Source organism: Sporosarcina sp. NPDC096371, assembly GCF_044762865.1.
Classification (GTDB): Bacteria; Bacillota; Bacilli; order Bacillales_A; family Planococcaceae; genus Sporosarcina.
Genome location: NZ_JBIWFE010000004.1, coordinates 137949 through 476161 on the forward strand (window position 1 = coordinate 137949; position 338213 = coordinate 476161).

The window sequence follows — 338213 nt, forward strand, 5'->3', positions numbered from 1 at the left end:
CTTTTGCGCGCGGAGGACTTCTCTTTGCGCGGGCGGCAACCGCTTTTGCGCGCGGAGGACTTCTCTTTGCGCGGGCGGCAACCGCTTTTGCGCGCGGAGGACTTCTCTTTGCGCGGGCGGCAACCGCTTTTGCGCGCGATGCTACTCTTTTAACGCGCAAAGTAACCCCTCCTACAAATCACTTACGCCCTATACATCACTTCCCCGGCCACAACCGTCAGCACAACATTCGCATCCACAATCTCTTCCACATCGACCTCAAATAAATCCCGATCAAGTACAGTGAAATCAGCGTCAAACCCTACTGCCAACTTCCCTCGGACATCCGCTTTACCAATGGTCCCGGCGCTCCCTGTCGTAAATAATCCGACTGCTTCAAAGCGGCTCAACTTTTCATCAGGCAAATAGCCTTCATGGGTTTCTCCTGGTTTACGTCGTGCTGTTGCCGCGTAAATACCGAGCAGTGGATCGACTTCTTCAATCGGAGCATCCGACCCTCCTCCACAAATAAATCCACGGTCGAGCAGTTTCTTCCATGCATACGCCCAGTCCAGACGGTCCTCGCCTAATCGATCCATCACCCAAGGGAAATCGGACGACACAAACACTGGTTGTAAATCAAGAATAACCGGAAGCTTTTCCATCCGTTCCACCAAATCAGCGCGCAACACATTCACATGAATCAAACGATCGTATTTCCCTTCCACTACCGGATACTTTTCAATCGCATCCAACGCTTTTTCTACTGCAGCATCCCCGATGACATGGACAGCAATCGCTTCATCATGCTTTCGAGCCAGCGCCACAAGTGCATCAATTTCTTCATCAGTCACGACAGTCATGCCCGATGTTTCAGGTGTGTCATTATAGGGTTTACTTAGTAATGCTGTCTTTCCACCTAGCGCCCCATCGATGAAAAACTTCATGGCCCCCGGCTCAATCCACGGTTCATCATACATCGCATCGTCCGCCATCATTTGCTCAAAAACCGTCGACCTCCGTAGCAAATGTGCACGGAATTTCTTTTCTTGACCGATGACATTTTTGAACGCCTGTAAAGGGTTACGATAGTCGCCATAATACCCCAAGTCTTCCGTCACAGCGCCCGTCAAACCAAGCGTTAGCAAATCATCGACTGATTTCCGTAACGCGCGCGTCAATGACTGTTCCGTTGGTTCTGGCACTAAACTAGCTACCAACTCCATCGCGCCTTCCTTTAAATAACCCGTTGGCTCGCCATTAGTATCTCGCATAATAACACCATCTACTGGGTCTGGTGTTTCCCTCGTAATGCCCGCCAATTCAAGCGCTTTCGAATTCACCAGCATCGCATGCCTGCATGTCCGTTTCAATATCATTGGTGACTCTGTTACCCGATCTAATTCCTGACGTGTAAAAATCTTTTTATCGGGGAAGTTATTTTCATTCCACCCCTCCCCTATAAACCACTCGTTTGCCGCCAATCCCGCGCGCGCCCCCAGTAACATGTCCATCATCTGGTCTTGTGACGCCGCTTTGGATAAATCCAGACTGAGTAGCTTGTCTCCATGCCCAATCATATGCATATGACTATCTATGAAACCTGGGTAAAGAACCGCCCCATCTAAGTCCATCTCCTCATCCGCTTGCCCTTTTAGCTCAGCATACGCACCAACTGCGATGATTTTTCCATCTTCCACAAGCAATGCTTCTACTCGGTCACCTTCCCGCTGCATCGTATACAGTTTGCCATTATGCCATAGTCTTTTCATCCGAACTCCCCCTATCTCTACATACATTCTAAACTTTCAGGCAACCTTCTGCTACAATGGAGACTATTGTATAGAGGAGGGATTTAGTTATGCGATTAACCGTTTATCTAGCTGGAGAAATCCACAGTTCATGGCGCGAGGAAGTAAAGCTAAAAGTGGCGGCACTCAACTTGCCCATCGACTTCGTTGGTCCAATGGAAGACCATGACCGTTCCGACAATATTGGAGAAGAGATTTTAGGCAAACAGCCCGACGCCATCTTCAAAGATGCCGCTGCATCAAGCTTCAATAATTTGCGCACGGAGCTATTAATGAAGAAAGCTGACCTCGTCATCGCCCTATTCGGCGAAAAATATAAACAATGGAACACGGCAACGGACGCCAGTGCAGCCGTCGCATTCGGCAAACCGCTCATCCTGATCCGCAAAGAAGAGCATCACCACGCACTAAAAGAACTATCACGCAAAGCCCACGCCACTGTCGAGACCGTTGACCAAGCCGTGAAGGCGCTACATTATATTTTTGAATGAAATCGGATGGACCTCACTTCAATGAGGTCCATTTGTCATTTACAAACTCTTAACATTTCCTTCATACTCCCTCAACACTTCTTGTTTATCATAAAGAAAGCAAGGGTACTTACACTAATAAGTTCGACAAAATATAGCTCCAACACCAATGAGGAGGATACTCATGACCTTACAACTAGAGCGTAAAAAGGATGTACAATTTCACGTTATGAAAAATACAAATTGGCATAAACCAGTCTACGAAACGAATGGTTTGAACCTGTGGTACGGATCATCTCATGCGCTTAAAAATATAGATCTTTCTATCAACGAAAAAGAAGTAACAGCTATCATCGGCCCTTCCGGCTGCGGGAAATCCACCTATCTCAAGACACTGAATCGAATGGTTGAACTAGTACCCGATGTCACGATTTCCGGGAACCTGACATTCAAAGGCAACAATATACTTGGCAACTCGATGCCTGTTGAATTACTGCGCTCCAAAGTAGGAATGGTCTTCCAAAAGCCAAACCCATTCCCAAAATCGATTTATGAAAATGTTGCGTTCGGTCCAAAAATACATGGTATCCGTAACAAAGCGATGCTGGACATGGTTGTCGAAGACAGTTTACGTAAAGCCGCCCTGTGGGATGAAGTCAAAGACCGTCTTCACAAAAGTGCATACGGACTTTCAGGTGGTCAGCAACAACGACTATGTATCGCTCGCTGTCTCGCGGTTGACCCTGAAGTCATTCTGATGGATGAACCAACATCCGCTCTCGATCCAGTATCGACACATAAAGTAGAAGAGCTCATTGATGCCATTAAGAATGATGTCACCATCGCGATTGTTACGCATAATATGCAGCAAGCTGCTAGAATCTCAGACCGCACTGCCTTTTTCCTTAATGGTGAGATCGTTGAATGCGACCGAACAACCACAATCTTCAACAATCCAACTGATCCATTGACGAATGACTATATTAACGGCCGATTTGGTTGATCGTTCATGTTAAATTTATGATTTCCGCCTAATCTCTAGCAAAGGCATCCCCTAGCGCTGAGCGAATTTCAAAGGAATCTTTAATTCAACTTACAAAGTGCAAGATATCCTTATTTTCCAGGATGTCTTTTTTTATTCATAAAACTTAACGTTTACAAAGTCTTTACACTTTAATCATACCTACTTTACATTCAGCACTTATACTAGCAATTGTAAGAGATAATCTTTCAAAAAAACAAATCCGTTTTGGGGAGGACAATTCAAATGAAGTTTAAAAAATATCTTTTGTTCCTAGTACTTGCTGCACTCGCGGTAATCACAGCAGCATGTGGGGCGGATTCAGGGCAAGACGACGAAGGCAAAACAAACGCAACAGCTGATTTAGAAGGTAGTGTAACCATCGATGGATCTGGAACGGTCTATCCGTTAATGGCCAAGATCGCTGAAGAATATATGATCAATGAGCAAGAAAATGTATCCGTTGAAGTAAGCCGCGCGGGAACAAGCGCTGGATTCAAAAAGTTCTTAGTTGACAATGGAACGGATTTTAACAATGCATCTCGTCAAATCAAAGATGAAGAATCAACCGAAGCAGCTACTCTGGGGCTGGAAGTAAAAGAGTTAAAAGTGGCGCTAGATGGCTTAACATTCGTCATTAACAAAGACAATGATTGGGCAACTGAAATGACACCCGAACAACTCATCAGCATCTTTAAGGCTGACAGCGGTATTGAAAAATGGTCGGACATCAATCCAGACTGGCCTGCTGAAGCCATCAAACCTATGGGACCGAACGAAAATCACGGAACATATGAGTTCTTCTATGAAAAAATTCTTGATAAACAAGATCTAGTCAGCAACGTCAATCTTCAACAAGATTACTCAACACTTGTCAACTTAGTATCTGAAGACAAAAATGGGATTGCCTTCTTCGGATTTGGTTACTATGTCAACAACAAAGACAAACTAGCTGCAGTGGATGTAGACTTCGGAAATGGTCCAGTTGAACCGTCACTTGAAACAATTGCGGAAGACGGCGACTATGCAGGCTTCACACGCCCAGTCTTCACTTACTTGAATATCAAACATGCACAAGACAAGCCACAAGTACTCGATTATGCAATCTATGCGATGAACAATGTCAATACCTTCGCAGGTGAAACTGGCTTCGCACCGATTCCTGAAGCAGAAGCAAAGGCAAATGTAGAATTCTTAAATGGTTTGAAATAAAAACACTAGAAGATGAGCGCTGTAATGGCCCTCATCTTCTTATCACTTATCCCCTGTAAAAGGAGTGCTTCGTAAAATGGCTGCAAACAACAAAGAGCTCAATATACGGGAACTGATTGAACAAAAAAGACAATCAAGAAACGTTAGAGAACTAGTTGAAAAATCTGTTCCCTTCTTTCTCTTTTCACTTACAACGGTATCCATCCTAACGACCGTTGGGATTATCTACACATTACTTGCAGAAACGATTGAGTTTTTCAAACGTGTACCCATTGTCGACTTTTTCACTGGTACTGTGCTGAAACCACTAAGTCAGACGCCTGAATTCGGCGTACTTCCGCTCATTATGGGAACCGTCACGTCCTCGCTCATTGCCATGGCTGTTGCCGTACCTATTGGGCTCATGACAGCAATCTATTTGAGTGAATACGCTTCGGATCGTGTACGTAAAGTAGTCAAACCACTATTAGAGATCCTAGCTGGTATTCCGACGATTGTTTATGGATTTTTCGCCTTCACTTTCGTTACACCGTTATTACGTGAATTGATTCCCAACTTGCAGGCTACCAATATTTTAAGCCCTGGGATTGTCATGGGCGTAATGATTATTCCAATGATCGCCTCCTTATCAGAAGACGCGATGAGTTCAGTTCCACAGTCAATGCGGGAAGGGGCACTTGGATTAGGTTCAACGAAGTTGGAAGTCACAAGAAAAGTTGTCATTCCTGCTGCATTATCGGGCATTATCGCCTCCTTTGTACTAGGTATTTCACGTGCAATTGGTGAAACAATGATTGTTACCATCGCCAGCGGTAGTACAAAAAACTTCACGTTCGATGTTACGCAGTCTATGCAAACAATGACCGCATATATCGTAGAAGTTACGGGTGGTGACGCAGCCGCGGGATCGACTGTTTACTACAGTCTCTATGCGGTCGCCATGACACTGTTTGTCTTTACACTGCTGATGAATATCATTGCAAGAGCTGTTACACGTAAATTTAGGGAGGAATATTAATATGGAGCAAGTGAACCATGGGGACGTTACTAGAAGAATGAATGCTCGTTTGCTGCTGAATAGCGTTTCCAAATTCATCTTTCTACTAGCCACACTTTTTGGACTTGTAGTCCTTTCAATTTTACTTTATCGTGTAGTGTCTCAAGGTATCGGCTGGCTCAATTTCGATTTCCTAACCGGCAAACTGTCTACACAGCCTGAACGTGCCGGCATTATGGGTGCCATTCTTGGTACGTCCTGGTTAATGTTCGTTGTTGCCCCCGTCACGCTATTTTTAGGTGTTGGAACGGCACTTTACTTGGAATTGTATGCAAAAAAAGGCCGCCTGCAAGGTTTTATTCAAACAAACATTGCGAACTTAGCAGGTGTTCCATCCATTGTTTACGGAATTTTAGGTTTGACCATCTTTGTCAGAGCATTGAATTTCGGCAATATTATTTTAGCTGGCGGCTTAACAATGGCACTACTCATTCTTCCAATAGTCATCGTTGCCAGTCAAGAAGCTATTCGCGCGGTGCCGAACCATTTAAGTGAAGCCTCCTTCGGGATGGGCGCTACCAAGTGGCAAACCATTAAAACCGTGATCTTGCCTGTCGCGTTACCAGGCATCCTAACAGGTGCTATTCTCTCACTGTCACGCGCAATTGGTGAAACGGCACCACTAGTCGTCATCGGGATTCCTGCGTTATTACTTCCTTTCCCAGGAGGGATTTTCGACAAATTCACAGTACTACCGATGCAAATCTATTATTGGACACTCGATTCCTCTCTCGTTGCTGAATATGCGAACCTAGCAGCCGCTACGATTATTGTTCTGCTAGTTGCCTTGCTCGTCTTAAACTCGACAGCTATCGTCATTCGAAATAAATTTCAAAAGAGATATTAAAAACAAAATGGCGCCCGGAGCTAGACGAAGCGCCCAGTTGAAAATCTTCTACTTTCTTATCTTTGTACAGTTGGTCATTCGTAAGCTAGTGCCTACCCGCACTCACTTGCAAATGACCTTTTTTTTATTTTGGATAGAAAAAACCGAAGATGCCGCCAATACTGGCATCTTCGGTCATTGATTTAATCCTTTATTCTAATCCCATCTCTGCTCGTACTACATCAGCAATCTGTTCAACGAGGCGTTCACAAGCCTCTTCTGATGATGCTTCAACCATGACACGAACAAGCGGCTCAGTACCTGAGGCGCGAACAAGCACACGACCTTCACCAGCCATTTCTCGTTCAACATCCTCAATCACTTTAGCAACACGTACATTGTCTGTCACTGCATGTTTATCCGTCACACGAATATTAACTAATCGTTGTGGATAAATCGTCATTTCACTTGCAAGATCAGACAGTTTCCGTCCTGTTCGTTTCATAATATTAACAAGTTGAAGGCCTGTCAGCAGCCCATCCCCTGTCGTATTGTAATCAAGGAAAATGATATGGCCTGACTGTTCGCCGCCTAGATTATAATTTTCTTTTCTCATCTCTTCGACAACGTAGCGATCACCTACAGCTGTTGCCACACTTTTTATGTCATACTTTTCAAGTGCTTTGTAAAAGCCCAGGTTACTCATGATTGTCGAAACAACTGTACTCGATTTCAATCGACCTTCCGATTGAAGGTGACGCGCAACGATATACATAATTTGGTCGCCATCCACCACTTTACCTTGCTCATCAACCGCGATAAGACGATCGCCATCTCCGTCAAATGCCAAGCCGATATCGGCTCCTTTTTCAACTACTAAGCTGCTTAACTCTTCCGGGTGGGTCGAACCGACTCCAGCATTAATGTTTAACCCGTTTGGCGAGGCACCCATCGTTGACAAATCAGCGTCTAAATCAGCAAATAAATGTGTTGCCAGTGGTGATGTCGCGCCATGCGCACAGTCAAGAGCTACATGAATACCTGTGAACTCCTCATCGACCGTCTGTTTTAGGTATTGAATATATTTAAGGCCGCCTTCAAAATATTCGGTAATGGAACCGACACCTGCTCCAGTCGGACGTGGTAACGCATCTTCCTGTTCGTTAAGCAGTTGTTCGAATTCCTCTTCCTGCTCATCCGTCAGTTTGTAACCGTCAGCGCCGAAAAATTTGATGCCATTGTCTTCTACTGGATTATGCGAAGCTGAAATCATAACACCAGCCTGTGCATTCATGACCCGTGTTAAATAAGCAACTCCCGGTGTACTGATCACCCCTAGGGTCATTACTTCAACCCCTGTCGATAAAAGTCCTGCGATCAAGGCGCTTTCAAGCATTTGGCCTGAGATACGCGTATCTCTACCGACCAGTACCTGTGACTTGCCTTCCGTTCCTTTTGCTAGCACATGGCCACCAATTCTACCAAGCTTAAAAGCAAGCTCCGGTGTTAATTCCTTATTTGCAACTCCACGGACACCATCAGTCCCGAAATACTTTGTCATTTCCATTCTCCCTTTCAATCCTGTACATTCAGTCGAATCTTCAGGCAAGTTCAATACGTATCGTTACTTTATCATTTGAAAGTTTCCACACGATATCTGGCGGGCCTTCTACCGAAACAAGAAGAACCTTTTCTCCTTCATCTATCGTTTCCGACGCATCTATAGAAACTGTAAAATCAGATTGCTTTAATGCATCTATCACATTCTGTTCCGCTGTAACTGTCAGCGCAACCAAACCATCCTCTGGTTTCACAAACGAACCGTTAAATTTCTCATCGAGCCCTTTTACCGTAATAGGAATATTTCCAAATTCCTTTGTTACGATCTGTGTATTGTCGACGGGCATGTCCGGATTGTCCACTTCCGTATCTGTATCCGCCTCTGCGTCCCCGTCTATATCTCCATCTGACACAGCTGCGTCTACTTTGACTTTAACTTGATTCAACGACATCTGTGAAACACCTTTTGGTTTTTTCAACAAGACATTCAAATTTCCTTGTCCCTTTACTTCGGACACATCCACATCCACGTTGAATTCCGTAATTTGATCTAATACTTTACGTGGTCCAGATAAGCGGATGGTTTTTTCCTCAGTTGTAATTGTATTAACAGTTACGCCTGTACTTGGGGTACCGCGCACTTTCAGTACAATTGGCACTTCTTTATTATATTCTTCAATTTCAACTTTGACAGTCACCTGTTCAGGAACTATCGTCACATTCAGCTTCGAGAGGTCCTTGTCGAGCACACGGACCCTTGCCTGCTGTTCAAATGTTCGATTGAGACCTTTGTCGCCCGTTACGGAGGCCTTCACGAAGCTAATCGATTCAATCACACTCTTCGCACCTGTTACTTGGATGGTTTTCGGGACTACCTCCATTTTCACAACATTGAAGTCCTCAGCGAGTAGACGTTCATTTAGTTCTGCGTCCACCCGGAATGATTGGGTGATTTTCTCCTCAATCACTACCTCAACCGTCGCTGGATCTATTCGCACCCGCAATTTTTCGGACATATTTTCAGGTTGAATTTCTACAGTATGCCGCCCCATCGGTAAGCTTCGTAAATCTACTTTCAAGGTAAAGTCTTTCAACAATTTTGTTGTTTGCACGATATTCGCCGGTCCATCAATCGTCAGGTTCACCGTTTCTGGAACACCTGTCACTACTAGATTTTCATTATCATAGTAGACATCTACCGCGACGTCACGGATAACATCCTGCGTATCACCGACAGTTTTCCCTGCGGAATTCTCTTCTGCCACTCTGACAGAGTAGAACATGACGATTGCGAGAAACAAGGCTGTAAGTCGAAGAAACCATGGGGTATCCATTAATTTATCCATTTTTTCTCCTCCACTTCCAGATGGAGTGATCGACCTGCTCTGGCGCTGAACCAAACCACACTCTACGTAGCCGTGCTTCAAATTCCTCCATACTTAAATTCCTATCTAAATCGCCAGTCGCCGTAATACTGACAGCTCCTGTCTCCTCCGACACAATAATCGTAATCGCATCCGTGACCTCACTTAGTCCAATCGCAGCCCTATGCCGTGTCCCAAGCTCTTTTGAAATAAACGAACTCTCCGACAATGGCAAATAACATCCTGCCGCCGCAATCTGATTCTTTTGGAGAATCACTGCACCATCATGAAGCGGTGTATTAGGGATGAATATATTAATAAGCAGTTCTGACGTTATATCTGCATGTAACGGAATACCCGTTTCGATATATTCACTTAGTCCCGTTTCTTTTTCAATTGAAATAAGCGCACCAATTCGACGTTTCGCCATATAACTAACAGATTTAATTATCGCACCCATCAGTCGTTCTCGTTCATCATCTTCTTGTAGGTTCGTTCTTGCGAATAAACGTCCTCTTCCCAGCTGTTCAAGCGCACGTCGTAGCTCGGGTTGGAAGATAATGATGATTGCCAAAAAGCCAAAGGGGAGCACTTGGTCCATCAAAAATCGAAGTGTGTCTAGACTAAATACATCTGTCAGCACACGGACAATAATAATTACAAATATTCCTTTTAACAGCTGAACCGCTTTTGTTCCTTTAATAATCTTAATCAGTTGATAAAAAACAAACCAGACGAGAAGCACATCCACTATATTAATAAGTGCCGCGACTGGACTGAAATCAATTAATTCTCCCCATTTGGGCATGTGCTTCGCCTACCTTCTTACACAAATTCTTATACGTATAGTATATCATAATCGTACTAGAGTATGCGCCCCTGAAAGACAGCAAAAGCGACTGGGCGCCCGCTCATAGCGGTTCACGCAGTCGCTTTTTTCAGTCTACAGACGACTCATTTTCTGCCGAAGCCGGGAAAATATCTTTCACCGTTTTCTTCATTTTATACCAAAGCCAGTCAAACACCTTGTCAACTTCTTCAATCTTCCCTGTTACAATTGCCGTCGACGCCATATATTTAGAGCCTTGTATGACCGTGACATCGCCATCCACTTGTCCTTCAATTCGGAGTATACCATTTTTGACAACGATGTCTCCTTTCACAATTTCCCCCTCTGGCACAAGCACCGTTTGACCCTCAACAATTAGATTAGGTTGCTTGGTCACTGAAAATTGCTGATCATTGCCATAACTAGAAAAGAGCGATGCACTCATCAAAATGACAAACATCGCGGCGGCCGCCAAAAATGGATGCCGTCGAAGCCAACGTTGGAAGCCCGCTTGAGATTTTTCCTTCGGAAGACGAGCCATCACACCATCCACAAAATTTTTCGGCGCCTCTATTTGCGTAGCACTCCCTATAAATGCAATCGACTCCGTGAGTCCATTCATGATTTCCTTACATTCTTTGCAGCTATCTAGATGCTGTTTCAACTCCCGCTCCTCAGCGAGACTTATGTCACCGTCTAAATACGCGTGCATATACTGAACGATTTGTTCCGGACACGTATTCATACTTTCCCCTCCTACATACTACTCATCTGCTTACGCAGTGCATCCCGCCCTCGATGGACACGGGTTTTCACAGTACCCAGTGGCAATTTCAAAATGTCGCCAATTTCCTGTAATGGCAACTCTTCGATATACCTTAGAATAATCACTGAACGGTATTTATCCGGAAGCCTACCAATTTCATAATGAATCCGTTCCTGCATCTCCATCTTTTCGACCTGATCTTCCGGCAATTCGCCGGGCGCAGCAATTTGCGAGTACATATCCAAACCTTCTGTACCTGGCACTTCTGCATCAAGGTAATAATCCGGTTTCTTTTTTCGGATCCGATCAATGCATAAATTCGTCGCAATCCGAAACAGCCAAGTTGAAAATTTCCGGTTTTGGTCGTAGGTATGGATATTGGTATAGGCACGGACAAACGCTTCCTGGGCAATATCTTCCGCCTCTTGTGCATTGCCTAGCATCCTGTAGCACACTTGGTACAGGCGGTGTTGAAATAGGGTGACAATCTCTTCAAACGCATCCTGATGACCTTTCAGGACTTCATTCACTCGTTTATTGACTAACTCATCCAATATGTTTCATCCTCCGCTCTATGCGGCTGTCCCTTCTATACGTATGAAGGTGTTGACAGGTTTCATTTTTTTCTAAATTAATTACTCCTCGGCGAAATTACGTCCAATTTTTGAATTGCACTTGAGGCCGACAGGACATCGCGCACTTCTACTGCCCTTCTTAACTCCTCTCAAAATTTGTGACATCCGCTGAAAGCTTAACAGGGAGGAATTGAACTTCATTCCTCCTGAATCAGCAGGAATTTCTGTTGATTCAAGTTAACTTTATTTTACCAGATATAATAGATTTTTTCCTCTCTTTCCGGAATTCTTTCATCTTACCAAATCACCTATGTATTGAATCCAAAAATGCCAAGAAGAAATCACATCTCTTCTTGGCATTCGTATAATTACAGCAATTTTTCTCCAAATAATGAGCCCATTAGGCCAACCGCGACATCCGCTGTTTTGTTTTTCTCATCCAGAATCGGATTCACTTCCACGAATTCAGCCGAAGTAATGAGTCCGGAATCTTCCAGCATTTCCATTGCAAGATGGCTTTCTCTGTAACTGATGCCACCCGGTACCGGCGTTCCAACTCCCGGCGTATAAAGCGGATCGAGGCCATCGAGATCGAGGGACAAGTGCACGCCGTCAACATCACGTTCACGTAAATAGGCAATTGCCGCTTTCATAACCTCTGTCATGCCATCACGATCGATTTCATGCATCGTAAATACTTTAATACCTTTTTCTTTGATCAATTCACGTTCACCTGGATCAACGGAGCGTGCTCCGATAATAATCACATTCTCAGGCTTTATTTTCTGTTTTTCGCTATATAAGTTAACAAGATGATCATGTCCAAGACCGATACTAACAGCAAGTGGCATACCGTGGATATTTCCTGAAGGCGATGTCTCTGCTGTATTCAAATCCGCATGTGCATCATACCAAATGACGCCAAGGTTGCTGTATTTGTCAGACAGGCCTGCCAGTGTTCCAATCGCTATGCTGTGATCTCCCCCTAATACCAGCGGGAATCTATCCGCCTTCACAACTTCTGCGACTTTCACTGCAAGTGCCGTGTTGGCTTGTATGACTTCATCCAAATTTTTTAGTGTTGAATCACTATGTTCCTTGCGCTCTGCAGCACCTACTTGAATATCCCCTTCATCTGTCACTTGATGACCAATCGCTTCGATTCTTCCGACAGCACCTGCATAACGAATGGCGCTTGGCCCCATATCTACCCCACGGCGACTTTGTCCAAAATCAAGCGGTACCCCAATAAGTGAAATCTCTAGTTGCTTCATACCCAAATACCTCCCCTTCACAATATCTCTATTGTAAGTCTTTCAGAGTGATTGACTCAACTCGACAAGTATCTGAATATTTATTCGTTATCGACTATCTTTTTCATGAAGGATTCACACTCTTCCGACGGTACGGGTCGGCTATAATAATACCCTTGACCATACCGACAACCCAACCCCTTCAAAATTGTCACTTGCTCCTTGTGCTCTATACCTTCTGCTATGACACTCAAACCAACGATATCCGCCAAGGTCACAATGGCCTCAACAATCGCTCGGCTATCTTCATTCTCATGTATATCCCGAATAAAGGACATATCGATTTTCAATATATCTGCAGGTAGCTCCTTGATATAACTAAACGCACTAAATCCAGTCCCAAAATCATCTATCGACACCATAATGCCAAATTCTCTTATTTTCTGAACCGTCTTTCGCATACCTACCCTGTTTGCATATGCACTTTCAGTCAGTTCTATTTCAATCAAATCTGGTGTAATTCCAGTTTCATCGAGAATCGCTTTAATCGTTTCAAGGATTGTCGGTTCTTCCAATTGGACAGCAGACATATTGATAGCCGTCCTAAACGGCTTATAACCGCTATCCTGCCATCTTTTTGCCTGCTTACAAGCCTCACGCAATACCCACTCCCCAAGGGGAAGGATAATTTTCGTTTCTTCTGCCACTGGAATAAAACGATCAGGCGGTATCCTGCCAAGATCGGGATGATTCCATCTGACAAGCGCTTCGACACCTGTCAATTCACCCGTCTCCAAATTCAGCTTTGGTTGATAATCAAGATGTAAATGGCCCAGTTGCACACTTTTTCTCAACTCGTTTTCCAGAAGAATCCGTTCCAACGTTTTAGCATCTGTACCTTGTCGATACATTTCATATCCACTGCCGCCATGGGATTTTGCACTTATAAGTGCCTTTTCCGCTTTCATGACCAAATCGGAGGGCATGGTAGCATGCTCCGGGCAAAGTGCGATACCAAAACTCACGTCCGGTATATGTGAGTACCCCATTAGCTCAATCGGTTCCTCGAGGTATTGTTTAACTTCCTGCGTTATTCGTTCAGCATGCTCCGCATCATCTATATTTTTTAGTAGCAATGCAAACTCATCACCCGAAAGCCGGCCAATAATATGTTCACCTTGTAGCACGTCTTTCAATCTTTTAGCAATAACTGACAAAACGTAATCACCCGACTCATGCCCAAACGAGTCATTTATATAACGAAATCGATCGATATTCAGAAAAACAAAAGCTAGATTTGTCCCCTGCAGATTTGAATTTGCTACTTCTTCACGTAACATTCTTCGCGTAGATGTTCTATTCGGTAAATTCGTCAGTTGATCATAATACACAAGTTCGTGAGTCAACCGTTCGGACTCTTTACGCGACGTAATATCATACCGAATGGATATGTATTGATAAGGCTTCCCTTTTTCATTTAAAAAAGGAACAATGACAGTATCTACCCAATAGTAGGAACCATCTTTGGCTTTGTTATAGATTTCACCACGCCATGTTTTTCCCCGACCTATTGTCGCCCACATATCTTTGAAAAATCTTGGGAGATGATAACCTGAATTGACGAGCCGATGATTGGCTCCAATCAGTTCTTCCACGCTGTATTGCGATATCTTCGTAAACAGCTCGTTCACGTATGTGATTTTCCCGGTTTGATCCGTAATCGCCACAATCGCAGACTGGTCCAGTGCATGTGCAACATCCCTCAGTATTTTCTCCGGGCTATGGCTTCCATTTCGACGAATTAGTTCCTGTATCATTTCATAATCTTCCTGCATACTATCACTTCTTTTCTAATCGAATAAAGAATATGTATTTTCAAGGAATTCACTAAATTACATAATAAAGTAAAGTTCCACCTTTTTTTACTAGTGTACTACAATATACCTATCTATACCCTATCTAAAAGCTTATAAAAGATATAAAAAAACCCAATTCATTTTGAAAAGGGTTTCAGTCGAACTTATTGTAAACAACATGGTTAGGTAAAGGTAAAACTAAAACAGAAAATGGCTGGGGTAGCTGGATTCGAACCAACGAATGACGGAGTCAAAGTCCGTTGCCTTACCGCTTGGCTATACCCCAAGGTTAAAGTTATGGATAACTATTTTCAACACTGCGTATCGAAAAAGTTTTGATTAGCGGCGCATTACTGCGACATCTTCATTCACTCAGTCGTTTCCTTGTTCTGCTTGCTTCTCCTAAATTTAATAGGATCCGCATAAGTTTCAGATAATTATTTTTAATGTTGCATGTAAGGTTTAAAGATAAATGGTGGTGGGGGACGGATTCGAACCGCCGAACCCTGAGGGAGCGGATTTACAGTCCGCCGCGTTTAGCCACTTCGCTACCCCACCAGGTTAAAATTGTGATAAGCTTCGCATTACTGCGTCAGCTTCATTCGCTCAGTCAGTCACGTACCTGAGTACGCTCCTTCCTTCTCTCAATTGCTTCCTTGTTCTACTCGCTTCTCCCAATTTTAACGGGATAGTAGATAGGAATTAATACTGTTCAAAAAATGGTGACCCCTACGGGATTCGAACCCGTGTTACCGCCGTGAAAGGGCGGTGTCTTAACCGCTTGACCAAGGGGCCATTCTAAAAAACCTGCTCTGGAGCTTCCAACCGGATTCGAACCGGTGACCTCTTCCTTACCATGGAAGCACTCTACCTACTGAGCTATGGAAGCAAGATGGCTCCGCAGGTAGGACTCGAACCTACGACCGATCGGTTAACAGCCGATTGCTCTACCACTGAGCTACTGCGGAATAATAAAAGGTAAACTACTTTGAATAAGTTTCATTCGGTGTGCATGTCCTTCATGACAAATATCATTATAACAAATGTAAATTATTTTTCAAGGCTTTTTTTAAAAATAATTTATTTCCCGACAGCAACTTTTTCATATTAGCATATCATTGGCATATCCGTCAACAGTCTTTCATAAATTACAATAGATTGTGTACAAGGAGGATTGCAATGCGTCTCAAATACCCCATTATCATCACTGCTTGCCTCGGACTGTTCTTGCTTCTTCCTTCATTACCCGAACAGATGTCACTCACTAGCGTCTTCCGTGTGACAGAAGAGCCTGCTGTCATTGTTCGCGGTACAAGTGGTTCGGCATTGACCGTCAACATTTCATTCGGAGACGTCGAAGTGGAACAGTGGATCCAGGAATTGAGCAAACCCTATCCACTCTTATTTCTAGACATGGACTGGGTGGAACGATTCCCTGCAACAGTGAAACTTATCACTGAAAAAAATATTCCAGTCGGTCTGCTCGGTGTTCAAGGCGACGCCTATGAACAAAATACATCCCTGTTCCCCAGTCAACTTGAGCGATTTGAAACTGTTTTCGGGATGAAGCCGCTATGGTTTCGCACGATTGACGAAGTATTCCCCAGTTCCTTACATACAATGCTTTGGAAAGCGGAAGTCAATGCCCTTGGCTCTTCTATCGTTTGGCGGGGCGGGGCATCCCCACCTGTCTCGGAAGGAGAAATTATTTCCATTCCTCACCACCGCGATGATCGTATCGTCTTCAGCCAATTACAAAAGTTGTATAAGGATCGAACATTTACCACAGTCGAGGAAATGCTGTTCAACACCACCGTGAAAGTAAAAAAGATACCTGAATAAAGTCAAAAACCGCACCGTCGCCATTCATGGCAATTGGTGCGGTTTTTTTTATTTTGCTTTGGCAGGCTTTGCAACAGCTTTACGCGCTTTTCTGCGTTCTTCTAGTTTCACCTTATCTTCATCGGATTGCTTGTTATACTTTGGAAGCAGTAACAATTGATAAGCATTCACCGCAAGTAACGGGAATAACAAAATCGTCACCCACGAATCAATATTGCCCGAACGTACCATCAATGCTGGTAGCCATTCAAGCGTTGTAATCACAATCATGAAAAACAATGCTGAGATCAGTGTATGTTTCTTGGTCCATTTCGCCTTAAAATAGGCGGTAATAGCGGACACACCGATAAGTGATGCCAGTAATGCAAGATACAATAACGTCCGACCCGTATCGCCGGAAGTCAAGCGGAACCTGAAGAAAATAAGGTCAAACAAAACGATTGCTATGATTAAAAGCTGAACCCAGTTCCATAATGTCAATGTCTTAAACATATTGACGCCAAATTGATGGACCGTTAAATAAGCAAAAAAGCCCATTTGAGCGACAACACTCATCGTGAATCCAAGGAACACCATCCATAGCAAGGCACCTATGAATTGCCATATTTCACCATCAGCTAAGTATTGCGAAAAGAATTCCCAACGGACAATCAATCCCATCACCGCTGTTACAATTCCCCCGATTAGTAACGCATTAAAAAAAAACTTTACCCAATTTCGTATTGTCACGACAATGATCCTCCGTTTTTTGTGCTTCCATTAGTGTAACAACGTTTCGACAAAAAATCTATTTACTTACACGTTCCATGCATATTCCGCGTTATTTTGTGAACAATAAATGAAAATGCTTATGGAAGGGAATATGATTTCCATGAAAAAAAAGTGTTTTCATTTATTGTTACTTGTCCTTCTGTTAACCGGATGTGCGGCACAGCAGTCCAGTCCAACTTACGACGAACTAAAGAAGATGGTGACCGACGCACTGCAGACGGAGGATGGAAAAAAAGCCGTCAAACAAATGTTAGCGGATCCAGAATTTAAAGAACTTCTTATTTTGGATCAACCTGAAGTAAAAAAGTCCATCGAAGACACATTATTATCAAAGAAAGGAGAAGACTTCTGGAAAAAGACGTTTGAAGATCCAAAGTTCACGGAAAAAGTGGCAAAAAGCATGAAAGAACAACAGCAAGAAATTATGAAGTTGCTGATGGATGATTCTTCTTTCCAAAAAGAGTTGGAGGAGTTTTTTAGTCAGCCTGATATGCAAAAACAACTAGAAACCGTTATGCAATCAGCGAACATGAAAAAACATCTTGAAAAAGTTGTGGAGGAAACGATCAGTAGTCCCCTTTTGCAGCCGAAATGGCAGGAGCTGATTTTGAAAGCCGGTGAAGTGAAACCGGTCGATAGCAGCGGAGGCGAAAGTAAGCAAGGTGGGGGCGAAGAAAAGCCTTCAAGCGGAGGTAAAGGAGGCGGAGAAGGCAAATAGCCCTCTCCGCTTTTCCCCGTTCTTATTTCGCAGTTTTGTTAATAACGTTTTCTGCAATACCTGCGTAAATTCGACCGATCGGATGGTTATCTGCATAAACAGAAGGTGAAAAGTCTTCTGCATTCCAGTCGGGTTGCCCGAGTGGAATCTGTCCAAGTAGCTCTGTACGAAGCTCTTCCGCTAGTTTCACGCCACCGCCTTGACCGAAGACGAATTCACGTTCACCTGACGTTTTTGATTCGAACCAAGACATGTTTTCAATCACACCAAGCAGTTCATGGTCCGTCTGAAGCGCCATTGCCCCTGCACGTGCTGCGACGAATGCAGCTGTAGGATGCGGCGTCGTCACAACGATTTCCTTCGACATCGGGATCATCTGATGGATATCAAGCGCAACGTCTCCCGTACCAGGTGGTAGGTCGAGTAGAAGGTAATCTAGTTCGCCCCACTCCACATCACGGAAGAATTGGTCAAGTGCTTTCCCAAGCATCGGTCCACGCCACACGACCGGCGCATTATCTTCAACGAAGAAGCCCATCGAGATAACCTTTACACCTAGACGTTCAACTGGAATAATCCGGTTATCGCGAACCACCGGTAATTCAGTCACGCCCATCATATCCGGCACACTAAACCCATAAATATCCGCATCGATTAACCCTACTTTTTTACCAAGACGCGCAAGCGCTACTGCAAGGTTAACCGACACAGTTGATTTACCGACTCCGCCTTTACCAGACGCAATGGAAATAAACTCAACATTGCTCAGTGGAGATAAGATATCTTGTGCCTCTGCTTCCGTTGCAGTCCCACGGAATTGTTCAAGGACTTCTTTCGATAATTCCTCAAAACGGATACCGACAGAATCAGCGCCGGCGCCTTTTAAAAGCTCGACTACTTTCGTCTGTAATGGCATTTGTTCCGCCGTATTGACCTTTGCAATCGCCACTTTCACACTCACATGATTCTTCTCCGGCTTGATGGATACTTCGGTAATTCCCTTCGTTTCTTCAAGGGTTTTATGTAAAAACGGATCCTTCAACTGACCTAACAATTCACGTACTGTTTGCTCGTTTATCAATGTCGACACTCCTTGGAGGTATATTCATTCGCCCCCAAGTATACCATAACCCCTTGTAAGCAAAGCCCGTTAATGCTCACTTCTCTTCTGATACATGAAAGTCAATAATTCCTTCCAAAATAGCATCGGCCACCTTTTTTTGATAAGCAGAATCCGTTAAAAGTTCGCGTTCATCTGGATTCGATAGAAAACCCGTTTCAACCAGCACAGATGGCATCGGAACTTTCTTTAATAGATAGACACCCTTGATAGCCATTGCTACACGTTCCGTGTTCTGCAAATTCCCCCTGAAAGACTCCTGTATCGACTCTGCAAGTAACTTTCCATCCGCATTGCCTTCCGGATGATAAAACACTTGTGATCCACGCCACTTTTCTTGTGGTATTGCGTTGACATGCACACTGATGAACATATCCGGATTTTCTTCAATTGCAATACTTTCTCTTAACTTTAAATCGGCCATCTTCCGTTCACGTGTTGTTCTAAACGTTTGATCAGGTGCATGCTCCGCCAGTGCGTCACCATCTTTCAGTCTTGTCATAATGACGGTTGCGCCTTTCTTTTCAAGCCGCTTCTTCAACTCATGTGCAATGCTCAACGTAATATCACGTTCTACAATTTCCCCCGAAGAAGCCCCACCATCCAGTCCACCATGACCAGGATCCACAACAATTTTCACACCACCAAGCTCTTCTGGCATGAAAAAGTTCCGATCCGATGCCTTTACACCATAGAGGACGACTCCGAGCGAACACACCAAAAGTAAACCAATAACAAACCACCGTTTCATATAGACACCGCCTTTTTCCTTCACTATACGCAGCGATTCACACAGTTATGTCCCATTTTTGACAAGAAAAAAAGAACCTCGAAAGGTCCTTCTCATATACTCGTTATTCAGTTGCGCCTGCCCATTCCAGCATGCCGCCCACCATATTCGTGACATCATAGCCTTCCGCGTCCATAAACGCCGAGGCACGGCCGCTACGCCCTCCTGAGCGACAGATCATAATATAGGGCTTCTCTTTATCTAACTCGTCTAGACGCTCCGGTATTTCCCCTAAAGGAATATGGATGGCACCCGGGATCATACCTTGTGCTACTTCATCTGACTCACGTACGTCAATCAAATTGAGTTGCTCCCCTTGTTCCAATAATAGCTGTAATTCAGTCGTCGTCATTTCTTTCATCATCCAACGCCTCCAAACTTTTTTTCATCTTTACTTTACCATAGCCTCCTTCTTTCTACGACAAAACGATACCTATTAGGCGATACCTATACGCTTTGCTATACTAACAAGACAAGACTTTTGAAGGTGGTTGGATTAGACATGAAAGATACTACTTCCTATACAACTGAAGAAATCGCCAATATTTTAAAGGTATCCAAATTGACGGTCTATGATTTGATCAAAAAAGGCAGCTTACCTTCTTATCGTGTGGGCCGACAAATACGAGTCGATGCCCATGACTTAGAAGCTTATAAAGTCCAAGCCAAAGGTGGTACTCCCCCTCCAAAGTCAGAAGCACAAGTCACAACCATTCAGTCAGATGGCACTAAACCTGCATCCACTTCTACTAGACAAATGATTATTAGTGGGCAGGACATTAGCTTAGATATTTTAGCCAATCATATCGAAAAAAACTCAACGACTATCCGCCCCCTTCGCTCCTATACCGGTAGCTTGAACAGCTTAGTCGCCATGTATCAAGGGAAGGCAGACGTCGTAAGTACACACTTATACGACGGGGACACCGGCGCCTATAACCTCCCCTACATCCGAAGAATTTTAGTTGGGCATTCTTACATCGTCATCAATCTTCTATCACGATGGGAAGGCTTTTACGTCGCAAAAGGCAACCCCAAAAACATTCACACATGGGCTGACTTTAAAACATCCGGCATTACAATGGCGAACCGAGAAAAAGGGTCTGGCGCAAGGGTTTTGATCGATGAACAGTTACGATTATTAGGAATTTCACCCTATGAGGTCAATGGCTTTGACGTAGAAGAATCAAGTCATATCGGTGTGGCAAGCAAGGTAGTCAGCGGTCAAGCTGATGTAGGCGTGGGAATTGAAAAAGCCGCCCGTCTTGTCGACGTCGACTTTATCCCCATTATGAAAGAGCATTATGATTTAGTCATTATGAAGACACCAGAAAATACAGCATTCATCGAACTACTGCAAAGTATTGTGCAATCAGACTCTTTCCAAAGCGAGCTTGAAGCCATTGGCGGCTACGACTTATCTCGAACGGGGCAAGTTATTTACGAGACACCTTAATATCACGTATCATCCCGCGTTCTAGAAAAAGAATAGTATCACCTAGTTTTTCTGCTTCATCAGTATCATGCGTCACGATGATGAATGGGATTTTCCAAATTTCATGGAGCCTTAGGAGCTCATCCTGACACTCGATACGCGTTTCCCGGTCTAGGGCAGATAACGGCTCATCCAATAGCAAAACGGAAGGTTCTGTCGCCAACGCACGCGCCAAGGCGACCCGTTGCTTTTCCCCGCCAGAAATCTGGTGGGGATATTTTTTGACCAAATGCCCAATCCCGAGAACACTAATCAATTGATCACTTCGCGAAAGAGCCATTTTATCTTTAACGCCATAGCTTATATTTTTCTCCACCGTCATATGCGGAAATAGCGCATAATCTTGAAATAAGTACCCGACATTTCTTTTCTGCGGCGTAAGAGATTGACCCTTCCCTTGAAAATACACTTGCTCGTTCAACATAACCGAACCTTCGTCTGGATCTTCGAGTCCCGCAATGACATTCAAAATCGTTGTTTTTCCTGATCCCGAGGGCCCCACTAGGACGACGATTTCATCCTCCACCTTCATATGAATATCCATTGAAAAATGTGCCAACGCTTTCTTAATGTGAACATCCAACATTTTAAACACCTACTTATGTATGCCCATTTTTATATCTTTGCATATTTCTCCTACTCCACCAATTCAGCCACATAATCGTACTAAAGCCGAGGGCCACGATAATCACTACCCAAAAAGTAGCTTTCTCCATTTGACCAGATTCAACCGCAAAGTAGATGGCCATCGGAATCGTATCCGTCTTACCAGGAATATAACCCGCCAACATCAATGTGGCACCAAACTCACCGAGCCCACGTGCAAACGACAGCACCAATCCAGCAAGAAGACCCGGCCAAGCGAGCGGAAAGGTTATCGTTCTAAACATCTTCCACTCTGAAGCACCCATCGTCCGCGCCGCATTTTCCAATCGAACGTCCAAACTGGCAAATGCCGCACTGGCACTTTGATACATCAATGGAAAAGACACAACGACCGACGCAATAACCGCACCAATCCACGTAAACACAATCTGAAAATCAAACCATTCCAATAGCCAACTACCAATCCACCCGTTTTTACCAAAGAGAATCAGCAAACCGAAACCAACAACCGTCGGCGGTAACACTAATGGCAATAAAAATAATGATTCAATCACACTTTTTCCAAAAAATTGTTTCCGGGAGAATAAATGCGCAAAAAACACACCAACAATAAAAACAATCACAGTAGAAATACCCGCTATTTTTAGCGATAACATCAAAGGCGTGTAATCAGTTGCATGCACGAGTATACCTCCCTACTTACTTGAAGCCATATTTCTTCAAAACTTCTTTTCCCTCTTTGCTTGTTAGGTACTCCATAAACAATTTGGCTTCTTCTGGGTTTTTCGTATCCGCAATGATTGCTCCAGGATAGACGATGGGTTCATGCCACTCTGCATTAGCTGTCGCTACTACTTTTACTTGATCCGATATTTTGGCATCACTTGCATAAACAACACCGAGATCCGCATTGCCCATTTCCACATGCGTCAACACTTGGCGCACATCCGAACCTAACACCATCTTCCCCTGCAACGACTCCCACAATCCAATATGATCCAAGACTTCTTTTGTATAACGTCCAACCGGAACACTCTCAGGCTCTCCAATCGCAAAATGCGCAATTGTCGCGGGATCAATATCCTCGAATGATTCCACAGTAGATGTCTCATCCTTATTTGTTATCAACACCAATTCATTCTCTGTTAAATTGACACGCGTTTCATTTAATAATAACTCGCCAGCTTCTAACGTATCCATATCTTTTTTACTGGCAGATAAAAATACATCTGCAGGCGCTCCATTCTCAATCTGTTGCACCAATTTACCTGAGCTTCCAGGGTTGATTGTCAATGTAATGTTGTCATGTTCGCTTTCAAAAGAAGCCTTCATATCTGTTAATGCATCGGTCAAACTTGCAGCCGCCGATATCATCAATTCGACATCTCCATCTGACTTACTAGCTGAACATCCCGCTAACATCAACAATACACATAGACAGCCTAAACAAAACACCTTTTTTATATTCAACTAAAAAACCCCCTTCTTCAATCAGTATATATCGTTACTTATAACTAGATATAACTCGTTGTAACCAATTATAAGTAACAATACTACTGAGGTCAATGCGTATGTGGATAACTTCTGCTTCCGGTCCCCTTACCCACAATGTTAATAACCTTTAGATGAAACCGCGATGTGTCCACATAATTCTCCACACAATGAACATGACAATAATTCGATAAAATAAAAAAACCCTTTTCCACGAATGGAAAAGAGTTTTGATTTGAAATATTAACGTTTTGAGAACTGTGGTGCACGACGTGCGCCTTTAAGACCTGGTTTTTTACGCTCTTTCATTCTTGCATCACGCGTAAGTAGTCCAGCTGATTTAAGCGTTGGACGGAAATCAGGATCTACGTTTAGAAGTGCACGAGCAACGCCGTGACGGATTGCGCCTGCTTGTCCTGTGTATCCGCCACCGTGGACGTTTACAAGGATATCGTAGCTTCCAAGAGTTTCTGTAGCAACTAATGGTTGCTTAATGATTTCACGAAGTGTTTCGAATGGTACGTAGTCTTCTGCGTCGCGGTTGTTGATGATGATTTGACCATCTCCAGGAACCAAACGAACACGAGCTACTGAACTTTTACGACGGCCAGTGCCGAGATATTGTACTTGTGCCAAAGGTGTTTCCTCCTCTTAATTATCCGCGAAGCTCGTATGCTTCCGGTTTTTGTGCTGCGTGCGGATGTTCCGCTCCAGCGTATACGTTAAGTTTCTTGAATGTTTGACGACCTAGAGGACCTTTTGGAAGCATTCCTTTGATAGCCAATTCAAGCATTTTTGTAGGGTAGTTCGTGCGCATTTCTAGCGCTGTACGTGTTTTAAGGCTACCAGTGTAACCTGAGTGACGGTGATACAATTTGTCTTTCAATTTGTTACCTGTTAGTTCGATCTTTTCAGCATTGATGATGATCACGTGATCACCTGTGTCAACGTGTGGTGTGAACGTTGGTTTATGTTTGCCGCGCAAAAGTGATGCAACTTCAGAAGCAAGACGACCAAGCGTCTGTCCTTCAGCGTCGACAACGAGCCATTTACGCTCTACTTCGTGACCTTTAGCCATGAATGTTGTACGCATGTTTTTATCCTCCTAAATGAATATCATTAGTTCCGTTTTCTCTATCCCTAAACACAAGTTAACCTTCCGGGGCTTATTTGTGGGGTTATTGAAATACCAGTACCCATCTTATACCGAATCCCACAATAAGTCAAGTCACTTCCTGAAAAACACCAGGAAAAGTTGCCCTAGTCCCCGTAGGTCACACTTTCCAAGTACAAACCGTGTGCCGGCGCGGTTTTGCCAGCCTCATTACGATCGCGTAACTCCAAAATTCGCTTGACATCATCCGGACTATTCCATCCTCTACCGACCGCCAGCAACATGCCCGCAATGGTTCGCACCATATTATACAGGAATCCATCGCCCTCAATTGTCATGACGAGATAGTCCCCTTTTTTTTCGCAAGTCAACTTTCTGACTGTCCGTACCTTATTGGATGTGGCAGTTTTAGCTGAACAATAACTCGTAAAATCATGTTCGCCAATCAAATGACGTGCCGCTTCCTGCATACGTTCCACATCCGGTCGTAAGCTACCGAGATGGACTGAAAAATTTCGATCGAAAGGACTGTGCACTTCACTATAAGACCATCTGTAGCTATACGTTTTCCCCTTCGCCGAATAGCGCGCATGGAAATCCTCATCGACATATTCAACATCAACAATTCTTATATCCGTAGGCAATAAAACATTTAACGCCCTCTGCCAACGATCCAGCGGAAGCCCTAGCGAAGTATCAAAATGAATGACCTGTCCATTGGCATGAACGCCAGCATCCGTCCGCCCGCTCGCGACAGAGTGCACGGGTATCGCTTTATGAATCTTCACCAACGCCTTATCGATTTCCGATTGTACGGTACGCATACCCGGCTGAGACTGATAGCCCGCAAAGTTTGTCCCATCATAAGATACAATTGCTTTTACGCGTGTCATTTACATTTCCCCTAACTTCTCACCAACAAAAGGACTGCGACGAGAACAACGAACAAGATCATAACCAACGTATCGCGCCAATGCCACTTCAATTGGCGGTACCTCGTTCTTCCCTCACCGCCACGATACCCACGAACCTCCATGGCTACTGCAAGGTCCTCAGCACGCTTAAACGCACTGACGAACAAAGGAACAAGCAGTGGAATTACCGCTTGAATACGTTGTTTAATGGTGCCCGTACTAATATCCGATCCCCTTGCCAACTGCGCTTTCAATATTTTATCCGTTTCATCCATCAATGTAGGGATGAAGCGCAAAGAAATCGACATCATCAACGCCAACTCATGAACGGGTAATTTAAAACGCTTGAATGGACCTAGTAAATCCTCCAACCCATCCGTGATTGAAATCGGAGATGTTGTCAACGTTAGAACAGACGTCATTAACACAAGAACCAGAAAACGAATGGAGATGAAAATCCCTTGTCGCAATCCTTCTTCATAGATTTTAATGACCTTCCAATCGAGCAACAATGCACCCTCTTTCGTGAAAAAGATATGCATCAGAAACGTGAAAATAATCAAGAACAGAATTGGCTTCAATCCGTTCATCAAGAAATACAAACGAATCCGCGAACTGAAAATGACCAGCAATGTAAAGCCTAATAGCAGCCCATACGTCAACGCATTATTCGCTAAAAATACAGCAACGATGAACAAGAAAACAAAAGACAGCTTCGAACGTGGATCTAACTTATGAACAAACGAAGTCCCTGGAATGAAGCGACCGAAAATCATTTTCTCTAACATTAACGGCCACCCTCTTCCTGTGTAGCTTGTACAATTGCCTGCGCAAGCTGCTCTTCCGTCAATGCTAAAGTTTGTAAAGGACACCCAATCATCTTCTCAACATCGCGTTGGAACTTTACAGAACGTGGTAAATCCAGTCTGAATGACTTCAGGCGTTCTTCATCCCCAAACACTTCCTGCGGTGTTCCAGACAGTACAGAACGTCCATCATGCATGACAATAATATTATCCGCGTAACGGGCCGCATCCTCCATGCTATGCGTCACAAGGATCATCGTGAGTTTCTCTTCCACATGAAGACGATGGAATAGCTCCATAATTTCTTGGCGTCCCCGTGGATCCAATCCCGCAGTCGGTTCATCTAGCACCAACACAGATGGCTTAAATGCTAACACTCCTGCAATCGCAACACGGCGCATCTGTCCACCCGACAAATCGAAAGGCGATTTCTGAGCAACCTCTGGCGGCAGCCCCAGCAATTCAATCAATTCATGGGCTCGTCTCCGTGCCTCTTCTTCCGACACACCAAAGTTCATAGGACCAAACATAATATCTTTCTCTACAGTTTCTTCAAACAACTGGTGCTCTGGAAATTGAAAGACAATCCCAACATGCTTCCGGACGTCTTTTAATCCCTTCGCCTTCGTGCCAGCAGAAATCTTTGTTTCCCCAATCTGCACAACACCTTCCGACGGCTTGAGCAATCCATTCAAATGCATCAATAGCGTTGATTTTCCCGAACCCGTATGCCCGATAATTGCCGAATAAGAACCGGAACGGATTGTGGCATCCACAGCTTGCAATGCCCTCTTCTCAAAAGGTGTATCTTTTCCATACAAATAGCCTACTTGCTGAAGTGAGATGTCCATAATTCATTCACCAACTCTTCTTCCGTCATATGCTCACCGTTTAGTTGCATTCCACTTTTACGTAACAAGCCAGATACTTTCATAGCAAACGGCAAGTCTAACCCAATCGCTTCCAGTTCATCCCCACGCGCAAATATTTGCTCAGGAGTCCCCACCGTTAGCACTTTCCCTTTATTCATCACAATCACTCGATCGGCCAATAACGTCTCTTCTAAATCATGTGTAATGGAGACAACTGTAAGTCCAGTTTTGCGTTTCAATTCCTCAACAACACGAATCACTTCATCACGCCCTTGTGGATCTAGCATAGAAGTTGCCTCATCCATAATCAACAGCCTTGGATGAAGTGCAAGTGCCCCTGCAATCGCCACGCGTTGTTTCTGTCCGCCTGATAGATGGTGCGGCTCATGATTGAGGAAATCTCCCATATTTACTTGCGCAAGTGAGTCTTGGACTCGAATCGTCATTTCCTCAAACGGTATGCCGTTATTCTCTAACGCAAATGCTACATCATCCTGCACGGTTGAACCCACAAACTGATTATCTGGGTTTTGAAAAACAATCCCCATTTGAGAACGAATGTCCCAAATATTATCCTCGGTTAACTTTTCGATAAACACATTGACGTTCCCTTCATTAGGAAATAACAGTCCAATCATCAATTTCGCAAGTGTCGACTTGCCTGAACCGTTATGACCAACAATCGCAATCCACTCACCATCTTGCACCGTGAACGACACGTCATCGATTGCCCTCTTGACTTCCCCATCCTCGGTTGGATAAGAATAGCTGACATGATCCATCGACAAGATTTCCTTCATCGCCTACCACCTCCGGCCACATTTTTATCAATTACGCCTCGGCATGATTGCGTTCGGATTTTGAATTGTGCTTGAGGTCTGCACGGGGGAAGGATTGAACTGCATCCTTCCTTGCAGATCATGCAGTGAAGAGGGATGTATTTCAATCCCTCTTTGTTGCGACAGGAGGTCGCGCACTTAGACTGCCTACCTTAAACTCATTTCAAAATCCGTAACATCCGCCAAAGGCTTCTATCTTTTTTCAGCGGGCGTTTAAACATCCACTGAACCGGAAACAAAATCGCATACAACCCCAACCTATAAAGGTGGAGTATTCCGCTGAAAAAAGATAAATATGTATATTACGAAGGATCCCTTGCAACGTGCCAAGGAATCCTCTTCAATCATGTAAAACATTTAATTTTGAATAAAAAAAAGCGCGCACCTCATCCGAAGAAATGCGCTCATATCTATGACAGATGCCAGGTGCTCAATCCGGCACCGCGGATGAGGTGCGTAGAGCTAGACCAGACGATAGTAAGTATCGCGGATCATAACACTCAGCTTTTAAAGTTGTCGTATAAATCCTTACAATGTATTGAAAAAGGGTATGCCTGGCTTACGCACAGCCACACCCTATCCATTAACTAATTAAACGAGTTCGATTACGACGACAGGTGCACCGTCACCGCGACGAGGTCCCATTTTCATGATACGTGTGTATCCACCTTGACGCTCAGCGTAGCGTGGAGCAACATTATCAAAAAGTTTTTGGATGGCAAAGATTTCTGTCTCCTTGCCTTCTTCGTCCGTTACTGAAACGAGTTCACGACGGATGAATTGTGCAACTTGACGACGTGCGTGCAAGTCTCCACGTTTTCCAAGAGTAATCATTTTTTCAACTACAGAACGCAATTCTTTCGCGCGAGCTTCAGTTGTTTGAATACGCTCATGTACGATAAGGTCTGTCGCTAGGTCGCGAAGCATCGCTTTACGTTGTGAACTTGTACGTCCAAGTTTTCTGTATCCCATTAGAAGTTTCCCTCCTTCAATCTATAAAATTGCTCAATCTTCTAAGCGTAACTCTAGGTTAAGCTCGTCCAATTTCGCCTTCACTTCTTCAAGTGATTTGCGGCCGAGATTTCGCACTTTCATCATTTCGTCTTCAGACTTGCTAGCAAGTTCAAGAACGGTATTGATACCTGCACGTTTCAGGCAGTTGTAAGATCTAACAGAAAGGTCGAGTTCCTCAATAGTCATCTCAAGTACTTTCTCTTTTTGATCTTCCTCTTTTTCCACCATGATTTCAGCAGTTTGTGCTTCGTCAGTCATGCCAACAAATATATTTAAATGCTCAGTAAGAATTTTTGCTCCTAGTGCAACAGCTTCTTTCGGACCGATACTACCATCTGTCCAAACATCTAGTGTCAACTTATCGAAGTTAGTCATTTGACCAACACGAGTGTTTTCCACTTGAAAGTTAACGCGTGAAACTGGAGTGTAAATAGAGTCGATCGGAATAACGCCAATTGCGAGATCCTCACGTTTGTTCTGATCAGAAGGCGCATAACCTCGACCACGTACAGCATACATACGCATGCGTAAATGTCCGTTCTTACCAAGTGTTGCGATAGGCAGATCAGGGTTCAATACTTCTACGTCACTATCATGTGTAATGTCCGCAGCAGTAATTACGCCTTCACCTTTCACATCTATCTCAATCACTTTCTCTTCGTCTGAATAGACTTTGAGAGCTAGTTTCTTCACGTTCAAAATAATTGTTGCGACGTCTTCGACGACACCTTCAATTGTAGAGAACTCATGAAGTACACCATCGATTTGAATAGATGTTACAGCAGCCCCAGGCAATGAGCTTAGAAGGATGCGACGTAGGGAATTCCCCAACGTGTTTCCATATCCACGCTCAAGTGGTTCGATAATAAACTTACCAAACTTGGAATTATCGCTGATCATAACTGTTTCAATCTTCGGTTTCTCAATTTCGATCATTTTATTTACCCTCCTTCAAACGTCGAATGTATAGGCCGTTCCATATTGAAATCGATTTTCACAGACGGCAATTTGCAATCGCACAATCATTTTTGACAAAAATTGTGTTTCTCAATCAAATGGAGAACAAGCCATTATACACGACGGCGTTTTGGCGGGCGGCATCCGTTATGTGGAACCGGTGTAACGTCTCTGATTGCAGTAACTTCAAGACCAGCAGCTTGTAGTGAACGAATTGCTGCTTCACGTCCAGCACCTGGACCTTTAACAGTAACTTCCAACGTTTTCAAGCCGTGCTCCATAGCAGTTTTCGCAGCAGTTTCTGCAGCCATTTGTGCAGCAAACGGAGTCGATTTACGGGAACCTCTAAAGCCTAGTGCACCAGCACTTGACCAAGATAGTGCATTCCCTTGCATGTCAGTAATTGTAACGATTGTATTGTTAAACGTCGAACGGATATGTGCAATACCGGATTCGATATTCTTTTTCACGCGACGTTTACGAGTTTGTTGTTTACGTGCCATGTTAAGAAGATACCTCCTTTACCTATTATTTTTTCTTGTTTGCAACTGTCCGCTTAGGACCTTTACGAGTACGTGCGTTGTTTTTTGTGTTTTGACCGCGAACGGGCAATCCACGACGGTGACGGATACCACGGAAGCTACCGATTTCCATCAAACGTTTGATGTTAAGGGAAGTTTCACGACGAAGGTCCCCTTCAACTTTCAATCCGTCAATTTGCTCACGGATTTTGTCAAGTTCAGCATCAGTAAGATCGCGTACGCGTGCTTCTTCAGATACTCCAGCTGCAGCCAAAACTTTTTGAGCAGTTGTTTTTCCGATTCCGAAAATGTAAGTTAATGATATTACAACGCGCTTATCGCGCGGAACGTCTACACCAGCAATACGTGCCATATAGATTGTGCACCTCCTTCTGAATTAGCCTTGTCTTTGTTTATGTTTCGGATTTTCACAAATTACCATTACCCGGCCGCGTCTGCGAATAACTTTACATTTTTCACAGATCGGTTTTACAGATGGTCTTACTTTCATCTTACCCAACCTCCTTCAATATTCCGGAGTGCAAAAGTTTATTTAAAACGGTATGTGATACGACCACGTGTTAAATCATAAGGCGAAAGTTCCATTGTCACTTTGTCGCCAGGCAGGATGCGGATAAAGTGCATACGGATTTTGCCAGAAACATGCGCAAGAATCGTATGGCCGTTTTCCAGCTCTACTTTGAACATCGCGTTTGGCAACGTTTCGACTACGGTTCCTTCAACTTCAATTACATCGTCTTTCGCCATCAATCCTGTCTCCCTTCTATATCCAATAAAGGTTCTCACCATCTAGCGGCATCAGTCGCCATTAAAGCTTCCTTCAACATATGTCTGGATTGCATGAGTGATGTTCGAAAGACGTCTGTCACATCTCGTTTCCCTTAAGTCAGTCCCCGACCTCTTGTTGTGGAAAATCGCGTCGGAATGGACACGACTGTCCAGATTGCCGTGGATGAGTTCCTAGTTGCGTTATACAGCTCTTTTCACAAAAATGATTATACCTACTTTAGTAAGAAAATGCATTCATTATGAACCAGAACTTTAAGCCCACAGAACTCCGACTAGTTCCAATACCGGGCATCATTTACTTTTGCAGCTCGTTGAGATACTTTTTCTCTCCGTACATATCATTATGACCAAAATTGACCAAGAATATCCAGTTTGGAAAAAGCTTACTGTCCGCTTTTTTGAAGAAGAGCGTCCAGATCTTTAAAAACATCACTGATGTTCTGTTGTCCATCAATGTTTGCCAACACACCTTTGGCTTCGTAAAACGCCAATAGTGGTGCCGTTTGGTTCATATTTACTTCCAGACGGTTTGTTACAGTTTCGGGATTGTCATCCGCTCGCTGATAAAGTTCGCCACCGTCCTTATCACATTTGCCTTCAACCTTTGGCGGGTTGAACTGAAGGTGATAAGATGATCCACAAACTTTACAGATGCGTCGGCCAGTAAGCCGTGCGACAAGTTCTTCCTTCTCAACTTGGATATTGAGAACATGCTCAATCTTCCGACCCATATCGGCCAGTAGTCCGTCAAGCGCTTCCGCTTGTGGAACCGTACGAGGGAAACCATCAAGTAGGAAACCTTTTTCGCAATCGGATTTGCTCAATCGTTCACGTACAATGCCAATTGTAACTTCATCAGGTACAAGAGCGCCTTGATCCATGAACGATTTCGCTTTGACTCCAAGTTCCGTGCCTTCTTGAATGGCAGCGCGGAACATATCGCCTGTAGAAATATGAGGGGTTTCGTACTTTTCGACAATTCCGTCTGCCTGAGTTCCTTTACCGGCCCCTGGCAGACCCATTAATACGATATTCATACGTCTTGCCCTCCCATTTTCAGATCCGAGTTACAGAGAATTTTTCTTTATAACTCTTATTTCATGAATCCTTTATAATGCCTTTTCACAAGTTGTGATTCAAGCTGTTTCATCGTTTCAAGGGCAACCCCGACAACGATGATTAGACTTGTTCCTCCAATTTGCGCAGACTGTGGAAGGTTTGCGAAACTGATGAAGAATATCGGCATCATTGACACTACTGACAGGAAAATTGCCCCGACAAATGTCAATCGATATAAAGTTTTCGTTAAATAGCTTTGTGTATTTTGTCCAGGACGGATGCCCGGGATATATGCACCTTGCTTCTTAAGATTATCCGCAATATTCTCCGGATTCACTTGAATGAACGCATAGAAGTATGTGAACGCGACGATTAATGCGATATAGAATACCATACCAACTGGTTTTGTATAATCAAAAACAGTCATAATCGTTGTTGTTACACTATTCGTTCCAAAGAAAGCAGCTATTGATTGTGGTGTCATGAAAAATGCTGACGCAAAGATTACCGGGATAACCCCTGCAGCATTAAGTTTCAATGGTAGATGTGTCTGTTGTCCAGCAGCCGTTTGGCTACGTCCTGAGACACGCTTCGCATATTGGATTGGAATTTTCCGTAGTGCTTCTTGGAAATAGATAATTCCAACAGTTATTGCAATGACCACTAGGAGTAACAAGGCCATCATCGCAAGTCTAATGAACAATGCGTCGCCTGCATCCTGGATCTGAGTTGCGTAAAGTTGGTTGACTGCATTTGGTATCGCTGCGACAATTCCGGCGAAGATAATGATGGAAATACCATTCCCAACACCTTTTGCCGTAATTTGTTCACCGAGCCATAGAAGAAATGCAGTTCCTGCCGTCAATACGATCGCAATGACCACATATGTCGAAACACCCTGGCTAGTTATCAGCGTACCGTCGTACATCCGGTTGAAACCGAATGACATAGCAAACGCTTGGATAAATGCTAGGACTATTGTGAAATACCTTGTGAACTGAGCAAGTTTCCGTCTTCCAACATCGCCTTGTTTCGCCCATTCAGAAAATTTCGGAACAACATCCATCTGCAGTAATTGCACGATAATGGATGCCGTAATGTATGGCATAATCCCCATCGTTAAGATTGAGAAGTTGGCAAGGGCACCCCCGCCAAAGACATTCATTAAGCCAATAAGATTATTATCAGATTGTTGAAGCGCAGTTGCATCAACATTTGGGACTGGTATAAATGTACCTAGCCTGTAGACAATCAGTACAAGTAATGTGTAAAAGATTTTAGACCTTATATCTCTAACGCGCATAAAGTTGGAGATTGTCTGAAACATTAAACCACCTCTGTCTGTCCGCCCGCTTTCTCGATCGCTTCTTTAGCAGATGCAGAGAATTTGTGAGCTTTTACTGTAATCTTTTTATCAAGAGTTCCGTTTCCAAGAATCTTAATTCCTGACTTAGCGTTGCTCACGATGCCTGATTCAATTAGTAGCTCAGGAGTTACTTCTGTTCCCGCATCGAAACGATTAAGTGTTTCAAGGTTTACGATTGCATATTCCTTACGGTTAATGTTCGTAAATCCACGTTTAGGTAGACGTTGGAAAAGTGGAATTTGACCACCCTCGAATCCAAGACGTACACCACCGCCTGAACGTGAGTTTTGACCATCATGACCTCTACCTGAAGTTTTACCGTGGCCTGAACCCGTACCGCGTCCAACACGTTTACGTTTTCTACGAGCACCTTCAGCTGGTTTCATATCGTGTAATTTCATTTTATTGGCACCTCCTTATTCAAAAAATCAAAATTATTGTTCCTTGACTGTAACCAGGTGGTCCACTTTGTTGATCATGCCGCGAATTGCAACATTATCTTGGTGTTCTACCGTTTGGTTCAATTTACGTAGTCCAAGCGCTTCAACTGTTTTACGTTGTGCCGGCTTTGAACCGATTACGCTTTTTGTAAGGGTGATTTCAAGTTTGTTCGCCATTGTGTTTCCCCCCTTAACCTAACAGTTCTTCTACGGATTTGCCGCGCAATTTAGCTACTTCTTCAGCGCGTTTCAAATTCGTCAATCCTTCGATTGTAGCACGAACCATGTTGATTGGAGTGCTTGAACCTAGGGATTTAGAAAGAATATCCGTGATACCAGCAAGTTCTAGTACCGCACGGACAGGTCCACCAGCGATAACTCCAGTACCAGGTGATGCAGGTTTGATAAGAATTTTCCCTGCACCAAAGTGTCCAAGTACTTGGTGTGGAGTCGTTCCTTTGACCATTGGTACAACGATCAAATTCTTCTTGGCATCTTCGATGGCTTTACGGATCGCATCTGGCACTTCTTGTGCTTTACCAGTACCGAAACCTACACGGCCATTTTTATCTCCGACAACGACGAGAGCTGTAAAACGGAAACGACGTCCACCTTTTACAACCTTCGCTACGCGGTTAATCGTAACTACGCGTTCTTCGAATTCACTTTGTTTCTGATCATTACGACGCATGAAATGTGTCCCTCCTTCTTAATTAAAATTCCAGACCGTTTTCACGTGCTGCGTCCGCAAGAGCCTTCACACGGCCGTGAAATAGGTAACCGCCACGGTCGAAAACAACCGCCTTGACGTCCTTTTCAACAGCTTTCTTCGCGATCAACTCGCCGACTTTAGCCGCTGCAGCAGTATCTGCTTTGGAGTCAGAACCGAAGTCTTTGTCCATTGTAGAAGCACTTGCAATCGTTACGCCAGTTACATCATCGATCAATTGTGCATACATATGCTTGTTTGAACGGAAAACGTTTAGACGTGGACGAGCTGCAGTTCCGCTAATTTTCGTACGTACACGTACATGACGCTTTTTACGAGTAGCGTTTTTATCTTGTTTCGTGATCATCGTGGTCACTCCTTTCGGGATGCCTTAAGCGGCATTATTTACCTGTTTTACCTTCTTTACGACGTACAACTTCGCCTTCGTAGCGAATACCTTTGCCTTTATACGGCTCTGGTGGGCGTACTTGACGTACGTTTGATGCAAGAGCACCTACGCGTTCTTTGTTGATACCGCGTACGATGATCTTCGTGTTTGAAGGAACTTCAACTACAATTCCTTCTTCCGGTGTAAATTCAACCGGATGTGAGTAACCAACGTTCAATACAAGTTTTGTACCTTGAAGTGATGCACGGTAACCTACCCCAACAAGTTCAAGTGTTTTTTCAAAACCTTTTGAAACGCCCACTACCATATTATCGATCAATGAACGAGTCGTTCCATGAATAGAACGGTGTTCTTTTGATTCAGAAGGACGGATTACTGTAATCACGTTACCTTCTTGCTCGATTTTAAGATCCGTGTTAAATGTGTTTGTAAGTTCGCCTTTTGGTCCTTTAACTGTAACGAAGTTACCATCAGCGATGGTTACTGTTACGTCAGCAGGTACCTCAATCGGCTTTTTGCCAATACGGGACATTCAATTGCACCTCCATTCATTTGTTACGAATTACCAGACGTAAGCTACTACTTCTCCGCCTACTTGTTTAGCACGTGCTTCCTTATCTGTAAGGACACCGTGTGATGTTGAAACGAGGGCGATGCCAAGACCATTCAAAACTTTAGGCACTTCGTTTGTTTTTGCGTAAACACGAAGACCAGGTTTTGAAATACGTTTAAGACCTGTGATAACACGCTCGTTGTTTTGACCATATTTAAGGAAAATGCGGATAATACCTTGTTTGCTATCCTCTACGAATTCAACTTCGCGAACGAAACCTTCACGTTTCAAGATTTCAGCAATTTCTTTTTTCATGTTTGAAGCAGGTACTTCAAGCTTCTCGTGACGAACCATGTTCGCGTTACGGATGCGAGTAAGCATATCTGCGATCGGATCACTCATTGTCATTCCATTTACCTCCTTCCCAAATTGTGGGGTTTACCAGCTGGCTTTTTTGACGCCTGGAATTTGTCCCTTGTACGCTAGTTCGCGGAAACAAATACGGCAAAGCTTGAATTTACGATATACAGAATGCGGACGACCACAACGCTCGCAGCGTGTGTATGCCTGCACTGGGTGCTTTGGTGTACGTTGTTGTTTTGCGATCATTGATTTTTTAGCCACGTTTACGCCTCCCTCTTATTTACTTTTGGAACGGCATGCCGAACTGCGTTAGTAACTCACGTGCTTCTTCATCGGAGTTTGCAGTTGTAACGATGACGATATCCATACCGCGTATTTTAGAAACTTTATCGTAGTCGATTTCTGGGAAAATAAGTTGCTCTTTAACGCCAAGCGTATAGTTTCCGCGACCATCGAATGCTTTCTTTGATACACCACGGAAGTCACGTACACGAGGTAACGAAACCGAGATTAGCTTATCAAGGAACTCATACATACGCTCACCGCGTAGTGTAACTTTTGTTCCGATAGGCATACCTTCACGGAGACGGAATCCCGCGATTGATTTCTTCGCTTTTGTGATGACCGGTTTTTGACCAGCGATAATTGTTAAATCTTCCACTGCCGCATCTAGTGCTTTCGTGTTTTGAACAGCATCACCAACACCCATGTTGATTACGATTTTGTCCACTTTTGGTACTTGCATTACAGAAGTGTATTCAAACTTGCTCATAAGAGCAGGAGTGATATCACTTTTAAACTTTTCTTTTAGACGGCTCATCTGTTGGACCTCCTTTCATCCGTTACTTATTTGTCCAGTTTTTCCCCGGATTTTTTAGCAACACGAACTTTTTTGCCATTTTCAATCGTATAACCTACGCGAGATGGCTCGCCTGTCTTAGGATCGATTACCATGACGTTTGATACGTGAATCGCTGCCTCTTGTGAAATGATTCCACCTTGAGGATTTTCTTGATTAGGTTTCGTATGTTTCTTAACGATGTTAATACCTTCAACAAGTACGCGATCTTTTTTAGGGTAAGCAACTAGGATCACACCTGTTTTACCTTTGTCTTTACCTGTGATCACCATAACTTTATCGCCTTTTTTTACATGCATTCTGTCGCACCTCCTTGATTGGCACTGTCGTGTGATTAAAGTACTTCTGGAGCTAGTGAAATGATTTTCATGAAGTTACTGTCGCGTAGTTCGCGAGCAACTGGTCCGAAAATACGTGTTCCACGTGGGCTCTTATCGTCGCGGATGATAACACACGCGTTTTCATCAAACGTAATGTATGAACCATCTTTACGACGTACACCGCTCTTCGTACGAACGATAACAGCTTTTACAACTTCACCTTTTTTAACAACGCCACCTGGTGTTGCTTTTTTTACCGTAACCACGACTACATCACCGATGTTAGCTACTTTACGGCCTGAACCACCTAAAACCTTAATTGTAAGTACTTCACGTGCGCCTGAGTTGTCAGCGACTTTCATACGACTTTCCTGTTGAATCATTGAGGCTACCTCCTCCCGGATTTATATCTCCGAACGTTATTAGATAATGACCGCTTTTTCGACGATTTCAAGAACGCGGAAACGTTTTGTTGCTGATAATGGACGAGTTTCCATAATGCGAACAACATCACCGATTTTCGCTTCATTTAATTCATCATGGGCCTTGAATTTCTTAGAATACTTTACACGTTTACCGTATAAACCATGTTTCTTTTGTGTTTCGATCATTACAGTAACTGTTTTATCCATTTTGTCGGATACTACACGGCCTGTATACACTTTGCGCTGGTTACGCTCAGTCATGGCTGCAACCTCCTTCATCAGTTATTTGCACTGATTTCTCTTTGACGTATTACAGTTTTCATGCGCGCAATCGATTTACGTACTTCACGGATGCGTGCTGTGTTTTCTAATTGACCTGTCGCTAACTGGAAGCGTAGGTTGAAAAGCTCTTCTTTCAGTGATTTCACCTTTTGCTCAATCTCTGCAGTTGTTAAGTCACGGATTTCATTAGCTTTCATTAGATTCACCACCAATTTCTTCACGTTTTACAAACTTACACTTAATAGGAAGCTTGTGAGATGCGAGGCGAAGAGCTTCACGTGCAACTTCTTCTGACACACCTGCGATTTCAAACATTACTCTGCCAGGTTTAACAACTGCTACCCAGCCTTCTACAGCACCTTTACCGGAACCCATCCGGACTTCAAGAGGCTTTTTCGTATATGATTTATGCGGGAATATGTTGATCCATACTTTACCGCCACGTTTCATATAACGTGTCATCGAAATACGTGCTGATTCGATTTGACGGTTTGTGATCCATGCAGATTCCATAGCTTGGATACCGAACTCACCGAACTGTACCGTTGCTCCGCCTTTAGTAGCTCCGCGCATTTTACCACGGAATACTCGACGATATTTAACGCGTTTAGGCATTAACATATTAGTTGCCTCCTTCCTCAGAGTTCTTCTTCTTCACTGGAAGGACTTCTCCACGGTAAATCCATACTTTAACGCCAAGCTTACCATAAGTTGTGTCAGCTTCTGCGTGTGCATAATCAATGTCTGCACGTAATGTATGGAGAGGGACAGTACCTTCACTGTAATGTTCCGCACGAGCGATGTCAGCACCGCCAAGACGTCCGGAAACTTGTGTTTTAATTCCTTTAGCGCCAGAACGCATTGTGCGTTGAATCGCTTGTTTCTGTGCACGACGGAATGATACACGGCCTTCTAGTTGACGTGCAATTGATTCTGCGACTAATTTCGCATCAAGGTCTGCACGCTTGATTTCGATGATGTTGATGTGAACACGCTTGCCTGAGATATCGTTAAGTTGTTTACGAAGTACTTCTACTTCGGAACCACCTTTACCGATTACCATACCAGGTTTCGCAGTGTGAATAGTAACGTTAACACGTTTTGCAGCACGTTCGATTTCCACTTTGGAAACAGATGCATCTACAAGACGTTTTTCAATGAATGAACGGATTTTTAAATCTTCGTGTAGTAGAGTCGCATAGTCTTTTTCAGCATACCATTTTGACTCCCAATCACGGATGATACCAACCCGTAAACCGTTAGGATGTACTTTTTGACCCACGAATTACCCCTCCTTTTTTTCTGATACCACTACAGTGATGTGGCTCGTACGTTTGTTGATCGCACTCGCGCGTCCCTGTGCACGTGGACGGAAACGTTTCATTGTCGGACCTTCGTCAACGAATACTTCGCTGATGATTAGGTTCTCAACATCCATTTCGTAGTTATGTTCAGCATTTGCGATAGCTGAGTTTAATACTTTTTCTACAACCGGAGAGGCCGCTTTCGGCGTCAGGCGTAGAATCGCGACAGCTTCACCGATTTTCTTGCCCCGGATAAGATCAACGACTAAACGGACTTTACGAGGAGCAATACGGACTGTGCGGGCAATAGCTTTTGCTTGTTGCATCAGAATAACCTCCTCTCAATTAGCGTCTTGTTTTCTTATCGTCAGCGCCATGACCTTTGTATGTGCGCGTAGGTGCGAATTCACCTAGTTTATGACCTACCATATCTTCAGTCACATAGACAGGTACGTGTTTACGTCCGTCGTAGACAGCAATCGTCATTCCAATGAAAGACGGGAAGATAGTTGAACGGCGTGACCAAGTTTTGATCACCTGTTTTTTCTCGGATTCCTTTTGTGCTTCTACCTTTTTAATAAGGTGATCATCTACAAAAGGTCCTTTTTTCAAGCTGCGGCCCATGTCGGAACCTCCCTCCGTGTTTGTACTACGGTCCAGTCATTGAACCGCAGTGCAGTCACATTATTTTTTACGACGACGAACAATAAGCTTGTCGGATTTGTTGTTTTTCTTACGCGTTTTGAAACCAAGTGTCGGTTTACCCCAAGGAGTAACCGGTGATTTCATACCAATACCAGTACGTCCTTCACCACCACCGTGTGGGTGATCGTTAGGGTTCATTACAGAACCACGAACTGTTGGGCGTTTGCCTAACCAACGTGAACGTCCTGCTTTACCGATGTTGATAAGTTCGTGCTGCTCATTACCAACGTGACCAATTGTCGCGCGGCAAGTTGCAAGGATCATGCGAACTTCTCCAGATTGAAGACGTACAATAACATACTTATCTTCACGGCCAAGTAGTTGAGCAGATGTACCTGCTGAACGTACAAGTTGACCACCTTTACCTGGTTTTAGTTCGATGTTATGGATAGTTGAACCCATTGGGATGTTTTCAAGTGGAAGTGTGTTACCCACTTTAATATCCGCTTCTGGACCTGACATAATTGTCATGCCAACTTCCAATCCTTTTGGTGCGAGGATATAACGTTTCTCCCCGTCTACATAATTGATTAAAGCGATGTTCGCTGAACGGTTTGGATCGTATTCGATCGTAGCAACGCGTCCAGGTATGCCATCTTTCCGGCGTTGGAAATCGATGACACGGTATTGGCGCTTGTGGCCTCCACCTTGGTGACGAACAGTAGTCCTACCTGTATTGTTACGGCCGCCTTTCCGTTTAAGCGGTGCAAGCAATGATTTTTCTGGTTTGTCTGTAGTAATTTCAGCAAAGTCAGAAGAAGTCATGTTACGACGTCCGTTGGAGGTAGGTTTGTATTTCTTAATCGCCATTGGTGTTCCCTCCTTTGTATAATTAACTGTCTAGTTTTTTGAATTAGATTTCAAAAAGTTCGATGTCTTTTGAGTCAGCAGCTAGTGTAACAATCGCTTTACGGCGTTTGTTTGTATATCCAGCATGTTTACCCATACGTTTGAACTTACCTTTGTAGTTCTGTACGTTGACTTTTTCGACTTTCACTCCAAAGATTTCTTCAACAGCTTGCTTCACATGTGTTTTGTTTGCGCGCGTGTCAACTTCGAAAGTGTATTTTTTGAATTCCATTTGTTCAGAAGAACGCTCGGTAATGACCGGACGTTTTAGAATATCACGTGCTTCCATTAACCAAGCACCTCCTCTACTTTTTGAACTGCTGCTTTCGTCATAACAAGTTTGTTATGTCCGATAAGGTCAAGAACGTTAATGCCAGTTGCAGTAACAACACTGATTCCAGGGATGTTACGTGCAGACAATGCTACTGTTTCATCTAGATCTGCAGTTACAATCAAAGCTTTTTTATCAATTGCAAGAGCAGAAAGTACCTTGATGAATTCTTTTGTTTTAGGAGCATCGAATGTAAGTCCTTCAAGAACGATCATGTCTTCTTCACGAACTTTCTGAGAAAGAGCTGAAAGAAGAGCTAGTCTACGAACTTTTTTCGGTAGTTTGTAGCTATAGCTTCTTGGGTTTGGACCGAATACGATACCGCCTCCACGCCATTGCGGTGAACGGATTGACCCTTGACGAGCACGACCTGTTCCTTTTTGACGCCATGGTTTACGTCCACCACCAGCGACTTCCGCGCGTGTTTTTACTTTATGGTTACCTTGGCGTAATGACGCACGCTGTTGGACCAATGCTTCAAATAAGACAGCTTCGTTCGGCACGATTCCAAAAATCGCATCATTTAGTTCGATGTCGCCGACAGAAGAACCTGTCTGGTTTAGTACGGATACTTTAGGCATTCCTATTTCCTCCTTCCTTTAGTGGTCAGTTCCCTTTGATTGCGCTACGCACTTGTAGAAGTGACTTGCGTGATCCTGGAACGTTACCTTTTACAAGTAGTAAGTTGCGTTCTACATCTACTCGTATGATTTCAAGATTTTGAATCGTTACTGTTTTACCGCCCATGCGTCCTGGCATTTTTTTACCTTTAAATACGCGTTGTGCGTCAACAGATCCGATTGAACCTGGTGCACGGTGGAAACGTGATCCGTGGCTCATAGGTCCTCGTGAGAAACCGTGGCGTTTAATAACACCTTGGAACCCTTTACCTTTTGTTGTTCCTGTAATGTCGACAATATCGCCTTCAGCGAAAGTATCAACTTTGACTTCCTGACCAACTTCGTACCCGTTCACGTCTAATTCGCGGAATTCGCGAATGAAGCGCTTAGGTGCCGTTGAAGCTTTAGCAACATGTCCTTTTTCAGGTTTGTTAGCTAGCTTTTCTCGTTTGTCTTCAAAACCGATTTGGATTGATTCGTAGCCGTCTGTTTCTGTTGTCTTCTTTTGAAGAACAACGTTTTGTCCAGCTTCAATCACAGTTACCGGGATGAGATCGCCGTTTTCAGCAAATACTTGCGTCATACCGACTTTTCTTCCTAAGATTCCTTTGGTCATTTGTCACACCTCCTGAATTAATTTAAAGTTTATTTGGTATCGATTAAAGTTTGATTTCAATGTCTACGCCTGATGGTAAGTCGAGTTTCATTAACGCGTCAACAGTTTGTGGTGTTGGGTTAACGATGTCGATTAGACGCTTGTGTGTACGCATTTCAAACTGTTCGCGCGAGTCTTTGTATTTATGCACCGCACGTAGAATCGTGTAAACAGATCTTTCAGTTGGAAGTGGAATCGGACCCGATACACTTGCACCCGAACGTTTTGCTGTTTCTACAATCTTTTCAGCTGATTGATCTAGAATTCTGTGATCATATGCTTTCAAACGAATACGAATCTTTTGTTTTGCCATTATTTTCCCTCCTTTTCGCCTATTTTGTTATAGACATTCTCCACGAAAATTTCCCACACATATGCCATGGCAAAGCGGCCTGGTGTGTCGGCAACCTCTCGCTTCATCGCAGTCAAAGACTAACATTAAGAATTATACACAAAGAAAAGTAATTCCGCAAGTCTTTTGTGGAATTTCTTTTCTCAACTTTATTATTATAATTCTATTTCATACAAAATGCAACTTGTTAGCTAATAGTCATAACATTTAACCGAACATCATCACTGCCAACCAACCGAAAATGATAAGTGGAATATTATAATGAATGAATGTCGGCACACATGTATCCCAGATGTGGTTATGCTGTCCATCCACATCAAGCCCAGCAGTTGGTCCAAGTGTAGAGTCGGAGGCAGGTGATCCCGCATCCCCAAGTGCAGCAGCCGTTCCGATTAACGCGATGATTGCCATGCTACTGAATCCAAATGCCATACTAAGCGGGACAAAGATCGAGGCGATGATAGGAATCGTTGCAAACGAAGAACCAATGCCCATTGTTACAATCAGCCCAACAATTAACATAATGAAGGCAGCCATCCCTTTGTTATCACCAAGCATTGCACTGGCATTTTCAACAAGTGTCGTAATATGCCCCGTTTCTTGGAGAACCGATGCAAAACCATTGGCTGAAATCATAACAAATCCAACGAAAGCCATCATACGCATTCCTTCATTTATTAAACCATCTGCTTCTTTCCACTTAAGCGCACCCGTTATATACAAGATGGCAATACCCGTTACTGCACCAGCCACCATTGATTGGGTCGGTATTTGAACTACTAATGTACCGATTAGAGCCGCAATCGTGAAATAGATATTTCTTTTCTTAACTTCCACTTTTTCTTCAAACATATCCATTTTACGATTTTCATATTCCCTAGGTTTACGATATGAAAAGAACACTGCTATTAACAAGCCCACGACTAACCCTGCTACAGGAAGCGCCATCGCTTTAGGTATGTCCGCCATATCAATTGCCAAACCAGCAGCTTCCATTTGAATCGTCAGGATATCGTGGAAGATAAAACCGTAGCCATATGGTAATAGAATATAAGGTGCTGTCAATCCAAACGTAAGAACCGTAGCAATCAGTCGACGATCCACTTTTAACAAATTTAAAATGTGTAAAATGGGTGGAACAAGTAACGGGATAAATGCAATATGAATCGGTATTAGATTTTGCGAGAATATCGCCATCGCAAGGAGTATTAAAACGATAAGTACCTTCCCAAGACCTATTCGATCACTTTCTCCATCCTTTTTCACAATACGAAGCATAGCTGAGACGAGTAATTGCGGAATTCCCGTTTTCGAAATAGCAACCGCAAATCCACCTAACAATGCATAACTCAACGCAATCGTCGCTCCTGCTCCGAGCCCCTCAGTAAATGAAGCAATCGTTGCTTCAAATGACAAACCACCTGTGAGCCCACCTATAATAGAGCCTGCAACAAGAGCTAGTACGACGTTAACCCTTAGTAAACTCAACACTAACATCACAACAACAGCTAAAATAACAGCGTTCATTTGTACTCCTCCTAAACATAAACACTTCACTACGTTAAAGCATTAAAGTATAGTAACTAACTTATCAGAAGGGACTACATCTGTCAATGAAACTTTGAAATAAGTAGATAAAAAATCCCGCCACAAAGGGCGGGATTTAAAAGTACTAAGATTATTTAATGATTGTAGCTACAACGCCAGCGCCTACAGTACGTCCACCCTCACGGATAGAGAACTTCGTACCTTCTTCAAGAGCGATTGGAGCAATTAGGTCGATTGTCATTTCAATGTTATCTCCAGGCATAACCATTTCTACGCCTTCTGGAAGTTCGATAACGCCAGTCACGTCAGTTGTACGGAAGTAGAACTGTGGACGGTAGTTAGAGAAGAATGGAGTGTGACGTCCACCCTCTTCTTTTGAAAGAACATAAACTTCTGAAGTGAATTTCGTGTGAGGAACAATAGTACCTGGTTTAGCAAGTACTTGTCCACGTTGGATATCATCACGAGCTACACCACGAAGTAGTGCTCCAATGTTGTCGCCAGCTTCTGCATAATCAAGAAGTTTACGGAACATTTCTACACCTGTAACAGTTGTAGATTTTGGTTCTTCAACGATACCAATGATGTCAATAACGTCTCCAACTTTAACTACTCCACGCTCAACACGTCCAGTAGCAACAGTTCCACGTCCTGTGATTGAGAATACGTCCTCAACAGGCATCATGAATGGTTTTTCAGTATCACGTGGTGGTGTTGGGATGTACTCGTCAACAGCAGCCATAAGTTCCATAATTTTGTCTTCATAACCTTCGTCGCCTTCAAGTGCTTTAAGCGCAGAACCTTTGATGACAGGAATGTCATCGCCAGGGAAGTCATATTCAGAAAGAAGATCACGAATTTCCATTTCTACAAGCTCTAGAAGCTCTTCGTCATCAACCATATCACATTTGTTCATGAATACTACTAGGTAAGGAACACCAACTTGACGTGAAAGAAGGATGTGCTCACGTGTTTGTGGCATTGGGCCGTCAGCTGCAGAAACAACTAGGATTCCGCCGTCCATTTGAGCAGCACCAGTGATCATGTTTTTAACATAGTCGGCGTGACCTGGGCAGTCAACGTGTGCGTAGTGACGTGTTTGTGTTTCATATTCGATGTGTGAAGTATTGATTGTAATACCACGCTCTTTTTCTTCTGGCGCGTTATCAACGTCAGCGTATGAACGAGCTGTACCACCTAATTTTTTAGAAAGAACTGTTGCGATTGCTGCAGTTAGAGTTGTTTTACCGTGGTCGACGTGACCAATTGTTCCAACGTTAGCATGTGTTTTGGAGCGATCAAATTTTTCTTTACCCATTTGGGAATTCCTCCTTAAAATATAAAAGTTTTTTTGGTTTTTAGTAATAGGCGTTGGAGGGGCCCCCCCAACTACCCATATCTTACAAGTTATTTAAAGTGGAAACAAGTTCAAATTATAATTATTGTCCCTTGTTTTTCTTAATGATCTCTTCTGAAACCGATTTTGGTACTTCTTCATAGTGATCAAACGTCATTGAGAAGTTCCCACGACCTTGCGTGTTAGAACGAAGTGACGTTGCATAACCAAACATGTTCGCAAGTGGAACCATAGCACGAACAAGTTGTGAATTACCGCGAGCTTCCATTCCTTCAACACGGCCACGGCGTGATGTAACATCACCCATGATATCGCCCATGTATTCTTCAGGAATTTGAACTTCTACTTTCATCATTGGTTCAAGTAGAACTGGGTTAACTTTCGCTACTGCGTTTTTCAATGCCATAGATGCAGCAATTTTAAACGCCATTTCGTTGGAGTCAACATCATGGTAAGAACCGTCGAATAGACGAGCTTTGATGTCGATCAACGGATAACCAGCAAGTACACCATTGTCTAGTGAATCACGGATACCCGCTTCAACTGCAGGGATATATTCACGTGGAACTGATCCCCCTACAACGTTATTAATGAATTCGAATCCTTTTCCTTCTTCATTCGGAGAGAATTCAATCCAAACGTGACCAAACTGTCCGCGTCCACCTGATTGACGTACGAACTTACCTTCAACTTCCGCAGCTGTACGGAAAGTTTCTCGATAAGATACCTGTGGAGCACCAACGTTTGCTTCTACGTTGAATTCGCGACGCATACGGTCTACAAGAACGTCAAGATGCAACTCACCCATACCAGCGATGATTACTTCTCCTGTTTCTTGGTCAGTGTGCGCACGGAATGTTGGGTCTTCCTCTTGAAGCTTAGCAAGTGCCATACCCATTTTATCTTGGTCGGCTTTTGTTTTCGGCTCAACAGAAAGTGAGATTACTGGTTCTGGGAAGTCCATAGATTCAAGGATTACAAGTGCTTTGTCGTCACAAAGTGTATCGCCTGTTCCTGTATCTTTAAGACCAACCGCTGCAGCAATTTCCCCTGCATGTACTTCAGCAATTTCTTCACGAGAGTTAGCATGCATTTGTAGAATACGTCCTACGCGTTCACGCTTCCCTTTAGAAGAGTTTTGCACGTATGATCCTGATTGAAGTACACCAGAATACACACGGAAGAATGTTAATTTACCTACGTAAGGGTCCGTCATTACTTTAAAAGCAAGTGCCGCAAACGGCTCTTCGTCGCTTGAGTGACGTTCTACTTCTTCATCAGTATCAGGATTAATCCCCTTCATAGCAGGAATATCTAATGGTGATGGAAGGTAGGCTACAACAGCGTCAAGGACAAGTTGGACACCTTTATTCTTGAATGCAGTTCCACATACGACAGGATAGAATTGAACTGCAAGTGTAGCTTTACGAATCGCAGCTTTGATTTCTTCCACCGTAATTTCTTCTTCATCCAAGAATTTATTCATAAGGTCTTCATCGAACTCAGCAACCGCTTCAATTAGTTTTTCACGGTATTCTTCTGCTTGTGCACGATATTCTTCCGGAATTTCTTTAATTTCAGCATTTACACCCGTGTCATCAGCGTAGTAAATAGCATTCATTTCAACTAGGTCGATAATTGCAGAGAAAGAATCTTCTGCACCAATCGGTAATTGAATTGGATGTGCATTTGCTCCCAGACGATCAACCAATGTGCTTACTGAGTAAAGGAAGTCCGCACCCATTTTATCCATTTTATTGACGAAAACTAGACGTGGAACGCCGTAGTTTGTTGCTTGACGCCAAACTGTTTCTGTTTGTGGCTCAACGCCTGACTGAGCATCAAGTACCGTTACAGCACCATCAAGTACACGAAGTGAACGTTCAACTTCAACAGTGAAGTCTACGTGTCCTGGTGTATCAATGATGTTTACGCGGTGATTTTTCCACTCTGCAGTTGTTGCAGCAGAAGTGATTGTGATTCCACGCTCTTGCTCCTGCTCCATCCAGTCCATTTGAGATGCACCTTCGTGCGTTTCTCCGATTTTATGGATTTTACCAGTGTAATAAAGGATCCGCTCAGTCGTCGTTGTTTTACCAGCGTCGATGTGGGCCATGATACCAATGTTACGTGTATTCTCTAAGGAGAATTTTCTAGCCATGGTATTGATCTCCTTCCGTTTCGGATTAGAGAGTTAACTTTATTCCGTAGAATAAAGTTAATATCTCCGGCGGATGTTACAGCGATTAACCGATATATCTTACCAACGGTAGTGAGCGAATGCTTTGTTCGCTTCTGCCATTTTGTGCATTTCTTCACGTTTCTTAACAGATGCACCTGTGTTGTTAGATGCGTCAAGGATTTCATTCGCAAGACGTTCTTCCATTGTTTTTTCACCACGTGTGCGTGAGTAGTTTACAAGGTAACGTAGTCCAAGAGTTGTACGGCGATCAGGACGTACCTCAACTGGGACTTGGTAGTTTGCTCCACCTACACGGCGTGCTTTTACTTCAAGTACTGGCATTACGTTTGTAAGTGCCGCTTCAAATACTTCAAGTGGATCCTTGCCAGAACGTTCTTTCACAAGCTCGAACGCACCATAGAGGATTTTTTGAGATGTACCTTTTTTACCGTCAACCATCATTTTATTGATGAGACGTGAGACGAGTTTCGAATTATAAATCGGATCCGGAAGTACGTCACGTTTTGCAACAGGACCTTTACGAGGCATGTTGTCATCCTCCTTTCAAGAGACTATTTTAGATTTATTTTTTAAATTAAGATTTTTTAACTTTAGGTCTTTTAGCTCCGTATTTAGAACGGCTTTGCATACGACCAGTAACTCCAGCAGTATCAAGTGCACCACGAACGACGTGATAACGAACACCCGGTAAGTCTTTTACGCGTCCTCCACGAATAAGAACTACACTGTGCTCTTGAAGGTTGTGGCCTTCACCAGGAATGTACGCGTTAACTTCCATTGAGTTAGTCAAGCGAACACGTGCGTATTTACGTAAAGCGGAGTTAGGTTTTTTCGGTGTCATCGTTCCGACACGTGTACATACACCCCGTTTTTGTGGTGAGTTCACGTTTGTCATCGATTTTTTGAAGCTGTTATAGCTTTTCCCGAGTGCTGGTGCTTTAGAACTTTCCGAGTTAGGTTTACGCGGTTTACGAACTAATTGATTAATTGTAGGCATCGGTTTTTCCTCCTTCCATACTTCTTTTTTTAAGACCACACATCCAGGTGGTTCATTTTTGGGGTAAAAACAAAGTCTTTGTGCTTTTATAACACAAAAACCATTATCCAGTAATCGCAACCACGGCTGCACCGACTTGAATTCCACATGCATTTCCGAGTCTTTCTTTAGAATCGACATGTGTCACTTGGATACCATGAAGCGTGGCTTCCTCCATTACCGGAGCGACAACCCGTTCTTCTGCATCCTGCGCGATAATGACTGCAGTCACTATCCCTGCACGGATCGCTTTCACTGTCTGCTTTGTACCGATGATTGTCTTCTTTGCCCGCTCGACTTTTTCATAAGACATTTCCATATCCTCCAAAGTACAGACATTCAACTATCAACCTTTTGTATATTATCATCTGCCAGGAAAATTGTCAACAGATAAAGGATAAAATGAGGGGATTCACCCCCTCATTTTTGGAATTAAATTATTCAGCCGTAACTTTCTTAGCTGCGTTTTTCTCTCCACCTTGTTCCATAACGATGTGACGGTAACGTTGCATTCCCGTTCCAGCTGGTACAAGTTTCCCGATAATAACATTTTCTTTCAAACCAAGTAGTTCATCAGTTTTCCCTTTGATAGCTGCATCCGTCAAGACACGTGTTGTTTCTTGGAACGAAGCCGCTGACAAGAAGGATTCTGTTTCAAGTGAAGCTTTTGTAATACCGAGAATAACAGGGCGACATGTTGCTGGAACTTTCCCAGCTTTAAGCACTACTGCATTCGCGTCTGCAAATTGATGGATATCGAGAAGTGAACCTGGCAATAGATCCGTGTCACCTGCTTCGATAACACGCACTTTTCGAAGCATTTGGCGAACCATTACTTCAACGTGTTTGTCACCGATCTCAACACCTTGCATACGGTATACTTTTTGAACTTCTTTCAAGAGATAATTTTGAACAGTAGCAACGTCTTTTACAACAATCAGTTCTTTCGGATCGATAGAACCTTCTGTTAAAACTTCGCCTCGGTCAATGGTATCGCCAACTTGAACTTTCAAGCGAGCATTGTAAGGCGCAAGGTATTTGCGCGTTTCAACTTCACCTTGAATTGTAATTTCTTTCTGACCCTCACGGATTTCATCGATTTCAATGATGTTCCCTTTAATTTCCGAGATAACCGCTTGCCCTTTCGGATTACGCGATTCGAAAATTTCTTGGATACGCGGAAGACCTTGTGTAATATCGTCCCCTGCAACTCCACCTGTATGGAACGTACGCATTGTAAGCTGTGTACCTGGCTCACCAATAGACTGTGCAGCGATAATACCAACCGCTTCACCGACTTCGACTTTTTCACCTGTTGCCAAGTTAATGCCGTAACATTTCTTACAAACACCGTGTTTCGTATTACATGTGAACGCTGAACGGATAGTGATTTTTTCAAGTCCTGCGTCTAGGATTGCACGAGCCGCATCCGCCGTGATCATTTCATCTTTTCCAAGAATCACTGCGCCGGTTTCAGGATGATAGATCGTTTTCTTCGTGTGACGACCTTCAATACGTTCGTCCAGTCCTTCGATCAATTCTGTACCTTCCATCAATGCAGAAATTTCCAAGCCACGGTCCGTTCCACAGTCATCTTCGCGAACGATAACATCCTGCGCAACGTCTACAAGTCGGCGTGTTAAGTAACCTGAGTCAGCCGTCTTAAGGGCTGTATCCGCTAGTCCTTTACGCGCACCGTGTGTTGAGATGAAGTATTCGAGTACTGTCAGCCCTTCACGGAATGAGGATTTGATTGGAAGTTCAATAATACGACCAGCCGGGTTGGCCATCAGACCACGCATACCCGCAAGTTGCGTGAAGTTGGACGCGTTACCCCGTGCACCAGAGTCACTCATCATATAAATCGGATTCGAGTGATCAAGAGAATCCATCAGTTTAGCTTGGATAACATCTTTCGCATGACTCCAGTAAGAAATAACACGATCATATCGCTCTTCTTCTGTGATGAGACCACGACGGAACTGTTGCATCACTTTATCCACTTTATCTTGTGCTTCTTGCAAAATCTGATCTTTGTTAGGTAATACAACGATATCCGAGATACCGATTGTAATTCCTGCACGTGTTGAATATTTAAATCCAAGGTTTTTCATGCGGTCAAGCATTCTTGACGTCTCTGTAATATGGAAACGTTTGAAGATTTCCGCGATGATATTCCCCAGTATTTTTTTCTTGAACGGTTCCACAAGTTCCATTTCTGCAATATGTTTTTTCACATCTACAGTACCTGAAACAAAATACTTGTCAGGCGTTTCAACTTCCAAATTGGAATTTGTCGGCTCATTAATATACGGGAACGACTCTGGAAGAATTTCATTGAAAACAACCTTACCAACTGTCGTCAAAAGGAGTTTTCTGTTTTGTTCTTCAGTGAACGTAGGATTATTCAATGAACCTGCCTGAATAGCAATCCGCGAATGAAGATGCACATGACCATTATGGTATGCGATAAGTGCTTCATCAGCATTGTGGAAGATAGTTCCTTCGCCAGTCGCGTCTTTGCGTTCCAATGTAAGGTAATAGTTACCCAATACCATATCTTGAGACGGCGTAACGACTGGTTTCCCATCTTTCGGGTTCAAGATGTTTTGTGCCGCTAGCATAAGAAGACGTGCTTCCGCTTGCGCTTCTGCAGATAATGGAACGTGAACAGCCATTTGGTCACCATCGAAGTCAGCGTTATATGCTGTACAAACGAGTGGATGCAATGTGATTGCTCGCCCTTCTACAAGAATCGGCTCGAACGCTTGAATACCAAGACGGTGAAGAGTTGGTGCTCGGTTCAGAAGAACTGGATGCTCCCTAATAACATCTTCAAGAACGTCCCATACTTCCGAATGAAGGCGTTCAATTTTACGTTTAGCACTCTTAATGTTGTGTGCAAGTCCTCGTTCAACAAGTTCTTTCATCACAAACGGTTTAAACAATTCAATCGCCATTTCTTTCGGTAGACCACACTGATACATTTTCAAGTTAGGTCCTACGACGATAACGGAACGACCAGAATAGTCAACACGTTTTCCAAGTAAGTTTTGACGGAAACGTCCTTGCTTACCTTTCAACATATGAGAAAGAGATTTCAACGGACGGTTACCTGGTCCTGTAACCGGACGACCACGACGTCCATTATCAACAAGCGCATCAACTGCTTCTTGCAGCATCCGCTTCTCGTTTTGAACAATGATGCCAGGTGCCCCAAGATCAAGCAAACGTTTCAACCGGTTGTTCCGGTTAATGACCCTACGGTATAAATCATTCAAGTCAGAAGTTGCAAAACGTCCACCATCAAGCTGTACCATCGGTCGTAGTTCCGGCGGAATTACCGGTAGCACTTCAAGAACCATCCACTCAGGCTTGTTGCCCGAATTTCGGAATGACTCAACGACTTCAAGACGTCTAATCGCACGTGTACGGCGTTGACCTTGAACAGTTTTCAATTCTTCTTTCAAGAATTCCATTTCTTTATCGAGATCAATCGCCATTAGTAGACGTTCAATTGCCTCAGCACCCATAAGTGCTTGGAATTTAGAACCATACTTTTCACGATAAATACGATATTCCCGTTCAGAAAGCAATTGCTTTCTTTCAAGCGGTGTATCGGCTGGATCCACTACTACGTAGGATGCGAAGTAGATGATTTCTTCCAATGCACGTGGTGTCATATCAAGAATAAGTCCCATACGACTTGGAATTCCTTTGAAATACCAAATGTGTGTCACTGGAGCTGCAAGCTCAATATGCCCCATACGTTCACGGCGCACTTTTTGACGCGTTACTTCTACTCCACAACGGTCACAAACGACACCTTTGTAACGGACACGTTTATACTTCCCGCAATGACATTCCCAATCTTTTGTAGGTCCGAAAATACGTTCACAGAACAGACCATCTTTCTCAGGTTTCAACGTACGGTAGTTAATTGTTTCTGGCTTTTTAACTTCACCATATGACCATGATCGAATCTTATCTGGTGAAGCAAGGCCGATTTTCATATACTCAAAATTGTTTACATCTATCAAGGAGCCTACCTCCCTTTAGTCTTATCGCTGCCTTTGGCTTTTCCGAGCAAGCGCACACTTTTTTTAAATCAAATACATGAAGGGGGAACATTATTCCCCCTTTTTAAAACTTGTTAGATCTTCACAAGGCTAATTAGACAGGCTGATCTTCTTTTATAAGATTCAGAGCATCAGTTGGTTGCATATCGTCATCCTCATCAAGATCGCGTAGCTCGATTTCTTCAAAATCAAGTGACAACATCTTCACGTCTAACCCAAGGCTTTGAAGTTCCTTAATAAGAACCTTGAATGATTCCGGAACACCTGGTTGAGGTACGCTTTCTCCTTTGACAATTGCTTCATACGTTTTCACGCGGCCCACAACGTCATCGGATTTTACAGTTAGGATTTCTTGAAGCGTGTATGCAGCACCGTAAGCTTCAAGTGCCCACACTTCCATCTCCCCGAAACGCTGTCCACCAAATTGAGCTTTACCACCCAATGGTTGTTGCGTAACAAGAGAGTAAGGTCCCGTTGAACGAGCGTGAAGCTTATCGTCGACCATATGCGCCAGTTTAATCAAGTACATGACACCTACTGTCACGCGGTTGTCGAATGCTTCACCAGAACGACCGTCATACAGTATTGTTTTTCCGTCGCGGGCCATTCCAGCCTCTTCCATCGTTTCCCACACGTCATCTTCGTTAGCTCCATCAAATACAGGAGAAGCCATGTGAACACCAAGAGTACGAGAAGCCATACCAAGGTGCATTTCAAGAACTTGTCCGATATTCATACGCGATGGTACACCCAGTGGGTTAAGCATGACATCGATTGGCGTGCCGTCTGGTAAGTAAGGCATATCCGATTCCGGTAAGATACGTGAAATAACCCCTTTGTTACCATGACGTCCGGCCATTTTATCCCCTACAGAAATTTTACGTTTCTGTACGATATAAGCACGAACTAATTGGTTAACGCCTGGTGGCAATTCATCGCCGTCTTCACGGTTAAACACTTTCACGTCTAGAACGATCCCACCCGCACCATGTGGAACGCGTAGAGATGTATCACGGACTTCACGTGCTTTTTCACCGAAGATTGCATGTAACAGTCTTTCTTCAGCAGTTAGTTCAGTAACACCTTTAGGCGTCACTTTACCAACTAGGATATCGCCGTCACGAACTTCAGCCCCTACACGAATGATTCCGCGGTCGTCAAGATTACGAAGCGCATCTTCACCAACGTTTGGAATATCACGCGTAATTTCTTCAGGTCCTAGTTTCGTATCACGTGCTTCAGATTCGTATTCTTCGATATGAACCGAAGTGAATACATCATCTTTTACAAGGCGCTCACTCATGATGATAGCATCCTCATAGTTGTATCCATCCCATGTCATAAAGGCCAGTAGAACGTTGCGACCAAGCGCAAGCTCTCCTTGCTCCATTGAAGGCCCATCCGCTAAAATATCGAGTGGCTTCACGCGATCACCTACACGGGCAATCGGACGTTGGTTATAACATGTTCCTTGGTTCGAACGGATAAAGTTTTCAAGACGATAAATCGTAAGATCACCTTGTACTTCTTTTCCGTCCACTGTTTCAACACGACGAACGCGAATTTCTTTCGCTTCGACATGCTCTACAATTCCGTCGTATTTCGCAAGTACAGCGGCACCTGAGTCACGCGCTGATACATGTTCCATACCCGTTCCAACAAATGGAGCTTCCGGATTAAGTAAAGGAACTGCTTGACGTTGCATGTTCGCTCCCATAAGTGCACGGTTGGAGTCATCGTTCTCAAGGAACGGAATACATGCTGTAGCCGCAGAAACTACTTGTTTTGGAGAAACGTCCATGTAGTCAATTTGTTCACGTTTGAATACCGTGTTATCCCCTTGGAAACGACCTACGACACCTTCGCTTACGAAAGAACCGTCTTCTGCAAGGATTGCGTTTGCTTGTGCCACTACATAATTATCTTCCACGTCTGCAGTTAAATAATCGATTTGAGCAGTCACTTTTCCTGATATAGGGTCAACTTTTCGGTAAGGCGTTTCAATGAATCCGAACTTGTTCACTTTTGCAAATGTTGAAAGTGAGTTAATCAGTCCGATATTCGGTCCCTCTGGCGTTTCAATTGGACACATACGACCGTAGTGAGAGTAGTGAACGTCACGTACTTCCATTCCAGCACGTTCACGTGTTAACCCACCGGGTCCAAGTGCAGATAGCCTACGTTTATGAGTCAGTTCCGCAAGCGGGTTTGTCTGATCCATGAACTGAGATAGCTGAGAGCTACCGAAGAACTCTTTAATAGACGCTATAACTGGACGAATATTAATCAGTTGCTGCGGTACGATTGATTGTGTGTCATTAATAGACATACGCTCTTTTACGACACGCTCCATACGGGAAAGTCCGATACGGAACTGATTTTGTAGAAGTTCTCCGACCGAGCGAAGACGACGATTACCAAGATGATCGATATCATCTGTGTTTCCGACACCATGTAGAAGATTGAAGAAGTAACTAATCGACGCAACAATGTCTGCCGGCGTTACATTCTTGATAGAGTCATCTACATATGCATTAGAGATAACATTAATCACTTGCTTCTCTTCGCTTTTTGGTGAGTATATCTTAATCGACTGGATTGTGATTTTCTCATCAAGAACGCCACTTGCATGGGTAATTTCTTCGAAACCAATTCCTTTTTCCAAGTGCGGAAGAAGGCGATCCAATGTGCGTCGATCAATAAGTTGATCTTTCTCCAATAAAATCTCGCCTGTTTCAGGGTCCACTAGCGTTTCCGCAACAGTTTGATTGAATAAACGATTTTGTGCATGGAGTTTCTTGTTCATCTTATAACGTCCAACATTCGCCAGATCGTACCTCTTCGCATCGAAGAAACGAGAGAACAATAGGTTCTTCGCGCTATCAAGCGTTGGCGGCTCTCCTGGGCGGAGTCGTTCGTATATTTCAAGTAACGCTTTTTCAGAGCTTTCAGTGTTGTCTTTTTCAAGCGTGTTACGTAGATACTCATTATCACCAATCAAATCAATGATTTCTTGATCGGAAGAGAATCCTAGCGCACGAAGTAGTACCGTGACTGGTAACTTTCGCGTCCGATCAATACGGACGTGAACAACATCTTTTGCATCTGTTTCATACTCAAGCCAAGCACCACGGTTCGGAATGACAGTTGCGCCAAAACCACGTTTACCGTTTTTGTCAGTCTTATCGCTGTAATAAACGCTTGGTGAGCGGACAAGCTGGGATACAATTACCCTTTCCGCACCGTTAATTACAAATGTACCGTTTTCCGTCATGAGTGGGAAATCACCCATAAAGACATCTTGCTCTTTTACTTCTTCTGTTTCTTTGTTGTGCAGGCGTACTTTCACACGAAGCGGCGCTGCAAACGTTACGTCACGCTCTTTTGATTCATCAACGGGATATTTAGGATCTCCCAACTGATAATCGATAAATTCCAATGCCAGATTTCCCGTGAAGTCTTGAATCGGGGAAATATCGCGGAACATTTCACGCAGTCCTTCTTCCATGAACCACTCATAAGATGCCGTCTGGATTTCAATCAGATTCGGCAGATCCAGCACTTCGCTGATCCGTGCGAAACTTCTACGCTGACGGTGTTGACCATACTGAACTAAATGACCTGTCAACTCTTTCACCCCTCATAAAACAATATTAGTCCTTTGCGAAACCACAAAAATAGTGTATGATATCGAAAAAAACAAAAAGAAAACGAGTTCCGGTAAGAGCTCATTTTCGGTTTGACAATCTTTTATACATCGCTAGTATACCTTTCATTTCCATTTTTCATACAAATGGGCATACGTACGCATTATAATAATTTATGCATTTTACAACATTACCATATCTATACCTGTAGGTCAAGACTTTTTAGCTTTCAAAATGTAATAACCTTTTTTCTTAACGACCGTCTCAGCATTACCGAACATCGCCTCTAAACGTTCAATCGTCGAAGGTGCACCTTGTTTCTTTTGGATGACCACCCATAACTCGCCACCCGGCGCAAGCTTCGAAAAAGCTCCCTCGTAGAAGTTGAATACCGTCTCTTTTCCTGCACGGATTGGCGGATTCGTTAAAATCGCAGCAAACCCTTTAGCCGTAACAGCAGATAACGCATCACTGGGATAAATTTCCACATTCGCGATGTTATTTTGCTCCGCATTTAACATGGCAAGGGAGAGTGCTCGTTCATTCACATCAATCATGTGAATACTCCGTTCCGGAAAAGATGCGGCAATCGACAAACCGATTGGACCATAGCCACAACCGACGTCCAAAATAGCCCCTACTGATTCCGGCACAACAAAAGTTTCTGCAAGGAGTCGCGAACCAAAGTCCACTTCACCTTTACTGAATACTCCAGCGTCTGTTTTAAATCTTAGTGTTTTTCCACGTAATGCCGTAGACCACTCTTTCGGATCACTTTTCACTTTCGGATCTCTCGAGTAATAATGTTCAGACATGTAAGTCCTCCCCTCGGGTAGTTGGTGCATCGAGTTACAAGAAGCCAGCCTACAAGCGCAAAGCGCAAACTTTACTTCGACAGCCCTATCAAACTCTTGCGGGTCTTGATAAAAAAACGAAGAAAAGCCCGTCCATATTCGACGAGCTTCCCTTCAGTATTCAAAATTATTTAAGTTCGATTGACGCGCCAACTTCTTCAAGTTTCGCTTTCATTTCTTCTGCTTCTTCTTTAGATACGCCTTCTTTGATTGCTTTAGGAGCGTTATCTACTACTTCTTTAGCTTCTTTCAAGCCAAGACCAGTGATTTCACGAACAGCTTTGATAACTTTGATTTTTTGATCTCCAGCAGATGCAAGAACTACGTCGAATTCAGTTTGTTCAGCAGCAGCGTCCGCACCGCCAGCTCCACCCATCATTGCAACAGGTGCTGCAGCAGTTACGCCGAATTCTTCTTCGATTGCTTTTACAAGGTCGTTTAGTTCAAGAACTGTCATTTCTTTGATTGCTTCAAGGATTTGTGCGTTAGTCATTATATTTTCCTCCTAATAGTTGTTTTGTCGGGCTTGACCCGCAAGTGTTTTTTCTTGTCGGGCTAACCCGCAAGTTGTATTTCAGGCTGCTTGATTAAGCGCCTTGTTCTTCTTTTTGTTCTGCAACTGCTTTTGTCGCAAGTGCGAAATTGCGCATTGGAGCTTGAAGCACGCTGAGAAGCATAGAAAGTAGACCATCGCGTGATGGAAGTTCCGCCAACGCTTTAACGTCTGCTTCTGATGCAACCACACCTTCGATAACACCAGCTTTAATTTCAAGCTTGTCGTTTTGCTTAGCAAAATCGTTAAGGATTTTAGCTGGTGCAACAACGTCCTCGTTAGAGAATGCAATCGCGTTAGGTCCTGTAAGGTGTTCGTTCAACCCTTCAAGTCCTGCAGCTTCAGCAGCACGGCGTGACATTGAGTTTTTGTAAACTTTAAAGTCAATACCTGCTTCGCGAAGCGTTTTACGAAGTTCTGTAACTTGGCTAACGTTAAGACCACGGTAATCAACAACAACAACGGACGCTGCTGATTTCAACTTATCCGTAATTTCACCAACTACTGCTTGTTTAGCTTCTAATACTTTGCTCATCTGGACACCTCCTAAAAAATTTGGGGTCACTTATACCGATATGAAAATGCCCTCGTCTCCACATAATGTAGACACGAGGGCAGAAAAGTCGTCATCTTTAAAAGAAAAGAGCGTCTTGTCCTCGGTAGGGATTTTAAACGGCAAGCCGCACCTACTGTCTACGGTACAAATGGTTATATTCACAACAGAAGTCATCTTAACAGAAGACTATATGTTTGTCAATATTAGTTTTTGATTACTACGCTTGAAGGATCAATTTTAACAGCAGGACCCATTGTAGTTGTCACGTTGACAGACTTCATGTAAGTTCCTTTTGCTGTTGCAGGTTTTGCTTTTTGAACCGTTTCAAACACAGTCGCTAAGTTTTCCGCAAGTTTTTCATTGTCGAAAGAAACTTTTCCGATTGGCGCGTGGATAATTCCCGCTTTGTCTGCACGGTATTCAACTTTACCTGCTTTGATTTCTTCGATAGCTTTCGTTACGTCAAATGTTACAGTACCAGTTTTCGGGTTCGGCATAAGTCCTTTTGGCCCAAGAACACGACCAATTTTACCTACTTCACCCATCATGTCAGGAGTTGCAACGATAACGTCGAAATCAAACCAACCTTGTTGGATTTTAGTGATATATTCAGTGTCCCCAGCATAGTCTGCTCCAGCAGCTTCTGCTTCTTTAAGTTTTTCACCTTTAGCGAAAACTAGAACACGTTGTGTTTTACCAGTACCATTCGGAAGAACTACTGCTCCACGAATTTGTTGGTCGTTTTTACGAGTGTCGATTCCTAGGCGGAATGCAACTTCAACAGTAGCGTCAAAATTGACAGTACTTGTTTTTTTCGCAAGCTCAATCGCTTCGTTCACTTCGTATGCTTTCATACGTTCTACAAGTTTCGCAGCTTCTACGAACTTTTTACCTCTTTTAGCCATTTAAAATTTCCTCCTCGTTTGTGGTGTTAACGGATTAAACCTCCCACGAATAAGGGTTGCGTGTCCTTGAGAACAAGCGCAACCCCCACTACAAAGAAACACCGCGTGCGTCATAGAATCAAAATCAGTCTTCGATCGTGATACCCATGCTGCGTGCAGTACCTTCAACCATTGCCATCGCTGCTTCAACTGATGCTGCGTTTAGATCTTGCATCTTTGTTTCTGCGATTTCGCGAACTTTATCGCGTTTTACTGTAGCAACCTTCTTTTTATTCGGCTCACCTGAACCTTTTTGAAGATTAGCTGCAACCTTTAGCAATACTGCTGCAGGTGGAGTTTTTGTAATGAATGTAAATGAACGGTCTTCGAATACAGAAATTACAACAGGAATAATTAGACCTGCTTGATCTGCTGTACGCGCATTGAATTCTTTACAGAATCCCATGATGTTCACACCTGCTTGACCTAACGCCGGTCCAACTGGGGGAGCCGGGTTCGCTTTTCCAGCAGGGATTTGCAATTTAACAACCTTAATGACTTTTTTAGCCACGAGACACACCTCCTTAAGTCCGTGATGTGGTAATAGGGTTGCCCCTCCCACTCATATGTGCCTGCCGACTTACGTCGGTAGAATTGGATAATCCGTTCAAACTACTTGTTTATAGTCTGACCTTTGAAATGATACCACTATTTTGGAATCTACGCAAGTAGCAATGGTTTATAATTTTTCAACTTGCTCAAAGTCAAGCTCCATTTTCGTTTCTCGGCCAAACATATCGACAGTTACTTTAACTTTTCCTTTTTCTGCGTCAATCTCTTCAACTTTACCTTGGAAGTGCGCAAATGGTCCTTCTAATACTTGAACCATTTCACCAAGAACGTAGTCAACTTCAATCTTACGCTCTTTCACGCCCATTTGTTTGAGTATGAAAGTAACTTCCTCAGGTAGTAGTGGTGTCGGCTTCGCTCCTCCACCAGAAGAACCGATAAAGCCCGTTACTCCAGGCGTGTTACGAACAACGTACCACGAGTCATCTGTCATAATAATTTCTACTAGGACATATCCTGGGAATGTCTTTCTCATCATTACGCGTTTCTTTCCGTCTTTGAAGTCTGTTTCTTCTTCTTCGGGAATGACAACGCGGAAAATTTTATCTTGCATACCCATTGTTTCTACACGTTTTTCCAGGTTAGCTTTTACCTTATTCTCATAACCTGAATACGTGTGAACAACGTACCAATTTTTCTCCATATCCATAATAACAAGGACTGTACGTCCGCCCCTCCTTTTTTTACACAATTATAAAAAGCGCAAGGCGCCCGCTTAGACGCGACATGTAGAAGGGATGGAATTCCACCCTTTTCCCTGAAGCAAATCGAACGGCTCGCACCTAAAATCTAGACAATTGAAAAAACCCGTACATACTGTCAGACGGGATATTTTTCAAGATGTTTATTCATACTGTTTTATTATAACGCAAGATACCATTCCATTACCCGTGATATGCCAAGGTCAATGAGTCCAAAGTATACCGCCATAAAAACAACTGTAGAAAGAACAACGATCGTATAGCGCGTCAATTCTTTACGTTTCGGCCAACTTACTTTTCTCATTTCCGAGACAACGTCTTTAAAAAAACCGGTTAACTTCCCCATTTCACCCAAAACCCCCGAATACAAATATGATACTGCCAGCAAACTGTTCGTATTACGCCGTCTGCTTATGCACTGTATGTTCGTTGCAATGGCTACAAAATTTCTTAAGTGACAACCTTTCGGCAGACTTATTGTTTTGGCCTGGTACGGAATAATTCCGCGATGCACATATGTCGCAACTTAAAACAACTTTTTTAGACATTTCCTCACCCTATATGACTCATAGTCTTGCTAAAGAGTACCATCTAATTTTAATGCTGTCAATACGAGGGAAATCTCTCATTATCGCACCGCGTCGACTTGCATATAACGTTCCAGCTTACGCTTTATCCGTTGAAGTGCGTTGTCTATAGATTTCACTTGCCTGTTTAGTGCATCAGAAATTTCCTGATAGGACTGCCCATCCAAGTAGAGTGCCAACACTTGTTTTTCAAGACCACTTAATACTTTATTCATCTCTTCTTCCATCTGGATGAAGTCTTCCTTATGAATCATCAAGCCTTCTGGATCATCAAGAATCGGCCCTGCAATCACATCCAACAGCGTACGATCCGACTCCTCGTCAAAAACAGGCTTGTCCAATGATACCGATGTGTTAAGCGGGATATGTTTCTGCCTGGTAGCCGTTTTAATAGCCGTTATGATTTGCCTAGTAATACACAGTTCAGCAAATGCTTTGAATGAACTTAAGCGATCTTCTTTAAAATCCCGTATTGCTTTGTATAGTCCAATCATACCTTCTTGGATGATATCTTCCCGATCTCCCCCAATTAAAAAGTATGAGCGCGCTTTCAATCTAACAAACGATTGATACTTTGTAATAAGAAAATCAAGGGCATCCGCGTTCCCTTCATGGATGATTGCAATGATTTCTCCGTCGGATAACCCGGTGAAATCCGATATGCCGCCCCCAACGTATGTCCTCTCCACCAACTGGATCACCCCGGTTCGTTATCACTATTGTATAGCAAGTATACCGTATGGATTTTTTTTGCGTCAACCGTTCATTTCATTCCGCGTCTCCACTTTTCAAATATTCCTGCAACTTCGTCAGTTAAAGGAATCTTGGAAAACGGCCGCTGGTCCTGGAAATCCTTGACTTTCTCTGAAATGATTTCATCAATTTCATCCATTTCAATTTCTAGTTCTCTAGATGACTTTCGGAGGGCTCCCTGCGCAAAAATAACCCATTGCTCCGTTAAGTCCGACGTCGCCACGTGAATTTGCACCCGTCGTCCACTCAGTTCAGTGACAAGCTTTTCTATCCTTTCATCCGCCGTTTCATTTTCCCTCGTAAAAACAACCTCAACATTATGTTGGCGCTTCTTTTTTTCAACTCCAGGCATGAGATGCGCGTCAAAAACAATAATGACGCGCCATCCTGTATGTGCCTTGTATTCCGCCATTCTCTCAAGCAAACGATCGCGCGCATCCGCTAAACGTTTTTCTTTTAGTTGGCGTAGCTCCCGCCATGCACCGATGACATTATAGCCATCGACAAGGAGTACATCCGTTTTCATCTGCCAGACGTATGCGGTTGGCGTTTACGTAACACTTCATACATGAGGAGCGAAGCCGCAACAGATGCGTTCAGAGACGTAACATGTCCCACCATCGGTAAGTGGTAAAGGAAATCACACTTCTCTTTCAAAATACGCGACATTCCCTTGCCTTCACTACCGATAATAACGGCTAGTGGCAACGTAGCGTCCATCAGCCTGTAGTCCACTGACTTAGCAGCGTCTGTACCAGCAATCCAAACACCGCGCTTTTTCAGTTCCTCTACTGTCTGCGAAAGATTATTCACACGTACAACAGGAACATGTTCAATCGCACCTGTCGAAGCCTTCGCCACAACGCCCGTCAACCCGACAGCACGACGCTTCGGAATGATGATTCCATGTGCACCTGAGGCATCCGCAGTCCGCAGAATGGACCCTAGATTATGAGGATCTTCCAGCTCATCAAGAATGATGAAGAACGGATCTTCCCCACGCTCTTTTGCCACATTAAATAAATCTTCAAGTTCCGCATATTCGTAGGCCGCAACCGACGCAATAATTCCTTGGTGATTCATATCCAACATGCCATCCAGTTTTTGCTTCGGTACCGCTTGAACAATAATCCCCGCTTCTTTTGCAAGGGATAAAATTTCCCCGATACTTTTTTTATTAAGACCTTCGGCAATCCAAATCTTATTCAATTCCCTACCAGAGCGTAACGCCTCAACAATAGGGTTTTTGCCGCCAATCAATTCCGCTTCAATTTCCGTCATTATTTCCCCTCCTCCTTCAATCTTTCGATGAACGCAATCGATTCACCAATAAATTCTTCTACACGTTCCGTTTTGCCTAGCAAATGAAGAAAACCAATAACAGCTTCAAATCCAGAACTATAATTATACGTGACAACATCCGTATTTTTAGGAACCGAACCAGATTTCGCATTGCGGCCACGTCTCATGACCGCCTCTTCTTCCTCTGTTAAAAACTCAGTTTGCTGCATCATTTTCACAATTGCAGCCTGCGACTTCGCCGATACATAGCTCGTGGCTTCTTTATGTAACACATTCGGCTTCACACGCCCCGAACGCAGGAGATGCTCACGAACGGCTTGTTCGTATACTGCATCCCCCATGTAAGCAAGCGCTAAGGCGTTTAATTGTTTAACATCTATATCACGCAAGTTATACATGCTGTTACCCTCTCTTCCAGCGTGTACCCTGCGCTGTATCTTCCAAGAGGATCCCTTTCGCTTTCAGCTCATCACGAATTTCATCTGAACGGCCAAAATCACGATTACGACGGGCTTCTAAGCGTGCCTCGATTAACACTTCAATTTCCTCGTCTAGTAGATCAGTTGGACGAGTGAGCGGCAACCCAAGGACTGCTAACAAGCCATCAAACGTCTGGATGAAATGCTGAAGCACGTCAGCTTGTGTATTCTTCTCTTTTAAATAGACGTTCGCTAACTTCACAAGTTCGAATATCGTCGCAATTGCGTTGGCCGTGTTGAAATCATCATCCATTGCTAATTCGAATGCCTGTTTACATTCATCCACCTTATATAACCAGACATCTTTCTGGTCGCCGAGATCAGCGGAAGTTGCAAGTCGATGCTCCAAGTTGTTATACGCTGTGCGAATACGCTCCAAACCATTCGCAGCCCCCTCAACAAGACCTTGTGAGAAATTGACTGGATGTCTGTAATGAACTGATAATATAAAGAAACGCAATACTTGAGGATCAATCTGTTTACGGATATCGTTGACAAGTACGAAGTTGCCAAGCGATTTCGACATTTTTTCGTTATCGATATTGATGTAACCGTTATGCATCCAGTAACGCGCAAACTGCTTGCCGGTCATTGCTTCAGATTGTGCAATTTCGTTTTCATGGTGAGGGAATGTTAAATCCTGGCCTCCCGCATGAATATCAATCGTATCACCTAAATGTTCACGAGCCATCACTGAACATTCGATATGCCAGCCTGGGCGACCAGCACCCCACGGGCTTTCCCATGAAATTTCGCCTTCCTTTGCCGCTTTCCAAAGGGCAAAATCGAGTGCATTCTCTTTCTTTGTACCTTCTTCAATCCTTGCACCAATTTTCAATTCATCCGTTGATTGGTGGGATAGCTTCCCGTAGCCCTCGAAACTACGCGTGCGGTAGTAGACATCACCTTGTGATTCATAGGCAAATCCTTTATCGACAAGAACTTTAACAAACTCAACAATGTCTTCGATGTGGTCCGTCACACGAGGATGAGCATCCGCTTTTCCACAACCAAGTGCCCCAACATCTTCAAAATAAGCGTTAATAAACCGTTCTGTCAGTTCGCCAACTTCTTCACCTAGCTCATTGGCAGCTTTAATAATTTTATCATCAACGTCTGTAAAGTTAGATACGTATGATACATCATAGCCGCGATATTCGAGATAGCGTCGAACCGTGTCGAAAACGATAACAGGCCGAGCATTTCCGATATGAATGTAGTTGTAGACAGTCGGCCCACAGACATACATTTTCACCTTTCCTTCTTCCATCGGTATGAAAGGCTCTTTCTTTCGTGTCAGCGTGTTATAAATTTGGATCGTCATAATAAGTTCCCTTCCTTTTCAATCGATTTCTCCATTTCAACCATTCGTTCTTGCAACGTACGCAGTTCATTTTCAAGCATCTTGCATTTATCAGCTATTGGATCCGGAAGATCTTGATGGTCATATTTACCTTTCACTTTAACGCCATTGGCAATCACAACTGTTCCCGGGATACCGACGACCGTTGAATCAGCCGGAACATCTTTCAGGACAACCGATCCCGCACCCACTTTACTATTCTCTCCAATCGTGATGGAACCAAGTACTTTGGCTCCCGATGCAACAAGAACATTATCGCGAAGCGTTGGATGCCGCTTTCCTTTCTCTTTACCCGTTCCGCCAAGTGTTACACCTTGGTAGATTGTGACATCATTTCCGATTTCACACGTCTCCCCGATAACCACACCCATCCCGTGATCAATGAAAAACCTGCGGCCGATTGTTGCGCCTGGGTGAATTTCAATACCTGTGAAAAACCTGCTAATTTGCGACACGATTCGCGCTAAAAACCGCAAATTCTTTTTATATAATGCGTGTGCAATACGATGCGCCCAAATCGAGTGTAAGCCCGAATACGTCAACACAATTTCAAAAGCACTACGCGCTGCCGGGTCCTGTTCAAATATGCACTGAATATCCTCTTTCATAATCCGGAACAACTTTCTCTCCTCCTTTTTGGGGTCGCTTATCTTACGGAGCAAACAAAAAACGCCTCTGTCAAAAATGACAGAGACGCATTGAATGCGCGGTTCCACTCCGCTTGGAAGGCAAACCTTCCCGCTTAACGTCCATAACGCTGACGATGCGTCCGGCCTACTTACATTCAGCGCGGCACTCAAAGGTGCATTTCCACATTGCAGCGGCACGGATCACTTACAGCCAGTGATGATCCTCTCTGAAGAGCTTGCAATCTGTACTTCTCCTTTTCAAAGCTTAGGCCTACAAAGGGGAAGGATTGAACTGCATCCTTCCTTGTAGGTCATGAAATTATGTGGGATAAAGCCTTATCTTTCTTCGTTAAAGTTCGTTCCATAAAGTAATTTACGTTTATTCTCACATGACGGCACATGAATGTCAACGCAATTATATCGCATATTTCGCAACGCGTGCGATGGACTTCTCTTTCCCAATTAACGCAATCGCAGCTTGTAATTCAGGGCCGTGCATCTGACCTGTTGTCACAACACGGATCGGCATAAACAAGTTCTTCCCTTTATGCCCTGTTTCCTTCTGTACCGCTTTGATAGCATCTTTGATAGAAGCAGCATCGAACGTTTCAAGCGCGTTCAATTTTTCTTGGAATGAAGCCATTACCTCAGGCACTTGCTCACCTGCAAGGATAGCTTGAGATTCTTCATCGTATTCTAACTCATCCTTAAAGAACTGGGCGGATAGTTCAACAATCTCAGCTCCAAAACTTAGTTGATCATGGTAAAGAGCTATCAAGTTGCGTGCCCATACGCTTTCATCTTCTGTCATTTCTGTCTTCACAAGACCTGCTTTTTGCAAATATGGCAAGACAAAATCAACAACTTCGTCAAGGCTCATCTTTTTCATATATTGATTATTCATCCACGTCAATTTTTGTTTATCGAACATAGATGGTGATTTAGATAGACGACTCTCGTCAAACAAATTCACTAACTCTTCGTGTGTGAAGATCTCATCTTCCCCACCTGGTGACCAACCGAGAAGTGCGAAGAAGTTGAACATCGCCTCTGGTAAATAACCTAGGTCCTTATATTGTGAAATGAATTGGATAATCGACTCATCACGTTTCGAAAGCTTTTTCCGATCTTCGTTGACGATCAGTGTCATATGCCCGAAACGTGGGTATTCCCACCCGAACACATCGAATATCATCAATTGCTTAGGCGTGTTCGTCAAATGTTCTTCGCCACGGAAAACATGCGAGATCTTCATGAAATGATCATCGAATACAACTGCAAAGTTATATGTTGGGATACCACTTGCTTTAACCAATACCCAATCACCGATGTCCTTCGATTCAAACGCCACTGTACCACGGACAAGGTCTTCCACTTTGTACGTTACGTTTTCCGGAACTCGCATACGAATTGTATAGGCGATGCCTGCAGCTTCTTTTGCGGATACTTCTTCAGCTGTCAAATTGCGACAAGTTCCACCATACATCGGCGCAGCGATACCAGACGCTTTCTGTTTCTCGCGCTCAGCTTCAAGCTCATCTGTCGTACAGAAACATTTATAGGCATGTCCACCATCAAGCATGTCCTGTGCGTGCTTCGTATAGATATCAAGACGTTCCATTTGACGGTAAGGACCGTATGGACCACCAATATCGACAGACTCATCATAATCGATACCCAACCACTTTAAATTGTCTAGTTGCGATAACTCTCCAGCTTCAATGTTACGTTCCGTATCTGTATCTTCAATACGTACGATAAATTTCCCACCATGATGGCGTGCAAATAAATAGTTGAAAAGCGCTGTGCGCGCCCCACCGATATGTAAATGGCCAGTTGGACTTGGCGCATAGCGTACACGAACTTCTGTTGTCATAGTTTGTACATCTCCGTTCTCATTTGTTTATATGCCATTCTACCACTTGCTAAGGTTGTTTAAAAGAGGTTATGACTTGACAAGCAAGATTGTAGCCATTGAAGCGATGCCTTCTTCGCGTCCTACAAAGCCCAATTTTTCTGTCGTTGTTGCTTTAATGTTCACTTGTGTGACATCTGCGTGCAACAATTGTGCAACACGTTCACGGATCGTTTCAATATGAGGTGCCATTTTCGGTCTTTGTGCCATAATTGTACAGTCAATATTGCCGAGTTTATAGCCTTTGTCCTCTACGAGTGCCCAAATTTTCTCTAGTAACACCGCGGAATCAGCATCTTTAAACGCAGCGTCCGTATCAGGGAAATGGCGTCCGATATCCCCTTCGCCAATCGCACCCAGTGCCGCATCCGTAATGGTATGTAGCAGTACATCCGCGTCAGAATGACCCGTTAGCCCTCTTTCATGTGGGATTGTGATACCCCCAATAATGAGTGGGCGTCCTTCCTCAAATTCATGTACATCAAACCCTTGTCCAATGCGAATCATCTTTCTCCACCTACTGTCTTTTTAATCAATCACGCCTCGGTGTGGTTGCGTCCAGATTTTTTTCGAGCTTGCTCGAAAAGCATCCCTAAAAAATCCGCGACATCCGCCGGAGGCTTTATTTAAATCCTGCTGGATTTTAATAATATTTCTCCAAAAACAAGATCTTCCTGTGTCGTCATCTTAACATTATCGTACGTACTTTCAACGATTCGTACCGCATGACCCAGTCGTTCAACCAACATCGATTCATCCGTGCCAAGAAAGCCCTCAGCTTCGGCTTTCGTGGAAGCTTCTTGTAGCAGGGCATAGCGGAATGCCTGCGGTGTCTGGATAATCCATAATTTATCTCGATCCACCGTTTCTTCGATCACACCTGCTACAGCAAACTTCATTGTATCTTTCGCCCGAACCCCTGCAATTGCCGCACCATGCTCAGACGCTGTCTTCACAAGTTCCGCAATAACGGTCCGCCGGATAAACGGCCTTGCCGCATCATGGACAAGCACAACACTCTCTCCGTCATACGCACGAATACAAGCCGCAACGCTATTTTGACGCTCGCCTCCCCCATCTACCATAGCTTTCACTTTCGTAATGGCAAATTGGTCTAGCATGGACTGAATATGGATACGTTCATCTGGTTTCACCGCAAGAATAATCCCAGCACACGCTGGATCTCCTTCAAACACCTCAAGCGTATGAACAAGAATCGGTTTGTCATTCAATTTCAAAAAAAGTTTATTATAACCGGCACCCATCCGCTGTCCACTTCCGGCTGCCGGTATCATGACTGTATACTCCACGATTGATTTTCCTCTTCTTTCTATACTTACATAATGCTCAATTCATCTTCACGGATTTACCATTTTTCGGTTTCGCAAAAATCATTCTTCCAGCTGAGGTCTGTAGCACACTTGTCACTACAACATCGATTGCATTACCAATATGGAATTTCCCATCTTCTACAACAATCATCGTGCCATCATCCAAATAGGCGACGCCCTGATTATGTTCTTTACCGTCTTTAATGACGATGACATGCATGTCTTCACCCGGTATAACCACCGGCTTCACAGCATTCGCAAGATCATTAATATTTAACACAGATACCCCATGTAAATCTGCAACTTTATTTAGGTTAAAGTCATTTGTCACGACGAGTCCACCCATCTTTTTCGCAAGGCGGACAAGCTTCAAGTCTACTTCCGGAACATCAGCAAAATCTTCGTCCGTGATTAGGATGTTAGGGCCGTCATCGGTTTGCATTCGCTTCAGGACATCGAGCCCCCGTCTACCTTTCGTCCTTTTCAACGTATCCGAAGAATCCGCAATATGTTGTAATTCAGTCAGAACGAACTGCGGGACGACAAGTATCCCCTCCAGAAAACCAGTCGCTGTAATATCAGCGATACGACCATCAATAATGACACTTGTATCCAAAATCTTATGCAATTTACTAGTTGTTTGTGTAGCCGCTTCTTCTGACTCTTTCTTCTTCGCCCCACTATTTTTTGTAGCCTGCACAGCATGTATGAATTCCTCACGCTTTTTAAAACCAACTTGGAATCCTAGATACCCCAGAAGGACTGACAATAAAATAGGCAATACAGACGTAATCGCCGTAATAATTGGGATCTCAACACTACCCAACCCGAAACTAACGAGGAATGCCACACTTAACCCAACCATCAGCCCAATTGTCCCGAACAGTAAATCGAAAATAGGAGCTTTGAGCAATCGCTCTTCCAGCCATTTTACAAAATTAACAATTGGTTCAGTTAGAAAAAGACTCAGTAAAAACAGAATCGCTGCCCCGAGAATGGCGGATACGTATGGATTGTTAACGAATGGATTTGAAGTGAAAGAGAATAATGTGAATAAATGCGGTAAAAATAACACACCTAGTGTTCCACCAATAAACAGGAATGCAATTTGTACAACTTTCTTCAACATATGAACCACCTCCTTTTTAATAATTATACATGTTTCCCCTATAAACCGCCTTGATAAGCATTGTGCGTATGAGAACCTCCTTTCAAAATCTGTGGCATTCGCCGGAGGCTCACCTTGAATCAACGAACGTTTGAATTCCCACTGATTCAAGATGAAAAAACACACCGAATTCACATAAGTAATGCTCACGCTTAATCTATACAGTTATTCATATGTTCAACCTATATAATACGTATTAGGACTCCCTACCATGCATCAAGGTTTCATATTTACTTACTTTGCCAGTTAGTTTGAAAATGCGAGCTTGAGGGCATCACTAACGGTTTCAACGCCAACTACACGAATGCCTGCCGGATAATCCCAACCACCTAAATTAGAAGCAGGAACGATTGCACGCTCAAAGCCTAGTTTTGCCGCCTCCGTCACGCGTTGTTCGATTCTGGAGACCCTGCGCACTTCACCCGTCAGTCCGACTTCACCGATAAAACAATCGGACAAGCCAACCGCTGTATCTTTGTAGCTTGAGACGATGCTCATCAGCACAGCTAAGTCGATTGCCGGTTCATCCAATTTTACGCCACCAGCTACTTTAATATAGGCATCCTGCGCCTGTAACAACATGCCCATTCGCTTCTCTAGCACGGCCATCAGTAGCGACACGCGGTTTTGATCGAGCCCCGTTGCCATTCGCTTCGGATAGTTAAAGCTGGACGGTGTAACAAGCGCCTGAATTTCAACAAGAATGGGGCGCGTGCCTTCCATGGAGGCAACGACCGTCGACCCAGCTCCTCCTTGAGACCTCTCCTGCAAGAATAATTCGGACGGATTCAAGACCTCTTTTAAACCCGACTGCAACATTTCAAAAATAGCAATTTCATTCGTTGAGCCAAATCGGTTTTTCACACTGCGCAAAATCCTGTATGTATGATGACGTTCCCCTTCAAAATAAAGGACTGTATCCACCATATGCTCCAGTAATCTCGGTCCAGCAATTTGGCCATCCTTCGTCACATGCCCAACAAGGAAAATGGCGATATTCTTTGTCTTGGCAATCCGCATCAATTCGGCCGTACACTCACGTACTTGCGACACACTTCCCGGCGCCGACGTCACTTCAGGATGATGGACCGTTTGAATGGAGTCGACAATGACAAACTGCGGCTCCACACTAGCAATCGTTTCATGGATTTGACTCAAATCCGTTTCCGCGTAAATATAAAGTTCGTCCGATGCTACACCAAGCCGTTCTGCACGAAGCTTCGTCTGACGAATAGACTCTTCACCTGAAATATAAAGCACACGCTGCCCTTTATTGGCAAGCAACGATGACACTTGCAGCAACAGCGTCGACTTCCCGATTCCTGGATCTCCACCAATAAGGACGAGCGAACCAGGGACAACTCCGCCACCAAGCACTCGATTCAACTCATCTAAGTCCGTATCAATCCGCGGCTCCTCCACCGTTTCAATCGCACTGATTGGCATCGCCTTCTGGCGGATATTATCTGTATGTTGAAAGGCACCACGTGGCCCCTTTTGAACAATTTCAACTTCTTCGTCCATTGTATTCCATTCACCACACCCCGGACAGCGCCCCATCCATTTCGGTGATTCGTAACCACAGGATTTACACATGAATTTCGTCTTTCTTTTTGCCATAGGATCCTCCATAGATGAAAAGGACAGTCCCATTCCGTCGAAAAAGATTTTCGACGGTCGGACTATCCTTTTCACTCATTATTTTTCCAATACAACCTGTTCTTTTTTCTCATTCATAACCGTCTTAACGACAAATTCCCCGTCTTCCACATCAACGACCACTTTTCCGCCTATTAGAACAGTCCCTTTTAGGAGTTCCTCAGACAATCGGTCTTCTACATGTTTCTGAAGTGCGCGGCGCAATGGGCGAGCACCGTATTCAGGATCGTATCCAGCATCAACAATTTTCAGTTTTGCTTCGTCAGTTAAAGTGAGTTCAATATCTTGTTCACCAAGACGCTTCGTTAATTCGGTGGACATAAGTGTAACAATTTTACTTAAATGCTCTTTTTCGAGTGAATGGAACACAATCATTTCATCGACACGGTTTATGAACTCCGGTCGGAATGCTTTCTTCAACTCGCCAAGCATCGTTTTCTTCATACCTTCATAATCGCGACTCGTATCCTGCAAATTGAAACCAACATAACGGTTTTGCTTCAACGCTTGCGCACCCACATTGGATGTCATAATGACAACTGTGTTACGGAAATCGACCGTGCGCCCTTTCGAATCTGTCAACCGACCATCCTCCAACACTTGCAGAAGGATATTGAAGACATCCGGATGCGCTTTCTCAATCTCATCTAGTAACACGACAGAGTAAGGCTTGCGACGAACTTTCTCCGTCAACTGTCCACCTTCATCATAACCTACATAACCTGGAGGCGATCCGACAAGTCGTGATGTAGAATGTTTTTCCATGTACTCGGACATGTCGACACGAATCATGGCATCCTCATCGCCAAACATGACTTCTGCTAACGCTCTCGCTAATTCCGTTTTCCCAACACCCGTAGGACCTAAGAATATGAACGACCCAATCGGACGTTTCGGATCTTTCAGTCCGGCGCGCGCCCGGCGTATTGCCCGGGAAATAGCTGTCACGGCTTCCGATTGACCGATAACACGCTCGTGCAACACTTCTTCCATGTTCAATAGTTTTGCCGTTTCTGTTTCAGCAATTTTGGAAACTGGAATCCCCGTCCACATTGCCACTACTTCCGCAATTTCGTCGACAGTCACTTCCGACTCCGTTTGGCCTTGTTTTTCTTTCCAAGCCGTTTTCGTCGTTTCGAGCTCTTCTTTCATCTTCTGTTCCTTATCACGGAAAGAAGCAGCCTTTTCGAATTCTTGACTTTGGACGGCAGCATTTTTCTCCGAACGAATGGCTTCCAACTTCAGTTCAAGTTCTTTCAAATTCGGTGGCGTTGTATACGAACGTAGGCGTACTTTCGATCCCGCCTCGTCAATCAAATCAATCGCCTTATCCGGAAGGAATCGATCAGAAATATAACGGTCCGACATTTTCGCAGCCGCTTCAACTGCTGCATCCGTAATTTTCACACGATGATGCGCTTCATAACGATCACGCAATCCATAAATGATTTGAACCGTTTCTTCAACAGTTGGCTCGTCAACTTGAATCGGTTGGAAACGTCTTTCAAGTGCAGCATCTTTTTCAATATATTTACGGTATTCGTCAAGCGTTGTTGCACCGATACATTGCAATTCGCCACGCGCCAAGGATGGTTTAAGAATGTTAGATGCATCAATTGCACCTTCCGCCCCCCCGGCACCAATCAGCGTATGCAACTCGTCAATGAACAGAATAATATTCCCTGCCTGACGAATCTCTTCCATCACTTTTTTCATACGGTCTTCGAATTCACCACGGTATTTCGTACCCGCAACTACTGTTCCCATATCGAGTGTCATAACCCGTTTATCGCGAAGAATCTCCGGCACTTCATTGTTCACAACTTGTTGTGCGAGTCCTTCTGCGATTGCCGTCTTCCCAACACCTGGTTCGCCGATCAGTACAGGATTGTTTTTTGTACGACGTGCCAACACTTCGATGACACGCGTAATTTCTTTACTACGTCCGATAACCGGATCAAGCGTACCTTCACGGGCAATCTCTGTTAAATCGCGCGCAAGGCTATCCAATGTCGGCGTCGATGCGGAATTAGCAACACCTTGACCGTTTGCTGAACTATCGTTACTGCCCAAAAGCTGAAGTACTTGTTGACGTGCTTTGTTTAAGCTGACACCTGCATTGTTCAAGACACGTGCAGCGACACCTTCGCCTTCACGAATAAGTGCAAGTAAAATATGTTCCGTACCGATATAAGAATGGCCCAACTTGCGTGACTCATCTACCGATAATTCAATGACCTTTTTAGCCCTAGGCGTATAATGTACGATTGGACCGACTTCCTTTGTCCCGGCACCGACAAGTTTTTCTACACCTTGTTCGATGGTTTCAAAGCTAACATCTATCGCTTCAAGCGCCTTTGCGGCAATGCCCCCGCCTTCACGTATGAGTCCAAGCAAAATATGCTCTGTACCAATGGATTCATGCTTCATCCGAATTGCCTCTTCTTGGGCGAGTTGCAATACTTTCTGTGCACGCTGTGTAAATCGATTAAACATCATATTCAGTCCTCTCCTTCTATCTATATAATCAATCGTATTTCTCATCCGCCAAGGGTTTAAAGTAGTACCCCTTCTATACCTATTCAACTGGACACGTGAGAAATCCTTTATTCCAAAGATTGATCTTATTTACCTCTGACTATCTTTGACCTTAGTATACTAAAGCGACACAAAATGCGCAAAATGCCTGCTCATTCTTCCTTACTCTTTTCTACGGAAGCTGATGTACGTTCCGCGTGAAGTCGGTCACGAAATAGCTTCGCTCTAAATATATCCCGTTCTTCCTGGGATAATTCTGCATCGGCGTATTGTTGGAGAAAACCAGGTTGCATAAAAATCATCAGTTCATTCAAAATGGACATATCAATATCCTCGATGATCCCGATATCAATTCCGAGCCGAACGTCTGACAGACAACGCGCAGCCTCTTCCGACGGCAACAAACGGGCGTAACTGATCGTACCAAGTGAACGGAAAATCCTATTCTCCAGTGCAATCCGTGACTTACCAAGCAACAATTCACGTGAATTCCGCTCATGATCTATCAAGCGGGATGTAATATTGCCAAGTTCAACAAGGATCTCTTGCTCCGTTTTCCCAAGCGTTATCTGATTGGATATTTGATAGATATTGCCGGGTGCTTCGCTGCCCTCACCGTAACTCCCTCGAACCACCATGCCAAGCCTAGAAATAGCCGGTATAATCCGGTCAATCTGCTTGGTGATGGTCAGTGCCGGTAAATGCATCATCACCGAGGCACGCATACCAGTCCCCGTATTCGACGGACAACTTGTCAAATAACCAAAATCCTCGTCAAAGGCATATGGCAGTTCCTTTTCTAGGTGGTCATCCACTTGATCGGCCTGTTTGTAGGCGTCTTCCAGCTGCAGTCCAGGATAAATACATTGAATCCGGATATGATCTTCTTCATTGACCATGACACTTACGGTTTCATTTTCCGACAGTATGACAGCCCCTTGCCGATCTGGGTTAGCCAAATGCGGGCTAATTAAATGCTTTTCCACAAGCACTTGGCGTTCGAGCGCAGGAAGATCAGACATTTTGGTGTAGGTATACTCACTTTGCTCAGCATCCAATAAAACGCCCGCGACAGCCTTGTCAACCGCCAACGCATCTTCTTCAGTGAACGCAAGCGGAAAGTGATAGCCCGTCAAATTGCGGGCCAACCGAATCCGCGTTGACATGACAATGTCCGAATGCTCCCCGTGAGGAACCATCCAACCCGTCACCGCATTACGCATAAACTTTTCAATCGACATCGCTCGTTTCACCTCCACTTGCAAGGCGTTGCTTTAGTGTATTCGCTTCGTCACGTAAAGCTGCCGCTTCTTCGAAATGCTCCGCCTCTATCGCTACTTTCATCTTCACACGAATTTCTTCAATTTTCTTTTTGACCGCGTACAATTCATTGAACGACACTGGAATCTTTCCACCATGTGTGGAATGACCATTATGGAGTTTTCTTAACACATGCGGCAATCTCCCTCGGAATGTGTCGTAGCAAGTTGCGCAACCGAATTTCCCGATGTCGAGAAACTTTTGAAACGTCAACCCGCACGAAGGACACTCCAGCGCTAACTGTGATTCGCCTCTCGTTTGCTGTTGCACTTGGAAAGGGTCTACCCCACTAAACCAATGGGATAGAAATTGTTGAATGGACAACGGCTCCTGGTTTAGGTCGAAATGGAATGTTTGTGTATGAAATGCACATTTATCGCATAAGTGGCGCTCCACCGATCCGGCTATACTTTCTTGGGTAATGATGACGGAAGCCGGTCGTTCTTTACAATTTTCACATATCACGAAAATCACCTCATAATTGTTAAATTGACGGTCAGTCTAGCTGCTCATAAATAAGTGTTAGAAGCATTGCTTGTAAAATGCGAGCACGAAGGATATCTCGTTCTGGAAGCGGCTGATAGAGCGTCGTGCGGTCAACAGCTGCAAGAATGAGCTTTGATTCGCGTTCAGAAATCACTTCCTCTTCCATAAGCCTGTAGATAACATCCTCAGCCATCGTAAAGGAGACTCCTGTTCGAATGCCCTCTACAATATGCTCAATTAACTCTTTACGCGAATTCGTCTGTACGCGGAAAATACGGATATATCCGCCGCCACCACGCTTTGATTCGACCGCATATCCACGTTCTGCCGTGAAGCGAGTCTTTATCACGTAATTGATTTGAGAAGGAACGCATTGGAACTTTTCAGCGACTTCACTACGCTTAATTTCAATAGCTCCTTTCTGTTCCTCTTCGATTATGGCTTTTAAATAACCTTCTATGATGTCAGAAATATTTCGCATGTCCTCACCTCTTTCATACCGGGTGATAAGCCGTTGACTTTGACTATCTTTGACTTAATTGTACATGACGTTCCGATTAATCCGCAATCGAAAAGCACTAAGATTCGTTTAGTATAGGCTTGAATCGCTATCATTTAGTCATAGAACAAAAAAACGGAGTACACAGGGAATTCCCCGGTACTCCGTTACGCATTATTTCATACTTGTATTCGTCAATTCCTTCACTGGTAAGAACAGTTCCCCTGTCTCTACATACGTAATCCTCAACTGATCGCCTTCTTGGATATAAATGGCGAGCGGCACTGTTTCAGACGACACGCTGAAGTTCCGTCCATCAGCCGCCAAAAATGAAACAAGTGTAAAGTCGCCAACGCGTTCCTTGAAAACACGTACGACCGTTACCGACGCTTGCGCCTCTTCAGCGCTTGAACTGCCATTGACAGAACTACCCCCGCGTTGAAGTGCCGTTTTATACAATTTTAACGCTTCATTCGGAGTATTTCCAAACACCGATATTTCTGGGTTCGCAGCAGAAACGATGAAGTAGTTTTGCAAGAATCCGTTCGAATCTAGCACCGGCGTCAACCAGCTTGCTTCCCCATAGAAGTTGTACAGTACCGGCATTTCACCAGACCATTTCTTTTCGATGAATTTCTTTTCAATAATCTGAAGAGCACCTTGCGAATCCATATACGACTCTTCTAAATTGCCCGTGTAATACGTTGCTTCGCCCGTCCGACCATCCGTCAAGGCATAGCCTAGCATCGAATCGACACCTTCTTTTGGACTTGTGAAATCGGTGAAATAATACATATGGCCATTCTCGTCAAAGATTGGACTCACCTTGGATTCGGTTCCTTCATCCGATGGTAATTTCACATCTTTTTTCCCGAATACTGAATTCCAGAATCCGTGAACGTAGTTACCAAAATAACTATTCTGTAAGCTAACTGCCTCAGGAGAAACAGCACCATCAATAAACGCAGGTATATCCACAAGCGCATATTGCTCCATATCACCCGTCGCCGGATCAACCACTACAACCCCTTGTACATAAAAACCGTCACGCGCTGTAATAAAGTTCCCATATGAACGGATATAATGTGGTTTTCCCTCGTCATCAATTTCCAGCTGAACGTCTCCGTAAAAAATCAGATTCGGCATTTCCATCCGTATATGACGCTCTACTTGCTTATGGAAATAAGACGATGGCGTATAATCCATTTCAGCCTTCACGAATTTCGGGTTATCTGCTGAGTCAGTTGCACTCATTGTGAAATAGCCCGGTGTCGTTTTCCCAGTCCACCACTTGAAAAGACCCGAGAATTCAACTGGTGCGATGTAGACAAACTCATCATTCACTTTTTGAATTTGCAAATTACCAAGTTCATAGTAACTCGTATTAGGTACTTGACCGAACGCTTTCTTCATCTTATTACGCGCAAACTTCGGCGGCACGCTTGCAGGTGTTTTCGTTTCATCAAACGCTGTGATTTCTACCTGCTGATCCATTTCGACTGCTTTGTATTTTTGATTCGCATTGAATAGTGGCGCGCAGAGGATATAAGCTCCGAACGCCAACGCTCCTAAAAATAGGACAATCTTCAGTTTGCGGTCTTTACTTCCTGCTACGACAGCCCCCAGCAAAGTGACCACCAGTAGCGGACCCCATAGAGACATCCAGTTACGGTCTATATTCGTTACATAATAAAAGACGAATACAATGACCGAGGTTACAACAACCGTGCTAGCCATGGCTGCAACCCTATTAAACGGCACTTTCGCTTTCGTCTCTTTATTGTCCACCACAAACGGGACAATGATTAAGCTACATACAATACCCGTAATGATTGAGAAGATAAGTAAATTGATCATCTTAAAACACTCTTTTCTATTGCACAGATTTTTTTACATACCTCTTATACGATTCAACCACGAAACCGTTTCACTTTTTTACGAATAAAACCAATATAAATTGAACTAAAGAATCTCACCAACAATGCTCGGCGCTTAAGGAAGGATTGAACTACATCCTTCCCCGGATGCCTCCCGCGATAAGCCTTCGCTGGAGATGAGGCGAAAATCATAAGTTCAACTTATAAAGACAAATAATTCTCTGCAAATATAAAAATGGACTTCCTCATAATATGTAGGAAGTCCATTTTTCATTCAGATAGAAACAGGTTCTTTTAATCAATTACGCCTCGGCGTAATTGCGTCCAAATTTTGAATTGCGTTTGCGCAATTCAAAATTTGTGACATCCGCCGGAGGCTCAACTTAATTCGGTAGGGGGTTGAACCCCACTGATTTTAAGGCATTTTAGCATTCATCCTACCACTTATAGAAGTGGCGGACTTCTGCTGAATTAAGTTAGTGGTTCAAGATCAACTTCAAACCCTAAGTCTTCCAGCATCTGACGATCACGGTTGCTTTCTTGTCCTGCCGTTGTTAAATAATCACCAATAAAAATCGAGTTTGCTGGGTATAATCCGAACGGTTGTAAGCTACGCAAGTTCACTTCTCGACCTCCGGAAATTCTAATTTCCTTCGTAGGATTCATGAATCTGAACAAGCACAACACTTTCAAGCAATAACGAGGTGTTAATTCATCCGTACCGCCGAGGGGCGTCCCATCCACCGCATGTAGAAAGTTAACGGGAATCGAATCAGCATCCATTGCATGTAAGCTGCGCGCCATTGAAACGACATCTTGTTTCGTTTCACGCATGCCTACGATGACACCTGAACATGGTGAGATACCCGACTGCTTCACAAGGTCGACCGTGTTGACGCGGTCCTCATATGTATGAGATGTCGTGATACTTTCATGATGTTCCGCTGACGTGTTGATGTTGTGATTGTAGCGGTCAACGCCTGCTTCTTTTAACCGTAATGCCTGTTCTGGCTTCAATAGTCCAAGGCAAGCACAAACAGTCATATGTTCATGTTTCGCCTTGATTTCCTTCACAGAATCGATCACAATTTCAAGCTCTCGGTTGAGTGGGCCCCTACCGCTCGCCACAATACAGTAGGTTCCTGCATTCAATTCCACCGCTCTTGCCGCCCCTGTCACGATTTCTTCTTTTTTCATCATGGCATACTTTTCAATTGGAGCTGTCGAAACGATTGACTGTGCGCAATACCCGCAGTTTTCGGGACATAAGCCAGATTTCGTATTCATGATCATATTGAGTTTCACTTTATTCCCATAGTAATGTTTCCGAATCGTATAAGCTCCGTGAAGGAGTGCTAGCAAATCCTCATCAGGACTGTTTAAAATGGCAAGTGCTTCGCCATCCGTCAATATATGTCCTTCGAGTACACGTTTTGCTAAAGCATCGTACTTCGTCATGTCAACGCCTCACTTTCAGCAACTTGTACATACGGTGTCCAAACATCCCTGCGAGTACTGACAATAATAGATCTTTCGGCAGTGGCGGTATCATCCATAACCACGCCACTTTGTACGTAAAAACATCCGGCGCCGCAGCCCACAGCTTATACGCGGCGTACATCCAATTCGTACCGATAACATAATTCACAACCATCGCAACGAGTGCCGCAATAATATAACCATGTAACTTATTATTTTTTTCAACAATCTTCCCCGCGATATACGCTGCAAAAATGAATGACACTATAAATCCAAATGTCGGGCTAATGATGGAGCCGAAACCTCCGCTGAATTTTGCAAAGACTGGTGCTCCAGCAAGTCCGATAAACATATAGACCGTCATCGCAATGGCACCTAACCGGCTCCCTAAAATAAGTCCTGCTAAGATAGCGAAAAACGTCTGCAATGTAATCGGCACACTACCAACGACCAGAAAAGGTGCAAAGGCCGTAATGTTTGCCCCAATCATCATCAGTGAAGCAAACATCCCACAATAGACAAGACTTAGTGCACTCATCCCACTTTTCGTTTTCACTGTAGCTGTTGTCATCGAATACCCTCCTTATGTTAACTCTAATAGAATAAAAGATAACTCATTATGTGTCAACTTAAATAACAAAGTAGTTAACCTATATATTTTGAAATAAAAAAATCACTAGCAACATTCGCTAGCGATTTCATTTCATTACTTTTTCTCTTCATCTTTTGGAAATAAAAAATAGGCAAGAAACCCACCAACAGCCATCGCACCTAACGTGATATAGATTCGTGACATGGGCGGCACGTCTTGATGACTCTTGTTTAGCATCATAATGCTAACCGTACCAACAATCATCATGATTGGAATAATATACATAAAAGCTCTCAACTTATTCACCTTCTGTTTGTCATTTCCCCCCATCTTACCATACATATTCTAGCATTCTACAAAGGACAGCTTGACGAAAGGCAATTATAACGTTATGATGATTTCAATTATTCAACCAATAATAAGAGATGTATTTCAATCCGTCTCCTCTATTAGTTAATTCAACTACATAATTTATTCTTATCAAGAGAAGCAGAGGGAACTGGCCCTATGAAGCTTCAGCAACCTGCCGAAAGGACTGGTGCTAATTCCAGTGGGGTCCATCTGTGATCCTGAAGATGAGAAGGGACAAATACGTATACTCGTAAAGCCTTCTTTCTATGAAGGCTTTTTTTATTTTTTCAGATTACTAAACCGATACGAAGAAAGAGAGTGATTAGTTATGTCAAAACATCCTATTGAAGAACAACTACAGAAAAGAATACTCATTATGGATGGTGCGATGGGGACCATGTTGCAAAATGCTAATCTGTCTCCTGAAGACTTCGGTGGCGAAGAATACGATGGTTGTAACGAATATTTAAACATCACAAGACCCGACGTCCTTAACCGGATTCACCGTGAATATTTAGATGCTGGTGCCGATATCATTTCAACAAATACCTTTGGAGGGACGCCGATCGTCCTCGATGACTACGATTTGGGCGATCAGGCACATGACATCAACTTCCGTGCAGCACAAATTGCTAAAGAATGTGCCGAAGACTTTTCCACATCTGATTGGCCTCGCTTTGTTGCCGGTGCAATGGGACCTACAACCAAAACATTATCCGTCACAGGCGGCGCTACGTTTGACGGTTTGACACATGACTTTTATGTACAAGCGAAGGCACTTATCGAAGGCGGTTGCGATTTGCTTTTGATGGAAACTAGCCAGGATATGCTGAATGTCAAAGCCGGAACACTAGGCATCAAACGCGCATTCGAAGAGACAGGACAGGAATTGCCCGTGATGATTTCCGGAACAATTGAACCAATGGGGACGACCCTTGCAGGGCAGAGTATCGAATCATTCTATATTTCAATCGAACATATCAAACCACTCTCAGTCGGCTTGAACTGTGCGACAGGACCGGAGTTCATGACGGATCACCTGCGCTCACTCTCAGAGTTGGCAACGAGTTATGTCAGTTGTTACCCAAATGCTGGACTACCGGACGAAGAAGGTCATTACCATGAATCACCTGAATCCCTTTCCAAAAAGTTAGAAGGGTTTGCAGACAAAGGCTGGTTGAACGTAGTAGGTGGATGTTGCGGAACAACGCCTGCACATATTCGCGCAATCCGTGAAGCCGTAGCCGATAAAAAACCACGACAAGGTCCAGAAAGCGTTCATGGGCATGCCGTGTCTGGTATAGAGCCACTATTATATGACGACTCCATGCGCCCTCTATTAATTGGCGAACGGACTAACGTTATCGGTTCCCGCAAATTCAAACAGCTTATCGTAGATGGCAAATTTGAAGAAGCATCAGAAATTGCACGCGCACAAGTAAAAGGCGGTGCACACGTCATTGATATTTGTCTGGCGAACCCGGATCGGGACGAGCTAGAAGATGTGACGAAATTCATGAAAGAAGTCGTCAAAAAAGTCAAAGTGCCTCTCGTCATTGATTCCACGGACGAAAAGGTCATTGAAGAAGCTTTGAAGTATTCACAAGGGAAAGTCATCATTAACTCCATCAACTTAGAAGACGGTGAAGATCGCTATGATGCTGTTTTACCACTCGTGAAAAAATTCGGTGCCGCTGTCGTTGTCGGAACCATCGACGAACCCGGAATGGCTGTCACACGCGAGCGTAAACTTGAAGTGGCCGAACGTTCCTATGACCTTCTCGTCGATAAATGGGGACTAGCACCGGAAGATATTATCTTCGATCCACTCGTCTTCCCTGTCGGTACAGGTGATGAACAATACATCGGTTCCGCTGTTGAAACGATTGAAGGGATTCGACTCATTAAAGAAAAAATGCCACGGGCGTTGACAATTCTCGGCGTCAGTAACGTATCATTCGGTCTACCTCCTGTCGGGCGTGAAGTATTGAATGCTGTGTACTTGTATCACTGTACGCAAGCAGGTCTTGATTACGCGATTGTGAACACGGAGAAACTTGAACGCTACGCTTCGATTCCTGAAGCAGAAATTAAAATGGCCAATGACCTGTTATTCTCCACAACCGATGAAACGTTGGCGGATTTCACAAACTTTTATCGAGGGAAGAAAAAAGAGAAAACGGAAGATGATATTCCGAAAACCGTTCCAGAACGTCTTAGTTATTACGTAATCGAAGGGACGAAAGAGGGATTAATTCCCGACTTGGAAGCAGCCCTGGAAATGTATGATGCACCCCTCGATATCATTAATGGACCATTAATGGATGGCATGGCAGAAGTTGGTCGCCTATTCAACACCAACCAACTCATCGTTGCGGAAGTGTTGCAAAGTGCTGAAGTCATGAAAGCGTCAGTCTCGTTCCTTGAGCAATTTATGGATAAAGCCGAGGGCGACACAGGCAAAGGAAAAATTGTCTTAGCTACCGTCAAAGGCGATGTCCATGATATTGGGAAAAACCTCGTCGAGATTATCTTGAGCAATAACGGCTTCACAGTCGTCGATATCGGTATTAAGGTAACCCCTTCAACACTTATTGACGTAATCCGCAAAGAAAAACCGGATATTATCGGACTATCTGGGCTGCTCGTTAAATCTGCTCAACAAATGGTAATCACTGCGCAAGACTTTAAAGCTGCGGGCATTGATTTACCGATAATGGTGGGTGGGGCAGCACTTACTCGCCGCTTTACCGACACAAAAATAGCAGCAGAATACGATGGTCCCGTACTGTACGCCAAGGACGCAATGTTTGGGCTAGAACTAGCCAATCGTCTACAAGACAAAGATGAAAAAGCAGCGTTGCTTATCGAATTGGATGAACAACGGGAAAAACGTGCCGAAAATGATGCGATTAAAGCAGCGAAAAAAGCAGCAAACCCAGAGGCGGCAGTTGTTGCACCACGACCTATCAAAACAGTACGTGAAGACGTTCCAGTTCAAGTGCCTAAAGATTTGCGCCGCCGGGTTCAAAAAGATTATTTGGTCTCCCATCTCTATCCGTACGTCAATATGCGGACATTGATTGGCCATCATCTTGGTCTACGGGGCAATGTCAGTAAAATGCTAGAAAATAAAGAACCACGTGCTTTGGAGCTACATGAAATGGTCACTGGATTTTTAGAGTCGGATCACTTATCAGCATCAGGACTCTATCAATTTTTCCCAGCGCAATCCGACGGTGATGATGTCATCATCTATGATCCTGAAGATGCAAAAACGGAAATTGAACGCTTTACATTCCCGCGTCAAAGTAAAGAACCATTCCTTTGTCTGGCTGATTACTTGAAACCTGTTTCAAGCGGCGAGATGGATTATGTCGGTTTCATGCAAGTAACAGCAGGACACGGCGTTCGGGATTTCGCCAACAAATTGAAAGCAGAAGGCAAGTTCTTGGAAAGCCACGCATTCCAAGCTACTGCTCTCGAACTAGCGGAAGGATTTGCAGAACGGATTCACCAAGAAATGCGCGACCAATGGGGAACTCCAGATGCAACAGACTTTACAATGCTTGACCGCTTTGCAGCAAAATACGTTGGGCAACGCTTCTCGTTCGGCTATCCCGCATGTCCGAATCTGGAGGACCAAGCGAAGTTATTCAAACTGTTAAAACCCGAAGACATCGGCGTCCATTTAACAGAAGAATTCATGATGGAGCCGGAAGCATCCGTTTCCGCCATTGTATTTGCCCATCCAGATGCGAGATACTTTAATGTTGATTGACGAACAAAAGCACAAGCGCCTGGTCAGCTCCGACAAGTAGGAAGGATGCAGTTCAATCCTTCCCTGCTGGAAGGCTTGAAGGTAAAGGCGCTCTTTGCCTTTACCAGCAAGTAGGAGGGCAGTCTAAAAACGCCACGTCCTGTGGCAACAAGGAAGGATGCAGTTCAATCCTTCCCTACTGCATAACCTACATCCTGTAGGCCCAAGCGACTCGAGGGGCTAGGCGCTGGAGCCTAGACGCAAAATCTATACGTCGTAAATTATCCACAGTTCGAGATTTTATTATTTCCTAAGCAGTAAGAAATGCATCAGATGCTCGGGGAATAGCCATAAAAAAAGCGTTTCATCAGTCTTGAAATCGACTGGTGAAACGCTTTTTTCTTACACTTTTTTTATTAGTATGTGCACCGTCTTCAGTCGCAAAATACAAGGTGCTAAAGAATACAGATACGCATCATATTTTCTTAATCTTTACCATTAACGGCCGAAACCGCGTCCGAAGCCAGGACCTCCAAAGCCGGGACCTCCAAATCCAGGGCCTCCAAAACCAGGACCTCCAAATCCAGGACCTCCATAACCACCCATTTGAGGACCATATCCTCCTCCAAATTGTTGACCACCCGCCGGAAATACTGTTGATCCTTGCACATTTCGAGTTGTTTCCGTCACATAGCGACGTGGCACAATTACGTTATGCACCCGGTTCACATTCACTATAGGCTGAATAACAGGAACTTCCTGCCGGACGAAACTATCATGACAACGATACTGCGGTGGGCATACGATCGGTTGCATTTGATTGCTTGGTTGCATCTTATTGCAGCCACACTGGTTATGCATCTTATTGCAGCCGCCGCACAATCCATGCATTCCATGCATTCCATGCATCTGATTAGAGTTCCACTGTCCGTGTTGCATCATACTATCACCTCCTCCATCTATTACATGTGAAAAGCTGGAGGACAAACGGGCTACCAACTAGAAAGAAAAAGAAATGCTGTGATCTATGATTATTTTTTGCGCATTCTGAATGCATACTTCAACGTGCGGATCATGATTAACAGTGGAGACGATAAAGAGATAATGAATGCTATGAAAATAACTTTATTGAACATATTCCAGCTATCCTCTAGATACATTGAATAATTCAGTCTGATAAAAATGAAGGCAATCACAAAAATGTATAGTTCCAAGACAGTCGCCGATAATACCACTTTTCGAACTTGCGCTTTCTTCTCAGCAGGGTCGTATGTAAATCGCGGTATTTCAGCCCCCTCTTCATACGGTTGCGCCCATAAAGAATACTTCGTGAATGAAGAGGGAGAAGTATATCTCAGTTGCCAACCCGCACTTTTATGAACATCAAAGTAAGAAGGAGACGTTTTTAATTGATAATCAAATACATACGACATACGTTTGGGTTCCCCTTTTTCAAATACAAATCTAAAGCCCGGTTTTCCGATACGGACAAGATGATTACCTTCCGCCGCCATTTCAGCCAACCAGCTTTCCAGTATGTCTGGGGCATGCATCCAACCAAACTTCCATTTGGTAAATGTATCACCAACAGACTCCTTCACATCCACGTCCACAGCCCCGCCAAAAAACTTCTTCTCAAAGCCCCTTAGCTTTTTATTAATAAAAATAGCAAGACCCATAACGATTAAAATCTGCAAGAAATAGACGACTGTCACTGACCAAAATGGACTCGGTTCAACTGTACCAATACCCCTAAGTATCATAGTTAAGGTGATGATCATCATGATCAACGGCATAACATAGAAGAATGCCAATCCAGTCAACACATAGAAGTGAATTCTATTTCTTTTCAATACGCCTTCACGCGAAGGAAATATACTTATTTCCTCAGATTTATTTTTCATGAACTTCCACTTTTTCTCCGATAGTGTTTCTTCCCACCCCGCCTCTTCTAACTTTCGAGGAAACGCACTTTGCGATTTGTCATAGACAACTTGAAAGTGAGCGACTTCAGCGGTCGTCCGATTAAATGTAAACATTCGTGTCATTCGATTTACATCCTTCAAGCTATTCCCCTTCGCCGCCATTTCCTTCAGCCAAGATTCCGTCTTTTCCACATCATAACTCCAAAGTGGTCGCCATTTTTTCATCGTCATTGGAATTCCCCCTCATGCTTGATCACATTGGCATGTAACTCCTTTAATCGTCCCATCTCATGTCGCATGAGCGCTTTTCCGACATCCGTAATTTCATAAATTGTTTTGCGCTTTTCATCTGCATAGACGGTAATAATTTCATCTCGTTGCATTTTCGTCAGGGTGCCGTAAATTGTTCCAGACCCAAGCACCAGACGGCCTTCCGTCAATTCTTCCACATGCTTAATAATGCCATAGCCATGACGTGGCTCTATCAATGACAGCAAAATGTAAAATGCCGTCTCCGTCATCGGGCTATATGACTTAATCACTTTTTCTATTTTCAAGCGGAATCACATCCGTTCTATACGCTACTATGTCACAACGCTACTGTATCACGTCGTGACATAGTAAGTAAACTATATTCTGATAAATTGAAATTCCCCCCGCTATTGGAGGGCCTTGCAAAAACTGAACTGCTTTTTAGTAAAACTGGAATACCTATCCCCAAAACTCGACTCCCCCGAGAGAACTAGGCTACCTAGCTGTCAAACTCAACTACATTTTGACAGAACTGAACTACCCCTAGACCACCCCCGGAATATCAAGCGGCAAATCGTCCTATTCCATAGAAAAATCCCCACATCTCTGTGGGGATTGCAGTTATTGATAATCACGCGGTAACTCTTCTCCACTAAAGCCATTCCGTTCTCTTAGCTTTTTTATGACTGGTTCATCTTCTTCAAACTGTTCGTAAATGGGGCCACCCTCGCCAATCATTTTCTGTGAAGCGATGAAATCCTGGTTTTTCCTAAGCTCCAACTCAGCTGGATCAATAGGTAAACGTTCCATATCAATCACCCTCCTCTACATTTTAACCGTGGCTACATGCGATGAGAAATAACTCAATTCACTCTTTCTATCATCACACTGAATTTTCTGCCAAACGTAAATATTTGCATCTGTATCATGTTATTATTTATCCGACAAGGTTATACTAGCTATAATGAAGGAGGTCATTTTATGAAACGCATTGTATTATTTGACGGCGATTGTAATTTTTGCGATTCAAGCGTGCAATTCATTATTAAACGTGACCCTGTTGGCCATTTTCTTTTCACTTCCCTGCAAAGTGACAAAGGCGTGGAATTGTCAAAGCAATATTCCATTCCACCCGATGTCGATAGCTTGGTGTTGATTGAAAACGGCAAAGTATTCACAAGATCCTCCGCTGCGCTTCGTATTGCAAAAAAGTTGGATGGTTTATGGCATCTGTTATTCTTATTTATACTCGTCCCGCGTAAAATCCGTGACACTGTATACGATTATGTCGCGAAAAATCGTTATAAATGGTTCGGCAAAAAAGAAGAGTCCTGCATGTTGCCGCCACCTGAAATGCGTAAACGATTTATCTGAACAACAGCTATTTAATCCAACCATAAAAAAGGGGCTACCTCATCCATTACAATGAGATAGCCCTTTCCTATTCGCTCATACTTGCAATTCCTTATTTTCCTCCGCCGTAAATGCACGTGACCTCGTCAAAAAGCGCTTGCCTTCCACGCCCTCGAGCGAAAACATACCACCACGGCCATCCACAACATCAATGATGAGCTGTGTATGTTGCCAATACTCAAATTGGTTTTTGTGCATATAGAACGGTGTCCCTCCAATATACCCAAGAAGGATGTCTTGATCACCAATGATCAATTCCCCATCTGGATAACACATCGGAGACGAACCGTCACAGCAACCGCCCGACTGGTGAAACATCAAAGGGCCGTGCTTCTTTCTCAAAAAGTCAATGAGTTCAAGTGCAGCGTCAGTTGCGATTACGCGATGCGTCATCCACACTCTCCGTCCTTCCCCTTAAAAGAAGCCTTGCTTATTTTCACTGTAACTCACCAGCATATTTTTCGTCTGTTGGTAATGGCTCAACATCATGAGATGATTTTCACGACCAACACCAGATGCTTTATAACCACCAAATGCAGCATGTGCCGGGTAGGCATGATAACAGTTCGTCCAAACACGCCCTGCTTGAATACCGCGACCGAAACGGTAAGCTGTATTCATATCACGTGTCCAAACACCTGAACCCAGACCATATAATGTATCGTTCGCAATTTCAAGCGCTTCTTCTTTTGTTTTGAACGTTGTCACCGAAAGGACAGGACCAAAGATTTCCTCTTGGAAAATCCGCATTTTATTGTGCCCTTTGAAGACAGTTGGCTTGATATAGTATCCACCTTCCAATTCACCTTCCTGATGGTTTTGTTCTCCACCTATCAGACATTCCGCGCCTTCTTGCTTCCCAATATCTAAATAAGATAAGATTTTCTCCATCTGTTCAGTCGATGCCTGCGCACCCATCATCACTGTAGGATCAAGCGGGTTACCTGTTTTAATAGCTTTTACGCGTTCAATCGCACGTTCCATAAATTTATCGTAAATTGATTCTTGGATTAATGCGCGCGAAGGGCATGTACACACTTCCCCTTGATTGAGTGCGAACATCACAAAGCCCTCTACAGCTTTATCCAAAAACGCATCATCTTCGTCCATAATGTCCTCAAAGAAGATATTTGGTGATTTCCCGCCAAGCTCCAATGTTACCGGAATCGCGGTTTGCGAAGCGTATTGCATAATGAGACGTCCAGTTGTTGTCTCACCCGTAAACGCAATTTTACCAATACGCGGACTTGACGCAAGTGGTTTACCCGCCTCTAAACCAAAACCATTAACAATATTCAAAACGCCAGCTGGCAATAAATCTTCAATTAACTCTGTAAGCACTAAAATAGATGCAGGTGTTTGTTCTGCCGGTTTCAACACAACACAATTCCCTGCGGCAAGTGCTGGTGCAAGTTTCCACACCGCCATTAACAGTGGGAAGTTCCACGGGATAATTTGTCCAACAACGCCAATTGGCTCATGGAAATGATACGCCACTGTGTCATTGTCAATCTGGCTGACCCCGCCTTCTTGTGCTCGAATCGCACTTGCGAAATAGCGGAAATGGTCGATGGCAAGTGGCAAGTCTGCATTCAGTGTCTCCCGAATTGCTTTACCGTTTTCCCACGTTTCTGCAACCGCCAGCATCTCCAAGTTTTCTTCGATACGATCAGCAATTTTCAATAAAATATTAGAACGCTCTGTAACAGATGTTTTCCCCCAAGCATCTTTCGCGGCATGCGCTGCATCGAGTGCGAGTTCAATATCTTCCGACGTCGAACGTGCCACTTGTGTAAATACTTTGCCCGTCACTGGAGTTGGATTGTCAAAGTACTGTCCGTTTACGGGTGCAGTCCATTTGCCCCCGATAAAATTATCATATCGTTCCTTAAAATTCACCTTTGCTCCTTCTGTGTTTGGAAAAGAATAAATTGGATTTTCTACTGTTTGAACCATTCCCATTCCTCCTTGTGTGTTGAACTTTTTACACCCAGCTACTTTACGTTACAAATTTCTATTGTATGCATCCACCCCAATAAATTATCGATGTATGCGTTTACAATTCTATTAAAAACAAGCTTGTCTATAACTCTATCAGACTACACTGAATTATTCAATTATTACCCCCTATCACATCTTCATCAATTGTTAACTTCCCGGTAATAGTTTGTTCATACTTTCCCATTAGGATAAAGGTAATCAGATTGAACGGGAGGAATGCATGATGGATAAAGATTTAGATAAAGAATTAGAAACAGTACAAGAAACAGAAGTAGAAATTATGCAGGAAATTGTGAAGAGACCTAAGAAAAAAAACAAAACGGGTAAACGATTTTTATCAACAATTGGGGCTGGCGTCGTCGGGTCAATGCTGACATTGGGGGTCGTCGTTAATACAGACCTTTTGCAACCAAGTTCTGCTGAAACAACACCTGTTGCCACACCTGCAGCTCCCTATAATGTGCAACAAACAACCGTCAAAAACCCAACTTCACTTGCAGATATGGTCGAGCAAGCATCCAGTGCGATTGTTGGGATTGTAAATTATCAAAACTCAGGTAATCGCTTTGCACAAAATTCAGAAGCAGTTAAAAGCGGAACAGGCTCGGGTGTTATTTACAAAGTTGAGGGCGATAAAGCCTATATCGTCACCAATAACCACGTCATTGACGGGGCGGAAAAGCTTGAGGTCACTTTGGAAAGTGGAGACAAAACAACAGCTGAACTGGTCGGTAAAGATGCACTAAGCGATTTAGCTGTACTAACCATTGATGCAAAGTATGCCAAGTCAGTCCTTGAGTTCGGCGACTCTGATCAGCTGCGTGCGGGTGACGCAGTCGTGGCAATCGGTAATCCGCTTGGCCTTGATTTTTCCGGTACGGTCACACAAGGTATTGTCAGCGCAGTCAATCGAGCCATTAACGTCAATACATCTGCTGGCGAATGGGAAATGAACGTCATTCAAACAGACGCCGCCATTAACCCTGGGAATAGCGGTGGTGCACTACTGAATACAGCTGGCCAAGTCATTGGTATTAACAGCCTGAAAATTTCCGAAAACGGTGTTGAAGGACTTGGCTTTGCCATTCCAAGTAACGAGGTCATTCCACTTATTGAAGAAATGACCTTACACGGACAAGTTGAACGCCCTTATATCGGCATCGGGCTTGCAGATCTTTCACAAGTCCCACCTATGTATTTGCAAAACCTTCCCCTTGATGTAAAAGGCGGCGTGATGGTCACAAACGTCGATCCATTATCCGCTGCTGGAAAAGCGGGACTCGCTGTTGAGGACGTCATCACAGCTATAAATGGGACCGACATTGCAAATCCTACGGAACTTCGTAAGTTCTTATACTCCGAACTAAACGTTGGCGATAAGGCTACTTTCACCGTTTACCGCGGTGCACAGTCAAAAACGATCGAAGTTACGCTTACTAGCAATAAAACAACAACAGAATAATCTCCAGCCAAAGACCTCAGGCCCACCTCGTGTAGGCCTGAGGTCTTTGCAGTTGCATATTTTCTATTTTCGCTTTACTTTGAAAGTATCTATATATAAATGAGGGGAGATGCAGTCCATTGAAAATTTTAGTAATTGAAGACAATGAGAGTGTCTCTTCGATGATAGAACTCTTTTTTTCAAAGGAAGGCATCGAAGGACAATTCGAGAAGGACGGTCTTGAAGGCTATCGCCGTGCAAGCGAGGCGACTTGGGACTGTTTAATCGTCGACTGGATGTTACCGGGAATGGACGGTGTTTCAATCTGTCGTAAATTAAGGCAAGAAAAATACGCAGGTCCGATCATCATGCTCACCGCCAAAGACAGCGAATCAGACCAAGTACTGGGACTCGAAATGGGTGCAGATGATTATGTGACGAAACCATTTAGTCCACTTGCGTTAATGGCACGCATTAAAGCCGTAACCCGTAGGTATTCAACACAACCCGTAAACGAGCAAGAAAAAGACATCATTGAAACCAGTCATTTCACCATCAATCACACCACACGCGAAGTCACATTGGATGGCAAGCCCGTCCTGAATTTAACGCCGAAAGAATTCGACTTGCTAGCCCATTTTGCCCAACATCCGAAACAGGTATTTTCACGCGAGCAATTATTAGACAATGTCTGGGGCTATGATTTCTACGGCGACGACCGCACCGTAGACGTCCATATCAAACGGCTCCGTACGAAAATCTCGACGGACGAGCAACCTTTTTTCCATACTGTTTGGGGCGTCGGTTATCGATTCGATGAAACATTGGGTGACGGTAAGTGAAAGTAAAAGTGAAATACTTATACCAGCAACTCGCAAGCCATGTCAGCGTCATTGTCATCGCCTTTTTAATCTTGAGTTTGCTGTTCTCTCATTATGTCGAACAATTTGTCTATGACAGTAAAACCGAAGAACTTGCGACGTATGGACAAACCATTCTGCGTGACCTTGATCGCAATCCGCGCAATACAACGGGTACCCTACAAGCCTACGAACATGTATTAGACGGCCGCGATATTCAATACATCTTATTTGATGAGCAATCCGCCATTATTTATTCCACAGAGTTAAAAGCACCGGTCATTGGATTATTGAGTGAGGAAGAATGGCAAGAGATTAAGAACGGCAAAACAGTCACGGTTAAACAGGATTTCGAACGTTTCGACGAAGCCGTCACATTTGTCCTCCTTCCCTACATTCAACATAATCAGTTTGTCGGCGGAATCCTGTTGACGTCACCTATTAAAGGCTCACGTGAAGTCATTGCGCAAATGAATACCTATTTGATATTCACAATGATTCTCGCATTGGTGGTTGCTTTGTTAGTCAGCTGGATTTTATCGAATTTCCATGGAAAACGCATCAAACGACTTCGCGAAGCAACTTCACTTGTTGCACAAGGAGATTACACCGTACGTATCCCATCCGCTAACGTCGATGAAATCGGTGAACTGGCTGGAGATTTCAACAAAATGGTCGAGAAATTGGATCTGTCTATGGAGGAAATCGAAAGCTTGGAAAACCGCCGGCGTCAGTTCATGGCAGACGTTTCCCATGAATTACGGACACCACTGACAACCATTCGAGGCATTATTGAGGGCATGAGAAATGACATGATTTCAGAAGAAGAAAAAGAAAAAGGATTTCAACTTGCCAGCAACGAAACGATGCGGCTTATCCGGCTCGTCAATGAAAACCTCGATTACGAAAAAATCCGTTCCAACCAAATCACATTGCTCAAACAAGATATCCAGCTCGTTGAATTGTTGGAAATTATCAAGGACCAACTTGATGGTGTCGCAGCTGAACAGCAGGACAAGATCATTGTCGACGTCGCACCCCATGTAACCGTGCACGCCGATTATGACCGACTCACGCAGATTTTGATTAACATTACGAAAAATAGTATTCAGTTCACCGACAATGGTACCATCTTTTTACGCGGCTATACGCGTGATGATATGACCGTTATTGAAATTGAAGATACCGGAATTGGCATTGATCCGGAAGACATTGAAAAAATCTGGGGTCGATTTTATAAGGCCATTGTGTCACGAACCACAAATCCATACGGCGAATTCGGACTTGGTCTATCCATCGTCAAGCAACTTGTTACGATGCATAACGGAACCATTGACGTGACGAGCGAAAAAGGAAAAGGGACGAAATTTATAATCACTTTGCCAAATTAGCATCCTTCGTAATAATTTGTTCATATTTGTCATGTACCATGAGGGATATCAACTATTTTGGAGGAGTATACATGTCTAAAAAATGGCTATACCCACTAGTAATTGCCGGTATCCTTGTGACGGCAACAGGGTGTTCACAAGAGAAAGATGAAACAGTAGCAACAGTTGGCGATGAAAAAATTACAAAAGAGGAATTGTACGACACGCTTGTGAAAACTTCTGGACAACAAGCCCTCGATATGATGATTGAAGATAAGGTGATTGCATCGGAATTGAAGAAAGAGAAAGTAACCGTTTCTGATAAAGAAGTCGAAGAAGAGCTTGCATCACAAGTCGAAAGTGTCGGTGGAGACGAAGCCTTTGCCGCTGCGTTAAAGCAAAGTGGCATCACTGAAAAGGAATTCAAAAAAAGTATCACTGAATTTTTGTCTATCAAAAAAATCGTCGAACCACGCATTAAGATAACAGACAAAGAACTTAAAGCTTATTTCGATGAAAACAAAGAGTCGCTTAACCAAGCAGAAGAAGTTAAAGCTAGTCATATTTTAGTAGAAGATGAAGCAACAGCAAAAGAAGTGGCGAAAAAGCTTGCTGAGGGAGGAGATTTCACAGCACTTGCGAAAGAATACTCCACAGATACATCAAACGCTGAAAAAGGCGGCGAATTAGGCTACTTCGGCCGCGGGAAAATGGTTGCTGAATTTGATGAAGCTGTATTTTCTATGAAAGTTGGTACCATTAGTGCCCCTGTGAAAACAGAATTCGGTTACCATATCATTCAACTAACCGATAAAAAGGCAGCAAAAGAAGCTGTTTACGAAGATAGTAAAGAAGACATCAAAAAGTTATTACTCGAAAAAGGCATGCAGACCGAGTATGGCGTTTGGTTGGATGAAGTAAAAGAGAAGTATGATATTGAAAACACGTTGTTAGGAAAATAAGTAGTACGTGAAACGGAAAAGCTGAAGCGGCTTTTCCGTTTTTTTCGTGTACTGGGCATAACGTGCTCCAAGACGGTCATACACTTGATTATTTGATGCAGATTGAATCACAATAGTATTTGACGTTGTTTACCTACAAGCCAACGCATGCATGGTGGTATCGTCCATCCATACGTAGAGTCGCCGAATTTAAAAATGAAGAAAGGAGTTATTCTTATGAGTTTCATCGCTTGGACCATTATCGCTTGTGAAATCAGTTTCTGGGTCGTTATCTTACTTGGTCTCATCACACGTTATCTATTCAAACGCGAACGACTCGGCTTTTTCTTCCTTGCTTTAACACCCGTGATTGATCTACTTTTACTCATCGTCACAGCAACCGATCTGTACAATGGAGCAACTGCAACCCAGGTGCATGCCATTGCGGCTATCTACCTTGGCGTGTCAATTGCTTTCGGTAAAAGCATGATCCGCTGGGCTGACGAACGGTTTGTGTATTACATTCAAAAACAGGGATCGAAACCGGTACGGAAAGCTGGCATGGCGCATGCACGTCATTCTATGAAAGGCTCCCTTCAACATCTACTCGCCTACATCATCGGTGCCGCATTCCTATTGGCGATGATTTATTTCATCGATGACCCTTCTAGAACGGAAGCGTTATCTGAGACGTTGAGATTATGGGCACTCGTGCTTGGTATCGACTTTGTCATTTCCATTTCTTATTTTATTTGGCCTCGACCTGAGAAAGCAAAATGAGTTCATTCAAAAAACAGGGTACCCTCATATGCGGGGTACCCTGTTTACTCATTTATAAGCCATCGTAGCTCGAACAGCCTTTTGCCATCCACCGTATAAATCATCGCGTACTTCTTGCTCCATTTCAGGTTGGAACGATCGGTCTAGATGCCAATGCGCTGCAATTTCAGAGCGATCCTTCCAGAATCCAACCGCCAGACCTGCCAAATAAGCTGCTCCTAATGCTGTCGTTTCATTAATCACCGGACGTTCAACTGGAACATTCAACAAATCACTATGAAACTGCATCAAGAAATTATTCGCGACTGCACCGCCATCGACGCGCAATGTTTTCAATGAAATTCCTGAATCTGCTTCCATCGCATCCAAGACATCTTTCGTCTGATAAGCGAGTGCTTCCAACGTTGCCCGAACGAAATGTTCTTTCGATGTACTCCGCGTTAAGCCAAAAACAGCTCCTCTTACATCGCTGTCCCAGTACGGGGCGCCTAGCCCAACAAATGCAGGAACAACATAAACGCCATCTGTTGAATCCACGCGTTTCGCATAGCGTTCACTTTCAGATGAATTCCTGAACATTCTCAGCCCGTCACGTAACCATTGAATGGCTGAACCTGCCGCAAAAATGCTACCTTCAAGCGCATATTCCACTTTTCCATCAATTCCCCATGCAAGCGTCGTTATCAAACCATGCTCAGATTTAACGGCCTTTTCACCTGTATTCATGAGCATGAAGCAACCCGTTCCGTATGTACTCTTCACCATGCCACTGTCAAAACACGCCTGACCAAACAGCGCTGCCTGCTGATCTCCTGCAATTCCTGCAATCGGAGCTGCATAACCGAAGAATAAATCCTCATCTGTATGCGCGTAAATTTCGGATGAAGGGCGAACTTCTGGAAGCATCGATGCCGGTACACCTAAGATATCGAGCAATTCTTGATCCCATTCCAAGTCGTAGATATTATACATAAGCGTTCTTGAAGCATTGGAATAATCGGTCACATGCGTTTTACCACCAGATAACTTCCAAACCAACCACGTATCAATCGTGCCGAATAACAGATCGCCCCGCTCCGCCTTCTCTCTTGCACCAGCCACATTGTCCAAAATCCATTTTACTTTTGTGCCGGAAAAGTAAGCGTCAATGAGCAGGCCTGTTTTATCGCGGAACATATCACTATGGCCCTGTGCTTTTAACTCTTCACAAATATCAGCCGTTTGGCGCGATTGCCAAACAATTGCATTGTAAACGGGGTCGCCCGTATGTTTATCCCATACAACAGTCGTTTCACGCTGATTCGTAATACCAATGCCTTCGATTTGCTCGGCATCAATATTTTTTTCAGATAGCACACCTGCGATCACAGCTAATACCGAACTCCATATTTCATCCGCTTTATGTTCAACCCACCCAGACTTCGGAAAATACTGTGTAAATTCCTGTTGAGATGAATGAAAAATCTTACCCTCTCTATCAAATAAAATAGCCCGCGAGCTCGTTGTCCCTTGATCGAGTGATAAAATATATTTTTCAGTCATGTTGTTCCCTCCACATTCTATTTTGAATCTAACGCACCCTTGGTAACTCGTTCTATCTTAACAACTGCTGTTGCTTTTTTAAGCGTAAATTGTGCACCTAACAGAACGGCCAATACGATCGCTCCAACAACCCAAAACGCAACGCTATTGACGCCTGTAAAAAATTGTTGATAAAACAGTGCACCGAACGTCCCACCAAGAATTGGACCGACAATCGGCACCCATGCGTAACCCCAATCGGACGGACCTTTACCTGGAATCGGTAAAAAGAAATGTGCAATTCTCGGACCTAAATCGCGCGCTGGATTAATCGCATATCCAGTCGTTCCACCCAGAGACATACCAATTGCGATAATAAGCGCACCAACAATTAACGGATTCAATCCTTCTGTAAATTCATTCGCTCCAATCATCAACAACCCGAGGAGTAAGGCAAATGTACCAATCATTTCACTCGTCAAATTTGACAGTGGATGGCGAATCGCAGGAGCTGTAGCAAAGACACCTAGTTTCGCATCTTGATCTTTCGTTTCTTTCCAATGAGGCAAGTATTGGAAGTAAATGATCACTGCCCCAATGATAGCCCCAATCATCTGCGCAAGTATATAGCCAGGTACATCCGCCCACGGAAATTCTCCGATCGACGCCATTCCAATCGTTACCGCCGGATTCAAATGTGCACCGCTGACGCTACCTACTGCGTAGACACCCATCGTAACGGCAAGCCCCCATCCAAGGGTTATCACAATCCAACCCGCGCCTTCTGCTTTGGATTTTTTCATAACTACACCGCCAACAACGCCGGCACCAAAGATGATTAAAATCATTGTACCAATCAATTCCCCTAAAAATGGTGTCACTTTCTCTTCCTCCTTAGTTATTGTAAGCGGTTACGAACGAAACAGAACAAAAGAGCAAGCGCCCAGACACGAAAATTTTACGGCGGTACTTGTCCTCCGTTCGAGATTTTATTATTTACTGAGCAATAAAAAAGTCCACATTTAATCATCCGCATAAATGCGGAATGAAAAAATGTGGACCTCAACACTCAACCACTTCTTATTAACCTACCCACAAGTCTAGTAAGGTTTCAAAGTATTGTCAACCAGTTTGTATTAAAAAGAATCGGAGTCTTTCATGAACGCTGCCCACAGCTGCTGATTGGACGTTGTCACTGCTTTCGCTCCAGCATCCAGCGCAGCCTGAACATGTGCTTCCGAACGAATTAACCCACCGCTAATAATCGGAATGCCGGTTCTTTCATGCACTTCACTAATGATTTGCGGAATGACACCGGGTAGAATTTCAATATAATCCGGCTTTGTACGTTCGATTAGCGAATAACTTTTTTCTAAAGCGATCGTATCCAATAAAAACATCCGTTGAATCGCAATGATGCCTTTCGTTTTCGCTTTCATAATCATATTGGAGCGGGTAGAAATAAGGCCCGCCGGACGTATATCATTACAAAGAAACTCAGCAGCGTAATCATCCGTTTTCAATCCTTGGATTAAATCCGCATGAATAATGATCTTTTTACCATGCCGATCTGCTTCCTGTTTAATCGTTTTGAGATTACTGATATGCACTTCCAACAAGACGATATATTCATACGGGCTATTTAGTAAGGCCTCGAGCTGTTTCAAATGGCGCAAGGCTGGTAGAATTTTCTGTTCATGAAAAGGCACGTCATCTTCACTCTCCTGTTGAACATCTACGATTCAGTATACGTGTATTATAACTCGACTGCAGTCGTTGCACACTCAATCTCCTGTTGCAATTCATCTGCATAGCGAACTTGCTGCTCTTCCGACCAACCGAAAATCTTCGCCATTTCAGCCATCACTTGTTCCTTCCATTCCATAACCGTCGCAATATCAAATAATAAAGCACCCGTCCTTCTGATAAAGAAATCAGTAGGCTTCACGGCCATTTCATGATGAATGGCATACATCATTTGTGCATATAAAACGCGTGGTAGCGGCGTGTCATTGTTTTCTAAATAAGTAAAGACTGCATCACTATTTGAACCATACATCTTCACTAGTTTAAGGCCTTGTTGTTCATCCAACCCTAGACGCTGCGCTTGCTTATTCTTGGCATATAAAAATTGTTGTAGCTTCGCGGAGCCGCCAACATCACCGCCGGAAATTGGGAAATGTTTCGTTTTACATGGACCAATTTGTCGGTTCCCTGTAGCGCCCAATTTTTCTACAACCATGCCAACAACCGTTTCCGCCATTTTGCGGTAGCCTGTTAATTTCCCGCCCGCAATCGTGATGAGCCCTGTATGAGATTCCCAGATTTCATCTTTCCGTGATATTTCAGAAGGGTTTTTCCCGTCTTCGTGAATGAGTGGACGTATCCCTGCCCAGCCTGACTCGATATCCTTCTCCGTAATTTGCAAATCAGGGAACATATAGCGAATCGCACCCATGATATACGAACGATCCTCGGTTGTAATTTTGATCGTCGCGCGGCTTGCATCATAAAACGTATCCGTCGTTCCTACATAGGTTTTACCATCTCTCGGAATGGCAAACACCATGCGTTTGTCAGGCGTATCGAAATAGACGGCTTGTTGTAGTGGGAAGGCAGATTGATCGAACACCAGATGGACCCCTTTGGATAAAATCAAGTGCTTCTCGCTCTTAGACCCGTCGACTTCTCGCACATCATCTACCCATGGACCTGTCGCATTGACAACCTTTGTTGCGCGAACGGAAACCGACATGTCTGTTAACATGTCTTTAATTTCCGCGCCCACTACCTGCTTACTATCGTTATATATGAACTGATCCGCCTTGGCATAGTTCGTAATCACTGCACCATTTTCCACTGCAGTCTTGATGACTTCCATTGTCAGACGCGCATCGTCCGTGCGGTATTCTACATAGACACCGCCACCGAGCAAGCCATCCTTTTTGACAATCGGCACTTTGCGAATCGTATCTTCGAGTGACAGCATCGTTCTGCGTTCCTGTTTCTTCACACCCGCCAAAAAGTCATAGACGCGCAGTCCAAATGAAGTCGATAGCTTTCCGAAAGTACCGCCTTTATGAAACGGTAGCAGCATCCATTCAGGCGTTGTCACGTGGGGACCGTTTTCGTACACAATCGCCCGCTCTTTTCCGAGCTCCGCTACTTCCTTAATTTCAAACTGCTTTAAATAACGTAATCCACCATGGACAAGTTTAGTCGAGCGACTTGAAGTACCTGACGCAAAATCCTGCATCTCCACAAGCGCAACTTTCAAACCGCGCGTCACCGCATCCAAAGCGATACCCGCACCCGTAATTCCCCCTCCAATAACGAGTAAATCAAATTGTTCACCTTCCATTTTTTCAAACGCTGCATGTCTTTCCAAAGCTGAAAATGTACCCATTTTTATCTTCTCCCTTTGTCATCTGTTTTTGAAATTCGATATTTTAAGAACAAAAAAGAGACCACAACGCACACTACTGCATATTCGCAATAATGTCGTTAGGTCTCTCATTCGCTCAAACCGTATCTATTAACTTACATTCATCTTATCATATGCAGATACGTTTGGGAACTCTTGCGCTGTAGATTGATTATGAAAAACCGACCCCTTCAGGTCGGTTTTCATATATTATGCGTTCAAATGTGTCAGTGCTTCAGCAACTTTCACCGTACGTTTCGCTTGGTGATGAACTGCTGCTTTGATAGCTGCTTCGTCCTCAACAATTTTTCCATCCTGTCCAACTGTAACGCTTGTTCCATACGGGTTTCCACCAGCCGCAAATGTTACCGGATCTGTGAAACCTGGCGCTGCAACAATTGCGCCCCAATGGTACATTGTTGTGTAAAGAGAAAGAATCGTCGCTTCTTGTCCACCGTGTGGGTTTCCAGCAGAAGCCATTGCACTGACCGCTTTATTCGCAAGCTTACCTTGGAACCAAAAGCCACCCAATGTGTCGATGAAAGCTTGTACCTGACTAGGCATATTCCCGAAACGCGTTGGTACGCTAAAGATAATCGCATCTGCCCACTCAAGGTCAGCACCTGTTACAACTGGTACGTCTTTTGTTGCTTCAACATTCGCTTTCCAACTTGGTGTTGCATCGATTGCAGCTTGTGGAGCAGTCTCCGCCACTTTCATCAATCTTACCTCAGAACCTGCTGCCTTCGCCGCTTCTGCTGCCCATTGTGCCAACTGATAATTTGTACCGCCTGAACTGTAGTATACGATTGCTGTTTTTACGTTTGTCATATTCTCCATCTCCCTAGTTGTTGTTTTTCCAAAAATTTTATCTAAAAAACCCATTGATTACTCACCATTTCTTTTAGTCATTTACTTACCAAAACCTATTTCAAACCATTCCGCCGCCGCATCGACTTCCGTTCGCGTCAACGAATGGCCATTCATTTCCCAATGCACCTTCACTTGTGCACCGGCATCTGTCAGCAGTTCATCCAAATCCTCAGCCTCTTTCGCTGGACACATCGGGTCATTTTTCCCCGCGGCGATAAACACCGAGGTATCCGTTAAATCGGGCAATGCAATGCCACGTCTTGGCACCATTGGATGATGAAGAATTGCCCCCTTTAAAGCGCGCGCATGATGGAACAGCAGGCTCGCAGCAATATTTGCTCCATTAGAATAGCCAATTGCCACGATATTCCTGCGGTCAAAATCATACTTTTGAGCGGCTTCGTCAAGAAAATCATTTAATTCTTGCGTACGGAAAATCAAGTCTTCCTCATCGAAAACCCCTTCAGCCAATCTGCGGAAAAAGCGTGGCATACCATTTTCAAGGACATTTCCTCGAACACTTAGTACTGAAGCTTCCGGATCGACCAAATCGGCAAGTGGCAATAAATCATTTTCTGTCCCACCTGTGCCATGCAACAATAACAACACCGGTTTCGCTGCATTTGTTCCTTGTTTGAATAGATGTTTCATTGATTAACCACTCCTAGAATTTAGCGATTTTCTTTACTAGCCATAGCTCAAGAGCCCCTGCTTCAAAGTCGACATTTTCCTGTGGGCGCCCACCGCTAGCAGTTATATGTTGAATCCACACTGGCTTTTTATATAATATCTCGAATTCAACATATCTTGAATTCGAGATAACTTTATCAGATAGAACGGTCGTTGTCAAAGGGCTTGTTCGAATTTATTGGCGAAACCTATTCAAAACTTGAACAACGCCAGTACTGCCAAGCAATCACCCGTGACATCCACGCGAGTCCTTTACTTTCTACCTGATGAATGGGTAGCCAATTTCCGCCTTCCCCGCGCGCCATATAAATTTCATGATGGGGAGCTTGGTCATGATAGCCCGTCATGTCAAACGTACCATCCCGCCGCAAAACCGCTTGGACTTCATAGTCGATTGCGGGTGCAGTCGTTAGCGGATTACCAACCGCATGGGTGACGTGAAATCCCGACTCCCCTGATCCATGGTCCAACCTCTTCAAGCGTATCCCCTCATGCGAGGCAGTGGCTTGTCCGCGACATTGCTTCCATCGGCTATAGGCAATCGAAGGGCCAACTGTCTTCGTAAACGTTAGCGGTGCTCGCGCTTGATCATAAGCTAGCTCTATATCTACTCGGGTTCGAAAGCTATCCCCATTCACATCAAACCCTCTGTCATCCCCTTGGAAGTAATGATTCTTCGATAATATATTTGGGTTCTTGACCCATTTATCTGCTAAAAATGTGGAGTAGCGGAATTTCCAGCGCTCCACATTCGGACGACGCAACCGATCTTGAATAGGCGTCAACAATTCTTGCGGTTTCGCAATCCACTTCATGACAGAGAACACTTCAACCGCTGCAGCTTCTTTCGATGAAACAGGATTTAGCACACCAAAAACTGTCGTGACCATCGACTTGCTGATATTAAATCGATCTTCCGACTTCGAAAGCGGACGCTTTGAACGAATGGTATATCGGTATGTTTCATCCAATGAAAAGTCTCGATCAATGTAGCCATTCGTTGTCACTGTTGTCATATATATATCATTGCGAAACACATCATACTCCTCCACATCGGTCATTTCCTCCCAGGACAACGCGATTTGCGTCTTTGCAACGATGGTTGTCATGACGAGCGATTGAAGGGGGTTATCCTTATTCTTGTGCTCCGCAAACGCTGAGGTCTGTAGCGCAATTACCTCGACCACTTCCCCGTTTTCCACACGCTCAATCGCGTAGTTGTAAAGCTTCGCATGCTTAAAATCGCCATCGCTAAACTCCGGCACAGTCCCTTCGTACACATGCTCAGTATCTTTATAAACGTGGTAGATTCCACCCACATCATTCCATGAAAAATAAATGAGATCCGCTTGATGCACAACGTTTTTAATTTCAAAAAACATTACGTTCCGCCTCCTTATTTCAAGTGTGCGGTTCTTAACCAACTACTAAACATCGCATATGTAAGTCTTGCCAATAATCAAACTTGTGTTATAGTTATGTTGAAAATTGAATTGTTTATCGCCACTAGGGGAGTCTTATTAAGGCTGAGACGCATATGGATATGCGGACCCTTGGAACCTGATCTGGATCATACCAGCGTAGGGAAGTGGGACCGCGCTGTTATTCTATTAACCAAACCATCGTGGGCCGCTTCCTGAGCTATATTAGGGGGCGGCCTTTTTTAATTTTATTCAGCGGGAATTCAAACCCCGCTGAATAAAATTAAAGCCGCCGGCGGATGTCACAGATTTTGAGGGGAGTTAAGAAGGCAGTCTAAGTTCGCGACTTCCTGTCGCAACAACTGCATGACCTACATCCTGTAGGCCTCAAGCTCAATTCAAAATCTGGACGCAAATACGCCAAGGCGTATTTAATTTTCAAAAAAAAGAGATGGGGAGTGGACAGGATGACATTTTGTGAAGAAGTACGGTCGGAATGTGATGCATTATGGCAAGGGAGCTTTGACCATCCGTTTGTCAAAGGCATTGCGGAAGGTACGTTGCCACTAGATGTGTTCAAATTTTACGTGCAACAGGATTCTTATTATTTATCACATTTTGCGAAAATCCAGGCGCTTGGTGCTGTGAAAGCAAAAGATTTGAAGACGACTCAACGTTTTGCGGCACATGCAGAACGAACATGTAGTGCGGAAATGTCCTTGCATGAGTCCTTTTTCGGCATGTTAGACATCACCGAAGAAGAGCGTGCAACATTTCAGCCCGCACCGACGGCTTATCAATACGTTTCGCATATGTATCGTGCAGCACACGAAGGTGATTTAGCAGACGTCCTCGCCGCATTGTTACCGTGTTACTGGTTGTATTATGAAATTGGTGAACGGCTAAAAGACGCCAAACCAAATCACCCTGTTTATGATAAATGGATTCAAACGTACAGTTCTGAGTGGTTTGAAACGCTGGTAAAAGAACAAGTTTACCGGATGAATGAATTAGCAGAAGCTGTCTCACCTGAGAGACGCAATGAACTGAAAGAACATTTCCGGAAAAGTAGCTATTATGAATGGCAGTTCTGGGAAATGGCTTGGACCAAACAAGACTGGGCCATCCACTCTTACGACGTGGTGGCGAGCCAATAATGGACGGTCTCTTACAAAAATTACGTGAAGAACAACCACTCGTGCATTGCATGACCAACATTGTCGTTGCCAATTTCCAAGCAAACGGATTACTGGCGCTTGGTGCATCACCCGTCATGGCAGATGCGGTAGAAGAAGCCGCCGAAATTGCCAGCGTGTCGTCTTGTACCGTTTTGAATATCGGCACACTGAAACAAGATACCGTCAAAGCCATGCTGCTAGCAGGAAAAAGCGCCAATGCACATGGCAAACCCGTCATCCTTGATCCCGTCGGTGCGGGCGCGACCGCTTTTCGCAAGGCGTCCGTCTTGGAGATTTTGGATGAAGTCGTTCTAACCCTTATCCGCTGTAATGCGGGTGAACTTGCAGCGATCGCAGGCGTGAAATGGCAATCGAAAGGCGTCGATGCGGGCCAAGGCGATGTGGATGTAAAAGCACTGGCAGAGGAAGTTGCCGTGAGGTATCACTGCATCGTCGCTGTTACCGGCGCAGTCGATATTGTGACCGACGGCAACAAAACGATTTCGATTACAGGGGGGCATCCCCTACTGTCCAAAATAACCGGCGCAGGCTGTCTACTGAGTGCAGTCGCGGGAGCATTTTTAGCGGTGGAGCATGAAAACGAGTTAGAAGCCGTGGCAACTGCATTGACTTTTTATAAAAAGGTGGGCGAACTGGCTGCTGAAAAGGCAGCGGGCCCTGGCGATTTTGCTGTACAACTTTTGAATGCACTTTATCTTGGGAGGCTGACAACATGACCTATGTGGCTATGACAGTGGCGGGTTCAGATAGCGGTGGCGGTGCAGGGATTCAGGCCGACCTGAAGACGTTTCAGGAGTTAGGCGTCTTCGGCACGTCTGCACTAACAGCCGTGACTGCACAAAATACACTTGGCGTACACGGTGTCTATCCCATTGAGGCGGCTGGTGTAACCGCACAAATGCGTGCTGTGCTGGACGACTTCAACGTTGGGGCTGTGAAGACCGGCATGTTATTTTCAGCCGATATCATCCAGGCAGTGGCAGAAACACTGCAATCATATGGCTCCCCCACACTTATTATCGACCCTGTCATGATTGCCAAAGGCGGCGCTTCGCTGTTATTGGAGGAAGCGGTTCATGCATTGAAGACATTTCTACTTCCAATGGCGTGCGTCATCACACCGAACATTCCCGAAGCGGAAGTGCTTGCAGGTATGACAATCGAAACCGATCGGGATGTCGAAGAAGCGGCAAACCGTATTTTACAATTAGGTCCGGGGGCAGTTGTCATGAAAGGCGGCCATCGACCAGGAGCCAGTTATGCGGAGGATCTGTTGCTTTCAGCCGATGGCGATCGGCTTGCCATCCGCTCCGAATGGATCCACACCAAAGATACACATGGCACTGGCTGTACATTTTCCGCAGCTATTACCGCACAAATCGCACAAGGGAAAACGATTGCAGAAGCGGTTGTGGATGCAAAGCAATATATCCAAGCGGCCATTGTCGATGGGCTGAATCTGGGTGCAGGACATGGCCCGACCAATCACTGGGCATATGGGCGGCTGAGTAACGAGGCCAGAAAAGAGGTCGTGTTCATTGATTGAACAAAAATTGCAGTTGTATTTTATCATGGGCAGCGTCAATGCAGGAGCCGCGGATCCGTTGGAGGTGCTGGAAGCAGCACTTCGCGGTGGCGTGACGTGCTTTCAATTGCGGGAAAAAGGGCTAGGAGCTTTAGTCGGTGATGAAAAAAGGACATTTGCAGAAGCATGCCAAAGGTTTTGTCGGCAGTATGATGTGCCGTTTATCGTCAATGATGACGTCGATTTGGCCATTGCTATTGATGCGGATGGTGTTCATATTGGACAGGATGATGAAACAGCGGCGATTGTACGGCAACGGCTTGGAAAAGATAAGATAGTAGGCGTTTCCGTACACAATGAGCAGGAAATGTTAGCCGCTATCGAAGTCGGTGCGGATTACGTTGGAATGGGACCTGTCTATGCGACTTCTTCGAAAGCAGATGCAAAACCCGTTGCCGGGACCGCATTTATTCAGGAAATGGCCCGTGCCTACCCTACTTTACCCATTGTCGGAATAGGCGGTATTACATCGGCCAATTTTGAGCCGGTCTTGGCAGCTGGCGCTTCAGGCATCTCACTTATTTCAGCAATCGCTTCAGCTGTTGATCCTTATAGCGCGACACGCCGTTTTAAGATAGCGATCGACAAGGGAGTCGCTTCATTATGAATACACGTAAAATGGCCATCATGACCATGTTCGTTGCCATTGCAGTCGCTGGCTCCACATTCGTATCATTCCCGGCTGGCATCGCACGGGCCTATCCCATTCAGCACGCGGTCAATGTCATTGCAGCCATCATGCTGGGGCCCGTTCCAGCGGTCATCATCGCCTTTTTAACTGGACTCGTCAGGATACTCACCGGCACAGGTTCACTGCTTGCATTTCCAGGCGGCATGATCGGAGCTTTCCTTGCGGGGATCTTGTATAAACAGTTCGGAAAAACATGGATTGCTGCCGTTGGCGAGGTCATTGGAACTGGCGTCATCGCGTCACTCATCGCAGTTCCCTACGCCAAAATCCTAATGGGAACGACAATGACGGCCTTCTTCTTCGTACCGCCATTTCTTGTATCGAGCGTCAGCGGCGCAGTGCTTGGTCTCATACTGGTTGTACGACTGCAGCATACGCGCGTTGGGAGCAGCTTGAAGGGAACGTTATAAGGTGTCATCGATCATAAAACCAATAGCCGCCTAGCTACATAAGCAGGCGGCCATTTATTTCATTCAATTATTTTCTTATACGGCAGGTCTTATTTCCTAGGCAATTCCCTCAACTGTCTACTCAACTCATGAAAGGACTTATCCAGCTCAGCATATTTCTTATCACTCGGCTTCATCAAACTTAACTGCCCAAGCACCGCCTGCAATTCCGTTTCCAGACGCAGTCGCTCCTGTGCCGTCTTTTCCGGTTGCACCACTACCCCGCGCGCTTGCCATTCAGCCAAGGTCATCTGCACTTTTCGAATCGTCCCTTTATCAAAAATCAGTAAGCCGTCCGCCATCCGCTCCGTAAAATAACGGTCATGCGAGGCAAATAGCAGTGTACCCGGAAACGACTCCAACGTCTTTTCTAGCTCTTCCCTTGAAGGCAGATCCAGATGATTTGTCGGTTCATCTAATAGCAACACATCGACCCCTTCCAGGATAAACTGCATCAACTTGACCTTTACCCGCTCGCCCATACTTAATGCAGCCAGTGGCAAATTCCAGTGTTCTTTCGTGAACCCCAGATTCATCAAATTCGTTCGGATTATCCCTCGCTCCTGGAACGTATCCACATAAAAATACTCCGCCATCGTTAGATCCTCGGGTAAGTCGAGCACCGTCTGACTCAAATAACCAATCGTCATCCCCGCCGTTTTCCACAGGTCCCCGTCACATCCTTCTTCCCCGAGCACCATGCGAAACAACGTCGATTTTCCAGCACCATTCGCGCCAACAAGCCCAATCCGCTCGCCAGCTTGCACGGTGAACGATACATTTGAAAATAGGTTGTGCTCCCCATATGCCTTCCCGACTTTCTTTAATTCCAGTACCCGTTTCCCTTTTTTCTTACGACCCTTCACGTCAAAAGATACGGCAATTTCGTCTTCGGGTTTGTCGATACGGTCTTTCTCCAATTCGCCTTCCAGTCGTTTGCGCTTCGAGCGAATTTGTACGTCCCGTTTCTTCGCTTTCATCCGGAAGTATTCTTTTGCGCCCATCGTCCTTCCGCCCTTTTTCGTCGATTCCGCATGCGCTTTTGCCGACCAGTTCTCCAACTCTGAAATCTGTTCTTCTACTTCCGCAATCTTTCGCTGTTGCTGTTCATAATGCTTCCGCTGAATTTCTCGGTCCAGCTCTTTCTTATCCCGGTAATCCGAATAATTGCCTTTATACACAGTCAGCTTGCCGTACTCAATCTCAAAGACCACATCCGCAGTCTGGTCGATGAAATGCCGATCATGCGAAACGATGATATACGTACGCTTTCCTTCATTAATAATCCGTATCAATTCGTCCAAGCTGTCACTGTCCAAGTGATTCGTCGGTTCATCAAGCAAAACGAGCTGGCTCTTTTCGGCAAGTGTGGCAGCCAGACGCATTTTCATACGCTCCCCGCCACTTGCGGACACATACTCTGCATGCTCCGGCACCTTCCACTTCTTCCGGTATACATGCGTCTCTGCGCCCCCCCAATCCGCCGCGCCTTCATCCTCCTGCTCCTGCCTAAAATACGTCATGGACGGCGCCTTACCAGTCCAACCAATCGACCCCGAAGTCGGCATGGTTTCCCCTGCGAATAACGACAACAACGTCGTCTTCCCTGCCCCATTCGCCCCAACAATCGCGATACAAGCCCCCTCCGGAATATCCGCCGATAAGCGATCCAAAATCACCGTCTCACCATGCGCAAATGATAATTTATTCAAAGTTCCTAACAACATACTCATTCCTCCAAATACGGAAGGACAAAAAATCCCTCCGAATAGTAATCGGAAGGATTAGTCGCTAATGATCCATTTTAAAAGTTCCCTAAAAAGCCCCGTTGCATGCGCAATGAGAAAGGGGGTGACTTAAAAGTGGACAGACTAATCCTGTTTTCCGTGTGAATCGAAAATTCAATTTCTCGGAATCAAAGATTAGTTATCCATCGTCCACCCGTCATTCCCTTCTCAATAAAGTTATTTGTATTATACCATACTAGTCAGTTTTTTGATATTAATTCCAAACCCTTTCCACTTTAGGTAAAAGCAAAAAAACACCCGCGTGAGAGACAACAACAATTGTCTTTCACGCAGGTACATGGCTTTCGTTTCACTTATTCATTTGAGCAAGAAAGTCACCAAGAAGATCCAGTTCATTCTCTTCTTCAATAGGCACGCTCTTCGTTTCCTTTACTTGTTCCCAATTGAAATTGTCTAGATCATCAACATCCGTCTCGATATCAACAAAGTGATCTTCGACAGCAGCTGCTGCTACTTCTTCTTGAAGATAAAAGGGAGCTTGTTCCTCTCCTTTATTACTGTGCAGTGATGCAAAAAGTGTCGCTGTGCGGATGGGATCAGACAGGAGCTGATACACGATACTTCCTAGCAGTGCTTCGGAATGTTCATGCTTCAACCAATCTCGTTGCGCTTTCGATAATCCTTTTGGCAGAGGAATCGTGATCGCCTCTCTGTTTTTCAAGAGTGTATCATTGACGCCATCGATGACGAATTCAGCTATTTTACTGGAAAAGTTTCTTCTTTCGACCTCTTTTAACTGTTGCAGCTGCCTTAATACATGGTCAGATGCATCAGATGGAATACGAAACGTAATGGGCTGACCCCTCTTTATACCTCTTTCTGTCACGAGCTATCACCCTACTTTGCTTTAACCATTTTCTCTTCTTGTTGTTGCTGCTGTACGACTCGTTGACTTTTTTTAGCGAAGTCGGAAATGAGCTTATAATACGCATTGGCCATCATCCATACGCTTTCTTTTTCGTCTTCAAAGAAATCGATATTATAGCCGTCTAAGCTATTATTTAACGCTTTTAGGTAATCTTTCAAGACAAGGGAGCCTCCGCCGATGAAATAGCAAATTTCCGATTGCGAGTTTCGTTGCCAGATATACCGTAAATGGCGATATTGCTTTTTCGCTAAATCCAATAGAATACGATCTACAATATCATGAACGCTTGTCCGACTACCTTTTACCATAATATGATTTCGATCACTTTTCCTCGTAATAATCTCCACGACATCTAGACGGCTGTCCAGCTCTACGCCATGTTTTGCGTAAATCTCTTCACGAATAGCATCAAGTGACTCTGAAACGCCCAAATTGAAGCCTTGTGCCTTATCATCATCGACTTTTCGATTCTTGATCACCGCAACATCTGTCGATAGTCCCCCAATATCTTGAATCAGAATTCGCTTATCAATCAGCTCTTTATTAATAATATTTAAATCATTATCCATCACAAGGTTAATAAATGCAGCAAAGCCTTCCGGATACACTTTCACTTCTTCAAACTTGATATTCACTTTTAACCCTTGATATTTCGGTGTCACTAAAAACTCCACTTGGTGAACAGAGCCAAGCAATTGAGAACGATAGCCAACATCCTTCCCTTCCTTCACTTCCCTCAGTGGAAGTCCTGTTCCAAGTGTATACGTAGCCTCGATTACATTATTTGAACGTTTAAAAATCGTTTTATTTTCATCCCGTGCTGCATCTAATGCTAGCGCAGCAAACAGCATCACAAGGGTTTGATCTTCCTCAGATTTATTGCTACCTGGATCTAACTCCGTTGAATTCCCACTTTTTGTCGCTAAATTTCCGACGCGATAAATTGCGTTGTTATCTTGTAATGCGGGAGAGTGCAATCGAATATGAATACCGTCAGTAGGCTCTTGATTATTCAATTCTTCAATTCCGATGATCGGACGATCTGCAATATCCTGTGCAATTACATTTGGAATGTTAAGTTCAACTTCCAACTTCCCAAAAATTGCTTTCAATGAATCATTTCCTACATCAATTGCTGCAATACGTGTTTCCGTCATAGAAATCATCCTCCCCATTATTCTATCTTTCTACTAAATAATAGTACTTACATTTTACTCACACGTCAAACTATTCAGTCATTGATTACACAAGTGTAATCTTGTGTGCATAACTGTAAACATGTATACAATCTCGTGTACATGTTTGTAAACATGTTTACATCCCTGTTTACCTATATAAACACTGGTTGCGTACGTGATTGTAAACTTGTACACGATAATGTTTACATTTGTGTACACTATCGTGTACAAACTAACTATTTATGTATACGTGTTTTGCAAACAAAAAAATCGACTGTTCCCCGAAGGTTTCAACCGATTTTCAACATATATCTATGCACGCTGTATTGGGGCATCTAAATCGTTCCCCGTACTGTCTGCTCCCTAAGCAATCGTATATTATCTTTTACCTGCTGGGAGAGGTTTTGCAAGGCCGTTATGGAATCCGCCTGATGGTTTGATAGCTGGCTTACAATATCTTGGAAAAGCATATTCATATCGTCATATAGGGCTACGGTTGCTGTATTGTAGAGGTGGACATTCTGAAAGGCATCTTTACTGAAAATTGCACTGTCAATATAGGGCTTTATACTATGAATAACTGCTGGCAGTCTTGAGTCCAGTTGCGTTACTGCTATTCGAAGACTTTCAACTAACTCCGTTAGTTCATCGATGCGCTCGAGTGCTTGATTCACCATATTTCGAACTTTATCATCAAAATCCGTAAACGCCCCCACCAAAATTCCGGGCAGAGTCCAATTAAATCCGAATGAAACTGCTCCCCTTACGATAGTCGCTGCTGACTCAAGAAGTCGTTCAATCGTTGACAATATTCCTCCCAGTACTTGAAGTAGTGGTTTCAATACGGTATTCGCAACCGCTTGTACGGCTGCATATCCTGTATTCACTTGGATTTCCTTCATTCGAAGCGTGAGCACTAGAAAAGGAGAATCTACTAATTTATATACTTCATTCTCTAGGATTGTAGCTGTTGACATATCCAGTGTACATTGGTTCTGGATAGCAGTAGCCAAGCATTCATCCCTATTCTTGAACGCACTAGCCGTTTCCGATATTTGTGTCCGATACTGCGTAATATGATTTTCTAATAAGGTATTATTTGCGCCTACAATAGTAAAATGGGCCTGCATTTCCCGAACAACAGCATCCAGCCAAAATTCCGTGCCCCCTTTAAATAACTCCACAAGCTCACGTCGTAGCATTCGATCGATACCTGCCGATACAGCATCGAAAATGTCTTTAAAGTGCCGTAACTGCGCTCGAATCGATTCGAAGATAGTTGAAACATCCACATTGGTCCTCGTAAGAAACTCCAGTAACTGTGCAGGTGGGGAATTTAAGATAAGATTTAAGGATTGGCAATGTCCCTCCGCTATATAAGTTACCCCAATCATAAAATCAAGTTCCATCTGAATAATAGAATTCGGGGTAGTAATTCCCCTAAAAATCGTGTTACCGACCTCTCCTTCTATCATCTCTTTAAATTGATCCTGCAATATGTTAACGCGTGCTGTATATTGACTACCCTCGTGTTTTACTATTTCAATCGATTTCTCCATGTATCCCTTGGCGCGATCAACACGTGTAGCGATTTCACTTTGAATTCCACCCGCCAACTGATTCAGACTGTCGACATTGATATCAATTCGTTCACCACCGCCGTAATACAATGGCATCCCCGTCCATATTGACGTCATCACATGGGATCCAGCATCTACGTAAATTTTTCCGTATCCAGGCTGTCCCTCCGTGCCAATTTCATAGTACTGCTTATTAATATCATCCTTAAGATAGCCCGTATGATTTGTTGAAAGCATCTCAAAATCGGGAATCCCGTTATTAATTTCAAAATGGTTTCCTGGAATTCGACCACCGTATCCCAGTGCTTTTACCCCACCTGTCAGCACATCGTATTGACTCATGTAGTTCGTAATATTATCATACGACGCATTCGGATCCACTGAACCCGACGGTAATAATGCAGGATTCAGCGTAACCGCCTTCACCTCCGGCCGATTCACAGCAACATAATTCGTCGCTCCACCACCCAATGAATTCCCAGTAACGGAACTTATTTGGCCGTATTTCTTCTCCATGTCGTCGAAATACTGAAGTCCTTCCTCCAACTGTGTAGGGGGACTGCTCCTGAGCAACTTGGCGTCTGTTATGATATCTGGGATACTCGAAGGGTCTGTTCCTACATAGACGATGGTATAGTCTTTAGTGATTGTATTTTGCACGGTAAATGCATCTAGTCCGCTTTCGGAGCTTGTGATTAAATCTGTTACTTCGAACTTTTTACCGTTAACTGTAATTATCCCGAACTTTATAACCGGTCTGTAAGCATGAAATCCTGCAAGTTCTATCAGGTCAACATCATTCACATATTGACTCTCCAAAAAGTCTTTCTTAACAGTTTTCACAGTCACTATCACCTCACCTCACTCCTTGATTATTAATTCAGGATTTCCCCGTTCAAGCGAGTTTTCTTTATTTCCTCTGCCCGACATTTTATCAACAAAGTTATCATGCAAATCAATTCCATACTTAGCACGAGGTAAACCTTCCATTTTTTTAATATCGGTTGCAATCTTATCAATTAATTCTTCATCCGGTTCTAGATCTTTTTCGGACATGAATAATTCGATGGCAATAATAAATTGCTCTGGGTCATAATTTATTTCTTCCTCAAATGATTTCCATTCCTCTTTCGTGCGCTCCGGATTGGAAATATATTCGGCAAGAAGGTTTTGGAATGAATCCATATTTGCACTCAAACGATAATATGGCGTTGCATATTTAACTGCACCGACACTTCCCAAGGCCTCCACTTTTTGTCCCGTAACTGGATATTCATTTACAATGGTTTCTAGATAATCATCCAAGACAGCAAGCTTTTCATCGTAAATCATCGCAAGCAATCCTGTGACAATAGCCTGTTCTATTTCGTCTTCCAAAGACCAAACGCCGTCTGTCTCAACCGATTCATTCTTTACATCAACTGGAATAATCGCCAGCGTATAAAAATGAGGTTCTCCAACAGACTCCACAAAAACGGAAGCCGCACCAGTCGTTCCAACGATGTTATGAACTTTGACATCTGTCTTATACTTATCTACAAAAAACTTCTTAACCGCCTGCTCTACTTCTTCACGTTTTTTTTCCGCAATGGCATCCGTTCCATTATCAGCTTCCAACCTAAATCCTTCACCTACATACTCCTGGACAGGCACATAGTTCTTTTCACGATACTCTTTTCCTACTTGTTCTAACCTTTCTAACTCTTTTTCCGTCAGCTTAATTTCCTTCGCACCATTTTTCCCATCAACTAACTCATATCCCTGTTCCTCATCCGCCGAATTCAAAGCCGAACAACCCCCTAATACAAATGTAGCACCTAGCGTCAATGCCGCAATTCCCTTTACATACCCCATGGAATACCTCCGTTGCTTCATTCTTTATATAGAGTATATTAAAGCAAACGGAAAGTATTGGCATTGGATAGCTGTAGAATTCCTTTCATATCCTTAAAAACGGGAGAAAAGTCAGACAACTACTCGTGAACAACAGCACTAAATGCCTAGGTAACGAACTCTATTTGATATATGGGAATCCGCAATCCAAAACAAAAATACCTGATCCAGAAACGATTGAGCATTGTCTCCAAACCAGGTATCTATTTTGCTGAAATCGATTATTTCACCCCACGTCAGGGAATACTATGTCTATATCAATCAATCGAAATAAGGCTAAAAACGATGAACAACCCGGACAGTAGACCTCACAGTCCCGACAAATCCATGTGGCTCAGTCTTCTTGAAGCTTCCGTTATTATCGCTGGCTTCATTATATCCCATCTTGTCATGCACTAACTGAACACTTCAACCCAAAACAGGCCGACATGTAATCGGCCTGTTTTTTCACTATGCACTTCTATTCAGACGGCATATCCGCCTCAATCCGTTTCATGAATTCCTCCGCAGCACTATACCCTTGCTGGTGAAGATACCAATTATTCGCCGCCGCTTCGATCAACCCCGCAATATCACGCCCAGGCTGAAGTTGTATTTGGATATGTGGTATTTGTACATCCATATATTCCACATATTTCGTCTCCAACTCTAACTCATTGTTCAAGGAATTATCCGCCCATTGCGTCAGTTCAATATCAAGTGCAATCCGCGTTTCCTCTTGGAATGCAGCCCTTCCATACATGCGCACCACATTTAACAAGCCGATACTACGCAGAGCGAGGAATTCTTTATTCTTTTCATCATGTGTCCCCAGAAGTGTTTGTGGACTCAGCTTTTTCAAAAGGACAATATCATCCGCTACCAGACGATGCCCCCTGCCAATCAGTGTATGGGCCGTTTCACTTTTCCCTACGCCAGAGTCACCTCTCAGTAAAACCCCTATCCCCGATACATTCACACAGACGCCATGTATCGCGATTTCCGGAGCCATTGCCTTCACAACGTACGCATCCAATTTGGCCGTCAGCTCGCTCATGGAATCACGGGTCCGTAACACCGGGATTTTTTCGTCCTTACAGTATTCAATCAGTCCCAACGGCTCTTCTTGTTGGGATGTAATGATAATACAAGGAGGAGCATACTGGACAATGTTTGCAATCCGTAGTCGGCACTCCTCAAGTGTTAAGGTGTGCAGATAGTTTATTTCATTCTTGCCCAGAATTTGGATGTATTCTGTTGCTATGAAATCGAATTTATCCATAAACTCCAACCCAGGACGGCGGACTTTCGTTCTTTTTATCACACGATGCAATTGGTCATGTCCGCTCAACACCTCAAATGCGAACCTTTTGATAATCTCTTCAATTGTAATGATTTTCATGCTAACCAGGCCTCTATTCTTCCGTTTTGTCATTCACTTTATGGACATCCAATAGGTTTTTACATTATTCATACAGGATAAGTATAACAAATAATATCCATACATTCCCTATGGAGGGATTAGTGCTCGTCATACAAAATACCTTTGCTCCATTCGTATGTTTCACCTATCTAATTCCCTGTCGGATCCAGAAGAAAACAAGCATAAAAAAAGAAGATTTACACTCTATTTTTCATCGATTCTAACTATTCTATTTACCTTAACAATTCAATGTTTATAACACTTTATAGCACTTCCCATACTTTTTATAGGCTCCTTTTACAGGATTCTTACCACCTCTAAAAGCACTTGTTGACACGCCCATTTTTCTCTGCTAAATTAACATCTAATAACAAAAATCGATGGGAGAAAAAGTACGATAAGAACCCTATTTCTTGGATCATCAAGGACCATTCTTATCCGAACATCACCTCTGAGATGCAAAGCCGAAAATCAGTACGCTTTGACGGTTTTCCACCGTTACATGGGCACGTGCGAAAGTGCGTTGACTGAGACCCGCTTGTCGGAGACTTGCGGAGTATGGGCAGAATTACGAGCACAAACTCGTCCCTATTGTGGGGCCGAGTTTTTTTTATTCTCAAGAGACGAAAGGAGATTTACGGTTCATGAAAAATTTAATTGTCGTTATCGGTTCGCTCATTATTGCATTTGCGTTTAACTGCTTTCTCGTCCCATTCGGGATTTTAAGTAGTGGCATTAGCGGGATCGCCATCTTACTCGGGCTCATCACCCCATTTAACACGGGCGTATTAAACTTAGTTCTGAATTTACCTTTAGTTATTTTAGGCTACTACAAACTCGGAAAAACAATCACCATTAATACCATGATTTGTGTTGCATCACTCTCGCTTTTCTTATATGTGATACCTGTCGTTGCGATTACTGATAATATCATGTTGTCGACCGTTTTCGGGGGAGGTATTGGGGGTCTGGGTGTTGGACTTATCCTTAAATACTCCGGAACTTCCGGTGGTTTGGATATCATCGCTATCATCATTTCCCGTACAACATCCTTCAGCATCGGCCTTCTCCTCACAGGGATGAACGGCGTCATCGTTCTGCTGTCTGGATTCGTCTTCAACTGGGAAATCGCCTTATATACCCTGCTGTCGATCTATATCACAGGGAAAATGATTGATACAATTTTCACCGATCACGTCAAATTAACCATGCAGATTGTCACCACCAAAGGTGATCTAATCCGTAATGATTTACTCGGGTCTATCTATCGTGGGATTACGATTACCGAGGGCTACGGAGGCTATACGCAAGAGAAGAAGGATATTTTAATGATGGTCGTCACACGATACGAAACGTTGCATGTTAAAAAGATTGTGCGCAAGCATGATGAAGAAGCATTTATTAATATTTATGAAACGGTCGAGGTTGATGGGAAGTTTCATGTGAATTAAACGAAGAAATAGCCACCCTGCTTATCAAGCGAGGTGGCTATTTTTTCATTACTCGGTTCACAGGAAACACTTGTACATGCTTACCGTTGTTTTCCTAATTGATAGGGCGAATATCCGCGGTTAACCTTTAAGGGGGTATCCATTCCGTTCACTTCGTCAATTTGCTCTTTCATAAATAATGCCTCAGGATACCCGTAGCTGCCATGTTCACTCAAATCCAAACCAACCCGTTCTTGTTCTTCCGTCACCCTCAGTTCCTTCATCACTTTTTTCATAACATATAAAATCACAAAGGATACGGAGAAGGCATAGGCAGCCGATACGGTTACACCCATGAACTGCACCCAAAGCTGAGTGAATCCACCGCCATACAACAAGCCCGCATGTCCGACAGTCGCCAATTCCGGTGAGGCAAACAAGCCTGTCGATAAAGTCCCCCAAACGCCTGCAACACCATGAACGGACAGCACGTAAATTGGATCGTCTATTTTGCGTTTTTCAAAAAATCTAGCACTGTAAAACACCAGTATTCCGGCAACAAGACCAATGATCACCGACGCCCATGTCTCTACAAAAGCACATGAAGCAGTAATCGCAACGAGACCGGCCAAAGCCCCATTTAGCATTGTCGGAACATCGGATTTTCCGAAGACAACCCATGAAATAAGCAAAGCACTGATGGCTCCTGCTGCGGCTGCCAATGTAGTATTTAAGGCAATATATCCAAAGAATCCATTCTCTACACCCAATGTACTTCCTGCGTTAAAACCGAACCAACCTACCCATAATATTAAGACACCTAAAGCAGTGAAAACCTGGTTATGACCGCTTAAATTGTTAGCCGTACCATCTGCGTTGTACTTTCCAACCCTTGGTTTCAATAAAATCGTAGCTGCCAATGCTGCCATCGCACCGGTTAGATGAACAACTGTTGACCCTGCAAAATCCTGTTTTCCATGCTCCGCCAACCAGCCACCACCCCAGATCCAGTGTGCCACTACAGGATAGACTGTAATTGAAAAAAGCAAAGCAAAAACAAGGTAAACGGACAGTTTAGCTCGCTCTGCAAAGCCTCCGAATGCAACCGCTAATGAGATGCCTGCAAATGCAAGCTGGAATACAAAGAATACGGCGGTTGAATAAGTACTTCCTTCAACTTCATCACCTGAATAAAAAAAGTCAGACCAACCAATAAAAAAGTTTCCATTTTCACCAAATATAAATCCGTAGCCAACTGCCCAAAAAACAAGCGAGGCAATTCCAAATGTAAACATCGTCTTGCCCGCAATGTGACCAGCATTTTTCATTCTCGTTGACCCAGCTTCCAGTAATATAAATCCGCCTTGCATGAAAATAACTAAAATAGCCCCCAACATAATCCAGACACTGTTTAATAAATATAAGTTATCCATCTAAAATTCCCCCCTCTTCTTCTGTAACTACTTCTAATTCGTTGGAGCATAGAACACTTTCCCTTTTCAATAACGTTTCTATGTGAATGTTTCAGCCCCATGTTGATTGGATATAAGCGGGAAATGAGCTATGAACCTATTATAGACGGGCTGAATCCAGAAACTTTGACAAGGATTGATTGATACTAGTTACTACTCCATACATAAAGTCTTCCAAGTGCGGTTCATGCTTGCGTCAAGACTGCACTGGATATTCCCCCTTCTAAGTTCGCCAGCATTGCAATTCGACAAGCATCGTTTTTGAACAAAAGTCCAGACGTTCGCTACCTTTTCACTAGCTATGTTGAATGAAAGAATCCTACCTACAACGCTTGGCGCTTGGGGATGCCTTCGCTGGAGATTAGGCGAAAATCATAAATTCAACATATATAGCTATTTTTAATGCACTAAGCCTCCCCCTCTTCTCCTTAATTCCTTTTCCTGGTTAAATCCTATCATCCAGAAGATCAAAGTGATTTAGATTTTCTGATTAAACATTTGCACTTTTATGTACATCAATAAAGTTCGGAAAACACCAAAAAAGACAGACATCAAATAGATGCCTGACCCTACACAACATGCTTATCGTATCTCCGAGGGAGTTTTACCTGTGTACTTTTTAAATTGTCTACTGAAAAAATGGATGTTGGTATAACCTAGAGCATCGGCAACTTCTGTCACTGTGACTCCTGTAGAATGTAATAGATGCTCGGCTCGCTTTATACGGGAATAAACGATATAAGACTTGACCGTATGGCCGATGTATTGTTTAAACTTCTGTGAAAAATACCTTGGAGATAGATTTGCACGTTCTGCCAAACTATCGATTGTATGCGGATATCCGGGATTTTGTTGAATATAATTAGCAATTTCTTGAACCGTTTCTAGCAATTTATTACTTGTATTAGCTGTTTTCTTTTCAAGTTCTTCTCTTAATAAGTGAATCATCAATTGCTTTAGAATGAGCCGAGCCTCAATTTCCGCACCAAATGCATGCATGAGAAACAATCGCACATATTGCGTTAAAAGCGATTCGAAAATAATAGAATCTTCGATGACCCGATGTGCTGAAGGAACCAATTGGAGTGGTTCAGTTACATCAAAATGAATATAAGTTAACACGAGGGGATTTCGGGGATTATGTGTGGCCGTTGTCTCATCGCCGGGTCTAAAGAGAAAACAATGTCCTTTTTCTACATCGTATGGCTTACCATTAAGCACGACTGTCCCTTGCCCACTCCACACATAAAATAAATCATAATTGGGGATTGGTTTATCACGTTTTCTCCATTGCCAGTTCGGTTCACATTGAATAGTGGCCATAAATGGTTTCAACAAAAAATGATCAGAGTTTAGATAAAGCAACCCAATTCCCCCTTTTATTCAATTCAACAGCCACTTACTTATACACTTTATTCTTCATCCGTATGTGAAAGCAACTGAGATGCACTGTAATATGTACATGCACAATACACGTTTTTACACGAATGGATGATTGCGAGACTGTTGAAGTTGATGGGCAGTTTTTGGTCAACTAAATGACAAATAGCCGTCCCGCTTATAAAGCGAAGCGACTATTTCTCTATTTAGCCATGCCCTACCTCAAAGCACACATCGAATTATGATTGAACCAGTTGCCCAGCCACCATCACCCAACGATTTAGGGGCTTTCTCGCTACCACTTCAGCCGTAGAAGCCGCCTCGAAAAAGACGAAATCTGCTTTATCATTCTCTTTCGGCCATACTTGGTTTCCTTTGTTATCCAACGGGGTGATTCCCTGCGTCGCATATTTTAGCGCATAGCGCAAAGAACGTTCATCCGTTTTGCCATACATTTCACAGAAGCGTGTTACTTTTTCTAACACATCCCCCGTTCCATAGGGACTCCAGCTATCATAAAAGCCATCACAGCCAAAATGGACGTTGACGCCACTACGATCCAACAGCTCAATCGGAGGTAGCGTGCGATTAAGATTGATAGGCACAGTCGACATAATCGCAACCACTTGATCAGCCAAGCGTTCCGCAATAGCCTTCTGCTGAAATGCCGACACGTCCCCTAAACAGAAGGCATGACTCAAGGCCGTCCGCCCTTTATAGCCTGCTTCTTCTACAATCTCAATCCATTTATCCACCGTATAATGACCCACGGAACCGCCATCATGAAGATGAATATCGACATCACTATCGAATTCCGTCGCAATGGCCATCACCTCATACAACGACCTTTCAATTGAGCGGTCAATGCCTGCCGGATCCAACCCACCAACAATCGTTGCACCCGACCGCATCGCTTCCCTCATCAAATGCGGCACTTCCTCTCTCAGCAAACCATGCTGCGGAAAGGCGACAATTTCGTGGGTAACTTTCCCTTTAAAAGATTCTAAGGCAGCTTTCACTCCCTCTAGGTTTTTCAAACCGATATAGGGATCGATATTCACATGTGTGCGAATATGTGTCGTCCCCTTTTTCAACAGAGTTTCAATCATATTCGTCGCACGTTGTTCAGTAGTAACAGCCAATTCAACTAGCTCTTCCGCTTCCATCTGTAACCGCTCTGTTAGTGTTGCCACAGGCGTAACAGCCTTCCAGTCTAATGACATATAGGTTTTATCCAAATGATTGTGCATTTCCTTGAACGCTGGGACAGCGAGCTTTCCTGCCATATCGATCTGCTTCCCCAGTAACTCACTACCTTGTCCCGCTTGTTTAATCTCTGCAATCCGTCCATCTACTATTTTCAAATCAAAGCAATCCGTTAGCGTTTCGTAGACGCCATCGTCGACTTGTCGTTCGCCTGTTTCTAGTTTGACATTTGTCAGCCAAATGAGTTCACCCATGCTTATTCCCCCTTCCCTCGCACTACTTTTCCTTGATAAATGACGCGCGTAATCGGCTGGCGCCTTGCTACAACTTGGGCTGAGCAGACGGCATCCAACAATAGAAAATTAGCGTCATCCCCTTTGCGCGGCCATACTTGCTGCCCTGTGTCATTCAAAGGCGTAATTCCACCCGTCGCATACTTCCAAGACCTGCTTAATGCATACTCATCTAAAAAACGGAATCGCTCCGCCAGCACACACAGTTTCTCAATGGTATCCCCTGTCCCGAATGGCGACCAATGATCCGTCAAACTATCATGCCCTAGCGATACCCCCACACCATTGTCATACAAATAAGGAATTGGCATTGTTGGCCGACCAATCGGAACCGTTGTTGTCACATCCATCTTCGCAGCCCGAAGAATCGCGACCATTTCCTCCAATTCTCCGCCCTTTAGATCACCTAAAGCCATCGCATGACTAATCGTCGCTTGTCCGACTTTTCCAGCCGCTGTCACAAGCTCAGCCAACTTTATAAACTCAAAAGCTCCCAATGAGCCCCCGTCATGAATATGCAAATCTAATCCCGCATCTGCCTCCACTGCAATGTCCATCGTGAGATGTAACGAACGTTCAATATCCCGGTCTAGTGTCGCTGGATCCACTCCACCTACTAGCGTCGCCCCTTTACGCATCGCTTCTCGCATCAGAGGCTCCACCTTCGACCTCAACAAACCGTGCTGAGGAAACGCAACGACATCATAGGTCAGCTTCCCTTCGAACTTCTTGAACGCTTCCAAGGTCAGCTCAATATGCTTCGTCCCAATCTGCGGGTCCACATTACAATGCGACCGGATATGCGTATGCCCTTGCGACAATAACCATCCAATCATATTCTCCGCTCGCTCCAAGGCAAACGGCAATTGCTGCGGCAGCAACCGTTCTTCCTCTTCAATACGTGTCACAATCCCTTTAGTCGCAGGCCTAACCGCTTTCCAAGGCCCCCCGAAATACGTCTTGTCCACATGAATATGCATCTCCCGGAACGTCGGCATTAGCAAATCTCCATTGCCCTCTATGATTTCATCTGCCTGAACAGTCAAATCCGTACCGATCTCTTCTACCTTGCCGTCTTTCACTAAAATATCGACCTCAGCAGTCGTTGTACCTGATACCCGTTCACCATCATATGTAAATCCTGTTTCAACTTTTGCCCTTTTTATTAAAAGTGTCGTCATTCACATTCTCTCCCTTTTCAAAAAGAAGGGGCGGCCAACGCTCCCCTATCCTCTTATTCTATAATTATATACGATTGAAGTCTAAGGATTGAGAATTGGTTAACAAAATAGATAAAACTTTGTTAATTTAACTGATCTGGCATACTAAAGGGTCATCGCTATGTCCGTGAGAACCCCCATTCCACTGATAAAACCACCCTATACACCAGCCAAATACTGCTATATAGTGAAATGAGGTGATGATATGAAAACAAACATGTACGTAAACAACGACAAAGTAATCGCAGGCATCACGATGAAAGACCCAACCGAGTTAGAACACAACAACATGGCCCTTCATGCCTGCGAAAATCCTATTCACATACTCGATAATCGTAAAAAATTAGCCGCATCGTTGCATGCCAAGCTAGATGATTTCGTGTGTGCCCAGCAAACCCACAGCGCCAATTTCCACCGCGTAACACTTGCCGACAAAGGACGAGGCGCTCAGCAAGTAGACACCGCCATCGCGGATACAGATGCCCTGTACACTTATGAGTCCAATCTCGTATTATGCAGCTTCACAGCCGATTGTGTCCCCGTGATTTTTTACAATGAAGCGAAGGGCCTCATTGGCGTCATCCATTCCGGCTGGCAAGGTACCGTCAAAGAAATCACCTTGAAACTCTTCGAGCATTTGGCACAAGTTGAACAAAGCAACCCAGGTGATTTCCACGTCCAGATTGGTGCTGCACTGAGTCAGGACAAGTTCGAAGTGGATGAGGACGTCTATCTACAATTTAAAAACCTCGGCTATGCGGATGAGTTCATGACTTACAATGACCAAACTCGCAAGTATCATATCGACAATCAGCTGACTGTCCAAAAACAATGTGAGTTGGCAGGAATTCCTGCGGAGCGGATTGCGATGGATCGGACGTGCACGCATACGAGTTTGGATGGATTTTCGTATCGAGAGGATAAGAAGTGTGGGCGGCATTTGAGTTTTATTGTAAAAAAATAAAGAAAAAAGTAAACAGTGCCTGCTCACCTTATGTGTGACAGACACTGTTTTTATTCGCACATTCCGCTGTGGCACACCATCTCCCTATATGTAAGCGAACAGGGCATGAGGTGATAACCTTTTCAAGGGACATTCAGGTCAATCAGACTTGTACATATGTAATTGAACAGTGCCAGGTACCAACACAATCCCGAATTGTCCCGGTACCTGGCACCTTTAATCGATTTTGTATGGTAAACATTCTTTTCCTTGCCTAATGGTCGCGCTCCCGTCTATCATCGCATAGGGCGGTACTCCAGGTAAGACATTCATGACTAATAGTCTAATCGTATGGTCATTATAAAATATTTCCTGAAATAATGGCATGATGTGCGGGTCTGTATTTTCGTAAATCTTTTTCTGCAATTCCTTTATGTCTATATCAAATGGAACGCCCTTTAAAACATTATCTACCCCTCGCATTCTGTCGGCCACACCGAACACAACACTTCCGCCGCCTCCATTTGCCATGCAAACCGTGTATTTAATCATTTTATTTATATTCTCCTCCAAAGCACTGTAGTTCCATTGCTTAAAGTCTAGGTCCTGCGCCTCAAAATCATCTGCAATATGATATTCCAATTGCTGAATGATCTCCATAATGTCGCTTTTATCCTTCATCGGACTATACTCCTTTCCGGCAAAATCGATCTATATCCCACGCCCATCCATGCCTATGCAAAAAAGGTAGTCCCTTTCACAAATATATTTGCGGGAACTACCTCTTATTCTATTTATATGTTGGATTGTAGCGGCTGGCTGTGGCATGACCCACCATGACGTTTCTTTTAATTGACCGGCACTTTTTTTGATTCCTCGTGTAGACTATCCAAAAGTTCTATAATGTATGTGGATGTATCCATCATCTGCCGTTGATTGGTGATGGAAGGTTCTCCGTCCCCTTTTTGATGTCCATAATCCCCAAATCCTCCATGATTTCCACCTTGTATCTCTATAAACTCCGCGTCACTTGGCATTACCTTTTTGGCCTCTTTTACCTTGTGTTGATCTGCAACTTTATCATTGGTTCCCCATAATGATAAGACTTTTATCGGTTCACCGCTAAGATTCGTTTTAGCCTGCGGATAAGAGGCCAACAAGACTAATCCTCTTATTTCATCATTGTGAAGTGCATAATCTGACGCCATAACCCCGCCTAAAGAATGTCCGCCAATCACCCACGTGTCGATATCCTGATGATCACTTATGATCCGATCTGCTCGATTAGGCGATAAAATGGCTAAGTTAAAGTTCATCTTTGCAATCACAACGGGATAGCCATTTGCTGCTATTTCTTTCGCCATCGCTGCATACGCTGAGGCTTCTACTTTTGCTCCCGGATAAAAAATAAATCCTATATTTTCAGCATTAGACACTGGCTCAAATAACATATCTCCATTTTCCACAACTTTAACAACAGAGTCGGATTTCAAACTATCCATAGCCACTGAACCAGCCTTATAGTATGAACCGACGTACATAAAAAATCCCGCGACTAACAGGACTACCAAAGCAGCAAGGCCCGTGAAAACTTTAAACTTCAACGACTTCTTTTGTTTCATCTTCGTGCTCCTTTTCTACCCGTGACTATAGTTAACTCTGGCATATGTTTAATCGTACTGCAACAATTAATCACTGCTCTAGACAGCTATTTTCAAGCCAACTGGCAAGGATCCGTTTATTCGCAAGTAGAACCATCAATGGCCTTTCAATTTGGACTACCCTTATTATTAGTTAGGGAAGAAGATACCGACGCAAATAACGGCATTTGGGCAGGAGGCATTGCCCTCCTCAACCTATTTATCGTATGGCATTCTGACACACAATCGGTTGAGCAGTTCTTTCAAACACCCGAATGGAGATCCGCCTTTGCCAATTGGTGTGCACAAGTCAGAAATGCTTTTTATATTCAAACAGAACCCGCATTCCAGTACAGGTGTAACTGATAAACCTGCACTTTAGCATCGAGTCGAAAATTCATGCTGAAGCCATGCCCGCAGAAAGCATCCGCTCGCAACGGAAATCCACTTTTCTAGTTGTAAAAAAACTGCAGGCAAACCCCTGAATTTCTGGAGTTTGTCTGCAGTCTGAGCGTAGGGATTCTTTTTATTTCTCCCTTAGATCATTGACCTTTAGCATATTTATCGATCAACGTATTTGCACCGTCTTTGAGCGTTTTATAGGCTTCAATAGAAATCTGTTCTTTATCTCTTAGGTAATCAAGTAAATCTTTAAATCCGTTTAGGTGTTTGACGACTTTTGGGTTATCTCCTGTTTTCTCAAATTGGACTAATGCTGTTAATTGAAGTTTTACAGTCTTTACAGCTTGTGCATTTGTAAATTGACCTGATTCTTCAAATTGGGCAACTAGTTTTTGGAGATCAGCTATAGCTGTTACAGGAAGAACTGATCCTTCTTTTACAGTTACAGTTGCTAACATCACAACGTCATCAAATCCATCTTCTTGTAAAGTGAACGTAATTTCATAAATACCTGGTACGTTTTTATCAAAATTACCTTTATCAATGCTTACGGAATCTGTGACATCATTTCCTTTAGAATCCTTAGCCACTAGGATAAGCGATTGTAAATCCAAATCATCCCCTGCGGTAATTGTTGCATTTTCCACACGTAGTTCAGGGACTGATTTTTTGATTTCAAGGTTATCCAATGCATTTGTTAATGCATCTGTTGCTGCATCTACTTCAGCTTGCGTCGCTTTCTGATTTTCGTTCACTTTTTTAGCTGCTACTAATGCGTCGCTAAATACCGTCCAGCTTTCGGCAGTATAGTCAGCTTGCTTTTTCTTGTCTGCTTCCTCAATCACTTTGGTCAGTGCTGCTTTGTCGACCGCCGGGATCAGGTCTTTATTGTTTGAAATGTTCATTTCATAAATGACTGGTTGAACATCTCCCCAAGTCAACTTAATTTCAAAAATATGACTATAGGTTGAATTATAGAATGTATTGAGACTATCCCCTAGAATTCCCAGCTCAACCCATTCGTCTTCCCCGACTCTAGCACTCACAATAGCGTTCGAAATGGTATTTGAACCTTGAACAATCGTGATGGCTGTTACATCTGTTTTTTCTGATAGACGGTAAGTGAGTGATCCATTTGTTCGGTCCGTCATATCCGGTTTAAAGGCTGTAGTCAAATTGCCGTCAAATAGTCGACTAGGGGCAAATCCTTCTTCTTCAACTGGATCCGCAACAAAGGTTGGATTGTTCTCCGTCTTCACAAATTCACCGTTATTAATTTGAATTTCATTAATATGAGCAAATCTTGCTCCGTAATTTGCCGTATACATAATTCTAATATACTTAGCTTCAATACCTCCGATATTATCGTTGCCAAAATAATAATTTCCTGGATTCGCAGAATCATGCGTGTATCCATCTGCAATCATATCTGCGTAATCTGGTTTCCCTCCAGCCAGATTATCGACACCATCGCCTAACGTAACGACATCTGTCCAATTTTTGTTGTCCATCGACAATTGTAATTTGGCGTCTCGGATGTAGTTAATCGTATTCTCTTCGTTATAGATACGTAAACTATTAAAAATTCTAGGCTCTCCTACAGAATAGGTAATATACTGTCCTTTTCTTTGATAATCTGCGAACTGTGTTTTCGTTCTAAAATTCTTATCAAAGACGTTGAGTAATGTACCCGTGTTTCTCGAATCACTATCACCATAGGCAGACGAAATCCCCATCGTCGTTTCGACGAAGCTTGGTCCGTAAAATTCCTTCGATGACACACTGAATTCATTCAAATCAAATGTGATATCTTCATTGGTATTGTTCATTACTTTTACATAACGGGCAATCGTTCCCTCTTCAGGTGTTGTCCATTCCACTTCATTCGCTGAAGCTTGTAAAGTCAACTTCCCGCTTGTTTCAGATACCTGCACATTGTCCAGTTCTTTAAGACGTTCTAATTTTACACCTACATATTCTTGTGGCTTCAGTGTCATATTTGTTGTCTCGCTTAAGCTTGTATTTTCAAGCGTATGCTGGGCAATGATATTTTTATATTGCTCGTTATTTGTGTACGTAAATTCAGAGCTTCCCCAGCTCTTGGCAAGTTCAATTTGAATCCCACTGAATTTTAGCCATACCGGAACCTCTTTCAAGTTTTTCAAGCGAACATATCTTGCTTGAACACCTGTCAAGTCTTCCTCAATTTTGTCCATGCCTGTAGCCTTACCTTGATATTCCTTGTACTTCGTGTAAGTCACATTGTCAGTTGAATATTCCAACTGATAATTTGTCCACTTGTCACCGTTATCTCTACCTACAGAGAAGGAAACTTTGCCTAATTTCCTATCCTTCAATAAATCCACGCCAATATAGTCACCAACGACAGACGTATCTTTTTTCACGCCTGTTGGGTTGTACCAAATGAAAGTTGTGTCATTGCCATCAAATAAATTGGCTTCTGTTCCTTGATAGACTTTAAAATGACTTGGAACCATTACGTTCATTTCTAGTTCCTCATCGTCCGCTTTCTGCTGCTCATTAATGACAATGTCCTTAATACCAAACCAAGTATTCGGACGATCCACTGTAGCGATCAAACGAATTCCTCTTGCCGTAAGATTTAAATTATCTAAAACGACTTGATTGACATGCCCATATTCGGCACCTTCGATATCAATCCACGTTTTCCCGTCTACTGTGTATTGCGCCTTACTTGCAGTAAAGGTATCAGCCTTATTACTGATTGCCCCCAATTCAAATCGTGCAGTATTCATTGTAAACGGCTTCTCGTAGAGGACCCCCACATACGTACCAGTCGTAATTGTATTCGGGTTCTTAAAGACCACTTCGGTTTTCAAATTATTATCCAACAGATTCGTTAAGTTCCCCGTCGGAGCATCTGTCCGATTTGTAATCACGCTAGCTATATTAATATCCGGATTAACGATTGATTGGACCTTAACCGATACGTCATTTAGCAATGTTTTGATAAACGGTACGATATGTTGCACGCCTACTTCCGCATATTCATAATGATCAATATAGCGAAACGGATGATTCTTTGAAGCATAGAATGCAGCTTGTCCTTTACTATAATTTGTCCAAGTTGCAGCCTTGTTACCTTGTTCATGAGCAATCTCCGCTTTTAAAAGGTAAATAGCTGCGTCGGCTGTTTCCACTGCACTATCTAACCAGTAAATAATCTGGTCTCTCGTTCTAGCATTACCAGGATTATCTTTGTACGTTTTTGCCGCATCACGAATAATCTCGAATTCTGTAATTAAAGCTGCTGCTTTTTCCGAAATGGCTTCTTTACCTAAAGCAGCTTTAAAAGCATTCAACTTTGGCGCTAATTCTACTGATTCTTCCAACTTAGCTACACGACTATCCATGTTCTGGTTGATCATATGCTTAGACAACTCTTTTAGAGCGTTTGAAGCAGGTGTTTCATTGATGTTTAAGTGGTCCATATAAGCGAATGAGTCGTTCCAGTTCCGCTGTCCTTGTTCAGCACTGTCCCATATATTCCATGCATAATCAGCATTCGCAAAAATAGCTACTTTACTTGGCTCCGATTGCTGCATTGGATTTAATACAATTCCTTCAATGTTTTCAGGATTAACATTAGGCTGTAAGAACACTTCATGTCCACCCATAATTAAGTGGCTCTTAGAGTTATCCGTACAAGGCCAGTTAATCCATAAAAATGGCCCTCTTCCGGCATTTTGGGTAAATGTTGAGGTGAAATTATTTGACACTTCTCCCCAAACCTTTCCACCAGTTTGGATCAAACTCACAGACGCCGGCAAATCTCTTAATGTCTGGATTTGACCACTCGTTCCCCATCCCATATAATCATTTGGACAGAAAATCATATCGATAACGAGACCGTCATACTCTGCTTGTTTCTCGATTAACCAATCAGTCAAATCGACCATCAATTTCACGTACGTTTGTGCCCCCTGCGCAGGAACTCCCGCATCATCAGCTAGAATACCAAATTTCCTAACACCAGAATCCATCAATTGGGTAAACTTCGCTTTAATAATGTTTAAGTCATTTTGATAGTTTGCTTCCGTATTAAAACGAATGGCATTATTCATAAATGGATGTAATGTATACACAAATCTAGTTTTACTGGCATTACCCGCTTCGGCTAATTTCGCGATTTTAACTAGTTCTTCCTCTGTGTATAATTCTCTCCATTTACCATTATGTTTAGGGTCATCTTTTGGCGCATAGATATAAGAATTCATCTTGAATTCTCCACCAAAAGTCATTAAATCAGCACGGTCTTCATTTGACCATGGTTCCCCATAATAACCTTCTATAAATCCACGACCTTTTACATCTGCATAATCTTTAATCGTTAATTCTTCAATCGTACGGTCCTGCATCTGTTTGAAAATGTGCTTAACAGTCGTTACACCATAGAAAGCAGCATCGACATCTTTCCCCAATATAGCAATGACATTATCCTTGATGGAAACGATATTGGCATCGAGCTTCGCCAAAGTTGCTTCATCCGTCAATTGCTCGTCTGTAAAATACTGATCTACATATTCACCTGACTGATGAATACCCACTAAAAAGTTCGTTTTACCTGGAACAATTTCACTAGATTCAGTTGAAGTGATATTTTTAATCGCTAATACTTCTTCTACTCTTTTTTTCGTGTAGGCATCTACTTTTGATTCATATACGACATTGACCGCATCGCTTACTTCAAAAGACTGCTGATTATATTGTAAATCGTGCGGATTTGGATAAAGAGAATACCCCTCTGTATCTTGTGTTTCTTTTGTTTCCTTCGTATCCCCTGCAGCCAATGCAACGACTGTCCCTCCACTTGTCCCAAGTATCGTACTCATGAACATTGTAAAAATTAATGCAAAGCTGATGATTGACGTTTTTCTTCTTCTCAACCTGAATCCCCCCATATAATAAATAAACCCATTCACCCATTCCACCCATTCCACCCTAAATCTTCTCAATCCCAACTCCTCTCAAAGAGATATAATCTAGTCCTGCTAGGTCTACCAAACGTATACGCTAGCGTTAGACAGAAGTTCTACACCCTGACTAATTTTACTGTTTTTTCTAAACATTATCAATACTATTAGACTAAATTATCTGACTAGACCAGTAAATGGTTTAGTAAAAAAAGTGTCTAGTTCCCAAACAATTTTTACTTGTTGAGAACCAGACACCCTATTTATTTGCTAGTTGATTCAATTTCCGAATAATGTACGTTCCGAGTTGTAGGGATCGCCTTTTGAATGAATCACCGTAGCTTATACAACATTACTCACTTTTCCCGGTTGCAATTCCTTAACATCCATTGCCTTTTTCCTGAAGTAAAAAATAACGCCCATTAAACACGCAAGAATAAAGGCACATAATACGAGTGACCATAGGACAACGCTGACTGGGTATCGATCTATCAGTTCTCCGACAATTCTTGGCAAGAACGCGCCACCTAATCCCCCCATTGCCATCAGTATGCTTGTTGTCCATTCCTCTAATCCTTTAGACGTTTCATTCACAATCAAGAGCCCAATCGAGAAAATTCCTCCCATTAATAAACCCGTTAAAAATATGGAGATAAAGCTAAACATGACAGAGGTTGAATAAGCGAACATCAATAGGCTAAAAAACTGACCAATACAACAAATAATAAAGAGCTTGCTATAACCTATTCGATCTATGATGCCGGTCATACTGATACGTCCTAGTGTCATAGCTGCCCAAAAGACCGTAATGCTTAAGGCCAGCGTGGATGCATCTAAATTCGTTGTTTTGCTCATGATTGTCGGCAAATAGTTCGGCAAAACCATTTCAGTTCCCACATACATAAAGAAAAACAACGCACCCGTCGCAATAATCGGTAATTGCTTTTTAGAGTAACGTTTTCTCGCAGGTTTATTCCCGTCTTCAGTCAAAGCCTTCGTCTGTCTTTTTAAAATCGGATCCAATTCTCCAAATGAGAGAAATAACCAGAGTAGCATAATGATCGAAGTAAACACGGCTACAAATGTAAACGACAAACTCCATACACCTGTCATAATCAAAAAGGCAGAGACGACCGGAATCGCTAATGCGCCTACCCCAAAGAATATTTCAACGATGACAAGTGTCGTAGCTTTCTTTTCTTTTAAATGGCCAATAATAAGGGAGGCCACAATTGTCTCAGCAATCCCTATTCCCGCCCCACCAAATGGAGCTATAGCTAACATCACATTCCAATTAGGTAAGACGCTAAATACAAACTGGGAAAGGGCAAAACTGAGTAAGGCAAGGAAAATCGTCATTCTCCGACCAAGCCGATTGACGATGAGCGGTGCGAACATCACTCCACCTAAAAAACCTAAAAATTGATTCATAATCAACTGTCCGCCATCCCTGTAATGAATCCCATACGAATCAACCATGGGTTCTAAAACGGTCCCAATGATAATATGACCAAACCCATTCAAACAATAAATGAGACAAGCAATCCATACAAATTTCTTCATTTTATTCTCCATATCTGCATTATTTAAAAGTATTCCCACTTTTCTCATACTACCAATAATGTCAGGCACGGTCTATATGGTTCTATGGTTCATACCACTGGAGATTACGTGAAATAAAATAAGGTGCCCGATTCTCAACAATATTTACTTGTTAAGAATCAGGCACCTTATTTGTTTGATAGTTGGTGGATAGTGGAAGGTACCAGGTTATGACACCTCCTTCTTCACTTTTCCAACAATCTTTTCGCAAGCTGACGGTCTTCTTTATCTTTTGTCGTCATAGCAATGTTTTTAATGATTTCCTGTATAGCAGGTTGTTGTGAAAACGATGGCGACCATCCTTCTAGCACACTGAGTGCATGGTATTGTAAACTTCCACTATCTGATGCAAGAGCGGCCTGAATCAGTGGTAGTCCAACTCCTTCGTACTCGTACAAACCTTGAACAATACATTGCAGACTATACTGTTCTTCGTTTGACAGACGTGATAACGAGAAATGCTTTTCCGCAAATGTACAGATGTCTTCGATGTACTTACGATTATTTGTATCCATAATCGCTACATATAGTTCACTGTTTGTAGGATGTTTCTCTAGCCTATCAAACAAATTCTGCGTAACGTCTAATTGATAGAAGAGAGCTATTTCAAATGCTTTTAAATCGTCTTCTTGTTGTAGTGCACTCCTGACAAGCTCTGGCCATTTAGGATCATTGATAAACGGTTGAATCGCTTGTTCAACAGAAGTACGTTCATACTTTTTCCACTGTTCCTTAAATCGATCTTCCCAAACCTCATCATCGGCATGTAAAAATTCACTGATTTTCATTAGCGGATAAAAATCTTCGAGTGTTTCGCAGTATATTCGCGCGTGGTAAACGAAGCGGGAAAGAACTGCGCTTGCATACGGATAATCGTCGATACCTGCGGCTACACGCTTACTCAGTAGGGCTTGGATGATCAGACCTGCTCCATCATATAGCTCTTTTGAAATCGTTTCTTCATATAGCGCTACATCAAGTTCTCCTTTTACGGCACAAGTATAAGCTAAATATTCGTTCATAATGCGATTGCTACAACCCTCTGTCAGTAACCAGTGTTTAATTTCTGGCGTTGTTGCATCCAATCCTTCAACAGCTGCAATCTTCCCCCACCCATGAACGCGCTGCACAAGTTGCCACACTTGGTTGTTTGCCCCGATTGTGCCATTTTTCAATGCAAACAGGACATACGGCGTGAACTCTTCATGCATACCTAATGTGAATAACAGCTCTTTGTATTTTTCACAATCCGTACAACCGAGTACAGTGATTGAAAATTTTACAACCTCTCGATGTGCAGCATTCTCAAGCAGCCATAATGCTTCTTGTTGTACAAGAGATTCGTTAAAATCAGCTTGCTGGAATCGTTCAATGAATTCCTCGCCGTAGTTGGCTATATTGTCAAAAGTGATTTTGTCGTATGTACTTTTTCGTGTTTTGGTCGTCGGATCCTGGAGCTGTTCTTCAAAAAGCTTCAGCAGTTTTTTTACGTAAAATGGTGTAGGAATGTCGTCTACAACATGATCAGATAAACCTGCAGCCAATCGCGGATCATTTTCATCATACAAATAGTCTTCATCGGGTAATTGATCATTGACGATTTTGTTGTGCGTTTGAACTTGCTCTTGAATATAGGGAACAATTTTTTCTTTATGATCCCAAGGCAGAAAGTCTAACTTCAGTGAGTCTTGTACAATCGTTTCATTATCCACTTTCACAATACAATTCAACCGTATATAACCGCCGAGTTTAACGGAAACGACATGCTTTGTACCATCTTGCAGAAGAAGCGTCCCTGATAACTTGGAATACGGGATAATATGGGACAATATAGATTTTCGTTTATTTCGATCAACGGTTACACCATCAATGATCAGTAACTCTTCTTTCATCTGGTTGATCACTTCAATACGATGCCCTTTGTAATCCATCTCCCACGATTTATGGACTTCTTTTTCTACGTCTTTCATCACGTTACGCATCTCACGTTTAAATTCTTCTTTAAAACCCATAGAGTCCTCCTTGGAGTAGGAATGGAATACAGTATTTTTTGCAGTTGTACTCGTTTTCGATTCCTTTTTTGTGAATCTATACTTTTACAAATTTATGGATTCTATCATCATAATGATACAACATATAGCAGGGAAATACCTTCCAAAATGAACAACAGGTATGCGAAATTGGACCCTAACATGACCTTTTCCACAATCATGCTTTTTCTCCTTTCGTGAAATCCAAGATAATTTCAGCCATCGCATTGTTCTGGTACTGTTGCACTTGTCCCTGTCGCGATGCATGTTCTTGCTTGAACTGCACAAATAGTCGATCCCAATTTTTTCTTAGTGATGCGAGTGAAAGTACAACCGTGTGCCAAAACGCATGCTGTCAAGACCATGCAATCAGGCGGGGAATTTGTTCAACCGTTCGCTTATCGCGTTCAACAAGCAACCTCATGCCATTCGCCCATTTTTGGAGGTCCGGTTCTTTTATGCCTGAATAATTCTGTTTCACATTATAAAGAGGGCTAGCGCCATTTGATAAAATTCAGAGGACGCCTCGTAGATGAAATCGCGAGTATACCTTTTCTTTTCATTCTTTCCATTCTTGTTAGGTGTTACCTGTCTGTTAACCGTCTGTTGGTTGTCTGTTGATGCGTCTGTTGCAACTTCGTCTAAACCTTGATAGACACCCCAATTTACACTAGTTATCCATCGATTACGTGGTGTTGATTCATCTGTTAGAAATCCGTATCGTTCGGATTTTCTGTAAGCTGATGTTTTTTCCGCATTTTTTTACAAGCGATGGCACCGAAGTGACGAATTGCCCGGGTTGGGCCGTAAACGGTTCCCCCTGCCACTCCCATTGTTTTTCACGATGATTCGCCATCATGAGCAACGTCATAAGAATTACTTTCTGCTCGGGTGTTGCCTCTGTCCAAATCGGCTTTTCAAGTAGCACCCTATGAATTTTTAACCAACCATGCTCCATAATCCTTCACCTGCTTTATCTATTTTTTGAACACCCCCTCTTACTATTTAGATAGAGCAGGGTTGAGGAAAAGGATACATCGAAAGTGAAATTATTTTTAAAGTTATTTTTTCATCAACAAAAACCACCGGGAATCTATCGCTAATTGATTGATGGATTCCTGGTGGTTTCTTTAGTTAGGTGTTGGGCGTAAATTGATTCTATTTTTATGATGAGTGTAATAGTGAAAGGTACCAGGTACTGACACCATTCTGAGTTGTACCGGTACCTGGTATCCAAGATTATAAAATAGTAGGGTATTTTGTAATAACAAAAGAAAAAGTAGCATACATTGGTATACCGGAGCTTTTTTCGAATCGTTCAGAACATGAACTTAAAATTTATAGCATTAATTGAGACTTATTTGTTTGTTAGAGGGGTACAAATCGATAGAATATTTTCCAATCATTTAAGGAGGTGCCTATCAAAATGGATTTTAGGGACTCGTCGTAAAGCAGGACAAGCATTTAACAAGAATCATGTAATTATAAAATATTATTTAGGGAGGATATTATGAAAACTACTATTTGGGGAAAAATCGTATCTTTTGCTGCAATTTTAATGATCTTGTTGATGCCGATAAGCGGAACATCTGCTGCAGCCAATACGGCACCTGATTGGATGAGCAATGAGGATCTTGCTCAAAGGTTAAACGCAATTGAAGAGGCCAGTAACGGAAATGTAGAGGTTACAGTCATGGGACAAACCTCTCAAGGAAATGATATCTACGCTGCTCGTGTTGGAACGGGTAAGCAAGTGCTCATGATCAACGGCAACATTCATGGAAATGAGAAGAGTGGTCCTGAAGCAGTTGTAAGCTTATTAGAAACCCTTGCTGGCGATAGCGCCTTCGCTAAAAGTGTTCGTGATAAGCTCACAATAGTGGCTGTCCCCCGTTTTAACCCTGATGGTGCTGCTTTAACGCAACGTCAAAATGTTTTCCCTTGGCAAGAAGTGATTGCTACTTACCCACAACTAGAAAATTCTGCTCCTGCTTGGTACTATAATGCAAGAAACAGCGGTTTTGACGTCAACCGTGATTTTAGTGCAGATTTAAACTACGTACCAAGAGCAGAGGATTTCCCTGGAACTGACCTTGACCCCGGTTTTTTCATAACTTCAGAGTCTCAAGCTCTGAGAGATCTTTATCTGGACTTGAAAGTTGAGTTTGGTCATGTCGAAGCTTTCGTTGACCTTCATCACATGGGAACGCCAGTGACCAACAAAACAGGTGAACCTGCTACAATCGCAATTGACTACCCACCACTCGGTCCAGCTGATAGTGGCAAATACGATGAGTGGGCATTATTAGATCAAGAAAAATCCAAACGTTACGCATTGGCTGCTGCCCTCGGCGTAAAAGAATTGTCCGACCAAGAAGAGAATGGCGTTGTTCAATATGTTCACTTCCAAGAACGAGACTACCCTGGACAAGCTAGAAGTGCATTTGCCCTTAACGGAACGGCGAGCGTCCTATTCGAAATGCCTGGACAACAACCTCAAGTTGGCTACGATCAGGCATTGATTGATCGTGTTGAAAATGGGTTATGGGGGATTATCAATCGTATGGTAGATGGTTCTATTGATGAGTTGAATAGTAATGATTTCCTTGAAATACCTAAATATTGGACAGATAATACAACTGACATGAAAGATTTGATTGGACTGTATACGAAACAGGGTGCCATCAATACTGCCAGTGCTTCTCGTATACTAGCAAACCAGTTAGCTGTATTGGAGCAGTTTGAAAACGCTGGAAATGCTGAGAAAATGGTCAAGCATTTAGAGTCATTTAAAACTGTACTTTCTCACTACAGGCAACAAGGCGTAGTGACTTCAGCTGTCTATAACAGACTCAATGGAGATGCTAATCTGTTGCTGAATAGGTGGAACTCAAAATAACAAAATACCCATTCGCGGCAAGGATATTTCTTGCCGCGAATGGGTATTTTTTAGTTAATGGTACCCCGGATTTAAAAATAATACTTGTATTCAGCAATACCTATTTAGATTTCTCTAGTTTCTTCCTTCAGCCATTCGCACTCTTCTTCAGTTAAATGAGGAGCTAGCTTCGTATATACCTCTTGATGATAATCGTTTAACCATTGCTTTTCACTCTCGGTTAACATATCTGTATGAATCCCCGCCAAATCAATTGGACAATACGTAGTTGTTTCAAACTTCATGAATTGACCAAACTCTGTTGTTTCGTCTTCAACGACTAACAGCAAATTTTCAATACGAATGCCATATTCACCTTCAAGGTATATTCCCGGTTCGTTGGTAATAACCATCCCCTTTTCAAAAGGTACATAATTATTATTCCGTATACCTTGTGGTCCTTCATGAACATTCAAGAAAAAGCCTACCCCATGCCCTGTCCCACATTTATAGTCTATCCCATACTGCCAGATCGGTTGTCTTGCTAAAACATCTAGGTTAGCGCCTGTAGTTCCGTGTAAATATTTTACTGAGCTTAACGCAATAAACCCTTTTAACACCAACGTATAATCTCTTTTTTCTCTATCGGTAAGTGCTCCTAAAACAATGGTTCGTGTAATATCTGTTGTTCCATCATAATATTGCCCGCCTGAATCAACTAAAAATAGTCCTTCATTTTTAAGCGTAAATTGCGTTTCTTTTTCGGCCTTATAATGCATCATCGCCGCATGTTCTTTATAACCCGCTATCGTATCAAAGCTAGGTCCAACAAATCCTTCTTGTTCGCTTCTGAAATCTTCTAATCTTTCTTCTGCAGCAATCTCTGTGATTTCTTCTTTGTCTACATTGTTTTTTAGCCATTTTATAAATTTCACCATGGCTACACCATCTTTTATTTCACACTGTTTCATATTTTTTATTTCAACATCATTTTTAATCGCTTTTAAATGTGTTGTGATGTCAGGGCTTTCAATTTTCTTTGTATGGTCGTTAATCGCATTATACAATGTGATATTTGTTCTATTCGGATCTAACATAGCAACATCTTCGCTTGAAATATTCCCCAAGAATGTTTGTAATTCTTGATGCGCTTTTAACTCGATACCTTCAGCCTCCAGTGTTGATTTAACCGAAGAAGGAACCTTACAAGCATCAATAAATAAAGTACATGTCTGTTCTGCCACGATTACATTCGCGATGACAACTGGATTGTTAGGCACATCCGCCCCTCTTATATTCAAAAGCCATGCAATGTCATCAAGGGACGTTAAAATATAGTAGTTTGCTCCTTTATTTTTCATTTCTTCTCTTACTTCATTTAATTTTTCTACGCGTGATTTACCTGCATACTTTACGTCATGCGTGAATAATGGTCCTTTAGGAATCTCCGGTCTGTCTTCCCACAGATCGCCAATTAGATCTTGATTCATTTTTAATACGATTTTCTTTGCTTGTAGATCTTTTTCCATCTTTTTAACCATATTCGTTGAAAAAACAGTTCCATCAAAGCCCACACTGTTTCCTTCATGAAGAACATCGGCTAGCCATTCTGAATAAGATGGTACCCCAGGATCCATTTTAAATAATCGGATCCCTGAACCCTCAAGCTGCTTTTCTGCTTGAATATAGTATCTACCATCTGTCCATAACCCAGCATCCTCTAAGGTAATCACGACAGTACCTGCAGACCCCGTAAATCCCGAGATCCATTGTCTACCCTTCCAATGTTCTGCTACATATTCACTCTGATGTGCATCAAAACTAGGAATTATGTAAGCATCCATTTGATTTTCTTTCATTACCTGTCTTAACTTTTCGATTCTGTCTTTGATATTCATTAATTAAATCCCCCATTTTCCTTAAGACTACATTCTCTTTTTCACGATCGTATGGCAATTAAAAACTTGACGATTTTTCGTACAGATTTATTCATTACCTAGCATTTTTGAAGTCTATTCTAGATTCGAATAACTATATCAAATATTAACACAATACTAAATAGTAGTGAATGGTACTTACACCATTCTGAATTGCGTCGGTACCTGGTACTTAAAATTAATTCCCGCCAGCCGAAGAAACGCTAACTTTATTCAGCTTTTAAATCACTAGAGCCTCATTTTTCAGGAGGCTCTTTTTTTATTTTTTAAAACGTGTCCACTTTCCCGATTTTTTCTCTATATAAAGGGTAAAGGGGGACTACAAAAATGACCACATACTTAACTGACTACGCCTACTTCACAAACAAAGACGATATGGACGAAGCGGCGAAGCTTCACATTTCAGCACACTGGAACTGCATGAACAACACTGACCGGGCTGTTCTCGATATGATCCGCCGTTACTCCGTCAAATACGGCGCAGCTCACTTGAAACACAACACGATGGAAAAAGCCTTAGCTAAATCCAACGCCACAATCCGTCGCATCATTCGTAAGCTAGAACAACTCGGAATCATTAAGCGTATTCACTTCATCCGTCCCGTCATGAGCGGTCTTGGTGCCAACATTTACGTCATTTCACCTTTTAATGAGCAGGGGGAAATGGACAGTCGGGACGACGCTAGAAAGCCTGAGTACAACGAGGCACAGCCATCGAATTCTGAAACTGAACCGTTATTTTCTAAATCTATAACTACTAAAGACCTTAATATAACGTCTCCTACGGAACAGTTCCCCACAACACTTTATGGGCGAATGAAATCTCTTCTTTCCTCAACACTCGGAGAGAACGCTTTGGCACGCAAGATCTTTGGTGTCTACCGTCAACAATCTTCGCAAATGCTGAAGTTTAACATCTACGAAGATAAAGGTGAGCTGTTCGAGCAATTGGCATTACAAGCACTTCAGATTGCAGTTCAGGCAACAAAGCAAAAGTCTGTAAGAAACCTGCCGGGCTATTATTCTGGGGTATTGCGCGAGTTGGTTGGAAAAGCGCTGTTTAGCGATATTTTCATGGAGTATGATGTGGCGGTTGAGGGGTTTTATTCAAGGTGATTTGAAAAATTGCCACCGCGGATGTCACGCGGTGGCAGACGTTATTTTATTAGGACAATCAGGATTATTTCGCGTTTCTTAATTCACTATACTGCACATGTATCCGATTTTCGGGTTTTGTATCGACCGTGTATAACACCAATAAAAATAGCCACTCCAATGGCTTCATCAGGAGATAGACGAGATCTGCAGAGCCCTTTGTTCGAATGTGTTTGCTGATTGGATAGCCATAGGTATCGTAAAAACGACGAATCCTTTTATGGAGGTTGGGCGTGTATTCCTCGAGAATGTTTTCAAACGCATTCGCAATCAACAATTGACGATTCACTACAATTCGTTCGCCGTGGCGTATGCCAGAACGTACTGGTTTTACTAATCGCTTATGTCCCATGGCAGAAACCGTACAGAGATAATGTCCATCACCTTGAATCATTTCCGGAGGAGGCGCAGGGATTTTCGAATAGTTATAGCTACTCGTATCCAGAAAAACTTGTATGAAACTATCTGGTCGTTGTCCCCATAACACTAAAACGAATTGAACAACAACGATAACTGGAAATACAAATAGCATGGCTAGCACTGGAATTCGCTGATACTTCAAAGACAGTTGCATCAGAAACCGTAAAAACTTATTTGTATACTGGATATTTCGCTCCTGTTGGATGGTTAAAAATTGTCTCAACGAATCATTGAGCTTAGCGATATACAACAAAATGATAGAGCCATACCCTACTTGTAAAAGAGCAACGTCGCTCCCATAATTCCAAAAACCAGTGTGCATGATGTAAACGCAGGCAATGACTACATTCACAATCAATAACGAACTGCAGATAACGTATACAACCGGAGACAGTTTGCTTACCCCAGCTGGCAGCAACCAATAAGCGAAATAACTTAACACGAAAAAGACAGTCAACGTAGGCACATGAGTATTGGATAGCGAAGCATAATTAGCCAGCAACTCCCCTGTCATGTCATAAATACGCAACGGCTGCCCGGCAACTACACTGGAATCATTAAAGTAATACCCTGCCATCATCACAAATAAAATGGCCGTTACGATCAAAGCTTCAATTGCACTCTCTTTCGATGCATGATCTTCGGAAACCGATTCATTTTCCCCGTAAAAGCTGCGGAACAGCCTTACAAATGAGTAAATCGGTATCCAGGATAATAATAGGACGAGTAGAAAAGCCACTATCAGTCGCTCCTTTGCATTCATTTTTTATACTATCGTTTGGAAATTCCAGCTATATCACATGCCTGTTCATATGGCTTTTTTTGTTGGAGGGGCTATCACTCACCTCCTCCAACGTCCCCGTACTAGTAAAATTGTGAAGAGAACGGTCAATCCTGTGTAGACCGGATATACAAATACAGATACAAACAAAAGAAGGAGTCCCGCCCCAAAATCGTCTTGATCTTGCAAGACACCATCTGGAATCACTGAGGAAATCACAAGGGACCAAATGATTAAATACGGAAACCAAAGCACTATCGAAAGCAGGTGCCAAAAACTCCCGATCATTCGTTTCTTTGCAACCTTGAAAAACAAGACGTGAAATACCACCCACAACAAAATTAGGAGGTAATAAGCAAAAGCGTCTGGCAACCCGAAAAGATCTGGCCAAACATATTTATGTATGATGCCAAAGCCAGATATGAGAAATAAAAATCCGAAGGCCGCACTAATTAGATTTAGTTGAAGGAACACTTTCATTCAAATCCATCCTTTTGCTTGTTGTATCTAATTTGACGTTTGTTTAGTTCGAAAGTTCCGATAAATTGGATTTCGTCGCTGCGAGAGGCTATGCGTAAGTTTACATCTGGGGAAAGGTTTAATCAGAAGTAGGAATTACCTTAAGACATAATAATTAAAGACCATTTGGCACATACCTCCCAAACGGTCTTTTCGTTCTTCACAAGCGAAAGGTACCAGGTTATGACACCATTCTGAATTGTGTCGGTACCTGGTACCCAAGATTAACATATAATGATTAAAGGTCTGTCTAGCTATTTTATTTTCAAATTTTATATAATTCTATTCTACTTGTAATCACTTATTGGACCTTTATCCATTATAACTTCTACCGTATTTGTAGACCCCATCTTAAGTTTAGGTCTACGCTCTGAGTTCGGTTTACTATAAAGCTCCAATGGATTTATAATAACTCCATCTTGCGTATTATGAAGTATCCCGGGCACACACGAATAAATTCTATCATTATTATTTGCATTCTTGGCGAATATAGTAACAGAGGTTCCATTATGATTATCTATTCTCATGGACACTTTGTATTTGTAGAATGACCCTGTTCCATTTGACTGAGCAGAATAAACCACAGGAACAACTGCGAGAATATCATCATTTAACCTTAATTTAATTACTTCTGTCTTCGTTGATCGATTATTTCTCCTGACATCCCCCATATGTTCCACTGCTCCGTTGCCAAAACTCCTGAGGGAAGGTGCTCCTTCTGCCCCAAACATAGCTACATCTACCTGCTTACCATCCTTTGTATAGACTAAAGCATATATATCATAATCTGTCCCAGACTCCCAAGATACCGTAGCAGTAATTTCTGGTGTTTTATCAATGATAACTGGCTTTTGACCCTTGTCGAGACTTACCAAACCTTTTACCTTTTCAAGGCTTAGCGTTGACAACGTGTTTTGTCTATTTTTATTATTTTCAGGAACAGTTAGAGTCTTAGTAGGTTCTTTTTGGGTTTGTTTTTGATTAGTTTTAGGTTCAGAAGGCTTATCTTGCTCATCAGATTCAACCTCAACACCGTAATTTTCGCATAACCCCTCAAGCCCAGAATCAAATCCGCGCCAGATTGATTTTGCCTTTGTTTGACCATTCCTTAGATATAATTCTAATACCACAATTCCATTTTCATTTGTAAAACTAGATGGGGCTAACTGGATAATAGTATTATCGGTACATATCTCGGCCATTAAATTCTTTACATTTAAAAATCCCGTGCTATTATCCTCTGTAAGAGTTATAGCTATTTTAGTAATACCCTCTGGGGCTTTACTCATGTCAAAATTAATTTTATGTACTTTTGTATTACCTACTTTCTCAGATGGTATAAGGGTAGCTACACCAGAAGAGCTCTTTGGTTGATTATAAAATATAATCCCGCTATCTCCTTGTACCTTGTCTGAATCAGTTAAAAGGAAAGCTGTTAAGGAAATATCTATCGAATTAGAAATTTCGTAGCTAACAGTAACATTACCACTTGGAGAACTTAAAACTGTATTTGCCCCTATCTGAAGAAATTGATTCATTTAAACCACTCCCTACTCTAACAATTTTTATAAATCACTACAAAATCCTTTTGTAATAGCTTATATCAGAAAATGTTAATGAAACTACTATGAACCGCCCACCTCAATTATCAGAACCTCCGAAAGACATAATTTCGTTAAAAACCTCATTTACTTATGATACGGTTTACCATGATATCTCTAAGTGAGGATTTCGCTACATTACTCTCCTTGAAAAATTGTACTTACTATCAACAATTATTCACTTATTACTCTTAACTCTCGTTGTAATTCTTCAAAAAAATAAGAATCATACTCCTTAAATACACTAGTAAATCTGTTACCTACAATTATATTAAGATTTAAATCTAATCGTGGGTAAAAATTATAATTAGAAGAAATCCAATACCCAAACTGCGCTAGTTCATCAGAATGCAATGATTCTATAGCTAAATAATTTTGTGTTCTATATTCTAAGTAATCAAAAAAAGTATTTATTCCACTAATTCTAGTGGAAGTCCACAATATTTTTTGCAATGCAAAAATATTAACCACCCATGTATCTTTATACTTTCCCTCTAAATACCTACTAGATAGCTCCGCTAAATCTAAATATTCGTCTAGTACAACTACTATTTTATAGATTTTTTTATTTTTTGTTTTACTAATCTTTAGTACTTCTTTTCTCTCCTTTTTATTATTAGAATTATAATAAATAACATTATTATTATTTAACAAATACTCTTTTCCTCTTTGACATTGCTTACAGGCCTTCACAATAACCTCTGTAAAGTGTTTTTCTATTGTTGATGTTGCATCTTTTCCTTCTATAAAGATGCTTTTAAAATTTTGAGACTTACATTCTATGAATAAAATTATATCTTCAAATGTTATAATTAAATCTTGTTCATTTCCCTTATTGTCATATGAGGTATGATATATATCTTTGAAAAAATTTCCAATAATATCTTTTGAATATGTCTCTAAAACATCACCTTTTTTGTCATTAGATTTTTTATTTTCTAGAATTCCTCTTAAAATATTTTCGAATAAATGATGTGTTCGCGGTACATATAAACCATCAGAAAACTTTATTCCTAGTTTTCCTTTAAAGACGGTTCTTAAATTATCTTCAATAAACATTTTTTCATTAATTTCATAACTATCTATAAATAAGTTATCGAAATTCTCATTTCCCTCAAATTCTTTTTTCAAAATTTCGTTTTTAATATATAGATTTTTTGTTGATGCTAATAAGATAAGCAAATTATAAAAATTTCTATTTATAGATAAACCGTATATATCTTCGGACAATTCTTCGAAATATTGAAATAACTTAAAATACTCATACACATGGATAGAAGGATAATCATACTTATAATTAAAATATCTTCTAAGATCATTTCTTTCAAGTCCATTATTAATTACTTTCTTTGAACAATCCAATTCATATATTTTCTCGATTACAATTATAAATATTTCTTTTTCCGCAGCTAAATCTAATTTACACTTACCAAAACTTCTCATAATACTAGTCTTATACGAAATAAATATACAACTTAACTCTACAGATAGTCTCAAGGAAAAATTAAACTTTTCTAAATTTACTAGTCTATCTTGTATAACTTGATTAAAAATTCGGGCTCTTTCTACCCTATTTAATTTTCTATAATGTAGCTTAGCAAATCTAATTACTTCAGCTATTTCGGTATAGCTGTTTATTTCTTCCTTAATTTTTTTATGATTAGCCATATTAAATCTACCATCCTTTTTATTTCATTGTGCATCTCCATCTATCTGTATTTATTTGATTTTATTATACAAAAAAAAACACCTAAAACGCTTTAAAAAAGATTTTAGGCAGTTCTTTTCAATAAACCGCACTTACTTATGATAAGGTTCTCCCTATCGTAAATAAGGAAATCCCTTTACTCCTCCACCAAATACCGATAAAGCTTCCCTTCAACAGCCTGCTCCATCACCATGTTCATATGCACAACAGGAAGTTCTTTTCCATTCTTATCCGTCATTCGATCTTCTGCAACGCTGGACTTGTCCGGAACCCCTCTCCCCAGATAATAAAAATCTGTTCCCTCATCATCATCTTTTTTCACGAAGATATGAATATCCATATTATTTTCTTCTGCCTGAATAACCCTTTGTACCTCTTGTGATTGTAGCGTTCTGTTACTTCTTGTGTACCACTTAAATAGTTCTGGCGTCAGGAACTCGTCGCCATAGTCGACACTCGATTCGACTTCATCATTTTTATGATAAGTCACGAAGATTGGGCATGTTCCATGCTTAGGCTTGTACCCGTACATAGTTGAACTTTCGTCACTCGCCCAATTCAACAATTTGCACGCGTCTTTTCTTGAATACTTTTCATATACTGTGAGTGACTGGTCGCATTGATATTTTTCTGCTTTCTCTTTTGCACTATCCATAACATCTTCAATTAGTTTTGAGAAGTATGGATTTTTCTCCAAACTTTCTTGGATGGATGCATTGAACTGATACTGTCCAGATTCATGTAGTTCTACAATTGGCCGTTCGCCGTACTTCTTTTTATTAGCCTGCGTAAAAAACGCCAAATCCAGAATACGATTTACAGAATTGAGGGTTCCATCGTCTATCCGACAATTATTAGCTACTAGCTGCTCCAAGTAATCGCTGTGTGAAACGTCGTTTTCTTTCAATAACATCTCAATCAACATAATTTCATGCTTTCTTTTTCCATCCAGTACTTCAGCTGAAAGCATTGTAAGTACTTTATCTTCATAAACCGTAAGCGCCGGGACTTCTTCTTTCATTTTCAATAAGAACTGATAATAGTTCACATATTTATCTGCAATTATTGTCGGATCTATCGAGCGATTTACAATAAAATCATATAAATATGGAACCCTGCCAATTTTGTTTTTCAAATCGGTATAGGCATCCCTCAAAATCTTCAATGCCGTTAAGTTACTTTGATTGATGGCACTAAAGATTTTTTTCTTGGCGATTTCCTCAAAGTTAATTGTCGAAACACCTTTTATATAACTTGTATCTTTCGTGTACCTGCGTATATTATCTTTATTTAGAGATCGATCACCGGACAGCGCGACAGGAATGAGGTAATTATTTTTATAGTTGCCGATGAAGTCAATGATCGTGACATAACTTTTCGAATCATGCTTTCGAAGACCTCTCCCAAGCTGTTGAATAAAGATAATGCTCGACTGTGTTTGTCTTAGCATGACAACTTGATTGATACAAGGAATATCGATTCCTTCATTAAAAATATCCACGGTTAAAATATAATCAAGAAAACCCGTTTCAAGTCGAGTTATCTGACGCTCTCGTTCCTCTGGAGAATGGTCGCCAAGTAAAGCCACCGTTCGTAATCCTCTTGCATTTAATTCGTCGGACAACTTCACAGCCTCTTCTTTCCGGCTACAGAACATTAACCCCTTTACACTTTCACCAGAAAATCCGTAGTAATTCACTTTTTCAAGTATATGCTCGACCCGTTCCTCTGTAATAAGTTGCGCTAACACTGTTGCATCATCAATTTCCAAGCCGTCCTGTTCAAAATCGGTCACGCCAAAGTAATGAAATGGGCAAAGCATATCCTCATCGAGCGCTTCCTGCAAACGGATTTCATACGCGATGTTGTAATCGAACAGTTCATAAATATTGAAGTCATCCGTTCGTTCTGGTGTGGCTGTCATGCCCATTAAAAACTTCGGCTTGAAGTAATCAATAACCCTAAGATAAGAAGCTGCGCCCGCCTTATGTACTTCATCTATTAATATATAATCAAAATCGGACGGATCGAACTGACTTAGGTTCTCTGGTTTTGACAGTGTTTGAATACTAGCAAATAGATACTTTTTATCCACCTGCTTACTCGTACCCACATACAGCCCAAAATCCTCGCTAATGCCGCCAAGAATTTTTTGAAAGTCCTCTTTTGCTTTGTTTAATATTTGCTCTCGATGGACAATGAATAACATTCGTTTAGGTGCAAAGTTTCTCACGTCAAATGCGGATAAATACGTTTTTCCAGTACCCGTTGCAGAAATCACGAGCCCCTTGTCTTTCCCTTCATCACGAACAGCCTGAATCTGTAATAAAGCCGCTGTCTGCATATCATTTGGAACGATTTTCAATGCCTCTTTGATTGCATTGGAATTATAATAGGCAGGCATCTCAATGACTTGTCCTGCTAACCTTCTGTCTGCATGCTTGTCGTACTCTGCTTCATAATCCGCTATCCATTGTTCAGAAAGTGCTTCTGCATTGGACCATACATCTTCAAATTGCTGTTTAAAGTGATGAACAATTTCACCATTTTCGTGCGAAGTTAGTTTAACATTCCACTCATAATTCACTTTTAAAGCATACTCGGTTAAGTTTGAACTCCCGACAATGAGTGAGTAATGCGTTTTATGTTTGAATATATAACCTTTAGAATGAAATCCTTTTAAGCTTGTTATGCGTACTTCTACATTTGTTAACTTCATAAGTTCTTTAAACAACTTCGGTTGATTAAAATATAAATAGGTCGACGTTAATATTCTCCCCTTAACGCCTCTTTCCTTCAGGTCCAAAAACAAGGATTTTAACGTAGCAAGTCCACTTTCCGTTATAAACGCAACTGAAAAAAGGAAGTCCTCGCTACTTCCAAGTTCCTCCTGCAGTGTGTTCAATACGTTATTATTTTCCTTTACATTATTGATCAATAGTTCCGGCTTAAAACTACCGGAATGACTTTGATCTTTATCGATAAATCCTTCATGTAATGAAGACGTTAAATTACGAATAAACCCTTGCATGCAACCGTCACACCGTTTCTATACTATTTTTATAGGATTGTATTCGATAACTTTTCAATTGCCGGAATATCTGCTGGCGCCCAGTTAAGTGACAATAATTCATCCCTAGAAACCCATCTTATTTCTGCGTGCTCTGAAATAACCGGCGTTCCTGAAATAACCTTCGCCATAAACGTCTCTAGTCTCACAATTACTTTGTCATACTCATATGTGGTATCTTCGACGTGATCAAAAACTTCAATCGTACAACCCAATTCTTCTCGGATTTCTCGTCTCAATGCATCTTCTTTTGTTTCCCCTGCTTCAATCTTACCACCTGGAAACTCCCATAAATTCGGCAAAGTCATATCCGGTCCTCGTAGTGCACAAAGAATTTCCTTATCTTCATTTTCAATAATCGCGCCTACAACATGTACTGTTTTTTTAATGATTCTCACCTTTTCTTTCTATTCGCATCAAATTTCGTTCCGAATTATCTGTATACAAACATTATCCAACAACCGCTACTAATTTTCAACAGTCATAACAATTCGCCCAATAAGTACCTCCATATCCTTTCCCTTCATTTCTATTCCCTTTATCCCCAGGTTAAGAAATGAGGCGAATTTCTAACGTATAATCCCACCCATCCCGGACACAATAGAGTTAAATTAGAAAGGGGATTCCATATGTCACTCAACCAATCTCAAGTAGCAAATTTAAACAACGAACAACTAGCGGCACTAAATGCATTGGAGAATAAGCTAGGCGTCACATTAGTCGCTTACGAAAACGCTTCACGATCTGCAAATACTAACTCTGGCCAGTAATTCCGCCATAAAAACAAGAACCAGGTAAGGTACGCTAATGTACCTTACCTGGTTCTTATTTTTGATTTCAGACTCCTTATTTGCTCCTTATTCAGCGGAAATATCTTGTACGAGGAATTTCAAGCGAAGGCGCCTAACAGGGGTAGCCGAAGCCATAAGACTAGCGGCGATAGCTGCTCGGCTTATGGCGGGAGGCATCCCCTAGCGCCAAAGCGGGTTCAATGGAACTCCCCAGACTCAAGTCTCAAGTCCCAGTCACCACTCAATCCCCGTCACCGCCCCAAAACCAAGTGCAAGCACAATCACAAACGCCGGATGCCACTTCCACTTCTCTAACAACAAGAAGCTCACGACAGCAATAATCCCCGTCGATAAGTAACCCACTCCCTCTACCGCCGTATCCACAAACTGTAAAGTCATAAATACCAATAGAATCGCGATAACCGGGCGAATGAGCTTGGTTAAGTTTTTCACTTCAGAACGATCCTTGTACTTCATCAGAATCGCCATAAGACCAATCATGAGGAGTAGTGAAGGGGCAACAGTAGCAAATAAAGCGACAAAGGCACCTAAGATACCGCCCTCCGAATAGCCGATAGACGCAGCCATTTTCGTGGCGATAGGTCCCGGCAACGAATTCCCGATGGCGACCACTTCACTGAATTCTTGTGTGTTCATCCACCCATATGTGCCGACAACCTCATTTTCAACGAGAGGAATCGTGGCCGGTCCCCCTCCATATCCAAGAATACCCGGGATGAAAAATGCGAGAAACAACTGCCAATAAATCATACGCCACCTCTCTTTTTCAGATTAGGCAAGAAGATGAACACAATAATCGCCAGGATCAGAATAGCTGGATGGATATGCAAGGCTTCCATCAGTATTCCCGCTGCAATCAGCATCCCCACGGCCTTTTTCCACCCAAGTGTATCACCCGATTTTTTGATGAAATCCCAAGACAAGACACCCAACATAACCGCTACAACTGGTACCACGGCGGCTGACATGTTCTGCACCCATGGGATATCCTTATACTTCTGTAAGATACCAATCAGCAGCACCATCATTAAAGACGTAGGGATAACGGAAGCAATCAGGGCATTGATGCATCCGATTTTCCCGCCTACTTTATAGCCAATATAACCCGCAAGTTTTGTGGCAATCGGTCCAGGCATCGTATTCGCTAAGGCCAATGTATCGCCGAATTCATCTTCATCCATCCAGCCGTATTTGCGCACGACTTCCTGATGGAAAAGAGGAATCGCCGAAGGGCCTCCTCCGAATCCGAGCAAACCTACTCTGCAAAATGCAACGAATAGATTTGCCTGGAGCTTCCACCCAGTGGCCATAGCCTCTTCTTCCACTTCGGATGTGTTTGACAGTTTTTTTACCAAGCTGAAATGGCTCCGTCTGTTCGAGATTCAGTGCCGCCCTGTAGCACACCTGTTTCTGGATTGCGCCAAATGATCTGACCCCGACCAAAACTACCGCCATCCGGAGCAATCGTGACATCATGCCCTTTTCGAATAAGTGCCTGCACCAAATGATTCGGGAATTCTGGCTCAACAACTACTTTCTTGCCTTCTGTCCATTGCCATCTCGGTACATCTAGTGCTGCCTGCGGATTCAACAAGTAATCCACTGTGTGCAACACCACTTGATAATGACCTTGCGGTTGCATATAACCACCCATGACACCAAATGGGCCAATTGCCTGCCCGTCTTTCGATAGGAATCCAGGAATAATGGTATGATACGTACGCTTTCCAGGCCTCAAGACGTTGGGATGATTCTCTTCAAGCGAAAAGTCATGGCCACGATTTTGCAGGCCGATTCCTGTTCCTGGCACAACAACGCCCGAACCGAAGCCCATATAGTTAGACTGGATGAAGGACACCATATTCCCTTCCTCATCAGCTGTCGCAAGGTAGACGGTACCGCCTTTTGGTATATCATATGGTTGTGGATCTAGCGCTTCATCACCAATCAGTGCAGCACGTTTTTCTGCATATTCTTCTGATAATAGATGTGCTGTTTCCACCGGCATATCTGCTTCTTCCGTAATAAACGCCTTGCCGTCTGTAAAGGCTAACTTCATACTCTCGATTTGCTCATGCAACGTCTGGACTGACTCCCATACTGGTTCACTCTGGTTCTTGTAGATGTTCAGCGCCATTAGCGCAACCATGCCATGACCGTTCGGCGGGATTTCCCATACATCATAGCCTTTATAATTCGTAGAAATAGGCTCCACCCATTCCGGCTTATAAGACGCAAGATCTTCTTTGGATAAAAAACCGCCATACTGTTTCATGCAGGCATCGATTTGATCCGCAATATCGCCTTCGTAGAAATCACGCGCATCCGTTTCAGCAATGGCCCGCAGTGTTTTCGCGTGACCTGGTGATGACCACATTTCTCCGGTTTTTGGAGCGCGACCATCTGGTGCAAAGGTTTCAAACCAAGCGTTGAATTCATCGCCTGTGAACGTTTCTTTGAATTTTTTATAAGCAGCTCCCCAGTACTTTCCGAGGATCGGCGTCAACGGAAAGCCTTCTTCCGCATAGCGAATCGCCGGCGCAAGTACTTCTGTCAACGGTAACTTCCCAAATCTACGGGACAGTTCCGCCCAAGCAGCTGGCGCCCCCGGAACGGTTATCGGTAACATGCCATGAACCGGCATCTTGTCATGCCCAAGCGCTTTCACAGCTTCTGGCGTTAAGGTTGCAGGTGACGGACCCGATGAATTCAGTCCGTATAGTTTATCTTTCACCCAAACGAGTGCAAATGCATCGCCGCCAATGCCGTTCGAAGTCGGTTCGACAACTGTCAAAGCTGCCGCAGTGGCAATGGCTGCATCGATGGCATTCCCACCTTTTTGCATAATCTCTATCCCTGCATTAGAAGCAAGTGGCTGTGAAGTCGCGACCATGCCTTTTCGGGCAAAAGCCGTATGACGTTTTGATTGGTACGGATGGTATAAGTAATCCATGAAAATTCCCCCTCGGTGCTGTTATATATCTTGTTCTATTTTCACGCCTGCGAAATGACAGGCTGCAAAATGTTGTGGCTCTACTTCTTCCCAAGCCGGTTTCTTTTCGCTACAAATACTTTGTGCAACTGGACATCGTGTATGAAACGGACAGCCAGTCGGTGGATTTGCAGGATTCGGTAAATCCCCTTGCAGTCTTATCTTCTTTCTAGCGGCATGAACGGAAGGTCTCGGTATAGCCGAAAGTAGCGCCTGTGTATAAGGGTGAATGGGATTATCAAATAGCGACTTGACGGAGCCCAATTCGACAGTCGTTCCCAAATACATAACCAGTACGCGATCGCAAAAATACCTAACAACACCCAAGTCATGTGAGATGAACATATACGATAAATTATATTTTTCCTGCAAAACTTTTAATAACTTAAGAACCTGTGCCTGTACGGAAACATCCAGTGCCGATACGGCTTCATCACAAATGATGAAAGATGGATTCAATGCGATGGCACGTGCAATACCGATTCTTTGGCGTTGACCGCCACTAAACTCATGTGGATAGCGATCAAAATGCTCCGCCTTCAGCCCAACTTCTTCAAGTAACTGAAGCACTGCGTCTCTTTTTTCTTTAGCCGACATATCCGTATGCATCGTAAATACTTCTTCCAAGGCATTCCCAACGCGTTGTCGTGGATTCAATGAAGCGTAAGGATCCTGAAAAATCATTTGCATCTCTTTCACAAACTTCAACTTTTCACGTCTTTTTAGATCTTGGATTTCATGGTCTCGGAAAAAGACCTTTCCTTCCGTCAACTCTTCCAATCCAAGTACGGACCGGCCTAATGTCGATTTTCCACATCCTGATTCTCCTACTACACCAAGACTTTCGCCTTCATATAATTTCAAAGAGACATCTTCAACAGCTTTCACATGCCCTTGCACCTTGGAAAGTATGCCGCCTTTAATGGGAAAGTACTTTTTCACTCCTTGTAATTCCAGTAAAACTTCATGCCCCACTTGCGATTTTTTCACTTGGTTCTTTGTTTTCACCGCCATCCAATCCTACCTCCTCATGTAGCCAGCAGCTTACTGTGTGACCATTGGAAACATTCAATTCGGGTGGCGATTCGATGCGGCACTTATCTGTCGCAAATTTGCAGCGCGGATGGAAACGGCAACCCGAAATTTGTTCGTCCAAACTTGGTAACGATCCAGGAATCGCTTCTAGTTCAAATTCGGGATTATCGATATCCGGAACAGAATTGAGCAATCCAATCGTATAAGGATGTTTAGGATTATCAAAGATTTCCTCGACAGGTGCCTCTTCCACTTTCTTTCCGGCGTACATCACCATGACCCTATCCGCTACTTCTGCAACAACACCCATATCATGTGTAACCATCATGACGCCCATATCGAGCTTTTCTTTCGATTCTTTAATGAGATCTAATATCTGTGCTTGAATCGTTACATCGAGGGCCGTTGTCGGCTCATCCGCGATTAATAATTCAGGACGGCATGATAAGGCAATGGCAATCATGACACGCTGTCGCATCCCCCCACTCAGTTCATGTGGGTACTGCTTAATCCGCTTTTCTGGATACGGCATGCCGACCTGTTCCAATAATTTGATCCCCTGCTCATAAGCCTGTTTTTTGGTGAGTTTATGATGCAGCATTAAGGGCTCAGTCAGTTGGTAGCCAATTCTTAACACCGGATTAAGGGCGGTCATCGGCTCTTGAAAAATCATAGCAATCTGATTCCCACGAATCTTTCTCATCTCTTCAGGATGAAGATTATGAATCGGTTTGCCTCCCAATAAAACTTCACCCGACGAGATATAGCCATTCGATGGCAGCAGGCCCATTACCGAGAGGGACGTGATACTTTTTCCACATCCCGATTCCCCTACGACGCACAGTGTCTCTCCTTTATTAATAGAAAAGGAGACATCCCGGACAGCAGGAAGTTTTCCTTCCTTCGTTCGGAAAACAGTGACAAGATTGTTTACTTCAAGCAATGTCTCCTTCATGATTTCTCCTACTTTCTTGTAACGTTAGTGATATACCATTTTCCATTCGGATCCAGCTGTAGGCCAGTATAATCTTTATTCAATGCAGCTGTTACAAATCCATGATTCATGACGATCGCTACATCTTCATCAAGCATCAGTTGATTGGCTTGTTTTAAGTATTTCTTGCGCTCTTCCTGATCGATTGTGCTTCGGGATGCATCCACTAGTGTGTCGAATTCTGGATTGCTGTAGTGGGCGCGGTTAGAAGAACCAACGTTATCGCTATGGAAGTTTGGATAGAACATTTCAGATCCATCTGCTGTTACGTTTGCCCAGCTTAAAAACGTAATATCATATTCCCCGGCTCTTGCCGCATCTAAGAAAGTTGCCCATTCCATCGATTCGATTTGAACGTTGAAACCTGCTTCCGTCAATTGTGCTTGAACAATTTCAGCCATCAGAATGAAGTTCGCACGATTGGCCGTCAATAACTTGATCGGCTCGCTACCATATCCATTCTTTTCAACAAGTGCTTTCGCTGCATCTACATCGTATGGAGTTCCCGCTTTGTCGGCTGATGCATCATGGCCGAACACTTTCGGTCCAAGAATACTGTCGCTACGAACCCCAAGTCCTTTCAATTTGGAGATAAATGCATCACGGTCAACCGCACTTGCTACTGCTTTTCTAAACTCTGGATCTTGGTTACGCTCTTTCGAATGGTTGAATGTTAGATAGTAAATCGTTGTTCCTTCTTTTTTCTCGATGTTAATATTTTTCATGCCCTCTAAACGCTCAATCTGTTCTGTCGGCAGATTATCAATTAACTGAACTTCTCCTGCTTGAAGCATGGAAATAGCTGTAGAAATTTCCGGTACAACTTTTAGCGTGAATTTATCGACTTCAGGTTTCCCGCCCCAATAATCTTCATTCGCTTCCATCACAACTTGATCACCAGGTGTCCAACTTACAAATTTATATGGGCCCGTACCTACTGGATCCTTCATGAGGTCCTGTTTTTGGTCAGCTGTAGGACTTACAATTGCCGAATTCGTATGGGATAACGTTGCAAGAAATGGTCCGTATGGATAAAGTGTTTTAATTTCAACAGTATGCTCGTCAATCACCGTAATGGTATCGATTGGTTCCATTAAAGAAGCACGTGGTGCCGCTGTCGCAGGATCACGCAGTTTTTCAAATGTATATTTGACTGCTTCCGCATTGAACGGTGTACCGTCATGGAATGTGATATCTTTTTTTAGTTTGATTGTCCATGTAAGGTCGTCAGGGTTTTCATAGGATTCAGCTAGTACCGGTTCAACTTCCATCGTATCGCCGTTTAACTTAAACAGTTGTTCATATAGATGTTCCGTGGCATTCGCAGATACGGAATCATTCATTAAAATCGGTGAAAGTCCAACGACATCACTTGTTGCTGCATAAGTAATAGACTTTTCTCCACCTTTTTCCCCAGCAGTAGACGAGCCATCTCCCGAACATGCTGCCAAGATTACAACTAAACTCATCACTAGAGCAAGAAGCCAATTCTTTTTCATATTATTTCCCCCTACGTTTTATTGGATATCCATATTAGGATCTAATGCATCTCGTAGACCATCACCGACAACGTTGAAAGCAAATACAGTTAACATGATTGCAATACCAGGAATAATGGTCAGATGTGGAGATGTCCACATAAAACTTTGTCCTTGTGAAATCATTGCCCCCCATTCAGGTGTTGGCGGCTGTGCACCAAGTCCTAAATAGCTTAACGAAGCGGTTGAAAGAATAGCTGTGGCCATTCGCATTGTGGCAAATACAATGATTGGAGCAAATGCATTCGGTAAAATATGTTTGAGCATAATTCTAAGATCAGAAGCACCCATCGATTTCATCGCCATGATATATTCTTTCTCTTTGATCGATAAAACCGAGCCCCTGACAATACGGGCACAAGTTGGAATAGACCAGATACTGATCGCAATCGCAACATTCACCAGGCTTGTACCAAGAACTGCGATAATTAGCATGGCGAGAAGAATACCCGGGAATGAGAACAACAAGTCCACGATACGCATGATGATGCCATCCAGTTTACGGTAATAACCTCCAAGTAAGCCAAGCGTAACACCGCCGATTAGCCCCAATGTCACCGCCCCAATCCCAACTAGCAGTGAAACACGGGCGCCGTAAACGATTCTGCTCCATACATCACGGCCATAGTTATCTGTACCGAGCCAATGACCTTCACTAAACATGGGTAGTTCACTAGCAGGTAGATTTTGCTTAACTGGATCATGGGAAACGATGAACGGTGCAAAGATAGCCATTAAAATTTGAATAATGATAATAACCATACCCGCTACGGCTAATTTGTTTTTCAGCATCTTTTTCAGTGTGACTATATATGCCTTTTCTTTCTTTTTTTCTACCTTCTTATTCAATTCCACTCCGCCAATAGATTGCTCCATCTTGTTCCTCCTCCCCTCAATCGTATTTAATCCGCGGATCGATGAATGTATAAACAATGTCGACAATCAAGTTCACAACAACAAAGAGTGTTGCAACGAGTAGGACAGATCCTTGAACCATTGGAAAATCCCTTGCGGCTATAGCATCAATCATCAAACGGCCAATGCCATTGATCGCAAATACTTTCTCAGTAATAATTGTTCCACCAAGTAAAAAGCCAAAATTCAGACCAATTACTGTAATAACGGGTATCATTGCGTTTTTCAGCGTATGAATCCAAATCACATTGCGTTCTTTTACTCCTTTTGCCCTAGCGGTTCTCACATAATCTGCTCGAATGACTTCAAGCATCGAAGAACGTGTCATTCTAGCAATCATCGCCGCCGAACCTGTACCAAGCGTAATAGCCGGCAAAATCAATTCCTTTATCCCTTGCCATGTATAAAAGGGACTCGAGAGCCCGCCGACCGGCAACACCTGCAAATTCACTGCAAAGACCAGAATCAGTAACGCACCCAACCAAAAGTTAGGAATGGATATACCCGCAAGAGCGAATGTGGTCGACGATACGTCAAGCCATGAATTATGCCGCAGTGCTGAAATCAATCCAGCAGCGATACCAATGATCACGGCGATAATCATACTCGCAACAGCAAGCTTTAATGTATTAGGAAAGCGCACTGCTATCGCTTCTGACACCGGCTGCTTTGTCTGGTATGAATAGCCGAAGTCTCCTTGCACCGCCCCTTTCACATAGCGCCCATATTGCACGAGAAATGGATCATCCAAACCAAGATTCGCTCGTATAGCCGTTAGTTCAGACTCCGTAGCGGTCGGACCCGCAATCATTGCTGCTGGGTCTCCCGGTGCGATATGCATGGAAGAAAAGACAAGAAAAGAAATTCCGAACAACAGGAAGACAAGTTCGAACGTCCGACGTACTATTAATGCAATCATCAAATCCCTCCCACCCGTAATCACATGTTAACCAAATCTATAAATCTGATTAACAAATGTCATCTTTATGTTAGATACGAGTATAGAACAAAGAATTATCTAAATCAATAGTATTTTTCAAATAATTTGTTTCAGTCTGATAGATTAGTACATACTGGTTGAATTTTTATTCAACATTGTCCAAATGGGAAGTCAATAATGCCGAATTGTAGCGATATGCCAAAAAGAAAACCCAGGTTTTTGAAAACGTTTGCAGACGTTTCGTATTCCAAAATAAAAAACCTATCGACCGATAGGTTTTGGGGATTTCATTATTTACAATTTCAAGCCTGACCGACTCTTAAAGCGACGAAGTAGTATATGACTTTCCACTCTCGTTATGCCTTCCAATGCGTATAGTTCCTCGTTAATAAATTTCTCCAAATCGATGAAGTCATTCACCAATACATGCATATGAAGCGTCGAGGGCCCTGTCATCTGATAGCAGCTGGCAACAGCTGGAATATCGGCAAGTGCTTCCGCTACACTGACTAGGGATGAGGGTTCACAGTCCACTTCAAAAAAAGCTGAAACCCCTTTCCCTACTTTCTCGCTATTTACGACAACCGTAAAACGCTCAATAATCCCATCCTCTTGAAGAGCATGAATCCTTTCCCGTACCGCCACGCGCGATAGATTTAACTCTTTTCCAATATCAACATACGACAGCCTACCGTTCTCCATCAGTAGTTCAAGTATTTTTTTATCTGTTGCATCCATTCCCTAACCTCCCACCATAATGTAGACAAAACTAAATAATTAATGCCGATTGTTTATCTATTACTCACTAATTCTTTCACTCTGTGTAAAGTCCAATATGCACTTTAATCCGTAAAACGTCAAGTATACCATTTAACTGGATATTAATCGCAAGGTTTGGTTGAATATAAAAACACGACACAGATCACTCAATCCCATTCTGTTGAATCTTCATGTAGGCGCTAAGTAAGATGATAAATTAGGATCTTCAGCCACGTTTACACAGCCGCCAACAAGGTAATAGATAGACATGGAGGTTGATAACATGGAACATTTTGATGCGATTATTATTGGATTTGGTAAAGGTGGCAAAACATTAGCTTCGATGCTCGCCAAGCAAGGTTTGCGTGTTGCGTTGATTGAAAAGTCGGCGGAAATGTACGGGGGGACATGCATCAACATTGGTTGTATTCCAACAAAATCACTCGTTCATCTATCTAGTGAACGTAGACTGTCTAGCATTTCCAAAGAGCAGTTTTATAAGAATGCGATTGAACAAAAAGATGAGTTAACGTCATTTTTACGCGATAAGAATTTTCATATGCTCGATGATTTAGCCGGGGCCACGGTCTATACAGGAACAGCTACTTTTTTAGATGACAGTAAGATTCAAGTGAAAACCAGCAGTGAAACGTTCGAGTTATCGGCAGATGGATTCTTTATCAATACAGGCTCTTCTCCTATTACTCCACCTATTGATGGACTAGAAAAAGCTGATTTCGTTTATAATTCAACGTCATTACAGCAACTAGATCAGCTTCCTAAAAAGCTAGTGATCATCGGCGGGGGCTATATTGGGCTGGAGTTTGCTTCGATTTACGCGAATTTCGGATCCGAGGTAACAGTGATTGACAGTTCTGCTGAGTTTTTACGCAATGAGGATCGAGATATTGCAGAAGAAGTGAAGAAAGTGCTTGAAGCGAAAAACATCACAATTGTCATCGATAGCCAAGTGAAGTCCATTGCAAATCGAGACGGTGGTGTGGTGGTTTCTTATCGAACAGGCAATTCCGATCATAAGGAAGCATTCGGAAACGCACTGTTATTGGCTACGGGAAGAAAGCCGAATACAGAAGGACTTGGTCTTGAAAACACATCCGTTGAGGTAAATGATCGAGGAGCAATTGTGGTCGATGATGCATTGAAAACGACAGCAAATCACATTTGGGCGTTAGGTGATGTCAATGGCGGACCTCAGTTTACTTATATTTCATTAGATGATTTCCGGATTGTGAAAGACCAGCTAGTTGGAGCCGGAAACTATACGCGAAAAAAACGGAATAACGTGCCCTACTCCGTATTCATTGACCCTGTTTTATCGCAGGTGGGGCTGAATGAAAAAATGGCACAGGAGAAAGGAGTCGCCTACAAAGTGGTCACACTTCCTGCGGCCGCCATTCCTCGCGCTCGCATTGTCCAACAAACAGACGGATTGTTAAAAGCTCTTATCGACCCCAACACAAAAGAGATTTTAGGGTGTACCTTGTTTTGTGCGGAATCGAGTGAAATGATCAATGTCGTTCGCGTTGCAATGGAAGCAAAATTGCCGTATACGTTTTTACGTGACACGATTTTCACGCATCCTACGATGAGTGAGGCATTGAATGACTTGTTTTCAGTATCGATTGATGAATAGACAAAGGCCTTTTATACGTAGTAAACGTATAAAAGGCCTTTCCATTATTCTTTAATAAATTCTTTAGTACTTCTCACTGTATCTATCGGACGAACCATTTGCTCAATTTGCTCACGTTTCTGCTCGAGGAATGGAGGTAAAGATAGTTTTTCCCCAAGTGTTTCGTAAGGTTCATCCCCCATGAATCCTGGGCCATCTGTTGCGAATTCGAATAGAATGCCCGGTGCCACTCTCGAGTACAACGACCCGAAGAAGAAGCGATCTACGAAACCAGATGTTTGGAATCCGAAGCTTTCAATACGTTTCGTCCATTCATCGAGAACAGTACGGTCTTCGACGCGGAATGCAGCGTGGTGAACAGTACCGAAACCTTGTCGACCCGGTGGGAGACTGTCGTTGTGCTCGACAATAACTTGTGCACCGTTTCCGCCCTCACCCACTTCAAATAAATGAAGGGATCCCTCTTGGCCAATTTCTTTAAACAACAGAACCTTCTCCAACACTTCTTTCATGTACGCAAATTCAGAAATCCGAATATGAATCGGTCCCAGTCCCGTAATGGCATATTCCAATGGAACTGGCCCTTTTTGCCATGGTGTGCCGGATGCAATGCCTTTATTGTTTTCATCCGAAATCATTTGGTATTGTTGATCATCGAAATCGACGAATGATAGTACTTTGACGCCAAATTGGTCTTGGATTCCAGCATGCTTCACATCTAAGCGATCAAAGCGTTTGACCCAATAATCCAATGCCGCATTCGTTGGAACACGGAAAGCTGTTTTATAAATTTCGTTTGTACCGTGAGTCCCTTTTTGGATACCCGGGAAATCGAAGAATGTCATATCTGTCCCAGCGCCACCTACGTCATCTGCAAAGAACAAGTGGTACGTTTGAATATCATCCTGATTCACCGTTTTTTTCACTAAACGCATGCCCAATACATTCGTAAAAAATTTGTAATTCTCTTCCGCACTACTTGTAATCGCTGTTACGTGGTGCATACCTTTTAAATGATTCATGTGTAGTCCTCCTATTTATATATAGTCAATTTGGTCTTGTTATTGTGATCTATACCCAAAGTTTTTTATCTTGAATTCAAGATAATTTTAATATAGACGTCTCCATATGTCAATCTCTTTGATTAAGGACTGATTGGACACCTTTTATCTTCGCTTAACAATCTTTACAATACTTTTACATTATACATTTCTCCTACGCACTATAATTATAAATAACTAGTAGGTACAGGAGGACTTTTGTCATGCGAATCACTGTAGGAAAAAAATTATGGATCGGCTTCACTTCCATCTTGCTCATTTTGATGGTTGTCGGTACGTCGGGATTATGGGCATTGACGAAGTTGAATGAGGAATATCGTTTCTTAATTGATGACAAAATACGAAAAGTTGTGTTGTTCGAGCAATTATTGGCCAATCAAAATGAGGATGCGAAAAGCATTTCTGGATTTATCATTTATCAAGATGAAGCGTATTTAACACAACGTAAAAAAGCGCTGGATGTCATTAAAGCGAATTTGAAAGAATTGGATCAGCTTGTACGCACGCCCTCTGCACGAGATTCACTTAAAGAAGCGAAAGAAGCAATCATCAGCTATCAGCAGATTAATGAAATCGTGATAAGAGATGTGAAAGAGGGCAGTTTGGAAACGGCAGCGAAAGTTGCGGCTGAAGGTAAGATTTACGAGGAAGTCGTCAATGAAACGATTAGGGAATTGATTGAGCATCAGAACAGCCAGCAAGTAAAGACGGAAGATGAGGTCCAGCAGGTACTCACCTGGATTCAGCTAATCATTGCCGGTCTGATTGCGGTGGCTGTCATCGTCACGGTTATCATCGCACAACTCATTAGCCGAAGTATTGCACGTCCGGTCGGAACGATGACTGGGGTGCTTAAACAACTGGCGACCGGGGATTTTACCGCAGAACCTGTGAAGATTCGTAACAAAGATGAGCTTGGTGAAATGGCAGATGCCATGAACGGCATGGTAGGAGATTTACGCGTAATCATTTTAAATGCAAGACATTCTGCGGGTCAGCTCGCGGTTCATGCAGAAGAATTGTCTGCAAGCTCGGAAGAAAGTCTTGCGGCGTCAGAAGTGGTCGCGAACAGTACGGAGCAGAATTTGGCGGCAAGTCAACTGCAAGCGAGCACTGTCGAGGAGTCTGTACTTTCCATGAGAGAAATGTTTTCCGGCATCAATCAAATGACGGGCGATAATGAGGCTTTACTCAACTCTTCCACGGAAGTGGTTCAACTTGTCGGTGAAGGCGCCACGCTCATGCAAGATTTTACTCAGCGAATGAACACCATTCAACTGACAAACGAGCAAAACTCCGCCATGATACGCGACATGGCCACGCATTCCGGACAAATCCGCAATGTAACTGCGCTCATTACAACGATTGCGGAACAGACGAACTTATTAGCCTTGAACGCAACAATCGAAGCAGCTCGAGCTGGTGAACATGGCAAAGGTTTTGCGGTGGTGGCAGATGAAGTCCGTAAACTCGCGGAACAATCGAAACAATCTACGGCCGAGATTGGTCGGATGATTGACACGATGATGCGAAATGTGGAAAACGTTGTTGCGCATACCGAAGACGGCAACCGTCATGTGAAAGAAGGTTTGGTTGCAACAGAGAAAACCGGAGACGTCTTTCATCGAATTGAGGCCGCGGCGAACGATATGAGTGAAAAACTCGCAGCGGTCTCGGCATCAATTGAACAAATTCGGGAAGTGACAGCTGTCGTTTCTGATGGATCGCTTAAAGTACAAGCGCTTGCGCTACAATCCTCAACTGAAGCGCAAGCCATCAGTGCTACGACAGAAGAACAATTGGCGGCAACCGAAGAAATCGCGTCCAGTGCACAGACACTTGCAGAACTTGCAGAAACCTTGCAAGCTGATATGGCGCGGTTTACTGTGTAAAATAGTCATCGAATTGAAGCATCCTTACGGGTGCTTTTTCAATTTGGGCAATTTGTGACCGGCATGCTGATTTCCGCACGAAAAAACCCCACTCCACAGTGAGGTTTCCAATCCCATTCTATTCCCTCACCACTGGCATCGAGCAACAGCGGAAAGATCCGCCCGATTTTATGATTTCAGAGAAGTCGACCTCGATCACTTCAAAGCCATGGGCACGCATTTGCGCGTTGACATTTTTGTTTTGCGGCAAGCTGAACACTTTTTTGTCACCGATGGATAAGACATTTGTGCCCATTGTAAATTGTTCTTCTTCGGAAACTTCAATCAGCTTGTGTTTTGCTGATAGCATGTCGATTGTCTTTTGGTCGAGCGCTTTCGGGAAAATGAGCCCCATCTCGGGTGACAGGATATTAAATACGCAGTCGAGGTGCAAGTATTTTTCATCGAATGGGACTTGGACAATTTTGTAGTCAGGTAGATCATGCCTTAATTTACGGACTGCAGCTTTAGATGTGCGGCTGCTAATACCAACATATAATGTGCCGCGGTCGACGATGACGTCCCCGCCCTCTACTCGGTCAGTTGTCGTTTGAAAAGGGATGTCCTCATCGTCTAACCATTCTTCTAGCACTTCCTCCTCTCCCTTGCGAATGTCGCTAGCCATTTCCGAAACAAAGATATCGTCCCCAACCGTGAAACCAATGTCGCGTGTGAAAACCTGTTCAGGAAATTGTTCGGAAGACGGCAGTTTAATCACCTCGACGCCATGCTCCTTCAGGGTTTTCTCGAATTCTTCATGTTGTTTCATCGCCAGTTCTACATTTATATTTTCATCTTCATACTTTTTCTGTACGTCATTAATGACTTCTTCAATGGCCATGAACTTCGGCTGACATAGGATGACGCGGCGTAGCGTATCATATTCTGTATGGCACTGTGTGAGAGATGCCTCTTCTTCGGGAGCGTTCAATTTTCCATCCTCCAGTTTAATTTTTACGTTATCTTTTTATTCCCTTGACTGCGTTTTTTATTCATAGAGGTTTAGTAGAATACAACGATACGGAGTTGAACTGATGATCCAAACAGCTAAAGCTTTGTTAACAAAAGAAGATTTTGCGAAGCGTACTGACTTGCCCGATTGGTTGTTGAGAGAATACCAGACATTCCATCAGACCGTAACAGACAAGACATTTCCCTGTTATTTTGGGATGAATGGAGAATTGAAAGGCGAATTGCGCTATGCATATGTGACGCGGGATGATTGGTCTAATTTGCCGGTAGCATTGGAGCTATTTTTAGCGCTTTTTAATGAACCCAATCCTAAGCGACATGGGCTATTTGTGTTCGTTGAGCCATTTGAGACAGAAGGTTCTTTGGAGGATTATCGAAAAGAGTTTTGGGAGATTCTACAATACTTGCATGAAGCTGATGATGTTGAATGGCCCTCAGAAAGCCCGCGTGATCCTGAACATTATTTGTGGGATTTTCATTTCAATGGTGAGCCGATTTTCGTTTTCGGTAATGCACCCGCTTATAAGCACCGCAAAACGCGAGATTTAGGCAATGCAATGGTTCTTGGATTTCAGCCGAGGAGAATTTTCGAGGGACTAACAGGGACTGAACAAGGCGGGATCATGTCACGCGAAAAAGTACGTGAACGGGTGGCTGTATGGGATCAGTTACCGAAGCACCCCGATATCAGTCACTTCGGTGATCCAACGCATAATGAATGGAAGCAGTTCTTTATCGGGGACGACGCGGAACCGATTCAAGGAAAATGTCCGTTTACGCATAAGAAAATCCAGTAAATCGAGTTGGCGACCAATTGGTATTTCCCGGGAAATAGGCTGTGGCACTCGTTTTCTTGCAAGTCGGGACATTCCTCACAGAAAAACCTCGCATCTCTGCGAGGTTTTTTCGAATTAGTTTTCTGCTGTTGCGTAGTATGCCGCCATTTCAACTTCCGGTACCATACCACCGCCTGTTGCCCAGACGAGATGGTTCGCAGTTGCTGAATCGGCACCTTCTACATGTCCACGAATCGCGTGAACAGGACCTGTCATTCCGGCGAGTGCGGACGGTTCAAGTCTGATGTTTTCCACGTCAGCAATCTGTTTCAATAACTTGAACATCGTGTCGTCGGCGATGGTGTAACAACCCGTTAGAAGCGGCTCCATCGTTTTGCCAACAAAGCCAGATGCTGTGCCAACCGCGAGCCCGTCCGCTGCGGTTTTATTGTCGAGACCAAAGTCTTGAACAGACACGCTGTCCTGGAGGCCCGTCATCATGCCGAGCATCATACAAGGCGAATGTGTGGGTTCTGCGAAAAAGCATTGCACATGATTGCCAAATGCCAGCTTCAATCCGAATGCGACGCCCCCTGGTCCTCCACCGACACCGCATGGTAAGTACACAAATAACGGATGGTCTGCGTTTACGGTAATTCCTTGCTGTGTTAGTTGTGCAGCAACTCTTTCGCCCGCTACTGCATAGCCTAAAAATAGGTCCAACGAATTTTCGTCATCTACAAAGTGGCAAGAAGGATCTGCATCCGCTTGACGACGGCCTTCTTCGACCGCCTTGCTGTAGTCGTCTGCATATTCAATAACCGTGACACCTTTTTCTCGCAACATCTCTTTCTTCCACTGCTTCGCATCTGCCGACATATGAACGGTGACGTCGAAGCCGAGCTTGGCACTCATAATGCCGATGCTTAAGCCCAGATTTCCAGTCGACCCAACAGCAATTTTATGTTTGGCAAATAAATGACTGAATTCCGGCTCTGCAAACTTAGCGTAATCGTCTTGGGGAGTGATTAACCCATGTTCAATCGCTAGTGTTTCTGCATGTTTGAGCACTTCGTAAATGCCGCCGCGCGCTTTAATAGAACCTGAAATCGGCAAGGCATTGTCCTGTTTTAACAAAAGTCGCCCCGGGATTTCCATTCCGTATTCATCTGCAAGTCCTTTTTTCATAGCTGGAATAGTAGTGAGAGGGGATTCAATAATGCCATGTGAAACCGTTGTTTCAGGAAAAACACGTTCGATGTACGGTGCAAAACGTTTGAGGCGATCTGATGCATCTTGAACATCTACAGCGGTTATTCCCGATTTGACAATACCCGTTGTAGCTGACTCTACGAGTGGATTGAGCCATAGTACTTCTTTACGTTCCATCATCTGTGAGATGAGCGGCAAACGCTCTTTCCACTGGTTTACTTCTGTTTGATCTAACACAGATTTCATCTCCCATTTTTTTATGTCTCTTCAGCTGCATGAAGGGCTATTGGATTATTGTAGCGGATTAATAACAGAGCCCACTTGTTCTACTGAAATTTTCATATATCTAGCAATCGCTTCGATAGGAAGTCCATCATGATGCATAGCCAGAATAGCCTCTTCTCTTAATTCCTTTTTGCCTTCTTCTTTAGCCAATTCTCTTCTCGTAGCCTGATCAGACAAGTACTTCTCGCGGGCAATTACGCGTTCTTGCATCACTTCATCTTCGCTGATGCGTTGCAACTCGTTATAGGCCCTTCCAATTCCCAAATCACTCATGGCCAATTCCTCCTTTGTATGATCATCTCCGGAGATAAACAACATCCACTTCTTCAATGCGTTCTTATCCTCTAGGCTACTGTTTAATCTCACCTTCGGCAATTCCAACACATGGATTTCTAAGTGATCCGTGAACTTGATTCGCTTTTCTTGTTCTTCTAATTGAAACGTACTATGATAATGCTCATTTTGCAAGAACTTGAAATCAACAATTGAAATTTGAATGGCTTTCCTCAATTGAGTATATGCCTGCCCGGATTTTAACTGCTTTGCATAAAGCCTAGCCCAGTACAACAGCATTCTATTTTCAAAACCATCATGGTGTTCTAGTTGCATTTCGATATTGATTTCAGCATTCTTTGCAGTACGTACGCGTATATCCATCACAGAATACTTCTCGTCTACAAAGTCTGCTCCCATATGCGTATCTAGGAAAGTAATCTTCACTACATCTTCTTTCAATATCGCATTCAATAACAATAAAAGAAGATCCTCATTTCTTTCCTCTCCAAAAATCGCTTTAAAGACAAGATCATTCCGAACGTCTAACAACTTCTTTCTATACTTCTCCGTCTTTTCCCTTACGAGTGCTACCAAACCAACACCTCCCATTTATACTCCCCACTATAGAATATACATTCCCCTTATTAGAATATCTAAACATCACTTTCGTCTATATATCACTTCAACACAACTTGTTCAATCAGCTCTCTCGTCAGCTCAAATCGCGGATTAATAGTATCCCCTCCACCTGCGTCAACATCCATCACAACCGTAATAATACGCCGCCCATCAAACACACCTGTACTCACAAAACAAGAGCCCGCCTGATCTGTATACCCTGTCTTCAATCCATCAATTCCTGGATAGTATTGTGGCATACCGGGTAGCATCAAATTTGTGCTCCATAGTCGAACTCCCTCACTGGTCGTAAAGTCCGTCATCCCCGCAAAATCGAGTACTTTGGGATGTTTGACCAGCAATTGTTGTGCAATGATCGCAACATCTCGCGCAGACGAACGATTTGTCTCGTCTTGCCCCCTACCCATATAGTCACCATCTAGTCCACTCGCATTGAAAAAAGTCGTTTCCTTGAGTCCAAAACTTCTAGCTTGTTCATTCATCAACTTCACGAAAGCCTCTTCCGTTCCACTCACCATTTCCGCTAGCGCCATTGCTGCATCATTTGCTGAATTAACGACCATAGCCGAAAAAAGTTCTTCTACCGGATAGCTATTACCGTTTGTCATACCCAGTTTGACAGCACCGGCATTTCTCGTCATGCTTTGTACATAATCACTAGGTTGGTAGCTGCTTTCCCATGATAGTGTGCCATTGTTGATCGCATTCAACACAAGATATTCCGTCATCAATTTAGTCATACTGGCAATCGGCAATGCTTCCACACTATTGTCTTCGTACAATACTTTTCCGCTTTCTGCCTCCATCAGAATGGTAGCTTTTGCACCAATCGTCAAATCAACTGGGTCTGTCATCGACCCCTTGTCCTTCAACACAAAAGTCAGGCCAAGTGCGCCAATCATTATAATAAATAATAACTTCTTCATATTTTCACACCTTTTCATCCATAAGTTTTCCTGTCTTTTCATTATGGACAATAAAAGTGAAGAATTCCGTAGAATATTCATGAAGAATTTCTTAAGTTTTCAATGGCGCCCCGGCATAACTGCGTCCAAACCTATATATGTTGAACTTATGATTTTCACCTAATCTCCAGCGAGAGCGCCTTACTGGGGTAGCCGAAGCGATAAGACTGATAGTGGTTTTCTAGCAGGCTTATCGCGGGAGGCATCCCCAAGCGCCGAGCGTTGTTGGTAGGATTCTTTAGTTCAATTTATATAGAATCAAGTTACATCCATCCGCACACACCACAACCCGCCTTTCCGAATACAATACAGTAATAACTGGACGATGGGGGGCGTTTGAAGGTTGGGGCAATGGGTCACAGCGGTTCGAGGAGGCGTTCCCTACAGTCGATGCGCAATCAGTTCGACAGGTTCATTGCTAGCACCTGTTTATGACAAAATGGACGGACCATCTGACGTTATGTTTTAAGAATATAAAAACTCCGCTAATCCAAAAAGGATTAGCGGAGTTTTCCTTTATAGTTTTGTGCGTACATCCCATAATTCCGGGAAAAATCGATGATCCAGCACGGACTTTAAATAGTTGACGCCAGACGAGCCACCTGTCCCCATTTTAAATCCAATGATTCGCTCAACCGTTTTCATATGGCGGAAGCGCCACTGCTGATGGCTATCCTCAATGTCGACCAACTTCTCAGCAAGCTGATACAAATCCCAATGGTCATCGACATTGCGGTACACTTCCAGCCATGCATCGGCAACTGTTGGGTCCCCTTGATACGTAACGGAAAAGTCACGCGTTAGCAATTCCGGGTTAATAGGGAAGCCTGCCCTTGCCAGTGCACGAATCGCTACATCGTAAATCCCCGGTGCAAGGTACGCTACTTGAAGTTGGTTCGCCAATTCCGGGTCCTTTTCGTAAATCTTTAAAATATGCGGTTGTTTATAGCCCAGCGCAAATTCAATCATGCGATTCTGATATGACTGGAAGCCGGATGCTCTGCCCAGGCTCTCGCGAAACTCCATATATTCAGCCGGTGTCAACGTCGCAAGCACATCCCACGCCTGAATAATCTGCGTCTGTGTTCTCGATACGCGTGCTAACATTTTAAACGCTTCCGGCAATTCATCTTTCTCAATCAGCTCTATCGCCGTGCTAAGCTCATGCAATATCAGCTTCATCCACAGCTCGCTCACCTGATGAATCACGATGAACAGCATTTCGTCATGATGACCGGATAAGCGCTGTTGACTCGACAATAACTTATCTAGATTTAAGTATTCCCCGTATGTCATATTATCTTTAAAATCTGTATGAATCCCTTTTTCACTCATGACTGCATCTCCTAACTACCGCACGCACTGGACTGCCATCGCTATCTTTTAACGGTAGCGGCAATGCAATTAGTTCATAATCGCCCGGTTCCACTGCCCCGAGCACGATATTCTCCAAAATCATCACGCCATTGTCATTGAGTGCATGATGCGCTTCCATCAACTTGCTATCTTCCGGGTCAACGGATGGTGTATCGATACCAATCAGCCGTACACCACGCTCTTTCAATAAAAGACCGATATCCGCACGCAAAACGGTAAATGCTTCCGGAAACACATTCGCATCAGGTCGACTGCCCGTTTTCAATAAAATCCGTTCCGCTCCGCCGAAATCGATTCCTTCCAACTCCGCACGACCCACGCTGTCAACACCTGTCACATCAATCACACGCGCACGTCCAATGTACAAGTCAATCGGCAAATCGAGCACTCGCTTGCCATTATCATCAAAGTGAAACGGTGCATCGATATGTGTGCCCATATGTGTACTCGTTGTCATCTTCCCGATATTGACCGAGCCTGTATCCTTTTTAGCAAAAGCAACTTCATAGGTAAACGGCGTGTCGCCTGGCCATTCTGCAATCTCATTTTGAAGCGGTTGTGAAATATCAATCCATTCTCCCGTCATGCCACGACACCCCTTTTATTCTCAAACTTTTCATACCGTTTTTCGTCCATAATGACTTTCAATTTCTGAACCGTATGCCAGACATCTTCAAAGGAATTATACAGGGCTACAGGTGCAAGTCGAATGCCATTTGGTGCCCGAAAATCAGGGATGACCCCTTCCGCTTTCAACGCTTTACAAATACGAGCAGCTTCTTCGTGTTCAAGCAAAATATGTCCCCCACGCGACTCGTCAACCGGATTACCGATTACGAATCCCGCTCCAAAAAGTTCCACGTGGAGCAAATTCAACATATATTCTGTCAATTCGAGTGATTTCGCCCTTATTCTACTTATACCGACTTCCTCAAACAATTCAAGCGCGCCAATAACCGGCGCTAAACTCAACACATGAGGCGTGCCAATCTGGTACGCAGAGACATCCATTGCGGGATCCATCGTATGATCCATATCAAACTGTGATTCTTTTTTGGATCCAAACCATCCCGCTAGCCCAGGGACAGCACCGAAATGTTTGTCATGAACAAATAAGCCTGCAACTGAACCAGGTCCACCATTCAAATGTTTGTATGTACACCAAAAAGCAAAATCCGCTCCCCAGTCATGCAAAGCATGTTCAACCGCACCGACCGAGTGACATAAGTCGAAGCCAATCGGAATGCCACGTTCACTTGCCGCTGCTGTCAGTCGCTCCATATCGAGCACCTGCCCACTTCTATAAAGCACAGCAGGTAAGACAATCAGTGCAATCTCATCCGTCATCGCTTCAATGATGTCGGCTTCGTCTAAAAATCGACCATCTCGGCTTGTGACACGCACTAGATGTTCTTCAGGGTCATACCCTTTCAAGGTCAATTGGCTTTTCAGCGCATAAATATCCGAAGGGAAATTCAATTCATCCGCAAGAATCTTCGTTTTATCTCCCGTCGGCTTATAAAACGTTGCGGCAAGCTGATGCAGGTTCGTTGTGGTCGAACCCGTAGCGATAACTTCACTCGTCGTTCCCCCTACAAGCGGCGCCATTTTCTCCCCGACGGATTCTGAAAGGTAAAACCACGGATTGTCCCCCTCTGTCCAGCCCTCAATGCCTAGCGTTTTCCATGAATCCAGTAAACTATGTAGCGTCTGCTCCGCCCTTTTCGATAATAAACCGAGCGAATTGCCATCCATATAGATTGTATCTTTTAGTAAATAAAATTCTTCTTTGTACTTCGCAAGGCTATCTTTGTCATCAAGACCCTTTGCATAGTCAATCCCATACACACCCTATTCCCCCTTGTTCGAAATTTCCATTTTCAATAAAATCATACCACACTAGCGTTCACTCATGACACGGTTTATTCCACATAATGGAGAGTCAGGCCTTGTCAATTAAGAAAAAAACACAAAAAAAACCGACATCTCTGTCGGCACCCTTACTCCTATTTAAACCAGCCCTTATCCTTAAACCGAGAAATGGCTTCGATTCGATTACCAACGCCCAGTTTTTCAAGAATCGCTGAGATATAATTCCGCACAGTCCCTGGCGTTAAATACAACTCGCCCGCAATTTCTTTCGTCGTCCGGCCATCGGCAATCAGTCCAAGCACTTGGCTTTCCCGCTCAGTCAGTGGATTTTCTGTTTCATCGTCTTCATAAGCAATATCCACGAGCTCTGGTGCATAGATCCGTCTACCATCCATAATCGTTCGGATGGAACTGACCAGCTCTTCAATCGGACTATCTTTTAACAAATAACCGCGTACCCCTGCTTTGCGAGCGCGGTCAAAATAACCCGTTCTGGCAAACGTCGTCAAAATGATGATTTTGCAGTCCGTCCCCCGCAATGATTCTGCCGCATCAAGTCCCGTCATCACCGGCATTTCAATATCCATTATACAGACATCTGGTTGCTGCTCGTTTACCAGAGCGACAGCTTCTTGGCCGTTCTTCGCCTTGCCGACAACTTCCATATCCTCTTCCAGATTGAGCAATGAACCCAATGCGCCGAGCATCATTCCCTGATCTTCCGCTATAACAATACGTATCATGTCAATCTCCTTCCATAATATGTTTAATAATGACTGGTACTCGAATCGATAACTTCGTACCCTCACCGCCCTCAACTCGAAGGCTGCCATTTATGAATTCAAGCCGCTCTCGCATCCCTTTCAATCCATTGCCTGGAGACGTTTCTCCGCCTCTTGTAATACCGATTCCATTATCCTCGACTGTAATCACGAATTCATTCGGCAATTGCTCAAATACAATCCGACAAGACGTCCCATAGCTATGCTTCACAACATTCGTCACAGCTTCTTTCAAACACATGCTCAACACATTTTCAACAATTCCTGGGATATTCGTGAACACCGGATTCCCAACAATCGTGAAATCCATTTCAGCCGCTTTCAAAATTTGCTGAATGCGCATCAATTCATCTTCAAGCTTCATGGCACGCATATCCGCCACTAGCTCACGTACTTCCTTCAACGCAGTACTTGCCGTCTGCCTAATATCATGCAACTCTCTTTCCGCTGCCCGTGGATCACGCGATACTAATTTCCCTGCTAAATCACTCTTCAAGCCAATGAGTGACAGTTTCTGTCCAAGCGTATCATGTAAATCACGAGCAATTCGCTGGCGTTCTTCCAGGATAATCAATTCCGAAATTCGCTCTTTAGCATGCTCCAATTGCCCCTCCAAGTTTTCACGCTTATTACGGTTATACAAATTGAACGGTAGCAAAACCGTTCCAATCACCGAAATGAGGATGAAATGAACTTGCGGTAGAAACAAATCAATCTCGATAAAAAATCCAGCAACAATCGCACCCACTGTGAACGCAATATGTAGTCCATAAATAATGAAAAAGCCAACCGGATTACGGATATTCCCAATGAAAAACGCAGTAAATATAGATAAGTACACATAACCGAATAACAGCGTCATGACAATATTAATGACCATTTCAAAACTGAGCCACATATAGACCAGCCCACTTTTCGATGTAAATGAAAAGCGAAATGACAAAAAGAACATCAATAACAACAAGATACCAATCGAAATACCAATCGATGACGATGATCTGAAAATGAAAAAGAACGGCAAAAAACAAAAGATCACCCACGCATAGATACTCAGCCATGGATTTTTCGGAAAAATACTATACCAGCTTTGCATGCCTCTCACTCACCGTCCTATCTATTCCATTATGCCCGGTTTTCTATCGGACCAACTGGATGAAGTAATTCTAGTATAACAAAAAGAAACAGTCATCCCACTAAAGTGATGACTGTTTCTTACATCATTTAACGTCTAAGCCCGTACGTTTCGGTTTCAAATCAATCGAAGCCCTTGCTGACTTGACAAGATGCTTGACGTCTTTAAAAGCGACAAATCGTTTACGTTCTGGATCATACAAGCGGAAGCGGATCGATTCCAAACTTGTTTTGATCGTGATTGTTGTTGCCTGATGAAGAGGTGGTGTCTTTTCATGCGCCAACTCTAAATTGTAGTTCGGTACACGTGGTGCCAAGTGATGCACATGGTGGAAGCCGATATTACCTGTCGCCCACTGTAACACTTTTGGTAACTTGTAATACGAACTGCCATCAACAGCAGCTTTTACGTAATCCCAATCAGATTCCTCTTCGAAATATGAGTCTTCAAACGTATGCTGGATATAGAACAACCAAATACCAAGCGCACCTGCAACGAACATGATAGACCCTTGAACGATAACAAACGCCTGCCAACCAACTAGTAAGACCATACCCGTATATATGGCAACCAAAATTGCATTCGTCAAATACGTATTGTTACGCTCTTTCTTCCGCGCATCCTTACGATTAAAACGGCTTGAAATGAGCACGAGGTATAGTGGACCAAATCCAAACATCACGAGTGGATTACGGTACAAACGATAAGCAAAACGCTGCCATTTCGATGCTGCCACATATTCTTCAATCGTCATAACCCAAATATCGCCAACACCACGCTTATCAAGATTTGAACTTGTTGCATGGTGGATAGAATGTTCACGTTTCCACTTCTCGTAGGCAAACAGTGTCAAAACGCCAGTAGCCGTACCCACAATATCATTCATCTTTTTGTTCTTGAAGAATGAACCGTGCGTGCAATCATGGAAAATGATGAACGTTCGGATGACAAATCCTGACGCAATGACAGCGATTCCAAGAGTCAGCCAAATCGACACGGACAGACTTTGATAGGCCAAGAACCATAGTATTAGAAACGGGGGTATTGTGTTAACGATCTGCATGATACTTTTCTTCTGATCTGACTTTGCAAAAGGGGCAACATCTTTGTGCAGCTGCTTCGTTTTTTCTTTACTCATAATATCCTCCCCGGATAGATGTTTTTTCGCTCATTTACTTCTTACCCTTATAATAAAGAACTTTCAAACTTCACAGAAGACATAAATGTCATGATATTGAGTATGACACTTATCATGTATTGTGAATTGATTCACAATCTCCCTTCACCTACCAAACTATTCATGCAATTCTCGTAATAAAGCGTTAAAATAGAAGAGGGAGATTTTATAAACCTATGAAAAATATACTTTGGGGGAATACACATGGAGAAGTTAGCAAAGCTACGCGCACAGTTTGATCAACTTGGAGTAGATGGCGTCATCATTACAAATGGTGTCAACCGCCGATATCTCACTGGATTCACGGGCAGCGCCGGGACAGTCGTCATTACGAAATCAGAAGCGTGTCTCTTTGTAGATTTCCGCTACGTCGATCAAGCCCAATCACAGGCTGAAAACTATACGGTTATCGAGCTAGAAAGACAATCCGTCTTCACAGGGGTTGCCAAGATGGCCGAGCGATTAGGCCTTTCAAGACTAGGATTTGAACAAGAAAATGTAACTTATCGTGTGCACACTCAATATCAAGAAGCCATACAAGCTGAGATGGTTCCTCTTTCAGGTGTCATCGAAGGGCTACGTACCATTAAAACAGCGGAAGAACTCCAAAAGATTCGAACAGCAGTTGAAATCTCTGATGCTGCATTTACGCATATTTTAACTTATATTCGCCCTGGTATTACAGAAATCGATGTAGCCAACGAGTTGGAGTTTTATATGAGGAAACAAGGGGCAGCATCGTCAGCGTTTGACACTATCGTTGCTTCTGGTCATCGCTCCGCTCTTCCACATGGAGTAGCGACTACAAAGGTCATCGAAACCGGCGATATGATCACACTCGATTACGGCGCCTATTATCAAGGCTACCGTTCCGATATGACTAGAACGATTGCGGTAGGTGAACCACAAGATGAATTAAAAAGGATCTACACAATCGTATTAGACTCACTGGAAAATGCACTCGCGGGGATTAAAGCAGGAATGACAGGCCGAGAAGCGGATGCCCTTTCAAGAGATTACATCACTGAAAAAGGGTATGGAAAGCAATATGGACACGGATCCGGGCATGGTGTAGGCTTAGATCTCCACGAGGAAATTTTCATGTCTACTACATGCGAGAAACGCATTGAATCTGGAATGGTGCTTACTGTCGAACCGGGTATTTATATTCCAAACCTTGGTGGAGTCCGAATTGAAGACGATATCTTGGTCACTGCTGACGGCATTGAAATCCTTACAAAATCACCAAAAGAATTAATTATTTTGTAAGCGAGTCAATTTTATTAGTACCTAATACGTTTATAAAACCGAACCACTATATGATTATTCATTTGACCATTCGTCAATATAGTCTACTACTTTCGTTGATCGGAGCGTAAGGTGGCGACTCCAGCGGGAACAGCGCGAACTGAAGACCCCACAGGAAGAGCCGTCACGCAGAACGGCTTTTGCGACCAAAAGCGAAGCGTTGGGAGCAGCGAAACAGATGAAGCCGTGCCCGCGGAAAGCGTCCGCCTGAAGCGCAAATCAACTTTGTTCGGATAGTAAGTTCGATATTTCTATTATAAAATTGATACAAACACTTATTTGATTTCATAAGCATCACTACCCATCAACCAATTTGAGGAGGAATCTCTTTTGACTACAATCTACGAAACAAGACGAGCACAATTAAAAGCGCACCTTACCGAGAACAACATTGACGCAGTAATGATTACTTCACCAGCGAACGTCTACTATTATACGGGCTTCAATTCTGAACCCTTCGAGCGGTTTATGTCCTTGGTAATGGACACACACGCCGATGAAAACTATTTGTTTGTACCAGCATTAGACAATGAGGCCGCCCAGCAGGCTTCCGACATTGCCAGAATCATTCCGATTTCGGACGAGCAAATTCCTTTTGAAGTTGTTCAACAAACCATTGGTAAGGTAGCAAGTACATTCGGCATCGAAGCGAAGGCATTAAGCTATTATCAATATAATAGCCTACTAACAGCTTTCCCTCATGTACAAGTTGTCGATGTTCAACCATTCGTCAATGCACAAAGAATGAAAAAGTCCAAAGAAGAAATTGGACAGATCATGAAAGCCATCGAAATCATTGAACAGGTGTTAGCGGAAGGCATTAAAAAAGTAAAGATTGGCATGACCGAAGTGGAATTGACTGCAGAATTGGAATATCTAATGAAGACTTTCGGGGCAGACGGCACTTCTTTCTCGAGCATCGTGCTAACTGGCGAAAAAGCAGCCTTGCCACATGGTTCGCCGGGAGAACGGAAAATCCAACAAGGCGATTATTTGTTGATTGACTTCGGAGTGATCAAAGACGGCTATTGTTCCGATATTACGCGAACTTTCATCATTGGAGAAGCTTCCGACAAACAAAAAGAAATCTACGATATCGTCCTTCAATCCAATGAAGCCGGCATTAACGCAGTACAAGCTGGAGTGCCTTTGAAAACATTCGATATTGCCGCAAGAAATGTCATCATTGATCATGGCTATGGCGAGTACTTCAATAACCGCGTTGGGCATGGCCTAGGAATTGAAGTGCATGAAGAGCCTTCTATCCATCACAAAAATGAGGATCTTGCTGAGAATGGACTTGTATTTACTATTGAGCCCGGCATTTATATTCCCGAGGTTGGCGGAGTTCGAATAGAAGATATCGTCTACATTAATGAAGAGGGACAAGTCGAAGTATTGACGTCCTTCCCGAAACAACTTCAGATCCTTTAACTACTAGGTTTCTAAAAAGGTAAAAGGCAGCCTATGTAATTGGCCGCCTTTTATCTTTTTTTATTATCCTCTCGCTGACTAAAGTAAGTGACTATCTTGTTACTTTACTTTGGGCATCAAGAGCATTTAGAAGCCCATCTCTCAGTACAGTCTCTTATCCAATTCTCTTTTCTTTAGACGAATCCAATTCCCTCTCTTTGCATCTGTCTTCCCAGAAATCAGCACCCTTGATTCCCACTTTAATCGGATCAAATACCGGGTCTTTTCCTGCCTTCATCTGGATGTCAAAATCCATCAACACTTTTAACGTAGGCTTAGTCAACAATAAAATCGCAACTAGGTTAAGCCAAGCCATACTTCCGAAGCCCAAATCTCCTAGAGCCCACATAAGCGACGCGGATTTGACGCTGCCGAAATAGACCATACCTAAAAATCCAAGTTTTAAAACTGTTTTCAGCCACTGCGCCTTTAGTTTTCGATCTAGATACACAATGGTTGTTTCAGCGATATAATAATAGGCCATTAAAGTGGTAAACGCGAAGAAGAAGATGGCAATGGCCACAAACAATGCCCCATAACCTGGGAAAACTGTCTCTACCGCTTCCTGCGTGTAGATAGGTCCAGCCTCAATCCCCCCCATTGTATCCACAATTGGTTCTTTTCCTTCCGGTGTAACGCTATACATGCCCGTCACGAGAATCATGAAAGCCGTTGCCGTACATACCACAATTGTATCGATATAAATCGAAAACGCTTGCACTAAGCCTTGTTTAGCAGGATGGGAAACTTCAGCCGCTGCAGAACTGTAGGTTGCCTCACCAACACCCGCAACACTGGAGAAGATAGCCCTCCTGACTCCCCAAGCAATCGCTGCACCGAGAATTCCTCCGAACGCCTCATTCATGCCGAACGCACTTGAGAAAATCAGCGAGAACATTTTAGGAACCTCAGAAATATTCGCAAATAACACGATGAATGTAACAATTACATAACCAAGTGCCATGAATGGAACAACCTTGTCCGCGACACTTGCAATTCGCTTCACGCCACCAAAAATAATTACCCCAAGCAATACAACCAGTAGAATGCCGGAAATATTTCTATTCAAACCGATTACATTTTCAAACCCAATCGCAATACTATTCGCTTGGATTCCTGGTACTAAGACGCCATAGGATAGCGTAACAACAACCGCCATCACTACTCCGAACCACCGAATGCCCAATCCTTTTTCGATAAAGAAGGGTGTACCTCCCCGGTATTCGTTTCCAATCTTACTTTTATATACTTGGGATAGGGTGGATTCAATAAATGCACTCGCTCCGCCTAATAATGCCATTACCCACATCCAGAAAATTGCCCCCGGACCTCCGAAGGCAATAGCCGTAGCCACCCCAGCAATATTACCAATCCCTACTCGTCCCGCCAGCGCTAAACAAAAAGCCTGAAAAGATGATATTCCTGAGTCTGAACTTTTACCTTCAAATATCAACTTGATCATTGTTTTAAAGTATCTTAGTTGAACGAAACGTGTAACAATCGTGAAAAATAACCCCGCCCCCAGCACAAAGATGACCAACCCTATACTCCATACCTGATCAACTAACCAGTTTACAAGATTCTCCATTTAGTATCCCCCCACTTTTATTTCAATACAGGCTGAATCTTTTTATGCATTCACAAGATTGTAACTAGGCCGCCCGAATAGACACCTTTATTTCGCTTTCATTGGAACCGCTTTCATTACTACTTACATTTTTGCACTATTTATAACCTGAAAAGTCCATTAACCAATTCCCCTCTTTTCATTTCTCTTCTCCATGCTTAACTATTTTGCAACTTCCGTGCCAAGTAAGTGGTTTCTTGATAACTCGGTATACCATTCCAAATGTAAATTCGACTTCACTACCCATTACTGATGGGATTGATGGGGTAACAATATCCATATTGAACTAACAATTAAGACCAAATCATACGGCTCGGGATGTTACACCTAATCCTATCTAGCAATTCGATTGAAATGTGTATATTTCTATATACGGATGTCAATATTTTTTACACATATCTGAAAATTCTTTTTACTATCGAACCCCATTCGATAATGTGCTATACTTTTGAAAGCGTTAACAATCCTTTTTAAGGAGGTATCCCTATGGAAATGGTACTCCAACAGCGGCAAGAACTACATCTGTCTATGACTCTTGAGTTAAGGCAGGCCATTGAACTTCTACAACTATCAACTTACGAGCTAGAACAATACATTAGGCAGCAAGAGCTGGAAAACCCACTCATCGAACTACAAGAAAAAAAAGACAACCCTTCCTATGAAGAGCGTGTAAATCGTCAGGCAACGTCTTTCGGATCCTCTGGGATGCCCGTCGATGCTGTTCAAGGTAACGAGAAAAATTTGCGTGACGAATTGTTCGAACACGCAAAGTTTATGTTTCCGGATGACTATACACAAAAATTACTAAACTACCTCATTTATAATCTCGATGACAATGGCTATCTACAGATACATGATTCAAATTGCTATTTGGAGTTTGACGAACGAGAAATCACTGAGGGCATTCATCTTCTTCAGCAAGTGGGGCCCGCCGGGATAGGCGCTAGGGATTTAAGAGAGTGCCTGCTTCTGCAAATCACCCATATGTATCCGGAAAATGAGTTAGCGGAGCTTTTGGTTAAAAATCATTTACAATTAATTGCGGACCGTAAATGGAATGCGATTGCTTCACATATGAAGATCACAATGGCTGAAGTGAAAGGTCTTTACGACTTCATCCAAACGTTGAACCCAAGGCCATGCACTTTCACTACGAATTGTTCAACAGAGTATTCAACTCCTGATGTCGTAGTCGAGTGGAAAAATGATGCATTTGTTTTTCATCTGAATGATGGCTATTTACCAGCGATTCAGATGAATACAGATTACGTACATTATCTACAAGCAAAAGGTGATCTATCAAAATACTTCAACAGCTATCATAAGAGCTATCAATGGTTACTGAGTAGCATTGAGCAACGCCGAAATACGATTATCAAGATTATGCATGTCCTATTAGAACGTCAGGAAGCGTTTTTTAAAAGCGGAGCATCTGCATTAAAGCCCTTAACATTGAAAGAAGTCGCCGAGGCCATTGAAATGCATGAATCGACAGTAAGCCGAGCCACAACAAACAAAGTACTTCAGACACCTTTTGGCACTTTCGATCTCCGGATCCTCTTCACGTCCAAGCTTGAAACAACCGACGGCAACAGCATTTCCCAAACAACCGTGAAGAAATTGCTAGAAAGCTTCATTGCGCAAGAAAATAAGTTCAAACCTTATTCCGATCAAAAAATAGCGGAATACTTTGAAACTGAAAAAGGCATTACCATTTCCAGACGAACGATTAGCAAATATCGAGAAGAAATGAGAATCCCACCTTCTAGTAAGCGGAAGGAAATTCAACTATAAAAAGGAATGGAGATGACAGTCGTCTCCATTCCTTTTTACTACTTAATCTACTGTCCTCCAGAAAAATGCCCGAACCAATATTTATTCAACACAATCACAATCCCACTTAACAAAAAAACTCCAATTCCCGAAACCTTATCTACGCTGAACATGATTGCAAAGAGAACCCCTAGTGCAAATACCAGTGAACCTATTATTTTAATAAATGGCGTACAGCTTTCTCGAACAACTAAGTCAATAATTTTTTCCCCAACCATCATTAATACAAAAGTAACAAGTAATGCCCCCACTATTATTGCTAGAAAAGTGAACAATCCCACCACTAATCCCCCCTTGAAAAACTACTTGCTACTACTAGTATATATGAATTGCGGAACGGATAGCCACAATATTCTGAAAAAGTAAAATAGCTATATGATTGGCGAAAACCGACCTCAGAATCATCATCCGAGGTCGGTTTAGGCACTTACTGTTTAATATTCACAAAGACACTTTTCACTTCTGTATAATTCTCTAATCCATACTCGCCGCCCATTTCGCGACCAATTCCGGATTGTTTATAGCCACCAAACGGCATCGTTTCCCACTCAAGGCCGAAATCGTTAATCCAAACCGTACCTGCTTGCAATTTACCCGCAACGTAATGACCGGTTTTAATATTTTCTGTCCAAACGCTAGCCGCCAAGCCATACTCACTGTCGTTAGCGCGTTTGATAACTTCTTCGACGGTGTCGAAAACAAATACGGACATAACTGGTCCGAAGATTTCCTCACGTGCAATGACCATATCATCTTCGACATCCGCAAAAATTGTTGGTTGTACGAAGTAGCCTTTATCGAATGCTTTCGCACCGCCTGCAACGAGGCGTGCGCCTTCTTTAATCCCTTGTTCGATGTAACCAAGGACGGTTTGTTGCTGTTTGGCCGAAACGAGTGGCCCCATTTCGGTTTCTGCATCCAGTCCTGGCCCTAGTTTCAATCCGTTAACACGCTCCGCCAATGCTTCAATGACTTGATCATAATGAGAACGGTGAACGAAGACACGCGTACACGCACTACAGTTTTGTCCGTGGTTGTACATCGTGCCATTGAAAGCACCTTCGATTGCTTCTTCTAGGTTCGCATCTTCCAGAATAATCGCTGGTGATTTTCCACCAAGCTCCAGCGTCACCCCTTTAATTTGCTCTGCCGCCTTTTTCATGACTTCTTTTCCGACAGCCGTTGACCCTGTAAATGCCACTTTGTTCACGTCTTTATGCATGATGATCGCATCACCCGCTACACGACCAGCCCCCGGAACGACGTTGACAACGCCGTCTGGGAATCCTGCTTCTTTAAACAGCCGTGCCGCATAGAGAAGGGATAATGGTGTTTCACTCGCCGGTTTAATCACGACCGTACAACCCACAGCGAGTGCCGATCCAAGCTTCCATGCCGCCATCGCCAACGGGAAGTTCCACGGAATGATCTGGCCAACAACACCGACCGGTTCGTGAACCGTATAGTTCAAATAATCCGGTGAAATCGGCGTTGTTTTGCCTAACAATTTTGTCGCCCAACCTGCATAATACCTGAAATGCTGAACCGTACCATCAACGTCATCTGCAAGCGCAACGGCATACGGCTTCCCATTATCAAGTGCTTCCAATTGTGCAAGCTCTTCACGGTTTTCTTCCAATAAATCTGCAAATTTATAAATGAGATGTGAACGATCAGCCGCCGCCATCTTCGTCCATTCACCTTCATCAAATGCTTTACGTGCAGCGGCAACTGCCACTTCGATATCTTCCACTTGCGCTTCACTCACTTGCGCAATAACTTCTTCAGTAGCAGGGTTAACGACATCAAATGTTTTCCCATTGATTGCAGGTACGTATTCCCCATTAATGTAAAGACCATTGACACCTTCTAAGAATGCTTTAACTTTCGGTTTCAAATCGTAGTTTATTGCTTGCATCATTACCCGCCTCTCCTTCTCAGTTCTTAACTGTTTCCAAGTTCGCTCAAGATTTAAGAAAGCGCTTACTCCGCTTTCTTAAAAGTGAGTGTTTTTCCTTTTGTTTCTTTTACTACCATTATACTTAAAATAGAAATGACACTTGCTAGTACTAAATAAATTGAAATCGGGGTAGAGCTATTATATGTTTTTAGGAGATATAATGAAATTAATGGAGCCAATGAGCCTGCAAAAATTGGGGCTACTTGATAGCATAAAGACAAAGCCGTATATCTGATATGAGTAGGAAATAACTCTGTCATTAATGCTGCGTATGGTGAATACGTCATCGACTGAATGAATAAACCAAAAGTAATTGCAGACATAATTATCCAATCATTTCCTGTATCCATCATCGGAAACCCAATAAATCCCCAAAATGCAGTTAAAATGGCTCCTGTCATATAGATTGGCTTACGTCCCCAAACATCACTTAAGTGTCCCATTACTGGAATAAAGAAAAAGTGAATAGCATGGGCACCAAACATTAATAATAAAATTTGTGAAGTATCTTTATTGACCACAAGTTTTAAATAACTAATGGAGAAAGTTACAACCGTATAGTATAAAATATTTTCTGCAAAACGAGCTCCAATACCAGCAATAATAGCTTTTTTATGGTATTTAAACACTTCTATAATACCTAATTCTTGTTTTTCTAATTGAGCTTGTTTTTCTTGTGCCTCTTTAAAAATAGGGGCATCATCTACACTTTTACGAATCCAAAGACCAATTAGCACTACAATTGCAGAGAACCAAAATGCTACGCGCCAACCCCAGCCCATAAATTGCTCTGGGCTTAGGTTTTTAGATAAAATTAAGAGGATAATTGTTGCTACTAAATTACCCAATGGCACGCCTGCCTGCGGCCAGCTTGTCCAATAGCCACGTCTATCTTTAGGGCTGTGCTCAGCTACTAAAATAATAGCTCCTCCCCATTCTCCGCCAAAAGCAAAACCTTGAATTAAACGTAAAGTAACGAGTAAGATAGGAGCCCAGTAACCAATACTATTGAATGTTGGAATACATCCCATTAAGAAGGTCGTAATTCCAACGATAATTAAACTATACTGTAATAATTTTTTACGCCCAAATTTATCACCATAATGACCAAAAACAATCCCTCCGATAGGTCTAGCTAAAAAGCCTACCGCATAGAGAGCAAATGCGGCTAGAATGCCGTCAATGACGCTTCCGGTTTGTTGAAAATATAATTCTCCAAAAACTAGAGCAGATGCGGTACCATATAAGAAAAACTCATACCATTCAGCTACAGATCCAACCATAGATGCCGCAACAACTTTTTTTAGCTGCTTTTTATCTGTTTGCGCCATATTTACTCCCCCAAAAAGTTACTTAGATTATATATGAACCTTTGACACCTTCCAAAAACTCTTGGACTTTTGTTTTCAATTTATAATCCGTTGCTTTCATCCTTTTTTTCCTCCCTTCTTAGTTTTTGATGGCTTCTAGGCTATGCATGAGTTCTTTTAGCTTTGCATCTTCTTCTGCGCTCAATGGCAGTCTTGGGCGACGGCATGGACCGCCTGCTAGACCTTGTAATTCCATCGATCTTTTCGCAATTTGCACATATTTCCCTGACCCTTCAAGGAACTCACAAAGTGGGAGGAGTCTGTCGTAAAGTGCCCACGCTTCGTCCATCTCCCCTTTTTGAACATGGTTATACATATCCGTTACAAGACGTGGAGCAATGTTTCCAGACACGGAAATCCAGCCCGTTGCCCCAACAAGGAAAGATTCAATTGCTAGATCTTCAGAACCGCAGAATACTTTGAGGAAGCCTTCTCCTTGTCTTGCGATGTCACGTGCTTTACCGATGCCGCCGCTTGATTCTTTGATATGAGTAATATTTTCCACGTCACGTCCAACGCGTAAAATCGTTTCTGTACTAATATCAACGCCCGATGTGAATGGGTTGTTATAAATCATAATTGGGAATTTCACGGATTCTGCAACTGCTTTGAAATGTTCATAGATTTCATCCTCTTTTGGATGTGCGTAATAGGAGTTGATTAATAATGATGCATCCGCTCCAGCCTTTTCAGCTTGTTGCGTATATTCAATGGCATCCGCCGTTGTTTCAGCTGCTGTTCCGACAACAAGTGGAATCCGTCCATTAACTTGTGCAACTGCTACTTCAACTGCTTTGAAACGCTCTTCCTTTGTCAAACTAACAAACTCACCCGTACTGCCGTTAATCGCTAGCCCTGCTACACCTTCATTAATGAAGTGTTCGATGTTATTTTTGAATCCGTCCCAATCGATTTCCTGTTCGTTAAGCATTGGTGTAATTAATACTGGGAATACCCCTTCAAGTTTTACCATCATAAATTCCTCCTACGTTTTATTTGTTTTTTTTGCTTTCATTACTAAATCCACTTTCAAAGCAAATTGTAATCTTGTCTATCTGTTCATCAAACCAACAAAAACCCATCTTTCAAAGGATCATCCTGGTCGAAAATAAATTCATGTGACCCCGTGACAAATGCTTCTGTTTCCAGTTCAAATCGACATTCTCCTTCTCCAAGCGCCTTTGCTGTCAATGAACTGCCGAAAATACTTTCATTTTCGATTTCACCAGGGCCACTTGGCGTGTTTAACAAAGATGTCAGAATGGCAAACGTGCTATCCACTCCTGGTGATCGGAGAATATAGCCATCCTTTTCAAATGTGACAGAGCGGACCTTACGCCCAGCAGCTGCGCCCGACTCAACAAGAATGACTCCCTCGTACGCAACGTTCCCCTTCGTCAGTTCCGCTGTCTTGCCAATCCCCCAATTGTTCAATGCCGCCAAATGCTCCAGCTCAATGCCTGGAATGGTTTCAGGCAATGCGTATAGCAAATAATCCCGGGCATTATCTACCCGCACAGTTACATAATCCGGATTGGCATTGACTTCAAAACATGTCCCACTTTCAATGGAAACAGCCGTCACTTCTTGTTGATCAATACGTGCTTTCACCTTGTAAATACCGTTCACGGTTTCCACTCGATAACAATCATCCGCAGTCCTCATCACATTCCCGGTTTCAATTAATGCCGTGACCGTCGTGAGCAAGCCTTCATATTTGAAGTTCGTCACTGCTTGATGATTGAAAAACAATAACTGAAAATCGGCATTACTTGATGACGTAACTATGCAACCATGCATTCCACGATGGCCTCGCGGTTCATTCAACAGTAAATTTTTTTCATTTGTAAAACCGCGTTGCAATTCATCATGGTTGGCATGGACATCGCTCCCTCGAAATGCAATCGGGGATTGGGTGACGATTCGAAACGCTTCACCACCTACATGTGTATCAATGGTGTTGTACATTTTTTCAAAGTTCACTTAGACACCTTCTTTCGCTGGTTCATGTTCCATCGGTGGAATGAGTAAAAATCCTTCCCGCAACGGATCTTTTTCATTGTAGAAGAAGCGATGCATGCCCATGATCCAAGCGGAACCTGTCACTTCTGGAATCACTGCATCTAAATCCTTCACCGTCGTTTCTTCGACTACCCTTGCCTTGAACAGCGTGCCGACAATGCTTTCATAGACAAAGAGCTCGTCCAAGCCAAGCTCTTTTTTCTTATACAATGTCGCAAGCTTGGCGGAAGTACCTGTTCCACACGGTGAACGGTCGATGCCCCCTGGTGGCACAATGACCGTATTTTTCAAGTTTGCATCGGGATGCACGGGATCCGTGAAAAACTCGATGTGCGTCAAACCGTTAATAAACGGGAACTCCGGATGAACAACTTCTTCTACAGCGTTAATGGCGTTGCGAATGTCGATACCTTTATTGATAATGTCTGTCGCATTGTTCTCTACGAGCGAAAGACCCAGTTTACGCGCATCAATGATGCCATAGAAATTACCGCCATAAGCAATGTCACATTCCACGTTCCCGATGCCTTCTACATCAATTTCGATGGACTTCAACAAAAAGGAAGGTACGTTGACAAACGTCACTTCTACCGCTTTTCCATCGACAACTTTAATATCCACGTCGATGAGTCCCGCTGGTGTATCCACTTTGATATTCGTCAAAGGCTCATGTACTTCTATCAAACCCGCCTCAACAAGCGCCGTACAAAAACCAATCGTATCGTGTCCACACATCGGCAAATACCCACCGGTTTCTACATAAATGACACCGACATCGGCATCTGGATGACAAGGGTCCGTCATTAACGCTCCTGACATAACACCATGTCCCCGCGGCTCATTCATAAGAAAGTTGCGAATCCAGTCATAATGCTCTTCCATATACAACATCTTCTCGGACATCGTATTGCCCTTCAAAGGAGGTAGCCCACTAATGACCGTTCGTGTCGGATTGCCACCCGTATGCGTATCAATTGTTGTGAACAAGCGTTGGTAATTCATCAGCACATCACCCTTTCTTTGAAACGGGTAACCCGCAATGGTTCAATCGGAATACACGTCTCTTTTTCATTGATCATTTCTTCAATCAGCTTGCCAGTTACTGCAGCTAAGCTGATGCCGTCCCCTTCATGACCTGCGGCGATGAAATACCCAGGGATATGATCCACGCGAGAAATAATTGGCAAATGATCCTCCGTCCATGGCCGTAAACCGGCATACGTCCGAATCACCGTCATATCCGCGATTTTGGGATAAAAGCGAACCGCTCGTCTCGCAATGGCCTTCGTCACTTCATGATCAACTCGCGTGTCGAAGCCTGAGAACTGCCGGCTACTACCGATTAAGAAGTTTTGTGCTTCAGTCGGTTCGAATACAAGCGCAACACCGTATTTTTCGGTGAACGGATCTACCGTTCGCTCCCCACCAAATTTCGAAATGAGATAACCGAATTCCATCACTTTACGTAGTCCAACCGGTTGTTGCCGTGAAGCAACGATAATCTGCCCTTTTCGCGGGATAATCGGAATCTCCAAGTCGAGCATCTCACCCAGCCTCGGTGCCCACACACCACCTGCATTGACAACTTTATTTGCTGTATACGTTCCATTATTGGTTTCAATGATAAATTGACCTGAGCCGTTTCTACTGACATTTTTCACTTCTGTATTCGTATGAATTTTAGCGCCTTGCTTTTCAGCACTATTAAACATGGAATATGTCAGTATGTATGGATTGACGGTCGAATCTGTTTTGCACTCCAACCCGCCGTACAGGTCATCCGCAAAATACTTGGACTCATTTCGAAGGTCTTCACGATCCAACATCTTAAAATCCAATCCCGCTTGTTGTTGCCGATTGACCCATTGACTCGCCGCTTCCATTTCAGCATCGTTCTCACAAACTAAAATACTACCTGGATTACGGTATTCGAATGAAATTTCAAGATCCTTATCCAACTCGTGGACCAACTGCTGACTCTTCAATGACATTTGACTATCAAAACCAGGATCTTTATCAATCGCAAGTATATTTCCATCGCATCTGGAGGAGGTACCACTTGCTAATTCTTTTTTCTCAAGGACGGTTATGTCTAAGCCCGCTTTTGATCCATAATAAGCAATTGCTGCACCGATGATTCCTCCCCCGATTACGACAACGTCCCGATGTTGAGCGTTTCCCACAATACTCCTCCTCTCACTTGCTTGTTCACAATTACTTAATGCAAGTTGCATGCCAACTTTTAATACTCACCTAAACTATTAATCTCTATTGAATTTTCAATTTATATGTGTAAAGATAATTATACAGTTCAAAATAAATTGACAGTAGAGGTGGCTAATTTTATGAAAACTTCACATTACCTACTTGAGAAACTAGTAAACAAGGAATTTGTATTCGTGGATTTTGAAAAAGATCAAATGACATTAGCCCAACGAATAGAGAAAAAGGCACCCAAAAAAGTATTCCTCTTTAACTATGGGCAGTTGTATCACGTCCACATCGACGACTACACAAAGGAAATCCGCTATGTATCGTGTCCTGTTATGCCTTCACATAGCACGTTAGAAGAGGTTATGCACAAACTTCGACAGAATAACCTTGCTTTCATTGCCGACGAAAACCACAACTATGTTGGCTTCGTCACACATGAAACCATTTCTAGCAACCTATCAAAAGAGTTCGATCGTACACAAGCCTACTTACATACCGTTTTACAAACGATTGATGAGTCCTGTACGGTGATCGATGATGATACCAACGTTTTGTATTGGACGAAAGGTGCCGAAAAGATTTTCTCTGTGCAGGAAAACGAGATTATCGGGAAACCTATTACAAATTTTTTCAGTGCAGAACGCTTAGAAATCCTGAACACATTAAAAAACGGAACGTCTGTCTATCATCACCAACACCATGCTAGAAATGATCTTGTCGTGATGATTAATTCAAACCCTGTTTACCTTCATGACAAGATCATTGGCGCTGTCGTATCTGAAACAGATATTACGAGCCAAATACGCTTGAATAATGAACTCTATATGACCTCGGAAAAGCTCTTTCATCTCGAAGAAGAAGTTCGGAAATCACTGCCTTCCGTCAATCCTTTCGCTTATATAAGAGGCAATAGCCCCGCATTGAAGCAGACGATGGAAATCGTCAAAAAAGCTGCTACGACAAACGCGAGTGTCTTAATCTACGGGGAAAGCGGCGTTGGGAAAGAACTATTTGCGAAAGCGATCCATAATTTACGTGAAGCTGGCGATGCTCCCTTTGTCGCCATAAACTGCGGGGCCATTCCAAGCGGCTTGTTCGAAAGTGAAATCTTCGGGTACGAAAAAGGGGCATTCTCTGGGGCCGATCAAAAAGGGAAAAAGGGGAAAGTCGAGCTTGCGAAAGGCGGCACACTATTTTTAGACGAAATTGGCGAAATGCCTTTGGAAATGCAAGTGAAAATTCTTCGCCTGTTGCAGGAAAAGAAGTTCTACCCTGTCGGTGGAACAAAAGAATTAGAAGTGGATTTCAGAGTTGTTGCTGCGACAAACCGCGACTTGAAGGAACTTGTTAACGAAGGAAAATTTAGAGAAGACCTCTATTACCGTTTAAACGTCGTTAATTTCAAAGTACCGCCTCTCCGAGATCGGCTTGAAGATATTATTGAACTAACCCATTACTTCCTATATGAAGTATCCGTTAAATATAACCGCCCAATTCACGGGATTTCACAGGCCGTTATGCAGGCTTTACTGCAACATTCATGGCCTGGTAATATTCGTGAGTTGAAAAATGTCGTCGAGCGACTCGTCGTATTTTCGGATAATGGGGAAATTAATATTGAAGACCTTCCTACAGAAATGGGAGAATTCATGCAGTCTGCACATCCCAGTCAGGACATTCAGCTACCTCAACTAGTTAGCGGAGAGGCTTTATCATTAAGTGAGCAATTACAAGCATATGAAAAAGACATCATTCTGAGGGAGCTAAGCAAAGTGAATGGCAACAAGCTGCTATGTGCCAAAAACTTAGAAATCACCAGAGCAACTCTTTACAATCGTATGAATAAATTAGGCATCAAGCTGTAAATACGCAACTGTTGGCACTGTTCTTGCATAGATATTAGTACGCACAGAGTACTAGTCTATCTTATGAGGTGATTCAATTGACGGAAAATAGCATGATAATTTGTAGATGCGAGGAAGTAACCTACGGCAAGTTAGTGGAAACGGTCGAACAATATAATTGCACATCAAGGGAGCTCAAACTCCGCACACGGGCGGGTATGGGCTATTGCGGAGGACGCACATGCCGTACAGCGGTCGACAGCATTGCGCATGCAGCTACTGAAAGAGACGTTACTCAAATCACATTGAAATACCAACCCCCTATTCGCCCAATCAGTTTTGGCAATTTGGGAGGTGTAGATAAATGACGAGAAGAATTCTTACACATCCCGTACTGGATGCAATCGACGACACAGCAATGATTTCTTTCACCTATAACGATAAAGAATACCAAGGACTGAGGAACGAATCATTGGCCGCCGCTCTTTTAGCGAATGGCATTCGCACGCTTCGCCTTCACGAAGAAAGCGGCACACCGCGCGGAATTTATTGCAATATTGGTCATTGCTTCGAATGCCGCGTTACGGTGAATGGACAGCAAGGCGCAAGAGCTTGTTTAACACCCGTCCAAGAAGGCATGGTTGTCACAAGTGGCGAAAAATTGTTGACGACAGTCAAGGATTGGAGGTCACAAAATGAGTAAAGTCATCGTTATCGGTGCAGGTCCTGCAGGTTTATCGGCCGCCATCAGCATGGCAGAACTCGGAGTAGAGGTTCTTGTCCTCGATGAATATATGATTGCCGGTGGAAGATTATTAGGTCAGCTTTACGAAGAACCGAATGGCAACTGGTGGAACGGCATCAAAGAATCCAAAAAGTTATTTAAACAGGCACTGGATCTTGGAGTAACTATTAAATTAGAAACACCCGTGTCCAACATTGAGAAAATCGACGATTCATGGGTCATTTATACGGAATCCGACACGTATTACACATCGTATTTACTACTCGCAACAGGTGCCGCAGAAGCCCCTGTACCCGTACCTGGATGGACATTACCAGGCGTGATGTCTGTTGGTGCGGCCCAAGTAATGACGAACGTCCACCGTGTCAAACCTGGAAACAAGGGAGTCATTATCGGCGTAAACGTTCTGTCCTCAGCAATTGCTATGGAGCTTAAAATTGCAGGAATTGACGTCGCCTGTATCACGTTGCCGAAAATGAACAAAGTCACTGAGGAATCTGGCAACCCAATGGACGTCATGAATTCGTTGCTACATGTCTCCCATATGGCGCCCTCCGCATTCGTGAAATTCGGCAGCAAATTGATGAAAAATGATTTCATGAAGAAAATGGGCATTACCTTCTTCCCGAAAAACGGCGTCAAAATGTGGGATATTCCTATCATGCTTCGCAAAGCAGTCATTGAAATTTATGGTGAGCAAGAAGTGGAAGGTGTGACAATCGCTACAATTACGCCAACGGGTGAAGTCATTCCAGGTACCGAGGAAAAAATCAGCGCAGACTTCATTTGCATTGCAGGCGGGCTATATCCATTGGCAGAGTTAGCAGCAGTTGCTGGTTGCCCCTTCTATCACATCGAAGAATTAGGCGGCTACGTTCCCCTTCATAACGAGCGAATGGAGACCGCAGTAGAAGGATTATACGTTGCAGGGAACATTACAGGAATCGAGGGAGCAAAGGTAGCCATCAGCCAAGGAATCACCGCAGGGCTATCCATTGCCAACAGTATAGGTGGCCCGAATCTAGAACAACAAATTGTAGCATCGATCCAACATATCAAAGAAACCAGGGAAAATGCCTACATTCAATTCCATCCTTCCGTGAAAGTTGGGAAGCAAAAACTTCAAACTTATTGGGAGCAACATCTGCATACAAAGAGAAGCGAAGTGTATAGTTAAGAACAAAAGCGCAAGCGCCTGTTCAGCCCCGACAAGCGCTGGAAGGCTTGAAGATAAAGGCGCTCTTTGCCTTTATCAGCAAGACTGAAGCGACTCGAGGGGCTAGGCGCTGGAGCCTAGACGCCAAATCTATACGTCATAAATTATCCACAGTACGAGATTTTATAATTTCCTAAGCAACAAGAAAGAGCGATAAACCGCTATGGTTTATCGCTCTTTCCCGTTATAGAACTATTTCGTGGACACGCTGGATTTCAGTACCTGTCTCCTGCGAGCCCGTACTTCTACTCAAGTACGTCACACTTCCTCTAACAAAAACCCTCTTGGCAATGTATCACGTGGATCGACTAAAAATTGATGGATGCCCGTCAAATACGCTTGCCCCGTCACTTTTGGAATGACTGCCTTATGCTCACTTACGCTAGAAACAGATAAAATTTCACCGATGAATTGCCCGTCTGTAATGCTTTCGTGGACAAACTTGCCGTTTTCCCCTAATGTCCCATCTTCATATAGCGTCGCAAGCCTTGCACATGTACCTGTTCCACATGGTGAACGGTCAACTTGTTCGTCCGCAAAAATGGTGACATTGCGCAAGTCTGCATTCGCATGGACTGGCTCGTCTGAGAAAATAACGCCATAGATACCATGCAAACCTTTTTCAAGCGGATGGACGACATCTAGTTGATCTTCGATATAATGTTTAATTTTTGTCCCCCACTTTTGAAGTGCTGGCAAATCCTTAGTATTGACCTTTAAACCAATATCCTTACTTTGTGCAACCGCATAGAAAGCGCCTCCAAATGCAACATCCACTGTAAATTCATAGCCTTCAATATTGATAGGCATCTCTTTTTTCAACACAAAAGAAGGGACATTTTCAAAAGAAACCGATTCTACAATCGAACCGTTACATTTCGCATACGCAATGACTTCACCGGCAGGACTATCGATAACGAACTTCTGATTGTCATCCGTCACTTTGAAGCGGCCCGTTTCGATGCCCATCGTAATGACACCAACAATTCCATGTCCACACATCGTACTCCAGCCTTCATTGTGCATAAACAATACCCCAAAATCCGCATGCGGGCTCGCTGGCGGTGTAATGATACAGCCATACATTCCGTGATGTCCCCGCGGTTCAAGCATTAGGACTTCCCGGACGTAATCTAAATGCTCCATGCAATAAGCTCGTCGTTCTAGTTGAGTAGCTCCTTTAATCTCCGGTAGGCCATCTGTAATAATCCGTAAAGGCTCACCCGCAACATGGACATCAACAGTTGCATACATATTCTGAATAATCATTAATAATTTTCCCCTTTCGAGTTACAATTCGTTGCAAATCATCATTAAACATCTTTCATACATGATTGCTAATTTCACACAAATCACTCATTATTAAAGTAATATTAAAAATAAATTGAATTGTCACTTCAATTAACATTAATAGTAGATTAACATAAATTTTCTGTCAACGACAATTTAATCTTAGATGCATAAAGAAATGGGGGATCCCAATGGATATAACTATCGGTGAAAAAATTAAACAGCTGCGTAAAGAAAAAAAGCTCACACTCAAAGATATTGCGGAAGAAACTGACCTTTCCATCAGTTTCCTTTCACAAGTAGAACGCATGAAATCATCCTTAACACTTGAATCATTGAAAAAAATTTCCGAGGTGCTACAAGTAAACCCTAGCTACTTCTTTGCCACCAAAACAGACCAGACACAACCAACCGTCATTCGCGGAATCGACGGCGATAGCGATTTGATGGTCAATCAATTCATCTATAAAGACTTATCTGGTAATGAGGAGAATTTAGGCTTTAATCCGATTCTTGTTATCCTTCATCCAGGCGAAAATAAAGGACGTCCATTCACGCATCATGGAAAAGAGTTCCTGTATGTACTCGAAGGTACGCTCACTGTTCAAATCAATGATGAGGAGTATCATTTACAAGAACACGATACCATCATCATCGACTGTAACAGTCCACACTATTGGCTAAATGTAACGGACAAATCCGTGAAGTTTCTTTGCGTTTCATCCACATGAATCAATTTCATAATAGAGATATTGGACTTAATATCCGAACAAGGTTGATTTGCGCTTCAGGCGGACGCTTTCCGCGGGCACGGCTTCAGCCTCCTCGTCGCTGCGCTTCTGCGGGGTCTTCAGCTCGCGCTGTTCCCGCAGGAGTCGCCGCCTTACGCTCCAATCAACATAATTAGAACATCATATTAACGAACATTAAAATAGATAATTATATAATTATTAGACTTCTTAATCAAAACAAGTAATTATGAAATTGATTCACATAAATGGCTACTTATTCTCACGACAAAAAAGCTGAACCAATTTCTACAGGTTCAGCTTTTTTAGTGCGAATACATCCAACCAGAATTTCCCTCGTAATTACTTCAACATCCCACCATCTACTTCCAATACCGTCCCATTGATAAAGTCCGATTCCTCGGAAGCCAAAAATAGATAGGCATTCGCCACATCTTCCGGAGTTCCAAGCCTTGAATACGGTGTGAGCAATTTAATTTGCTCTAGTACTTTGTCTGGAATCGTATGAATCATATTTGTCTCGATAAAACCTGGTGCGACCGCATTGACATTAATGCCTTTGCGTCCAAATTCTTTCGCCCACGTTTTTGTCATGCCAATGACGCCTGCTTTCGACGCCGCATAATTCGTTTGCCCAACATTTCCGCCTGTCCCTGCAATGGATGAGGTATTAATAATTTTCCCTTTTCCTTGGGCCAGCATTGCCGGCAGGAAAGCTTGCGTACAATTAAAAACACCCGTCAAATTCACGTCAATGACTTGTTTGAAATCCGCGGCGTCCAGTTTTACGAGCATCGCATCTTTTGTAATCCCCGCATTGTTAACAAGGATGTCTACTTTGCCAAACTTCTCGATGACTTGATTGGCCACCTCTTTGACGCGATCGTTATCAGCCACATCTACTTGGAAAAAGGCTACTTCCACACCCGTAGCATGCAGTTCTTGTGCTTTTGCTTCGCCTGCGTGTACATCGAAATCTAGAATGGCAACTTGCGCCCCCTGCTTGCCAAAAAGTGCTGCAGCAACCGCCCCAATCCCATTCGCCCCTCCAGTAATGACCACTGTTTTATCGAGTAACCGCACTCGTATCCCCCCACCTCTGCACTTTTAGATAATTCTTACTTCATTGTATCAAAAAACAGGCACTCTACGATGAGAATGCCTGCTTTTTTAGTCTTAAACATAATCTTCCAAAGCTTTGTGAATGGCAGACTTACGAATCGAATAGTGAGTAGCCTGCCATAATGCTTTTCCGTCTTTCAATAAAAACAGTTGTGGAGATGCATGTCGGACGCCTAGGTCACTTTCGATTTCATTGGAAACGGGGCGACTGTCTTGAACTTTTACAAAATATTTCGGGATATCTGTTGTACATCCATCAAATTCTCGGTAGGCAGTCGAACTCACTGGACATGTTGTACTATGTTTGAATACGAATAACGATGTCTCTTTCGACTGCTCCAATACGTCGTGCCAGTCATTACTTGTTTGAAGTTCTTTCATTTGCTTCATCTCCGTTTCCTATACTTAATAAAGCCAACAAGCCAAGCATGGCATCTATTTCCTGTTCCGCCACATCATTCATACAGCAAATTTGAAGCCAATTTCTCGCGCGTAAATAACTACTTTCATAATGAACGTTAAAACCGTTCAAAAACAAATTATCCCCCAATTGCACCGCTGGAAAACCTGCTGGTAGCACAATGGTTATAATTGCGGACGACGCATACTCCGGAGCGGCTAAAACTGTCAGTCCCGCCTTTTCTACTCTTGCTCTGACCTTATGCGCACGATCAGCAATCCTTGTAAACACTTCTTCTGGGTGCTCAAATTTCCGTAAAGCCGCGTCAAGTGCAGAGACCAAGTTGGACGACTGCGTATAAGGAATCCCCCCTGATTCTGCGTAAGTACCCAAGTCGAGATAGCGCGGCAGGTCATTACACGGTGCTATGTCTTCTTGATGGAAAACGAAAGACAAACCTGTATAACTCAACAATCCTTTGCCACTCACCCCTGAAGCAAATGTGACACCTGAGAGATCGACAGGCATCGTCCCAATTACACTGACGCAATCGACAGCCAGCGCAATGCCCTGTTGTGAACAAAGCTTTTTAAATAAAGCTAGATCATTTAAGACACCTGTTGAGGTTTCGCAATGCACAACCCATAACCAGCTATAGCCGTTTGTCCTTAACGCATCCCTAATGTCGACTTCTTGAAAGGAATTTCCCCATTCTACCTCAAATGTGTCATAGTGCATGCCGAAGCGCTGTGCATGATCTGTCAGTCGTAAACCAAACTCTCCGTTAACAAGTATGAGCCCCTTACCACTGCGAATACTTAATTGTGCCGCAACGACATCATTTGCAAGCGTCCCTGTCCCTTGCAAAAGCTGGACGTATTTCGCACCGGTTAATGACGTCAATCTGTTTTTCACACGGTTCAACACGCCTTCGAATTCCGAAGAACGATGTGAGAATGTTTCTGCCATCATCATCTTCTTCACTTCTTCAGAAATGGTCGCTGGACCTGGGAGAAAATTGACGTACGGTTTAGAAATTCTTCCTGCTACTCCTGCCTCAAACGTCTCTTTCGTCAAATACATCGGTTGGAATGCGGCATCCTCTGTCCCTGTCAATTGCGCGAACGGTAAAAATCCGAGTTGCCCGTATAACTTTTGTTCCCGCGTTGTCCCCGATATCAGTGCTGCATCATAGCCCGCTTTTAAACAATACCGAACCAAAGCCTGCGCAAGACCAAGAAAGGCACGCCCATTACGATATTTCTTCTCAATCGCCAACAACCTAATTTCCACTAGATTTTCAGCCTGAAAGGGTAATTGCTGCTCCACTGGACCAATTTTTCCGTCCAACGAAAACGGACGCTCACTTCTGACAGCCAGCATGGCAACAACCTGACCATCACTAACGCCAATGATATATGTATTTTCATCATGAAATTTATCGACAAGCTTATGTGATTTGTTGCGCTCATGCTGTGGAATTTCCTCAACAAACGTACGGTAATTCAGTTCATGAATCTGGTTAAATTCTGACGATGTTTCTGCAATTTTATAGATGAGCCCCATATGCTTACTCCTTTTTCAATCGTATTTTCTCTTTCAAATCTTCCCGATGGGCAAATAAAAGCAATGCAGCCACAAAATTAGCCATTAAAAACGCTGGAATTCCATACGCAAATGCCAGCACCAAAGTCGGTATCCATACGACCGCATTAAGTCCTGCAACCGTGAAGCTTTTAAGAATCGGGTAAAAAACAACAAACAATCCAACAAACACCGCAAACAATAATGGATTGAACGCCAGCATACCGCCGATGAAAGTCGATACCCCCATCCCTCCGCGGAACTTTAGCCATACAGGATAGTTGTGTCCTAACATGACGACGAAAAGAGCCAGAAGTTCTACGGACGCTTCGAAACCGATCCATCTTGCTGTCAAAACCGTGAGTGCCCCTTTCACAGCATCCCCAATAAATGTTGCCACGAACGCCTTTTTACCCAATACCCGGCCCGCATTACGTGCACCGGGGTTCCCACTGCCTTCCACTCGGATATTTTTCTTATAGAGGAACTTACTAATAATCGAAGCCGTCAATACATTGCCAAGCATGTACGCGCCTATTAATAAAAGAAGTAGTGTCATAATCGGTCCTTTTTAATCAATTACGCCTCGGCAAAATGTGTGACATCCTCCTGAGACCTAGCTTGATTGTTTTTTTCTAGTGTAACACTTTTCCATAAAGGGTCGTATTGAGTAACTGTTCTTATGCAGAGAAATGATATACAATAATTGCAACTATAAGGAGGGACTTTTATGCGTGAACTCTCAAGACGTCTGCTCATCGCCTTTGTCCTCTGCATCGGCTTCGGGATTGCATTTGGCTATATCGCCAGCGCCATTGGCAACGAATCGATTGCATCCTTTGATACTGCCATCATTGGATTTGTCCAGGGACTTGAAGCACCGTGGTTGACGGCTGTTATGAAAGTATTTACATGGATTGGCTCCGGTTACGTCGTTGCCCCAATCGCTTTGATCGGATTTATAGTCTTATATTTTGTCCTGCATTACCGTCAACAAGCCTTTCTATTGGTTGCTGTCATTGCTGGATCCGTTGTTTTTAATAGCGTTCTTAAAAATTATTTCAAACGGGAGCGCCCGGAAATTCACCGGATTTTAGATGCAAACGGCTTCAGCTTCCCAAGTGGTCACTCTATGATGGCGTTTGCGCTGTATGCAATCATCGCGTTTATCGCTTGGCGCAATGTGAAAACAAGGACAAGCCGTGTTGCTCTTGTTCTATTCACCGCTTTTATGATCATTATCATTGGCACAAGCCGCGTTTACCTGGGCGTCCATTACCCGAGCGATATTGTCGGCGGATTCGCATTTAGCGCTTTATGGGTAACCATTGCGATTTCGGTTTACGCTTATTTCCAGAACAAACGTGAGAAAAAAGAAAAGCCACTTCGCGTCCAACCATGACGTGAAGCGGCTTTTCTCTTCATCAGGAGGTTGTTGTTTATGAATGTATTCACAGAGCGCGTCATACGCATTATCCAAGGAATTCCTGCCGGAAATGTCATGACATACGGCCAAGTCGCCGCGGCGGCTGGCAGTCCACGCGGTGCGCGTCAAGTCGTTCGTATACTTCATTCGATGAGCGAAAAATACCAGTTACCCTGGCATCGCATTATTAACGCCAAAGGAGAAATCTCTTTTACAGGCGGTGATCAGCGTGAGCTGCTTGAAATGGAAGGGATTTATTTTAAAAATGGTAAAGTCGATTTGACGACGTATCGTTGGTTTCCGCCAGATGCGGCAGAAGGATGATACATATGCATTACGTTTACTGTTTCATACCAAAGGGTATTGTATTCATGACCTTAAACTGTACAATAACAATACAGCTAGAATGGGAGTGAGTCAGATGTTAAAGGATTTTAAAGAGTTTGCACTAAAAGGAAACATTATAGATCTTGCTGTCGCGGTTGTCATCGGTGCCGCATTCGGGAAGATTGTTTCATCACTTGTTGATAATATTATTATGCCACTTGTCGGACTTCTATTAGGAGGCATCGATTTTACTGACCTTAGCTACACATTTCTTAAGACCAAAATCGAGTATGGCATATTCATTCAAAACGTCGTCGATTTCATCATCATTGCATTCGCCATCTTCATGGCTCTCCGTTTGCTTATGAAGCTTAAACGTAAAGAAAAGACGGTTGAGGAAGTGGCAGCAGTACCCGAAGTTGACACGAAAGAAGAACTGCTCAAAGAAATTCGCGACTTATTGAAAAACGAGCAAGCAAAATAATAGGACAACCTATGCAAGAGCTGTAAACCGTAATGGTTTATAGCTCTTTTTTTGGTAGTTAACAAAGCGGAGGCGCCTTAAAAGGGGTCGCCGAAGCCATAAGACAAAGGAGGGATGTAGTTCAATCCCTCCCCGACGGCGAAGCTGTCTGGCTTCTGGCGAGAGGCATCCCCTAGCACCGCAGCGAATTTAACGGAATTATCCTTTTTGCTAACTTCCCTAATCAATATGAGAGATAATATTTTCTAGCACGTTGTATAGAGTGTAAAAGCTTTTACAACAAATTAAGGAGAATCATCATATGAAGTCTAACGAGGGGAATTTTGTTAAACGATTACAGCGACAGAAGGAAGATGCCTTAGATTTCGTCGTTGATACCTATCTACCCATCATAAAGGGGATTACCTATAAAGTTCTCATTCCTCTTAAAGACCAAGGTGTCATCGACGAATGCCTCAACGATATTTTTCTATCCATCTGGAACAATTCGAACAAGTTCAAGGGAGATTCGACTGATTTTAGAAAATGGATTTGTACCATTGCCAAGTTTAAAGCCATTGATTACTACAGAAAAGCTAGTAAAGAAGTGGCATTTTCTTCAGATTATATGGATGTAAATGCAGACCTCTCTGCCGAGGATGAACTGATTTTATTGGAAGACCGTACTGAATTGATTAGACTCATTAACCAACTAGAGCCCGTGGAACGGGAGATTTTTATCATGAAGTTCTTTCTTGGTTATAAAACAGAAGAAATCGGAAAAAAACTTGGGTTGACCAATACTTCCGTCGATAATCGCGTATACCGTGGAAAAAAGAAGCTCTATCAAAAGGCAATTACTTTAGAGTTAGGAGAGAGTAGAGTATGAAGGATATCTATGGATTGTTGAATGACGTAGATGTAGATGACAATGGATTCGAGGAAATGGAAGTCACAGAGTTTGAAAAAACAAAAGTGAAAAGTACGCTCAAAAAATCCATCACCAAGAAGAAAAAGAGAATGGGTTGGAAAATGAATGTAGCGGCAGCTGCCGTCGTTATCGGATTATCCACTGCAACGATAGGATTAACGTTCCCTGCTTATGCAGGTAACATCCCCATCATCGGAGACATTTTCAGATTCTTAGATAATGAAAAAACGGGGCTGTACGATAATTATAAGGAATACTCCACCGAAATGAATCTCACGCAGGAGAGCAATGGCATTAAAATAACGATTAATGATGCCGTTTTTGATGGGGAAACAGTGGCCATCACCTATTCCATTGAGAGTGATCGTGATTTGGGAGAAGACCTCACAATATTCGGTATGGCTGACATTAAAGGATCCAAGGGGGGAGCAGGAAGCTCTCATATTTCAAAAATAGATGAGTATCATTATGTCGGATTAGACAAAGTTACACCTATCAGCTTAACTTCGGACAAGGTCGATATCAAGTGGAACATAGACAATTTACACCAATTAGACATGGAGAATGAGATAAAAGGCAATTGGAAATTTGCATTCTCACTCCCGGCGACAGATAGCCAAATCCAATTAACCAACGAGAGTGTCGAGCAAAACGGGGTAACCGTTAATATAGAAAAAGTAGCGTTTACCCCAATGTCCTTTATCGTTCATTACAACCAACAGGCAACCCAGCAAGTACAAGATAAATGGCATGAGGCTTACATTGAACTGAATGTAATAGATGATCTAGGCAACGTCTACTCTGGTGAAGGTAACGGTGGTTCAGGAAAAGACTCCTACACAATGAACTGGAGTAAAACATTCGAAAAACTAGATCCAAATGCGACAAAACTGATCATCACTCCCCGTGTTACCTTCAGAATTCACGATGAGACTAATTCCGGTGGAGTCGAAATGACAGCAGACGGCAAAGAAAAGAAGATTCCCATTCCAGTGAAATCGGGCGTTGGGCAAGAAGCGTTTGTAATGGATGACATCGTGATTGAATTAGAGAAATAATAGAAAACGGGCAATCCTAACACTACGTCAGGATTGCCCGTTTTTATTAATCCACCGTAACAGAAAGCTCTTTCACCAATAGTGATGGCGAACCATAGCCACCTGGTGCAAACGTCAGATCAGACCCTACCTCCTGAATAGCTTTCATATAGTCAAAGAAGTTGCCGGCAATTGTCATCTGTTTGACAGGTGATGCAATTTTACCGTCTTTAATATGGAAGCCCGTTGCAGCAACGGAGAAATCACCTGAAATGGTACTGACTCCCGAATGAAGGCCCGCTAAGTCTGTAATGAGGATACCTTCTTCCAATGAAGCAATCAGGTCTTCTTTGCTCTTTTGACCCGGCGCGATATACATATTCAACGGAGCGATTGTCAGCGTACTCTTATAGGACGACTTCCGCGCATGCCCTGTCGTTTCAACACCATCTTTTTTCGCCGTTTTTCGGTTATGCAGTAGCGTTTCAAGTGTTCCATTTGACACAATCGTACGTTTTCCGGTTGCAACGCCTTCACCGTCAAAGTTGGTGCCGGCCATAGCGTCGGGATGGAAAGGATCGTCGAGCACTGTGAAGGAGTCAGCCGCGATCTTCTCGCCAACTTTCCCTTTCAATAACGATTGATCCTTTTGCGTATTTTCAGCCGAAAAGATTGGCGTAAAGGTAGAAAGTAACGATGCAGATGCATCATAACGCATAACAATTGGGTATTTCCCGGCTGGAATCGATTGCTCACCTAGATTGGACAGCGCTTCTTCCGCTGCTTCTTTCGCAATTTCATCTGGATTGAGAGAACCGAAATCCTGCGTCATTTTAATACAGCTACCTGTTTTCATTTCTTCCCCGTCCTTGGCAACAGCTGAAATCACAATGACCAATCCATTCTTTTTTTCATTCAATGAAAGGCCTTTATTGTTCGCCATAACTCGTTCTCCGGAGTAATCATGTAGCACACAATAATTAAGCGTGATGATACGTGGATCATACGCGAGCGTTTTCTTTTCAATCGACTTTATGAGCTCAATTTTTTCGGGAATCGTGACATTTGCCAGCCCTTCGCTATACAGGTTATGCCCTGCATAGTCGTCGCTTCCTTCAAAAACATCTGTCCCGTCGTCCTCATCCAGTACATCTGCATTCGACTTTGCGCTGTCAATCAAAAACGGGATAGACGCTTCCTCAATTTTTTCTGTATAGGCGTACCCCATTTTCCCGTTATAGAGCCCGCGGAAACCAAGCCCGCCTTCTTCAGAAGTCTCGTAACTATCGATTTCACCTTCAAAAATCATCAGCTGAAAAGACTCGGATTTCTCATAATAGACTTCGACTTCGTTGAAACCTGCATCAATTGCTTCGGCCAATAGTTTCTTTTGAAATTCGTTAATCGTCATCGTTTATTCCCCCTTCGTCCCACCGACCGTAATTTCACTGACACGAATCATCGGCTGACCAACATTGACCGGCAAGCTTCCACTAACGGATCCGCACATTCCGGCCCCATGAGCCAAGTTATTACCAACCATGTCGACAAGCTGCAGCGTTTTTGCACCGTTGCCAATCAGAGTTGCACCACGGACAGGACGGTCGATCTTACCATCTTTCACAAGATACGCTTCTGCAACGGCAAAGTTGTAATCCCCTGTTGCCGGATTCACTGAGCCTCCGCCCATGTATTTCGCGTAAATACCCTGTTCCGTCGACGCAATGATTTCTTCTGTTGTCGATTTGCCTGGCGCAATATATGTGTTCGTCATACGAGATGTTGGATTGAACCGATACGACTGGCGGCGTGAAGACCCCGTCGCTTCTGCATTCATACGGCGTGCATTGAATTTATCAATGAGATAGCCTTTCAAAATACCATCTTCAATAAGGACGTTTTTCCGCGTCTTCTCACCTTCATCATCAATATTGAGGGAACCCCATTCGTTCGGAATTGTCCCGTCATCGATATACGTCACAATATCCGGTGCCACTTTCTCCCCAATTCGGTTCGCGAAGACAGAGTTGTTTTTGGCAACAGCAGTTGCTTCCAGGCCGTGACCGCAAGCCTCGTGGAAAATCACACCGCCAAATTCATTGTCAATAATGACCGGGAATTTCCCACTCGGACATTCATCTGCCTCGAGCATCGTCACCGCGATACGTGCGGCTTCGCCTGCATAATGGTTAAGGTCCAGGTTTTCAATAAATTCAAAACCGGCATGTGCACCTGGTCCATAGAAACCGGTTTGCATTTCATTGCCATCGGAAGCCGTTGCCTGAATGGACATTCTGCTATAGACCCGAGTATCTTCAACGAATTTCCCTTCAGAGTTTGCAATGAGGATGTTCTGCTCATCATCAATATAACGCAGCGCGACTTGCCGGATACGCTCGTCATAATTTCTTGCAATCTCATTCGCTTTTCTCATAACGGCTACTTTCCGTGCATGCTCTACCGTTTGTGGCATTTGAGCGATTTTGTGAATCGGAGCATACTCCTCTTTTAGCAATGGATGAATCGTCCCATTGCCTCCGCCTTTAATGGCAAGTGCTGCGCGTTTTGCCGCATTCACCAGTCCCTCTTCTGAGAAATCGGTTGTATAAGTGTATATACTTTGAAGTCCCGAGAAAATCCGGATACCGATACCAAAATCGCGACCGGAAATACTTTTCTCTATCTTTCCACTTTGTAACATCATAGTGTTCGTAAATTTATCTTCGATGAACACTTCGGAAAAATCGCCACCTGTGGAAAGTGCGGCTTCTAATACGTTTTCTATAATTGATTGTTTAATCATTTTCCCATCCCCCTTCAGATTCTAATTATATCGAAGTCTTGAAACAGATGACAGACACTTTATTTACAGTTTAGTATTTTCAGTAAATTAATATTAAATAAAACTTCCTGACTGGAACTCACACGATTTCGCTCTTCTCACTTCTAAATCTGCAGCATTTAATAATTTGCTCGCACCCACTACTCCCTTCCTTGCAACTCAAAATTTTCTCGCCGCCCAACAACATATTCGCCACAAATTAAATATACTCCTCCCCAGCCATCATTGCTTGCCCCTTAGAGCGGTGGTATAATGAAAATTAGGATTTACTATCAAAGGAGTGATTGTCTCATGTGGTTCCTATATATCATGTTCGCACTATTCGCATTCGTACTCGTTGGTAACATCGCAGGTCTTGTTATGACATACAGCAACAAAAACTAATATCATACAAAAAGCCCTCCATGCCGGAGGGCTTTTCTTATGCAGTAATATCTCGTTTCATAAACGTCGTGTAACTAATGACAAGGAATACAATTAGATAAACCGCAAGCACAGCAAGCGAGAACGGCATCGTAATGCCCTCCACGAACATATTGCCTGTTTCATACATCGTCAAATTCATATGCGTGAAAACGATGTATTTCACGATTTCATACCTCGCAAGAAACATGACGACCGTATTGCCCATAAAGTAGATGAACAACGAAAGACCAATCGCCATTGAGCTAGAACGGAAGACGCTACCAATCATAAATGCAAACGTCGTCGTAACGAACACATTTGCAAATGACAGCAATAGAATATAAAGCCCTTTCCCCCAAACCGAAGCCGCTACAACTTCTTTCCCATTCCAGACAAGCTCTTGCCCATCACCAGATTGGAAGAAGATATATGCACACATAACGGAAACCACAAATCCAACAAGCATAAGAAGAATCCCAAACAAGTTAACCGTTACATATTTTGCCGTTAGGATCTTCCATCTTTTCACCGGGCGCGATAACAACATCTTGATTGTTCCTTGTGTAAATTCAGATGCTACAATCCCCGCTGCAGCGATAACCGTCAATAAAACAACGACCGAACCAATGCCAGCAGAGTCCATAATCATTCGTTCCCTACTGTGGCCTTCCAATGGTTTAACTGAATTCGCAAGCCGGTATTCAAGTACCTTCTCCCTGTCTTCGAACCCTTCACGCTCGCTAGACACAAGCGTTGGATTGGCAAGTTGTTCTTGCGTATAGGCTAAATCATCCTGTACATACTGTTTCCAGTCTTGCTCCCCGAAATCATTGATCGTCTGCATCCATTTTGTTAAACCCATCATCCCAACAATCATCATGACGAGCAAAATGGTCATCACCCACGTCGCTTTTTTATTCCATAATTTCATCCATTCATTTTGTATGAGATTGAGCAATCTGGCCACCTCCCGTCATTTCTAAGAACTCATCCTCAAGCGTTTTACGATACGGCTGAACGGCAAAAATCTGCTGTTGCTGCAACGCAAATTGCTGAATAAGTGCCGGAATCTGTTCTTTCTCTGCGTTGATAATAAATCCATCCTGATGTGATTCAACAGAGAATCCTTGTTCTTTAAGGAGAGTCTCAGCCGCATCTCGCGGAAGTGCTTCAATGTAGTAATGCGATTCTTGCATTCCCGACATTTCACGTATATCAATCAACTTGCCGTTTTGTATAACCGCAATTCGATCACACATCAGCTCTATTTCCGACAGCATATGGCTAGAAACAAAAACGGCAACGCCTTCTTTTTCCGCAATGTCACGTAAATGCATACGGAACTCACGAATCCCCGCCGGATCCAATCCATTCGTCGGTTCATCCAAAATCAAAAATTTCGGTCGGTGCAACAAGGCTTGCGCAAGCCCAAGACGTTGCCGCATCCCAAGTGAATATGTCGACACTTTCTCATGAATCCGATTTTGCATGCCAACCTGATTGACAACTTCATGAATCCGTTCCTTCGTCACACCCTCATGCATGCGCGCAAAGTGTACAAGGTTTTTGTAGCCAGACATAAACTTATACATTTCAGGATTCTCAACAATCACCCCGACTTTGGAAAGTCCCCCTTCAAAATCATCCGCAAGAGAAATGCCGTCAATCATGACATCCCCGCCAGATGGCTCCATCAGCCCAACCATCATCCGAATCGTCGTTGTTTTCCCCGCTCCATTTGGTCCAAGGAATCCTGTAATTTGCCCGGGGTACAACGCTAAATTTAAGGTATCGACAATCTTTTTCTTGCCAATTGTTTTCGATAAATTCTTCAATTCTACTATCGGTTTCATGTCCACATCAACTTCCTTCCCTAAACAATGACACCATCCACGAGGTGGCATCTTTTCCGTACGTATCACGGATGACGTCAACCGCTTCGTGTGCAATCATCCGATTCCCTTTTAGTACAACGATTTCATCGAGCAATGGTTCCACTTCTTTTAATTCATGCGTCGACATGATGACGGTTTGCCGCCCCGGGTCGGTGAAACGAATCAGTCCTTTCGCGATATCGTCTCGCACCATTGGATCGAGACCAGAAAACGGTTCATCCAACAAATAATAATCTGCTTCCCGTCCAAGTGTCGCCGCAATTTTAACCCGTCCACGGTTCCCTTTCGACAATGTCTTCATTTTTGAATCCAGTGACACATTCAAAAACTGAGCAAGATCCTTCGCCTTCGTCGGATTAAAATCTGGAAACTGCGACTCGTAAAACTCAAATAGCTGAGCGACTGTAAAGTACGGGTAAAACAAATCCGTATCCGGCATATACGCAATACGGCTAGCTACTTTACGCGTAATCCGACTGCCATCATACATCGCAAACCCCGAATTCGGTGTCAACAATCCTGCCATCAGCTTCAGAAGTGTCGTCTTTCCACTACCGTTCTCCCCCACAAGTCCAACGATTTTCCCCTGTGGTAACGTTAGCGTAATATCGTCTAGCGCTTTCCGCGTGCCATACTTCTTCGAGACATTGTTCAACTTAATCATTTGTCCCACCCCGTTCTTGTATGTGTTGCACGATTTCAGACGTTGAAAAACCAAGTGCTTCCACACTCTGAATAAATGACGTGACAAGTTGCTCTTTCATTTCATATCGGAGCCTAGCAATTTTCGCTTCATCTTCCGTCACGAAAGACCCTTGCCCTCTTTTCGTCTCTGTGATTTCCATCTGCTCCAGCTCCTTATAGACGCGCTGCATCGTATTGGCATTCACACCGGCTTCAACTGCATAATCACGAACGGACGGAAGTTTCTCCCCTGGATTCAACGTTCCTCGGATAATATCGCCCGTAATCAGGTCGATGAGCTGCTGGTAAATTGGTTTGTCTGGAAGAAAATCTATGCCCATCGTTTACAACCTCACTTTCTTTTCGAATAACATGGATCCGACAGTGAAATAGAGTACCGTCATCACGCCGTAGAGGCCAAGACTGCCAACCGTTAAAATCGTTCCACCCGGGACAATATAATTGTTAACGAGTAAGAGGTCCATTGACTGTATCGGCCCATACATCGCCCCCACATCTTTGACCGTTTGGAACACTTCCGTGAACCAGACAACTGCCCATCCATAAAGCCAGACGTTCACCAAAATAATAATGACAGCAATCGCGATCCAACCCATCCAGGAACGGAACACCTGGTAAATCGACCAGAAGAAAAAAACGAGTGCCATGACATAGACCGCGTTCAACAATACAACTACACCCACACTGAGCAATAAAGCCAGATCGTCCACAACGGAAACTAGTTCTCCCCCCACGTAATAGGAGATACCTGCAATTATCCCGCACAACAAAAGGGAAAATCCTGTTGCCAAGAGTATGAGTAAAAACTTTGCCCCCACTAGCTGCCGCATCGACGCTGGGGAATGAAGCCAAATATCCGGTCGCCCGATATCTTTTCCTAAACTATCGAGGAGCAATGACACCGCCATAATTAAGTGAAGGACAAAACATAGTCCAATCATCGGTTGGATAGAAGTGAGGAACCCTTCCTGCACCCCAAAAACCAGATGATCCACACCCCAGAACAGAATCAAGCTATTGATTAACCCAAAGAAAATCAGTCTCCACTTCATCTGCGTCCACTCTTTTTGCACTAAACCTCTCCAACTTTTCATATCGTTTACAACCTCACTTTCTTCTCAAAAAGAACGGCTGCTACAATAAACATCGCGACTGCAAAGAACATATCGAAGACAATTTCACCTGTGTAAAAAAATGTCTCTGTATGATCGAAGTAAATGAAATCCACGCTAATTTTCGGATTCTTTATTTTCATGACATCAATAGGGCCAATTAAAATCAGTTTCTCGTATAGTTCGGAAAGGACAAATAGACCGTATAAACGAGATGACATGAAGAATAAAATGACCGTAGCAACGATTGAAAATCCCTTTAAATACGGTTTCATCAGTCGATCGAACACCCAGAAAAGAAATCCGATACTCATAAATATTATCGACACTGCAAAAATCGTTACGATGAACAGACTCCCAAAGAAAAGCAAATCATCGAATAGGAACGTTTTAGAGCTGAACAATGCGTATTGGACAGCAAGCACCGTAGTGGGAATTAGCAATCCCACCACACCAATCAGGGTTGCAAAAAATGTTTTCGCCCCAACCAGTTTGAAAATAGATGCCGTTGAATGTAGCCATACATCCGGATGCTTCATTTCTCTCTCTAACATCACTAGCAAAGTAACTACCGGCGTCAGCACCCCCGCGCCCGCCCAGATAAAACAAATAACAAGCGCCACTTCAAAAACATGAATTTCTAATCCAAAAAAGTTGGAGATCAGTAGTGGAAGAAATGACATGATGATAACCCCAAATATTGCACTACTAATTAACGTCCACTTCATTGTCACCCATTCTTTTCTCAACAACCCGTTCCACTGTTGCATCAGCTTACCTCCTTTACTATCAGTGTATTAGTTACATAGTACACTATATGCAGAGAAATTGTAAAGTGATTCGTTTGTAAAAAATTTCAATACTATGGTCTTTAATCAAACCAATAAGAAATCCTTAACCATCAATATCCAAAAAGAGTCATAGTCTTCCGATAAGTTGAAGATTATACTAAAGGTATAACTTTCAAAGGGGAGATCGACAATGACATTCCTTACAGGTATTGATCACATCCAGATTGCGGCGCCGGCTGGTTCCGATGCAGCGGCACGGAAATTTTACGGCGAGTTGCTCGGTATGGAAGAAATTCCGAAACCTGAAAACTTGAAAGCACGAGGAGGCTGTTGGTTCCTTTGTGGCTCTCAAGAGGTCCATATTGGTATTCAAAACGACTTCACTCCAGCTAAAAAAGCACATCCAGGCTTTACAGTGCAAGCACTTGAACAATTGAAATCTCGGTTGCAAGAAGCTGAGTATGTGATTAGCAACGAACCACCTATCGCAGGTCGTTCTCGCTTTTTCACACATGATCCGTTTGGTAACCGAATTGAGTTTTTAGAGTTTAACAGGGAGGAATGAAGCTCAATTACGCCAAGGCGTAATTGATTAAACGAAAGGGTGAATCCCATGTATAGCAATCTAGAAGAATTGACACAGCATATCGTATTTCATTACTTTGCAGAAATATCGGCTATCCCAAGAGGCTCGGGCAACGAGCAGGCCATTAGTGATTATTTGGTGCGCTTTGCCCAGGAACGCAACTTAAAAGTCATCCAAGATGAGACATTAAACGTCATCATTAAAAAAGCAGCAACAACTGGTTACGAGAGCGCTCCGACCGTCATTATTCAAGGCCATATGGATATAGTTTGTGAAAAAAATCAAGATACAACGCATGACTTCGACAAGGATCCTCTTCAATTAAGGATTATTGGGGACATGCTATACGCTACGGATACAACATTAGGCGCGGATAACGGTATCGCTGTCGCTTACGCCTTAGCGTTATTGGATTCAACAGATATTCCACATCCTTCTCTTGAAGTAGTGATTACGACGGAAGAAGAAACCACCATGAACGGTGCAATTGCCGTTGACGCGAGTCACTTTACAGGGAAAATTTTTATTAATCTTGATTCCGAAGAGGATGGCAAGCTTCTTGTGAGCAGTGCCGGAGGCGTGCATGTCACGCAAGTGTTGCCGATTATATGGGCGCAGGCTTCAAAGGATGAAGTCGCTTACCGTATTCGCATTAGAGGATTAAAAGGCGGTCACTCAGGGATCTCCATCAATAAGGAAAGAGGAAATTCCACTAAACTATTAGGTAGAGTATTACATGATTTATCAACTGAATTTCCTTACAGTATTCAACAGATATCAGGTGGTTTAAAATCAAATGCCATTCCCCGCGAAGCGGAAGCCATTGTTTGGATTCAATCAAATGATGTGAACAACATCCAAGAAAGAATCGAGCAATGGGAGCAAACTTTCAAAAATGAGCTACGGATGACGGATCCAGGTGTGTCCATCGGCTTCGAAAAAATTAAAAGTAACTCGACTGCTGTTTTCGCAGAAGATACAAAGCAGAAAGCAATTACCGCCTTATTACTCATTCCACACGGTGTCCAAGCTATGAGCATGGGTATCGCGGGACTCGTGGAGAGTTCAACAAATTTAGGGGTCGTTTCAACGACTGATTCAGCCATACATTTTGAAAATGAAATTAGAAGCTCCATTAAAAGTGCAAAAGCTAACATGGTAACGCAAGCCAAAACGTTAGCGGACATGCTTGGCTGCGAAGTGCTAATCGACGCTGATTATCCAGAATGGCCTTATCATCCTGATTCACAAGTGAAGAAATTATTTGAACAAACGTATAGAGAAAAGTACGGTAAAGAGATCGATGTGATTGCCGTGCATGCAGGTATTGAATGTGGGGTCTTTATCGAAAAGATTCCTGGACTAGATGCTGTTTCACTCGGACCGGATATGTTCCATGTGCATACGCCTGACGAACATGTCAGCATCCCTTCCACTATCAATAATTGGGAGTATTTCATTTATACATTAGGAAAAATGAAGGTAGATTAACCAAGACCTTCATCCAAAAACACCAAGTTTAGAAGCAACTTGGTGTTTTTCCCTATCACGCTTCAATAATTTCTTTTTCCTGCACATCAAGCCGTTCCAGTGCATGCGCCATCTCGGCATGCTTTCTCGTAAGCTGGTCTTGTACCCTCCGTACGTCCTGAAGCACTACATTTAACTTACTTTTGGCGTCCGTAATCCGCGAATGTACCATCCAGTCCGAAAAGATATTATCAAAAAACACATCTGTGAACGTATAAATATCATTTTTATTAACGGTGAATGATTCCGCCGCAACGTTTTGAACATCCATCAGTTCCGTTTCGAATTGACGCAGCGCTCGTTGTGCACGATGAACATGGTCATCCGAACTATTGATTTCGGAATACTTCATCGCTGATACGATCAATCCGCCTCCAAGAAACGTGTCCCACATCGATAATCCTTCTGCAGAACCAAGCTTATCGAGGGCCGCATCAAGTGCATAAATTGCTTTGTTTCCCGCATCACTCGCCTCATTGATTTCCCGCATGATTGAACGGAGTCTTACCTGATCATCCGCAATCTTTTGTAATGTGGCATTGGCAACTGAATCGTTCCGCCGAATCCATGCCGCTTTTTCCTGTAGAAAATCTGACCAATCGGCCTCAATATATGCGAAATCCGGATTCGTCATCTCTTCACGCAAACGCTCAGCTTCCGCCTCCATATCCTTCACCGTTTTCTCCGCATCATTAAATTTCAATTCCGCTTCAGCTGCCTCGGCAATTTCTTTCCCCATCTGTTCATCCCATTTACCAGTCCACTCTTTGACTTTATTCATAAAAGAAAACTTCCCAAGCTTCACAACATCTTGTTGCTCTTTCGTCAATTGTTGATGGAGCTCATCACGTAACACAATGGCCTCTTTTAACTGAGCCTCTGCCCCATCAAGTCGTCTTTTTATGCGATTATACTCAGTCCGCTTCATCGTCAAATCCATTTGTCGCTCATAGATATCCTGTCTCATCGCCAGCACCCCTTTTTACTATATACGGAAATGAATGGACGAAGTTTCACTCCACCCGCAAAGATTTAAATAATTTAGGGAGTTTTCAATCGCTCACTTCCATATAGTTCGTGAAATGGCCTTTTCGAATTAATAAAGGAGACGAAGCCCATTATCATCGATTTACAACGAGAAAAAGCAAGGCCCTTATGCCTCTAGACAAGGGCCTTGCTTTTCTTTCTAACCTCATGCGACGCATGTGGACAAAATTTTCGTGGAGCGGCCGTGTGCGACTGAAGAAACAACAATCAAGTTACCCACATGTGGATAACCAACATCGAGTGATTTAAAACACCAAATTACCCACATTTGTTGATGATTCACTAACAACTGTTAGCAAGTTCAGCGAACCGATATGGGTTGCAATCTAAGCGTAATACTTGTAACAAAAGGACAAAACACTAAAAATCATATCCACTCCGACAGGATTCCCGGGCGTTTAGCTGCGATCTAAGCAAAGTTAAACTAATCCCTGATCATGTTATAAAAAAGGAAATTTAACACCTTTACGTATGGTAGACGGCATAATAGCTACGATGAGGAAAAACCTTGCTAATGCTAATTAACACGAATTTAACGCTGTTGAAACAAACTTTCATAGGATATTTCGTACAATGAATGAGTACTCTATTTCTGAAAAGAAAGAAGGCATTCTATTGAAAGAAACCATTACTAGCTATGAGAATGTATTAGAGATGTTAGATTCTTTATTGCGTGAACCAACGACGTTTTGGAACGATTTTTATGCTGATCGCGAAAAAGTCATTCCCTTTTTCGCTAACAAGCCCGACGAAAATTTAGTCGCCTATTTCGAGAAAGAACTACTACACCCCGGAAGCGCCCTTGAACTTGGATGCGGTCCTGGTCGAAATGCTATTTACTTAGCTGAACAAGGTTGTACAGTGGATGCAGTGGATTTATCGGAACCATCGTTGCAATGGGCTACTGAACGGGCGCAAGAAAGGAATCTAAGCGTAAACTTCATACACAAAAATATTTTTGATATTACAATTAAGGATGAAACATACGATATCGTCTATGACTCAGGCTGCTTTCATCATATTGCGCCTCATCGAAGAATGGATTATATACATTTAGTTCAAAAAGCTTTAAAACCGGGTGGCTACTTCTCCATTACTTGTTTTGTTCAAGGCGGAGAATTAGGAGGTGCGGACATATCGGATTGGGATGTCTATACATTGCGTAGTTTGAATGGTGGATTAGGTTTTACAGAAGAGAAGTTAAGAATGATCTTTCATGACTTTGAAGAGATAGAAATTCGTAAAATGAAACAGGTAGAACAATCGGATGAAGTATTTGGTGTCGCTGGATTATGGACTGCTTTATTTAGAAGAAAATAAACCGAAACAAAGCGAATGAGCTCTGTTTCGGTTTATTCGTTTTATCCCCAAACTTCTTTTGCAACATCGACGATGAACTTCAACTTCTCCCACTGCTCATCTTCCGTTAATTTATTGCCATGGTGTGTGGAAGCAAAGCCACACTGCGGGCTTAAGCATAATTGTTCAAGTGGCACGTACTTCGCGGCTTCTTGAATGCGGGCTTTAACAGCCTCTTTATCTTCCACTTCTCCGTTTTTCGAAGTGACAACGCCAAGGACAACACTCGCTCCACCACCAGGAATATGTTCTAACGGCTGAAAGTCTCCTGAGCGCTCATCATCATATTCCAAGAAGAAGCCATCCACTTTTTCCTTCGCCAATAATGTTGGTGCGATTAGTGCATAGCTGCCTTCAAACGCCCATGTCGATTGATAGTTTCCGCGGCATAAGTGCGTTGTTACAACTAAGTCTTCCGGTTTTCCTTCCAACACTCCGTTAATGACACGCAATGCCAAGTCAATGAGTTGTTCTCTTGAATATTCTCCGTCATTGAATGGGATATCCGGCGCAGACAATCCAGCAATGTACACATCATCTAGTTGTAAGTAACGCACACCTGCTTCGTAAAATGCGTTGAGTGCATCTTTGTATGCCTGAATAATGTCTTTTGCATAGTCCTCGATATCCGGATAAATATTTACATCACGAATTCCAATATTAAATAGTTGGTTTGGACTTGGAATCGTTTGTTTTGCAACGGCACGACCTCCAACGATTTCGTTAAACTCAATAAAGTCTTTGATGAATGGATGCCCGGGATTAAAAGAGATCTTGCCTGCGTTTCGAACGTTGTATCTTTCTGTTTCAACGCCTTCAAATACATAACCCGTCTCAGGTACGAACCCTTCAATTCCATTTAGATGCTCTAGGAAATCTAAATGCCACCAAGTCCGTCTAAACTCGCCGTCCGTCACAAGTTCCAAGCCAACTTCGATTTGTTTATCAACAATGCGTTTAATTTCCTGTGTTTCGACTTCGCGCAATTGTTGTGCAGTAATCGCACCTTCCTTGAACTCTTTACGTGCTTGGTGCAAATTATCCGGTCGTAGTAAACTTCCAACATGATCTGCTCTAAATGGTGCTTTCGTTAACGTAGTTGATGTGTTTGTCATCGGCAATTCCTTCTTTCTATTTTTAGTAGTTTATTATGATTTTCTTATGTGTAAGCGCAAATGAGCGTTTTTATGGTTCGAACATGTGCACAAATGAGTGCGATTGGTTAGGGAAGAACGCGTATGAGCGAATTCCTTCTTTGTAGGTAAGACAGATGCACGAATGGGTGCAGTACTTTTCTATTAGTTGGTTAGAACCGCGAATGAGCGGGCTTTTTATAGTTATGGCAGTATCGCAAATGAGCGTACTGGGAATCCCGATGCTTTTTCCGGCTTCGGAACGATGTTGAAAATGACTGTGCCCTTTGCAGGCAATTTATCTAGATTCGTTAATAATTCGATTTGGTACGTGTCTTGCTCGAGCACATAATATTCGCCTAGCAGTGCCTGGTTCTTTTGAAAATCAATAGCCGAGTCTGTATCAAATGTTTCATGTCCAACCGCTTTTACTTGTCGTTCTTCGAGTAAAAACTTCAAAGCCTCAAGACCCCAACCGGGTATGCGGTTATTTCCATCGGCATCTTTATTGCAAAACGCCTCGTTATCCGGCCAGCGCTTGCTCCAATCTGTACGCAGTGCCACAAATGTACCTGGCTCAATTCGTCCGTACTGCTCTTCAAATGTCAAAATATCTTCAACGGTTAATGTAAAGTCATGATTTTCATCGGATTCTTTGGATTTATCAATAACGACAAGTGGTAACACTAACTCTTTCAAGCCCAATTCATCCAAATATCTCGTATCTCGAACGAAGTGGATGGGCGCGTCAATATGCGTGCCGTACTGCCCCGCAAATGTAAAGCTCTGTGCAAAAAATCCATCATCATGATCGAACAACGTCGTAAATTTTGCTGCATCAAAGGCTGAAAAATGCGGAGAATCGGGTCCAAAGGTATGCGTTAAATCGACCCACTCTTTCTTTTTTAATAACGTAAGTGCATTCAGTAATTCATTTGACATAAAAATTCCTCCTTTTTTACTTGAAGGTAACAGTCTCCAGAAAGAACAAAAAACCTCTTCTATACTTAAAGAAGAGGTTTTGGCAGTTTCGCTTTTTGCTCTTCTTATCTTCAAGCTACAAGCATTACGCTTGGCTTCTGGAATTAGCACAGTACTTAAAAAGTCTGTTGCTGAGGTATCAAAGGGCCAGTCCCTCCACCTCTCTGGATAAGAAAGTTACGTATTCAGTTATTAGATAGTACAATACAGGCCTTTGAATAGAATGTCAACAGCGAAAGTATAAAATGTTTTTAATTGATAATTTATTAGTTTTGATTAATGCTTCATCTCACTCCGTACTTTCCGGTGCTCGCGGCGAGCAGGTGCTGTTTCAAACAGACTCTTTTCAGCATCCGTTTCAGGATAAATCCCGGGTACTGGAGTTGGTTTGTTATCCTTGTCCATGGCAACCATCGTCAAAAATGATTCGGTTGTCAGTTTCGTTTCACCTGTCAGCAGGTTCATCGAATGAACGGACACGAATACTTCCATCGATGTTCGACCTGTCGAAGTGACGACTGCTTCCAGTTCAAGGACATCTCCAACACGTGCTGATGAAACAAAGTCAACTGAATCGATAGAAGCTGTAACGACCGCTGTTTTTGAATGTTTCATGGCAGCGATATCCGCAATTTCATCGATATATGCGAGCACTTTTCCTCCGAAAATTGTCTGTAGGTGATTCGTATCTGGCGGCAAGACCAGTTTTGTCTGGATCGTGCGTGATTGGCCCATAGGTCTTTTTTCTTGCATATAGCTCTCCCCTTTGCAATTTCATGATAAAAGAAACTTTTCCCTTATATACTTCGTATACATAGTATACACAAACTGGGGGGATTTCAATGATAAATTTCATCGATAAACACTATGAAAAAATCACTTGGTTTATCCTATTACTTGGATTCATATTACTTTTTGTAGCAAATGAATACTTATCAATTGCACTGTTTTCTTACCTGATTATAAAATCCATAAAGTTCCGGAAATCCATTCGGACAACGCTCCAAAAAACGCCTAGAAGTACGATAATTATTTATGCACTTGGTATGATCACATTGATTGTTACAATGACGGTTATCATGCTATACTCCAGTCGTTTCATTCAAAAATATTCAATCTCCATACCATTCCAGTATATTTATATCGTCATTATTCTATTTAGTTCCTTGATCTTTTATATTTGGTTTATGGATTTTTTAGTAAAACTATGGGGTAAGAAACAAGCATCGAACTAAAAATAATTCTTCAACCCAAAGAGGACACCCCCTATAGGAGTGTCCTCTTACACCATATCCGCCAACAGCGCATATACACGCTTCATCTCTTCTTGCATTTTCCACTGATCGACCGAGAGCCAACGACAATGAATAGCATTTCCCTCAAGTCGCGTCATACCAGCTTTCAATCCTTCTTCGACCCGCAATGTTTCCTGCAATGCGCGGATATCGATATCCGCTGCATTAGGTGATACAAGCCAAATCGAACCGACGTATAGCGCTCCTTCAAGAATACCAATACCGCCGTATGCAGCATCTTTCGGTGTAAAGTGCAATGAATCGAAAGCAATTAACTCATCTTCTACAAAAATTTTGAAATTCGACCGGAACGATTGATAGTCAAAAATCTCACCACGTTTTTCACGTCCTGGCGCGACAATTTCACCCCATAATACCGTTGCGTCGCTAGCAATTCGGAGCGTCGTATCCACTTGGAAATTTGCATCAACAAACGGAATCAGTACCTCGGGCATCCACTCCAAGCGCGAGCGTTCCCCAAGATCGACATCGATTGTAAACTTACAAATATCGCCCGGTTGCGTTGGGTAGATTTTTAATGCTGATTGTTGAACCAACCGCACCTTACTATCCGGAGCAATTTTCACTGTAATATCGTTGCGGTCTCCTGACACCATCCCTCCAGACGATTCCATAATATAGACGGTCGCCGTCGGGTCCGTACCTACGTACAATTCCCGGCTCGCCTTTAACGGAGGTTGTTGGTAAACATGTGGCATTCTTGTATAACCTCTTCTTGGTTCGAATACCATGTCCAGTTTACCGTGATGGATATATCGTGACGGCTTATGCATTTGAACCAGCGGAATCCGCACCTTCCAATAACATGCTGTGCTTGATCCAGTTTACGACTTTATCAACGTTCTTCTGTGAACGTACGTCTGTGAAGATATACGGACGACCATTACGCATTTTCTTCGCGTCGCTGTCCATCACTTCAAGATCAACACCAACATATGGAGCTAATTCTGTTTTATTAATTAATAAAAGATCGGAACGCGTTAAAGCAGGGCCACCTTTTCTTGGAATATCTTGACCTTCTGCAACGTCAATAACATAAATATAAGCATCCACAAGTTCAGGGCTGAATGTAGCAGACAAGTTGTCGCCACCGCTCTCAACGAAAATAATATCAAGGTCTGTAAAGCGATTTTTCAGCTCATCGATTGCTGCAAAGTTCATTGAAGCATCTTCACGGATTGCCGTATGCGGACAACCTCCTGTTTCAACACCTAAAATACGGTTCTCTTCAAGTACACCGTTGCTGATCAAAAACTGTGCATCTTCACGTGTGTAAATATCATTCGTAATGACCGCAACATTATAATCTTCATGCATCGCGCGTGTTAGTTGGTCTACGAGTGAAGTTTTACCCGATCCAACTGGACCACCGATGCCAATACGTACTGGTTTCATTAAAAAAAACTCCTTTCAATCCATTATGAAATAAACAATCTAGAGAATAGATACTCATGCTTCATCGAAGCTAGTTCTATACCCAGCGCATTATTACTAATATCATTTTCTGTCAACGTCGCTACCAATTCGGCCGCTTCCGTAACTGGACCAATCAATTCATACATTGCTTGGACGCCAGTAGTTTGGCCAAATGGCACCGCACGAACCGCATTTTGAACGAGTCCATTCAAAGATGCAAACAAATACGTCATAACCGCATGATGTGCGCTAATGCCTGTCGTTGCACTGTAAATACCGTAGAGAATAGCGTAATGACCTTTAATTTCTTGCGATTCAATGCGTGCTTTCCATCCGGCAAAAAATTCATCTTCCACAAGCGGAGACGCTGTTTTAATGAACTGTCTGCCGAGCTTCACACTTGCGTCACGTGACTCTTTCGCAAGTTTCATGGCACCGCATAATTGCTCTAAATAGAGAAGTCGCTCCGTATCCTGTTCCTGAGCCGCAGTATAAGCTTCTTGAATCAAAATTGCATCCCCACGCACTAGATTATGAAATAGGAATGATGTACAATAAGCAACCAAATCCTCTTTCGTACGGATGATGTCTTCTTGAATATATGTTTCCATTCCGTAGGTTTGCGTAAAGGAACCTATTGGAAAAGCGGAGTCGTGTATTTGAAACAGATGCAAAAGTGCAAAATCAGTGGGAGTGCCCACGGTATTTGAATGGTTGTTTGAATCGTCTCTCAGTTGTTTCATATGCAACACCTACTTCATCTAGCAATTTGTTCAACGTATGGTCCGCACGAACGATTACTTCATTTTCCTCGATTAATGCCGGAGTGTGACGGTTACCTAGTTCGAAAGCTGTTTTACCCATTTCCGTCATGTTTTTCGGGCTAATGACGATAACTGGCTCCATTTTTGTGCGCACAGCGATACGTCGTTTGTCGTCCTCGAATAAGATATCGCCATATTGTAATGCCTGATGCTCATCATGGTGATGATGATGGCCGTGATCGTGGTCATGATCGTGGTCGTGGTCGTCATGATGATCTTCATCGTGATGTTCAAGTGACAATGCAATGTCTGTCCCCTGGTCTGTTTCTCTGCGCAGAATGCGTTTATTCAACTCTTCCCAGTCGAGTTCAAGCCACTCCGTCTTTTTACCTGCAATTTCTTCTTCTGACCCGATATTACCAATAATTTTAGTGATAAGCATGTAGCATCCTCCTTTATTAGCATGTCCAATAAAATCGGGTCGAAATGGATCCGGTGTTTATTCCCTACCATTTCGACCTTCTCTTGTTGATACTACTTAGTGATTAAAATAGGAAATAACGTTGTGCCATAGGAAGTACGCTTACCGGTTCACACGTAGCAAGTACGCCGTCGAGTTTTACTTCATATGTTTCAGGATTTACTTCAATTTCAGGCGTTTCACTGTTATGTTTCATGTCCGCTTTACCAATGCTACGGCAGCCTGTTACAGTACCAATCATTTTCTGAAGGCCTAGTTTTTCAGGAAGCCCTTCTGCTACTGCAATCTTCGGAAGGAACGTCATTCCTACTTTTTGCGGTGCTTGACCATGGAAACCGTACAATGGACGACCCATTACCGGGTTCGGTGTAGGAATAGATGCGTTTGGATCTCCAGCCATTCCGTAAACAGCCATTCCGCCTTTAATGACAACATCTGCTTTTACGCCGAAAAATGCTGGGTCCCAAAGGATGATGTCCGCGAGTTTCCCTTCTTCAATCGAACCAATTTCATGGCTAACTCCATGTGCAATTGCTGGGTTGATATTCAATTTTGAAATATAGCGTTTTACACGATAGTTGTCGTTCCCTTTTCCTTCGTCTTGTGGAAGTGGGCCACGCTGTTTCTTCATTTTGTCTGCTGTTTGGAATGTACGGATTGTTACTTCACCAACACGTCCCATCGCTTGTGAGTCAGATGACATAATACTAAGGATTCCAAGATCCTGCATAATATCTTCCGCAGCAATCGTTTCAGGACGGATACGTGAGTCAGCGAACGCAACGTCTTCCGGTACATCGTGTTTCAAATGGTGACATACCATAAGCATGTCCAAATGTTCGTCAATTGTATTCGTCGTAAATGGTTTTGTTGGATTCGTTGATGCTGGTATGATATTCGGATGACTAGCTAGTCTTAGCTGATCCGGTGCGTGTCCGCCGCCAGCTCCTTCTGTATGGAAAATGTGAATAACGCGACCATCAATCGCTTCAATCGTATTTTCAACAAAGCCCGCTTCATTGAGCGTATCAGAGTGTAGCGCAACTTGAATATCGTATTCATCAGCAACCGTTAAACTCTGGTTAAGCGCGTCTGGAGTTGCACCCCAGTCTTCATGGATTTTCATACCAATTGCACCCGCACGAACTTGTTCGATAATCGGTTCAGTAGTGGATGCACTTCCTTTTCCAAGAAGACCGAAGTTAATTGGCAGACTCTCAACCGCTTGTAACATCCGGTGTATATGCCATGCACCCGCTGTTAAACTTGTCGCTTTAGAACCAGCAGCAAGACCTGTCCCTCCACCGATGAAAGTTGTCGTTCCAGCATTAAGTGCAGTCTCGACTTGTTGAGGAGTAATTAAGTGAATATGCGTGTCGATAGCACCCGCTGTAGCGATGAGCCCTTCACCAGCATAGACTTCCGTTCCAACTCCAATAATCATATCCTGATCGACGCCATCCATTGTATCCGGATTTCCGGCTTTTCCGACACCAACAATACGACCGTTTTTAATCCCAATATCCGCTTTCACGATACCAGTGTGATCGATAATTACAACATTAGTAATTACTGTGTCAAGAACACCTTCATCGCTTGTACGATTACCATTTTGCCCCATAGACACGCGAAGCGATTTCCCGCCTCCAAAAACGCCTTCGTCGCCGTACGACGTATAATCTTTTTCAATTTCAATCCAAAGATCCGTATCAGCAAGACGTACTTGGTCTCCTACTGTAGGACCGAACATTTTTGCATATTGCTCGTGTGTTACCTTCATTTTTCTTCCGCTCCTTTAAAGCCGCCGTCTGTTGCATTATCCAAGATAATGTCTTTATTATGTGTCGAACCTTCAGTTAACGTGTTTAGCCCGAACACGTGACGTTTTCCGCCGAATTCAACTAACTCGACTTCTTTCTCTTCGCCCGGTTCAAAGCGTACAGCCGTGCCCGATGGAATGTTCAAATGCATTCCAATTGCTTGTTCGCGATCGAATTCAAGGAATTTGTTAACCTCGACAAAGTGGAAATGCGAACCGACTTGTATAGGTCGGTCACCCGTACTTGCGACACGTACTGTTTTCACTGCACGTCCAGCATTTATTTCAATTAAACCTTCAGCTGTTCTTATTTCTCCTGGAATCATTATTGAAGCCTCCTATTATTGAATTGGACGGTGAACCGTCACAAGTTTTGTTCCATCTGGGAATGTTGCTTCCATTTGGACATCCGAAATCATATCGCCGACGCCTTCCATAACGTCTTCAACTGTAAGTACTTGTTTTCCCTCACTCATGAGCTGTGCAACAGTTTTACCATCGCGAGCCCCTTCCATGATGTAATGACAGATATACGCTATAGCTTCTGGATAATTCAGTTTAACTCCACGTTCTTTACGCTTAATAGCAAGTTCCCCTGCAAGGTGTAACAACAGCTTTTCCTGTTCAACCGGTGATAATTTCAATTCAAAGCACCTCTTTTTTAATTAATAAAAAACAAAATCAAAGAAGATTCAGTAGACCGTCTCTGTAATGATTTTGTTTTTTTTATAAACTCAGTATTTGCATGAACTTACAATTTCGGACAAATTCCAGTTCAAATCGAACCCTTTAGGACCAGGATACAGCAGATTTTGTCGAAATTTGTCGTTAACCATTTTATTATAATGCTAAATGGGTTTTTCTACAACTTATTTACATTTAAAGTTTATTGTGAAATTATATTTTCATAACTCCAATATAAGCTGCGCAGATACAACAATGCGGAACACACATAAAAGAAAAATGAATGATTGACCAAAACATACTTTGGCTACTATTTTTCTTACACATTTATTCCGCATTACGAAAAATCATTCTGTCTGTTAAAACAGGTATCTACTGGTGATTCGTTACAATCGTGGCAGTACCTTTCTTGCACTAAGGATAAGCCAAGTACTAAGAACAAATGGCATTGTTAAAGCCGGTAGTCCGTATGGTAAAAGCAGAGTAGCAATGCTTGCTGTTAGGAGTACTGTTAAACAGGCCCCAACAATTCCTGAAAAAAGGTTAAAACGGTTGGACTTCGTATTGAATACCGCGGATACAGCTATGATCGTTAAGATAGCGTTGTAACCGTAAAGCCCCATAAAAATCAAATTAGGTTCCCCGCCCAGTAAATAGGACACCAATAAAGCAACCGAGTTTCCGATGATTACGTATAGACCAAGTTTCCATCCAGCCCAAAATACCGCAATAAAAAGGAGGATACCTGACAAGGTACTATGGAGGAAGAAAATCTGTCCAATACCGTTAAACATCCCCTCGACCCAGTCGATATTCCCAGTCATATCTACTTCCCAATTTAATAAATCCTGAGGAAATAGGGTAGGCGTTAAATGAAATTCCTTCAGTCGATATGAAGCAAGCAACATCATCCATGACAGGATGATAAAAGGAAAAGTGAGAATAGGAACCCCCGAATTTTTGAAAGCATGCATCATGGCAGCTGTAAAAACGGCCGCAATCGCAGCTCCAAAAAGAGCGATTATCCAATGATAAGGTCCTGTTAAAAATAAGGTTAGCACAATTCCCGTCAATACAGAGTTGTACCCAAACAAGCCTTGTTTTATACTTTCTTTATCTGCCCCTCCCAGTATTCCAACGATAGTACCTATAAAAGCCGATAATAGCGTCATAATCCCCAACAAAAAAGAGGAGGTGGTAATAGCCAATAGAATAAATAGTCCTGAAATAGCATTATTAATCAACAAGACTTGTGAAATTCCTTTAAGCGAGGCTATTAGGAATGTAGCAAGTGACTCTTTGGTCCATGACTTTTGCATTGTGTTTTGCATAATAGTCTACCTTTCCACTCTTTTTTTATTCCATATTGTCTGGCAGCGAAGCACCTACTTCTAGTTTTTTTATAAACATAAAAGCCTACGTGCTGGATTACCCCCCGTGAAAGTTCGATTATAAGAACAAAACGAAAAATGCGACATCCTGCGCATTGTCCTACTAATGAAAATACACTTCAATACCGAAGCTTTCTCAATCTATTCAAATATTATTTGATGTGTGATGTCGTTCCACTCGACTAACTTTCACCAAATACTTTATCCAGAAAGGGAACTTTTCACATTCTACTCGCTTTTTTCTCACTTGCAAAGAGTTTTTTTCTACAAATTTTTCCCTATTAAAAAATCAAAAAAAACAAATTTCTACTGACTCTTTTAAAAAAGAAGCATTAAATACATCCTGCAACCATGCATTCCCAATCAATCGAATAGTACTTTACACACAAAAAAAGCCAACCCAATCATTGGGCCAGCTCTACTATTTCATACAGGTATCATTAGTTTTTTCATAACGCCGAACAGCACAAAGATCACTTTCCAAATCGGATCCCTCGAGTTTCAATAACTCAACCGCTTTCCCCGTACGATGCGCGTGCAAAAGCAACCCATCTCCATAATAAAACCCGACATGTCGAACATTCCCCTTCCCTTCATCATTAGCGAAGAAAAGAAGATCACCTTTCATCCAACATGTCGAATTGTCTAACGGGATTTCTTGACCACTCCGTACCTGATCACTAGCATCACGCGGAATGGCATAACCGCACGCCTTCAACATTGTGTAGGTGAACCCTGAACAATCGAAGCCGTAAGAGGATATCCCACCCCATAAATAAGGGACATCGAGAAAAGCAAGCCCTTTGTCAACCGCCTCCGCAGCAGGTCGTCTATCAAACTGATGAATGGACGAAGCTTTTTCAATATCCCGATTCAGCAATAACGCCTTCCCGTCCGGTGTGCAGACAAGTACATACTCCCCCTGCTCAGCTTCATATGGCAATATTGTATTGAAAGGGATAATAATTTGGGGTGCACCATCCATCTGCCAAAGTTGCGCCTTTCCTGCAATCACTTTGACAAAGCCTTGCGCATGAATGGGCTTTGCCTCCTTTAACTGCACAAGTGGAACCCACCCTGGATAACCGCGTTGCTCTTTTGTCGACGGTTGCCAGACAGCAATAATTTTCGCCCAATCACCTTGAATACGTTCAACAATGACCGGTTCACCATACAATAGCTGTGTCTGAACCCGGTTTCCATCGCAAAGGTCAAGTCGCGCTGTAAACGGCAATTGCTCCAACCATTTTATGGTCCGAACAGGGTTCTCCGTTCCCGGCTGGTCGATTTCCCTAACAGATTCAGGTGACGTCCACACTGTCGCCACCGAAACCGCGCAATACCATGTGTTCACCACCATCACCTTCCTTCCCAATGAGCCCCATCCTTGCATCATCCAACCCTAGACCGGGTAATTCGGGAAGATGAATAACCCTTCCCTCGTAAACGATTCCCCCTGCAACAAGATCTTGTGCTAACATCAGCGGCGCATCAAAATCAAAACGCGTGATATTCGGTTGACTCGCCGCAAAATGCGCGGCCGCTGTTACGCCAAGCTTCGTCTCAATCATGCTGCCGACCATACATGCCACACCATACGATTCCGCCAACGCATTAATTTTTATCGCCTGGTGAATGCCCCCCGATTTCATCAACTTGATGTTCATCAAATCCACCGCACGCAACTGAAGAATACGTAACGCATCTTGCACCGAAAAAACACTTTCGTCCGCCATAATTGGCGTCAACGTGCGATCCGTTACATATTTCAAGCCCTCTATATCATCGGCATGCACCGGTTGTTCAATCAATTCAATATCCATCCCGGCATCTTCCAATAATCCGATCGCGCGAACCGCTTCTTTCGCCTGCCATCCCTGGTTGGCATCAAGACGTATTCGAGGAGTGCTTCCGACACGTCCACGAATCGCTTTAATGCGAGCAATGTCTTCACTTATGTCTCCAATGCCTACCTTTACTTTTAACACAGAAAAGTTATTCGACACATAACGTTCTGCATCATCCGCCATCTCTGTATAATCATTGACACTCACAGTAAAACCCGTTTCGATTTTCTTGCAGTAGCCACCAAGGTACTGATACAAAGGCATTCCTGCCAATTGGCCAAGCAAGTCATGGATCGCCATGTCAACCGCCGCCTTGGCACTCGTATTGCCTACCATCGACCGGTTAAGCGTCTGAAAGATCACTTCGCACTGGCGAATATCAAGTCCAATTAGCTGCGGGGCCATCACCTCATTGATGGCATAAGTAATACTCCCCATCGAATCACCCGTAATCACATGCGTTGGCACTGCCTCGCCCCAGCCAACACGTCCATCCTCACAAGTCACTTTCACATAAACAGCATAAGCTGTATGGACTGTCCGAAGTGCCGTCTTAAAAGGTTTCGTCAGCGGCACTGCCACTGGAGTTGTCTCAATTGAACGGATGAGCACAGTTCATTCCCCTTTTATATTATTCCACGCCAGGTAAAATCGTCAGTGTCCGATGATCCGCATCCAACTTCGCACCCACACCAAGTGGTATCGCGAAATGCGGCTGACAATGTCCAATTTTAAAGCCCTTCACAACAGGTTTTCCAAGACTTCCTAAGTAATGGTCAAAGACTTCATCAAGCGTTAGCGACACTTCTCGTTTCTTCGGTGCTGCATCCGAGAAATCACCCACAACAATTCCTACTGCATCATCTAGTTTCCCCGCCATCCGCAATTGATTGAGCAATCCATCGACACGATAAGGTTCCTCGCCAACATCTTCTATAAATAACAATTTCCCTTTAGTATCGACCTCGAACTTCGTACCGATGCCACTTGCCAATAAAGACAAATTCCCACCAACGAGTTCACCTTGCACAACACCGCCTGTGACCGTTTTAAGGGGACCAATCGCCTCCGTATAATGAAGCTCCATCGGTTCAAACAACTGTTGAAACATTTTTGCAGACAGTTCATGGAACGACTCTTTACCAACACAAGATGCCAACATAGGACCGTGGAACGTCACAAGGTTTGAATACGCCCCCATCGCTGTGTGAAGAAACGTGATATCGCTAAATCCCCAAAATATTTTCGGGTTTTCCTGCATCAGTTGTAAATCAATCTTATCGGTATAACGCGCCGACCCGTAGCCTCCGCCTGCACAAATGATTCCTTTTATCGTCGGATCTGCAAACATATCATGCAAGTCCTCTAATCGTTCCTCATCTGTTCCCGCAAGATAACCGTTAACAGTTTTTGTATGTTTGCCAAACCGCCATTTCAAACCCAGTTGCTCCAAGAACGCAAGTGAACGCTCTAGACTTTCCTGATTCGGCGGACTCGATGGTGCTATGATCCCAATGGTATCTCCTTGTTGTAAACGTTGTGGTCGTATTCTCATATATATCTTCCTTTCCATAATAGGATAAGCACCTTAAAGGTGTAGCAGATGCAACGAATAGCTCTACTTCAACTCACCTATCATCAGTTTATCATACGCCGCATTCTCTCATAATTATGCCTAGTCAAATCCATCACAACGTAAAAAGCCTGTGAAGGAAATACTTCCTTCACAGGCTATACGATTATAACTTATTTCCCAACAACAGGTTTGTCTTGTGTTACTTGAATATCACTTAGATATAGACCTGTTCCATCACCAATTGCATAGTTCAATACGCGGTTATTAACCGGAACAACTGCTGAACGGTACATTGTTGGGAATACAGGAACTTCTTCTGTCATTAGTTGTTGCCATTCTTTATAGATTTCTTTGCGTTTCTCTACATCGAATGCTTTTTCAGAAATACCTTCTGCTAACAAACGAGTATTTTCTTCATTTTCCCAACGTGAGAAGTTGTACAATGCATCATTGCCGTAAAGTCCACTTGGATCCACGTCAATACCTACACCCCAAGCTCCTGCATAAATATCAACAGCAGGATCATCATTACCTTTGTTACCTACGCGGTCATAGAAGCTATTGAACTCTTGTAGACGACCATCTAATAGTTCTACTTTCAAGCCTACAGCTCCCCATGCTTGGATATAATATTGCGCCAATGGTTCAGCAATATCGTCACCTGACATAGAAGCATAAGAAATAACTAGTGGATTACCTTCTTTATCTTCACGAACGCCGTCGCCGTCAACATCTTTATAGCCAGCTTCTTCTAGCATTTGTTTTGCTAGTTCTGGATCATAAGCTGCACCAGGATTTGTGTCATCATGGAACTCTGGATGTGATGGTGGAATTAGTGTCGTCGCAGCCCAACGCAGACCATGATAGAACTTCTTACCTACTGTGTCATTGTCAACAGCATGCCACATTGCTTTACGAAGCTTTGCATCCGCCATCTTCTTAGTTGGATCATACTTTACAACGCCAGCTTCAGCATCCCAAGTACCAAGTTTAAATCCAACATACGAATACGCACGGTCAATCATACCTAAGAATTCAACGTTTGACATGTCGGCATTATCAGGGTATTGAGCAACAGGGAAGTCACTTACTGTATCTACTTCACCTTTTTTCAATGCTTGTACTACAACGTTTGGATTGATTACTTTTAGAGTAACTGTATCAAGTCCAGGTGCCCCGCGCCAGTAGTCTTCGTTTTTCGTATACGTTACAGACTCACCTGGAACGATTGTGTCTACTTTAAATGGACCGAAACCAATTGGGTTTTGACGCACTTCCTTAGAAGATGAAATATCTTTTACTGCCATATCACCAAAGATATGCTTCGCAAGTGGATACGTCCAGATTCCACCTGTGATTAGTGATGGTGTTGCTTCTTTATACGTGATTTTCAATACCTTTTCACTCACAACTTCAATACCTGAAATTGTCTCTGCTGTACCAGCCATATACTCATCCATACCTACGATGTTCTTCACATCACCCGCACGAGGTCCATCATAGTCCGGATGTGCTAGAACTTCATGTGAAAATAACCAGTCTTCAGCCGTAACTGGCTGACCATCATGCCAGTTAACATTATCTTTAATCGTGAATGTGAAAGTTCTGCCGTCTTCGGATGATTCATACGTTGCAGCACCGTCATTTGTGTACACGTAATTTTCATCCCATGTCAAGAATCCTTCGTCAAACCACTGAAGAACCATTGCGTCAGGATTGCCTGAATAGAAGTTATAGTTCAACGTTCCTTCAAATGCAGTATCCGAAACAAGTCCGTACGTGAACGAACCACCTTCGATTGCTTCGCCTTCTTTTGTTTTGATATTCGTGAAATCGTCGATCGAATAGAGCTTTTCTCCACTCTCTTCTGTTTGCGCATCTTTCGGCTTATCTTTTTCTTTACCAGAATCGTCTGGAGTCGCATCGTCAGTCTTATTACACGCAGCTAATGCGAGTAGTAAAACAAGTAGCATTGCGAATAACACTTTACTTGCACTTTTCTTTCCAACCATATTAAACTCTCCCCCTTCTTATCCTCTTCTTTGTCTTGCGTCAGTCGCACGTTTTAACGCTTGACCAACATTATTTATACTCAACATCAGTGCTAAAATTAGCAATGATGCAGGTAACCAAATCCACCATCTGTACTCCAAAGTTTGTGGGTTTGTCGCGTAACTAACAAGTGTCCCGAGACTCGGTGTATTTTCAGGAAAACCAAATCCCAAAAATGACAGACCCGATTCCAAACCAATATTTGCCGCAAGGTTCAATGTCATAGAAACAATAATAATTGAACTTAAATTCGGCAACACTTGCGTAAACATAATTTTTAAATTCGAGGAACCAAGCGTCTTAGAGGCCTGTACATAGTCCAGTTCCCTTTCCTGCAATGCCTTCGATCGTATTAGCCGTGCTTTTCCCATCCACATGAAGGCTGTCATAATTAATGAGAACGATACGATTGAATATTTCGGCGTGATTGATACAAATACAATAACGATCATCAAGAATGGTAGAATCATGAAAAAGTCTACCGTTCTCATTATCAAATTATCGACTTTTCCGCCATAATAACCAGAGATTAAGCCAACTAAAATTCCAATAACGCCGGTCATGACTGTCACCAAAATTCCAATCGACAGTGAATTTCGGGTTCCTATAATCAGTTGTCCAAAAACATCTCGTCCACCATGGTCGGTCCCCAACCAAAACTCTTCAGACGGGGGCTTATGAATCGAAAACAGATCAACTTTAACAATCTCACTTTGCTCTAAAAACAACGATATACCATAAACAAACATCATAATAAGTGTTAGAAAAATTAATGATACAAGGGCTAATTTATCTCGGACGATTTCACGCCAGATAATCTGCAAACCAGACGGACTTCTGTCATCACTCTGGGTATTATCGGGTATTTGAACAATTTTCGCTTCCAACCTTAACCACCCCAATGTCTATCGAGTTCTTATTTTATGCGAATACGTGGATCCACAATACTTAATATAATATCCGAGAGTAAAGCACCTAAAATCGCTGCAATCCCAAATATGAGAATAACGGCTGTGACTACACTAAAATCACGTAGTGTAATTGATTCTATAAACAGGGAGCCCATCCCTGGATAACCAAAGATTTTTTCAATAAATACTGTTCCCGTGATTAATCCCGTAATTTCATAGCCAAAGAAAGCAGCAATCGGTAACAATGAATTCCTTAAAATATGATGGTTATACACCCGAGATTCGGATGCACCCTTTGCTCTTGCAGTTACAACAAATTCCTTCTGCTTCGTATCAATAATCTCACTCCGTAAATACTGAACAGTTCCAACTGTTGAAATGAGTGCCATCGACAATGAAGGCAGCAATAAATGATTGATTTTACTGATTACATATTCAAATGTTCCTGGTGTAAGACCTGGCGTTACACTACCCCCGGTCGGAAACCATCCAAGATTAAAACCAAATGCCCAAAGCATAAGTAAAGCAAAAATAAATAATGGTGCAGCAAATCCTAGGTACGTATAACCCGTTATTAAACGGTCAGCTAAAGTATCATTATACCGGCCACTTGTAATACCAAGGGGAATCGCAATCAGATACGTCAAGATTAACGTCATTAGGGACAACCAAAATGTATTGATTAACCGTTGAGAAATTAACTCCGTAACAGGCATTTTGAATCGAAAAGATTGTCCAAAATCCCATTGAACGACGCCTTTAATCCAGTCCATATATTGATTAAACCAAGGGTCATTCAAACCAAGTTTGTCTCGCATGGCCTCCATCGTAGCCGGGTCAATACTTGGGTCAATCAAACCACTTAACGCATCCCCAGGCATCATTTTAGCCATTACAAATACCAAAATACTAAGTAACGCAAGTTGTGGAATCATAATTCCAATTCGACGTACAGTGAATTTCCACATATTATTCACCCTCTCCCAGGTAAAGCCACTAGATGTGTATCCGATACTGGCTGTAAGTTATAGGCCAAGCCCTTGTCATCGAAATAATTGTCATAGGACTTCTCATACTCGTCTTTTACTTGTTGGCGGAACTGTGATTGTTGCACACGTTTCCTTGGATTGATATCAGGAATCGCAGCAACCAGTCGTTTTGAATAGATATGCTGGGGATTGCTAAAAATATCATCTGGTGTTCCTTCCTCAACATATCGTCCTTTATACATAATGCCGATGCGATCGCACATATGCCTAATGATTCCAAGGTCATGACTAATGAAAAGATACGTGAGTCCTAACTCCCTCTGAATCTCCTGCATAAAGTTCAACACCTGTGCTTGAACAGATACGTCAAGGGCTGATACCGGTTCGTCTGCAATAATTAACTTGGGTTTTAAGGCAATTGCTCTAGCAATTCCAATCCGTTGGCGCTGCCCACCCGAGAATTCATGCGGGTATTTATGTATGCTTTCGGGGCTTAAACCGACAAGTTCTAATAATTCCTGAACTCGCTTCTTTTCTTCATTTCTTGAAAGGTTTTCGTAGTTGCGAAGCGGCTCAGACACAATATCGAAGACGCGTTTTTTAGGATTCAATGTAGAATAAGGATCTTGAAAAATCATCTGTATCTCTCTGCGTGCATCCATTTTTGAGCGGCGCAAATTTGTAATATCTTGCCCCTCGAAAAGGACCCTACCCGAAGTAATTTGATTCAAACCGATGATTGCCCGACCAGTCGTTGTTTTTCCAGACCCAGATTCACCCACAAGTCCGTAGGTCTTCCCTTTTTCAATCGAAAACGACACACCGTCAACCGCCCTGACATGATCGACAGTTCTACCAAGTATGCCACCGTGAATCGGGAAGTGGACTTTTAAATCTTCTACTTCAAGAAACGACATGGTAATGATCCTCCTTGCTTTTTTCAGGAAAGCTAAATTGCTGGTAACAAGTACAGCGCACGAAATGACCAGGGCTTACTTCGTGTAAGGACGGGTTTTCTTCATGGGCTGAGCTATCCACCCAAGGAATTCGTGGGCTAAATCGACAACCATTGCGCTCCAATTTTTGTAGTGAAGGAACAATCCCTTCAATAACATGAAGTTCAGATTGCACTTCACTTGAATGCGGAACAGAATTCAACAACGACCTTGTATAAGGATGAAGTGGGTTTTCGAATAATGTATAAACATCCGCTATTTCAACAATCTGGCCGGCGTACATAACAGCCACTCGATCCGCCATTTCAGCAACAACTGCTAGATCATGCGTAATGAGAATAATCCCCGCATGAATATCCTCTTTTAACTTTTTTAATAAATCGAGGATTTGCGATTGAATAGTTACATCCAGTGCAGTCGTTGGCTCATCTGCAATCAGTAACTCTGGTTCATTGGCAATCGCCATCGCAATGACAACCCGTTGCCTCATCCCACCCGACAATTCATGTGGAAATTGTTCATAAGTCAATTCCGGACGAAGAATGCCGACCTTATTCAACAAGGTTATGACTTTTTCCTGCCGTTCTTTTTTCGAAAGCTTCGTATTGTGAATGTAAATAATTTCACCAATTTGGTCACCGATAATCATTAATGGATTTAATGCGGAAAGTGAGTCCTGAAAAATCATCCCCATTTCCTTACCACGTAATTCATTTAGCTTAGCAGGTGAAATATTAGCGATATTATGGTCCTTAAATTGAATTTTACCTTCTACTTTTGCTTTGCTATGCAACCCCATTATCGAAAAAGCTAATGCGCTTTTCCCACAACCCGATTCTCCAACGATGGCTAGTAATTCATTTTTTTCAACTGTTAATGACACACCATCGACCGCCGCATAGTAGTCATCTTTAATGCGAAATGATGTGCGGAGATTTTCAATTTCCAATACCGGCTTTCCCAAGACGACTTCCCCCTTGCATTACTTTAGATACCAAACTATTAATAGTAAATTTTCTGATTAAACCACTTGCCCAAATATACTATACAATTCTAGAGATGACAATACTATTTTTTCAGAATACGAAATTTATAAAATATTTGATATATGACAAATCGGTTACAATCGTTGGTATGAAAGCGTTTTCAAACTGGAATAACTGTCGTTTTTTCTCAAAAATCAAATCCCCTTTTTCTTTCCATACAAAAAAAACAGATTCCTTCTCACTTGAAAAGGAATCTGTTTGTCTATTCGACATGCTATTCTTAACTTCGTATACGCCGAAACAAACGATTAGGTGCTCGAGATGGAGTGAACTACATCCTTCCTGGGTGATAGCTACGCTCCGTTTACTTTATATCAATCATCATGTATTGGCTGAGCTTGCTGCGGATGACGCTACCATCGCAGCAATTGTTGCGGCCATCACGGCTTGCTGCGCTTGTAAGATCAGCTCTACAGATGTTGCGAGGCTGACTGTTGCCTCCCCTAGATTTTCGGTCAATGTATGCATACTATAGCCAATTCCGATTGACAAAGCCATCTCCCGATTCCATTTAAAAGGGCGGGAAGCCTCCAAGAATAGCGTCAATTCGACAATATTCTGCAATTCTGCATCTGCAACACCAAATACCGTTAGAAAACCAATCATTGGATAATGGACCGGTCGTACCTTGGTATCTCGCTTGAAATAGGCCAGTACTTCTGTCGCTCTCGATACAAGCTTTGGATCAAATTCAATATGTACATAAGTCATGACCTGAGACAACCATTGTAATTCATTGCCCGAACGGAAGCCTTCCGAACGTAACGCATCATAGTATGTACGCATCGACTTGGCGTGCTCAACTGGATTAGCGCCCCTTTTCCCAAGCAATACTGCGTAAGCATAATCATCGTCTGACGTTAGGAAAAAATGTTGTTTCTTCATTGCGTCATATAGTTTTTTTGCTTGCCGTGCTTCACTTTCATACAGGTCAGGTTCGTTTGTCATCAGAAGGGCGGCTAAGTAGGAGTGAATAGTATTGCGGAAACCAACACCTTTTAATACTTGCTGCTTTGCAAATAAACGATCCACTTCCTTGTCAATTGTCGTACCAGGTTGATTGAGAAATGCCGCCATCATAGGTAGCAGATTGCCACGTAACGGTGAAAGCCAGCCTGTCCTACTTTTCAGTGCATCCATCGCCCTATTTAAACTCACCGCGTCAAATTCGCGCTCGGATGTGACATAATACGATGTAATTGTCAGCACAACGGTCTTGTCCACCGCCCAACCCGCCAATGATTTCACTTTCTCATATGTCGTTTCGACTTCCTGCCTAATTACATTCGTATCCAACCCGACCAACTCCTTTTATATATGTACGCTTCATAAGGAAAAAAGTTTCAACTTGGCAAGTCTTGTGCCAATTGTTATGCTTTTGAAAATAACTACAGAACGGAGCGATTCTTCATGAGCGAACTTAGAACAATCCAACAAACCCATTCATTCCAATCAAAAAGCACGTTACAACAGCAACTTCATACGCTTGAGATTACACCCGGCGATAACATCATTGTTCATTCATCCCTCAAATCGATGGGGTGGATAGCGGGAGGAGCACAGGCAGTCGTCGAAGCTCTTATGGAAACCATAACACAAAATGGGACCATTGTTATGCCAGCACAATCCGCCGATAATTCAGATCCGTCTAATTGGATGCTTCCGCCCGTACCGGAAATGTGGCACGAACCCATTCGCCAATCCGTTCCAGCCTACGATCCCTATCTCACACATCTACGAGGAATGGGGAAAATTGCAGAGTGCTTCCACCGCCATCCAGCGGTAATTCGAAGCCCTCACCCCGCCCATTCCTTTATGGCGTGGGGGCGCCATGCAGAAGAGTGGATGGCTGAACATCCAATACAGGATTCATTCGGAATGACTTCACCATTGGGTAAGATGTTTGATGCAAATGTGAAAATTGTCATGATTGGCGTCGACTATGATACGTGCACAGCGCTTCACCTGTCCGAATACCTTGCACCGGGACTAACAGCTTCTCCAGATGGTGCGGCAATTATGCGAAATGGCGAACGCGTTTGGGCAACCTACGATATGGCTCATCTGGATTCTGACGTTTTCCCAGAGCTGGTCGAAATGTTTGAAAAAGTAAACCCTGAAGTTAGTATCGAAGGTTTACTCGGGCAGGCCACTTGCAAAATTGTTCCGATGAAACCGATGGTAGAGTTCGGCACGGGCTGGATTGCAGAGAAGAGAAAGCTGAACGCCGTGACCGGAGAATAAAGAAAAAACGATACGCCCTTATTAAAAGAACGCCTCTTCATATGCGAAGAGGCGTTCTTTTACCTATAAGCCACTTTTTCCGCGGACTTCACCAACGCCTCCACGGTCGTCAAACCCTTATGATGAAATGCATCGACAATCGCACTGCCCACTATTACGCCATCAGCAAAAGCACCAATCGTTCGAACTTGTTCAGGTGTCGAAATACCGAATCCGGCAAGTACAGGAACTGGACTTACTGCCTTTAATCCCTCTAAATGCGTTTGAAGATCATCGCCAAAACCATCCCGCACGCCTGTAATGCCATTGACCGTCACAGCGTAAATAAACCCTTCACCTGCAGCCGTAATTTTTTCGATTCGTTCCGGCGGACTTGTCAACGATACCAGTTGGATAAGCGCAACCTCGGAATCCACTAGCGCATCCCGCAACAATTCACTTTCCTCAAGCGGCAAATCTGGGATGATAAGACCACTAACACCACCGTCGCCGCAGTCCTTGATAAATTCCTGAATACCATAACTCAAAACCGGATTCAAATAAGTCATGATGACTAGTGGAACCGTCACTTCATCGATAAAATGAGTTAGTTCTTTTAACACCTTGCGAAGTGTCACCCCATGTGCAAGTGCCCGTTCCCCCGCTTCTTGAATCACCGGACCATCCGCTACTGGATCAGAAAATGGAATGCCGAGTTCAATCGCCGTCACGCCAACTTCCTGAAGAAATAAAATCTGTTCCTTCAACGCCTTCAGCCCGCCATCTCCCGCCATAATATACGGAACAAACGCCTTATCGCCACGTTCTACACAAGCATTAATGGCATTTGTTAAAATTGTTTTCGTCATCTCACTCCACCTCCTAAAGCATCGCGCACTGTTTGAACGTCTTTATCGCCCCGTCCTGATAGACAAATGACAAGGATGTCTTCCTCATCCATTTGGCTAGCCAATCCAACCGCATATTGCACGGCATGCGCACTTTCCAAAGCAGGGATAATGCCCTCTAATTTTGCTAACAGCTGCAAGCCTTCCAGTGCACCTGCATCCGTCACCGCCGTATACTTTACACGTCCAATATCATGTAAATGACAATGTTCGGGACCCACAGCTGGGTAATCCAGTCCCGCAGAAATCGAATGCGCCTCCTGAATAAAACCATCCTCATCCTGCAACACATACATATATGCTCCGTGTAAAACACCTTCTTTGCCATCTGCAATTGCAGCCGCGTGAAGCCCCGTCGCAAGTCCACTACCCGCTGCTTCCACACCGTACAAAGCGACTTCTTCGTCCTCCAAAAATGGATGGAACATGCCAATCGCGTTGCTTCCTCCACCAATGCACGCCACAATCGCGTCTGGCAGCCGTCCCGTTCTCTCCATGATTTGTTTTCTAGTCTCCACACCAATCACACGTTGGAAATCACGAACAATTTTCGGAAACGGATGTGGCCCGAGAGCAGAACCTAAAATGTAATGCGTATCTTCCACATTGGCTACCCAATAGCGCAACGCCTCATTAACCGCATCCTTGAGCGTACCGCCGCCTTTATCGACCGAAACGACTGTCGCACCAAGCAACTCCATGCGAAAAACATTCAATTCCTGCCTGCGAATATCCTCCGCTCCCATGAAAATCACACAATCAAGATCAAACAATGCACAAACCGTTGCCGTCGCAACACCGTGCTGACCCGCTCCGGTTTCCGCCACAATTTTCTTTTTACCCATGCGTACCGCAAGTAATGCCTGCCCAATCGTATTATTGATTTTGTGGGCACCCGTATGATTTAAATCCTCTCGTTTGAGGTAAATCTTTGCACCGCCCGCAGCCTTCGTCAGTCTTTCTGCGAAATAAAGCGGCGTCTCACGTCCAACAAAATCCTTTAAATAATGATTCACTTCATCCATGAAAGCCGGATCCACTATCGCCTCGTCGTATGCTTGCTCCAATTCCAACAGCGCCGTCATTAACGTCTCTGGCACAAATTGCCCGCCAAACTTCCCGTATCGACCTACTTGTAATTTCTGCACCATGCTCATCTCTCCTCATCTTTGACCGCCGAAATAAAAGCGCGAATCAAGGTCTCATCTTTTCTCTTCATTGTTTCCACGCCACTCGATACATCCACCATATACGGTTTCACACGCCGGATAGCCTCTCCGACATTGCCCACATTCAGTCCGCCTGCTAAAATAACATGATCTGGCTGTATGCCAACGTTCTTCATCAGCTCCCAATCGAACGTCAGCCCGCTGCCACCTTTAAAATCCGTTCCCGGCGTATCGAACAAAAAATAGTCTGCCTTATACTGTGTCGCACTGTTCACGTCTTCAACGCTGTGCACTGATAATACTTTAATAGAAGGAAGTCCAACCTTGTCGATAAAATCTGCACTTTCATTGCCATGGAATTGAATAACGTCGAGCGGTACTTTTTGATACGCTTCCTTCATTTCCTCTGGTGAAGCATCTACGAATACACCGATTTTTAGCACTCCAGGCGGAATCTCACGTGCAAGTTCCTGCGCTTCCGTAATGGTCACCCGTCTCCGACTCGGTGCAAACACAAAACCGATAGCATCTGCCCCCGCATCGACCGCAACTTTGACATGCTCCCGCTCCATCAATCCACAAATTTTCACTTTCGTCATCGAACCACCTCTTGCACAGCAACTTGCAATGACTGAATGGCTGTGGTGACTGACTCACTACGCATCAACGATTCACCAACAAGCACTGCACTCGCGCCTGCTTTCGATACACGCAATGCATCTTTGGTTTGCCAAATCCCACTTTCACTAATAAGCACACGCTTCTCATGGAATGGAAATAATGCTGCAATCTCTTCCGTCCGCTGTAAATCTACTTCGAAAGTACGGAGATCTCGATTATTCACACCAATCAACTTGGCATCAATGGCAAGTGCCCGTTTCAATTCTTCTGCATCATGTACTTCTACCAATACTTCTAACCCTGCTACCACGGCATATGCATAAAGTTCCGTCAGTTCTTCATCCGTAAGCGCCGCGACAATCAGCAGAATCACCGATGCACCCGCATTTTTCGCCCGGTCAATTTGAACAGTATGAATCATGAAATCTTTGCAAAGTAACGGAGTTGAAACGGCGTTTGCAACAGCCGCCAAGTCTTCGAATGACCCTTTAAAAAAGGGAGCATCCGTCAACACCGAAATGCATGCCGCCCCAGCTTCGTCATATATCATCGCCTGTGTAACAGGTTCCGCCCCTTCGGCAATTAACCCTTTCGACGGAGATGCACGCTTCATTTCCGCAATGACCTGTAAACGCTCCGATTGATACAGCCTATCGAATAAAGATGGACGCGACGGACGTTTTTCTTGTTGTACAGCCTGTTGTGCCAACAATTGCTCTACTTCACGACGTTTTTCTTGTAAGATTTCATCTAAAATCGTCATTTCGCCACCGCCTTTTGCCCAATCTTTTCACTAAAGGCAGCGACTGCTTCTAATTTCTGTAACGCTCTGCCAGACAAAATACTGTCTGTCGCCCGTTTCACACCTTCTTGAATCGTTCCCACTTGCCCATTGGCAAACAGCCCAATGCCCGCATTGAACACAATCGTATCGAAATGCGGACCGCGCTGCCCTTGGAAAATGGCACGAATAATTGCGGCATTTACCTTGGCACCGCCCCCGCGAATGGCTGAAGCAGGTGCAGGCGCCAATCCTACGTCATCGGCTGTCAGTGAAAATGGAATCAGATCACCTTTATCCAACAACACGAAAAAGTTTTGGCCTGCAAGCGACGCCTCATCCATGCCTCCTGCGCCTGATACAACAATCGCCCGCTCTCTTCCAAGCATTCGTAGAACGGTCGCATACTCCATCGTGAAATCAGGTCGATTAATACCCGTAAATTGCGTTTTTAACGGAATTGGATTCGTCAAAGGACCCACTAAATTGAAAATGGTTGGCTTACCAATTTGTTGCCGTATCGCGCCAATCCGTTTCATTTTCGGATGAACTTGCGGTGCATGAAGAAAGGTAATTCCTTCCCGACGAAGCAATTCAGCCGTTTCATCTGCGCTGAATTCTGAATGGACACCGAGCTCCTCCAACACATCAGAGCTACCCGCGGCACTCGAAATTTTACGATTGCCGTGCTTGGCGACCGATGCCCCCGCGCCCGCTAACACGAATGCGGATGCCGTACTAATATTAAAACTGTCCGAACCATCTCCACCTGTTCCACAATTATCCATGTAAACACCCTCGGGAACTGACAGTTGAACAGCATGCGATTTCATGACAGATGCGAGGGCTGCCACTTCATGAGCCGTCTCTCCTTTACGTGACAATGCAACAAGAAAATCGGCAATATCCCGCGAATCCGTTTGTTCATCAAAGATTTTATCTGCTACTTCCAACATTTCTTCATACATCAAGTGGTTCCCTAGCTCTACTTTTCTCACAATACCTCTCATCTCAATCTCTCCTCTGCTCGGCTCATTATTTAATTGACGACTTCTAACAACGAACGGGCTTTGTTAACCGTCTCCATATACTCATTCGTTGGATTTGACGCTGCCACAATCCCTGCACCTGCCTGAACATAAGCTTTTCCGTCTCTCACAATCATCGTACGAATCGTTAAGGCAAAATCCATATTGCCGTTGAAGCCGATATAACCAATGGCTCCTCCGTAGATGCCTCGATCCATTTGCTCTAATTCATCAATCAATTCCATCGCCCGTGTCTTTGGTGTCCCTGTTACCGTACCCGCTGGTAAACATGCGCTTAACGCATCTAATGAATGGAGTACTGGCGATAAATTCCCTTCTACCTCCGACACCAAATGCATGACGTGCTCATAACGGACAACTTCCATGTAGCTCGTCACGGTTACAGAATCTGCAACACAGATCTTCTCTAAATCACTCCGTCCAAGTTCAACTAGCATATCGTGTTCCGAAACCTCTTTCGGATCCGCACACAACTCTTTTTCAAGTGCCACATCTTCTGCCTTATCCTTGCCACGTCGGCGCGTCCCCGCAATCGGATTTGTCATGACTTTACCATTCGACACACGAACCAGACTTTCTGGCGATGTTCCCACCACGACATGATCATCGAATTCCATATAGTACATATACGGAGACGGATTACGTTTTCTCAGCTTGCGGTATAAGGAAAACGGATCGCCCTTAAAGTCTGCCACCATTCTTCTAGACAGCACAACTTGCTCCACTTCCCCATCCTCGATATAGCCTTTCGCTTCGCGTACTAACTCTTCAAACTGCGGTTGTGTCACGGAACAGCTATAGTCCGATATCTCAAAAGTAGAATCTTCCTTTTCCACACCTGACAACATACTCGCTGCCAGTGCATCCAGATCAGGAGCGCTTTGTACTTCATTAATCTCTGTATGCAGCAATGTCACTTCATTCAATACATGGTCGAAAACAACGATGGTTTCATAAATATTGAAATTGACATCAGGATACCCCAAATTCTCCTCCGTACGTCGACCACCTTGCCGCGCTGCCCCATATCCAACATAGCCAACCGCACCGCCTGTGAATGGAAAATCGATATCGTCTGTAATCTGCGGTATCAATCGTTTTAGTAACACAAACAAATCGCCCTCATGACTGTATGTCTTCCCCGTTGCGTAAACACGTTCCTCAATCTTGCCGTCCCTTCCGCAATAGCACTTCAACGGATCCATGCCCATAAACGAATACCGCCCAGATCCCTCATGTTTCGATGAACTTTCCAACAAAAACTTCCGCTCACCCCGCATTCTTCTAAAAATTAATATCGGGGTAAGAGAATCACCATTTACCTTCTTCATCGTCGTCCGTAAACTCTTCTGCACTGTGCTCATCTCATCTCTCCTCTTCTGGGTTCTATATAAGTTGAATTGTATAGTCACATTGAATCCGCTACGGCGCTAGGGGATGCCTTTCACCATAAGCCAGACAGCTTCGCCGTCAGTCTTATGGTGAAAGGCTCCCCCTTGGAAGGCGCCTTCGCTTAGTTTAAATAGATATTCATTTGTTCAACTTATATAGTTTATAAAACAAAAAAAGCCCTCTGCAAAAGGACATAAAAGTCCGATTGCAGAGGACGGAGTAAACCGCGTTGCCACCTCTAATTGAAGCATTGCTGCTTCCACTTAGCGTGTCTTAATCAATTATGCCTCGGCATAATTGCGTCCGGATTTTGAATTGAGCGAAGCTTAATTCACTCCTTTCAAAATCTGTGACATCCGCCGAAGGCTTTAACTTGCTTCAGCAAGTTAATAAGACACATCCCATAACGTAGGATCCACGTCTCCCTTGAAAAAATTCAAAGGAACTCTCATAAGCCCATTCACACCAGCCGCGAATCAGTTTCCACCACCCACTGACTCTCTACAATCGCGCACCCATGCTACTCTTCTTATTCAACAATTTCTCAGCTATGCTCTTCTCATCTCGGCTCATCTATCCGTGGGCGATACCGCTCTCGATACCTTCTACCCGTCTTCGAACAAAAAAGTTATTCTTATCTTAGTACGAGACTCTTTAATTGTCAACCTTTTCTGAAACAAAAATGGTAGATGATTATTACCGCATAACCTGCACTTACTACCACTCAATAACAAAACGAGCAAATTCCTTGCCGACACGCTACAATAGAAGAAAGAAATTTCCTGGATAGGGTGACAGCTATGAGAATTAATAAATATTTAAGTGAAGCGGGAATCGTTTCCCGCCGCGGTGCAGATAAATGGATTGAAGACGGACGTATAACCATTAACGGACAACTGGCGGAACTTGGCAGTAAAGTTCAAGAGGGCGACGACGTTCGTGCCGATGGCAAACCTGTTAAAACGGAAGAACAACTCGTCTATATTGCACTCAATAAGCCCGTCGGCATCACTAGTACGACAGAACGCCATATCGAAGGAAATGTCGTCGATTTTATCAACCATCCCCTCCGCATTTTCCATATCGGACGACTCGACAAAGACTCGGATGGACTGCTTCTTCTGACAAACGATGGTGATATCGTCAATGAAATACTGCGTGAAGAGCATGGTCATGAAAAAGAATATATCGTCACCGTCGACCATCCCATTTCGAAAACATTCATCGACAAAATGGAATCCGGCGTCAACATACTTGGCACAACAACGAAACCATGCAAAGTGAAACAACTTGGCCCACGCAAATTCAACATCACTTTAACGCAAGGCCTAAACCGCCAAATTCGTCGCATGTGTTCCGCACTCGGCTACAATGTCCAGAACTTGCGACGCACACGTATCCTCAACATCCATCTTGGCAATTTACCAAACGGCCAATGGCGTGATTTGACGAAAGAAGAGCTGGACGAAATGTTTAGCATAATGAATTACCAGCCGAAACGATAAGACAACAAAAGCCATCCCCTGTTTTGCGACAAGGGATGGCTTTTTTATTCCAACTGAACATTTGTCAGTTCTATCGCAATGTTGTCCAACACTTCGTTAACCGTATCACTCAAATAATTATTCACCATCACCGAAAAAATAAGTGTTTCACCATTTTTCGTTTGAACATACCCCGACAAAGCGGTAACGCCATTTAGTGAACCTGTTTTGGCCTGGACATTTTCCGCCGCCGTAGTCCCTTTCATCCTATTTCGCAATGTCCCGCCGATAAATCGCTCCTCATTCCCTGCAACTGGAAGTGCATTCAAAAATGCCGGATACCACGATTTCGATTGTACGGCATACAGTAATTGGGTCACTTCATTGGCTGTGACAAGGTTTTTATGCGACATGCCTGATCCATCACGCAGTAAAAGTGTTGTTGTATCCAGCCCCATATCGGCAAGCGTTGCTTTCATGACGGCTAGACCCTTAGGCCAACTACCGTCGCCACCAATCACCCGGCCCATTTCTTTAACAAGTACTTCTGCATGTCCGTTATTGCTTAGTTTCATGAACGGGATAAACAACTCACTCAGTGGGATGGACTGCTTCGATTTCAATAAAGTGGCTCCTTTAGGAACCGTTCGACGTTCGACTACTGGCGTTGCGGTAAACGAAATGCCCCGTTCTTCGATGGTTTGTTTGAAAACGTCGACCGCGTAATCCGTCGGTTCCCAAACAGAAACCCACGAACGTACTTTTTCTGCCCCGACTGGAATGGTTCCTGAAACGACCAGTATATTCGAACCATGTTGTCGTTTAACCCGTATACTTTGCCTCTTTCCTTTTGCCACTGTCCTCGTCTGATTGACGATTGTCACATAGCTATTTGCAGGAACCATCACCACTTTCCCCGCTTCCTCAACCTTTTTCGCCGGGGTCACCTCGACAATGACTGTTCCAGTGTCATAATCTTGATTCGGTGAGAGTGTCAGCGCTGATACTTGTGCGCCCGTATAGTTCGATTCGTCGGACCAGTTTAAGTCCTGGGAAAGCCTAACGCTGTCATACCATGTGTCATCTCCATAAATATTTCCATTAATCGTTCGAATACCTTGCGTTTTTAATTCGGACGTAAATGCATTTAAATCCTGCCTCGTCAGCGTGGGATCACCTTGCCCGCGTAAATAGAGGTCGCCATGAAGTACACCGTCCCGCACTGTTCCGTCCATGTACAATTCCGTTTTAAACGTGTAATCATGACCAAGCGTCTCAAGTGCCGCAGCACCCGTCAACAATTTCATGACGGATGCGGGGTGGACCCGTGTGTCTCCTAGGTTTTCGTAAATAATGTCACCGCTTGATGCATTACGGACACTGATGGCAGTCGTCGCACCTTGGAGTCTTGAATCATTTAGAATTTCGTCAAGTTTATTCAATTGGCTAGTCGCATGGACTAGACTAACTGCTTGCAACCCCTCATTTGACTTAGTAACTGGCTCCTCCGTTTTTTGCTGTCCCAACGGTAATAGCATAAGCGCTAGGATGAAAAAAAGGACAAGGCACGCCATTCGATTCTTATTCAGTACATTTCCCGCCTTTCAACAATCAGCGCAATTATAGGTTGCATGACATTACTTCATTCTTTATTTAGAATAGTGAACAAGCCAACCATCAGGACCACAAGAAACACCTGTCCCACGCCAGCCTTCTGTCAGTAGCTTTTGCTGGGACTTTGTATCTTGCATCGGAATATACTGCTCCGTTTCATATTCCTTCCCTTCTTCATGAAGATGTTTTACAAAAACATACCGCAATAGACCACCATACTTCCTCTTCAAAGCAGCAATCTCCATTTGCTGTGCAAACTTGTCCCTTAAACTTGCAATATTGTACGGGGCAACCGTTGCGCACACATATTTAAACTCCTCTTTCCGTAACTGTTCCATTAACACTTCGCCCATCAGCTTTTGAAGGCGATGCCCACGATAGCGCGGCAATACATTCGATATTTCCTGATAAACAACAGACGACAACTCCGTCAGGTCAAGCTCAATATCATGACCGAGATGCTCGTCATCGATTGCCGGCACAAGTAACGCGCGGAATGCTACTAACCGACCACCTGTAAACACGCCTACCATCTTACCTCCGCCAGACAAAATATATGCATACTCTTCCTCCGACAATGGAGACATCGATTTTGGATTATCCAATACATACAGCACTTCCTGTTGCACACCTAAAATAGCCGCAACATCTTCTGGGTACAGCATTCGAATGTAAAACGGATCATTCTCTCTAAACAACCCGCGATATAGAGCATCCATTTTCCATCCCTCCATTCTGCGCTAAATTCAATAACTCATTTTGCAATAACTCGACCTATCGCGCTTAGTCTGCCCGCGACAGGACAATTCACAAACAAGAACTTAGCCATTTATTTTTAGTATAAGCGCCACCACATGTTGAATTAAAAAAGTAGTTACTATACCCACATCGGGTGGAGTAACTACTTTTATTTTCACCGAAAGTCATTCTCTTATACTTTGAGATAGCCAAATTACGTTTGGGTCTTTTGCAAAGTTCGCGATGTTATATAAAAACAACACTTCAGAAATGTTTTGTTCAGTCATATACGTAAGAATATCCGAATGATAATACCGAAGGTCGAGTACATGTATTTCCTCAAAATGGTTCGCTAAAAAAGGGATCAGTGCATGTGCGTAGGAATCTTTCACGACAGCTAACTTACGGCCATTGCTGACTCCGGTTTTTATAGTCACAAGTGCATGATTGCCATCCAAGAACAGCGAATACTTATCTTTCTTTTCAAGATAACCCCATTCGTACAATGAATCCGTTTGTCGCCCGTCTTCATAGGTGACCATTTGAGTCGTATCAAACCTCGGCAAATATACTTCAATCTCGTCTGGTTCAATGCCAATTGTATTTGCTTTGGCATGCAATGTACCGAAAAAGTTTTTCGATACCGTTTCAATGCGAAAGTCATCCTTCTCGTAAGGCTCTATTCCCATTGCTTTCGCTACTTCCCTATAAGCCAAATACGCACCACGCATCGTCCAATGATGATCCGTTTTAAAATAAATTTGCTCATCTTTATTCGACTGGAGCGTATCGAATACATCAATCACTCCCGCGACAGAAGCCAATTGTCGTGCCGCAACTTCAAACGCATCTCTTTCGCTAGCGGTTTGTGAAAAAAGCGGCAGCTTATCCTCATAGAAAGCAATCGAAGTTGGAGCGAGCAACATATACGACTGGATTTCTTGCGCATAGGCCGTAAAATTTTTCACGTATTCCATATTTTTATCAAACTGGTCACTAGGTTTTTCAAATGGCTCAATGAGAAATCCACCTTTACCAAAGAACACTCCATTGTTTTCTTTTTTCAATGAAGCCCTTTCCGACATTGCCTTCAGCTGAACCCAACGGTCTTTCCATACAAACTGGTCAGACATATACGTTTCAAAACGTGCCGTGAACTTCCCAGAAGCAAAGTTAGGCAATGTCCATTCAGGTATTTGAGCCAATGGGCGATTTTCCCTCTCAGAGAAAGTACGGTCTTTAGATAAGACATTGAATAGCCCTATTCCAAAAATAAATAAAAGAAACGCACCCACAAATATTTTTTTATATATAGCCAATGCGTTTCCTCCTAAAACCGAAAATAAAGAAATGGGTTGTATGAATCGTCCGCTAAATAAGCAGTCGACAAGACGAGAATGAGTAAACAAAATACAGGAATCACGATTTCATCAATCAGCTTATGCCCACGCGTTAGTTTAGTCCTCAACATCTTCCAAATTGGAACCATCCCCAAAAGTGCTAATAAAAAAAGGACCGCATTAGTATACATATCGTACATGAAGCGCTCATTCACCAATATTTGTCCTGAAAAACCAAACATGATTTTCAAATAGGTTAAGCTCATGGAAAGGTCTTCAAAAACGAATAACGTCCAACTAATCATAACGATAATAAACGCATAGACATGTTGAAATATTGGATGCATTTTCTCAAGCAGTACAAGTAATCCTGCCTTTTCAATCGCAATCACTACACCAAAGTATAGACCCCAGGCCACGAAATTCCATGCAGCCCCATGCCATAAACCAGTCAGACCCCAGACAATGAATAAGTTTAGATAAAGTCTGAATTTCCCTTTTCTACTACCACCGAGCGGAATATAGACGTAATCCCGAAACCAGGTACCAAGCGTCATATGCCATCTTCGCCAAAACTCCGTGATGCTACGGGATGCAAACGGATAATTGAAGTTTTGCGGAAAACTAAAACCGAACATTTTCCCCAGCCCAATCGCCATATCGGAATAACCACTAAAGTCAAAATAGAGTTGTAAGCCAAAAGCTGCAATCCCCATCCACGCTGATAGAACCGATAATTCGGCAGGACTTTGCTGCTGAATTTCACTCCATAGGAACCCAATATTATTGGCAAGCAATACTTTCTTTCCAAGACCAATCAAAAAGATTTTAACGCCTTCAGAAAATTGATCAAGCGTTACGTGCCTATTTTTCAGTTCGCGTTCAATAATTTCGTACCGGACGATAGGTCCTGCAATAAGTTGCGGAAACAAACAAACGTACAATGCAAGCGTCAACGGATTGCGTTGCGCCTTCACCTTTCCCCGATACACATCAATGGCATACGACATCGTTTGAAACGTATAAAAAGATAAGCCAATTGGCAATGGAAGATCGAGCGCATCTATATTCATTCCCAAAAGATGATTGATGTTTACAATTAAAAAATCCGCATATTTGAAAAAAGATAACAAACTTAAATTGATCACAATAGAGGACAATAACCCGATCCGAGCCTTAAGCGGAGAAGTCAGACGATGCTTTTGAATGAACAACCCATGAAAATAATCTGTAATGGCCGAAAAGATCATTAAGAAAATATAAACAGGCTCTCCCCATGCATAAAAGATAAGGCTGACAATCAGGAGAATACCATTTTTCATCTTTCTTGAACCGCAAGAATACAGGAGTAATGTAATTGGTAAAAAGAAAAATAGAAATAATAAGCTACTGAATACCACACAACCACTCCCTTGTTCCTGCTATGTAGAAGGCGCTGAATAAGCGCCTATCAAATATGCCTTGGCGTATTTGCGTCCAGATTTTGAATTGATCCTGCTCAATTCACTCCCTTCAAAATCTGTGACATCCGCCGGAGGCTTCTAAAGGCGCTAAATAAGCGCCTTTAGAAATCATTTTACTTTCTCGTCAAAAACCTTCTCTACTGCACCTACATTGCCATACGTGACATATAAAACATAATTCCCTTTAGTCTTTAACACATTGTTTTTCACTTTTTCATATTGATCTGGAAGATATCGCTCCCATGTTTGGATTTGTGCGTCTAATTCTTTTTGTAACGATGCTTTCAGAGTATCTGCACCCTTGTCATCCTTTGCTTTTAAAATGATAATTTCATCTGCATTGGTATTGAACATCGGCATATACATTGAACCTTCTGCAAGTAACTCTTTATCAAGTCCCGTACGTTCAAAAAAGATTTGCCCAAATGGATCGTCCGTTGCAATTTCGACTAAATTTGTTTCCACATAACCTTGAAGAATTTCCACATCAGATTGTCCATCATCAAATCCTGCGTCTTTTATATCTTGTACGATTTGTCCTTTAATACCCTCAAGGATTTCATTGACGGAGACGTCGGTCTTGTCGGCTCCGTCCGAGCTTCCACCTTTAGACCCAGCACTTGTACATCCCGCTATTGTAAAAATAACGAGTGCACCTATCATTATTCCTAGCATTTTTTTCACAAAAAACTCCTCCTTAACCTCTCAACTAGTCACACTTACTTGGACAGTTGACTTATTTGACGGATGAATCCCTTTTTCGTTTCAACCATTTATTGGTAGTCATCTAACCGTAGTCGAACGCGTATAAGAAAAAGAGTTAAGACAATAATCATATCGTCTTAACTCTTTGTTATACCAATGCTTTTATACTTTAAAGAATTCAATCTGCTCTTGTAAATCGACGGCTAGATGAGCCAATGACTCCGCCGAGGCTGCAATTTCCTGCATGGACGCTAACTGTTCCTCTGTAGAAGCTGCGACATTCTGCGTACCAGACGCAGCCTCTTCTGCAATTTCAGCTAAAGCATGTTCTGATTGGAGAACTTGATCGACACCAACCGAGATTTGTTGAGCAGCGGCAGATACACTTTGTAACTGACTGGCTACATCATCAACCGACGTACGGATTTGAGCAAATGATTCACCCGCTTTGTTGACGACCTCTATGCCGTCTGTTACTTCAGTGGTCGTTTGCTGCATCGACCGAACAGCTACTTGCGTCTCCTCTTGTATCAGAGCAATCATTTGTGCAATGGTTTGAGCCGAACCTGCCGATTGTTCAGCTAATTTACGAACTTCATCCGCTACGACCGCAAATCCTTTGCCATGTTCTCCCGCTCTTGCAGACTCGATCGCTGCATTTAGCGCTAAGAGATTTGTTTGCGTTGCAATATTGGTAATCTCTTCGATAATATTACCAATATCTCGAGAGCGTTCTCCCAATCCTTCTACCACACTCGATAGTTGGGTAACAGTTACATTGATAGAACTCATTTGTTCAATAGTCGATTGAATCGCTTCGTTTCCTTCTAATGCTCTTTGTGATGTTTCAATTGCATTTGTGGAAATTTCTTGTGTATTTGATGCGATTAAATGAATACTACTAGCCATTTCTTCAACGACTTTTTGACTCTCCTTCGTACCTTCTACCTGACGCTCCGCACCATGCGCTACCTCTTGGACTGTATGTGCGACCTCTTCACTCGCCTTAGTAGATTCCTCAGCACTCGCCGTCAATTGCTCAGAAGAAGCTGCTACTTGTTCCGATGTATCATTGACCTGTTTCATCAATTCCCGTAGCCGCGCTACCATACTATTAAAGGAAGTCGTTAGAACACCAATCTCATCTTTGGAGCGGTACTTCCCTTCTACCGTTAAGTCACCATGCTCCGCCTCCACCATCAGTGTTCCAATCTCTTTCAGCGGGTTAACAATCATACGAACAATTACAATTCCCATCAAAACTTTTAACACAAGCGCTACGAGGATGACCATTATTACAATCAGATTGCTCGTTTTAACACTTTCCGTAGTACTCGCCTCTAAGTCATCTGCATATTGTTCTAAATAGATCCCTGTTTCTTCCAATTGTGCATTTGTCGTTTCTAATGCCCCTTTGACTTCTTTTTGATACCTCGCAAAAGCCAAATCAACATCCCCTGAGAAAGCTAAATCTGCGACCTTTTGCAACTCTGCTATATAAAGTACATAGCTTTGTCTGAACTGAACCATTTTCGCTGTTTCAGCATCAGAGATGATAGCTTCTTCCAAGATAACTTGCAGCTCTTTATTCTTTTCAATTCGCTCAACAATGAGATCTCTTAACTCTTCTTGGACCTTACTATCAGTTGTCAATAGCATCTCCAGCGTGTAGCCATCGACCGCCAGATTATTTGTACGAATTTGAGACTGCCACTTGATTGGTAGTAGCGCATCCTGGTACATTCTCTCGGAGTTTTCATTCATTTGTTGCATAAAATAAAAACCTGTTCCCCCAATCGAAAAGAAAATAACAACGGAGAAAGATATTAAAACAAATAATTTCCTACCTATTTTCGCATTTCGCAAGCCCACTTATAACCTTCCTCCTTCTTGATAATCGTTTAATCTGTGTGTAAAAAGATACATTTCTTGAGTAATTCTTAGCTCTTCAGCTATTTAATCTGAATTTTACATTTGAAATTTCCAACCGCCGTATCTATGCCGAGCGATAAAATACCCAAAATATTATTTCGCATAAAATAGCATAAAGCACTATTCTAGCATTATAGCATGTACTTATTAGATAGTTCCAACTACATATCCGTATTTGAAAATTAGCAATGCATCTGCAGTTCGTTTTTTTCCTAAACACGTAATTCACCGGTTATTATCGATACCCGTAAATCGCATAGTAGAAACAAAAAAACATAGGACTCAATTTTTATACCAAAACCCTTTTGTCTTTATTCAAGTTACTATTCATACCATGTCAAAGGCGGGCGGATTTCCTAGGTTCTTTATGACGAAATCACATGGAGGGATAAAAATGCGAAAAAGCGAGTATCAAGATCAAAGAACGGTTCGCATCATTAAAAAAGGGATTAGTTTCGGATCTTGCCTTGCTATGATCATCTCCTATACCGCCTATCAGTCCATCGGATGGGCGATTATACACGGTTGTTTAAGTTGGCTTTATGTAATTTATTATTTCATTAAATATGCACCTAGCTTGTTCTAACAACGCAAAAAAGAGTTAAGACGATTATCGTCTTAACTCTTTTCAATCCAATACTTATACCAACTCAGCAACACGCTCAAGCATTGTGCCGTGCTTAGCTAGATTTGTATGCCATGAAAATGCTTTTTCTAATACATGCGGTGTTTGCCCGCCTCTTTCAAGTGCTTCCTTATAGTACTCGCGCAGTTGTTCGCGGTACATCGGGTGTGCACAATTCTCGATAATAAGCCCTACACGTTCGCGTGGAGCCAGTCCGCGCAAATCAGCATAACCTTGCTCTGTCACGATGACATCCACATCATGCTCCGTATGATCCACGTGTGTCGCAAACGGAACGATACTTGAAATATCGCCTCCTTTTGCTACCGATTTCGTCACAAAAATCGCAAGACGCGCATTACGAGCGAAATCACCCGATCCACCAATTCCGTTCATCATTTTCGTTCCAGACACATGCGTTGAATTGACGTTACCGTAAATATCCAACTCAAGTGCTGTGTTAATAGAAATTAAACCAAGACGACGAATAATCTCCGGATGATTCGAAATTTCCTGTGGACGCATAATTAGCTTATCCCGATATTGTTCAAAGTTATTAAATACTTGATCCATCTTGTCTTCTGAAAGTGTAATGGATGCACAAGAAGCAAAGCGAACCTTGCCCGCGTCGATTAAATCGAACACTGCATCCTGCAATACTTCTGAGTACACTTCCAAATCTTTAAATTCAGAGTCGATCATGCCGTGAAGAACTGCATTTGCAACAGAACCAATACCTGACTGTAAAGGAGCAAGACTTTCTGTCAGTCTTCCTGCTTGCACTTCCGTACGTAAAAACGACAGTAAATGCTGTGCCATCACTTCTGTTTCATGATCGGGCATCTCGATTGTCGACGGTGAGTCTTGTTGATTCGTAAAGACGATACCTTTGACCTTTGTCATGTCGATTGGAATGCCTGTCGTACCAATACGATCATCTGCTTTCGTCAATTGAATCGGCATACGTTCGCCTTGTTTACCAGGGTCATATAAATCATGGATCCCTTCCAACTGTGTCGACTGAGCTGTATTAATCTCGATAATGATGGATTTTGCATGTGTTGCAAATGTTAAAGAGTTCCCAACAGAAGTTGTTGGAATCAGCATTCCATCCTCTGTGATTGAAATCGCTTCCAAAATCGCAAAGTCAATCGGTTCGATCACTTCTGCGCGAACAAGTTCAGCTGTATGTGATAAATGGTGGTCAACGAATAGATGCTCACCTTGATTTATTTTATTACGCATTGCACGGTCAGCTTGGAATGGCAATCTTTTATTGACGATACCTGCTTCTGCAAACAATTTATCGATATCGCAACCTAATGATGCTCCCGTAAATACGTTAACTTTGAAAAACTCTGTTTCGGCACGTTTTACCAATGCCAATGGAACTGCTTTTACGTCCCCCGCACGTGTAAATCCGCTTAATCCTAGTGTCATACCATCTTCAATCCAAGAAGCCGCTTCTTCCGGTGACACAACAACTTCTCGCAATTGAATGTTTTTAATCCGATCCATATGAGTTCCCATCTATAACTGCCCCTTTTCATAACTTTTAGATAATAATATCTTAAGCGCTTACAAAAAAGAGAATTTCTGGTCTGGATACAGAATTACCGGTCGAAGCGTACTTTTTATTGTTTAAAGCAGCGCGTTAAAAATCGAGTAATTTTCGGAAATAGCTGGAGTATGACTGACTGACGGGAATACGCGTTCCATCATTCATCGAAAGTACGAACGTTGAGTGTGTATCAGGGAAAATTTCTTTAATATGATGGACATTCACGATGAAAGAACGATGGCATCGTACAAATGATTCCCTGGGCAATAAAAACTCAAAGTTTTGCAGAGAATTTTTATGCGTACCCGAAAAACCATCCGCTACTACATACGTTTTCCGATCCTTCACTTCTATGTACTTCACGTCTGCAAAAGGTACTGGGATCCATCCATCATTTGTTTTTACCGTGACGACAGACTTACCATTCGTATAAGCTGGATAAATTGCTGTTACACACCCAACGAGTTTCCCGTCTTTATGAAACGGTACAGCCATTCCATGATAAGGTACACCAAACAAATCGCGACTGATGAACTCCGATACTTTCTGATTCCGAAGGAGCGCTTTATAGGCAATTGTCCCTTCTCTTACCGGATCTCCTGGCTTAATTTTTAAATCTACCCGCTTACTGGAACGGTAATAAAGATACTCTTCTGTATTTGACACAACAATTGAGACTTCATCTGAAAATAATTCTCCAACTACATCCAAAAGCGCATCCAGACTCAAAATTTCCATTCTATCAAAAACTCCTTTATGAACAACAATGTTGAAATAACTTGTCTATCTTTCAATCCTTCTATTATAATACTATATAATAGTATCCAAAAAATTTAGAATATTAGAGGGGGAAGGCACATGCTAGTAAGGGACTTATATCTACCAAAGCAAGAGGTAGTAATTGCGAACAATGAACAAACGGTTATGGACGTGTTAACTAAAATCAAAGAAAGTGGCTACCGCTGCATTCCCGTTGTAGACAGTAATGAAAATTATAAAGGCATGATTTACAAGGTACATTTAATAGAATACATTTACGAAGATGGCGGGGACAAGAATACAACCGTCGAACAATTATTGAAACACCAGGATATCTTTATATCCGAGCGTTCTTCCTTCTTAAATGCTTTAATCGCAATTAAGTCCCTGCCGTTTTTAAGTGTCGTTGAAAATGACAAACTGATTGGTATCTTAACGCATAATAAGGTGGAAAGTGTACTGGAAGATGCATTTGGTTTAAATACAGGTGGCATTAATATCACCATCTCTTCAACTGAAGCTAAAGGAATGATTGAGAAATTAACGAAAGTATTAAGAGGCGATAATATAGAAGGCATGTTTACGCTGGATAATGGTTCCGTACTCGCAAGAAGGGTCGTCATCACACTTGAAGGCGATAAGACGGAAGCAGATATTGCTAAACTAAGTGAAAAACTGGAGAAAAGTGGTTTTAGAATATTACACATCGATACGATCGAAAAAAGTAGTTGAAGAAAAGGCTAGATCACAGCGAATGAGTTCGCTTGATCTAGCCTTTTTTTGTATCGAGGATGAAAGAAATTCTGCTAAACTCGCTACGGCGCTAGGGGATGCCTCCCGCCACAAGCCAGACAGCTGCGCCTGCAAGGCTCCTTCGCTTAGTTTGTACATTTATTTAGATATTCAGCTTATCTAGTTATTATCATACAAATTCGATGAAAGAAAAATTGTTAGCACAGTATACTATCAACCCATCACTCATTTATATATTTTACAACTGCCATTTCCTTACCAAACCTATCGCCATTATCAACAAATCCCAAACTTGAGTATAAATTATGTGCCCCTAAATTTTCGGGATGATAACCTACTACAACTTTTTTTGCATTCGGTATTTTAGTCATTTCTGTAATCATTAACTTAGTTGCCGCTTTACCTATACCCCTGCCTTGGAATTCCCTATCCACCATTATTCTATATACCCAATAGCCATGGAGTTCTTCTTGAATAGAATTATACATTACAAAACCCACTACTTTTTCTTCAAAATAAATAGCATAGGGCTTTAATGTAGGCTCAAACTTTGATTGAGCTATTGATATAGCATTTGGCTCAATGTATTCCATTTGTTCTTTTGATACCTCTAATTCACAGCATTCGTACCAATTTTCTGCATTTAATTCTACAAGTTTCACATTATCAGTGCTCATAAAATTTCCCCTTTCAAAGTTCAGGGAAACGCTCAACCATTTCGTTAATTAGGCGTAATCCCCTTGTGGTCATTAACGATAAAAAGACTTTTATTTTCCATAATGAACGCCTCCTCTAACAAATACTTCCTAGAATGAATTTGTTGAACATTCAGGTCATTAAATTGTACCATGTTTTTCAGTTGAGTCTCTATTCTTTTTAAACTAAGCCGCTTTACTAATCTGTCGCAATTCAAAAAGGAGCTGCTCGGGCTCCTTTACTTGCACTACTATTTACTTTTTATTAAATCAATCGCATAGTACATAAGCGAAATTAAATACGAGAGCAATATAACAATGATTGCTCCGAATATATAAATAGCAGTCTCAACATAAACACCACCATCAAATACAAAGGCCATTAGAAAAAAGGAAGATATACTGGCTAGTAAAGTTAAGAAAAAGATACTCATATATTTTGACTTGCTATCTCCCCCTAGCAACTTAACTTTCCCTTGTCGATCCACTTCAATCACTTTGCGCTTATCTAGTTCTATTACGCTTGGATGAATCTCTGAATCTCGATCTGAGAAGAACCATCTTCTATTCTCACTAACTAAGATTAAAAACGAACTCTCACGTCCCATAAAGTTAAATTGCTCTTTCAATGGAAGGTCATCTTTAACGGGAATACCGAACTCCATTAATTGCTGCCCCACTGACAACACATCATTTGTGGTTATGCTCATTTCACTTATCTTTAAAATGGATTGAGAAGAAAAATAACCTTCAACAGTTGGTGATGATTTTCTCGCTATCAATTCAACGATATTTTTGGATGGGTCTTCAAAATACAATGAATAGGCATCCAAATTCTCGAAGTACACTTCATCATCGCCATCTTCCCTATTCAATACCACTTTGGCTTTGGCCCACTCTTTTGCGGCTTTAAATTGATTGGAAGGAATATCAAACGCAAAATGATAGCTAGGATGGTCATTCAAATTACTTTGTTGAAATTCCAGTTCGCTTTTCCCTGCCTCAATGACAAAAGAATCTTCGGTTTCATCCAATAAATTGAATCCTAGTAATGTAACATAAAAGTCTTTTGTCTTAGCCAGCTCGTTACTATACAGCTTTACTTTACTGATTAACATACGGATTACCTCCAGGTAAATTTAACGCTTTATAGCGTCTATAATTAATGAAGGACATACAAGCTTATCCCCCTGGTTTCTTGGATCGAATTTTTTAGAGCGAAAAATCAAGCCATCTTTTCCATCCCACTCATTTTGATAAAAATATCCATTTTCATCGCAATACTCAAGTAACTTAACTTCATATCCCGCAGCTTCAAACACTTTTGATAACGTTTTATAAGTATGAACTACTTTGTGACTAGCAGCTGGATGTTCTTTTGGGCCAGGCCCGCCTACTTTAACTATATTTTGATAGGTCTCATCAGGAAAATATCCATCTGGAACGGCACAACGAATATAACCTGAGGGCTTTAGGTATCTGTAACAAAGTTTTGCCGCTTCTATTCCTTCTTCATACGAAAGATGCTCCCATACGTGTTCGGCTAATATGGCGGTTATCGAATTTTCATCAAACTTATCACGCCAAGTATTCACGTCTAATAAATTGAGTTCCTCTTCCTGTGTATGTAGCCAACCTGGATTATTATGATATTCACCTGCACCAATTACGACCTTGATTGCCTCTTCCTTAAAGACCATGAATTTCGCCCCATTCTTCAGTTCATATGATTAAGCTAACCAAGCAACCGACCAACAAATATAATGGAAAGTAACACCAACGAAAAACCCGAGGTGAAAATAATAGTGAATACGCTCCTAGTCATCACCTTCCATTCCCTTACATCCTTTAACCCGATCAATCCAAGAAAAAATGTACTCACCGCCATACCCAAGACAATATCTAACGGATGAATACCTGTGATTTCGTTAAAACTCTGGGATACAGACGATGTTGCAATAAAAAATGCTGGAATACAACAAAAAGAAAGGAGAAAGGACCATACATTCAAATTATTTTTCATACGCACCCCCTGTTACAATTCTCTTTAAGCCTAGCACTTACCTATAATCCACTAACCACTTTTCCAAGTCTCCGGTACCCATGATTGAATTAATAGTTGCGGGTTCTAACTGAATTGTTTTGTTTTTATAGCTAACACCAAAGTGGTGAAAGTTTACACCTTCTTTTTTTAAAGCACTTAATAGCAGCAATATCCTTTCAACTTCGTTATCCCTATTGTCATTTGTTATTTCGAATTCTACCATAGAGATACCGACTTCAACGGTCGAGTATTGTATAAAATCAGGTGTTTGAGGTCCCACGACAACGTTATTGTTTTCCATTTCCAAAATTCGCACAGCATAATTAAAATTATCAGGAAAGTATTTCTCGACAATCGGACCTAATTTTTCATTTGCTTGTTTTCCCCAGTTATCATGATGGTAACTATCTTCGATTTCCTTTGTATATGGATTTTGACCAACATAAAAAGTTACATCAGGGTTATCCCTAGCGTGAACATAAGCGTGATATGTTCTACCGTGAAAAATATCAAATGAAATTTTCTCGATAATAAAATCCTTGTTGTATTCTTCTTCCAAATACGCCTCGAACTTTTTTTTATACGAAACTAAATCCCAAGGTTTCCCGTAATTAAAATAAAAAACGAATCCACAGATGACAGCAAAAATAATGGCCAAAACAAGGATTACTTTTGATTTTAACAACCGCATTTCAACACCCCCAATAATCCAATCAACACTAATAGACGTTAATAATTCTGAATAGTTACATATTTATCGGTAGTTTCTTTTCCTTTTCTTTTCAAATGAAGTAATCGATAAACCCTCCTTCACTTTGACTTCTCCCATTTTGACAAATCCACTTTTCTTGTAGAAGGAGATAGCCGGCGTATTTTTAGAACCCGTTGATACAATCAGCGTTTCATCCCCTTCTCCGTGGCTTTCAATGAAGTCCAGTAACCTCTTAGCAATTCCTTTTCTAAAGTGTTTTGGATGCACCATTAACCGATGAATATCAATGATATCCCCTTCTATCTTTACGGAAATGACGCCGCCCAACTCTCCATCTACATAGTATCCATAGAAAGTTTCTCCACATCGTTGCAATGTGCTCACCGTATCCCGCAATGGCGGAATGTCATAACAATCGATCAACTCCGCCTCTACCTTATACGATGCGAGTTGAACGCTTAATACCTCTTCAGCAATTTTTTGATTTGTCACATCTATTTTTATAATCATTTCTTTCAACCTCCCTAATTCAATACATACCAAAAAGCGAGGCCACTTTTCACGGTGTACCTCGCCTTTCTTGTTAAGCTACGTTCACTTTATCATCCGGTTCTGGAACCTTCGCAAGTAGAACAAGACCGATAATAAACAAGATAACAAGACTGAACACTCCGTTTGCGGAGTTCCCTGTCAGCTGTGTGGTCAACGCTACCAATAATGGCCCCATAACCGATGCAAACTTACCGAAAATATTATAGAAGCCGAAAAACTCATTCGCCTTCTCTTTCGGGACAATTCTCGCATAATACGATCGGCTAAGTGCCTGGATGCCGCCCTGCGACGTCGCAACAAGCATGGCCAATATCCAGAAATCCATCGTTGTTTTCATGAAATATGCATAAATACAAACGATGATATAGACACAAATCCCAACGTACAACATCTTTTTCCCCGTAAACTTCTGCGCTAGCTTGCCGTAAAGAATTGAAAATGGTGCTGCTACGACTTGTGTAACAAACAAAATAATGAGCAGGCTTGTCGCGCCAATCCCTAAATCTGTTCCATAGGCCGTTGACATATTAATTATCGTCCCGACACCGTCGATATAAAAGAAGTAAGCCAGTAAGAATAGAAACACTGTCCGATATTTACGGATTTCTTTAAATGTCCCGCCAAGGCGTCTAAAACTACCACCAAGCAGATTCGGCTCACGTTTAATGCCATGAAGCTGATGAACATTTTTCAGCATTGGAATTGTAAACGCAAACCACCAAATTGCTGTAATGACAAAGGCCAGCTTACTCGCCGTAGGCATTGCAAGTGGAATAATCGCCTTTTCGGCCAATAAAATAATAGCAATACTAATAATAAAAGGAATTGTACTCCCGATATAACCTAAACCAAAGCCACGTGCAGATATATGGTTCATCCGCTTTTCCGCTGTTACATCCACAAGAAATGCATCGTAAAATATATTCGCCCCATGGAAACCAACAGCGGTTATCGTGTAAATAATCAATAGCCACAGCCAATTATCCCCCGGCACAAATGCCAATGAGATTGTAGAAACAGAACCCATTAGGAAGAAAAGCAGGAAAAATTTCTTCTTTAATCCTTCATAATCCGCAATTGCCCCTAAAATCGGTCCAATCATCGCCAATATGAACGTTGCAATAGCAACTGAATAACCTAAATACGCGGTTGAATTCGACAGACTTACACCAGCATCTGTTGCGACTGCCTTGTAATACAGTGGAAAAACTGCTGTCGTAATAATGATTGAATACGCTGAGTTCGCCCAATCATAGAAAATCCAACTATTCTCTTGTTTTGTATACTTCTTCATCCCCACACCCCTTCCATTCTCTATGGATAGTTTACACGATAATGAATGTAAACATTGTAAAGGTTCAATCTACTCTAGTTTCAAAAATTCCTCTATCACCTTACCGTCCGTCTTCCCTAAATCTAGCCCTAGAAGTCTTGCAAACGTTGGTCCTTCGTCAACCAACCTCATGTGCCCAATCTCCACATTCTGTTGAATCCCTTTCCCTGCCGCAATGAAAACTGTAGAGTAGTCCTCTTTTGTTGGTAAATAGCCGTGAGAAGCATGTGTATACTTGCCCGCCACCACATCCTCCGCTGTAATAACATCGATTGCCTCTCCATCATGATGCTCTGTGAAGTAAAAACCATGTCGTGCTTCTACCATAAAAGCAGCATGCTCGTCCGCACCTCTTAATCCCGCCTCAGCACCCTCCAATACGAATTCAATGCCATTGTCTTCATTAACCGCAAGGGAATGTAACAACGCACGCACCTTTTCCTTCGTCTGCTCATCTTTCACATAAATATAAGCTGAACCGTCATTACTCTTACAATATGCCTGCCAATCTTTCACCATTCCACGCCGATTCAGTTGGATTAAACCACTTTCCTTCAATAATACATTCAACTTCACAGCCCTCGTATGATCCAGCGAACTATGATCGCCAAGCGCAACAATGGTCGTCTGCTCATACATACCACTTTCCTTCAAAGCCGTTACAATTTCACCAAGGCGCCTATCATGGCGGTGAATTGCCCCATGCGCCTCCTTCGAAGAAAAACCGTGATGATGACGCTGTGTATCAAGGTCTACCAAATGAATCAGCATCAAGTTTGGCTGTTTCGTTTTAATCGTATGTATTGTCGACGCAGTCACGAAATCATCCAAATCCGGCTGCGCAATCCCCTTCCGAAGATAACCAAACTTATTATTCATCTCGATTTGATAACGCTTGCTACCATTCATGAATGACACAGCAATTTGATGATGCCACGGCCGATTCGCAAAAATCTCAGGCATATGAAAATCAATCTTCGCTTTTGCCGTCACTGGCCACAGCAATGCCGCCGTCGACAAGCCCGCTTTCTTCGCCTCATCATATAACGTTGTCCCTTTAACATGACGGCGATGCCAGTACCAGTCTGGCGAAGGACGATTCGGTTGAAGCAATGTGTTCGTCACCACTCCATGCCGATTCGGAACCTTCCCCGTCACAATGCTCGTATGGCAGGGATAAGTTACCGAAGGATAGACTGTCTCAACATGTTTACAAATCGCCGCTTTTTCCAATAGCTCCTTGAAATTCGGCAACTTCTCTAACAACGGCAGGTCCAGCGACGATAAACAATCAAACGAAATAACGAGCAAATGATCCGTTAAACGTGCCATGTCAATCCTCCTTTTCATGACCTCTCTGCGCTAAATACATACGTAGACATCGGTTTAACCTGCTGATTGCTGCGGGCTTGTTCTAATAACAGCACTTCAGATTGAATGAGTGATTTCAGTTTATCAGGCACATCAACAAGCTTGCTAATCTCCTCGTTATAATCATCTAGCGTCATAGCAATTTCCCACTCCGCATCTTGCAACTGAGATGAATGAATAGATCGCTCGTTGGTAATCGTCCATCCTGCACGTTCCGCAATCCGCTTCACATCCGCTGGCGTAAACAGCGTACGTATATTAGAAAGGCTACTTTCTTTGAAGCACTCATACTGTGATTGAATAAGCACGGCTAGGAAATGTGGATATTGCTCAATCGTTTGAATCCTCGCATCCCATTCGGCAAAACATAAGCGCTTACCCCATTTTTTAGCTTTCTTCAATATCGCTTCCAGTTCCTCAAACGACTTCAAATACCAGGAGCAATGCGAGAACACAATATAGTCAAAACTGGCTTCAGGAAAATCAACTTCTGTCGCTAAAACATCAACATTGAATTCCATTTTAATCTGTTTACCTAACGCTGATTGCTGTAAATAGCGAGCTGAATCACCTAGATTAATCGGTGCTCCGTAAACTGGTGATGCAATATCCACGCCGTGGACAAGTCCCCCTTCCCCAACAACGTACGCCAACGCCGCTGTCGTATCGCCTTGCCCACAACCAATTTCTAAAACGCTACTACCTTCTTTAATACCCCATGCCTGAACCAATTTCAGACGATGCTCCGTCTGAATTCGTTGAATAGCGTTCATGCTCAGATCTTCATTAGACGCCATGCATTCGACGATGGTTTCAATCAAATCCACGTTCATACATACACCTCATTTTCTTATAAGAGTCCTTCCCTTATTTCGAGAAAATCCCACCGTTCTCCTTTATTCAACTTTACCATTTTTCAAATAGCGCTAGGTTTCCTGCTCTATATCAGGACAAGTTCTAGATATTCTTCCTTTTCATCAATTACCTACTAAATTTTTTTTTACGATTAATCGATTATTATATTTGTTGAACTAATGATTCTATATATTCTCCAGCGAAGGCATCCCCTAGAGCCAAGCGTTGTTAGTAGGATTTTTTATTTCAACATATATATTCATTTTATTTAGTTTCCAATTTGGCCTTCTCATGATAATGTTTATTCAAAACAATCCAATGTCTTTATTTATAGTAAAGAGGCGATAACTATCCAACAGTTACTTTTATTGCAACAAGTAATCGATTATATTGAAGAACATATTAAAGAAGATATCAAACCTGAGGAACTAGCTAAATTAGTCGGCTATTCCCCGTATCATTTTTATAGGATTTTCGATAAACATATTGGGTACACCATTATGGATTATGTCTTAAAAAGAAAGCTGCAATACGCGTTACATGGATTAGCGCAGGGCGAAAAAATTATTCAAATTGCTTTAGAGTATGGCTTTGAAACACATTCTGGATTTACAAAAGCGTTTAAGAAATACTTCGGCAGTCCGCCAAGCTTATATCGACTTCATTGCCCACTGTCATTGCCTCCAAAACTTGACCTATTCAGCCTGCATGTAAAAAAGGTAGGCGGCATTGTCATGCAACCAAAAATTGTGCAGAAGCCCCCTTTCCATATTGCCGGCAAAACATTTGAAAGTACATACGAAAACGTCTTGTATACAAGAGATGCTCCCGCCTTTTGGGATCAAAGAATTCCCCCTGATGAAGCGATCGAAAGCACACTGTACAAAGCATTATCTCCCGAAAAGCATGGGGAGTATTGTATCAATCTAAGCAGCACAAACTTGGTCGACAGCTTTACGTATCTATTCGCGGTAAATTTCGATCAACATATTCAGTTGCCCGCCGGACTGACAACGCTACACATTCCTGAAACGACTTATGCCGTTTTTAGGACGCCTCTTGTTCCGGTCCAGCAATTTGTCTCCTCCATCAAAGGAACTTGGCAATATGTTTTAGAAGACTGGTTACCTCAATCCCTTTATGAAGTCGACGAAGCAAGCTATGACTTTGAATATTACGATGAACACTGCCATGACTGGGTGTATGAAAAAATCTATATGGAGATCTACCTTCCGATTAAAGAAAAATCCAAAGAGTAAGCAATTTACTCTTTGGATCTATTCAAGATATTTCTATATAAAAACAAGACGGGCGTTAAAAGCACAGCACTCACAATGAGCGCTATTTTTATAGTAAAACCTGATGCAACAACTCCAATAACTGGGCCTCCGCCAATTTGGCCAATGGCATCCACTTGGCCTTTCACCGAAAAGAAAGTTGCGCGTGTAGAGGAATCCGGTATGACCTTATTCAACCAAATGTCTTCCAACGGATACATGACTTGCCTAGTTACTTGGATAATGATATAGAAAGTTAGTAAGCTAATTACATAAGATGACAGCGCAAAACCTATCAATGAAGCGATAATTAGGAAGCTTCCTACAAAAAGAAAGACGTAAATCTGTCTTAGATTTTCATGGATAGTACTTCGATTCATCAAATGAAGTGTTCCAAAGGAAACCAGTACAACAACAAACTGAATCCCACCCATTAATACAACTAATTGCTCGTCTGTCAGGTTCGATATGTTGGACACTTCTAAGAAATGCGACATCCATAACCGATCAAAACCTTCACTATAAAACCCAACAAACAAAGCAACGAGGAATAGCATTCTAATGATAAAGCTCGTTTTAGAATGTAAAATGATTTTGCGCATATTGCCCTTCATACTTCCCCACGTTGACGTTCTTTTTTGGGGATCTAATGGTTTGAAGTTTTCTTCTTTCATGAAAATGAGTAAATAGACAGCCAATCCTATCATGCATAGGCCACCAATTATGATTGGTAAATTAATCATAAAGTAACCCGTTACAATACTTAAAGGGATCGCTAGTACTTGCCCAAGATTCCCTGCCTTAGCACCCCTTATAAAAGCTAACGAAGCACGTTCTTCCCCTATTTCATCCGCAATCCAAGCTTGCTGGGAACCACTCGTAAACGTATAACCGATCCCCCATGCCACCTGAGCCAATAACACAGTGATAAAGTAAGGAAATATCCCCTCGATAAAAAAACCAAAACCTATTAAAAAGTAACCAATTATGATCGAAAGTTTCCGGCTTTTCAAATCCGAAACAAGTCCAGTAGGAATTTCAAACAGAAAAACAGATAGTTCCAATACAGTTCCTACTAACACGAGCTGAAGCGGGCTAAGCCCTACAGTTTGTACATGGTATAACAAGTTCACTGTAAAGATGTATGTGAAAAATAGTTGTGACAAGAAACAAATAGAAATATAAACGCGATATGGATCTTTTATCTCTAATCTGGTCATGTGCTCTCCCCCCTTAGATTGATTATAAGGAGGGGGTGAACCGGTTTCTTGTCCATATTTGCGATAATGAACAAGAATGACGAATTTTTGATATTTCTTATAATTGAATGTTTCACATGGAACAAAAAAAAGGCGTGGAAAATCCCTCTCGGATTCTCCACGCCCCACATATCTTTACAACTCTTGATAATCTTTTTGATACTTCCCACCGTCTTTTACTACTGAATGATATAACGCTTTTAACGCAAAACTTTTCTCTAAGTCATGCTCTTTCATCACTTGTCTGAGCATTTTTGTTAGATCTACGTCATTCTTCACAAGCTGCTCCATCTTTGGCTTTGAATATTGCATAATCGAATCCTCCTCTACATTCATTTTATCTTTCCAGTATACCACTCCTTATTGCCCATTCACTCGATTCAGATTTGCTATACTACTCTTATCAGCAAGAAATGGATTGGAGTGACATTATGTTTAAAACCATCGGCATACTTGCACACGTAGATGCGGGAAAAACAACGTTTTCAGAACAACTACTTTATCACACACATAGCATTAAACAACGAGGGCGCGTGGATCATAAAGATGCCTTCCTTGATAGCCATACCATTGAGAAACAGCGAGGCATTACAGTATTTGCAGATCAAGCGGTTATCTCTTATAACGATTCTACCTATACCATCATCGATACGCCGGGTCACGTCGATTTTTCTCCAGAAATGGAACGCGCTATTCAAGTGATGGACTACGCCATCATTCTAATTAGCGCCGTCGATGGCATCGAGGGTCATACAGAAACTGTATGGCAACTACTGCGCAAACACCAAGTACCCACATTTTTCTTTATCAATAAAACCGATCGCGATGGCATCGATATAGAAAATACCCTTCAAGAGATTCGTACCAACTTATCGGAAGACGTCTGTGATCTTACGACAACTTTCAATGAAGGCATCATGCAAGAGGACCTTATCGAATTCATTGCAGAACGCGACGAAGAACTGCTTGAAATCTATATGGAATCCGGCTACGACAAGATCCTGTGGCTACAATCGTTAAAGAACATGATTCGTGACAATCAGATCTTTGCTTGCTCCAGTGGTTCTGCCCTAAAAGACGTGGGGATCATTGAATTTTTCGAGAAACTTGATGCACTAACAGAGACTTCTTACGATGATGCAAGGGATTTTGCTGCCCAAGTCTATAAAATTCGGCATGACGATAGCGGCAACAGGGTCACGTTTCTCAAATCGATAGAGGGTACACTACGCGTGCGAGACGAAGTACATTACGGAGAACTCACTGAAAAAGTCACACAAATCCGCGTATATAACGGCAATAAGTTCAAGGCTGTTGACCAAGTACACGCTGGGGAATTATTCGCCGTCACGGGTCTGACAAATGCCTCTATAGGGGATGGCGTGGGGGCACTTCAAGAAAAGGTGACATTCGATCTCATTCCTACACTTAAATCGAAAGTCGTTTTTGACGCGTCCATCCATGTCAAAGAAGTATTGCGATGCTTCAATTTACTGGACGCGGAAGATCCTTCCTTACGTGTTATTTGGGACGAACATTTTCAAGAAATCCATGTTCATGTCATGGGTGTAATTCAACTCGAAGTATTAAGAGATATCGTTGAAGAAAGATTTCAGTTTACCGTCTCTTTCGGCGAGCCAAAGATTCTATATAAAGAAACCGTCGGCACAACCGTCGTTGGCTACGGTCATTTTGAGCCGCTCAGACATTATGCAGAAGTGCATCTGAAAATTGAACCGGCTGCAAGAAATAGCGGCATTTCTTTTAACAATGCTTGTCACGCCAATGATCTGTCTATCGGCAACCAGAACTTAATCCGCCATCATTTATTTGAACGTGATCATCACGGACTATTAACGGGTTCTGCCCTTACCGACGTCACCATCACATTATTGACAGGACGCGGCCATAACGAGCACACATCTGGCGGTGATTTTAGAGAAGCTACTTACCGCGCATTGAGACAAGGATTAGAACAAGCAAAAAACAGCGTACTGGAACCGTATTATGATTACAAAATCAAAGTCGAGCTAGACCATATTGGACGTGTACTATCAGACATCCAACAAGCGCATGGTAGCTTTGAGCCCCCTGAAACTGTCGGCGATAAAGTTATCGTTAAAGGGCGTGTACCTGTCGCAACCTTTATGAGCTACAGTTCCAATTTTGCCTCCTTCACACATGGGAAAGGCGTGCTAGGTCTACAATTTGGCGGCTATGATCTTTGTCATAACGAAGAGAAAATCATTGAAACGATTGGCTATAACAAAGATGCTGACCCGGAGTACTCATCTACTTCTATTTTCTGTGCCAAAGGAAAAGGCTACCCCGTTCCCTGGAACGAAGCACCAGAAGCCATGCACTGTTTATAAATGAACCAATGACGCATATTGGTCAATATAAATTGCGAGTAGGCACTCCATTTATATGGATTATTTTTTATAACAGTCCATATAATACTCAATAAAATAAAATTTTATATCCATCGAACTAGTAGATAAGGTGCATATTAAATGTTAGTATTATTAAACAGGTATTTATCTCTATAAATCGCAACAACGCCCCACCAAATTTCCATATACTTCAAAATAAAGAACCATATAGTCATAGAAAGGATTTGTTTCATAATGTTGGCAGATATTAAAGATATGTCGACCATTTCTCTTCTGCTTGAAAAGAAATTTGGGGTATCCATTACAGATCATAATGGAACCATCATATACGTAAATAAACTATTTCGTGACCTTTCAAAGTACGATGAAGAAGAACTGATTGGAGCAAATTACGGGCTACTCAATCCAGACTATACAGCTGAAAGGTTTGTTCACGAGATGAAACAGACCTTTAAAAAAAATAAAGTATGGCAACAGCAACTTAAGTGCATCGCAAAAGACGGGTCCCCTTATTGGTCGACTACAACCATTGTCCCCCTACACGATGAAAATGGGGCCATTATTCAATTCATCTCCCTAGATATCGATATTACAGCTAAAGTGATAGCCGGTAAATCATATAAAAAAACGCTCGGAAGGCTACTGACAATTGAAAGTGCGCTAGACCACTCTTCTTCTGTTACAGTCACTAACCAGCAAGGGGTTATTTTGCATGCCAACGACAATTTCTGCAAAACCTCCAAGTATTCCGCAGAAGAGCTCATTGGACAGACGCACCGAGTCATCAATTCTGGGTTTCATCCAAAAAGTTATTTCAAAAATCTTTGGAAAACGATTGGAAACGGTGAAATTTGGATGGGCGAACTAAAAAACCGAGCCAAGGACGGGACGGAATACTGGGTAAACACGACTATCGTACCCCTTTTGGATAAAAATAAAAAACCACAGCAATTCATCTCCATCCGAACAGATATTACGGATAGAAAAGAAGCTGAACAAGCTTTAAAACTCGCCTTAAAAAATGATTTTCGTCAGACCGTGAAAAACCTTCAAAATGCTATCTTTAAATATACCGCAGGTCCAAACGGCGGAATTATATTTACACTTTTCGAAGGAAAAACGGCAGAAAAATTTGGGATTACCGTAGAGAACATTATGAAATATAACCTTTGGAATGTTTATTCTGAAGACGAAACTTTGCAATATTATCAGTACCTTATGACAGCATTACAAGGGGAAGCCGCACAATTTGAAGTACGCTATCAGGACCACGCATTCCTTGTATACTTGTCACCCATTTTTGAAAACAATACCGTTGTTGAAGTCGTTGGTACTGCGACAGACATTACAGCGCATAAAGAAGCGGAAAGACTTGTAGAACATATGGCGTATTACGATCATTTAACTGGCTTGCCGAATCGACGTGTTTTTCACACGAAAGTACATGAGGTTATCGAACAATCTGGGAAAAGTGATGAAACATTTGCTGTTATGTTCATTGATCTTGATCGTTTTAAAAGCGTCAATGATTCTTTGGGACATACGATAGGGGATCAGTTATTGATTTTAGTGGCAGAAAGGCTACGGCATTGCGTTCGAAAAAAAGATATTGTCGCAAGGCTTGGCGGGGACGAGTATGTCATATTATTACCTGACACAACGACCTCCGTGGCACAGGTGGTCGCTTCAAGAATTGTGGAAGAAATGTCTAAACCATTTGTCATTGATGATCATGATGTTTTGGTCAGTTCAAGCATCGGAATTAGCCTATTCCCGGAAGACGGAAGCGACTATGATACGCTAATGACAAATGCTGATTCAGCCATGTATTTGGTAAAAGATAACGGTAAAAACAACTTTCAATTTTTCACGGAAGAATTACATCGGAGCATGGTTGAAAAAACCATGATGGAGATAGAACTTCGTCAGGCGTTGAAAAGGAATCAATTTGAGCTTCAGTATCAGCCACTATTCAATTTGAAAACAGGCAAATTGACAGGATTGGAGACGCATATCCTATGGCAACATCCATTAATGGGGACCATTTCCCCGACTGACTTTATTCCAATCGCTGAAGAGATCGGCTTGATCGAACCGATTGGACAATGGATACTTGAAACAGCATGCTTGCAGATGAAAAAATGGCATAGCAGTGGACATTCACAACTCAAAGTACATGTGAATACCTCTCTTCAGAAATTTAAACAGCCTCTTTTCGTTACGCAGTTAAAAGAAACATTGGCCAAGACTGGTCTGCAGTCCGAATTCCTAACTTTGGATTTCACCGAAAGTATAACATCTGACAAAAAAGACTGTGCGGTTCACCTACGCCAGCTTCGGGACCTCGGCGTCGGCGTCAGTATCGATAACTTTGGAACTAGCCCTTTTTCACTTAGCTGTTTAACGGAATTTCCAATTACACATCTAAAAATTGATCGGACTTTCGTGCAGCAACTTAGTACAACCAACCAGGCTCTTATTCAAACGATTATTACCCTAGCAAAAGTGTTAAATTTAACCGTTGTCGCTAAAGGTGTTGAAACGGTTGAACAGGAACGTTTTTTACAAGATGTACAATGTGATGAAGTACAAGGTTCCTTTTATTCCAAATCACTTCCCACAGAACAAGTCGAAGAATATCTACGCGGAATGTTATAGCAAATAGGAACAGGCACAGTTTAGCCAAATTGTGCCTGTTCCTATTTGCCACTCCTTGACCGGAAGATTAAAAAACGCTCATTGTCGTTTTGTTCATAAAGACCTGGGACTCTCACTTCCTTTAGCAGTTCAAAAGGAGTTCCCTCTTCAAGAAAATCGATATACTCCGCGGTCGGATAATACAGGATAATATCTACCGCCCGCTTTTGTTGTTCAACTGAACATAAAATATTGTCGACTACCCTCCCAAAAATCTGTATGGAAAATGGATTGAAAAAGTAAAATCGGTTATCCTCCGACTCCACTACATAGTCCTCCGCCAGACAGCATTCAAAACGAATAGAACCGCCCACTCGTTTAGCCTTTTGTCTATAACTTGCCAGGTTTTCAAGCGCCTCCTGGTACAACTGTGCACTCATCTCAATACCAATCACCGACACTTCGAATCGATTGTGAAGGTAAAACGCTAACCGACCTTTACCACACCCAAAGTCTACAATCCCATCTGTTCTTTCCAGTACATAGTCACAAAACAATTCATCCAGTGCCGAATAAGGCGTCGCTTCATAGCGGTTATAATGGGACGACTGATCCAACCACTCCCGTGTCCCTACAGTTTTGATACGTAGCAAACGATCATAGTCCTTGTCATTCATGGTTACATCTCCATTTCACTTACATAAAATACGCGTCCAATTCCCTTCCATTCGTTCATTATAACCCACTCCCTTGACCTTTCAGTTAGGGAAATTAAGATTATCTCCACCATCATAAAGCAAAAAAGCACATGACTTCAGAAGTTTCCTCCTGTCTCCATGTGCTTTCTACCGTTTTACATAACGCTTACTTTGTATTTTGACCCCGGTCGATTTCCTTCCAACAGAAGGCCATTAATTTGCTCAATCAGCTGCGGTAGTTCAACCATCGTCGTAATCGTAAAGTCAGCCCCATTTTGTACAAATGTGTCCGCTGTTTTAGTGATGATCACTTCTTTTTCCACTTTCGATAACCGCGTAAATTCTTCTAAACTTAGTCCCATTTCAGAACTTCCAACAATGACGCCCACTGACCAGACGCCAGCGTTAACGCCTTCTTTTATATCTGAGACGGTATCACCTACTTTTACAACCTTTGATGCCGCCGATAATTTGAGAGCTTCCATATTCCGATAAACCATGTACGGATACGGTCTTCCAACAGAATTCGTGTCATCAGGGGTAAAATAAAAGTCTGGACTATACCCTTTTTCCAATGCATTTGGAACAACGACATCCATCATCGTCGATGTATAACCTGTTGTGGACCCAATCTTCAACCCTTGTTCTCTTAACACTTCTACTGTCTCGATAACCCCCGGAATCGGATCCGTATAAGCTGACAAAGAAGTCATCAGTGCAGGTACAAATTCTGCATACAACTTTTCTACATCCTGTTCGGTAAATGCTCGTTCATATTTCTCTTCCCATAATGCAGATACCCTTGGCATAGATAGCATTGCTCGAATATGATCAATTTTTAGCATCCCCATAGGACCTCTTGCTTCTTCCATTGTCACTTCGATGCCAGCGTTTTTAAAGATATCTACAAATACATTTACCGGTGCAAAACAACCAAAGTCAACCGTCGTTCCCGCCCAATCGAAAATTACGCCTTCTACTTTACTCATGCTACCACCACTTTCATATAAGCTTCTACAATATCGCATAGCTCTTCGATATCTTTTTCATAAATTTCACCGATATTGCCAACACGAAAAGTATCTATATCCGTTAGCTTGCCTGGATAGATAACAAAGCCCCTTGCCTTGATAAACGCATAAAAGTCTTCAAAGTGAAATGCTTCATTTGGAAATAAGAAGGTTGTAATAATCGGTGATTGTTTGTCAGCTGAAATATAGGCATGCATACCGACTTTTGCTAATCTTTCTCTTAACAAACGATTATTATGTTGGTACCTAGCAAACCTAGCCAACACACCGCCCTCTTCTATTAACTCCTCCAAGGCTTTCGCAAATGCCGCCACTACATGCGTTGGCGACGTATAACGCCATTTCCCATCCTTGTCCATCTCTTTCCACTGATCATATAAGTCCAGTGACAAACTGCGCGCATTGCCTTCACATGCCTGCAATTTCTCCAGCTTAGCGATAACAAAGCCAAATCCCGGAACCCCTTGAATGCATTTATTGGCACTACTAATCAAATAATCAATACCTAGTTCTTCTACATGAATGTCCATTCCGCCAAAGCTACTCATTGCGTCAATAATTAATGTTTTATCATATTCCTTAGATAATGCCGAAATCGGCTCAAGCGGATTCAATATACCCGTCGTTGTTTCGCAATGGACCATTGCGATATGTGTAATGGCTTTGTCGACTTCTAACATGCACCTGATTTCATCTTCTTTCGGATATTCATTGTAAGCCACACCATACTCCACATAATTTAGCCCAATGTATTGCGCCATCTTCACAATGCGTTTCCCATACTCGCCATTTGTAACAATCAATACTTTATCCTGTTGCGAAATAGCTGTTGTCAACACTGATTCGACTACGAACGAACCGCTTCCCTGCATAAGCACAGTCGTATAAGCCTCTTTCGTAGCAGATGCCAATTCCAGTAACTGTGTTCTAATTCTTTGTGTGATTCCCTTATAATCGTCCTCCCATGTACAACGATCCAACAACATTTCCTGCTTCACCGCAGTTGTCGTCGTCAATGGGCCTGGTGTTAACAGTTTATAAGTATTCATATTGTATCTCTCCCTCAGTCAATGATTTATTTGGCTGCTTTAAAAAATTCTTGATGACTTTGTAAAAGTTCGACCGTTAATGGTTGTTCCAACTGCTTAGGGTGGGCGGGTTGATTGACATCTGACACGGTTTCGCCTTCATAGAGTGCAACTGGATAATGTTCCAGCAACTCTGTCCGAGCATCCTTCATAATCGTTTCCGCCATTTCCATTGCAAGGCTCGTTGTTTCATCTTCTTTGTTTACAACGGCTACCGCTTCCATCAAAGAAAAGTTTCCTTCAGTCGGATCGACAAACTCGATAGGTAAGCCTGATTCCTTTGCCATCACCGCTTGGTAGCGTAGACCAAAACCAGCAGCTACTTCACCAGCTTGTACCTTCTTGATAGGACCCGAACCTGAGCTTTCAAGATGTGGACCCGTATTGGCAATTAAATCATGGAGAACCGTTTTCCCCTCTTCTTCCCCATATTCATTAATAATCGCTTGGATTAGTAACCAACCTGTTGAAGAATCCATCAGGTTTGGAATGGAAACCATTCCTTTATACTCAGGTGCCGCCAAATCTTTCACCGATTTCGGCATCGGTAGCCCCTCTTGTTTAAGCACTTCCGTATTAACGAAAATGGATCCCGTGTTGGCTAAAATGGGAGCATAATAGGATGGATGTGGTTCCAAAGCATTTGTAGTAAACGTTAAGTCTGTAAACATATCATGTTCCTGTTGAGCACTTTCAACGAAATACGAACTCATCGTCACGATATCCGCCTCGATTTTTTCGCCCTCTGCCATCAGCTTCCCGCCTAATTCGGATGTCCCAAGTGATTGAAGTACATACTCCCCTTCATAACCTGCTTCGTTCAGCGCACTCTTCATGGCTTCAGAAGCTGCTTCATCACTATTTGTGTAAATAACCACTTTATCGCCAGCCGCTTCGCCACTGCTACAACCCGCCAATGCTAACGCTACAGTTAAGGCCATTAAAGACGACCAAATTCTCTTCTTCTTTTTCATATAAATCTCTCCTCTTTTCATTGTTTGTTGGATTTTTTTTGAAAAGCTTCGCAAAGCAACTTAACTGCTAGATTTGTTACGAAAATGAGTAAAGATAGCATAAAGATTTCATTGAATTTACCAAAATGCTGAAGTTCCTTTATTTTGCTGGAGACCAATGATGTTTGAGCTGTGACCAAAAAGATAATCCCACTAATAGTGACCATCGCATTGATAAAGTAGTAGCTAAACATCTCAATAACCGTCGATCTAGAATTTGGAAGCAACACCCGATAAACTGTTTTTAACCAGCTATCCCCCAATAGTTCTCCGGTCGTCTCCCATGTTGGATTCATTTTAGAAAGCGCATTTTTCGCCATTAAATAAGGTGTCGTAAAGAAATGGACAATGCTGTAGAGCACAATAATCGCAAAGGTCCCTTTCAAACTACTGCCGTTAAAAAATAGTAAATACGAGAGGCCTAACACCATACCAGGTACTGTATTCGTCATCATAGCAATGGTATCAAGCGACGATTTCCCTTTTACAGCTGTACGAACATTTAACACAGCCGCCGAAAACGCAATACACGTACCAAATACCGCCGTCAATAAAGCCACAAACAAAGAATTTTTATAGACTGCTGTTAAATCACTCGATTGGAAGGTATCCAACAAGTGTTTAAACGTGAACGTCATATCATATGGATAGCTGCTAACAAACGGTGCAACGAACATAACCGCGAAAACGGATAACATCGCGAGTAACACAACACCTGAGACAATCCCGAAACCAACATCTCTGCCTCTATGTGGCGTAAGTTCTGTCTCACCAAACTTGTCATAATGAAAATTACGTTTTTCTAGATAATTTAAGAGAAGAACACCAAACACCGCTGGAATAAGCATGACAACTGCAATAGCCGCGCCATGATTAAAATTCGGGATGGAGCCGAGCATCACTTGATATAGCTGAGTAGCAACCACGGAATAAGTTCCCCCTACTGAAGCAGGTATCCCAAAATCCGTAAAACTTATGATGAAGGACAAGACAAATGCCCCACCTAAAGTGCCTACTAATGGACGAACAATGGTATTTTTAAAACTTCTTAACGTTCCATCACCCATGAGCTTTGAAACGATGATAAACTTTTTATCGATATACTTGAAGGAGTTATTAATCAGTAAAAAGGCAGCCGGTAATGTGTAAATCACATAACCAATTAGCAATCCATTAAATCCGTAAATCTCCACTAGATTTCGACCGACAAGCTTGGTGATAAACCCTTGATTACCAAACGAATAGATAATCGCAAATCCATAAGTAATCGTAGGAAGCAACATCGGAAGTAAGATGCCCGTTTTAATGGCCATTTTTAATGGGGTGTAAATTTTCGTACAGTTAACGGCGTAGGCCAGCGTAAAAGCCAAAACTGTCGTAATCACAGCAGTAAGACTAGAGATTTTAATGCTGTTGCCAATGGACGTTAGCAGTTCCTGATTGGACAGGACAGCTATATAATTTGAGAAATTAAACCCCTCACTCGTTTCAAAAGAACGGATAAACAAGATTCCAAGAGGTATTACTAGAAAAGCGGCGAATAGCAGTAAGATTGGGATATAAATGACGCGCATCGCCGGTTTGACATTAGGCATATTGTTCACCAAACAATTGATAGATATTTTGTCGTTTAATGTGTAATTGTTTCAGTATAAATTTCTCTACAAAATCATTCGACGGTTGGTTGATAATTTGTTGAGGGGTTCCAAATTGAGAAATATGCCCCTGATTAATAATCAAAATTTTATCGGACAATGTTAATGCCTCTTCCGGGTCATGTGTTACGATAATCGTCGTGAGCTTAAATTGTTTGGCAATGGATTGAATTCGTTGCTTAATCGATTCCTTAATGACCCCGTCCAAAGCACTTAATGGCTCATCCAGCAATAAGATTTTCGGCTTCATGACGAGCGTTCTTGCAATCGATACTCGTTGTTTCTGGCCGCCTGATAATTCCCCTACTTTCTTTGTTAAATGTGGGGTCAGCTCCAAAAAGTCAATGTATTCCTGAAGTTCAGCTTCAGTCACTAAGCTCTTGTTATTTCTCAAACCGTAGACAATGTTGTCGTACGCATTTAAATGGGGGAACAGCGCATAATCCTGGAACACAATATTAAATCCACGATCCTTCATCGGTACATTGCTCAAATCCTTTCCATTAAAAAGGATTTTCCCACGATCCATCGTCGTTAGGCCCAAAATAATATGCAATAAAGTTGTTTTCCCACTTCCACTTGGACCTAGCAATGAAACAATTTCACCCGGCTCAATTTCAAGATTTATATTATCTAAAACTAATTTATCATCAAACTGCTTGCTAATATTTTGTAATTTTAGCAAACCGCCACCTCCTCTGCTACAACTCCAGTATAGGAGGGCCATGTAAATATAAATTGAGATTCTTGTAAATAGTTCGTAAAAGTTGACCACTTGTTGACTTACTGTTGATCAATTGATGCTATATTCACTACTAAGTCCCTCAGTACTTATGAGGTGATTGGCATATAAATAACTTTGAATGGGCGGGTGACTAGATGCTCCCACTTGAGAGGCAACAGAAGATCATTGACCTACTCACAATTAAAAAAGTGTTGAAGATTACAGAACTCACTGAAGAGCTTCACGTTTCAATCGAAACGCTGAGAAGGGATTTAACATTGCTCACGAGTAAAGGAAAAATCGAAAAGTTTTATGGTGGTGTTAAGCTAGTTGAATCGAAGTTTGAAGAATCAACGTTAGCTGAACGTATGGGGAGTCGTTTAGAGGAAAAGGAAAAAATCGCAAAAACATGCTGTAACTATATTAACGAGGGGGATTGTATTTATATTGATAGTGGATCGACGACATATCAAATCGCGAAGTACATCAAACATATGAACAAGCTAACTGTGATTACGAATTCGATCCTCGTTATTAATGAGCTCCTAAATAGCAATATTGAGTTGATTATTATCGGTGGAAAAGTGAGGCAATATGAACAATCGGTTACGGCTTTTGAGTATTTATTTAATTTTAATGAATTGAATATCACGAAAGCCTTTATCTGTGCGAGTGGCATAACCATTGAAAAAGGGATTTCAGACTATAGCTTAGAAGAGGCAATCACTCGTAAGAAAATTATTGAGCTGTCTAAAGAGGTCTATGTCGCTGCGGATAGTGCAAAATTCGAGAAAGACGTAACGATTGGAATTGCTCCCCTTGATAAAATCGATTGCATTATTACGGACAATGGTTTAAAAAATGAGCTTGTAAAAAGATATGAGGCAGCCGGTGTGAGGTTGATTGTTAGTAATGAGTAAATTAGGCCTTTGAATTCGCTACGACGCATTGGGAAGGATCGAACTACATCCTTCCCCGATGCCTCTCACTGAAGATTAGGTGGCAATCATAAGTTCAACCTATCTACTTACATACCAGGATTCCTTGCACGTTGTTTCTTCGGAAAAGTCATTCTCCACCCGATGAAAACACCACCAATGAGCAAGGCGATATAGACATAGATTCCATAATCAAATAAGTTGGCAACGACATGGGCCACGACAAATCCACCAGTGACTAAGCCGAGCAACAGCATTTTCATCGCTCCTGCATCTTGTGCAAATTCGAACGACTGCGAAAAAGGATAGACCCCATTATTCATAAACTTATATGTAATCAGTGTTTGAATAATTGCTGCCAATAAAACCGCGAGTAAATCAGGCAATATTCTGATGGTAAATAGCCAAGTAAACACAAAACTAAGCAGTATAAATACAGGCAGATACAGCTTCACCAAAAAAGCTTTTAATGCCCCACTATAAGCAGAAGACACCTGTTGAATGGGCGCCGCCTTGAATAGCCACCCGCCCTGATAATTACCAGAGAACTGTAGCATATGCACGATGTTAGGAATCATCAAGTTGCAAAAATAAATGAACAAAAACATAGTGCCTCCAGAAATCTCCTCTAATGTTCGCTCGCGCAGTTCACTCACGATAAAGATAAAAGGAAAGACGACAGCCATCCCCAGTGCTGGATACACTTTCAGTTTAAATTCACGCTCTTGTTTCATCATAAGTGCCGCAAAACGGAAGAATATGCTATCCTCTTTACTTTGGCATACAATTCGCGCCCACGCCTCATCTAACCAATTTCTTTTCTGCTTTCGTTTCTTCGTATCGTTCATCAGCTTTTCCAAATTCCGCTCAAAAGAAGGTATCAACCGAGCGTAACCATACATGGCGACGAGTGGTACACAGATGGCAAGAATCGTAAAAATGAGGATGTGAATAGCTACATTATGTGCGAGCAGCAACTCAAATGGTGCCCCAAACCAGATAGGCGGCATCCATACATGCCACCAACTAAATGTATAAGTGACATTCAAATCAGCAATCTCAAATGACCGAATCAAAATTTGATAGCCAACAATCACGCCGACTGACAACAGGATTTGCACGTAATTGATAATATCCCTGAGCCGCTCACCGTCGAAAAATCGCAAGACAAACAAATACAATAGCGACGTTAATACTACGACAAACAGCATGACTAAGAACAACTCTGCTAGAAAAATCAGCATAAAAAAAACGCCATGCTTAAATAGACCCACAACGAGCGGGATCGTCACAAACGCGCCCGTAATAAAAAACATGTAAATCATAATATGGACAGTTTTAGCCGCGCTAATCGTTTTTCCACTAATCGGCTTCGTTTGCAAAATATTTTTGTCCCTTACATCGAGCAAAACAGATGAAAAGTCGGAAATCATCGTCATCGTTAAAATAAACATCGTCACACCAAAGACAATGCTCATTTGAAAAATATAGTTATCTCCAAGCACAATAAACGGAATAAGCATAAGCCCATACAGCCCATATATCCAAAGCGACTTCAGAAATTGATTGCCATCCTTCTTTTTTCGCGCATCATTAAAGATTGTCGGTACTCTTCTTTCATCCATCGTCAATTTAATGCGTAAGATTGTTTGCATCGCTTCATAATCAATGCCCGTCTTGATAAATACACTCTTAAACAACGCAAGAAACTTCAACGTACGAAAATCACGCATAGTCTTGCCCCTCTTGAACAATCGCCACGAACTGTTCCGCCTTGCTTCTATGCTCAGTAAACCCGGTCAGTTGATTGAAAATCTCCGCAAGACTACCTTCTTCACTCATTTCTTGCAACTCTTCGAAGCTGCCATCTGCCACAATTTCACCCTTTACGAGCAAAACAATACGATTGCTGATTTTCTCGACAAGATCCATAATATGTGATGAGTAAAAAATCGTTTTGCCCTGTGCAGCGAGTTGCGCCAAAATTTCCTGGATGACCATCATGCTACTAGCGTCTAACCCACTTAACGGTTCATCCCAAAATAGTAAATCCGGATCGTGAAGGACACTCGAAATGATTAGTACTTTTTGCTTCATTCCTTTTGAAAATGAGGAGAGTCTCGTGTGCATGACGTCCTCTAAGTCAAATTCCCTTAATAGTTTAGCCGCTTTTTCTTCCGCATACCCCCGGCCCATCCCATAAAGCTCAGCAGTAAAGACCAAATACTCACTCGCCGTCAAATTATCATAGGCTTCCGCATTTTCCGGGACATAGCCAATTTTTTGTTTATACGAGGGATCGCCCGAAGCGATATCCTGACCGAAAATCTCAACTTCGCCCTGATAACTATCAATGAGTCCTAGCATGATTTTAACCGTCGTACTCTTCCCCGCACCATTGGGGCCAATATAGCCGATAATTTGCCCTTTTGACACTTCCAAATTCACACCATTTAACACCCGTTTTCCGCCATAGTCCATTGTTACATTTTTTAGAGACAATATCTTGTCAGTAGTAGCCTCCACACTCTCACCCCTCAACTATAATTATGCTATTATTCTAACATTTAATCATCGCAAACTGTTATAATCTTCTTGTTCGATAAAAAGGTGGAAGTTATCATCGCCACTGAATTTCTATATATGTTGAACTTATGATTTCCACCTAGTCTCCAGCGAAGGCGCCTTACTGGGGTAGCCGAAGCGATAAGACTGATAGTGGTTTTCTATCAGGCTTATCGCGGGAGGCATCCCCAAGCGCCGAGCGTTGTTGGTAAGATTCTTTAGTTCAATTTATATAGGTATAAATAAAAGCAGTTCCACACCTTAAAAGGTTGTGGAACTGCCTGTTTTATATTACGCCAGTTTTTCTTCAGTAGACGTGAAGTATTTCTCCTCTTTCTCGGACTCAAAACGACCTTCCCACTTCGAAATGACAACAGTAGCCAGTGAGTTACCCATAACGTTTACAACTGTACGTGCCATATCTAGGATACGGTCTATCCCCGCAACGAACGCAAGGCCTTCAAGTGGAATACCGACAGTTCCCAACGTCGCTAGTAGGACAACGAACGAAACGCCTGGTACACCGGCAATTCCTTTTGACGTCACCATTAGAACTAACATTAACGTAATTTGCTGCGTAATACTCAATTCGATACCATACATTTGCGCAATGAAAATTGCGGCCAACGCCTGATACAAGGTCGACCCATCTAAGTTAAACGAATACCCGGTCGGAATAACAAAGGAGACGATATCTTTCGGGCAACCGAACTTCTCCATCTTTTGCATCACTTTTGGCAACACCGTCTCAGAACTCGACGTTGAATACGCCAATAGTAATTCATCTTTCAACACTTTCATCAGGCGGAAAATGCTCGTACCCACCATTTTTGCAATTACACCCAAAACAACAATAATAAAGAATGCCATTATTGCATAAACAAGTATCGCTAATTTCCCGAGTGGTATCAGTGATTGTAAACCAAACTTCGAGACCGTAACACCGATGAGCGCAAATACCCCGATTGGTGCAAACTTCATGATCAAATTCGTAACCCAGAACATAGCGTCCGCGGTTCCTTGGAAAAACGCCAACACGGGTCTGCCCCGCTCTCCAATCGCTGCGATTCCTAAACCAAACAGCACAGAGAAGAAGATGATTGCCAACATATCCCCTTCACCCATTGATTGGATGACATTTGTCGGTACAATATTGACCACGATATCCATAATACCTTTATCCTGTACTTCTTCTGTCGTTTGAACGTATTGCGAAATATCGCCTTTCGTAAGCGCTGACATATCGATGCCCACACCAGGTTTGAAAATATTGGCTGCTAACAAACCAACTATAATCGCTACTGTCGTCACAATTTCAAAGTAAAGAAGTGTCTTGCCACCTAGTTTACCTAATTGTTTGATATCTCCAGTCCCAGCAACACCGACAATTAATGTTGAAACGATAATTGGAACCACAATCATTTTGATCATATTAATGAAAATCGTGCCAAGGGGTTGTAAATATGTCTCCACCGCAGGATTACCGTAAAAAATTGCTCCCACCGTAATCCCTAATATTAATCCCGCAAGAATTTGATATGCTAAAGTAAATGTAAACTTTTTCTTCATCAAAAAATCACCTCTTATATCCGAATGAAACCGCTTACTTAAATTCATAAACGATTTATATAAAAATATTACGGGCAACTTATTGAATCCGACAAAATCCGACATTTATTAATTCAATACTTTGAATTAAAGTAGTCATCTCATAACCAACACTAGCATTTCGTACGTCTATGACTGCAAAAATTTATCTTCTGTTTCAAGATACAACACTTGTATAAACTTCTTGGTATTAATCTTTACCTTTATCGGTTCTTGGGAATTTTCCTCGATTTGTTTCATTCGACTGCGTATTTCTTGAAAATCAAAATACCGCGGCGCATAATACTCAAATTCCGCTGTCGTATAGTCGACTGCCCCCAGCGAAGCCAAATTATTAACTGCCGTAAGAATTGTGCGGCGAATTCGTTGTTCAATCGCTTTACTCTCCTTAGCGATATCCGCACTACCAATGTTATGCGCAACCTCTTCATAGAGCTCTTTTAATGGGGGCAACTGCGGCCCTCCATCTCTTCGATTCATTAGGATCTCAATGATCATGACGATATCGTCGCTACCGACTTCTCCGATAATCCCCATATCATTCAATATTGCTAAGACAATTTCTTTCACACTTTGCTGCCTTGGTACATGAATAGTTGTTCCGATATGTGCCAATGACTCTCGAATTGCAATCAATGACGCTTGTAAACGAAACTTTTCTGCAGTCTTTTTTAAGATACTTTGCACTTCTACACGGTTAATCGGCTTATGTATAAAAAATTCCACACCTTTTTCATAAGCTTCCTCTACCATTTCTTTGTTGACGATTTGAGAAATCATGATGAATTGACCTTGATACCCTTGTCCTTTCAATTGCTCCATCGTCTCAATGCCGTCCAATCCAGGCATTAACAAATCAATCAATACAACATCCGGTTGCAATGAAAGTACGGCTGAAGTTGCCTTCACCCCACTTTCAGCCTCACCGATGACCACACCAAGCTCACCTTCTACGATGACTTTCCCCAGCATTCTTCGACTGGCCATGTCATCATCTACTATAAAATAACGCACTGTTATTCAACTCACTTTCGAATGATATGAATCGGAATCTGGATGTGGAAAGTTGTCCCCTCCCCAGTTGCCTGGACTTGAATCTGCCCCTCCAACATCTGAATGATTTCCTGTACATGGGACAAGCCAATCCCTGTTGCTGCAACGCCACGGTCATTAAACTTCGTTGTATAACCCGGCTCAAAAATGATGGGAATATCCTCAATCGGAATACCTTTGCCGGTATCCCTAATTTGCATACAAATACGTTCGGCATCTTCATACAATGTAAAATGAATCTCTCCCGTACCTGCAATTGATTCAACTGCATTGGCCACAATATTATTCAACAATGCGAGTAGTGCGATATGCTGATCTGTTTGAAAATCAGTGGTCACTGACAAACGAAAAGTAATATTCTTTTTTAATAGCTCGCTATACTTTTTATTAGCTGTTTCAACAAAGCCAAGTAAATCGGAAAGTAAAAATGCGTCGTTCCTTTTCTCGTTCGTTATTTTGGACAATCCCGATAAAATACGCTGTGAATCTTTTTTCACTTCATGGATTTCTTGTGTAATAGTTAGTGCTTGTACACTTAACTCTTGTAGGTTCTGCTTTTTTAATTTCCGATATAAGTCATGACTGGACGCTGTAATTTGTTCAATATGATTCATCGACTTCTGCAAATAAAGTGTCTCTGCATACAATTCGGAACCGACACTAAGCATTTCTTGCACCCGTTTCTTTTGTTCTGAAATTGTAATCGTACTGTATAACCCCACAACAAAGTAGCTACGGAACAGCGCTACGCCACCAACCAATGCCCAATCTTGTAAACCTAGGCCCTCATGGTGCAGTAGTAAATCACGCATTAGAAATTCGGCCCCATTGCCAATGAACTCGAATATCGCCCCCCAAGCTCCTAAAAGCAATGGGAACGTTTTATACTTCTCTATATTGATGATACTTAACCCACATGCAAATAGAAAATAAAATAAAAAAGACGGAAAATGGTTTTTCAAACTTGTCCACAAATGGAATTCATCGAGCATCATATCGCCAAAGAGGCGAAAACAAACAACGGTGATCCCTGTCACAAGCCCTGTTCGTATAAGCGATGACGCGGGACGAACCAAAATCAGCAAAAAGTATGCAATACTTCCCAATCCAAAACGGAAAACTTCGCCATTGAAGGGGATTACTTTAAATTCACCAGCAATCGCCGTCAAGATGGCTATCAACACTAACGCAACTCCATCTATTCTGCTCAATTTTTGATGAAAAAACTTTTTCAGCATGACGGTCTCCTGCCCATAGTAATAGATTTTCTAACGCTTCAACTTGATGTGCTTTCGTCAGTTTTTCAAGCCCTATTATAGGTCAAAATTGTTTATTCTCCAAGATTTCGACAAATCTTGTGGCAGCTGGTGATAGCGGTACACTTTTTAGAAAGCATACGCCAATGCTGCGTTTCGGGATTTCCTCTAGCAATTGAACCTCCGATAATACGCCATTCGTTAAATACTCCTGGGAAAACTCTTTTGTTACACAAGCGATTCCTAAATTCATTTTTGCGAACTCCAATAATAATTCATGTGAACCTAATTCAAATTCTGGCGAAAACTGAATACCGCGTGCTATTATATAGTCTTCCACATACTTCCTTGAATTGGAATTTGGTTCAAGGAATATTAACGGTAATTTCACTAATTCAGCAAGACTTAAAGGCTTCGCTAATATCTTTTTGAATTTTTCTCCGTACACGAATGTATCCTGGACATCAATACAAGGCCTTACGTCTAAGGTAGGGTCGTCAATGGGTAGATTACAAATAGTGATATCTACCCCTCCTGATTTTAAAGTCGCACAAAGCTCAGCCGTTGTTCCATTTACAATTTTAAACTTTATATTTGGGTACCCATTATGAAAAAATTCTAGAAATGGCAGTAAAAAGTATCTAGAAATTGTATCGCCTACGCCAATCTTTAACTCGCCTGTCGTTAAGTTCTTAAATTCTAAAATCTTTTCTTCCCCAACTTGCAATAAGTTAATCGCAGAGTTGGCATATTCAAATAAAAGACTACCTTCATTTGTTAAAGACACGCCTCTAGGTGTCCGATTAAATAAACGCGTGTCTAATTCTTTTTCTAGCTGCATAATGGACTGACTAACAGCCGGTTGTGTCATATACAGCTCTTTTGCCGCTTTGGAGAAACTTTTATTAACGGCTACCTGGCAAAATACTTTATATAAATCTAGTTTACTTACCACATAAGCACCCCTTATACCCACCATTCAATATATTAATTTTACTTATACCATTAGACTGATGTATATTACAAGTAGATAGTTAGATAATGAACACAATAAGTTAAATTGACTTTATAATTCTAAGGAGCGATTCTATTGGGAAGAGTAATTGGTACAGTTGCGAGAGGCCTTCGTTGCCCGATCATTAATCAAGGGGACAATATTGAAGACATCGTTGTAGAAAGTGTATTACATGCTTCGGAAGTTGAAGGCTTTGAAATTAATGATAAAGATATCGTTTCCGTTACAGAATCTATCGTTGCCCGTGCTCAAGGAAACTATGCAACCATCGATCAAATCGCCAAAGATGTTCAAGCCAAATTCGGAGATGACACAGTCGGGGTTATTTTCCCAATCTTAAGCCGCAATCGTTTTGCAAACTGTCTCCGTGGTATTGCAAAAGGGGCTAAAAAAGTTGTCATCATGCTAAGCTACCCGTCTGATGAAGTTGGAAATCACCTAATCAGCCTAGATCAGCTTGATGAAAAAGGCATTAACCCTTGGACGGATGTCCTCACAGAGGAAGAATTTCGCCAGCATTTCGGCTACCAAAAGCATACATTTACTGGTGTAGACTATATTGACTATTACCGTTCATTAGTTGAAGAATTCGGTGTAGAATGTGAAATTGTCTTCTCCCAAAAACCGAAAACAATTTTAAATTATACAAAGAACGTTTTAACATGCGATATTCATACGCGTTTGCGTACAAAACGTATTTTAGAAGAAAACGGCGCTGAAAAAGTCTTTACGTTAGATGACATTTTAGCGGAATCCGTTGACGGCAGTGGTTATAACGCTGAATACGGTCTTCTCGGCTCAAACAAATCAACTGACGATGGCGTTAAACTTTTCCCACGCGACTGCCAGCCAGTTGTTGACAATATTCAACGCATTCTGTTTGAGAAAACAGGAAAAGAAGTAGAAGTAATGGTCTATGGGGATGGCGCGTTCAAAGACCCAGTCGGTAAGATTTGGGAACTAGCTGATCCAGTCGTTTCTCCAGCCTACACGGCAGGACTTGCAGGTAAGCCAAATGAAGTAAAATTAAAATACCTAGCAGACAACAACTTTGCAGACCTACGCGGTGAAGAGTTGAAAAAAGCGATCTCCGATTTCATCGACAATAAAGATGCAGACCTCACCGGTTCAATGGAGGCGCAAGGTACCACACCACGTAAACTAACAGACCTAATCGGCTCTCTCTCTGACTTAACATCAGGCAGTGGAGACAAAGGTACACCGATTGTCTTTATCCAAGGTTATTTTGATAACTTCACAAAATAATTATGATTGTCCAACTAGATGCCTCCAAGGAATATGGAGGTCATCTAGTTTTTTATAACCCAAAAAAGGAGATGAGATAAATAGTGGAATTCCAGACAAAAGACGGCCATGATGTAGTCATAAAAGAAGCGACGAAAGAATATGCCCAATATATGATGGATTTTTATAATATTGTAGGTGGAGAAACAGATTTTCTTTCATTTGGGGGAAATGAATTTAAAAGAGATATCGAAGAATATCGAGCGTTTATAGAATCTACACGTTTGGAGCAAAACTCCATTATATTACTGGCTACTATCAATGGTGACATCATTGGGATAGCCTCCATCAACTCAAGCCAGAAAGACAGAACAAAGCACGTCGGAACACTAGGCATTGTCATCAGTAAACGATTTACTGGGCAAGGCTTAGGCAGAATTCTGATGGAGCAATTGATTGAATGGGCAGCCTCAAATGGGGTGACGAACAAAATTAGTCTCGTAACGCGAGAAGATAATGTGTTTGCTATTGAATTGTATGAAAAGCTTGGGTTTGAAACAGAGGGTCTTATTTTAAAGGATACTTTAATCCATGGGGTTTATTACAATACTCTCGTGATGGGGTTATTTGTTTAGGAAAAGTTTTGATATTAGGCCCGATTGATACACTACAGCGCTAGGGGCAACCGAATCTACAAGCTAGACAGCTTAGCTGCAAGTCTTATGGATTCGGCTGCCCCTCTTTTAAGGTACCTTCGATTTAGTCATCTTTCTCTATAACGTAATAAACTTGGAGGAGAGATATTTATAGGGGAGGAAGTAGTTGATTTTTAATGGGTCATAGTTAGTGTTCTTGTCCCATAACGCTAGTTAAATGACTGTCAGTAACTCAACAGCTTCTATAACTAAAGGAGTTCCTGCAGATATGGTTCCAGTAACGGTATTAAAGGTCAATTCTGTTGCAGAAATTGTATACGAACCACCCTCTTGTAGCACACCGTTGATATAAAAATTATAGTAACCATTCGTTACGACTGGAAAAGCAGTTGCAGCAACCCCACTGTCATTCAGAAATGTGGTTGCAGCGACAGTAGTAGCATCAGCGACAACTAAAGGTGCTGCCAATACATTAAAAAACCTCGTCGAAGTACCCGAGACGTTCACATGAATATTAATAAGGGAAAGCGCCATTGTGTTCACCTCCTTTCATCTACATTATAGTAAATGCAAAGCATACATGAGATGACAGGGCTGTCCCTCTAATTATCTAAATTGAGTTATGAACTCAGGATAGCTGAGAATGTCAAAAATTCAAGAATAATCGGAGTACCTGCGTAAATTGTAGAATTACTTTTGTTTATCGTTAAGGAGTTCGTATTCACAGCATACATTCCCCCCTCTTGGACGACTGCATTGATGTATAGATCAGCATAGCCGTTCGGGCTAAAGCTCATAAATTCCGTTGTTGGACTTCCATCATCGTTATAAAATTGGGTGGCAAGAATTGTTGCTCCATTCACTAAATTAATATTAGTTACCGGAACATAAAAGTATCTTTTGACAGTTGGTATAATAGTAACTCCAGGGACGCTTATTGGCGGGTTTATCGGGGGAACTCCAATACAAGTAGAGCTAACTTTTATTGGTGGCCAGCAGGCAGTCTTACTTCCACATTTGTAGGTTCTATTCATTTTCACTACTTTTTTTTGATTTTTATATTTGTCCATATATTTATCACCTCTAACCATATTATATGACGACAATTAGTTAACCGATTAGCCGTTTATCCCTGTTTGACGTAGGTACCTTGGTGTAAGATTTTGGAATGGGTTAAAATTAAAAAAGGAGTGAGGTACCATGGAGACCATTCAATTAACTGGAGATACTATTGTTTTAAGGTCCATGACAAAAGATGATCTAGAGGGCATATACGCATGTTGCCAGGACGAACGAATTTGGATGCATATGTCGCAAACATTACAAACAAAGGAAGACGTTCAAGCCTATATTGACTTAGCGCTAGTTAATCGAGAAAAAGGAATAGAACACCCTTTTGTCATTGTTCTTCGAGATACAAATCAAATCGTTGGATCGACTCGACTTTTCGATATTGCGACTGTACATAAACGTTTAGAAATTGGTCATACCTGGCTACACCCGTCTGTTTGGCGTACAGCTATCAATACGGAATGCAAGTATTTACTGCTTTCTTATTGCTTTGAGCAGCTTCAATTTCAGCGCGTACAAATTAAAACCGGCCACGAAAATACCCAATCACAAAAAGCGATTGAGCGTATTGGTGCTACCAAAGAAGGTATTTTACGTAATCATATGATTCGACCGAATGGAAAAGTGCGACATACGGTTATGTATAGCGTTATACAAGATGAGTGGTTTGAAGTGAAGCAGCATATTGAAGGATTAATACGGAAATACGCGAGAGATTGATTTCTCGAACCCTTTAAACTTGAATTACATACAAATTCTTGTATAATTCTAGTTAGTTACTAATTGCATAATGTAAATGTTTTCTAGGGTTCCGTAACAACTATGTTAGTCTGGACCGAGAGAAAACTCACAGCATTAGCTGTGTCACGGAAGGATAAAAGCCTGGGAGATACTGTTTAACAGTAGTCTCTTAGGCTTTTTTTGTTTTGGGGGTGACTATAAAAATAGGAGGCTTTTTGTACATGAATACAAATTGGGTTAAAGTATTTATCGCAGCTTTTTTTGAAGTTTTTTGGGTGATTGGATTAAAACATGCAGATGATTTTTGGACGTGGACTGGAACCATTATTTCTATTATCATCAGTTTTTATTTAATGATTATGGCTGGTAGAAAACTACCTGTAGGAACTGTCTATGCCGTTTTTGTTGGATTAGGTACGGCTGGAACCGTTTTTTCGGATATCCTATTCTTTGATGAACCGTTTAAAATTGAAAAAGTCATGTTGATTTTGGTTTTATTGGCAGGGGTAGTTGGTTTGAAGTTAGTGACGAAGGACAATGAGCAAGAGGGAGCTGAATCTTAATGGCGTGGGTTTCTTTAGTTATTGCAGGTCTATTTGAAGTAGTTGGCGTTGCCATGATCAATAAATTACACAAAGATCGTAGTTGGCAATCGATGGCACTGCTCATTGCCGCATTTGGAGCTAGTTTTCTATTTCTTTCCTACTCTATGAAAACATTGCCTATGGGTACTACCTATGCCATTTGGACAGGAATCGGCGCTTCTGGTGGAGCAATATTAGGAATGATTGTATATGGCGAATCAAAAGACTGGAAAAGAATTGTCTTTATCGCAATGGTATTAGGTGCAGCTATTGGTTTAAAGCTGATTTCGTGAAGAATGTAAGCTCCAGGTATTCTTATTTATAATTTGATGAGTACTTGGAGCTTTTATCATTCATCCAATCTTTTCTGTATCAAAGCTGTTTTCACAAGCTTCTTTTACCCTCTCAACTACTTATTAAAAGTTCTCTCATGCTGGAGCAACCATTCCTTCCTCCATAAACCACCCGCATAGCCCGTTAATTTGCCGTTTGCACCGATAATTCGATGACAAGGAATAACAATGCTTAATTTATTTTTGCCATTGGCGGTTCCTACTGCTCTGACCGCTTTTTCATTCTTAATAGAAACAGCAATATCTTTATAGGAACCTGTTTCAGCATAGGGAATAGTCGTCAAAGCATTCCATACTGTTTGTTGAAAGTCTGTACCCTCGAAGTGATAAGGGAATGTAAATACATGACGTTCACCTCTAAAATATTCGTCTAGTTGATTTAAACAATCCACCAAAACCTCGGGTGTTTCATGATGTATGGTATTTACGATTTCATCACGTTCAACAAATAGGATAGAACGAACAGCTTCCGCTGATCCTTCTATTTCTATTAGACCAATCGGTGATTTGTAATCTATTTTATTCATTCAAAGCCCCCCGCTTCTTTTCATTTCAAAAAACACCAGATACTCAAGCCTTTTAAAATCTGCTGAGTATCTGGCACTTTTATGTGATTAGATTCACTTTTTTTCTAAAACTGCAAAGTAGTTTCCTTCATTATCCGCAAAGTTAAATACTCTACCGGAAGGCATCGTGACCATGTCCCCAACCGTGACCTGCTTGTCCGAAAGATCTTTGTACAATGCATCAAGATTATCCGAGAACAGCAATAAGGATGGTGTTTGAAGATTTAATTCTGGCTGCATTTTAGCAATGAGCTGTTTATTGTGAAGAATAATAGTCGTTTCTGCATTTTTGGATGGCGCGATTTCGATCCATTTCATGCCCTGTCCGTTATCTTCTTCTGAAATCACACTAAATCCTACTTTTTCCGTCCAGAACTTCACTGTCTCATCCTGATTATTGACATATAACATAATTTGACCAACTTTTGTAATCATATTGTTCTCTCCCCATCAGTAGTTTTTTAAAACCTAATACATACTTTCAATATCAACAAAAAAGGCACTGGCTAATCGAATGAAGTTAGTTTAAATAATACAAGTCCGGCGCCGAGTAATGCTCATCAAACCAAACGTTTATTCTATTTTAACAGTATTTTAATTGTTTCACCACTTAAGCTTCTTCATTTCACGATTTTTTTATAAACTGATCCCTAAGTTTTATGACAAATTGGCACTTTTAAAGAGACCAATCCTTTGCTAAGGTTATCACTTACTACTAAACGTATTTAGGGGGAAGATTTATGACTTTGCAAAAAACGACAGGTCATTCAAAGTCACACGCGTCAGATTTAGTTTCAACATCACAAAAAACGGCAGGCTATTCAAGGTCTCGAACGTTAGATTTAGTCCTAACATCTATGTTAATTGCACTTGTATTCGTTGCAACGCTCTTATTAAATATCAAACTACCTATCACTGCAAATGGCGGCTTAGTTCACCTTGGGACGGGTATGCTTTTTATCGTAGCTATTGTATTTGGTCCTAAAAAAGGTGCCATCGCTGCCGCTGTTGGAATGGGGTTATTTGACTTAGTCTCTGGTTGGACTTTGTGGGCACCCTTCACCTTTTTAACGCGTGGCTTGCAAGGATATATCGTCGGGAAAATTGCCTAGTCGAAGGGACGCAACGGAACAAGTAGTGGTTTTAATCTATTCGCCATGATTGCCTCGGTTCCTTTTATGTTAGGCGGTTATTATATCTGTGAAATGGTGCTATTTGAAAGTTGGATTGTACCAGCAGCTTCTATTCCTGGCAACATCGTTCAAAACGTCGTCGGGATGTGCGTAGCGCTTCCAGTTTGTATTGTATTGAAAAAGATTCCGTTTTTTAAATAATCTTTAAAGAAAGAGAGGGCTTCCTATAAGCATTCTCTTTCTTTTTTTCTTAAAACGAGACATCGTAGCTCGTTAATAAGATAATATTGGTGCTTATCAATCCACGTATTAAATCATTTAAAATAAATGTGAGAATAATTCTGATTTTATGCGATGTATTTAGTGTAAAGGCCTTTACAATGAAAAAAGGAGCTAATTGTATGAAAACCACAAGTGAAAATTTTATAAAGCATTTCAAAAAAGGAAAAGAAGAGGCGTTGGAGTATGTCATACATGAATATATCGGAATTGTAAAATCCATCATTTATAATTCTTTAAAATCTTATAACGATCCTCAGATCATTGAAGAATGTGTAAGTGATACATTCTTGGGTGCCTTTGATAATGCTAGACAATTCACTGGCGATCAAGAGGATTTCAGAAAGTGGATTTGTACAATTGCAAAGTTTAAAGCGATTGATAGGCAACGAAAAGTAGCAAATTCACCCTTTATGGCAGAGTTTGAAGACTATCAATTTGAAGTGAAATCTGCTGAAGAGGAATTTATGGTCAAGCTTTCATCGGAGGAACTACTAAAAGTGATGACAACATTGGGGCAGGTAGATCGAGATATTTTCACTATGAAGTACTTTTTAAATATGAAAAACGAAGACATTGCTCAACATCTGGGAGTAACGAAAGCATCAGTTGATAATCGTTTATATCGCGGAAAAAAAAGATTACAGCAGGTACATTTAGGAGGGCTATTAAATTGAAAAAGTTATATCAACAATTTAACGACCTAAATATAGATACAGATATTCAGCCAGTAGATGTAAGTGATTTCGAAAAAGAAAAAGTGAAAAGAGCTGTCATGAAGGGTCGAAAGAAAAATTATTTCCCTAAAAGTATATCAGTCGCTGCAGCGTTTTTAGTTGCTTCAAGTATTACGTTAGGTCTTGCATTCCCTACCTTTGCCGCAAAATTACCGATTGTCGGAAATGTATTTGAATTATTTAATGATGATGAGAAATATGTATTTGAAAAATACGATTTACAATCCACTGACATTGGAGTGACGAAAGAAAGTAACGGAATTAGTGTAACGGTGACGAATGCTGTATATGATGGAGAAAATATTGCGATTGCCTATACAATAGAAAGTGAAAAAGATTTGGGTGAAAGACCCGTATTAGATGGGAAATTAAATACCGTAGAATTTCAGGATCTGTATAAGGATAATGGATATGATCAAAATTATATTACAAAAAAAGTAAGTGATCACGAATATGCAGGATTATTTGTCTACCAGTTAATTAAGGGACCTAAACCAGATGAGATTAATGTAACTTGGGATGGTGACAATATACTAAACCTAGCTAACGTTGAAAATACATTTCCAGGGGATTGGTCATTTCAATTAACACTAAATATACTTGAAAGTAAAACACAAGATTTTTTTCAGACTGGCATTCATTCTGAGGCAAATGGAGTCGATGTCAAGCTTACAAAAATGACGGAAACACCCGTATCCACTACGCTATATTTTTCAGAGATAGTGGATGAACGGCTAGCAACACTGGAGGACAGCGAGTGGCGGGGTGTCCTAATCGATTATATCGTGACAGATAACTTAGGTAATGACTACAATATCATTCATTACGAGAACACAGGTCATAGTACGGATTTCAAACAAGATCATGTTAGCTATCCAAGATTAACGACTTCGCTTTTCCATGAAGATGCAACATCTGTTACCATTACTCCAATTGTGAATATATATAAAACGAAAAATGGTGACGGATCGCTTGAACTGGTTAAGGCCCCCTATCCTATTGAATCCATGCAGGTTGATTTGAAGTAAACACAAAAGTGCCAGATACTCACACGGTTTAACATCCGTTGAGTACCTGGCACTTTTATTTACTTACACTTCTTCATTCAATTTTTCTATTTCAATATCCAAAGAACTACTAGGGTCCGGCAAATCCTCACTTAAACCAAGCGCCTGCGCAGTTGAGGTATGTATTTCTTGCAGTAGCTCTGGATTTTCCATGAGTGACATACCATATGAAGGCACCATTTCTTTCAGTTTCGGTTCCCACTCGTTCATATATTGCGGGAAGCATTTTTTAATAACTTCAAACATAACGTGCACGGCAGTAGAAGCACCTGGAGAAGCCCCTAGCAATGCTGCAATCGATCCATCAGCTGCAGTAATCACTTCTGTACCAAATTGAAGCGTTCCTTTACCACCAGCCTCTGTATCTTTGATAACTTGCACACGTTGGCCCGCTACTACAAAATCCCACTCGTCGCTTTTAGCATTCGGGATAAACTCGCGTAACTCTTCCATGCGCTGTTCTTTCGATAACAGTACTTGTTGGATGAGGTACTTTGTCAACGACATTTCTTTTGCACCCGCCGCTAACATCGTCAAAACATTATTGGGTTTTACGGAAGTAATCAAATCCATCATTGAACCGGTTTTCAAGAACTTTGGTGAAAACCCGGCAAATGGTCCAAATAGCAATGATTTTTTATCGTCTATAAACCTTGTGTCAAGATGCGGAACAGACATTGGTGGAGCGCCAACCGCAGCTTTTCCATATACTTTTGCATGATGCTGCGCTATAACATCTGGATTATTACAAACCATGAATATTCCACTTACCGGGAATCCACCAATTTGTTTTCCTTCAGGTATACCAGTCTTCTGCAATAAATGTAAGCTTCCGCCGCCGCCCCCGATAAAGACGAACTTTGCAGAATGACGTTCTACGCTACCGCTATTGCCATTCTTCACTTTCAATTCCCATAAACCATCACTGGTACGTTTAATGCCATCAACACTATGACTGTAGTTAATATCGACCTTTTTAGTCTTAAGGTGGTCAAATAACATGCGTGTTAAAGCGCCAAAATTGACGTCTGTTCCCGTGTCAATTTTCGTTGCTGCTATCGCTTCATTCGATTTACGGCCTTGCATAATAAGCGGAATCCATTCCATCAGTTTTCCTGGTTCATCGGAAAACTCCATCCCTTTGAACAAAGGATTGTTTGACATCGTTTCAAAACGTTTCTTTAAAAACGATACATTTTGCTCCCCTTGCACCATACTCATATGTGGCAGTGGCATGATAAAGTCCTGCGGATTATCAATCAGCTTATTATTTACAAGATAAGACCAAAACTGCATTGAAACCTGAAACTGCTCATTAATCTCAATAGCTTTACTGATATCGACAGATCCGTCCGGTTTTTCTTTGGTGTAGTTAAGCTCGCACAGTGCGGCATGCCCCGTTCCTGCGTTATTCCATTCGTTGGAGCTTTCCTCTCCTGCGCTTTCGAGCTTCTCAAACACTTTAATTTCCCATTCCGGTACTAACTCCTTCAGGAGCGAGCCCAACGTCGCACTCATGATTCCGGCACCAATTAAGATAACATCTGTTTTAGTTTTTCCGTTGCTCATTTTTACCATCCCTTATACCCTCATATTCGCAGGAAGAATGTGTGCGCTCCTGCATAGGCGTTATAGCAAGCTAAGGAGTGACCTAGTCACATACCTTTTATGTCTTAATTATAACAGTCTCATAATGTATTACAATTATTCATATATCGATATAACTTCTTATACATAATAGTATAATCTTTTTAAAAGTTGGTAACAAGCAGAAAATCCAGAGTGAGCACTCGTCACCTTTATTATCCTCATTAAAAACCAACTCATTTCAATAACCAAAAGTATTGAATGGCTTAGTTTCTAGTTATCCGTTCTTTGCGTTATTCATTAAAGTTTACGCCTTTTTCCAAACGGTCGAGTACTTCTTTTTATATTTTGGATCCTCTTCTTTTTCTATCAAGTCTAAAGCAATTTGTTTTATTTTCTCATCTTTTATTTCGTCATACAAATTCCGTAGCCCTTGGAGAATATCATACCGAATTAATGCATAGTTTTTTTCATCGGTTCCATTTATAAATCGATTAGCAAGACTACTTACGATGATCTCTTTTTGTTCCTCCCCCGCTAGGCCTATTCTCCAAATTGTTTGTAGTGTGTGTCTTGCCGTTACGAATTTTTTATCGTATGTCACTTGCCAAATCGCCCGATAATCGTCCAAAATTCTTTTCTCAGGATCACTTATGGCTAAATGACAAAGAAATTGTGCCGCCCTTGATCGTTGATGATTATTGGGATCGGTTAAGGCTTTTTTCAATTGATCCCATACGTCGTATGTCCAATCCACTTCTACCTTTGTAGCAGCAATGATTTGGTTAAAAGCTTCATACTGTAGATTCTTATCTTCAGATTGTAAATCAATAAAATAAGACTGGATTTGTTTATCCACTTGAATGACTCCTCCACTTTTATTCAGCACTAGCCCCAGCTATCTGGTTGTTGTGTTCAACCCTTACATTTCGAATGGCTAATCGCTTTCTTCCCCAATCGATGAATAGATGACTATACCCCATATATCGCTATTGTTTCCTATTCCAACAGTTCTTCTTGAAGTAACGTAAACCCTTCAATCATCGTGTCTTCTTCTACCTCAATCAATATACAACGTTTGCCGTTGACATTAACCTGCCTGACGTATCTTAGGTCTTGCGGGCTGATGGAGATATTCGCAACTTTCGTTTCGATTTTGATGGATTTCGATGTATAACTGGGAACGATATGACTTGCTTTTAATTCATACGACTTATCTTCGATTACAGCCTGAAATGCCCTTTCCACTTTCTCCGTGCTCACATCTTTCACGCCACTTGCTTTCAGTACACGTTCCACTTCCTTCGTATCTAATGTGGGTAGGCTTTCATCTTCTTTCTCTTCCTCTTCATCCACAATTAACATACTGTTGATTTCATCATATACACTGGCAAGGGTTCGCGTATCCACTTCACCGCCAATCACTTCTTTCACAATCTCTTCAAAAACGGCTTTATCGTCCTCGGCAGTCATGATATCTTCGCCATCCAACACGTTCTCGATAAATTGGTAATTAGGCTTGTTTACTTTTCCGGCAGCATACAGGACGTGATTGACGTCTGCCGCATTGTCCGTGAAACACGGGAACAAAAATCCACCGATTGGAGAAGTTAAATTGATGATTGGATCAAGCAGATCGTGCGACTTAAATTCCTTCTCATTGAAATCAAATATAAGTGACCGTTTTGGCAGTTCCGTCTGATTCATGCTACAGAGAATGAAAGGGTTCTTGTATACTTCATCCCGACCAGCGACTACTTCATCATTTTGCTTCTTCGTTGGTTTAAGATACACGCCACGAACAAAAGTCACAACGATGTCCTTTTCATATTGAACGTCTTGTACCATTTTTTTGGCGATGCTTTGCATATTGGCTGTCCATTCCCCTACATCACTCGTATCAAGGCCCTTATATAAAAGCTGCTGTGTATGATCTATTTGTTCTTCCGCAGGAGGTCGAAATTTCACTTCAAACAGCTTTATATCTAATTTTCCACCCAACACTTTCTTAAAGTTGGTAAGAAACAGCTCCTGTTGCTCCCGATCCAACAGTGAGAATGGTTGGCTTTCCTCATGATAGATGTCGCTGCTCTCCTGCCTAATATACACTTTGTAGATTGTAGTGATCGTTAATAGATCACTATCCAACTTAAATTGCTTCCGAATATCCGCAATTGCTTTCTTGTTCATCTCTCATCCCAACTCCCTGACTACTAGAATCTGATCTATCCAATCGAAAACACACGTTATATATGTAAAAAGAGTGTTTGGATTATCCCATTTATTTATGATAGGGTTCATTTTTCATAATCCGAAACGCCCGATATACCTGCTCCAACAAAATCAATTTCATCATTTGATGCGGAAATGTCATTTTCGAAAACGATAGTAATTCGTCAGCTCTTTTCAACACGCTATCATGCAATCCAAGCGAACCTCCAATAACGAATACCACTTTGCTCCGTCCATACGTCATGAGTGACTCTAACCCTGCGGACAGCTCCTCCGAGGTTTTCATCTTCCCCTCTATTGCGAGTGCAATAACATAGGCGTCCGCTCCAACTTTTGACAAGATACGCTCGGACTCTTTTTTCTTAACGATTTCCATATCTGCATCACTCAATGATTCCGGTGCTTTTTCATCTGCCACTTCAACCAAATCAATTTTTGCATAAGCCCCGAGTCTTTTTGAAAATTCCTCAATGCCCAATTTCAAATATTTTTCTTTCAGTTTTCCTACCGTTACAATTGTAATATTCACAAGTTGTCCACCTTTTTTTAAATGTTATAAACAGAACTTATACACATATCCACAATAGTTATCTACATCTTGTGTCCGACTATTAGTCCACCACAAGATATAATGCTAGCTCCTCACAATAAGCGCACTTTGTGGATAACTTTTCTTCGTCGGGTAGCAATTCCATTATCGGAAACTTTTCTTGTTCAACCACAAAAACTTCAAGTGCGTGATCTATATGGGTTTCACAGCTATAAATCTTCATTTTTGTCCCTACTTTCTCCTTTTTTCTTTTACACAAAGTTATTCACAAATATTTAGATTTATCCACAAACAGTGAAAATATTAAAAAAAATAGGTAGAATAGCTATTGTCTCGCTATTCTACCCATTGTGGATAAGATTTTTTTGTAACTTGTGTGTAACGTTAGTTACTTAAAACGAGTTGCCATCCCTTAAGACCATTTCCACTTCAAGCAACTTTCCTTCTCTGTATACTTTCATTTGCATTGTATCGCCTACTTGCTTCGCATTATACAGATGTTTGCGCAAGCTAACCATATCTTCGATTTTTTCGCCATCCATTTCGACGATGACATCGTATTTCTGAACACCCGCGTCTTGCGCTGGTGAATTGATGATGACATCCGTAATCACAACCCCGTCTGTAACATCTTCTGGTACCCCTAGTAGCCCTCGCTGTTGCTGCTCTGGAATACTTCTAAGGTCGATAAGTGAAACCCCCATCGTTGGTCTACTCACCGTACCTGTTGTTTCAAGATGACCGATAATTGGAATTGCAAGGTTAATCGGGATTGCAAGACCAATTCCTTCAACCGTCGCTTCCGATATTTTCATCGAGTTAATACCAATCAGCTGGCCTGCCATATTAATGAGTGCGCCTCCCGAATTCCCCGGATTAATGGCTGCATCGGTTTGTAGTACATCTGCATACCAATCTACAGTACCGTCCTCGTCAAAATCAATGGGAATCGAACGATCTTTACCAGAAACGATACCAGCAGTTACCGATCCCGAGAAACCTAGACCTAGTGGATTACCAATAGCGATAACCGTTTCACCACGTTTTAACACATCTGAATCCCCGAATTCAGCAACCGTTTTGACGTTTTTAGCATCAATTTCTATAACAGCTAGATCTGTCCACATATCGCTACCAACGAGCTTCCCCGCTGTCTTCGTGCCATCGTCAAATGTAATTTCAAGCTCTTGTGCGCCTTCAACAACATGGTGATTCGTTACGATATACGCTTTACCACCTTGCTTCTTATAAATGACGCCTGAGCCTGTGCCTGCCTCCTTTGCCGTTTCTGTTGTTGCCCAAAAGTCTCGGCCCGTCTGTAAATTAGTCACACCCACAACTGAGTCAATTACTTTATCAATAATTCCAGTCATATCAGTCGTCACGTCGACTGATAGGCGTTCTATCTGCTTAGCGTCTATATTCTGGCCGATATTGCCAACACTTTCTTTCGGAGCCCCTGTTAAATTAGTCATGAGTAGCCAAACGCCAAGACCACCAATGACGGCTCCAAATAAGCTTGAGAAAAAGCCACCTTTTCTCCTTGGTTTTACGGTTGGGGGCTTCGATTCCGAGCTCGTTTCATATTGTGGTTCAACATCCGGAACTAACGATTTAGGCTCTTCTTGATTAGAAGGCCGATTAAATTCGTCCATACACCTCTCCCTTTCACATCGTCCTATAGTTAACATTACCCGATTTTACCGATTTCAAAAATAATAGCTCTCCAAAAGAACAAATTACTTTCTTCTATAGAAAAAACCTCACCCGCAGGCAAGGTTTTCCGCATGTCCTTATACAGTCACGAGCTCAGTTGGCTGGTCAGCGTCAGTATCATATAAATGGATATATTCACCCGTCCTGATGCCGCACGTCTCCAATGTCTGCGAAACACTCATCCTAGCGAGGTCCTTCATATTATTATCTTTACTTAAATGCGATAAATAAATTCGCGTGTCTTTCTGCTCAACAACCTCACTCATCGCGACAGCCGCATCTTCATTAGACACATGCCCGACATCACTAAGAATTCTTCGCTTAATCGACCATGGATAACGTCCCATTTGCAACATACTGACGTCATGATTACTTTCAAAAACAAAAGAATCTGCTCCGCGGATAAACCCTTTCATACGATCGCTGACATAGCCTGTATCTGTAATAACGACAAGCTTACGACCGTTTTCATGAAAGATATAAAACATAGGATCAGCCGCGTCATGTGAAACACCAAATGATTGAACGTCGAGTGAACCGAATGATTTCACCGTTTCCATATCGAATTGGAAACGTTGTTCGAGCGGAATATTCCCCACAAGCCCGTCCATCGCTTTCCAAGTCTTCTCATTTGCATAAATCGGAATGCCATACTTCCGTGCGACAACACCAATTCCTTTAATATGGTCACTATGTTCGTGCGTGACAAAAATACCATCCACTTTTTTCATCGAACGATCGATACCAGCCACTAAACTGTCCATCTTCTTTGCACTAAAACCTGCATCAACGAGGAAAGTATGTTCATCATTCTCTATATAGATCGCATTGCCGCTACTGCCGCTTGCGAGCACACTAAAACGCATTACAAAAACCTCTCATTCATGATCAAACTCTATAATCTTACCTTCTACTGCATGGATGAAGTAATCTTCAATCTTACCATCCTTCAATTCTACACGAACATGCCACGTCGGAGCAAACACTTGCGTTTCTGTTAGTTGGACTAGTGTCGAGTACCCGAGTTTCATACTTGTTATCTTTGAATCTTGGTTCAGATATCCGCGTGATGATAATGATCCGATTGCTTCAATAGGCGAAAGAAGATCCTTTTTATGATTAAATTTGACGAACTCGCCAAACATACGCTGTTTGTAATTTGTCACTTTTCCTTCTTCATTCCAATAGATCTCTAGCATGGCATCCGGACTGAAATAGATTGGGTTATCATCTGCCTTTTGAAAAAATAAGGCCTGTTGCTTCTCTTCATTCACTTCCCATAATACATATTCCGTGCCGTTCAGCACGTGCTTTGACAGGAACTCCGTGAAAGAATACTCCCCCTTACTATTTCGTACACTTATCGGAACGTCCAGTTTAGATTGAAGATAAGTACCATTCAACACTTCTGTCGTTTGGTTCACTAAATTCTTCGTCTGTTCATTGGTAAAGGTCACAATCTTCGCCGAGACGTAGGAGGAATCCTTTGTCGCCGGTGGCAGCCCCGTAAAGGTTATATTGTCTAACCCAAGTGATTCCTCAATTGACGTTTGCCCTATCACTTGCACATTCTGTGTTTCCATCACTCGGTCTAGGTACAAAGAGTAAAGAAACACGTTCAAGATTGAAAATACGATAATGAAAATGGTTTTCGTCTTATTCCAATCCAATTACTCCACCTCCCAACAGCTCCGGTGAAACACGGATCCAATTCCCTTTTATCAGATAAAACCAAGATGGTTCCATAATGAATAGCCTGCGCTCTGTGTCTTGCCTCATAATATAGCCAGGCGTTAGTTCTTCAATCATACTAAAATCAATCGTCTCCGATTTTTTTAACGCCTCGACAATTTCAACGCCAGGCTGTAGTAGCTGGACATCTGGGTCTGGGAACGGCAAGTCGAGTGTGTAGTACGGTCTTATATAGCGAAATATCCGGTTATCTCCCCAGACTTGCGTCATTTCAGTAGAGGTTGTATCCCCGTAAACTGGAAGACCGTGTAAGAATAGTTGAAACTTTACGTAGCGGGTTCCTGAATTCATATTTGTGTATCTAAATTCGTCCGTCCAACCGCCATGTTCATTGACAAAGTCGATTGTATTTTCTAGTAACTCCGACGGATTGGTGTATTCCCGACTCTCCGAAGCAGGCATAACGTAATTTAATGTTTTTCGCTCTGTATCAATGTTCATCAACGCGTGATCATCTTGGTATTCCTCTTTGTTCAATCCCGATTGACTACGTCGAACGGCATTTGGATCAGTAAAGAGTGCATCACGGAAACGAGATGGGCTTATTTCCCGTTGGTAATACATGCTACGTATGATTTCAACAGGCTCTGCAGATACAGCTATGAATGGAGAGTGGCCTGGATTACTATCCTTGTACTGCCCAAGATCACTTCCCCATGCCTCAATAGAGCGTTGAAAGCTTTGATAGTCATCTACATTCACCTTGGCAGTATATAGGACATGATTGGCTCGACTTACAAAACTAATATTCACTGAACTACTAGCCGAACTCCAATCCACGATGAGTCGATCAAAAGAAATTTCCGGCACCTTCATTTTTAAATCCTCGATATTCAATACACTGTTATAGACGGGAAGGGGTACTTCCCCATGAAAATACAAGATAAATCGATTTGGCTTCCTCATCAAAGCATCCAATTTCTCGACCGTAAAATCAAGATCTACAGGGGTGAATTCAGACATTCTCCACCTTTTTAACTCATTCACAACATAATCAATATCAGTCGGAGCAATTGTTCCTGTCAATTTCCCACCGAAATTAAATACGGTTTTATAAGGTTTGATAATTTCATCGACTGACATTTTTTTTGCGATAGAAATATCCACAGTGGGTAACTGTTCGCTTGTTTCATAACTCGGGGTGTACGTCCAGATTGAAAACGTAAAGACAATACTTAAAGCAACAAGTAAGAACAAAATGATTGATTTGACTGTTTCAATATATTTCAATCCCACTCACCGTCCTCTTGAAGTTCGAACGGTAACGTGAAGAAAATGGTTGTCCCTTTTCCTTCCTCACTTTCCGCCCATATATCCCCGCCGTGCGCGATAACCATCTCGCGTGCAATTGCGAGACCTAAACCTGTCCCGCCCATCGCACGTGACCTTGCACGATCCGCACGATAAAATCTATCAAAAATCCGCTTTACATTCGACTGCGGAATGCCCATACCATCATCGGAAATCATCACCTTAATGAATTGGTCGGACATCGTCACGCCAAAACGAATATCGCCGCCGTCAGGAGAATACTTCAACGCGTTAGAAATGATATTGTCAACAACCTGCGTCATCTTATCCGTATCGATTTCTACAAATAAATCTGTCGATGGAAATAGTCGTCTAAAATGACCTTCATGTGTTTTTGAAAACTCAAAGCGGTCAATAATCGAGTTGAAAAAGTGATTGAATTCTACCCACTCACTATTTAAATCGTAATTCCTACTATCCATTCGTGACAGTTTCAATAGATCATTAACAAGTCGAATCATTCGCTCTGTCTCAGTTTGTGTAACGTGAAGGAAAGACGGCGCAATCTCCTCATTCTTCCATGCACCATCGGCGAGCGCTTCTAAATAACTACGCATCGTTGTCAAAGGTGTGCGCAATTCATGTGACACATTTGATACAAATTCTCTTCTTTCCATATCAATCTTCTCTTGTTCCGTATTGTCATGTAGGACAACGATAAGACCATTTACAAAGCCCGTCTCACGTTGCGTCACAGAAAAATTGGCCCGTAGAATATAAGGACTTTGTTCCGTACTAAAATCCAACGCAATAGAGTCATTGATTTGTATTAAATCTTCAAATGCATACTCCTGCTCAAGTCCGAGAATGCTAGAAATCGGTCGATTGAGAACCGTATCTCTTGTCATCTTCAACATCAACAGCGCGGCATCATTAATAAGACTAACTCGTCCTTTCCGGTCAGTTGCAATGACGCCATCTGTCATATTTTCTAATACAGAGGCCAACTTTCGGCGTTCACTTTCCGTGGTTGACTGGGACTCTTGTAGCTGATTTGTTAGATGATTAAAAGCAATGGCGAGCTGCCCCATTTCATCATTGCCATAAACGTGAACTTTCCGAGAAAAATTCCCTTTTGCCATAGCCTGTGCCTGACGTCTCATATCAGATATCGGTCTTGTCATTGTCTGAGCAATAAAGATACCGATGATAATGGTAATCGACAATGAAACAGCAGTCCCAACTGCAAGAATTTCATTAATTTCATCGATTTGTTCAAATACCTTTTCAATATTCGATTCGAGGTAGAGTGTTCCAACCACTTCGCCTCCTACGATTATCGGTTTGGTGACAACAAATATCCGCTCTCCTTTTTTCTGATCCAAACGAATATGCTCATAGGATGATTCCGATGTGATAGACTTTTTTACAAACTCATCCCTTGAACGCTGTCCTACCATCGCCTGGTTATCCAAGGCAGAGCTTGCTAGAATGCGGTACCGTGAATTGATCACTCTTACCTCGTTAATATCTTCCGAAGAAAAGCCCAAAAGGACAGTCCTGAGACTCTGTTCGAGCGTCGGATCGTCCAGGGGTCGTTCCTTCATCATTTCCTCGCGCACACTGAATTCAACTAGATTCAACCGATCCACAACGGATGTTGTGAAATTTGATTTTAATGTGTGTTCAAGCTTGCTAGCGAAGTAAATCCCAATAATTTGCATCGCAAGTAGTATGAGCATTACATAAATTAATACAAATTTAACGTGAATAGAGCGAAAAAAACCAACTTTCTGCATCACGATTACTCCTGTTCCGGATCCCGTAAATAATAGCCCACGCCGCGACGTGTCACAATCCACGCTGGATGGCTTGGTGTATCTTCAATCTTTTCACGCAAACGACGAATCGTTACATCAACAGTCCGGACGTCCCCAAAATAATCATAGCCCCATACTGTTTGCAGGAGGTGCTCACGTGTCATCACTTGCCCAATATGTTTTGCAAGATAATGAAGAAGTTCAAATTCCCGATGCGTCAATTCAATCGTTTCATCCCTTTTTTGAACGAGATAGGCATCTGGCTGGATAATTAAATGTCCGACTGTAATATTATTTGTCGTCTCTTCCTGCTCCTCTGAAATCAATTTCATGTGCCTACGTAGATTTGCTTTCACACGTGCAATTAGTTCTCTTGTGCCAAATGGCTTTGTGACGTAATCATCAGCACCAAGTTCTAGACCAAGCACTTTATCAATTTCAGAATCTTTCGCCGTCAACATAATGATAGGGAAATCATACTTCTTCCGAACTTCTCTACATACTTCCATACCATCTCTTTTGGGAAGCATAATATCAAGCAGCATAAGATCCGGTTTCACTTCCTCTACCTTTTCAAGTGCCTCTTCCCCGTCATAGGCGCAGAAAACTGTAAAACCTTCTTTTTTTAAATTAAATTCCAAAATATCGGCAATTGGTTTTTCGTCATCAACGATTAGGATTACTTTGTTTTGCATATTCTCTCTCCTTTTTGACTCTATTGGTACCACTCTTTATGTTCTTTTACTCTATCATTGTTCTTACCGATTCGCACGTTCTACTTAAACGTACATCTTACTTATTTCCCGGGCAATACTTTATAAAAAAAGAGACCGTACAACATTATGTACCGTCTCCCAAAAGCTTATTTTTTTAATACATCTAAAGGATTTACATTCGAGCCATTCTTCGTTACTTCAAAGTGAAGGTGGAGACCAGTAGAGCGGCCTGTCGAACCCATGACGCCAATCTTTGTTCCTTGTGGGACTGTTTGTCCTACTTTAACGTCAATTGATGCTAGGTGGGCATATAGCGTTTCATAACCATTGTTGTGGGTAATCACAATCCGATTGCCATATGATCCTTGCGAGCCCGCAGCCGTAACGACACCATTATCAGCTGCCGTAATTGTACGATCTGACGGTCTTGCGATATCTATTCCTTGGTGGGTTCTCCCCCAACGTTGTCCCATCTGACTAGAAATGTAACCTCCAGTAGTTGGCCATTTAAATGTCCCTGTCCCTCTTGAAGGCATTACTTTTGTTCCAACGACCGTTATTTTGTCCATTGGTTCAACGAGGACTTTTTCGTCCGTCACGGATCTCCCCACAATTACACCGTTACGTTCACGGATCAGTTTTGTAAGGTCTTTCTCTCCGTCCTTGCCTTCTTGTGTTACTTTCTTTTCGCCTTTGAAGATAGAACTATCTTCTTTAGTTACTTCTTTATGTTTAATCACTTCTTTTTGTCTTGTTTCATAATGAACTTCTAGTACAACGTATGGCTCAGTAACTGTTACATTAAGCTGGTCCTCGAGTTGAAGAACAGTATCTACTGTAAAACCCGGATTAAGCTCTAATAGTTTAGCTGTCGTCATTTGATGCGCCGCGGCAATTGTTCCTAGGACATCTCCCGATTTAACAATATACTTCTTATCTTCAAGTGTCCCTTTATTCATAAGGACTACTGCATCTTCTACATTCTTCACTTCAGTTGGAGACGTTTTACTGACCTCCGCCTGTATTTCGTTGCTCATAATAATATTTACAATTCGCGTTTCATCAACCTGCAAAGCGGGTATAGTTTCAGTAGACCCCGTGCGGGCTTCGAATTCGTTTAGCTGTTGTTCAGTAACAGATTGTAATTTTAGTTTACGAATTACTTCATCATATGCAGTCATGTCAGCGACGTGGAATGCTAGTTCTCCACCAATTTTAATGCCGATTGCTTCCGTTTCTACGGATAGCATGTCCTGAAGTTTTTCAAGGACAATGTCATCGTCTACTCCGGCAGTGAATACTCGTTCCGGAATGACCGACAAATCTGTTCCTATTGTAAGCGGGAGATCCTCAAATTCGGATGCCGCCTTTTGTAGTTCTTGTTCTTTCAATTGCTCAAGCTTTTCTTCATCAGAGATGACACCAACGTATTCCCCGTCTGAATAGATATGAAATACAGTTGAGAGACCGTCACGCTCGCCGTCGTTGGCGAAACCTTCAGTTATACCAAGCCCTACTAACATGGCAGTAATGGCAACAACTCTAGGTATCTGCCTAAAAGGACGTTCAAATTTAGACAGAGTTCTCTTTATTTTGTCTTGCTTCTCTTTCTTGAATAACATGTATGAGACTCCTTCCGGATCTAACTGGAAGACCGATATAGGTCATTATTTGTGTGTTTAAATTTACACGCTCATCTAATTTAACATATTATCCCCAGTACTTATAGTGTTGCAGCCCTTTGTAACGTGATTGTATCATAACATCCAGTTATTCCCTTAATAGTTAAAATCAAATTTTAGTCGCTTTTTTTAAAGACTCTTTCCTACTCTCCTGCTTTTTTTGTCGTAATACCAATCTTTCTGCGAAATTATTTTGCAGAATAAAAGTGTTAGAGCCTAAACGCAAAATCTATCCACCCTTCGAAGTTTTATATTTTTCCAAGCAAAAAAAGACATCTCTACTTCCCGGTGTTTCGGGATTTCGAGATGTCTTCTTTTTCATCGTTGAACTATATCTTTTTGTCTAATACCAGCGCATAGAGGCTTGGCTTGGGTCATAAATGGACGTTTGCACTTTTCTTAGTATGCAGCAGCCGATTCATGCTGACTCCAGTCAATGTTAACGAATTTATTATATTCCTTAGCGAATGCAAGCGAGACTGTACCCGTAGGACCATTCCGCTGCTTTGCGATGATGATTTCAATGATATTCTGATTTTCTGTTTCTTTATCATAATAATCTTCTCGGTAAAGGAATGACACGATATCCGCATCCTGCTCAATACTCCCTGACTCCCGGAGATCGGACATCATCGGACGCTTATCTTGACGTTGCTCTACACCACGAGAAAGCTGTGATAATGCAATGACACATACCTTCAACTCCCTTGCAAGTCCTTTTAATGAACGGGAGATTTCCGATACTTCTTGTTGCCTATTTTCTCCTGCACGACCACTACCTGAAATCAGTTGCAAGTAATCGATGATTATCATGCCTAGTCCGTGTTCTTGCTGAAGGCGACGACATTTTGAGCGAATTTCATTGACACGGATACCAGAAGAATCGTCGATGAAAATACCGGCATTTGATAGGCTCCCCATCGCCATCGTCAGTTTGCGCCAATCTTCCGCTTCTAGCCTTCCTGTCCGCATCACTTGCGCATCAATATTACCTTCTGCACAGAGCATCCGCATGACCAGCTGTTCTGCTCCCATCTCCAAACTAAAGATGGCCACATTCTCATCTGTTTTTGTAGCTATGTTTTGTGCCACATTCAATGCAAATGCTGTCTTACCTACAGAAGGACGGGCCGCAAGAATGACCAAATCATTGCGCTGAAAACCAGCCGTCATTTTATCTAAATCAGTGAAGCCTGACGGAATCCCCGTGACATCTCCCTGGCGTGTATGAAGAAGCTCGATGTTGTCGTATGTTTCAACGAGCACATCTTTAATATGTCGGAAATCACCTGCATTTTTCCGATTGGATACTTCCATCATCTTCTTTTCTGCTTCGGATAACAAAGCTTCGACTTCATCTTCCCTTGCGTAACCATCTTCAACAATAGATGTAGCTACTCGAATGAGGCGTCTAAGAAGTGCCTTCTCTTCAACAATACGTGCATAGTGTGCAATATTGGCTGCCGTTGGGACTGAGTTGGCAATTTCCATCAAATAGGAAATACCACCGACATCTTCTAATTCTTTTTTAGCTGATAGTTCTTCCGTAACCGTGACAACGTCAATCGCTTGTCCTTTATCACTTAGGATGATCATCGTTTCAAAAATCTTCTGATGTGCGATTCGGTAAAAGTCTTCTGAAATAAGAAGCTCCGCCGCCGTAATGAGAGCCTGCGGTTCAAGGAAGATTGCTCCAATGACCGATTGTTCCGCTTCATTATTATGGGGTGGGATTCGATCGATCATCTGGTCCATCTTGACATCTCTCTCCTTATCATTCTTCTGTTACATGTACTTTTAATACTGCCGTGACATCTAGGTGGATTCTAATTGGAACATTCGTGAAGCCAAGCGCGCGTATTGCGTCTGGTAGCTCCATCTTGCGTCGATCCACTTTAATGCCTTCACTTTTTTGTAAAGCATCCGCAATTTGCTTTGTCGTAATCGAGCCGAATAGTCGGCCGCCTTCACCGGATTTTGCCTTCATTTCAACAGTAATCTTTTCAATCTGTTCTTTCAGCACTTGTGCTTCTGCCAATTCCTCAGCAGCATCTTTTTCGACCCGTTTTTGCTGGCCTTCCAATTTGCTAAGGTTTCCTGGTGTTGCTTCAATTGCCATGTTGTTTTTTAATAGGAAGTTTTGGGCGTAGCCTACAGAAACCTCTTTTACTTCACCTTTTTTACCTTTACCTTTAACATCTTTCAAAAAGATTACTCTCATTATGAATTTCCCCTCTCTGTTTTCATCTCTATTATGGACTTCAGCATCTCTTCAGCTTCTTCCACCGACTCAACGTCAAGCTGACATGCAGCATTCGTCAAATGGCCTCCGCCTCCAAGCTCTTCCGTTATAAGCTGCACATTCAATTCACCGAGTGAACGTGCACTTATTCCTACTTTACCATCTGCACGCTTTGCAATGACAAATGATGCTGTAATCCCTTGCATCGTCAACAAAATATCAGCAGTTTGGGCAATCAAAACCGAGCCATAGATGACTTGCTCCTGCCCTTTTGCAATGGCGATTCCCCCACCAACCAACTCAACTGTCTCAATCAGTTTTGCACGCTCTACATACGTGTCAATATCTTCTTTTAACAGGTTTTGGACAAGGATTGTGTCTGCACCATTCGTCCGTAAATACGATGCGGCTTCAAATGTTCTTGCGCCTGTGCGTAGTGTAAAGCTCTTCGTATCGACAATAATACCCGCGAGTAACGCCGTCGATTCAAGCATGGTCAATTTTTCATGTTTCGGTTGGTATTCGATCAATTCCGTAATGAGTTCGGCAGTGGAGGATGCGTATGGTTCCATATAGACGAGCGTCGTATTGTTGATGAATTCCTCACCACGTCTATGATGGTCGACGACAACAACTTTTTCTGCCTTGTCGAGAATCCGCCCGTCAATCACCATGCTCGGTTTATGTGTATCAACGATGATGATAAGTGATTTCTCTGTAATCATCGGAAGGGCGTCATCAGGATTGATAAACTGCGTGAATAGATCTGTATCGCGCTCAATTTCATCCATTAATCGTGTTACACTACCGTCCAGCTCATTGAAGTTGACAATAACATATCCTTCAATATTATTCATACGCGCCATTTTTCGAACACCGATTGCTGCACCGATTGCATCCATGTCCGGCATTTTATGTCCCATGATAAATACTTTATCACTACCTTGAATAAGGTCACGTAAAGCGTGGGAGATAACCCTTGCTCTGACACGCGTCCTTTTCTCAACGGGATTTGTTTTACCACCGTAGAATTTAAGCTTCCCGTCTGCTCGCTTAATCGCTACTTGGTCACCGCCACGCCCTAGCACCAGATCCAAACTCGATTGTGCCAGTTCCCCTAGTTCAATGAGTGAGAGCGATCCTGTCCCCACACCAATACTAAGTGTCATAGCTGTACTTTGCTTGGCAGTTGTCTCACGAATACTATCTAAAATAGAGAACTTTGTTTTTTCTAGCTTGGCTAATATCTCTTCATTAAAAACGGCAAGAAAGCGGTCGGAAGAAATTCGTTTGACAAAAATTCCGTTTTCCGTTCCCCAACTATTGATGAGTGATGTCACGAGGGAGTTTAGTTGGCTTCTCGTCTGATCATCCATAGCCTGCGCTAATTCATCATAATTATCGACTAAAATATTAGCAAGAACTGTACGATCTGCATAGTAAAGAGATTCTATCTCCATTTGACCTGTAATATCAAACAAATAAATCAGTCGTTCTTCTGCTTTGTAAAATACACTATATGATCGCCCTCCGACAGATAAGACTCCGTGTTCAGGACTATCGCTTTTCACAATGGTATTAAACTGCTTAGACAACTCAAATAATTCTTTACCAATCAGAGATTCTACATCAAATATCTTAACTACATAAGGATTTGCCCATTCGACAATATTTTTATCATTGATGAGAATGATACCAATTGGTAATTCGAGTAGTGCCTCTTCTCCAACTTTCTTCACTCTATAAGATAGTGTCTTGATATGTTTTTCCGTTTCAACATACGTTTGTTCTTCTATTTTCCATGCAATACCGGCCGCTATTCCAAACAGGATCGTAAAAAGAAGTCCTAGCCAAAACTGATACAACAGAAGTAGTACTGCTGCCATAACACCTAGGACCGACAACGCCGTTAATGGATAACGGATTGTCCTTTTTCTAAAAAACGACGTCATTGTCCCATCCCCTTACTTCGCCTTGTCTTTCCTAATCCATGCACGAATACTTGTGCCGGTATCCAATATCCCGAGCATTGTCGTTATTGGGCTCAGTAACAATGCAAAAACTGTTGAAACGACTGTCAGGGCTTTAGGTAACTTCATAACGTGCATAAAATGATGGACCAATGAAATTCCTTGCAGTAAAAATAGAAATCGTAAAATCATCGTCGCATTGATGGAAATCAGATAAAAACTTGTCCCTGGCTCCGGTGCTACAAAGAGAGTCAGAAGAAGTACGATTCCGTAGAGAATTACTGTCATCATCGGTAATTTCATCTCACGAAAAGGTGGAAACTTTTGAACTTTGTTGCCCAATCGCCTTGTAACTTCAAGATTCAAGGCGACGTAAATGAACGCCAAAATGAAGACGGCGATGATGAACATGGATGGAATGGTGGTCTGATATAATTCAATTTGCGCATCCAGCATCTTATCATAATCCTTAGGTAGCCCGCCGAACTTCTCCATATATGATGTCATCTGTTCACGCGCTTTATCAATCACCTTAAAAAACTCGTCGATGACATTAATACCAAAGAGAAAGACGGATGCCACGTACATAGTCATCGTTGTGATAAGCAAGGTAAGTCCGGTTGCCATCAGTGTATACAATTTGGTTTTACCAGTCTTGACTGTTTCTCCAATAACGAAACCAAGTAACCCGTAAAGAAAGGCTACTGGAACAAGTATAATTCCACCGATTAGCAATGACAGTACAATACCTGTTGCAGTTACCAGTAGTGACGATGTACGGTCGTAACGTAATCTGTACAAGATAATCGGCAATGGGATGAATAACATTGCGATGCTCCCGAGAAGAGGTACGTAAAGTGACACCGCGAGCATGATTGCAAATAATGCAATCATCATAGCCCCGTAAGTAATTTTCCTAGCGTTATCTTGCATAATATAGACTCCTCCGGTCTTTCGTTGGACGACTTGTTTTATATACCTATTTAGCTTCCAATTCCTATCAATGGATAGTCCTTTAATTGTATCACGATTACCGTATTTAAACCAAAATAGAACATATGTACCTTTATTATTTGAATAAAAAGACCGCCCTGGTACCGGTTATTCCGGTCTGACAAGGCGGTCTATATGAATTAAATTATCTTTCTTCCGAACTGAATGGAAGAAGTGCCATGATACGTGAGCGTTTGATTGCAAGTGTCAGTTTACGCTGATACTTCGCGCTTGTACCTGTTACACGACGAGGCAAGATTTTCCCACGCTCAGAAACGAATTTCTTAAGCAGATCAGTATCTTTATAGTCGATGTGTGTGATGTTGTTTGATGTAAAATAACAAACCTTACGGCGTCTTTTACCTCCACGACGTGGTGCCATATTATTTTCCTCCTCCCTCGTCTTTCAATAAGCGACGTATTGCAAGATCAGCTTCTTGAAATCCTCGTTGATAAGTAATAACTATGCACAATAGATCTTAGAACGGCAGGTCGTCGTCCGATACTTCGATCGGACCTCCGCCTGTCGAGAACGGATCATTATCAGTACGTGTATAGTTTTGCTGATTTGGTTGTTGCTGATATTGTTGAGTCGGCTGCTGATTCTGATAGTACGGTTGCTCGTTCTGCTGAACGCCTTGGTTTTGGCTTGGTGCTCCATAACCAGCTCCGGACCTATCGGCAGTGGATGCATTGCGAGGCTCTAGGAACTGGACGCTATCTGCCACAACTTCTGTCATGAAGACACGTTTTCCATCCTGACCATCAAAACTGCTTGTCTGAATACGACCTTCAATTCCGGCCAGGCTGCCTTTCCTTAAAAAGTTCGCTGTGTTCTCCGCCTGCTTTCTCCAAGTTACACAGTTGATGAAGTCAGCTTCACGTTCACCCGATTGGCTCGAGAATGTTCTGTTCACCGCAAGAGTAAAACGTGTAACCGCTACACCAGTTTGTGTATACTTAAGTTCAGGGTCTTTCGTCAGTCGGCCAACTAAAACGACACGGTTAATCATCAGAATTCAACCTCCCTCATCATTTTTAAGTTTCACCTGTAACGGATATATATAGATTAGCCGTCGATGCGCACAGTCATATGACGAAGGATATCTTCGTTGATGTTTGCAAGACGTGTAAATTCATCGATTGCTAAAGTATCAGCGTTTGCTTTAACAAGCTGATAGAAACCTTCACGCAAATCGTCGATTTCGTATGCAAGACGGCGCTTGCCCCACTCTTTCGACTCGATGATTTCCGCACCATTAGAAGTAAGGACGCTGTCAAAACGTTCGATCAACGCTTTTTTCGCTTCATCTTCTACCGTTGGACGGATAATATACATGATTTCGTACTTTCTCATCTTCAGTCACCTCCTTATGGACATTGGCCCTGCTGATTGCAGCGGGCAAGGAGTAAGTAATACTATTACTCACATCAGTATATATTAGCACGACTTCGTTAATTTTTCAACTATTTTCTTGTATACTTTACTAAAGAGGTGATTTTGTTGAATGGACTTCCTGAGCCTAACAAAGTAATTTCCATTGATTTACCTAAAGTTGCGAAGAATAGTTTAATCATTACCGTCGCTTCGCTCCTTCTATTATGGGCTTTGCATATTGCGATTGAACCAAAGCTTTCCTTTACCATTTCACTGTGGTCCACTTTACTGTTTATCATCGGTTATATTGTTCTAATTATATTGCATGAGTTATTCCATCTGCTTGGATTTCGGCTTTTTGGAGGTGTACCTTGGAAGAAAATGATTGTCGGAGTTAATTTGAAGATGGGGATTGCCTATGCGACGACGGATCAGCTAATGACGAATGGCTCCTTACGCAAATCGCTACTACTGCCTTTCTGGACAACCGGTATTGTCCCAGCCATTATCGGCCTCGCCTTTGGAGATGGAGTCCTAATTAGCTTAGCCGCTCTTTTAATAGGCGGTGCGGCCGGTGACTTTGCAATGTATCAGGAGTTAAAGAAGCTACCAGACAATTGGTTGGTGAAAGACGATCCGGAACTTCCACGGTTATACATCTATGCTGACGATAGTTTTAACTAATAATGACAGGTAAAAGCCACACCAGGATCTTCTATCCCGGTGTGGCTTTTATAGTGATTAGACGTTAAAACGGAATAGCATAACATCGCCATCTTTAACGATGTATTCTTTTCCTTCAAGACGAACTTTTCCAGCCTCTTTTGCTGCAACCATTGAACCTGTTGCAACAAGATCATCATAAGCAACTGTTTCCGCACGGATGAAGCCGCGTTCGAAGTCCGTATGGATGATGCCTGCACATTGCGGTGCTTTCATCCCTTTACGGAACGTCCACGCGCGTACTTCTTGTACACCTGCCGTGAAATATGTTGCAAAGCCTAACAGGTCGTAAGATGCCTTAATCAGCTGATCAAGACCTGATTCTTTAATGCCAAGCTCTTCAAGGAACATTTCCTTTTCCTCTTCTTCAAGTTCAGCCATTTCTTCTTCGATTTTTGCACAAACAACGATAACTTGCGCATTGTCTTTTTCCGCAAACACACGAACTTTGTTTACGTATTCATTATTGTCTGCATCTGCAATTTCATCTTCGGAAACGTTAGCCACATAGAGCATCGGTTTAATCGTCAGCAAGTTCATCCCTTTTGCAAGGACAAACTCCTCGTCTGTGAAGTCTACCGAGCGGGCAGGTTGTTCGTTTTCAAATGCCTCTTTTAGTTTCAGTAAAATCGGTTCTTCTGCCATCGCAACTTTTTCTTTCTGTTTCACCATTTTACTAACGCGAGCCAACCGCTTTTCGACAGCTTCCATATCAGCAAGAATCAATTCAAGATTGATGATTTCAATATCATCGATTGGATCGACTTTACCAGATACATGCGTTATATTTTCGTCGACGAAACAACGAACAACTTGGCAAATGGCATCCACTTCGCGAATGTGCATAAGGAATTTATTCCCTAGACCTTCCCCTTTACTTGCCCCTTCAACAATACCAGCAATATCTGTAAACTCGAACGCAGTCGGTACTGTTTTTTTCGGTGTAACGAGCTCCGTCAACTTTTTTAGTCTTTCGTCAGGTACTTCAACAATTCCCACGTTAGGGTCAATCGTACAGAACGGATAGTTCGCCGCCTCTGCCCCTGCCTTTGTAATCGCATTGAATAACGTCGACTTCCCTACGTTTGGAAGACCGACAATTCCAGCTGTTAACGCCATTAGTCCCACAACCTTTCCTTTATATGTCCACTCATTTTTTTGTATGCAACTCTTCCATTATAAGGACAACACCCCTCCATGTCCATTAAGCATAGAGAAAAGTACGGTGTGCCTGCCCGATGTTCATCGTCTAGACAGATTAAGATTCTGCCTTTACCAATACCTTTTTCAACTTCTTTGAAAACTCGTTGCGTGGAATCATGACACTGTGCCCACACCCCTCACATTTAATGCGAATATCGGCACCCATCCGAATAATTTTCCATGCATTTGTTCCGCATGGATGTTGTTTTTTCATTTCCACAATATCGTTTAACCCATAGTCTTTGCTATCCATATGACTGCCACAATCCCCTCTTAGTTATATAGTCGTAAATGATTTCGTTACAAATGTCGGGTATGGGATTTCAATTCCTTGTTGTTCTAAGAACTTCTTCATTCCAATGCCCATCGTTCTCGTACAATCATAATGCCGCATCGGTTTCGTTTCGGCCACAATACGTACAATCACTTCAGACTCTGTAAAATTATTAGCCCCAATCAGCTTCGGTACGTTTATGAAGTCATCGTTTTCTTTCGGCAGCGTTGCCAAGTATTGTTCAATCACTTTTTCAGCTCTATCCATCCCTACATCGAGAGGGATCGTCACATCAACGATCGCTAACGAATTCTCCATCGAATAGTTGACCACTTGGCTAATCGTGCCGTTCGGCAATATATGGACTTCTCCAGTGAAGCTTTTAATTTTTGTTGTACGTAATCCAATCTCCTCAACAACGCCTTCTGCAACACCTATTTTAACGTAATCGCCCACCGAAAATTGATCTTCAAATACGATAAAAAATCCGGTAATAACATCTTTTACAAGACTCTGTGCGCCAAATCCAACAGCAAGCCCAAGAACCCCGGCTCCTGCAAGAAGCCCTTTCACGTCAATCGTGAACACATCTAACACCGCAAGAATCGCTGAGAAATAAACGACATAAGATAACGTATTTTCCAGCAACTTCAGTAGCGTTTGTTCCCGTCGTTCTGAATGCCGTAAAGGCCCTTTCAATTTCACTTGGAAAACACGACGGATAATCACTTTTCCTATATTAATAACTACAGCTGCAAGTAAAATAATAAATACAATTTTGGTCGCAGACATGGCGAGCGAAATCCATGTTTCTTCACTAAATAAAAAATTCTTTGCTTCTTTAAAATCTTTATCCAACCTAATGTTTCCTCTCCCTTCCGTATAATTAATTGTTTGAGAGCGTAGACTAGCCTATAAAAAAAGAATGGGGTTTTTTCATGCGCGCTACTCTTTATTCAACACACGACTATCGAATCCATTACAAAGAAACCGGTGCAATTTGGAAGCTAAGCTCATTATTCCTACAACACATCCCTTTTGATACGCATGACCTCGTCTTTTTCTGTATCGGAACAGACCGTTCTACTGGGGATGCCTTGGGACCACTTACGGGCTCTCTTCTATCTGAATCTGCATTATTCCCTTTCCCTGTTATCGGGACGTTAGAACATCCATTACATGCACTCAATCTTCAACAACATATAGACCAAACACAAGCGGCACACCCTTCCGCTTTCATCATTGCCATTGATGCTTGTCTTGGACAAGGTAGCTCCGTCGGTCAGTTACTTCTCCATAGCGGGCCCATCCATCCAGGCAAAGCTGTCGGCAAAGAACTACCTCCTGTAGGTAACCTGTCCGTCAAAGGTATCGTAAATATCGCAGGCTTCATGGAACATGCCGTCTTGCAAAGCACGCGGCTACACCTTCCATTTGAAATGAGTCGTATTATCGCAAGAGCATTGCAACTTGCTTATAGTCGCCATAAGTCATAAAAGTATATGAACTACTGTGACGACTACCCCTACAACGACGATACCCGGAATAAGATTAGCAACTCGTATTTTCGTAATGCCTATTAAGTTTAACCCTATTGCTAATATCATTAATCCACCCGTCGCCGTCATTTCCGAGATAAAAAAACTAAGTAATTCGTCTGGAACGAACCGACTTATTTGAGTTGAAAACAATGTAATAATTCCTTGATATAAAAATACGGGCACTGCGGAAAAAGCGACGCCAATCCCAAGTGTAGAGCTCAAAATAATGGATGTAAAACCATCAATAATCCCTTTCAATAGTAGCACATCATGGTCATTTCTTAATCCGCTGTCTATTGCTCCGATTATAGCCATCGATCCTACTACGAAAATAAGTGTTGCTGTGACAAATCCTTGTGCAATGCCAGGACCTTTTCGCTTTTGAGGCAATTTGCTTTCCAGCCACTGTCCAAGTTGGTTTATCTTTGCGTCTAGGTCCATCCATTCACCAATGACCGCTCCAAGGACAATACTAATAATAACAATTAAAATTTGTGTACTTTCAAAAGTCATTTGTATCCCAATGATAGCAACTGCAAGCCCAATTCCATACATGACCGTCTCTTTCATTCGATCCGGTATATTGTGTAAAAACCTTCCGATCAATGCCCCTACAACTATTAAAAGTGCATTCATTATCGTACCGAATAAAACCATATTTTCACTTCTATCTGCCAAAGGCTTTACTCTTATTCAGCAAAATTTGCAGTCATTCTACTACTTATGATGAATCAGATTAAAAATAATACCTATTTTGCACACTCGGCAAAATAGGTATGTACTTACTCATTCAATAATTCGAGAATGCGTTCGAGGTCATCTTCAGAGAAAAACTCAATTTCGATTTTCCCCTTGTTTTTTGTCTTCTTAATGGTTACATTTGTCCCGAAATAATCGCGTAAATTCGATTCTCGTTCAACCAAAAATAGATCTTTCTTTTGTTGTACTTTTGTTTCACGTGGAACATCGTCGTTCATTTTTTGAACAAGTCTCTCCAGCTGCCGGACATTAAGCCCTTCCTTTAAAACCTGTTCTGCTACAAGTGGGATTTGTTCCTTTTTTCGAAGACCAAGAAGTGTTCGCCCGTGTCCCATCGATAATTTACTTTCTGAAATATAATTTCTTATTTTCTCAGGTAATGAAAGTAAACGAACATGATTTGCAATATGAGGTCTACTCTTTCCAAGTCTAAAAGCTAGTTGTTCTTGTGTGAGACCGATATTATCCATAAGGTTTTGATAAGCATCCGCCTCCTCAATAGGCGTTAAATCTTCCCTTTGTAAATTTTCAAGAATTGCCCACTCCATCGTTTCCTTATCCGTTAATACACGAACAACAGCTGGTATTTCCTCAAGGCCTGCCATCTTGGCTGCACGAAATCGTCTCTCACCTACTACAATTTCATATGTAGCACCTATTTTTCTTAAAATAATGGGTTGAAGTATTCCATGTTCTTTAATAGAGGCACTTAATTCTTGAATTGCATTTTCATCGAATGTTTTCCTTGGTTGGTACGGATTCACTTTAATACTTTTCACATGAATGTGTTCAATAGACTCCGCCTTTTCCAGCGACTCCCCTGGGAATAAAGCATTCAAACCTTTTCCAAGGCCTTTAGCCATTATGTACCACTTCCTTTGCCAGCTCTAAATAGACTTCTGCTCCTCTGGATCTTGAATCATAAATAATAATGGGCTCCCCATGACTCGGTGCCTCACTCAATCGTACGTTACGTGGAATGATTGTTTTGTACACTTTATCTTGAAAGTACTTTTTCACTTCATCAATTACTTGGATACCTAGATTTGTTCGTGCATCAAACATGGTCAACAATACCCCATCAATCATTAGTCCTTCATTTAAATGCTTTTGTACAAGTCGGATTGTACTTAACAATTGACTTAAGCCCTCCAGCGCATAATATTCGCACTGGACTGGAATGATAATTGAGTCCGATGCCGTTAATGCATTTATCGTCAATAATCCAAGAGATGGCGGACAATCAATAATGATATAGTCATACAAATCCTTTGCTTCCTGTATGGCATGTTTCATCCGTACTTCTCTTGAAATCGTTGACACAAGCTCTATTTCTGCACCTGCCAGTGAGATTGTAGCTGGTATAACATCGAGATTATCTACTTTCGTTGAACGAATGACGTCTTGAATATCAACATCATCAATTAAAATATCATAAATACACTTTTGAACTTCGCCTTTATTAACCCCTACACCACTTGTTGCATTACCCTGTGGATCAGTATCAATCAAGAGAACTTTCTTTCCTATATGTGCAAGACAAGCACTTAAATTTACGGATGTTGTCGTTTTTCCGACGCCACCTTTTTGGTTGGCAATCGCTATTATTCTACCCAAAGTCTGCACCCGCTTTCCTGCTCTTTAAGTTTCAATCTATTCTAACTACTAGTTTATCAAAAAAATCAGTACAAGTGGGGAAATGTGCAGTAAAAAAACTCCTGCTTTTGTTAAGCAAGAGTTTCTTATCACTTTTTCTTTGGAATTTTAACCGTAATTGTGTAAAAGTCGTCGGAATCTTCTTCTTCTGTTTTTAAATCAATTCCACTCTTCGTCACAAGAACCAATGATTGTCTAATCGTATTAACCGCAATTCGAACATCTTTACTAACTGATTTCCTTTTCGGCGCTTTTCTTTTATCTTTCGCGTCTTCAGGATTCAACAACTTTTGAATTCTAGTTTCAAGTTGTTTTACATTCAAATGCTGTTCGATAACTTCATTGTAAAGTTTTAGCTGCAATTCACTTTCCTTCAAAGGAATGAGTGCGCGTGCATGCCGCTCAGAAAGTTCCTTTGTTAATATTGCATTTTTAATTTCTTCTGGTAGTTTTAACAACCTCAATTTATTTGCAATAGTAGATTGACCTTTTCCAAGCCTTTGCGCCAGTGCTTCTTGCGTCAATGAATGCAGTTCAATAAGCTTTTCATAAGCAAATGCTTCTTCAATTGCGGTGAGTTCCTCACGTTGTAAGTTTTCTATTAAAGCAATTGAAGCAGTTTCCTTGTCATCCAATTCCCGAATAATTGCTGGAACTTCCGACCAACCAAGCTTTTTCATTGCACGATATCTACGTTCTCCGGCAATGATTTCATACTGGTCATCAATTTTTCTTACAACAATTGGTTGGATGATCCCGTGTATATGAATCGTTCGGGCAAGTTCTTCAATCTTCTCCTCCGAGAAAATGGTACGTGGTTGATATTTATTAGGCTTTATAGATTCTATTTTCACTTGTTCTATTTTCTCGTGTTGACTATCTTCAACTGCCAGCGGTTCGACCTGTACTTCTATTTCTTTATCTCCGCTTCCAAAAAAACGTGAAAAAGGACTTTTCATTCCCGGCACCACCTTTTCAAGACTACTCCCTAAATGTAAATTACTTCACCGTAGAGATAATTTATCTGCTTTAATTATGTTCCACGTGAAACAGATTATTGTATCGGTGTCTTATTAGGAACACCCGGTTTACGCGGATACTTTTTAGGCGTTTTCTTTTCTTTATCAAAAACAAAGATATTTCGATCACTATTTTCAATAGGTAGCTTGAATGAATGTTCTTCTTTGATGATAGCACCGAGAATGGAAAGTGATTTTTGTGCATCAGCCAGTTCATTTTCTGCGGCTGCGCCTTTCATAGATATAAAGATTCCGCCTTGTTTGACGAGAGGCACACACAATTCGGCAAGTACAGACAAACGTGCAACTGCACGCGCGGTAACAATATCGAATTTTTCGCGATACATTGGATTCTGTCCAAAGTCTTCCGCCCTTGCATGGACAAAATGTACATGTTTTAGTTGAAGTTCTTCGGCCAATGTTTCTAAAAAACTAATCCGTTTATTTAATGAGTCAACGATAGTTACTTCTAGGTCAGGAAAACAAATTTTCAGTGGAATACTTGGAAATCCAGCACCTGCTCCCACATCACAAATTGTTTTCTTCCCAGTTAAGTCAATATAAAAAGCAGCAGAGATTGAATCATAGAAGTGCTTCAAATAAACCGACGGCGCATCTGTAATGGCTGTTAAGTTCATTTTTTCATTCCACTCTACTAAGAGTTTGAAATACTTAGCAAACTGCGCTTTTTGTATATCATTCAATTCAATACCATGTTCTTTCAATGCTTGGAAAAATTGCTCTTCATTCAATTAATAATCCCCCTTATTAATAAAAGCGAAGGCACCTCGATGGGCGTAGCAGGCATAAGACACACAAGTCATGCGGTACTTTTTACCGCATATATCATAAGAGGGACACATTTCAATCCCTTCCAGCCGGCTTATGCCCTACCCTTGGTACCTAGACAATAAGACAAACAAAAGACCGCAATTACTTAGCCAGATATTTTAGCGATTTTTCCTTGTTCAATATAAACGAGAAGAATTGAAATATCTGCCGGATTAACGCCAGATATACGTGATGCTTGTGCGATAGATAAAGGCCTTACTTCATTTAACTGGCTTTTGGCTTCCGTCGCAATACCAGATATTGCATTGTAATCGATATTCTCCGGTATTTTTTTGTTTTCCATCTTCTTCATCTTTTCAACTTGTTGCATCGATTTTTCAATATAACCTTCATATTTAATAAAAATCTCAACTTGTTCTTCGACTTCAACGGACTGTTTCTCCGTTGAAGGTACCAACCGTTCAATTTGGCTATAGCTGATTTCTGGGCGCTTTAAAAGATCCGCCGCTTTCATCGGTTCTCTTAGCTCTGTGCCACCTGTTTCACGAATAATTTCCTGTACATGCTCATTAGGTTTAATCGACACTTTTCGTAATCTAGCAATTTCTTCTTCAATATGCTGTTTTTTCAACAGGTAAGCTGCATGACGTTCTTCGCTAATCATACCTAGTCCATAGCCTATTTCCGTTAGTCGTAGATCCGCGTTGTCATGACGTAATAACAACCGATATTCTGCGCGTGATGTAAGAAGCCTGTACGGTTCACTTGTGCCTTTTGTAACAAGATCATCAATAAGTACACCTATATAGGCATCGGCACGTCCTAGAACACACTCTGGTTTACCGAGAGCGCGCGAAGCGGCATTAATTCCCGCCATAATTCCTTGTGCAGCTGCCTCTTCATAACCAGATGTACCGTTTAATTGGCCTGCTGTATATAAATTACGGATTTTCTTCGTTTCTAATGTTGGCCATAATTGCGTTGGAACGATGGCATCATATTCAATCGCATAACCGGCACGCATCATTTCTGCCTTTTCCAGTCCTGGGACACTTTCAATCAGTTGTCTTTGAACATGTTCAGGCAAACTTGTCGATAATCCTTGGACATAAACTTCTTTCGTGTTGCGGCCTTCTGGCTCAAGGAAAATCTGATGACGTGATTTATCGGCAAAACGAACAATTTTATCTTCAATAGACGGACAATAACGTGGACCTTTCCCCTTAATTACCCCGGAGTACATCGGTGATAAATGGAGGTTCTCATTAATGATTTCGTGAGTCCTTGGTGATGTATACGTGAGCCAGCATGGCAGCTGATCCATGATAAATTCTGTTGTCTCAAAGCTGAATGCCCGTGGCACATCGTCACCTGGTTGGATTTCAGTTTTGCTGTAATCGATTGTTCGGCTATTGACACGTGGTGGCGTACCTGTTTTGAATCTCACCATCTCAAATCCAAGATCACGAATATTGTCTGCTAATTCTATTGAAGGCATTTGGTTATTCGGGCCACTTGAATATTTCAAGTCTCCAATAATAACTTCACCTCGTAGGAATGTGCCTGTTGTGACAATAACTGTCTTCGCACGGTACACTGCGCCAACCTGTGTAACTAGACCTATTACTTCATTATCCTCCACGATCAGTTCCTCTACAACTCCTTGATGAAGTGTTAAGTTGTCCTGTTCTTCGAGTAGGCGTTTCATTTCTTGTTGGTATAAGACTTTATCAGCTTGTGCACGGAGCGCACGAACGGCTGGTCCTTTTCCTGTATTCAACATCCGCATTTGGATATGTGTTTTGTCGATAACTTTCCCCATTGCGCCGCCAAGTGCGTCGATTTCACGTACGACAATCCCTTTTGCAGGGCCACCGAGTGACGGATTACACGGCATGAAAGCAATCATATCAAGGTTCATAGTTAGTACGAGCGTCGATGCACCCATCTTGGCAGCGGATAATGCCGCCTCAACGCCGGCATGACCGGCCCCAATGACAATAACATCGAACGTGCCAGCTTCAAATTTGGGCATGTTCTTTTTCCTTCCTTCTATGTGTTATTTTCCGAGGCAAAATTGTGCGAACAACTGGTTAATTAAACTTTCCTGGACAGTATCCCCGATTATCTCTCCGAGTATTTCCCATGTCCGTGTGACATCAATCTGTATCATATCGACTGGAACACCCGCCGTGGCTGCACCAATGGCATCGTCTATCGTTGCCCGTGCGTTGTGTAATAGTGCAATATGTCTTGCATTTGACACGTATGTGAAATCACCTGACTCTAAATTTCCTTCGAAAAAGAGTCCAGCAATTGCTTCTTCCAATTCGTCAATCCCTTCATCTTTCAAAAGGGATGTTGTAACAAGTTTTCCGTTACCCGACAGTTCCTTGACCTTCGCCAAATCAATTTTTTGCGGAAGATCGGTTTTATTGATGACAATAATGGCATCCATTCCCGATATAGCCTCAAAAAGTCGTTCGTCTTCAATTGTAAGCTCTTCAGAACTATTGAGGACGAGCAATATTAAATCCGCTTCTTTCAACACTTGCCTAGACCTTTCGACACCAATCCGTTCCACAATGTCCTCTGTTTCTCGGATTCCTGCAGTATCGACGAGGCGTAACGGAACACCTCGAACATTGACGTACTCCTCAATAATATCACGCGTCGTACCCGCTATGTCGGTTACGATTGCTTTATTTTCTTGCACGAGACTATTTAATAGGGAGGACTTACCGACATTTGGCCTTCCAACAATGACGGTAGATAGCCCTTCACGAAGAATTTTCCCTTGAGATGAAGTGCGTAATAATGCATCAATTTCATTTCTCACCCACGTACCTTTTTCAATCATGAGTGGAATTGTCACTTCCTCGACATCGTCATACTCTGGATAATCAATATTCACTTCAACTTGCGCTAACGTTTCTAGAAGAGCTTGTCTTAAATCGCCAATCAACCGCGAAAGTTTTCCTTCCATCTGGTTCAACGCAACATTCATAGCACGGTCTGTTTTTGCACGGATTAGATCCATAACTGCCTCTGCTTGTGACAAATCAATCCGTCCATTGAGGAATGCTCGTTTTGTGAATTCGCCAGGTTCTGCAAGTCGGGCGCCTTCTTTCAGTACAAGTTGAAGGACTCGTTGAACAGCAACAAGACCTCCGTGACAATTCACTTCAATAACATCTTCACGCGTAAATGTCTTTGGTGCTTTCATAAGAGAAACCATTACTTCCTCGACCACTTCGCCCGTAGACGGGTTTGCCAAATGACCGTAATGGATTGTATGTGATTGTTCTTCAATTAACTTTTTTCCTGACGGAGAACGGAAAATGCGATCTGCTATTTGAATAGCTTCGTCCCCGCTGAGTCTAACGATGGCAATTGCGCCTTCCCCCATCGGAGTTGAAACGGCGGCTATTGTATCAAAATGCACATTCTTCACCTTCCTAGCTTAGTTATTCACATGTGGATAAAATATTTCGGACATGACTATCTAACATAATATAGTATCACAAAACGACTAATCCTTCTAGCACCAGAATCGAAAATATGTGGATAAGTGTCAAAAAAACAAAAAAGCTCGCAAAGACTGTTATGTCCTTGCGAGAATGTTCCTTTACTATCGAATAGATTCAATGACAAGGTACCTAAACGGATCTTTACCTTCTGAATAAGTTTCAATATCCAATCGATTCGATAATGTATGATGAATTACTTTTCTTTCATATGAAGGCATTGGTTCAAGTTGTACTTTACGACCGGTCCGTACCGCCTTGTCAGCCATTCGATCAGCAAGTTGCTCCAATGACTGTTCCCGACGTTCGCGATAATCACCTACATCGACGCGAACAACTTTAAATTGATCAGATGACTTATTTGTAATAAGTTGGGATAATTGTTGAAGTGCATTCAAGGTTTGTCCTCGCTTGCCAATTAATAGTGCGGCTTTAGCACTTTCCAATTGGTAGTTGACGTATTTACCGTCTATTTCATGACTGACTTGAATATCTTCAATCCCCATACCTTGTGCAATTTGCAGTAAATACTGCTCTGTTTCTTTAACGGCCAACTCGTCGGAAAATTCTTCGACAGGTGTTTGTTTTTGCATAGCCGGTGAAATCGATTCGACAACAATTTCCTCTTTCGACTCAATTGTTGCTACCTCGGGAGTTACTGCTTTTTCAGGGACGGAAGGTTCATCTACATGTTTAATTGTCACGGTCACTTCAGCTTCTTTTGCGCCGAAACCAAGAAAACCTTTTTTCCCTTGATCGATCACTTTCACTTCAACTTCGTTACGTGTAACGCCGAGTGCTGCTAGTGCTGAAGAAATGGCCAATTCAACTGTGGCTCCCCTTCGCGTCATCCTTGTCATTTTCGTTTCCCTCCTACTTTTACAGGTTCCACTTCTTTTTTCTCAAATGGTTTGTAAATGAAGATATTTTGGATAACTGAAATGATATTCCCGATTACCCAGTAAAGAGCAAGTGCTGCCGGCAAGAATGAACCGAATATCATGATCATGAACGGCATGATATACATCATCACTTTCATTTGTGGGTTCCCCATTGCTGGGCCTGTCCGTAGTACGATAAATTGCATAGCTCCCGCAACTACTGCAAGTGTAATACTTGGTGCCGCAAGTTCGAACCAAAGAAAATTACCAATATCGTAGGTAACATTCATACGACTAATCGCATGATAGAAACCGAAAAGGATTGGCATTTGGATAATGACTGGTAAACAACCCGCTGCCGGATTGATTTTGCGCTCCGACATCACTTTTTGCATTTCTTCGCGATACTTCTGTTGAGTAACAGCATCTTTTGACTTGTATTTTTCTTTAAGTGCCGTTAACTCTGGTTGTACTTCTTGCATCCGCTTAGAACTTTGTGTCTGTTTGATCATTAATGGAAGCAATACAAGTCGGATGATAATCGTAACTGCAACAATTCCCCATCCATACGTACCGAGTAAATCTTTAAATACTGTGATTAAGGACACTAGTGGCCAGACAATAAATTTGTTCCAGAATCCTGTACTGTCCTCATAAATTGGTTCGTTGAATTCAGAACATCCTGCAAGGAATACCATTAATGCTGACAGCATCAATAGTAAGGCTACCTTCTTCTTCAAATCGGCTCCCCCAAATCATATCTTTTTCATGATGGACGAATGAAATACCGCCCTTAGTAGTTGATCTCATACATTTTCAGTTTATCATTTTAGTTTGTATCCTTCTACTTCTTCTTTAATACACGTGCAATGCGCAAAACATGCTGCAAATTCTTTTTTGTTTCATGAAAATCTAAAGTGGCCGCCTGATGCCTGGCGATGATGACATAATCCATATCGTTGCGTAATTCATCTTTCAATTCCAAGAAAGACTGTCTTAAGTATCGTTTAATACGATTCCTTGCAACTGCGTTCCCTACCTTTTTACTAACAGAAAGGCCAATACGGAAATCTAATTGCCCTTCCTTCCTATAGGAATAGACAACAAATTGTCGATTGGCGAACGACTTGCCTTTTTTAAACACTTGTTGGAACTCTTCATTTTTCTTTATTCGTTGACGTTTGTTCATAAAATACACCTGCTTCGTCAATTAAATTTAACTTGCTTCAGCTAAAGTCACCATTTCCCCTTGATGCAGGATAAATCCTGTATTGTGTTTCAAAAGAAAAAAAAGACCACTGAGGCAGTGGCCTTATGCTGAAAGCACTTTTCTTCCTTTACGGCGACGAGCTGCAAGAACTCTACGTCCGCTTTTCGTGCTCATTCTCGCACGGAAGCCGTGAACTTTACTACGTTTACGTTTATTTGGTTGGAATGTACGTTTCATTTTTAAGACACCTCCTGCGTGATTGTCTGTTTACTACATGACAGTCTTGATTAGTATATCGGTATCTAACAGTAAAAGTCAACCTTTTTTTATCCAACAAAGAATTCACTTACATTTTGCCACTAAAGAAAGATTGAACATCATCATTCTATTTTGTTGCTTAAATAGGTGCCGGGGCTTCTGTCGAATCAAGTTAATTAGTTATCCACACTTCCGCTAAATAATTTGTCATAGCATTGTGCACACTTATTTTCGACATTTTTTTATCCACACGAATTATCGACATGTTTTTCACATACTAATGCCTGTGGATAAAGGTTTCATCCACACTTGTCAGCCTTGTGGATAAGTTGGACAAACCCTTGTAATCCATCTCGTTTGCTGTTACAATGAGATGGATTTTGTTGTGCACATAATTTTATAGCGATTTTGTTATCCACAATTGTTAATAGGTTGTGGATAATTTTTTCAACATTTTTGTATAATTGTTATCCACAAGGGTGGAAACTGTGTATAATACATATCCTCGGGTTTAATTTGAATTCAGCAAAAGACCCCATTTCTATAATTTACGTGATAAATGCAAGAAGCCTTTATTTAGTGGTGTTCGAACACCAGCTGAACTCAAATAAAGCCTCCGGCGGATGTCACGGATTTTTATAGGAGCTTTTCGAGCCTGCTCGAAAAAAATCCGGACGCAATCACGCTGGAGCATGATTGATTTTCCACTGTAAGGGAGGCAAGAGATTGGAACACTTAGAAGAATTATGGAGTGAGGTATTGTTGAAAGTTGAGCAGAAAATTTCAAGACCTAGTTTTGAAACCTGGCTCAAATCGACAAAACTAATGTCGTACGGTGAAGAAAACGTCACTATTGCCGTACCGAATTCATTCGCAAAAGAATGGCTTGAAAATCACTATGTACATCTAATTACTGGCATATTGTCTGAACTGACTGGTGAAGATCGAATCATTCATTTTGTCGTGCCTAAAGATATGGAAGAAAATGATTTCACAGTGCCTAAACCTGCTGTTAAACCGATTGAAAAGGTTCCAGCGGTATCTGCACCAGGTATGCTTAACCCTAAATACACATTTGATACATTCGTTATTGGTTCGGGGAACCGTTTTGCCCATGCTGCGTCACTTGCAGTAGCAGAAGCACCCGCGAAAGCTTATAATCCATTGTTCATATACGGAGGCGTCGGGCTTGGTAAAACCCACTTGATGCATGCAATTGGACACTATGTACTTGAACAAAACCCTTCAGCAAAAGTTGTTTATCTTTCTTCAGAAAAATTCACAAACGAATTTATCAACTCAATCCGCGACAATAAAGCAGTCGAATTCCGTAATCGTTATCGGAATGTAGACGTATTGTTAATAGATGATATTCAGTTCCTTGCTGGAAAAGAACAAACGCAAGAAGAATTTTTCCATACATTTAACACACTTCATGAAGAGTCTAAACAAATCGTCATTTCAAGTGACCGTCCACCGAAAGAAATTCCAACACTTGAAGATCGGCTTAGATCCCGCTTCGAGTGGGGCCTTATTACAGATATAGCCCCCCCTGATTTGGAAACAAGAATTGCTATCTTACGTAAGAAGGCAAAAGCAGACGGACTTATTGATATCCCTAATGAAGTCATGTTATACATTGCAAACCAGATTGACTCGAACATACGCGAACTTGAAGGTGCACTTATACGTGTCGTTGCCTATTCATCACTTGTCAATACAGATATTAGTACGGAGCTTGCAGCGGAAGCATTGAAGGATATTATTCCGAACTCGCGGCCACGTACCGTTACCATTCTCGACATTCAAAAGGCAGTCGGAGAGCACTTTAACATTCGACTAGAGGACTTTACCGCGAAAAAAAGAACTAGATCCATTGCATTTCCACGACAAATTGCCATGTTTCTGTCCAGAGAGTTGACGGACTCCTCCTTACCTAAAATCGGATCTGAATTTGGCGGACGAGATCATTCGACTGTTATTCACGCCCATGAAAAAATCTCAAAAATGTTAAAAGACGATCAAGCACTTCAACAAGATGTCCAGGATATAAAAAATGTATTAGGTCGAGGGTGACCTGTGTATAACATGGGATAAGGTGTGCAGACTAGCAAACAGTTTATACACATGTGGAAAACGTTTGTAGGCCAAGGATTAATAGGCTTATCCACATTTCCACAGCCCCTACTACTATTACTACTAATTTATTAAACATTAATACTATATAAGCGAGGGTATAGAATGAAATTTGAAATCATGAGAGATCGATTACTCGATGGATTAAGTGACGTAATGAAAGCGATCAGTCAAAAAGTCGCTACACCTATTCTGACTGGTATAAAAATTGATGTAGATGATAATGGAATCACAATGACAGGTAGTGATTCTGATATTACAATTTGTACATTTATCCCTGCAGAAGAAGATGGAGAACAAATCATTCGCATCTTTGAAAAAGGTAGTATCGTATTACAAGCAAAAGTTTTTAGTGAGATTGTACGAAAACTACCAACAAACGATGTTACGATTGAAGCAGTAAACGGACTACAGACTCATATTCAATCCGGTAAAAGTGAATTCCATTTGATTGGATCAGACGCTGATGAATACCCAGTCCTACCTGAAGTAAAAGATGAGTATCTTTTTTCACTACCATCGGATCTGATGAAATCCATCATTCGTGAAACGGTATTTGCTGTATCTCAACAAGAAACTAGACCTATTTTGACAGGCGTTCATTGGGAGGCAAAAGACGGAGGACTTTCTTGTGTTGCTACAGATAGTCACAGACTAGCAAGAAGACTAACAGTACCTGAAGAAATGCCGGAAGTTCCTTTCAGCGTTGTTATCCCCGGAAAGAGTCTTCAAGAATTAAATAAGATCTTGCCTGATAATAGTGAACATGTGGATATCGTTATCGCAGACCAACAAGTATTGTTTAAAACTCGAAATGTATTATTTTACTCACGCTTACTAGAAGGCAATTACCCAGATACTTCACGTTTAATTCCAGCTGAGTATAAAACGTCAGTAATCGTAAATGGACGTCTTCTCCTTCAAGCAATTGATAGAGCTTCTCTTCTAGCGCGTGAAGAACGGAATAATATTGTCCGATTTTCAACCGATGAAGGAAGAGTCATTGAAATATCTTCAAATTCTCCCGAAGTTGGGAAAGTTGAAGAACTGGTAGAAGCGATTGGCGTCACAGGTGAAGAACTTAAGATCTCCTTTAGCGCTAAATATATGATGGATGCATTAAAAGCGATTGATGGGCAAGATGTAGCCATTCAATTCACAGGAGCAATGCGGCCTTTCATCCTAAAATCGGTAGATGATGATACAATTCTGCAGCTAATTCTCCCCGTTCGGACATACTAAACCCTGAAGGATAGTCACTTATTTGACTATCCTTTTTATCTTTATTCGGCATGGATTTATAGCCATGCTGAATAGTGGGACTCAAACTAAGTTTGCCGCATCCCGCGGCTGTCAAAGATTTCAATTTGGACAAGCCTAATTCGAAATCTGAGGCAAATACGCCAAGGCGTAATTGATATACGGTCGAAAGTGGGCTAAAATAGAGGGATACACTAATTTGCGAAGGGTTGGGGTCCAATGGAAAACCTAACAATCGACACCGAGTACATAACACTTGGTCAATTATTAAAAATGACAGATGCAATCAGTTCCGGTGGCATGGCTAAATGGTTTTTAGAAGAACATACTGTATATGTCAATGGCGAAACAGAACAACGACGCGGTAAAAAGCTCCGGCATGGAGATGTTATTAATATTCCCAATGTGGGCAGATATAAAATACATGACATACTGAACGAGCAAACGGATGTACATTGAACGGCTGGCATTAACCGATTATCGGAACTATGCAGCACTTGAGCTAGCATTTTCGCCAAACATCAATGTGTTGATAGGTGAAAATGCACAAGGGAAGACAAACGTGATGGAAGCAATCTACGTGCTTTCAATGGCGAAGTCTCATCGAACGTCCAATGATCGTGAATTAATACGCTGGGACCAAGAATATGGTAAAATAGAAGGGGACATCCAACGAAAATACGGTCGACTACCGTTAGAATTGATCCTATCGAAAAAAGGCAAAAAAGCGCGTGTAAATCATCTTGAACAAAACCGCCTTAGCCTGTATGTCGGTCAGGTAAATGTCGTAATGTTTGCCCCAGAAGACTTAAATCTCGTAAAAGGAAGTCCACAAGTACGAAGACGGTTTCTGGATATGGAACTTGGTCAGATCTCACCAGTTTATTTACATGACTTGTTAACATTTCAAAAAATCCTAAAACAGCGTAATGCTATTTTGAAAGATAATCGTGGGAAATTGAGTTTTAATGATGTCATGTTTGATGTTTATACAGAGCAGTATATTCAAGTAGCCGTCCAAATTATTCGTAAACGATTTTATTTCATGGAATTGTTGCAACAATGGGCGGAACCAATTCATAAGGGAATTTCCCGTGGACTCGAATCACTGGAAGTATCCTATGGAACACTAAAAGAACTGCATTCAGGGCAGACTGTGGAAGAAATGGAATCGATACTAGGCCAACGTTTACAGGAAGTTAGACGGCGTGAACTAGAACGGGGAATGACACTTGTCGGTCCCCATCGTGATGATCTCCACTTTTTTGTCAATGGTTATGATATACAGACTTATGGTTCACAGGGGCAGCAGCGGACGACGGCGCTGTCCCTTAAACTTGCCGAAATTGAGCTTGTTAAGCAAGAAGTCGGAGAAACACCTATTCTTTTGCTCGATGATGTTTTATCTGAACTTGATGATTACCGACAATCTCATCTCTTGAATACTATTCAAGGGCAAGTACAAACAATTGTTACCACAACAAATGTAGCAGGGATTGATCATGAAACAATTCGTCAAGCAGATATCTTTGAAGTCGTAGCGGGAGAAGTCGCTAGAAAAGAAGGATGACGAAAAATGTAATCCTTCTTAATTTAACGCGGCTGAAGATCTCACCTTTGGGTACAATTATGTCGAGGTATGATTAATCAATTTTACAATGCACGAAAAGTGATAGATGTTAGACGTTCAGAAAGGAATGGTGAACAGTTTGGCAATGGAAGAGAAAGATACGCAGGTAGCTTATGATGCAAATCAAATTCAGGTCCTAGAAGGACTAGAGGCTGTCCGCAAACGTCCAGGTATGTATATCGGGACAACTAGTTCAAGAGGACTTCACCATCTCGTATGGGAGATTGTTGATAATAGTATTGACGAGGCACTTGCAGGACACTGTGACCATATCGGAGTAACTATAGAAAAAGATAACTGGATACGCGTCGATGACAATGGTCGCGGAATTCCGGTTGGTATCCAAGAATCAACAGGTAGACCCGCCGTTGAAGTTATTATGACAGTGCTACATGCTGGAGGAAAATTCGGCGGTGGAGGTTATAAAGTATCGGGCGGATTGCACGGAGTAGGTGCTTCGGTTGTTAACGCATTGTCTGAAGCGACGGAGGTCTATGTCAAACTTGATGGTAAAGTTCATTTCATGAGATTTGAGCGCGGTGATGTAGTTGAAGAGCTTAACGTGATTGGCGACACCGATGAGAACGGGACAAGAATTCGTTTTAAAGCAGATCCGGAAATATTCACTGAAACGACAGTATACGAATACGACATACTTGCACACCGCTTGCGTGAACTTGCGTATCTCAACCGAGGTCTACGGATTTCAATTACAGATGAGCGCGGTGAAGAAGAAAGGATTGATACTTACTATTACGAAGGTGGTATCAAGTCCTATGTCGAACATTTGAATAAAAACAAAGAGCCAATCCATGAAGAGCCTATTTTCGTCGAAGGTGAAAAAGACGGAATCTCAATCGAAATTGCAATGCAATACAACGGCGGTTATGCAGAGAACTTGTTTTCATTTGCTAACAACATCAACACCTATGAAGGTGGTACGCATGAGTCGGGCTTTAAGACAGCACTAACACGCGTTATCAACGATTACGCTCGAAAAAACGGAGCGATAAAAGAATCGGATCCTAATTTGTCCGGCGATGATGTACGTGAAGGTTTAACAGCCATCATCTCGATTAAACACCCGAATCCGCAGTTTGAAGGCCAGACGAAAACAAAACTAGGGAACTCTGAAGTGAGTACAATTACGAATTCACTATTTTCCGAAGGCTTCCAACGTTTCTTACTTGAAAATCCAACGACTGCGCGTCAAATCATTGATAAAAGTCTTATGGCAGCGCGAGCACGCCTTGCGGCAAAAAATGCACGTGAGCTTACACGCCGTAAGTCTGTACTTGAAGTGTCCAGTCTTCCAGGGAAATTATCGGATTGTTCATCACGCGATCCAGCTATAAGCGAATTGTATATTGTTGAAGGTGACTCGGCGGGCGGTTCAGCGAAAAGCGGACGAGACCGTCACTTCCAGGCAATACTTCCACTTCGCGGTAAAATTTTGAACGTCGAAAAAGCACGACTTGATCGGATATTAGGTAATGCGGAAATTCGTATGATGATTACTGCATTAGGAACAGGTATTGGAGAAGAATTTGACCTATCGAAAGCCCGTTATCATAAGCTTGTTATTATGACTGATGCGGATGTCGATGGTGCGCATATCCGTACACTACTGTTAACCTTCTTCTTCCGCTTTATGCGCCCACTTATCGAAGCAGGCTATGTGTATATTGCCCAACCGCCGCTTTATCGCGTAAAGCAAGGTAAAACGGAAGAATATTGCTATAAGGAAGAAGAACTCGAAGAAATTATGAGTCGGATGTCGCCTACACCCAAACCTGTCATTACTCGTTATAAAGGTCTTGGGGAAATGGACGCAACACAATTATGGGATACGACAATGGATCCTGAACAACGTACGTTGTTGCAAGTCGAACTTGAAGATGCATTTGATGCCAATTTAACGTTCGAACAACTGATGGGAGACGAGGTAGAACCTCGCCGCAAGTTCATTGAAGATAACGCAATGTATGTTAAAAATTTAGATACATGAGGAACGTTGAGCTGAAAGGAGTCTAACAACATGGCAGATATGCCGAAACGTGGTGTCCAAGGCATCAACATTAGTACGGAAATGAAGACTTCATTCCTTGATTATGCAATGAGTGTTATTGTTTCCCGTGCGCTTCCGGATGTTAGGGATGGTTTGAAACCGGTTCACCGCCGTATTTTGTATGCAATGCAGGATCTTGGTAACACGGCAGATAAACCCCATAAGAAATCAGCACGTATCGTTGGAGACGTCATTGGTAAGTATCACCCGCATGGTGATAGTGCTGTGTATGACACAATGGTACGGATGGCACAAGACTTTAACTATCGTTATATGCTTGTCGATGGCCATGGGAATTTCGGTTCCGTTGATGGTGATGGTGCAGCTGCAATGCGTTATACAGAATCCCGTATGTCACGTATTGCAATGGAACTTCTTCGTGATATTAATAAAGATACAATTGATTATCAAGATAACTACGATGGCCAGGAAAGAGAGCCGGTCGTTTTACCGAGTCGCTATCCTAACCTACTTGTCAATGGGACGACAGGAATTGCAGTCGGAATGGCGACGAATATACCTCCGCATCATCTTGGGGAAACAATTGACGCTGTTCTAGCATTAGCAGATAATCCTGCCGTAACGACGGAAGAACTGATGGAAATTATACCAGGACCTGATTTCCCTACTGGCGGAATTATTATGGGCCGCAGTGGAATAAGAAGAGCTTATGAAACTGGAAAAGGCTCTGTGATTATTCGTGGTAAAGTTGAAATTGAACAAAAGTCGAATGGTAGAGAAACGATTATTGTCAGTGAGTTGCCGTTCCAAGTAAATAAGGCACGACTTATTGAAAAGATTGCAGAACTAGTGCGAGATAAGAAAATCGATGGTATCACGTATTTAGCGGACGAATCAGACCGTACGGGTATGCGTATCGTTATTGAAGTCCGTCGTGATGCCAACGCCAATGTACTGTTGAATAATTTGTACAAGCAGACTGCATTGCAATCTAGCTTTGGAATTAACATGCTGGCACTTGTCGATGGACAACCGAAAGTGCTTGCATTAAAAGAAATCTTGTATCACTATCTTGAACACCAAAAGGTCGTCATTCGTAGGCGTACACAGTTTGACTTGAAAAAGGCGGAAGATCGTGCACATATCCTAGAAGGACTGCGTATCGCACTTGATAATATTGATCGAATCATTGCCCTTATTCGTGCATCAAAAACGACGGATGAAGCAAAGACTGGTTTGATCGAGCAATTTAACTTATCTGATCGTCAGGCACAGGCCATTCTCGACATGCGTCTCCAACGTTTGACAGGACTCGAGCGAGACAAAATTGAAGCAGAGTACAATGACCTTCAAGTTCTTATCGCGGAACTCCGTGCGATACTTGCTGATGAAGAGAAGTTACTCGAAATCATTCGTGAGGAATTGCTCGAAGTGAAAATCCGTTTTGAAGATAAACGTAGAACGGAAATCACTACAGGCGGCGCTGAAATGATCGAAGATGAAGATCTCATTCCAATCGAGAACTCAGTATTGACACTTACACATAACGGCTACATTAAACGTTTACCCGCTAATACTTATCGGAGCCAACGCCGCGGTGGTCGTGGTATACAAGGGATGGGTACGAATGACGATGACTTCGTTGAACATCTTTTAAATACATCAACGCATGATACAATCCTGTTCTTCACGAGCAGGGGCCGGGTATTCCGGACAAAAGGCTATCAAGTACCTGAATTCAGTCGGACTGCAAAAGGATTACCAATCATCAACTTGTTAGGTGTAGACAAAGATGAGAAAGTAACCGCTATGATTCCTGTAGCTGAATTCGAGGAAGATAAATATTTATTCTTTGCTACTCGTGACGGTATTGTCAAACGTACGCCTATTTCAGAGTTCGCAAACATCCGTTCAAACGGATTAATTGCGTTAACACTACGTGGTGAAGACGAACTTATCGGGGTCAAAATGACAAACGGTGAAGACAACATTGCCATTGGGACAAAGGATGGTATGTTGATTAAATTCAATGAAGTAGATATTCGTTCCATGGGCCGTGTAGCGGGCGGTGTCCGTGGTATCCGTTTACGTGAGGGTGACATTACAATCGGCATGGATATCGTCCATGAAGGTGATGAAATCCTGGTAGTTACCGAAAAAGGATTCGGAAAACGTACTCCAGAGGATGAATACCGCATCCAATCACGTGGCGGTTACGGATTAAAAACATTGAACGTCACTGATCGTAACGGTTTACTAGTTGCTATGAAAACTGTAGATGGCACAGAAGACCTTATGCTCATTACAATTCATGGAATTTTGATTCGTATGGATATTGAGGATATTTCCGTTATTGGGCGGAGTACGCAAGGGGTACGTCTAATTCGACTTGGAGAAGATGAACTAGTCGCTACTGTCGCTAAAGTTGAAAAAGAAGAAGATATCGAAGATGATTCCTCTTCAGAAGATAATGAAGAACTTGCAACACTGCCTATCGTTGAAAACGACGAAGATAGCGAGTCTTAAATATACAAAGGTTATTGAATGACTAACTATGTCATTCAATAATCTTTTTTCTTTTTATCGTCTATGAGAAATATTTCAAGTATGATAGAAGAACTATGGGTGAAAGTGGGGGAACTACGATGACGGAAGTTTATATGAATACAAGTGATTTGCATGCAGGCCTTGTAATAAGTGAAGATATATTCGGAAATACCATCTATCCAATTGTAAGAAAAGATACGGTGGTATCATTTGAGCATCTTGAGGTGTTATATGCGTTTGGTGTGGAAAAGGTTAAAATCCATAAATACTCCGTTGCTAAGCAAGAAGAAGCACATGATGCTGATAAGGAACATCCAATGAATCCAAACGCTATTTCCACTGAGGTCCCGGTGAAACGGAATGATATAGAAAAACAATATAGTAAAGCAGTCCAAGACTATAAGAAAGAGTTCCTTGCATGGCGAGCTGGTATACGACTAGATGTTTCGAGCATTCGTTCCATAGTCATTCCTTTATTAGAAGCATTTATCGAACAAAACAGGCCGCTAGCAATATTAAATGATTTATCGAATCCAAAAGAGTATATTTATCATCATTCGATAGCCGTTGGAATATTGGTATCCGCCATTTGCGGACAAATGGGCTTATCAAAAGGTCAAACGCTGCAATTAGGACTTGCCGGTGTCCTTGCTGACTGTGGAATGGCTAAAGTTAATCCATTGATCAGAGAAAAAGCGGCATTTCTTACAAAAGACGAGTTCAAGGAAGTGAAGAAACATACAGTGTATAGCTATCAGATGATTCAAGACACACCGCTCTTGCGTCAAGAAATGAAATTAGCCATTCTACAGCATCATGAGCGTCTTGATGGAAGTGGCTATCCACGTGGTGATAAAATGGATCAAGTCTCTGCATTTTCGCAAATTATTGCAGTTGCAGATGTCTTCCATGCAATGACGTCTGAACGGATTCACCGTTCAAAGGAATCGCCATTTAAAGTAATAGAGATGATAAAAGAAGAAGAGTTCGGTAAATTTGATATTAAGGTTGTCCAAGCGTTAATGGATTTAGTAGGTAACCTATCAATAGGAACGAGAGTAAAACTAACAAATGGTGATGTGGGAGAAATAGTGTTTATTCATAGAGATGCAAGATTACGTCCGATGGTAAAGAAAAGTATGGATGACTCTATTATAGATCTAGCAACAAATCGCCATATTGCTATTGAGAAGATCTTAACGTAAAACCCGTTTAGACGTGTTCCTACTATAAGAATAAATACATAGAAATCACTACCGTGTGAAAGGGTATCAACGCTTCATGCGGTGGTTGTTATGTTAATACAACAGTAATTGAGGGTTATTTTAAAATAAGTCTTGCAATCAAAAGAATAGAATGGTATATTAGTAAACGTTGCGCTTCCGATATAATAAAAACAACGAAAAAGAAATTGAAATTAGTTGTTGACATCGAGAACGAAACTTGATATGATATAAAAGTTGTCACCGAAACAACGACAACAAACATTATCAATATGAACCTTGAAAACTGAACAGCAAAACGTCAACGAAATATAGCGAGAGTGCCAAGTGCACTTGAGCAAAAACGTTTCTAAGTAAAACGATTTCCGTCGAATGAACAGAAACACACATGACATTATTAATTTAATGCCAGCAAGAAATGAGCTATTCATTTTCTTCTATTATGGAGAGTTTGATCCTGG

The 338213-nt window shown here is 42.4% G+C and carries 327 protein-coding genes, 5 tRNA genes, 2 pseudogenes, 4 riboswitches and 3 other annotated features; of the genes and pseudogenes, 72 read left to right on the plus strand and 262 right to left on the minus strand.

Going from position 1 to position 338213, the window contains the following annotated elements:
- Positions 1 to 182 precede the first annotated feature (182 nt).
- Entirely contained in the window at positions 183 to 1751 is a 1569-nt protein-coding gene (locus ACIQ0H_RS12170) for an amidohydrolase (protein WP_403414919.1), read from the minus strand.
- 89 nt (positions 1752 to 1840) lie between these two features.
- Between ACIQ0H_RS12170 and ACIQ0H_RS12175 the strand changes: the two genes are divergently transcribed.
- From ACIQ0H_RS12175 to pstA, 5 genes are all read left to right on the plus strand, one after another.
- Positions 1841 to 2281: a YtoQ family protein gene (locus tag ACIQ0H_RS12175; RefSeq protein WP_403414922.1), complete on the plus strand. Its 441-nt coding sequence runs from the start codon at positions 1841 to 1843 to the stop codon at positions 2279 to 2281.
- Between the two features lie 208 nt (positions 2282 to 2489).
- Positions 2490 to 3263: a phosphate ABC transporter ATP-binding protein PstB gene (gene pstB / locus ACIQ0H_RS12180; protein WP_403415713.1), complete on the plus strand. Its 774-nt coding sequence runs from the start codon at positions 2490 to 2492 to the stop codon at positions 3261 to 3263.
- A gap of 264 nt (positions 3264 to 3527) precedes the next feature.
- A complete protein-coding gene (locus tag ACIQ0H_RS12185; RefSeq protein WP_403414925.1) occupies positions 3528 to 4493 on the plus strand; it encodes a PstS family phosphate ABC transporter substrate-binding protein in 966 nt (321 codons plus the stop codon).
- A 76-nt stretch (positions 4494 to 4569) separates the two neighbouring features.
- The gene (pstC, locus tag ACIQ0H_RS12190; protein ID WP_403414927.1) at positions 4570 to 5511 is read left to right on the plus strand and encodes a phosphate ABC transporter permease subunit PstC; all 942 of its coding nucleotides are present in this window, start codon (positions 4570 to 4572) and stop codon (positions 5509 to 5511) included.
- A gap of 1 nt (position 5512) precedes the next feature.
- Positions 5513 to 6397, plus strand: a complete 885-nt coding sequence (gene pstA, locus ACIQ0H_RS12195; protein WP_403414930.1) for a phosphate ABC transporter permease PstA — start codon at positions 5513 to 5515, stop codon at positions 6395 to 6397.
- A 190-nt stretch (positions 6398 to 6587) separates the two neighbouring features.
- On the opposite strand, the gene glmM is transcribed toward pstA, so the two are convergent.
- The 12 genes from glmM to ACIQ0H_RS12255 all read right to left on the minus strand — a co-directional run bounded on the left by glmM (position 6588) and on the right by ACIQ0H_RS12255 (position 15547).
- Entirely contained in the window at positions 6588 to 7937 is a 1350-nt protein-coding gene (gene glmM, locus ACIQ0H_RS12200; protein WP_403414933.1) for a phosphoglucosamine mutase, read from the minus strand.
- Between the two features lie 40 nt (positions 7938 to 7977).
- The gene (locus ACIQ0H_RS12205) at positions 7978 to 9282 is read right to left on the minus strand and encodes a CdaR family protein (RefSeq protein ID WP_403414936.1); all 1305 of its coding nucleotides are present in this window, start codon (positions 9280 to 9282) and stop codon (positions 7978 to 7980) included.
- Positions 9275 to 10108, minus strand: coding sequence for a diadenylate cyclase CdaA (gene cdaA, locus ACIQ0H_RS12210; RefSeq protein WP_403414939.1), 834 nt, complete (start codon positions 10106 to 10108; stop codon positions 9275 to 9277). The genes ACIQ0H_RS12205 and cdaA overlap by 8 nt, the downstream gene beginning before the upstream one ends.
- Positions 10109 to 10238: 130 nt before the next feature.
- Positions 10239 to 10874, minus strand: a complete 636-nt coding sequence (locus ACIQ0H_RS12215) for an anti-sigma factor family protein (protein WP_403414942.1) — start codon at positions 10872 to 10874, stop codon at positions 10239 to 10241.
- A gap of 11 nt (positions 10875 to 10885) precedes the next feature.
- A complete protein-coding gene (gene sigW / locus ACIQ0H_RS12220) occupies positions 10886 to 11449 on the minus strand; it encodes an RNA polymerase sigma factor SigW (protein WP_403414945.1) in 564 nt (187 codons plus the stop codon).
- Positions 11450 to 11838: 389 nt separating this feature from the next.
- Positions 11839 to 12744: an arginase gene (gene rocF, locus ACIQ0H_RS12225; RefSeq protein WP_403414948.1), complete on the minus strand. Its 906-nt coding sequence runs from the start codon at positions 12742 to 12744 to the stop codon at positions 11839 to 11841.
- Between the two features lie 80 nt (positions 12745 to 12824).
- Positions 12825 to 14540 (minus strand): putative bifunctional diguanylate cyclase/phosphodiesterase, encoded by a 1716-nt coding sequence (locus ACIQ0H_RS12230; RefSeq protein ID WP_403414950.1) that lies wholly within the window; start codon positions 14538 to 14540, stop codon positions 12825 to 12827.
- Between the two features lie 250 nt (positions 14541 to 14790).
- Positions 14791 to 14865, minus strand: a tRNA-Gln gene (locus ACIQ0H_RS12235).
- A gap of 187 nt (positions 14866 to 15052) precedes the next feature.
- A tRNA-Tyr gene (locus ACIQ0H_RS12240) sits at positions 15053 to 15137 on the minus strand.
- Positions 15138 to 15299: 162 nt separating this feature from the next.
- Positions 15300 to 15374: transfer RNA gene (locus tag ACIQ0H_RS12245), tRNA-Glu, on the minus strand.
- Between the two features lie 18 nt (positions 15375 to 15392).
- A tRNA-Thr gene (locus ACIQ0H_RS12250) sits at positions 15393 to 15468 on the minus strand.
- A 4-nt stretch (positions 15469 to 15472) separates the two neighbouring features.
- Positions 15473 to 15547 (minus strand) — tRNA-Asn (locus ACIQ0H_RS12255).
- A 211-nt stretch (positions 15548 to 15758) separates the two neighbouring features.
- Here ACIQ0H_RS12255 and ACIQ0H_RS12260 point away from each other — a divergent pair.
- Positions 15759 to 16421 (plus strand): polysaccharide deacetylase family protein, encoded by a 663-nt coding sequence (locus ACIQ0H_RS12260; protein WP_403414953.1) that lies wholly within the window; start codon positions 15759 to 15761, stop codon positions 16419 to 16421.
- Between the two features lie 48 nt (positions 16422 to 16469).
- On the opposite strand, the gene ACIQ0H_RS12265 is transcribed toward ACIQ0H_RS12260, so the two are convergent.
- Positions 16470 to 17150 (minus strand): KinB-signaling pathway activation protein, encoded by a 681-nt coding sequence (locus ACIQ0H_RS12265; protein WP_403414956.1) that lies wholly within the window; start codon positions 17148 to 17150, stop codon positions 16470 to 16472.
- Positions 17151 to 17292: 142 nt separating this feature from the next.
- Here ACIQ0H_RS12265 and gerD point away from each other — a divergent pair, with 142 nt between their 5' ends.
- Positions 17293 to 17910 (plus strand): spore germination lipoprotein GerD, encoded by a 618-nt coding sequence (gene gerD / locus ACIQ0H_RS12270; RefSeq protein ID WP_403414959.1) that lies wholly within the window; start codon positions 17293 to 17295, stop codon positions 17908 to 17910.
- A gap of 22 nt (positions 17911 to 17932) precedes the next feature.
- On the opposite strand, the gene ACIQ0H_RS12275 is transcribed toward gerD, so the two are convergent.
- The 3 genes from ACIQ0H_RS12275 to ACIQ0H_RS12285 all read right to left on the minus strand — a co-directional run bounded on the left by ACIQ0H_RS12275 (position 17933) and on the right by ACIQ0H_RS12285 (position 20181).
- Positions 17933 to 18991, minus strand: coding sequence for an Mrp/NBP35 family ATP-binding protein (locus tag ACIQ0H_RS12275; RefSeq protein WP_403414961.1), 1059 nt, complete (start codon positions 18989 to 18991; stop codon positions 17933 to 17935).
- 76 nt (positions 18992 to 19067) lie between these two features.
- The gene (locus ACIQ0H_RS12280; RefSeq protein WP_403414964.1) at positions 19068 to 19781 is read right to left on the minus strand and encodes an N-acetylmuramoyl-L-alanine amidase; all 714 of its coding nucleotides are present in this window, start codon (positions 19779 to 19781) and stop codon (positions 19068 to 19070) included.
- A 103-nt stretch (positions 19782 to 19884) separates the two neighbouring features.
- Positions 19885 to 20181 (minus strand): rhodanese-like domain-containing protein, encoded by a 297-nt coding sequence (locus ACIQ0H_RS12285; RefSeq protein ID WP_403415716.1) that lies wholly within the window; start codon positions 20179 to 20181, stop codon positions 19885 to 19887.
- A gap of 141 nt (positions 20182 to 20322) precedes the next feature.
- Here ACIQ0H_RS12285 and ACIQ0H_RS12290 point away from each other — a divergent pair, with 141 nt between their 5' ends.
- A complete protein-coding gene (locus tag ACIQ0H_RS12290; RefSeq protein WP_403414967.1) occupies positions 20323 to 21276 on the plus strand; it encodes a substrate-binding domain-containing protein in 954 nt (317 codons plus the stop codon).
- Here ACIQ0H_RS12290 and ACIQ0H_RS12295 read toward each other — a convergent pair.
- The 73 genes from ACIQ0H_RS12295 to ACIQ0H_RS12655 all read right to left on the minus strand — a co-directional run bounded on the left by ACIQ0H_RS12295 (position 21257) and on the right by ACIQ0H_RS12655 (position 81182).
- Positions 21257 to 21901 (minus strand): ABC transporter ATP-binding protein, encoded by a 645-nt coding sequence (locus ACIQ0H_RS12295; protein WP_403414970.1) that lies wholly within the window; start codon positions 21899 to 21901, stop codon positions 21257 to 21259. The genes ACIQ0H_RS12290 and ACIQ0H_RS12295 overlap by 20 nt on opposite strands.
- A gap of 13 nt (positions 21902 to 21914) precedes the next feature.
- The gene (gene modB / locus ACIQ0H_RS12300) at positions 21915 to 22577 is read right to left on the minus strand and encodes a molybdate ABC transporter permease subunit (protein ID WP_403415718.1); all 663 of its coding nucleotides are present in this window, start codon (positions 22575 to 22577) and stop codon (positions 21915 to 21917) included.
- A gap of 43 nt (positions 22578 to 22620) precedes the next feature.
- The gene (modA, locus tag ACIQ0H_RS12305) at positions 22621 to 23385 is read right to left on the minus strand and encodes a molybdate ABC transporter substrate-binding protein (RefSeq protein ID WP_403415721.1); all 765 of its coding nucleotides are present in this window, start codon (positions 23383 to 23385) and stop codon (positions 22621 to 22623) included.
- A 270-nt stretch (positions 23386 to 23655) separates the two neighbouring features.
- Positions 23656 to 24048, minus strand: a complete 393-nt coding sequence (gene rpsI, locus ACIQ0H_RS12310) for a 30S ribosomal protein S9 (RefSeq protein ID WP_318616116.1) — start codon at positions 24046 to 24048, stop codon at positions 23656 to 23658.
- A 19-nt stretch (positions 24049 to 24067) separates the two neighbouring features.
- Complete coding sequence (gene rplM, locus ACIQ0H_RS12315) at positions 24068 to 24505, minus strand: 50S ribosomal protein L13 (protein WP_318616117.1); 438 nt, start codon at positions 24503 to 24505, stop codon at positions 24068 to 24070.
- Positions 24506 to 24672: 167 nt separating this feature from the next.
- Positions 24673 to 25419, minus strand: a complete 747-nt coding sequence (truA, locus tag ACIQ0H_RS12320; protein WP_403414973.1) for a tRNA pseudouridine(38-40) synthase TruA — start codon at positions 25417 to 25419, stop codon at positions 24673 to 24675.
- A gap of 11 nt (positions 25420 to 25430) precedes the next feature.
- The gene (locus tag ACIQ0H_RS12325; RefSeq protein WP_403414976.1) at positions 25431 to 26228 is read right to left on the minus strand and encodes an energy-coupling factor transporter transmembrane component T family protein; all 798 of its coding nucleotides are present in this window, start codon (positions 26226 to 26228) and stop codon (positions 25431 to 25433) included.
- Positions 26228 to 27097: an energy-coupling factor ABC transporter ATP-binding protein gene (locus ACIQ0H_RS12330; RefSeq protein WP_403414979.1), complete on the minus strand. Its 870-nt coding sequence runs from the start codon at positions 27095 to 27097 to the stop codon at positions 26228 to 26230. Before ACIQ0H_RS12330 ends, ACIQ0H_RS12325 begins: the two co-directional genes overlap by 1 nt.
- Complete coding sequence (locus ACIQ0H_RS12335) at positions 27073 to 27918, minus strand: energy-coupling factor ABC transporter ATP-binding protein (protein ID WP_403414981.1); 846 nt, start codon at positions 27916 to 27918, stop codon at positions 27073 to 27075. Before ACIQ0H_RS12335 ends, ACIQ0H_RS12330 begins: the two co-directional genes overlap by 25 nt.
- Before the next feature lie 630 nt (positions 27919 to 28548).
- A complete protein-coding gene (rplQ, locus tag ACIQ0H_RS12340; RefSeq protein WP_203247895.1) occupies positions 28549 to 28929 on the minus strand; it encodes a 50S ribosomal protein L17 in 381 nt (126 codons plus the stop codon).
- A gap of 33 nt (positions 28930 to 28962) precedes the next feature.
- Positions 28963 to 29907: a DNA-directed RNA polymerase subunit alpha gene (locus ACIQ0H_RS12345; RefSeq protein ID WP_403414985.1), complete on the minus strand. Its 945-nt coding sequence runs from the start codon at positions 29905 to 29907 to the stop codon at positions 28963 to 28965.
- A 134-nt stretch (positions 29908 to 30041) separates the two neighbouring features.
- Positions 30042 to 30431, minus strand: a complete 390-nt coding sequence (gene rpsK, locus ACIQ0H_RS12350) for a 30S ribosomal protein S11 (protein ID WP_318616124.1) — start codon at positions 30429 to 30431, stop codon at positions 30042 to 30044.
- 25 nt (positions 30432 to 30456) lie between these two features.
- Entirely contained in the window at positions 30457 to 30822 is a 366-nt protein-coding gene (gene rpsM / locus ACIQ0H_RS12355; protein ID WP_340736153.1) for a 30S ribosomal protein S13, read from the minus strand.
- 24 nt (positions 30823 to 30846) lie between these two features.
- Complete coding sequence (gene rpmJ / locus ACIQ0H_RS12360) at positions 30847 to 30960, minus strand: 50S ribosomal protein L36 (protein ID WP_076758849.1); 114 nt, start codon at positions 30958 to 30960, stop codon at positions 30847 to 30849.
- 38 nt (positions 30961 to 30998) lie between these two features.
- The gene (infA, locus tag ACIQ0H_RS12365) at positions 30999 to 31217 is read right to left on the minus strand and encodes a translation initiation factor IF-1 (protein WP_060203457.1); all 219 of its coding nucleotides are present in this window, start codon (positions 31215 to 31217) and stop codon (positions 30999 to 31001) included.
- 425 nt (positions 31218 to 31642) lie between these two features.
- On the minus strand, positions 31643 to 32296 hold the full coding sequence (locus ACIQ0H_RS12370) for an adenylate kinase (protein ID WP_403414992.1): 654 nt from the start codon (positions 32294 to 32296) through the stop codon (positions 31643 to 31645).
- Between the two features lie 56 nt (positions 32297 to 32352).
- Positions 32353 to 33645 (minus strand): preprotein translocase subunit SecY, encoded by a 1293-nt coding sequence (secY, locus tag ACIQ0H_RS12375; protein WP_403414994.1) that lies wholly within the window; start codon positions 33643 to 33645, stop codon positions 32353 to 32355.
- Positions 33645 to 34085: a 50S ribosomal protein L15 gene (gene rplO, locus ACIQ0H_RS12380; protein ID WP_403414997.1), complete on the minus strand. Its 441-nt coding sequence runs from the start codon at positions 34083 to 34085 to the stop codon at positions 33645 to 33647. Before rplO ends, secY begins: the two co-directional genes overlap by 1 nt.
- A gap of 33 nt (positions 34086 to 34118) precedes the next feature.
- Positions 34119 to 34301, minus strand: a complete 183-nt coding sequence (gene rpmD / locus ACIQ0H_RS12385; protein WP_403415000.1) for a 50S ribosomal protein L30 — start codon at positions 34299 to 34301, stop codon at positions 34119 to 34121.
- Between the two features lie 13 nt (positions 34302 to 34314).
- Positions 34315 to 34815, minus strand: a complete 501-nt coding sequence (gene rpsE, locus ACIQ0H_RS12390; RefSeq protein ID WP_403415002.1) for a 30S ribosomal protein S5 — start codon at positions 34813 to 34815, stop codon at positions 34315 to 34317.
- A 22-nt stretch (positions 34816 to 34837) separates the two neighbouring features.
- Positions 34838 to 35200 (minus strand): 50S ribosomal protein L18, encoded by a 363-nt coding sequence (rplR, locus tag ACIQ0H_RS12395; protein WP_403415005.1) that lies wholly within the window; start codon positions 35198 to 35200, stop codon positions 34838 to 34840.
- 34 nt (positions 35201 to 35234) lie between these two features.
- Entirely contained in the window at positions 35235 to 35774 is a 540-nt protein-coding gene (rplF, locus tag ACIQ0H_RS12400) for a 50S ribosomal protein L6 (protein WP_403415007.1), read from the minus strand.
- Between the two features lie 30 nt (positions 35775 to 35804).
- Positions 35805 to 36203: a 30S ribosomal protein S8 gene (rpsH, locus tag ACIQ0H_RS12405; RefSeq protein WP_203247885.1), complete on the minus strand. Its 399-nt coding sequence runs from the start codon at positions 36201 to 36203 to the stop codon at positions 35805 to 35807.
- Positions 36204 to 36233: 30 nt separating this feature from the next.
- Positions 36234 to 36419: a type Z 30S ribosomal protein S14 gene (locus ACIQ0H_RS12410; RefSeq protein ID WP_203247884.1), complete on the minus strand. Its 186-nt coding sequence runs from the start codon at positions 36417 to 36419 to the stop codon at positions 36234 to 36236.
- Positions 36420 to 36438: 19 nt separating this feature from the next.
- The gene (gene rplE / locus ACIQ0H_RS12415; RefSeq protein WP_403415010.1) at positions 36439 to 36978 is read right to left on the minus strand and encodes a 50S ribosomal protein L5; all 540 of its coding nucleotides are present in this window, start codon (positions 36976 to 36978) and stop codon (positions 36439 to 36441) included.
- A gap of 26 nt (positions 36979 to 37004) precedes the next feature.
- The gene (rplX, locus tag ACIQ0H_RS12420; protein ID WP_403415013.1) at positions 37005 to 37316 is read right to left on the minus strand and encodes a 50S ribosomal protein L24; all 312 of its coding nucleotides are present in this window, start codon (positions 37314 to 37316) and stop codon (positions 37005 to 37007) included.
- A gap of 35 nt (positions 37317 to 37351) precedes the next feature.
- Entirely contained in the window at positions 37352 to 37720 is a 369-nt protein-coding gene (gene rplN / locus ACIQ0H_RS12425) for a 50S ribosomal protein L14 (RefSeq protein WP_067204773.1), read from the minus strand.
- A 39-nt stretch (positions 37721 to 37759) separates the two neighbouring features.
- Positions 37760 to 38023, minus strand: a complete 264-nt coding sequence (gene rpsQ / locus ACIQ0H_RS12430; protein ID WP_318616135.1) for a 30S ribosomal protein S17 — start codon at positions 38021 to 38023, stop codon at positions 37760 to 37762.
- 17 nt (positions 38024 to 38040) lie between these two features.
- Positions 38041 to 38241 (minus strand): 50S ribosomal protein L29, encoded by a 201-nt coding sequence (gene rpmC, locus ACIQ0H_RS12435; RefSeq protein ID WP_025783856.1) that lies wholly within the window; start codon positions 38239 to 38241, stop codon positions 38041 to 38043.
- The gene (gene rplP, locus ACIQ0H_RS12440; RefSeq protein WP_403415017.1) at positions 38231 to 38665 is read right to left on the minus strand and encodes a 50S ribosomal protein L16; all 435 of its coding nucleotides are present in this window, start codon (positions 38663 to 38665) and stop codon (positions 38231 to 38233) included. The genes rpmC and rplP overlap by 11 nt, the downstream gene beginning before the upstream one ends.
- 1 nt (position 38666) lies before the next feature.
- Positions 38667 to 39326: a 30S ribosomal protein S3 gene (gene rpsC / locus ACIQ0H_RS12445; RefSeq protein WP_403415018.1), complete on the minus strand. Its 660-nt coding sequence runs from the start codon at positions 39324 to 39326 to the stop codon at positions 38667 to 38669.
- A gap of 3 nt (positions 39327 to 39329) precedes the next feature.
- On the minus strand, positions 39330 to 39674 hold the full coding sequence (gene rplV, locus ACIQ0H_RS12450) for a 50S ribosomal protein L22 (protein ID WP_340736141.1): 345 nt from the start codon (positions 39672 to 39674) through the stop codon (positions 39330 to 39332).
- A 19-nt stretch (positions 39675 to 39693) separates the two neighbouring features.
- Positions 39694 to 39972, minus strand: a complete 279-nt coding sequence (gene rpsS / locus ACIQ0H_RS12455; protein ID WP_403415020.1) for a 30S ribosomal protein S19 — start codon at positions 39970 to 39972, stop codon at positions 39694 to 39696.
- A 60-nt stretch (positions 39973 to 40032) separates the two neighbouring features.
- Entirely contained in the window at positions 40033 to 40863 is an 831-nt protein-coding gene (gene rplB, locus ACIQ0H_RS12460) for a 50S ribosomal protein L2 (protein ID WP_403415022.1), read from the minus strand.
- A gap of 43 nt (positions 40864 to 40906) precedes the next feature.
- Positions 40907 to 41191 (minus strand): 50S ribosomal protein L23, encoded by a 285-nt coding sequence (gene rplW, locus ACIQ0H_RS12465; RefSeq protein WP_403415025.1) that lies wholly within the window; start codon positions 41189 to 41191, stop codon positions 40907 to 40909.
- Positions 41191 to 41814: a 50S ribosomal protein L4 gene (rplD, locus tag ACIQ0H_RS12470; RefSeq protein WP_403415027.1), complete on the minus strand. Its 624-nt coding sequence runs from the start codon at positions 41812 to 41814 to the stop codon at positions 41191 to 41193. The genes rplW and rplD overlap by 1 nt, the downstream gene beginning before the upstream one ends.
- Positions 41815 to 41839: 25 nt before the next feature.
- Positions 41840 to 42469, minus strand: coding sequence for a 50S ribosomal protein L3 (gene rplC, locus ACIQ0H_RS12475; protein ID WP_403415030.1), 630 nt, complete (start codon positions 42467 to 42469; stop codon positions 41840 to 41842).
- Between the two features lie 43 nt (positions 42470 to 42512).
- Positions 42513 to 42821: a 30S ribosomal protein S10 gene (gene rpsJ / locus ACIQ0H_RS12480; RefSeq protein WP_042478628.1), complete on the minus strand. Its 309-nt coding sequence runs from the start codon at positions 42819 to 42821 to the stop codon at positions 42513 to 42515.
- 246 nt (positions 42822 to 43067) lie between these two features.
- The gene (locus ACIQ0H_RS12485) at positions 43068 to 44387 is read right to left on the minus strand and encodes a Na+/H+ antiporter family protein (RefSeq protein ID WP_403415032.1); all 1320 of its coding nucleotides are present in this window, start codon (positions 44385 to 44387) and stop codon (positions 43068 to 43070) included.
- 151 nt (positions 44388 to 44538) lie between these two features.
- The gene (gene tuf / locus ACIQ0H_RS12490) at positions 44539 to 45726 is read right to left on the minus strand and encodes an elongation factor Tu (RefSeq protein ID WP_403415034.1); all 1188 of its coding nucleotides are present in this window, start codon (positions 45724 to 45726) and stop codon (positions 44539 to 44541) included.
- Between the two features lie 121 nt (positions 45727 to 45847).
- On the minus strand, positions 45848 to 47926 hold the full coding sequence (gene fusA, locus ACIQ0H_RS12495) for an elongation factor G (RefSeq protein WP_403415037.1): 2079 nt from the start codon (positions 47924 to 47926) through the stop codon (positions 45848 to 45850).
- A gap of 99 nt (positions 47927 to 48025) precedes the next feature.
- Entirely contained in the window at positions 48026 to 48496 is a 471-nt protein-coding gene (gene rpsG / locus ACIQ0H_RS12500) for a 30S ribosomal protein S7 (RefSeq protein WP_403415040.1), read from the minus strand.
- A 46-nt stretch (positions 48497 to 48542) separates the two neighbouring features.
- Positions 48543 to 48965: a 30S ribosomal protein S12 gene (gene rpsL / locus ACIQ0H_RS12505; RefSeq protein WP_403415042.1), complete on the minus strand. Its 423-nt coding sequence runs from the start codon at positions 48963 to 48965 to the stop codon at positions 48543 to 48545.
- Between the two features lie 103 nt (positions 48966 to 49068).
- A complete protein-coding gene (locus ACIQ0H_RS12510) occupies positions 49069 to 49317 on the minus strand; it encodes a ribosomal L7Ae/L30e/S12e/Gadd45 family protein (protein WP_403415044.1) in 249 nt (82 codons plus the stop codon).
- A gap of 124 nt (positions 49318 to 49441) precedes the next feature.
- Positions 49442 to 53044: a DNA-directed RNA polymerase subunit beta' gene (gene rpoC / locus ACIQ0H_RS12515; RefSeq protein WP_403415046.1), complete on the minus strand. Its 3603-nt coding sequence runs from the start codon at positions 53042 to 53044 to the stop codon at positions 49442 to 49444.
- A gap of 133 nt (positions 53045 to 53177) precedes the next feature.
- The gene (gene rpoB / locus ACIQ0H_RS12520; protein ID WP_403415048.1) at positions 53178 to 56720 is read right to left on the minus strand and encodes a DNA-directed RNA polymerase subunit beta; all 3543 of its coding nucleotides are present in this window, start codon (positions 56718 to 56720) and stop codon (positions 53178 to 53180) included.
- Positions 56721 to 56942: 222 nt separating this feature from the next.
- Positions 56943 to 57545 (minus strand): class I SAM-dependent methyltransferase, encoded by a 603-nt coding sequence (locus tag ACIQ0H_RS12525; protein ID WP_403415050.1) that lies wholly within the window; start codon positions 57543 to 57545, stop codon positions 56943 to 56945.
- Between the two features lie 166 nt (positions 57546 to 57711).
- On the minus strand, positions 57712 to 58077 hold the full coding sequence (gene rplL / locus ACIQ0H_RS12530; RefSeq protein ID WP_403415053.1) for a 50S ribosomal protein L7/L12: 366 nt from the start codon (positions 58075 to 58077) through the stop codon (positions 57712 to 57714).
- 94 nt (positions 58078 to 58171) lie between these two features.
- Complete coding sequence (gene rplJ / locus ACIQ0H_RS12535; protein ID WP_403415055.1) at positions 58172 to 58672, minus strand: 50S ribosomal protein L10; 501 nt, start codon at positions 58670 to 58672, stop codon at positions 58172 to 58174.
- A 32-nt stretch (positions 58673 to 58704) separates the two neighbouring features.
- Positions 58705 to 58854, minus strand: a sequence feature (ribosomal protein L10 leader region).
- 42 nt (positions 58855 to 58896) lie between these two features.
- Complete coding sequence (gene rplA / locus ACIQ0H_RS12540; RefSeq protein ID WP_403415057.1) at positions 58897 to 59598, minus strand: 50S ribosomal protein L1; 702 nt, start codon at positions 59596 to 59598, stop codon at positions 58897 to 58899.
- Positions 59599 to 59722: 124 nt separating this feature from the next.
- Complete coding sequence (gene rplK, locus ACIQ0H_RS12545) at positions 59723 to 60148, minus strand: 50S ribosomal protein L11 (RefSeq protein ID WP_203247863.1); 426 nt, start codon at positions 60146 to 60148, stop codon at positions 59723 to 59725.
- A 168-nt stretch (positions 60149 to 60316) separates the two neighbouring features.
- Complete coding sequence (gene nusG, locus ACIQ0H_RS12550) at positions 60317 to 60850, minus strand: transcription termination/antitermination protein NusG (protein WP_403415060.1); 534 nt, start codon at positions 60848 to 60850, stop codon at positions 60317 to 60319.
- Positions 60851 to 61068: 218 nt separating this feature from the next.
- On the minus strand, positions 61069 to 61254 hold the full coding sequence (secE, locus tag ACIQ0H_RS12555; protein ID WP_403415062.1) for a preprotein translocase subunit SecE: 186 nt from the start codon (positions 61252 to 61254) through the stop codon (positions 61069 to 61071).
- 52 nt (positions 61255 to 61306) lie between these two features.
- Positions 61307 to 61456 (minus strand): 50S ribosomal protein L33, encoded by a 150-nt coding sequence (gene rpmG / locus ACIQ0H_RS12560; protein ID WP_403415065.1) that lies wholly within the window; start codon positions 61454 to 61456, stop codon positions 61307 to 61309.
- An 80-nt stretch (positions 61457 to 61536) separates the two neighbouring features.
- Positions 61537 to 62157: an RNA polymerase sporulation sigma factor SigH gene (sigH, locus tag ACIQ0H_RS12565; RefSeq protein WP_403415723.1), complete on the minus strand. Its 621-nt coding sequence runs from the start codon at positions 62155 to 62157 to the stop codon at positions 61537 to 61539.
- Positions 62158 to 62258: 101 nt separating this feature from the next.
- On the minus strand, positions 62259 to 62774 hold the full coding sequence (locus tag ACIQ0H_RS12570) for an NYN domain-containing protein (RefSeq protein ID WP_403415067.1): 516 nt from the start codon (positions 62772 to 62774) through the stop codon (positions 62259 to 62261).
- Entirely contained in the window at positions 62771 to 63529 is a 759-nt protein-coding gene (rlmB, locus tag ACIQ0H_RS12575) for a 23S rRNA (guanosine(2251)-2'-O)-methyltransferase RlmB (RefSeq protein WP_403415070.1), read from the minus strand. The genes ACIQ0H_RS12570 and rlmB overlap by 4 nt, the downstream gene beginning before the upstream one ends.
- Positions 63529 to 63948, minus strand: a complete 420-nt coding sequence (locus ACIQ0H_RS12580) for a Mini-ribonuclease 3 (RefSeq protein WP_403415072.1) — start codon at positions 63946 to 63948, stop codon at positions 63529 to 63531. Before ACIQ0H_RS12580 ends, rlmB begins: the two co-directional genes overlap by 1 nt.
- Positions 63949 to 63952: 4 nt before the next feature.
- Positions 63953 to 65353 carry a cysteine--tRNA ligase gene (cysS, locus tag ACIQ0H_RS12585; protein ID WP_403415074.1) on the minus strand — a complete coding sequence of 467 codons (1401 nt, stop codon included), beginning with the start codon at positions 65351 to 65353 and terminating at the stop codon, positions 63953 to 63955.
- Positions 65350 to 66000 carry a serine O-acetyltransferase gene (cysE, locus tag ACIQ0H_RS12590; protein ID WP_403415725.1) on the minus strand — a complete coding sequence of 217 codons (651 nt, stop codon included), beginning with the start codon at positions 65998 to 66000 and terminating at the stop codon, positions 65350 to 65352. The genes cysS and cysE overlap by 4 nt, the downstream gene beginning before the upstream one ends.
- Positions 66001 to 66078: 78 nt before the next feature.
- Positions 66079 to 66292, minus strand: a binding site (T-box leader).
- A gap of 144 nt (positions 66293 to 66436) precedes the next feature.
- Positions 66437 to 67897, minus strand: coding sequence for a glutamate--tRNA ligase (gltX, locus tag ACIQ0H_RS12595; protein WP_403415076.1), 1461 nt, complete (start codon positions 67895 to 67897; stop codon positions 66437 to 66439).
- A gap of 69 nt (positions 67898 to 67966) precedes the next feature.
- Entirely contained in the window at positions 67967 to 68443 is a 477-nt protein-coding gene (ispF, locus tag ACIQ0H_RS12600; protein ID WP_403415079.1) for a 2-C-methyl-D-erythritol 2,4-cyclodiphosphate synthase, read from the minus strand.
- Between the two features lie 119 nt (positions 68444 to 68562).
- A complete protein-coding gene (gene ispD, locus ACIQ0H_RS12605) occupies positions 68563 to 69246 on the minus strand; it encodes a 2-C-methyl-D-erythritol 4-phosphate cytidylyltransferase (protein ID WP_403415082.1) in 684 nt (227 codons plus the stop codon).
- A gap of 37 nt (positions 69247 to 69283) precedes the next feature.
- A complete protein-coding gene (locus ACIQ0H_RS12610) occupies positions 69284 to 70396 on the minus strand; it encodes a PIN/TRAM domain-containing protein (RefSeq protein ID WP_403415083.1) in 1113 nt (370 codons plus the stop codon).
- A gap of 285 nt (positions 70397 to 70681) precedes the next feature.
- Entirely contained in the window at positions 70682 to 72055 is a 1374-nt protein-coding gene (radA, locus tag ACIQ0H_RS12615; protein WP_403415085.1) for a DNA repair protein RadA, read from the minus strand.
- A 78-nt stretch (positions 72056 to 72133) separates the two neighbouring features.
- A complete protein-coding gene (gene clpC, locus ACIQ0H_RS12620; protein WP_403415088.1) occupies positions 72134 to 74593 on the minus strand; it encodes an ATP-dependent protease ATP-binding subunit ClpC in 2460 nt (819 codons plus the stop codon).
- Between the two features lie 191 nt (positions 74594 to 74784).
- Positions 74785 to 75873, minus strand: a complete 1089-nt coding sequence (gene mcsB / locus ACIQ0H_RS12625; RefSeq protein WP_403415090.1) for a protein-arginine kinase McsB — start codon at positions 75871 to 75873, stop codon at positions 74785 to 74787.
- A complete protein-coding gene (locus ACIQ0H_RS12630) occupies positions 75863 to 76417 on the minus strand; it encodes a UvrB/UvrC motif-containing protein (RefSeq protein WP_403415092.1) in 555 nt (184 codons plus the stop codon). Before ACIQ0H_RS12630 ends, mcsB begins: the two co-directional genes overlap by 11 nt.
- A 31-nt stretch (positions 76418 to 76448) precedes the next feature.
- The gene (locus ACIQ0H_RS12635; protein WP_403415094.1) at positions 76449 to 76919 is read right to left on the minus strand and encodes a CtsR family transcriptional regulator; all 471 of its coding nucleotides are present in this window, start codon (positions 76917 to 76919) and stop codon (positions 76449 to 76451) included.
- Between the two features lie 192 nt (positions 76920 to 77111).
- Positions 77112 to 78794: a hypothetical protein gene (locus ACIQ0H_RS12640; RefSeq protein WP_403415097.1), complete on the minus strand. Its 1683-nt coding sequence runs from the start codon at positions 78792 to 78794 to the stop codon at positions 77112 to 77114.
- Positions 78795 to 79285: 491 nt separating this feature from the next.
- On the minus strand, positions 79286 to 80272 hold the full coding sequence (gene bioB, locus ACIQ0H_RS12645; protein WP_403415099.1) for a biotin synthase BioB: 987 nt from the start codon (positions 80270 to 80272) through the stop codon (positions 79286 to 79288).
- Position 80273: 1 nt separating this feature from the next.
- Positions 80274 to 80864 carry a biotin transporter BioY gene (locus ACIQ0H_RS12650; RefSeq protein WP_403415102.1) on the minus strand — a complete coding sequence of 197 codons (591 nt, stop codon included), beginning with the start codon at positions 80862 to 80864 and terminating at the stop codon, positions 80274 to 80276.
- A gap of 135 nt (positions 80865 to 80999) precedes the next feature.
- Positions 81000 to 81182, minus strand: coding sequence for a histidine kinase (locus ACIQ0H_RS12655; RefSeq protein ID WP_403415105.1), 183 nt, complete (start codon positions 81180 to 81182; stop codon positions 81000 to 81002).
- Positions 81183 to 81359: 177 nt separating this feature from the next.
- A riboswitch (SAM riboswitch) is annotated at positions 81360 to 81467 on the plus strand.
- A 97-nt stretch (positions 81468 to 81564) separates the two neighbouring features.
- On the opposite strand from ACIQ0H_RS12655, the gene metH reads away from it, so the two are divergent.
- On the plus strand, positions 81565 to 85017 hold the full coding sequence (gene metH, locus ACIQ0H_RS12660; protein WP_403415108.1) for a methionine synthase: 3453 nt from the start codon (positions 81565 to 81567) through the stop codon (positions 85015 to 85017).
- 477 nt (positions 85018 to 85494) lie between these two features.
- Here the strand turns inward: metH and ACIQ0H_RS12665 are convergent, their stop codons facing one another.
- The 4 genes from ACIQ0H_RS12665 to ACIQ0H_RS12680 all read right to left on the minus strand — a co-directional run bounded on the left by ACIQ0H_RS12665 (position 85495) and on the right by ACIQ0H_RS12680 (position 87983).
- On the minus strand, positions 85495 to 85938 hold the full coding sequence (locus tag ACIQ0H_RS12665; RefSeq protein ID WP_403415109.1) for a hypothetical protein: 444 nt from the start codon (positions 85936 to 85938) through the stop codon (positions 85495 to 85497).
- Between the two features lie 89 nt (positions 85939 to 86027).
- Positions 86028 to 87152 carry a DUF2812 domain-containing protein gene (locus tag ACIQ0H_RS12670; protein WP_403415112.1) on the minus strand — a complete coding sequence of 375 codons (1125 nt, stop codon included), beginning with the start codon at positions 87150 to 87152 and terminating at the stop codon, positions 86028 to 86030.
- Positions 87149 to 87478: a PadR family transcriptional regulator gene (locus ACIQ0H_RS12675; RefSeq protein ID WP_403415115.1), complete on the minus strand. Its 330-nt coding sequence runs from the start codon at positions 87476 to 87478 to the stop codon at positions 87149 to 87151. Before ACIQ0H_RS12675 ends, ACIQ0H_RS12670 begins: the two co-directional genes overlap by 4 nt.
- Positions 87479 to 87794: 316 nt before the next feature.
- A complete protein-coding gene (locus ACIQ0H_RS12680) occupies positions 87795 to 87983 on the minus strand; it encodes a hypothetical protein (RefSeq protein WP_403415118.1) in 189 nt (62 codons plus the stop codon).
- A gap of 171 nt (positions 87984 to 88154) precedes the next feature.
- Between ACIQ0H_RS12680 and ACIQ0H_RS12685 the strand changes: the two genes are divergently transcribed.
- A complete protein-coding gene (locus ACIQ0H_RS12685) occupies positions 88155 to 88547 on the plus strand; it encodes a thiol-disulfide oxidoreductase DCC family protein (protein WP_403415121.1) in 393 nt (130 codons plus the stop codon).
- 75 nt (positions 88548 to 88622) lie between these two features.
- On the opposite strand, the gene ACIQ0H_RS12690 is transcribed toward ACIQ0H_RS12685, so the two are convergent.
- Together ACIQ0H_RS12690 and adh are read right to left on the minus strand one after the other, a co-directional pair.
- Entirely contained in the window at positions 88623 to 88979 is a 357-nt protein-coding gene (locus ACIQ0H_RS12690) for a DUF779 domain-containing protein (protein WP_403415124.1), read from the minus strand.
- A gap of 21 nt (positions 88980 to 89000) precedes the next feature.
- Positions 89001 to 90542 carry an aldehyde dehydrogenase gene (adh, locus tag ACIQ0H_RS12695; protein ID WP_403415127.1) on the minus strand — a complete coding sequence of 514 codons (1542 nt, stop codon included), beginning with the start codon at positions 90540 to 90542 and terminating at the stop codon, positions 89001 to 89003.
- A gap of 268 nt (positions 90543 to 90810) precedes the next feature.
- On the opposite strand from adh, the gene ACIQ0H_RS12700 reads away from it, so the two are divergent.
- The 5 genes from ACIQ0H_RS12700 to ACIQ0H_RS12720 all read left to right on the plus strand — a co-directional run bounded on the left by ACIQ0H_RS12700 (position 90811) and on the right by ACIQ0H_RS12720 (position 95979).
- Positions 90811 to 92049 (plus strand): S1C family serine protease, encoded by a 1239-nt coding sequence (locus ACIQ0H_RS12700; protein WP_403415130.1) that lies wholly within the window; start codon positions 90811 to 90813, stop codon positions 92047 to 92049.
- 119 nt (positions 92050 to 92168) lie between these two features.
- Positions 92169 to 92870, plus strand: a complete 702-nt coding sequence (locus ACIQ0H_RS12705) for a winged helix-turn-helix domain-containing protein (RefSeq protein ID WP_403415133.1) — start codon at positions 92169 to 92171, stop codon at positions 92868 to 92870.
- Positions 92867 to 94279 (plus strand): sensor histidine kinase, encoded by a 1413-nt coding sequence (locus tag ACIQ0H_RS12710; RefSeq protein WP_403415135.1) that lies wholly within the window; start codon positions 92867 to 92869, stop codon positions 94277 to 94279. The genes ACIQ0H_RS12705 and ACIQ0H_RS12710 overlap by 4 nt, the downstream gene beginning before the upstream one ends.
- Before the next feature lie 71 nt (positions 94280 to 94350).
- Entirely contained in the window at positions 94351 to 95220 is an 870-nt protein-coding gene (locus ACIQ0H_RS12715) for a foldase protein PrsA (RefSeq protein WP_403415138.1), read from the plus strand.
- Between the two features lie 216 nt (positions 95221 to 95436).
- Entirely contained in the window at positions 95437 to 95979 is a 543-nt protein-coding gene (locus ACIQ0H_RS12720; protein WP_403415141.1) for a hypothetical protein, read from the plus strand.
- A gap of 48 nt (positions 95980 to 96027) precedes the next feature.
- Here ACIQ0H_RS12720 and glpK read toward each other — a convergent pair whose 3' ends face one another.
- The 7 genes from glpK to ACIQ0H_RS12755 all read right to left on the minus strand — a co-directional run bounded on the left by glpK (position 96028) and on the right by ACIQ0H_RS12755 (position 103869).
- Complete coding sequence (glpK, locus tag ACIQ0H_RS12725) at positions 96028 to 97521, minus strand: glycerol kinase GlpK (RefSeq protein WP_403415144.1); 1494 nt, start codon at positions 97519 to 97521, stop codon at positions 96028 to 96030.
- Positions 97522 to 97538: 17 nt separating this feature from the next.
- On the minus strand, positions 97539 to 98381 hold the full coding sequence (locus ACIQ0H_RS12730; protein ID WP_403415146.1) for an MIP/aquaporin family protein: 843 nt from the start codon (positions 98379 to 98381) through the stop codon (positions 97539 to 97541).
- Positions 98382 to 98636: 255 nt separating this feature from the next.
- Entirely contained in the window at positions 98637 to 99209 is a 573-nt protein-coding gene (locus tag ACIQ0H_RS12735) for a glycerol-3-phosphate responsive antiterminator (RefSeq protein ID WP_403415149.1), read from the minus strand.
- Positions 99210 to 99256: 47 nt separating this feature from the next.
- Positions 99257 to 100906: a glycerol-3-phosphate dehydrogenase/oxidase gene (locus ACIQ0H_RS12740; RefSeq protein WP_403415151.1), complete on the minus strand. Its 1650-nt coding sequence runs from the start codon at positions 100904 to 100906 to the stop codon at positions 99257 to 99259.
- A 228-nt stretch (positions 100907 to 101134) separates the two neighbouring features.
- A complete protein-coding gene (gene wrbA, locus ACIQ0H_RS12745; protein WP_403415154.1) occupies positions 101135 to 101809 on the minus strand; it encodes an NAD(P)H:quinone oxidoreductase in 675 nt (224 codons plus the stop codon).
- A gap of 27 nt (positions 101810 to 101836) precedes the next feature.
- The gene (locus ACIQ0H_RS12750) at positions 101837 to 102448 is read right to left on the minus strand and encodes an alpha/beta hydrolase (protein WP_403415156.1); all 612 of its coding nucleotides are present in this window, start codon (positions 102446 to 102448) and stop codon (positions 101837 to 101839) included.
- A 227-nt stretch (positions 102449 to 102675) separates the two neighbouring features.
- Positions 102676 to 103869 (minus strand): DUF3238 domain-containing protein, encoded by a 1194-nt coding sequence (locus ACIQ0H_RS12755; RefSeq protein WP_403415159.1) that lies wholly within the window; start codon positions 103867 to 103869, stop codon positions 102676 to 102678.
- 116 nt (positions 103870 to 103985) lie between these two features.
- A riboswitch (TPP riboswitch) is annotated at positions 103986 to 104091 on the plus strand.
- Between the two features lie 284 nt (positions 104092 to 104375).
- Here ACIQ0H_RS12755 and tenA point away from each other — a divergent pair.
- Genes tenA through thiW form a run of 5 tightly spaced genes read left to right on the plus strand, consistent with a single transcriptional unit; the run spans position 104376 to position 107793 of the window.
- On the plus strand, positions 104376 to 105065 hold the full coding sequence (gene tenA / locus ACIQ0H_RS12760) for a thiaminase II (protein WP_403415162.1): 690 nt from the start codon (positions 104376 to 104378) through the stop codon (positions 105063 to 105065).
- The gene (gene thiM / locus ACIQ0H_RS12765; RefSeq protein ID WP_403415728.1) at positions 105065 to 105823 is read left to right on the plus strand and encodes a hydroxyethylthiazole kinase; all 759 of its coding nucleotides are present in this window, start codon (positions 105065 to 105067) and stop codon (positions 105821 to 105823) included. Before tenA ends, thiM begins: the two co-directional genes overlap by 1 nt.
- A complete protein-coding gene (thiD, locus tag ACIQ0H_RS12770) occupies positions 105820 to 106653 on the plus strand; it encodes a bifunctional hydroxymethylpyrimidine kinase/phosphomethylpyrimidine kinase (RefSeq protein ID WP_403415165.1) in 834 nt (277 codons plus the stop codon). The genes thiM and thiD overlap by 4 nt, the downstream gene beginning before the upstream one ends.
- The gene (thiE, locus tag ACIQ0H_RS12775; RefSeq protein ID WP_403415168.1) at positions 106646 to 107299 is read left to right on the plus strand and encodes a thiamine phosphate synthase; all 654 of its coding nucleotides are present in this window, start codon (positions 106646 to 106648) and stop codon (positions 107297 to 107299) included. The genes thiD and thiE overlap by 8 nt, the downstream gene beginning before the upstream one ends.
- On the plus strand, positions 107296 to 107793 hold the full coding sequence (gene thiW, locus ACIQ0H_RS12780; protein ID WP_403415171.1) for an energy coupling factor transporter S component ThiW: 498 nt from the start codon (positions 107296 to 107298) through the stop codon (positions 107791 to 107793). Before thiE ends, thiW begins: the two co-directional genes overlap by 4 nt.
- 89 nt (positions 107794 to 107882) lie before the next feature.
- Here the strand turns inward: thiW and abc-f are convergent, their stop codons facing one another.
- The 6 genes from abc-f to hprK all read right to left on the minus strand — a co-directional run bounded on the left by abc-f (position 107883) and on the right by hprK (position 116540).
- The gene (abc-f, locus tag ACIQ0H_RS12785; protein WP_403415173.1) at positions 107883 to 109559 is read right to left on the minus strand and encodes a ribosomal protection-like ABC-F family protein; all 1677 of its coding nucleotides are present in this window, start codon (positions 109557 to 109559) and stop codon (positions 107883 to 107885) included.
- 370 nt (positions 109560 to 109929) lie between these two features.
- Complete coding sequence (locus tag ACIQ0H_RS12790) at positions 109930 to 110466, minus strand: hypothetical protein (RefSeq protein WP_403415176.1); 537 nt, start codon at positions 110464 to 110466, stop codon at positions 109930 to 109932.
- Positions 110467 to 110477: 11 nt separating this feature from the next.
- Positions 110478 to 111665 (minus strand): Alp7A family actin-like protein, encoded by a 1188-nt coding sequence (locus tag ACIQ0H_RS12795; RefSeq protein WP_403415179.1) that lies wholly within the window; start codon positions 111663 to 111665, stop codon positions 110478 to 110480.
- Positions 111666 to 112021: 356 nt separating this feature from the next.
- Positions 112022 to 114109 (minus strand): SA1320 family protein, encoded by a 2088-nt coding sequence (locus ACIQ0H_RS12800; RefSeq protein ID WP_403415181.1) that lies wholly within the window; start codon positions 114107 to 114109, stop codon positions 112022 to 112024.
- Between the two features lie 18 nt (positions 114110 to 114127).
- Positions 114128 to 115120, minus strand: coding sequence for a DUF1672 family protein (locus ACIQ0H_RS12805; protein ID WP_403415184.1), 993 nt, complete (start codon positions 115118 to 115120; stop codon positions 114128 to 114130).
- 499 nt (positions 115121 to 115619) lie between these two features.
- On the minus strand, positions 115620 to 116540 hold the full coding sequence (gene hprK, locus ACIQ0H_RS12810; RefSeq protein ID WP_403415731.1) for an HPr(Ser) kinase/phosphatase: 921 nt from the start codon (positions 116538 to 116540) through the stop codon (positions 115620 to 115622).
- Positions 116541 to 117205: 665 nt separating this feature from the next.
- Between hprK and ACIQ0H_RS12815 the strand changes: the two genes are divergently transcribed.
- The gene (locus tag ACIQ0H_RS12815) at positions 117206 to 118012 is read left to right on the plus strand and encodes a YitT family protein (RefSeq protein WP_403415187.1); all 807 of its coding nucleotides are present in this window, start codon (positions 117206 to 117208) and stop codon (positions 118010 to 118012) included.
- 80 nt (positions 118013 to 118092) lie between these two features.
- Here ACIQ0H_RS12815 and ACIQ0H_RS12820 read toward each other — a convergent pair whose 3' ends face one another.
- The 4 genes from ACIQ0H_RS12820 to ACIQ0H_RS12835 all read right to left on the minus strand — a co-directional run bounded on the left by ACIQ0H_RS12820 (position 118093) and on the right by ACIQ0H_RS12835 (position 123523).
- Positions 118093 to 119424, minus strand: coding sequence for an ammonium transporter (locus tag ACIQ0H_RS12820; RefSeq protein ID WP_403415190.1), 1332 nt, complete (start codon positions 119422 to 119424; stop codon positions 118093 to 118095).
- A gap of 621 nt (positions 119425 to 120045) precedes the next feature.
- Positions 120046 to 120828 carry a helix-turn-helix domain-containing protein gene (locus ACIQ0H_RS12825; protein WP_403415193.1) on the minus strand — a complete coding sequence of 261 codons (783 nt, stop codon included), beginning with the start codon at positions 120826 to 120828 and terminating at the stop codon, positions 120046 to 120048.
- A gap of 254 nt (positions 120829 to 121082) precedes the next feature.
- The gene (locus tag ACIQ0H_RS12830; RefSeq protein ID WP_403415195.1) at positions 121083 to 122303 is read right to left on the minus strand and encodes an amidohydrolase; all 1221 of its coding nucleotides are present in this window, start codon (positions 122301 to 122303) and stop codon (positions 121083 to 121085) included.
- A 2-nt stretch (positions 122304 to 122305) separates the two neighbouring features.
- Entirely contained in the window at positions 122306 to 123523 is a 1218-nt protein-coding gene (locus tag ACIQ0H_RS12835; RefSeq protein WP_403415197.1) for an amidohydrolase, read from the minus strand.
- A gap of 244 nt (positions 123524 to 123767) precedes the next feature.
- On the opposite strand from ACIQ0H_RS12835, the gene pgeF reads away from it, so the two are divergent.
- Positions 123768 to 124526 carry a peptidoglycan editing factor PgeF gene (gene pgeF, locus ACIQ0H_RS12840; protein ID WP_403415200.1) on the plus strand — a complete coding sequence of 253 codons (759 nt, stop codon included), beginning with the start codon at positions 123768 to 123770 and terminating at the stop codon, positions 124524 to 124526.
- Between the two features lie 216 nt (positions 124527 to 124742).
- On the opposite strand, the gene ACIQ0H_RS12845 is transcribed toward pgeF, so the two are convergent.
- Together ACIQ0H_RS12845 and ACIQ0H_RS12850 are read right to left on the minus strand one after the other, a co-directional pair.
- Positions 124743 to 125186, minus strand: coding sequence for an ATP-binding protein (locus ACIQ0H_RS12845; RefSeq protein ID WP_403415203.1), 444 nt, complete (start codon positions 125184 to 125186; stop codon positions 124743 to 124745).
- 167 nt (positions 125187 to 125353) lie between these two features.
- The gene (locus ACIQ0H_RS12850; RefSeq protein ID WP_403415206.1) at positions 125354 to 126127 is read right to left on the minus strand and encodes an alpha/beta family hydrolase; all 774 of its coding nucleotides are present in this window, start codon (positions 126125 to 126127) and stop codon (positions 125354 to 125356) included.
- 102 nt (positions 126128 to 126229) lie between these two features.
- On the opposite strand from ACIQ0H_RS12850, the pseudogene ACIQ0H_RS12855 reads away from it, so the two are divergent.
- Positions 126230 to 126511 (plus strand): annotated as a pseudogene (locus ACIQ0H_RS12855) (hypothetical protein); the annotation flags it as partial.
- Positions 126512 to 126687: 176 nt separating this feature from the next.
- On the opposite strand, the gene ACIQ0H_RS12860 reads toward ACIQ0H_RS12855, so the two are convergent.
- From ACIQ0H_RS12860 to ACIQ0H_RS12880, 5 genes are all read right to left on the minus strand, one after another.
- The gene (locus ACIQ0H_RS12860) at positions 126688 to 131475 is read right to left on the minus strand and encodes a beta-N-acetylglucosaminidase domain-containing protein (RefSeq protein ID WP_403415208.1); all 4788 of its coding nucleotides are present in this window, start codon (positions 131473 to 131475) and stop codon (positions 126688 to 126690) included.
- Positions 131476 to 131844: 369 nt separating this feature from the next.
- Positions 131845 to 133113: an MFS transporter gene (locus ACIQ0H_RS12865; protein WP_403415211.1), complete on the minus strand. Its 1269-nt coding sequence runs from the start codon at positions 133111 to 133113 to the stop codon at positions 131845 to 131847.
- A gap of 176 nt (positions 133114 to 133289) precedes the next feature.
- On the minus strand, positions 133290 to 135116 hold the full coding sequence (locus ACIQ0H_RS12870; protein ID WP_403415213.1) for a hypothetical protein: 1827 nt from the start codon (positions 135114 to 135116) through the stop codon (positions 133290 to 133292).
- Positions 135117 to 135489: 373 nt separating this feature from the next.
- Positions 135490 to 135615, minus strand: a complete 126-nt coding sequence (locus tag ACIQ0H_RS12875; RefSeq protein ID WP_403415216.1) for a hypothetical protein — start codon at positions 135613 to 135615, stop codon at positions 135490 to 135492.
- Between the two features lie 219 nt (positions 135616 to 135834).
- Positions 135835 to 136092 (minus strand): hypothetical protein, encoded by a 258-nt coding sequence (locus tag ACIQ0H_RS12880; protein WP_403415218.1) that lies wholly within the window; start codon positions 136090 to 136092, stop codon positions 135835 to 135837.
- A 552-nt stretch (positions 136093 to 136644) separates the two neighbouring features.
- On the opposite strand from ACIQ0H_RS12880, the gene ACIQ0H_RS12885 reads away from it, so the two are divergent.
- Positions 136645 to 138033, plus strand: coding sequence for a M14 family zinc carboxypeptidase (locus tag ACIQ0H_RS12885; protein ID WP_403415221.1), 1389 nt, complete (start codon positions 136645 to 136647; stop codon positions 138031 to 138033).
- Between the two features lie 104 nt (positions 138034 to 138137).
- Here the strand turns inward: ACIQ0H_RS12885 and ACIQ0H_RS12890 are convergent, their stop codons facing one another.
- Entirely contained in the window at positions 138138 to 139910 is a 1773-nt protein-coding gene (locus tag ACIQ0H_RS12890) for an aminopeptidase P family protein (RefSeq protein ID WP_403415224.1), read from the minus strand.
- Between the two features lie 366 nt (positions 139911 to 140276).
- Between ACIQ0H_RS12890 and ACIQ0H_RS12895 the strand changes: the two genes are divergently transcribed.
- A complete protein-coding gene (locus ACIQ0H_RS12895) occupies positions 140277 to 141065 on the plus strand; it encodes a hypothetical protein (RefSeq protein ID WP_403415227.1) in 789 nt (262 codons plus the stop codon).
- A gap of 64 nt (positions 141066 to 141129) precedes the next feature.
- On the opposite strand, the gene ACIQ0H_RS12900 is transcribed toward ACIQ0H_RS12895, so the two are convergent.
- The 5 genes from ACIQ0H_RS12900 to mutT all read right to left on the minus strand — a co-directional run bounded on the left by ACIQ0H_RS12900 (position 141130) and on the right by mutT (position 149592).
- A complete protein-coding gene (locus ACIQ0H_RS12900; protein ID WP_403415229.1) occupies positions 141130 to 142263 on the minus strand; it encodes a DUF6688 domain-containing protein in 1134 nt (377 codons plus the stop codon).
- A gap of 848 nt (positions 142264 to 143111) precedes the next feature.
- Complete coding sequence (locus ACIQ0H_RS12905; RefSeq protein ID WP_403415231.1) at positions 143112 to 144362, minus strand: TerD family protein; 1251 nt, start codon at positions 144360 to 144362, stop codon at positions 143112 to 143114.
- Between the two features lie 237 nt (positions 144363 to 144599).
- Positions 144600 to 146093: a hypothetical protein gene (locus tag ACIQ0H_RS12910; RefSeq protein ID WP_403415234.1), complete on the minus strand. Its 1494-nt coding sequence runs from the start codon at positions 146091 to 146093 to the stop codon at positions 144600 to 144602.
- Positions 146094 to 146269: 176 nt separating this feature from the next.
- Positions 146270 to 149164, minus strand: coding sequence for a DEAD/DEAH box helicase (locus tag ACIQ0H_RS12915; protein ID WP_403415235.1), 2895 nt, complete (start codon positions 149162 to 149164; stop codon positions 146270 to 146272).
- Positions 149165 to 149193: 29 nt separating this feature from the next.
- Complete coding sequence (gene mutT, locus ACIQ0H_RS12920) at positions 149194 to 149592, minus strand: 8-oxo-dGTP diphosphatase MutT (RefSeq protein ID WP_403415734.1); 399 nt, start codon at positions 149590 to 149592, stop codon at positions 149194 to 149196.
- A 240-nt stretch (positions 149593 to 149832) separates the two neighbouring features.
- Between mutT and ACIQ0H_RS12925 the strand changes: the two genes are divergently transcribed.
- Complete coding sequence (locus tag ACIQ0H_RS12925; RefSeq protein ID WP_403415237.1) at positions 149833 to 149973, plus strand: hypothetical protein; 141 nt, start codon at positions 149833 to 149835, stop codon at positions 149971 to 149973.
- Positions 149974 to 150228: 255 nt separating this feature from the next.
- Here ACIQ0H_RS12925 and ACIQ0H_RS12930 read toward each other — a convergent pair whose 3' ends face one another.
- The 9 genes from ACIQ0H_RS12930 to ACIQ0H_RS12970 all read right to left on the minus strand — a co-directional run bounded on the left by ACIQ0H_RS12930 (position 150229) and on the right by ACIQ0H_RS12970 (position 159167).
- Positions 150229 to 150765 (minus strand): chromate transporter, encoded by a 537-nt coding sequence (locus tag ACIQ0H_RS12930; RefSeq protein WP_403415240.1) that lies wholly within the window; start codon positions 150763 to 150765, stop codon positions 150229 to 150231.
- A complete protein-coding gene (locus tag ACIQ0H_RS12935) occupies positions 150762 to 151325 on the minus strand; it encodes a chromate transporter (RefSeq protein WP_403415737.1) in 564 nt (187 codons plus the stop codon). The genes ACIQ0H_RS12930 and ACIQ0H_RS12935 overlap by 4 nt, the downstream gene beginning before the upstream one ends.
- 38 nt (positions 151326 to 151363) lie before the next feature.
- Positions 151364 to 152968: a gamma-glutamyltransferase family protein gene (locus ACIQ0H_RS12940; RefSeq protein ID WP_403415241.1), complete on the minus strand. Its 1605-nt coding sequence runs from the start codon at positions 152966 to 152968 to the stop codon at positions 151364 to 151366.
- A 21-nt stretch (positions 152969 to 152989) separates the two neighbouring features.
- Entirely contained in the window at positions 152990 to 154021 is a 1032-nt protein-coding gene (locus ACIQ0H_RS12945) for an ABC transporter ATP-binding protein (protein ID WP_403415243.1), read from the minus strand.
- Entirely contained in the window at positions 153972 to 154997 is a 1026-nt protein-coding gene (locus ACIQ0H_RS12950) for an ABC transporter ATP-binding protein (RefSeq protein ID WP_403415246.1), read from the minus strand. Before ACIQ0H_RS12950 ends, ACIQ0H_RS12945 begins: the two co-directional genes overlap by 50 nt.
- A gap of 8 nt (positions 154998 to 155005) precedes the next feature.
- On the minus strand, positions 155006 to 156535 hold the full coding sequence (locus tag ACIQ0H_RS12955; RefSeq protein ID WP_403415249.1) for an ABC transporter substrate-binding protein: 1530 nt from the start codon (positions 156533 to 156535) through the stop codon (positions 155006 to 155008).
- Between the two features lie 18 nt (positions 156536 to 156553).
- Complete coding sequence (locus ACIQ0H_RS12960; protein WP_403415252.1) at positions 156554 to 157450, minus strand: ABC transporter permease; 897 nt, start codon at positions 157448 to 157450, stop codon at positions 156554 to 156556.
- 16 nt (positions 157451 to 157466) lie between these two features.
- On the minus strand, positions 157467 to 158408 hold the full coding sequence (nikB, locus tag ACIQ0H_RS12965) for a nickel ABC transporter permease (RefSeq protein ID WP_403415255.1): 942 nt from the start codon (positions 158406 to 158408) through the stop codon (positions 157467 to 157469).
- A gap of 315 nt (positions 158409 to 158723) precedes the next feature.
- Positions 158724 to 159167 (minus strand): Lrp/AsnC family transcriptional regulator, encoded by a 444-nt coding sequence (locus tag ACIQ0H_RS12970; protein WP_403415257.1) that lies wholly within the window; start codon positions 159165 to 159167, stop codon positions 158724 to 158726.
- Positions 159168 to 159471: 304 nt separating this feature from the next.
- Here ACIQ0H_RS12970 and ACIQ0H_RS12975 point away from each other — a divergent pair, with 304 nt between their 5' ends.
- Positions 159472 to 160842: an FAD-dependent oxidoreductase gene (locus ACIQ0H_RS12975; protein ID WP_403415260.1), complete on the plus strand. Its 1371-nt coding sequence runs from the start codon at positions 159472 to 159474 to the stop codon at positions 160840 to 160842.
- 44 nt (positions 160843 to 160886) lie between these two features.
- On the opposite strand, the gene ACIQ0H_RS12980 is transcribed toward ACIQ0H_RS12975, so the two are convergent.
- Positions 160887 to 161864 carry a ring-cleaving dioxygenase gene (locus ACIQ0H_RS12980; RefSeq protein ID WP_403415262.1) on the minus strand — a complete coding sequence of 326 codons (978 nt, stop codon included), beginning with the start codon at positions 161862 to 161864 and terminating at the stop codon, positions 160887 to 160889.
- Positions 161865 to 162106: 242 nt separating this feature from the next.
- Between ACIQ0H_RS12980 and ACIQ0H_RS12985 the strand changes: the two genes are divergently transcribed.
- A complete protein-coding gene (locus ACIQ0H_RS12985; RefSeq protein WP_403415264.1) occupies positions 162107 to 163795 on the plus strand; it encodes a methyl-accepting chemotaxis protein in 1689 nt (562 codons plus the stop codon).
- Between the two features lie 118 nt (positions 163796 to 163913).
- On the opposite strand, the gene ACIQ0H_RS12990 is transcribed toward ACIQ0H_RS12985, so the two are convergent.
- Positions 163914 to 164765: a dimethylarginine dimethylaminohydrolase family protein gene (locus ACIQ0H_RS12990; RefSeq protein ID WP_403415266.1), complete on the minus strand. Its 852-nt coding sequence runs from the start codon at positions 164763 to 164765 to the stop codon at positions 163914 to 163916.
- Positions 164766 to 164868: 103 nt separating this feature from the next.
- On the opposite strand from ACIQ0H_RS12990, the gene ACIQ0H_RS12995 reads away from it, so the two are divergent.
- Positions 164869 to 165603: a YqcI/YcgG family protein gene (locus tag ACIQ0H_RS12995; RefSeq protein WP_403415269.1), complete on the plus strand. Its 735-nt coding sequence runs from the start codon at positions 164869 to 164871 to the stop codon at positions 165601 to 165603.
- Between the two features lie 114 nt (positions 165604 to 165717).
- On the opposite strand, the gene ACIQ0H_RS13000 is transcribed toward ACIQ0H_RS12995, so the two are convergent.
- The 3 genes from ACIQ0H_RS13000 to ACIQ0H_RS13010 form a co-directional block, all read right to left on the minus strand.
- A complete protein-coding gene (locus ACIQ0H_RS13000) occupies positions 165718 to 167040 on the minus strand; it encodes a D-serine ammonia-lyase (RefSeq protein ID WP_403415271.1) in 1323 nt (440 codons plus the stop codon).
- Positions 167041 to 167085: 45 nt separating this feature from the next.
- Positions 167086 to 167949: an Rpn family recombination-promoting nuclease/putative transposase gene (locus ACIQ0H_RS13005; protein ID WP_403415274.1), complete on the minus strand. Its 864-nt coding sequence runs from the start codon at positions 167947 to 167949 to the stop codon at positions 167086 to 167088.
- A gap of 83 nt (positions 167950 to 168032) precedes the next feature.
- Positions 168033 to 168920, minus strand: a complete 888-nt coding sequence (locus ACIQ0H_RS13010) for a D-alanyl-D-alanine carboxypeptidase family protein (RefSeq protein WP_403415276.1) — start codon at positions 168918 to 168920, stop codon at positions 168033 to 168035.
- Positions 168921 to 169302: 382 nt separating this feature from the next.
- Between ACIQ0H_RS13010 and ACIQ0H_RS13015 the strand changes: the two genes are divergently transcribed.
- Positions 169303 to 169428, plus strand: coding sequence for a hypothetical protein (locus tag ACIQ0H_RS13015; RefSeq protein WP_403415278.1), 126 nt, complete (start codon positions 169303 to 169305; stop codon positions 169426 to 169428).
- Positions 169429 to 169475: 47 nt separating this feature from the next.
- Here the strand turns inward: ACIQ0H_RS13015 and kynA are convergent, their stop codons facing one another.
- The 6 genes from kynA to desA form a co-directional block, all read right to left on the minus strand.
- Positions 169476 to 170294: a tryptophan 2,3-dioxygenase gene (gene kynA / locus ACIQ0H_RS13020; protein WP_403415281.1), complete on the minus strand. Its 819-nt coding sequence runs from the start codon at positions 170292 to 170294 to the stop codon at positions 169476 to 169478.
- Positions 170287 to 170922 (minus strand): arylformamidase, encoded by a 636-nt coding sequence (gene kynB / locus ACIQ0H_RS13025; RefSeq protein WP_403415284.1) that lies wholly within the window; start codon positions 170920 to 170922, stop codon positions 170287 to 170289. Before kynB ends, kynA begins: the two co-directional genes overlap by 8 nt.
- Complete coding sequence (gene kynU, locus ACIQ0H_RS13030) at positions 170919 to 172184, minus strand: kynureninase (RefSeq protein WP_403415287.1); 1266 nt, start codon at positions 172182 to 172184, stop codon at positions 170919 to 170921. Before kynU ends, kynB begins: the two co-directional genes overlap by 4 nt.
- Before the next feature lie 158 nt (positions 172185 to 172342).
- The gene (locus tag ACIQ0H_RS13035) at positions 172343 to 172951 is read right to left on the minus strand and encodes a response regulator (RefSeq protein WP_403415290.1); all 609 of its coding nucleotides are present in this window, start codon (positions 172949 to 172951) and stop codon (positions 172343 to 172345) included.
- Between the two features lies 1 nt (position 172952).
- Positions 172953 to 174083 carry a sensor histidine kinase gene (locus ACIQ0H_RS13040; RefSeq protein WP_483882535.1) on the minus strand — a complete coding sequence of 377 codons (1131 nt, stop codon included), beginning with the start codon at positions 174081 to 174083 and terminating at the stop codon, positions 172953 to 172955.
- 124 nt (positions 174084 to 174207) lie between these two features.
- Complete coding sequence (desA, locus tag ACIQ0H_RS13050; RefSeq protein WP_403415297.1) at positions 174208 to 175260, minus strand: Delta(5) desaturase DesA; 1053 nt, start codon at positions 175258 to 175260, stop codon at positions 174208 to 174210.
- 243 nt (positions 175261 to 175503) lie between these two features.
- On the opposite strand from desA, the gene ACIQ0H_RS13055 reads away from it, so the two are divergent.
- On the plus strand, positions 175504 to 176568 hold the full coding sequence (locus tag ACIQ0H_RS13055; protein ID WP_403415300.1) for a M24 family metallopeptidase: 1065 nt from the start codon (positions 175504 to 175506) through the stop codon (positions 176566 to 176568).
- Between the two features lie 369 nt (positions 176569 to 176937).
- Positions 176938 to 178041 carry a M24 family metallopeptidase gene (locus ACIQ0H_RS13060; protein ID WP_403415303.1) on the plus strand — a complete coding sequence of 368 codons (1104 nt, stop codon included), beginning with the start codon at positions 176938 to 176940 and terminating at the stop codon, positions 178039 to 178041.
- A 154-nt stretch (positions 178042 to 178195) separates the two neighbouring features.
- Here the strand turns inward: ACIQ0H_RS13060 and ACIQ0H_RS13065 are convergent, their stop codons facing one another.
- Positions 178196 to 179668 (minus strand): alanine/glycine:cation symporter family protein, encoded by a 1473-nt coding sequence (locus ACIQ0H_RS13065; protein WP_403415305.1) that lies wholly within the window; start codon positions 179666 to 179668, stop codon positions 178196 to 178198.
- Positions 179669 to 180193: 525 nt separating this feature from the next.
- Here ACIQ0H_RS13065 and rpoN point away from each other — a divergent pair.
- The gene (gene rpoN / locus ACIQ0H_RS13070; RefSeq protein ID WP_403415308.1) at positions 180194 to 181501 is read left to right on the plus strand and encodes an RNA polymerase factor sigma-54; all 1308 of its coding nucleotides are present in this window, start codon (positions 180194 to 180196) and stop codon (positions 181499 to 181501) included.
- Between the two features lie 47 nt (positions 181502 to 181548).
- Here the strand turns inward: rpoN and ACIQ0H_RS13075 are convergent, their stop codons facing one another.
- From ACIQ0H_RS13075 to ACIQ0H_RS13105, 7 genes are all read right to left on the minus strand, one after another.
- Positions 181549 to 181821 (minus strand): hypothetical protein, encoded by a 273-nt coding sequence (locus ACIQ0H_RS13075; protein WP_403415311.1) that lies wholly within the window; start codon positions 181819 to 181821, stop codon positions 181549 to 181551.
- A 146-nt stretch (positions 181822 to 181967) separates the two neighbouring features.
- Complete coding sequence (locus ACIQ0H_RS13080) at positions 181968 to 183458, minus strand: aldehyde dehydrogenase family protein (protein ID WP_403415739.1); 1491 nt, start codon at positions 183456 to 183458, stop codon at positions 181968 to 181970.
- Positions 183459 to 183523: 65 nt separating this feature from the next.
- Positions 183524 to 184831 (minus strand): fosfomycin efflux MFS transporter AbaF, encoded by a 1308-nt coding sequence (gene abaF / locus ACIQ0H_RS13085; RefSeq protein ID WP_403415314.1) that lies wholly within the window; start codon positions 184829 to 184831, stop codon positions 183524 to 183526.
- Positions 184832 to 184949: 118 nt separating this feature from the next.
- Complete coding sequence (dapA, locus tag ACIQ0H_RS13090) at positions 184950 to 185843, minus strand: 4-hydroxy-tetrahydrodipicolinate synthase (protein ID WP_403415317.1); 894 nt, start codon at positions 185841 to 185843, stop codon at positions 184950 to 184952.
- Positions 185844 to 185932: 89 nt separating this feature from the next.
- Entirely contained in the window at positions 185933 to 186853 is a 921-nt protein-coding gene (locus tag ACIQ0H_RS13095) for a proline racemase family protein (protein WP_403415319.1), read from the minus strand.
- Positions 186854 to 187894 carry a proline racemase family protein gene (locus ACIQ0H_RS13100; protein ID WP_403415322.1) on the minus strand — a complete coding sequence of 347 codons (1041 nt, stop codon included), beginning with the start codon at positions 187892 to 187894 and terminating at the stop codon, positions 186854 to 186856. It lies immediately after the preceding gene.
- Entirely contained in the window at positions 187894 to 189075 is a 1182-nt protein-coding gene (locus ACIQ0H_RS13105; protein ID WP_403415325.1) for an NAD(P)/FAD-dependent oxidoreductase, read from the minus strand. The genes ACIQ0H_RS13100 and ACIQ0H_RS13105 overlap by 1 nt, the downstream gene beginning before the upstream one ends.
- A 162-nt stretch (positions 189076 to 189237) precedes the next feature.
- Here ACIQ0H_RS13105 and ACIQ0H_RS13110 point away from each other — a divergent pair, with 162 nt between their 5' ends.
- From ACIQ0H_RS13110 to ACIQ0H_RS13125, 4 genes are all read left to right on the plus strand, one after another.
- Entirely contained in the window at positions 189238 to 190971 is a 1734-nt protein-coding gene (locus ACIQ0H_RS13110) for a sigma-54 interaction domain-containing protein (protein ID WP_403415327.1), read from the plus strand.
- Between the two features lie 92 nt (positions 190972 to 191063).
- Positions 191064 to 191318 (plus strand): (2Fe-2S)-binding protein, encoded by a 255-nt coding sequence (locus tag ACIQ0H_RS13115; RefSeq protein WP_403415330.1) that lies wholly within the window; start codon positions 191064 to 191066, stop codon positions 191316 to 191318.
- Positions 191315 to 191653, plus strand: a complete 339-nt coding sequence (locus ACIQ0H_RS13120) for a (2Fe-2S)-binding protein (RefSeq protein ID WP_403415333.1) — start codon at positions 191315 to 191317, stop codon at positions 191651 to 191653. Before ACIQ0H_RS13115 ends, ACIQ0H_RS13120 begins: the two co-directional genes overlap by 4 nt.
- The gene (locus ACIQ0H_RS13125) at positions 191646 to 192872 is read left to right on the plus strand and encodes an NAD(P)/FAD-dependent oxidoreductase (RefSeq protein ID WP_403415336.1); all 1227 of its coding nucleotides are present in this window, start codon (positions 191646 to 191648) and stop codon (positions 192870 to 192872) included. Before ACIQ0H_RS13120 ends, ACIQ0H_RS13125 begins: the two co-directional genes overlap by 8 nt.
- Before the next feature lie 297 nt (positions 192873 to 193169).
- Here the strand turns inward: ACIQ0H_RS13125 and ACIQ0H_RS13130 are convergent, their stop codons facing one another.
- Positions 193170 to 194180, minus strand: a complete 1011-nt coding sequence (locus ACIQ0H_RS13130; protein WP_403415339.1) for a proline racemase family protein — start codon at positions 194178 to 194180, stop codon at positions 193170 to 193172.
- A gap of 212 nt (positions 194181 to 194392) precedes the next feature.
- Between ACIQ0H_RS13130 and ACIQ0H_RS13135 the strand changes: the two genes are divergently transcribed.
- Positions 194393 to 194932: a helix-turn-helix domain-containing protein gene (locus ACIQ0H_RS13135; protein ID WP_403415342.1), complete on the plus strand. Its 540-nt coding sequence runs from the start codon at positions 194393 to 194395 to the stop codon at positions 194930 to 194932.
- 360 nt (positions 194933 to 195292) lie between these two features.
- Here the strand turns inward: ACIQ0H_RS13135 and fabG are convergent, their stop codons facing one another.
- From fabG to ACIQ0H_RS13155, 4 genes are all read right to left on the minus strand, one after another.
- Positions 195293 to 196033 (minus strand): 3-oxoacyl-ACP reductase FabG, encoded by a 741-nt coding sequence (gene fabG / locus ACIQ0H_RS13140; RefSeq protein WP_403415345.1) that lies wholly within the window; start codon positions 196031 to 196033, stop codon positions 195293 to 195295.
- A gap of 93 nt (positions 196034 to 196126) precedes the next feature.
- Entirely contained in the window at positions 196127 to 196453 is a 327-nt protein-coding gene (gene ytxJ / locus ACIQ0H_RS13145; RefSeq protein ID WP_403415347.1) for a bacillithiol system redox-active protein YtxJ, read from the minus strand.
- Positions 196431 to 198038 (minus strand): aminotransferase class V-fold PLP-dependent enzyme, encoded by a 1608-nt coding sequence (locus ACIQ0H_RS13150; protein ID WP_403415349.1) that lies wholly within the window; start codon positions 198036 to 198038, stop codon positions 196431 to 196433. The genes ytxJ and ACIQ0H_RS13150 overlap by 23 nt, the downstream gene beginning before the upstream one ends.
- A 4-nt stretch (positions 198039 to 198042) precedes the next feature.
- The gene (locus ACIQ0H_RS13155) at positions 198043 to 198615 is read right to left on the minus strand and encodes a glycerol-3-phosphate acyltransferase (protein WP_403415352.1); all 573 of its coding nucleotides are present in this window, start codon (positions 198613 to 198615) and stop codon (positions 198043 to 198045) included.
- A 171-nt stretch (positions 198616 to 198786) separates the two neighbouring features.
- Here ACIQ0H_RS13155 and ACIQ0H_RS13160 point away from each other — a divergent pair, with 171 nt between their 5' ends.
- From ACIQ0H_RS13160 to ACIQ0H_RS13180, 5 genes are all read left to right on the plus strand, one after another.
- Entirely contained in the window at positions 198787 to 199458 is a 672-nt protein-coding gene (locus ACIQ0H_RS13160) for a phosphatase PAP2 family protein (protein WP_403415355.1), read from the plus strand.
- A gap of 39 nt (positions 199459 to 199497) precedes the next feature.
- The gene (locus ACIQ0H_RS13165; protein WP_403415358.1) at positions 199498 to 199806 is read left to right on the plus strand and encodes an MGMT family protein; all 309 of its coding nucleotides are present in this window, start codon (positions 199498 to 199500) and stop codon (positions 199804 to 199806) included.
- Positions 199807 to 199894: 88 nt separating this feature from the next.
- Positions 199895 to 200293: a large conductance mechanosensitive channel protein MscL gene (gene mscL, locus ACIQ0H_RS13170; RefSeq protein ID WP_403415742.1), complete on the plus strand. Its 399-nt coding sequence runs from the start codon at positions 199895 to 199897 to the stop codon at positions 200291 to 200293.
- Positions 200294 to 200594: 301 nt separating this feature from the next.
- Entirely contained in the window at positions 200595 to 201161 is a 567-nt protein-coding gene (locus ACIQ0H_RS13175) for a sigma-70 family RNA polymerase sigma factor (RefSeq protein ID WP_403415361.1), read from the plus strand.
- The gene (locus tag ACIQ0H_RS13180) at positions 201158 to 202261 is read left to right on the plus strand and encodes a DUF4179 domain-containing protein (protein WP_403415364.1); all 1104 of its coding nucleotides are present in this window, start codon (positions 201158 to 201160) and stop codon (positions 202259 to 202261) included. Before ACIQ0H_RS13175 ends, ACIQ0H_RS13180 begins: the two co-directional genes overlap by 4 nt.
- 46 nt (positions 202262 to 202307) lie before the next feature.
- On the opposite strand, the gene ACIQ0H_RS13185 is transcribed toward ACIQ0H_RS13180, so the two are convergent.
- The 8 genes from ACIQ0H_RS13185 to ACIQ0H_RS13220 form a co-directional block, all read right to left on the minus strand.
- The gene (locus ACIQ0H_RS13185; RefSeq protein ID WP_403415367.1) at positions 202308 to 203651 is read right to left on the minus strand and encodes a TldD/PmbA family protein; all 1344 of its coding nucleotides are present in this window, start codon (positions 203649 to 203651) and stop codon (positions 202308 to 202310) included.
- A 3-nt stretch (positions 203652 to 203654) separates the two neighbouring features.
- Entirely contained in the window at positions 203655 to 205043 is a 1389-nt protein-coding gene (locus tag ACIQ0H_RS13190; RefSeq protein WP_403415369.1) for a TldD/PmbA family protein, read from the minus strand.
- Between the two features lie 460 nt (positions 205044 to 205503).
- The gene (locus ACIQ0H_RS13195; protein ID WP_403415372.1) at positions 205504 to 206445 is read right to left on the minus strand and encodes an ABC transporter permease; all 942 of its coding nucleotides are present in this window, start codon (positions 206443 to 206445) and stop codon (positions 205504 to 205506) included.
- Positions 206423 to 207340, minus strand: coding sequence for an ABC transporter ATP-binding protein (locus ACIQ0H_RS13200; RefSeq protein WP_403415375.1), 918 nt, complete (start codon positions 207338 to 207340; stop codon positions 206423 to 206425). Before ACIQ0H_RS13200 ends, ACIQ0H_RS13195 begins: the two co-directional genes overlap by 23 nt.
- A 7-nt stretch (positions 207341 to 207347) precedes the next feature.
- Positions 207348 to 208046: an ABC transporter ATP-binding protein gene (locus ACIQ0H_RS13205; protein ID WP_403415377.1), complete on the minus strand. Its 699-nt coding sequence runs from the start codon at positions 208044 to 208046 to the stop codon at positions 207348 to 207350.
- Positions 208039 to 208407 carry a GntR family transcriptional regulator gene (locus tag ACIQ0H_RS13210; protein ID WP_403415379.1) on the minus strand — a complete coding sequence of 123 codons (369 nt, stop codon included), beginning with the start codon at positions 208405 to 208407 and terminating at the stop codon, positions 208039 to 208041. Before ACIQ0H_RS13210 ends, ACIQ0H_RS13205 begins: the two co-directional genes overlap by 8 nt.
- A gap of 3 nt (positions 208408 to 208410) precedes the next feature.
- Positions 208411 to 209181 (minus strand): hypothetical protein, encoded by a 771-nt coding sequence (locus ACIQ0H_RS13215; RefSeq protein WP_403415382.1) that lies wholly within the window; start codon positions 209179 to 209181, stop codon positions 208411 to 208413.
- 5 nt (positions 209182 to 209186) lie between these two features.
- Positions 209187 to 209969: a hypothetical protein gene (locus ACIQ0H_RS13220; RefSeq protein ID WP_403415385.1), complete on the minus strand. Its 783-nt coding sequence runs from the start codon at positions 209967 to 209969 to the stop codon at positions 209187 to 209189.
- 211 nt (positions 209970 to 210180) lie between these two features.
- Between ACIQ0H_RS13220 and ACIQ0H_RS13225 the strand changes: the two genes are divergently transcribed.
- Positions 210181 to 210555, plus strand: coding sequence for a VOC family protein (locus ACIQ0H_RS13225; protein WP_403415387.1), 375 nt, complete (start codon positions 210181 to 210183; stop codon positions 210553 to 210555).
- A 48-nt stretch (positions 210556 to 210603) separates the two neighbouring features.
- Positions 210604 to 212067, plus strand: a complete 1464-nt coding sequence (locus ACIQ0H_RS13230; RefSeq protein ID WP_403415390.1) for an aminoacyl-histidine dipeptidase — start codon at positions 210604 to 210606, stop codon at positions 212065 to 212067.
- Positions 212068 to 212122: 55 nt separating this feature from the next.
- On the opposite strand, the gene ACIQ0H_RS13235 is transcribed toward ACIQ0H_RS13230, so the two are convergent.
- A complete protein-coding gene (locus ACIQ0H_RS13235) occupies positions 212123 to 213073 on the minus strand; it encodes a hypothetical protein (RefSeq protein WP_403415392.1) in 951 nt (316 codons plus the stop codon).
- A gap of 695 nt (positions 213074 to 213768) precedes the next feature.
- Between ACIQ0H_RS13235 and ACIQ0H_RS13240 the strand changes: the two genes are divergently transcribed.
- Entirely contained in the window at positions 213769 to 214473 is a 705-nt protein-coding gene (locus tag ACIQ0H_RS13240) for a class I SAM-dependent methyltransferase (RefSeq protein WP_403415744.1), read from the plus strand.
- A 41-nt stretch (positions 214474 to 214514) separates the two neighbouring features.
- Here ACIQ0H_RS13240 and ACIQ0H_RS13245 read toward each other — a convergent pair whose 3' ends face one another.
- The 3 genes from ACIQ0H_RS13245 to ACIQ0H_RS13255 form a co-directional block, all read right to left on the minus strand.
- A complete protein-coding gene (locus tag ACIQ0H_RS13245; RefSeq protein WP_403415395.1) occupies positions 214515 to 215627 on the minus strand; it encodes a 5-methyltetrahydropteroyltriglutamate--homocysteine S-methyltransferase in 1113 nt (370 codons plus the stop codon).
- Positions 215628 to 215849: 222 nt separating this feature from the next.
- A complete protein-coding gene (locus ACIQ0H_RS13250) occupies positions 215850 to 216587 on the minus strand; it encodes a cyclase family protein (RefSeq protein ID WP_403415398.1) in 738 nt (245 codons plus the stop codon).
- A gap of 101 nt (positions 216588 to 216688) precedes the next feature.
- Positions 216689 to 216801: riboswitch (SAM riboswitch) on the minus strand.
- 101 nt (positions 216802 to 216902) lie between these two features.
- The gene (locus tag ACIQ0H_RS13255) at positions 216903 to 217379 is read right to left on the minus strand and encodes an acyl-CoA thioesterase (protein ID WP_403415401.1); all 477 of its coding nucleotides are present in this window, start codon (positions 217377 to 217379) and stop codon (positions 216903 to 216905) included.
- An 89-nt stretch (positions 217380 to 217468) separates the two neighbouring features.
- Here ACIQ0H_RS13255 and ACIQ0H_RS13260 point away from each other — a divergent pair, with 89 nt between their 5' ends.
- Positions 217469 to 217861, plus strand: a complete 393-nt coding sequence (locus ACIQ0H_RS13260) for a hypothetical protein (protein WP_403415404.1) — start codon at positions 217469 to 217471, stop codon at positions 217859 to 217861.
- Between the two features lie 47 nt (positions 217862 to 217908).
- Here ACIQ0H_RS13260 and ACIQ0H_RS13265 read toward each other — a convergent pair whose 3' ends face one another.
- The 17 genes from ACIQ0H_RS13265 to ACIQ0H_RS13345 form a co-directional block, all read right to left on the minus strand.
- The gene (locus tag ACIQ0H_RS13265) at positions 217909 to 218715 is read right to left on the minus strand and encodes an urease accessory protein UreD (RefSeq protein ID WP_403415407.1); all 807 of its coding nucleotides are present in this window, start codon (positions 218713 to 218715) and stop codon (positions 217909 to 217911) included.
- Positions 218708 to 219337 carry an urease accessory protein UreG gene (gene ureG, locus ACIQ0H_RS13270; protein WP_403415409.1) on the minus strand — a complete coding sequence of 210 codons (630 nt, stop codon included), beginning with the start codon at positions 219335 to 219337 and terminating at the stop codon, positions 218708 to 218710. The genes ACIQ0H_RS13265 and ureG overlap by 8 nt, the downstream gene beginning before the upstream one ends.
- A gap of 23 nt (positions 219338 to 219360) precedes the next feature.
- Positions 219361 to 219969: an urease accessory protein UreF gene (locus tag ACIQ0H_RS13275; RefSeq protein WP_403415411.1), complete on the minus strand. Its 609-nt coding sequence runs from the start codon at positions 219967 to 219969 to the stop codon at positions 219361 to 219363.
- 73 nt (positions 219970 to 220042) lie between these two features.
- Positions 220043 to 220564, minus strand: coding sequence for an urease accessory protein UreE (locus tag ACIQ0H_RS13280; RefSeq protein WP_403415414.1), 522 nt, complete (start codon positions 220562 to 220564; stop codon positions 220043 to 220045).
- Positions 220565 to 220667: 103 nt separating this feature from the next.
- Positions 220668 to 222383: an urease subunit alpha gene (ureC, locus tag ACIQ0H_RS13285; protein ID WP_403415417.1), complete on the minus strand. Its 1716-nt coding sequence runs from the start codon at positions 222381 to 222383 to the stop codon at positions 220668 to 220670.
- Positions 222380 to 222748, minus strand: a complete 369-nt coding sequence (gene ureB / locus ACIQ0H_RS13290) for an urease subunit beta (RefSeq protein ID WP_403415420.1) — start codon at positions 222746 to 222748, stop codon at positions 222380 to 222382. Before ureB ends, ureC begins: the two co-directional genes overlap by 4 nt.
- Positions 222749 to 222763: 15 nt before the next feature.
- Complete coding sequence (ureA, locus tag ACIQ0H_RS13295; RefSeq protein ID WP_403415422.1) at positions 222764 to 223066, minus strand: urease subunit gamma; 303 nt, start codon at positions 223064 to 223066, stop codon at positions 222764 to 222766.
- Between the two features lie 426 nt (positions 223067 to 223492).
- Positions 223493 to 224437, minus strand: a complete 945-nt coding sequence (locus ACIQ0H_RS13300; RefSeq protein ID WP_403415424.1) for an urea transporter — start codon at positions 224435 to 224437, stop codon at positions 223493 to 223495.
- A 481-nt stretch (positions 224438 to 224918) separates the two neighbouring features.
- Positions 224919 to 225854, minus strand: a complete 936-nt coding sequence (locus tag ACIQ0H_RS13305; RefSeq protein ID WP_403415426.1) for a C40 family peptidase — start codon at positions 225852 to 225854, stop codon at positions 224919 to 224921.
- Positions 225799 to 226956 (minus strand): mandelate racemase/muconate lactonizing enzyme family protein, encoded by a 1158-nt coding sequence (locus tag ACIQ0H_RS13310; protein WP_403415429.1) that lies wholly within the window; start codon positions 226954 to 226956, stop codon positions 225799 to 225801. The genes ACIQ0H_RS13305 and ACIQ0H_RS13310 overlap by 56 nt, the downstream gene beginning before the upstream one ends.
- Before the next feature lie 19 nt (positions 226957 to 226975).
- Complete coding sequence (locus ACIQ0H_RS13315) at positions 226976 to 227899, minus strand: S66 peptidase family protein (protein ID WP_403415432.1); 924 nt, start codon at positions 227897 to 227899, stop codon at positions 226976 to 226978.
- 191 nt (positions 227900 to 228090) lie between these two features.
- Complete coding sequence (opp4A, locus tag ACIQ0H_RS13320; protein ID WP_403415434.1) at positions 228091 to 229932, minus strand: oligopeptide ABC transporter substrate-binding protein; 1842 nt, start codon at positions 229930 to 229932, stop codon at positions 228091 to 228093.
- Between the two features lie 18 nt (positions 229933 to 229950).
- Positions 229951 to 230859: an ABC transporter permease gene (locus ACIQ0H_RS13325; RefSeq protein WP_403415436.1), complete on the minus strand. Its 909-nt coding sequence runs from the start codon at positions 230857 to 230859 to the stop codon at positions 229951 to 229953.
- A 29-nt stretch (positions 230860 to 230888) separates the two neighbouring features.
- Positions 230889 to 231851, minus strand: coding sequence for an oligopeptide ABC transporter permease (opp4B, locus tag ACIQ0H_RS13330; protein WP_403415439.1), 963 nt, complete (start codon positions 231849 to 231851; stop codon positions 230889 to 230891).
- 5 nt (positions 231852 to 231856) lie between these two features.
- The gene (locus tag ACIQ0H_RS13335; RefSeq protein WP_403415442.1) at positions 231857 to 232789 is read right to left on the minus strand and encodes an ABC transporter ATP-binding protein; all 933 of its coding nucleotides are present in this window, start codon (positions 232787 to 232789) and stop codon (positions 231857 to 231859) included.
- Positions 232776 to 233792, minus strand: a complete 1017-nt coding sequence (locus tag ACIQ0H_RS13340; protein WP_403415444.1) for an ABC transporter ATP-binding protein — start codon at positions 233790 to 233792, stop codon at positions 232776 to 232778. The genes ACIQ0H_RS13335 and ACIQ0H_RS13340 overlap by 14 nt, the downstream gene beginning before the upstream one ends.
- 403 nt (positions 233793 to 234195) lie before the next feature.
- On the minus strand, positions 234196 to 235170 hold the full coding sequence (locus tag ACIQ0H_RS13345) for a DUF4003 family protein (protein WP_403415447.1): 975 nt from the start codon (positions 235168 to 235170) through the stop codon (positions 234196 to 234198).
- A 114-nt stretch (positions 235171 to 235284) separates the two neighbouring features.
- Between ACIQ0H_RS13345 and ACIQ0H_RS13350 the strand changes: the two genes are divergently transcribed.
- Positions 235285 to 236118 carry an AAC(3) family N-acetyltransferase gene (locus ACIQ0H_RS13350; RefSeq protein WP_403415450.1) on the plus strand — a complete coding sequence of 278 codons (834 nt, stop codon included), beginning with the start codon at positions 235285 to 235287 and terminating at the stop codon, positions 236116 to 236118.
- A 59-nt stretch (positions 236119 to 236177) separates the two neighbouring features.
- On the opposite strand, the gene trpA is transcribed toward ACIQ0H_RS13350, so the two are convergent.
- The 6 genes from trpA to ACIQ0H_RS13380 are packed head-to-tail and all read right to left on the minus strand — an operon-like array spanning position 236178 to position 241989.
- Positions 236178 to 236966 (minus strand): tryptophan synthase subunit alpha, encoded by a 789-nt coding sequence (gene trpA / locus ACIQ0H_RS13355; protein WP_403415453.1) that lies wholly within the window; start codon positions 236964 to 236966, stop codon positions 236178 to 236180.
- Positions 236963 to 238156 carry a tryptophan synthase subunit beta gene (trpB, locus tag ACIQ0H_RS13360; RefSeq protein ID WP_403415456.1) on the minus strand — a complete coding sequence of 398 codons (1194 nt, stop codon included), beginning with the start codon at positions 238154 to 238156 and terminating at the stop codon, positions 236963 to 236965. Before trpB ends, trpA begins: the two co-directional genes overlap by 4 nt.
- A 2-nt stretch (positions 238157 to 238158) precedes the next feature.
- Positions 238159 to 238773, minus strand: coding sequence for a phosphoribosylanthranilate isomerase (locus ACIQ0H_RS13365; protein ID WP_403415458.1), 615 nt, complete (start codon positions 238771 to 238773; stop codon positions 238159 to 238161).
- The gene (trpC, locus tag ACIQ0H_RS13370; RefSeq protein WP_403415461.1) at positions 238770 to 239558 is read right to left on the minus strand and encodes an indole-3-glycerol phosphate synthase TrpC; all 789 of its coding nucleotides are present in this window, start codon (positions 239556 to 239558) and stop codon (positions 238770 to 238772) included. Before trpC ends, ACIQ0H_RS13365 begins: the two co-directional genes overlap by 4 nt.
- On the minus strand, positions 239555 to 240586 hold the full coding sequence (gene trpD, locus ACIQ0H_RS13375) for an anthranilate phosphoribosyltransferase (protein WP_403415463.1): 1032 nt from the start codon (positions 240584 to 240586) through the stop codon (positions 239555 to 239557). The genes trpC and trpD overlap by 4 nt, the downstream gene beginning before the upstream one ends.
- A 29-nt stretch (positions 240587 to 240615) precedes the next feature.
- Positions 240616 to 241989: an anthranilate synthase component I family protein gene (locus ACIQ0H_RS13380; protein WP_403415465.1), complete on the minus strand. Its 1374-nt coding sequence runs from the start codon at positions 241987 to 241989 to the stop codon at positions 240616 to 240618.
- 235 nt (positions 241990 to 242224) lie between these two features.
- Positions 242225 to 242563: a binding site (T-box leader), on the minus strand.
- Between the two features lie 254 nt (positions 242564 to 242817).
- Between ACIQ0H_RS13380 and rluF the strand changes: the two genes are divergently transcribed.
- Positions 242818 to 243522: a 23S rRNA pseudouridine(2604) synthase RluF gene (gene rluF / locus ACIQ0H_RS13385; RefSeq protein WP_403415467.1), complete on the plus strand. Its 705-nt coding sequence runs from the start codon at positions 242818 to 242820 to the stop codon at positions 243520 to 243522.
- A 44-nt stretch (positions 243523 to 243566) separates the two neighbouring features.
- Here the strand turns inward: rluF and dacB are convergent, their stop codons facing one another.
- The 6 genes from dacB to ACIQ0H_RS13415 form a co-directional block, all read right to left on the minus strand.
- Entirely contained in the window at positions 243567 to 245039 is a 1473-nt protein-coding gene (gene dacB / locus ACIQ0H_RS13390; protein ID WP_403415470.1) for a D-alanyl-D-alanine carboxypeptidase/D-alanyl-D-alanine endopeptidase, read from the minus strand.
- Between the two features lie 111 nt (positions 245040 to 245150).
- Positions 245151 to 245834: a GNAT family N-acetyltransferase gene (locus ACIQ0H_RS13395; protein WP_403415472.1), complete on the minus strand. Its 684-nt coding sequence runs from the start codon at positions 245832 to 245834 to the stop codon at positions 245151 to 245153.
- A gap of 204 nt (positions 245835 to 246038) precedes the next feature.
- Entirely contained in the window at positions 246039 to 247172 is a 1134-nt protein-coding gene (locus tag ACIQ0H_RS13400) for a DHHW family protein (protein WP_403415475.1), read from the minus strand.
- Positions 247173 to 247183: 11 nt separating this feature from the next.
- Positions 247184 to 248593 (minus strand): MBOAT family O-acyltransferase, encoded by a 1410-nt coding sequence (locus ACIQ0H_RS13405; protein ID WP_403415477.1) that lies wholly within the window; start codon positions 248591 to 248593, stop codon positions 247184 to 247186.
- A gap of 171 nt (positions 248594 to 248764) precedes the next feature.
- Positions 248765 to 249331: a DUF4358 domain-containing protein gene (locus ACIQ0H_RS13410; protein WP_403415747.1), complete on the minus strand. Its 567-nt coding sequence runs from the start codon at positions 249329 to 249331 to the stop codon at positions 248765 to 248767.
- Positions 249332 to 249523: 192 nt separating this feature from the next.
- Positions 249524 to 251233, minus strand: coding sequence for a methyl-accepting chemotaxis protein (locus ACIQ0H_RS13415; protein ID WP_403415480.1), 1710 nt, complete (start codon positions 251231 to 251233; stop codon positions 249524 to 249526).
- A 454-nt stretch (positions 251234 to 251687) separates the two neighbouring features.
- Between ACIQ0H_RS13415 and ACIQ0H_RS13420 the strand changes: the two genes are divergently transcribed.
- Positions 251688 to 251879, plus strand: coding sequence for a hypothetical protein (locus ACIQ0H_RS13420; protein ID WP_403415483.1), 192 nt, complete (start codon positions 251688 to 251690; stop codon positions 251877 to 251879).
- A gap of 54 nt (positions 251880 to 251933) precedes the next feature.
- Here the strand turns inward: ACIQ0H_RS13420 and scpC are convergent, their stop codons facing one another.
- Both scpC and ACIQ0H_RS13430 read right to left on the minus strand, forming a co-directional pair.
- Entirely contained in the window at positions 251934 to 253448 is a 1515-nt protein-coding gene (scpC, locus tag ACIQ0H_RS13425; RefSeq protein WP_403415486.1) for a succinyl-CoA:acetate CoA-transferase ScpC, read from the minus strand.
- 124 nt (positions 253449 to 253572) lie between these two features.
- Entirely contained in the window at positions 253573 to 254217 is a 645-nt protein-coding gene (locus tag ACIQ0H_RS13430; protein WP_403415489.1) for a LytTR family DNA-binding domain-containing protein, read from the minus strand.
- A 120-nt stretch (positions 254218 to 254337) separates the two neighbouring features.
- Here ACIQ0H_RS13430 and ACIQ0H_RS13435 point away from each other — a divergent pair, with 120 nt between their 5' ends.
- On the plus strand, positions 254338 to 254970 hold the full coding sequence (locus tag ACIQ0H_RS13435; RefSeq protein WP_403415492.1) for a CBS domain-containing protein: 633 nt from the start codon (positions 254338 to 254340) through the stop codon (positions 254968 to 254970).
- Between the two features lie 242 nt (positions 254971 to 255212).
- Here the strand turns inward: ACIQ0H_RS13435 and ACIQ0H_RS13440 are convergent, their stop codons facing one another.
- The 9 genes from ACIQ0H_RS13440 to ACIQ0H_RS13480 form a co-directional block, all read right to left on the minus strand.
- A complete protein-coding gene (locus ACIQ0H_RS13440) occupies positions 255213 to 255668 on the minus strand; it encodes a GNAT family N-acetyltransferase (RefSeq protein WP_403415495.1) in 456 nt (151 codons plus the stop codon).
- Positions 255669 to 255937: 269 nt separating this feature from the next.
- Positions 255938 to 256804: a VOC family protein gene (locus tag ACIQ0H_RS13445; protein ID WP_403415498.1), complete on the minus strand. Its 867-nt coding sequence runs from the start codon at positions 256802 to 256804 to the stop codon at positions 255938 to 255940.
- Positions 256805 to 256825: 21 nt separating this feature from the next.
- Entirely contained in the window at positions 256826 to 257386 is a 561-nt protein-coding gene (locus ACIQ0H_RS13450) for a class I SAM-dependent methyltransferase (RefSeq protein WP_403415501.1), read from the minus strand.
- Positions 257387 to 257421: 35 nt separating this feature from the next.
- Positions 257422 to 257709 carry a hypothetical protein gene (locus ACIQ0H_RS13455; RefSeq protein ID WP_403415503.1) on the minus strand — a complete coding sequence of 96 codons (288 nt, stop codon included), beginning with the start codon at positions 257707 to 257709 and terminating at the stop codon, positions 257422 to 257424.
- Positions 257710 to 257746: 37 nt separating this feature from the next.
- Positions 257747 to 258415: a DUF3139 domain-containing protein gene (locus ACIQ0H_RS13460; protein WP_403415506.1), complete on the minus strand. Its 669-nt coding sequence runs from the start codon at positions 258413 to 258415 to the stop codon at positions 257747 to 257749.
- Between the two features lie 69 nt (positions 258416 to 258484).
- A complete protein-coding gene (locus tag ACIQ0H_RS13465) occupies positions 258485 to 258952 on the minus strand; it encodes a GNAT family N-acetyltransferase (RefSeq protein ID WP_403415509.1) in 468 nt (155 codons plus the stop codon).
- 73 nt (positions 258953 to 259025) lie between these two features.
- Positions 259026 to 260288, minus strand: coding sequence for an MFS transporter (locus tag ACIQ0H_RS13470; protein ID WP_403415510.1), 1263 nt, complete (start codon positions 260286 to 260288; stop codon positions 259026 to 259028).
- A gap of 69 nt (positions 260289 to 260357) precedes the next feature.
- A complete protein-coding gene (locus ACIQ0H_RS13475) occupies positions 260358 to 261659 on the minus strand; it encodes an alkaline phosphatase family protein (RefSeq protein WP_403415513.1) in 1302 nt (433 codons plus the stop codon).
- 14 nt (positions 261660 to 261673) lie between these two features.
- Entirely contained in the window at positions 261674 to 262531 is an 858-nt protein-coding gene (locus ACIQ0H_RS13480; RefSeq protein ID WP_403415516.1) for a class I SAM-dependent methyltransferase, read from the minus strand.
- A 390-nt stretch (positions 262532 to 262921) separates the two neighbouring features.
- On the opposite strand from ACIQ0H_RS13480, the gene ACIQ0H_RS13485 reads away from it, so the two are divergent.
- A complete protein-coding gene (locus ACIQ0H_RS13485) occupies positions 262922 to 263812 on the plus strand; it encodes an AraC family transcriptional regulator (protein ID WP_403415519.1) in 891 nt (296 codons plus the stop codon).
- 5 nt (positions 263813 to 263817) lie between these two features.
- On the opposite strand, the gene ACIQ0H_RS13490 is transcribed toward ACIQ0H_RS13485, so the two are convergent.
- Together ACIQ0H_RS13490 and ACIQ0H_RS13495 are read right to left on the minus strand one after the other, a co-directional pair.
- Positions 263818 to 265050, minus strand: coding sequence for an MFS transporter (locus tag ACIQ0H_RS13490; RefSeq protein WP_403415522.1), 1233 nt, complete (start codon positions 265048 to 265050; stop codon positions 263818 to 263820).
- A gap of 174 nt (positions 265051 to 265224) precedes the next feature.
- On the minus strand, positions 265225 to 265401 hold the full coding sequence (locus ACIQ0H_RS13495; RefSeq protein WP_403415525.1) for a hypothetical protein: 177 nt from the start codon (positions 265399 to 265401) through the stop codon (positions 265225 to 265227).
- Between the two features lie 119 nt (positions 265402 to 265520).
- On the opposite strand from ACIQ0H_RS13495, the gene ACIQ0H_RS13500 reads away from it, so the two are divergent.
- Together ACIQ0H_RS13500 and ACIQ0H_RS13505 are read left to right on the plus strand one after the other, a co-directional pair.
- On the plus strand, positions 265521 to 267461 hold the full coding sequence (locus ACIQ0H_RS13500; protein ID WP_403415527.1) for a GTP-binding protein: 1941 nt from the start codon (positions 265521 to 265523) through the stop codon (positions 267459 to 267461).
- Between the two features lie 258 nt (positions 267462 to 267719).
- A complete protein-coding gene (locus ACIQ0H_RS13505; protein WP_403415530.1) occupies positions 267720 to 270140 on the plus strand; it encodes an EAL domain-containing protein in 2421 nt (806 codons plus the stop codon).
- A gap of 41 nt (positions 270141 to 270181) precedes the next feature.
- Here ACIQ0H_RS13505 and ACIQ0H_RS13510 read toward each other — a convergent pair whose 3' ends face one another.
- The 6 genes from ACIQ0H_RS13510 to ACIQ0H_RS13535 all read right to left on the minus strand — a co-directional run bounded on the left by ACIQ0H_RS13510 (position 270182) and on the right by ACIQ0H_RS13535 (position 276289).
- Complete coding sequence (locus tag ACIQ0H_RS13510; RefSeq protein ID WP_403415532.1) at positions 270182 to 270796, minus strand: class I SAM-dependent methyltransferase; 615 nt, start codon at positions 270794 to 270796, stop codon at positions 270182 to 270184.
- Positions 270797 to 270972: 176 nt separating this feature from the next.
- Entirely contained in the window at positions 270973 to 271806 is an 834-nt protein-coding gene (gene phnX, locus ACIQ0H_RS13515) for a phosphonoacetaldehyde hydrolase (protein ID WP_403415534.1), read from the minus strand.
- Positions 271803 to 272897: a 2-aminoethylphosphonate--pyruvate transaminase gene (gene phnW, locus ACIQ0H_RS13520; protein WP_403415536.1), complete on the minus strand. Its 1095-nt coding sequence runs from the start codon at positions 272895 to 272897 to the stop codon at positions 271803 to 271805. The genes phnX and phnW overlap by 4 nt, the downstream gene beginning before the upstream one ends.
- A 26-nt stretch (positions 272898 to 272923) precedes the next feature.
- Positions 272924 to 273910, minus strand: coding sequence for an extracellular solute-binding protein (locus ACIQ0H_RS13525; protein ID WP_403415539.1), 987 nt, complete (start codon positions 273908 to 273910; stop codon positions 272924 to 272926).
- Positions 273911 to 273927: 17 nt separating this feature from the next.
- Entirely contained in the window at positions 273928 to 275544 is a 1617-nt protein-coding gene (locus tag ACIQ0H_RS13530) for an ABC transporter permease subunit (protein WP_403415542.1), read from the minus strand.
- The gene (locus tag ACIQ0H_RS13535; RefSeq protein ID WP_403415544.1) at positions 275537 to 276289 is read right to left on the minus strand and encodes an ABC transporter ATP-binding protein; all 753 of its coding nucleotides are present in this window, start codon (positions 276287 to 276289) and stop codon (positions 275537 to 275539) included. Before ACIQ0H_RS13535 ends, ACIQ0H_RS13530 begins: the two co-directional genes overlap by 8 nt.
- Positions 276290 to 276483: 194 nt before the next feature.
- On the opposite strand from ACIQ0H_RS13535, the gene ACIQ0H_RS13540 reads away from it, so the two are divergent.
- Positions 276484 to 277248: a DeoR/GlpR family DNA-binding transcription regulator gene (locus ACIQ0H_RS13540; RefSeq protein WP_403415547.1), complete on the plus strand. Its 765-nt coding sequence runs from the start codon at positions 276484 to 276486 to the stop codon at positions 277246 to 277248.
- A gap of 107 nt (positions 277249 to 277355) precedes the next feature.
- Here the strand turns inward: ACIQ0H_RS13540 and ACIQ0H_RS13545 are convergent, their stop codons facing one another.
- The 6 genes from ACIQ0H_RS13545 to ACIQ0H_RS13570 form a co-directional block, all read right to left on the minus strand.
- Positions 277356 to 278999, minus strand: coding sequence for a hypothetical protein (locus ACIQ0H_RS13545; protein WP_403415550.1), 1644 nt, complete (start codon positions 278997 to 278999; stop codon positions 277356 to 277358).
- On the minus strand, positions 278992 to 279747 hold the full coding sequence (locus ACIQ0H_RS13550) for an ABC transporter ATP-binding protein (RefSeq protein ID WP_403415750.1): 756 nt from the start codon (positions 279745 to 279747) through the stop codon (positions 278992 to 278994). The genes ACIQ0H_RS13545 and ACIQ0H_RS13550 overlap by 8 nt, the downstream gene beginning before the upstream one ends.
- 375 nt (positions 279748 to 280122) lie before the next feature.
- On the minus strand, positions 280123 to 281400 hold the full coding sequence (locus tag ACIQ0H_RS13555) for a cation:dicarboxylate symporter family transporter (RefSeq protein WP_403415552.1): 1278 nt from the start codon (positions 281398 to 281400) through the stop codon (positions 280123 to 280125).
- A gap of 168 nt (positions 281401 to 281568) precedes the next feature.
- Positions 281569 to 282453 (minus strand): response regulator, encoded by an 885-nt coding sequence (locus tag ACIQ0H_RS13560; protein ID WP_403415553.1) that lies wholly within the window; start codon positions 282451 to 282453, stop codon positions 281569 to 281571.
- 11 nt (positions 282454 to 282464) lie between these two features.
- Entirely contained in the window at positions 282465 to 283730 is a 1266-nt protein-coding gene (locus ACIQ0H_RS13565; protein ID WP_403415555.1) for an ATP-binding protein, read from the minus strand.
- 82 nt (positions 283731 to 283812) lie between these two features.
- A complete protein-coding gene (locus ACIQ0H_RS13570; RefSeq protein ID WP_403415557.1) occupies positions 283813 to 284703 on the minus strand; it encodes a LysR family transcriptional regulator in 891 nt (296 codons plus the stop codon).
- 135 nt (positions 284704 to 284838) lie between these two features.
- Between ACIQ0H_RS13570 and ACIQ0H_RS13575 the strand changes: the two genes are divergently transcribed.
- Entirely contained in the window at positions 284839 to 286029 is a 1191-nt protein-coding gene (locus ACIQ0H_RS13575) for a coenzyme F420-0:L-glutamate ligase (protein WP_403415560.1), read from the plus strand.
- 83 nt (positions 286030 to 286112) lie between these two features.
- Complete coding sequence (locus ACIQ0H_RS13580) at positions 286113 to 286643, plus strand: GNAT family N-acetyltransferase (protein ID WP_403415562.1); 531 nt, start codon at positions 286113 to 286115, stop codon at positions 286641 to 286643.
- A 234-nt stretch (positions 286644 to 286877) separates the two neighbouring features.
- Here the strand turns inward: ACIQ0H_RS13580 and ACIQ0H_RS13585 are convergent, their stop codons facing one another.
- The gene (locus tag ACIQ0H_RS13585; RefSeq protein ID WP_403415565.1) at positions 286878 to 287198 is read right to left on the minus strand and encodes a DUF4183 domain-containing protein; all 321 of its coding nucleotides are present in this window, start codon (positions 287196 to 287198) and stop codon (positions 286878 to 286880) included.
- A gap of 86 nt (positions 287199 to 287284) precedes the next feature.
- Positions 287285 to 287527: a DUF4183 domain-containing protein gene (locus tag ACIQ0H_RS13590; RefSeq protein ID WP_403415568.1), complete on the minus strand. Its 243-nt coding sequence runs from the start codon at positions 287525 to 287527 to the stop codon at positions 287285 to 287287.
- 337 nt (positions 287528 to 287864) lie between these two features.
- On the opposite strand from ACIQ0H_RS13590, the gene ACIQ0H_RS13595 reads away from it, so the two are divergent.
- The 3 genes from ACIQ0H_RS13595 (at position 287865) to ACIQ0H_RS13605 (ending at position 289353) form a co-directional block, all read left to right on the plus strand.
- A complete protein-coding gene (locus ACIQ0H_RS13595; protein WP_403415571.1) occupies positions 287865 to 288455 on the plus strand; it encodes a GNAT family N-acetyltransferase in 591 nt (196 codons plus the stop codon).
- Between the two features lie 72 nt (positions 288456 to 288527).
- Positions 288528 to 288626: riboswitch (guanidine-I (ykkC/yxkD leader) on the plus strand.
- Between the two features lie 71 nt (positions 288627 to 288697).
- Positions 288698 to 289039 carry a DMT family transporter gene (locus ACIQ0H_RS13600; RefSeq protein ID WP_403415572.1) on the plus strand — a complete coding sequence of 114 codons (342 nt, stop codon included), beginning with the start codon at positions 288698 to 288700 and terminating at the stop codon, positions 289037 to 289039.
- On the plus strand, positions 289039 to 289353 hold the full coding sequence (locus ACIQ0H_RS13605) for a DMT family transporter (protein ID WP_403415574.1): 315 nt from the start codon (positions 289039 to 289041) through the stop codon (positions 289351 to 289353). Before ACIQ0H_RS13600 ends, ACIQ0H_RS13605 begins: the two co-directional genes overlap by 1 nt.
- A gap of 116 nt (positions 289354 to 289469) precedes the next feature.
- Here ACIQ0H_RS13605 and ACIQ0H_RS13610 read toward each other — a convergent pair whose 3' ends face one another.
- Positions 289470 to 289940: a methylated-DNA--[protein]-cysteine S-methyltransferase gene (locus ACIQ0H_RS13610; protein WP_403415577.1), complete on the minus strand. Its 471-nt coding sequence runs from the start codon at positions 289938 to 289940 to the stop codon at positions 289470 to 289472.
- 93 nt (positions 289941 to 290033) lie between these two features.
- On the minus strand, positions 290034 to 290414 hold the full coding sequence (locus ACIQ0H_RS13615; RefSeq protein ID WP_403415580.1) for a VOC family protein: 381 nt from the start codon (positions 290412 to 290414) through the stop codon (positions 290034 to 290036).
- Between the two features lie 305 nt (positions 290415 to 290719).
- Between ACIQ0H_RS13615 and ACIQ0H_RS13620 the strand changes: the two are divergent.
- The 3 genes and pseudogenes from ACIQ0H_RS13620 (at position 290720) to ACIQ0H_RS13630 (ending at position 293156) form a co-directional block, all read left to right on the plus strand.
- A pseudogene (locus ACIQ0H_RS13620) lies at positions 290720 to 291313 on the plus strand (ECF transporter S component).
- A 200-nt stretch (positions 291314 to 291513) separates the two neighbouring features.
- The gene (locus tag ACIQ0H_RS13625) at positions 291514 to 292068 is read left to right on the plus strand and encodes a sigma-70 family RNA polymerase sigma factor (RefSeq protein WP_403415583.1); all 555 of its coding nucleotides are present in this window, start codon (positions 291514 to 291516) and stop codon (positions 292066 to 292068) included.
- On the plus strand, positions 292065 to 293156 hold the full coding sequence (locus ACIQ0H_RS13630) for a DUF4179 domain-containing protein (protein ID WP_403415585.1): 1092 nt from the start codon (positions 292065 to 292067) through the stop codon (positions 293154 to 293156). The genes ACIQ0H_RS13625 and ACIQ0H_RS13630 overlap by 4 nt, the downstream gene beginning before the upstream one ends.
- A gap of 63 nt (positions 293157 to 293219) precedes the next feature.
- Here ACIQ0H_RS13630 and ACIQ0H_RS13635 read toward each other — a convergent pair whose 3' ends face one another.
- From ACIQ0H_RS13635 to rpsF, 19 genes are all read right to left on the minus strand, one after another.
- Positions 293220 to 294764: a malate:quinone oxidoreductase gene (locus ACIQ0H_RS13635; protein WP_403415588.1), complete on the minus strand. Its 1545-nt coding sequence runs from the start codon at positions 294762 to 294764 to the stop codon at positions 293220 to 293222.
- Between the two features lie 325 nt (positions 294765 to 295089).
- A complete protein-coding gene (locus tag ACIQ0H_RS13640; protein ID WP_403415590.1) occupies positions 295090 to 295641 on the minus strand; it encodes a hypothetical protein in 552 nt (183 codons plus the stop codon).
- A 140-nt stretch (positions 295642 to 295781) separates the two neighbouring features.
- Entirely contained in the window at positions 295782 to 296972 is a 1191-nt protein-coding gene (locus tag ACIQ0H_RS13645) for a DUF4317 domain-containing protein (protein ID WP_403415593.1), read from the minus strand.
- Between the two features lie 91 nt (positions 296973 to 297063).
- Positions 297064 to 297543 carry a 23S rRNA (pseudouridine(1915)-N(3))-methyltransferase RlmH gene (rlmH, locus tag ACIQ0H_RS13650; protein ID WP_403415595.1) on the minus strand — a complete coding sequence of 160 codons (480 nt, stop codon included), beginning with the start codon at positions 297541 to 297543 and terminating at the stop codon, positions 297064 to 297066.
- A gap of 82 nt (positions 297544 to 297625) precedes the next feature.
- Positions 297626 to 297787 carry a CxxH/CxxC protein gene (locus ACIQ0H_RS13655; protein ID WP_403415598.1) on the minus strand — a complete coding sequence of 54 codons (162 nt, stop codon included), beginning with the start codon at positions 297785 to 297787 and terminating at the stop codon, positions 297626 to 297628.
- 169 nt (positions 297788 to 297956) lie between these two features.
- The gene (locus ACIQ0H_RS13660; RefSeq protein WP_403415600.1) at positions 297957 to 299219 is read right to left on the minus strand and encodes a S1C family serine protease; all 1263 of its coding nucleotides are present in this window, start codon (positions 299217 to 299219) and stop codon (positions 297957 to 297959) included.
- A 138-nt stretch (positions 299220 to 299357) separates the two neighbouring features.
- Positions 299358 to 300146 (minus strand): MBL fold metallo-hydrolase, encoded by a 789-nt coding sequence (locus ACIQ0H_RS13665; RefSeq protein WP_403415603.1) that lies wholly within the window; start codon positions 300144 to 300146, stop codon positions 299358 to 299360.
- 12 nt (positions 300147 to 300158) lie between these two features.
- Entirely contained in the window at positions 300159 to 300950 is a 792-nt protein-coding gene (locus ACIQ0H_RS13670; protein ID WP_403415606.1) for a two-component system regulatory protein YycI, read from the minus strand.
- Complete coding sequence (locus ACIQ0H_RS13675; protein WP_403415609.1) at positions 300937 to 302268, minus strand: YycH family regulatory protein; 1332 nt, start codon at positions 302266 to 302268, stop codon at positions 300937 to 300939. Before ACIQ0H_RS13675 ends, ACIQ0H_RS13670 begins: the two co-directional genes overlap by 14 nt.
- Positions 302259 to 304082 (minus strand): cell wall metabolism sensor histidine kinase WalK, encoded by a 1824-nt coding sequence (walK, locus tag ACIQ0H_RS13680; protein ID WP_403415611.1) that lies wholly within the window; start codon positions 304080 to 304082, stop codon positions 302259 to 302261. Before walK ends, ACIQ0H_RS13675 begins: the two co-directional genes overlap by 10 nt.
- Positions 304083 to 304087: 5 nt before the next feature.
- Entirely contained in the window at positions 304088 to 304798 is a 711-nt protein-coding gene (yycF, locus tag ACIQ0H_RS13685) for a response regulator YycF (protein ID WP_403415614.1), read from the minus strand.
- 167 nt (positions 304799 to 304965) lie between these two features.
- On the minus strand, positions 304966 to 306441 hold the full coding sequence (locus ACIQ0H_RS13690; protein WP_403415616.1) for a peptidoglycan DD-metalloendopeptidase family protein: 1476 nt from the start codon (positions 306439 to 306441) through the stop codon (positions 304966 to 304968).
- 459 nt (positions 306442 to 306900) lie between these two features.
- Positions 306901 to 308256, minus strand: coding sequence for a replicative DNA helicase (gene dnaB, locus ACIQ0H_RS13695; RefSeq protein WP_403415619.1), 1356 nt, complete (start codon positions 308254 to 308256; stop codon positions 306901 to 306903).
- Positions 308257 to 308275: 19 nt separating this feature from the next.
- Positions 308276 to 308722: a 50S ribosomal protein L9 gene (gene rplI, locus ACIQ0H_RS13700; protein ID WP_403415622.1), complete on the minus strand. Its 447-nt coding sequence runs from the start codon at positions 308720 to 308722 to the stop codon at positions 308276 to 308278.
- The gene (locus tag ACIQ0H_RS13705; protein ID WP_403415625.1) at positions 308722 to 310695 is read right to left on the minus strand and encodes a DHH family phosphoesterase; all 1974 of its coding nucleotides are present in this window, start codon (positions 310693 to 310695) and stop codon (positions 308722 to 308724) included. The genes rplI and ACIQ0H_RS13705 overlap by 1 nt, the downstream gene beginning before the upstream one ends.
- A 12-nt stretch (positions 310696 to 310707) precedes the next feature.
- Positions 310708 to 311646, minus strand: a complete 939-nt coding sequence (locus tag ACIQ0H_RS13710; protein WP_403415628.1) for a YybS family protein — start codon at positions 311644 to 311646, stop codon at positions 310708 to 310710.
- 205 nt (positions 311647 to 311851) lie between these two features.
- Positions 311852 to 312088 carry a 30S ribosomal protein S18 gene (gene rpsR / locus ACIQ0H_RS13715; protein ID WP_340739903.1) on the minus strand — a complete coding sequence of 79 codons (237 nt, stop codon included), beginning with the start codon at positions 312086 to 312088 and terminating at the stop codon, positions 311852 to 311854.
- Between the two features lie 97 nt (positions 312089 to 312185).
- Entirely contained in the window at positions 312186 to 312719 is a 534-nt protein-coding gene (gene ssb, locus ACIQ0H_RS13720) for a single-stranded DNA-binding protein (protein ID WP_403415631.1), read from the minus strand.
- A gap of 56 nt (positions 312720 to 312775) precedes the next feature.
- The gene (rpsF, locus tag ACIQ0H_RS13725; RefSeq protein WP_403415634.1) at positions 312776 to 313063 is read right to left on the minus strand and encodes a 30S ribosomal protein S6; all 288 of its coding nucleotides are present in this window, start codon (positions 313061 to 313063) and stop codon (positions 312776 to 312778) included.
- 147 nt (positions 313064 to 313210) lie between these two features.
- Here rpsF and ACIQ0H_RS13730 point away from each other — a divergent pair, with 147 nt between their 5' ends.
- A complete protein-coding gene (locus tag ACIQ0H_RS13730; RefSeq protein ID WP_403415636.1) occupies positions 313211 to 313768 on the plus strand; it encodes a DUF3267 domain-containing protein in 558 nt (185 codons plus the stop codon).
- A gap of 57 nt (positions 313769 to 313825) precedes the next feature.
- Here the strand turns inward: ACIQ0H_RS13730 and ychF are convergent, their stop codons facing one another.
- From ychF to ACIQ0H_RS13745, 3 genes are all read right to left on the minus strand, one after another.
- On the minus strand, positions 313826 to 314926 hold the full coding sequence (gene ychF / locus ACIQ0H_RS13735) for a redox-regulated ATPase YchF (RefSeq protein ID WP_403415638.1): 1101 nt from the start codon (positions 314924 to 314926) through the stop codon (positions 313826 to 313828).
- 139 nt (positions 314927 to 315065) lie between these two features.
- On the minus strand, positions 315066 to 315263 hold the full coding sequence (locus ACIQ0H_RS13740; RefSeq protein WP_403415641.1) for a DUF951 domain-containing protein: 198 nt from the start codon (positions 315261 to 315263) through the stop codon (positions 315066 to 315068).
- Positions 315264 to 315287: 24 nt separating this feature from the next.
- The gene (locus tag ACIQ0H_RS13745; protein WP_403415644.1) at positions 315288 to 316142 is read right to left on the minus strand and encodes a mechanosensitive ion channel family protein; all 855 of its coding nucleotides are present in this window, start codon (positions 316140 to 316142) and stop codon (positions 315288 to 315290) included.
- 80 nt (positions 316143 to 316222) lie between these two features.
- On the opposite strand from ACIQ0H_RS13745, the gene yyaC reads away from it, so the two are divergent.
- Positions 316223 to 316780: a spore protease YyaC gene (gene yyaC, locus ACIQ0H_RS13750; protein WP_403415647.1), complete on the plus strand. Its 558-nt coding sequence runs from the start codon at positions 316223 to 316225 to the stop codon at positions 316778 to 316780.
- Here yyaC and ACIQ0H_RS13755 read toward each other — a convergent pair.
- From ACIQ0H_RS13755 to rpmH, 11 genes are all read right to left on the minus strand, one after another.
- Positions 316775 to 317482 carry a DUF554 domain-containing protein gene (locus ACIQ0H_RS13755; protein WP_403415753.1) on the minus strand — a complete coding sequence of 236 codons (708 nt, stop codon included), beginning with the start codon at positions 317480 to 317482 and terminating at the stop codon, positions 316775 to 316777. The two genes, yyaC and ACIQ0H_RS13755, sit on opposite strands and share 6 nt — an antisense overlap.
- A 125-nt stretch (positions 317483 to 317607) precedes the next feature.
- Positions 317608 to 318447: a ParB/RepB/Spo0J family partition protein gene (locus ACIQ0H_RS13760; RefSeq protein WP_403415650.1), complete on the minus strand. Its 840-nt coding sequence runs from the start codon at positions 318445 to 318447 to the stop codon at positions 317608 to 317610.
- A complete protein-coding gene (locus ACIQ0H_RS13765) occupies positions 318440 to 319201 on the minus strand; it encodes a ParA family protein (RefSeq protein WP_403415652.1) in 762 nt (253 codons plus the stop codon). Before ACIQ0H_RS13765 ends, ACIQ0H_RS13760 begins: the two co-directional genes overlap by 8 nt.
- A gap of 128 nt (positions 319202 to 319329) precedes the next feature.
- Entirely contained in the window at positions 319330 to 320199 is an 870-nt protein-coding gene (gene noc, locus ACIQ0H_RS13770; protein WP_403415654.1) for a nucleoid occlusion protein, read from the minus strand.
- A gap of 95 nt (positions 320200 to 320294) precedes the next feature.
- On the minus strand, positions 320295 to 321011 hold the full coding sequence (gene rsmG / locus ACIQ0H_RS13775; protein WP_403415656.1) for a 16S rRNA (guanine(527)-N(7))-methyltransferase RsmG: 717 nt from the start codon (positions 321009 to 321011) through the stop codon (positions 320295 to 320297).
- A gap of 185 nt (positions 321012 to 321196) precedes the next feature.
- Positions 321197 to 323086, minus strand: a complete 1890-nt coding sequence (mnmG, locus tag ACIQ0H_RS13780; RefSeq protein ID WP_403415659.1) for a tRNA uridine-5-carboxymethylaminomethyl(34) synthesis enzyme MnmG — start codon at positions 323084 to 323086, stop codon at positions 321197 to 321199.
- Between the two features lie 24 nt (positions 323087 to 323110).
- Positions 323111 to 324496 carry a tRNA uridine-5-carboxymethylaminomethyl(34) synthesis GTPase MnmE gene (mnmE, locus tag ACIQ0H_RS13785; RefSeq protein ID WP_403415662.1) on the minus strand — a complete coding sequence of 462 codons (1386 nt, stop codon included), beginning with the start codon at positions 324494 to 324496 and terminating at the stop codon, positions 323111 to 323113.
- 186 nt (positions 324497 to 324682) lie between these two features.
- Entirely contained in the window at positions 324683 to 325438 is a 756-nt protein-coding gene (gene jag / locus ACIQ0H_RS13790) for an RNA-binding cell elongation regulator Jag/EloR (protein WP_403415665.1), read from the minus strand.
- Positions 325435 to 326199, minus strand: coding sequence for a membrane protein insertase YidC (yidC, locus tag ACIQ0H_RS13795; RefSeq protein ID WP_403415667.1), 765 nt, complete (start codon positions 326197 to 326199; stop codon positions 325435 to 325437). The genes jag and yidC overlap by 4 nt, the downstream gene beginning before the upstream one ends.
- 104 nt (positions 326200 to 326303) lie before the next feature.
- Positions 326304 to 326648, minus strand: a complete 345-nt coding sequence (gene rnpA / locus ACIQ0H_RS13800; RefSeq protein WP_403415670.1) for a ribonuclease P protein component — start codon at positions 326646 to 326648, stop codon at positions 326304 to 326306.
- 123 nt (positions 326649 to 326771) lie between these two features.
- Complete coding sequence (rpmH, locus tag ACIQ0H_RS13805; protein WP_239389984.1) at positions 326772 to 326906, minus strand: 50S ribosomal protein L34; 135 nt, start codon at positions 326904 to 326906, stop codon at positions 326772 to 326774.
- A 747-nt stretch (positions 326907 to 327653) separates the two neighbouring features.
- Between rpmH and dnaA the strand changes: the two genes are divergently transcribed.
- From dnaA to ACIQ0H_RS13840, 7 genes are all read left to right on the plus strand, one after another.
- Positions 327654 to 329003, plus strand: a complete 1350-nt coding sequence (gene dnaA, locus ACIQ0H_RS13810) for a chromosomal replication initiator protein DnaA (protein WP_403415672.1) — start codon at positions 327654 to 327656, stop codon at positions 329001 to 329003.
- A gap of 165 nt (positions 329004 to 329168) precedes the next feature.
- On the plus strand, positions 329169 to 330305 hold the full coding sequence (gene dnaN, locus ACIQ0H_RS13815) for a DNA polymerase III subunit beta (protein WP_403415675.1): 1137 nt from the start codon (positions 329169 to 329171) through the stop codon (positions 330303 to 330305).
- 237 nt (positions 330306 to 330542) lie between these two features.
- Positions 330543 to 330782 carry a S4 domain-containing protein YaaA gene (gene yaaA / locus ACIQ0H_RS13820; RefSeq protein ID WP_403415678.1) on the plus strand — a complete coding sequence of 80 codons (240 nt, stop codon included), beginning with the start codon at positions 330543 to 330545 and terminating at the stop codon, positions 330780 to 330782.
- Entirely contained in the window at positions 330772 to 331893 is a 1122-nt protein-coding gene (gene recF / locus ACIQ0H_RS13825) for a DNA replication/repair protein RecF (protein ID WP_403415681.1), read from the plus strand. The genes yaaA and recF overlap by 11 nt, the downstream gene beginning before the upstream one ends.
- A gap of 145 nt (positions 331894 to 332038) precedes the next feature.
- Positions 332039 to 333961 carry a DNA topoisomerase (ATP-hydrolyzing) subunit B gene (gene gyrB / locus ACIQ0H_RS13830; protein WP_403415756.1) on the plus strand — a complete coding sequence of 641 codons (1923 nt, stop codon included), beginning with the start codon at positions 332039 to 332041 and terminating at the stop codon, positions 333959 to 333961.
- A 30-nt stretch (positions 333962 to 333991) separates the two neighbouring features.
- Entirely contained in the window at positions 333992 to 336508 is a 2517-nt protein-coding gene (gene gyrA / locus ACIQ0H_RS13835; RefSeq protein WP_403415684.1) for a DNA gyrase subunit A, read from the plus strand.
- Between the two features lie 119 nt (positions 336509 to 336627).
- Positions 336628 to 337734 (plus strand): HD-GYP domain-containing protein, encoded by a 1107-nt coding sequence (locus ACIQ0H_RS13840; RefSeq protein ID WP_403415687.1) that lies wholly within the window; start codon positions 336628 to 336630, stop codon positions 337732 to 337734.
- The last annotated feature ends 479 nt before the right edge of the window (positions 337735 to 338213 follow it).

Bases quoted from the DNA above. Each gene is read 5' to 3' on its own strand.
- ACIQ0H_RS12170 (WP_403414919.1), bottom strand. From the start codon at position 1,751: ATGAAAAGACTATGGCATAATGGCAAACTGTATACGATGCAGCGGGAA.
- ACIQ0H_RS12175 (WP_403414922.1), top strand. From the start codon at position 1,841: ATGCGATTAACCGTTTATCTAGCTGGAGAAATCCACAGTTCATGGCGC.
- pstB (WP_403415713.1), top strand. From the start codon at position 2,490: ATGAAAAATACAAATTGGCATAAACCAGTCTACGAAACGAATGGTTTG.
- ACIQ0H_RS12185 (WP_403414925.1), top strand. From the start codon at position 3,528: ATGAAGTTTAAAAAATATCTTTTGTTCCTAGTACTTGCTGCACTCGCG.
- pstC (WP_403414927.1), top strand. From the start codon at position 4,570: ATGGCTGCAAACAACAAAGAGCTCAATATACGGGAACTGATTGAACAA.
- pstA (WP_403414930.1), top strand. From the start codon at position 5,513: ATGGAGCAAGTGAACCATGGGGACGTTACTAGAAGAATGAATGCTCGT.
- glmM (WP_403414933.1), bottom strand. From the start codon at position 7,937: ATGACAAAGTATTTCGGGACTGATGGTGTCCGTGGAGTTGCAAATAAG.
- ACIQ0H_RS12205 (WP_403414936.1), bottom strand. From the start codon at position 9,282: ATGGATAAATTAATGGATACCCCATGGTTTCTTCGACTTACAGCCTTG.
- cdaA (WP_403414939.1), bottom strand. From the start codon at position 10,108: ATGCCCAAATGGGGAGAATTAATTGATTTCAGTCCAGTCGCGGCACTT.
- ACIQ0H_RS12215 (WP_403414942.1), bottom strand. From the start codon at position 10,874: ATGAATACGTGTCCGGAACAAATCGTTCAGTATATGCACGCGTATTTA.
- rocF (WP_403414948.1), bottom strand. From the start codon at position 12,744: ATGAAGCAACTAGAGATTTCACTTATTGGGGTACCGCTTGATTTTGGA.
- ACIQ0H_RS12230 (WP_403414950.1), bottom strand. From the start codon at position 14,540: ATGATACAGGAACTAATTCGTCGAAATGGAAGCCATAGCCCGGAGAAA.
- ACIQ0H_RS12260 (WP_403414953.1), top strand. From the start codon at position 15,759: ATGCGTCTCAAATACCCCATTATCATCACTGCTTGCCTCGGACTGTTC.
- gerD (WP_403414959.1), top strand. From the start codon at position 17,293: ATGAAAAAAAAGTGTTTTCATTTATTGTTACTTGTCCTTCTGTTAACC.
- ACIQ0H_RS12280 (WP_403414964.1), bottom strand. From the start codon at position 19,781: ATGAAACGGTGGTTTGTTATTGGTTTACTTTTGGTGTGTTCGCTCGGA.
- ACIQ0H_RS12285 (WP_403415716.1), bottom strand. From the start codon at position 20,181: ATGAAAGAAATGACGACGACTGAATTACAGCTATTATTGGAACAAGGG.
- ACIQ0H_RS12290 (WP_403414967.1), top strand. From the start codon at position 20,323: ATGAAAGATACTACTTCCTATACAACTGAAGAAATCGCCAATATTTTA.
- ACIQ0H_RS12295 (WP_403414970.1), bottom strand. From the start codon at position 21,901: ATGTTGGATGTTCACATTAAGAAAGCGTTGGCACATTTTTCAATGGAT.
- modB (WP_403415718.1), bottom strand. From the start codon at position 22,577: ATGTTATCGCTAAAAATAGCGGGTATTTCTACTGTGATTGTTTTTATT.
- rplM (WP_318616117.1), bottom strand. From the start codon at position 24,505: ATGCGTACAACATTCATGGCTAAAGGTCACGAAGTAGAGCGTAAATGG.
- truA (WP_403414973.1), bottom strand. From the start codon at position 25,419: ATGACACGCGTAAAAGCAATTGTATCTTATGATGGGACAAACTTTGCG.
- ACIQ0H_RS12325 (WP_403414976.1), bottom strand. From the start codon at position 26,228: ATGTTAGAGAAAATGATTTTCGGTCGCTTCATTCCAGGGACTTCGTTT.
- ACIQ0H_RS12330 (WP_403414979.1), bottom strand. From the start codon at position 27,097: ATGGACATCTCACTTCAGCAAGTAGGCTATTTGTATGGAAAAGATACA.
- ACIQ0H_RS12335 (WP_403414981.1), bottom strand. From the start codon at position 27,918: ATGAAGGAAATCTTGTCGATGGATCATGTCAGCTATTCTTATCCAACC.
- rplQ (WP_203247895.1), bottom strand. From the start codon at position 28,929: ATGGGATACAGAAAACTTGGACGTACAAGTTCACAACGTAAAGCGATG.
- ACIQ0H_RS12345 (WP_403414985.1), bottom strand. From the start codon at position 29,907: ATGATCGAAATTGAGAAACCGAAGATTGAAACAGTTATGATCAGCGAT.
- rpsK (WP_318616124.1), bottom strand. From the start codon at position 30,431: ATGGCACGTAAACAACAAACTCGTAAACGTCGCGTGAAAAAGAATATC.
- rpsM (WP_340736153.1), bottom strand. From the start codon at position 30,822: ATGGCACGTATTGCTGGTGTAGACGTTCCGCGCGATAAGCGCGTTGTA.
- rpmJ (WP_076758849.1), bottom strand. From the start codon at position 30,960: ATGAAAGTAAGACCATCTGTAAAACCGATCTGTGAAAAATGTAAAGTT.
- infA (WP_060203457.1), bottom strand. From the start codon at position 31,217: ATGGCGAAAGACGATGTAATTGAAGTTGAAGGAACCGTAGTCGAAACG.
- ACIQ0H_RS12370 (WP_403414992.1), bottom strand. From the start codon at position 32,296: ATGAATATCGTATTAATGGGTCTGCCAGGGGCCGGTAAAGGAACTCAG.
- secY (WP_403414994.1), bottom strand. From the start codon at position 33,645: ATGTTTCAGACAATCTCCAACTTTATGCGCGTTAGAGATATAAGGTCT.
- rplO (WP_403414997.1), bottom strand. From the start codon at position 34,085: ATGAAATTACACGATATGAAACCAGCTGAAGGTGCTCGTAGAAAACGT.
- rpmD (WP_403415000.1), bottom strand. From the start codon at position 34,301: ATGGCGAACAAACTTGAAATCACCCTTACAAAAAGCGTAATCGGTTCA.
- rpsE (WP_403415002.1), bottom strand. From the start codon at position 34,815: ATGCGTCGTAATGATCAGAAACAAAGTGAATTCGAAGAACGCGTAGTT.
- rplR (WP_403415005.1), bottom strand. From the start codon at position 35,200: ATGATCACGAAACAAGATAAAAACGCTACTCGTAAAAAGCGTCATGTA.
- rplF (WP_403415007.1), bottom strand. From the start codon at position 35,774: ATGTCCCGTATTGGCAAAAAGCCGATTGAGGTACCTGCTGACGTAACA.
- rpsH (WP_203247885.1), bottom strand. From the start codon at position 36,203: ATGACAATGAGTGATCCGATCGCAGATATGCTTACTCGCATCCGTAAC.
- rplE (WP_403415010.1), bottom strand. From the start codon at position 36,978: ATGAGCCGTCTAAAAGAAAAGTTTAAAAGTGATATCACTCCTGCTCTT.
- rplX (WP_403415013.1), bottom strand. From the start codon at position 37,316: ATGCATGTAAAAAAAGGCGATAAAGTTATGGTGATCACAGGTAAAGAC.
- rplN (WP_067204773.1), bottom strand. From the start codon at position 37,720: ATGATTCAACAGGAAAGTCGTATGAAAGTCGCTGACAACTCAGGCGCA.
- rpsQ (WP_318616135.1), bottom strand. From the start codon at position 38,023: ATGACTGAGCGTAACCAGCGCAAAGTGTATACAGGCCGTGTAGTATCC.
- rpmC (WP_025783856.1), bottom strand. From the start codon at position 38,241: ATGAAAGCTAATGAAATCCGTGACTTAACAACTGCAGAGATTGAGCAA.
- rplP (WP_403415017.1), bottom strand. From the start codon at position 38,665: ATGTTAATGCCTAAACGCGTTAAATATCGTCGAGTATTCCGTGGTAAA.
- rplV (WP_340736141.1), bottom strand. From the start codon at position 39,674: ATGCAACAAGCAAAAGCTATTGCCCGCACAGTCCGTATTGCTCCTCGT.
- rpsS (WP_403415020.1), bottom strand. From the start codon at position 39,972: ATGGGCCGCAGCTTGAAAAAAGGACCTTTTGTAGATGATCACCTTATT.
- rplB (WP_403415022.1), bottom strand. From the start codon at position 40,863: ATGGCGATTAAGAAATACAAACCTACCTCCAACGGACGTCGTAACATG.
- rplW (WP_403415025.1), bottom strand. From the start codon at position 41,191: ATGGAAGCACGTGATATTCTAAAACGTCCGGTCATTACCGAGCGTTCT.
- rplD (WP_403415027.1), bottom strand. From the start codon at position 41,814: ATGCCTAAAGTATCCGTACTAAACCAGACAGGTTCTTCTGTCGGCGAC.
- rplC (WP_403415030.1), bottom strand. From the start codon at position 42,469: ATGACCAAAGGAATCTTAGGAAGAAAAGTCGGTATGACGCAAGTATTT.
- rpsJ (WP_042478628.1), bottom strand. From the start codon at position 42,821: ATGGCAAAACAAAAGATTCGTATTCGTTTGAAAGCATATGATCACAGA.
- ACIQ0H_RS12485 (WP_403415032.1), bottom strand. From the start codon at position 44,387: ATGAACGCTGTTATTTTAGCTGTTGTTGTGATGTTAGTGTTGAGTTTA.
- tuf (WP_403415034.1), bottom strand. From the start codon at position 45,726: ATGGGTAAAGAAAAATTTGATCGCTCCAAAACACATGCTAACGTTGGA.
- fusA (WP_403415037.1), bottom strand. From the start codon at position 47,926: ATGGCTAGAAAATTCTCCTTAGAGAATACACGTAACATTGGTATCATG.
- rpsG (WP_403415040.1), bottom strand. From the start codon at position 48,496: ATGCCTCGTAAAGGTCCTGTTGCAAAACGTGACGTACTTCCGGATCCG.
- rpsL (WP_403415042.1), bottom strand. From the start codon at position 48,965: ATGCCTACAATTAATCAATTAGTTCGTAAACCGCGTAAACCTAACTCG.
- ACIQ0H_RS12510 (WP_403415044.1), bottom strand. From the start codon at position 49,317: ATGTCTTATGAAAAAGTCGAGCGGGCAAAGAAGACAATCATCGGTACA.
- ACIQ0H_RS12525 (WP_403415050.1), bottom strand. From the start codon at position 57,545: ATGTCTGAACATTATTACTCGAGAGATCCGAAAGTGAAAAGTGATCCG.
- rplL (WP_403415053.1), bottom strand. From the start codon at position 58,077: ATGACTAACGCACAAATCCTTGAAGCAATCAAAGAAATGACAGTTCTT.
- rplJ (WP_403415055.1), bottom strand. From the start codon at position 58,672: ATGAGCAAAGTATTAGAAGCTAAACAAGCAGTAGTTGGTGAAATTACG.
- rplA (WP_403415057.1), bottom strand. From the start codon at position 59,598: ATGGCTAAAAGAGGTAAAAAGTTCGTAGAAGCTGCGAAACTTGTAGAA.
- nusG (WP_403415060.1), bottom strand. From the start codon at position 60,850: ATGGAGAAAAATTGGTACGTTGTTCACACGTATTCAGGTTATGAGAAT.
- secE (WP_403415062.1), bottom strand. From the start codon at position 61,254: ATGGGGAAGTTAACCGGTTTTTTTAAAGACGTTGTCTCGGAAATGAGA.
- rpmG (WP_403415065.1), bottom strand. From the start codon at position 61,456: ATGTCTAAAAAAGTTGTTTTAAGTTGCGACATATGTGCATCGCGGAAT.
- ACIQ0H_RS12570 (WP_403415067.1), bottom strand. From the start codon at position 62,774: ATGAAAACGGATGTACTCCTTGTCGATGGCTATAATGTCATCGGTGCA.
- rlmB (WP_403415070.1), bottom strand. From the start codon at position 63,529: ATGACGGAAATTGAAGCGGAATTGATTGGCGGCAAAAACCCTATTGTT.
- ACIQ0H_RS12580 (WP_403415072.1), bottom strand. From the start codon at position 63,948: ATGTATAACTTGCGTGATATAGATGTTAAACAATTAAACGCCTTAGCG.
- cysS (WP_403415074.1), bottom strand. From the start codon at position 65,353: ATGACGATCCAAATTTATAACACGCTGACACGAAAGAAAGAGCCTTTC.
- cysE (WP_403415725.1), bottom strand. From the start codon at position 66,000: ATGAAAGAGGATATTCAGTGCATATTTGAACAGGACCCGGCAGCGCGT.
- gltX (WP_403415076.1), bottom strand. From the start codon at position 67,897: ATGACAACAGAAGTTCGTGTACGCTATGCGCCAAGTCCAACTGGCCAT.
- ispF (WP_403415079.1), bottom strand. From the start codon at position 68,443: ATGATTCGCATTGGACAAGGGTTTGATGTACATGAATTTGAGGAAGGA.
- ACIQ0H_RS12610 (WP_403415083.1), bottom strand. From the start codon at position 70,396: ATGTTGAAGAAAGTTGTACAAATTGCATTCCTGTTTATTGGTGGAACA.
- radA (WP_403415085.1), bottom strand. From the start codon at position 72,055: ATGGCAAAAAGAAAGACGAAATTCATGTGTAAATCCTGTGGTTACGAA.
- clpC (WP_403415088.1), bottom strand. From the start codon at position 74,593: ATGATGTTTAATCGATTTACACAGCGTGCACAGAAAGTATTGCAACTC.
- mcsB (WP_403415090.1), bottom strand. From the start codon at position 75,873: ATGTCGATTGAAAAGTTTATGCGTAATGCGGTGACGGGTTGGATGGTT.
- ACIQ0H_RS12635 (WP_403415094.1), bottom strand. From the start codon at position 76,919: ATGCGAAATATTTCTGACATCATAGAAGGTTATTTAAAAGCCATAATC.
- ACIQ0H_RS12640 (WP_403415097.1), bottom strand. From the start codon at position 78,794: ATGATCAATTTACTTATCTTCTCAATCATTACGGGTATTGTATGTAGC.
- bioB (WP_403415099.1), bottom strand. From the start codon at position 80,272: ATGACGAAGTACGATGCTTTAGCAAAACGTGTACTCGAAGGACATATA.
- ACIQ0H_RS12650 (WP_403415102.1), bottom strand. From the start codon at position 80,864: ATGACAACAGCTACAGTGAAAACGAAAAGTGGGATGAGTGCACTAAGT.
- metH (WP_403415108.1), top strand. From the start codon at position 81,565: ATGTCAAAACATCCTATTGAAGAACAACTACAGAAAAGAATACTCATT.
- ACIQ0H_RS12665 (WP_403415109.1), bottom strand. From the start codon at position 85,938: ATGATGCAACACGGACAGTGGAACTCTAATCAGATGCATGGAATGCAT.
- ACIQ0H_RS12670 (WP_403415112.1), bottom strand. From the start codon at position 87,152: ATGACGATGAAAAAATGGCGACCACTTTGGAGTTATGATGTGGAAAAG.
- ACIQ0H_RS12680 (WP_403415118.1), bottom strand. From the start codon at position 87,983: ATGGAACGTTTACCTATTGATCCAGCTGAGTTGGAGCTTAGGAAAAAC.
- ACIQ0H_RS12685 (WP_403415121.1), top strand. From the start codon at position 88,155: ATGAAACGCATTGTATTATTTGACGGCGATTGTAATTTTTGCGATTCA.
- ACIQ0H_RS12690 (WP_403415124.1), bottom strand. From the start codon at position 88,979: ATGACGCATCGCGTAATCGCAACTGACGCTGCACTTGAACTCATTGAC.
- adh (WP_403415127.1), bottom strand. From the start codon at position 90,542: ATGGTTCAAACAGTAGAAAATCCAATTTATTCTTTTCCAAACACAGAA.
- ACIQ0H_RS12700 (WP_403415130.1), top strand. From the start codon at position 90,811: ATGGATAAAGATTTAGATAAAGAATTAGAAACAGTACAAGAAACAGAA.
- ACIQ0H_RS12715 (WP_403415138.1), top strand. From the start codon at position 94,351: ATGTCTAAAAAATGGCTATACCCACTAGTAATTGCCGGTATCCTTGTG.
- ACIQ0H_RS12720 (WP_403415141.1), top strand. From the start codon at position 95,437: ATGAGTTTCATCGCTTGGACCATTATCGCTTGTGAAATCAGTTTCTGG.
- glpK (WP_403415144.1), bottom strand. From the start codon at position 97,521: ATGACTGAAAAATATATTTTATCACTCGATCAAGGGACAACGAGCTCG.
- ACIQ0H_RS12740 (WP_403415151.1), bottom strand. From the start codon at position 100,906: ATGGGTACATTTTCAGCTTTGGAAAGACATGCAGCGTTTGAAAAAATG.
- wrbA (WP_403415154.1), bottom strand. From the start codon at position 101,809: ATGGGTTTTTTAGATAAAATTTTTGGAAAAACAACAACTAGGGAGATG.
- ACIQ0H_RS12750 (WP_403415156.1), bottom strand. From the start codon at position 102,448: ATGAAACATCTATTCAAACAAGGAACAAATGCAGCGAAACCGGTGTTG.
- ACIQ0H_RS12755 (WP_403415159.1), bottom strand. From the start codon at position 103,869: ATGTTTTTTGAAATTAAAAACGTTGTGCATCAAGCGGATCTCATTTAT.
- tenA (WP_403415162.1), top strand. From the start codon at position 104,376: ATGACATTTTGTGAAGAAGTACGGTCGGAATGTGATGCATTATGGCAA.
- thiM (WP_403415728.1), top strand. From the start codon at position 105,065: ATGGACGGTCTCTTACAAAAATTACGTGAAGAACAACCACTCGTGCAT.
- thiD (WP_403415165.1), top strand. From the start codon at position 105,820: ATGACCTATGTGGCTATGACAGTGGCGGGTTCAGATAGCGGTGGCGGT.
- thiW (WP_403415171.1), top strand. From the start codon at position 107,296: ATGAATACACGTAAAATGGCCATCATGACCATGTTCGTTGCCATTGCA.
- abc-f (WP_403415173.1), bottom strand. From the start codon at position 109,559: ATGTTGTTAGGAACTTTGAATAAATTATCATTTGCGCATGGTGAGACG.
- ACIQ0H_RS12795 (WP_403415179.1), bottom strand. From the start codon at position 111,665: ATGACGGAAACACGTATTGCAGCAATTGATGTAGGAAATGATTCATTG.
- ACIQ0H_RS12805 (WP_403415184.1), bottom strand. From the start codon at position 115,120: ATGGGGTATGTAAAGGGAATTGCGGCATTGACGCTAGGTGCTACATTT.
- hprK (WP_403415731.1), bottom strand. From the start codon at position 116,540: ATGAAAATCATTACAATTGAAGAGATTATCAAAAGGTTCGCATTTGAG.
- ACIQ0H_RS12815 (WP_403415187.1), top strand. From the start codon at position 117,206: ATGAAAAATTTAATTGTCGTTATCGGTTCGCTCATTATTGCATTTGCG.
- ACIQ0H_RS12820 (WP_403415190.1), bottom strand. From the start codon at position 119,424: ATGGATAACTTATATTTATTAAACAGTGTCTGGATTATGTTGGGGGCT.
- ACIQ0H_RS12830 (WP_403415195.1), bottom strand. From the start codon at position 122,303: ATGGGTGAACTCATTTGGCTGACAAATGTCAAACTAGAAACAGGCGAA.
- ACIQ0H_RS12835 (WP_403415197.1), bottom strand. From the start codon at position 123,523: ATGACGACACTTTTAATAAAAAGGGCAAAAGTTGAAACAGGATTTACA.
- pgeF (WP_403415200.1), top strand. From the start codon at position 123,768: ATGAAAACAAACATGTACGTAAACAACGACAAAGTAATCGCAGGCATC.
- ACIQ0H_RS12845 (WP_403415203.1), bottom strand. From the start codon at position 125,186: ATGAAGGATAAAAGCGACATTATGGAGATCATTCAGCAATTGGAATAT.
- ACIQ0H_RS12850 (WP_403415206.1), bottom strand. From the start codon at position 126,127: ATGAAACAAAAGAAGTCGTTGAAGTTTAAAGTTTTCACGGGCCTTGCT.
- ACIQ0H_RS12865 (WP_403415211.1), bottom strand. From the start codon at position 133,113: ATGAGAAAAGTGGGAATACTTTTAAATAATGCAGATATGGAGAATAAA.
- ACIQ0H_RS12870 (WP_403415213.1), bottom strand. From the start codon at position 135,116: ATGGGTTTTAAAGAAGAATTTAAACGTGAGATGCGTAACGTGATGAAA.
- ACIQ0H_RS12880 (WP_403415218.1), bottom strand. From the start codon at position 136,092: ATGGAGCATGGTTGGTTAAAAATTCATAGGGTGCTACTTGAAAAGCCG.
- ACIQ0H_RS12885 (WP_403415221.1), top strand. From the start codon at position 136,645: ATGAAAACTACTATTTGGGGAAAAATCGTATCTTTTGCTGCAATTTTA.
- ACIQ0H_RS12890 (WP_403415224.1), bottom strand. From the start codon at position 139,910: ATGAATATCAAAGACAGAATCGAAAAGTTAAGACAGGTAATGAAAGAA.
- ACIQ0H_RS12895 (WP_403415227.1), top strand. From the start codon at position 140,277: ATGACCACATACTTAACTGACTACGCCTACTTCACAAACAAAGACGAT.
- ACIQ0H_RS12905 (WP_403415231.1), bottom strand. From the start codon at position 144,362: ATGAATCAATTTCTTCAGATAGGGGCAAATACAGTTTTAAGTTCTCCA.
- ACIQ0H_RS12910 (WP_403415234.1), bottom strand. From the start codon at position 146,093: ATGGCTAATCATAAAAAAATTAAGGAAGAAATAAACAGCTATACCGAA.
- ACIQ0H_RS12915 (WP_403415235.1), bottom strand. From the start codon at position 149,164: ATGCAAGGGTTTATTCGTAATTTAACGTCTTCATTACATGAAGGATTT.
- ACIQ0H_RS12925 (WP_403415237.1), top strand. From the start codon at position 149,833: ATGTCACTCAACCAATCTCAAGTAGCAAATTTAAACAACGAACAACTA.
- ACIQ0H_RS12930 (WP_403415240.1), bottom strand. From the start codon at position 150,765: ATGATTTATTGGCAGTTGTTTCTCGCATTTTTCATCCCGGGTATTCTT.
- ACIQ0H_RS12935 (WP_403415737.1), bottom strand. From the start codon at position 151,325: ATGGCCACTGGGTGGAAGCTCCAGGCAAATCTATTCGTTGCATTTTGC.
- ACIQ0H_RS12940 (WP_403415241.1), bottom strand. From the start codon at position 152,968: ATGGATTACTTATACCATCCGTACCAATCAAAACGTCATACGGCTTTT.
- ACIQ0H_RS12945 (WP_403415243.1), bottom strand. From the start codon at position 154,021: ATGGCGGTGAAAACAAAGAACCAAGTGAAAAAATCGCAAGTGGGGCAT.
- ACIQ0H_RS12950 (WP_403415246.1), bottom strand. From the start codon at position 154,997: ATGAAGGAGACATTGCTTGAAGTAAACAATCTTGTCACTGTTTTCCGA.
- ACIQ0H_RS12955 (WP_403415249.1), bottom strand. From the start codon at position 156,535: ATGAAAAAGAATTGGCTTCTTGCTCTAGTGATGAGTTTAGTTGTAATC.
- ACIQ0H_RS12960 (WP_403415252.1), bottom strand. From the start codon at position 157,450: ATGGAGCAATCTATTGGCGGAGTGGAATTGAATAAGAAGGTAGAAAAA.
- nikB (WP_403415255.1), bottom strand. From the start codon at position 158,408: ATGATTGCATTAATAGTACGTCGGACGTTCGAACTTGTCTTCCTGTTG.
- ACIQ0H_RS12970 (WP_403415257.1), bottom strand. From the start codon at position 159,167: ATGGATGCAACAGATAAAAAAATACTTGAACTACTGATGGAGAACGGT.
- ACIQ0H_RS12975 (WP_403415260.1), top strand. From the start codon at position 159,472: ATGGAACATTTTGATGCGATTATTATTGGATTTGGTAAAGGTGGCAAA.
- ACIQ0H_RS12980 (WP_403415262.1), bottom strand. From the start codon at position 161,864: ATGAATCATTTAAAAGGTATGCACCACGTAACAGCGATTACAAGTAGT.
- ACIQ0H_RS12985 (WP_403415264.1), top strand. From the start codon at position 162,107: ATGCGAATCACTGTAGGAAAAAAATTATGGATCGGCTTCACTTCCATC.
- ACIQ0H_RS12995 (WP_403415269.1), top strand. From the start codon at position 164,869: ATGATCCAAACAGCTAAAGCTTTGTTAACAAAAGAAGATTTTGCGAAG.
- ACIQ0H_RS13000 (WP_403415271.1), bottom strand. From the start codon at position 167,040: ATGAAATCTGTGTTAGATCAAACAGAAGTAAACCAGTGGAAAGAGCGT.
- ACIQ0H_RS13010 (WP_403415276.1), bottom strand. From the start codon at position 168,920: ATGAAGAAGTTATTATTTATTATAATGATTGGCGCACTTGGCCTGACT.
- kynA (WP_403415281.1), bottom strand. From the start codon at position 170,294: ATGAGTGAAAAAGGGATTCATACAGATTTTAAAGATAATATGACATAC.
- kynB (WP_403415284.1), bottom strand. From the start codon at position 170,922: ATGACGGGAGAATGGATTGATATTTCACAACCGCTTCAAAATGAGATT.
- ACIQ0H_RS13035 (WP_403415290.1), bottom strand. From the start codon at position 172,951: ATGATACGTATTGTTATAGCGGAAGATCAGGGAATGATGCTCGGCGCA.
- ACIQ0H_RS13040 (WP_483882535.1), bottom strand. From the start codon at position 174,083: ATGCAAAGCTGGTATAGTATTTTTCCGAAAAATCCATGGCTGAGTATC.
- desA (WP_403415297.1), bottom strand. From the start codon at position 175,260: ATGAGTAAAGAAAAAACGAAGCAGCTGCACAAAGATGTTGCCCCTTTT.
- ACIQ0H_RS13055 (WP_403415300.1), top strand. From the start codon at position 175,504: ATGGAGAAGTTAGCAAAGCTACGCGCACAGTTTGATCAACTTGGAGTA.
- ACIQ0H_RS13065 (WP_403415305.1), bottom strand. From the start codon at position 179,668: ATGGAGAATCTTGTAAACTGGTTAGTTGATCAGGTATGGAGTATAGGG.
- rpoN (WP_403415308.1), top strand. From the start codon at position 180,194: ATGGAAATGGTACTCCAACAGCGGCAAGAACTACATCTGTCTATGACT.
- ACIQ0H_RS13080 (WP_403415739.1), bottom strand. From the start codon at position 183,458: ATGCAAGCAATAAACTACGATTTGAAACCGAAAGTTAAAGCATTCTTA.
- abaF (WP_403415314.1), bottom strand. From the start codon at position 184,831: ATGGCGCAAACAGATAAAAAGCAGCTAAAAAAAGTTGTTGCGGCATCT.
- dapA (WP_403415317.1), bottom strand. From the start codon at position 185,843: ATGGTAAAACTTGAAGGGGTATTCCCAGTATTAATTACACCAATGCTT.
- ACIQ0H_RS13100 (WP_403415322.1), bottom strand. From the start codon at position 187,894: ATGAATTACCAACGCTTGTTCACAACAATTGATACGCATACGGGTGGC.
- ACIQ0H_RS13110 (WP_403415327.1), top strand. From the start codon at position 189,238: ATGAAAACTTCACATTACCTACTTGAGAAACTAGTAAACAAGGAATTT.
- ACIQ0H_RS13115 (WP_403415330.1), top strand. From the start codon at position 191,064: ATGATAATTTGTAGATGCGAGGAAGTAACCTACGGCAAGTTAGTGGAA.
- ACIQ0H_RS13120 (WP_403415333.1), top strand. From the start codon at position 191,315: ATGACGAGAAGAATTCTTACACATCCCGTACTGGATGCAATCGACGAC.
- ACIQ0H_RS13125 (WP_403415336.1), top strand. From the start codon at position 191,646: ATGAGTAAAGTCATCGTTATCGGTGCAGGTCCTGCAGGTTTATCGGCC.
- ACIQ0H_RS13130 (WP_403415339.1), bottom strand. From the start codon at position 194,180: ATGATTATTCAGAATATGTATGCAACTGTTGATGTCCATGTTGCGGGT.
- ACIQ0H_RS13135 (WP_403415342.1), top strand. From the start codon at position 194,393: ATGGATATAACTATCGGTGAAAAAATTAAACAGCTGCGTAAAGAAAAA.
- ytxJ (WP_403415347.1), bottom strand. From the start codon at position 196,453: ATGAAAGAACTTCAAACAAGTAATGACTGGCACGACGTATTGGAGCAG.
- ACIQ0H_RS13150 (WP_403415349.1), bottom strand. From the start codon at position 198,038: ATGGGGCTCATCTATAAAATTGCAGAAACATCGTCAGAATTTAACCAG.
- ACIQ0H_RS13155 (WP_403415352.1), bottom strand. From the start codon at position 198,615: ATGACACTACTTCTTTTATTAATAGGCGCGTACATGCTTGGCAATGTA.
- ACIQ0H_RS13160 (WP_403415355.1), top strand. From the start codon at position 198,787: ATGCGTGAACTCTCAAGACGTCTGCTCATCGCCTTTGTCCTCTGCATC.
- ACIQ0H_RS13165 (WP_403415358.1), top strand. From the start codon at position 199,498: ATGAATGTATTCACAGAGCGCGTCATACGCATTATCCAAGGAATTCCT.
- ACIQ0H_RS13175 (WP_403415361.1), top strand. From the start codon at position 200,595: ATGAAGTCTAACGAGGGGAATTTTGTTAAACGATTACAGCGACAGAAG.
- ACIQ0H_RS13180 (WP_403415364.1), top strand. From the start codon at position 201,158: ATGAAGGATATCTATGGATTGTTGAATGACGTAGATGTAGATGACAAT.
- ACIQ0H_RS13185 (WP_403415367.1), bottom strand. From the start codon at position 203,651: ATGACGATTAACGAATTTCAAAAGAAACTATTGGCCGAAGCAATTGAT.
- ACIQ0H_RS13190 (WP_403415369.1), bottom strand. From the start codon at position 205,043: ATGATTAAACAATCAATTATAGAAAACGTATTAGAAGCCGCACTTTCC.
- ACIQ0H_RS13200 (WP_403415375.1), bottom strand. From the start codon at position 207,340: ATGAAACCGATAGTAGAATTGAAGAATTTATCGAAAACAATTGGCAAG.
- ACIQ0H_RS13205 (WP_403415377.1), bottom strand. From the start codon at position 208,046: ATGATTAAGTTGAACAATGTCTCGAAGAAGTATGGCACGCGGAAAGCG.
- ACIQ0H_RS13210 (WP_403415379.1), bottom strand. From the start codon at position 208,407: ATGGGCATAGATTTTCTTCCAGACAAACCAATTTACCAGCAGCTCATC.
- ACIQ0H_RS13215 (WP_403415382.1), bottom strand. From the start codon at position 209,181: ATGAAAAGTTGGAGAGGTTTAGTGCAAAAAGAGTGGACGCAGATGAAG.
- ACIQ0H_RS13220 (WP_403415385.1), bottom strand. From the start codon at position 209,969: ATGCAACAGTGGAACGGGTTGTTGAGAAAAGAATGGGTGACAATGAAG.
- ACIQ0H_RS13225 (WP_403415387.1), top strand. From the start codon at position 210,181: ATGACATTCCTTACAGGTATTGATCACATCCAGATTGCGGCGCCGGCT.
- ACIQ0H_RS13230 (WP_403415390.1), top strand. From the start codon at position 210,604: ATGTATAGCAATCTAGAAGAATTGACACAGCATATCGTATTTCATTAC.
- ACIQ0H_RS13235 (WP_403415392.1), bottom strand. From the start codon at position 213,073: ATGAGACAGGATATCTATGAGCGACAAATGGATTTGACGATGAAGCGG.
- ACIQ0H_RS13245 (WP_403415395.1), bottom strand. From the start codon at position 215,627: ATGACAAACACATCAACTACGTTAACGAAAGCACCATTTAGAGCAGAT.
- ACIQ0H_RS13250 (WP_403415398.1), bottom strand. From the start codon at position 216,587: ATGTCAAATGAATTACTGAATGCACTTACGTTATTAAAAAAGAAAGAG.
- ACIQ0H_RS13255 (WP_403415401.1), bottom strand. From the start codon at position 217,379: ATGCAAGAAAAAAGACCTATGGGCCAATCACGCACGATCCAGACAAAA.
- ACIQ0H_RS13260 (WP_403415404.1), top strand. From the start codon at position 217,469: ATGATAAATTTCATCGATAAACACTATGAAAAAATCACTTGGTTTATC.
- ACIQ0H_RS13265 (WP_403415407.1), bottom strand. From the start codon at position 218,715: ATGCATAAGCCGTCACGATATATCCATCACGGTAAACTGGACATGGTA.
- ureG (WP_403415409.1), bottom strand. From the start codon at position 219,337: ATGAAACCAGTACGTATTGGCATCGGTGGTCCAGTTGGATCGGGTAAA.
- ACIQ0H_RS13275 (WP_403415411.1), bottom strand. From the start codon at position 219,969: ATGGAAACATATATTCAAGAAGACATCATCCGTACGAAAGAGGATTTG.
- ACIQ0H_RS13280 (WP_403415414.1), bottom strand. From the start codon at position 220,564: ATGCTTATCACTAAAATTATTGGTAATATCGGGTCAGAAGAAGAAATT.
- ureC (WP_403415417.1), bottom strand. From the start codon at position 222,383: ATGAAGGTAACACACGAGCAATATGCAAAAATGTTCGGTCCTACAGTA.
- ureB (WP_403415420.1), bottom strand. From the start codon at position 222,748: ATGATTCCAGGAGAAATAAGAACAGCTGAAGGTTTAATTGAAATAAAT.
- ACIQ0H_RS13300 (WP_403415424.1), bottom strand. From the start codon at position 224,437: ATGCAAAACACAATGCAAAAGTCATGGACCAAAGAGTCACTTGCTACA.
- ACIQ0H_RS13315 (WP_403415432.1), bottom strand. From the start codon at position 227,899: ATGAGAATACGACCACAACGTTTACAACAAGGAGATACCATTGGGATC.
- opp4A (WP_403415434.1), bottom strand. From the start codon at position 229,932: ATGGTTGGAAAGAAAAGTGCAAGTAAAGTGTTATTCGCAATGCTACTT.
- opp4B (WP_403415439.1), bottom strand. From the start codon at position 231,851: ATGTGGAAATTCACTGTACGTCGAATTGGAATTATGATTCCACAACTT.
- ACIQ0H_RS13335 (WP_403415442.1), bottom strand. From the start codon at position 232,789: ATGTCGTTTCTTGAAGTAGAAGATTTAAAAGTCCACTTCCCGATTCAC.
- ACIQ0H_RS13350 (WP_403415450.1), top strand. From the start codon at position 235,285: ATGAGCGAACTTAGAACAATCCAACAAACCCATTCATTCCAATCAAAA.
- trpA (WP_403415453.1), bottom strand. From the start codon at position 236,966: ATGACGAAAACAATTTTAACAAATGCCATTAATGCTTGTGTAGAACGT.
- trpB (WP_403415456.1), bottom strand. From the start codon at position 238,156: ATGGTGCAGAAATTACAAGTAGGTCGATACGGGAAGTTTGGCGGGCAA.
- ACIQ0H_RS13365 (WP_403415458.1), bottom strand. From the start codon at position 238,773: ATGACGAAAGTGAAAATTTGTGGATTGATGGAGCGGGAGCATGTCAAA.
- trpC (WP_403415461.1), bottom strand. From the start codon at position 239,558: ATGACGATTTTAGATGAAATCTTACAAGAAAAACGTCGTGAAGTAGAG.
- trpD (WP_403415463.1), bottom strand. From the start codon at position 240,586: ATGAGAGGTATTGTGAGAAAAGTAGAGCTAGGGAACCACTTGATGTAT.
- ACIQ0H_RS13380 (WP_403415465.1), bottom strand. From the start codon at position 241,989: ATGAGCACAGTGCAGAAGAGTTTACGGACGACGATGAAGAAGGTAAAT.
- rluF (WP_403415467.1), top strand. From the start codon at position 242,818: ATGAGAATTAATAAATATTTAAGTGAAGCGGGAATCGTTTCCCGCCGC.
- dacB (WP_403415470.1), bottom strand. From the start codon at position 245,039: ATGCTATTACCGTTGGGACAGCAAAAAACGGAGGAGCCAGTTACTAAG.
- ACIQ0H_RS13395 (WP_403415472.1), bottom strand. From the start codon at position 245,834: ATGGATGCTCTATATCGCGGGTTGTTTAGAGAGAATGATCCGTTTTAC.
- ACIQ0H_RS13410 (WP_403415747.1), bottom strand. From the start codon at position 249,331: ATGCTAGGAATAATGATAGGTGCACTCGTTATTTTTACAATAGCGGGA.
- ACIQ0H_RS13420 (WP_403415483.1), top strand. From the start codon at position 251,688: ATGCGAAAAAGCGAGTATCAAGATCAAAGAACGGTTCGCATCATTAAA.
- scpC (WP_403415486.1), bottom strand. From the start codon at position 253,448: ATGGGAACTCATATGGATCGGATTAAAAACATTCAATTGCGAGAAGTT.
- ACIQ0H_RS13430 (WP_403415489.1), bottom strand. From the start codon at position 254,217: ATGGAAATTTTGAGTCTGGATGCGCTTTTGGATGTAGTTGGAGAATTA.
- ACIQ0H_RS13435 (WP_403415492.1), top strand. From the start codon at position 254,338: ATGCTAGTAAGGGACTTATATCTACCAAAGCAAGAGGTAGTAATTGCG.
- ACIQ0H_RS13440 (WP_403415495.1), bottom strand. From the start codon at position 255,668: ATGAGCACTGATAATGTGAAACTTGTAGAATTAAATGCAGAAAATTGG.
- ACIQ0H_RS13445 (WP_403415498.1), bottom strand. From the start codon at position 256,804: ATGTTAATCAGTAAAGTAAAGCTGTATAGTAACGAGCTGGCTAAGACA.
- ACIQ0H_RS13450 (WP_403415501.1), bottom strand. From the start codon at position 257,386: ATGGTCTTTAAGGAAGAGGCAATCAAGGTCGTAATTGGTGCAGGTGAA.
- ACIQ0H_RS13455 (WP_403415503.1), bottom strand. From the start codon at position 257,709: ATGAAAAATAATTTGAATGTATGGTCCTTTCTCCTTTCTTTTTGTTGT.
- ACIQ0H_RS13465 (WP_403415509.1), bottom strand. From the start codon at position 258,952: ATGATTATAAAAATAGATGTGACAAATCAAAAAATTGCTGAAGAGGTA.
- ACIQ0H_RS13470 (WP_403415510.1), bottom strand. From the start codon at position 260,288: ATGAAGAAGTATACAAAACAAGAGAATAGTTGGATTTTCTATGATTGG.
- ACIQ0H_RS13475 (WP_403415513.1), bottom strand. From the start codon at position 261,659: ATGGCACGTTTAACGGATCATTTGCTCGTTATTTCGTTTGATTGTTTA.
- ACIQ0H_RS13480 (WP_403415516.1), bottom strand. From the start codon at position 262,531: ATGAACGTGGATTTGATTGAAACCATCGTCGAATGCATGGCGTCTAAT.
- ACIQ0H_RS13490 (WP_403415522.1), bottom strand. From the start codon at position 265,050: ATGACCAGATTAGAGATAAAAGATCCATATCGCGTTTATATTTCTATT.
- ACIQ0H_RS13495 (WP_403415525.1), bottom strand. From the start codon at position 265,401: ATGCAATATTCAAAGCCAAAGATGGAGCAGCTTGTGAAGAATGACGTA.
- ACIQ0H_RS13500 (WP_403415527.1), top strand. From the start codon at position 265,521: ATGTTTAAAACCATCGGCATACTTGCACACGTAGATGCGGGAAAAACA.
- ACIQ0H_RS13510 (WP_403415532.1), bottom strand. From the start codon at position 270,796: ATGAATGACAAGGACTATGATCGTTTGCTACGTATCAAAACTGTAGGG.
- phnX (WP_403415534.1), bottom strand. From the start codon at position 271,806: ATGAGTAAAGTAGAAGGCGTAATTTTCGATTGGGCGGGAACGACGGTT.
- phnW (WP_403415536.1), bottom strand. From the start codon at position 272,897: ATGAATACTTATAAACTGTTAACACCAGGCCCATTGACGACGACAACT.
- ACIQ0H_RS13525 (WP_403415539.1), bottom strand. From the start codon at position 273,910: ATGAAAAAGAAGAAGAGAATTTGGTCGTCTTTAATGGCCTTAACTGTA.
- ACIQ0H_RS13530 (WP_403415542.1), bottom strand. From the start codon at position 275,544: ATGCCTAATGTCAAACCGGCGATGCGCGTCATTTATATCCCAATCTTA.
- ACIQ0H_RS13540 (WP_403415547.1), top strand. From the start codon at position 276,484: ATGCTCCCACTTGAGAGGCAACAGAAGATCATTGACCTACTCACAATT.
- ACIQ0H_RS13545 (WP_403415550.1), bottom strand. From the start codon at position 278,999: ATGCGTGATTTTCGTACGTTGAAGTTTCTTGCGTTGTTTAAGAGTGTA.
- ACIQ0H_RS13550 (WP_403415750.1), bottom strand. From the start codon at position 279,747: ATGGACTATGGCGGAAAACGGGTGTTAAATGGTGTGAATTTGGAAGTG.
- ACIQ0H_RS13555 (WP_403415552.1), bottom strand. From the start codon at position 281,400: ATGAAGAAAAAGTTTACATTTACTTTAGCATATCAAATTCTTGCGGGA.
- ACIQ0H_RS13565 (WP_403415555.1), bottom strand. From the start codon at position 283,730: ATGCTGAAAAAGTTTTTTCATCAAAAATTGAGCAGAATAGATGGAGTT.
- ACIQ0H_RS13585 (WP_403415565.1), bottom strand. From the start codon at position 287,198: ATGGCGCTTTCCCTTATTAATATTCATGTGAACGTCTCGGGTACTTCG.
- ACIQ0H_RS13595 (WP_403415571.1), top strand. From the start codon at position 287,865: ATGGAGACCATTCAATTAACTGGAGATACTATTGTTTTAAGGTCCATG.
- ACIQ0H_RS13600 (WP_403415572.1), top strand. From the start codon at position 288,698: ATGAATACAAATTGGGTTAAAGTATTTATCGCAGCTTTTTTTGAAGTT.
- ACIQ0H_RS13605 (WP_403415574.1), top strand. From the start codon at position 289,039: ATGGCGTGGGTTTCTTTAGTTATTGCAGGTCTATTTGAAGTAGTTGGC.
- ACIQ0H_RS13610 (WP_403415577.1), bottom strand. From the start codon at position 289,940: ATGAATAAAATAGATTACAAATCACCGATTGGTCTAATAGAAATAGAA.
- ACIQ0H_RS13615 (WP_403415580.1), bottom strand. From the start codon at position 290,414: ATGATTACAAAAGTTGGTCAAATTATGTTATATGTCAATAATCAGGAT.
- ACIQ0H_RS13625 (WP_403415583.1), top strand. From the start codon at position 291,514: ATGAAAACCACAAGTGAAAATTTTATAAAGCATTTCAAAAAAGGAAAA.
- ACIQ0H_RS13635 (WP_403415588.1), bottom strand. From the start codon at position 294,764: ATGAGCAACGGAAAAACTAAAACAGATGTTATCTTAATTGGTGCCGGA.
- ACIQ0H_RS13645 (WP_403415593.1), bottom strand. From the start codon at position 296,972: ATGAACAAGAAAGCAATTGCGGATATTCGGAAGCAATTTAAGTTGGAT.
- ACIQ0H_RS13655 (WP_403415598.1), bottom strand. From the start codon at position 297,787: ATGAAGATTTATAGCTGTGAAACCCATATAGATCACGCACTTGAAGTT.
- ACIQ0H_RS13660 (WP_403415600.1), bottom strand. From the start codon at position 299,219: ATGGACGAATTTAATCGGCCTTCTAATCAAGAAGAGCCTAAATCGTTA.
- ACIQ0H_RS13665 (WP_403415603.1), bottom strand. From the start codon at position 300,146: ATGCGTTTTAGTGTGCTCGCAAGCGGCAGTAGCGGCAATGCGATCTAT.
- walK (WP_403415611.1), bottom strand. From the start codon at position 304,082: ATGCAGAAAGTTGGTTTTTTTCGCTCTATTCACGTTAAATTTGTATTA.
- yycF (WP_403415614.1), bottom strand. From the start codon at position 304,798: ATGCAAAACAAAGTAATCCTAATCGTTGATGACGAAAAACCAATTGCC.
- ACIQ0H_RS13690 (WP_403415616.1), bottom strand. From the start codon at position 306,441: ATGTTATTCAAGAAAGAGAAGCAAGACAAAATAAAGAGAACTCTGTCT.
- dnaB (WP_403415619.1), bottom strand. From the start codon at position 308,256: ATGGACCAGATGATCGATCGAATCCCACCCCATAATAATGAAGCGGAA.
- rplI (WP_403415622.1), bottom strand. From the start codon at position 308,722: ATGAGAGTAATCTTTTTGAAAGATGTTAAAGGTAAAGGTAAAAAAGGT.
- ACIQ0H_RS13705 (WP_403415625.1), bottom strand. From the start codon at position 310,695: ATGACGTCGTTTTTTAGAAAAAGGACAATCCGTTATCCATTAACGGCG.
- ACIQ0H_RS13710 (WP_403415628.1), bottom strand. From the start codon at position 311,646: ATGCAAGATAACGCTAGGAAAATTACTTACGGGGCTATGATGATTGCA.
- rpsR (WP_340739903.1), bottom strand. From the start codon at position 312,088: ATGGCACCACGTCGTGGAGGTAAAAGACGCCGTAAGGTTTGTTATTTT.
- ssb (WP_403415631.1), bottom strand. From the start codon at position 312,719: ATGATTAACCGTGTCGTTTTAGTTGGCCGACTGACGAAAGACCCTGAA.
- rpsF (WP_403415634.1), bottom strand. From the start codon at position 313,063: ATGAGAAAGTACGAAATCATGTATATTATCCGTCCAACGGTAGAAGAT.
- ychF (WP_403415638.1), bottom strand. From the start codon at position 314,926: ATGGCGTTAACAGCTGGAATTGTCGGTCTTCCAAACGTAGGGAAGTCG.
- ACIQ0H_RS13740 (WP_403415641.1), bottom strand. From the start codon at position 315,263: ATGGATAGCAAAGACTATGGGTTAAACGATATTGTGGAAATGAAAAAA.
- yyaC (WP_403415647.1), top strand. From the start codon at position 316,223: ATGCGCGCTACTCTTTATTCAACACACGACTATCGAATCCATTACAAA.
- ACIQ0H_RS13755 (WP_403415753.1), bottom strand. From the start codon at position 317,482: ATGGTTTTATTCGGTACGATAATGAATGCACTTTTAATAGTTGTAGGG.
- ACIQ0H_RS13760 (WP_403415650.1), bottom strand. From the start codon at position 318,447: ATGGCTAAAGGCCTTGGAAAAGGTTTGAATGCTTTATTCCCAGGGGAG.
- noc (WP_403415654.1), bottom strand. From the start codon at position 320,199: ATGAAAAGTCCTTTTTCACGTTTTTTTGGAAGCGGAGATAAAGAAATA.
- mnmG (WP_403415659.1), bottom strand. From the start codon at position 323,086: ATGCCCAAATTTGAAGCTGGCACGTTCGATGTTATTGTCATTGGGGCC.
- jag (WP_403415665.1), bottom strand. From the start codon at position 325,438: ATGACAAGGATGACGCGAAGGGGAGCCACAGTTGAATTGGCCATTTCT.
- rnpA (WP_403415670.1), bottom strand. From the start codon at position 326,648: ATGAACAAACGTCAACGAATAAAGAAAAATGAAGAGTTCCAACAAGTG.
- rpmH (WP_239389984.1), bottom strand. From the start codon at position 326,906: ATGAAACGTACATTCCAACCAAATAAACGTAAACGTAGTAAAGTTCAC.
- dnaN (WP_403415675.1), top strand. From the start codon at position 329,169: ATGAAATTTGAAATCATGAGAGATCGATTACTCGATGGATTAAGTGAC.
- yaaA (WP_403415678.1), top strand. From the start codon at position 330,543: ATGGAAAACCTAACAATCGACACCGAGTACATAACACTTGGTCAATTA.
- recF (WP_403415681.1), top strand. From the start codon at position 330,772: ATGTACATTGAACGGCTGGCATTAACCGATTATCGGAACTATGCAGCA.
- gyrB (WP_403415756.1), top strand. From the start codon at position 332,039: ATGGAAGAGAAAGATACGCAGGTAGCTTATGATGCAAATCAAATTCAG.
- gyrA (WP_403415684.1), top strand. From the start codon at position 333,992: ATGGCAGATATGCCGAAACGTGGTGTCCAAGGCATCAACATTAGTACG.
- ACIQ0H_RS13840 (WP_403415687.1), top strand. From the start codon at position 336,628: ATGACGGAAGTTTATATGAATACAAGTGATTTGCATGCAGGCCTTGTA.